This is a genomic window from Pseudarthrobacter sp. PS3-L1 (assembly GCF_030063285.1).
Classification (GTDB): Bacteria; Actinomycetota; Actinomycetes; order Actinomycetales; family Micrococcaceae; genus Arthrobacter.
This window is the reverse complement of the sequence record NZ_JASISU010000004.1, coordinates 1-461373: the sequence shown is the minus strand read 5'-3', so window position 1 is coordinate 461373 and position 461373 is coordinate 1. Positions and strand designations below refer to the sequence as shown.

405 protein-coding genes, 8 tRNA genes, 3 pseudogenes and 1 riboswitch (1 of these 417 only partly in view) are annotated in these 461373 nt (G+C 61.4%); of the genes and pseudogenes, 148 read left to right on the top strand and 268 right to left on the bottom strand.

Features of this window, described 5'->3' with window-relative positions; translation table 11 throughout:
* The 13 genes from QMG79_RS13395 to rfbB form a co-directional block, all read right to left on the bottom strand.
* Positions 1–814: the 5' portion of a M23 family metallopeptidase gene (locus QMG79_RS13395; protein WP_283539082.1), read on the bottom strand. Its footprint begins 686 nt before the window's first position; only the first 814 of its 1500 coding nucleotides appear in the window; it begins with the start codon at positions 812–814; its stop codon lies off the left edge, out of view.
* A 28-nt stretch (positions 815–842) separates the two neighbouring features.
* Positions 843–1757: a permease-like cell division protein FtsX gene (ftsX, locus tag QMG79_RS13390; RefSeq protein WP_283539081.1), complete on the bottom strand. Its 915-nt coding sequence runs from the start codon at positions 1755–1757 to the stop codon at positions 843–845.
* On the bottom strand, positions 1754–2533 hold the full coding sequence (ftsE, locus tag QMG79_RS13385) for a cell division ATP-binding protein FtsE (protein ID WP_283539080.1): 780 nt from the start codon (positions 2531–2533) through the stop codon (positions 1754–1756). The genes ftsX and ftsE overlap by 4 nt, the downstream gene beginning before the upstream one ends.
* 197 nt (positions 2534–2730) lie before the next feature.
* Positions 2731–3846, bottom strand: a complete 1116-nt coding sequence (gene prfB / locus QMG79_RS13380) for a peptide chain release factor 2 (protein WP_283539079.1) — start codon at positions 3844–3846, stop codon at positions 2731–2733.
* Positions 3847–3925: 79 nt separating this feature from the next.
* Positions 3926–4405 carry a pilus assembly protein TadG-related protein gene (locus QMG79_RS13375; RefSeq protein WP_283539078.1) on the bottom strand — a complete coding sequence of 160 codons (480 nt, stop codon included), beginning with the start codon at positions 4403–4405 and terminating at the stop codon, positions 3926–3928.
* On the bottom strand, positions 4402–4785 hold the full coding sequence (locus QMG79_RS13370; RefSeq protein WP_283539077.1) for a hypothetical protein: 384 nt from the start codon (positions 4783–4785) through the stop codon (positions 4402–4404). The genes QMG79_RS13375 and QMG79_RS13370 overlap by 4 nt, the downstream gene beginning before the upstream one ends.
* A gap of 70 nt (positions 4786–4855) precedes the next feature.
* Complete coding sequence (locus QMG79_RS13365; protein WP_283539268.1) at positions 4856–5248, bottom strand: TadE/TadG family type IV pilus assembly protein; 393 nt, start codon at positions 5246–5248, stop codon at positions 4856–4858.
* A 48-nt stretch (positions 5249–5296) separates the two neighbouring features.
* Positions 5297–5500, bottom strand: coding sequence for a hypothetical protein (locus QMG79_RS13360; protein ID WP_502934749.1), 204 nt, complete (start codon positions 5498–5500; stop codon positions 5297–5299).
* Positions 5501–5632: 132 nt separating this feature from the next.
* Positions 5633–6574, bottom strand: coding sequence for a type II secretion system F family protein (locus QMG79_RS13355; protein ID WP_283539075.1), 942 nt, complete (start codon positions 6572–6574; stop codon positions 5633–5635).
* Positions 6571–7425 (bottom strand): type II secretion system F family protein, encoded by an 855-nt coding sequence (locus QMG79_RS13350; protein ID WP_283539074.1) that lies wholly within the window; start codon positions 7423–7425, stop codon positions 6571–6573. The genes QMG79_RS13355 and QMG79_RS13350 overlap by 4 nt, the downstream gene beginning before the upstream one ends.
* Positions 7422–8648 (bottom strand): TadA family conjugal transfer-associated ATPase, encoded by a 1227-nt coding sequence (locus QMG79_RS13345; RefSeq protein ID WP_283539073.1) that lies wholly within the window; start codon positions 8646–8648, stop codon positions 7422–7424. Before QMG79_RS13345 ends, QMG79_RS13350 begins: the two co-directional genes overlap by 4 nt.
* Positions 8649–8957: 309 nt before the next feature.
* On the bottom strand, positions 8958–10364 hold the full coding sequence (locus QMG79_RS13340) for a sugar nucleotide-binding protein (protein ID WP_283539072.1): 1407 nt from the start codon (positions 10362–10364) through the stop codon (positions 8958–8960).
* Between the two features lie 4 nt (positions 10365–10368).
* On the bottom strand, positions 10369–11367 hold the full coding sequence (rfbB, locus tag QMG79_RS13335; protein WP_283539071.1) for a dTDP-glucose 4,6-dehydratase: 999 nt from the start codon (positions 11365–11367) through the stop codon (positions 10369–10371).
* A gap of 139 nt (positions 11368–11506) precedes the next feature.
* Between rfbB and QMG79_RS13330 the strand changes: the two genes are divergently transcribed.
* Positions 11507–13321 carry a GH25 family lysozyme gene (locus QMG79_RS13330; RefSeq protein ID WP_283539070.1) on the top strand — a complete coding sequence of 605 codons (1815 nt, stop codon included), beginning with the start codon at positions 11507–11509 and terminating at the stop codon, positions 13319–13321.
* 71 nt (positions 13322–13392) lie between these two features.
* Positions 13393–14523, top strand: a complete 1131-nt coding sequence (locus QMG79_RS13325; RefSeq protein ID WP_283539069.1) for a glycosyltransferase family 4 protein — start codon at positions 13393–13395, stop codon at positions 14521–14523.
* 84 nt (positions 14524–14607) lie between these two features.
* Here QMG79_RS13325 and QMG79_RS13320 read toward each other — a convergent pair whose 3' ends face one another.
* On the bottom strand, positions 14608–15924 hold the full coding sequence (locus tag QMG79_RS13320) for a polysaccharide biosynthesis protein (protein WP_283539068.1): 1317 nt from the start codon (positions 15922–15924) through the stop codon (positions 14608–14610).
* Between the two features lie 181 nt (positions 15925–16105).
* Here QMG79_RS13320 and QMG79_RS13315 point away from each other — a divergent pair, with 181 nt between their 5' ends.
* From QMG79_RS13315 to QMG79_RS13300, 4 genes are read left to right on the top strand one after another with little or no spacing between them, the layout of a single operon-like run.
* A complete protein-coding gene (locus tag QMG79_RS13315) occupies positions 16106–16849 on the top strand; it encodes a glycosyltransferase family 2 protein (protein WP_283539267.1) in 744 nt (247 codons plus the stop codon).
* A complete protein-coding gene (locus QMG79_RS13310; RefSeq protein ID WP_283539067.1) occupies positions 16846–17259 on the top strand; it encodes a DUF2304 domain-containing protein in 414 nt (137 codons plus the stop codon). Before QMG79_RS13315 ends, QMG79_RS13310 begins: the two co-directional genes overlap by 4 nt.
* Positions 17260–17303: 44 nt before the next feature.
* Complete coding sequence (locus QMG79_RS13305) at positions 17304–18191, top strand: glycosyltransferase (RefSeq protein WP_283539066.1); 888 nt, start codon at positions 17304–17306, stop codon at positions 18189–18191.
* A gap of 24 nt (positions 18192–18215) precedes the next feature.
* Positions 18216–19310 carry an NAD-dependent epimerase/dehydratase family protein gene (locus QMG79_RS13300; protein ID WP_283539065.1) on the top strand — a complete coding sequence of 365 codons (1095 nt, stop codon included), beginning with the start codon at positions 18216–18218 and terminating at the stop codon, positions 19308–19310.
* 105 nt (positions 19311–19415) lie between these two features.
* On the opposite strand, the gene QMG79_RS13295 is transcribed toward QMG79_RS13300, so the two are convergent.
* Positions 19416–20567 (bottom strand): acyltransferase family protein, encoded by a 1152-nt coding sequence (locus QMG79_RS13295; RefSeq protein WP_283539064.1) that lies wholly within the window; start codon positions 20565–20567, stop codon positions 19416–19418.
* Between the two features lie 137 nt (positions 20568–20704).
* Here QMG79_RS13295 and rfbA point away from each other — a divergent pair, with 137 nt between their 5' ends.
* Entirely contained in the window at positions 20705–21568 is an 864-nt protein-coding gene (gene rfbA / locus QMG79_RS13290; RefSeq protein ID WP_283539063.1) for a glucose-1-phosphate thymidylyltransferase RfbA, read from the top strand.
* 38 nt (positions 21569–21606) lie between these two features.
* The gene (locus QMG79_RS13285; RefSeq protein WP_283539062.1) at positions 21607–23589 is read left to right on the top strand and encodes a DUF6541 family protein; all 1983 of its coding nucleotides are present in this window, start codon (positions 21607–21609) and stop codon (positions 23587–23589) included.
* A gap of 20 nt (positions 23590–23609) precedes the next feature.
* Here the strand turns inward: QMG79_RS13285 and QMG79_RS13280 are convergent, their stop codons facing one another.
* The 6 genes from QMG79_RS13280 to QMG79_RS13255 form a co-directional block, all read right to left on the bottom strand.
* Positions 23610–25694, bottom strand: a complete 2085-nt coding sequence (locus tag QMG79_RS13280) for an acyltransferase family protein (protein ID WP_283539266.1) — start codon at positions 25692–25694, stop codon at positions 23610–23612.
* Between the two features lie 109 nt (positions 25695–25803).
* A complete protein-coding gene (locus QMG79_RS13275) occupies positions 25804–26529 on the bottom strand; it encodes an ABC transporter ATP-binding protein (RefSeq protein WP_283539061.1) in 726 nt (241 codons plus the stop codon).
* A complete protein-coding gene (locus QMG79_RS13270; protein WP_283539060.1) occupies positions 26530–27411 on the bottom strand; it encodes an ABC transporter permease in 882 nt (293 codons plus the stop codon). It abuts the gene before it with no gap.
* Entirely contained in the window at positions 27408–29396 is a 1989-nt protein-coding gene (locus QMG79_RS13265; protein ID WP_283539059.1) for a glycosyltransferase, read from the bottom strand. Before QMG79_RS13265 ends, QMG79_RS13270 begins: the two co-directional genes overlap by 4 nt.
* The gene (gene glf, locus QMG79_RS13260; protein ID WP_283539058.1) at positions 29393–30580 is read right to left on the bottom strand and encodes a UDP-galactopyranose mutase; all 1188 of its coding nucleotides are present in this window, start codon (positions 30578–30580) and stop codon (positions 29393–29395) included. The genes QMG79_RS13265 and glf overlap by 4 nt, the downstream gene beginning before the upstream one ends.
* 109 nt (positions 30581–30689) lie before the next feature.
* A complete protein-coding gene (locus QMG79_RS13255; protein ID WP_283539057.1) occupies positions 30690–31286 on the bottom strand; it encodes an acyltransferase in 597 nt (198 codons plus the stop codon).
* A 171-nt stretch (positions 31287–31457) separates the two neighbouring features.
* On the opposite strand from QMG79_RS13255, the gene QMG79_RS13250 reads away from it, so the two are divergent.
* A complete protein-coding gene (locus tag QMG79_RS13250; RefSeq protein ID WP_283539056.1) occupies positions 31458–35504 on the top strand; it encodes an FtsK/SpoIIIE domain-containing protein in 4047 nt (1348 codons plus the stop codon).
* A gap of 22 nt (positions 35505–35526) precedes the next feature.
* On the opposite strand, the gene QMG79_RS13245 is transcribed toward QMG79_RS13250, so the two are convergent.
* Entirely contained in the window at positions 35527–36012 is a 486-nt protein-coding gene (locus QMG79_RS13245) for a hypothetical protein (RefSeq protein ID WP_502934739.1), read from the bottom strand.
* A gap of 230 nt (positions 36013–36242) precedes the next feature.
* Between QMG79_RS13245 and QMG79_RS13240 the strand changes: the two genes are divergently transcribed.
* Entirely contained in the window at positions 36243–36491 is a 249-nt protein-coding gene (locus tag QMG79_RS13240) for a WhiB family transcriptional regulator (protein ID WP_283539055.1), read from the top strand.
* A 102-nt stretch (positions 36492–36593) separates the two neighbouring features.
* On the opposite strand, the gene QMG79_RS13235 is transcribed toward QMG79_RS13240, so the two are convergent.
* The 4 genes from QMG79_RS13235 to QMG79_RS13220 are packed head-to-tail and all read right to left on the bottom strand — an operon-like array spanning position 36594 to position 44990.
* Positions 36594–38063, bottom strand: coding sequence for a sensor histidine kinase (locus tag QMG79_RS13235; RefSeq protein WP_283539054.1), 1470 nt, complete (start codon positions 38061–38063; stop codon positions 36594–36596).
* 24 nt (positions 38064–38087) lie between these two features.
* Positions 38088–42950, bottom strand: coding sequence for an NAD-glutamate dehydrogenase (locus tag QMG79_RS13230; protein ID WP_283539053.1), 4863 nt, complete (start codon positions 42948–42950; stop codon positions 38088–38090).
* Positions 42951–43005: 55 nt separating this feature from the next.
* The gene (locus QMG79_RS13225; protein ID WP_283539052.1) at positions 43006–44352 is read right to left on the bottom strand and encodes a CpaE/TadZ family protein; all 1347 of its coding nucleotides are present in this window, start codon (positions 44350–44352) and stop codon (positions 43006–43008) included.
* Complete coding sequence (locus QMG79_RS13220) at positions 44349–44990, bottom strand: CpaB family protein (protein WP_283539051.1); 642 nt, start codon at positions 44988–44990, stop codon at positions 44349–44351. The genes QMG79_RS13225 and QMG79_RS13220 overlap by 4 nt, the downstream gene beginning before the upstream one ends.
* Positions 44991–45135: 145 nt before the next feature.
* On the opposite strand from QMG79_RS13220, the gene QMG79_RS13215 reads away from it, so the two are divergent.
* Entirely contained in the window at positions 45136–45351 is a 216-nt protein-coding gene (locus tag QMG79_RS13215; protein WP_283539050.1) for a helix-turn-helix domain-containing protein, read from the top strand.
* On the opposite strand, the gene QMG79_RS13210 is transcribed toward QMG79_RS13215, so the two are convergent.
* Positions 45348–45941, bottom strand: coding sequence for a hypothetical protein (locus QMG79_RS13210; RefSeq protein WP_283539049.1), 594 nt, complete (start codon positions 45939–45941; stop codon positions 45348–45350). The genes QMG79_RS13215 and QMG79_RS13210 overlap by 4 nt on opposite strands.
* A 127-nt stretch (positions 45942–46068) precedes the next feature.
* Between QMG79_RS13210 and QMG79_RS13205 the strand changes: the two genes are divergently transcribed.
* Together QMG79_RS13205 and QMG79_RS13200 are read left to right on the top strand one after the other, a co-directional pair.
* Entirely contained in the window at positions 46069–46821 is a 753-nt protein-coding gene (locus tag QMG79_RS13205; RefSeq protein ID WP_283539048.1) for a LysM peptidoglycan-binding domain-containing protein, read from the top strand.
* 91 nt (positions 46822–46912) lie between these two features.
* Positions 46913–47347, top strand: a complete 435-nt coding sequence (locus QMG79_RS13200) for an Rv3235 family protein (protein WP_283539047.1) — start codon at positions 46913–46915, stop codon at positions 47345–47347.
* A 174-nt stretch (positions 47348–47521) separates the two neighbouring features.
* On the opposite strand, the gene secA is transcribed toward QMG79_RS13200, so the two are convergent.
* From secA to mtrA, 5 genes are all read right to left on the bottom strand, one after another.
* A complete protein-coding gene (gene secA / locus QMG79_RS13195; protein WP_283539046.1) occupies positions 47522–50260 on the bottom strand; it encodes a preprotein translocase subunit SecA in 2739 nt (912 codons plus the stop codon).
* 290 nt (positions 50261–50550) lie between these two features.
* A complete protein-coding gene (gene hpf, locus QMG79_RS13190) occupies positions 50551–51279 on the bottom strand; it encodes a ribosome hibernation-promoting factor, HPF/YfiA family (protein WP_283539045.1) in 729 nt (242 codons plus the stop codon).
* Between the two features lie 1149 nt (positions 51280–52428).
* Positions 52429–54129, bottom strand: coding sequence for an LpqB family beta-propeller domain-containing protein (locus tag QMG79_RS13185; protein ID WP_283539044.1), 1701 nt, complete (start codon positions 54127–54129; stop codon positions 52429–52431).
* Positions 54126–55940, bottom strand: a complete 1815-nt coding sequence (mtrB, locus tag QMG79_RS13180) for an MtrAB system histidine kinase MtrB (RefSeq protein WP_283539264.1) — start codon at positions 55938–55940, stop codon at positions 54126–54128. Before mtrB ends, QMG79_RS13185 begins: the two co-directional genes overlap by 4 nt.
* Before the next feature lie 79 nt (positions 55941–56019).
* Complete coding sequence (mtrA, locus tag QMG79_RS13175; RefSeq protein ID WP_283539043.1) at positions 56020–56694, bottom strand: MtrAB system response regulator MtrA; 675 nt, start codon at positions 56692–56694, stop codon at positions 56020–56022.
* A 288-nt stretch (positions 56695–56982) separates the two neighbouring features.
* Between mtrA and QMG79_RS13170 the strand changes: the two genes are divergently transcribed.
* Entirely contained in the window at positions 56983–57681 is a 699-nt protein-coding gene (locus QMG79_RS13170) for a DUF4166 domain-containing protein (protein ID WP_283539042.1), read from the top strand.
* 53 nt (positions 57682–57734) lie between these two features.
* Here QMG79_RS13170 and QMG79_RS13165 read toward each other — a convergent pair whose 3' ends face one another.
* From QMG79_RS13165 to QMG79_RS13125, 9 genes are all read right to left on the bottom strand, one after another.
* On the bottom strand, positions 57735–58739 hold the full coding sequence (locus tag QMG79_RS13165) for a uroporphyrinogen decarboxylase/cobalamine-independent methonine synthase family protein (protein WP_283539263.1): 1005 nt from the start codon (positions 58737–58739) through the stop codon (positions 57735–57737).
* Positions 58740–58824: 85 nt separating this feature from the next.
* A complete protein-coding gene (locus QMG79_RS13160) occupies positions 58825–59277 on the bottom strand; it encodes a chorismate mutase (protein ID WP_283539041.1) in 453 nt (150 codons plus the stop codon).
* A 93-nt stretch (positions 59278–59370) separates the two neighbouring features.
* Positions 59371–61077, bottom strand: coding sequence for an ABC transporter ATP-binding protein (locus tag QMG79_RS13155; protein ID WP_283539040.1), 1707 nt, complete (start codon positions 61075–61077; stop codon positions 59371–59373).
* Entirely contained in the window at positions 61074–62093 is a 1020-nt protein-coding gene (locus tag QMG79_RS13150; RefSeq protein ID WP_283539039.1) for an ABC transporter permease, read from the bottom strand. Before QMG79_RS13150 ends, QMG79_RS13155 begins: the two co-directional genes overlap by 4 nt.
* Before the next feature lies 1 nt (position 62094).
* Positions 62095–63186, bottom strand: a complete 1092-nt coding sequence (locus tag QMG79_RS13145) for an ABC transporter permease (protein WP_283539038.1) — start codon at positions 63184–63186, stop codon at positions 62095–62097.
* A gap of 121 nt (positions 63187–63307) precedes the next feature.
* A complete protein-coding gene (locus QMG79_RS13140; RefSeq protein WP_283539037.1) occupies positions 63308–64939 on the bottom strand; it encodes an ABC transporter substrate-binding protein in 1632 nt (543 codons plus the stop codon).
* A gap of 192 nt (positions 64940–65131) precedes the next feature.
* Positions 65132–66268 carry a tRNA 2-thiouridine(34) synthase MnmA gene (gene mnmA, locus QMG79_RS13135; RefSeq protein ID WP_283539036.1) on the bottom strand — a complete coding sequence of 379 codons (1137 nt, stop codon included), beginning with the start codon at positions 66266–66268 and terminating at the stop codon, positions 65132–65134.
* Positions 66269–66393: 125 nt separating this feature from the next.
* Complete coding sequence (locus QMG79_RS13130; protein ID WP_283539035.1) at positions 66394–67614, bottom strand: cysteine desulfurase family protein; 1221 nt, start codon at positions 67612–67614, stop codon at positions 66394–66396.
* Positions 67615–67633: 19 nt separating this feature from the next.
* Complete coding sequence (locus tag QMG79_RS13125) at positions 67634–68338, bottom strand: hypothetical protein (protein WP_283539034.1); 705 nt, start codon at positions 68336–68338, stop codon at positions 67634–67636.
* A gap of 274 nt (positions 68339–68612) precedes the next feature.
* Here QMG79_RS13125 and QMG79_RS13120 point away from each other — a divergent pair, with 274 nt between their 5' ends.
* The 5 genes and pseudogenes from QMG79_RS13120 to QMG79_RS13100 all read left to right on the top strand — a co-directional run.
* Positions 68613–69569 (top strand): J domain-containing protein, encoded by a 957-nt coding sequence (locus tag QMG79_RS13120; RefSeq protein ID WP_283539033.1) that lies wholly within the window; start codon positions 68613–68615, stop codon positions 69567–69569.
* A 53-nt stretch (positions 69570–69622) separates the two neighbouring features.
* Positions 69623–70096, top strand: coding sequence for a tRNA (cytidine(34)-2'-O)-methyltransferase (locus QMG79_RS13115; RefSeq protein ID WP_283539032.1), 474 nt, complete (start codon positions 69623–69625; stop codon positions 70094–70096).
* 195 nt (positions 70097–70291) lie between these two features.
* Positions 70292–70897 (top strand): ECF RNA polymerase sigma factor SigK, encoded by a 606-nt coding sequence (sigK, locus tag QMG79_RS13110; protein ID WP_283539031.1) that lies wholly within the window; start codon positions 70292–70294, stop codon positions 70895–70897.
* A gap of 1 nt (position 70898) precedes the next feature.
* Positions 70899–71798 (top strand): anti-sigma factor, encoded by a 900-nt coding sequence (locus tag QMG79_RS13105; protein WP_283539030.1) that lies wholly within the window; start codon positions 70899–70901, stop codon positions 71796–71798.
* 32 nt (positions 71799–71830) lie between these two features.
* A pseudogene (locus QMG79_RS13100) lies at positions 71831–71932 on the top strand (electron transfer flavoprotein subunit beta); the annotation flags it as partial.
* Positions 71933–72005: 73 nt separating this feature from the next.
* Here QMG79_RS13100 and QMG79_RS13095 read toward each other — a convergent pair.
* The 4 genes from QMG79_RS13095 to QMG79_RS13080 form a co-directional block, all read right to left on the bottom strand.
* The gene (locus tag QMG79_RS13095) at positions 72006–72785 is read right to left on the bottom strand and encodes a PIG-L deacetylase family protein (RefSeq protein WP_283539029.1); all 780 of its coding nucleotides are present in this window, start codon (positions 72783–72785) and stop codon (positions 72006–72008) included.
* A 3-nt stretch (positions 72786–72788) separates the two neighbouring features.
* The gene (locus tag QMG79_RS13090; RefSeq protein WP_283539028.1) at positions 72789–73739 is read right to left on the bottom strand and encodes an electron transfer flavoprotein subunit alpha/FixB family protein; all 951 of its coding nucleotides are present in this window, start codon (positions 73737–73739) and stop codon (positions 72789–72791) included.
* Between the two features lie 15 nt (positions 73740–73754).
* A complete protein-coding gene (locus tag QMG79_RS13085; RefSeq protein ID WP_283539027.1) occupies positions 73755–74567 on the bottom strand; it encodes an electron transfer flavoprotein subunit beta/FixA family protein in 813 nt (270 codons plus the stop codon).
* Positions 74568–74808: 241 nt separating this feature from the next.
* A complete protein-coding gene (locus QMG79_RS13080; protein ID WP_283539026.1) occupies positions 74809–76482 on the bottom strand; it encodes a trypsin-like peptidase domain-containing protein in 1674 nt (557 codons plus the stop codon).
* Between the two features lie 307 nt (positions 76483–76789).
* On the opposite strand from QMG79_RS13080, the gene QMG79_RS13075 reads away from it, so the two are divergent.
* The 3 genes from QMG79_RS13075 (at position 76790) to QMG79_RS13065 (ending at position 81357) form a co-directional block, all read left to right on the top strand.
* Positions 76790–78826: a TPM domain-containing protein gene (locus QMG79_RS13075; RefSeq protein ID WP_283539025.1), complete on the top strand. Its 2037-nt coding sequence runs from the start codon at positions 76790–76792 to the stop codon at positions 78824–78826.
* A gap of 131 nt (positions 78827–78957) precedes the next feature.
* Positions 78958–79746, top strand: coding sequence for a PspA/IM30 family protein (locus tag QMG79_RS13070; protein ID WP_283539024.1), 789 nt, complete (start codon positions 78958–78960; stop codon positions 79744–79746).
* Positions 79747–79920: 174 nt separating this feature from the next.
* Positions 79921–81357 carry a cryptochrome/photolyase family protein gene (locus QMG79_RS13065; RefSeq protein ID WP_283539023.1) on the top strand — a complete coding sequence of 479 codons (1437 nt, stop codon included), beginning with the start codon at positions 79921–79923 and terminating at the stop codon, positions 81355–81357.
* Between the two features lie 3 nt (positions 81358–81360).
* Here QMG79_RS13065 and QMG79_RS13060 read toward each other — a convergent pair whose 3' ends face one another.
* The 5 genes from QMG79_RS13060 to QMG79_RS13040 all read right to left on the bottom strand — a co-directional run bounded on the left by QMG79_RS13060 (position 81361) and on the right by QMG79_RS13040 (position 87162).
* Positions 81361–82293 carry a cytochrome b/b6 domain-containing protein gene (locus QMG79_RS13060; protein WP_283539022.1) on the bottom strand — a complete coding sequence of 311 codons (933 nt, stop codon included), beginning with the start codon at positions 82291–82293 and terminating at the stop codon, positions 81361–81363.
* Positions 82294–82432: 139 nt separating this feature from the next.
* A tRNA-Met gene (locus QMG79_RS13055) sits at positions 82433–82509 on the bottom strand.
* A gap of 120 nt (positions 82510–82629) precedes the next feature.
* Positions 82630–82706: transfer RNA gene (locus QMG79_RS13050), tRNA-Met, on the bottom strand.
* Positions 82707–82901: 195 nt separating this feature from the next.
* Positions 82902–85880 carry a UPF0182 family membrane protein gene (locus QMG79_RS13045; protein ID WP_283539021.1) on the bottom strand — a complete coding sequence of 993 codons (2979 nt, stop codon included), beginning with the start codon at positions 85878–85880 and terminating at the stop codon, positions 82902–82904.
* A 139-nt stretch (positions 85881–86019) separates the two neighbouring features.
* Positions 86020–87162 carry a YlbL family protein gene (locus QMG79_RS13040; protein WP_283539020.1) on the bottom strand — a complete coding sequence of 381 codons (1143 nt, stop codon included), beginning with the start codon at positions 87160–87162 and terminating at the stop codon, positions 86020–86022.
* A 221-nt stretch (positions 87163–87383) separates the two neighbouring features.
* Between QMG79_RS13040 and QMG79_RS13035 the strand changes: the two genes are divergently transcribed.
* The gene (locus tag QMG79_RS13035; RefSeq protein ID WP_283539019.1) at positions 87384–88823 is read left to right on the top strand and encodes a zinc-dependent metalloprotease; all 1440 of its coding nucleotides are present in this window, start codon (positions 87384–87386) and stop codon (positions 88821–88823) included.
* Between the two features lie 53 nt (positions 88824–88876).
* Here QMG79_RS13035 and QMG79_RS13030 read toward each other — a convergent pair whose 3' ends face one another.
* From QMG79_RS13030 to nudC, 3 genes are all read right to left on the bottom strand, one after another.
* Positions 88877–89362: a M48 metallopeptidase family protein gene (locus tag QMG79_RS13030; RefSeq protein WP_502934738.1), complete on the bottom strand. Its 486-nt coding sequence runs from the start codon at positions 89360–89362 to the stop codon at positions 88877–88879.
* An 86-nt stretch (positions 89363–89448) separates the two neighbouring features.
* Positions 89449–91590: an ATP-dependent DNA helicase UvrD2 gene (locus tag QMG79_RS13025; RefSeq protein ID WP_283539017.1), complete on the bottom strand. Its 2142-nt coding sequence runs from the start codon at positions 91588–91590 to the stop codon at positions 89449–89451.
* Positions 91591–91639: 49 nt separating this feature from the next.
* Positions 91640–92677: an NAD(+) diphosphatase gene (gene nudC / locus QMG79_RS13020; RefSeq protein WP_283539016.1), complete on the bottom strand. Its 1038-nt coding sequence runs from the start codon at positions 92675–92677 to the stop codon at positions 91640–91642.
* 149 nt (positions 92678–92826) lie between these two features.
* On the opposite strand from nudC, the gene QMG79_RS13015 reads away from it, so the two are divergent.
* Positions 92827–94197: a macrolide 2'-phosphotransferase gene (locus QMG79_RS13015; protein ID WP_283539015.1), complete on the top strand. Its 1371-nt coding sequence runs from the start codon at positions 92827–92829 to the stop codon at positions 94195–94197.
* 119 nt (positions 94198–94316) lie between these two features.
* On the opposite strand, the gene QMG79_RS13010 is transcribed toward QMG79_RS13015, so the two are convergent.
* The 3 genes from QMG79_RS13010 to QMG79_RS13000 form a co-directional block, all read right to left on the bottom strand.
* On the bottom strand, positions 94317–97853 hold the full coding sequence (locus QMG79_RS13010; protein ID WP_283539014.1) for an ATP-dependent helicase: 3537 nt from the start codon (positions 97851–97853) through the stop codon (positions 94317–94319).
* A complete protein-coding gene (locus QMG79_RS13005; RefSeq protein WP_283539262.1) occupies positions 97850–101131 on the bottom strand; it encodes an ATP-dependent helicase in 3282 nt (1093 codons plus the stop codon). Before QMG79_RS13005 ends, QMG79_RS13010 begins: the two co-directional genes overlap by 4 nt.
* Positions 101132–101292: 161 nt before the next feature.
* Complete coding sequence (locus tag QMG79_RS13000; RefSeq protein WP_283539013.1) at positions 101293–101709, bottom strand: MGMT family protein; 417 nt, start codon at positions 101707–101709, stop codon at positions 101293–101295.
* 89 nt (positions 101710–101798) lie between these two features.
* Here QMG79_RS13000 and QMG79_RS12995 point away from each other — a divergent pair, with 89 nt between their 5' ends.
* The 4 genes from QMG79_RS12995 (at position 101799) to QMG79_RS12980 (ending at position 105277) form a co-directional block, all read left to right on the top strand.
* Complete coding sequence (locus tag QMG79_RS12995; RefSeq protein WP_283539012.1) at positions 101799–102509, top strand: 3'-5' exonuclease; 711 nt, start codon at positions 101799–101801, stop codon at positions 102507–102509.
* Positions 102510–102826: 317 nt separating this feature from the next.
* Complete coding sequence (locus QMG79_RS12990) at positions 102827–103762, top strand: ABC transporter substrate-binding protein (protein WP_283539261.1); 936 nt, start codon at positions 102827–102829, stop codon at positions 103760–103762.
* A 17-nt stretch (positions 103763–103779) separates the two neighbouring features.
* A complete protein-coding gene (locus tag QMG79_RS12985; protein ID WP_283539011.1) occupies positions 103780–104538 on the top strand; it encodes an amino acid ABC transporter permease in 759 nt (252 codons plus the stop codon).
* Between the two features lies 1 nt (position 104539).
* Positions 104540–105277, top strand: coding sequence for an amino acid ABC transporter ATP-binding protein (locus tag QMG79_RS12980; protein WP_283539010.1), 738 nt, complete (start codon positions 104540–104542; stop codon positions 105275–105277).
* Between the two features lie 96 nt (positions 105278–105373).
* Here the strand turns inward: QMG79_RS12980 and hemL are convergent, their stop codons facing one another.
* The 9 genes from hemL to hemE all read right to left on the bottom strand — a co-directional run bounded on the left by hemL (position 105374) and on the right by hemE (position 115381).
* Positions 105374–106705, bottom strand: coding sequence for a glutamate-1-semialdehyde 2,1-aminomutase (hemL, locus tag QMG79_RS12975; protein WP_283539009.1), 1332 nt, complete (start codon positions 106703–106705; stop codon positions 105374–105376).
* 4 nt (positions 106706–106709) lie between these two features.
* Positions 106710–107792 (bottom strand): LLM class flavin-dependent oxidoreductase, encoded by a 1083-nt coding sequence (locus QMG79_RS12970; RefSeq protein WP_283539008.1) that lies wholly within the window; start codon positions 107790–107792, stop codon positions 106710–106712.
* On the bottom strand, positions 107789–108772 hold the full coding sequence (gene hemB / locus QMG79_RS12965) for a porphobilinogen synthase (protein WP_283539007.1): 984 nt from the start codon (positions 108770–108772) through the stop codon (positions 107789–107791). The genes QMG79_RS12970 and hemB overlap by 4 nt, the downstream gene beginning before the upstream one ends.
* A complete protein-coding gene (locus QMG79_RS12960; RefSeq protein ID WP_283539006.1) occupies positions 108759–109688 on the bottom strand; it encodes a uroporphyrinogen-III synthase in 930 nt (309 codons plus the stop codon). The genes hemB and QMG79_RS12960 overlap by 14 nt, the downstream gene beginning before the upstream one ends.
* A 5-nt stretch (positions 109689–109693) precedes the next feature.
* Positions 109694–110692 carry a hydroxymethylbilane synthase gene (gene hemC, locus QMG79_RS12955; RefSeq protein WP_283539005.1) on the bottom strand — a complete coding sequence of 333 codons (999 nt, stop codon included), beginning with the start codon at positions 110690–110692 and terminating at the stop codon, positions 109694–109696.
* The gene (locus QMG79_RS12950) at positions 110689–111960 is read right to left on the bottom strand and encodes a ferrochelatase (protein ID WP_283539004.1); all 1272 of its coding nucleotides are present in this window, start codon (positions 111958–111960) and stop codon (positions 110689–110691) included. Before QMG79_RS12950 ends, hemC begins: the two co-directional genes overlap by 4 nt.
* Positions 111957–112658 (bottom strand): hydrogen peroxide-dependent heme synthase, encoded by a 702-nt coding sequence (hemQ, locus tag QMG79_RS12945; RefSeq protein WP_283539003.1) that lies wholly within the window; start codon positions 112656–112658, stop codon positions 111957–111959. Before hemQ ends, QMG79_RS12950 begins: the two co-directional genes overlap by 4 nt.
* Before the next feature lie 121 nt (positions 112659–112779).
* Entirely contained in the window at positions 112780–114282 is a 1503-nt protein-coding gene (gene hemG / locus QMG79_RS12940) for a protoporphyrinogen oxidase (protein ID WP_283539002.1), read from the bottom strand.
* Between the two features lie 4 nt (positions 114283–114286).
* Positions 114287–115381: a uroporphyrinogen decarboxylase gene (gene hemE, locus QMG79_RS12935; protein ID WP_283539001.1), complete on the bottom strand. Its 1095-nt coding sequence runs from the start codon at positions 115379–115381 to the stop codon at positions 114287–114289.
* Between the two features lie 157 nt (positions 115382–115538).
* Here hemE and QMG79_RS12930 point away from each other — a divergent pair, with 157 nt between their 5' ends.
* A complete protein-coding gene (locus QMG79_RS12930; RefSeq protein WP_283539000.1) occupies positions 115539–116885 on the top strand; it encodes a glutamyl-tRNA reductase in 1347 nt (448 codons plus the stop codon).
* Positions 116886–116915: 30 nt separating this feature from the next.
* Here QMG79_RS12930 and moeB read toward each other — a convergent pair whose 3' ends face one another.
* Positions 116916–118115 carry a molybdopterin-synthase adenylyltransferase MoeB gene (moeB, locus tag QMG79_RS12925; RefSeq protein ID WP_283538999.1) on the bottom strand — a complete coding sequence of 400 codons (1200 nt, stop codon included), beginning with the start codon at positions 118113–118115 and terminating at the stop codon, positions 116916–116918.
* 215 nt (positions 118116–118330) lie between these two features.
* Between moeB and QMG79_RS12920 the strand changes: the two genes are divergently transcribed.
* The 3 genes from QMG79_RS12920 to QMG79_RS12910 all read left to right on the top strand — a co-directional run bounded on the left by QMG79_RS12920 (position 118331) and on the right by QMG79_RS12910 (position 119538).
* Positions 118331–118885, top strand: a complete 555-nt coding sequence (locus QMG79_RS12920) for a TetR/AcrR family transcriptional regulator (RefSeq protein ID WP_502934748.1) — start codon at positions 118331–118333, stop codon at positions 118883–118885.
* A 50-nt stretch (positions 118886–118935) separates the two neighbouring features.
* Entirely contained in the window at positions 118936–119160 is a 225-nt protein-coding gene (locus tag QMG79_RS12915) for a DUF3107 domain-containing protein (protein WP_283538998.1), read from the top strand.
* A gap of 72 nt (positions 119161–119232) precedes the next feature.
* Positions 119233–119538 (top strand): hypothetical protein, encoded by a 306-nt coding sequence (locus tag QMG79_RS12910; protein ID WP_283538997.1) that lies wholly within the window; start codon positions 119233–119235, stop codon positions 119536–119538.
* A 118-nt stretch (positions 119539–119656) separates the two neighbouring features.
* Here the strand turns inward: QMG79_RS12910 and QMG79_RS12905 are convergent, their stop codons facing one another.
* From QMG79_RS12905 to thiO, 3 genes are all read right to left on the bottom strand, one after another.
* On the bottom strand, positions 119657–120472 hold the full coding sequence (locus QMG79_RS12905; protein ID WP_283538996.1) for a thiazole synthase: 816 nt from the start codon (positions 120470–120472) through the stop codon (positions 119657–119659).
* A 3-nt stretch (positions 120473–120475) separates the two neighbouring features.
* Positions 120476–120712 carry a sulfur carrier protein ThiS gene (thiS, locus tag QMG79_RS12900; RefSeq protein WP_283538995.1) on the bottom strand — a complete coding sequence of 79 codons (237 nt, stop codon included), beginning with the start codon at positions 120710–120712 and terminating at the stop codon, positions 120476–120478.
* On the bottom strand, positions 120709–122169 hold the full coding sequence (thiO, locus tag QMG79_RS12895; RefSeq protein ID WP_283538994.1) for a glycine oxidase ThiO: 1461 nt from the start codon (positions 122167–122169) through the stop codon (positions 120709–120711). Before thiO ends, thiS begins: the two co-directional genes overlap by 4 nt.
* A riboswitch (TPP riboswitch) is annotated at positions 122160–122275 on the bottom strand. Its footprint overlaps the gene before it by 10 nt.
* Positions 122276–122301: 26 nt before the next feature.
* Here thiO and thiE point away from each other — a divergent pair.
* From thiE to QMG79_RS12875, 4 genes are all read left to right on the top strand, one after another.
* A complete protein-coding gene (gene thiE, locus QMG79_RS12890) occupies positions 122302–122985 on the top strand; it encodes a thiamine phosphate synthase (protein WP_283538993.1) in 684 nt (227 codons plus the stop codon).
* Positions 122986–123030: 45 nt separating this feature from the next.
* A complete protein-coding gene (locus QMG79_RS12885; protein ID WP_283538992.1) occupies positions 123031–124530 on the top strand; it encodes an RNB domain-containing ribonuclease in 1500 nt (499 codons plus the stop codon).
* A 276-nt stretch (positions 124531–124806) separates the two neighbouring features.
* Positions 124807–126591, top strand: coding sequence for a DEAD/DEAH box helicase (locus tag QMG79_RS12880; RefSeq protein WP_283538991.1), 1785 nt, complete (start codon positions 124807–124809; stop codon positions 126589–126591).
* A gap of 5 nt (positions 126592–126596) precedes the next feature.
* A complete protein-coding gene (locus tag QMG79_RS12875) occupies positions 126597–127469 on the top strand; it encodes a DNA-methyltransferase (RefSeq protein WP_283538990.1) in 873 nt (290 codons plus the stop codon).
* A 70-nt stretch (positions 127470–127539) separates the two neighbouring features.
* Here QMG79_RS12875 and QMG79_RS12870 read toward each other — a convergent pair whose 3' ends face one another.
* Complete coding sequence (locus QMG79_RS12870) at positions 127540–128388, bottom strand: PHP domain-containing protein (RefSeq protein ID WP_283538989.1); 849 nt, start codon at positions 128386–128388, stop codon at positions 127540–127542.
* Between the two features lie 125 nt (positions 128389–128513).
* Between QMG79_RS12870 and QMG79_RS12865 the strand changes: the two genes are divergently transcribed.
* Positions 128514–130109, top strand: coding sequence for an aminopeptidase P family protein (locus QMG79_RS12865; protein ID WP_283538988.1), 1596 nt, complete (start codon positions 128514–128516; stop codon positions 130107–130109).
* Positions 130110–130230: 121 nt separating this feature from the next.
* Here the strand turns inward: QMG79_RS12865 and QMG79_RS12860 are convergent, their stop codons facing one another.
* The gene (locus tag QMG79_RS12860; RefSeq protein WP_283538987.1) at positions 130231–131172 is read right to left on the bottom strand and encodes a general stress protein; all 942 of its coding nucleotides are present in this window, start codon (positions 131170–131172) and stop codon (positions 130231–130233) included.
* A 78-nt stretch (positions 131173–131250) separates the two neighbouring features.
* Between QMG79_RS12860 and QMG79_RS12855 the strand changes: the two genes are divergently transcribed.
* From QMG79_RS12855 to QMG79_RS12845, 3 genes are read left to right on the top strand one after another with little or no spacing between them, the layout of a single operon-like run.
* Positions 131251–132534, top strand: coding sequence for a magnesium transporter MgtE N-terminal domain-containing protein (locus QMG79_RS12855; RefSeq protein WP_283538986.1), 1284 nt, complete (start codon positions 131251–131253; stop codon positions 132532–132534).
* A complete protein-coding gene (locus QMG79_RS12850; protein ID WP_283538985.1) occupies positions 132494–133300 on the top strand; it encodes a DUF1003 domain-containing protein in 807 nt (268 codons plus the stop codon). Before QMG79_RS12855 ends, QMG79_RS12850 begins: the two co-directional genes overlap by 41 nt.
* Before the next feature lie 10 nt (positions 133301–133310).
* Positions 133311–134438 carry an Mrp/NBP35 family ATP-binding protein gene (locus QMG79_RS12845; protein ID WP_283538984.1) on the top strand — a complete coding sequence of 376 codons (1128 nt, stop codon included), beginning with the start codon at positions 133311–133313 and terminating at the stop codon, positions 134436–134438.
* Positions 134439–134492: 54 nt separating this feature from the next.
* On the opposite strand, the gene QMG79_RS12840 is transcribed toward QMG79_RS12845, so the two are convergent.
* The 3 genes from QMG79_RS12840 to sigE form a co-directional block, all read right to left on the bottom strand.
* Entirely contained in the window at positions 134493–134909 is a 417-nt protein-coding gene (locus QMG79_RS12840) for a twin-arginine translocase TatA/TatE family subunit (protein ID WP_283538983.1), read from the bottom strand.
* 92 nt (positions 134910–135001) lie between these two features.
* Positions 135002–135802: a hypothetical protein gene (locus tag QMG79_RS12835; protein WP_283538982.1), complete on the bottom strand. Its 801-nt coding sequence runs from the start codon at positions 135800–135802 to the stop codon at positions 135002–135004.
* A gap of 224 nt (positions 135803–136026) precedes the next feature.
* Entirely contained in the window at positions 136027–136662 is a 636-nt protein-coding gene (gene sigE / locus QMG79_RS12830; RefSeq protein WP_283539259.1) for an RNA polymerase sigma factor SigE, read from the bottom strand.
* A 185-nt stretch (positions 136663–136847) separates the two neighbouring features.
* Between sigE and QMG79_RS12825 the strand changes: the two genes are divergently transcribed.
* A complete protein-coding gene (locus QMG79_RS12825) occupies positions 136848–137480 on the top strand; it encodes an O-methyltransferase (RefSeq protein ID WP_283538981.1) in 633 nt (210 codons plus the stop codon).
* Between the two features lie 163 nt (positions 137481–137643).
* Here QMG79_RS12825 and QMG79_RS12820 read toward each other — a convergent pair whose 3' ends face one another.
* The 4 genes from QMG79_RS12820 to QMG79_RS12805 all read right to left on the bottom strand — a co-directional run bounded on the left by QMG79_RS12820 (position 137644) and on the right by QMG79_RS12805 (position 140643).
* On the bottom strand, positions 137644–137811 hold the full coding sequence (locus QMG79_RS12820; protein WP_083435355.1) for a DUF3117 domain-containing protein: 168 nt from the start codon (positions 137809–137811) through the stop codon (positions 137644–137646).
* A gap of 292 nt (positions 137812–138103) precedes the next feature.
* Entirely contained in the window at positions 138104–139414 is a 1311-nt protein-coding gene (locus QMG79_RS12815; RefSeq protein WP_283538980.1) for a putative hexosyltransferase, read from the bottom strand.
* Complete coding sequence (locus tag QMG79_RS12810; RefSeq protein WP_283538979.1) at positions 139411–139752, bottom strand: DivIVA domain-containing protein; 342 nt, start codon at positions 139750–139752, stop codon at positions 139411–139413. Before QMG79_RS12810 ends, QMG79_RS12815 begins: the two co-directional genes overlap by 4 nt.
* 87 nt (positions 139753–139839) lie before the next feature.
* A complete protein-coding gene (locus tag QMG79_RS12805) occupies positions 139840–140643 on the bottom strand; it encodes an LOG family protein (protein WP_283538978.1) in 804 nt (267 codons plus the stop codon).
* A gap of 103 nt (positions 140644–140746) precedes the next feature.
* Here QMG79_RS12805 and QMG79_RS12800 point away from each other — a divergent pair, with 103 nt between their 5' ends.
* The 4 genes from QMG79_RS12800 to QMG79_RS12785 all read left to right on the top strand — a co-directional run bounded on the left by QMG79_RS12800 (position 140747) and on the right by QMG79_RS12785 (position 144099).
* On the top strand, positions 140747–141502 hold the full coding sequence (locus QMG79_RS12800) for an amino acid ABC transporter ATP-binding protein (RefSeq protein WP_283538977.1): 756 nt from the start codon (positions 140747–140749) through the stop codon (positions 141500–141502).
* A 100-nt stretch (positions 141503–141602) separates the two neighbouring features.
* Complete coding sequence (locus QMG79_RS12795) at positions 141603–142490, top strand: glutamate ABC transporter substrate-binding protein (protein ID WP_283538976.1); 888 nt, start codon at positions 141603–141605, stop codon at positions 142488–142490.
* 92 nt (positions 142491–142582) lie between these two features.
* The gene (locus tag QMG79_RS12790) at positions 142583–143233 is read left to right on the top strand and encodes an amino acid ABC transporter permease (protein ID WP_283538975.1); all 651 of its coding nucleotides are present in this window, start codon (positions 142583–142585) and stop codon (positions 143231–143233) included.
* Positions 143230–144099 carry an amino acid ABC transporter permease gene (locus QMG79_RS12785; protein ID WP_283538974.1) on the top strand — a complete coding sequence of 290 codons (870 nt, stop codon included), beginning with the start codon at positions 143230–143232 and terminating at the stop codon, positions 144097–144099. Before QMG79_RS12790 ends, QMG79_RS12785 begins: the two co-directional genes overlap by 4 nt.
* Positions 144100–144203: 104 nt before the next feature.
* On the opposite strand, the gene dapE is transcribed toward QMG79_RS12785, so the two are convergent.
* Positions 144204–145325 (bottom strand): succinyl-diaminopimelate desuccinylase, encoded by a 1122-nt coding sequence (dapE, locus tag QMG79_RS12780; protein ID WP_283539258.1) that lies wholly within the window; start codon positions 145323–145325, stop codon positions 144204–144206.
* Positions 145326–145420: 95 nt separating this feature from the next.
* On the opposite strand from dapE, the gene dapD reads away from it, so the two are divergent.
* Both dapD and QMG79_RS12770 read left to right on the top strand, forming a co-directional pair.
* Positions 145421–146449: a 2,3,4,5-tetrahydropyridine-2,6-dicarboxylate N-succinyltransferase gene (gene dapD, locus QMG79_RS12775; protein WP_283538973.1), complete on the top strand. Its 1029-nt coding sequence runs from the start codon at positions 145421–145423 to the stop codon at positions 146447–146449.
* A gap of 28 nt (positions 146450–146477) precedes the next feature.
* Positions 146478–147338, top strand: a complete 861-nt coding sequence (locus tag QMG79_RS12770) for a transglycosylase SLT domain-containing protein (RefSeq protein WP_283538972.1) — start codon at positions 146478–146480, stop codon at positions 147336–147338.
* Between the two features lie 41 nt (positions 147339–147379).
* Here the strand turns inward: QMG79_RS12770 and QMG79_RS12765 are convergent, their stop codons facing one another.
* Entirely contained in the window at positions 147380–147991 is a 612-nt protein-coding gene (locus QMG79_RS12765) for a hypothetical protein (RefSeq protein ID WP_283538971.1), read from the bottom strand.
* Positions 147992–148147: 156 nt separating this feature from the next.
* Positions 148148–148777 (bottom strand): TetR/AcrR family transcriptional regulator, encoded by a 630-nt coding sequence (locus QMG79_RS12760; protein WP_283538970.1) that lies wholly within the window; start codon positions 148775–148777, stop codon positions 148148–148150.
* Between the two features lie 107 nt (positions 148778–148884).
* Between QMG79_RS12760 and galE the strand changes: the two genes are divergently transcribed.
* Positions 148885–149898 carry a UDP-glucose 4-epimerase GalE gene (gene galE / locus QMG79_RS12755; protein WP_283538969.1) on the top strand — a complete coding sequence of 338 codons (1014 nt, stop codon included), beginning with the start codon at positions 148885–148887 and terminating at the stop codon, positions 149896–149898.
* Positions 149899–149998: 100 nt separating this feature from the next.
* Here galE and QMG79_RS12750 read toward each other — a convergent pair whose 3' ends face one another.
* The 3 genes from QMG79_RS12750 to fdxA all read right to left on the bottom strand — a co-directional run bounded on the left by QMG79_RS12750 (position 149999) and on the right by fdxA (position 152987).
* Positions 149999–151282 (bottom strand): citrate synthase, encoded by a 1284-nt coding sequence (locus QMG79_RS12750; RefSeq protein ID WP_283538968.1) that lies wholly within the window; start codon positions 151280–151282, stop codon positions 149999–150001.
* Positions 151283–151510: 228 nt separating this feature from the next.
* Complete coding sequence (gene dapC, locus QMG79_RS12745) at positions 151511–152647, bottom strand: succinyldiaminopimelate transaminase (protein ID WP_283538967.1); 1137 nt, start codon at positions 152645–152647, stop codon at positions 151511–151513.
* A 13-nt stretch (positions 152648–152660) separates the two neighbouring features.
* Positions 152661–152987 carry a ferredoxin gene (gene fdxA, locus QMG79_RS12740; protein ID WP_283538966.1) on the bottom strand — a complete coding sequence of 109 codons (327 nt, stop codon included), beginning with the start codon at positions 152985–152987 and terminating at the stop codon, positions 152661–152663.
* Positions 152988–153134: 147 nt separating this feature from the next.
* On the opposite strand from fdxA, the gene QMG79_RS12735 reads away from it, so the two are divergent.
* Complete coding sequence (locus tag QMG79_RS12735) at positions 153135–153398, top strand: putative acetyltransferase (protein WP_283538965.1); 264 nt, start codon at positions 153135–153137, stop codon at positions 153396–153398.
* Between the two features lie 354 nt (positions 153399–153752).
* Here QMG79_RS12735 and QMG79_RS12730 read toward each other — a convergent pair whose 3' ends face one another.
* From QMG79_RS12730 to typA, 3 genes are all read right to left on the bottom strand, one after another.
* On the bottom strand, positions 153753–154562 hold the full coding sequence (locus tag QMG79_RS12730; protein WP_283538964.1) for a type IV toxin-antitoxin system AbiEi family antitoxin domain-containing protein: 810 nt from the start codon (positions 154560–154562) through the stop codon (positions 153753–153755).
* 301 nt (positions 154563–154863) lie between these two features.
* Positions 154864–155214 (bottom strand): hypothetical protein, encoded by a 351-nt coding sequence (locus tag QMG79_RS12725; protein WP_283538963.1) that lies wholly within the window; start codon positions 155212–155214, stop codon positions 154864–154866.
* A 65-nt stretch (positions 155215–155279) separates the two neighbouring features.
* Positions 155280–157208 carry a translational GTPase TypA gene (typA, locus tag QMG79_RS12720; protein WP_283538962.1) on the bottom strand — a complete coding sequence of 643 codons (1929 nt, stop codon included), beginning with the start codon at positions 157206–157208 and terminating at the stop codon, positions 155280–155282.
* Positions 157209–157523: 315 nt separating this feature from the next.
* On the opposite strand from typA, the gene QMG79_RS12715 reads away from it, so the two are divergent.
* Entirely contained in the window at positions 157524–158462 is a 939-nt protein-coding gene (locus tag QMG79_RS12715) for an SGNH/GDSL hydrolase family protein (RefSeq protein WP_283538961.1), read from the top strand.
* Positions 158463–158568: 106 nt separating this feature from the next.
* On the opposite strand, the gene QMG79_RS12710 is transcribed toward QMG79_RS12715, so the two are convergent.
* From QMG79_RS12710 to QMG79_RS12690, 5 genes are all read right to left on the bottom strand, one after another.
* Positions 158569–160281 carry an ABC transporter ATP-binding protein gene (locus QMG79_RS12710; RefSeq protein WP_283538960.1) on the bottom strand — a complete coding sequence of 571 codons (1713 nt, stop codon included), beginning with the start codon at positions 160279–160281 and terminating at the stop codon, positions 158569–158571.
* Between the two features lie 11 nt (positions 160282–160292).
* Positions 160293–161285: an ABC transporter permease gene (locus QMG79_RS12705; protein WP_283538959.1), complete on the bottom strand. Its 993-nt coding sequence runs from the start codon at positions 161283–161285 to the stop codon at positions 160293–160295.
* On the bottom strand, positions 161275–162204 hold the full coding sequence (locus tag QMG79_RS12700) for an ABC transporter permease (protein WP_283538958.1): 930 nt from the start codon (positions 162202–162204) through the stop codon (positions 161275–161277). The genes QMG79_RS12705 and QMG79_RS12700 overlap by 11 nt, the downstream gene beginning before the upstream one ends.
* A gap of 211 nt (positions 162205–162415) precedes the next feature.
* Positions 162416–164056: a peptide ABC transporter substrate-binding protein gene (locus tag QMG79_RS12695; RefSeq protein WP_283538957.1), complete on the bottom strand. Its 1641-nt coding sequence runs from the start codon at positions 164054–164056 to the stop codon at positions 162416–162418.
* Positions 164057–164338: 282 nt separating this feature from the next.
* Positions 164339–166102, bottom strand: a complete 1764-nt coding sequence (locus QMG79_RS12690; RefSeq protein WP_283538956.1) for an ABC transporter family substrate-binding protein — start codon at positions 166100–166102, stop codon at positions 164339–164341.
* 173 nt (positions 166103–166275) lie between these two features.
* Here QMG79_RS12690 and QMG79_RS12685 point away from each other — a divergent pair, with 173 nt between their 5' ends.
* Positions 166276–166770: a nucleoside deaminase gene (locus QMG79_RS12685; RefSeq protein ID WP_283538955.1), complete on the top strand. Its 495-nt coding sequence runs from the start codon at positions 166276–166278 to the stop codon at positions 166768–166770.
* Positions 166771–166813: 43 nt separating this feature from the next.
* Here the strand turns inward: QMG79_RS12685 and QMG79_RS12680 are convergent, their stop codons facing one another.
* A complete protein-coding gene (locus tag QMG79_RS12680; RefSeq protein WP_283538954.1) occupies positions 166814–168433 on the bottom strand; it encodes a cryptochrome/photolyase family protein in 1620 nt (539 codons plus the stop codon).
* A 137-nt stretch (positions 168434–168570) separates the two neighbouring features.
* Here QMG79_RS12680 and QMG79_RS12675 point away from each other — a divergent pair, with 137 nt between their 5' ends.
* Positions 168571–169611 (top strand): LLM class flavin-dependent oxidoreductase, encoded by a 1041-nt coding sequence (locus QMG79_RS12675; RefSeq protein ID WP_283538953.1) that lies wholly within the window; start codon positions 168571–168573, stop codon positions 169609–169611.
* Positions 169612–169677: 66 nt separating this feature from the next.
* Here the strand turns inward: QMG79_RS12675 and QMG79_RS12670 are convergent, their stop codons facing one another.
* Both QMG79_RS12670 and QMG79_RS12665 read right to left on the bottom strand, forming a co-directional pair.
* Positions 169678–170934 (bottom strand): NAD(P)/FAD-dependent oxidoreductase, encoded by a 1257-nt coding sequence (locus QMG79_RS12670; protein ID WP_283538952.1) that lies wholly within the window; start codon positions 170932–170934, stop codon positions 169678–169680.
* A gap of 149 nt (positions 170935–171083) precedes the next feature.
* Positions 171084–171737: an SDR family NAD(P)-dependent oxidoreductase gene (locus QMG79_RS12665; protein WP_283538951.1), complete on the bottom strand. Its 654-nt coding sequence runs from the start codon at positions 171735–171737 to the stop codon at positions 171084–171086.
* A gap of 115 nt (positions 171738–171852) precedes the next feature.
* Here QMG79_RS12665 and QMG79_RS12660 point away from each other — a divergent pair, with 115 nt between their 5' ends.
* The 3 genes from QMG79_RS12660 (at position 171853) to QMG79_RS12650 (ending at position 173725) form a co-directional block, all read left to right on the top strand.
* Entirely contained in the window at positions 171853–172407 is a 555-nt protein-coding gene (locus QMG79_RS12660; RefSeq protein ID WP_283538950.1) for a DUF3090 domain-containing protein, read from the top strand.
* Positions 172407–173174, top strand: coding sequence for an SCO1664 family protein (locus tag QMG79_RS12655; protein WP_283538949.1), 768 nt, complete (start codon positions 172407–172409; stop codon positions 173172–173174). Before QMG79_RS12660 ends, QMG79_RS12655 begins: the two co-directional genes overlap by 1 nt.
* Before the next feature lie 116 nt (positions 173175–173290).
* Positions 173291–173725 (top strand): hypothetical protein, encoded by a 435-nt coding sequence (locus QMG79_RS12650; protein ID WP_283538948.1) that lies wholly within the window; start codon positions 173291–173293, stop codon positions 173723–173725.
* A gap of 227 nt (positions 173726–173952) precedes the next feature.
* Here QMG79_RS12650 and ychF read toward each other — a convergent pair whose 3' ends face one another.
* Positions 173953–175038 carry a redox-regulated ATPase YchF gene (gene ychF / locus QMG79_RS12645; RefSeq protein WP_283538947.1) on the bottom strand — a complete coding sequence of 362 codons (1086 nt, stop codon included), beginning with the start codon at positions 175036–175038 and terminating at the stop codon, positions 173953–173955.
* Positions 175039–175122: 84 nt separating this feature from the next.
* On the opposite strand from ychF, the gene QMG79_RS12640 reads away from it, so the two are divergent.
* The gene (locus tag QMG79_RS12640; RefSeq protein WP_283538946.1) at positions 175123–176349 is read left to right on the top strand and encodes a DNA recombination protein RmuC; all 1227 of its coding nucleotides are present in this window, start codon (positions 175123–175125) and stop codon (positions 176347–176349) included.
* Positions 176350–176397: 48 nt separating this feature from the next.
* On the opposite strand, the gene QMG79_RS12635 is transcribed toward QMG79_RS12640, so the two are convergent.
* Both QMG79_RS12635 and QMG79_RS12630 read right to left on the bottom strand, forming a co-directional pair.
* Entirely contained in the window at positions 176398–177480 is a 1083-nt protein-coding gene (locus tag QMG79_RS12635) for a 4-hydroxy-3-methylbut-2-enyl diphosphate reductase (RefSeq protein ID WP_283538945.1), read from the bottom strand.
* A 61-nt stretch (positions 177481–177541) separates the two neighbouring features.
* Positions 177542–178393, bottom strand: coding sequence for a hypothetical protein (locus QMG79_RS12630; protein ID WP_283538944.1), 852 nt, complete (start codon positions 178391–178393; stop codon positions 177542–177544).
* Positions 178394–178628: 235 nt separating this feature from the next.
* Between QMG79_RS12630 and xseA the strand changes: the two genes are divergently transcribed.
* Together xseA and QMG79_RS12620 are read left to right on the top strand one after the other, a co-directional pair.
* Positions 178629–179972, top strand: a complete 1344-nt coding sequence (gene xseA, locus QMG79_RS12625) for an exodeoxyribonuclease VII large subunit (protein WP_283538943.1) — start codon at positions 178629–178631, stop codon at positions 179970–179972.
* Complete coding sequence (locus tag QMG79_RS12620; protein WP_283538942.1) at positions 179969–180184, top strand: exodeoxyribonuclease VII small subunit; 216 nt, start codon at positions 179969–179971, stop codon at positions 180182–180184. The genes xseA and QMG79_RS12620 overlap by 4 nt, the downstream gene beginning before the upstream one ends.
* A 2-nt stretch (positions 180185–180186) precedes the next feature.
* On the opposite strand, the gene QMG79_RS12615 is transcribed toward QMG79_RS12620, so the two are convergent.
* From QMG79_RS12615 to QMG79_RS12585, 7 genes are all read right to left on the bottom strand, one after another.
* Positions 180187–181041: a polyphosphate kinase 2 family protein gene (locus tag QMG79_RS12615; RefSeq protein WP_283538941.1), complete on the bottom strand. Its 855-nt coding sequence runs from the start codon at positions 181039–181041 to the stop codon at positions 180187–180189.
* A 51-nt stretch (positions 181042–181092) separates the two neighbouring features.
* Complete coding sequence (locus tag QMG79_RS12610) at positions 181093–182313, bottom strand: pyridoxal phosphate-dependent aminotransferase (RefSeq protein ID WP_283538940.1); 1221 nt, start codon at positions 182311–182313, stop codon at positions 181093–181095.
* A gap of 228 nt (positions 182314–182541) precedes the next feature.
* Positions 182542–183498, bottom strand: coding sequence for an ABC transporter substrate-binding protein (locus QMG79_RS12605; RefSeq protein WP_283538939.1), 957 nt, complete (start codon positions 183496–183498; stop codon positions 182542–182544).
* A complete protein-coding gene (locus QMG79_RS12600) occupies positions 183495–184241 on the bottom strand; it encodes an ABC transporter permease (protein WP_283539257.1) in 747 nt (248 codons plus the stop codon). The genes QMG79_RS12605 and QMG79_RS12600 overlap by 4 nt, the downstream gene beginning before the upstream one ends.
* Positions 184241–184978, bottom strand: coding sequence for an ABC transporter permease (locus tag QMG79_RS12595; protein WP_283538938.1), 738 nt, complete (start codon positions 184976–184978; stop codon positions 184241–184243). Before QMG79_RS12595 ends, QMG79_RS12600 begins: the two co-directional genes overlap by 1 nt.
* The gene (locus QMG79_RS12590) at positions 184978–186075 is read right to left on the bottom strand and encodes an ABC transporter ATP-binding protein (protein ID WP_283538937.1); all 1098 of its coding nucleotides are present in this window, start codon (positions 186073–186075) and stop codon (positions 184978–184980) included. The genes QMG79_RS12595 and QMG79_RS12590 overlap by 1 nt, the downstream gene beginning before the upstream one ends.
* A 195-nt stretch (positions 186076–186270) precedes the next feature.
* A complete protein-coding gene (locus QMG79_RS12585) occupies positions 186271–186732 on the bottom strand; it encodes an NUDIX hydrolase (RefSeq protein ID WP_283538936.1) in 462 nt (153 codons plus the stop codon).
* 196 nt (positions 186733–186928) lie between these two features.
* Between QMG79_RS12585 and QMG79_RS12580 the strand changes: the two genes are divergently transcribed.
* The gene (locus QMG79_RS12580; RefSeq protein WP_283538935.1) at positions 186929–187837 is read left to right on the top strand and encodes a pirin family protein; all 909 of its coding nucleotides are present in this window, start codon (positions 186929–186931) and stop codon (positions 187835–187837) included.
* Between the two features lie 19 nt (positions 187838–187856).
* On the opposite strand, the gene QMG79_RS12575 is transcribed toward QMG79_RS12580, so the two are convergent.
* Together QMG79_RS12575 and QMG79_RS12570 are read right to left on the bottom strand one after the other, a co-directional pair.
* Positions 187857–188804, bottom strand: coding sequence for an N-acetylglucosamine kinase (locus QMG79_RS12575; protein ID WP_502934737.1), 948 nt, complete (start codon positions 188802–188804; stop codon positions 187857–187859).
* A 46-nt stretch (positions 188805–188850) separates the two neighbouring features.
* Positions 188851–189981 carry a LysR family transcriptional regulator gene (locus tag QMG79_RS12570; protein ID WP_283538934.1) on the bottom strand — a complete coding sequence of 377 codons (1131 nt, stop codon included), beginning with the start codon at positions 189979–189981 and terminating at the stop codon, positions 188851–188853.
* A 101-nt stretch (positions 189982–190082) separates the two neighbouring features.
* Here QMG79_RS12570 and QMG79_RS12565 point away from each other — a divergent pair, with 101 nt between their 5' ends.
* Together QMG79_RS12565 and QMG79_RS12560 are read left to right on the top strand one after the other, a co-directional pair.
* Positions 190083–191339, top strand: a complete 1257-nt coding sequence (locus tag QMG79_RS12565; protein WP_283538933.1) for an MFS transporter — start codon at positions 190083–190085, stop codon at positions 191337–191339.
* A 185-nt stretch (positions 191340–191524) separates the two neighbouring features.
* Positions 191525–192028, top strand: a complete 504-nt coding sequence (locus QMG79_RS12560; RefSeq protein ID WP_283538932.1) for an Lrp/AsnC family transcriptional regulator — start codon at positions 191525–191527, stop codon at positions 192026–192028.
* Positions 192029–192071: 43 nt separating this feature from the next.
* Here QMG79_RS12560 and QMG79_RS12555 read toward each other — a convergent pair whose 3' ends face one another.
* Positions 192072–193331, bottom strand: a complete 1260-nt coding sequence (locus QMG79_RS12555; protein ID WP_283538931.1) for an MFS transporter — start codon at positions 193329–193331, stop codon at positions 192072–192074.
* Between the two features lie 145 nt (positions 193332–193476).
* Between QMG79_RS12555 and QMG79_RS12550 the strand changes: the two genes are divergently transcribed.
* Positions 193477–193995 carry an Lrp/AsnC family transcriptional regulator gene (locus QMG79_RS12550; protein ID WP_283538930.1) on the top strand — a complete coding sequence of 173 codons (519 nt, stop codon included), beginning with the start codon at positions 193477–193479 and terminating at the stop codon, positions 193993–193995.
* Positions 193996–194068: 73 nt separating this feature from the next.
* The gene (corA, locus tag QMG79_RS12545; protein ID WP_283538929.1) at positions 194069–195064 is read left to right on the top strand and encodes a magnesium/cobalt transporter CorA; all 996 of its coding nucleotides are present in this window, start codon (positions 194069–194071) and stop codon (positions 195062–195064) included.
* A gap of 246 nt (positions 195065–195310) precedes the next feature.
* On the opposite strand, the gene QMG79_RS12540 is transcribed toward corA, so the two are convergent.
* From QMG79_RS12540 to galU, 5 genes are all read right to left on the bottom strand, one after another.
* The gene (locus QMG79_RS12540) at positions 195311–196882 is read right to left on the bottom strand and encodes a cellulase family glycosylhydrolase (RefSeq protein WP_283538928.1); all 1572 of its coding nucleotides are present in this window, start codon (positions 196880–196882) and stop codon (positions 195311–195313) included.
* 287 nt (positions 196883–197169) lie between these two features.
* Positions 197170–197242 (bottom strand) — tRNA-Ala (locus tag QMG79_RS12535).
* Positions 197243–197314: 72 nt separating this feature from the next.
* The gene (locus QMG79_RS12530; RefSeq protein ID WP_283538927.1) at positions 197315–198298 is read right to left on the bottom strand and encodes a hypothetical protein; all 984 of its coding nucleotides are present in this window, start codon (positions 198296–198298) and stop codon (positions 197315–197317) included.
* Positions 198299–198379: 81 nt separating this feature from the next.
* The gene (locus QMG79_RS12525; RefSeq protein ID WP_283538926.1) at positions 198380–198997 is read right to left on the bottom strand and encodes a GNAT family N-acetyltransferase; all 618 of its coding nucleotides are present in this window, start codon (positions 198995–198997) and stop codon (positions 198380–198382) included.
* A 6-nt stretch (positions 198998–199003) separates the two neighbouring features.
* Positions 199004–199909 carry a UTP--glucose-1-phosphate uridylyltransferase GalU gene (gene galU / locus QMG79_RS12520; protein WP_283538925.1) on the bottom strand — a complete coding sequence of 302 codons (906 nt, stop codon included), beginning with the start codon at positions 199907–199909 and terminating at the stop codon, positions 199004–199006.
* A 93-nt stretch (positions 199910–200002) separates the two neighbouring features.
* Here galU and QMG79_RS12515 point away from each other — a divergent pair, with 93 nt between their 5' ends.
* The 3 genes from QMG79_RS12515 to QMG79_RS12505 all read left to right on the top strand — a co-directional run bounded on the left by QMG79_RS12515 (position 200003) and on the right by QMG79_RS12505 (position 201811).
* Positions 200003–200638 carry a 5-formyltetrahydrofolate cyclo-ligase gene (locus tag QMG79_RS12515; RefSeq protein WP_283538924.1) on the top strand — a complete coding sequence of 212 codons (636 nt, stop codon included), beginning with the start codon at positions 200003–200005 and terminating at the stop codon, positions 200636–200638.
* Positions 200639–200751: 113 nt separating this feature from the next.
* Complete coding sequence (locus QMG79_RS12510; protein WP_283538923.1) at positions 200752–201039, top strand: FmdB family zinc ribbon protein; 288 nt, start codon at positions 200752–200754, stop codon at positions 201037–201039.
* Between the two features lie 70 nt (positions 201040–201109).
* Complete coding sequence (locus QMG79_RS12505) at positions 201110–201811, top strand: SAF domain-containing protein (RefSeq protein ID WP_283538922.1); 702 nt, start codon at positions 201110–201112, stop codon at positions 201809–201811.
* A gap of 44 nt (positions 201812–201855) precedes the next feature.
* Here the strand turns inward: QMG79_RS12505 and QMG79_RS12500 are convergent, their stop codons facing one another.
* The 13 genes from QMG79_RS12500 to groES all read right to left on the bottom strand — a co-directional run bounded on the left by QMG79_RS12500 (position 201856) and on the right by groES (position 222799).
* Positions 201856–206121 (bottom strand): AAA family ATPase, encoded by a 4266-nt coding sequence (locus QMG79_RS12500; RefSeq protein ID WP_283538921.1) that lies wholly within the window; start codon positions 206119–206121, stop codon positions 201856–201858.
* A gap of 126 nt (positions 206122–206247) precedes the next feature.
* Positions 206248–207837, bottom strand: coding sequence for a glutamine-hydrolyzing GMP synthase (guaA, locus tag QMG79_RS12495; protein ID WP_283538920.1), 1590 nt, complete (start codon positions 207835–207837; stop codon positions 206248–206250).
* Between the two features lie 99 nt (positions 207838–207936).
* Entirely contained in the window at positions 207937–208431 is a 495-nt protein-coding gene (locus QMG79_RS12490) for a DUF3817 domain-containing protein (protein WP_283538919.1), read from the bottom strand.
* Entirely contained in the window at positions 208424–209293 is an 870-nt protein-coding gene (locus QMG79_RS12485) for an SURF1 family protein (protein ID WP_283538918.1), read from the bottom strand. Before QMG79_RS12485 ends, QMG79_RS12490 begins: the two co-directional genes overlap by 8 nt.
* Before the next feature lie 92 nt (positions 209294–209385).
* On the bottom strand, positions 209386–209874 hold the full coding sequence (locus QMG79_RS12480; protein ID WP_283538917.1) for a PTS sugar transporter subunit IIA: 489 nt from the start codon (positions 209872–209874) through the stop codon (positions 209386–209388).
* Positions 209875–209917: 43 nt separating this feature from the next.
* Complete coding sequence (locus QMG79_RS12475; protein WP_283538916.1) at positions 209918–211657, bottom strand: glycerol-3-phosphate dehydrogenase/oxidase; 1740 nt, start codon at positions 211655–211657, stop codon at positions 209918–209920.
* Positions 211658–211755: 98 nt separating this feature from the next.
* Complete coding sequence (locus QMG79_RS12470; protein WP_283538915.1) at positions 211756–212892, bottom strand: GuaB3 family IMP dehydrogenase-related protein; 1137 nt, start codon at positions 212890–212892, stop codon at positions 211756–211758.
* A 111-nt stretch (positions 212893–213003) separates the two neighbouring features.
* Entirely contained in the window at positions 213004–214857 is a 1854-nt protein-coding gene (locus tag QMG79_RS12465; RefSeq protein ID WP_283538914.1) for an ABC transporter ATP-binding protein, read from the bottom strand.
* 37 nt (positions 214858–214894) lie between these two features.
* Positions 214895–216406 (bottom strand): IMP dehydrogenase, encoded by a 1512-nt coding sequence (guaB, locus tag QMG79_RS12460; RefSeq protein ID WP_283538913.1) that lies wholly within the window; start codon positions 216404–216406, stop codon positions 214895–214897.
* 169 nt (positions 216407–216575) lie between these two features.
* Entirely contained in the window at positions 216576–218633 is a 2058-nt protein-coding gene (locus QMG79_RS12455; RefSeq protein WP_283538912.1) for an acyltransferase family protein, read from the bottom strand.
* On the bottom strand, positions 218630–220690 hold the full coding sequence (locus QMG79_RS12450; RefSeq protein WP_283539255.1) for an acyltransferase family protein: 2061 nt from the start codon (positions 220688–220690) through the stop codon (positions 218630–218632). Before QMG79_RS12450 ends, QMG79_RS12455 begins: the two co-directional genes overlap by 4 nt.
* A 128-nt stretch (positions 220691–220818) precedes the next feature.
* On the bottom strand, positions 220819–222429 hold the full coding sequence (groL, locus tag QMG79_RS12445; RefSeq protein ID WP_283538911.1) for a chaperonin GroEL: 1611 nt from the start codon (positions 222427–222429) through the stop codon (positions 220819–220821).
* A gap of 76 nt (positions 222430–222505) precedes the next feature.
* A complete protein-coding gene (groES, locus tag QMG79_RS12440) occupies positions 222506–222799 on the bottom strand; it encodes a co-chaperone GroES (RefSeq protein ID WP_003805290.1) in 294 nt (97 codons plus the stop codon).
* A 286-nt stretch (positions 222800–223085) separates the two neighbouring features.
* Between groES and QMG79_RS12435 the strand changes: the two genes are divergently transcribed.
* Entirely contained in the window at positions 223086–224315 is a 1230-nt protein-coding gene (locus tag QMG79_RS12435) for a THUMP-like domain-containing protein (protein ID WP_283538910.1), read from the top strand.
* A gap of 10 nt (positions 224316–224325) precedes the next feature.
* Here the strand turns inward: QMG79_RS12435 and QMG79_RS12430 are convergent, their stop codons facing one another.
* The gene (locus tag QMG79_RS12430) at positions 224326–225147 is read right to left on the bottom strand and encodes a shikimate 5-dehydrogenase (protein ID WP_283538909.1); all 822 of its coding nucleotides are present in this window, start codon (positions 225145–225147) and stop codon (positions 224326–224328) included.
* 46 nt (positions 225148–225193) lie between these two features.
* Complete coding sequence (locus QMG79_RS12425; RefSeq protein ID WP_283539254.1) at positions 225194–225298, bottom strand: ribosomal protein bL36; 105 nt, start codon at positions 225296–225298, stop codon at positions 225194–225196.
* A gap of 195 nt (positions 225299–225493) precedes the next feature.
* On the opposite strand from QMG79_RS12425, the gene QMG79_RS12420 reads away from it, so the two are divergent.
* Positions 225494–226645, top strand: a complete 1152-nt coding sequence (locus tag QMG79_RS12420; RefSeq protein ID WP_283538908.1) for a glutamate--cysteine ligase — start codon at positions 225494–225496, stop codon at positions 226643–226645.
* A 7-nt stretch (positions 226646–226652) separates the two neighbouring features.
* On the opposite strand, the gene tsaD is transcribed toward QMG79_RS12420, so the two are convergent.
* Genes tsaD through alr form a run of 5 tightly spaced genes read right to left on the bottom strand, consistent with a single transcriptional unit; the run spans position 226653 to position 230836 of the window.
* Positions 226653–227753: a tRNA (adenosine(37)-N6)-threonylcarbamoyltransferase complex transferase subunit TsaD gene (gene tsaD, locus QMG79_RS12415; RefSeq protein ID WP_283538907.1), complete on the bottom strand. Its 1101-nt coding sequence runs from the start codon at positions 227751–227753 to the stop codon at positions 226653–226655.
* Positions 227750–228259: a ribosomal protein S18-alanine N-acetyltransferase gene (gene rimI, locus QMG79_RS12410; protein ID WP_283539253.1), complete on the bottom strand. Its 510-nt coding sequence runs from the start codon at positions 228257–228259 to the stop codon at positions 227750–227752. The genes tsaD and rimI overlap by 4 nt, the downstream gene beginning before the upstream one ends.
* A 38-nt stretch (positions 228260–228297) precedes the next feature.
* The gene (tsaB, locus tag QMG79_RS12405) at positions 228298–228969 is read right to left on the bottom strand and encodes a tRNA (adenosine(37)-N6)-threonylcarbamoyltransferase complex dimerization subunit type 1 TsaB (protein WP_283538906.1); all 672 of its coding nucleotides are present in this window, start codon (positions 228967–228969) and stop codon (positions 228298–228300) included.
* Positions 228963–229571, bottom strand: coding sequence for a tRNA (adenosine(37)-N6)-threonylcarbamoyltransferase complex ATPase subunit type 1 TsaE (gene tsaE, locus QMG79_RS12400; RefSeq protein ID WP_283538905.1), 609 nt, complete (start codon positions 229569–229571; stop codon positions 228963–228965). The genes tsaB and tsaE overlap by 7 nt, the downstream gene beginning before the upstream one ends.
* 44 nt (positions 229572–229615) lie before the next feature.
* Positions 229616–230836 (bottom strand): alanine racemase, encoded by a 1221-nt coding sequence (gene alr, locus QMG79_RS12395; protein WP_502934736.1) that lies wholly within the window; start codon positions 230834–230836, stop codon positions 229616–229618.
* Between the two features lie 179 nt (positions 230837–231015).
* Between alr and mshA the strand changes: the two genes are divergently transcribed.
* Together mshA and QMG79_RS12385 are read left to right on the top strand one after the other, a co-directional pair.
* Complete coding sequence (mshA, locus tag QMG79_RS12390; protein ID WP_283539251.1) at positions 231016–232272, top strand: D-inositol-3-phosphate glycosyltransferase; 1257 nt, start codon at positions 231016–231018, stop codon at positions 232270–232272.
* Between the two features lie 56 nt (positions 232273–232328).
* Positions 232329–234023: a formate--tetrahydrofolate ligase gene (locus QMG79_RS12385; protein WP_283538904.1), complete on the top strand. Its 1695-nt coding sequence runs from the start codon at positions 232329–232331 to the stop codon at positions 234021–234023.
* 104 nt (positions 234024–234127) lie between these two features.
* Here QMG79_RS12385 and QMG79_RS12380 read toward each other — a convergent pair whose 3' ends face one another.
* The 8 genes from QMG79_RS12380 to glmS form a co-directional block, all read right to left on the bottom strand.
* Positions 234128–235213: an inositol-3-phosphate synthase gene (locus QMG79_RS12380; RefSeq protein WP_283538903.1), complete on the bottom strand. Its 1086-nt coding sequence runs from the start codon at positions 235211–235213 to the stop codon at positions 234128–234130.
* Positions 235214–235258: 45 nt separating this feature from the next.
* Positions 235259–236296, bottom strand: coding sequence for an L-glyceraldehyde 3-phosphate reductase (gene mgrA / locus QMG79_RS12375; protein WP_283539250.1), 1038 nt, complete (start codon positions 236294–236296; stop codon positions 235259–235261).
* Between the two features lie 50 nt (positions 236297–236346).
* Positions 236347–238110: a malto-oligosyltrehalose trehalohydrolase gene (treZ, locus tag QMG79_RS12370; protein WP_283538902.1), complete on the bottom strand. Its 1764-nt coding sequence runs from the start codon at positions 238108–238110 to the stop codon at positions 236347–236349.
* Complete coding sequence (treY, locus tag QMG79_RS12365; RefSeq protein WP_283538901.1) at positions 238107–240434, bottom strand: malto-oligosyltrehalose synthase; 2328 nt, start codon at positions 240432–240434, stop codon at positions 238107–238109. Before treY ends, treZ begins: the two co-directional genes overlap by 4 nt.
* The gene (gene glgX, locus QMG79_RS12360; RefSeq protein WP_283538900.1) at positions 240431–242713 is read right to left on the bottom strand and encodes a glycogen debranching protein GlgX; all 2283 of its coding nucleotides are present in this window, start codon (positions 242711–242713) and stop codon (positions 240431–240433) included. The genes treY and glgX overlap by 4 nt, the downstream gene beginning before the upstream one ends.
* Positions 242714–242792: 79 nt before the next feature.
* Entirely contained in the window at positions 242793–244361 is a 1569-nt protein-coding gene (locus tag QMG79_RS12355) for an NAD(P)H-hydrate epimerase (protein ID WP_283538899.1), read from the bottom strand.
* A gap of 16 nt (positions 244362–244377) precedes the next feature.
* On the bottom strand, positions 244378–244725 hold the full coding sequence (locus tag QMG79_RS12350; RefSeq protein ID WP_283538898.1) for a holo-ACP synthase: 348 nt from the start codon (positions 244723–244725) through the stop codon (positions 244378–244380).
* A gap of 4 nt (positions 244726–244729) precedes the next feature.
* Positions 244730–246622 carry a glutamine--fructose-6-phosphate transaminase (isomerizing) gene (gene glmS / locus QMG79_RS12345; RefSeq protein WP_283538897.1) on the bottom strand — a complete coding sequence of 631 codons (1893 nt, stop codon included), beginning with the start codon at positions 246620–246622 and terminating at the stop codon, positions 244730–244732.
* 128 nt (positions 246623–246750) lie between these two features.
* On the opposite strand from glmS, the gene coaA reads away from it, so the two are divergent.
* Positions 246751–247716, top strand: coding sequence for a type I pantothenate kinase (coaA, locus tag QMG79_RS12340; RefSeq protein WP_283538896.1), 966 nt, complete (start codon positions 246751–246753; stop codon positions 247714–247716).
* Positions 247717–247763: 47 nt separating this feature from the next.
* On the top strand, positions 247764–248597 hold the full coding sequence (locus tag QMG79_RS12335) for a D-alanyl-D-alanine carboxypeptidase family protein (RefSeq protein WP_283538895.1): 834 nt from the start codon (positions 247764–247766) through the stop codon (positions 248595–248597).
* Here QMG79_RS12335 and glmM read toward each other — a convergent pair.
* The 10 genes from glmM to infA all read right to left on the bottom strand — a co-directional run bounded on the left by glmM (position 248594) and on the right by infA (position 255648).
* On the bottom strand, positions 248594–249961 hold the full coding sequence (gene glmM / locus QMG79_RS12330) for a phosphoglucosamine mutase (RefSeq protein WP_283538894.1): 1368 nt from the start codon (positions 249959–249961) through the stop codon (positions 248594–248596). The genes QMG79_RS12335 and glmM overlap by 4 nt on opposite strands.
* A 244-nt stretch (positions 249962–250205) precedes the next feature.
* The gene (rpsI, locus tag QMG79_RS12325; RefSeq protein WP_283538893.1) at positions 250206–250715 is read right to left on the bottom strand and encodes a 30S ribosomal protein S9; all 510 of its coding nucleotides are present in this window, start codon (positions 250713–250715) and stop codon (positions 250206–250208) included.
* A 36-nt stretch (positions 250716–250751) separates the two neighbouring features.
* On the bottom strand, positions 250752–251195 hold the full coding sequence (gene rplM / locus QMG79_RS12320) for a 50S ribosomal protein L13 (RefSeq protein ID WP_283538892.1): 444 nt from the start codon (positions 251193–251195) through the stop codon (positions 250752–250754).
* 280 nt (positions 251196–251475) lie between these two features.
* Complete coding sequence (gene truA / locus QMG79_RS12315; RefSeq protein ID WP_283538891.1) at positions 251476–252378, bottom strand: tRNA pseudouridine(38-40) synthase TruA; 903 nt, start codon at positions 252376–252378, stop codon at positions 251476–251478.
* A 32-nt stretch (positions 252379–252410) separates the two neighbouring features.
* On the bottom strand, positions 252411–252962 hold the full coding sequence (gene rplQ, locus QMG79_RS12310) for a 50S ribosomal protein L17 (RefSeq protein ID WP_283538890.1): 552 nt from the start codon (positions 252960–252962) through the stop codon (positions 252411–252413).
* A 74-nt stretch (positions 252963–253036) separates the two neighbouring features.
* Positions 253037–254047, bottom strand: coding sequence for a DNA-directed RNA polymerase subunit alpha (locus QMG79_RS12305; RefSeq protein ID WP_283538889.1), 1011 nt, complete (start codon positions 254045–254047; stop codon positions 253037–253039).
* A 135-nt stretch (positions 254048–254182) separates the two neighbouring features.
* Positions 254183–254584: a 30S ribosomal protein S11 gene (gene rpsK, locus QMG79_RS12300; RefSeq protein ID WP_018769149.1), complete on the bottom strand. Its 402-nt coding sequence runs from the start codon at positions 254582–254584 to the stop codon at positions 254183–254185.
* 99 nt (positions 254585–254683) lie between these two features.
* Positions 254684–255058: a 30S ribosomal protein S13 gene (gene rpsM / locus QMG79_RS12295; RefSeq protein WP_283538888.1), complete on the bottom strand. Its 375-nt coding sequence runs from the start codon at positions 255056–255058 to the stop codon at positions 254684–254686.
* A 184-nt stretch (positions 255059–255242) separates the two neighbouring features.
* Positions 255243–255356, bottom strand: coding sequence for a 50S ribosomal protein L36 (gene rpmJ, locus QMG79_RS12290; protein ID WP_009358722.1), 114 nt, complete (start codon positions 255354–255356; stop codon positions 255243–255245).
* Positions 255357–255426: 70 nt separating this feature from the next.
* Positions 255427–255648: a translation initiation factor IF-1 gene (gene infA / locus QMG79_RS12285; protein ID WP_011775571.1), complete on the bottom strand. Its 222-nt coding sequence runs from the start codon at positions 255646–255648 to the stop codon at positions 255427–255429.
* Between the two features lie 556 nt (positions 255649–256204).
* Between infA and QMG79_RS12280 the strand changes: the two genes are divergently transcribed.
* The 3 genes from QMG79_RS12280 to QMG79_RS12270 all read left to right on the top strand — a co-directional run bounded on the left by QMG79_RS12280 (position 256205) and on the right by QMG79_RS12270 (position 259491).
* A complete protein-coding gene (locus tag QMG79_RS12280; RefSeq protein WP_283539249.1) occupies positions 256205–257110 on the top strand; it encodes a carbohydrate ABC transporter permease in 906 nt (301 codons plus the stop codon).
* Positions 257107–258024 carry a carbohydrate ABC transporter permease gene (locus tag QMG79_RS12275; protein ID WP_283538887.1) on the top strand — a complete coding sequence of 306 codons (918 nt, stop codon included), beginning with the start codon at positions 257107–257109 and terminating at the stop codon, positions 258022–258024. The genes QMG79_RS12280 and QMG79_RS12275 overlap by 4 nt, the downstream gene beginning before the upstream one ends.
* 120 nt (positions 258025–258144) lie before the next feature.
* Positions 258145–259491 carry an ABC transporter substrate-binding protein gene (locus tag QMG79_RS12270; protein ID WP_283538886.1) on the top strand — a complete coding sequence of 449 codons (1347 nt, stop codon included), beginning with the start codon at positions 258145–258147 and terminating at the stop codon, positions 259489–259491.
* A gap of 115 nt (positions 259492–259606) precedes the next feature.
* Here QMG79_RS12270 and map read toward each other — a convergent pair whose 3' ends face one another.
* The 31 genes from map to QMG79_RS12115 form a co-directional block, all read right to left on the bottom strand.
* The gene (map, locus tag QMG79_RS12265) at positions 259607–260434 is read right to left on the bottom strand and encodes a type I methionyl aminopeptidase (RefSeq protein WP_283538885.1); all 828 of its coding nucleotides are present in this window, start codon (positions 260432–260434) and stop codon (positions 259607–259609) included.
* Between the two features lie 74 nt (positions 260435–260508).
* The gene (locus tag QMG79_RS12260) at positions 260509–261078 is read right to left on the bottom strand and encodes an adenylate kinase (protein WP_283539248.1); all 570 of its coding nucleotides are present in this window, start codon (positions 261076–261078) and stop codon (positions 260509–260511) included.
* 5 nt (positions 261079–261083) lie between these two features.
* Positions 261084–262394 (bottom strand): preprotein translocase subunit SecY, encoded by a 1311-nt coding sequence (gene secY, locus QMG79_RS12255; protein ID WP_283538884.1) that lies wholly within the window; start codon positions 262392–262394, stop codon positions 261084–261086.
* A 194-nt stretch (positions 262395–262588) separates the two neighbouring features.
* On the bottom strand, positions 262589–263083 hold the full coding sequence (rplO, locus tag QMG79_RS12250) for a 50S ribosomal protein L15 (protein ID WP_283538883.1): 495 nt from the start codon (positions 263081–263083) through the stop codon (positions 262589–262591).
* Positions 263084–263290, bottom strand: a complete 207-nt coding sequence (gene rpmD / locus QMG79_RS12245; protein WP_283538882.1) for a 50S ribosomal protein L30 — start codon at positions 263288–263290, stop codon at positions 263084–263086.
* A 3-nt stretch (positions 263291–263293) separates the two neighbouring features.
* Positions 263294–263995 (bottom strand): 30S ribosomal protein S5, encoded by a 702-nt coding sequence (gene rpsE / locus QMG79_RS12240; protein ID WP_502934747.1) that lies wholly within the window; start codon positions 263993–263995, stop codon positions 263294–263296.
* Positions 263996–264021: 26 nt separating this feature from the next.
* The gene (gene rplR, locus QMG79_RS12235) at positions 264022–264405 is read right to left on the bottom strand and encodes a 50S ribosomal protein L18 (RefSeq protein ID WP_283538880.1); all 384 of its coding nucleotides are present in this window, start codon (positions 264403–264405) and stop codon (positions 264022–264024) included.
* 2 nt (positions 264406–264407) lie between these two features.
* Positions 264408–264944: a 50S ribosomal protein L6 gene (rplF, locus tag QMG79_RS12230; RefSeq protein WP_283538879.1), complete on the bottom strand. Its 537-nt coding sequence runs from the start codon at positions 264942–264944 to the stop codon at positions 264408–264410.
* 18 nt (positions 264945–264962) lie between these two features.
* Positions 264963–265361 (bottom strand): 30S ribosomal protein S8, encoded by a 399-nt coding sequence (rpsH, locus tag QMG79_RS12225; RefSeq protein ID WP_283538878.1) that lies wholly within the window; start codon positions 265359–265361, stop codon positions 264963–264965.
* Positions 265362–265453: 92 nt separating this feature from the next.
* A complete protein-coding gene (rplE, locus tag QMG79_RS12220) occupies positions 265454–266035 on the bottom strand; it encodes a 50S ribosomal protein L5 (protein WP_283538877.1) in 582 nt (193 codons plus the stop codon).
* Complete coding sequence (gene rplX, locus QMG79_RS12215; protein ID WP_283538876.1) at positions 266035–266394, bottom strand: 50S ribosomal protein L24; 360 nt, start codon at positions 266392–266394, stop codon at positions 266035–266037. The genes rplE and rplX overlap by 1 nt, the downstream gene beginning before the upstream one ends.
* 3 nt (positions 266395–266397) lie before the next feature.
* Positions 266398–266766 (bottom strand): 50S ribosomal protein L14, encoded by a 369-nt coding sequence (rplN, locus tag QMG79_RS12210; protein WP_283538875.1) that lies wholly within the window; start codon positions 266764–266766, stop codon positions 266398–266400.
* 368 nt (positions 266767–267134) lie between these two features.
* Complete coding sequence (gene rpsQ, locus QMG79_RS12205) at positions 267135–267440, bottom strand: 30S ribosomal protein S17 (RefSeq protein ID WP_283538874.1); 306 nt, start codon at positions 267438–267440, stop codon at positions 267135–267137.
* Positions 267437–267766, bottom strand: coding sequence for a 50S ribosomal protein L29 (gene rpmC, locus QMG79_RS12200; RefSeq protein ID WP_283538873.1), 330 nt, complete (start codon positions 267764–267766; stop codon positions 267437–267439). Before rpmC ends, rpsQ begins: the two co-directional genes overlap by 4 nt.
* A 2-nt stretch (positions 267767–267768) precedes the next feature.
* The gene (gene rplP / locus QMG79_RS12195; RefSeq protein WP_283538872.1) at positions 267769–268185 is read right to left on the bottom strand and encodes a 50S ribosomal protein L16; all 417 of its coding nucleotides are present in this window, start codon (positions 268183–268185) and stop codon (positions 267769–267771) included.
* On the bottom strand, positions 268186–269031 hold the full coding sequence (gene rpsC, locus QMG79_RS12190; protein ID WP_283538871.1) for a 30S ribosomal protein S3: 846 nt from the start codon (positions 269029–269031) through the stop codon (positions 268186–268188).
* Positions 269032–269397: a 50S ribosomal protein L22 gene (gene rplV, locus QMG79_RS12185; RefSeq protein ID WP_283538870.1), complete on the bottom strand. Its 366-nt coding sequence runs from the start codon at positions 269395–269397 to the stop codon at positions 269032–269034.
* A 38-nt stretch (positions 269398–269435) separates the two neighbouring features.
* Positions 269436–269717 carry a 30S ribosomal protein S19 gene (gene rpsS, locus QMG79_RS12180; protein WP_003803803.1) on the bottom strand — a complete coding sequence of 94 codons (282 nt, stop codon included), beginning with the start codon at positions 269715–269717 and terminating at the stop codon, positions 269436–269438.
* Between the two features lie 12 nt (positions 269718–269729).
* Positions 269730–270569 (bottom strand): 50S ribosomal protein L2, encoded by an 840-nt coding sequence (gene rplB, locus QMG79_RS12175; RefSeq protein WP_283538869.1) that lies wholly within the window; start codon positions 270567–270569, stop codon positions 269730–269732.
* A gap of 29 nt (positions 270570–270598) precedes the next feature.
* Positions 270599–270904, bottom strand: coding sequence for a 50S ribosomal protein L23 (rplW, locus tag QMG79_RS12170; protein WP_283538868.1), 306 nt, complete (start codon positions 270902–270904; stop codon positions 270599–270601).
* Positions 270901–271524, bottom strand: coding sequence for a 50S ribosomal protein L4 (gene rplD, locus QMG79_RS12165; RefSeq protein WP_283538867.1), 624 nt, complete (start codon positions 271522–271524; stop codon positions 270901–270903). Before rplD ends, rplW begins: the two co-directional genes overlap by 4 nt.
* Before the next feature lie 4 nt (positions 271525–271528).
* Positions 271529–272179: a 50S ribosomal protein L3 gene (gene rplC / locus QMG79_RS12160; RefSeq protein ID WP_283538866.1), complete on the bottom strand. Its 651-nt coding sequence runs from the start codon at positions 272177–272179 to the stop codon at positions 271529–271531.
* 17 nt (positions 272180–272196) lie between these two features.
* The gene (rpsJ, locus tag QMG79_RS12155) at positions 272197–272505 is read right to left on the bottom strand and encodes a 30S ribosomal protein S10 (RefSeq protein ID WP_038464699.1); all 309 of its coding nucleotides are present in this window, start codon (positions 272503–272505) and stop codon (positions 272197–272199) included.
* A gap of 526 nt (positions 272506–273031) precedes the next feature.
* Entirely contained in the window at positions 273032–277423 is a 4392-nt protein-coding gene (locus QMG79_RS12150) for a hypothetical protein (RefSeq protein WP_283538865.1), read from the bottom strand.
* A gap of 178 nt (positions 277424–277601) precedes the next feature.
* Positions 277602–278792, bottom strand: coding sequence for an elongation factor Tu (gene tuf, locus QMG79_RS12145; RefSeq protein WP_283538864.1), 1191 nt, complete (start codon positions 278790–278792; stop codon positions 277602–277604).
* Between the two features lie 241 nt (positions 278793–279033).
* Positions 279034–281148 (bottom strand): elongation factor G, encoded by a 2115-nt coding sequence (fusA, locus tag QMG79_RS12140; RefSeq protein WP_283538863.1) that lies wholly within the window; start codon positions 281146–281148, stop codon positions 279034–279036.
* Between the two features lie 68 nt (positions 281149–281216).
* Complete coding sequence (rpsG, locus tag QMG79_RS12135) at positions 281217–281687, bottom strand: 30S ribosomal protein S7 (protein ID WP_283538862.1); 471 nt, start codon at positions 281685–281687, stop codon at positions 281217–281219.
* A gap of 1 nt (position 281688) precedes the next feature.
* Complete coding sequence (gene rpsL, locus QMG79_RS12130) at positions 281689–282063, bottom strand: 30S ribosomal protein S12 (protein ID WP_011692814.1); 375 nt, start codon at positions 282061–282063, stop codon at positions 281689–281691.
* 406 nt (positions 282064–282469) lie between these two features.
* A complete protein-coding gene (locus tag QMG79_RS12125) occupies positions 282470–286369 on the bottom strand; it encodes a DNA-directed RNA polymerase subunit beta' (protein WP_283538861.1) in 3900 nt (1299 codons plus the stop codon).
* A gap of 105 nt (positions 286370–286474) precedes the next feature.
* Positions 286475–289984 (bottom strand): DNA-directed RNA polymerase subunit beta, encoded by a 3510-nt coding sequence (gene rpoB, locus QMG79_RS12120; RefSeq protein ID WP_283538860.1) that lies wholly within the window; start codon positions 289982–289984, stop codon positions 286475–286477.
* 369 nt (positions 289985–290353) lie between these two features.
* The gene (locus QMG79_RS12115) at positions 290354–290854 is read right to left on the bottom strand and encodes a hypothetical protein (RefSeq protein ID WP_283538859.1); all 501 of its coding nucleotides are present in this window, start codon (positions 290852–290854) and stop codon (positions 290354–290356) included.
* 298 nt (positions 290855–291152) lie between these two features.
* Between QMG79_RS12115 and QMG79_RS12110 the strand changes: the two genes are divergently transcribed.
* Positions 291153–292352, top strand: coding sequence for an acetyl-CoA C-acetyltransferase (locus QMG79_RS12110; RefSeq protein WP_283538858.1), 1200 nt, complete (start codon positions 291153–291155; stop codon positions 292350–292352).
* A 139-nt stretch (positions 292353–292491) separates the two neighbouring features.
* Here the strand turns inward: QMG79_RS12110 and rplL are convergent, their stop codons facing one another.
* From rplL to QMG79_RS12070, 8 genes are all read right to left on the bottom strand, one after another.
* Entirely contained in the window at positions 292492–292869 is a 378-nt protein-coding gene (gene rplL, locus QMG79_RS12105; protein ID WP_283538857.1) for a 50S ribosomal protein L7/L12, read from the bottom strand.
* A gap of 71 nt (positions 292870–292940) precedes the next feature.
* Positions 292941–293525: a 50S ribosomal protein L10 gene (gene rplJ / locus QMG79_RS12100; protein WP_283538856.1), complete on the bottom strand. Its 585-nt coding sequence runs from the start codon at positions 293523–293525 to the stop codon at positions 292941–292943.
* A 314-nt stretch (positions 293526–293839) separates the two neighbouring features.
* The gene (locus QMG79_RS12095) at positions 293840–294958 is read right to left on the bottom strand and encodes a GNAT family N-acetyltransferase (protein ID WP_283539247.1); all 1119 of its coding nucleotides are present in this window, start codon (positions 294956–294958) and stop codon (positions 293840–293842) included.
* 219 nt (positions 294959–295177) lie between these two features.
* Positions 295178–295885, bottom strand: coding sequence for a 50S ribosomal protein L1 (gene rplA / locus QMG79_RS12090; protein WP_283538855.1), 708 nt, complete (start codon positions 295883–295885; stop codon positions 295178–295180).
* 168 nt (positions 295886–296053) lie between these two features.
* Entirely contained in the window at positions 296054–296485 is a 432-nt protein-coding gene (gene rplK, locus QMG79_RS12085) for a 50S ribosomal protein L11 (RefSeq protein ID WP_283538854.1), read from the bottom strand.
* A gap of 126 nt (positions 296486–296611) precedes the next feature.
* Positions 296612–297487, bottom strand: coding sequence for a transcription termination/antitermination protein NusG (nusG, locus tag QMG79_RS12080; protein WP_283538853.1), 876 nt, complete (start codon positions 297485–297487; stop codon positions 296612–296614).
* A gap of 148 nt (positions 297488–297635) precedes the next feature.
* Positions 297636–297920, bottom strand: coding sequence for a preprotein translocase subunit SecE (secE, locus tag QMG79_RS12075; protein ID WP_283539246.1), 285 nt, complete (start codon positions 297918–297920; stop codon positions 297636–297638).
* An 81-nt stretch (positions 297921–298001) separates the two neighbouring features.
* A tRNA-Trp gene (locus QMG79_RS12070) sits at positions 298002–298074 on the bottom strand.
* Positions 298075–298376: 302 nt separating this feature from the next.
* Here QMG79_RS12070 and QMG79_RS12065 point away from each other — a divergent pair.
* Entirely contained in the window at positions 298377–299606 is a 1230-nt protein-coding gene (locus QMG79_RS12065; RefSeq protein ID WP_283538852.1) for a pyridoxal phosphate-dependent aminotransferase, read from the top strand.
* 15 nt (positions 299607–299621) lie between these two features.
* On the opposite strand, the gene QMG79_RS12060 is transcribed toward QMG79_RS12065, so the two are convergent.
* Positions 299622–300299 (bottom strand): LuxR C-terminal-related transcriptional regulator, encoded by a 678-nt coding sequence (locus QMG79_RS12060; RefSeq protein ID WP_283538851.1) that lies wholly within the window; start codon positions 300297–300299, stop codon positions 299622–299624.
* Positions 300296–301723, bottom strand: coding sequence for an ATP-binding protein (locus QMG79_RS12055; RefSeq protein WP_283538850.1), 1428 nt, complete (start codon positions 301721–301723; stop codon positions 300296–300298). Before QMG79_RS12055 ends, QMG79_RS12060 begins: the two co-directional genes overlap by 4 nt.
* A 126-nt stretch (positions 301724–301849) precedes the next feature.
* Between QMG79_RS12055 and QMG79_RS12050 the strand changes: the two genes are divergently transcribed.
* The 5 genes from QMG79_RS12050 to QMG79_RS12030 all read left to right on the top strand — a co-directional run bounded on the left by QMG79_RS12050 (position 301850) and on the right by QMG79_RS12030 (position 305794).
* Positions 301850–303352, top strand: a complete 1503-nt coding sequence (locus tag QMG79_RS12050; RefSeq protein WP_283538849.1) for a PspC domain-containing protein — start codon at positions 301850–301852, stop codon at positions 303350–303352.
* A gap of 1 nt (position 303353) precedes the next feature.
* Positions 303354–303605, top strand: coding sequence for a hypothetical protein (locus QMG79_RS12045; protein ID WP_283538848.1), 252 nt, complete (start codon positions 303354–303356; stop codon positions 303603–303605).
* Positions 303606–303608: 3 nt separating this feature from the next.
* Positions 303609–303863: a PspC domain-containing protein gene (locus QMG79_RS12040; protein ID WP_283538847.1), complete on the top strand. Its 255-nt coding sequence runs from the start codon at positions 303609–303611 to the stop codon at positions 303861–303863.
* 157 nt (positions 303864–304020) lie between these two features.
* Positions 304021–305046, top strand: a complete 1026-nt coding sequence (locus tag QMG79_RS12035; protein ID WP_283538846.1) for an ATP-dependent 6-phosphofructokinase — start codon at positions 304021–304023, stop codon at positions 305044–305046.
* Between the two features lie 31 nt (positions 305047–305077).
* Complete coding sequence (locus QMG79_RS12030) at positions 305078–305794, top strand: GNAT family N-acetyltransferase (protein WP_283538845.1); 717 nt, start codon at positions 305078–305080, stop codon at positions 305792–305794.
* On the opposite strand, the gene QMG79_RS12025 is transcribed toward QMG79_RS12030, so the two are convergent.
* The 5 genes from QMG79_RS12025 to QMG79_RS12005 form a co-directional block, all read right to left on the bottom strand.
* The gene (locus QMG79_RS12025; protein WP_283538844.1) at positions 305781–307286 is read right to left on the bottom strand and encodes a DHA2 family efflux MFS transporter permease subunit; all 1506 of its coding nucleotides are present in this window, start codon (positions 307284–307286) and stop codon (positions 305781–305783) included. The genes QMG79_RS12030 and QMG79_RS12025 overlap by 14 nt on opposite strands.
* A gap of 137 nt (positions 307287–307423) precedes the next feature.
* On the bottom strand, positions 307424–307807 hold the full coding sequence (locus tag QMG79_RS12020; protein WP_283538843.1) for an ankyrin repeat domain-containing protein: 384 nt from the start codon (positions 307805–307807) through the stop codon (positions 307424–307426).
* A complete protein-coding gene (gene ygfZ, locus QMG79_RS12015; RefSeq protein WP_283539245.1) occupies positions 307804–308889 on the bottom strand; it encodes a CAF17-like 4Fe-4S cluster assembly/insertion protein YgfZ in 1086 nt (361 codons plus the stop codon). The genes QMG79_RS12020 and ygfZ overlap by 4 nt, the downstream gene beginning before the upstream one ends.
* Before the next feature lie 271 nt (positions 308890–309160).
* Positions 309161–309790 carry a nitrobindin family protein gene (locus tag QMG79_RS12010; RefSeq protein WP_283538842.1) on the bottom strand — a complete coding sequence of 210 codons (630 nt, stop codon included), beginning with the start codon at positions 309788–309790 and terminating at the stop codon, positions 309161–309163.
* 172 nt (positions 309791–309962) lie between these two features.
* Positions 309963–310697, bottom strand: coding sequence for a permease (locus QMG79_RS12005; RefSeq protein ID WP_283539244.1), 735 nt, complete (start codon positions 310695–310697; stop codon positions 309963–309965).
* 410 nt (positions 310698–311107) lie between these two features.
* Between QMG79_RS12005 and QMG79_RS12000 the strand changes: the two genes are divergently transcribed.
* From QMG79_RS12000 to QMG79_RS11950, 11 genes are all read left to right on the top strand, one after another.
* Complete coding sequence (locus tag QMG79_RS12000) at positions 311108–311806, top strand: winged helix-turn-helix transcriptional regulator (RefSeq protein WP_283539243.1); 699 nt, start codon at positions 311108–311110, stop codon at positions 311804–311806.
* 340 nt (positions 311807–312146) lie between these two features.
* The gene (gene mshD / locus QMG79_RS11995) at positions 312147–313115 is read left to right on the top strand and encodes a mycothiol synthase (protein ID WP_283538841.1); all 969 of its coding nucleotides are present in this window, start codon (positions 312147–312149) and stop codon (positions 313113–313115) included.
* 130 nt (positions 313116–313245) lie between these two features.
* Positions 313246–315495, top strand: a complete 2250-nt coding sequence (locus QMG79_RS11990) for an RNA degradosome polyphosphate kinase (protein ID WP_283538840.1) — start codon at positions 313246–313248, stop codon at positions 315493–315495.
* A gap of 64 nt (positions 315496–315559) precedes the next feature.
* Complete coding sequence (locus tag QMG79_RS11985; protein WP_283539242.1) at positions 315560–316483, top strand: NUDIX hydrolase; 924 nt, start codon at positions 315560–315562, stop codon at positions 316481–316483.
* 84 nt (positions 316484–316567) lie between these two features.
* Entirely contained in the window at positions 316568–318229 is a 1662-nt protein-coding gene (locus QMG79_RS11980; RefSeq protein WP_283538839.1) for a hypothetical protein, read from the top strand.
* Positions 318226–318636, top strand: coding sequence for a GntR family transcriptional regulator (locus tag QMG79_RS11975; RefSeq protein ID WP_283538838.1), 411 nt, complete (start codon positions 318226–318228; stop codon positions 318634–318636). Before QMG79_RS11980 ends, QMG79_RS11975 begins: the two co-directional genes overlap by 4 nt.
* 49 nt (positions 318637–318685) lie before the next feature.
* Complete coding sequence (locus QMG79_RS11970) at positions 318686–319489, top strand: thymidylate synthase (RefSeq protein ID WP_283538837.1); 804 nt, start codon at positions 318686–318688, stop codon at positions 319487–319489.
* The gene (locus QMG79_RS11965) at positions 319486–320088 is read left to right on the top strand and encodes a dihydrofolate reductase (protein ID WP_283538836.1); all 603 of its coding nucleotides are present in this window, start codon (positions 319486–319488) and stop codon (positions 320086–320088) included. Before QMG79_RS11970 ends, QMG79_RS11965 begins: the two co-directional genes overlap by 4 nt.
* 2 nt (positions 320089–320090) lie before the next feature.
* Positions 320091–320309, top strand: a complete 219-nt coding sequence (locus tag QMG79_RS11960; protein WP_283538835.1) for an NF038396 family protein — start codon at positions 320091–320093, stop codon at positions 320307–320309.
* A 107-nt stretch (positions 320310–320416) separates the two neighbouring features.
* Positions 320417–321556 (top strand): aspartate-semialdehyde dehydrogenase, encoded by a 1140-nt coding sequence (gene asd, locus QMG79_RS11955; RefSeq protein ID WP_283538834.1) that lies wholly within the window; start codon positions 320417–320419, stop codon positions 321554–321556.
* A 114-nt stretch (positions 321557–321670) separates the two neighbouring features.
* Positions 321671–322168 (top strand): hypothetical protein, encoded by a 498-nt coding sequence (locus QMG79_RS11950; protein ID WP_283538833.1) that lies wholly within the window; start codon positions 321671–321673, stop codon positions 322166–322168.
* Here the strand turns inward: QMG79_RS11950 and QMG79_RS11945 are convergent.
* The 7 genes from QMG79_RS11945 to QMG79_RS11915 form a co-directional block, all read right to left on the bottom strand.
* Positions 322151–323236, bottom strand: a complete 1086-nt coding sequence (locus QMG79_RS11945; RefSeq protein ID WP_283538832.1) for a UDP-N-acetylmuramate dehydrogenase — start codon at positions 323234–323236, stop codon at positions 322151–322153. The genes QMG79_RS11950 and QMG79_RS11945 overlap by 18 nt on opposite strands.
* Complete coding sequence (locus QMG79_RS11940; RefSeq protein WP_283538831.1) at positions 323233–323670, bottom strand: MaoC family dehydratase; 438 nt, start codon at positions 323668–323670, stop codon at positions 323233–323235. Before QMG79_RS11940 ends, QMG79_RS11945 begins: the two co-directional genes overlap by 4 nt.
* A 2-nt stretch (positions 323671–323672) precedes the next feature.
* The gene (locus QMG79_RS11935) at positions 323673–324131 is read right to left on the bottom strand and encodes an FAS1-like dehydratase domain-containing protein (protein ID WP_283538830.1); all 459 of its coding nucleotides are present in this window, start codon (positions 324129–324131) and stop codon (positions 323673–323675) included.
* Between the two features lie 46 nt (positions 324132–324177).
* Positions 324178–324402 (bottom strand): DUF3188 domain-containing protein, encoded by a 225-nt coding sequence (locus QMG79_RS11930; RefSeq protein ID WP_283538829.1) that lies wholly within the window; start codon positions 324400–324402, stop codon positions 324178–324180.
* 49 nt (positions 324403–324451) lie between these two features.
* On the bottom strand, positions 324452–325399 hold the full coding sequence (locus tag QMG79_RS11925) for a DUF2797 domain-containing protein (RefSeq protein WP_283538828.1): 948 nt from the start codon (positions 325397–325399) through the stop codon (positions 324452–324454).
* Positions 325400–325424: 25 nt separating this feature from the next.
* Positions 325425–326288 carry an HpcH/HpaI aldolase/citrate lyase family protein gene (locus QMG79_RS11920; protein ID WP_283538827.1) on the bottom strand — a complete coding sequence of 288 codons (864 nt, stop codon included), beginning with the start codon at positions 326286–326288 and terminating at the stop codon, positions 325425–325427.
* Positions 326289–326474: 186 nt separating this feature from the next.
* The gene (locus tag QMG79_RS11915) at positions 326475–328181 is read right to left on the bottom strand and encodes a glycoside hydrolase family 13 protein (RefSeq protein WP_283538826.1); all 1707 of its coding nucleotides are present in this window, start codon (positions 328179–328181) and stop codon (positions 326475–326477) included.
* Positions 328182–328324: 143 nt separating this feature from the next.
* Here QMG79_RS11915 and QMG79_RS11910 point away from each other — a divergent pair, with 143 nt between their 5' ends.
* Positions 328325–329482: an ROK family transcriptional regulator gene (locus QMG79_RS11910; RefSeq protein ID WP_283538825.1), complete on the top strand. Its 1158-nt coding sequence runs from the start codon at positions 328325–328327 to the stop codon at positions 329480–329482.
* Here the strand turns inward: QMG79_RS11910 and QMG79_RS11905 are convergent.
* The 6 genes from QMG79_RS11905 to QMG79_RS11880 form a co-directional block, all read right to left on the bottom strand.
* Positions 329466–331040 (bottom strand): Na+/H+ antiporter, encoded by a 1575-nt coding sequence (locus QMG79_RS11905; RefSeq protein ID WP_283538824.1) that lies wholly within the window; start codon positions 331038–331040, stop codon positions 329466–329468. The two genes, QMG79_RS11910 and QMG79_RS11905, sit on opposite strands and share 17 nt — an antisense overlap.
* A 92-nt stretch (positions 331041–331132) precedes the next feature.
* Positions 331133–331783, bottom strand: a complete 651-nt coding sequence (locus QMG79_RS11900; protein ID WP_283538823.1) for an SDR family oxidoreductase — start codon at positions 331781–331783, stop codon at positions 331133–331135.
* 132 nt (positions 331784–331915) lie between these two features.
* Positions 331916–331989 (bottom strand) — tRNA-Met (locus tag QMG79_RS11895).
* Between the two features lie 62 nt (positions 331990–332051).
* Positions 332052–332123 (bottom strand) — tRNA-Thr (locus QMG79_RS11890).
* A gap of 196 nt (positions 332124–332319) precedes the next feature.
* Positions 332320–334431 (bottom strand): DEAD/DEAH box helicase, encoded by a 2112-nt coding sequence (locus QMG79_RS11885; RefSeq protein ID WP_283538822.1) that lies wholly within the window; start codon positions 334429–334431, stop codon positions 332320–332322.
* 392 nt (positions 334432–334823) lie between these two features.
* Complete coding sequence (locus QMG79_RS11880; RefSeq protein ID WP_283538821.1) at positions 334824–335477, bottom strand: MOSC domain-containing protein; 654 nt, start codon at positions 335475–335477, stop codon at positions 334824–334826.
* 114 nt (positions 335478–335591) lie between these two features.
* Here QMG79_RS11880 and QMG79_RS11875 point away from each other — a divergent pair, with 114 nt between their 5' ends.
* The gene (locus QMG79_RS11875) at positions 335592–336560 is read left to right on the top strand and encodes a DMT family transporter (protein ID WP_283538820.1); all 969 of its coding nucleotides are present in this window, start codon (positions 335592–335594) and stop codon (positions 336558–336560) included.
* A 344-nt stretch (positions 336561–336904) separates the two neighbouring features.
* Positions 336905–338221 (top strand): ATP-binding protein, encoded by a 1317-nt coding sequence (locus QMG79_RS11870; protein WP_283538819.1) that lies wholly within the window; start codon positions 336905–336907, stop codon positions 338219–338221.
* Between the two features lie 120 nt (positions 338222–338341).
* Here QMG79_RS11870 and QMG79_RS11865 read toward each other — a convergent pair whose 3' ends face one another.
* From QMG79_RS11865 to QMG79_RS11855, 3 genes are all read right to left on the bottom strand, one after another.
* Positions 338342–338923: a dihydrofolate reductase family protein gene (locus QMG79_RS11865; RefSeq protein ID WP_283538818.1), complete on the bottom strand. Its 582-nt coding sequence runs from the start codon at positions 338921–338923 to the stop codon at positions 338342–338344.
* 107 nt (positions 338924–339030) lie between these two features.
* A complete protein-coding gene (locus tag QMG79_RS11860; protein ID WP_283538817.1) occupies positions 339031–339819 on the bottom strand; it encodes an SDR family oxidoreductase in 789 nt (262 codons plus the stop codon).
* Positions 339820–339890: 71 nt separating this feature from the next.
* Positions 339891–340502, bottom strand: coding sequence for a TetR/AcrR family transcriptional regulator (locus QMG79_RS11855; protein WP_283538816.1), 612 nt, complete (start codon positions 340500–340502; stop codon positions 339891–339893).
* Between the two features lie 149 nt (positions 340503–340651).
* Between QMG79_RS11855 and QMG79_RS11850 the strand changes: the two genes are divergently transcribed.
* From QMG79_RS11850 to QMG79_RS11840, 3 genes are read left to right on the top strand one after another with little or no spacing between them, the layout of a single operon-like run.
* Positions 340652–341989 (top strand): ABC transporter substrate-binding protein, encoded by a 1338-nt coding sequence (locus QMG79_RS11850; RefSeq protein WP_283538815.1) that lies wholly within the window; start codon positions 340652–340654, stop codon positions 341987–341989.
* Entirely contained in the window at positions 341986–342963 is a 978-nt protein-coding gene (locus QMG79_RS11845) for a carbohydrate ABC transporter permease (protein WP_283538814.1), read from the top strand. The genes QMG79_RS11850 and QMG79_RS11845 overlap by 4 nt, the downstream gene beginning before the upstream one ends.
* On the top strand, positions 342960–343877 hold the full coding sequence (locus tag QMG79_RS11840) for a carbohydrate ABC transporter permease (RefSeq protein ID WP_283538813.1): 918 nt from the start codon (positions 342960–342962) through the stop codon (positions 343875–343877). The genes QMG79_RS11845 and QMG79_RS11840 overlap by 4 nt, the downstream gene beginning before the upstream one ends.
* A gap of 98 nt (positions 343878–343975) precedes the next feature.
* Here the strand turns inward: QMG79_RS11840 and QMG79_RS11835 are convergent, their stop codons facing one another.
* Together QMG79_RS11835 and QMG79_RS11830 are read right to left on the bottom strand one after the other, a co-directional pair.
* Positions 343976–345163: a cystathionine gamma-synthase gene (locus QMG79_RS11835; protein ID WP_283538812.1), complete on the bottom strand. Its 1188-nt coding sequence runs from the start codon at positions 345161–345163 to the stop codon at positions 343976–343978.
* Between the two features lie 11 nt (positions 345164–345174).
* Positions 345175–346560, bottom strand: coding sequence for a cystathionine beta-synthase (locus QMG79_RS11830; protein ID WP_283538811.1), 1386 nt, complete (start codon positions 346558–346560; stop codon positions 345175–345177).
* Positions 346561–346775: 215 nt separating this feature from the next.
* Between QMG79_RS11830 and QMG79_RS11825 the strand changes: the two genes are divergently transcribed.
* The 3 genes from QMG79_RS11825 (at position 346776) to QMG79_RS11815 (ending at position 349713) form a co-directional block, all read left to right on the top strand.
* Positions 346776–347936, top strand: a complete 1161-nt coding sequence (locus tag QMG79_RS11825; RefSeq protein WP_283539241.1) for an SLC13 family permease — start codon at positions 346776–346778, stop codon at positions 347934–347936.
* Between the two features lie 36 nt (positions 347937–347972).
* Positions 347973–348614 (top strand): maltokinase N-terminal cap-like domain-containing protein, encoded by a 642-nt coding sequence (locus tag QMG79_RS11820; RefSeq protein ID WP_283538810.1) that lies wholly within the window; start codon positions 347973–347975, stop codon positions 348612–348614.
* Positions 348615–348729: 115 nt separating this feature from the next.
* Positions 348730–349713, top strand: a complete 984-nt coding sequence (locus QMG79_RS11815) for a DNA-3-methyladenine glycosylase family protein (protein WP_283538809.1) — start codon at positions 348730–348732, stop codon at positions 349711–349713.
* A 61-nt stretch (positions 349714–349774) separates the two neighbouring features.
* Here QMG79_RS11815 and QMG79_RS11810 read toward each other — a convergent pair whose 3' ends face one another.
* Complete coding sequence (locus tag QMG79_RS11810; RefSeq protein ID WP_283538808.1) at positions 349775–351451, bottom strand: AMP-binding protein; 1677 nt, start codon at positions 351449–351451, stop codon at positions 349775–349777.
* A gap of 94 nt (positions 351452–351545) precedes the next feature.
* On the opposite strand from QMG79_RS11810, the gene QMG79_RS11805 reads away from it, so the two are divergent.
* Entirely contained in the window at positions 351546–351824 is a 279-nt protein-coding gene (locus QMG79_RS11805; protein ID WP_283538807.1) for a putative quinol monooxygenase, read from the top strand.
* An 80-nt stretch (positions 351825–351904) separates the two neighbouring features.
* Here the strand turns inward: QMG79_RS11805 and QMG79_RS11800 are convergent, their stop codons facing one another.
* The gene (locus tag QMG79_RS11800; RefSeq protein ID WP_283538806.1) at positions 351905–352312 is read right to left on the bottom strand and encodes a thioredoxin family protein; all 408 of its coding nucleotides are present in this window, start codon (positions 352310–352312) and stop codon (positions 351905–351907) included.
* A gap of 160 nt (positions 352313–352472) precedes the next feature.
* Here QMG79_RS11800 and QMG79_RS11795 point away from each other — a divergent pair, with 160 nt between their 5' ends.
* On the top strand, positions 352473–353396 hold the full coding sequence (locus QMG79_RS11795; protein ID WP_283538805.1) for an ABC transporter ATP-binding protein: 924 nt from the start codon (positions 352473–352475) through the stop codon (positions 353394–353396).
* Positions 353393–354190: an ABC transporter permease subunit gene (locus tag QMG79_RS11790; RefSeq protein ID WP_283538804.1), complete on the top strand. Its 798-nt coding sequence runs from the start codon at positions 353393–353395 to the stop codon at positions 354188–354190. Before QMG79_RS11795 ends, QMG79_RS11790 begins: the two co-directional genes overlap by 4 nt.
* Here the strand turns inward: QMG79_RS11790 and QMG79_RS11785 are convergent.
* The 3 genes from QMG79_RS11785 to QMG79_RS11775 all read right to left on the bottom strand — a co-directional run bounded on the left by QMG79_RS11785 (position 354187) and on the right by QMG79_RS11775 (position 355318).
* Entirely contained in the window at positions 354187–354741 is a 555-nt protein-coding gene (locus QMG79_RS11785; RefSeq protein WP_283538803.1) for an acyl-CoA thioesterase, read from the bottom strand. The genes QMG79_RS11790 and QMG79_RS11785 overlap by 4 nt on opposite strands.
* A gap of 99 nt (positions 354742–354840) precedes the next feature.
* Positions 354841–354922, bottom strand: a tRNA-Tyr gene (locus QMG79_RS11780).
* Positions 354923–355072: 150 nt separating this feature from the next.
* Positions 355073–355318 carry a hypothetical protein gene (locus tag QMG79_RS11775; RefSeq protein ID WP_283538802.1) on the bottom strand — a complete coding sequence of 82 codons (246 nt, stop codon included), beginning with the start codon at positions 355316–355318 and terminating at the stop codon, positions 355073–355075.
* A gap of 182 nt (positions 355319–355500) precedes the next feature.
* Between QMG79_RS11775 and QMG79_RS11770 the strand changes: the two genes are divergently transcribed.
* Entirely contained in the window at positions 355501–355992 is a 492-nt protein-coding gene (locus QMG79_RS11770) for a YajQ family cyclic di-GMP-binding protein (RefSeq protein ID WP_283538801.1), read from the top strand.
* Between the two features lie 30 nt (positions 355993–356022).
* On the opposite strand, the gene htpX is transcribed toward QMG79_RS11770, so the two are convergent.
* The gene (gene htpX / locus QMG79_RS11765; RefSeq protein WP_283538800.1) at positions 356023–356889 is read right to left on the bottom strand and encodes a zinc metalloprotease HtpX; all 867 of its coding nucleotides are present in this window, start codon (positions 356887–356889) and stop codon (positions 356023–356025) included.
* 189 nt (positions 356890–357078) lie between these two features.
* On the opposite strand from htpX, the gene QMG79_RS11760 reads away from it, so the two are divergent.
* From QMG79_RS11760 to QMG79_RS11745, 4 genes are all read left to right on the top strand, one after another.
* On the top strand, positions 357079–357795 hold the full coding sequence (locus QMG79_RS11760; protein ID WP_283538799.1) for a hypothetical protein: 717 nt from the start codon (positions 357079–357081) through the stop codon (positions 357793–357795).
* 30 nt (positions 357796–357825) lie between these two features.
* Positions 357826–358296, top strand: coding sequence for a Fur family transcriptional regulator (locus QMG79_RS11755; RefSeq protein WP_283538798.1), 471 nt, complete (start codon positions 357826–357828; stop codon positions 358294–358296).
* 18 nt (positions 358297–358314) lie between these two features.
* The gene (locus QMG79_RS11750; RefSeq protein ID WP_283538797.1) at positions 358315–359796 is read left to right on the top strand and encodes a catalase; all 1482 of its coding nucleotides are present in this window, start codon (positions 358315–358317) and stop codon (positions 359794–359796) included.
* A gap of 211 nt (positions 359797–360007) precedes the next feature.
* Complete coding sequence (locus QMG79_RS11745; protein WP_283538796.1) at positions 360008–360661, top strand: DUF2461 family protein; 654 nt, start codon at positions 360008–360010, stop codon at positions 360659–360661.
* Between the two features lie 49 nt (positions 360662–360710).
* Here the strand turns inward: QMG79_RS11745 and QMG79_RS11740 are convergent, their stop codons facing one another.
* The 7 genes from QMG79_RS11740 to QMG79_RS11710 all read right to left on the bottom strand — a co-directional run bounded on the left by QMG79_RS11740 (position 360711) and on the right by QMG79_RS11710 (position 369610).
* The gene (locus QMG79_RS11740) at positions 360711–362231 is read right to left on the bottom strand and encodes an APC family permease (RefSeq protein WP_283538795.1); all 1521 of its coding nucleotides are present in this window, start codon (positions 362229–362231) and stop codon (positions 360711–360713) included.
* A 129-nt stretch (positions 362232–362360) separates the two neighbouring features.
* Positions 362361–362771: a DUF779 domain-containing protein gene (locus QMG79_RS11735; RefSeq protein ID WP_283538794.1), complete on the bottom strand. Its 411-nt coding sequence runs from the start codon at positions 362769–362771 to the stop codon at positions 362361–362363.
* A gap of 15 nt (positions 362772–362786) precedes the next feature.
* The gene (gene adhP, locus QMG79_RS11730; RefSeq protein ID WP_283538793.1) at positions 362787–363812 is read right to left on the bottom strand and encodes an alcohol dehydrogenase AdhP; all 1026 of its coding nucleotides are present in this window, start codon (positions 363810–363812) and stop codon (positions 362787–362789) included.
* A gap of 139 nt (positions 363813–363951) precedes the next feature.
* A complete protein-coding gene (gene exaC, locus QMG79_RS11725) occupies positions 363952–365475 on the bottom strand; it encodes an acetaldehyde dehydrogenase ExaC (protein ID WP_283538792.1) in 1524 nt (507 codons plus the stop codon).
* 120 nt (positions 365476–365595) lie between these two features.
* Positions 365596–366933: a helix-turn-helix domain-containing protein gene (locus QMG79_RS11720; RefSeq protein ID WP_283538791.1), complete on the bottom strand. Its 1338-nt coding sequence runs from the start codon at positions 366931–366933 to the stop codon at positions 365596–365598.
* A gap of 129 nt (positions 366934–367062) precedes the next feature.
* Positions 367063–368526: an FAD-dependent oxidoreductase gene (locus QMG79_RS11715; protein ID WP_283538790.1), complete on the bottom strand. Its 1464-nt coding sequence runs from the start codon at positions 368524–368526 to the stop codon at positions 367063–367065.
* A gap of 85 nt (positions 368527–368611) precedes the next feature.
* A complete protein-coding gene (locus tag QMG79_RS11710) occupies positions 368612–369610 on the bottom strand; it encodes a DNA topoisomerase IB (RefSeq protein WP_283538789.1) in 999 nt (332 codons plus the stop codon).
* Between the two features lie 181 nt (positions 369611–369791).
* On the opposite strand from QMG79_RS11710, the gene rarD reads away from it, so the two are divergent.
* Positions 369792–370823, top strand: coding sequence for an EamA family transporter RarD (rarD, locus tag QMG79_RS11705; protein ID WP_283538788.1), 1032 nt, complete (start codon positions 369792–369794; stop codon positions 370821–370823).
* 18 nt (positions 370824–370841) lie between these two features.
* On the opposite strand, the gene gabT is transcribed toward rarD, so the two are convergent.
* On the bottom strand, positions 370842–372215 hold the full coding sequence (gene gabT, locus QMG79_RS11700) for a 4-aminobutyrate--2-oxoglutarate transaminase (protein WP_283538787.1): 1374 nt from the start codon (positions 372213–372215) through the stop codon (positions 370842–370844).
* A 64-nt stretch (positions 372216–372279) separates the two neighbouring features.
* A complete protein-coding gene (locus tag QMG79_RS11695; RefSeq protein WP_283538786.1) occupies positions 372280–373710 on the bottom strand; it encodes a gamma-aminobutyraldehyde dehydrogenase in 1431 nt (476 codons plus the stop codon).
* Positions 373711–373867: 157 nt separating this feature from the next.
* Here QMG79_RS11695 and QMG79_RS11690 point away from each other — a divergent pair, with 157 nt between their 5' ends.
* The 11 genes from QMG79_RS11690 to QMG79_RS11640 all read left to right on the top strand — a co-directional run bounded on the left by QMG79_RS11690 (position 373868) and on the right by QMG79_RS11640 (position 393654).
* Complete coding sequence (locus tag QMG79_RS11690; protein WP_283538785.1) at positions 373868–375322, top strand: PucR family transcriptional regulator; 1455 nt, start codon at positions 373868–373870, stop codon at positions 375320–375322.
* 90 nt (positions 375323–375412) lie between these two features.
* Positions 375413–375736, top strand: a complete 324-nt coding sequence (locus tag QMG79_RS11685; protein WP_283538784.1) for a hypothetical protein — start codon at positions 375413–375415, stop codon at positions 375734–375736.
* Positions 375737–375898: 162 nt separating this feature from the next.
* Positions 375899–386776 (top strand): non-ribosomal peptide synthetase, encoded by a 10878-nt coding sequence (locus QMG79_RS11680; RefSeq protein WP_283538783.1) that lies wholly within the window; start codon positions 375899–375901, stop codon positions 386774–386776.
* 63 nt (positions 386777–386839) lie between these two features.
* Positions 386840–387052 carry an MbtH family protein gene (locus tag QMG79_RS11675; RefSeq protein WP_283538782.1) on the top strand — a complete coding sequence of 71 codons (213 nt, stop codon included), beginning with the start codon at positions 386840–386842 and terminating at the stop codon, positions 387050–387052.
* Entirely contained in the window at positions 387049–388035 is a 987-nt protein-coding gene (locus QMG79_RS11670) for an ATP-binding cassette domain-containing protein (protein WP_283538781.1), read from the top strand. The genes QMG79_RS11675 and QMG79_RS11670 overlap by 4 nt, the downstream gene beginning before the upstream one ends.
* The gene (locus QMG79_RS11665) at positions 388032–388832 is read left to right on the top strand and encodes an ABC transporter permease (protein WP_283538780.1); all 801 of its coding nucleotides are present in this window, start codon (positions 388032–388034) and stop codon (positions 388830–388832) included. The genes QMG79_RS11670 and QMG79_RS11665 overlap by 4 nt, the downstream gene beginning before the upstream one ends.
* Complete coding sequence (locus QMG79_RS11660) at positions 388829–389596, top strand: 4'-phosphopantetheinyl transferase family protein (protein ID WP_283538779.1); 768 nt, start codon at positions 388829–388831, stop codon at positions 389594–389596. The genes QMG79_RS11665 and QMG79_RS11660 overlap by 4 nt, the downstream gene beginning before the upstream one ends.
* A 32-nt stretch (positions 389597–389628) precedes the next feature.
* Entirely contained in the window at positions 389629–390945 is a 1317-nt protein-coding gene (locus QMG79_RS11655; protein WP_283538778.1) for an MFS transporter, read from the top strand.
* Between the two features lie 3 nt (positions 390946–390948).
* Positions 390949–391629: a FadR/GntR family transcriptional regulator gene (locus tag QMG79_RS11650; protein ID WP_283538777.1), complete on the top strand. Its 681-nt coding sequence runs from the start codon at positions 390949–390951 to the stop codon at positions 391627–391629.
* A 134-nt stretch (positions 391630–391763) separates the two neighbouring features.
* Complete coding sequence (locus QMG79_RS11645; protein ID WP_283538776.1) at positions 391764–392321, top strand: TspO/MBR family protein; 558 nt, start codon at positions 391764–391766, stop codon at positions 392319–392321.
* Positions 392322–392457: 136 nt separating this feature from the next.
* Complete coding sequence (locus QMG79_RS11640; RefSeq protein ID WP_283538775.1) at positions 392458–393654, top strand: AI-2E family transporter; 1197 nt, start codon at positions 392458–392460, stop codon at positions 393652–393654.
* Between the two features lie 90 nt (positions 393655–393744).
* Here the strand turns inward: QMG79_RS11640 and QMG79_RS11635 are convergent, their stop codons facing one another.
* The 4 genes and pseudogenes from QMG79_RS11635 to QMG79_RS11620 all read right to left on the bottom strand — a co-directional run.
* Positions 393745–395214 (bottom strand): FAD-dependent oxidoreductase, encoded by a 1470-nt coding sequence (locus tag QMG79_RS11635; RefSeq protein WP_283538774.1) that lies wholly within the window; start codon positions 395212–395214, stop codon positions 393745–393747.
* 23 nt (positions 395215–395237) lie between these two features.
* A pseudogene (locus QMG79_RS11630) lies at positions 395238–395678 on the bottom strand (uroporphyrinogen-III C-methyltransferase); the annotation flags it as partial.
* A gap of 79 nt (positions 395679–395757) precedes the next feature.
* The gene (locus tag QMG79_RS11625; protein WP_283538773.1) at positions 395758–396789 is read right to left on the bottom strand and encodes an LLM class flavin-dependent oxidoreductase; all 1032 of its coding nucleotides are present in this window, start codon (positions 396787–396789) and stop codon (positions 395758–395760) included.
* A gap of 116 nt (positions 396790–396905) precedes the next feature.
* Positions 396906–397273 (bottom strand): annotated as a pseudogene (locus QMG79_RS11620) (ABC transporter permease); the annotation flags it as partial.
* A 67-nt stretch (positions 397274–397340) separates the two neighbouring features.
* Between QMG79_RS11620 and QMG79_RS11615 the strand changes: the two are divergent.
* Together QMG79_RS11615 and QMG79_RS11610 are read left to right on the top strand one after the other, a co-directional pair.
* Positions 397341–398006, top strand: a complete 666-nt coding sequence (locus QMG79_RS11615; protein WP_283539240.1) for a trimeric intracellular cation channel family protein — start codon at positions 397341–397343, stop codon at positions 398004–398006.
* 9 nt (positions 398007–398015) lie between these two features.
* Positions 398016–398444: a hypothetical protein gene (locus QMG79_RS11610; RefSeq protein WP_283538772.1), complete on the top strand. Its 429-nt coding sequence runs from the start codon at positions 398016–398018 to the stop codon at positions 398442–398444.
* A 114-nt stretch (positions 398445–398558) separates the two neighbouring features.
* Here the strand turns inward: QMG79_RS11610 and QMG79_RS11605 are convergent, their stop codons facing one another.
* The 4 genes from QMG79_RS11605 to QMG79_RS11590 all read right to left on the bottom strand — a co-directional run bounded on the left by QMG79_RS11605 (position 398559) and on the right by QMG79_RS11590 (position 402994).
* Positions 398559–399380: a DUF559 domain-containing protein gene (locus tag QMG79_RS11605; protein WP_283538771.1), complete on the bottom strand. Its 822-nt coding sequence runs from the start codon at positions 399378–399380 to the stop codon at positions 398559–398561.
* Positions 399381–399786: 406 nt separating this feature from the next.
* On the bottom strand, positions 399787–400887 hold the full coding sequence (locus tag QMG79_RS11600; RefSeq protein WP_283538770.1) for a polyprenyl synthetase family protein: 1101 nt from the start codon (positions 400885–400887) through the stop codon (positions 399787–399789).
* Positions 400884–402203: a geranylgeranyl reductase family protein gene (locus QMG79_RS11595; RefSeq protein WP_283538769.1), complete on the bottom strand. Its 1320-nt coding sequence runs from the start codon at positions 402201–402203 to the stop codon at positions 400884–400886. The genes QMG79_RS11600 and QMG79_RS11595 overlap by 4 nt, the downstream gene beginning before the upstream one ends.
* 5 nt (positions 402204–402208) lie before the next feature.
* The gene (locus tag QMG79_RS11590; protein WP_283538768.1) at positions 402209–402994 is read right to left on the bottom strand and encodes a demethylmenaquinone methyltransferase; all 786 of its coding nucleotides are present in this window, start codon (positions 402992–402994) and stop codon (positions 402209–402211) included.
* 87 nt (positions 402995–403081) lie between these two features.
* Between QMG79_RS11590 and QMG79_RS11585 the strand changes: the two genes are divergently transcribed.
* From QMG79_RS11585 to QMG79_RS11570, 4 genes are all read left to right on the top strand, one after another.
* Complete coding sequence (locus tag QMG79_RS11585) at positions 403082–404413, top strand: isochorismate synthase (protein ID WP_283538767.1); 1332 nt, start codon at positions 403082–403084, stop codon at positions 404411–404413.
* A 216-nt stretch (positions 404414–404629) separates the two neighbouring features.
* On the top strand, positions 404630–405574 hold the full coding sequence (locus QMG79_RS11580; RefSeq protein ID WP_283538766.1) for an ABC transporter substrate-binding protein: 945 nt from the start codon (positions 404630–404632) through the stop codon (positions 405572–405574).
* Between the two features lie 71 nt (positions 405575–405645).
* On the top strand, positions 405646–406566 hold the full coding sequence (locus QMG79_RS11575) for an amino acid ABC transporter permease (protein ID WP_283539239.1): 921 nt from the start codon (positions 405646–405648) through the stop codon (positions 406564–406566).
* On the top strand, positions 406566–407342 hold the full coding sequence (locus tag QMG79_RS11570) for an amino acid ABC transporter ATP-binding protein (protein WP_283539238.1): 777 nt from the start codon (positions 406566–406568) through the stop codon (positions 407340–407342). The genes QMG79_RS11575 and QMG79_RS11570 overlap by 1 nt, the downstream gene beginning before the upstream one ends.
* 96 nt (positions 407343–407438) lie before the next feature.
* Here QMG79_RS11570 and menD read toward each other — a convergent pair whose 3' ends face one another.
* From menD to QMG79_RS11555, 3 genes are all read right to left on the bottom strand, one after another.
* On the bottom strand, positions 407439–409157 hold the full coding sequence (gene menD / locus QMG79_RS11565) for a 2-succinyl-5-enolpyruvyl-6-hydroxy-3-cyclohexene-1-carboxylic-acid synthase (RefSeq protein ID WP_502934735.1): 1719 nt from the start codon (positions 409155–409157) through the stop codon (positions 407439–407441).
* Positions 409158–409162: 5 nt separating this feature from the next.
* Complete coding sequence (gene argS / locus QMG79_RS11560) at positions 409163–410926, bottom strand: arginine--tRNA ligase (protein WP_283538764.1); 1764 nt, start codon at positions 410924–410926, stop codon at positions 409163–409165.
* A 124-nt stretch (positions 410927–411050) separates the two neighbouring features.
* A complete protein-coding gene (locus tag QMG79_RS11555; protein ID WP_283538763.1) occupies positions 411051–413141 on the bottom strand; it encodes a PhoX family protein in 2091 nt (696 codons plus the stop codon).
* Positions 413142–413350: 209 nt separating this feature from the next.
* On the opposite strand from QMG79_RS11555, the gene QMG79_RS11550 reads away from it, so the two are divergent.
* The 4 genes from QMG79_RS11550 to QMG79_RS11535 are packed head-to-tail and all read left to right on the top strand — an operon-like array spanning position 413351 to position 416502.
* Positions 413351–413761: a TOBE domain-containing protein gene (locus QMG79_RS11550; RefSeq protein ID WP_283538762.1), complete on the top strand. Its 411-nt coding sequence runs from the start codon at positions 413351–413353 to the stop codon at positions 413759–413761.
* Entirely contained in the window at positions 413758–414591 is an 834-nt protein-coding gene (modA, locus tag QMG79_RS11545) for a molybdate ABC transporter substrate-binding protein (RefSeq protein WP_283538761.1), read from the top strand. Before QMG79_RS11550 ends, modA begins: the two co-directional genes overlap by 4 nt.
* Positions 414592–414616: 25 nt before the next feature.
* Positions 414617–415459, top strand: coding sequence for an ABC transporter permease (locus QMG79_RS11540; protein WP_283538760.1), 843 nt, complete (start codon positions 414617–414619; stop codon positions 415457–415459).
* Positions 415456–416502 (top strand): sulfate/molybdate ABC transporter ATP-binding protein, encoded by a 1047-nt coding sequence (locus QMG79_RS11535; RefSeq protein WP_283538759.1) that lies wholly within the window; start codon positions 415456–415458, stop codon positions 416500–416502. The genes QMG79_RS11540 and QMG79_RS11535 overlap by 4 nt, the downstream gene beginning before the upstream one ends.
* On the opposite strand, the gene QMG79_RS11530 is transcribed toward QMG79_RS11535, so the two are convergent.
* Positions 416499–417563: an o-succinylbenzoate synthase gene (locus QMG79_RS11530; protein WP_283538758.1), complete on the bottom strand. Its 1065-nt coding sequence runs from the start codon at positions 417561–417563 to the stop codon at positions 416499–416501. The two genes, QMG79_RS11535 and QMG79_RS11530, sit on opposite strands and share 4 nt — an antisense overlap.
* Before the next feature lie 117 nt (positions 417564–417680).
* Between QMG79_RS11530 and QMG79_RS11525 the strand changes: the two genes are divergently transcribed.
* A complete protein-coding gene (locus QMG79_RS11525) occupies positions 417681–418574 on the top strand; it encodes a phosphatase PAP2 family protein (RefSeq protein ID WP_283538757.1) in 894 nt (297 codons plus the stop codon).
* 24 nt (positions 418575–418598) lie between these two features.
* Here QMG79_RS11525 and QMG79_RS11520 read toward each other — a convergent pair whose 3' ends face one another.
* The 6 genes from QMG79_RS11520 to pdhA form a co-directional block, all read right to left on the bottom strand.
* Entirely contained in the window at positions 418599–419816 is a 1218-nt protein-coding gene (locus tag QMG79_RS11520; protein ID WP_283538756.1) for an MFS transporter, read from the bottom strand.
* Between the two features lie 59 nt (positions 419817–419875).
* Positions 419876–421084, bottom strand: a complete 1209-nt coding sequence (locus QMG79_RS11515; protein WP_283538755.1) for a MinD/ParA family ATP-binding protein — start codon at positions 421082–421084, stop codon at positions 419876–419878.
* A gap of 263 nt (positions 421085–421347) precedes the next feature.
* The gene (locus QMG79_RS11510; protein ID WP_283538754.1) at positions 421348–422157 is read right to left on the bottom strand and encodes an MBL fold metallo-hydrolase; all 810 of its coding nucleotides are present in this window, start codon (positions 422155–422157) and stop codon (positions 421348–421350) included.
* Positions 422158–422265: 108 nt separating this feature from the next.
* On the bottom strand, positions 422266–423816 hold the full coding sequence (locus QMG79_RS11505; protein WP_283538753.1) for a dihydrolipoamide acetyltransferase family protein: 1551 nt from the start codon (positions 423814–423816) through the stop codon (positions 422266–422268).
* 3 nt (positions 423817–423819) lie between these two features.
* The gene (locus tag QMG79_RS11500; RefSeq protein ID WP_283538752.1) at positions 423820–424923 is read right to left on the bottom strand and encodes an alpha-ketoacid dehydrogenase subunit beta; all 1104 of its coding nucleotides are present in this window, start codon (positions 424921–424923) and stop codon (positions 423820–423822) included.
* Positions 424920–426188 carry a pyruvate dehydrogenase (acetyl-transferring) E1 component subunit alpha gene (pdhA, locus tag QMG79_RS11495; RefSeq protein WP_502934734.1) on the bottom strand — a complete coding sequence of 423 codons (1269 nt, stop codon included), beginning with the start codon at positions 426186–426188 and terminating at the stop codon, positions 424920–424922. Before pdhA ends, QMG79_RS11500 begins: the two co-directional genes overlap by 4 nt.
* Before the next feature lie 151 nt (positions 426189–426339).
* On the opposite strand from pdhA, the gene QMG79_RS11490 reads away from it, so the two are divergent.
* Genes QMG79_RS11490 through QMG79_RS11480 form a run of 3 tightly spaced genes read left to right on the top strand, consistent with a single transcriptional unit; the run spans position 426340 to position 428374 of the window.
* A complete protein-coding gene (locus tag QMG79_RS11490) occupies positions 426340–426804 on the top strand; it encodes an Lrp/AsnC family transcriptional regulator (protein WP_502934733.1) in 465 nt (154 codons plus the stop codon).
* A gap of 57 nt (positions 426805–426861) precedes the next feature.
* Positions 426862–427926, top strand: coding sequence for an LCP family protein (locus QMG79_RS11485; RefSeq protein WP_283538751.1), 1065 nt, complete (start codon positions 426862–426864; stop codon positions 427924–427926).
* A complete protein-coding gene (locus QMG79_RS11480; RefSeq protein ID WP_283538750.1) occupies positions 427916–428374 on the top strand; it encodes a VanZ family protein in 459 nt (152 codons plus the stop codon). Before QMG79_RS11485 ends, QMG79_RS11480 begins: the two co-directional genes overlap by 11 nt.
* A gap of 54 nt (positions 428375–428428) precedes the next feature.
* On the opposite strand, the gene QMG79_RS11475 is transcribed toward QMG79_RS11480, so the two are convergent.
* The 3 genes from QMG79_RS11475 to paaD are packed head-to-tail and all read right to left on the bottom strand — an operon-like array spanning position 428429 to position 430973.
* A complete protein-coding gene (locus QMG79_RS11475) occupies positions 428429–429208 on the bottom strand; it encodes an enoyl-CoA hydratase/isomerase family protein (protein WP_283539235.1) in 780 nt (259 codons plus the stop codon).
* A gap of 19 nt (positions 429209–429227) precedes the next feature.
* Positions 429228–430439: a 1,2-phenylacetyl-CoA epoxidase subunit PaaE gene (gene paaE, locus QMG79_RS11470; RefSeq protein WP_283538749.1), complete on the bottom strand. Its 1212-nt coding sequence runs from the start codon at positions 430437–430439 to the stop codon at positions 429228–429230.
* A 12-nt stretch (positions 430440–430451) separates the two neighbouring features.
* Entirely contained in the window at positions 430452–430973 is a 522-nt protein-coding gene (gene paaD, locus QMG79_RS11465; RefSeq protein WP_283538748.1) for a 1,2-phenylacetyl-CoA epoxidase subunit PaaD, read from the bottom strand.
* Between the two features lie 219 nt (positions 430974–431192).
* Here paaD and QMG79_RS11460 point away from each other — a divergent pair, with 219 nt between their 5' ends.
* Positions 431193–431666, top strand: a complete 474-nt coding sequence (locus QMG79_RS11460) for a lipopolysaccharide assembly protein LapA domain-containing protein (RefSeq protein ID WP_283538747.1) — start codon at positions 431193–431195, stop codon at positions 431664–431666.
* Between the two features lie 138 nt (positions 431667–431804).
* Here the strand turns inward: QMG79_RS11460 and paaC are convergent, their stop codons facing one another.
* From paaC to paaA, 3 genes are read right to left on the bottom strand one after another with little or no spacing between them, the layout of a single operon-like run.
* Complete coding sequence (paaC, locus tag QMG79_RS11455) at positions 431805–432710, bottom strand: 1,2-phenylacetyl-CoA epoxidase subunit PaaC (RefSeq protein ID WP_283538746.1); 906 nt, start codon at positions 432708–432710, stop codon at positions 431805–431807.
* On the bottom strand, positions 432707–433009 hold the full coding sequence (paaB, locus tag QMG79_RS11450; RefSeq protein WP_283539234.1) for a 1,2-phenylacetyl-CoA epoxidase subunit PaaB: 303 nt from the start codon (positions 433007–433009) through the stop codon (positions 432707–432709). The genes paaC and paaB overlap by 4 nt, the downstream gene beginning before the upstream one ends.
* A 50-nt stretch (positions 433010–433059) precedes the next feature.
* Positions 433060–434034, bottom strand: coding sequence for a 1,2-phenylacetyl-CoA epoxidase subunit PaaA (paaA, locus tag QMG79_RS11445; protein ID WP_283538745.1), 975 nt, complete (start codon positions 434032–434034; stop codon positions 433060–433062).
* Positions 434035–434256: 222 nt separating this feature from the next.
* Between paaA and QMG79_RS11440 the strand changes: the two genes are divergently transcribed.
* Positions 434257–434517, top strand: a complete 261-nt coding sequence (locus tag QMG79_RS11440; protein WP_283538744.1) for a GlsB/YeaQ/YmgE family stress response membrane protein — start codon at positions 434257–434259, stop codon at positions 434515–434517.
* A gap of 100 nt (positions 434518–434617) precedes the next feature.
* Here QMG79_RS11440 and QMG79_RS11435 read toward each other — a convergent pair whose 3' ends face one another.
* Positions 434618–434863 (bottom strand): hypothetical protein, encoded by a 246-nt coding sequence (locus QMG79_RS11435; RefSeq protein WP_283538743.1) that lies wholly within the window; start codon positions 434861–434863, stop codon positions 434618–434620.
* Between the two features lie 235 nt (positions 434864–435098).
* On the opposite strand from QMG79_RS11435, the gene QMG79_RS11430 reads away from it, so the two are divergent.
* From QMG79_RS11430 to QMG79_RS11420, 3 genes are all read left to right on the top strand, one after another.
* Positions 435099–437342, top strand: coding sequence for a S9 family peptidase (locus QMG79_RS11430; RefSeq protein ID WP_283538742.1), 2244 nt, complete (start codon positions 435099–435101; stop codon positions 437340–437342).
* Between the two features lie 74 nt (positions 437343–437416).
* On the top strand, positions 437417–437623 hold the full coding sequence (locus QMG79_RS11425; protein WP_283538741.1) for a hypervirulence associated TUDOR domain-containing protein: 207 nt from the start codon (positions 437417–437419) through the stop codon (positions 437621–437623).
* A 2-nt stretch (positions 437624–437625) separates the two neighbouring features.
* Positions 437626–438822, top strand: coding sequence for an NAD(P)/FAD-dependent oxidoreductase (locus QMG79_RS11420; protein WP_283538740.1), 1197 nt, complete (start codon positions 437626–437628; stop codon positions 438820–438822).
* Here QMG79_RS11420 and QMG79_RS11415 read toward each other — a convergent pair.
* From QMG79_RS11415 to QMG79_RS11375, 9 genes are all read right to left on the bottom strand, one after another.
* Positions 438819–439112 carry a hypothetical protein gene (locus QMG79_RS11415; protein ID WP_283538739.1) on the bottom strand — a complete coding sequence of 98 codons (294 nt, stop codon included), beginning with the start codon at positions 439110–439112 and terminating at the stop codon, positions 438819–438821. The genes QMG79_RS11420 and QMG79_RS11415 overlap by 4 nt on opposite strands.
* Before the next feature lie 102 nt (positions 439113–439214).
* A complete protein-coding gene (locus tag QMG79_RS11410) occupies positions 439215–440396 on the bottom strand; it encodes a glycoside hydrolase family 1 protein (protein WP_283538738.1) in 1182 nt (393 codons plus the stop codon).
* 54 nt (positions 440397–440450) lie between these two features.
* A complete protein-coding gene (locus QMG79_RS11405) occupies positions 440451–441323 on the bottom strand; it encodes an alpha/beta fold hydrolase (RefSeq protein ID WP_283538737.1) in 873 nt (290 codons plus the stop codon).
* A complete protein-coding gene (locus tag QMG79_RS11400; RefSeq protein WP_283538736.1) occupies positions 441320–443023 on the bottom strand; it encodes an ABC transporter ATP-binding protein in 1704 nt (567 codons plus the stop codon). Before QMG79_RS11400 ends, QMG79_RS11405 begins: the two co-directional genes overlap by 4 nt.
* Complete coding sequence (locus QMG79_RS11395) at positions 443020–443937, bottom strand: ABC transporter permease (RefSeq protein WP_283538735.1); 918 nt, start codon at positions 443935–443937, stop codon at positions 443020–443022. Before QMG79_RS11395 ends, QMG79_RS11400 begins: the two co-directional genes overlap by 4 nt.
* Entirely contained in the window at positions 443934–444911 is a 978-nt protein-coding gene (locus tag QMG79_RS11390) for an ABC transporter permease (protein ID WP_283538734.1), read from the bottom strand. Before QMG79_RS11390 ends, QMG79_RS11395 begins: the two co-directional genes overlap by 4 nt.
* Before the next feature lie 6 nt (positions 444912–444917).
* Entirely contained in the window at positions 444918–446564 is a 1647-nt protein-coding gene (locus tag QMG79_RS11385; RefSeq protein WP_283538733.1) for an ABC transporter substrate-binding protein, read from the bottom strand.
* Between the two features lie 164 nt (positions 446565–446728).
* Positions 446729–447829 (bottom strand): LacI family DNA-binding transcriptional regulator, encoded by a 1101-nt coding sequence (locus QMG79_RS11380; protein ID WP_283538732.1) that lies wholly within the window; start codon positions 447827–447829, stop codon positions 446729–446731.
* Positions 447830–448005: 176 nt separating this feature from the next.
* The gene (locus QMG79_RS11375; RefSeq protein WP_283538731.1) at positions 448006–449001 is read right to left on the bottom strand and encodes an MsnO8 family LLM class oxidoreductase; all 996 of its coding nucleotides are present in this window, start codon (positions 448999–449001) and stop codon (positions 448006–448008) included.
* Between the two features lie 370 nt (positions 449002–449371).
* On the opposite strand from QMG79_RS11375, the gene QMG79_RS11370 reads away from it, so the two are divergent.
* A complete protein-coding gene (locus tag QMG79_RS11370) occupies positions 449372–449557 on the top strand; it encodes a hypothetical protein (protein ID WP_283538730.1) in 186 nt (61 codons plus the stop codon).
* A 99-nt stretch (positions 449558–449656) separates the two neighbouring features.
* Here QMG79_RS11370 and QMG79_RS11365 read toward each other — a convergent pair.
* Together QMG79_RS11365 and QMG79_RS11360 are read right to left on the bottom strand one after the other, a co-directional pair.
* Positions 449657–449733 (bottom strand) — tRNA-Thr (locus tag QMG79_RS11365).
* Between the two features lie 140 nt (positions 449734–449873).
* The gene (locus tag QMG79_RS11360) at positions 449874–450761 is read right to left on the bottom strand and encodes a DsbA family protein (RefSeq protein WP_283538729.1); all 888 of its coding nucleotides are present in this window, start codon (positions 450759–450761) and stop codon (positions 449874–449876) included.
* 197 nt (positions 450762–450958) lie between these two features.
* Here QMG79_RS11360 and QMG79_RS11355 point away from each other — a divergent pair, with 197 nt between their 5' ends.
* The 4 genes from QMG79_RS11355 to QMG79_RS11340 all read left to right on the top strand — a co-directional run bounded on the left by QMG79_RS11355 (position 450959) and on the right by QMG79_RS11340 (position 456049).
* Positions 450959–452443, top strand: a complete 1485-nt coding sequence (locus QMG79_RS11355; protein ID WP_283538728.1) for an alpha,alpha-trehalose-phosphate synthase (UDP-forming) — start codon at positions 450959–450961, stop codon at positions 452441–452443.
* Entirely contained in the window at positions 452433–453254 is an 822-nt protein-coding gene (otsB, locus tag QMG79_RS11350; protein ID WP_283538727.1) for a trehalose-phosphatase, read from the top strand. Before QMG79_RS11355 ends, otsB begins: the two co-directional genes overlap by 11 nt.
* A 211-nt stretch (positions 453255–453465) precedes the next feature.
* Positions 453466–454548 carry an ABC transporter ATP-binding protein gene (locus QMG79_RS11345; protein WP_283538726.1) on the top strand — a complete coding sequence of 361 codons (1083 nt, stop codon included), beginning with the start codon at positions 453466–453468 and terminating at the stop codon, positions 454546–454548.
* A 112-nt stretch (positions 454549–454660) separates the two neighbouring features.
* Positions 454661–456049 carry a DUF4032 domain-containing protein gene (locus QMG79_RS11340; RefSeq protein ID WP_283538725.1) on the top strand — a complete coding sequence of 463 codons (1389 nt, stop codon included), beginning with the start codon at positions 454661–454663 and terminating at the stop codon, positions 456047–456049.
* A gap of 59 nt (positions 456050–456108) precedes the next feature.
* On the opposite strand, the gene QMG79_RS11335 is transcribed toward QMG79_RS11340, so the two are convergent.
* Entirely contained in the window at positions 456109–457506 is a 1398-nt protein-coding gene (locus QMG79_RS11335; RefSeq protein WP_283538724.1) for an FAD-binding oxidoreductase, read from the bottom strand.
* Positions 457507–457811: 305 nt separating this feature from the next.
* Here QMG79_RS11335 and QMG79_RS11330 point away from each other — a divergent pair, with 305 nt between their 5' ends.
* Both QMG79_RS11330 and QMG79_RS11325 read left to right on the top strand, forming a co-directional pair.
* Positions 457812–459548: a glycoside hydrolase family 13 protein gene (locus QMG79_RS11330; RefSeq protein ID WP_283538723.1), complete on the top strand. Its 1737-nt coding sequence runs from the start codon at positions 457812–457814 to the stop codon at positions 459546–459548.
* 5 nt (positions 459549–459553) lie between these two features.
* Positions 459554–460639 (top strand): LacI family DNA-binding transcriptional regulator, encoded by a 1086-nt coding sequence (locus QMG79_RS11325; RefSeq protein ID WP_283538722.1) that lies wholly within the window; start codon positions 459554–459556, stop codon positions 460637–460639.
* A 45-nt stretch (positions 460640–460684) separates the two neighbouring features.
* On the opposite strand, the gene QMG79_RS11320 is transcribed toward QMG79_RS11325, so the two are convergent.
* Positions 460685–461179: an SRPBCC domain-containing protein gene (locus QMG79_RS11320; RefSeq protein ID WP_283538721.1), complete on the bottom strand. Its 495-nt coding sequence runs from the start codon at positions 461177–461179 to the stop codon at positions 460685–460687.
* Between the last annotated feature and the right edge of the window lie 194 nt (positions 461180–461373).

Sequence of the window (461373 nt, the reverse complement as noted above, 5' to 3'; positions counted from 1 at the left end):
CCAGTTGAGCCTGGATCTGGGGCTTCGCTGCCTCAAGCTCACCGTTGAGCCGTGTTGTATCAGCTATCAGGGTGTCTACCTGCTGCTTCTTGGCGTCGGCTTCATCCCGAGCGGCCTTCTCCCTGGCAAGGGCCTCATCTGCCTTGGCCTTGAGCTCGGAGATCTCTGTCTCAACCGCTTCGAGGCGAGCCGCGGAGTTAACGTTGGTTGCATTCTGTTGCGACAGCTTGTCCATGGCGGCGTTCTGGCTGCGCATCGCCTGGTCGGCGAGATCCATCGTCTCCGTCAGGCTGGCGGTTCCCTTGGAACCAAAAAACAGGCTGACATTGGATGGGACTCCACCGGACTTGTAGGCCTGGGTAGCGATCTGGCCAATGACCTTTTTGGTACTGTCAATCTGTTCCTGGTCCTCGGCGAGCTGCACGGTAATCTGGGCCTTGCTCTCTTGGGCCAGGCTGACCCGCGTAGCAAGCGCCTCGGATTCCTTGACAGCACCGGCCACCCTCCCCTGCGCATCCAACAGGGACTGCTGGGCACCTGGCAGTTGGCCCTGGTAGAGCACCAGGTCGCCGGCAGCCTTCGCGATTTTGGAGTCCACGAACTCCAGTGACTGCTCCACCCGCGTAGCCTCTGCCTGCAAGGCCGCCTGCTTGTCTTCAAGCTCATCCGCCATGGCAGGCGACGCACCGAAGAACCCACCGGCCAGGACCAACGACAGACCGGCACTGACCAGGGCATTACGCTGCCTGGTCCGTTTTACGGATCCGACCGCGGAAATGGTTGCGGGCTGTCTCCGCCAAGAAGCAGATGTCATCGAGGGTCCTTGATCGTGGCGCACGGGTTTAAACCTTGAGGTACTTACGCAAGGTAAGCAGGGATGATATTCCTGCCAGGGAAGCACCCAAGATCAACAGCGCTGGTGCCAACAAAAGAGTCTGGCCTGGGGAAATAAACGCGGTATCCGGGTACTGCTGGGAAAGATAGTCACCCAGGAAGAATTTTGACACAGCCCACAGCGTTCCGGAGGCAAGAGCCGCGCCGACCACCGCAGCAATGACTCCTTCCAGGATGAAAGGCAGTTGAATGACTGTCTTGGATGCACCCACCAGGCGCATGATTCCCGTTTCCCGCCGTCGGCTGAATGCGGACAGCCTGATCGTTGTCGCAATAAGGAGAATTGCACAGACAATCATGACTCCTGCGACCAGGACAGCCACCAGGGAAGCACCATTCATGACCGTAAAGAGCTGTTCCAAGAGTTGCCGTTGATCAATGACTGTCTCCACGCCCGGCTGGGAGGAAAAAATCTCGCTGATGACCTGGTACTTCTCCGGGTCTTCCATATTTATGCGGAACGATGAAGGCAGCTGATCCGGAGTCACCGAATCGACAATGGGTGAATTTGCAAACTGCTCCGTGAAGTGACGGTAGGCATCGTCCTGGGACTCGAAGGTGAAGTCGTTGACGTACTGTGTGACAGCGGCCGATTCCAGGAGAGTCTGCAGGTTAGCTTGCTGTTCCTCGGTGACCGGCCCCGTAGCGCAGCTGGCCGACGTTGCGCCGTCACTGCAGAGAAATATTGCTACCTGGACCTTGTCGTACCAGAAGCCCTTCATTTGGTTGATCTGGAGCTGAAGCATGCCTGCCGCACCGACGAAGGTCAGTGACACGAAGGTCACCAGGATGACTGAAACCACCATGGAAAGGTTACGGCGCAGGCCACCGCCTATCTCACCAAGAATGAAAGCGAGTCTCATCGCGCGCCCTCGCTGCCCGGAGTAGCAGGCGGTGCAGTGTCTTCGCGACCGCTGGCGTCCTTGAGCCGACGCGATGCTCCGACAACTGGAATCATGGACGTGTAGAGTGCCTTGGACTCATCGCGGATAATAACGCCATTACGCAGTTCCACAACGCGTTTACGCATCTCGTTCACGATGTCGTCGTCGTGGGTTGCCATCACAACGGTGGTGCCATTCTGGTTGATCTTGTCTAGGACTCCCATGATGCCCATGGACGTGGTGGGATCCAGGTTTCCCGTGGGCTCATCCGCCAGCAGGATACCTGGTCGATTCACGACGGCGCGGGCGATAGCAACGCGCTGCTGCTCGCCACCTGAAAGTTCATGGGGGAAACGGTGTTCCTTGCCCTCAAGTCCGACTGTCTTGAGGACCTCCGGGACTGTGTCGCGGATGACGCTGCGGCTCTTGCCAATGACCTGCATGGCAAAGGCAACGTTGGCGAAGACGGTCTTCTGCGGCAAAAGCCTGAAGTCCTGAAAAACAACACCGATTCCGCGACGAAGGCGCGGTACGCGCCAGCTAGAGATGGTCGCAACGTTTTGTCCGGCGACGTAGACCGCGCCGGAAGACGCCCGGTCCTCTTTGAGGACCAGGCGAAGGAATGTTGACTTACCGGATCCGGACGCGCCTACAAGAAACGCGAATTCACCTCGGTCAATTTCAAGGTTGATGGCATCCAGCGCTGGTCGCGCCTTTTGGTCATAGACCTTGGTGACATTTTCAAATCGAATCATGGCCCTAAGTACCCTGCGGTCGCGACTCAACTGGCCGGTCCTGCTGCCGGTGCACGGGAATTCGTGGTGGGGGAAGTAGAGCCCCGGCCCCTCGACTATACGCAGGGATTCTGGGTCTACCGCACGAACTGGTTGGCGTGTCGCAGTTTTCACTGCCCCTCGGCCTCTACCCCAGCGGCCTGCCCAGTCTGGGCGACCTATTTCTCGGCGTTGCGGTTATCCGTCCGCCATCGGATTCCAGCATCGATGAAATCATCAATCTCGCCATCGAAGACAGCTGAGGTATTTCCCACTTCGTGCTCCGTGCGCAGGTCCTTGACCATCTGGTAAGGGTTCAGCACATAGGAGCGCATCTGGTCCCCCCATGAAGCCTTGACATCGCCCGCAAACGCCTTCTTCTCGGCATCTTCCTGCTCCTTCTTGAGCAACAGCAGCCTGGACTGCAGGACCCGCATGGCCGCGGCACGGTTTTGCAACTGAGACTTCTCGTTTTGCATGGAGACAACGGTGCCCGTGGGCAGGTGAGTCAGCCGCACCGCGGAGTCGGTGGTGTTCACCGACTGGCCGCCCGGACCCGAGGAGCGGAAAACATCCACGCGGATTTCGTTGTCAGGGATCTCAATGGAGTCTGTCTGTTCAATCAGCGGGATGACCTCGACTGCTGCGAAAGAGGTCTGGCGGCGGCCCTGGTTATCAAAGGGGCTGATCCGAACAAGGCGATGCGTGCCAGCCTCAACGCTGAGGGTACCGAAAGCGTAGGGTGCCTTAACTTCGAAGGTGGCAGATTTGAGTCCCGCCTCCTCCGCATACGAAGTATCCATAACAGTGGTCGGATATCCGTGTCGTTCAGCCCATCGTAGATACATCCGCATCAGCATTTCCGCGAAATCGGCAGCATCCACGCCGCCAGCGCCGGCCCGGATGGAAACGACTGCTTCGCGTTCGTCGTATTCTCCGGAAAGAAGCGTGACAACTTCAAGGTCGGTCAACGCCTTACGGACTGATTCAAGCTCGACGGCGGCTTCCCCCATAGAATCGTCGTCACCTTCGTCCTGGCCAAGTTCAACCAGCACTTCAAGATCATCAATCCGGGCCACCAAGCGATTGAGGCGTTCCAACTCGGACTGGCGGTGGGAAAGACGGGACGTGATGACCTGCGCTGCGGCGGGATCATCCCACAGGTTAGGCTCGCCAGCACGCTCACTGAGCTCGGCAATGTCTTCCTTCAACGCTTCCACGTCGCTGACGTTCTCGATCGACGTGTAGGTGGCGCGAAGGGCGCGGATTTCTGCAGAAAAATCAATAGTGGCCATGGTCGTTTAACCCTACGCCATCACTCGGTGAGGTAAATGCGGGTGTGTAGCAACCTTCATGTGAGCTCTCATCCAGGGCTCAGCGGACCAGTTGGGCGCGTGCGGTAGATCTCGCTTCGATCCTGATACCGTCCGGAACCAAGAAATTCACAAGGGGTGGCCGGACTGTGGCAGTAAGGACAACAACGGCGGTTGAACCCTCTGGGCTGCCGGTACCGCTGGCAATCTCCAGCGCCTCAAGTCCTGCCGCAGCTGGGCTCATAGCCAGGTACTGCGCAACGACGCTCTGAACGCGAGCACTGCCCAGGACAGCAGACGGCGTTCCACCTGCCGACTCCAACGCACCCAGAGTGAAACTGTCCGCCGCAGCCAACGACGCGCCGTCGGCCACTGACAGAAGTTTCTTTCGTTCTAGGTAGACCCCTGAGATAGCGATGACCACTGTGGCAAGAAGCAATGCCAGCGCCACAAATCCGATGATCATGATTCCTATTTGACCGTTATCCCGCCCATCCTGGGTTGTGGCGGGCTCCTGCCAGCTACTGACACCTGCTTTCATCGGAACCTCCCCATCATCTGCGTTGAGGCGGCACTGACATTTGTAGCGGTGATCCCCTGCGCACCGCTAAATGGGACAAACGGGAGCGCAATTCTGAGGCGGACCGTCACTGTTACAGCTGACCCTGCCGCCCGGCAATCAGAAGGTGCACAACTAATTTCCATCTGCGCATCCACCGGTCGATACCCATAGTCCGCGAGGGTTGTCGCCACAGCCACCTCTGCGTCGCCAGCAGCATCATATTCGGCCGCTGAATAAACTTTTGCAGCCTGGTCTGCGGCTCCCACCACAGCAAAAGAGCCGTTCTGGACCTGGCTCACGGTGATGATGAAGTACACCAGTGGGACCATCAGAAGGAGGGCCAGAAACAAGAATTCCACAACGGCGCTTCCCTCCTCAGCAGGGCATCGGAGACGTATTCCACTGTCGCAAAGCGGCTGTCCGCCCGCTTCATCTCGCCTGGACCGCTGCACGACCAGAAATTTCAAAAATAGCTCTGGGCCCAACTAGGCCAATCACAGGCAACGGCGCCCAGACGGTGACCTCGATTGTGGCCCCTCCCCCGAGGATTGCCGTCTGTGCCCTGACATCGGTGGAAAAATCACTGTTCAGGGCACTGTTGATGAGTTGAACAGTGCGCTCCTGGGCGTCACGTGGGCCACGGTCCGCGAGCGCACCGTACCGAGCACCTGAGGATGCGGCGTCGGTCAGGATATTGCGTACGTGCAGGACGAGCGTCAGTTGGATGATCGCCATAAACAGCAGCGTGAGCAACGACCCCACAAGGACAAAATCAACCACAGCGGAGCCCATCTGGGAGGAGCGCTTGACGGTCTCCATCATGGAAGGCCGATTCACTTTCTGACTATGCGACAGCACGGAAACCATGGATCACCCACCCACAGTGTCCATCGCCCGGTTGAACATCGCTTCCAGAGCCGGACCGGCGATGGCCAGTAGCGCTGCGACCAGAACTGCTGACATGAGGGTGATCATGACCCAGCCCGGAACGTCTCCGCGCTCCGGATCATCAGCCAAGGCTCCGGACCGCGCATTTCCGGCTGATTGAGCATTGGAAGCCTGGCCCAGGGCCATAACCCAGCACCAGAGCGAAGCCAGCAGTAGGGCTGTGATGGGTTGGATTGTTTTCATGGTGGCCTTCTCTTTCGTTATGCGGGGTCTGACGCTGCCGGTTGGTGAAAATTCGTGCCGTCGCTGTGCATCCACTCACAATCCGACCGTGATGGCGACGAGGCCGGGGAAGACAGCAAAAACAACCGTCAGCGGAAGAACGCCAAAAACTAGCGGCACCATCATGGCAATCTCTTTTTTGCCCGCCGATTCCATCAGGTCACGCTTTGCAGTGTCACGCACGTCCTGTGCCTGGGCACGCAGAATATCGGCAAGCGGAGTGCCACGTTCGATGGCAACCACGAGCCCGTCGACAAAACGAAGGAGCGGGCTCAGGTCCGTCCTAGCCGAAAATTCCAGCAATGCAGATGTCATCGGCACCCCGGACCGGGTCGAGGCCAAAACCTTTGTGAACTCTCTGGACAGCTCGCCGTTCGATGTGTTGCATACCCTTTCCAGCGCCCCCGCTGCGCTCTCCCCGGCACCGACAGCGAGCGCCATCAGTTCGGCAACGCTGGGAAACTCAGCCATCATCCGGGCAGAGCGTCGACTCACCTGCACACCCAGCCAGTAGTCGCGGAACAGATAGCCTCCCAGCGCGCCCGCGAGGACAACCAGAAGGGCTGTCAGGATGCTGAACTTTCCTAGGCTTACAGTCACCGCAACGCAACCAATGGCTGCAGCGAAACCCAAGGCTCCCCAGAGCAATTGTTCAGCCCGAAAATCAAGTGCTGTTTTGTCGATGCCAGCCTGTGCAAGTCGCAGGGTTAGGGCGCGCGTGCCTGGGCTGTGGCGGGCTACAAATCCCCTCGCGTCGCGGATGATTGGTGCCAATATTCGTTGCAATGGACCGAAAGGGGGGACGGACTCCGCTGCCGGAGCCTGGAGTAGTCGTGATCCAACACTTTGCGATTTGAGCTGTGAATGGATTCGGTCGCTGAAGGTCAAGGGATGCGAGCCGGGCACGCCAGCGATAATCAGCCACACTCCCGTACCCAGGCCAACTCCGCAGATCACCACAAGGGCCTCGACGTTCAACGGAGCACCCGGGCTTCGCTGGGCAGGGTTCCGATCCGGAGCATCAGGGTATAGCTCCCCAGGGAAATCACCAGCCCTGCAACGAGGACTACGACTCCTGCAGCACTGTTGTATGCGGCGACAGCCTCGGGCCGCGTTGCCAGGAGCAGAATCACCAGCCAGGGAGCGGCTACAGCGAGCCTGGCTGCGTTGACGGTCCAAGATTGTCGGGCTTCGAGTTCACTCCGCGTTCGTGAGCTTTCGCGGAGGAACTCTCCAAGCGTGCCCAGCAGCCTGCCAAGGTCGGAGCCGCCCACGGTGCGGGTCAGCCTGAGTGCTTCAACAATTCTGTCCGCGACTGGGTCAGCAAGCCGGTCCTTGAGTCGGTTGAGGGCCGCGTCGAAGCGTCCGCCGGAACGGTAATCATCAGCAAAGTCAATAAAGAAGGGGCGCAGTTCTTCTGGCCCCTTCAGGCCCAACTGTATGAGCGCCTCCGGTAAGGACAGACCTGCACGAATTGCAGAGCGGAGGTGATCAACGACGTCGGGCCACAGCTGACGAAGCAGTGCCTGGCGACGCCGGGCACGACGTCTGACTAGGACGATCGGGACCCACCCGCCGAACAGGGCAAAACACCCCGCAATGGACCAGGACCCTGTTAGCGCACGGAACGTCATGCCCGCGAAGAGTGCTAGCCCTAGGCAGGTCAGAACCAAGGCCCGCCCGCTGACGTTTTCAATACCAGCGCTCAGGAGGAGGTCCTGGAGCCCGTGCCGGGCAAGGCGTTTGGCTGGCCTGCGAGGTTCATCCCACAGCGACCACCAAACAAGGAATACGCCCGTACCTGCGAGGACCCCCAGGAGGGGAATCATGACCGAAAATCCAAGAGTGCGGCCACATCGACGTTGGCGCGAGAGAATTTTTCGGCGGCGGGAATGACATTGGGCATAACCGACAACAGTCCGTCCTGGACGGAAAAGACCATCGAGGATTCGATGATTCCGTTTTCGACTCTTCGTCCAAGAGCGAGAATTTCCGTGACCTGCCGGCTGCCGTTCACATTGCGGCTGCAATGCACCACGAGGTCGATGCACGAGGCAACAGTCGGGACGACGAAGGCGCTCGAGATATTTTCGCCAGCCAAGAGCGGCAGCGTGCAAATTTTCGTCACGGCATCGTAGGCAGAATTTGCGTGGACGGTGCACATCCCGGGAAGACCGCTGTTGAGGGCAATCAGCATATCCAGGCTCTCCGCCTCCCGAACTTCTCCCACAACGAGCCTGTCCGGACGCATCCGTAGCGCTTCTTTGACAAGGCGTCGCAGCGGTATCTCACCCTGCCCCTCAAGATTTGGTTGCCGGCACTGCAGACCAACAACATCCCGAAGTGGAAACTGCAGCTCGAAAATCTCTTCAACAGTGACCACGCGTTCCCTGCTGCCAATGCTCGAAGCCAGGCAATTCAGCATTGTGGTCTTGCCTGCCTGCGTTGCACCCGAGACAAGGATGTTGAGGCCGCTGGCAACCGCTGCTGCAAGAAACTTTGCGGCGTGCGGACTGAGGGTGCCCAGTTCTACCAAATGGTCTAGCCGGGATGCTTTCACGACAAACTTGCGAATGTTGACGCTCCAGTGCCGCCGAGTGACATCTGGGATCACGACATGGAGTCGTGAGCCGTCCGGCAGCGAAGCGTCCACAAACGGGGACGAAAGGTCCAGCCTCCGCCCGGAGCTCTTCAGCATGCGCTCCACAAGATCACGCACCTGCTGTTCGGTAAGGCTTAGGGAGGTGAGCTCAGACTCCCCATTTCTGGCGACATAAATCTCGCGAGGTGCGTTGATCCATACTTCCTCAATGGTGGGATCATCGAGAAGTGGCTGAAGTGCTCCGTAGCCGGCGACGGCATTAAAAATCCACCGACGGGCTCCTTCAAGAGATCCCAAGGGCGGCAGCGGCCCCAGCAGCGTCCGATCGTCATAATCAGAGACGGCTGCCGCGACCAACTGACGAACCTCACCATGCTGCAAGAGCGGATCAAGGCCCCGGCGCCGAATGAGCTCGCGGACCTCGTCTTCCACTATCTCCACAGCATCCATGGGACATCCCCTCGACCGGCTGGGCCGCAGCGGCGGCGCAATGTGGGTTCAGCTTAGGGATCCGTAGGGAGCCTGACTAGGGTGCGGATACATCTATGTGGATAGACGCGAACCATCAGTCACACGAGACTTGTTCACCACCAGGGGCATCAGACTTTCGAGCTTTATTTCCTCCGCCCAGGCGAGAAGACCTTCGTGACTCCGCGCCACAAACGGCAGCGCCATAAGAAGCGAGAGACGGAAAAAGCCCCCATCAACCGATGGAAGCCATGTCCGTGGTTTAGTTTCAGATCACGAAGGGATCCAGAACTAAGCCAGGTATGCTGCGAGCCTGCTGCGTGAGCTACGGGGCGTGAAGCCGGTGGACTTGATTTTGTTCAGGTCCAAGCCACTGTTCAGAGGCCGTGGTGCTGCGGCTTTGCCGTTGAAGTACTCCGCTGTGCTGACGCCTGTCACTGATGAGCGTGGTTTGCCGGAGAGTTCGTAGACGTCCGCGGCGATTTCTGCCCAAGACTGCGGGTCGCCGTCGTTGGAGAAATTGTAGGTGCCGGAAGTGGCCCCCGTTTCGAGCAGGTGCTTGATACCCGCGGCGATGTCTTCCGTGAAGCTCAGCCGGCCAAATTGGTCGTTGACCACTGAGGGTTCGATGCCCCGTTCGGCCAGGGATGCCATAGTGCGGACGAAGTTGTTTCCCGCGCCAATCACCCAACTGGTCCTCACAATGTAGTGACGGGGAACAACGCTGACAATCGCGTCTCCGGCCGCTTTGGTTTGCCCGTAGACACCGAGCGGACTGAAGGGTTCCTCCTCGTGGTGATTGTCGCGGTCGCCGTCGAAAACGTAGTCCGAGGAGATATGCACCAAAGTCAGGTCATGCTCGAGGGCGGTCCGCGCAAGGGCAGCGACAGCTGTGACGTTGATGTCCCACGCAGCCCTGCGGCCTTCCGGAGTCTCGGCAGTGTCTACGCCTGTGTAGGCCGCCGCGTTGATGATCGTGGAGTAGTTCTTCCAGTTACGATCGGTGAACGCCAAGGCGTTGGTAAGGTCGAACTCGGCCCGGGCCGCGAACTCCACGGATGGGTCGCCGTCGTAAAGTTCCCGGAGCGCTTTGCCCAACTGGCCGTCGGCGCCGATCACCAGCGTTTTACGCCCCGGCATGGGAACAACATCTACCAGTCTCGGGTGTGCCTTGTCCTTCTCCGAGAGTTCCGCGCTTTCCAGACCGATCGGCCAGACAATGGCTGCACTTTCATCGGCAAGGTTCAAGAATGTGTACTGACCCTGGGCGTCTGCAGACCAATGATCGTTGACCAGATAGGTGTAGGCGGTGTTGTCCTCCAACGTTTGGAAGGCGTTGCCCACTCCACGGGGAATGAAAATCGCCTGGCTTGCGTCCATTTCGGCGGTAAAAACAGCACCGAAGGACGGGCCCTCGCGTAGGTCAACCCAAGCGCCGAAAATCCGCCCGGTGGCTACAGAAATGAACTTGTCCCACGGCTCAGCATGAATGCCCCGAGTGGTCCCTGCCTTCTCATTAAAGGAGACATTGTTCTGGACCGGCCGAAAATCAGGTAGACCCAGAGCGACCATCTTCTCGCGCTGCCAGTTTTCCTTGAACCAGCCACGGTTATCACCGTGAACCGGCAGGTCATAAAGGACGACGCCCGGAATGGGAGTTTCGTGGAAAGTAAGCTTCTTGGAGAACTCGATCGACATGTCCCTACTGCCCCTGTTCCGTGTACTTGGCTTCCGTGGCGGCCTTCTGCGGACGCCACCAGTCCTGATTCTCCCGATACCACGTGATCGTGGCTTCGATCCCGGAGTCGAAATTCGAGTACTTGGGGCTCCAGCCCAACTCATCACGCAACTTGGACGAATCGATCGCGTAACGCATGTCGTGCCCTGGCCGATCCACCACATGGTCATAAGCATCAGCTGGCTGACCCATATGGGTGAGGATCAGTTCAACAACATCCTTGTTGTTCTTCTCACCATCGGCACCAATCAGGTACGTCTCCCCAACCCGGCCCTTCTCAATGATCGCCAAAACCGCCGAGGAGTGGTCATTGGCATGGATCCAGTCCCGAACGTTCTCTCCCTTGCCATAAAGTTTGGGCCGGATCCCATCAAGGACGTTAGTGATCTGCCGCGGAATGAACTTCTCCACATGCTGATAAGGGCCGTAATTATTCGAGCAGTTGCTGATCGTGGCCTGCAACCCAAAAGAACGGACCCACGCCCTCACCAGCAGGTCAGATCCAGCTTTCGTAGACGAATACGGACTCGATGGGTTGTACGGGGTCTCCTCCGTGAACCGCTCAGGGTCATCGAGTTCCAGGTCCCCGTAGACCTCGTCAGTGGAAATGTGGTGGAAACGCTTCCCATGCTTACGTGCCGCCTCAATCAACACATAGGTTCCGATGATATTGGTATCGAGAAACGGGCGCGGGTCATGCAGGGAATTATCGTTATGGGACTCCGCAGCGTAGTGAATCACAACATCGGACGCGGCAACGAGCGGATCGACCACTGACGCATCAGCAATATCGCCCTTCACAAACGTGACACGCTCTGCAGGAAGACCAGCTAAAGACTCCAGATTCCCCGCATAGGTGAGCTTATCCAGCACCGTCACCAGATGATCCGTGTGCTCCACCACAAAATGAACAAAATTGGAACCAATAAATCCAGCCCCGCCGGTAACAAGAAGTCTCTGCATGCAGCCAGCATATCGGGAGAATATCGGCCGTTTCTCCTGTCGACCTCAATCGCTCGTCGTGGTTACTTGCCGCACAATTAGTTACTCTCTTCCCAGAGGCACCTTCAGCCTCACCGCCCCCATAGTCTCCTGGAGTACCGTGCATAGTCCGTTTCTACTGCTAACAACCCTTGCGCTGGCGGGATCCGTGAGCCTGGGTGGCGCACTTCCCGGCAATCCAGTCGCCAGCCCACCATCCCCGGCGCCAACGGTCTCTGGCACCACCTCGACTTCACCGGCAGTGCCCATGGCACCTAGCGCAAAAGCCACCGCATCTTCCACCAAGCCGTCGGCACCCAAGCCGGAGGCACCCAAGCCGGAGGCCACACCGGCTACGACGCCAAGCAAAGCCGCAACGCCGCCAGCACCCAAGGTATCCGCCCCGGCTGTTCCTCAAGAGTCACAGGCCTCCGAACCCGCACAGGCCTCGGATACCGCTAAGCAAACGCCGGGCTCTGCCTCGATGGGTAAAGCAGGTCTCAATCCGCCCATGGATGCGCAGCGCCGCAGTCAGCCGGAACTCTTGGCAGCTCCAGGGCAAGAGGCCACCGTTCCAGAGCAACCCGCAGGCACGCAAGGCCTGCCCCTAGGACTGGATGTCTCTTCGTGGCAGGGCACCGTCAACTGGTCCGTGGTAAGCAACAACGGAGCCAAATTTGGCTATATCAAAGCAACAGAAGGCGTGGCTTACAAGAACCCCAACTACACATCGCAGTACAACGGGTCTAAGGCGGCAGGGCTAATCCGGGGCGCCTACCACTTCGCTCTCCCCAACGTATCCGCCGGCGCGGCCCAGGCTGCGTTTTTCGTTCAGAACGGCGGTCAGTGGAGTGCCGACGGCGCCACCATGCCTCCGGTCCTGGATATTGAGGATAACCCCTACGGGGCGAAATGCTACGGGCTCAGCGCGTCCCAGATGGCCACGTGGATCCGGGATTTCACGCGAACCGTCAAGTCGCTGACCAACAAGCAAGCCATGATCTACACGAGCTACTACTTCTGGCAGGACTGTGTTGGTAACACCACCGAATTCAGCCAGTCCAACCCGCTCTGGCTTGCGTCCTACTACACCAACTCGCCGAGGATTCCGGGCGGCTGGCCCGCATACACGATCTGGCAGTACGCAAATGATTACGCCGACGCAGGGCAAACCGTTAGGGCCACGTTCCCGGGGGACCAAAATGTGTTCAACGGTTCGCTCCAACAACTTCGCCAGCTCGCGTCTTCTCCAGACAATCAACCACTGAATCCGCCAGCAGGCGCCACATCTATCACCGGTAAATGGGGAGGCGATGGAAAAACCTACGCCGGGTGGTTTAAGGATGGTCTTTGGTGCGTTCAGCTCCCCACATCCTCCAGAAGCTGTTTTCGCTATGGCGATCCCGGTGACAAACCAGTTGCTGGTGACTGGAATGGTGATGGCAGAGGTGGAATCGGTATTGTCCGCAACGGCTACTGGTGGCTGGTCGACGATATTCGGACTCTTTCCATAACCCGCGTGGTTGAATTCGGGATCGGTTCTGATAAGCCCCTTGTTGGCGACTGGAACGGCTCGGGCCGTGACTCCATCGGGATCTGGCGCAAGTCGAGTTTCCAGGTTGCCTACAACATCGCACGACCTACGGTCGACGAGATGTCGATCTTCGGTATTTCCACTGATACCCCACTTGTCGGCGACTGGGACGGAGACGGCAAAGCCGGCATCGGCGTCTGGCGCAACGGTGAGTGGTGGCTCAGCAACCAGGTCCGCAATCCTCGCGTCTCAACAATGGTCTGGTTCGGCGTCGGAAGCGACACTCCAGTGTCCGGCGACTGGGACGGCAACAGGACGTCAACACTAGGCATTGTTCGTAACGGCAGCTGGCAACTCACCAACAGTCTCTCCCGGCTGAGCGTCGACGCCATCCTGCCCTGACCTGCCTCATCGAGGCTATGCCAATGTCCCGGCGACCCAGGTAGGGCCGCCGGGACGTTAGGATACCGATCATGACTACTCCCGACGACACATCACTCGCCGCCGGCGCCGACCACCTGAACGAGCCCCTCAACGTAGGTATTTCTCTGCTTACGCTTGTGCCCGGCGGAATGGGTGGGAGTGAGACCTACGCACGAGAAATTGTCCACGCGTTGGGCAGATCGTCCCGGGTGAACGTCACGAGCTACGTCAGCCAAGCAGCCCATGGATTCTCGGCACCAACGGCCGAAATTGTCATCCCGGGACGGTTCGGCAAACCAGGCTCTGCAGCCCGGATCGCCTCGCTGGCCGCCGGAACGTTCGGACGAAGAAGGATTCTCCGCTCCATGGCTCCCATGGATGTCTACCACGCTCCTCTAACGGTGCCATTGCCCAAGCCTCCTCGCAGCGTGCCTTTTGTCCAGACCCTGCACGATCTTCAACACCTAGATCTTCCCGAGCTCTTCGGTGCAGCAGACAAGCTCTACCGCCGGGTTTTTTACGAACAGGCAGCTAAGGAAGCCGAGGCGGTAGTTACCATAAGCGAGTTTTCAAAGCAGAGCATCGTCCGAAATCTGGGTATCGATCCCGACAAGATCTTCATTGCCCATCTGGGAGTAAATTCCGACGATTTCACAGCCAATCTTGAACCTCGTGACAGCCGATTTATTCTCTACCCGGCTCGGGGATGGAAGCACAAAAATCACGCCCGCCTCTTCGACGCAATGCGGCTGCTGGAGACTACGCACCCAGACCTGCGACTCATCCTTACCGGAGGAGCGTTGGAAAGCCTGGAAAATGTTCCTCGCAACGTCGAAATCCGTGGGCTGGTCCCCCTAAACGAACTTCGCGAGCTTTACCGGAGCGCCGCCTGCATGGTGTTCCCCAGCCTCTACGAAGGTTTCGGCCTGCCCCCGTTGGAAGCGATGGCATCGGGATGCCCGGTGGCCTGCTCAACCGCGGGATCGCTCCCAGAAATTGTTGGTAACGCAGCAGAGCTCTTTGATCCGACCGATGCTGACGCCATGGCAGCCGCGATTGTTCGTGCCATTGGGCGGACAGAGCAGCTGCAGTCTCTGGGCCTGGCCCAAGTCCAAAAATTCACATGGCAGCGATGCGCTGATCTGCACGTAGACGCCTACCGCTATGCAGCGTCATCGTAAGCGTGGATCTCTCACTTTCGCCGGCCCCAGGCCAGAATCTCGATTTGAGAACACCAGGTACGACTACGTTGTGAGGACGGCACGTCAACGAACTACAGTGCGGGTACGGCGAGACAGTGCCGTGACGTGAATGATCAGACCTACGACCGGCCCAACCACCAACGCTGTCACGGCTCGGAGATCCGGTCCGAGAGGCAACAGCAGAACGAAAAAAGCCACGACACTAGCACTGACCCAGCCGGCTGAGGATACACGGTGGCGATCTAGGGCCACACACATGCCGCCGGTGAGCGTCAGCAGGGCCAAGACGCTGGCTGCCAGCATCAGTCCAGCGAGAACCCATCCATCCACCCGATAGTCTGCCCCGAACAGCAAGCTCATGAGCCACGGTCCCAAGAAGTAGGCCGCAACAGAGCCAACGAAAGCCACTCCAGCTAAGGCAAGCGCAATGGGCCGCATAGCGGCAAGACCAGCATCGCGGTTCTGAACAAAATGCGACACGGCGACGCTTTGAAAAGTACCCAGCGGCACCATCAGCGGCGCACGGGTGAGGACGATGGCAAGAAGGAGCGGCGCGGAGGCAAGATAAGTAGCCTCTGACGTGGTGATTCGGTACAAGATGGGGAACCCCACTACAAGAACCGCACTCGCTGCCGTGGACATACTGGCGTGGCCAACCTTGCGCAGAAAGTCAGGAACTCTCACATCAAGGGGCGTGGCCAGGGCCCGGCGTGCAGGACCGCTGAGAAGAACCAGAACAACCCACGCACAGGCGCCAGCACCGGCACCCACGGCCAGACCACTCGTTGATGCAGCAAGCACTCCGATGGCGATCACCACCACAAGGCGTAACAGGGCCTCACCGGCAATCAACGCGGAAAAGTGCCCCCACTTCTGCTGGCCACTGAGTGCTCCGGCCAGAGCGCTGTGGAAACAGAACAGGGCCGCCGCACCAGCAAGGACGAGGCAGAGGAGCCACCAGCGGGTGCCAAGAACCGCAGGACCCCACAGCGGACCCGTCGCCAACACCAGCACTGCCACGCAGGCAGCCAGTCCTGCCACCACGCTGAGCAGGCGTACCGGTTTTGCGCTTCTCGCCACGGGAGACGCGGACGTGAAATAACTGGACGATCGGATGACCTCTGTTTGCAGTCCCCCAATGACCCCGAACAACAGGAATAACGCGGACCAGAAGGCTAGGAACTCAGCATTGTCTGCCTTGCTCAGGACAATCGGCGCAAACCAGATCACCACATACCCTGAAGCTGCCGCCATCAGGGAGGCAAGGCCCACGGAGGCAGCCTGACGTCCAGCAATCGCGGGACTCTTGACCTCCGTCCGCTGATTACTCAGGGAAGCACCCGGGCTTTGATTCTCAGAAAGCGATGCTGGGTCCGTCATGAGCCAAGTCTAAATGGTGCTTTCCTGGACCAAGACACTCATCCGCTGGCACTCCTGTCCTGCAGACACCCAATTGTCCCGGCAGTCCATCCGACGTGAGGCGCCACACGGCTTAGGCGCGCGGAGTCCCACCGGACTGACTCTCCGGACCGGGCTCTGGTATAGATTGGTTACTATGTCGATGCGTCCCTACACTCGCGCCCTGGTGATCATGCCAGCCTGGAACGAAGCTGAGTCTGTGGGCAACACAGTGAGGGAAGTCCTGGCACTTCAGGACTCCTACGATGTCCTGGTGGTCAACGATGGTTCAACCGACCAGACGTCGGCCGTGGCTACCGCGGCTGGAGCGGTTGTGCTTGAGCTTCCCTTCAACCTGGGCGTAGGTGGAGCAATGCGTGCCGGCTTCAAATATGCCAAGCGAAATAACTACGACGCCGTCATCCAGGTGGACGCTGACGGCCAGCACCATCCCAAGGAAATAAGTCGTGTACTTGCTGGACTGGGCGAGGCAGATATTTCCATCGGGGCTCGGTTCGCCGACCGTGGTTCCTACAAAGTGTCCGGGCCACGCCGCTGGGCAATGGTGTTGCTGGCCAAGGTCATCTCCGGCCTTGCCCACACCCGACTGACCGATGTGACGTCAGGCTTCAAGGCAGCAAATGCCCGGGGAATTGACCAGTTCATCGATCACTATCCAGCTGAATACCTGGGTGACACGATTGATTCCCTCGTGGTTGCTATCCGCTCTGGATGCCGGATCACCCAGGTGCCCGTGGAAATGCGCCCGCGCCAGGGTGGGACTCCCAGCCACAACCCGATAAAGTCAGCGATCTACCTCGGACGCTCCGTCTTTGCTCTCCTCTTCGCCCTGACACGGCGGCCATCTGCCCAGCGCTACGACCAATCCCCCACCGTAAAGGCATGACCTTGTCTGTTTTGGCAGCCTTCGTGCTGGCCCTGCTCATTGTCGTCGTTGTCATCGACATGCTGCGACGAAAGAAGCTCAGGGAAAAATACGCCGCACTCTGGCTTGTAGTAGGCCTAGCCACCCTGGTGCTTGCAGCCTTTCCCCAGCTCTTGGCCATCATTGCAGGGATGGTCGGCGTTCAAGTCCCCTCGAACCTGCTGTTCGCAATGAGCATTCTGCTGGCCCTTGGCGTCTGTCTCCACCTTTCATGGGAAATTTCAGTTGTGGAGGATGAAACCAGAACCCTTGCGGAAGAAGCCGCAATTCTCCGCGCCCACATAGAGCGGCTTGAAACCCGGCTGGACACCATGGCCGCGCCCACAGATTATTCCCGTTCCGAAGGCTTGCAGGAACCCAGCGATCAGTGATCCGCTGGAAGTGCATCATCCGCTCCGACAGAAGTGATATATACATGCCCCTCGACATCTTCGTTCCCTACTGGGGCGAGCCAGAATACATGAAACAGACAGTCCGGAGCGTTCTGGCGCAGGAATCAGACGACTGGCTCCTGACGGTCGTAGACGATGCCTATCCCAACGATGAGATTGCCACGTTCATGGCTGACATCCACGACTCGCGGGTCCGCTACATCCGTAAAGACACCAATCAGGGGATCACCGAAAACTACCGCACCTGCGTTTCCATGGCGTCGCAGGAGATGCTGGTGATTCTGGGCTGCGATGACATCCTGCTGCCAAACTTTGTGGATGTCGTTATGGGAGTACACCGGAAGTTCCCTGATGCCGCCATCATCCAGCCCGGTGTCCAAATTATTGATGAAAACGGCAAAGTGGTGAGCACACTTGTCGATGCCGTAAAGCAGCGCATCGTTCGTCCGCGTGGAAATGGACAGCAGATTCTCGCGGGTGAGGATCTCGCTGCAAACCTTATGCACGGTGACTGGCTCTACTGGCCCTCGCTGGCGTTCCGTACCGAGAAGATCCGGAGTGTCGATTTCCGAGACGGATTCCCCATCATCCAGGACCTTGCCCTGGTTATGGACATGGTCTACCAGGGTGATCTCTTGGTCCTGGATCCAACGGTTTGCTTCTCCTACCGACGGCACTCCAACAGTGCCTCTTCCACCAAGCTTGTCGACGGGTCACGCTTTGCTGGAGAGAGGGAATACTTCACCGTCTCGGCACAACAGGCCGACGAGAACGGATGGCGCAAGGCTTCGAGGGCGGCAAAGCTTCGTCTGACATCTCGGGCACATTCTCTGGTCTTGTTGCCAAAAGCCATCGTCTCCCGTAATTTTTCGGCAGCCAAAGTCTTACTTCGCCATTCCTTTGGCATCTGAATCCACTACACCGAAAGGTCACCTGTGACACATTCCACCCCGGAACCTACGGCTCGCGGCACGGTCCTGGTGACTGGCGGCGCCGGCTTTATCGGCTGCGCCATCTCGCCTGCTCTGGTAGAAAACTTCGACCGAGTCATTGTCGTCGACAGCCTTCACCCGCAGATCCACGCCTCAGGCCAACGTCCAGCGGAACTCGCTGACGGAGCCGAGCTCGTTAAGGCCGACATCACTTCCCCCGACACATGGGATGAAGTCCTCTCGGACATAACTCCCGACGTCGTTATCCACCTCGCTGCTGAGACAGGTACCGGGCAATCCCTGGAGGAGTCCACCCGGCACGCCCAAGCCAATGTGGTGGGCACCACGCAAATGCTCGATGGCCTCAACCGACACGGCAAGCTGCCGCGCCGGATAGTGCTTTCCTCCAGCCGCGCAGTATACGGCGAGGGTGCTTGGACAGATATCGACGGGAAAAGTTTCTACCCCGGTCAGCGGACCAGCGAAACACTGGACGAACAGCAGTGGGATTTCCCCGGGTCGACACCCGAACCCATGAAAGCGTCGAGAACTTTTCCTGCGCCGGTAAGTGTCTACGGCGCCACAAAGCTGGCGCAGGAAAATATCATCCAGGCCTGGGCAAAGTCGTACGGCGTGCAGACAGTCATCCTGCGCCTGCAGAATGTCTACGGACCAGGACAATCGCTGATTAACCCCTACACCGGCATCATGAGCCTGTTCTGCAGGATAGCCATGGGCGGGAAATCCATCCCCCTCTATGAGGACGGAGAGGTCCGAAGGGATTTTGTTCTGATAGACGATGTCGCGTCTGCAATTGTTGCTGGTGCGCTCTCCCCCACCGTGCAGGCGCAACCGATGGATATTGGGTCCGGGGAGTTCCAGACCATCGGAACTGCAGCACGCATCATCGCCCAGCACTACGGTGCTCCGGAACCGCACGTCACTGGCCAATACCGGCAAGGTGACGTCAGGCACGCATGGGCGGACGTGGAAGATGCAAGAAAGACGCTTGACTGGGTCCCGCAATACAACCTGGAGGCCGGGATAGAGCGACTGGCTAGCTGGATTGATGCCCAGCCCGACGTTAAGCCCTACTGACTTGCTGGCTCATTGCCGAACCAGCTTGACGGAGTAGGTACAGAGATGCCGATGGCCACGCGAACTGCGTGGCCATCGGCATCTGCGCTCGACGTTCCCCAGGGGTCACGCGCCCACAGACGTCCCGGGCGCTGACGGGGCGGCATCAACGGTCAGTGGTAGCGGGCCGGTCCTGCTCCTGTGTGGCCGCGACGCGCCGCGGACTCGCCGCATGACAGGCCTTTCCACCCACAACCAGCTGGCCATTGCGGTTGGAATGGTCAAGACGGCGGCAGCAACGGAAAACGCCAGCAAGCCCCATTCGTGGGCACCGAAGACGGCAAGCAGTTGCTGAAATGCAAAAGCGTAAATGTAAACGCCGTAGGAGATATCGTTCTTGGCGATGACTGCAGGTTGCGGAAGCCACGTAGAAATCCAGAGGATACCGTAGGCCATCAGGATCCCTGAAGCCTGCCCACCCCATGTGGGGAAGATGGACACCATCAGGAGCGCGATGGCAAGACTGAGAACTCCCGGCAGCCAGTGGATTCCAAATTTCGCTTTCCACATGAACAGAACTGCACCACCAAGAAAGTACGGCAGCAGTCTGAGGAACAGGACAACATCGGGGTTGCCATTGGTGTACTGCGCAATCACCTCAGTGTTTGCCTGGGCAACTACAGCCACAACGAAGAGCGCCGTCATAACCCAAGGAGATTTGCGGACCACAGCGAACGATCCAAGGACCGCCACAACCAGGTAGCAGAGGAACTCGTAGTACAGACTCCAGAGGGACCCATTCCATGCCCCGACGTATGGAACGTTCAGTGGAGTGCCCGCGACATCGTAGTGGTTTATTTTCAGCGTCAGGTTGGAAACCAAAAAATTCAGCGGAGAAGTTGCAGTGCCAAAATATCCAGACAGCGAACCCTTGGCCACGATGTAGCCGATAGGGGCAAAAAAGACGACGATGGTCATCAAGCAGACGACGAATGCCGGCATGATCCTCGCAACCCGGTGCACAAGATAATCGCCCAATCGATGGGACATGCGGCTCCCAGTGATCAAGTAGCCACTGACGACAAAGAACCCGGCAACCGCCCAGCTGCCCAGCGAATCACCGGCAAAACCTGGCTCCCCCTGCGCTCCTGAGAGTGGCCAGCTGTGATGTACCAACACAGCCAAGGCAAGGAGCAAGCGGATGAGATTGAGGCTGTTGTTTCTGGGATCCAATTGCTTGCCGAAGCGGAGATCTGACCCTGGCTTACTGGCTGACACACTAGCTCCGAATCGCATTGGGCTTATACAACATCAACAGGCAATGCTACCGCAGGAGCTAGCGCAGGGCGCAGCTCAGCGGTGGGACTCGCTAGCCTGGTTTGCGTGTTCAACCGACGTAAAGCGATGATTGTCCAATGCGCGGAATAATATTGGCAGGCGGCACGGGTTCCCGGCTCCACCCAATCACCTTGGGTATCAGTAAACAGCTAGTACCGGTCTATGACAAGCCGATGATTTACTACCCCCTGTCAACACTGATTCTGGCTGGCATCCGGGACATCCTGATCATCACCACACCCCACGACGCAGATCAATTCAAACGCCTACTGGGCGACGGTTCACAGTTTGGCGTAAACCTCACGTACATTCAGCAGCCCACTCCGGATGGTCTCGCACAAGCTTTTATCCTCGGAGCTGACCACATCGGCAACGAAAATGTTGCCCTGGTACTCGGTGACAACATCTTTTACGGTCAGGGGATGGGCACTCAGCTTCGTCGGCACGCAGACATCAAAGGCGGGGCAGTTTTTGGCTACTGGGTAAAAGATCCCAAAGCCTACGGCGTCGTGGAATTCGATGAGGAAGGCAGGGCCCTTTCCCTTGAAGAAAAGCCTGAGCACCCCCGAAGTCACTACGCAGTCCCGGGGCTCTACTTTTACGACAATGACGTTGTGGGCATAGCGGCGGACCTCAAGCCGTCAGCCCGCGGCGAGTTGGAAATCACTGACATCAATCGCGCTTATCTCGAACGCGGCGACCTTCACGTTGAGATTCTTCCTCGCGGGACAGCTTGGCTCGATACCGGGACATTCAGCGATCTCAACGATGCTTCAAACTTCGTTCGAACGATCGAGACGCGACAGGGATTGAAGATCGGCGCCCCGGAGGAAATCGCGTGGCGCCAGGGATTTCTCACTGATGACGAACTTCGAGCGCGGGCCGAACCCTTGGCGAAAAGTGGTTATGGCAGTTATCTTCTAGGACTACTTGAGGACTGACCTGCCGTACTTGTCCTACCCGACCATGAAAGAATGACGTGACCTGGTTCAGCACCATCCCCCTGGCACTTGCGTGCCTTGCACTTCTCTTTGTCCCCGGGGGGCTGGTGCTTCTGGCACTGGGAATCCGACAGGCACGCTATCTGGCACTGGCGCCATCCCTCAGCGTAGGCATGGTCTCTGTTGCCGGTTTGCTTGCGCCACGGGCAGGAATGGCATGGTCATTGTTACCCGTGGCAGTTGTTGTGGCGGTCCTATGCGCCCTGATGATCGCCCTCCGATTCATCCCAGCGCTCCGTGCTGGTGCCGAGAATACTGAAATCGGGTGGCGTCAGGCCCATCGACGACTAGCAGTCCCATTGATCGGCTTTGTTGCCGGTGCAGGCCTTGTAGCCTACTCACTGAAAATGGTCTTCGATCGCCCAGAGAACATCTCCCAGACTTTCGACAATGTTTTCCACCTGAACGCCATCCAGTACATCCTGGACACAAAGAATGCTTCGTCACTGTCATTGAGCGACATGACCAGCGGTGGTGGACCGGCGTTTTTCTACCCTGCGGCGTGGCACGACATGGCAAGTCTTCTGGTGCAGGGAACTGGCACGGAGATTCCTGTTGTTGTCAACGTCCTCAACATTTGTATTGCGGCAGTCGTCTGGGTTTCAGGATGCATGTTCCTCACGAGGGCCATCGCTGGGCGTCGCCCCATCGTCATTGGTGCGGCTGGGCTCCTCTCAGCCGGTTTTGGGTCCTTCCCGCTGCTACTCCTGGACTTCGGCGTTTTGTATCCGAATTTCCTCTCGATCAGCCTCATTCCGGGTGTACTGGGAGCCGTAGCCATCTTCCTGGGTGTTGCCAAAGACTCTGACCCCTCCCGATTGCAGCGGTATTACTTGGCTCCAGCTGGGTCCCTTGCGGTCGCCCTGGCACATCCCAATGGCGTTATGTCGCTTCTTGCGCTCTCGATCCCTGTCATTCTCGGTGCATTTGTGCTTGGACTTCTGAAGCGGGGTCGCTCGCCCAAAGCTCTCGCAATAGCCGCCGTCTCGGTAGTCGGACTGATCGTTGGCGGGTTCCTCGTGGTCTACCTTTGGCAGGTGATTCGTCCACCACTTGAGGCAATCACCTGGGGCCCCATCCAGTCTGAAGGCCAGGCAATTGGTGAGATTGTCAGCAATTCCGCAATGCTCAGACCACCAGCCTGGACAGTAAGCATCCTGATGATCGCTGGCCTCGCCGTCCTAATTCATCATCGTCAGTCATTGTGGGCCGTCGCATCGTTTGCGGCCGTTGGCTTCCTCTTCGTTGTCGTGTCAGGCGTCTCCGACCTCGACTTCCGTCTGGCTGTAACAGGTGTCTGGTACAACGACAGTTACAGACTTGCAGCCCTACTGCCCGTTATGGCAGTACCCCTGGCCGCAATCGGTGCTGGTGCGCTGGCGGAGAAATGCGCTTCACTTGACTTCGGTGGCCATAGGCAGGAATTAGGGACAAATAAAACGGTCTCGAGCTACCTCCAGCCAACGATCATTGTGCTGGTTGTCTTTGGACTCATTGGCTACACGCAGATGATCCCCCTGGCAGCGTCAGTTGATTCCGCCAGGATGAGCTACGCCGAAGTGCCTGATTCACCCCTTGTGAGCTCAGACGAACTGGCAATCCTAGAAAAAGTCGATGCCCTCGTCCCGGAAGGGGCGACTATCGCCGCAAACCCCTGGACCGGAGCTGCCCTGGCCTACGCTTTGGCTGACCGAAACACGACTTCCAAGCACACGCTGACCACCTACACAGCCTCTGAAAAACTGATCAACAGCAGGCTACGTTGGGCAGCCAGCGATCCTGACGTCTGCAACGCGGTTAGGGACCTCAACGTTGGCTATGTCCTCGACTTTGGAACCCAGGGAGTCAACGGAGGCGGCGCAGGGTTCCCGGGCCTTGAAATCTCCAACCCTACTGACGGCTTCACACTTCTTGCGCAAGTTGGCGATGCAAAGCTTTTCGAGGTGACAGCCTGCCGGTAGACGCCGTCGGGTCCCTGGCCCTACAGGCCCAAGAGCAATCCCAGCGGTCGGGCCAGCGTCTTGGCGAAGGTATTGGTGAGGTGGTTGTCGCGATAGACCAACACATTGCCCAGAACGGCGGGGCAGACGTGCTCGTCGCAGAGGTAGGGGTCAAGGTTGACCACGTCGACGCCTTGGATATTTTCTGCGGCCAGTGCGAGGGGGTCCGGGTGGGAAGCGCGGTCGGGAACAGGAACTCCACACTCTGGACTGCTACCTCGCAAAGCCACACAATCCGGCACTGAACCTTCCGGGAGGGGAATGTCAGGAACAACTGCAACCCTAATGTTCTCGGCGCGCAATTGTCCCAGAAGATCCTCGTATCCTTTCTGGAGGCTTTCATCGTCGGTCCATCGCCATTTCAGCTCCCGAGCATAGCTCTCAGGATTCATTCCAGAGACCACCACTAAATCAGGCTTCTGGTCGAGGATCATGGCGACGGAAAGGGCGTTCGCATCTGCGCACCCCTGAAAGACTGTGTTGACGGATCGAGGCGGCGAGGACGAAAACGGGCAACCGTTTCGGACCATCGCCTGGACATTCCAGCCAGTTGGCGCTCCGGCCAATACCAATGGATCGACATACTGGGCTGCATGTGAGTCGCCAATAACCACCATGGTCCTCGCGCTGTCTTCTGCTCCAAAGACACAGCTATCGCGCGCCTGTTTAACTGGATCAAAGACACCGCAGTCCCCGGCTGCCGTCATCGGTAGGTCCCTGAGCGCCACTGCCGGATCGGGCAGCACAGGCATGCTGGGAGGCGTATCCACACCCTGCCCGGCGGGCATTACTAGCGCTCCCGGATATTCCCGCACATTTAATGTCTGCTCAATGCTCGAGAACTTCATTTCCATGACTGTCCAGGGCACGGCTGCAATGACCACAGTGCCCGCGATTAGCGCGGCGGCAAAGCCGAAGGCAGTCTTCCCGCGACGAGCATGGCGGCCTACCTTCCTTGAGAATGGGCGCGTCGCCCGGGCTCCCGCCGAGCCACGAAACGGCTGCTCCACCCATAGATAGGAAAGGGCAGCAAGGCCAAGGCTAACCGCTACCAGCACAATGCCATCGACAGCATCTGGTTGGCGCCCCGACACCTGCACGAAAAAGACGATGACTGGCCAATGCCAAAGATACAGCGAATACGAAACATCACCCACGAGCACATAAGGTCTCGTAGAAAAAAGAGCCGTCACGGATCTCGTACTCGACAAGCCTCCGCTCTGCGACTCTCCGGCAAGGATGATGGCTCCGGCTCCCAGAACCGGAAGGAGCGCCAGGAAACCTGGAAACGCCAGGTCAGTGCTGAAGATCAGGGCCGACAACGCAATAGCCGAGAGTCCAACGAATCCGGCTACGCGCCGGGACGCAGCCCCAAATAGCGCCACGGCACCACTAAGACTGAGGATTCCACCAAACGCCAACTCCCAGACGCGTGTTGACGTGGCGAAGTACGCAAGGTCGTGGTGGGACTGCGAGAGCACTGTGCTGTGGACAAAGGACACAGCGAAGAGAACCAGCAAAAGCTTGAGGCAACGACTTTGCAGTGACGCGCCGGGCATCCAACGCCACCAGGCAACGGAGGCAAGGAGGACCGGGATAACCAGGTAGAACTGTTCCTCCACAGCAAGGGACCAAAAGTGCTGGACCGGCGACACCAGTGCCGTCGCACCCGCGTAGGTTCCTGTACTGAACGCTTGATGCCAATTCTGGATCTGCAGCGCAGACATCGCCACGTCCTGCGATATAGACTGCCACCGAGATTGCGGTAGGACTAACAGTGCTCCCGCCAACGTGGCGAGAAGGACCACAGTTGATGCTGGAAGCAACCGGAGAATTCGTCGCGTATAAAATCTGGTGAGGCTGAGACTGCCAGTTCGCTGGATTTCGCGAACCAGAGAGCCAACTATGAAGTATCCGGAGAGAACAAAAAAGACATCCACGCCTACAAATCCACCCGGAAGCAGGCTCGGCCACAGATGATAAACAATCACCAAACCCACAGCCAAGGCCCGCAGTCCCTGAAGATCGAGCCTGCGGCCAGAATGCTTTATGGGTGCAGCAGACACTTCCCTTACATGGACAACCTTTTGCGTTGACCGCACGGTCCCCTAGCCTTCAAGAATGAAACGCGAGCCACCGACGGGAGAACAGTCTCCCACCTGAAAATTCGGCCAATCAGGCCCGGAGGAGCTCCACAGCCTGGACAATCGGACCGTCGAAGGTAATTTTTCCGTGTTCGAGGAGGATTCCGCGATCGCAGATCCGAGACACAAGATCCAGGTCATGGCTCACGACAACCAGAGTTTTCCCCTGCTGCGCCAGTTGCTGAATCTTCTCGATGCATTTTTTCTGGAAAGGTTCATCACCGACGGCAAGAATCTCGTCAATGAGGAATACTTCTGGATCGGTATGGACAGCTACTGAAAATGCCAGTCGAAGATACATCCCCGAGGAGTAGAACTTAACTTCCGTATCGATAAACTGCCCAATCTCGGAGAATTCAACGATGGCATCGAATCGCTCCTCGATCTGCTGCTCCGTCATGCCAAGAATCGCACCGTTAAGGTATACGTTGTCTCTGCCTGACAGGTCAGGATGGAACCCCGCGCCAACCTCAATGAGGCCAGCAACTCGTCCCCTCGTATGGACAGTGCCCGAGTCCGGGAGCATGACGCCTGAAATATGCTTAAGAAGCGTCGACTTCCCGGAGCCATTGAGGCCGAGCAGGGCGACAGTTTCTCCGGTTTTGATCGCGAGGGAAACATCTTTGAGGGCGTGAAACTTCTCCGAAAGATCCCCTTTCCGGCCTTTTGCAAGCCACACGACGGCTTCCTTGATAGAACGCGTGTGTCGCAAGACAAACTGTTTGCTGATGTCGGATACTTCAATTGCATTTACCATCTAGAGCTCCTGCGCGAAACGGCCTTCAAGCCGACGGAAGGTCAACTGTCCGAGACCCAAAATGACCAGCGAGATAGCGAGTCCAACCGGGGCCCAGAGGATGAGCAGATTCGGTGGCATCAATGCTGACCCATCAGTCGTTGGGTACCAGAAAGCGAAGTGAAAAAGCTCAACACCAATAGTGATGGGGTTTGCCTGGTAGAACGCGAAAACCGTGGGGCCGAGCTTCTGTTCAACCATGGTCCATGAGTACATGACGGGTGAAGCCCACGTGGCGATCATCAGCAGCATGTCCACAAGGTTTTCAGAATCGCGGAAGTAGACGTTGGCAGATCCAAAAAGCAGACCGAGCCCGGTCGCCAGGAGTCCCACGATCACAAAGCCAACCACAGCAGAGATCAGTTGGAACGCCGTCGGAGTCCAGCCAGCGAATATACAGGCAACAAGAAGAATAACAAGCTGCGGAAAGAAGTGGACTGCAGACACCCAGACGGAAGCGACGGGAAAGAGCTCTCGCGGTAGGTAGATTTTCTTGATCAGGTTGCCATTGTTCACTATTGACCGCGCGGCATTTCCCAATGCTTCAGAGAAAAAATTGATCAGGATAATACCGGAGAACAGGTAAATCGCGTAATTTGCCAACCCGTCCGGGTTTCGCGCACTCTTCTCAAGGCCTAGGAAAACCCCTAGCGCAATGTAGAAAACAATAAACTGAACACCAGGTTTGACATAGGACCACAGCAGTCCCAAAACAGAGCCCCGGTAGCGGACCTTCAGCTCCTTGCGGACCAGGAGCTTCAGAAGGAACCCCGACTGTCGAAGATCAGAAAACCCGCGGCCCAGGCCAGGTCGGGTCAGCTCTCCCTCTGCGCCAACGCTCACTTGACCTCATTCTGCGTATGCTCGCGGAACGTCTCTCTCCACGACTCTATTGATGTCAGATCGTGCATGGCTGCCTTGTACTGCCGGCTCAGCTTTTCCCAGTCGCGCAACAGCGCGGCATGGAGCTTGGCGCTCTCCGCCAGGAGGGAGCGAAGTTGTTTGGGATCCCTGCGATACCAGGACGCCCCGGTCCCCTCTGCATTTGAGACAACGGCACTGTCATACTGAGCCATCCGCCACCATCGATTGTCTTGGTGAGGGATCGTGGTCTGCGGTCGATCCGCACTGGTTCCGGTGACTGGGCTGGACAGTTGCCTGAGTACTGTCTTCGCGGCCCACGGAAGGAGCGCCACCTTGGAAGGTTGCGACACTCCTTGCCCACGGCGGGGAGGTTTGTCCATCTTGGGTGCCGGAAAGTCCTCAGGGTTGGACTTAAAGACGGAGTCGGAGTACTTCGCCAGCATGGTCCGGATTTCAGGGAGTTTGGTCGGCAGGATGTCGCGGAGGCCGTCAGGACCCTTGAGAACGTCCTCCAGTGCCCACTGGCGCCCGTGCGCTGTGGCGTACTGCATGGAGACCAGGTGCTTCACGTCCATGTACTGCGACTCGCGGACGACACGGCCACCATGCTCGTAGGGGCTGTGCAGGAGTGCGGCAACCACACGGTTACGGGCGTGGAAGTAGGCCTGCCAGCCAACAAGGTCGTCCTTGTCGATCCACGACACGTGCCATACGGCCGAGCCCGGCAGGGAAACTGTCGGGTAGCCATGTGCTTTTGCCCGGAGGCCGTATTCTGCATCATCCCATTTGATGAACACCGGAAGGGAAAGACCTATCTCACGAATCACCTGGGTGGGGATCAGGCACATCCACCAGCCGTTGTAGTCAACATCGCAGCGGCGGTGAAGCCAGGAGGTCTGACGAAGGTTCGACGAAAGAAAGTCGTGGCCCAGTGTCATTTCATCGCTGGGCAGGGACGGCTGGAACCTGTAGGGGTTAACTACTTCACCGAAGGTATGGAGGACCGTGCGGTTGTAGAGATCAAACATATGACCGCCAACAAGGCTTGGGGTCTTGCAGCGGTCCGCAAAGGTCAGGAGCCGGATGATGCTCTCCGGCTCCACGACAATGTCATCGTCCATGAGCAGGACATAATCACTGCCGTTCTCGACAGCTTCAAACATTCCCCGTGAGAAACCGCCGGAGCCGCCCAGGTTTGACTGGTTAATGACTCGAAGCTTTCCGTTGAGCAGGCCGCGGACCTCATCAAATCCTTCGGCGTCCGTCAGCTTCTGAGTACCCTGGTCAACAATCAGGACCTCATGGACGTGCTCCATGGCGTCGGCGCTTTCACCCAGCAGGCGGAGGTTGTTAATGCAGAAATCCGTCTTGTTCAGGGTGGTGATCTGGAGGGTAACCCGCCCCGGCGCCGAGGAGGTCGCCGGGCCCTGCCACTCGGCACCGACCATGACAAGGGGTTCGGAACCGGCCACCAGGTCGAACCAGTACCAACCACCATCGCCAAAAGGCGCGAGCGAAAGCTCGAAGTTACTCTCCATGGAACCTTCGACGCGCTGTGTGTCCACCCGCTGCAGCGATCCCCTGGCGTTCGACTTATAGACGATGACCGAGCCGCTGCCCTGTGTTCTGACGTTGAGCCGCACCTGGTCAACGGTGGTCCAGCGCCTCCAGTAGCTCGCGGGAAAGGCGTTAAAGTAGCTGCCGAAGGAAACTCGTTCGCCGCTTCGAACAGAGGTCGAATGTCGGGACAGGAAGTCCTCAACGTGAGCTTCCTGTCCAGAGCTATTGAACTGCGATTTTGATTTTTGGCCGTCACCATCACCCAGCGTTGGCAGCTGGCTGCCGGTGGCTGTTCCCATATCCATGTAGAGGGGAACGGTATCCATCTGGCTTTGGCTGGGCAAGATGACCCGCTGGAGCGCTTGCCACTGCTGTGTGGTCTTCTCTGTAGTTGCCGTGCTCATGCGTCGACGCCGCCACTTTCAATCGATGCGCCCGCTTCGAAGTGCGGACGGATTTTGTTCTCGAACATTGTCAGTGCTGATCCAATGGCCATGTGCATGTCGAGGTACTTGTAGGTACCCAGGCGGCCGCCGAAGAGAACGTCTTTTTCCGCTGCGGCGAGGTCGCGGTATTTGCTGAGCCTGTCGCGGTCAGTGGGGGTATTGATCGGGTAGTAGGGCTCGTCACCCTTCTCGGCTGCGCGGGAAAATTCGCGCATGATCACTGTTTTTTCCGTCTGGTAGTCGCGCTCGGGGTGGAAGTGGCGCGGTTCAATCACACGGGTGTAGGCAGTGTCAGCATCGTTGTAGTTGACTACCGAGGTGCCCTGGAAGTCACCGACGTCGAGGACTTCTTCCTCAAAGTCAATGGTGCGCCACGAAAGATCACCCTCGGCGAAGTCGAAATACCTATCGACGGGTCCGGTGTAGATGACCGGGATCTTCCCTACAACTTTTTCCTTGCTGTAGTCATGGCTTTCATCAAAGAAGTCTGTGTTCAGCCGGACCTCAATGTTTGGGTGCTCAGCCATCTTTTCGATCCACGCGGTGTAGCCGTTGGTCGGTAGGCCCTCGTACTTGTCGTTGAAGTACCGGTTGTCGTAGTTGTAGCGGACAGGCAGTCGGGAAATGATCCCTGCAGGCAGGTCCTTGGGATCCGTCTGCCACTGCTTACCTGTGTAGTGCTTGATGAACGCCTCATACAGGGGCCGGCCGATCAGCTGGATTCCCTTGTCGTTGAGGTTCTGCGGGTCAGTACCTGCGAGTTCCCCAGCCTGCTCCTGGATCAGTTCCTTGGCCTGGCCCGGAGTCAGGTTGGCTCGGAAGAACTGATTGATTGTCGCAAGGTTGATGGGCAGGGAATAGACCTCTCCCTTGTGGACGCCATAAACCTTGTGGACGTAGTTGGTGAAGGTTGTGAAGCGGTTGACGTATTCCCAGACGCGCTCGTTTGAGGTGTGGAAGAGGTGCGCACCGTAGCGGTGGATCTCAATTCCGGTCTGCTCTTCTTTTTCGCTGTACGCGTTTCCACCAATGTGGTGGCGGCGGTCGATGACGACAACCTTCAAGCCGAGCTCAGTTGCGGCTTGCTCTGCGATTGTCAGGCCAAAAAAGCCAGACCCTACGATGACGAGGTCAGCTGTCACAAAATCTCCTGGGTAGAAAGTGGGCAGCACCTTGTTGAGCAAGGTCTGCGGATCTAGCGTACCTGAGAGATCTTGGGGTCCCGTGATTGACGACGGCGGCAGCTGGCTTTTACGCGGGGTCCTCCTCATGGAGGACGCCCTGAATCTCGCGGTACCTGGTCCCGGTCGTGGGGCAGCGCCAGCCCTCACCTTCCGCTTCCAAGGGGAATCCGGCCCTACCTACCCAACCGATCTGCCGAGCTGGCACACCCACCATAAGTGCGTAATCTGGAACGTCGCGGGTCACAACGGCGCCTGCAGCAACGGTAGCCCAGGCGCCGACTTTCAGCGGTGCGATACAGACTGCCCGCGCGCCAATGGAGGCCCCATCGCCAATACTGACCCCGACTTTGTCCCAGTCATCGTCTGTTTTCAGGTCGCCCTGGGGAGTCACAGCCCGGGGGAAGACATCATTGGTCAGGACCACTGCGGGGCCAATGAAAACACCGTTGCCCAGCACTGCGGGTTCATATATCAGCGCATAGTTCTGGAGTTTGCAGTTGTTCCCGAGTCGGACTCCCGGCCCCACGTACGCGCCGCGTCCAACAATGCAGTTCGTCCCTATCGTTGCGTTCTCCCGAACCTGTGCGAGATGCCAGATTCTGCTGCCTTCACCGATCGCAGCTGCATCAGAGACGTCTGCACTGACCTCGATGGACGTAGTCATTTCTGCTCCTCTATGAGATGGACTGCACCGAGCATATTCCACGGGGGCCCGCAAAGCTGCTGCCCAGACGCCAACTCCAAGTTATGCACATGGGTCTGATGCCTCAATCCACGTCGCGCAGACCGCGATTACCGTGTTCCTCAACAGGGCCAAAGATGAAAGGCGGGGAACATGCTCCTTCACTGCACTCTGGTGGCCGGCCCAAACTCCGCGCTGGAGTCACCGTCGCAGGAACTGACTGTCGTGCTGTCATCTGGCGCTCAAGGCATAGACCTGCAGGATGCTCTTGGGATTCGCTTCGGAACGAAAGAGCTATTTGTCGCGGGACAGCCTGTGGCTGACTCCGTCCCCGGTAAATTTCCGCTGCTCGACGGTGCCATCCTGGTGGACGGGCTTCAGATAACGCCCGGGTCGGGACAAGATGCCTCTTCCTCCGCTTCTCCCCTCGTTCTTGCAGTCCATAGCGGTGCAGATTCAGGAAAAATATTCAGGCTATCGCGCGGTACTTTCACCCTCGGCAGGGCCGGGAGCGACCTGCAGGTCATTGATCCTTCGATCTCACGGTTTCACGCCAGATTCACTGTGTCGGAGACCCATGTCAGGCTCAGGGACCTCAACAGTTCCAATGGGACTTTCGTTGACGGACATCGGATCACTGAAGCTCCTGTCTCGACCCAATCGCGCATTCGTTGTGGTGTGGTGCAGCTTTCACTGTGTTTCGACGGTGGCTGGCAAACAGATGCTGCTGTGCCGCCCATGGCGGCGTCAGAGCTTCCGCGGGATACTGGGCCGTTGGTGGTCACGAATCTTCAGCTTCCGCCTAGGCGTGCACTTGTCCTTCTTGCCGTTGGCTTGCCCGTCATAGCGGGGGCAGGCATTGCGACCTTTACGGGAATGTGGGTATTTTTTGCCTTCGCTGCCGTGACCGGAATCATGATGGCCCTCCCCCTTGTGCTTGGACGGTCAGAGCAGCAACGTTTCGCAGCCTCTCTGGACGACGCCACCACGCGGGATGCAGAACGACGCCGGCTCTCCTCTCCCAGCGCTGCGGACGTGGTGATGGGAAAGTTTCGAGTCGCTGGGCACCCAACAGGAGTATGCCCTGGTCCGCTGTTTCGCATTGGTAGGGCAGACCAGCCAGCCAACATCATCCTGGACCCACCTACACCGCACCGAGACATCCCGACATTGGGATTACTTCCCGTGATCCTAAAATTCCCGCTGGAGTGCCTCACTGTTCGCGGCACAGTCCGGACCCAGAATGGCTTTCTGCGCAGCCTGCTGCTGCAGAAGGATGCTCTGCCTGGGGGCCCCTGTTCGGAAGTGATCATAGCTGGCCCCGCCAGTACTCTGCCTCTGGCTGCCCGTTTCCTTCCCGGCGTCGTTCTCGTTGCTGCCCCAGGACAAGTAATGGAGAGACTTCGTCACGGTCCACAGCCGGGAGCGTGTCGCGGCGCGCTCGTCATCCTGCCCGGCGAGGACTCAACAGGCGATGAGATGCTCGCAATGGCAGGCAGGGCCAGTGGCTGGAGCGTCCTACGAATGGTTCCGGTGTCTGCGGAGCCAGCCGCCCACGACATAGTGCTGACAGAGGAGTCCGCTGTTTTTACGGATGGTTCGCGATCTCTGACACTCCTTCCGGACTTCGTCAGCGACGCCGTTTTTGATGCCTATGCCCGCCGTAGCCACACGCTCACCCCACGTATACAGAAGGGCGCTTCGCAGATGTGCGGTGACGCATCGTTCGAAAGCCTTGTCGATGCAGACCCAGATTCGGTCGCTGCGCGTTGGGCTGGGCCGCAGCGACCAGGACTGGTCGCTGTGCTAGGCGTCCAGACGTCGGGGCCTATCACCTTTGACTTTGAAGCCGACGGTCCACACCTGCTTATCGCTGGGACCACAGGTGCAGGGAAATCAGAGCTCCTCCGGACGATGGCCGGCTCACTTGCGCTCACCTATCCACCCCTTCGGATAAACTTTCTCTTCCTTGACTTCAAAGGCGGATCCGGACTGGGAGTGCTTGCTGGCCTTCCCCATTGCGTTGGACTGCTCACTGACCTCTCATCGTCCGAAATCGACAGATTCTTGAGGTCCCTACATGCCGAAGTACTCCGTCGCGAACACACTTTAGCCCGCGCGCGTTGTACTGATGCCGAATCGTATCGGGATCAACGCATGTCCTTGGAATCAGCTGGACCGGGAGAGGCGTGGGAGCCGTTGCCGCAGCTCATCGTGATGGTCGATGAGTTCAGGGTCCTGATGGATGAGGCGCCTGCTGCCCTCCGGGAACTGTTGCGCATCGCCAGTGTTGGCAGGTCCTTGGGGATCCATCTGGTGATGGCAACACAACGGCCACAGGGAGCGGTGACGGCCGATATTCAGGCAAATGTGACGTCAAGAATCGCCCTCCGGGTCCAGTCCGCGGCAGAGTCCGTCGACATCATCGGTTCGGCCCTGGCAAGTACTATTGCTGTCAACAGACCAGGCCGGGCGTATCTTGTCCGTGGTTCCGGCGCCTCCGAGGAATTTCAGACGGTCCCGTTGACGATGCCGGTGGTCCGCACCACCCAATCGGCTACCCAAGAGGTTTATCTAGCTGCCTCGTTCGTGGGTCGCGTGAAGCTTCCCAGTGATGAAAAAGACCGGACGGCGGCGACGTCGGCCGCTGCGGCCGAATCACTCTCCCTCAGGTTGACGGAGGTCTGGTCGCAGATCGGTGGATGGCAAATGCGAAAACCAGTGGCAGATCCACTGCCTGGATCCCTGCCCTATACGCATCCCGCTCTCAGCCCTTGCCATGACATTGCGGAAGTCCATCCTGACTCGCCGGCGGATCCACTAGGGATCAACCTTCCGCTGGGGTGGCTGGATCTCCCGAGACTCCAGCGGGTGAGCCTTTTCACCTTCGTTCCGGTAATCCACGGTCATTTGGCACTGATCGGGTACGGCCCAGCTGTTGACGATGCAATGGACATGATCGTTCACCGAAGCCTGCACCAGGACAATGAATCACACCTCTACATCCTTGACGCTGGAGGAACGCTGGTCCAAACACATGAACCACGAATCGGCGCGGCGGCAGGTCTGGAGGAAATGGAGCGAGCAGCCAGAATTATTATGCGGCTCCACGCGGAAATGCGCATCAGGATCACCGCATCGAGCCCACCGGCTGTTCCACTCCTCGTGGTCATCAAAGGCTGGGGTTCTTGGGTGTCCGCCTGGCAGACGCCAACACTCCAATCCGTAGCGGATCTCGTCCACGACATCGTTCGCGACGGCTTGGGGGCCCAGATCTTCATAGTGATCTCGGGAGGACGGGAGCTTACTGCGGCACGTTTTCTCAGTTCCGTAGCGAACCACATCTATTTTCCTGGCAATGCGCCCCGGGAGGCTCTCCTGGGGTGGCCGCAACTGCCGCATCGCGCCAACCCGGCGCACTGCGTGGCATTTGGACCGGCAGCACACGACGGACCGGCAAGTTGCGTGATTTACGACAAGGCGCAAGGGGACCTGTTCAGCCCTGGAGTCTGCAGTTCAGAGCCTTTTCGGATTGATGCGCTGCCCTGCCGGCTCTCCGTCCCGGAGTTGCAGAACCTGGCAGACGCCAATCCCCGGGCAGCAGCGGCAGCAGACGTGAGCTCGGCGGGCTACGCCAGTCTCTTGGTCGGTATCGGCGGCGACACCGCTACACCCGTGTACGTTGACATTCCTATAGGGGGCATCATGGCCGTTGTCGGCAGCCGCGGAACAGGGAAAACCGCGACTCTCAGAAGCTTCGTAGCACTCAACCCGAAGGTGAAATTTACCTGGATTCAACCACCGGCCTGTGGTGCTTCGATGGCTCCACTGCCTCAGCCGATCTCTTCAATCGGGAACGCCCATACGCCCCATGAAGTCTTCCTTATTGATGATGCGCACCGGCTCACTCCAGCGATGAGGCTCGACGTGGCGAGGCTGGCTGCGGCCGGACTGCAGCTGATTTTCACCATGGACCCTGATGCGTCGATGGGGTACGTCGACCCTCTCGTTCTTGGTGCGCGGGTACAGGGTCGCGGCCTCGTCCTTCTCCCAAAAAGTCCCCAGGATGGGGAGTTGTTCAACAGCAAACTCACTGTCGAGCCGTCGCCCCCGCAAGGCAGGGCCGCCCTCATTTTGCGGAACATCACAACAACTGTCCAGGTGGCTTGGGACGGAGCCCCCGACACCGACAAGGGGTGAGGCCCGATCGGCAGCGCAGCAATCAGAGCACAGGTGGCGCTCCGCCGGTCTTAGAAGCGAAGGCGATGACTCGCTTGTCGAAAAGAAGGACGATTGCGGCCGCTGCAGGAATGACCATGACCAATCCCAAGGCAACATAGCCTCCGGTCATGGTGGGAAACCCAATAGTCAGCACCAAGATTTGTGCCACCAGAGCCGCCGCTCGCGTCCATCGGTAGCCTCGAAACAAGTACAAGCTGACGGCATACAGCCATGCGGAAAATGCCAACAGCAAACCGAGCGTAAAAACTGCGCCACCCAGCGACGTTACCGGTGCACCTGAGAGGAGCTCTATGCCGTACCAAGCAGCGGCCGCGAGGAGAGCAGTTGCCTCAACAGCTGTGATTGCCGCAATGAGGGCAACGGCGCGCGGGCGGCGCGGGGCGGGCCCAGCCGCACCGCTATCACCCGTTCGGCTGCTGCCAGTTGGCGGGAATGGTTCTGGGGGGCCGGAATGAGGTCTTGACACACTGGCACCATACCCGACATAGTCGAAAGGTCGCGTGGGGACGGCAGAACAGTGTGACATATCGCTCACGCCCATCGGTCATTGCGTCATGAGAACCCCTTGTTTACGCACCGTTAACATGACAGGCTTAATTCAGATGACCAAGGGGGCCCACAGGGCCCTTTTCCTATGTAGCTGCTAGTGAATATTTTCACAAGTAGTGATTCCCAGAATTGGAGCAACTGATCAGCATGGATTGGCGCAACAAGGCGGCCTGCCTCGAAAAAGATCCCGAACTCTTTTTCCCTGTCGGAAATACTGGCCCGGCCCTCCTCCAAATTGAAGAGGCGAAGAGTGTCTGCCGCCGCTGCCCGGTCGTGGACACCTGCCTGCAGTGGGCATTGGAGTCCGGCCAGGACGCTGGAGTTTGGGGCGGCATGAGTGAAGATGAGCGTCGTGCCCTGAAGCGCCGCGCTGCGCGAGCCCGCCGCGCATCCTGACTTTTGCGTCACGGGGTTGTCGCCCATCGGCGGTACATGACATCCCTGGATATACAGAGAAGGGTCCGGACCACGTGGTCCGGACCCTTCTCTGTAACTGAATCAGCGCGGTGTAAGGCTTAGCTGAATCTCAACGGCAGTCCCGCCACCGTCACGTGGCTTCCAGGCAATACTGCCGCCCAGCTCGCTGGTGACCAGGGTCCTGACAATCTGTAGCCCAAGACCTTCCTTATGGGGAGTGCTGGGTAGCCCAACTCCGTCGTCTTCGATCGTCACGGTGAGCATCTCCTCACCGTCCTCGCCCTCTGAGCGATCGGCCAAGAGCCAGACAGTCCCAGCGCGCCCTGCCAGTCCATGTTCGACAGCGTTGGTGACCAGTTCGTTGATGACCAACGCCAGCGGCGTAGCGAAGTCACTGGGCAGCTCACCAAAGAGTCCTGAGCGCTGGGTCCGAACTTGCTGTGTAGGCGATGCAACCTCTGCCGAGAGCCTGAATTGGCGCCCGATCAAATCGTCGAAATCCACACTCTGTGTAAGCCCTTGCGACAACGTTTCGTGGACTAGCGCGATAGTTGCGACTCTCCGCATTGCCTGCTCAAGGCCTTGCTTCGCTTCGTCACTCACCATCCGCCGGGACTGCATCCGCAGGAGGGCTGCAACTGTCTGGAGGTTGTTCTTGACCCTGTGGTGAATCTCGCGGATCGTGGCATCCTTGCTGACCAATTCCATTTCACGGCGCCGAAGTTCCGACACATCCCGGCACAGGACCAGGGCACCGAAACGCTGCTGCTCATCCCTGAGGGGGATGGCGCGAAGCGACAGGCTGACACCCCTGGACTCTATTTCACTTCTCCACGGCATCCTGCCGGTGACAACGAGGGGAAGAGTCTCATCCACCATCCTGCGGTCCTTGAGCAAGCTTGCCGTAACCTCAGCCAGCGCCCTGCCCTCAAGAGACTCGCCATCTCCAAGTCGGCGAAACGCGGAAACACCGTTCGGGCTGGCATACTGCACGATCCCCTCGGCATCCAACCTGATAAGACCGTCACCGACACGTGGCGCACCCCGGCGCGAACCTGTTGGCGAGGCAAAGTCAGGCCACAACCCTAGGGTACCCATCCGCAAGAGATCGTAGGCACACTGGCGATAGGTCAGTTCAAGCCGCGATGGCATCCTGGAGCTGGATAGATCCATATGGGTGGTCAAAACCGCCAGCGTACTTCCGTTGCGCACCATAGGAACAGCTTCCACGCGCAGGGCCGTGTCACTGCTCCAGTTGGTCTCGTTGGAACGCTCAATGGTTCGACTCTCCCAGGCCCTGTCAACCAACGGCTTCAGCTCAGGACGAATGGGATCTCCAACAAAGTCACCGTGAAAAACGGTGTGACTTGTAGAAGGCCTGACATGGGCCAACGCCACGTAGCCATGTTCCGGGTGCGGAAACCAGAGGGCCAGGTCTGCAAACGCAAGGTCTGCCACCATCTGCCAGTCCCCCACCAGGAGGTGCAGCCATTCCGCATCCCCCGGCCCAAAATCAGCGTGTTCCCTGATTGGATCCGTAAAGATTGCCACTGCACCTCCAGCTGTGACGGCTTGCTACCGTCGAACGATTGACCTCAGGAGCCTTAATGCTACCGACAGTGACGCCATGTCATCTGCCTCGAGTGAATTCACTTCATCAAACATGCTCTTGGCACGGCCCAATTGTTCGGCATTCAGCTCTTCCCATGTGCTGAGCCTAGCTGCCGGCTCCTCTGAACTCGTGGATGCTTCGAGCACGGCAACAGTCATATCCAAAACGGTGGAATACAAGTCATCCCGGAGCGCTGCCCGTGCCAATGCCTGCCAACGATCACGTCGAGGCAGCGAACTGATCCGGACCAACAACGAGTCTGCGTGGAATCGGTCGAAGACCGTGTAGTAGACGCTGGCGATCTCCTCAACAGGTTCGTTCCGCTGATGCGCGATTTTCGCCACGTCCAGGAGAACGTAGCTCTCAAAGAGTTCAGCCCAACGATGTGCAAGGGTCGGGGGAAGCTCCCAGGCACCAGCCCTCTCGAGTTCGACCTCAACACGTTCAAGGTCCCCACCCTGGAGATAGTCGACAAGCCGCATACGCATCGGGTCAACCATGGGCTTAAAGTAGCCAACGATCTCCTCTATGGTTCCGGATGTTCCTCCCTGGCCCAAGAGCCAGCGAACGGCCCGGTCCAGAAGACGACGGATATCCAGGTGGACTGTACTCCAGTGCTCGGTAGGGAAGGCGGCAGGCAAGCTATTAAGCTCGTTCACCATGGAATCGATATCGAAGACTTCCCGTAGGGCCACAAAGGCTTTTGCAACCGCAGCCTCAGTGGCCGATGATTCCTCGATAGTCCGGAAAGCGAAAGTGATCCCACCGAGGTTGATCATGTCGTTTGCAACAACCGTCGCTATGATTTCTCGGCGCAGGGGATGCGAATCCAGCTCGGCGTCGAATCGTTCCCGCAGTTGCTGGGGGAAGTAGGCCCGCAGTGTACGTCGGAACCAGGGGTCATCTGGAAGGTCACTCTGTCGCAGGGCGTTGGCGAGTTCAATTTTCGCGTAGGCAGCAAGGACGGAAAGCTCCGGAGCCGTCAGTCCCTGGCCCTGTTCAAGGCGCCCCTGAAGGGTGTCGGTGCTAGGCAGAGCCTCAAGATCACGTTTGAGATCCGCCGATCTCTCAAGCCAGTCCATGAGCCGTTCGTAGCTGGGACTCCACTCGGCAACTTTCATTCTGTCGTTGAGAAGCAGGATGTTCTGGTCGATGTTGTCTTGCAGCACCAGCCTCCCGACTTCATCAGTCATGGAAGCGAGGAAGCCTGGGCGCTCCTCTGCCGTGAGTTTTCCTGCCGCCACCATTCTGTCGACAAAGATCTTTATGTTGACCTCGTGGTCAGAACAGTCGACGCCCGCAGAGTTATCAATGGCGTCAGTGTTGAGGATGACGCCCTGCAGTGCTGCTTCGATCCGACCGCGCTGCGTCATTCCAAGGTTGCCACCCTCACCGACGACCTTGACCCGAAGGTCACCGCCGTCAACCCTGATGGCGTCGTTGGCTTTGTCGCCCACATCCGCGCTTGTCTCGGACGCTGCTTTGACGTATGTTCCGATTCCGCCGTTGTACAGGAGGTCAGCAGGTGCCAGAAGTATTGCCTTCAGGAGTTCAGCAGGACTCAGCCGCGTTGTTCCTTTTGCAAGCCCGAGGGACTCGACGACCTCGGCCGAGATCGGGATCGATTTTGCCTGTCGTGGGTAGACCCCGCCGCCAGCGCTGATCAGGCTCCGATCGTAGTCGTCCCACGAGGAACGCGGCAGGTTGTACAGGCGTTCGCGTTCGGCGAAGGATCCTTTCTCGTCGGGCGTGGGATCCAGGAATATGTGGCGGTGGTCAAAAGCAGCCAAGAGCCGGATATGCCGAGACAGCAGCATTCCGTTGCCAAAGACGTCACCGGACATGTCTCCGACGCCCACCACAGTGAAGGGCTCTGTCTGCGTATCAAGATCGAGTTCGCTGAAATGACGCTTCACAGATTCCCATGCACCGCGGGCCGTGATTCCCATAGCTTTATGGTCGTAGCCCACCGAGCCACCAGAGGCGAACGCGTCCCCAAGCCAGAAGTCGTACTCAGCCGCAAGCCCATTGGCGATGTCAGAGAAGGTGGCTGTACCCTTGTCCGCGGCAACAACCAGATAAGAATCATCATCGTCATGCCTGACCACGCGAGCGGGCGGCACCAGCACTTCACCCTCCGGGCCCGTGACAAGGTTGTCTGTTAGGTCAAGGAGTCCCCGGATAAACGTCTTGTAGCTCTCGACGCCTTCCGCCATCCACGCAGCCCTGTCAACGGCCGCATTGGGCAGTTGCTTTGCGAAAAATCCGCCCTTCGCTCCTGTCGGGACAATTACGGCATTCTTGACCGTCTGGGCTTTCACCAAACCGAGGACTTCGGTCCGGAAATCCTCACGTCGGTCCGACCAGCGCAGACCGCCACGGGCGACCTTGCCAAACCGGAGATGGACACCTTCTACACGCGGCGAATAGACCCAAATTTCATAGACTGGCCGAGGGAACGGCAATCCATCAATGGACGCCGGGTCCAGCTTGAAGCTGAGATATGGCCTCCCCTGGAAAAAGTTAGTCCTGAGGGTAGCGTCCATGAGGTTGACGAACGTCCGAAGAACACGATCGGCATCAAGCGTGGCCACATTTTCGATTGCAGCATCAAGGGAGGTTCGCACATCATCTTCGCGCTCGCTGCGCACGCCTCCCTTGGCCGACGGTCCGTCCGGGTCGAAGCGAATCGAGAAGAGTTCCACCAAACCCTGCGTCACATCCGGATTGGCAAGCAAGGTGTCGGCAATGAATTCAAAAGAGTTCGTATTACCCATCTGGCGCATATATTTTGCGTACGCACGCAGGACACTGATGGTCCGCCACGGCAGGACTTCCTGAAGAACCAGCCTGTCAAAGCTGTCGGATTCAGTGTCCCCGGCCACGGCCGCGCCGAAGTAGTCCGCCAGTAACGTTCCGGTTCGGAGCGGGTCAACACCCGCTGGATATTTCAGCCCCAGGTCGTAGAGGAAAAAATCACGGTGATCTGCAGTCTCGATTTCGAACGGCCGCTCGTCAAGCACCTCAAGACCGAGGTGATGGAAATACGGCAGAATTTGGCTGAGGCTTCGCGGCGAACGCATGTAGAGCTTCACCCGGGCGTCTTCCTCCAACGTGGCTCCAGCACCGTCTGGCATATACACGTGGACACCAGGCCTTTCGCCATCCACGTCGGAGCCCTGCGGTGACTGTTCTGAATACCTTTCAAAACGCTCAATGTCTTCAAGGGCAGCCTCAACCTCATAGTCCACCCGGTATGAAGCAGGGAAAGCCTCAGCCCAGTTGGCGGCCAACAGGTTTGCCTGCGCATCTTCTCCGCGGTCACGAAGGACTTGGGAGATACCTTCGCTCCAGGATCGAGCGGCGCGCACCAGTCGAGCCTCAAGAGCATCAGCACTGATCTCGCTGACGTCAGCGTTACGGGGCAGCCTGATCCGGAAGAAAAGCCGAGCCAGTGCTGACTCGGTCATGCGTGCCTCGTAGTCAATGGAGACGGCGTCGAAAGTAGAACGAAGTTCCTGTTCTATCCTGAGCCTGACGTTGGTGGTGTAGCGGTCCCTAGGCAAGTACACCAGGGCAGTCATAAACCGGCCGTAGACATCTGGACGAAGGAAGAGTCTGGTTCTGCGGCGTTCCTGAAGACGCTGGATACCCGTGGCCGTCGCTGAAAGGTCTGCCACCTCAATCTGGAAAAGTTCATCTCGGGGATAGGTCTCCAAGATACCCAGCAGATCTTTTCCCGAGTGCGAGTCTGGTGGAAATCCCGCCATTCCTAGGACGGCCTGAACCTTGTCACGCACGATCGGTACGTCAAGGACAGATCCCGCATAGGCAGTTGTGGCAAACAAACCAATGAAGCGTCGCTCCCCCGTGACGTTGCCTGCCGTGTCGAAGCTCTTGATGCCAATGTAGTCAAGGTAGGCAGAACGGTGAACTGTCGACCTGGAATTTGCCTTTGTAATGACCAGCGCGCGCTTTTCCCGGGCAAGTTCCCGTCCTGCGGCGGTGAGGTGCTGAATTGGTCGAGTGCCCGGATGGGAACGCAGGAGGCCCAGTCCACTGTCCTCCTTGAGGCTCAGTACATCCTCCCCGTCGACACTTACCAGGTCATACTCCCGATAACCCAAGAAGGTGAAGTTCCCCTTGTCCAACCACAACAGCAAATCTTGCGCCTGTCGGATTCCTTCGATCTGGCCAGAACCAGCCATATCGGCCAGATCTTTTGCAATGGACAGCGCTGTGCGCCGCATTCGCGGCCAGTCCTCCACTGCTGCCCGAACATCTGCAAGAACACGCCGGAGACCGACCTCTAGATCCGCCTTCGCGGCGGCGTCGGTCTGCTCGATTTCCACTGCGATCCACGACTCCATGTGGGAGGCGTTGTCACCTTGGGCAATGAGATGCGAGAGGCTCGGCATTGCAGCCGTATCACCGCTCGATGTCCCAACATGCGCCGGGACTTTGTCCGTCGCGATAAGTCGACCGTCATCACGGCTGCGGGTGACAACAAAAAGTGGGTGGAGAACGAGGTGGATTGCTTGCCGCTGCCGCACGAGCTCTGCGTTGACAGAGTCCACAAGGAAGGGCATGTCGTCTGTGACGATGTACACAACGCTTCTGTTGCCTTCGTCGAAGATCTCCATATTCGCTTGGCCGGGCTGGCGGGGCGTGGCGACACCCCGATGCCGGATGGCACGCTTCGCGAGAAGATCCTGGGCATAGGCCGCGAGGTCGTCCTCGGGAAGATGCTGATAGTAATCGCGGAGGAATTCATCCTGGCCTCCACGAGTTGCGAACTGATCCTCCACATTGGACCCAGACGACATCAACAAACGCCTCCATACGAGTAGATGCTGCTTCGTTGCAGCCTTTGCATTGAGCCTATGTGTTCCTCCAGACATGCGCTGTGGCACTTAGGACAGACGTTCTGCGCTTCTGTTGGGTAGGTGCACAAACCAGGTTGCGGATAGCAAGGCGAAGCTCGGAGTTGGGGGCGATTTCTAGCAACAGCGAGCCTCTTTTGAGTGCATCGTCAGTGGCCTGGGTATCAGATGGAAGGAAAGCGGCTATCCGATCCTGCGGCCCATAGCGCAGCCAAGCGTCTTGAATCTGACGTTTTGGGTCACGCCCCACGACTGACACCCGAACCCGATTGAGGACTACCTGTATCTTTGCACCGGGCAGCCTAGCCCTGAGCTCGCTTAACCCGCGGACTAGACGGGGAACGCCCAGGGGATCTGCTCCACCCACGGCAAAAATGGTATCGGCCAACTCCAGGATCCGCAGAGTAGCGGCATTCCGCCGAGGGGCTGCAGAGTCAAAGCTCAGCTCCTCGTCAGTTTCCAGGCAGAACCCAGCGTCAACCACAAGTGCATCAAATTCCTGCCGAGCACAGCCAACAATGATCCCAAGGGCTACTGGGCGGAGCTCAGGCCAGCGATCGGGCCTGGTGATTCCTGTCAGTACGCTCAAGGTCCCCGGACCGAGGCCGATATCGACACATGTCTTTTGGAGTGCTGAAGCATCAAATAATCCCTGGTCGGCAAGACGACAAGCCTGCGCAATACCCGCCGATTCGTCCGTCAATCCAAGGACTGCCGCCACGCTCGCACCGTAGGTATCCGAGTCGATCAGCAAAACTTTTTGACCCGTCGAAGCAAGCTCACTGGCTAGATTTACTGCGAGTAAGGTCCTACCGGGTGCTCCTGTCGGACCCCAAACAGCTATAACCTCGCACGCCGGAGAGCCTCCATCAGCCAGGCCAGAGCTAGCACCATCCATGCCCTGAGGGGGTCCCTCGCTAGCCCTGGCTTCTTGAGCCGATGGGAAAACTGATGTGTGCGAAAGTCCGCTACCGCTCCACGACGTCTTGTAGTGCAATCGGAATGTGGCAACTGCGTCAAAAATACATTCCGCGAGAGCTGCGGATTCAAGGGTCATTCCGACGACAACAACACCGAAGGATTCCAGTCGTTCCGCTTCCGCGCCATCATCAGTGAGGGCAACGACAGCGGCACCAGACGCAAACAGTCGTTCTGCCAGGGAAGCAGTCAAGTCGTTTGTGCCGTCAGCAATCACAGCCGCCCGCGCAAGTCCGCTCTGGCACGCGGCAATTAGCTCCGTCAGTTCTGAGCATCGGCGCACCACTGTGATGGGCCCGTGTAGCCGCTCCAACCCACCGACCAAGTCTCCCCGAGGCTGCCCGAGGGTGACAACGGGAATGTTCACTGCGCAGCACCCGGGTTCCAGACGACCGCAATATTGGCCTTGTTGGCTTGCGCGCCGAGCAATGCAGGCATTTTCTCGTCTGGAACGAGGATCATAACCTGCACTGTCCGTTGAGCACCAAGCGATGAAGTTCCCTGCGTGATGGCCGCGATCTCGGCGCTCGGGAGTAGCAGTTCAGGTTCCGAAAATCCATTTCGGTCGTCGGGCAATGCAACCCACACGTCCACTCGAGCTCCCGGTACAGCCTGATCTGGCAGGGCATCAGCTACGTCGATCGATACGGGCTTGCGGTTGAGGGAGTCGAGGCGGCCCAGGCTTTCCCTGGGGATAAGTTCATTTTTGGCAATCCGCTGAATCGCCACCAGGTTTTCCGGAACGCCGCCTTCGACAGTGAAATAGTGGGTCTCCACTGCTCCAAGCTTGACGTTGACAACTATCAAATTCTCAACGGTCAGTTTTTGACCCACAGCGATGGACCCACCGGCAGCGAAGACCTCAGTAGTCTGGTCTGCGCTCCGCAGGAGCAGGATGACCCCTGCCACCGAAACAAGGACTAAGAGGATTCCCACAACAAGCCTAGGGTCACGCCACGACGGCCTTTTCAACCGAGCGGACCCGATGGTGGCTTTCTGGCTCATGGACGCTCCCTGCTAGGGGTCCAGGCGTCAGGCCTGGACCCCCATTCTTACCGCCCAGGATGCTGATTGGGAAGAAAAAACCTCGGCTGGCTTGAAATGTGTGGATAACCGCACTCAGAAGACAGGGGGGTGGCAAACTATTCATATGCCCCGTTTCCTGACCCTCGCAGATGTCGCAGAGCAACTCCAGATTAATTCTCCGGCCGCTTACGCCCTGGTCCGCAGTGGTGAACTCAAGGCAATCCAGGTGGGCGGTCGTGGACAGTGGCGTGTTGAGGAAAAGATGTTGGAGCAGTACATCGACGACCGCTATGCGGAAGCCAGCCGCATGATTGCTGCCGCAAAAGCCAAAACAGACTAGTCACCGGCTTCCTGGACATTGACGTCCGGCGCGACACCACGGGATACCACAGCCTGCAGTGAATGAAATGGAACGGCCCAGACGTCGCGGACGTTACTTGGGCGTGGAATTTCTCCCGGACGGACTATCGCCACGTCGAAGGAGTCCCTGCCTACCCTTTCCAGAAGACCATAGACGCGGTCGCTCGAGGCGTTGTGCGCCAGGCACAGCTCCACGACCTCACGGTTTTGGGAAACGATGCGCAGTGCGCTCGCAAGGCCGAGTGGGTGTAGCCGGGACGGGGCTGCCTCAACGGCGAACCTGCTAACCCCCGAGTAATGGTGAACTGCAGAGTAGGAAAACAGGGCCTGGGTCCCCGTAGACGCCACAACGGAAGACTCAGCACCAACGTGCGTCAGTTGGCCGCTGAAGGATTGCCCACCAGCGAGGTGAACACCGATGGTGGTACCCAGGGAGGCCCGTAGCCGATCGAGCAGGGCAATGGATGCCACATCAATTCTGGTTCTCTCGCTGATCTCGGAATCCTTGGCCCACCTCTCCGCGGCTTCAAGCTGGGCTTCCATGTCCGTAAAGAGCGCATCCCATCTCATGGCCACAGGCTAGAAGTTGCACTCTGCAGGGTCAACCACTTTCGGGTATGGACTAAATACTCAAATGGGTTCAAACTGTGTCAAACGGTACTAAAAAGATTCAAAACTCATCAAAGTTGGTTGAGATATGACCAGATCATCCACAGTCGCTGCAGTCGACACCGCTCTTTCACTTGGATTGCTCGGCCTAGGATCCACCCTGTTGTACGGTGGATTTCACTTGGCTGCGACCTCACGGACTGCCCCCAGAACCGAAAGTACAAACGCACTAGCCGATGCCATTGGCATGGCCGCTTGCGGTATCGGAATCGTGGTTGTGCTCTGGTGGGCCGCTGCCTCTGTGGCAGCTGGATGCTGGGTGCTCTTGCAGCGTTCAGGCCACACGCGTTCTGCGAAATTCGCCGCCAAGTGCACGCCAGTTTTCATGCGTCGGCTCGCCGTTATGGTCTTGGGGCTGAATTTGATGACGGCCCACGTGGCTCTCGCAGTCCCGAATCATCAAACTCCACGTGCCAGCTCGATCTCGGCGAGTGCCGCTAGCCCAGCCTCGCTCCACCACGAATCCGCCGTCCCGCAGACTGCACGGGCAAACGATTCAGTGGATCCAGAGTGGAAACCGACCTCTCCGCAGATTCTCCCAGGCATCGTTGCGCCAGCACCGTCGAGAGACGTTGAGATGCCAGGACACGCCGCGGAAGTCGTTGTTCTTCCCGGCGATAGCCTGTGGACCATTACGTCAAGAATCCTGGGACCCGGATCAACGGACCGTCAGATTGGCCAACAGTGGCCATTGCTTTTCCAAGCAAACGTGAAAGTGATCGGACCAGATCCCAATCTGCTGTATCCCGGGACCATCCTGCACGTGCCCGCTCGCCACTAGCGCTGCCGTCACCGACCCCAAACATGTGCGCCTTTTTACCGAATCACCGTACTACTCCAGAGATCTCACCCAACCACCCCCAGGAAGAGCCATGAATACTCCGCCGCCAACAGGTTCACCACATTCCATCACCCGCGAAATCCCTCCCCCGCGGAGCCTGGTTCCGGCCTCTACGGAAACCGCCGAGATAAAGGCGCTGATTGGCGCCACAGTTCAGGCAGCCGTGGAGGTTCTTGCGGGAACCCGCCCCATCCACCAGCTAGCCCGCCGGCTGGACACCAAACCTCTCATCTCGCTGCAACACCGCGCGGCACTCATAAGACTCGCTGCCGCGAGATCCTCCGATCCCCTGCTGTCGCATCTCCACAGGCAATGCCATGTGCGGGCCATCCGAATCTGTGCCATCACTCCTGACATCTACGAAGGCAGCGCAGTGGTGGTGGACGAACTACGGGCCCGAGCCGTTGCGGTACGGCTGGAACGTAGCCGCACTACCTGGCGCATCACGGAGCTCATGATCTGCTGACAGGCATTTCCCCGCAGACCACGGAAAGGGCTCCCCCACACTGCGCTTTGGTCAGCCTAGAGCACTACCCGCAAGCCAATGATCAGTGCGCCAAATTGAAGACCGCAAGCATCGGCACCCCACCCGATGTTCCTGCAGAACGAAGGCACGGACCATCAGCAGTAGCGACCCGCCTCAGCGGCGCTTCTTTTTAGCCTGCTTCTTCGATGCATCCTGCCCTGCAGCTTTAGCAGGATTTCCTGACTTCCCAGCAGACTTACCCTCAATACGGGTCTGGGTTCCGCCGTCTTCGTCAGGCGCCGTGTAGCGAAGTTGGGCTGGCTTCTGGGGTGCATCAAGGCCAGCCGCCTTGATCTGCGGCTCAACATGCTGGGTGTGGTTACCCTCTGCGTCCGCGACAACAACATCCTTGGCTGGCGTGACTTCTACTTCCAAGTTGAAAAGGAAACCAACGCTCTCTTCCCTGATTGCCTCCATCATGGCCTGGAACATGATGAAACCCTCGCGCTGGTACTCAACCAAGGGATCCCGCTGCGCCATGGCACGGAGTCCAATACCTTCCTTGAGGTAGTCCATTTCGTACAGGTGCTCTTGCCATTTCCGGCCCACCACGGAGAGCACAACCCTGCGCTCAAGTTCACGCATCGCATCTGCGCCGATACTTGATTCACGCATCTGATAAACAACGCGTGCATCCGAGAGGATCTCTTCACGCAGGAACTCCGTGGTCAGTTTGGACGTCCCCCCAGCTTCTTCAACGATCTCCTCGTGGGTGACGCTCACGGGATACAGAGTCTTGAGGTTTGTCCAAAGCTGGTTATAGTCCCAGTCGTCGCCGTTTCCTTCTGCGGTAGCGGCATCAATGAGGGAATTGATGGTGTCTTCAAGGAAGAACTGGACCTTTTCGTGAAGGTCATCGCCTTCGAGGATCCGTCGTCGGTCACCGTAAATTGCCTCACGCTGACGGTTCAGGACATCGTCGTATTTGAGGACGTTTTTGCGCTGCTCCGCATTGCGACCCTCTACTTGGCCCTGGGCAGAAGCAATAGCCCTGGACACAAGCTTGGACTCCAAGGCAACGTCGTCCGGTACGGAGCTATTCATCAGCCGCTCGGCCGCTCCTGAATTGAACAGTCGCATGAGGTCATCGGTAAGCGAAAGATAGAAACGGGACTCGCCAGGATCACCCTGGCGTCCTGACCGGCCTCGGAGCTGGTTGTCGATTCGGCGGGATTCATGACGCTCGGTCCCCAGGACATAGAGTCCGCCAGCCTCAAGGACCTCGTCATGTTCGTCTTTTACGGACCTTTTGGCTGCTTCGAGGGCTTCAGGCCAGGCCGCCTCGTATTCTTCGGAATTGGCTTCCGGGTCAAGGCCGCGCTTGGCCAACTCGGCAATCGCTGTGAACTCGGCGTTTCCACCGAGCATGATGTCAGTTCCACGCCCGGCCATGTTGGTAGCGACAGTGACTGCAGATTTCCGTCCGGCCTGCGCAACGATCGCAGCTTCTCGAGCGTGGTTCTTCGCATTCAGGACCTCGTGACGGACGCCCTCCTTGGCAAGTAGCTTGGAGAGATACTCGCTCTTCTCCACGCTGGTTGTGCCGACAAGTACCGGTTGCCCTGTTTCGTGGCGTTCGGCAATATCTGCAACTACGGCATCGAACTTCACCATTTCGTTCTTGAAGACCAAGTCAGACTGGTCTATGCGTTGCATGTCACGGTTGGTGGGAATAGCAACGACACCCAGGGTGTAGGTGCTCATGAACTCGGCGGCCTCGGTCTCGGCTGTACCAGTCATGCCGGCAAGCTTCCCGTACATACGGAAATAGTTCTGCAGGGTCACTGTTGCCAGCGTCTGGTTTTCAGCCTTGATCTCGACAGATTCCTTGGCCTCGATGGCCTGGTGCATACCCTCGTTATAGCGGCGGCCCGCAAGGATGCGGCCAGTGTGTTCGTCGACAATAAGGACCTCACCGTCAAGGATCACGTAGTCCTTGTCTCGCTTGAACAGCTCCTTGGCCTTGATGGCGTTGTTCAAGAAACCGATCAATGGAGTGTTGGCAGCCTCATAGAGGTTCTGGACACCCAGGTAGTCCTCCACCTTTTCGATGCCCGATTCCAGAACGCCAACAGTGCGCTTCTTTTCATCAACCTCATAGTCGACCTCCGCCTCCAGGCGCATGACGACCTTGGCGAATTCGCTGTACCAGCGATTGGTGTCTCCCTGCGCTGGCCCGGAGATAATCAGCGGCGTCCGAGCTTCGTCAATAAGGATCGAGTCAACTTCATCGACAATGGCAAAGTTATGGCCGCGCTGAACCAATTCGGACTTGTCCCACGCCATGTTGTCCCGGAGGTAATCAAAGCCAAATTCGTTGTTTGTTCCGTAGGTAATATCTGCAGCGTACTGGTCGCGGCGGTAGCTGGGGTCTTGGTTGGACAAGATACAACCACTGCTCAGGCCGAGGAACCGGAACACGCGCCCCATGAGATTGGACTGATATTCCGCCAAATAGTCGTTGACAGTGATGATGTGCACGCCTTTACCGCTCAGCGCGTTCAGGTAGGCGGGTGCAGTGGCAACAAGGGTTTTGCCCTCGCCGGTTTTCATTTCTGCAATATTTCCCAGGTGGAGAGCGGCCCCACCCATAAGCTGTACATCGAAGTGCCGCATGCCGAGTGTCCTGGCGGATGCTTCCCGGACGGCAGCAAAGGCTTCAGGCAGGAGGTCGTCCAGGCTTTCGCCGTCACTGTGACGTTCCCTCAGCCGGTCCGTCTCTTCACGAAGATCTGCATCAGTAAAGGTCTTGAATGTCTCTTCAAGGGAATTGATGGAATCGGCGTAATTCCTCAGTTGCCGCAAGGTTTTTTTATCACCAGTACGGAGAAGTTTTTCGATGAGTGATGCCACGTGAAGTTGCTCCCAGTCCTATGCCGCCGAATTCTGGCGTTTTTAGTCTACGGGAGAGCATCGCGGTCCGCAGCGCTTTTCCCTCTGGGCGGAGCGCCCTGCAATCACACGGGGTTTACAGTTGCCCCTCTGAACCGGCATCTGGGGGGTGTCTTGGCATGCCGGATATGCCCTAGGAATTGGGGCAAAGAACATCCGACCCATCATCCACGGGATTGCGGATGGTGGGTCGGATGGTTGAGCGAAAGCACTGTGCAGAGCAGACGGTGTGCACCCTGCACAGTCGTTTTCTAGCGGGCGCTGACTGCAGCGTCCTCAGATCGATAGGCAATAATCTTTTCTTCTACGACGCCGTCCCCCGGCTCGCAGTCATGATCGAGGGTGATGACGCCATACGTCCATCCACGGCGCCTGTAGACGACCGAGGGCGTGTTTGTTTCCTTGTCCACAAACAGGTAGAAGTCATGGCCCACAAGTTCCATATTGTCCACTGCATCGTCGAGGGAGAGGGACGCCGCAGGGAAAACCTTTCGACGGATAAGAACGGGAGAATCACCGGCAGGGATGTCGTTTTCGACATCATAGGGAGAAGTCTCCGACGCAGCAGGCGCAGCGTCCTGGTGATGGCTTGCCTCCACATAGAGGGGTTCGCTGGCGCTCGCGGGTTCCAGTCCGGCAGTTGCCTCGCGGACGGCTTTCGGAGTATGGCGTCCGTGGTGGACCTTCTTGCGGTCCTTGGCCCGCCGGAGACGCTCAAGGAGCTTGCTGTAGGCCAAATCGAAAGCGGCAAATTTGTCACCAGCGCTCGCTTCAGCGCGTATTACAGGCCCCTTGCCCAGCACCGTTACTTCAACCGTGAGCTGGTCGCCGCCCTGCCGTCCGTTGGTGTCCTTTGACACCTTCGCATCGACCCGCTGGACCTTGTCGCCGAGTGATTCGATCTTTGCGATCTTCTCTTCAGCATATTCGCGGAAACGATCCGAGACCGTCAGATTTCTTCCGCTGATCAGAAACTCCATGGTGCCCTCCAAATGACTTCGGTGACACGACAACAGCACTTCCCTGGGCCAAACTGATGGACAGTCGAGCCCCTTTCCGAGCTGTCATCGGCAGGTACGTTCTTGTCTTGGTACCCATAATTGACCGTAGTTCATAACCACCACTTATTCATCTTTTGGACACTTATTTTTTACTTCGATCGCGAAACACAAGCTCTTGCCAGGAACGCCGACACCTTGTTATCTGTCCGGGGGCCGAGTTGCGGCGAGGACAACTGCCCCACACACCAGCCCACCTGCTGCGGTCACTGCACGTGCTGCCTCCGCCAGAGTGGCCCCGGTCGTAAGGACATCGTCCACGAGGATGCAGTACCAGCCCGTAAGTTCGCCATAACACCGGAGCGGAACGCGCATGGAATAACGTACCCGCCGCGCCCGTGCTCCCCTAGTGAGGCCTTTCTGGCCCCCGGCCGTAGCCCAGGGTTTCCCGAGGGCCGGTGCCAACCGCAGATAACGGGCAACACGTACCCTACTAGCCGGACCTGCCTGGACAGCGGACCCGCGGCAACCGCGAAGCAACAGCTCCACCGGGCTGAACCCTCGGGCTTGAAATGCAGAGCGCGAAGTCGGGATGGGAATCAGGAGAAAATTGCCCTTTCCTGGAACCGCAGACTCCACAGCTCTGCGCAGGGACGCGGACAGGACGCGGCCCACGGGCCGCTGACCATGCCGTTTGAAGGACAGCAGTGCCATGGCTAACTCGTCTCGGTACACTCCAGCAGCAACCACCTGGAGAATGGTGGAGCCGTCTTCCCGCATGAGGGACGGCGCCCGGCCTTCGGCGCGGAAAGGCTTACTGGTTTGCCGTCGCAGTGACCTAGAACAAGGGGCACAGAGGGTGCAATCTTCCGCTCCGCAGCACACACACTCCGTCGGCAGGACCAGGGCTGAAAACTCCAAAGCGGCGCTCTGGGCCACACCCACGATGCTGACAGCCGCCCGCGGACGGGTCAGGCGGTGCTGCGGCGCGCTAGCCGGTGCAGGGTCAACATCCGGATCTCGATGTCTCCGCTGACGGCTCCTGGGCGGTGCGGGTTGTTCATCCATAGCCACCATCCTGGACTCATCACCGGCTGTGTACGCACCCTTGCGGTCGGTATGTGGATAGGCTCAGCCAGCGAACGCGGGATCAATCGGTCCCTCAAGCTGCGGAGCCCAGCCGTTCCCAAATCGCTGGAAGATGCCGTCCTCAGACTGGGCAAAAATCGCATCCTCGCCATTGCCGGCGCTGAGTGACAACAGCCCTGGCCAAGGCGCCAGGGGCTGTGTATCACCGGAGAGGAGCGAAAGAATTTCGGGAGTCACGTTTGTACCGGCAGCAGCCTTCATCACAACCACTGAGGTGTCGCTTACCCAGGCACCTTGATCAACATTTGCCGTGGTAAGCAGGGTTACGGGCGTTGTTAGCTCCCGAGGTGTTCCGTCGGCGGATCGAATGATTCCAGCCACCTGGGTCCTACTTTTGCCATTCTGCTCAGAGATGACCAGCGCCCGCACGCCATCACGGGAAATCCGTAGTTCCCGAACCACCCGATCAGCCAGCCAAGGCGCGGCGATTGTGGCGCTCGGAATGTCTGCCCCCTCGGCCGCTCCTGTGGGGCGGAACGCAACGACCTCGGCTGCACCAGCAGCATTTGGACCAGCTGTCCAGACCCAATCGCCGGGGCTGAACGAAGGTCTGGTCAAGATGCTGCGCGTTGTCAGGTTCCTGGCGGGTTGACCGGGAACCATTGTGTAGAGGGTTGTCTTGCTTTCATTAAGGAAGGCGACAGCAGATGAGACAGGTGATTCAGCTGGAAACCTGGGCCCAAGGGCCGCCACTGGCTGCATGTCCGGCAACGGACTGACCTGGTTGTTTTCGAATCGGACCAGCTCGTTGGAACTGACGGCAATCTGTCGGGCCGGCACTTCCTTGTTGATGATGGGCGGCAGGACCGATCCGTCGTCTTCAACCCTGACGAGATCCTGGTCTGCCCTGAGCTCCACGCTGATAACGTCGGGTTGGTCTCGGAACGTCAGCGCCAACTGCGTCTGCATGCGGAGCCTGTCCTCGGTGGAGGCTTCCGTCAGCTCCCGGGCACTGAGATCAACCTGCGCAGCGCCCGAGACTACCGGCACCGATTCGCGTGCGAGGCGGATTCCTGCGGGGAAGGCGCTGACAGCGGCCCCTTTTAGGTACGGTGCGGGCCCAGCCAAAAGTGCACTGGTCATTGATTTCACCGGCTTGTTCCTGATAAACCAGCGAACATCCGGAATGGCGAAGGTGAACGTCGGATCGTAGAAGTAGATGGGGTACGACTTGTAGATGACCTTGAACGTTTCTTCCGGAATGGCTGTGCCATCCGGAATCCCCGAGATCCGCCACTCACCTTCCACTTGGGTGAGCGTGACCGGAATGTTTTCACGGGTGCCCTCGGGCATCTGTGTGGCAATACCTACCGAGTCGACTGAGTAGGCGACGTCGAGCTCAAAGTTGTACATATTCTCGACGTCGGTCCGGGTGACAGTGGCGCCGCGGTAAACAAGGGTCCGCTGATCCGGTTTCCACGATACGGACGTCGCCTGCGTCAAGAAAAGCCGTGCGACTGAGTAATCATCCTCGTAGCCGGTTCCAGCGCCATAAAAGTCCTCAATCACTGTCTCCGGCGCGGCTCCAGGCTGTGGGGACGCAGGGAGGAAGACCGGAGCGCTGACATTGCCAGCGCTCTCGTCAGTGCTTTTTCCCACTGGACCTGATGTGGGAATCTGGGCGCATCCTGAAACGAGGAGGGTGAAAACGACCATTGCTGCCAGCACTCGAGCTTTGATCATGGCTTCTCTCCCAGGCCGGGGCTAGTTTCCCCAGTAGATTCGGATGCTCGTGGTCGCGGACTCGCCTCTAGTGTCAGCATCGGCACGGACCCGGTCATGGGCGGCATTGCCAGGCTATAGGGGTCAAGAGCCAGCGCCGGAGTATCGACAGAGTCACCCTTTTTCAGGGGCAGCGTGAGCAGGAAATTGGAGCCGACGCCTTTGGCTCCCCAAGCCTGAAGCCAGCCGCCATGCAGCTTCGTATCCTCTGTCGCAATGGAGAGCCCCAGGCCACTTCCACCTGTGGTCCGCGCCCGGGCTGGATCGGCTCGCCAGAATCGGTCGAAAACACGTGCAGCATCGCCAGGATTCATGCCAATCCCGTAATCCCTCACGGAGATCGAAACCACTGAGTCAGTAGCGGCCAGTGTGATGGATACGGGTTTTCCCTCGCTATGTTCCACGGCGTTGAGCACAAGATTGCGCAGGATCCTGTCAATTCGCCGCGCATCCATCTCTACCACTATCCCGTCGGCAGGCGCATTCACTGTGATTGCCGAGCCATACTGGACCGCCACGGGCGCGGCTCCATCCACCACGTGCTGGACGACATTGACGATGTCTTCGGATTCAGCGTCGAGCATTGCTACCCCGGCATCGAAGCGGGAGATCTCCAAAAGATCGGCCAGCAGCGACTGGAAACGTTCAACCTGGTAGTAGAGCAATTCCGCCGAGCGCTTGTTGATCGGATCAAAATCGTCCCGCGCGTCAAAGAGGACTTCCGCTGCCATCCGGACAGTGGTCAGCGGAGTTCGCAGTTCATGGGAAACATCTGAAACAAAGCGTTGCTGCATAGCCGAGAGTGTGGCCAGTTGGGTAATCTGCTCCTGCAGGCTGGCGGCCATGTGATTAAACGAGGCTCCGAGGCGGGCCATCTCGTCTTCTCCCTTGACCACCATGCGTTCCTGCAACTGTCCGGCCGCGAGCTTTTCGGACACAAGCGCCGCATGGCTGACAGGACTGACAACGTTTCGCGTCACGTACCAGGCAATACCGCCAATAATGAAGACAAGGACTGCAAACGCAGCCCACAGAACCCCCTGGATCTGATCGAGTGTGCGCTGGGCGGTGTTGAGGTCGTAGATCAGATACAGCTCGTAGAGCGTGCCATTAAAAGTGACTTTGTTGCCCACCGCGATTCCGGGGTGGTCCTCGGTGCCCACTGGGATCACCGTGGATGCCCAGAACTGGTTCTTTCCTGACTCCTGGACTGCTTTCCGCAGGTCATCAGGGATGACGCTGACGGTGAGCTGGTCCGAGGCCCTGGACTCGACCCAGCGATTTCGGGGTTTTGTCTGGTCGGGAACCGCTTCGAACACGTAACGGCGCTGAATGACCGAACCCCGGCCTTCGACGGCCGTGAGCGTGTCATAGACCAGGGTGATGACACTGGACTGGTCTGTGACCTGGGCGCCATTGAACGTGTCCTGGACCTGTTTGACGTTGTAGCGGGTTTCCGTTTCCGCTTGAACCAGCCGTTCCTCAAAGAGGTTGTGTGCAATCTGGTTGGACAGGTAGGCGCCCACAACCGCAAACGAGGTGACAGACAGCAGCAGGGTGGTCAGGATCGTACGGAACTGCAGGGACCGCCGCCAGCGCCGGTGCAGGGACCTGCCCACGAAGCGCAGCCCAGGCAGCAACCGCGCGAGGCCGAGGCGCAGAAGCCTGCCAACCCTCAGCGACACAATCAACGTACGACGGCGCCAGATCCGGGCACGCTGTGGGAGCGAGGCTGGCGTCGGGGTAGCTCCGTCCTGCTCGGCAGCATCCAGTGGGCCGGGCTCGGCGGTCTGGTGGTGGGTGCTTGTGTCCTGACGTGTCCCCGCAGTGGGTTGTTCACCGCGGGACTGTTCAGGAACCTGCTTTATATCCGACACCGCGGACCGTCAGGACAACTTCTGGGGCTTCCGGATCCTGCTCGATTTTTGAGCGGAGTCGCTGCACGTGGACATTGACGAGCCGCGTATCAGCTGCATGCCGGTAACCCCAGACCTGTTCCAGGAGCAATTCGCGGGTGAAGACCTGCCATGGTTTGCGGGCCAGGGCTACCAGGAGATCAAATTCGAGGGGGGTGAGCGAAATGCGTTCATCACCTCGGCTGACCACGTGGCCAGCGACGTCAATGGTGACATCGGCGATCCGTAGCGTCTCGGGCGCCTTCTGGTCGCCGGGGCGAAGCCGGGCACGTACTCGTGCCACAAGCTCTGCAGGCTTAAATGGCTTGGGGACGTAGTCGTCCGCTCCGGATTCGAGTCCTCGGACAACATCGGAGGTGTCGGACTTGGCCGTCAGCATGACGATCGGAACGTCGGATTCCGCCCTGATCTGCCGGCAGACCTCAATGCCGTCTGCTCCGGGCAGCATCACATCCAAGAGCACAAGGTCCGGTTTGGCGGCACGGAAAGCCTCGAGTGCCTGGCTACCATCGGCGCAGAACGCCGGGTCAAAGCCGTCATTGCGCAGAACAATGCCGATCATTTCCGCCAGGGCCTCGTCATCGTCAACTACCAGAATGCGTGCCTTCATAGTTATATGTTCCCTTATACGCCTACGATTCGCCTATCTCGCGGATGCCCGGGCATGGCGGCTGCACGCGCCTGAGTGATCGGACCATGCAGCGCCCCGTAATGATGCCGCTGTCGCGGAACCGCAGGTCACCGCTTTCCCAGGGGTACACGTCGCAAAAATGGGACTCATCCAGGGCGCTGGTTGGTGGGTCCAGGATACCTGTGGCATGCTTGCGCGCAATGGCCGTATCCCGGTGGAACGGCGTACCCGGTTATCCGCAGGCGCACAATCCCAGGAGGCATTCCCATGACCCTTCCCCTCTACCAGGCAGCGCTTGGAAGTAACTTTCAACGTCTGCAACCGGAAGTACAGGATTATTTCTCCCTTGCTCCAGGCCAAGGTCACTACGGCATTGGAGAGGGGACGTTCCACGTTGTGGGGTGCCCACAGCCGTGGCTGCGGCCTTTCCTAAAAATGAGTGCTGGCGAAGAAGCATTCTTTCCCGAATATGGCGAGAATATTCCGTTCCGGATTGAGAATCATGCACATCTGGATCCTTTTGGCCGCTCAAGCATCACTGCCCGCCGCGAAATTCAGTTCCCCGCCCGGACCAGGCTCTTTCAGGACACCACCAGCCTCGACCCCACCACGGGAGGACTCCTGGACTACGTAGGGCGGTGGCGGCGGATGGTGACGGACCTGAATCTGAGCGTCACTGAGGACGGCAAGCTGCGCGGAGTTTCAGAGGTGTCCCGACTCTTCCTGGGAGCTCTCCGTATCCCTTTGCCGGGAGCAATCGATGCGAAGGCCTACGCCCAGCAGTGGTGGGATTCGGAATCCGAAAGGCACCGGATCCAGGTCAAAGTCATCCAACCCCAGCTAGGAGTGGTGCTGGTCTACGCGGGCGATTTCTCCTATCGCCTGCGGTCCTACCAGGCTGGCGGCTCCGCAGCTGGCTATCTTCCTGCCTACGCAGCCCCCGAACGGTGGGAAGGGCGCAGCTGATCCGGCCCGGGGGCACCTGAATCCCACGCAGAGGCGGCGGGGAGCGTGCAGGCTCAGCCCAGGATCAATTGGTTGACCCCGTCTGCGGCCTGTGTCAGACGCTTGAGGACCTGTGTTGCCGCCGCTGGCGTCAGCGTGTCAAGACCGATGGCGGGGGTGAGGCGAACTCCACCGAGGGCTGCTGCCGTCAGGCCTGTCTCCCGCCACGGAGTCCAGAGGGCCTTTACGGCCGTAGCGGTCCTGTCCGGAGTCCCGTCCCGGATCTCCAGGGCTCCAGCCCACAAGTGGAAGCCCGCTTCCACTGCCTCTGCAAGGACTTCCCACTGTTTTCTGTCGAGTCCGCGCAGCGGTACCGCAAGTCCGTCGGCACCTGCAGCGCGCAGGAGGGCTATCGGTGCCTCTTCAGAAGGAATGGAAATGACGACGGCGGCAGCACCGGCGTCGTGCAGGGCATCAATGACAATACGCAGATGGGCAATCGCCTCTTGCTGACCAAGGGAGCGGAGGGTGCGGTAGCCGCTGGCGGTAGGAATGGTTCCCGCCAGAATCCGGCTGATCTCCGGCTCGTCAAGCTGCACGATGATGGCTGCATCGGGAACCGCCGCCGCAACCTGCCGGAGGTGCTCCCCGACACCTGCGGCCAGCGAATGCGCCACATCGCGACGTGCTCCATGGTCAAGGAGGGAGCGTTCCCCCGAATGCAGGTGCAGTTCAGCGGCAAGGCTCAGCGGGCCTGCCAGCGAGATCTTAATCCCAGCCGACTGGCTATCCTCAGTGCCAGCAACGTCGGCTAGAACATTGATGTCACTCTTTAGAAGGGAGCGTGCGCGGTGGATGTCGCGGCCTGGCCGGGATGTGATCCGCCAGCCGTGCGGCTGGACATCAGCCGCCATGTCCACCAGCAGCGACGCGCTACGGCCAATAGCATCTGCGCCCACTCCCCTGGCCGGCAGCTCGGGCAGGAACGGAAGATGGGGTGTACCCAACTCACCACGAATAATCCGCGTTGCTTCCACTGCGTCCTGGCCGGGCCAGGTTCCCAACGCGGTGGCGCTCACATGATGCACAATCTCCAGGCCGGGCTCGTGGTGCCGGTTGGAGTGGCGGTCCCCTTCCGGTGACGTCGACGCAGGCCGTGCCACGTCAGGACTCCGTGCCGACAACGCCTGGCTGGATGTCCCCGGGGACCGGAAGCCCCTCCGCGATGGCCTCGTGGTGCCGGATGACCTCGCCGATGATGAAGTTCAGGAATTTTTCGGCGAAGGCAGGGTCCAGGTGCGCTTCTCCTGCCAATCTGCGCAGCCGGGAAATCTGCGCTGCTTCACGCCCTGGGTCCCCTGCCGGGAGGCGGTGCTCCGCTTTAAGGAAACCCACTTTCTGCGTTGCTTTAAAGCGCTCCGCCAGCAGGAACACAAGTGTGGCATCGATGTTGTCGATGCTTGAGCGGATCGACAGCAGCTCCGCCATGACGGAATCCTGGACGTGCCCGGCCAAGGAGCTGGCGGCTGCGTCATAAGGTGTTTCGGAGGGACCGGTGAGCACCGGCCCTGCAGATCCGTCAACAGTGGGAGTAGGGTCCTGGGGGGTCGCAGACATGATGCAAGTCTATGGGATAGGACGTTGTGGAAACCCTGCAGTGACGACGCCGCGAAAGCGCCGCCACCGCCGGGCTGGCCCCAAGGAGTTGGCTCAGGCGCCGAGAAGTTTCCGGTTGGCTTCCCGCCGTCGTGCCTGTTCGAAGGGATCGGGGACCGGAAGTGAAGCGATCAGCTTTTTTGTGTACTCGTGCTGCGGAGCACCCATAACCTGGCTGCCAATTCCCTGCTCCACCATGGAACCGCGGTACAGGACCCCCACCCAGTGCGACAAGATGTCCACCACGGCCAGATCATGGCTGATGAAGAGCGCCGCAAATCCGAATTCCTGCTGGATGTCACGGAAAAGCTCGAGCACCTTTGCCTGCACTGAAACATCCAGCGCGGAGGTTGGTTCATCAGCTATCAACAGCTTGGGGTTGAGAATCAGGGCCCGCGCCAGTGATGCCCGCTGGCGCTGACCGCCGGAGAGTTCATGGGGATAACGGGCAGCATACGACGCCGGCAGTTGGACGGATTCGAGCAGCTCACCGGCACGCTGGCGGGCCTGCGCGGGTGTTGGGTTCCGGTGAATGACAAGTGGTTCAACGATGCACTCGCCGATGGTCAGTTGAGGGTTGAAGGAAGCCGCCGGATCCTGGAAGACAAAGCCGATGTCCTTGCGCAAGGGTTTGAAACTGCGTTCCTTGAACGTGAGCATTTCGTAGTCGAGGACCTTGAGGCTTCCCCCAGTGGTCCTGTTCAGGCCAGCGATTGCTCGCCCAATAGTGGTCTTACCCGAGCCGGATTCGCCCACTAAGCCAAAAACTTCGCCCTCCGAAAGGGTGAAAGATACGCCATCCACCGCCCTGAAGGCCGGGCTTCCCAAACGACCCGGATACTCGATGGTGAGGTTTTCGGCACTGACCAGGACCTTCCGATCCTGATGTGCCCGGGATGTGACTCCCGCCGACGCGGAATCGCGGCCCAAGTGGGGTACTGCAGCAAGAAGGGCCCTGGTGTAGTCCTGCCGCGGTGCCGCGAACAGCTCTGCAACAGGCGCTTCCTCCACAACATCACCCTGGTACATCACCACCACGCGGTCCGCAAGGTCAGCCACCACGCCCATGTTGTGGGTAATAAGCACAATCGAGGTGCCGTCGCTGTCCCGGAGATCACGCAGCAGTTGGAGTATCTCTGCCTGGACTGTCACATCAAGGGCCGTGGTTGGTTCGTCGGCAACAATCAAGCCTGGATTTAGCGCCAGTGCGGCGGCAATGACCACACGTTGCTTCTGCCCACCTGAGAATTGGTGGGGATAATGACCGAAGCGGACTTCCGGATCGGGGATACCCACTTTGCGCAGCGCCTCGATGGCCCGGATTTTGGCTTCTTTCGATGAAACCCGGGAGTCCTTGCCCGTATGCGCCCGGATTCCCTCGACAATCTGCCACCCGACAGTAAAGACGGGGTTGAGGGCGGTAGAAGGCTCCTGGAAGACCATTGCCACATCACGGCCACGGATCTGTCGGAGCTTCGCGGCACTGACACTGATGATGTTGTTGCCATTGATCAACACCACGCCGGCGCTGGTAGCGGTCTCCGGGAGCAGCCCAAGAATGGTCTTTGCTGTCACGGTTTTTCCGGACCCGGATTCGCCGACTATAGCGACAACTTCCCCTGGCTGGACATCTAGGCTCACGTCGCGGACGGCATGGACGTCTCCGCCATCCGTAGCAAAGGTCACCTCGAGGTTTTGGATGCTCAGGACGGGAGCAGGCTGTCCAGCGCCCGGTGCGGCCGGAATGGGGGTGGTGCTCATGAGGTGCTCTCTTCCGTGGTGCCCTTGGCTGTGGAAGGAACTGCCCGCGCCATCCGACGGCGTCCGCCAGCACGTTTGCGCCCCCTCAGCCGTGGGTCGTTAAGATCATTGATGCTTTCCCCCACAAGGGTCAGGCCCAGGACTGTCAATACAATGGCAAGGCCAGGGAAGAGTCCCGTCCACCAGATCCCGGACGTGGTGTCCGCGAGCGCCTTGTTCAGGTCGAACCCCCATTCAGCGGCGTTGCTTGGTTCTATGCCGAACCCCAGGAAGCCGAGCCCTGCCAGTGTCAAGATTGCCTCTGAGGCGTTCAATGTGAAGATCAACGGCAGGGTGCGCGTGGCGTTCTTGAAAATATGGCGACTCATGATCCTGATGCTCGATGCGCCCACCACCCGGGCAGATTCGACAAAGGGCTCGGACTTGAGCCTGATGGTCTCCGCCCGGATCACCCTGAAGTACTGCGGAATGAACACCACCGTAATGGATATCGCTGCAGCGAGGATCCCACCCCACAGCTTCGACTGCCCACCACTGATGACAATCGCCATGACGATTGCCACGAGCAGTGAGGGGAAGGCGTACACGGCGTCCGCGATGACCACCAGGATCCGGTCGACCCAGCCGCCGATATAGCCACTGACCAGTCCCAGGATGACTCCGAGGAAGATGGACATGGTTACTGCAACCACGATCACCATTACTGCCGTCTGGGTGCCCCAGATAACACGGGAAAGGACGTCGTAGCCACCTACTGTGGTTCCCAGCAGGTGTTGGCCTCCTGGGGCCTGCTGGGCTGGAAAGCTGCCGTCAGAATCGGAAATCTGCGCAAAACCGTAGGGCGCCAGCAGGGGCGCGAAGATCGCTGTCAGGAGGAACACTGCGGTCAAACTGAGCCCGGCTACCAGCATGCCCCGCTGGAGCCCCACGCTCCTGTTGAAGTGGGACACGATGGGAAGTCGCTGGAGAAGGCTTTTCCCGCCGGGTGGCGTGACGGACGTTGTTTCGATGCTCATGTCAGTACCTCACACGGGGGTCGATCAACGCGGCAATAATATCCACGATGAAGTTGGTCAGGGCGACAATGACGGCGAGCAGAACCACAATTCCCTGGACCGCGACAAAGTCGCGTGCTGTCAGGTAGGTCGCCAACTGGAATCCGAGGCCCTTCCATTCGAAGGTGGTCTCGGTGAGCACGGCGCCCCCAAGCATGACGGCGATCTGCAGTCCCATGACAGTGATGATCGGAATCAGGGCGGGCTTGTACGCGTGTTTGGTGACCAGGCGGAATTCACTGATCCCCCGGGAACGCCCCGCTTCAACATAGTCGCGCCCCAATGTTCCGATCACATTGGTGCGAACCAGGCGCAGGAAGATTCCTGCTGTCAGGAGTCCAAGCGCCGCAGCTGGCAGGACGGCGTGTGAGATGACGTCGCCCAGTGCAGAAATGTTCCCGCTTCGGAGCGCATCCAGCCAGTAGATACCAGAGGGACTCTGAAGACCGGTCAGGGCGAGTTCAGTGTTGGTGCTGGCCCTGCCCGCCACCGGAAACCAGCCAAGCCAGACCGAGAAGGTGAGCTTAAGCAGCAGTCCGGCAAAAAATACTGGGGTGGCGTAGCAGAGAATTGCGAAGATCCGGAGGACGGCATCTGGTGCTTTGTCGCGCCGATGGGCCGCGATCATGCCAAGCGGAATACCCACGGCAAGGGCAACAAGCAATGCGTTGATGGACAGCTCAAGGGTGGCTGCGCCGTAGGTGGTGAGGACCTCGGTGACCTGACGGTTGTCAGAGAGGGTGGTGCCGAAATTACCTGTGGCAAGCTGCCCCAGGTACTCAAAGTACTGCACAAAAATGGGTCGATCGTAGCCTGCGGAGGTGATGCGCTCGGCAAGCTGTTCTGGCGGGAGCCTGCCGCCGAGTGCGGCTGTGATGGGATCACCGGTGATCCGCATCAGAAAGAACACCATGGTGACCAGAATGAAAATCGTGGGAAAAATCAGGAAGAACCTGATCAGAATGTAGCGGCCAAGTCCCCCACCGGACCGTTTTTTGGTGCTCGGGGCAGGACCGTCAACACTGCCCGGTGGAGCTTCTATAAGTGATGTCATTGGTACCTCAAGAGAGATCTCCGCGGGATCGTGAGCCCGGGAAAGGGGTGCTTGGTCAGCAGCACGGGAGGCAGGACGCCGTGCTGGCGTCCGCCTCCCGTGCCTTGGACCAGATGGGTAATTACTTGGAAATCAGACCAAGTCGTGTCTTGAAGGATGCGTCAAGGGTCTGGTCAACACCCTTCACATCCTTGCCTGCCACCATCAGCTGTGCGCCCTGCAAAAGGGGCAGCGTGGAGAGGTCTTCAGCAACCTTGGTCTGCGCCTCGCCAAGGATTTTCTCGCGCTCGGTCTTGTCCACAGTGGTGAGCTGCTTCTTGATCAGATCGGTAACGCTGGAGTTCTCATAGTGGTTCTTGAGGAAGTTCCCTGGCACAAAAAACGGCGTCAGGTAGTTGTCGGCGTCTGAGTAGTCGGGGAACCAGCCCAGCTGGTAGACCGGGTAGACGTCAGCGGTACGGTCCTTTGAATAGGTGACCCATTCGGTGGACTGCAGGTCAACGGTGAAGAGCTCCGACTTTTCGAGCTGCTCCTTGATCTTGGCGTACTCATCTCCGGAGGATTTGCCGTAGTGGTCCGGGTTGTACTGCAGCTTAAGATTCACGGGACCGGCGATGCCAGCATCACTGAATGCCTTTTTGGCCTTGTCCAGGCTGGGCATGCCGTTGCCGTCACCGTACATGTCCTTGAGCGGGGTGACGGCGCCCACAAAACCTTCCGGTACCACGGAGTATGCGGGCAGATACGTGCCCTTGTAGACATCGTTGGCAATAGCTTCACGGTCCACCAGGTTTGCCATCGCCTGTCGGACTGCGAGGGCCTTCGCCGGATCAGCTTCAGGGGTTTTTGCCCCGAACGGCATGGTGTCGAAGTTGAAGACGATGTAGCGGAGTTCGCCACCGGGCCCCTTGTAGACGGAGACCTTTGAATCCTGCGCGAGGTCTTCCGCGTCCGTTGCGGTCAGGCTGCGGCCGGCAACGTCGATATTGCCCTGCTGGACATCGAGTTTAAGGTTGGTGGAATCTGCGTAGTACTTGATGGTGGCCCCACCGTTTGCTGGTTTGCCCAGCAGTCCGTTGTAGACGGGGTTGGCAACGAGGCTGACCAGTTCGTTCTTCTTGTAGCTTTCGATCGTGTACTGGCCTGCGAACGGCTTGGCGGCCACAATCGCGTCGTCGTCCATCAATTTGTCCGCCGGGAAGACCTCCTCGTCGATGATGGGTCCGCTGTTGGCAGCAAGGACGCCGGGGAAGACCTGGTCGTTGCCCTCTTTGAGGGTAAAAACAACTGTCGTCTCATCGGGCGCGGCAACAGAGTCAAGATTGCCCAGCAGTGACGCAGGACCGTTGTCATCATTGATGGCAAGAATTCGGTCGATCGAGAATTTCACATCCGAGGATGTCAGTTTGTGCTCATTGGCGAAGGTCAGTCCGGATTTGAGTTTGACCGTGTATTCGGTGGGCGACGTGAAAGAAGCGGACTCGGCGATGTCCGGGCTTGAATCTGCTGTCCCTGGCTTCGAGTTCATCAGGAAGGGATATATCTGGTTCATCAGCATGAACGAACCAGCGTCATAGGAACCAGCAGGGTCCAGGGTAACCACCTTGTCCGTGGTGCCGTAGGAGATGGTGCTTCCAGCGGCGGAGTCCGTGGCTGTTGATCCACCAGTTGGGCCAGTACAGGCGGTGAGGGCAAGTGCCGATACGCCGGCGAGCGCAATGGCGCCATGGAAGATCTTGCTGTTCTTGGTCATCGGGGAGCTTTCTGTTCGATGAGACAGGATTCGCCAGCTGCAGGTGATGCAGCTCTCATCGGCGAAACGCTGACGTGATGCCAAGATTCAACCAGATAGTTACGCCCTAAAACGCACTATTCTGTGATTTTGCCCACAATGTTTATGCGAAGGTGACACAACGGGGCTCAAATGGAGCTGTTCTCCGTGTTTTTACCGGCCCTGGACGTCGGTACGCTGCAGCGAGCGCGCAGTGTCGATGGTGGCTTGGCCCAAGACCCGCGTGCCCTGATAGAGCACCACCGTCTGACCCGGAGCAACACCACGCAATGGCTCCAGCAACCGCACCACCAGGGTGGGGGCGGCCCCGTCCAGGGGTTCCATGTGGGCTGTTGCCGGCACCGGATCCCCATGGGCCCGAACTTGGGCAAAGCAGTCGAACTCCTGCCCGGAGGCAACCTCGGAGATGGGCAATCCAGCCCATGAGACTTTGATTCCGCGAATCTCGTCCATGGCAAGGAGGGCCTCGGGTCCAACAATGACTTTGTTTTCTTTGGGCCTGATCTCCAGTACAAATCTCGGCTTACCGTCCGCGGCCGGGGTACCCAGCTTCAGGCCACGACGCTGTCCAACGGTGAAAGCGTTGGCCCCTGGGTGTTCGCCCACCTTGGACCCGGTTTCGTCAACGATGTCGCCCGTGGTCATGTCGATTTTCTCGGCAAGCCAGCCAGCTGTGTCGCCGTCGGGAATGAAGCAAATGTCATGGCTGTCCGGCTTGTTGGCTACCGAAAGTCCGCGGCGCTCTGCTTCGGCCCGCACCTCAGCTTTGGACGGCGTCTCGGCGAGGGGAAACATTGAATGCTTAAGCTGCTCGTGGGTGAGTACTCCCAGGACGTAACTCTGGTCCTTGGCCCAGTCCGCAGCTCGGTGCAACTCCGGGTTACCATCCTGGTCCTGGATGACCTTGGCGTAGTGGCCTGTACACACAGCGTCAAAACCCAGCGCAATTGCCTTCTCCAGAAGTGCGGCAAATTTGATCCGTTCGTTGCATCGCATGCACGGATTGGGTGTTCGGCCAGCCGCGTATTCATCGATGAAGTCCTGGACGACGTCTTCCTTGAACCGCTCGGAAAAATCCCACACATAGTAGGGGATCCCCAGGACGTCGCACGCGCGCCAGGCGTCGCGGGAGTCCTCGATGGTGCAGCAGCCGCGGCTGCCAGTCCTGAGCGTGCCCGGCATTCGCGAGAGCGCAAGGTGGACTCCAACGACGTCGTGGCCGGCTTCAACGGCACGGGCTGCGGCGACAGCGGAGTCAACTCCGCCGCTCATGGCTGCAAGAACACGCATACTGACTTTCTGTTGGGGTAGGTGTGGACGAATCGCCCAAATTTCCAGTGTACGCCGCTTCACCGTGACACGCCGAGTCCCAGCGGATCGGCGCCGTCCCCGGCAGGTCGACGTCTTCTAGGGGGTCAGAGTCCCCTGCGGGCGATGGTTCCAGCCGTTTGGATACTCGATTCGTGTCCCGCCATTCCTGCGCCACGGGCTCGGCCATAGGCAGCCGGAAGCTCTGCCAGGAGCGTATCAACGTCCGCGTCCGTGCTGCTGTGTCCGAGGCTGAAACGCTGGGCTCCCCGGGCTGTGTCCTCATCGAGCCCTGCCGCCAGGAGCACGTGGGAGGGCCTGGGCACACCAGCTGTACATGCGGACCCGGTAGATGATTCGATGCCCACAAGATCCAGGAGGAACAGCAACGAATCTCCTTCACAGCCGGGGAAAGTAAAGTGCGCGTTACCGGGGAGGCGTCCTGTGCCTTCTGCACCGCGGAGGACAGCGGCTGGGACTGCTTCCAGGACACCAGCAATGAGCCGGTCCCGGAGCGCTGAAACCCGGACTGTCTCGACGTCGAGGTTCTCAACGGCCGCCTGCGCAGCTGCCGCGAAGGCAACAATCGAGGCAGTATCGAGGGTTCCTGATCGCACGTCGCGTTCCTGGCCGCCGCCATGCTGGACGGGAGTCAACGTCACTGCCCTGCCTAGGAAGAGTGCGCCAACTCCCACCGGTCCACCAATCTTGTGCCCTGATACGGCCATGGCGTCCAGGCCCGACTCCCGGAAACTGATGGGCAGCGAGCCGAAGGCCTGAACTGCGTCGGAATGGACTGGCACCCCTACTGCATGGGCAAGCTCGACGATCCGTTGGATGGGCTGGATGGTCCCCACCTCATTGTTTGCCCACATCACAGTGACCAGAGCAATATTCTCCGGCTCCCGAGCCAACTCCTGCTCAAGCGCAGCAACACTGACCAGTCCCTCGGCGTCAACTGGCAGCCATGTCACGTCGGCACCCTCGTGGCGTTCCAACCACTCAACGGTGTCCAGGACAGCGTGGTGTTCGACGGCGGAACACAGGATGCGGGTGCGCTGCGGGACCGCTTCCCGTCGGGACCAGAAGAGCCCCTTGACCGCGAGGTTGTCGGCCTCGGTGCCGCCCGACGTGAAGATTACCTCTGAAGGATGCGCTCCCGCCGCCGCAGCAAGGATTTCCCTGGCATCCTCAACTGATCTCCGGGCCCTGCGGCCAGCACTGTGCAGCGAGGACGGGTTGCCCGTCCGGGTAAGTTCCCTCGTCAATGCAGCAAGGGCAGCAGGAGCGAGACTGGTGGTGGCAGCATGATCGAGGTAAACGGACACCTCCCAATTCTACCGGCCATCAGGACGACGGGGGCTCAATCAGGAGTCGCTCCTCGACTGCTGTCCGGGCAGCTGGCAGGGCTGCCGGATCGGCGCAGGATACCGACACGTAGACGCTGGAGCCAGCCAGCCCGAAGACCCGCGCCATGATAACTGTCGCGGGTTCCCCTGGAGCCGCCGGTCGGTCAAGTTCCAGGACATCTACGGACCGGCTTGGCTTGTCTGGGTCAGTGCCCCAGCGGAGCGTGGCGGCCGTGAGATACGCCGGCAGGATTGTTGGGTCGAGGTAGGTGAAAAGTGCGGCGGTGGACTCCCGGTCATCAGCACGCACCAGCGGCCACTGCCCGGTAGCTTCCCGTGTCGCGACCACACACCCCGCCTCATTGCTGTACTGGGCCTCAGCAGCTTCCCCGGCAGGGGCAAGGATCCAGCCCGGCTCCTCCTCGAGTCCGCGTGAAATGGCGATGGGCACCCCAGCTGCCAAGCTGGCACCGGCGACGAACGTCATGTCTGCGGCCGCGACAGCCGCGGCGTCGTGCCCTGGGGTAATGGTGGGCGTAGCGAACATGGGTGTCGACGGCGCGCCCGACACGGCAGAGGGGTCGCGCACCTCCACGCTGCAACCACCCACCCCGGCCAGTACCGGCAGCAAAGCCGCCCCTGCGGCGAGACGCCAGGGAAAGTTGGTGGTGAGCCATGACAACACACCAGGGCGTCGGTCCATCGCTTACTCCCGGGGGTCGGAAAATTCTCGTCTGGCGTGTGGCACAACCACTCCTCGAAGGAGTCAGTACCGCGCTCAGAAGTCTAGACCGTGCCGTTGCGCACCGTCACCGTGTGAGGTCGCCACTGGGATGGTGATCCGGCATGCCGCTCTGTGACGTTGTCCTGGTGCGGGAACCCTTAGGGGCCTGGTTCTCGTTGGTCAAGGATGAACGTTAAAGTTGCCTGGAAGGGTTTTGCAGCCTGATGGGCCACACCAGGAAAAGGATAAGTGTTTGACCGAGAGCAGCAGCTCCCACTACCAGGTCCTGCGCGTGGCAGTGACAGCTACGGATCAGGAGATCAAGGTTGCCTACCGGCGGGCTGCCCGCCTGTCGCACCCGGACCAGGGCGGGGACGCCGCAGCTTTCAGGCGGGTAACGGCGGCGTATGAGACCCTCAAGGATCCAGCGCTCCGCCGGGCCTACGACAGATCCTATGCCGGTGGTTCCAGGACAGAATCAGAGTCCAGCGGCGCTACCTTTGACGCACCAGCAGCCGGAACCCGCGCATCGTCGACAGTTCACCGCCCCAACGCGCCGCGAAGCACAGCTGCAGACGAACCAGTATATGTGCCGCCCTATGCCTCAGACCCCGACGGAAGCGCCAGCGAGGTGCCGCTGATCCCCTGGTCCCAGGCAGTACAGCAGGTTCACGGCGTCCCGCGGAAACGTGGAATTTTCGGTGCTGAAGCACGGATCCAGCGGGAGCTTCTTACCGTGCACCTGATCAGCAGGCAAGTTCTTACGGCCATTCCAGCCGCCCGCCTGATCAACGGGCTGCAGTCCCCCGCCGACAACTCCCACATTGATCACATAGTCCTTTCCGGCTACCGGATGGCTTTGGTGAGCTCCATGCTGCTTCCCAAGGGTGCCTATTCCTGGAATGGGCGGACTCTCAACCATGGCGGCCGCTCGGTCCTTCCACCAGATCTGGCCCCGACAGTCCGGGCCATGCAGGAGATTTTCCCTGAGCTCAATGTGACGGGCTGGACTGTGCTTCACAGTTATGGCAACAATCCCCATGAACCCGTGATCGACCAGCATCCACGGGCAGCACCTGACACAGTGGGCCTCGAAATCGTCAATGCCGCTGGGTTGACGCGGGGCCTGAAACAGTTCCTCGCGTCGGGACCGGCGCCCAACACCGTCAACATTGCTGTCTTGGCCAGGCTGCTCCGGGGAATGCACTGAGGCTGCATCTGCGACGACAGCGGACGCGACGCGGCCGCGGGTAGCATTGAAGAGTGTTCAGAATCCTTTTCCATACCCCTGAAATTCCCGGCAATACGGGCAATGCCATTCGACTGGCGGCAATCACCGGCGCGCAACTGCACCTGGTGGAGCCGCTTGGGTTTGACTTTTCGGACGCCAAACTCAGGCGTGCTGGACTCGACTACCACGACCTCGCTGTGGTGACAGTCCATGCCACCTTGGAGGCAGCATGGGAAGCCCTCGCTCCCGAGCGCGTGTTTGCTTTCACTTCTGACGGCACAGTCCCCTACACGGACGTGCAGTACAAGCCCAATGACGTCCTCATGTTCGGTCGGGAATCGACAGGCCTGCCCGCCAATGTCAAAAACGACCCCCGTGTCACGGCCAGGGTCCGGCTCCCCATGCTTCCTGCCCTGCGGTCTTTGAACCTCGCAAATGCAGCCTCTATCGCCGTGTTTGAAGCGTGGCGCCAGCAGGGTTTTACCGGCGCCCAGATGGTGCCCTGAAAATTGTGAGCCAGCAGCCCATCCACCGCTGATCCTGCCCCGAATAACCTTTTGAGAACATTCCCGAGAGGTGAGGAGCGGCAGGTGAGTACATTGCAGGTAGATCGGCGTCCAGGAAGCAGAAATATGCATCCTGAGTCAATCGTCAGCGGGTCACCCCTGCGCCTCAGCCAGGGACCGATATGCTCAGGGGTGATGGAAAAACCAATTGCACCAGACATCCAGGCCCCACCGGCGGCTGACTCCCGCGAGGACACCAATAAAAAACTGGCTGCCCTTCTGGAACTGATTGCCGTTGCCGACCAGGCTGCGTTCGCGGAGTTCTACGAACTGACGTCCCGCAGGGTATTTGGTATGGCAAGACGCGTCCTGATTGATCCTGAACTCAGCGAGGACACAACGCAGGAAGTCTTCATTCAGGTGTGGCAGAACGCAGGCAAGTTTAATCCGCAGGCTGGTAGCCCCCTTGCATGGCTGATGACCATTGCCCACCGGAGGGCAGTAGACCGCGTACGGTCCTCACAATCTGCTACTGACAGGGAGGCCCGCTACGGGGCCAACAGCCAGGACATCGAACACGACTCCGTATCCGCCGAGGTTGACAGCAAGCTTGAGGCAGAAGCAGTCGTCAAGTGCCTCGACACCCTGACTGAAACACAACGAGAATCAGTCCGGCTTGCCTACTACGGTGGCCTCACCTACCGCGAGGTGGCTGAGCGCCTCAATGCAGCAGTACCTACCATCAAGTCCCGCATCCGCGATGGACTCATACGCTTGAAATCCTGTTTGGGGGTGGTCTGAAATGACAGAAAGTAATTCCTTCGGCAACCGTCCCCGTGGTTCGTTTGGAGACACAGTAGCCGCCGATCTTCTGGCTGGGAGAGCTGTCGATCTCGCGGAACTGTTCGCGCTTCACGCCTTGGACGTCGTCGACGAAGCAGCACTCGAACGGTACCTGGAGTCCGCACCCACAGCAGAACGCGAAGAGTTTGAACGACGCGTCAGGGAAGCCCGTGAGACCCTGACCATGTCCTTCATCGTGGAAGAGGAGCCGCCGGCAGATCTTTTCAGCCGCATCCTCAGCCAACTGCCCGCAGCAGAAACTGTTTCTCCGCCGGGACTGCATTCCGTACCCACGGGTGCTCACCCGAGGGCCGACGCTGGACAGAGCGCAGTGGGAGAACCGGGGACTAAACCATCACAGCCCCTCGATGACCTCAGCGTAGCCCGGGAAAGGCGCAATGAACGGCGCCGGATCACTGGGCCCCGGCGCTGGATGGCCGGAGTAGCGGCCGCTGCCGTTATCGCACTCGGTGGTGTTGGCATCGGAGCCTACGTGGCTGACCAGAATGACCCCCTAAACCAGGTGGTGCGGGCCGACGACGTCCAGGAATCGTCCGTTGACGTATCAGGTGGTGGCAGGGCCACAGTGCTGGTCTCCGCTTCCGAGGACTCCTTGGTGGTTCGCATGGACAACGTCTCTGCGCCGCCAGCGGGGATGGTGTACCAGATGTGGCTGATCCCCAAGGACGGCTCCGCCCCGGTTTCCCAGGGTCTCATGGATGCCAAAGCGCTGACCCAGCCGGCAGTGGTCCGTAATATCCACACCGCAGCTGCGCTTGGAATCACCGTCGAACCCGAAGGCGGATCGACTGCCCCAACGCTCCCGACCATTGCCGCAGCACCTTTGGGAACTGCCTGACATCCAGGTTCACCGTCAAAATCGCAGTCCCAGCAGAGTGGGGCCCCCCCCGTACGGCTGGAACCATCATCACCGACGACGGCGACGCTGGCGTCAATCTGGTGGATTTCCTCGCCGCCCGCAAACTGCTGTAGGAGGGGATAGATTTCATGGAAAAAGTACTCGTTTTCATCGATAGCCCAGCGGATTAAATGCGCCCTTACCTACTCAGAAGCCCGCAATGGTGGCGGGGCCGTTGACCCGAACCACGTGGAATGCCTCGGCACTGCGCCCCTGCTCCAGTCCAGCACGTTCCCCATTCTGGAGCAGCATGGTACGAACGCTGCGATCCATCCCCTGGATATCGGGATGCTGGCTGACATGGACGTGGATCGCCGAGAGTTTGTCCTCCACGTGGCCTGTGACATCCACAAAGTGGTTTTCCCGCTCTGTGGGGCCAGCCATCAACCAGAGCCACGGCACCTTGAAGGCTTCCAACCCGGCTTCAGCCAGCTCTGGGAACGCGAACGGATTTTCCACCGCAGGGTAGACAGCCCTTGTCACGGCCTCGCCCGCGGCCAGGTGGTCAGGGTGGCTCTTCTGCAGGCGGTCCCAGTTACGTTCTGGATGCATGGTCAGCACGACGTCGGGACGCAACTCCCTGATGAGGCGCACCACACCACGGATGACATCGTCGGAAGGCTGCAGGTAACCATCTCGCTGGTGCAAGAAGTGGAGATCGGTAACACCCACCAACGCAGCCGCCGCCTGCTGCTCGGCCACCCGCTGCGCAGTGACCTCGCTCCGGTTCTGTGGATCAAACCCGCCAGCGTCTCCGTCCGTCATGATGCAGTAGCTGACATCGATTCCAGCTGCAGTCCACGAGGCAACAGTGCCGGCGGCACCGAAATCAACGTCATCGGGGTGGGCTGTGAAACAGAGGACCCGTCCAATCCTGTGAACAGCTGGATCGAACGGGCTCCGCGCCGTCACGGCCTCGCCAGGCACCAATCAGCCCTGCCGCTTCCGGATTTCGGCCGCAGCCTGCGGCAGCACTGTGTGAAGGTCGCCGACAATGCCGAAATCCGCGATCTCGAATACCGGTGAATCAGCATCCTTATTGACGGCAATAATGATTTTTGCCGTCTGCATGCCTGCCTTTTGCTGGATGGCTCCCGAAATTCCTGCAGAGATGTACAGCTCTGGAGAAACAGTCTTTCCCGTCTGGCCAACCTGCGCATCATGGCTGATCCACCCAGCATCGGTTGCTGCCCGGCTGGCACCGACTGCGCCGCCCAGCGCATCTGCAAGCAGTTCAATAGGCTCGAAATCGCCGTCGACGCCCCGGCCGCCAGCAACAACAACACGCGCATCTGTAAGTTCAGGACGGCCACTCGCGGTCTTGCCCGTGCGGGAGGTGATTCGCGCTGCGGAAGTAAAGGAATCGGCAGGAACATCTACAGTGACTGTCTCTGGCTCACCACCTCCGACCGCCCGCACAGTCACCGTGTTGGCCTTCACTGTGAGAACTGTCATGGCCGTGCTGACGCGAGCCGCCGTGGTGTAGGACCCGGCCAAGACTGACTTGTGGGCTGTGCCGTCAGCATCAACCGACACGACATCGGTGATCACGCCGGCGTTGAGCCTGATTCCGGTGCGGGCAGCGATTTCCTTACCTTCGGGTGAATTTTCCACCAGAACCACGGTGGCGCCTGATGCAGTAGCTGCGGATGCCAAAAACGCAGCCTTTGGAGCCACAACGAAGTCCGCCAGCCGTGCGTCGGCTGCGACGACGATGGACCCGACCCCATAGGATCCAAGCTCAGAACGCACCGCCGGCGAAAGGTCACCGGCCACGGCCGCCACGGGCTGACCCATGGACTGAGCGAGTGTCAAAAGTTCCTGCGAAGTCTTCTTAAGGGAATCCGCTGGGCTATCGATGAAAACGAGTACTTTTTCCATGAAATCTATCCCCTCCTAAAGCAGTTTGCGGGCGGCGAGGAAATCCACCAGCTTGACGCCAGCGTCGCCGTCGTCGGTGATGATGGTTCCAGCCGTACGGGGTGGTCGGGGCTCGGCGGTGACCACCGTGGTCCAGGATCCTGACTGTCCCACCTGCGCCGAATCAAGGCCGATGTCTGCCAGGCTCAGGGTTGTTACAGTCTTTCGTTTCGCTGCGATGATGCCCTTGAAATTGGGGTACCGCGGATCGTTTATCTGGTCTGTCACAGACACCACAGCAGGCAACGTGGCTTCCACTGTGGTGGAGTGCGAATCCGTGTCTCGGCTCGCCGTCAGCGTTGATCCGTTAATCTCCAACGAAGACGCAAACGTTACCTGCGGGAGGCCCAGCCGCTCAGCCAGCTGTGCCGGCACAAGCGACGTTTCACCGTCCGTGGAGGCCATCCCGGTGAGGACAAGATCCACTTGGCCTTCAGCTCCGATATGCCTGATCGCTGCCGCAAGAGCCAGCGATGTTGCGGCCGCATCCGAGCCGGCAAGTGACGCATCCGTAAGATGGACGCCTTCCGAGGCTCCGATCTGGAGGGATTTTTTGACCGCATTGGCGGCAGCAGCCGGGCCCATGCTGAGGGCGATAACCTGGTTTCCGGCCTTGGCGCCGCCACGTGCCTCGGAAAGTTGCAGTGCCGCTTCCAACGCGTACTCGTCAAGCTCGGAGAGGATGCTCTCGGATCGATCGATGGAATTCGCGGGACCACTGAGGTGCCTGTCGAACTGGGTGTCCGGGACATGCTTGACCAGGACGATGATTTTTAATGTCTCTCCCACTGTGGATACAGCAGCCTTTCATGCGGATGGACAGCCAGCCCGGTGGGGTCTTGGCCCTGAAACGTCCGGGGTTCGGACAGCTCCATGCTAACCATATAGCTGAGACGCGGCGAGGTCCCGTTAACGACCGTGTCAGCAGGCGGCCGCGGCCGCGGAGACGACGACGGCGGTGTGGCACCGTCATTAAGGTGCCACACCGCCGTCGTTGTTTCATGGCGTCCGTTCGTGCCGGCTGGCGGTGCTACTCAGCGGCAGCACCGAGCGTCACGTCAACAGTCTGCTCCTGGGAGCCCCGGGTGAAAGTAATCTTCACCTTCGAGTTGGCTGGCTGTTCGCGGACCGCGGCGGTGAGCTGGTTGGGATCACTGATGGTGAGGTCGTTGAACTTGGTGATGACATCACCAGCCTTGATGCCAGCGTTGGCGGCGGCTGAGCCTTCCTCGACCTTTGCAACATCCGCGCCGACAGAGAAGCCTGAACTGCTGTCCGTGGAGGATTTCTGGCTGACGCTGACACCAAGCTGCCCATGGCTGGCTTTACCGGTGTCAATGATCTCCTGGGCAACGCGCTTTGCGTTGTTGATGGGGATACTGAACCCGACGCCGATGTTACCGCTGCTGGTGCTACTGGAATCCGAACCGGCAGAAGCAATAGCCACATTGACCCCGATGATCTCTCCCTTGGAGTTCACCAGCGCGCCACCTGAATTGCCTGGGTTGATGGCCGCATCGGTCTGGATGACGTTGATGGCAATCGATCCCTTGCTCGCCGTCGACGGTGCGTTGCCACCGCCTGGAGGGGCGAATTGGAATCCACCTTCGTCACTGCCCTGCGTATTGTCGCCCTCTTCGGGTGCCGCCGAGGAGGCGACGCTGATGGTGCGGTTCAATGTCGAGACAATGCCGTCCGTCACGGTGCCCGTTAGTCCCAGCGGCGAGCCGATTGCAATGGCCGTGTCGCCAACATTGAGGGCGCCTGAATCCCCCAGTGTTGCTGGTGTGAGGCCAGAGCCGCTGTCTACCTTGATGACGGCAAGGTCGGAGAGCGGGTCAATGCCAACAACAGTCGCAGCCAGGACACGACCATCACTGGTGCGGACTTCAAGGGTCGCGTTGGCCGTGGCACCGTCCAAGGTCACCACGTGGGTGTTGGTCAGGATGTGGCCCTGGTCGTCCAGGACGATTCCAGAACCAGTTCCACCCTCGCTCCCGCTGCTGGCACTGATGGTCACAACGCTGGGTGAGGCTTTCTGCGCTGCGGCGGTGATGGCATTGACGCTGTCTGTGTTGTTGACGATCACTGAACTGGGCTGGCTGTTACTGCTTCCGCCTGACGCCGTGGACGGATCCGCGAACCAGTTCCCGGAGGCAACTGTTGCAACACCGCCACCTACCAGGCCAGCGGCCAGGATGCTTGCCACGAGGGTTCCGACCCCGAAGGCGGCTTTCCTGCGGGGGGCGTGCGCAGGGTTCGGGGCTGTCGCAAGCCCTGTGGCGCCGTAGTGATGTTGCTGGCCGTACTGGTTGCCCGGCCCCTGCTGGGGTGCCTGACCTTGCTGGTACTGGCCTGATCCGTCTGCCTGCCCGTACTGGGGCGCCTGACCGTATTGGTGGGTCGGCGCTGCCTGTTGGGGCTGGGTGAAGGACGCTCCGGAGTGAGTCGGCTCGTGGGCGGGATAGGTGGGGGCGGCAGGAGGCACGGCGCGCGTCCCGTTGTGGGGATCGGCCAGCTGTTCGGAATGTGCTGAGCCGCCCTGGCGCTCAAGCCTTTCCGTTGGATTGGCCTGGGTAGGGTTGCTCTCAGTGGGCTGGTCCGCCGCGGCCCGAGGCTGCTGTGGCTCTGGGCGGCGCCACTGATTCCGGTTTTCCGGATCCTCGCCGTTTGTTCCTGCGCCCTGCGTTGGGTTCTCAGTCATGGAACTTCCTTTCGATCTTGTCTGGTATCAACTATGGACTGCCAGACTGAAACTGCAACGAACGTTTGCTGTGAGCTTCCTGAATGCCCACCCAACGGCCTGAGGAGATTGCTGAGCTGCCCCCGGCTTGGCCACTGCCAGCTTTTCGCTGGTGGCATAGTCAGGCCTGTGGACGCGGAAAACCATGCACCATAGAATCAGGAATATCTGCCACAGCGACCTGCGGCTCTGACCGCGTTGGGGCGCCACTGGTTCCTGCGATCACCGATTCGTCCCGAGTCGGCGTCGTTTGTGTTGAAGGGTTGTTATGCGGTCACAGTTCAAACGTCTCATCGCCGGGATCGGCCTAGCCGGGCTGCTGATCGTGCCGGGCGGCGCAGCCTGGGCAGAAGATCCAGTCACACTGAATCCCACGACAAAAATAGTGGACACTGCAAACTCCCTTGGCAGCCGCACGGGCGAGGTATCGCAGGCAATCCAGGCACTCAACAGCGACCACGGCATTGTCCTGCATGTCGTCATTGTCGACTCCTTTACGAACCCCACTGACCGTAAGGCCTGGGTAACGGATGTTGCAGAGACCGCGGGGATCGGCTCGAACTCAGCCATCCTCGCCATAGCGTCAGGGACACGGCAGCTGTACCTCGGCACTGCGAATGACAGCAAAATCACCGAGGCCCAACGGACCACCATCCAGTCTGAGGTGACCGGTCCCCCGCTCTCGGGATCGACCCCCGACTACGCGCAGGCGGCTATCGACACGGCCACAGCACTCGGGAAAGCCGCGGATGGCGGCAACGGGACACTCACGGAAGGAGCTGGCTCCGGCGCTGGTGTTCTCGTTGGGGCGGGAGTGGTCGCCGCCGGTGGAATCGGAACGTTTTTCTACCTTCGCAACCGCCGCAGGAACGCTGCCCGGGACGGTTCGTCGTCCACTTCGCAAACAAAGGACAGCTCGGACCCCCTTGCAGGACTAAGCCTGGAGGAACTGCGACGGAAAAGCGGCTCAATGCTCATTGAAGTCGATAACGTCATCAATTCCAGTGAACAGGAGCTTGGCTTCGCCCAGGCTCAATACGGGGATTCGGCAGTTGGCAACTTCAACAAGGCCCTCACAACGGCAAAAGCACACATGAGCGAGTCATTCAAGCTCCAGCAGCAGCTCGATGACCACATTCCGGACACCAAAGAGCAGCAGCGCACCTGGTTGACGGAGATCATCCGGCGCTCTGATGCTGCCCTGGCCTCGCTCAATGAGCAGAAGGCCGATTTCGATTCCCTCCGAGAGTTGGAGAAGAACGCCCCAGAGGCATTGGCCGCAGTCGCAAAGGGCGTCAACACTGCCGACAGCCAGGCTGCCAGGGCTGAACAGACTCTGGATACGCTGCGGACAAACTACGCCGAGTCTGCGCTGATCCAGATACAGGACAACATTTCGCAGGCAAAGGAGCGCCTGGACTTTGTCCGCACCGCTTCCAGCAAAGCCCAGGAACAGCTGAGCGCCGGCGAGGCAGGGCTAGCCGCAGTGGCCGTCCGGGCTGCCGAAGAAGGACTTCACCAGAGCACAGTCCTCCTGGGAGCCATTGACAGGGTGGCCAGCAACCTTGACGAGGCCAAGACCGGCCTGGAACGCGCCGTTGTGGAAACCTCGCAGGACCTGGCCCAGGCCAAAGCCCTGATCGCCTCTGGTTCCCACCCTGAGCTGACCGGACCCACGGCAGGCGTCGAAGCCGCCCTGGCCCAGGTCAAAATCGAAATCGAGGGTGGGAAAATTGACCCGATAGCCACCTTGCAGCGAGTTGAAGCCGCGCATTCGGCGCTGGATGAGTCCCTCACGGGTATTCGCAACCAGCAGGAACAGTCACGTCGAGCCCAGGCCTCGCTCCAACAGGCCATCATGTCGGCCCAGTCACAGATTGGTGCAACATCGGACTACATCACGGCCCGTCGAGGTGGGGTTGGCACCGACGCCCGCACCCGGCTTGCTGAGTCTCAGCGAAACCTCGACTACGCACTGTCAGTCTCGCGTACGGACCCCGTTACGGCACTGACTTACGCCCAGCAGGCTCACGCCCTTGCGTCCCAGGCCGCCCAGCTGGCCCAGTCCGACGTCGAAGGTTTTGGCAGTCAGAACCAGGGCTTCGGCGGCGGGATGTATGGCGGACAGCGTGGCGGCGGCAGTGGCCTTGGCGGCGCCATCCTTGGGGGCCTCCTCATCAACTCCATCTTTAATAGCGGCGGGGGCGGCTGGGGAGGCGGAGACTTCGGCGGCGGCGGTGGCGGAGGCGGTGACTTCGGCGGCGGCGGCTGGGGAGGTGATGGTGGCGGAGGCATCGACTTCTAGCTGCTCCCACGCCAATTCCGCGCACACCAATCCCGCACCAACCCCCGCAGTGGGTGGACGCACTAGGCGCCGAGACACCTCATCGACACTTGAACTGACCAACATCACGAAGGACGAAAGGCAACAACACCATGGTTAAGCAGTCCATCTTTGGCCGCATCGCACAGTTGGCGAAGGCAAACATCAACTCCATACTCGACAATGCTGAAGACCCGCAGAAGATGCTCGACCAAATGGTCCGGGACTACACCAACAACATCGCTGAAGCCGAGTCCGCAGTTGCGCAGACCATTGGCAACCTGCGCATGCTCGAGGATGACTACAACGAAGACATCAAGAACGCCCAGGATTGGGGCAACAAGGCTCTGGCGGCTTCACGCAAAGCTGACGAGTACCGTTCTGGCGGCGATGCGGCTGATGCGCAAAAGTTCGACAACCTCGCCAAGGTAGCCCTCCAGCGCCAGATGGCTTCAGAAAATGAAGCCCGGTCAGCTGAGCCAAACATTGCCTCCCAGACCGAGGTCGTCAGCAAACTGAAGACCGGGCTCGACCAGATGAAGGGCAAGCTCAACGAGCTCACCAGCAAGCGCAATGAACTGGTGGCCCGCTCAAAGACCGCAGCCGCTCAGACCCAGGTCAACGACGCCATCAAGAGCCTCGATTTCATGGACCCCACCAGCGAGGTGGGTCGCTTCGAAGAGAAGATCCGTCGCGAAGAAGCAAAGGTGCGGGGCCAGCAGGAGCTCGCTTCCTCGAGCCTTGACGCACAGTTCAACCAGCTTGAGGACCTCGGCGAGCAGGTTGAGATTGAAGCTCGCCTTGCCGCCCTCAAAAACGGTGGTGCTAAGCCCGCGCTGGGTGCTGGAAGCGGGCAGAACAGCTCCTCCACTGTCGATGAGGCAGAATTCGACAAGCTGTAGGTCACAGGTCCTGACGTTCTGGTCGGTCCCACAAGGCTTGGCCGGGATCAAGGTTCGTGGCGTGCGCATCCCGCGGCTTGGTGGTGCCCGCGCAATAGCTTTCTCCTATGCCGCATGCACGCCGCAATGGCCGGGTCCCCCAGGGACCCGGCCATTGCCGTGTAGCGTTGAAGTATGTCTGATGAAGCTCTATCCTCCGTTATTGTCTGGCTCCGTGACGACCTCCGGTTGGATGACAATCCAGCCCTAGACCGTGCCGTCTCGCTGGGGCTTCCCCTGACGGTGGTGTACATCCTGGATGAGGAGTCGGAAGGGATCCGTCCCCTGGGCGGAGCGGTCCGCTGGTGGCTGCACCATTCCCTGGCCTCACTCCAGGTTGCGTTGAAGGGCCTCGGCTCGACGCTGATCCTCCGACGCGGCCCGGCCGCGCAGGTCATCGAGGACCTTGCCGCCGAAACTGGAGCCTTGCACCTGCTCTGGAATAGGCGCTATGGAGGCCCTGAGCGCCACCTGGACGCGGCCATCAAAGAGTGGGCTGGCAGGAACCGCATCGAGGCCACAAGCTTCCAGGCCAACCTCCTGCACGAGCCCTGGACCGTAAGTACGGGCAGCGGTGGGCCCTACCGGGTATTTACACCCTTCTGGCGCGCCTGCCTCGAAACTGGCGAGCCCAGGGAGCCCTTGGACAAACCCGGTAGCCTTCCCCAGCAGGCCAGGTCGGTCTCGCAGGAGCACGCATCCACCGACGCCCTCGAAAGCTGGGGCCTCTTACCCACTTCGCCAGACTGGAGCGCTGGGATAGCGGACGCGTGGACGCCTGGCGAAGACGCGGCGCATCGACTACTGGCGGACTTCGTGGACGGCCCGGTCGAGGACTACGGTACCGGCCGAAACATCCCAGGCACCGAGGGCACCAGCCGGCTCTCCCCCTATCTTCGTTTTGGCGAGGTGAGTCCTTTTCGGGTGTGGCACCACCTGCGTCGCAGTTTTCCTGACCACCCGCCTGCGGATGTCGGAATTTACCGATCTGAACTTGGGTGGCGCGAGTTCTGCTGGCAATTGCTCTACAACAACCCGGAACTCGCAACAAAGAACTTCCGTCCCGACTTTGACGCATTTGCCTGGGAGGAACCAACACCCCAGGAACTGCATGCCTGGCAGCAGGGCCAGACGGGATTCCCCATGGTTGACGCAGGCATGCGACAACTGTGGCAGACAGGCTGGATGCACAACCGGGTCCGCATGGCCGCTGCATCATTCCTGGTCAAGAACATGCTGGTCGACTGGCGAGTAGGTGAGCAGTGGTTCTGGGACACCCTGGTGGACGCGGACTCCGCCAGCAACCCCGCCAACTGGCAGTGGGTCGCAGGCTCTGGGGCCGACGCCTCGCCCTACTTCCGCATCTTCAACCCAGTGACACAGAGCAAGAAGTTTGATGCTGCCGGTCACTACCTGCGGCGCTTCATCCCCGAGATTGCCCACCTGGACAACAAAGCCATCCACGAGCCCTGGAAAGAGCCCACAGCAGTCCCGGATTATGCCGAGCCCCTGGTGTCCCTTCCAGAGTCGCGGGAACGCGCCCTGGAAACGTACAGCCGCATCAAGGAATGACTCCTAGCGGCTAACCTTCCCCATGAGCGCCGCAATGGGCCGCAGGAAGATTGGCCGGGCTAAGAACCAAGCGCCCGCCATAACCGCGACGGATGCCAGGAAGATCCAGAGTCCAAGCAGGCCTTCACCGTCTGACGCAGCATACATGTGGTTGAGGTTCCTGAGCGCCCCGGTAGCCAGCACCAGGAACACGTGAATGACGATAAAGATGACGAAGTAGATCATGACCGGGTAATGGACTGCCCGGGCCAGCTCAAGTGGATAGGCACGGTTCAGTGCCGGGGCTTTTTTAGGCCAGACACCGGACATCCGGATACCCGTAGCGAAGGCAAGAGGCGCAGCTATGAAGACTGTCAGGAAGTAGCTAAGGAGTTGGAGGGCGTTGTAGTTGACCCAGCCGTTTTCGGTGGGCCAGTCCAGCGACGCGTACTGCAGTGCCGCCGAGACAGCATTGGGGAAAATATCCCAACTGGTGGGTACGATTCGCATCCATTGACCCGTCGTGAAGATCAGGACTGCAAAGACCAGCCCGTTGAGGATCCACAGCACATCGAGGAAAAGATGGAACCACAGTTCGAGCGTGATGGTCGCGGGGGAATTCTTGGTTCGGATGAAACCCTTGTTGTTGCGGGTCCAATGACCACTGGGACGAGCCGTGGTGCGCACCTGCCAGCCAGACCTGATGATCAGGAGAAGCAGGAATCCGTTGAGGAAATGCTGCCAGCCAAGCCACGCAGGCAGTCCCACGGGTGCGCCTGCAGGAAGTTCGGACTGTCCCGGATAATCCGCGAGGAACGACTCCCCCGCGGGTGTACCGACAAGCCAGCGCGCCAGCAGCACCACCAGGACGACTCCTACCAGGGCAACCGGCACACCCCAGTACAGCCTGGACTTCCGGACAGCTCCGGCACGGGACTTTTTAGTGGGCGTAGCCATGAAGCACCATTTCTCCTGTCAATGCCAGGACCATGGGCGGCACCAGCACTCTGCCATAGAGAATACTAGGAACTCCCACTATCAGTGGAAACGAAAAAACCCTGCCCGGCACGTTGGCCGAACAGGGTCTTCATCATGATGGTTGCGGGGACAGGATTTGAACCTGTGACCTCTGGGTTATGAGCCCAGCGAGCTACCGAACTGCTCCACCCCGCGTCGCAAGATCAACTGTACCTCATTCTGCGGCGACTCCCGACCAGTCAGCAGCAACGGACGGAAAGGTGCCGGAAACAAGAATGTCCCGAAATCCGCATGGGATTCCGGGACATTTCTCAGTGGTTGCGGGGACAGGATTTGAACCTGTGACCTCTGGGTTATGAGCCCAGCGAGCTACCGAACTGCTCCACCCCGCGTCGCAAGAACAACACTACCAACAGGTAAACGGCTGGCCAAATTGAGGGTGCGTGATCTGTGTCTCCTGCACATTTTTCCGCAACGCCTCAGCCACGCCACCCCTCAGAAACACAGCGGCCCCCTGGGCTGGCGTGGACTTGTCCGCACCAGCCCAGGGGGCCATGGGGGCTGCAGCAGCCCGGGTATTGACTACATCAGCTGCCAGCGCTGGGCGAAGGCGACGGTTCGGCCGCCGGGGCCTCCCCTGAACTCGCCGCGACCTTGGCTTCGGCGTCGATAGCTTTCTGCAGTGCGGCGGACAGTTTGTTCTGCTGTTCTCCATAGGCCGCAAAGTCCCCAGCAGCCAGGGCTGCCTGACCGGCCTGAATTGCGGCATTGGCCTCGCTGAGCGCTGTCTTGAGCTCGGCATTTGCATCAGTTGATCCGGGTGCTGGCGTTTCACCAGGCGTTGTCGGTGTTTGCCCGTTGTTGTCGGAGTCACCCGCCGCAGCGCCTGAGTCACCACCAAACAACTGATTCAGTGCCTCATCAAGAGTTGGCGCGAACCCGATCTTGTCGCCAAAGGCCACAAGGACCCTCTGCAGGGTTGGGTAGGAGGTCTCACCCGTCGACTTGAGGTAGACCGGCTGGACATACAGGAATCCACCACCCACAGGAAGCGTCAGCAAGTTGCCGTTGAGAACCTCTGATGCGCCCTGGCGGAGGAGGTTGAGCGCCTGGGACACGGTGGGATCAGAGTTGAACTTGTTCTGCGCCTGCCCGGGTCCCGGTACCTGTGTTTCTGGTGGAATCTGCAACAGGCGAAGCTTTCCGTACCCGTCGCCCTTGACCCCTGCTACATTGCCAGCGTCGGAGTCTGCTGCCAGGAAGCCGTACAGCACGTTACGGGCACTGCCCTCGACGATCTGCGGAATGAAGGAAGACGTCAGCTGGAACGCAGGCTGATCCTGGTCCGGCATCTGCAACGACATGTAGAACGGGGGCTGTTTCACATTGGTATCCACCGTGGGGTCCGCCGGAACACTCCAGACATCGTCACCCTTGTAGAGGCTGATCGGATCCGTTACGTGGTAGCGCCCCAGAAGTTCACGCTGCACCTTGAAGAAGTCCTCCGGGTACCGGACGTGACTCATGACATCGCCGGACATCTCCGAATAGGGCTTCAGGGACGTGGGGAAAACCTTTTGCCAGGATTTCAGGATTGGGTCCTGGTCATCCCAGGCGTACAGGGTTACGGAGCCGTCGTACGCATCAACTGTTGCCTTTACAGAGTTGCGAATGTAATTGACCGTGCTATTGGGCACCGCCGGAGTGCGGCCTGCAGCCGTGGTGGAGTCAGTGATGGCGTTCGACAGCTGCTGCTGCTGGGAATACGGGTAGTACTGGCTGGTTGTGTAGCCATCCACAATCCATTTGACGCGACCATCAACGATTGCCGGGTAGGCATTGCCGTCCACCGTCAGGTACGGAGCGACCTTCTGAATGCGTTCGCGGGGATCACGTTCGTAAAGGATCTGCGACTCAGGATTTACGCCGTCGGACAGCAGCAGGTCTGATGACTGGAATTTGATCGAGTACAGCAGCTTGTTGAAGAAGCTGCCAACGTTGGGTCCACCGTTGCCACTGAAGGTGTACTGCGTCTCGGCATCCGTGTTCTCACCGGCTGGCCTGTCCTGCTCGCGGTTCGGAGCACCATCTGGGGCACCAACAATCGAGTATTCGGGCGAGTTTTCACCGAAGTAGATTCGGGGCTCATACGTGGAGTCGTCGCCGAGGACACCATTGGATGGAATCCCTGACTGCAGGAAATCGGGCTTTCCATCCGACGTGAACTTGTTACCCTTGGCCGCAACAACGCCGTAGCCGTGGGTGTAGACCACATGCCGGTTCAACCACGATTGCTGGTTGGAGCTGAGGTTGTCCGGGTTGAGTTCACGGACCGCAATGACCGTGTCCTGGACCTTGCCATCGATTTCATACCTGTCGACATTAAGGGTCTCCGGGAACTGGTAATACGGCCTGTACTGCTCAAGCTGCCGGAATGCATCAGAGATCAGGTTGGGGTCCAAAAGGCGGATATTCGCCGTAGTCTGTGCATCCGGGGCCAGGGCACCAGACGTGGCCGTGGTGGTCGCGTCGTAGCGATCTTCCTGGATCTGGTCCAGGCCATAGGCTGCTCGGGTGGAGTCGATGTTGCGCTGGATGAACTCGCGCTCAAGTGTCTGCTCTGACGGGCCAACCTGGAACTGCTGGATGACCCACGGGTAAACTCCACCGGCAAGGATTGAGGTAATGACCAGCATTGCAGTACCGATGACAGGAAGGCGCCATTTGCCGATGACAGCGGCAACGACAAAAAGAACAGCTACCAGGATCGCTGCCACCGCAAGAATAGCTTTGGTGGGGATAACTGCGTTGACATCTGTATAAAGCGCTCCGGCCCAGCGCCCACTGTTGTTCTGGACGGTGGTGTAGCGATCCAACCAGAAGTTGACGGCCAACAGCACCAAGAAGGTAGCGCCAATGACGGCAATGTGGATCTGGGCGGCCCGGGCCGTGTAGACCCCCCGTTCCATCAACCGGATACTGCCGTACAGATAGTGGGTCAGGATGCCAGCAATACCGGCAACCACCACAATGCTGATGAGGAACCCTGTGACAAATCCGAGGAACGGCAGGGTCATCACGTAGAAGCTGATGTCCATATTGAACTGTGGATCTGTCTGCCCGAAAGACTCCTGGTTGAAGAAGAGCAGCACGCGCTGCCACTGGCTCGCCGCAGCGCTGCCGGCGAACAGGCCGAACAGCACAGGAAGACCGATCATCACGACGCGACGGACCGGCTCCAGCTGTGCCTGGTAGCGGTCGAGGTTGTCCCGGACATCCGAATCTGGGGCGTACACCGGGCGTGAGCGGTAAGCGATCCGGATCGAGAAGAACACTGCGATGAACATAAGCGCGAAGCCAGCGACGAAGATGGCTATGCGTGAGAGGTTTTCGGTCAGGAATACTTCAATGAAGCCCAACTGCTGGTACCACATGATGTCGGTCCAGATATTGGCAAAGAAGATAAAACCAACCACAACGAGGGCGACGACGATCAGCGTGGGCGTCAGGGCACCACGTCTCGCTTGGGGTCTTCCGGGCGGGGTGGTGCTTGCAGGACGGGACAAACTGGGTACCTCATAGCTGGTCGTGTCTATTTACATGTCATTGCGTGCGTGCGCTTATAACGGCCGATGCCGGGACTGCACGTGGCGCAGACCGTCACCAATGCCACGAGTGGCGGCGAACCTTAGTTCCTCAACCAGTCTAGTTGCTGGTGCAAGCCGGGAGATTTTCTGTGTCTGCTCCCGATGCGGCCAGCTCCACAGCGCTCCGAGCATCAGCGAGATTCTCTACCCGGACAACCTGCAGCCCGTCCGGGACGTGCCCGAGAGTTTCATCGCAGTTTGCAGCCGGCGCGAGGAACAGGGTTGCTCCGCCGTTACGCGCGCCGTGCATTTTCTGGGCAATCCCACCAATAGGTCCCACGGCGCCGTCGGGACTGATGGTGCCAGTACCTGCGATGTGCTTTCCACCAGTAAGGTCCCCCGGCGTAACCGTGTCGATGATGCCCAGTGCGAACATCATGCCGGCGCTCGGGCCGCCCACCTTGTCCAGCGAGATGGACACATCAAATGGAAAAGTGAACAGATACTGCAGGGAAACTCCAAGAAGGTAGCGTCCGGCGTCGTTCTTCGTCGGAGTAATGGCGACAGTCGTCGGCACGCCGTCACGGTCAACAACAAGGCTGACCTCTGCCCCTGCCTTAGCCGCAAGCTCGTCTTGGACAACAGAAAGAGCGGTAATGGGCTTGCCGTCGATGGAGACAAAAACATCGTTGGGCTCCAACTTGCCGGCCGACGGCGACCCTTCCGGCAATCCCGCTGCCTGCAACTGCTGGCTGTAGTCAATGCCCAGTTCACTGAGTGCAGCGGCTACAGCGTTCTCCTGCGAGGTCACCATCGCAGCGGCGCTTTCGGCTTGGGATTCTTCGCTGGTGACCGGGTCCGGGTAGATGAGCTCCTGAGGGTAGACCGCTTTGGTGTTGTCCAGCCATGCACCCAGCGCTGCAATAAAACTCACCGGTCCATTGGGCCCGCCATCAACGTAAACAGTGGTGAGGTCGAGATTGCCGGTGGTTGGAAAGGCTTCGGTGCCAGAGACGCTGATGACAGGTTTGTCGCTGTACTCACCGAGGGTATTAAACGTCGGTCCGGGGGCTTCAACCACATAGGGCACCGGCAAGGTGACCGCAGTGACCCCGAGCGCAGCAGCCAGGACCCCGGCAAACACGAGGGTAGAGAAGCGGCCATCCCGGGCATTCTTCCGTGCTTCCCAAGGTTCGTCGCTGCCGTCCGACGCCTGGCTGACGGGCTGTCCCGTGGGTTGATCTCCGCGCATTGTCGTCATTGCTGGAACTTTCTCCTTGCCCCACCTGCGTCGCAGGGTGGGGTGGCCTCGGCCTGACCAGTGGCCGGCAGGCAGAATGATTCAAGACCCAAGAATACGCTCCGGCAGGCCAGAACTTTGTCTTTGCCATCAGCGAACGTAGGCCCGGCCCGGCAGACATCGCCTGCAGGCACGGGGTACCGTGAAGTTGATCAACAGTCCCAGCGACGATCGGCAGGATCATGACTTCCAACCCTCCCACTCCCTCCAACGGCGATGACACGCCAAAGGACCCCTTGGCAGAAATGCTGCAGAACCTCATGGGGGGTCAAGGCATGGAGAACATCGACCCTTCCGAGATCGCCAAGGCAGCAGGGCTCCCGGATGACCCGCAGCTTCTGGCCCAAATGTTTTCGCAGGTACAGGCCATGATGAGTGCACCCTCCGAGGGACCGGTGAACTGGAAGATGGCCCACGAAAATGCGCGCCGCGTCGCCGCGTCGAGTTCGGACCCGTCCGTAACAAGTGCGCAGTCCCGCGAAGTGGACGAGGCCCTCCGCCTTGCTGAGATGTGGCTTGATCCCGTGACGTCGCTTCCCTCCACCGGTCTGATTGGCCGTGCGTGGTCGCGTGCTGAGTGGGTTGAGGCCACCATGGGAACCTGGAAGCGGCTGACCGAACCGGTGGCCAACAGCATCTCCAACGCGCTCTCGGAAGCCATGAGCCAGCAAATGCCCGAAGAGATGAAGTCAGCCATGGGGGGCGCGTCCTCCATGCTGCAGAACATGGGCGGCGCAATCTTCGGCATGCAGTTGGGGCAGGCTATTGGTGCGCTGTCCTCCGACGTCGTCAGCTCCACCGACATCGGGGTACCACTGGTGGATCTGGAAATGGCACTTTTGCCAGCAAACGTCGCCTCATTTGGCGAAGGACTCAGCCTCCCGGAAGGCGACATCCGCCTCTTCCTAGCCGTCAGGGAAGCTGCCCACGCACGCCTCTTTGTCCAGGTTCCGTGGTTGCGCGGACACCTCCTTGGCGCCATCGAGGCCTATGCCCGTGGAATCCACATCGATACTTCACGCATTGAGGAACTGGCCCGCGACATCGACCCGAGCAACCCGGAGGGCATCCAGGAAGCCCTGTCCCAGGGCGTCTTCATGCCGCAGCGAACTCCCGCCCAGGATCAGGCCCTCGAGAAACTGGAAACGGCTCTTGCCCTGGTGGAGGGTTGGGTCGACGAACTTACCGCCGCGGCAACCACCAATGTCCTGCCCTCAGCGGACGCGCTCAGGGAAACTGTTCGACGTCGGCGCGCTACCGGCGGACCCGCAGAACACGCTTTCTCATCGCTGGTGGGCCTGGAACTGCGGCCCCGTCGACTTCGCGAAGCAGCCACCCTGTGGGCAGTACTCAAGGACGAACGTGGGATTGAAGGTCGCGACGCCATCTGGGACCACCCGGATCTGCTTCCCACCGGCGAAGACCTGGATGATCCGCAGGGCTTCAGTGGACGGCGACAATTGGCCGAGGCCAGCGATTCAGAGGTAGACGACGCCCTGGAAAAGCTCCTCAGCGGGGGCTTCGACGAACCAAGGGAGGACGGTTCGCCCGACAGTCCTAACGAGTCGCAGGACGGGACAGGCGACGGAGGCGACACAGCTCCCGGCCAGTCCAAAGACTAGGAAACGTGGCGGCTGACGCATCCAGAAACCCTGGCTAGCGGGGCCAGACAGCATCAGTTCGGCTCAGACGCCAAGCCGTGTGCGCGGGCCAAGGCAACACCTTCAAGGAAAGCCTTCGCCCTTTCCGTGTCCGGATACGTCGTGAGCAAAGCCCAGAATGCGGCGTCGTGGGCTGATACGAGCAGATGCGCCAACTCGTGCAGAAGAACATAGTCCACAACCCATCCGGGCATCATCTGAAGTTTGTCTGACAGCCGAATGGAGCCGTCAGAGGGCGTACAGGAACCCCATCGGGAGTTCTGGTTGGCGACCCACCTCACTGAGCTTGGCACGGCCCGTTCGCCGAGAAAGCGCGAGGACAGTTCCTGAGCTCGCCGTTCAAGTTCAGGATTGCTGGTACGGTTCCGCGCGCGGCCAGGAGACTCTCGCTGGCGCTCAAGCTTCAGGACCATCTTTTCTACCCACTCTTTTTCCTGGCCCGCCCCGAACGACGCCGGAATGGCCACCACGGCCGTGCCAGCTTCCCAGAAGGCAGACACCGTCCGTGTCCGTCGGCTGGAGCGCCGGACCGTCACGACACGTCCGCTGGACGTGGTCCGCGAGTGATCTCCCGTGCTGCCGCGCACTAGAGAACACTGCTTTCGGCCATGATCCGCAGGACCTCTTCTCCGTACTTCTCCAATTTTGAGGGGCCAATGCCCGCCAATGCCGACAACTCCTCCAGGCTCTTCGGTTTTGCCTCGGCAATTGCGGTCAGGGTGGCATCCGTGAACACAACAAACGCTGGAACATCCGCTTCAAGGGCCTGCGCCTTCCGCCATTCACGAAGCGCCTCAAAGCTCTGCTCCTCATAGCTTGGCGGGCACTGGTTGCACCTGCCCACTTTCCTTTCGGCGCCACTTGAGAGCATGGTTCCACAGACCCTGCACATGGCTGGGGCCGCGGCCTTGCGTTTGGGCGCCCGCCCCAGTGACCGGGCAGTGCCCCCAGTAACGGAGTCGGGCCGCAGCCCATCGAGGAACCTGCTGGGCTTGCGATTCGCCCTGCCACCAGGTGTTCGGGCCGTTGACCAGGACATGAACAGGTGTTCACGTGCTCGGGTGATTCCGACATAAAGAAGCCTTCGCTCTTCGTCCACCGATTCCGGCGAATCCGCAAAGGAAATCGGCATGAGGCCTTCACTGAGGCCCACCAGGAACACGGCATCCCATTCGAGGCCCTTCGCAGCGTGAAGGGAAGCGAGGGTAACTCCCTGGACAGTGGGTGCGTGCTGGGCCAGGGACCTTTCCTGAAGTTCATTTACAAAGTCGGAAAGGGAAAAATCGGCGCCACGGACTTGAGCCAGCTCATCAGCAAGCGCCACCAGTGCAGCAAGGGATTCCCACCGTTCACGGACAGCGCCGCCACTATGCGGGGCCGAATCCGTGTAGCCCAGCGACGCAAGAATGTCGCGCACCATTTGGCCGAGCGGGTCCGGAACCTCACCCGGTGTCAGGGCACGGGTTGCGGCCCGGAGCTGAAGGATGGAATCACGGACTTCTTTCCTGGCAAAAAACCTTTCACCGCCGCGCAACTGGTAGCCAATACCGGACGCAGCAAGAGCTTGTTCGTAGGCTTCCGACTGACCGTTGGTCCTGAAAAGTACAGCTATCTCACTTGCTTTGGTCCCGGCGTCGAGCAGTCCCTGAACTTTCTTGGCGACAGTGGCAGCCTCTGCTTCGTCATCAGTGCATTCGGTGAATTGCGGTGATGGGCCGTGCGGTCGCTGGGCAACAAGCTGGAGGGGCGCAGCCCACGCCGCGTCTGCAACGGGACCAGAGCTGCGACGCGCAGCCAACAACTCGTTGGCCAGTTTGACCACCTGGGGCGTTGAGCGGTAATCCCGGATCAGCTTGACCATCCCGGCATCCGGGTACCGCGCCTTGAACTCAAGCAGATGGCGAGGCGAGGCTCCCGTGAACGAGTAGATGGTCTGGCTGGCATCGCCGACAACACAAAGCTCATCGCGCCCACCCAGCCACAGTTCCAGCAAGCGCTGCTGAAGCGGCGAAACGTCCTGATACTCATCCACCACAAAATGCCTGTATTGCTCGCGCACAGTTGCGGCAACCTTGGGATCCTCCTGCAGGATCCCCACGGTGATGAGCAGGACATCCTCAAAATCGATGACATTGCGGTCTGTCTTGACGTCCTCATAGGACTGGAAAACGCGGGCAACGGCCGTGAGGTCGAATCCTCCCGGAGTGCCGCGGCCCTGGGCCTTTTCGAGGTAGTTGGCGGGCGTCAACATGGATACCTTGGCCCACTCAATCTCCGACGCAAGGTCACGGATACTGGCGCGGTCAGTGCTCAGGCGCAGTCTTCGGGCCGCCTCCGCAATAATTGACGCTTTATGGTCCAGAAGTTGCGGGAGGGCTCCGCCCACTGCCTGCGGCCAGAAAAATTGGAGCTGTCGCAACGCCGCTGCGTGAAAGGTCCGGGCCTGGACATTGCCCACGCCGAGATCCCGCAGCCGGCTTCGCATCTCTGCAGCTGCCCTCGCTGTGAAGGTTACTGCCAACAATCGCTGCGGACTGTAGACACCCGAGTGAACACCGTATGCGATGCGGTGGGTAATGGCCCGGGTCTTTCCCGTCCCGGCACCTGCAAGGACACAGAGAGGACCGGTTAGGGTGGTGGCCACCTCACGCTGCTCAGCATCGAGGCCACCCAAGATTCGTTCTTCAAGGGTTTCCTGCGGGCCATCTTCGAAGTTTTCTGTGCTCACTACTCTGCTTTGGGACTATTTGTTGCGGTGGGTAAAGGTGAAGCGGTTGTCAGGACAGCGTCTCGATGGGTCCGCCATACCAGTGTTCAATGAGGGCCCGCGAGATGGAAAGACTCCCGGGAATAATGATCTCACCGTCAAGGATTGCTTCCTGAAGCTCAGTCCTGCTAAACCAGCGAGCACGGGTGACTTCCACGCCGTCGGGCTGCACATGGGTGTCTTCCGTGGAAGCCGTAAACCCCAGCATGAGGGACGCGGGGAACGGCCACGGCTGCGAGCCAAGATACTGGCTGCCCGTGATGCGGACCCCCACTTCCTCCTGGATCTCGCGGATCACGGCCTGTTCCAGTGACTCACCGGGCTCCACGAAACCAGCAAGGGTGGAATGTACCTTGGAATCCCAGGCGCCACCGCCACCCAGAAGAACACGGCCATCGGGTCCAACGACCGTGACAATAATGGCAGGGTCCGTCCGAGGGTAATGCTCGGAGCCATCTGCAGGGCAACGGCGAACCCAGCCCCCGGATTCAACAACCGTGGGGGTTCCGCAGCGCGGGCAGTGAGTGTGCAGTGCATGCCAGTTGGCGATGGCGCTCGCCTCGATGAAGAGCGCGGTTTCGGTAGCGTTCAGCGTGGCCGCAATCTCGCGGAATCCAAGCCATCGGGAGCCACTGGGCGCGCCCACGTCGGCGGGGTCCAGTGCGTCGTCCAGAACAAGAAGCACTGTTTCGGTTCCAGTCGCCAAATCACTGCCTGGTTCGGCACTGCCGAGGTAGATGGCATGCCGGGCTCGGTGTCCGCCACGGGCCAGTAGTGTGATTGCGTCATTAGCTGACAGCAGGATCAGCGACGACTCACCGACCAAGGCCTGTCTGCCTGCGATGACCATGGCCTGGGTTCCAGGGGTTGCCAGCAGTTCTTCGACCATGCCAGCACGGGAACGTTTCAGGGATCCCCTGTCGATCCGGGCTTGGACAACCGGGAGGACCGTCTCAAAGAGGTGGTTGGCGGGCAGCGCTGCAGTGTGCGGCCGCAAGGGCACTTCCTGGGACGCTTGGGGCGACGCCACAGGTTCGGGGGAACTCATGGTTCCACCGTACTGATTCCTAGGGACATTTCACATTCCATTCAACCCAGCCGTGCAAAACCTGGACAAAGACCGGGAATCATCGGTGAACTCGAAGACTCGCCGCGGTACTTCGACTCGTTCGGGGCAAGCCAATCTACCGTGGAACAGTGAGAAGAAAACCGATCGAACTGGCAGCAGTAGCAACGGCCGCGGTCCCCGGCCTGACGCCTACGGCCGTCAGCGCCGCCCCAGATGATCCAGCCGATTTCAACACAGCCTTTTTGGTGGATTCGGAAGGCAAACGCTGGCGGGTCCGTTCTCCCCAGCACCCTGAGGCAAGCGCCAGGCTCGAGACGGAATTTCTGGTTCTCCGGGCTTTCACACCCGCCATCCGCGCGGAACTGCCGTTCCTCATGCCCACCGTTGCCGGCAAGGTCCGGCTTGGTGACCTCAGCACGTTCGTCTATTCCCATCTGACCGGAACGCATTTCAGTATCGATCAGCTCAGCAGCGGGAATGACAGTGTTGCCATTGAACTGGGCGCCGCGCTTGCCGCAATCCATGACCTTCCGCAATCCTTGGTCAACAACGCCGACCTCCCGAGCTACACGCCCAATGAATTCCGCCAGCGTCGACTCAATGAACTCGACCAGGCAGCTATGACGGGAAAAATTCCGGCCGCCCTGCTTCGTCGCTGGGAGCACGCCATGGAGGATGTCTCGCTCTGGCGTTTTAATCCCTCGGTGGTGCACGGCGACCTGCACGAAGACAACTTGCTGATCGATGCGGGCAAGGTCGCAGCCGTGACCGGGTGGACGGACTTGCGAATAGGTGACCCGGCAGACGATTTTGCCTGGCTGGTCGCTTCCAGTGAGCAGTCCTTCGTGGATGCTGTACTTGCCAGCTACACGGCAGCACGCAGGGATACACCAGACAAGCACCTGCTGCGACGTGCTGCTCTGTCAGCGGAGTTTGCCCTGGCTCAGTACCTGGTCAAGGCCCTCAATACTTCAGACGCAGACATGATCGCTGACGCCGAGGAGATGCTGCAGACCCTGGCATCGGACATCACAGTGCACGGGGGACAGCCGCTTGGTGTGGAGCCCCTCCCCCAGCCAGCGACCGCCGCACCCCTAGACAACAGCTCGACCAGGGAAGGTGCCAAAGACGCTTCAGGGAGAATCGCACAGCACAACTCCACGCCAACAGGGGCTGGGGCGGTCACTGCGAAATCTACGGATGACGCCGGCGCCAGCTCACCGGGCTCCTTGCCGGTTCCAGCCACACCAGCCGTTTACGTGACGCCAATTCCCGAAGAGAAAGTGACTCCGTCAGACGGGAAAGCCGGTGCTGACACTGCCATTGCCGGAAACCGCCCCCTGGACGAAAAAGCATCTGACGGCAGTTCGCCCACCGAGGGCACCGCAAAGGTTCCCGGGACCGATGCTCCGGAGCAGGTGGACCGCAACGATGAACACACTACTGATCCCGAGCCACCCACCGATGCAATCAGGATCGTCGACGCGCCCAAACCCTGACCCTGAACGCACCGGGCCGTCCCACCAGCAAAGTCCCACCAGCAAAGTCGCTACGGCAAAACACCGGTGCTGCAGTTGTAGGCGGGGTTCAGGCATTCATGCCCGGACCCCGGAAAACTTCAGGCAAAGGCTTCCTGAAGGATTTCTTCGAGTTCAGCCGCGGTGCTGAGGTCATGCGGCCGGACAACACTGTTGTCCCCAACGTAGAAGAACGCTGCCTGTACCTGATCTAGCGGGACACCCTTGAGCCTGGACCATGCAAGCCGGTAAGCCGCGAGCTGGATGGATTTAGCCTTGAGCGCACCGGCTGGCGGCCGACGTCCTGTTTTCCAGTCCACCAGGTCCCAGGCACCCGTCGAGTTCCGGAATACTGCATCGATGCGTCCGCGTACCACGACCGGGCCAATCCTTGTTTCTACTGGAACCTCAAGGTACGCGGGTATCCGGTTTGCCCAGTCGGAAGCCAGAAATGTCGCCTTGAGGCTTTCCAGGCCCAGTGCAGCTTCCGCTTTTTCATCAGCGTGGCCGCGGTTGACCAGGTCAAGATCGAGCATTCCGGCCATTCCAAAGTGCTCCTCAACCCATGAGTGAAACGCCGTTCCGCGCCTCGCCGCCATTCCAGGTTCGCGTGGAACGGGCCGACGCAGGGTGGCAAGGACGGCATCGGGATCTTCGCCGAGATCAACCAGGGTGGAGGCAGAAATATGGTCAGGCAAATGGATGTCCCGGTGGTGGCCCCGTTCGGAGCGGCGCTCCAGAAGGAGTGCAGTTTCCTCCGCCCACCGGGCAGACTTTCCGGTCAGCCCGGACGGTGCAGGAAGGTCTGTACGCAGGGCGAGGGCCCCAAGGATCTGTCCCGCTGCGGCTTCAGTGCCCGCGCGGCGGCCGGGAGCCAAACGAAGCCGCTCCCCCGTGCGGGCATCGATGGGACCCTCCAAAGGATCGTAGGGCCAGACAGCGCTTTCGGTTTCCCGGGTCAGTGGGCTCTCTTCTGAAAGTGCAGACTCCTCCAGCGAAAGCGAATGCACGACGGCGGCCGCCTGGCCGCTGCCATCCGTACTACTCCCCGGGGCGGTAAGGGGAAGAAGCCCTGCGAGAAATCCGGAGATCTCCGAGCGCCCCGACCTCGAACCCACCCACGCCGGACTGGATGCCCACAGCACATGCTTGGCCCTGGTGTACGCGACATAGGCGAGACGGCGCTCTTCTTCCTCACCATGCGCCTGGACCTCCGCTTTGAAGTCCTTTTCGGCGTCGAGCCACCCCTTCTGGTCTGGCTGGTCCAGGTCCCACTGCGGAAGATCTGCCCGGTCCCCACGCAGCGGCCACGGCAAAGCCGCAGATCCGCTGCTCCACCTGGAGTCCCTGTCGCTGGGAAAAGCGCCGGCGTTGAGTCCGGGAACAAAAACCACGTCCCACTCAAGGCCTTTGGACGCGTGGACGGTCAGAAGCTGCACGGCCTCGTGACTGACCTCGGTTGCTGCGCCGTCGAGCCCGCTTTCCTCTGCTGCCGCAACATCAAGCCACGACAGGAAAGCGAGGATATCTACCCGGTGGGCACTTTGCAGGAAACCAGCCGCGGCGTCCTGGAATGCATCAAGGTTTCGCCGCGCCTGGTGGATAGTGATGCCCGGTCGGGCGGAAACTTCTATATCAAGGAGCATGGTCCGTTCCACTTCGCCCAGCAGCGTGGTCAGATCGTCGCCCAGATAGCCCCGCAGCATGCGTAACTCCTGAGCCATAAGCCGCAGTCGGGTGGCTGCTTCCTCGCTCAGGGTGCGGCCGTGCGAGGACATCCATCCCTCCTGCGGGAGCCAGTCCAGAGCCTCAACAAGGCTCGCCCCATCCGTGATATCGCTTTCCACGGGGATTTCGGTTGCCCCCTCCGGGGTGGGTTGCCCTTGAGCCTGCAGGAGCCGCCGGCGAGCCAGGAAGGCTGACCAGTCGCGAAATGCCATCAGGTCCGCGGGACCAATCCGCCACCGGGCCCCCACCAGGAGACGCATGAGAGAATCCGAGCGGCCCGGGTCCGCTAGGACCCGAAGGGTAGCGACCAGGTCCACAATCTCCGGAGTGTCGAGGAGTCCTCCCAGTCCAACAATCTCGTAGGGGATCCCCTGGGTTTCCAGTTCTTTGCGGATCGGCTCCATCTGCGCGCGGCGGCGGCAGAGGACAGCCATGGCAGGTGGGATCGGTTGATCGGCTGCAGCCTCGAAGTCCGTGACCCGATATCTGAGGATATCCGCGGCGATCGCCTGCGCTTCATCCTGGTCTGAGTCGAACCGCGCGATCACAACGCTGCCCGCGACGGCGGCCGGACTGGGTACCAGGGCTGGCACCAACGGCTTGCCGGTTTTTCCTCCGGCAACGCTGGATGTGACGGAGAGAGCGTTCAAGGGAGCAGCAACCTGGTTGGCGGCGGACAGGATATTGCTGCCGTTGCGCCAAGCCGTTGTGAGGTAGGACGTCGGAGCGGGTCGCCACTGCCCACCGGCGTCGGCACGCGGAGCCTGAGTGCCGGCGGCTGCACTCGCTGTGCTCACTCGGTCCGGAAACTCCTGCACAAAGTGGAACAGCTGCCCCGCGGAAGCCCCGCGGAAGCCATAGATCGACTGGTTGGGGTCACCCACAGCTGTGACGGCGTGGCCTGCACCAAAAAGGCGGGAGAAGAGCACCAGCTGTGCATGGGACGTGTCCTGGAACTCATCCAACAACACCACCCGGAATCGCCTGCGTTCAAGCTCGCCCGCAAGCGGGATCTCCGTGGCAATACGCGCAGCCAGGGCAACAAGATCCCCAAAATCCAATGCGCCGCGGGCCCTCTTGGCGTTTGCGTACCTGGCCACCATGTCCGCCACGCTGACCCGTGTTTTCAGCATGACGTTGAGCTTAAGGGCTGTTTGCGTGGGGGCCTTGGTAGTGCCAGCAACATAGGGCAGGCTCTCAAAAACGGAAAGGTGCTCTTCCAGCCACGCCTTGACGCTGGCAGGGTCTTGGAGGTGCTCGGCGCATTCGCCAGCAAGCTGGATGACGGCTCGGACCAGGGTGGATCGCGCGGCAGCAAAATGTTCGAATTCGCCATCGTAGGCTTCAACCACTTCACTGGCCAGTTGCCAGGCCTGCGCCGCACCAAGCAGCACCACGTCACGCTCAATTCCTAAGCGCAGGCCGTAATCAGAAACAATGCCGCTGGCGTAGGAGTGGTACGTGGAAACCTTTGGCTCAAGACCATCTGACATGCTCTCCAGCACGTGGGGCAGGGAGCCCTTGGTGTCATCAGCAGCAACCCGCTGAAGGGTGGCAAGCTTGGCCCGAATTCGACTCGCCAGTTCACCGGCTGCCTTCCTGGTGAAAGTAACGCCCAGGATCTCCTCTGGCCTGACCCAGCCGTTGGCGACAAGCCAGACAACCCGGTCGGCCATGGTGGCAGTCTTTCCCGATCCAGCCCCGGCAATGACCAACCGGGGCCCCAGCGGGGACGAAATAATGTGTGACTGCTCGGGCGTGGGTGTGTTCTTCTCCCCTAGCAGCGCCGAGAGCTCTTCCGGAGTGAACCTCGGAGTGGGAAGGACATCGCTGGCTGCAATGCCGATTGGTGGAGCTCCTCCCTGGTGTGGCCCAGCCTGAAATGATCCGGGACCAGGACTGGAGCTCATTCGGTGACCTGCTTTCCCCGCGAACAGAGCGGGCAGACTTCGGGTAGGCGGCACCCTTGGCCGCCATGACCACTTTTGGTCGGATCATGACGGGCCTCAAACGTCCGTCCCGCCATCAGGACTGCGGCCTCAAGGACCGCTTCCGTGGCCCACGTATCGAGTGGTCCTAGAGGATCCTGGTACTGGGTTCCAACGGACTTGGTGGAGGTGCCGAGTTGGGCCAGGATGGCTCCGCCAGGGACCTGGGCGTGGGGCAGCTGGCTCTGCGGGTTCAAGTTTCGCATGTCGGCGGATGGTGACGCCCCTCCCTCAGGAGATGGGCTCCCGGGTATGAATCCACCAGCGAGGACAGCAGCCTGGTACGAGGCCAGCTGCAGGTGGCGCTCAATGTCGGCCTTGGCTGGTTGGCTTTTCCCAGTCTTGAGGTCCACGATCACCAAACGACCCTGCCCATCCAGTTCCAAGCGGTCAACCTGCCCGCGGAGAACTGCTGCCCTGGTCTCGGCGAGGGTAGTTTGCTCCTCGGCGGGCAACGTCACATCCGCGAGGGACACCTCGAAATCCTGCTCCACGCCAACAAGGGTGCGGCCGTCCTGTCGCATGCTGATGACGTAGGTGGCCAGTTTCCGGACCATCGTCTCAGCACGACGGAAATCGAGCTTTCCCTCCCAGTTGTCTTTCATTCCCAGCGTTGGCCAGCGCACCACCAGCTCCTCGACGTAGCGGGTGCCGGTGGCGTCTGGCAAGTCCTGGGCAATGGCATGGACCAACGTTCCAAGACTTCTCGCGAAATCTGTTGCAGCCTCTCCCCCAGCGGCCTGCACAAACCAGTCGAGGGGCGAGGTATGCACTGACTCCACCTTGGACGGCGACACAGAGACCGTGCCATCCGGCGGAACAACCGGATCCGAGCTACTCAAGGGTAGGAGACCCCACCATGACGACGGATGTGCCCCTGCCACAGGCGTTTCCTGCGCGGCAAGGACCGTCAGGAGCCTCAGCGCCTCCTGGCTTTCGGCCTGTGCAGCCAGGCCGAGTTGGGCATTCTGCCGCAGCTCGGCAACTAGTGCACGCAGGGTCAGGGGCCGCTGGACAGCTGTGAGAGGACGGCTGTCCAGCCCTGCTGGCAAGGGGTCAACGTAGTCCAGGAACGATGAGGGCTGTTCATCCTCAGAGGAGACAGCAGTGCAGATCAGGACTTCCTGGGCCCGCGAAATGGCAGCGGCAAAGGTACGGAGCTCGTCATACCTGATGTCCCTTACCCTGCTCAGTGGGTCAATGCGCAGTGCCTGCTCAACGCCGTACTCGAGGACATCCGAATACAGCGTGCTGCCTAGAAGTTCGCCACGGAGCCGTGTGTTGGGCCATGTTCCTTCCTGCAGGCCAGCGACAATCACCACCGGCCACTCGCGTCCTGCCGCACTGGCCGGCGTCAGGAGCTCTACAGCATCTTCCACCTGTGCCCGCGCGGCAAGCGTATCCATGGGTAGTTCCTGGCTGAGAAGGTACTCAAGAAACTGCCGTGGTCCCGCGCCCGGAAGCTGATCCACAAAGCGCTCGGCCGTATGGAAGAGGGCCATCATGGCGTCAAGATCCCTGTCTGCGCGGGCCCCATGACGGCCGCCAGCCAGGGCCGCCTCCGTCCAGGCACCAGACAACCCGGTGGAATGCCACAGCGCCCACAGCACCGATTCAGCATTGGCCCCGGGCAGATCGACGGCGGCACGGCCAGCAGCGATCATGCGGGCTGTCCGGCGTGCCGCACGCCCTTCAATGCCGAGACTTTGGAGCGCTCCTGCTTCCACCAGTGCCTCGACCAGCAGGGTGTCGCTGGACCTGCTGCCGCCACCCTGGAGCTCTTCACGCCGCAATGCCTGCCGCAGACGCCGCAACTCGAGGGGGGTGGCGCCACCTATCCGCGATGTCAGAAGAGCCACCGCGCGCTCCGGACTCAGGATTTCTGGATCGAGAGCAATGGCATAGGCCTCAAGGAGTGGCCGGACTGCTACCTCGTCCCGGACAGCGGACTCGGCTACGGGAACACGCACTGCGATTCCCTGCCCGGTGAGGTACCGCTGGAGTTCTTGCAGCTGTCCGCCGTTGCGAACGATCACCGCAATATCGCCCAGGGGACGCCTCGCGTGCAGGTGCTCATCGAGAATCCGCTGCGTAACGTACCGGAGTTCATGGACGACTGACGGTACCAGGTGGGCTTCTACCCGACCGTCTTTGGCGGTGGTGCCGAATGGCTCGAGCCGGCGAGCCTCCTGGCCTCCTGAACGCTGCGAAATGCGCCCGGCAACGCCTACCCAGGCACTGGCCACAGCGGAACAGTGACGATGCGTGTGCACCAGTGGATAACGTGCAGCTATGCCCTCCCTGGAAAGCAGTACCGGCAGCTTGGCCACCAAGTCAGGACGAGCACCACGGAATCCCTGGACAACTGTGTCGGGCGAGAATGTGACAAGGCAGTCCTTGTCCGCCGCGAGGTCCGCGAGGAGTTCAAAGACGGCCGGGTTGGCTTCCTGGATGTCGTCGACCAACAGCAGCTGCAGGCGGTTCCGCTCCGCTTCGAGGAATGCTGGTGAATCCTGAAAGATATGACGGGCAGCGGTGATGATGCCTGCCGGATCAAAGGCCTCGGGCATGCGGAGGTCAAGGACATCGCGATATTCGGCATACAGCGCCGCCGCAGCAATCCAGTCCGGCCGGCCGGCCTGGTGGCCGAGGTCCGCTAGGTCCTCGGCCGTGAGTCCAGATTCTATGACCCGGTCAAAAAGTTGACGAATCTCCTGCCGAAATCCGCGGGTACCCAGTGCCGGCCCCAGGTCCGCAGGCCATGGCAAGTGAAAGCCTGGAAGATCATGGCCCGCCAGGAGCTCCTTGATGATGAGGTCCTGCTCGGGGCCGGACAGCAGGCGTGGCGCCCTGGCCAGGTTGATGACACCTTCTGCCTTGGCGCGCCGGATGAGATCAAAAGCATAGGAGGACCACGTTCGGGCCGGTGAGGTACTGAGGCTACGATCCAGCCGCGCAGTGAACCTGTCCCTGAGCGAGTCTGCTGCCTGTCGGGTCGGCGCGAGGAGGATGATGCGCTCCGGATCGAGGCCGTCCCGCACGACGCGCCGGACAGCAGCCTCCACCAGGACAGTGGACTTACCCGTTCCAGGTCCACCCGGGACCAAGATGGGGCCACTGCCTGCCACCGTGTTGGCGACAACCTCCTGATCAGGGGAGAGCTGTGGAACGGAGGTGTTTGTTTCCCTTGGTGGCAGCAACCTGAGTGATTTTTGCTGCGGTGACCCGCTGGAGGCTTCGCGAAGGCTCCTCCCTGGCCTCGTGGCGAGTGCTATGGAGCCAGTCTCCGGTGCGGTATGCCCCGTGCTGTCCAGGGGCACAGCGGACGTCGCGGTGAATGTCGGCGGATCAGTTCTCTCAGTCACGCCTCCATTTCATCATCCGCCACTGACATTCTGTGGAGGCGGCTCTCTAGCGATCTTGCGATGTGCTCTATCCTGTCCATCGTGGAATCGTCAGGACTCCACCGGCAACGTCTCATATCCACCCGCCATGGCCCCGACCCACCGTCACGCAACGCTTCCGGTGCACCCAGCAGCGGTGTTCCTTCGGAGCGGAAGTTGGTCAGGGCTGCGGCTGTGTGTCCTTCCGGCACGTGGCCACTGGCACGCAGAACCCGCCACCACGTGGTGGTGCTACCGCTGGCACTCATGGCGGAGCCGACCTGTCGGGCACCTCCCACCCCCAGAAGTTCTGCGATGTCGCCGTAGCTCAGCACTGATCCTGGGGGAATGAGGTCAACCACCTGCAGCACAGCATCAACATATTCAGCTCGCATGCAGCAAGGGTAGCCCGGACCGTGGAGGGCATGGCGATCTCACCGAGGCGCTCCGGGGAACTGTCAGCGGCAGGCGGTAGCGTTGGAGAATGAGCACCTGGAACACCTTGCCCCGTGCGGCATTCGATCTTGAGACCACTGGCCGCAACTCACGCGCCGCCCGTATTGTCACGGCTTCAGTGACCCTTGTGGACGCCGCCGGCCAGGTTGTCGAGGAGCATGAATGGCTTGCCGATCCGGGCATCGAGATCCCTACCGAGGCCAGTGACATCCACGGCGTGAGCACTGAAGTGGCCCGTCGGGATGGCGCACCGGCGGCACAGGTGGTCCAGGAAATCACTGACGTCCTGCGGGCCCTGTTCGAGGATGACGTCCCCGTAATTGCCTACAACGCCAGCTACGACTTCACAGTGCTTGCGGCCGAGGCGGCACGCTATGGCATTGCACAGCTCAGCCGCTTCCCTGTCTTGGACCCTTTCATCATGAACAAACAGGTGGACCGCTACAGGAAGGGAAAGCGGACGTTGAGCGCCCTCTGCGAGGAATACGGTGTGGGGCTCGACAACGCCCACACGTCGGCAGCAGATGCGCTGGCAACCCTCCGGGTCCTGGATGCCATGGCTGGAAAGTTTCCGAAGCTTCAGATGCCGGCAACCCAACTGCACCAGCTTCAGGTTGACTGGGCCCTAAGCCAGGCCGCTGACTTTCAGACCTATCTTCGAAAAACCAAGCCAGCCGCCGTGATCGAGGGCGACTGGCCCGTGCTCCCTCCCCAGGATCCAACCCGCGGCGATTTCTGACCACCCCCCCCGAATGCGACGCACCTCACACCGGAGGACACCGCACATGGCGACAGCCAGGGTCCCACCTGATTCGGTCAGCAGGCTGACTTTTTTATCGTCTGGGACCAGCGGGAACCTGATTCCGAACAATCTTTTCCCATGACGTTTTTTTACGCAGTAAATTCGCATTCGTTTCATTTTGCCGCCGAGTGGCATGATTAAGTTTTGCAGCGACCCCTGCTCCGAAACCGTGAGCCCCGCTCCGGTTTGTACCACGGGTCCCCTTCCGCCCCGGAAGCCGCCAGCCTGCGACTGACATGAAAGCGATGAACATCATGATGAGTAAAGCCACAAAGTGGCTCGCCGGTGCGCCGGTAGCCCTTGCCCTTGCTATTTCCCTTGCAGCCTGCGGGTCAGGTTCCACTGGCGCCACCGGAGACGCCACCGATGCCCTGGCCGGCTCGGATCAGAGCTCCACTGACCGCTACACCACTGCAGACGTCACGCCGATTGCTGACATCGACATCACCAAGCTGGGCCTGAACACCGAGGGCAAGCTTGAGGTTGGCACGCTCTCTGATGCTCCGCCGAACATCTTCATTGACGAATCGGGGAATTTCACCGGCTACGACAACGAACTCCTGCGCGCCATCGCCACCAAACTGGGCCTTGAGGTCGAGTTTGTTGCTACCGATTTCTCAGCGCTACTCTCCCAGGTCCAGACTCAGCAGTTCGACGTCGGCTCCTCCTCGATCTCCACCACTGACAGCCGTCGCGAGAACGTTGGCTTCACCAATGGCTACGATTTCGGTTTCATGGCTGTTGTGGCCAAGACCGATGGTGGCGTCAACGGCTTCGCCGACCTCAACGACTCCACGCGCATTGGCGTTGTCCAGGGCACCGTCCAGGATGACTACGTCACTAACACCCTCAACCTAGAGCCGGTCCGTTTCCCGGACTACGCCACTGTGTACGCCAACGTGCGCAACGGTCAGGTGGACGCCTGGGTTGCTCCCTCGCAGCAGGCCGAGGGTCAGGTGAAGGATGGTGATGACACCAAGATTGCAGAGAGCATCGTCAACACCCAGAACTTCATGGCCTACGCGGTGAAGAAGGAAAACCAGCCACTTATCGATGCCCTGAACTCAGGCCTCGACGCAGTGGTGGCGGACGGTACTTGGTCCAAGCTGACCAAGGAATGGTACCCGGACCGCGAGACCCCCACCGACTGGAAGCCGGGCAGCAAGGCCGCCCCGGCTCCGCAGAGCTGATCTGAGCACCCTGATCCATGGATCTTCTGAATCAGCTAGCTGAAACATTCCTCAACTGGGAGGAAATGGCCAAGGTCATTCCTAGCCTCATCTTGGTGGGCCTTCCCAACGCGTTGATCCTCGCAGTGTCCTCCGGCATCCTGGGTTCGTTGCTGGGCCTGCTGCTGGCGTTCATGGGAATCTCCCGGAATCCGGTGGCCAGGTGGACTGCCCGCATCTACACCGATCTGTTCCGTGGGCTGCCTGCCATCCTGGTCATCCTGATCATTGGGATCGGGCTCAGCCCGATCGCCCGCGAGATCACCGGTTCCAGGAACCCGTATCCCCTCGGCATCCTGGCGCTGACGTTGATCGCTGCTGCCTATATTGGCGAGATTTTCCGTTCCGGCATCCAGAGTGTCGAGAAGGGGCAACTCGAAGCCACTCGGGCCCTCGGCTTCAGTTACGGGAGCGCCATGCGCCTGGTGGTGGTGCCGCAGGGCATCCGCCGTGTTCTCCCGGCCCTGGTCAACCAGTTCATTTCGCTCCTGAAAGATTCCTCGCTCGTTTTCGTCCTGGGCCTGGCTGCATCCGACAGGGAAATCTTCCGGATCGGCAACGATGCCATGGCCAACACGGGGAATCTCTCCCCGCTGGTCGCTGCCGGTGTTGTCTATCTGATCCTGACGGTTCCCCTGACCCACCTGGTCAATTTCATCGACAACCGGCTCCGCAGCGGGAAACCAGAGAAACGCGAACCCGACGAACTGGCCGCCCCCATTGGAAAGAAGGCCTGACATGGCGGAATTGCGCTCCGGCTCACTGACTGGCAAAAACCTGCATCTCTCCTTTGGCAGCAACCACGTCCTGCGTGGCATTGACCTGCACGTTGAAAAAGGCACGACGGCGTCAGTCATCGGCCCCTCGGGCTCCGGCAAATCAACGCTGCTGCGGGTCATGAACCGGTTAATCGAACCGGATCAGGGAGACATCCTCCTCGATGGCCGATCCGTCCTCAAGGACAATCCGGATGAACTGCGCCGCCGCATCGGGATGGTGTTTCAGCAGTTCAACCTCTTCCCCCACAAGACAGTGCTGGACAATGTGTCCTTGGCCCTGCGGAAGCTCCGCAAGCTCGACCCGGAGCAGGCCCGCACCGAAGCCCTTGAACAACTTGACCTGGTGGGACTGAAGCATAAGGCGAATTCCAGGCCCGGCAACCTCTCGGGTGGCCAGCAGCAGCGCGTAGCCATTGCGCGTGCGCTGGCGATGAAGCCAGAAGTGATGTTCTTTGACGAGGCCACATCTGCCCTAGACCCGGAGCTTGTCAAGGGGGTCCTGGCGCTCATGGCCGACCTGGCCAGGGGCGGCATGACAATGGTGGTGGTCACTCACGAGATGGGCTTCTCGCGGAACGTCTCGGATACCGTCACGTTCATGGACGCTGGACTGGTCGTGGAATCAGGCCCGCCTGCGGAGATCTTCTCGGCACCCAAGACGGACAGGCTCAAAGGCTTCCTCTCGGACGTCCTCTAACGGCAGCATCGCCTACGGAAAAACCCCGGCACCACCAGCTTCCACCTTGTGATCAGTGGATCTGGAGAGGCCGGGGTTTTTTTGTTGCTGTACCCCTCAGGCGGTAGCTGCCGCTGCCGCCTGTGCCGCTGCGGGAAGGGCCTCGTAGACACGGTTCATGGCGGCGTCGTCGTGCGCTGCAGAGAGGAACCAGGCCTCGTACACCGATGGTGGCAGGTAGACCCCTGCCTCCAGCATGGAGTGGAAGAACGGCGCGTATCGGAAGCTCTCCTGGCCCAAAGCATCGTCGTAGTTGTGCACGCCGTGGGCTGAGGTACCAAAGGCTACGGAAAACAGGTTCCCCGCCCGCTGGATGGAGTGATCTACGCCAGCCGTATCCAGCGCGTTGGACAGGGCGCCGGAAAGCTCCAGGGAGCGTGCGTCAACAAAGCTGTAGACGTCGCGGGTCGCGTGTGTCAGGGTGGCCACGCCAGCCGCCATCGCAACGGGGTTACCGGACAGCGTCCCGGCCTGATAAACCGGCCCCAGCGGTGCCAGGTATTCCATGACATCCGCACGCCCGCCCAGTGCGGCCGTGGGCAGCCCACCACCAATGACCTTGCCGAAGGTGAGCAGATCTGGGGTCCACGGCTCGGCTGCATCCATCGCGCCGCCGGTGAGGCCCCAGTAACCCGAGTAGCTTGTGCGGAAGCCTGTCAGCACCTCATCGACAATCAGCAGCGCACCGTGCTCCTTGGAGATCCGTGACAGCCCCGCATTAAAGCCGTCTGCAGGGGTGACAACCCCCATGTTGGCGGGTGCGGCCTCGGTGATGATTGCGGCAATGTCGCTGCCGTGCGCCGCAAAGGCAGCCTCCACGGCGGCAAGGTCGTTGTAGGGAAGGACGAGTGTTTCCGCAGCAGTCGCGGCCGTCACACCTGCCGAACCGGGCAAAGCAAGGGTAGCCAGGCCTGAGCCTGCTGCTGCCAGCAGGCTGTCGAGGTGGCCGTGGTAGCACCCGGCAAACTTGATAATCAAGTTGCGACCTGTAAAACCCCGTGCCAGCCGGACGGCAGTCATGGTGGCCTCCGTACCGGTAGAGACCATCCGGATGCGTTCGACGGCGGGGACGCGTTCGCGGACCAGTTCTGCCAGGTTGGCCTCATCCGGAGTCGACGCGCCAAAAGACAGCCCGCGGTCCACCGCCGCGTGCACGGCTTCCAGGACAGCGGGGTGGGCATGGCCCAAAAGTGCCGGGCCCCAGGAGCAGACGAGGTCCACGTATTCGTGGCCGTCTGCATCCGTCAGGTGCGGGCCCTTGGCGGAAACCATGAACCGGGGTGTTCCACCCACGGATCCAAAAGCACGGACCGGAGAGTTCACGCCACCCGGCATCAGATGCCGGGCACGGTCGAAAAGGGCTTCATTGCGGGGATTGCTGGAGGTCATGGTCCTAGTCTCTCAGGTGGCTGGTCAGCAGGTCTGCGACCTTCGGCGCCACTGAGGTACCCAGGAGCTCGATGGAACGCATCATGGCAGCGTGCGGCAGCGGGCCGTGGCTGTATTTGAGGTCAAAGCGGTCAACGCCAAGGTTCTTTTTGAGCAGCGCGATCTTTCGGGCAACAGTTTCCGGAGAGCCGACGTACAGCGCACCCTCGGGGGCGCACAGCTGGTCAAACTCGGAACGGCTTCCGGGACCCCAGCCGCGCTCCACCCCCAGCTGGTTACGGACAGCCAGCCAATGTGGGAAGAACTCCGACCGGGCCTCGTCGTCAGTGGGTGCCACATGGCCTGGCGAATGGGTAGCCATCTGGCGCATGGGATGGCCATATTTCTCCATGGCTTCCCGGTACAGATCCGCCAGTGGAGCGAACCCCCGCGGATGTCCACCAATAATGGCAAAAATAATCGGGTAGCCGTACTGGGCACAGCGAAGCACGGATTCGGGAGTTCCACCCACGCCAATCCAGGTGGGCAGCAGGTGGTTTTCCAGCTGCGGGTATACGCTCAGGCCGCTCAGGGGGCGGCGCGTGCGGCCCTCCCAGTGGATGGGCTTCTGCGCACGGACTTTGTCGAAGAGTTCAAGCTTTTCCTCGAACAGGACTTCGTAATCGGCAAGGTCAAGGCCAAACAGGGGGAAGGATTCAATGAAGGAACCCCTGCCCAGCATTACTTCAGCCCGGCCGCTGGACACGGCGTCGAGGGTGGCGAACCGCTGGAAGACCCGGATCGGATCATCAGAACTGAGCACCGTGACGGCGGAGCCAAGCCGGATGCTGCTGGTCCGCATGGCGGCCGCTGCAAGGAAGACCTCCGGCGCGGAGACAGCATAGTCCCTGCGGTGATGTTCGCCCACACCAAAGGCGTGCAGGCCAACGGAATCGGCAAGTTCCGCCTGATCGAGCAACTCCCGGAGGACAACAGCATGGTGCTGAGGTTCGCCGTCAGCTCCGGCACCCACATCACCGAAAGTGTTCAGGCCGAGCAATATCTGGTCAGGACTTCCCGGGGCGGTAGGGTCGGTGATCGCGTTCATCGTGCCTCTTTCAGCCAGGTGGCCAGTTCAGTGGCCCAGTAGGTAAGAACCATGTCAGCTCCGGCGCGTCGAATTCCCAGTACGGATTCGGAGATGGCAGCACGCCTGTCGATCCAGCCATTCGCTGCGGCTGCCTCGATCATGGCGTACTCCCCCGAGATCTGATAAGCCGCGACTGGCACGGGAGCAATGGCTGCTACGTCCGCCAGGATGTCCAGATAGCTCATGGCAGGTTTAACCATGACAATGTCTGCGCCCTCTGCCAGGTCGAGCTCCACTTCGCGAATGGCCTCGCGACGGTTCCCGGCATCCATCTGGTACGTCCGGCGATCCCCCTTCAGCTGGGAATCCACAGCCTCCCGGAACGGACCATAGAAAGCCGAAGCGTACTTAGCGGAGTACGCAATGACTGCGGTCTCAGCATGGCCGCCAGCATCAAGGGCTTTGCGGATGGCCGTAATCTGCCCATCCATCATGCCGGAGGGGCCGAGCATATGGGCACCGGCCTCGGCCTGCGCCACGGCCATTTGGGCGTAGATCTCGACAGTGCTGTCGTTGTCGACACTGCCGTCCGAGTCGAGGACTCCGCAGTGGCCGTGATCGGTGAACTCGTCGAGGCAGACATCGCTCATGATGACCAGATCATCCCCCACTTCGGCACGGACATCTGCAATAGCCTTGTTCAAGACACCGTTGGGATCCAGCGCAGCAGAACCGACGGCGTCACGGACCTCTGGAATGCCGAACAGCATGATCCCGCCAAGGCCAAGGGACACGGCCTCGGCGGCGGCCCGCCGGAGCGTCTCCGTGGTGTGCTGGACAACACCGGGCATGGACAGGATGGGCCGAGGCTGCGTCAGGCCCTCCCTGATGAATACAGGCAGGATCAGTTCCGCCGGGGCCATCCGTGTTTCGGCAGTAAGCCTGCGCATGGCCGGCGTGGTGCGCAGGCGGCGGGGGCGGTGTTCAGGGAAGCTCATGGATCTCCTTAGGAGGATTGCTGCAGGTAGAACTGATACGTGGGGCACGTGTGCTGCTGGACCCGGCCACGGGTTGGGCTGCGACGGCGGCTAGGGTGGCAGCAACAAGTCCCTCCACAGTGGGTCGAACAGCCACCGCCGCCACATTCATTCCCCGCTCCCGGGCAGCCTGGGCCGTGGTGGCTCCGATGGCCACCAGCCGGGTCGCTGGAAGGGGCCCCGCCAAGGCCGTAATCCCGCGAATTGCGCTTGGTGACGCAGCGATGACCACGTCGAACTGTCCGGCCATCAGCGTTTCGGCGGCATGCTGCGGCAGCAGGACCTGGACGGCGGCATTGACGTGAGCGCTGGGTGGACGGGGATCGCCTAGTGCGAGAGCTGGATCTGCCGGGTAGTCGACTGTGCAGTATGCAACAACTGCCGTCACCGAGGAGCCAAGCCCTGCCAATCCCTCTGCCAGGGTGGCTGGCGCAATATCCGCCTGTGGGAGCAGGACCCTACCGGGCTCAGCACTCCACACGCCCAACAGGCCGTTGGCCGACTGATCCTCTGCAGGCTGCAGGTCTACGTGGATTCCCTCGGCGGAAAGCCGTGCCGTGGTGCCTGCACCGACGGCTGCCACCCGAACGGTTGCGGGCAGGGCTTCTACCAGGCTCATTCCTCGCTTGGCGATGCTCTGCGAGACTGCCATAACCGCTGTGACACTTGTCAGCACCAGCCATTCGAACCCGCCTTTGAGTAGGGAGGACAGGGCAGCATCAAGATCCTTCGAATCAGGAACCTGCTGGTAGTCGATCACCGGGAAGATGCCGACAGCTGCGCCTTCTGCCGCCAACGCCTCGGCCAGCGGCGCAGCGCGCTCTGGTGTCCTGGTCACCAGGACACGGACACCGGAGAGTGTATCGGCAGTGGGCATCGGGGTCAGGACGCTGCTAGATCGGCGATCTCAGCTGCCCCGGCTGCCAGCAGGACCTCGGCCACCTCAATACCCAGCAGGGTGGCACCCACCTCTGTCAAGCCGTCCGTAGCGCGTGTTTCGCGGACGCTGGCGGTGCCGTCAACGGCACAGACCACTGCGTCCAGGTGCAGCATGCTGCCCTTGCGGCGAGCATACGCTCCCACGGGCGCTGCGCAGCCAGCTTCCAGCCGCGCAAGAAGTGCTCGTTCTGCCGTAACGGCCAGGCGGGTGTCCTTGTCATCAATGGCTGCAAGCGCCTGGGCCAATACCGACTGTGAGCCTGCTGTTGTTCCGGCAGTTCGTGGAGCTTCTGCACTTCGGCATTCAATGGCGAGCGATCCCTGTCCGGCGGCGGGGAGCATCACATCCGGCTCGAGGAACTCTGAGACAGCGTCGAGCCGGCCAATGCGCTGGAGCCCAGCCGCGGCAAGAACCACGGCGTCGAGATCACACGTCTTCCCGGGGACGACGTCGGCTGTGCTGTTTCCCGTCAGTCCTGGTACCCGGCCCAGCCTGGTATCAACGTTGCCGCGGATGTCCAGGATGGAGAGGTCGGGGCGGGCTGCCCGCAGCTGTGCAGCCCGCCGCGGGGAACCGGTCCCTACCGTTGCCCCGCCGGGCAGCGTGGCAAGCGTCAGCCCATCCCGCGCACACAGCACATCGCGGACGTCAGCCCGCTTTGGCGTGGAGGCCAGGGCCAGCCCCTCTGCCGCGCCGGTGGGAAGGTCCTTGAGCGAGTGCACGGCAATGTCGCATTCATTGTTGAGGAGTGCGTCCCGCAGGGAGGCCACAAAGACACCTGTCCCACCCATCTGGGACAGGGAACCGGTGAGAACGTCGCCGTGGCTTCGGATGTGGACAAGCTCCACCGGAAAGCCCCCGACGGCGGTGAGCTGGTCAGCAGTCTGCTGGGTCTGGGTGAGCGCTAGCCGGCTCGCCCTCGTGCCGATCCGGACACTCACGCAGTGACCTTCGCGTCTCCGGCCGTTCCCTGGGCGTCAGGGTAGGGGTCATGGCCCGTCCCCACGGTGGTGTCGGCGCCCGAAATGGTCGGTTTTTCGCCCCGGAAGTTCTTGCAGCATCCCGGCCGGCAGACGTCGTACCAGGGACCAAGATCCGTCAGCGAGGGGCGTTCCGTGATGGTGTCCTCGGCCGTACGTTCCAGGATGAGGTTGACCATCCCGGAAACAAATTTCCGGTGGGTGCCGGGGGTGGGTACCCGCGTTGCTGCGATCCCGAGCTCACGGCAGGTATCCAGCGCCTCGGTGTCGAGGTCCCAGACCACCTCCATGTGGTCGCTGACGAAGCCCAGGGGCACAATCACGACGCCCTTGATCCCCTGCTTCGACAAATCCTCAATGGCGTCGTTGATGTCAGGCTCAAGCCACGGCACGTGGGGTGCACCGGAGCGGGACTGGTAGACCAGCGACCATTCGGCGCTCTGGCCGGACTCTTCCTTGACCCGGCGCATGACCTCGGAGCCCGTCGCCATGTGCTGGGCGACGTAGGCGGAGTCACCCTCAAAGGTGCGCGTTTCTGCCGGCGAGTTACCAGCAGCGTGGGCATCGCGGGTGGGGATGGAGTGCGTGGCGAAAAGCACGTGGACAGGTGCATCGGGAGTTCCGGCCGCAGCCAGCAGTTCGCGGACCTCGGTAATCCCGGCTGCGGTCCCCTCAACGAAGGGCTCCACAAATCCCGGGTGGTCGAAATACTGGCGTACCTTGTCCACTTCCACGCGCCCATCCAGGCCGGTCTCCGTCAACGCCATCCCGATGTCCTCGCGGTACTGGCGGCAGCTGGAGTAGCAGGAGTAGGCGCTGGTCGTGATCATCAGCAGGCGCCGGTGACCGGCGTCGTACGCATCCTGCAGGGTCTGCGGGATGTAGGGGTCCCAGTTGCGGTTGCCCCAGAAAATGGGCAGGTCGATGCCTCGCGACGACAATTCGGCTTCGAGTGCCGCCTTGAGGTCGCGGTTCTGCTGGTTGATGGGGCTGATGCCGCCGTTTGCGCGGTAGTGGTGCGAAACCTCTTCGAGGCGCTCATCCGGGATGCCCCGTCCGCGGGTGACGTTGCGGAGGAACGGAAGGACATCGTCCTGGCCCTCTGGTCCGCCAAACGATGCCAACAGGACGCCGTCGTACTTCTTTGGCGCCATCCTGCCTGCCTGGGTCACCTCGTTGATGGCGGTGATGTCCCTGTCATTCTCAGAATTGGTGTCAAGCGGGCTCATGCGAGGACCTCAGCAACTTCTGCCGCGGAGATGCGGCGACCGGTATAAAACGGAACTTCTTCGCGGACATGGTGTCGGGCCTCGGTGGAGCGCAGATGGCGCATCATGTCCACCAGGTCAACGAGTTCGGGTGCTTCAAGGCCCAAGATCCACTCCCAGTCGCCCAGGGCAAACGAGGAGACAGTGTTGGCAATAACCTGCGGGAAATCCCTGCCCAGCAAACCATGGTGGCGCAGCATGGCGCCCCGCTCCGCCTCGGGGAGCAGGTACCACTCATACGAGCGCACGAACGGGTAGACGCAGAGCCAGGTGGAGGGCTCCACGTTGCGGGAGAACGCTGGGCTATGGCTCTTGGTAAATTCCGCCTCGCGGTGTACTCCCATGCCGGACCAGACAATCTCGGTTCCCTCGAAGAGATCGCTGCGCCGGATGTCACGGATGGCCTGCTGCAGGTCCTCCGCCCTGGGGCCATGGACCCAGACCATGATGTCGGCATCGGCGCGCATGGCGGAGACATCGTAGTTACCGCGGTGGACAATGCCCCTGGTAGCCAAGTCCGCGGTCAGTGCCTCAAATTCCGCAGCGGCACCGCTACTGCGCTGGACCGGAGAGGTGCGCTTGAAAACCGTCCAGAGCGTGAAGAACTGCTCGGCTGATTCATCGGTTTTGGTGACAGATTCGGCAGAAGTGTGGCTCATGATTACCAGTTTGCCCCTTCGTAGAAAAGATGTCGAAACCTAACTCTTCTACAAGGCGTAGAAGTGATGGAGATCACATAGCGTGCCGGATCTGCTGGCCTGCGCTCCGCAAGACTGGAGTTCAGGAGGGGCCAGCGGTGAGGCGCTCCATCTGGTCGCGGGTATCAGCGACCACGGCGGCAAGACCGTTGCCGGCAACCCACCCTCCCACTATGGCGAGGCTCCCACTTTCAGCGCAGATTGCACGGACTGCCGCTACCCTCTGCCGGTGGCCCACGGCAGCAAAAGGCAGCGCCCCGGGCCATCTGACAACGTCCCAGTCCACCACGGCGTCACTGGTAATTGGCGTCTCAAGAAGCGCCGATGCATCCCTGAGGGCAACCTCGAACAGTTCAGCGTCAGGGATCACTTCAGCAACCTCCCGACGGGCTTTTTCCCGCGGGCTACTGAGCCCATCGCGGCGACCGTAGGAGAGCCGCAAAACATGGCGCCCGGGGCCCGCAGCCTCAGCCAGCCACTCCCACTTCGCCGTGGCATGCGTCATGGCCTTGGCCTGAATTCCTGGCGTCTGTGGCGCCACCAGGATTCCCGTTCCCCGCGGCCGGCCGTTGAGCGCGGGCTCATCCACCACCAGGGTCACCAGCCGAACATCCGGGCCTGGCTCGGGCACATGGGACGCGAGATCGGGGACCGCGCTGGAGAGCAGCCCGATCGCAGCCGGGCCACCGAGCGCCATGACCAGCAGGTCGGCCTGGCGCGTCAGCGCTCCCGCCTCAACCTGCCACGGCCCTGCAACGCTTCGACGGATGACCTCGACCCGGGATCCGGTGACAAGCTCGACACCGCGCACCCCAAGCTGCGCAACCAAGGCGGTCACCAGTGTGTGCATGCCACCCATGAGGCCAGCGACTGCGGAGCCAGCCTTCGCCGGAGCCCCGGCAGCAGGCATGGTGGCGCCCGCCGCCGTGGGATTGCCCCGCCGGACAGCAAGGACCGCAGCAGCCAATGAACCCTGGCTCATGACACCTGAACGAAGACCCGGTGCCACCATGTCCACGTCAAGAAGGGCGGGATCGGCCGAGTGCACGCCCCCCACTACTGGCTCAACAAGCCGGGTGAGGACGCGCCGTCCCATCCTGGTCCGCACCAGGGAGGCAACGCTTGTCAGTTCACGGCTGGCGCCAACTGTGCGGGGCAGGAACCTGTCCAGGGATGCCCTGATAGAGCCAAGGATCCCCAGCGTGCGCCGAACCTCTGGATCCCAAGGATTGGCAGGAATCCCCAGCACCCCTGTTTTGGGCAGTTCACGCGGCCCTGAGGGCAATTCGACCCACGCGCCGCCCGGCAGCGGGGTCCTAATGTTCTGCGAAAGCCCCAGTTGGCCGATCAGGCTGGCAACCGCCGTCGACCGGGTGGCAAATGACTCAGCCCCGCTGTCCAGCGTCAGTCCCGCCAGCGTATGGCTGGCCACGGCGCCGCCCCATCCGGAGCCCGCTTCCACCACAGTGGTCTGGATGCCCCTGCTGGAAAGTTCCAGGGCTGCGAGCAGTCCCGAGATACCACCGCCGACGACGACTGCCGTCTCTGCCGGTGCAGGTCCTGCTGGCTGCCCATCGGGGGTCACGGGGCTACTCCGGTGCGATCGAGTGGATCAGTTCCACCACCCGGGTCAGGACATCAGGATCCGTTTCGGGGGGCACCCCGTGGCCCAGGTTGACCACATGGCCGGGAGCGCCGGACCCTGCAGCAATAACGTCCCGCACATGGGCTTCCAGGACGTCCCACGGAGCTGGCAGCAGTGCGGGGTCGATATTCCCCTGCAGGGGAACTGTCCCACCGAGCCTACGGTTGGCCTCGTCAAGCGGCAATCGGTAATCGACGCCCATCACATCCACGCCCACGTTGTACATGGCGCCGAGCAGCTCAGAGGTCCCCGTCCCAAAGTGGATCAGGGGTGCGCCGTGGTGGCGGACAAAATCAAGGGCCCTTGCAGACGCGGGCGCCACAAAACGCTCGTAGTCGGCGAGTCCCAGCGATCCAGCCCACGAGTCGAAGAGCTGGGCAGCCGAGGCACCTGCCTCAAGCTGGGCCTGCAGGAACAGACCTGATGCATCAGCTGCCCAATTGGCCAGCGCAGTCCAGGTCTCCGGGTCTGCGTGCATCATGGTGCGGGGTCCCAGATGGTCGCGTGACGGCTTGCCCTCCACCATGTAGGCAGCCAGCGTAAAGGGTGCGCCAGCAAATCCGATCAGTGGGGTGCTGCCCAGCTCCGCTACGGTTCGACGGACAGCTTCCCGAATGGGCTCAAGCGCTTCCCACGTGAGCGTAGGCAACGCCGCAACGTCGGCAGCAGTGCGCACCGGGTGGTCAAGGACCGGGCCGACGCCCGGAACAATGTCCACGCCAACCCCCGCGAGTTTGAGGGGAATGACAATGTCGGAGAAGAAGATCGCCGCATCGACATCGTGCCGCCGAACGGGCTGCAGGGTAATCTCCGACGCCAACTCGGGGCGCAGGCAGGCGTCAAGCATTGCCACACCCTCGCGAACCTTGAGGTATTCAGGCAGGGACCGCCCTGCCTGGCGCATGAACCAGACCGGCCGGCGGGAAGGTTTTCCACCGCGGTAGGCAGTGATCAGTGGAGAGTCGGCTGTCCTTCCGTCAATCAGCGGATGTCCGGCGTCGAGGGTTCCGGTGGGAGACACGGCAGAGCTGGAAGTCATGCTCCGATTGTGCCCAAAATTGAGGGCAAAGGGTAATGCGCTGCCCCGTTTCCAGGGCCCCACGCCAGGCTCGTGGCACGAATCACAGGCATTTCACCCACAGCTGCCCCGTGCCAGCTGTTCTACACGGCACCGAAAAAGCTATGCTGTCCCTGTTGTGGTTCTATTTTCTCTGGTGGCTACACACGCCGACGTCGATCTTGAAACTGTTGCTCAGCTGAGCAACGGTTCCTCCATGCTTGCCACCGCGGCCCTCTCGGAATCCTCGTCCGTTTCTGGCGCAGTGGTGCTCGCAACCTGCAACAGGTACGAAATCTATGGCGAAGCGCCACACCCCGATGACATCGAAAATGCCCGCGCGGCATTGGTCAGCCGGGTCAGCGAAGTCAGCGGACTGAGCGAACACCTCGTCTCGCGGTCCTTTAATACCCGGACCGGGCCAGCAGTGACAAAGCACCTTTTCGCCGTCAGTGCGGGCCTCGACTCCGCAGTCGTGGGTGAACGCGAAATCGCTGGGCAGGTGCGCCGGGCACTGATCACAGCCCAGAATGAAGGCACTGCCAGCGCAGGCCTGGTGCGGCTTTTCCAGGCTGCTTCCAAAACCGCCAAGGACGTTGGAGCGCAGACAGCACTTGGTTCACGGGGACTGTCCATTGTCTCGGTTGCCCTGGAACTGGCCACCGACCTATCCGAGAATCCGGACTGGACAAACAAGAAGGTTGTCCTTTTCGGGACTGGCGCCTACGCCGGGGCCACCATGGCACTGCTGCGTGAACGCGGCTGCACTGACATCAGCGTCTTTTCTTCGTCCGGGCGCGCCCAAGGCTTTGTCTCCACGCGAGGCGGCACTGCACTGGACAGCAAAACCCTCCGCCCTGCCGTCGCGGACGCCGACATCATGATTGGCTGCAGCGGATCGGACACCAGGGTCGAAGCTGAGGAACTGTCGCAGGTGCGGGCCGGAACGGACCGCCCCCTGATTGCCATTGACCTGGCCCTCACCCACGATTTTGACCCTGCCGTTGGCGAACTTCCGGGAGTGGAACTCCTGACCCTGGAATCGGTGCGGCTGGCTGCTCCTGAGGAGCAAGCGGACGCGCTGACGCGCGCCAGCACCATAGTTTCCGGCGCTGCCACATCATTTGAACAAGCCCGCGAGTCCCGGGCCGCCGACTCCGCGATTGTTGCCCTTCGCCGGCACACCATGGGTGTCCTGGATGCTGAAATGGAGCGGGTCCGTGCCAAGCACGGCTGCACCGCGGCTGCCGAAGAAGTCGAGTTCGCGCTGCGTCGCATGGTCAAGCAACTCCTCCACGTCCCCACCGTCCGCGCCCGTGAACTTGCCGCCCAGGGCCAGCAGGACGATTACGTCATGGCGTTGGAAACCCTCTACGGCATTACCGTAGAGCAGCCCGCCGAAAAATCTTCTGCTCAATGCCCAGTCACCCAGACCGGTGGCGGCAACACTGCACACCTTCCAGACGAGCTCCGCGGGACCGCCTAGCCCCTCCTGGACCCAGTGCACTGGCCCGCCTCAGTAGACCGGCTTGCCAAGCTCCACATCTCTGATCCATGCCAAGATGCCGCCTTCTAGGTGGCTGACCCGCTCATACCCTGCGTCCTGGACTGCGGCAAGAACGGCTGCGGAGCGCGTTCCGGCCTTGCAGTGGAACACAATGTCGCGGTCACGGGGTAGTTCCGCCCAGGCCTCTCCCGCCAGGATCCGCCCCTGTGGGATCAGGCGGGCGCCGTTGATGCTAACAATCTCGTGCTCCCCACTCTCACGCACGTCCACCAGGTCGAAGTTGCGCAGTCCAGCCTGGCGAGCGGCCAGCATGGTGGCCAGCTGCGCGGCCGTGACTGAATGCCCGGCGTCCGGTTGCTTGGCAGGAGCAATTCCGCAGAAGGCCTCGTAGTCAGCGAGTGCCGTGACTCTTTCGGCCGCCGGATCACGCAGCACGCGGATCTCGCGCCAACTCCCGCCCAGCGCATCAAAGAGTGCCACCCGGCCCAGCAGGGAACGTCCGACGCCGGTAATCAGCTTCACTGCCTCCGTCACCATCAGTGATCCCACGGCAGCGCAGAGCATGCCGAACACACCACCCTCACCGCAGGAGGGAACGGAACCCGCCGGCGGGGCTTCTGGGTAGAGGTCACGGTACGTCGGTCCGTACTGCTCCCAGAACACGCTGACTTGGCCATCAAAACGAAAAATAGATCCCCAGACGTAGGGCTTACCTGTCAGTGCCGCTGCATCGTTGACCAGGTACCGAGTGGCAAAGTTGTCGGCACCATCCAGAATGAGGTCATAACCGGAAAAGATCTCCACGGCATTGGTTGCGTCGAGCCTGACGTTGTGCAACTGGACGTCGACCAGGGGATTCAGTGCGGTGATGGAGTCCCTGGCAGATTCGATCTTGGACCGGCCAACATCGGCGACACCATGGATCACCTGGCGCTGGAGATTGCTCAGGTCCACGGCGTCGTCGTCGATGATTCCGAGTGTCCCCACCCCTGCGGCCGCCAGATACAGCAGCGCCGGGGAACCCAGCCCACCTGCTCCAATGACCAGGACCTTGGCGTTTTTGAGTCGCCGCTGTCCAAGCGATCCAATCTCGGGGATGATCAGATGCCTGGAATAGCGCTCTACTTCGTCACGGGTCAGATCCGCAGCTGGTTCGACCAGCGGTTTCAGGTGTGCTGGTGCAGCGGGCGCAGTCGGAGAAGAAGCCATGGTCCAATCTAAGCCGCCAGATACCGGCAGGTCATATTACTGGGAAGTAGTGTGGTCACAACTGCGAACGAAAGTAGGCCACCGTGGGCATTCAAGGACCGTCCGGATCACGGCCCTCCGGCACCAGTGATACCGTCCGGCTGGCAGCGCAGCCGCAGACTCGCCAGGCTGGCCAGCGATCCGCCAGGCTTCCCCGCGACGAGCGAAGGGCCCAGCTGCTCTCCGCCGCACTGGAGGTCTTTGTGGCCAGCGGGTACCACGGTGCGGCAATGGATGAGATAGCTGAGGCCGCGCGGGTCAGCAAACCAGTTCTTTACCAGCACTTTCCGTCAAAGCGTGACCTCTACCTGGCGTTGCTCGACAGTCATCTTGGTTCCCTGACCGAGCTGATGCTTGGCGCACTGAACTCCACCTCGGACAACGACGAACGTGTTCAGGCCGTGATGCGGGCGTACTTCCATTTTATTGCCCACGACGACCAGGCTCACCGCCTGGTCTTCGAATCGGACCTCATCAATGATCCCGATGTGAGTTCGCGCCTGGAAACCTTCAACAAGACTTTTGCTGATGCGGTCGCGGGAGTTATCGCCGAGGACACGAAGCTTCCCGCCCTCGAAGCCCAGCTCCTGGGCCGAGGACTCGCAGGAATGGCCCAGATCAGCGCCAGGTACTGGCTTGAGACGGACGGAAACCTCGATCTGGATGTGGCCAGCGACCTGATCTACCGTTTAGCTTGGCGCGGAATATCTCGCTTCCCCAAGGAGCCCTAGACTACAAAGGAAGAACGTCTATTTATCCTGATTGGCTGGGAGGCCCCGCAGTGGAAGTAAAGATCGGCATTCAGAACGTCGGCCGCGAGATCGTGCTGGAATCAAACCAGGATGCGGACACCGTAGCGAAACTGGTGGCTGAGTCCATCAAAGCAGGTACCGAGCTCCATCTGAAGGACGAGAAGGGACGCTTGGTCATTGTCCCCGCCAGCGTGCTCGGATATGTGGAAATCGGCGCACAAGAAGCCCGTCGCGTCGGGTTCGGCCAGCTCTGATCCGCCCTACCTGATCCCCCCGGAACCCGGTGGCATCACCACCGACACCTAGCATCGTGAAGAGGAGCCCGTATGTTGTCCCTGACAATCGTCACCCTGGTGGTGGCCGCAGCAGGCTTGATTGTCTGGGCCAGCGACCAGCGTCACGGTTCCTATGGCGTGGTGCTTCCGGCGGGCGCAGGCGTTGTCGTATCGACGCTGGCCTGGATCATCGCCATGTCTTTCGGCGCTGACTACCGGCCGGGGCTGACCTGGCTGCTGTGGATCGTGCCCATGGTGGCTGGAGTCGCGGCCGCACTGGCCTCGGCACTGGTTCTCGGAAGGCAACGTTCCAAAACTGACACCGCGCAGCTCACCAGTATCCTGCGGCGGGCCTGAGGCCATCCCCGCCTGACGGCCAACTGCAGGGCGCATCGAGTACGGCAAGGGTCCGGGGTCACTCCCGGACCTTTGCCGTACCCGACCAACCCACACAGGCGGGCAGCCAACCCGTGCCCTAGAGGAACTCGGCCCGTCCCTCCATGGCTGACGACGCAAGCGCGTGTTCGCGCCGCGGGATCCGCCCGGCCAACCTGGCTAGCCGCCCAGCTTCCACAGCATGCCGGAATGCCGTCCCCATCATCACGGGATCCTTGGCGCGTGTCACGGCGGTAGCCAATAGCACGGCATCACAGCCAAGTTCCATGGCAAGGGCAGCATCGGAAGCTGTACCGATTCCAGCATCCAGCACAATCGGGACAGAAGCCCTGGCGACAATCAGCTCAATGTTGTGCGGATTCAGGATTCCCAGGCCAGTGCCGATGGGTGCGCCAAGCGGCATGACAGCAGCGGCCCCGAGATTTTCTAGGCGCAGCGCGAGGACAGGATCATCATTGGTGTACGCAAACACCCGGAATCCACTGTTCACCAGCTGTTCGGCAGCATCCACCAATTCGACCGCATCAGGAAGAAGCGTGTGCTCGTCGGCAATGACTTCAAGTTTGATCCAGTTCGTCTCCAGCGCTTCCCGGGCGAGCTCAGCTGTCAGCACTGCGTCCCTGGCTGTGAAGCACCCGGCCGTGTTGGGCAGGACCCTGATTCCGTGATCCACCAGCAGGGAAAAGAGCGACCCGTTCTCGGCTGGCGAGTAGCGCCGCATCGCAACGGTGGTCAGCTCCGTTCCGGAAGCCAGTAGCGCGGCACCCAGTCCCTCCAGGCTTGGCGCGCCACCAGTGCCCATGATCAACCGGGAACCGAGGGAAACCCCGTCGATAACCAACTGGTCACCGCGGGCTGCAGCAGGCAGGGCCGGGCTCTGTTCTTCATGTGTCATGGTTCAGCCTCCCTGAACTGCAGAAACAAGTTCAATGGTGTCGCCCTCTGCGAGCGCAGTGGCTGACCACTGGCTCCTGGGAACCACCGTTGCATTGCGGGCGACGGCGACACCCAGCCTTCCGCCGTCCGGGGACAGGCCGCGGGAGCTCAGCATTTTGCCCGTTACCGCGCTGACAAGGTGACTGAGGGACGAGCCGTCTGTGACGGGATGCACCGAGCCATTCAGGATGATGTTCACGGGGTACTTCCTTCCTTCGCTGGGTGAGGCTCTACAGGAGTGGTGGGCGGTCTTAGGCCACGCGGTTGTGGGCCGGGCCCACGACCGCTGGGCTCGCTGAACCTGTCTGGACGGAAAACGTCCCAGGCGCTGTCCCCGTCGCCTTCGAGCAGGCTAACGCACTGCGCGGCAGCCGCAGTCGAGAGCAGGACACCGTGCCGGAAGAATCCGGTGGCAACAATCAGTCCTGGCACAGTGGGTTTTTGTTGGCCAGGGATTGCGCCAGCGGCAGGGCCCGGCGCTGCTGTGACCCTGCCAAGGAGTGGACCGTTGTCAGGTGTGGCTGGCCTGGGCCTGGAGGTAATTTCGAGTAGTTCCAGTTCGGCGACGGCCGGCACCAGGACCTGTGCATCACGGAGAAGCTGATACACCCCGCCGGCGGAAATGCCTGTTCCAAGGGGTCCCAGGCCAGGAACTGGGCCCTCTTCACGCTGGGTTGCCCCAATAACCACCGTGCCATCCTCCCTCGGGACAATGTAGACCGGGATTCCCCGGACGATTCCCCGGACCGTGGCGCGGACCAGCGGTTGCAGATGCTGTGGGACGGCCAGGCGCAGGATGTCTCCGTGCACTGGCCTGAGTGGCAGGTACAGACCCTGCGGAAGGGCGGCCAGATGCCCTGCCTGCAGTCCGTTGGCGACTATGGTCTCGCCTGCACTGACGATGCGGCCGGACGCGAGCTCGGTACCCGTGACCACGCCGTCTTTCCAGGTCAGGCCATGGGCATGGTCCCTGACGAGGTATCCGGACTGCAGCCCCTGCGTACTCCCCGGAGTGCCTGCGCTGCCGGCTGCCAGGGCTTCGGCAAGGGCCGCAACAACCAGCCTGGGATCAACCTGGTGATCTGCGGGAGCCTCGAAGGCACAGGTGATGCCCGGGCTGAGGAACGGCTCGCGGTTACGGGCTTCACGCACGCTCAACGGCCGCACCGAAAGACCCAAATTTTCCTGGGCGTCCCGGAGGTCGAGCAGTGCAGTGCGGTCAGCGGAGTCGGCTCCGACAGAGAGGGTGGGCCGGGTCTGGTATCCGAGGTTCATTCCGGTGCTCTGGCCGAGGTTGCCGGCAAAGGAGGGCCACAGCTGCGCGGCTCTGACCATGAGGGCCAGCAATTCTTCTTCCTGGTAGTGGAATTCGCTGACTGGAGCGAGCATGCCGGCAGCTGCCCAACTGGCACCGGCGCCCGGAGCTGGATCGATCAGCACCACAGAACGCCCGGAACGCTGGACGGCCCAGGCGATGGCATGGCCCACGACTCCCCCACCAATGACTGCGACGTCCGCCACGATCGGACCTGACCCTATCCGTTCAGGCACATCAGTCTCGTTCGGTTCAGGCACCTCCGGTTCAGGTGCCGGGCGTCCAGCTGGAGCGGGTCCAGTCGCCTGTGGTGTCGGAGAGGGTGCGTCGATGCGCGCCATGGGTTCCTTCCCTACGCCGGTACGAGCCGGATCAGGTCAAGCGGTCGGCTCTGTTGCCCTCTCAGCCCCTCACCGGATGTGGTCCGGGGCTCCCGCAGTACCCGGTCAGTCTAAACGAACTAAGCTGACGGCATGAACGCGCCGCTTTCCCTCTCTTCAGCCCGCCTTTACCTCTGCACCGATGCCCGCCGGGGGCGCGGGGACTTCGCCGATTTTGTGGAGGCTGCCTTTGCCGGAGGGGTGGACATCATCCAGCTGAGGGACAAGGGCATCGAGGCTGCGGAGGAGCTCGAGCTCCTCGACGTCATCAAGGGTGCCGCAGCCAGGCATGGAAAACTTTTCGCAGTTAATGACCGGGCAGACATCGCGGCACTGTCCGGCGCCCCGGTATTCCACATTGGGCAGAAAGACCTGCCCCTGCGGGCAGCCCGCTCGCTGCTGGACCCAGGGGTTGGGATTGGACTCTCCACCCACAGCCCAGCCCACGTGGACGCCGCCCTGGACGCAGCAGGGCGCACCGGCGGCCTGGACTACTTCTGTGTGGGCCCCGTATGGGCGACCCCCACCAAACCGGGACGCAGTGCAGTCGGTACGGATCTCCTCAGGTATGCCGCTGGCAAACTCGCGAGGCGCAGCACTTCGACCCCGGCCGTTCCGTGGTTTGCGATTGGTGGCGTTGACCTGGACACCGTCCACCAGGTGGTGGAAGCTGGCGCAACACGGATTGTGGTGGTGCGCGCCATCACGGAAGCTGCTGACCCGACGTCGGCGGCCCTTGCCTTGCGTGCGGCGCTGGGGAACGCGGACGATCACTGAGTCTGTTCCGCCACGCCACCTGTTTTTGCAGGTAGCCTGTCGAATGTGCCTCACCGTCAAGCGTGTCCCACCGTCCCTGACCACAGCACCGCCCTTTCCGCGGCGCTCAGCGCCCTGCGCGTTGAGCTGGAGCTTCCAGGGCCCTTTCCCCCTGAGGTCCTGGCGGCCGCGCAACAGGCAGTAGCTGAGCAGACGCTGCCTGAGCTTGACCTCACCGGCATCGAGTTCCTCACAATCGATCCGGCCACGTCCACCGACCTCGACCAGGCACTCTTCATTGCGGAGTCAGCGGCTGGGTATCGGGTTCTCTACGCCATTGCGGATGTTCCGTCCTTTGTGGTTCCCGGCGGACCGCTGGATATCGAAACCCGGCTCAGAGGGCAGACCTTCTATGCCCCCGATGGCCGGATCCCGCTGCATCCTGAGGTGATCAGCGAGGATGCCGGCAGCCTCCTGCCGGACCAGCTGAGCTCCGCATTTGTCTGGGATTTCCTGCTCACGGACGAGGCCGCGGTTCAGACGTTCACCCTCCGGCGCGCCAGGATCAGGAGCCGGGCCAAACTCAGTTACGCCGCGGCCCAGGAAGACCTTGACGGCGGCAATGCTGGAATCATCCTGCGGCTGCTGCGCGAGGTGGGACTCAAACGCATAGAGCTGGAACGGCAGCGCGGTGGAGCCAGCCTGAACATCCCGGACCAGGAGATCGAGTCGCTCCCAGGGGGCGCGTACCGTATTGTTGCCGCGCCGGCATTGCCCGTGGAGGACTGGAACGCCCAGATTTCCCTCCTGACGGGCATGGCCGCTGCTGCGCTGATGCTGGAGGGCAAGGTAGGCATCCTGCGCACCATGCCCGAGCCTGACGAACGGTCGCTGGTGCACTTCCGCCGCCAGAGTATCGCCCTGGGCATGCCCTGGGACACGTCGGTCAGCTACGGCGAGTACCTGCGCACCCTGGACCCCGCACACCCTCGCCAGCTCGCCATCCTGCACTCGGCCGGAACGCTGTTCCGAGGTGCCGGGTACACCGCGTTCGACGGCGACACTCCGGCGGCTACCCTGCAATCAGCAATTGGTGCACCGTACGCCCACGCCACCGCCCCGCTGCGCCGCCTGGTGGATCGTTTTGTGCTGGTCATCTGCGAGGCTCTCAGCAGCGGAACCGAGGTACCGGACTGGGCACGGGCGGCACTGCCCGAGCTGCCGGGGATCATGGCATCCTCTGACCAGCTAGCTGGCCGGATGGAACGGGCGGCCCGGGACACCGTTGAGGCGGCGCTCCTGGCACATGATGTTGGACACGAGTTTGATGCAGTGGTGATTGCAGGCGCAAAGCCTGCCAAGGACGACGCCGGACGCTCTCCCCGCCCGGCGTCCGCGCCAACGGGAACCATCCAGATCGTCGACCCGCCGGTCACTGCGAAGTGCTCCGGCGCGCTGGTGTCAGGACAGAGGGTTCGCGTCAAGTTGGTCCGCGCAGACATTGCCTCGGCCACCGTGCACTTCGAACTTGTTCCCCGTCCCACCGCACCAGGGGAGGTTTCCTGACGTCATGATGGCTCCCGCCACAGGTTTTAGGGAGTTTACGGATAGACTGCGGGAGTAGACATGGATGCCCGGTCGTTGATTTGCAGAATATGAAGTCAGCAAGCCCGCCCCTACGCGATCTTGAGATATACCCGCCGGTCCCAGTGCCGGTACTAGATAACCCGCGATCGGCTTCCACTGGAATAGCTTGAGCGTTTCTGGCGTACTCCGATGCAGCTTCCGGCCGCACCGTTGAGCAGGCCGCGCCAATGCCCAAAAGGAATAAGGAAACTCCCTGTGAGTGAAATTCATACGCACGAACTCCTGACCGATGAGTCTGGGAGCGAGACGATTGAGCCCGAAGAAACAATCATCTCCAGCGAAGCACCCCACGAAATTGCAGCCCAGACGTTCGCTGACTTCAAGGTCCGCGCCGACATCGTTGAATCCCTGGCTGACGCCGGGATCACCCATCCCTTCCCGATCCAGGCGATGACCCTGCCCGTTGCGCTGTCAGGTCACGACATCATCGGCCAGGCCAAGACAGGAACGGGCAAGACCCTGGGCTTTGGCATTCCGGCCCTGCAGCGCGTCGTGGGACGCGACGACGCCGGCTTCGACAAGCTGCCCGTGCCCGGCGGGCCGCAGGCACTCGTCATTGTGCCCACCCGCGAGCTCGCAGTGCAGGTAGCGAACGATCTCCAGACAGCGTCCGCCAAGCGCAATGCGCGCGTTGCCACCATCTACGGCGGACGGGCCTACGAGCCCCAGGTTGAAGCCCTGACCAAGGGAGTGGAGGTGGTTGTAGGTACCCCAGGGCGCCTGATCGACCTCTACAAGCAAAAGCACCTCCGCCTGGGCAACGTCAAGATGGTCATTCTTGATGAAGCCGACGAGATGCTGGACCTGGGCTTCTTGCCCGACGTCGAGACACTGATTGCCGGGACGCCTGCCGTCCGGCAGACGCTGCTGTTTTCCGCCACCATGCCAGGCCCGGTCATCGCTATGGCCCGCCGCTACATGACCCAGCCCACCCATATCCGCGCAGCAGACCCAGACGACGAGGGCCTGACCAAGCGTGATATCCGTCAGCTGATCTACCGCGCACACAGCATGGACAAAATCGAGGTTGTGGCCCGCATCTTGCAGGCCCGCGGCCGCGGCCGGACCATCATCTTCACCAAAACCAAGCGCACAGCTGCGAAAGTGTCCGAGGAACTGGTGGATCGCGGCTTCGCGGCAGCAGCCATCCACGGCGACCTTGGGCAGGGCGCCCGCGAACAGGCTCTGCGTGCTTTCCGCAACAACAAGGTGGACGTCCTCGTGGCCACCGATGTTGCAGCCCGCGGCATCGATGTTGATGACGTCACCCACGTCATCAACTACCAGTGTGTCGAGGACGAAAAGATCTACCTGCACCGCGTGGGCCGGACAGGGCGTGCCGGTAACAAGGGCACCGCCGTGACCTTCGTGGACTGGGATGACATGCCACGCTGGGGACTCATCAACAAGGCCCTGGGACTCAGTGTTCCGGAGCCGGTAGAAACCTACTCCTCATCCCCGCACCTGTACGCCGAACTGGACATTCCTGAGGGAACTAAGGGTCGGTTGCCCCGCGACAAGCGCACCCTGGCCGGCGTCAACGCTGAGGTCCTTGAAGACCTTGGCGAGACAGGCAAAAAGAACGCTGCTCCGCGCACTGGCGGACGGGATTCCTCCCGTGGCGCCAACAACAACCGGACCGAGAACACCAGCGGAAGCGCGGCGAGCTCCAGCCGCGACGGAAGTCGCGACAGCGGTGGCCGGTCCGGTGGCCGCGACTCGCGTCGCAACACCTCCACCTCCAGTTCCAACGAGACAGGCGCGCGCTCGGGAGAGCGCCGTCGTCGTCCGGCCCAAAAGGACAGTGCGTCCTCGCCCTCCACGGCAGCAGCCCCAGCCGCTGCGGTTTCGCCGCGCGAGGCCGCTGCTCCGGTTGCGGTTGACAGGGCCACACAGGCGCGTCGACGGGCCCGTACCCGGCGCCGCAACGGTGAGGTTGTCGGCGGTTCGGCAACGCAGTCAACACCAGAGGCTCCATAACCTCAATGACTGACTCCGTCTGGGCGCCGGACGGCAGCAACCTGGTGGTACATGCGGACAACGCACTGTACCTCCCAACGCTGCCGGACGGCGCCTTCACACTGATCTATGTGGATCCACCCTTCAACACCGGCCGTGTCCAGCAGCGCCAGGAAACCACCATGGTGCGCAACGCCACAGGTGATGGCGACAGGGTCGGCTTCAAGGGTCGCTCCTACGACACCATCAAAGGTGCGCTCAACAAGTACGACGATGCCTTCAGCGATTACTGGGCTTTCCTGGAACCACGGCTCCTGGAAGCGTGGCGGCTGCTCGCTGACGACGGCACCCTGTATCTGCACCTGGATTACCGCGAAGTGCACTATGCCAAGGTCATGCTGGATGCGATTTTTGGCCGCGAATGCTTTCTCAACGAGATCATCTGGGCCTACGACTATGGTGCCCGGGCCAAGTTCCGCTGGCCTACCAAGCACGACAACATCCTGGTGTATGTAAAGAACCCGGCACGATACCACTTCGACAGCGCGGAGGTGGACCGTGAGCCGTATATGGCACCTGGCCTTGTCACACCGGCGAAACGCGAACTTGGGAAACTACCCACCGACGTGTGGTGGCACACCATCGTGTCTCCCACAGGCAAGGAAAAGACCGGCTACCCGACGCAGAAGCCCGAGGGCCTGATCCGTCGGGTAGTGGCTGCCTCAAGTAGGCCCGGCGACTGGTGCCTCGATTTCTTCGCCGGTTCCGGGACCCTCGGTGCTGTCGCCGCGAAGCTGGACCGCAGGTTTGTTTGCGTGGACCAGAACCTGCCCGCAGTCGACGTCATGTCAAAGCGGTTGGGTGCGCAGGCAGAGTTCGTTTCGTTCCCTTCCGCCTGACGGGCCCGCAGCGTGCTGGCCTACGATGTCCCCGCGTGGTGAAGGGGGCAGCGGCCCGGGCTCCGAAAGGTCAGGGCCGGACGACGGCGGTACCGCTCGCCAGGTCCTCGATCCGGGCCAGGGCGTCCGCCGACGTGACGTTTTCCCCCAGGAGGTTGGGCTTACCCGTGCCGTGGTAATCCGAGGAGCCTGTGATCAGGAGGTCATGTTTACGGGCGAGGCTCCTCAAGAATTCCCGCCCCTCCTCGGGATTATCCCGGTGGTCGACTTCCACCCCTGCCAGGCCGGCGTCGATCATGTCGTGGAAGGTTTCCAGTCCCACCACGCGACCACGCGCGGACGCCACGGGGTGGGCAAAAACCGGCACTCCCCCGGCTGCCAGCACAAGTTCCACAGCCAGGGCGGGGTCTGGCGCGTAGTGCGGAATGAAGTAGCGCGATCGGGACGTCAGGATAGAAGCAAAAGCATCTGATCTATCCCGTGCGGCGCCCATGCTCACCAAGGCGTCAGCTATGTGGGGCCTTCCCAGCGTTGCCCCGGGAGTCACGTGCATGATCACGTCTTCCCAGCTCAGCTCGTAGTCCTCGGCCAAGATGGCCACCATCGACTCGGCACGGGTCAGGCGGGCGGATTTTGCCTTCGTGATCTCCGCCAGTAATCCAGGATGTGTTGGGTCATGCAGGTAGCTCAGCAGGTGGACGCTGATGCCTTCACTGCTTTTGCAGGACACTTCCATCCCTGGAACAAGGGCGACCCCGAGTCCGGGTGCAGCTGCAGCGGCTTCTGACCAGCCGCTGGTGGTGTCGTGATCCGTCAGTGCCACCACGTCGAGACCAGCCGCGGCCGCTGACGCGATGACGTCGGCCGGGTTTTCGGTACCGTCGGAGACGTTCGAATGGGCATGCAGGTCTATCCTCACCAACCAAGACTAGTTGAAGTGCGGCCGCAGGCGTGGCCGGCAATGGAGCCGAGCCTCCCGGACCGCCCCCGATCCGGCGGACGCCCTGTTGGCCAAGGGGCGAACCCTGGTGAGAACATGGAAGGGTGAACCCTGCAGAAAACACCCAAAACTCCGCAAGTCAGCCCCTAGATGAGCGCGTCAACAACCGCTCCCAGCGGCCCAGTTCCGACGCATTCAAAGCCTTCATGGCAAGTAACTGGGCACCGACCCCCACCGAGGCAGCAGAACGGGACGAGGTAGCAGACCACGCCGCACGCCGTCGCCTGGCCATCTCGCAAAAGTTCAAGGGCGAACGTCTTGTCCTGCCTGCCGGCGCCCTCAAGGTCCGCTCGAACGACTGCGACTACCGTTTCCGGCCGCACTCATCGTTTGCGCACCTGACCGGCCTTGGCCTGGATCACGAGCCCGATGCCGTGCTGATCCTTGAGCCCACGCAGGAAGGCGCAGGAGACGACGGCGGCAACCACCTCGCCACGCTGTACTTCCGGCCGCTGGCCGGAAGGAATACCGAACAGTTCTATGCTGATGCACGCAGCGGCGAATTCTGGATTGGACCACGTCCCACCCTGGCTGGTTTCGAAGCCAAGCTCGGGCTGGCAACCGCCCATATCGATGAACTTGAGCTTGCCATCACCAAGAACGTCGGCGCCCCCGAAATCGGCGGAATATCCATCCGCCTGGTCCGCAAAGTCGATGAGAACATCGATGCCCTGGTGGACACCGCGCGCTACAACACAGCGAAAGACCCGGAGAACCTTGATCTTGAGGTTCTTGATGCCCTGGACGAGAAGCTTGCCGAGGCACTCTCGGAACTGCGCCTCCTCAAGGACGATTGGGAAATCGAGCAGATGAAGGTTGCCGTGGCGGCAACCGCGCTGGGCTTTGCCGATGTTGTGCGGGCCCTGCCCCGTGCGCTGACCCATCACCGGGGTGAGCGTGTCATCGAGGGAGCTTTCTTTGCCCGTGCCCGCGAGGAGGGCAACGAACTCGGTTATGACACCATCGCGGCCGCAGGCAACAATGCCACGATCCTGCACTGGACCCACAACACGGGCAAGGTCAACACCGGGGAACTGCTGTTGCTCGACGCCGGTGTCGAAGCTGATTCCCTGTACACGGCCGACATCACGCGCACCCTGCCAGCAAACGGGACGTTCAGCGATGTCCAGCGCAAGGTCTATGAGGCTGTCCTTGATGCTGCGGATGCGGGTTTCGCAGCCGCCCAGCCAGGCATCAAGTTCCGCGATATCCACACAGCTGCCACAACCGTTTTGGCTGAGCGCCTTGCGAGCTGGGGGCTGCTTCCCGTCAGTGTCGAAGAAGCCATCAGCCAGGAGGGCCAGCAGCACCGGCGATGGATGCCGCACGGCACCAGCCACCACCTGGGACTTGACGTTCATGACTGTGCCCAGGCAAAGCGCGAGCTCTACCTGGACGGTGTCCTGACCGAAGGCATGGTCTTCACAATCGAACCGGGCCTGTACTTCAAGAACGAAGACCTCGGGATCCCCGAGGAATACCGCGGCATCGGCGTTCGGATCGAGGACGATATCCTGATGACCGCCAATGGTCCCGTCAACCTCAGTGCCGGGCTGCCCCGGACGGCGGACGACGTCGAGACGTGGATGGCGGGCATCCAGCAGGATGCAGATGCTGTAGGGGGCCAGCCCGGCGCGTGAACCACCACTGGTGAGTTCAGGACAAGGGTGTGAAAAAGGGGAAGGCCATCAGGCCTTCCCCTTTTTCACACCCTTGTAATGTGCAGTTTTTCAGCGACCGCTGATCCGCCGGCAGCTGATGCTAGTGGCGGTTGCCCGGATCGGTGGACTCCTGGTGCTGGCCATTGCCGGCTTTCCCTTCGCCCTGATGGCCAGCACTGTGGCCTGTTGCGCTGCCGTCGCCGTATTCCGACTCTGCACTCTTGGCGGCGGAGCCCTGGCCTGGTGAGGCGTCAGGGGCCTCTACCCGCACACCATACTGGGGGCGGCCATCAGGAAGATCCGGGTAACGGACCCCCGCTGGCCTTGGCTGGTGGGCCGGTTCGGGAGAACCAGCGGACTGACCGTCCTGCTGCCCCGGTGCGCCCTGTTCCCCCGCCGGAGCCTGCGGCCCCTGTACCTGGCCCTGGTGCTGGCCATAGGGATCGTTCCACGAAGCAGGACGCTCGGGAGACTGCCCTGGCTGCTGGTAGCCCTGGTTCTGCTGTGTGTAGGCCGGCGCACGGTTGGCGTCCGAGGGTGTCATAGGCAACTGCTGCAGGAGGCGACGAGCGTCGTGGGCGGCTTCGGGGGCCACGATCACGTTGTAGGTGGTAGCTACAACCTGGCTCGTGGAGGTGAAGTCGCGCTTGCCCCGCTGCATGGCGTAGGTGACGATCCCGAACAGCATGAAGAACGCGGCACCCATCAGCACCGATGTCAAGATAGAGAAGTAGCCGGGGGACGTCGAGAAGAAGGACAGCAACACGCCGACAAAGAGGCCGAACCAGACGCCACTCAGAGCGCCGGACAACGCAACACGTGGGTAGGTCAGCCGCCCAGTGACGTGTTCCACCATCTTCAGGTCATTACCCACAATGGAGACCAGCTGGACCGGGAACTGCTGGTCCGCGAGGTAGTCAACAGCCTTTTGCGCGTCCAGATAGGAGGTGTAGGAACCGATGGTGTCGCCAGTGGGCACCATGCGGGGATCGTTGCGGCCAGCCTGCCCGCCGGTCTTGGGAGCACCAAAAATGTTTGACATGCCTCCATTGTCTCTCATGGACATGTGTATGGGCTGGAAATTCAGCTAAAGGAGAGCAGACTCGGTAGCCTGTAGGACGTGAGCACCAATGTTTCCCGAGTCTTTGTAGCGCGCCTCCTCGGACTGGACGTTTTCGACCCCCTGGGCGACCGTCTGGGCCGACTGCGCGATGTCGTGGTGCTGTCCAGAAGCAATAACGCACCACCCCATGTGGTTGGCATCGTCGTGGAAGTTCCGGGCAAGAGGCGCGTGTTCGTTCCAATGACCCGGGTTACGTCCATTGACCAGACCGAGGTGATCTGCACTGGACTGGTCAATCTGCGCCGCTTTGAACAGCGCGGTGCGGAAACCCTAGTGGTGGCAGAGCTCTTTGATCGTCGGGTTACCCTCACGGATGGCAGCGGAGACGCCACCATTGAAGATATTGCGATGGACCAGCACCGCTCCCGCGACTGGTTTGTCAGCAAACTTTTTGTCCGAAGAGGGCATTCGCTCTCTCCCCTGAGCAGGCTGCGGCGTAACGAGACGCTGATCGTTGACTGGGCCGATGCCAACCAGGGTACGCGTGCCGAGCCACAGGCCGCACGGCAGTTTGTTGTCACCCACGAGGACCTGAAGCCCGCCGACTTTGCCGAAGCCCTGCATGAGATGAGCGACAAAAGACGCTTTGAAGTTGCCAGCGAGCTTCAGGACGAGCGACTTGCCGACGTGCTTCAGGAACTGCCCGAGGATGACCAGGTGGAGATCCTCTCTGCCCTGGACGTTGAACGCGCCGCAGACGTCCTGGAGGAAATGGATCCAGACGACGCCGCTGACCTGCTCGCCGAGCTGCCCACGGCACAGGCCGAGGAACTTCTTCAGCTGATGGCCCCGGAGGATGCGGAAGACGTTCGGCGACTCCTCGAATATGACGAGGATACAGCCGGTGGCCTGATGACTCCGGTGCCTGTGATCCTGCCACCCGAGGCGACGGTGGCGGAGGCGCTTGCCCATGTCAGACGCGAGGAGCTCTCGCCTGCCCTGGCGTCGTCGATCTTCATCACCCGCCCGCCCATGGAAACTCCCACCGGACGGTTCCTGGGCGTGGTGCACATCCAGCAACTGCTGCGCTTCCCACCGCCGGAGCCGCTGGGCAACCTGGTGGACAAAAACCTCGAACCGGTCTCGGATCTTGCCCATATCAGCGAGGTGGCTAGGGCACTGGCCACGTATAACCTGAACTCCCTGCCAGTGGTCGACCGGGATGGTCGGCTGGTGGGTGCAGTGACTGTTGATGACGTCCTGGACCATCTCCTACCCGACGACTGGCGGGCACACGAGGATGACGCTCCCATCCGGAAACTTGGAGGACGCATTGGCTGACCTGAACAACTCCAAATCGCCGCGCAACAACCACAAACGAAGCAGCGCAGGCCTCGATACCCCCTTGAGTGGCCGGCAGCGGATCCTGCCGAAATTCTCGCCAAACCCGGATGCCTTTGGGCAAACCACGGAGGGTTTCGCGCGGTTTATGGGCACCCCGCAGTTCCTGGTCTATATGACAGTTTTCTGCATCTTCTGGCTGCTGTGGAACACGGTGGCGCCTGTCGAATGGCAGTTTGATTCGAGGGATCTTGGGTTTACCCTGCTGACGCTGATGCTCTCCCTCCAGGCCTCCTACGCCGCTCCCCTGCTACTGCTGGCCCAAAACCGCCAGGATGACCGCGACAGGGTATCCCTTCAGCAGGACCGTCAGCGTGCGGAAAGGAACCTCTCCGACACGGAGTACCTCACCCGCGAGCTGGCCTCGCTGCGTATTGCCCTGCGCGAGGTGGCCACGCGGGATTACGTCCGCACGGAGTTGCGTTCACTGCTGGAGGATCTGCTGGAAGCCCAGGAGGAGTTCAAGGACCAGGACCAGGACACGGACGACGACGGCGGGACAGAATCGCCGCGCGAACGCGCCAAGGAGCGGGTCAGGGACCGCAAGGACAAGCAGCGTTCGCCCCGCACCCAACAGATTCCACGACAAAAGTCCTCGTCCTCTGAGCGCGCGCCACGGAAGGATTCCGCGACCAGGAATTCCACACCCGAGGGTTCCTCCCAGCCGAGAAAATCACGCAGTACCGACACACCCCGCGAAAGCTGAGCCCTCCCCCATGACAACACCGCTGTCCCAGGCAGTAGACGCTGCACTCGCCACGGTGATTGACCCGGAACTTCGCCGGCCCATCACCGAACTGGGAATGGTCGATTCTGTAGAGATCACGTCAGCTGGTCGCGTCAAGGTGGTGGTGCTGTTGACCATTGCCGGGTGTCCGCTGCGCGGGACCATCACTGCCGACTGTGAATCGGCCCTCTCAGCAGTTGCTGGTGTCTCGGGCGTCGACGTCGATCTCCAGGTCATGAACCAGTCCCAGCGCGATGCCCTCAAGGAGATGCTTCGCGGCTCCACCGCGCAGCGCGTCATTGCCTTCAACCAACCGGGATCACTGACAAAAATCTTTGCCGTGGCCAGCGGCAAAGGTGGCGTGGGGAAATCCTCCGTTACCGTGAACCTGGCATGTGCCATGGCGGCGACGGGCCTACGTGTTGGGATTGTGGATGCGGACGTCTACGGTTTCTCCGTGCCGGGGTTGCTCGGAATCACGCAGGTGCCCACCCGGGTGGATGACATGATCCTGCCGCCCGTGGCGTTTGGCGTCAAGGTGATTTCGATCGGCATGTTTGTCAGCGGGAATCAGCCCGTGGCATGGCGCGGACCCATGCTGCATAGGGCCCTGGAACAGTTCCTCACCGACGTTTACTTTGGCGATCTTGACGTCTTGTTCCTTGACCTGCCGCCCGGCACTGGAGACATCGCCATCTCCGTGGCGCAACTGCTGCCCAGGGCAGAGATCCTTGTGGTCACCACGCCACAGGCTGCAGCGACAGATGTTGCCGAACGGGCCGGCGCAATTGCAACACAGACCGGGCAGGCCGTTTCCGGGGTTATCGAGAATATGTCATTCCTGGAGCTGCCGGACGGGAGCCGGATGGATCTCTTCGGCAGCGGTGGTGGGGACATCCTGGCCGCAAGGCTGTCAACCACTGTAGGAACTGACGTGCCGCTGCTGGGCCAGATCCCCCTGGACATCACACTGAGAGAAGGTGGCGACGCCGGTCATCCTCTTGTGCTGTCGGCCCCGGAGTCCCCTGCGGGGGCAGCCCTGACCAGTATTGCCAGAGGGCTTGCCGCAAGGCCCCGTGGATTGACAACCTTGAAACTGGACGTCCAGCCCCGATAACGCAGACCATGAACATCGACGCTTCCCGGGTGGTGTCTGGGGTACCTCAGATGCTCAGGTTGCCTCAGAATCAAACGGCGCGGATTCGCCGGCACCCAGCCTGATGACCTGGCGTTCCTTGTATGTCGGGGCGTTTTCGGGCTCCGTAGGTGGCACTGCAGCAGCTCCTGCTACGGCAGCCACAGCGGCGGGAGCTCCCGAGCTCACGGCCTTGAAGGGCTCGTCGTCCATGAGCGCTTCCTTGATGATGCGCCGCGGATCATACTGCCGCGGATCGTATTTTTTCCAGTCGACGTCGTCAATGTCGATCCCGACTTCATCTTTGATCTGTTCACGCGCGCCGCTGGCCATCCGGCGGACTTCCTTGACCAGGTTGGCCAGCTTCTGCGTGTACTCGGGCAGGCGGGTGGGGCCGATCACCAGAATTGCGATGAGCAGCAGAACAAAAAACTCCGGGCCGTTGATTCCCACGTAAGGAAGATTACCCTTTACCCGACGCAGGTGACGATTCGCGCAGCAGTGCTGAGTAGCGGCTCGGCGGCCCGTGGTTCATCAGGGAACCCTCACTGTGTAAACAGTGATGTCATCCGGAGGAACCCCCGCTGCACACGCGTTGAAAAAGTTTCCGGAACCTCGGCTGAGCTGGGGCCAGACCCAACCGCTATACCTCTGCCCGCTGCCCTGTCTTCGGTCATGAGATGCCTGATTTCATCCTCTGCCTCAGCAGGCTGTGCAGTGGAACTGTAGGTATAGGTCGCGTCGTCGGTGCGGTAGACAGCTTCCCAGGGCGTGCCTTCCCGCACCCACAGGCTCCCGCCCCGTTCATCAGTTGTTGGTTCATCAGTTGTTGCGTCGAGCGGCACCTCGATAAACCCATCCCCAGGGAAAGGCGCTTCAGGGCCACCGATGTTTCCGCCCGCGGCATGCTGTTCCACTACGGTGACCTCATGAGCCCCAGCGGCCAGCCGCAGTTTTACCGCTGGAGCTCCGGCCTGCATGTGGGCAGAAGCTTCCGTCACCGTATATCCGAGTCCCCGCAGGCCTGGACATGCCCAACCGTCGAGCTGCAGTTCCTGGAGATCGGCTGCGGTGAGCACAACGGCCTCCACGCCCCCGGGCGAATCACCCTCGGGACCACTACCATCAACGGGCGTCTCTGGACCAAAGGCAGAGCCCTGACCGCCAGTTGGCAGTTGCGTCGACTCCGTGTGCGACTCCTGCTCAAGAACAAGCGCAGCGCCCGGGGCCCCCGCGGAAGCGGTTGCCGGCGCAGCCGGGGAGCCAAGCGTAAAGACTGCCAAGACCAAGGCTCCCGCAGTTGCTGCCCCGCCAGCCGCAAAAGCCATGCCAACGGCGGCGCTCACAGGTGCTTCTGCCGCTGGCACTGGGGCGGCCGCCAAGTGCGCGGTTCGGTTCAAGAGCCGATGCTGAAGGTCGGCGCTCGGCTCTGGGATCTCCGCGTCACGCAGTCGACGGAGGTATTGCTGCTGGCGAACCGCAGCTTCACTGCAGTCACGGCAGGATTCCAGATGCTCAGGACTGCGCCCGTGGGTGCGGAGGAAGCCCCTCCCAGGACGCAGCGGGCCAGTCAGCGGATGCCCGCGATGCGAGGCATCGACAGGCGCGGCTTCCGTGTAGCGGGGCAGGGATCACGGTGGGCAAGCTTCTCGCGGAGCATGGTCCGGCCTCGGTGGATTCGCGAACGCACAGTGCCAAGTTTGACACCGAGAGCGCTTGCGACCTCATCGTAGGAGAGCCCCTCGAGGTCGCAGAGCACCACAGCAGCCCGGAAGTCGGGCGGGAGCTCCTCTAGGGCTGCCTGCACGTCAAGGTCCAGGTTGTTGAACTCAAAGCTCTGTTCCGGCCCAGGCTCACGGCCTGGCAGCCGGGACTCGGCGTCGTCGGAGAGCGCATCGAACCTAATGCGGCTCTTACGCCGGGCTTGGTCCAAGAAGAGGTTGGTGGTGATCCTGTGCAGCCAGCCGTCCAAAGTGCCAGGCTTGAAATTTTCCAAGGACCGGAAGACACGGACAAAAACTTCCTGAGTGAGGTCCTCGGCATCAAATTTGTTGCCGGTCAGCCGATAGGCAAGCCGGTAGACCTTTGCAGAGTGGTTGGTCACTACTTCATCCCATGTGGGTCGGACCCACTCTGTGACTGCGCTTTCGACTGCAGGGACAGGTGCCAAAACTGTTGATGACAAGAGTCCACTCTCCTTCTGGATGTGCTCACGCCCGGATACTCTAATGCTCTTGATTCGGCGCCGATCGCCTGTTGGATGACCGGAGTTTTATTTTGTCAAAGTTGGCTGGGAGTTTCCTGATCGGCTGCAGTCTGGTTGGGTCCCTGACGAGCCGTTACGCAGTAGGCTGGAGGGGTTGCATCCCTCCTGCCCTGAAAGCGAATTCCATGAGCGCCGATAAGTCCACCAGCTGGTCATACGCAGAGGATCTGCCTGCTGAGGATGAGGTCCTGCTGCATGCGCGCGAACGGTCCTTCGAATTGGGGGTCACTCCGGTCGGCAGGGGTGTAGGTGCCATGCTGACAGTCCTCGCCGCCGCGTCAAAAGCGCAGACGGCCGTGGAGATCGGCACAGGCGCCGGAGTTTCTGGCGTCTGCCTGCTCCGTGGACTCTCGCCGCAGTCAGTCCTGACCACCATCGACGTCGACGTCGAGCACCTGCGTGCGGCACGTGAGGCGTTCCAGGAGGCGGGGAGTCCAGCAAACAGGACCCGGACCATCTCCGGCCGCGCTGGCGACGTCCTTCCACGGCTTACAGATTCCGCTTATGACCTCGTCTTCATTGACGCGGATAAGCCAAGCCTTCCCCGCTACGTGGACCAGGCCATCCGACTGCTGAAAAAGGGCGGCCTGCTGATCATCAACGACGCCCTGGACAAGGACCGTGTGGCAAATCCGGCCGCCCGGGACTCCACAACCGTCATCCTCCGGCAGGTTGGCCGGAGCATCCGTGACGACGACCGCCTCGCCTCAGCCATGCTGCCCACTGGTGACGGATTGCTCGTCGCCGTTAAAAAGTAGCAATCCACGCCCGCCGCTGCCCAGAACAGACGTCGGGCCGGGTATTGAGTCCATGAGAAAGGGTCCGTGGCTGTGCCACGGACCCTTTCCCATCAGATTCCCGCCCCGTACTCGCGCCTCGGCGTAAACGCCATCCCCAAGCAATGGCGCATTATCCGGAGAGTTATTCGGTCACGCCTACGAGGCACTCCCTAAGATTCGCCGCCTCTGCGGCATTGAGCTCCACCACCAGGCGTCCGCCGCCTTCGAGCGGGACGCGCATGATGAGGCTGCGGCCCTCTTTGGTTACTTCCATAGGGCCATCGCCGGTGCGTGGTTTCATTGCCGCCATGAGGTCTTCCCCTCCATTAGTCCAAAGGACATGCCAGCCCGGTTGGGCCGTGTCCGCACGGTCATTCAAGCCCGGATGCCCTGGCTGGCGCCGGAGCCATCACTGAACGTCAACTGCATTTGTCCTTGCTTGGGCTCTATTATCCTGTAATTCCCCAGCCGGAGCTAATTGATGGACTTTTCCTGGGGCGGCATCCGGTTCCTGGGTCATTTAGTGGCCGGCCTGCCATGACAGGCATCGCCTTGAGCCCGTTTGTGCCCCTGACCTGCGGAAGTAGCCCTCAAACGTGCTGTCAGGGCGGGTAGTCCCCTCCGCCGGGCAATTGCGCCCAGGCCCATAGCCAGACGATCCAGACCAACTGCAGCAACCCAAACATCAAAAGCACAGTCCCTCGGTATGCACGGGAACGTGAAAGCCACACGGCCCCGAGGGCAAGGGGAAACAGCGGCAGCAACAGCCGAAAAGTACTTGTTTGCGGGTGCAGGAAGATCAGGAGGTAGCCCATGTAGCAGGCGCACCACAGTCGAATCTCACTTCCCAGGCGCACCACGGGAGGCACGAACATCAACCACGTGAAAAGCCCTGCAAAAACGAACGGCGCAACGAGCCCTAGGACCGGCCCAAAGAGATCAATCCCGGTATCAAACCACGGTTTGAATGGCACCAACTCTTCTCCACGCCACACAGTTTCGGTTTTCGTGTAGGCCGTAATGTCGCCGGTAGCGAGCCAGGCCATGGCGGGCCACAGAACCGCACCCACACAGCCAGCCACAACCAGTGCGCCCAGCTCCACCAGTTGGCGGGTGTTCAGCGGTGATCGGTGCGGAATCCTCCACGCCTGGTAGAGGCGGATCAGGAAGAGGAATCCCAGAGCAGCCGCGAACGGCACCCCTACTGGCCGCGAAAGGCACATCACCAGGACCACCGGAATCGCCCAGGTGAAGTTGTGCCTGAGCACCAGAAGGAGTGCACCAGAGAGCAGGAGCAGGTTCAGCGATTCTGCATAGGGGACCTGGAGGATCGCCGAAACGGGGAACATCGCGACAAACGTAGTCCCCCAGAGGGCATCCCGGTGGCTGGCAAGGTGCCGGAAGAGCAGGTACACCACCAGGGACGCTGCAATACCCGCAAGCATTGCCACCACCGTGAGGGCAGCAGCTGTCGGCATTCCCGTCAGGAGTACGAGTCCCCTGCCCAGGAGTGGAAAAACAGGATAAAAGGCCCAGGCGTTCTCCTGGACCACTCCAGCATCGCTCACCGGCAACGCAGAGGGGTACCCGTTCGTGAGGATTTCTCCATACCAGCGAGCGTCCCAGATATAGATGAAGTTCCAGTAGTCCGGTGCTGCCGGGAACCAGGGGCTCACACCCTGTTTCAACGCGGCCCCCATGAAGATAAGCGCACTGAAAACTCTGGCAGCGCCATAGATGAAAAGAACCTGGGCCCACCACGGCAGCCGGGCCACGGCGGCGGACAGTCTGAGGCCGATTCCTGCGCTGTTCGGCGTGAGTGTGCTGTCCGCGATGGAGTCAGCCGAAGGGTGGGACGCAGGCTGGGCCCTGTGCGTGGCGGCCCGGGAACCTCCACCTGTAGCTGGAGTCATGCCTTGCCCTGAGCCACTGCTTGCCCGTCTGCAAGCAGTCCTGTCAGCCGTGTGACCTCAGCGTCGCGCAGCGCCAAGTGTTCGCGCAATTCATCAAGAACCTGGTCAACCTGGTCCATTCTGTACCCCCGCAGGCCCACGCCAAAACGGATGGAATCAAGATCGGATGGGACCACAGTGGCGGGGAGCAGAACCGGAGGCAGGCTGGCCACGGGCTGGTCCAGCCCGTCTAGCACCACTCCGGCCCCACCTTTTTTAGCGCCACGGGAGATGCCCACACCAGCCCAGGCCGCTGCTCCGAGAACACCTATTGCTAGGACCACGAGAAAATAGCTCACGCACCAATGGTGCCAGAATTGGATCCTGCTATCTGGCACACGGTGAGTTCACGCGCGGTCTGAACCCGCCAGGCGCTGCAGTGACGCCTACTCAGGCCTCAGTTCTTGCTCAGGGCCAAGTTCAGCGCTGCCAGGAGCCGGACGGACCGAGCCCTGAAGGACCAGCCGCACCGCTTCAGCAGGATCATCCACCACCTGCACAAGGTCAAGGTCCTTCTCCGACACCATTCCCTCCACAACGAGCGTGCCTTTAATCCAGTCAATCAGGGGGCCCCAGAACTCGGAGCCGAGCAACACTATGGGAAAGGATGTGACCTTCTGCGTCTGGACCAGGACCATTGCCTCGAAGAGTTCATCCAGCGTCCCGAGCCCGCCAGGCAGGACAATAAAGCCTTGGGCGTATTTCACGAACATGGTTTTCCGTGCGAAGAAATACCTGAAATTCACCCCGAGATCGACCCACTGGTTCATTCCCTGTTCGAAGGGCAGCTCGATGCCGAGTCCGACGGAAACACCCCCACCCTCTACGGCGCCCTTATTGGCCGCCTCCATGGAACCTGGCCCGCCACCGGTGATCACAGCCACCCCTGCCAGAGCCAGGTGCCGGCCGACTTCGATTCCCATGTCGTAGAAGCGCTGTCCAGGCCGCGTCCGGGCAGATCCAAAGACGCTGACGGCCGGACCAAGGTCTGCCAGTGCACCAAAACCCTCGACGAATTCGCTCTGGATCCGCAGTACCCGCCACGGGTCGGTGTGGATGAACTGACCGGGACCCTTGGTATCCAGCAGATGCTGGTCCGACATTTCCACGCGGGCCAGCTTGCGACGGTATTCAAGGGGGCCTTTTCGCCTGGGCTGGGACGGGTGCGTCTGGTCTGGGTCAATGCTCATGAAACTAGGCTAACTGCACCAAACAGGTATCTCTTGAATTACGATCCACGCCATGGAGGAGTGATTGGCGTCATATTGCGCCATAGTTCGCTACATTCGACATATGACAACTCAAGCGCCCGGCGATGCCCTCGTCTCCCTGAACGCCGTCAATAAGCACTACGGCCAGCTGCACGTTCTCAAGGACATCAACCTCCATGTCCGCAAGGGCGAGGTAGTTGTGGTCATCGGCCCGTCAGGATCGGGCAAGTCAACGCTCTGCCGCGCCATCAATCGTCTTGAGACCATTGAAGACGGCGTGATCAGTATTGACGGCAAAGTCCTGCCCGAAGAGGGCAAGGAGCTCGCGCAGCTCCGGGCGGACGTCGGTATGGTCTTCCAGTCATTCAACCTGTTTGCCCATAAGACGATCCTCGAGAACGTCACTCTTGGTCCCATCAAAGTCAAGGGTGTCCCGAAGGCCCAAGCTGACAAGGATGCCATGGCGCTGCTGGAGCGCGTGGGCGTCGGCCACCAGGCACCCAAGCTGCCCGCGCAGCTCTCCGGTGGGCAGCAGCAGCGCGTCGCTATCGCGCGCGCACTGGCAATGAAACCCAAGGTCATGCTTTTCGACGAGCCAACCTCGGCGCTGGATCCGGAAATGATCAACGAGGTCCTGGACGTCATGGTGCAACTGGCCAAGGAAGGCATGACAATGATTGTCGTCACCCACGAGATGGGCTTCGCCCGCAAGGCAGCAGATCGGGTGGTCTTCATGGCTGACGGGCAGATCGTCGAAGATGCAACACCCGAAGAATTCTTCACGAATCCGAAGAGCGACCGCGCCAAGGACTTCCTCTCCAAGCTCCTGACCCACTAACGCTCGGCTCCCCACGAATACCCCCTGCAGTTCTACGCACCCCTCCACTCACTCCACTCGCATCCCGGCCGTCCAGCACGGTCACTATGAAAGGAATGTCATGAAGGCATTTATGACCCGGCGCAAGTCGATCTTCGTTGCAGCGTCCGCTGCACTGGCACTCTCCCTCTCCGCCTGCGGCGGCGGGACCATGGGCTCCACCGAGGACCCGACTGTCGCAGATGCACCCACGTTTGCCGCTGGTACCACCATGGAAAAACTTTCGTCGGCTGGCACCGTCAAAATTGGCACGAAGTTCGACCAGCCGTTGTTCGGTCAAGTTGGCCTTGACGGCAAGCCGGTTGGCTTCGACGTGGAAATGGGGAAGCTCATCGCAGCCAAACTGGGCATTGCTGCAGACAAGATCGAATGGTCAGAAACCGTTTCTGCGAACCGCGAAGAATTTATCAAGCAGGGTCAGGTTGACCTCGTCATCGCTACCTACACAATTAACGACAAGCGCAAGGCCGAAGTCAGCTTCGCTGGACCATACTACGAAGCTGGCCAGGCGCTGATGGTCAACAGTGACAATGACTCCATCAAGACCCCTGAAGACGTCAAGGGCAAGAAGGTCTGCTCCGTGACGGGCTCGACCCCGGCCGCCACCATTGTGGACAAGTACGGCGCAGAACTGGTCCCGGCAGCGACCTATTCAGCGTGCTTGGAACCACTGCGCAACAAGCAGGTGGAAGCCATCACCACAGATAACGTCATCCTGGCTGGCTTGGTAGACAAGGAGCCTGAGGCCTTCAAGCTCGCCTCGGACGAGACCTTCACCAAGGAGCCCTACGGCATCGGCCTCAAGAAGGATGACACCGAGTTCCGCAACTGGATCAACGACCAGCTGGAATCCTTCCAGGAAGACGGATCCTACAAGACGGCTTGGGAGAACACCGCAGGCACCGTCATCAAGACCGTCCCCGACCTGCCCGCACTGGACCGTTACTAACCAGAAGTCACCCGGTATCGGGATTCCTGCCAGCAGGAATCCCGATACCGGGAGTCTTGTTTTTCTCCGTCCACTCCCAGCCGAAGGATCCCATGGACGTCATCATCGAGAATCTCCCCCTGTACTGGGAGGGATTCCTCCGAACGCTCTTTCTTTCCGCCGTATCCGGCGTCATTGCCCTGATCCTGGGCACACTTCTCGCCGCAGCCCGGGTCTCCCCCGTTGCGGCCCTCCGCGGCTTCAGCACTGTCTATGTCGAGATCCTGCGCAATACTCCACTGACGATTGCGTTCTTTTTTGCGGCGATTGTCTTGCCGCGCCTGGGTGTCAGCTTCGCCCAGTTTGAAGTAGCAGCCATCATTGCGCTGAGCGCCTACACTGCTGCCTTCATCGCAGAAGCCGTCCGATCTGGCGTCAACAGCGTGCCCGTGGGCCAGGCCGAAGCCGCCCGCAGCATCGGCATGAACTTCGGCCAGGTACTAAGCCTCATCATCCTGCCGCAGGCTCTGAGGACGGTGATCCCGCCGTTGATCAATATCCTGATTGCCCTGGTCAAGAATTCGTCCGTTGCTGGCGCCTTCTTTGTTCTAGAGCTCTTCGGCTACGGACGTCAACTTGCCAACGCAAACGGTGATGCAGTTACCACCGTTCTCCTTGGCGTGGCGTTCTTCTACCTGCTCCTGACTGTTCCGCTTGGCATTCTGGCCAGCACCGTAGAACGAAAGGTGGCGATCTCCCGATGAGTTCTGTCCTTTACGACGTCCCCGGCCCGAAGGCCCGGCGAATCTCACTAATCGCCTCGGTCGCTGGAGCAGTGGTCATCCTCGGCCTGCTGGCGTGGGTCATTGTCACACTGGCGAATCAAGGTATTTTCGAGGCCAAGCGTTGGGCCATCTTCGGCAGGGCCGATGTATGGACCCTGATTGCCAATGGTCTAGGGTCGACGCTGTCGGCAGCGGCTCTTGCCGCAGTCATCGCCTTCCCCCTGGGCTTGCTCATGTGCCTGCTGCGCATTTCCTTGGTGCCCTGGATCAGAATCCCCACCCGGATTGTCCTGGAGTTCCTCCGCGGCATGCCCGTGGTCCTTATGATGCTCTTCATCCTGCTGGTTTTTGCCACCGGTTCGTTCCTTGCAGTCGTGGCAGCCTTGGTCCTCTACAACGCAGCCATCTTTTCCGAGATCATCCGCGCCGGTATCCAGTCACTGCCCAAAGGCCAACGCGAAGCTGGCCTGGCCATCGGCCTGACCAGCTTCAAATCACGGTTGCTGGTTGAGCTCCCCCAGGCAGTGCGCCGCATGATGCCCTCTCTGGTGGCACAGCTGGTGGTGCTCCTGAAGGACACGTCACTGGGCTATATTGTCGCGTACGGCGAACTCCTCCGAGCTGTCCAGGTGATGGCAGACTTCTTGGGACCCGCCTACCTCTTCCCCATCTTCTTTGTGGCGGCAGCCATCTACATCGCCATCAACATTGCGGTCTCGCGGGTGGCTGTCTGGATCGAACGCCGCGGCTCCCAAAAAGCCGCTGGCGGTATTGCACCACCAAACCTGAAGATTGAGGCTGCCACGGGCGGAAAGGGCCCCGGTTCCACCGGCCAGGCCGTCTGATCCATGAGTGCTGTTGCCTGAAATTTGGGCACCAACGGCAAAGGTCCGGAACCATGGTTCCGGACCTTTTGCGTATCTGAAGCTTCCATAGGGGCTGGAGCTATCTACCCTTTGAGCCAGGACTGCATTGCCCGGAGGCACTCACGGATAGCCGCAGCGTCCACGTGTTCATTGTCCTTGTGGGCCAGCAGTGGGTCACCCGGGCCAAAGTTCACCGCTGGAATTCCGAGCTCACTGAACCGGGCAACATCCGTCCAGCCGTACTTCGGTTTCGGTTCGGCTCCCACAGCCGCAACAAAGGAAGCCGCGGAAGGGTGGCTGAGGCCTGGGCGGGCGCCAGCTGCCGCATCGGTGCGCACCACAGTGAAGCCCTGCAAGAGCTCCTGGACATGGGCTTCTGCCTGGTCTGGAGTCTTGTCTGGTGCAAATCGATAGTTGATCTCCACGACGCAGGCGTCAGGGATGACGTTTCCCGCGGTGCCGCCCTTGATACGGACGGCATTCAGGCTTTCCCTGAAGTCCAGGCCCTCCACCGGCACTGTCTCTGGAACGTAGTCCGCAAGCCGGGCCAGGATGGGTCCTGCAGCGTGGATGGCATTGCTGCCCATCCATGCCCGGGCGGAGTGGGCAGCCTCCCCCACCGTGCTCGCTTCAAACCGGATGGTCCCATTGCAGCCGCCCTCCACCGTCCCGTGCGTGGGTTCGAGCAGAATCGCGAAGTCGCCGTCCAGTAGATGACCGTGGTTGCGGACCAGCCGCCCCAGCCCGCTCTTGACCGCCTCAACTTCCTCATGGTCATAAAAAACGAATGTGACGTCGCGGGCCGGCTCTGCGCCGTCGTCGAACAGTGCTGCTGCGACCGCCAACTGGACAGCCACACCACCCTTCATATCCGTGGCACCACGACCAAAGAGAACGCCTTGGCCCGGGGTGCCCGATTCCCAGGAAACGGGAACCGTCCCAAGAGCACCCTCCGCGGTGGGCAGCGGAACGGTATCCAGATGCCCTGCAAGGATCACCCGTTCACTGCGGCCCAGTTCCGTCCGGGCAATAATCGAATCGCCATCACGCAACACACTCAGGCCGGGCAGTCCACGGAGGGCAGTTTCCACAGCGTCGGCAAGGATGCGTTCGTTCCCGGAAACACTCTCGATGTTCATGATGTCCGCGGTAAGGAGAGCTACATCCTGGCGCAAATCCAGCGGGATGGCAGCTGAAGACGGGATACCAGTGGGGCTGGTGGGCTGGGCTGGGTCATGGGTGGCAGTCACAAGCCCAGTCTAGTTCGGGTCTATGCGATGACCCTCGATAGACTGGAGTCATGACTGAGACTGCTGCTTCTGCCACGACCGATTCCCTGACAGCCCCAACCGATTCACGCTCTGCCTTCGGGTTCGGTGTGGCCACCATCGCTACCGGCAATGGGGATGCAACAGTGTTGGATGTCTGGTTCCCGGAACCCACTCTTGGTGTTGCAGCGGAACAGTTACGGGCCGTCGAGAATGCCGACTCGACACTGACGGAAATTGCTGCCAGCGGCACGGACGCCGACCGTGGCACGGAACAGAAAGTTGTTTTTGTCCAGATCCACCTGGACGAGGCTCCCGCCGATACGGCAGATGCCTACCTCCGCCTCCACCTTCTCTCACACCGCCTGGTGCAGCCCAATTCCATCAATCTGGACGGTGTTTTCGGGAAGCTCCCCAATGTTGTCTGGACGAATTTTGGCCCTGCCGCAGTCGAGGGATTCGAACTGACCCGCGCCAAGCTGCGCCGCCGTGGCGCAGTCACCGTGTACGGTATCGACAAATTCCCGCGGATGGTGGATTACGTCGTTCCAACGGGAGTACGGATCGCCGACGCCGACAGGGTCCGCCTGGGTGCGCACCTCGCTGAAGGCACCACCGTGATGCATGAGGGATTCGTGAACTTTAATGCTGGAACGCTGGGCTCCTCCATGGTCGAAGGCCGCATCTCTGCAGGAGTTGTGGCAGGCGACGGTACCGATGTTGGCGGTGGCGCTTCCATCATGGGAACCCTCTCTGGTGGCGGCAAGGAAAAGATCGTCATCGGACAGCGTGTGCTCCTGGGTGCGAACTCCGGCGTAGGCATCAGTGTGGGAGACGATTCGGTGGTGGAGGCCGGCCTGTACGTCACGGCTGGCACCCGGGTACGTATTCCGGGCCCCAAGGACGAAGTGGGAGAAGACACCACGAGGATCGTCAAGGCCGTGGAACTCTCTGGTGTACCCAACCTGTTGTTCCGCCGCAATTCCACCACCGGTGCAGTGGAGGCCCTGCCCCGCAAAGGACAGACAGTGGCACTTAACGATGCTCTGCACGCCAACTGATCCACCAGCCTAGCCCCAGGAGTTTCACGTGACGCGACAACGGGCACTCGGGCGTACCTTTGTGGTCTTCCTGGTCCTGGTCCTGGTGGTTGGCGGTATCTATGTGGCAGTCACTGCGGTGCAGCGCTCCGAGACACTTGTCACGGAACGTTGCACCGCCGTCGTGGGTGATCTGTCCGCAAACCTTTCCACTGACCAGGCAGCGAACGCAGCCCTGATCACGGCCGTTGCCGTCCGGCGTGGGTTGCCAGCCCGGGCCGCCACCATTGCCCTCGCTACAGCTATGCAGGAATCACGATTGCAGAATATTGACTACGGAGACACGGCCGGGCCGGACTCGCGTGGCCTTTTCCAGCAGCGCCCCACCCAGGGGTGGGGAACTGAGGCGCAGGTCATGGATCCGTACTATGCCGCCAACGCTTTTTATGACGTGCTGGTCACCATTCCGGATTATCAGAATCTGGAAATCACCGATGCTGCCCAGCGGGTCCAGCGCTCGGCGTTCCCGGAGGCCTACGCCAAGCACGAGAACATGGGCAGAGCCTTCGCTTCCGGGCTTACTGGCCAGAGCCCAGCGGCGATCAACTGCACCCTGCGGCCCCCAGAGACCAGCGGAAACGCCGACGACGTCACGGCTGCGCTTGTGGAAGCCTTCGGCGCAATCGCCACGACGTCGGCCCCCGCTGAGGTCCGGGTTGAGTCCGCGCAGCCCTGGTCCGTTGCGCAGTGGGCGGTGTCGCAAGCCAAAAACCTGGGCATTACGGCCGTCGACGTTGACGGCCGGTCCTGGGATCGCACCAAGGGTTCATCCTGGGTGGACACGGATACTGCACCCGGCGTGACAATCCACTTTGCCCCTGCGACGGGCTCGGCCCCAGCAGCTGGCTGACCATGCTCGGTGGGATCTGGTGACGCTCCCGTGCCTGGCCCTCAGACCAGCAGTTCGATCACGGGCTGGACGTAACTGCGAAATGTCACCGGATCAGCCAGCAGACCATCACTCATGATGATGCGGTCCGGTTCAAGGAACCACGCGCGGTGTTCTTTCAGCGGAAGCTCAATAATGGTCAGCGTGAAGTTATGTGCACGCCGGCCCAGCTCCAGCAACCTGTCATCGACCAAATCCGCAAACACCTGGACCGAACCGGCTGTTTGCCTTTCGATCTCAAGTGCTGAATAGTCGCTCCGTCGCTCCCTGGTCCAGGTGAGGGCAGTGCCGAAGTGCGCGCGCAGGACCATCTGGAGTGCTGGAGAATTGGCGAAGTGCTCAAAATTGGGCGGCGTGAGTTCGGGAACAGTCTGTGGGTGTGCCCGCAGCAGCTGGTCCCACCACGCAGCCCATTCCGTCTGCAGTGCTGCTAGGCCACCAACCTCGGCGGTCAGATGGGAATGGTCCACAGCCCTGACGCGGGGACTGATCGCAGGCAGCAATGGCTGGCCAACGTTGTGGAGCCCGGCCGCATCGCGAACAAACAGGGCTATCATCAAAGGCCCTGACGCGTCCATGGTGATCTGCCACCCATCACCGTGTGTCTGGTACACCCACTACCTCCTTGGCCGAGGCGGGCCGGCCTGCACCGGCACCATTGCCCGGGGCCATTCTATTCCTTTGCTTCGGCGAGGGAAGGGAACATCCCCCAGATACTTTCCACGAAGCCTGCCTGCAGCACCATCTGCGCGGGCCACGGCCCCGTGGCTTCAGCCCGGATTTCCACGCCCCGTAGGAGCCCCGAGCCCGTCGAGATGCCGACCCAGCACGTCATGGCACACCTGGGCGCTCATCCATTCGCTTTGCAGGAGCGCGTGCATGGCCAAGCCATCTAGTGTTGCCAACAGGTGCTCGGCCTGGACCACAAGGCCTTGATCGTCTTCCCGGTCGGTGAGTCCGCTGATCACATGGCCAATGACCGCCGCCACGCGTCGATGGCTTCGGTCCGCCTCAGCACCGAGTGTGGGCTTGATCCGTGCCGCGTTTTTGAAGGCAAGCCAGACGCAGGAATCCACGGCCCGTTCTTCGTCCAAAGGCAGGAACTGGCACAGGAGAGCAAGAACCCTGGTCCGATACTCCGCTGAACCCGGTTCCACCGCATCCACGTCAACCAGGGACGCATCCAGCCGGGATATCACTCGGTCCACCACAGCGGCGAAGGACCAGGTCAGCATCTCATCGCTGCTGGCGAAGTAGTGGCGCACCGACCCGACAGCCAAGCCAGCTTCATCCGCCACCTCCCGCAATGAGACTCTTTCCAGTCCATCAGCACAGATGATGCGGAACACAGCGTCCACAATGTCCTTGCGGCGTTCTGCAGGATCAACTATCTTGGGCATCCCTCTTTTTAGCACACCCGTGCTCTATTGGCCTTCCACCACGCCGCATGCGTCAATCAGGTGCTCCTGCTTCAGCCGAACACGCCGCAATGGGATAGTTTTGAGGCATGAAAATTCTGGTCACCGGGGGCACCGGTTACATCGGCTCCCATACTGTTCTATCCCTTCAGGAAGCAGGCCACTCTGTTGTGGTCATCGATAACCTGGTGAACTCAAGTGAGGAATCGCTGCGCCGGGTAGCTGAGCTGACCGGACAGAGCGCACAGTTCCACCACGTTGACCTGGTGGACGAAGCCGCAGTCGATGCCGTTTTTGACGGGGCCGGAATTGACGCTGTCATCCATTTTGCAGGTCTCAAGGCTGTGGGCGAGTCCGTCCGCGAACCGCTGAAGTACTATCACAACAACCTCGTGGGGACCCTCAATCTGATCCGCGTTATGGATCGACACGACGTCCGCTCCATCGTGTTCAGTTCCTCGGCAACCGTCTACGGCGAACACAATCCCACGCCCTACGTGGAAAAAATGGAGATAGGCGCCAACAACCCCTACGGGCGTACCAAGGAGCAGATCGAGGACATCCTTACGGACCTTGGCGCTGCGGATAACCGCTGGCACATCGCACTGCTGCGATACTTCAACCCCGTCGGGGCCCATCCCTCCGGCCGGATCGGTGAGGACCCCCAGGGAATTCCGAACAACCTGGTGCCGTTCATCGCCCAGGTGGCCGTGGGCCGCCGCGACAAGCTGATGGTCTTCGGTGGCGACTACGACACCCCTGATGGCACGTGCCTGCGGGACTACATCCACGTGGTGGACCTCGCCGGCGGACACGTAGCAGCCCTGGACCACATTGCAGACCGTACCGGCGTCTTCAGGTGGAACCTGGGCTCCGGCACCGGTTCCTCCGTGCTGGAAGTGCTCCGGTCCTTCGAAAAGGCCGTGGGCCAATCCATCCCCTATGAAGTCACTGGCCGCCGTGAAGGTGACCTCCCCGCGTTCTGGGCAGACGCATCCTCAGCCCTGGCGGATCTCAGCTGGTCCACCACCAAGACTGTTGACCAGATGTGCGAGGACCACTGGCGCTGGCAGAAGAACAACCCCCAGGGCTACGTCTCCTGAGCGCTTCCACGCGCTGCACGAACACACGACGGCGGCCGCCCACCTTCACGGAAGGTGAGCGGCCGCCGTCGTGCGTTACGTCCCACTCTTGGGAGGGAACCTACCGCGCGGGGTAGTCCCTCTCGGCTTCACCGATGTAAAGCTGGCGCGGACGGCCAATCTTTGCCTCAGAGTCCTCCTGCAACTCGCGCCACTGGGCGATCCAACCCGGCAGGCGACCAATGGCGAAGAGGACAGTGAACATCTTCTCCGGGAACCCCATGGCCTTGTAGATCAGGCCGGTGTAGAAGTCCACGTTCGGGTACAGCTTGCGCTCGATGAAGTAATCATCATTGAGTGCCTTTTCCTCGAGGCGCAGCGCAATGTCCAGCATCTCGTCGTTGCCACCGAGCTTGGAAAGGATCTCGTGGGCCGTGTTCTTGACGATCTTCGCGCGCGGATCATAATTCTTATAGACGCGGTGCCCAAAGCCCATCAGGCGCACGCCATCTTCCTTGTTCTTGACCTTCTCCATGTAATCCTCAGGCTTGGTGCCGTCAGCCTGGATCTGGCGAAGCATCTTGAGGACCGCCTCGTTGGCTCCGCCGTGGGCAGGCCCGGAGAGGGCGTGGATGCCAGAGGAAACGGACGCGAAGAGGTTGGCCCCAGAAGAACCGACAAGGCGCACAGTGGACGTGGAGCAGTTCTGCTCGTGGTCCGCATGCAGGATCAACAGGAGGTCCAAGGCTTTGACCACTACCGGGTCCATCTCGTACTGCTCAGCTGGCAGGCCGAAGCTCAGCCGCAGGAAGTTCTCCACAAGGTTCATGGAATTGTCCGGGTAGAGCATAGGCTGCCCGATCGACTTCTTATGCGCATAGGCAGCAATGACGGGAAGCTTTGCCATCAGGCGGATGGTCGAAACCTCCACCTGCTCGGCGTTGTTCGGGTCCAGGGAGTCCTGATAGAACGTGGACAGCGCCGACACCGCGGAGGACAGCACCGGCATCGGGTGGGCATCCCGAGGGAAACCGCCGAAGAAGCCCTTGAGCTCTTCATGCAGGAGCGTGTGGTGGCGAATCTTCTGGTCGAAGTCCTCAAGCTCAGTGGCGCTGGGCAGGTTGCCGTAGATCAGCAGGTAGGAGACCTCAAGGAAACTCGAGTGCTGTGCCAACTGCTCGATGGGGTACCCGCGGTAGCGCAGGATTCCTGCATCACCGTCAATGTAAGTGATGGCGGACTTGGTGGCCGCCGTATTCATGAAGCCGGGATCGTAGGTAACGGCGCCCGTCTGCTTCAGGAGCTTGGAAACGTCGTAGCCTTCGTTTCCCTCGACAACCTGGATGCGCGGGAGCTTGAGCTCACCACCTGAGTGTTTCAGGGTTGCGCTGTTGTCTTCAGTCATGGAATCCCCTTCATGAGGCTCCTGGGCCTCTGTCGAAAGCTTGATCCGACCTCTGGTGAGCCGACCGTGGTCTCCGCTGTAGCGGAAGCCGACGTCCGGGCTGCCTTCGAATCAAAGGCCACCGTTGATGGTCACTTAAAAAGTTACCGCTCCACGGCAGGTGTCACTAATCGCGAAACCACAAAGGAGCCCCAAAGGGGCCAATATGTGGCGCCCTTCACAGGATTGTTACGCGTCTGTGCCCAATCGGGCCACAGCAGCATCAATCCGTTCATCCGAACCGGTCAGGGCCACACGCACAAACCCTGCACCGGCAAGCCCGTAGAAGACGCCGGGTCCGGCAACTATGCCCTGGTCGGCAAGCCGGTCAATGGTGACCCAGGTGTCTTCCCCCGCCGTGCACCAGAGGTAGAGCCCTGCGTGGGACTGATGCAGGTCCAATCCCCACCCTGTGAGTGCTGGCAGGAGGCGTTCGCGCCGTCCCCGGTAAAGGTCCTTCTGCACCTGCACGTGTCCGTCGTCGCCGAGGGCAACACGAAGAGCCTCCTGGACCGGATATGGCACGATCATCCCGGCATGCTTGCGGCTGTTCACCAGGTTGGCCATGATGGCCGGATCGCCAGCTACGAACGATGCCCGGTAGCCGGCCAAGTTGGACTGCTTGCTGAGCGAGTACACGGCCAACAGACCCTCGTGCGAACCTCGGGCGACGCGCGGATCGAGGATACTGGGCACTGCCTCACCGCCGCGCTGCAAATCCCAGTCCCCCCAGCCCAACTCTGCGTAGCACTCATCGGACGCAACAACCGCACCCACTGACCGGGCTTGGTCAACAAGGGCTGCCAGCGATGCTGCGTCCCGGACGCTTCCGGTGGGGTTGCCCGGCGAGTTGACCCAGACTAGGCGGACCCTGGCCCGCGTTCCAGAATCGAGCTCGTCAAGGTCATCCGCGGCAACGGACGTAGCACCTGCCAGCGTGGCGCCAATGTCATATGTGGGATATGCGACAGTGGGGCGAACCACCACATCACCCGCGCCCAGGCCAAGCAGCAGCGGCAACCAGGCCACGAGTTCCTTGGAACCTACCGTTGGCATGACGTTCTGCGGATCCATATCGGCAACTCCGCGACGTCGGGCAAACCACTCAACGATTGCCGTACGCAGGGCGGGGGTGCCGTGAACTGTGGGATAGCCCGGGGCGTTGGCCGCCGAGGCCAAGGCCTCCTGCACTAGCTTGGGTGTCGGATCAACAGGGGTGCCGATGGAAAGGTTTACTACCCCGCCAGGATGCTTGGCGGCTTTCGCCAGGTATGGGGCCATTGCTTCCCACGGATAGTCGGGCAGGCTCAGGCCGAAAGAGGTCACGACAGGGTCCTGCTCAGTGGTCTTGGTTCTGCGGCGGCAGTGCAGCGATCATCGGGTGATCCGTACCTGTGTTGCCGAGCTTTGCCGCTCCCCCGGGTGAGCCGATCTCATTGAAGAATTCGACGTTGGCCTTGTAGTAGTCAGCCCACTCGTCAGGGGTGTCGTCCTCGTAGTAGATGGCCTCAACGGGGCACACGGGCTCGCAGGCGCCGCAGTCAACGCATTCGTCCGGGTGGATGTAGAGGGAACGTTCCCCCTCGTAGATGCAGTCAACAGGGCACTCCTCGATGCAGGCCTTGTCCTTGACATCCACACACGGCTGCGCAATTACGTACGTCACGTTGCTTGCCTCTCTCACTTCTGTTCCGGTTCAGCACCGGCTCTGCTTCTCCCGGTGCGTGAAGCGTGCGGGGAGGTTCTTCCACCCTGAGCCTATTATCTCGTGCCCCGTTCCCGCGAACCCACACCCGGGACCTAGTGTTGAGGGGTGAGTCTTCCCACACCTGCCCCAGACAAACCCATCGGGACATCCCCAGCGGATTACCTCGCGGGCGCCCTCCCTGGAACCCGCGTTGTGATCCGCTACCGTCTTGAGCAGGGCCTCACTGACGCGCTGGGCATCCTGCTGTCCTCGGACAAGGCGTCCTGCACTGTGCGAACCAGGACTGCAGACGTCCGGATCGAACTAACCCTTGTCGTTGCGGCCAAAGAAGTCCCTCCCGCGCCGGAACGACGGCGCCCGCGCACCTGACCCCCGCCCCCGTCCCCCGCCCCCGGGGCCCGAGCATGCCCAACCAACCCCAACCGCGTTGGACATGCTCAATTTTTCGCCCCAGACCCTATGGACATGTCCTTTTCTAGGCCCCAGGACTGGGCACAACCCACTATGTCCATTCCTTGCGGCATCGGCAGAGCATGTCCACTGGACGGACCGATGAGGAAGATGGACATGCGCGTTTCATCGCTCAAATGCGGAGCAAATGCCGCCCGTCTGATCCACGAAAAATGGACATGCTCATTTGAGGGCAGGTCCGGGACCCTGAAAGCCTCCATACCGTTTCCCACTGCCGATGAGGCAGCACCTTCGTGCGCTGAGGACGACCTTCTAAGCTGCCATATTGAGCCTTGCCAAGGCATCACGCACCATGGCAATAAACTCTTGCGGCCTTTCTGTCAGAAGCCTGTAACTCACAACCAAGGTAGGAACGCCCAATCTGGTGGTGACGTTCCAACGACGCCTGTCCTCCTCAAAGCTTGCTTGGTCCATGTGAAATCCCGCACCGTCCGTTTCGATTCCGAGCCTGCCGTCAACCATGAGATCGAGGTGGCCCATGCCTGGCACATTGACTTGCGACTCAACGTGGAACCCGGCACGCCGGAGGTGATAACGGGCTACACATTCAATGATCGATTGCGACTGCGGGACTATTTGCTCCACTAGGAGTCGTTCTCGTTCGTTGTTCCTGCCCGCCAGCCGTTGCCGAAGAACGCCCAATTGCAGTCCCCTCGTGACCACAGCCGACTCTGCAATGACCAGTCCATCCAGGTCAGGCAAACACCTCAGACTCTGCACCACGATGTCGGCCACGGAGGGGTAACCCGGCAACCTGTGACAGATATAGCCGGGATACTTTCGGCTGTGGGTAACGGCAATATGCTTCTTAACCGGCTCATGCAGAACCCATAGTCCTTGAATGATCGCGGCAGTGACGCATGTGGGCTCAGCAGGCAGTGACCTAATCGACGTAAGGACTGGCGAAGCATCGGGGAGCGCATAGACTCCCCTACTCACGCGCATCAGGAGGCCCTGGGACATAGCCAACCGAACCTGCGACGCTGGCACACCTGCGGCCACCAGGTACTTGGCCCGAGCAACGCCGTCGAACCCTTCCAAAACCTCAATAATCTTTCGCATAATCACATGGTGAGTCGATGCCATGGGCAATGGTTCACAGACTGTGCGCTATGTGGATATTCGAGGGCTCAGGGGTCAAGAAGTCCACTGGTGGCAGGCTTGATTGGACATGCTCAACTTGAAGGGAAGCGCATGTCCCTTTGAGTATCCGAAAGTTGGGGCATAACCGACTATGCTCACCGAGACCTCGCAAAGTTGAGCATGTCCACCCCTGGTGGCGGGAAGTGCGAGGTGCGTCTGGGGCAGAGCCCACAAGCCTGGATGCATGGCTATCTTGCCGGCTAGCTCTTGCTGGGTCTTGCTAGGTCCTGGCGCCGGGCCGACGGAATCGACGCACCCACACCATCACAAGCAACGTGACCACGGCAATGCCGAATACCCAGGCGTTGCCGTGAAAGTCCCCGAGGATGAGGCGTTGGCCGGGCGGGGCCATTGCAAGCCAGCCCGTAGCGGCGTAGCTGAGACCGCCGAGCACTGCCACGGCGGCCATGGAACGTGACCAGGCTCCTACCAGTACTTGGACGGCCCCGATCAGCACAAGAGCACCGAACAGGCCCAAGGGAAGATTGAGTCCAGCTAGGGAAAGGACCAGGCGGTGCAGCATCGTTCCTGCCGCGACACAGAAAAGGGCTGCCGGTACGGCGACGGTCATACCGCCCGCCGTACCGGCAGCCCCCTTAATCATCCGTTCTGTGCTGGCTTAGGCCGGCGCTGATGCTAGGACTTGGCGCGGGCGCGGTTGGACTTCGCGCGCTCGCTGGTGTCCAAGATGAGCTTGCGGATACGGATGGACTCCGGAGTAACTTCCACGCACTCGTCCTCGCGGGCGAACTCCAGGGATTCCTCGAGCGTGAGGTCCCTCGGCGGAGTCAGGTTCTCGAAAGTATCTGACGACGCCGCACGCATGTTGGTGAGCTTCTTTTCCTTGGTGATGTTGACGTCCATGTCGTCAGCGCGTGAGTTCTCGCCAACAATCATGCCCTCGTAGACCTCAGAGGTGGGACGAACGAAGAAGGAACCACGTTCCTGCAGGTTGATCATTGCAAACGGCGTCACAACGCCGGCACGGTCCGCAATCATCGAGCCGTTGGTGCGGTACTCGATCGGACCGGCCCACGGCTCGTAACCTTCGGAGATTGACGCAGCAATACCGGCTCCGCGGGTGTCCGTGAGGAACTTGGTACGGAAACCGATCAGGCCACGTGCGGGAACAACGAATTCCATGCGGCACCAGCCAGTGCCATGGTTTGCCATGTTCGTCATGCGTCCCTTGCGGGCCGCCATCAGCTGGGTGACGGAGCCAAGGTATTCTTCCGGCACATCGATGGTCATGTGCTCCATCGGTTCGTGAATTTTGCCATCCACGTTCCGGGTGACGACCTGCGGCTTGCCAACTGTCAGTTCAAAGCCTTCGCGGCGCATCTGCTCCACGAGGATGGCCAGGGCCAGTTCGCCACGGCCCTGGACTTCCCAGGCGTCGGGACGCTCGGTGGGAAGAACCTTGATGGAGACGTTACCGATCAGTTCCTTGTCCAGGCGATCTTTCACCTGGCGTGCGGTGACCTTGGCGCCCTTGACCTTGCCGGCCAGCGGTGAGGTGTTGATACCAATGGTCATGGAGATGGCGGGATCGTCCACGGTGATCAGGGGCAGCGGCTGCGGGTTCTCGACGTCGGTGAGCGTCTCACCAATGGTGATTTCCTCGATACCGGCGACGGCGACGATCTCACCGGGACCAGCGGACTCGGCAGGAACGCGATCAAGTGCCTTGGTAGCCAGCAGCTCGGTGATTTTGACGTTCTTCATTTCACCGTTTGCACGTGCCCAGGCAACAGTCTGTCCCTTGCGGAGTGTTCCGTTGTAGATGCGGAGCAGTGCCAGGCGGCCAAGGAACGGCGAGGCGTCCAGGTTGGTCACGTGTGCCTGCAGGACGCCATCCGGGTTGTACGTCGGGGCTGGAATGTGCTCGAGGATGGCCTTGAAAAGCGGCTCAAGGTCCTCGTTCTCCGGGGCAGTGCCGTCGGCAGGCTGCTCAAGTGAGGCGCGGCCAACACGGGCTGCTGCGTACACAACGGGAACTTCGAGGATCTTGTCCAGGTCGAGGTCGGGGACTTCGTCGGCCAGGTCCGAGGCTAGGCCGAGGAGGAGGTCCATTGACTCATGGACAACTTCCTCGATGCGCGCATCAGGACGGTCGGTCTTGTTGACGAGGAGGATCACCGGGAGGTGGGCGGCCAGCGCCTTACGGAGCACAAAGCGGGTCTGGGGCAGTGGGCCTTCAGAAGCATCAACCAGCAAAACGACACCGTCAACCATTGACAGTCCGCGCTCAACTTCGCCGCCGAAGTCGGCGTGGCCGGGGGTGTCGATCACGTTGATGGTGATGGTCTCGCCGTTGGACGACGGGCCGTTGTAGGCCACAGTCGTGTTCTTCGCGAGAATGGTGATGCCTTTTTCCCGCTCGAGGTCGCCGGAGTCCATGACCCGGTCTTCGAGGTGGTTGTGCTCGGCAAAGGAGTTGGTCTGCTTGAGCATGGCGTCGACCAGTGTGGTCTTGCCGTGGTCAACGTGGGCCACGATCGCGACGTTTCGCAGATCACTGCGTGACGCAGTGTTCAGCGCGGTGTTGGTGGTGGTTTCAGACATGCGTAATGGCTCGATTCAGTGGTGAAGTCAGCTGTTCTATCGCGACATTTCCAACCGGAACGCACGACGGATAAGACCCTTAACACAGGGCACCTTCCAAGAGTCTAGCGGTTCAGTCATTTATTGGCCTAAAAACGCCCGACGACGACGGGGCGGGCCCCCGCGAGGCTCCAGCACTAGCGCAATGGGTCAGCTTGGGGAGGTCCGGAAAGAAGGCTCCGAAAACGCTCGATGAACACACGCTAAATACGCTGGATTTTCTCGAAGCGATCACGCACTATTGCCTTGTTACGTCCCGCAAACCCGGAGATCACGATGCGCAAGCTTTCGCCTCTGACATGCGTCGTCGCACTGGGGGTTGCTTCTGGCGTCTTTCTGGGCGGATGCGGTCAGCCATCAGTACCACCCGTTGCCGGAGCGTCGGCACCGTCCACCATCGTTCCTTCGCCAGCTTCCTCACCGGCGGCGTCGACAGCGGCCAAGGCCCCCGCGGCGGCTGGTCCGGTTGCTGGCGGAGGTCCAGTCGCGGCAGGCAAGCCCGTCAGCAAGAACCTCGCACCGGTGGATCCCCGAAAATTGACAGCAGGATCGATCTACCGAAATCCCCTGTATGGGCGCGACGAGGTGGTGGTCCCCGACATTGCATCTACTGCCGTCCTTATTGGCGATTCGCAGTCTGAGCCCAAAGATAGCTGGCCTCGGCAAGCACTCGAAGCAGTCGGCTATCACGTCCAGTTTTGTGGTCTGGGCGGTACTGGATTTGTCGCAGCCAACGGCACGACGGGAAATTATCCAGATGCACTGCAGCGCGGGGACTGGAAACTGCCCTATGGTGCCCCTCCCCTGGTTGTTGTCGAAGGGGGTGGCAATGATGCAGCGCGCGGTGCCACTGATACCCAGATCACTGCCAACGCGCAGCGCCTACTGGCAAGCCTGAAGCAGCGGTACCCGGACGCGAAGATGGTCATGATCGGCACGCTTGCCCGCGGCGCGGCGCATGGCGGAGGTCGCCGCAGCGAAGTTGATGCACTTCTGTCGACTGTCGCCGAAAAGAACGCCATTCCCTTTATCAGCGTCGGGGACTGGCTTGTCCGCTATAACCTGACGGGACAACTGGCTGACACAGTCCATATGAACGCGACAGGCAAAAAGGCACTCGCCGGTGTGCTGGAAACCAGGATCCGTGACCTGGAGCTGGACATCACGAGTGCAACCTCGCCAGCACCTCGCCTCAACGGCCAGCTGCTGCCCTAAGCCTTGATCGACCGAGGCGCATGCACAAAAGAGCCACCCACACGTGTCAGTGTGGGTGGCTCTTTGTTCAGGTAAGGTCCAACGGCCTCACCCGAGTAGATACCGGTTACGCAACCTCCGGAGGAAGCATGAGCTTCCCTCCGGGAATAGCGTTCAGCAGGGCCTTGGTGTAGTCCTGCTGCGGTGAATCGAACACAGAATCTGTGGAACCCGTCTCCACCAGCTTGCCCTGTTCCATGACGCAAACGTGGTCAGCAATCTGCCGTACCACGGCGAGGTCGTGGGTGATGAAGAGATACGTCAGACCGAGCCTGGACTGTAGCTCGGCAAGAAGGTTCAGCACCTGTGCCTGGACGAGCACGTCCAGGGCGGAAACTGCTTCATCACAGATGATGACTTCAGGATCGAGGGCAAGCGCCCGTGCAATAGCTACACGCTGACGCTGGCCGCCTGAGAGTTCATTCGGGTACCTCTGCATGGTCGACTGGGGCAGGGAAACCTGGTCCAGGAGCTCCCTGACCTTCTTTTCCCGGCTGGCGGCAGTACCGATCTTGTGAACCCGGAGGGGCTCCTCGATGGTTCGGAAAATGCTGTACATCGGATCCAGTGAACCGTAGGGATCCTGGAAGATGGGCTGCACCCGGCGACGGAACGCAAAGGTTTCCTTGCTGTTCAGCGTCGAGGTATCCACCCCGTCAAAGATGATCTTGCCGGACGTTGGCTTCAGCAGGTTGAGGACCATCTGGGCCACTGTCGACTTGCCGGAGCCCGATTCACCCACGATCGCCGTCGTGGTTCCGCGTTTGATGGCAAACGAAACATCGTCAACGGCTGTGAAATCCGTAGACCGTCCCAGACCCGAACGCAGCTTGAAGACCTTCGTGAGGTTCTCGATCTGCAGGATGTCAGCACTTTTGGACGCATCAGTGTTTATTACATCCGGAGTCAGCACCTCGCTGGACTCCAGTCCCTGATCCTTGGCTACCTGGATTCGGCGCGAGGCCAGGGAGGGTGCCGAGTTGACCAGGCGCTGGGTATACGGGTGCTGCGGGTTCTGCAGCAACTCCAAAGACGGCCCCGACTCGACAACCTGGCCGCGGTACATGACCACAACCTTGTCAGCACGTTCTGCAGCAAGGCCGAGGTCGTGGGTGATCAGGAGAACGGCGGTGCCCAGCTCAGCTGTCATCGAGTCGAGGTGATCGAGGATCTGCCGCTGCACTGTTACGTCCAGCGCCGAGGTGGGCTCGTCAGCAATGAGCAACCGCGGCTGGCACGACAGGCCGATGGCGATCAGCGCACGTTGCCGCATACCGCCCGAAAACTCGTGCGGATACTGCTTGGCGCGTCGTGCCGCATCAGGAAGGCCGGCTTCCGTCAGGACCTTTGTTACATCATCAGGACCGCTGGGCAGGCCGTTGGCCTTCAGCGTCTCCTTGACCTGGTAGCCGATCTTCCAGACCGGGTTCAGGTTGGACATGGGGTCCTGCGGCACCATGCCAATGCTGTTGCCACGCAGCTCTATCATTCTCTTCTCACTGGCGTGCGCGATGTCCTCGCCGTCGAAGAAAATCGTTCCCTCGGAGACCCGGCCATTGCTGGGCAGAAGACCAATCGCAGCAAGGGCAGTAGTTGACTTTCCGGACCCGGATTCGCCCACAATCGCTACAGTCTCACCAGGCATGATGGTCAGGTGCGCGTTGCGAACAGCGTTGACGTCACCATTGCTTGTGGCGAAGGTGATCGCGAGATCCTTGATCTCGAGCAGCGGCCGCTGGGCGCCGCTGCCAGCATCGCGGACGTTGATTGACTCGTTCACAGCATCCCCTCTCAACGCTTGCGCGCTTTGGGATCAAGAGCATCACGCAGGGCATCGCCCAGCATGATGAAACTCAGGACAGTAATGGACAGCGCGATGGCCGGGTAGAGCAACGGCAACGGGTTGGAACGCAGTGATGACTGCGCCGCCTGGATGTCATTGCCCCAGGACATGACGCTGGGCGGAAGACCAATACCCAAGAAAGACAAAGTTGCCTCCGCGACGATGAAGGTACCAAGCGAAATCGTGGCAACCACGATGATGGGGGCGAGCGAGTTGGGCATGACATGGCGGACAAGCGCCCCGAACTTGGAGACTCCAAGGGAGCGAGCGGCCGTGACGAAGTCAGCGTTCCGCACTTCAATCACAGCACCACGGGTGATGCGGGCGATCTGCGGCCACCCGAAGACAACCAAGATCACTACCAGCGTCCAGGGTGTCCTGTTCGCCCTGAAGAACGGCAGCTGCATGAGGACAATGGCACCCAGGATCAGTGGAAGGGCGAAGAAAATGTCGTTGATCCGGGCGAGGACTGCATCGACCCAGCCGCCGTAATATCCTGCGATAGCGCCCATGATGCCGCCAATCAGCAGAACACCGATGGTTGTGAAGAGGCCGACTGTTACGGACGCCTGCGCACCGAAGATCATCCGAGCGTAGACATCACAGCCCTGCTTGGTGAAGCCCAAGGGGTGTCCTGCAATGGCGGGACCGTTGGAGTCAGCCAACTGGCATGCTTCGGTGGATGGATTGATGGGCGAGAAGAGACCCGGGAAGAGGGAAACCGCCGCAACCAACAGGATCAAGAACGCGGAGATGAGGAACAGGGGCTGCTTCCGCAGATTCTTCCAGGCCTCGCCCCAGAGGCTGAGCGGCGCGGCGTCTTCTTTGACGGTATCCACTGCACGCAGTGGAGTATCCGAGATTTCTGCCACGAAGTGCTCGCTGTGGCGGCCCGAGCGAGATGTTTCACCGGGCTGGGTTGAATTAATGTCAGGAGTCATAGCGGATCCTCGGGTCAAGCCAGGCGTACAGCAGATCGATAAGCAGGTTGGATACAACGTAGATCAGCACCAACACCGTCACGATGGAGACCACGGTGGGGCCTTCTCCGGACAGCACTGCCCGGTAGAGCCGCTGGCCAACGCCGGGGATATTAAAAATACCCTCCGTCACGATGGCTCCACCCATCAGTGCACCAAGGTCAGCGCCCAGGAAGGTCACCACCGGAATGAGCGAGTTGCGGAGAATATGAACCCGCACCACGCGAGACCGTGAGAGACCCTTGGCAGTAGCGGTACGGACGTAGTCGGCGTTCATGTTCTCAAGGACGCTGGTTCTGGTAAGACGCAGGACGTAGGCGAACGAACCAAGGCCAAGAACAATGGCGGGCAGGATGAGATCCTGCACCGTCGCTGCTGAGCTGACTGTTGGCTTGGCCCAGCCCAGCTGGACTCCGATGAAGAACTGAAGCATGAAGCCAAGGACGAAGATGGGAATGCCGATGACGATCAGCGATGCGACCAGCACCGTGGCGTCAAAGATCTTGCCCTTTCGCAGGCCCGCGATCAGGCCGAAGAGAATGCCGAAGAACGCTTCGAAGATCAACGCCATAATGGCAAGCCGTGCGGTGACGGGGAAGACTTCGCCCAGGACAGCCGCAATGGGCCTGCCGGAGAAGTCCAGCCCCAGATCAAAAGTGAAAATACTCTTCAGGTAGAGCAGGTACTGGATCCAGAACGGCTGGTCCAGGTTGTATTGCTTCCGAAGCTGCGCGGCGACAGTTTCGTTGACGGGCTTGTCGCCAAAGAGCGCAGCGATGGGATCGCCAGGGAGGCTGAAGACGAGGAAGTACACCAACAGTGTGGCACCGAGGAAAACGGGGATCAGCTGGAGGAAGCGCTTGAGGATATACGTTGCCATCAGGCGACGGCACCCCCAACTGTGTGCATCCCGTCGAAGAATGCGGTGGAGTTGTTCATTAAAGAACCTTTTCGGTATGGAGCAGGTGGCGCCGGAAACACACGGACTGCCACCCGCGATAATACTCCCGGTTATCCGGGCGGAAGATTGAGGGCAACAAAACGACGGCGGAGGTACCCATGAAGGGAGCCCCCGCCGTCGTTTTATTCAGTTACTTGCCGGTGATCTGGTAGTACAGCGGGACGCCGTCCCAGCCGTAGTCAACGTTTGTGACGTTGTTGCTCCAGCCACCCTGGGCGACCTGGTACCACAGGGGAATAGCGGGCAGATCAGTCAGAAGGGTTTCCTGTGCCTTGTTCATGGCATCGTTACCTTCGCTGACCGATGCAGCCGCAAGGCCCTCGGTGATTGCCTTGTCGAATTCCGGATTGGCGTAGCGGGCATCGTTCGAGCCTGCGCCAGTCTTGTAGATCGGGCCAAGGAAGTTATAGAGCGAGGGGTAGTCTGCCTGCCAGCCAGCGCGGATTGCACCGGTGAGTGTTCCCGCAGTGGCGTCCTGGCGAACTTCCTTGAACGTGGGGTAAGGCTTACCCTCAGCCTTGATGCCCAGTGTGTTCTTGAGCTGGTTCACAACAGCCTCAACCCACACCTGGTGTCCGCCCTTGTCAGCGTTGTAGGCGATGCTGAAGGTGGTGTTCGGATCCCATTTCTGCATTCCGTCTGCCTCGGCCCAGAGTTCCTTGGCCTTGGTTTCATTGAACTCGAGGTTCTCGGATCCCGGGATGCTGTCGCTGTAGCCATCGAGGACAGGGGCTGTAAAGTCCTTGGCCGGCTGGCGAGCCCCGTTGAAGATCACCTTGGTGATTTCATCGCGGTTGATGGCCATGGAGATGGCCTGGCGGCGAAGTTTGCCTGCCTCGCCGCTCCATTCCGGAAGGTATTCCGGAATGGCGATGGTCTGGTTGCCAGCGTAGGGCTTGCTGATGGTGCGGTCGCCCAGGTCTGATTCAAAGTTGCTCAGCGCGCTTGTGGGAATCGTCTGGAGGACGTCGAGGCTGTCGCTCAGGAGGTCCTGGTAGGCGGTGTCATCGTTCTGGAAAATCTTGAACGTCACTCCACCGTTCTCGGCCTTGCGGGGTCCGTCGTAATCCGGGTTGGGGACAAGCTGGATCTGGACGTTGTGCTGCCAGCCACCGTCAGCAAGCTTGTAGGGGCCGTTGCCGACAGGAGTTTCACCGAAGCCCTTGGGGTCAGCGAGCGCGCCGGAGGGAACGGGCGAGAAGGCGGTGTAGCCAAGACGCAGCGGCCAGTCAGATTCCGGCTGGTTCAGTTCGACGGTGAAGGTGGTGTCGTCAACAACCTTCAGGCCGGACATGGTGTCAACCGTTGACCCTTCGGCGCTTGCCTCGTCGTAGCCCTTGATGCTCTCGAAGAAGCCACCGCTGAGCTGGGCGTTTTTGGCTGCTGCGCCAAAGTTCCAGGAGTCAACGAAGGTCTGAGCCGTGATGGCCTCACCGTTCGTGAACTTTTCACCGGACTTGATCTTGATCGTGTAATTCTGTCCGTCTGACGCCTCGATGGACTCGGCGAGTTCGTTCACCGGCTTGCCGTTGGGGTCATAGCTGACCAAGCCAGCAAAGATCATGTCGATGACCTTGCCGCCACCAACCTCGTTGGTGTCAGCGGGCATCAGGGGCCGCTGTGGCTCCGAGCCATCGGCGATGATGACGCGGCTGGTGTCGCCACCGGTGGTTCCGCCGGCATCGTTGGTGCCGCCGGCTCCACAGCCGGACAGGGCCAACGCGGCTACCGCCATGATGCCCAGTGCTTTGGAAGTGCGCGTGAAACGCATTCCGCCTCCTATGAGTTGTGGGAGAAATATCGGGGAAATCTTTTGCTTCCCCGCAGGCAGGCACAGATCTGCGCTGTGACTCAGCCTACATATGGAATTAGCCTAACCGCACGAAGTCCAAATATTGGTACTCCGTTGCCAAACCGTAACCCTGCGTCCATCCTCCGCTAGCGAAGTGGTGGGCCAAGAGCAAGTCACATGTTACCCACAGGTATGTTTCACGCAGATTACATCTACGTGTCGCTCTGGGCGCTCCCCCGATCACCGGGGTCTGAAGCCTGGTTACTTTGCCTCGCGGTACCAGGCAGGGAGGCTCTGCCAGATCCCGAGTGGACCAGGACTGGACTCAACACCGGCAAAAGAATCTTTGCGAACAGCAGCCGTGGTGCTCTGGTAGAGCGGCAGCCCATAGGCGCTGGACCAGATCTTTTTATCCAGCTGCGCCAGGATGGAGTCCTGTTCCGCTTCATCAGACGTGCCCACCAACTGGTCCAGGAGCAGGTCTGCCGAGGGATCCGAAAACGCCGTGAAATTACTTCCTGCGCCCGTCCGAAATATCTGCGAAAAGCGGGAAACGCCGGCACCCGTGCTGATCCAACCAAGGAGTGAGGCATCGTAACTGCCGCGGCCCAGTGCACTCCCCCACTCGGCGTCGGAGAGCCCGCCGTCAACGACGTTGAAGCCTGCTGAGGAGGCGCTGTCCCTGATCAGCCCAAAAGCGCGTACTCGATTCGGGCTGTCTCGGTTGTAGAGGATACGGACTGTCGGCGTAGCCCCGTTCAGCAGTTCCCGGGAGCCCTGAACATCAGGTGATCCGTACGCAGCCGAGCCGTTGGACTCCACCGCTTCCTGGTATTTCACGTCCGTTGGGAAAAACACCTGGGAGTCCAAGACGACGCCGGGCAATGAGGAGTCGGAGACCATCGCGTCAGCAATATCCTGGCGCGGGACAGCTTTCAGGAACGCTTCTCGGACTGTGCGGTCGGCAAAGACTCCGGAAAAGTTAAGATCCAGGTGATCATAGGCCCATTGGGTGGTGAAATCTGTGGTGGTGGACTCTGGGTTCAGCCCCTGGAACAGATCCCCGGTGGCGGCAGAGACCTGGACGGACGCAGCATCGGCATCGCCGTTTTTTACCGCTTCGACAGCGCTGGCCGGTGAGCCCTGGGACCTGACGGTGATCTGGTCCAAGTAGGGCTCGGCTCCCCACGTGAAGTCCCTGTTGCGAATGAGCGTGACAGATTCCCCAGCAACAAGATCCTGCACAATGTACGGTCCGTTCGACAGGTACAGTGCGGGGTCTTCCGGCAGGGTTCGCGATTCAAATCCGGCATTCCAGAAGGCTGCCACTGCCTGCAGCGGCGCATTTTCCTTTGGCAGCGCCCTGTTTCCTCGCGGTGCGTCCTGCAGAAGTTTGATGAGTGCGTCCTCGTCCGCAAGGCCGCTTTTGGCGGCCACAACGTGGGCTGGCATCCCGACGTCGAACGCAGTTTCCCAGTCGACAAACGCACCCGCATAGGTCAGGGTGATGGATCTCCCGTCCTCCCCCATCTCCGGCAGGGCGGTCAGCCCCAAGCCACCGGTGGACGCCGCTGGAGTGAAGTAGCGGGTACCGGTCTTGGCTGCGGCGTCAACATCGTCGTAGTAGCCGGAATTTGCTGCCCAGGACAGCAAGAGATCACCGGCGCCGACCTCGTCACCATCAGACCATTGGACGCCTTCATTGACTGTGTAGCGCACCCTGAGGGGGTCATCGGAGATCTTCTCGATGCGACCAAAACTCTCATTGCGGACCACCGCAGCGTTCTTGTCCACCGAGAAAAAACCGGAGTGCGTAGCATGTCCAATCTTAAGATTGAGGTCCGTATTGCCTGCGGTGCTGGCTGGATTAAAAGATGACAGGACATTGGCTTCGATCACCGTGGCACTGCCACCCTTTTTAGCATCCGGAGGGGTCGCAGTCTCCCGCTCAGCGGGCGAACAGCTGGCAAGGACCATCAACGTCACGACAGCAGCCGCTGCTCGCATTCTGCGTGGAAATTGCATTGTTCTCCCGTTACCCGTCCCCATCGGAACCTTTAGAGCATGCTGGCCACGGACTGGGCCCAGCATGGAACCTCCGAGGTGTGATTCTTCAGGATACGACGCCGTAGCGGTCATTATTGGGCAATGGCCCTTGAGCGCGCGTCAACAACGCCCCGAGTTATAGGCTTTAGCCCATGGAAACCAAAGAACGCCAGATTGTTCCAGACGAGCGATTTGTGCAGCGCTCCGTGGACCTTGCACTGGAGAACGTCGACGCCGGTGGCAAGCCTTTTGCCTGCCTGCTGGTCCGCGATGGAGAAGTCGTCGTGGAAGCTACAAACCACGTAGCGCAGACCGGCGACGTCACGGCACACGCGGAGGTCCAGGCCCTACGTATCGCCGCGGAGCAGGGTATGACCGATTTCAGTGACATCGATATCTACATCACAGCGCATCCCTGCCCCATGTGCCTGGGCGCGCTCTACTATGCTGCTCCACGCGCAGTAATTTTTGCCGCCACCCGCGAGCAGGAAGCCGAGCACTACGAGGATGGCAACAGGTACATGAACCTGCAGACCTTCTACGCGGAATATCCGAAGGATTTTGCCGACCGGAACCTCCCTATGCTGCGGGGTGCTGCCAAGGATCCCGCAGCCTCCTTCAAGCACTATGCAGAGAAAAACGGCTAGGTCCCATCCATCTGCATACCGGACCACGGCTGCCACGGACCCTTTACGGGTCAGTGGCCTTCTTTGCTTGGGTTCGGTGCCGCAGCAGCGGCGTGTCGCCGGTACCAGGGTCCAGCAGCGCCTTGGCTGCAGCAAAGTGGTCCGCCCTGACGGCAGGGTCCATGTTCTCCACCAGGGAGGCCACCATCCGGGTTCGTGGGTTTGCCTGGAACACGTTGCGGTGGTCCGCAACGAAAGTCCAATAGAGGCCATCCCATGCCGCCGTCCAGTCCCCCGCTGGCAGGTCTGACATCTTGCGCAAATAGTTGCTTCCTGAGACATAAGGCTTGGTGGTGATCTGCGGTCCGGCCGCGAACTGGCTCATGGCGTAGACGTTGGGGACCATCACCCAGTCGTAGGCATCGATGAAGAGTTCCATGAACCATTCATAAACACTGTCCGGATGGACCCGAAGCAGGGACATGGCGTTGCCGAGGACCATCAGGCGCTCAATATGGTGGGCATACCCGGTGGCTAGGACCCGGGAGATCACCATGTCAACAGGCGCCAGTCCTGTAGCAGCAGTCCACCAGCCCGGCCCGAGGGTGTTGTGGTGATCGAGCCGGTTGGAGCTGCGCATTTGGGGTCCGCGGGCTCGGTACGTGGCCCGCATGTACTCCCGCCAACCAATGACCTGCCGTAGGAACCCTTCCAGGGAGGCCAGCGGCGTGGTCTGGTCTACGGCGTCGAGGACGGCGTCCAGGACGTCCTTGGGATCCAGCAGCCCGATGTTCAGTACGGGAGTCAGCAGGGAGTGCGCAATAAAAGGATGTTGGGTGGAGATCGCGTCCTCGTAGGGACCGAAGTCGTTGAGGCGCTCCCGAACGAATTCCTCCAGGTGCTCGCGGGCTTCCTCGGCACTTGTTGGCCAGCCGAACAAGCGGGGGTCTCCCGGAGCATCCGGGAATTCGGCGCTGACCCAAGCAATTGCGTCCTGGACCGCTGTGTTCACCGCATCGCCGTCGTCGTCCTTTCGGGGTATTTCGGTGTCGAATGTGAAGGTTCCCTGCCCGCCTTCCGTCCCTGAATGTCCGAAACGGCGAACCCGAGGAGGCGTGTATCCCCGTGGGAGTTTCTTGCGATTGTCGGCGTCAAAAGACCATTTTCCGCCGACTGGTTTGCCGTCGTCGTCCAGCAGGATGTTCAGCCGACGGCGCTGCCACGCGTAGAAGTCCTGCATCCGGGAACCATTGTGCGCAAACCAGCCATCAATCTGCGCACGGTCAGTGAGGAAGTTCGGCGTTTCCAGAATGTCGTCCACAGGCATCTGGTAACCGCCGTCGGCCAGCCCCTGGAACAGATCCCGCTCCACCCAGTCGTCCACAACGTCAAACCAGGTCACCCGGGCGGGTTGCAGGCGTCGCACGACGTCGGCCAGCTGGCTCCGGGACGTGCTGTTGGCATTGCTGCGAAGGACTTCTACCTCGCGCCCGTCTGCACGGAGACGGTCCGCGAAGCGGTCCATCGATGCGCGGTGCAGGACCAGCTTGTGCGAGTGGAACGCGTAGTGGCGAAAGAGCAGGTCATGCTCAATCAGCACAAACACCGTGTCCCCCGCAGCATCAAAGTGCTGGCCGAAAAGTTGATGGGGCAGCACAAGGCGCACGGGATGGCCAATACTCATGACATAACACTAGGGCCAGGCTCCTGGGCAGCGACATCCGGGCAACCTGACGTGTAACGGCGAGCCATCTCCTGCCGGATGACTACTCCCACCCCATATTCTGGACAGCAGCTGACCACCACTTCCCGAAGGACGAGATGCCTGACTCATCACGGCCGCTGCGCAAGCTCGGCTTCCTCACCCTTGGCCTCTTTGATCCAAACAATCCAGCCGCTGGGCACGAATCAACGCTCCAGGTCATTGAACTGGGCGAACGCCTTGGCTTCGACAGCGCATGGCTGCGCCACCGGCACCTGCAATTTGGAATTTCCGCCCCCGTTGCCATCATGGCTGCCGCAAGTCAGCGAACCACCAGAATCGAGCTAGGCACGGCAGTGACCCCTATGGGCTGGGAAAACCCACTCCGTCTTGCTGAGGAGTTGGCCACGGTGGATCTGCTGGCCGGAGGTCGCATCAACCCGGGCCTGAGCGTAGGTGAGCCGATGAATTACGACACCGTCAAACATGAGCTGTATCCGGATTCGGCCGGCCTCGAAGACTTCGGCTACGCACGGGTAGCCCGTTTGGCTCGCTTGGTTGCTGGCGAGCCCGTCCGCGAATTCGCTGGAAAGCAGGGTGTCGTTGAGGAGTTCTCCCGCCGTGTAGAGCCACACTCCCCTGGGCTGCGCGAACGTCTCTGGTACGGTGCGGCGAGCCGTGCGTCTGCTCTCTGGGCGGGAGCAAACGGATTCAACCTGCTCTCGAGCAGCGTGATCTTCCCCGACGAGGGTGAGGATGTGGACTTTGCCCTGATCCAGCAATCGCAAATTCGTGCTTTTCGTGCGGCCGCAGCCACATCACCCCACGCCCGCGGGCCGGCGCGCGTGTCGCAGGGGCTTGTGGTGATTCCCACTGATTCGGCAACCACGGCTCAGCGGGCGAAATACCAGCGCTACGTTGATGAACGAACTCCGCGGACCCGGGCCCCGCAAGGCCCACGCAAGATGATGTTTGCCCAGGACCTGATCGGGAACAGCTCAGATATTGCCGAGCAACTGTACGCCCACGCCGGGTTCCAGGAAGTCGACGAAGTGGCGTTCGCCCTGCCCTTCAGCTTTGACCATGAGGATTACGTGCAGATCCTCACTGACATGGCAGGGGTACTGGGACCTACCCTGGGCTGGAGTCCGGCGCACTAGGCACGCCTGGATGGCCACCACGCTGGCCGAACATATGGGCATAGCTGCTGGGTCGTAACTTTCCACTCACGAGGCCAGCCGTTCTGAAACTGCCTCGCCTGCGCGGTCCCCGGCCAAGAGGGCTCCGTCAATGGAGCCTGTGCCGCGGTGGTCCCCGGTGACAAGGACCCTGGGCCCGGTCCACAGGGGGTGCCGGTCCCTCAGCGGAGGCGGCTGCAGTGGCAGCGCATGCTGGACGACATGGTGGGCCAGCACATCCCAATCCTTCGTCGATGTGCTGTACAGACGCTCCAGGTCACGGCGGATGTCACCTTCTGTGGCGAGACCGTCCGGTTGATCCAGCAGCGTGGTGGCCTCGATCAGGTGGTGCCCTGTGGGCGCGTATGACGGCGCAGCCTCCGAAACCACTGCCGTGTGCCAGATGGGCCCGGCAGGTCCGCCGCCAGGCCTGCTTGCATCAAGCATCAGGAATGGTCCTCGGCGTGGGAGTTCCGGGGCCCGGAACCACCAGGTGGTGAGGCCGCGGGTTACCGGCACGGTCAGGGGCGTGAGATCAGCAACATTCTCGGATCCAACGGCTACAACGACAGAGCTCGCGCTAAGCGTTCCACTGTCCGTGGTGACCCGGACGCCGTCGGACGTTTCCTGAAGATCGCGCCCCGCCACGCCAAACCTGACGGGTGCACTGAGTGAGTCGGCCATTTGCTGCGGGAGTGCCTGCATGCCGGCGCGCGGGAGTCCGGGAGCGGAGAGGACAAAAAAGCGCATCAGCAGCCGGGCGTAATCGGCTGAGACCTCTCCGGAAGAATCGGCGAGTACCCCGGCCAGGAAGGTGTCGAGGACGTCGCTGCGCAGGCGCCCTGCAAGTCCAGCAGCATCAAACGACGTGCTCAGTGTGGTGTCCCGTGCCGAGCCGTAGACACGTGACGGCCGCAGCAGGCTGGGCCCAAGCCAGCGGGCCATGGCAAGCAGGTCACGAGGTTGGGTCTGTTTGCTGCGCAGCGTTTCCAACGCGTAGGCGGGATGGAGGACAGGGTGCGCAAGGGTGCTGGTGGCTTCGCCATCACGGACCACCACACCAAAGCCAAACTTCTGCAGTTCCAGCGAGGACGTATCAATCCATTTTCGCACTGAGGGATAGGCCGGGTTCAGCAGCTGGAACCCCTTGTCGCAGAGGAAACCATCGATGCGGTCGGTCTGCACACGGCCACCGACGGCGTCTCCGGCCTCGAGGACTATGACGCTGTGGCCATGACGCTCGGCTCGACGCGCACACTGCAGGCCGGCGAGGCCCGCTCCAATAACGATGATGTCGGCGTCCATGAGGCTCCATTTCTGTTGCCCTCGAGTCTAGTGCTGGCGGGCGACCAAGCAGTCCAGGAATCCGGCACTTGAGGACCACGGCACCGGGAAATAGTCCGGCCATCGATCCAGCCATCGATCCAGAGGACGGACCCTTGACGCCCCCGCGCCTAGAAGGCGGCGCTGGGCAGATCCTTTTCGCCATCGACGATCGCGCTGATGATCCGCGCCGCAACGGCGTCTGGGTCTAGTGCAGCTCCGAATCGCGGCGCTGCCCCGGCGATCGGGTGCTCGGACAGGGTTGTACCCGTGTGGCCCGGGCGGGCATCCACGATCCGTATACCTGCGCGGCGATACTCCCGCGCAGCAGCGACCACAAAGGCGGCGAGCGCCGCCTTTGACGCCGAGTATGCCGCCAGGCCAGCAACGGGTGCCTCCGCGACCACTCCACTCAGAGTGATCACGAAGGGCTCCCTGCCCTCACGGGCCGAGGCCGCGAGGTACGGCTGACTCTGGGTAATGAGCTGGATCGCACTGGTTGTGTTCACTGCAAAAAGTTCATCCAGTGTGGCGGTCGAAAGCTCTGCGGCGGCCCCGAACGCAACGACTCCCGAGGCAATCACCAACCCGTCGATGCGTCCGTGCTGCGCTTGGGCCGCATCAAGCACCTCCTGGATCACCGAAGGCGAGCGCAGGTCATACCCTGCGGACTTAGAGGACCGGGCAACGATGGCGCCGCGGCCTTCCAACTGTGTAGCAATACGAGAGCCGAGGCCGCCGCTCGCGCCAACTACCAGAACAACCGCACCCTCAAGGTTCATCATGGGTTGATCCTAAATCACGAACGCCCGAGCAGTTGGACTTACTGGTTCGTATCGATCCATAGGTCTCGGTGCGGAGGGCAGGGCACCAGGAACCTTATGTGCCTAGAATACTTGTATGCCTACACGCGTTCACGAGTTTGCCTGGCCCGATCGGGTCGTCGTTGGCACCATTGGCCTTCCGGGAGATCGCAGGTTCTATCTGCAGGTGCGCGCAGGGACGGAGCTCGTGAGCATTGGACTCGAGAAACAGCAATCGGCCCTACTCGCTGAGAAGATCGACGAAATCCTCGACCAGCTGATCACTGTCGAGGGCAACCCGTTCAGCGTTCCCACAAGCACACCGATTGAACTTGTCGACAATGACCAGCTCGAGGCCGTCCAGGAGCAATTCCGGACAGGTGCCGTAGGCCTGGGATGGGATCCAACTACGGCCCAGATTGTTGTTGAGGCCCACCCGATCACCGACGGCGATACTGATGACGACGGCGACAATTCGGGTGAAGACGGAACGAACGAGTCCGAAATGGTCCTGGTCAGAATGCCTGTCGGTACTGCCCGCGCATTCGCCAAGCGCACCAGGGAGATCGTGGGGGCAGGACGTCCGACGTGCCCCCTCTGCGGCTACCCCATAGACGCCGACGGACACATCTGCACCCTTCCCGAGGTCTGATGCCTATGCCTGACCTTGTGACGGCTGAGCTGAGTCTCACTGGCCGCATTACGACGGCATCAAACGCTACTTTCCTTGGAACCATCGGCGACGTGCTGGTTGTCTACAAGCCAATTGCAGGCGAAAGTCCCTTGTGGGATTTTCCCCAGGGACTACTCGCCCACCGGGAGGTGGCCGCGTATTTGGTCTCGGAGGTCTTCGGCTGGGGTGTCGTACCGCATACCTGGCTGCGCGATGGTCCGCTGGGTGAAGGAATGGTTCAGCTCTGGCAGGAACAGGACCCCGCTCAGAGCGCGGTAGACCTGGTGGCGACGGACAAGGTGCCGGAGGCAGGGTGGAAACACGTTCTCGAAGGACGGGATGAGAACGGAAAAATGGTAGCCCTCATCCACGAAGATTCGCCAGCGCTCAGGCGCATGGCGGTGTTCGACGTCGTCGTCAACAACGCCGACCGCAAAGGCGACCACATTCTTGCCATGGCTGACGGACGCAGGCACGGCGTCGACCATGGGCTCACCTTTCACCGCGACCATAAGCTGCGCACGGTGCTGTGGGGTTGGTTGGGGGATGCCCTCACCGAGGAGGAACGCGCCGGCATTGATCGTGTCAGCGACGCGCTGCAAGGAGATCTGGGCAAAAACCTGGCGGACTTGCTCAGTGCCGAAGAAATCACGTCGCTTGCTGAGCGCTGCGCGCGGTTGTTCTCAGAAGGACGGCTTCCGGCTCCGAGCGGTGAGATGTCGGCAGTACCTTGGCCGCTGTTCTGAGGGAAAGGCAGCCACTGGTTTTCGCACTCGGTGTCGCGTTGCACCATCCTCGCTCAGCAGCAGTAGTGTGAATCCACCGCGGAAATGGTTTGCACGATTGGACCAAGGAGAAGCACATGGCAAGCAAGAACCTTGGACTGTCCAAGGAAGAACGTGACGCCGTCAAACAGCGTGCGGCGGAGCTACGGTCCCAAGAAAAAGCGGGGAAGTCCCGTGCAGCAGGCGAACAGGCAGTACGCGAAGCCATCGCGGCGCTCCCGCACGAGGACCGAGTTCTCGCCGAAGGTATTGACCGGACAGTTTCCGACGTGGCCCCGCACCTAATTCCAAAAACCTGGTACGGATTCCCCTCCTATGCCAATGCGGAAGGAAAAGTGGTTGTGTTCTTCAAGGCCGCCTCGAAGTTCACCTCCCGCTATGCAACCCTCGGCTTCGAGGAATCAGCCAGGCTCGATGACGGCGATCTGTGGGTCACCTCATTCGCCGTGCTGGAGTTGACGCCCGAGACTGAAAAAACGATGAGCGAACACATCCGCAGGGCTGCACGATAATTCGCCAACCCAGAGACTGACGGCCCTGGATCCGTAGAATGCGGTTGCCCCTTGCCGCAGGGAGACCATCCGTCGATCTCAGTCCGGCCACAGCGGTCCAACGGCGCAGTCATCCCGGACACCAAGGCGGTCAGGCAGCACATGAAAAACGCCCCGGCTCCAACGCTTTTCGCGCGAGGAACCGGGGCGTTGGAAATTCTTGCTGGCGGGAGCTACCGGCAGCGGACTTAGACGTTGAAGCGGAACTCCACCACGTCGCCGTCACTCATTACGTACTCTTTGCCCTCAATACGGACCTTGCCGCGGGACTTTGCCTCCGCCATGGAGCCGGCTTCCACCAGATCATCAAACGAAACCACCTCAGCCTTAATGAAACCACGCTGGAAATCAGAGTGGATCACGCCGGCTGCCTGCGGTGCGGTGTCGCCCTGGTGGATCGTCCAGGCACGTGTTTCCTTGGGTCCGGCCGTGAGGTAGGTCTGCAGTCCCAAGGTGTGGAATCCAACGCGGGCCAACTGGTCCAGGCCGGATTCATCCTGACCATTCATTTCGAGCATCTCGCGAGCCTCTTCCTCGTCAAGTTCAACGAGGTCCGACTCAAGCTTGGCATCAAGGAAAATGGCATCCGCCGGCGCCACGAGCGAGCGCAGCTCTTCCTGCTTTTCGGGACTACCCAGAATTCCTTCATCCGAGTTGAAGACGTAAATGAAGGGTTTGGCGGTGAGGAGGCTGAGCTCCCTGAGGTGCTCCATCTCCAACTTGTCGCTCTTGATAGAGGAGAACACCGTGTCGCCTCGCTCCAGGACAACCTGGGCGGCCTTGATAGCGGCCAGCTCGGCAGCTTCTCGCTTCTTGATCTTGACTTCTTTTTCGATCCGCGGAATGGCGTTTTCGATGGTCTGCAGGTCAGCCAGGATCAGTTCTGTATTGATGGTCTCCATATCAGACCGGGGATCCACTTTCCCGTCCACGTGGATGACATCAGGGTCATCAAACACACGGACAACCTGGGCAATGGCCTCTGCCTCACGGATAGTAGCGAGGAACTTGTTGCCCAAACCCTCACCCTCCGAAGCGCCCTTCACGATGCCCGCGATATCCACGAAGGACACCGGTGCTGGCAGGAGTCGTTGGGATCCAAAGATGTCCGCAAGCTTCTGCAGCCGCGGATCAGGCAGGTTTACGACGCCGACATTGGGTTCGATCGTGGCGAACGGATAGTTCGCTGCGAGCACCTGATTACGGGTCAGTGCGTTGAAAAGAGTTGATTTGCCGACGTTGGGCAGTCCGACGATGCCAATAGTTAGAGCCACGAGCATAGATTCTACCCGCACGCGGCGCGCCGCTCCCCCTGGAGTGGTCCGCAGATTGTCAGACCTCCGTGCCAAAGTGAAAGTATGGACGCTTTCGCTATCATTCTCTCTTTGCTCATGCTGCTCATTGGCACGTTTGTTGGCGCCATCGCGGTGTACCTCGCCTACCGCAGGCGCCAGCGGGATCTTGAGGAAGATTTCGACGGCGTTTCCGCCCGCCTTTCAGCGGTTACCGCTGAACTTGCGGGAGCCAACGCCGAACGTGGCCTCCTCCTAACCCGCACCAGGGAGCTCGATAATGACCGCCACTCAGACATCGACGTGCTGCGGGCCCTTGCCCCTGTGGCCGAGAAGCTCACAGCTGTCCAACAACAGGTGTCCATCCTGGAACGGGACCGGATGGAGCAATACGGCCAATTGGCGCAGCAGCTTCAGGAAGCCAGGCTCTCTGACGAGCAACTGCTGCGTTCCACGCACTCCCTTGAGGCCGCCTTGCGGTCGAACAGCGCCCGGGGCCAATGGGGCGAAGTCCAGCTCAGGCGCGTGGTAGAGGCAGCGGGCATGCTCAGGCATGTCGACTTCAAGGAACAGGTCCACACCGCTGGGATGGACGCAAGCGTCCGTCCGGACCTCGTGGTGCAACTCCCTGGTGACAAGCAGCTGGTGGTTGACTCGAAAGTACCCTTGTCCTCCTACCTCGAAGCACAGGAAATTGGCGGCCGCGGGGACCAGACAGGGAAGCAGGCCGCAGCGCAGCACAACGCGCTGATGGCGGCTCATGCCAAGGCACTGAAACTCCACGTCGATGCGCTCAGCTCAAAAAAATACTGGGATGTTCCCGGGAACTCGCCCGAACTGGTGGTGTGCTTTGTGCCAGCTGAATCAATTCTTTCGGCAGCGCTGACAGCGGATCCGGCACTTCTTGACCATGCCCTCGCACGTAACGTCGTCCTGGCCTCCCCGGTGACACTGCTGGCTGTCTTGAAGTCCGTAGCCTTCACCTGGCGTCAGGATGTCCTCACCGACAACGCAAAGGAGCTGTTCGAACTGGCAGGACAGCTCTACGACCGTATGGGCACCCTGGGCGAGAACGTCGGCAAACTCGGTAGCTCGCTGAAGACATCCGTGGACCGCTACAACTCCCTGGTGGGAACCTTGGAAGCGCGGGTCCTGCCCACGGCGCGCAAGCTTAATGCCATGGAGTCCACGGTCCTGCCGTCCCCGGCCCTGGTGGAGGCAGCTCCGCGGTCACTCACGGCGCCGGAACTGCAGGAATCCGCAGCTACCCGGAGCGAAGAGGACGCTGCCTAGCGCCGCGTGCCTGCGGTGCCTCGAAGACAGGAATCGGGCTGGGCTGCCTCAGGCCTCGCGGCTGCGGCGTCCACCCAGAGCGCGGGTGACGTCGCCCGCCTCCTTAAGGGTTGCTCGCAACTCCTTGGGCAGGGAGAAAAGCAGATCCTCCTCAGCGGTGACCACTTCCTCCACGGAACCGTAGCCGTAGTCAGCCAGGAGCCGGAGAACATCCGTTACTAGGACCTCGGGCACTGAGGCTCCAGAGGTAACACCAACCGTGGCCACGCCTTCAAACCAAGACTCATCGACTTCATTGGCAAAATCGACGCGGTAGGAGGCCTTGGCACCATACTCCAGCGCCACCTCAACCAGACGAACAGAGTTGGAGGAGTTGGCTGAACCGACCACAATCACCAGATCAGCCTGCGGTGAGATCTTTTTAATGGCCACCTGGCGGTTTGTGGTGGCATAGCAGATATCGTCGCTGGGCGGATCCTGGAGCGTCGGAAAGCGTTCCTTGAGGAGGCGCACTGTCTCCATGGTCTCGTCAACGCTGAGCGTGGTCTGCGAGAGCCAGATGACTTTCTCCGGGTCCCTGACAGTAACTTTACTGACCTCGTGTGGTCCGTTGATGATCTGGATGTGGTCCGGCGCCTCTCCAGCCGTACCTTCAACTTCTTCGTGACCGTCATGCCCAATCAGCAAGATATCGAAGTCGTCTTTGGCAAAGCGGACGGCTTCCTTGTGGACCTTCGTGACCAGTGGGCACGTTGCGTCGATGGTCCGAAGCCCGCGGTCCTCCGCGGACTGCACTACAGCCGGCGAGACCCCGTGCGCGGAAAAGATGACGAGTGCTCCCTCCGGAACCTCATCCGTCTCGTCCACGAAGATCGCGCCCTGCGCCTCAAGGGACGTCACGACATGGACGTTGTGGACAATCTGCTTGCGGACGTACACGGGCGGACCGTAATGTTCCAGAGCTTTCTCAACAGCTATCACAGCACGATCGACACCAGCACAGTAACCACGAGGAGCTGCCAACAGGACCTTTTTGCTGCCCGCTACCGGGGCGGCACTCAGGACGTCCTCAGGAGAACGGCGCTTCCGTGGAACAAAAGGCATCGACAGGGACACAGCGGTGGAAGTCATTCCTCCATGCTACCGGCAGCGGCTGCTCCACCTCAGTGGGATTCGCCACCCGCTGAACCCTCTAGGCTCCGCTGGCAGCAGAGGCTTTCTTGCCGGAGACCACCCTGACCACAACGGAGAGCACAACCAGCACTCCTCCTGCGACCAGCGCAGACGTGATCCAAGGCGTGAAACTTGAGCTGGCTGTCTCAACTGCGACCCGCTGGAAGAGCTCCTGGAGTGAGCTTCCGCCAGCCATTCCCAGAATTGCGTCCCGCGCCACCCCAAGGCCAAGGGCCCAGATACCGGCAACAATCAGCGCCGAGATCCCTATGCCCAGCACGGCGGCCCAGCGGCGCCGGGCAACTACAACGGCCAGCAGAAAAATCACCACTGCACCGCCGGCTAACTGGTACCCCAAAGGCGCGTAAGTGCTGATCCGGTCCAAGGTCTCGCGCTGGCTCGACTGGTCAAGGGTGACAAGAGTCTCCCCCGGCGCGGGAAGCGGGAGCCCCGTAGTAGCAGTGATCTGCTTCACCACCAGTCCCGTCAACGGGCCGAGGTCCAACCTGAACGCAGTGGAATCCGTCGCTTCACTGGAATCACCCGGGAAGTTGAGCCGATGGCTGTTCCGCAGGGTTTCTTCCCAGGCTGCCGGGTAGCCGGGGAGCCCCACCAGTGACTGGGCAGCGGATTCAAGGATCGGTTCAACAATGCGTGCCAACGGTCCTGGCAGCGAATCGCTGATGTCAAGGTTGGCAATGGTTGCTGCAGCAAGTTGCTTCTGGAAGTCGGCGTCATCACCGAGCGGCGCCATCAGTGACACGAAGCCATCTTCCTGGACAACGTTACGGTCAACCCAGATGGCGGGTCCCGCTACCGCAGCGAGCAGGAGTCCCACAATGACGGCGAGTGAGGAAAAGAACGTGCGCACAGGGATCCTTGGAGTCGACGGTGTTTGTCGCCATTCTATGAGGACAACCCAATGCCCCCGAAATGTCAGCCCCTCCCCCCATGCTTTGGATAGGGTAGGGCTGTTGGCTTCACGCCGTCACCGCAGAGCAAAGGCCGTACTGTCCTCCACCGGCGGCTTGCCTGCGCAAGTGGCACCAGCAGCCTATTCAAAGGATCACTGATGAATCACCATCCATCCGTCGCGGAGTCCCTTCATGGCTGACACAGCACCGCGAGAAACCCATGACGGACCACAGTTTGAGAAGACTCCTGCGCCGGGTGGCCCCACTACCGTGCCCGCCACGGCCGCGGACACAAGCCCCGATAATCCGTGGCCGCTGCAGCTCCTTTCCAAAAAACTCAAGGCCCATATTGACAGGACCCCTGCCGCCTGGGTTGAGGGACAGGTCATCGAGCTGAATAGGCGCGGGACCAGCGCCTACCTGACGCTTCGGGATGTTGATGCTGAAATTTCCCTGCCGGCATCCATCTGGTCAAGCGTCCTGGACCGGCAGGCCGCTCCCCTGGAAAAGGGATCACGCGTGGTTGCCCTGCTCAAACCAGAGTTCTGGCTCAAGACAGGTCGCATGTCTATGCAGGTCAGGGATATACGGCCTGTCGGCCTCGGAGACCTCCTTGCGCGCATTGAACGGCTCCGCCAGGCACTCGCTGCGGAAGGACTTTTTGCGCAGGGCCGCAAGAAGGCACTTCCCCTGCTTCCCCACCGGATTGGCCTCATTACCGGGCGCGATTCCGATGCAAAAAAGGACGTGCTTCGCAACGCCGCGCTGCGCTGGCCAGCGGTAGATTTCGAGGTTCGTGAGGTAGCGGTCCAGGGTGCCACAGCTGTCAGCCAGATCATTAAGGCGCTCCGCGAACTCGATGCCCACAGTGATGTCGACGTCATTGTGATCGCACGCGGCGGGGGCGCGTTGGAAGACCTCCTGCCTTTCAGCAGCGAGGAACTCATCCGCGCGGTCGCGCAGACTGTTACGCCTGTGGTGAGCGCCATTGGCCACGAGGCAGACCGGCCCCTGCTTGATGATGTTGCAGACGTCCGCGCCAGCACCCCAACAGATGCAGCCAAGCGGATCGTCCCGGACGTCAATGACGAACTGGCCAAAATTTCCCAGTGCCGCGACCAACTGGAGCGTTCCATCACAAGGATGGTGGAACGGGAATCGGACAGGTTGACGGCATTGCATTCCCGGCCTGTCCTGGCTGCGCCGGAAGGCATGGTCAGCGTCCGCGCCGATGATCTCGAACGACTCCGAACCCGTTCCACCTCAGCAGTGACTGCGCTCCTTGTCAGAGCAGAAGACAACCTCGTCCATCTGATGGCGCAGGTCCGTGCACTATCACCGCAGCAAACGCTTGACCGCGGCTATGCAGTGGTCCAGGCCGAACCAGACGCTGACCACGCTGGACCACTTCTCGTCCGCGATCCAGTGGACGCTCCAGCTGGCACAGCCCTCCGAATCAGGGTGGCCGCGGGACACCTGCTGGCTACCTCAGATGGCATTCCGCCCCTCCCACCAAGTGACAGGAAAAATCCATGACCCAGGAACAGACCCCCGCAGCACTCGACTCCCTGAGCTATGAACAGGCCCGCGAAGAACTCGTTTCCGTGGTCGGCCGCCTTGAAGCTGGCGGGACAACGCTGGAAGACTCCTTGATGCTGTGGGAGCGCGGAGAGGCGCTTGCCGGCCGATGCGAAGAATGGCTTGAGGGCGCCCGCAAACGGCTTGCAGCCGCCCGCGAAAAAGCCTGATCTCAGGACTTCGCTACTGCTTCGCGCTGCTCCGCTACATTAAATTGGGCTTCAGGCCACTGCAGATCCATGTCCCCAAGGGCCTTCAACACCAGATTCTGGACGGCAATGCGCGCGTACCATTTCCTATTGGCCGGGACCACGTGCCACGGCGCGGCAGCAGTGCTGGTCTTGGCGAACGCGGCCTGGTACGCACCCATGTAGTCTTCCCAGAAGCCCCGCTCATGAAGGTCGCCGTCGCTGTATTTCCAGTGTTTGGCCGGATTGTCCAGCCGAGCGAGCAGGCGCTCCCTCTGCTCGTCACAACTGATGTGGAGCATCACCTTGACGATGGTGGTCCCTGCGTCCGTCAGCCGCTGCTCGAAGGCGTTGATGGCCGTATACCTGCGCTCCAGCTCCTCAGGATCAGCCCACCCGTGAACACGGTGAATGAGCACGTCCTCGTAGTGGGACCTGTCGAATACACCAACGATCCCCGAGGCCGGAACTTCCTTTTCTATGCGCCATAAAAAATCATGGGATTTTTCCTCCGCGCTGGGCGCCTTAAAGGCTTTGAGTTTCACACCCTGCGGGTTCATGGCGCCCATGACGTGGGCTACGGTCCCGCCTTTGCCCGCAGTGTCCATGGCCTGCAGGACCAAAAGAAGGCTTTTTTTCGCTCCGATAGTGCCACTGGCAAAAAGTTTTTCCTGCAGCAGGACCAGCTGTCCGTCAAGCTCCTTCAAAAGGGCCGTCCCATCAGCCTTGTTCCCGGAATACCCCGGAGTCGACTGCGGATCAAGGCTCGCTAACTGGAAACCCGGATCCACCACCAGGGTCTCGGCCGGGTGCTGCTCAAAATCGACTATTTTACTCAACTGGAAACCTCGTTGTCTCTTGGGTCGACGCCGGATGGCCGTGCTGACAGGCTAGTTCCCTTTGTACTTGCTCAGGAAGTCCGCCATCCTGCCGATTGCCTCTTCGATGTCTTTGACGTAGGGCAGTGTCACCATACGGAAGTGGTCGGGACGGATCCAGTTGAACGCCCGCCCATGGGATACAAGGATCTTTTGCTCGCGCAACAGGTCAAGGACGAACTTTTCGTCGTCCCGTATCTCATAAACCTCAGGATCAAGCTTGGGGAACAAATACAGTGCTCCGCGTGCCTGCTGGGTACTTACACCCGGGATCGCGTTCAGCAGATCGTAGGCCTTGTTTCGCTGAGCAAGGAGCCTGCCCCCGGGAAGAATGAGGTCGTTGATGCTCTGGTAGCCGCCCAGCGCAGTCTGGATTGCATGCTGTCCGGGAACATTGGCGCACAAGCGCATGTTGGCGAGCAGGTTGATGCCTTCGAGATAATCCGACGCCTTACTTTTGGGCCCCGAAATAGCCATCCACCCCGCCCGGTAGCCACAGACCCGATAGGCCTTGGAGAGGCCGCTGAAGGTCAGGCAGAGAACGTCAGCGCCGGTAAGCGAGGCCATATTGATGTGGACTGCGTCCTCGTAGAGGATCTTCTCGTAAATTTCGTCCGCGAAGATCACCAGTCCGTGCTTCTCGGCAAGGGCCACAATCCTGCGAAGTGTGTCCTCGGGATAGACCGCACCTGTGGGGTTATTGGGATTGATCACAACAATCCCCTTGGTCTGCGGGGTGATCTTGGCTTCCATGTCTTCCAGGTCAGGCTGCCAGCCGGAATCCTCGTCACAGAGGTAATGAACGGGCTTGCCGCCAGCCAGGGCCACCGATGCAGTCCAGAGCGGATAATCGGGGGTGGGGATAAGGATTTCGTCTCCACCATCCAAAAGGGCCATGAGCGACATGGTGATCAACTCGCTGACACCGTTGCCCAGGTAGATATCGTCAACATCGATATTCTGGATACCGCGGGTCTGGTAGTACTGCGATACAGCTGTCCGGGCGGAGAAGATACCCCGTGAGTCACTGTATCCCTGCGCATTCGGCAGGTTTCGGATCATGTCAACCAGAACGGCGTCAGGAGCCTCGAACCCAAAAGGCGCGGGATTGCCGATGTTGAGCTTGAGGATACGGTGACCCTCGGCCTCCATTTGCTGGGCCGCCTCAAGGATCGGTCCACGGATGTCGTAGAGGACATTATGAAGCTTGGTGGACTGCCTGAATTCTGCCATCCATCAAATATGCCACATGGCGGATGTACTTCTGCTGAGATGTAGCTCACGTCGCCTGCGTCCGTGCCTTGCCGAGGACCACCTGATCAACGGCTCCGGGCTCCAGCGGAGAAAGCTGGGGAAACGCCGACGGCGGGTGGCCAGGTTGCACCAACCCAGCCACCCGCCGTCGGAGGTCAGCGGCTCCGTTGCCCAACAGTCGGGCGAAGAACCGCTAGGGAAAAGCTGTTACTTGACGATTCCTTTGTCCTTCAACCACGCCGCCGCCGCGTCCGATGGGTTCTGTTTCTGACTGCCGCTGACTGCACGGTTCAGATCGATCAGATCATCGGTGGTGAGCATCTTGGAGACGTTGTTCAGAGCTTCCTTGGCGGTATCGCTCATGTTTGCCGTGTTGTAGAGCGGCAGGACCTGCTGGGCCTTGAAGTTATCCTTGGGATCTTCAAGGACCACCAGGTCATTGTCGGCGATCGAGGGCGTCGTCGTGTAGATGTCTGCGACCTGGACGTCGTCGCTAAGGAGGGCCTGCAGGGTGAGGTTTCCGCCACCGTCAGAGAACGGCTTGAGCGCCTTCATCTCGCAGTTGTAGTTTGCCTTCAGTCCTGGGAAACCGTAGGCGCGTGTCTCAAAAGTGGCGGGCGCACCCATTGTGAGGTCCTTGCAGACAGGTGCCAGATCCTCGATGGAGGTCAGCGAGTACTTCTCGGCGGTCGCCTTGGTAACCACCATGGCGTCCTTGGACTCCGCGTTGGCCGGCTCAAGGACTGCAAGGCCCTCAGGAAGTGCGCTTGGAAGTGCCTTGTAGACGTCGGAAGCAGAGACCTCAGGAGCCTCCTGGTTGACGAAAGACAACAGGTTTCCCGAGTAGTCGGGGACCAGGTTCACCGAGCCGTCCTGGACGGCCTTCACGTAGATCTCGCGGGATCCGATGTTGGGCTTGGTGGTTGTCTCCACACCTGCGGCGTTGAGCGCACCGGCGTAGATTTCCGCGACAATCTGGCTCTCCGGGAAATCGGCGGAACCAACAACCAGTGATCCACCGGCATTGGATGCACCAGCGGCCGGAGTTTCGGCGGCCAATGGGTCGGCACCGCCACATGCTGTAAGTGCCAGGGCAATTCCGAGACCGGCAGCAAGGCCGCCAAGTCCACGGCGCGTTACCGGGGTGAGTTGGGCTTTGATCATGAGTTGACTCCTTGAACGGAAGCTTCTGCGGGTGCAGTAGCTGGTACTTCGTCGGCGGCCTTGTGGCTGCCGTTGGGTTTGGCGGAGAGGCCGGGCGAAAGCAGTAACCGCTTGATCAGCACCAGCACAAGGTCGATGGTGATGGCGAGGACCGCAATAAGCAGGGATCCACCGAGCATCTGGGGGAAGTCCTGCAGCACGAGACCGTCAAAGAGGTATCTGCCCAACCCACCAAGCGGAAGGTAGGCGACCACGGAAACGGTAGCGATGACTTGGAGAACAGCTGTACGGAAACCGCCAAACATCACCTGCAATCCGTTGGGCACTTCAACGCGGAACAGAATCTGCATCTCTGTCATGCCCATCGCACGGGCGGCATCGACCACTCCCGGATTGACGCTTGATATCCCCGCATAGGTGCCAGCCAGCAGTGGAGGCACCGTCAGGATAACCAGCGCCCACACCGGCGGCATGATGCCGCTGCCCGCAAGAAGTGCAAAAAGCACCAGCAGGCCCAGTGTGGGGAGGGCACGCAGTGCGCCTGCAATGGAAACTGCTGCGACCCTGCCACGTCCCGTGTGACCTATGTAGAGGCCAATGGGAATTGCGATGACCACGGCAATTGCCAGCACGAGGGCACTGTACTGCAGGTGCTCAACGAGCCGGGTGGCAATGCCACCACTACCAGACCAGTTTTCGGGGTTGAGGACCCATTCAATGGTCTGCGTGAAGACGTTGCTCATCATGCACCTCCGGCCTGGACCTGCTGGTCAGCGATGCGCGCGGCATTCGAAGGTGCAGTGTCCACCGGCGCCGTTTCGCTGTCCCCAGGACCAGCTGGCGAGGTGGCGGCCCGCGTCCAGGGCGTGAGGAGTCGCTCCAGAAGCACCAATACCGCATCCATGATCAGCGCCAGCAGCAAAATGGCGACGATGCCAATCACCACCTCGGTGATGAAGGTCCGCTGCAGCCCATCAGTGAACAGCATGCCAAGGTTCCCCACTCCGAGGAGCGCGGCGACACTGACCAAGGAGATATTGCTGACTGACACAACGCGCAGGCCAGCAAAAAGGACGGGCAGAGACAGCGGAAGGTCAATCTGAAAAAAGCGGGAAAAAGGCTTGTAGCCCATCGCAACGGCAGCCTGCCGCAGGTCTTCATCCACCGAATCAAAAGCATCGATTGCCGCCCGTACCAGGAGGGCTACGGCATACATGGTCAGGGCAACAATGACGTTGATGGGATCAAGGATCTTGGTGCCCAGCAAGGGCGGCAGGATGATGAACAGCGCCAGCGACGGCACGGTATACAGCAGTGAACTCGCTGTGAGCACTACTGACCTGACCACCGTGTTGACCCTGGCCACCTGCGCCAGCGGCACCGAGATGAGCAGACCAAGAACCAAAGGAATCAAGGCCAGGACCAGGTGCTGGCCAGCACGTTCAAGAACCATGTCCAGGTTGGACAGGAGCCACTCCATCAGAGTGCCGCCTCACGCACTTGGCGCGCCGACTCAATTGCGGCCAAAACCTCAGGTGCCGTTACGGCACCCAGGACAGCGCCGTCGTCGTCAACGGCAACGCCCAGTCCAGACGGTGAAGACAGCGCAGCGTCAAGGGCGCCCCGCAACGAATCTCCGGGGCGGTAGAGAGACCCCCCGGGCACCACGACTGATCCGTCTCCGGGAGCTGCCCACCCCACGGGGTGGTTGGCTCCGTCCACCAGCAGTGTCCAGTCTTTTGACGCCATCACCTGCGGCTCATTCTTCGAGGAGATATTCGACGTGGCTACCTGATGAATGCCCAGGCCTTTGGCAGGCGTGAAGCCCAGGTGCCGAAAGCCCCTGTCTCGACCCACGAAGGAAGCCACAAAGTCATTGGCCGGGGCACGCAGGATCTCCTCCGGAGTGGCATACTGTGCAAGCTTCCCACCCACCGCAAAAACTGCCACCTTGTCCCCCAGGATCGTGGCCTCGTCGATGTCGTGGGTGACAAACACGATGGTCTTTGCGAGGTCGCGCTGGAGCCGAAGAAGTTCCTTTTGCAGTTCATCACGGACCACCGGATCCACAGCGCTGAACGGCTCGTCCATCAACAGCACGGGCGGATCAGCGGCCAGGGCACGGGCGACGCCTACGCGCTGCTGCTGACCGCCGGAGAGCTGGGCGGGGTACCGCTTGCCCATGACCGAGGTGAGGCCGACGACGTCGAGCAGTTCCGTTGCCCGTTTCCTCGCGTCCGTTTTTGAGACGCCATTCAGCCTCGGAACGGTGGCAATGTTGTCCAGCACCGTGCGGTGCGGCATCAGGCCAGAAGACTGCATGACATATCCCATGGAACGGCGCAGCCGGGCGGCCGGCTCGGAAAGGACGTCCTTGCCACCCACGGTGATGGTGCCGGAGGTCGGTTCCACCATGCGGTTGATCATGCGCAGGGAGGTGGTTTTCCCGCAGCCGGACGGGCCCACAAAAACGGTGATGGAACCTTTGTCGATGGACATGCTCAGCTGGTCAACGGCTGGTTGCCCACCCTGATAGGACTTCGTGACGTTGGAGAAGTCGATCATGGCTTCAGTCATTCCCTGACTTACCTATCTGTTAATGGAATCGAACAGTGTGCGGGGGTGATGATCAGTACGCTGCCTAAATTGGTCTTGACACAGCCTAGCGAGTACCGGCGACAATTGCCGCACAGAGGCAACTACCGTAACCATTCGGAGACCTTTGGGCCTCGGATTGGCGGCAGCCTGGCTCGTACCACGGCGACAAAAGAATCAGGCCTGGCCCCGGAGCTGGCCGTCAGCCGGACGCTCCGCGTGAAACCGCAATGCTGTGTCAACGAGGGAGACGCGACTCAGGGCCGAGACGCCGGCGAGCGGAATCCATGCAGCGTGGGTAGTGCTGCCATTGACCTCGTGCGTAAGATCACCACCAACAACCGTTGCCTCGTAGACAATCCTGAGCGCTTCCATGGGGTTCGCTCCGCCATCAAATCGGGCTGCAGCCGGCCAATGCCCGACATCGACACCCAGCATGGTCCCGATCCGGGCGTGGTAGCCGGTTTCTTCGAAGATTTCACGACGGCAGCCGTCGACCGGGTGCTCCCCCAGGTCCAGTCCACCGCCCGGCAGTGTCCAGCCTTCCTTCCCATCCTGCTTCCAGTACGCCAACAGGATGGCGTCATCACGCAGGATCACACCGTAAGCGGCGGGTCGGGTGTCAAAAACTAAAGCCATCCCGACAGCCTAACGTCATGGCGAGCATGCTCATTCTTCACGACGACCGGACACCGGCCTACTGTTGGACTGTGACTAATCTGGAGCGCAACCCTCAGGAACAGACCTGCCCACCTGGAACCCTGAGGACTCCACCGCCGGGGCCTGCCTGCGGCTGTGGCCAGAACGCGAGGTCCCGCTTGGTGGAGTCCGCGCCATGAACGTGCAGCGGACTCTGCCCCAACGGGGCCTTCCTACTGTTGGGGCATGGTGTTTCCTTGACAGCTTTGGCCCTGACCGCACCGCCATGACAGTGCTGCCCCATCCGCATACTGGGCTGCAGACAGTAACCTGGCCGCTGGCGGGCACCATCAGGCACCGGGACAGCGTGGGCACCGATGTCCTGGTCCGCCCTGGTGAACTGAACATCATGACCGCGGGCCGAGGCGTCTCGCATTCTGAGTTCGCTGTCCTCTCCGAATCTGCCGCGTCCGCGGATGACGCCGGGCAGCTTCGGATCCAGCGCGGCCTGCAGCTGTGGGTAGCGCTGCCAGCGGAGCACAGGCACCGCGCGCCATCCTTTGAACAGCACAAAAATCTGCCGGTAGCATCCAGCCAGGGGTTTTCGGCAACCGTCATGGTGGGCACGTTCGCCGGAATTACCTCTCCAGCCACCATGTACTCGGCGATCGTGGGAGCAGACATCGAGTGCGCAGGCCGGGCACTCATCCCGCTCGATCAGCACTTTGAACACGCCATCCTGGTGCTGGACGGCGGGGCTGTGATTGATGGCACCAGGATAGAACCTGGACCATTGGCCTACCTCGGTTCAGGCCGTGAGACGCTCGCGTGGGATGCCGACCCAGGCACTCGTCTGCTGCTGATCGGTGGCGAGCCTTTTGAGGAGGAACTGCTGATGTGGTGGAACTTTGTGGGTCGCACCCACGAGGAAGTTGCACAGGCCCGCGAAGAATGGGAGGCCCAGGCACATCTTTCGGACCCTGAGGATCAGGCTGCCCGCTTTGGATTCGTGGCAGGGCACGGTCCGGGTTCAGGTCCGCAGGAAGGCCGCATTCCAGCGCCTCCCCTGCCAAGTGTCAGGCTGAGCCCCCGCAGGCGGTCGTGATCCTCGCCGTCCCCACCTCTTAGTCTGATTCGGCCACCAGCTGGAGCACACCAAAGACAGGGTCCTGATCAAGGATCCGCACATCGGTGATGCCCTGGGCTTCCAGAGCCTCCCGGAACGAGTCCTGGAGCATGGTGACGTTCATTCCCAGGCCACTGCCCAGGATCACCGGACCATCGATTCCGAGTTTGCGAAGTGCCCGTCCGGCGAGGGCTGCCAGATCCTGACCGGCCTGGCGGACCAGTACCTTGCTTGGCTGGTGTCCTGCCTCGGCAGCATCAACCACCAGGCGTCCCTGCTGCGCCCAGAACCGTCTGCCGGTATCGGGGCTGTGAAACATGGCGATCAGTTTGTTCGGGTCATCCACGTTGCAGGCCACCAGAAGCGATTCCGTGAGCTGGTCCGGGTCCAGTCCGTCATTCATTCGAGCCAGGCTGTGACGGACGGCCTCACGCCCAAGCCAGTACCCGCTGCCCTCGTCCCCCAGCAGGTAACCCCAGCCCCCAGCCCGGGCTTCCTCACCGTTGGCGTTCTTCCCCCAGGCTGCTGACCCTGTCCCGGCAATGACTGCCACGCCGGTCCTTGCACCCCCGGCAGCCAACAGGAGCCGCGAATCATGAACAACAGTGGTAGGCACACCCGGCACGCAGGCATTGATCAGGGCCGCGAGCGCAGCAGCATCTTCGGCCGTGTCGATTCCGCCAGCCCCGGCGTAGACACGGTCCACGCCCTGATTTCCGAGCCTGCCGAAAAGCTCGGCAAGGTTCTCCGCCGCCTGTTCTTGGCTGACGTTCTGGACGTTGGCGCTGCCAGCCACAATGTCCGCCACCACATGGCCGTCCTCAAAACGCACGCCGCGGGTCTTGGTGCCACCAATATCGAGCCCTATCACCACAAAAGCGGTGTCGCGTTCAGCAGCTGCCGATCCGTTGGGGAGCGGGAAGTCTTTGGCGTCCTGGGTATCCACGAGAACAGACTACTGAATGCTGGCTCCATCGGTGCAATACGCTGCGTCATCCAGGATTCTGAAGGCTGCTCGGCTCATGTCGACTCTGGACCCAGGTGGCAAGGAGATCAGGGCCCTCCTGCAGAACAAGCTGGCGGAAGAGGCGAACCGGGTCAGGTTCAGCAGCAGTTCCTCCGATCCGCCATGCCAGTCCGATCTCACGGTAGGCGAGGGGTGAGTCAAGGGGCACTTCCACACACTGCAGCGCGATCGGGGCTGCGGCGGTCATTGTCCCCCTGGCTGTCGCGGCAAGGCCGGGATTCGGATGTCCGGCCCGGGGCAGGATACTGACACCGAGCCCAGCGGAAACCAGTCCGCGCACGGTGTGGGTGTCCTGGCTCTCAAAGGCGACTCGTGGCTGCAGTCCGGCCGCCCTGAAAATGGCGTCAGTCAGTGAACGCATGCCATAACCGTGGCCCATTGCAACAAAAGGGTCCTCGCTGATGTCCACTGCCGTCACTGCCGTGGAGCCTGCCAAACGGTGTCCGGCGTTCAGGACCACGCACAGCGGCTCCCGGTACAGGACAGCTGATGCGAGCGAGCGGCTTGGGGCTGCCACCGGAGCGGTGAACGCCAAGTCAGCCTCGCCACGGACCAGTTGCGTCAGGCAGTCGTTCCGAGCGCCCTGCCTGAGGTCGAATTCAGTCTGCGGATACGGCCGCCGGAACGCGCCGATCAACAACGGCAGAGTGGCCTCGCCAAACGTGTGTTGGAACGTCACACGAACGCGGCCCCGCACCACTCCTGAATGCTGCCTGACACTTTCCAGGCCTTCCTGGACCGCACTCAATGCGCTTTCCAAGTAGGGGACAAGGACTCTCGCTGCCGGAGTCAAACGGACTCCACGTCCCTCCCGAACCAACAGATCCACGCCTACGACGGCGGAGGCACGGGCCAGGGCCCGGCTCACGGTTGACTGCGGCAAGCCAAGGTGCGCGGCCGTCTCGGATACATGCTCACTGGCGGCAATGGCTGTCAGTAGCGGGAGAAGAGGCAGCAGCTGGACCAGCTGCTGGTAGTCCAGCCGGCGGTCCTCAAGGGAAGCCAACGGTGTATGTTCTGGCGATTCGGGGAACTGCCCTGGAGCGCGGCCGTGATGGGACCCGGGTTGGGGTTCAGCGCGAATGTTGCTGTCCATCGGTTGCTCGGGCCTCCTGATGTGCTTTCATCCTGATTTTGCATGAAATATGGAAGAAGAATGCATTTGAAGCATAGACTCTGGCTGCTTACGCTCAGGTTATGTCCTCTTCGAGCCCCACATCAGCGCTGTCGCATTCCCCGGATTCCGCTCCGCTGTGGGAAGGACACCCCAAAGGGTCTCGAGCCTACCGCCGTATCCTGGCTGGCCTCGGCTTTGCAGGCCTGGCAACATTCGCCCAGCTCTACTCAACCCAATCGGCGCTTCCCACCATTGCCGCAGACCTGGGCACCACCGCTGCCGGTGCTGGACTCACTGTCTCGGCAGCCACACTGGGCCTGGCAGCCGCCGTGATCCCCTGGTCCTTCATTGCAGACAGGACGGGACGGACCAGGGCGATGGCAATCGCGATCATCTCCGCAACAATCCTTGGCTTCTTGGTGCCTCTCTCCGGTTCCCTGGAAGTCCTCCTTGCGTTCCGGTTCGTCGAAGGCATGGCCCTGGGCGGGATTCCTGCCGTTGCGATTGCCTACCTCAATGAGGAAGTCAGCCGCGGGCACGCCGCTGTGGCTGCCGGGACCTACGTTGCCGGCACCACCCTGGGAGGCCTTACCGGGCGCTTGATAGCAGGGCCGGCCGCTGACATCTGGGGCTGGCGGGCCGGAACCCTGGCTGTGACCTGCGTGGCGGGACTCGCAGCGATTGTCTTCCTCCTGCTGCTCCCCCGCTCCCGTGGCTTCACGCCTTCGGGCGGCGCCGGCTTCCGGGCGTCACTGCTGGTGCTCGCCTCGCACCTCCGCACCCCTGGCCTCGTGGTGATCTATGCGCAGGCTTTCCTCCTCATGGGAGGCTTCGTCACCGTCTACAACTACCTCGGATTCCGCCTGGCCGGACCCGCCTTCGGGCTGTCAGGGACGGTTGTGAGCCTGATTTTCCTCGCGTACCTGTCCGGTACCGTGTCATCCCGATGGGCAGCCGGACTCACTCTGAGACACGGACGACGGCGGGTCCTCCTCTGCGGTTCGGCCCTGATGGCCGCCGGTCTGGTCGCCACCCTGAGCACCATGTTGCCGGTGGTCCTGGGTGGCCTGGTGGTTTTCACCGCCGGATTCTTTGCAGCACACGGTGTCGCATCTGGCTGGGCCGGCGCCCTGCCCAGTCGCGGCCGCGGGCAGTCCGCCTCGCTGTACAACCTTGCCTACTACCTGGGCTCCAGCATCGTAGGGTGGGCCGGTGGACTTGTGTTCCAGTGGCTGGGCTGGAGTGCACTGGTGGTGGGGACTCTCTTCCTGACAGTGCTAGCAGCCTTGCTGATGGTGCTGGTCAGGCCCCAAGGTTCAGGAAGTGCCCGGCACTGAGCAGCACGGGAGACGCATGCAACGCGGGCAGCAGCAGATTCGGCATGAACCAGCAGCTACGCACTGAATTCCGCCTAGGCAGCGCGCGGATCCGCTGATGATTATTCGGCAGAGTGGCGTTCCGCGCATCAGTTAGGCGCACAAGGCCCCCTAGGATGAATGGACACGATCCTGGAGGAGGACCTGTGAGTATTCCAAAACCCCACCGTGCTGGTGCCCAGCACCATGAGCCCCTTGACGCCATCGATGAGCGCCTGCTGGGCGCACTGGTAGACGATGCCCGGATTTCCAACAAGCAGCTAGCCGAGCTGGTGGGCATCGCTCCTTCCACGGCCCTCATGCGGACGCGCGCGCTCTCTGAGCGCGGCATCGTCGAGGGGTTTGAGGCAAAACTGAACCTTTCCGCCGTCGGGCGTTCTGTCCAGGCCCTCGTGGCTGTCCGGCTGAGGGCACATGACAGGGATCAGATTGACAGGTTTACGGCCCGGGTCCCCAGGCTCCCGGCTGTACTTTCAACGTTCCACACCTCCGGATCTGTGGACTACCTGCTGCACATCGCCGTAGCCAGCACGGAGGATCTTCGGGACTGGGTGCTGGACAACCTGGCCACTGATCCGGTGGTGGGCCACACGGAAACAACCCTGGTCTTTGCCCATATTCAGGGGAACCACGGCCCCCTGCCCGAATAGCAGATGGTCCGCTTGGCACGAGGTCTAAGCAGCTGCCGACGCGCTATCCCTGGTAGATGAGCTCCTGGCGGGGCATGGAGCGGCGGCCCGCCCGGAAGGCAACCCACGCCAGGATGAGCCCAGCAAGACCACAGAGCCCAGCAAAGACATTCACGGCGGCGGCGGTGCCAAACTGTGTAGCTGCCCACCCGAGGCCGAGCACGGGGACGGCACTGCCCAGGTACGTGATGACGTAAACGGTGCTGATGATCTGTGCGTGGCTGGATGCTTCCACTTTCCCTGCCACGTCATTGAAGACCGTACGGAAGGAAATGCCCTGGCCCAGGCCAGCCATGATGGAGGCAAACACCAGAAGGAATGGGTTGGCCAGCATCAGCGAGACGGCCATGAGTACCACCGACAATCCCAGGACTGTCAGCCCGATTGGCACGACAAACCTGCCCCGAACAGCCAGGAGCTGACTGAGCGCAGAAGCTGCCAGCGTGGTTCCGGCCAGAAGACCGACGACGGGGCGTGAATCGATGTCCAGGACGTGGGCAACATAGCCTGGCGCCAAGGACAGGCAGAAGCCAAAGATACTGAAGCTCAGGAATCCCACGAGCGACGCCAGCCAGAAGGCCCCGCGGGCCTCACGCGATACAGCAGGCCGGCGCGGAGCCAACACGCGGAACGTCTGGCCTTCAGCATTGATGGCCGGCCGTGCCTTGACCAGGTAGAGCGGGATGAGCAGCAGCAGCAAGATGGCGGAGTGCACGGCGAAGGGGGCCGACGTCGGGCCTGGCAGCTGAGAGAGGACTCCGCCGATAGCGGGACCAGCCGCAACACCCCCAGCCGACGCGAGCAGCGTGAAGCGAGAGGCCCACTCCGGACGCGACGGCAGCAATTCCCGCAAGGCTGCAGCGCTGGCACCGGTGGCGAGCGCCACCGCAACACCCTGAAGTGCCCGGCCGACGGAGAGCATCAGCAGGTTCCCTGCAAACGCGAAAACGATCCCGCCCGTCAGTCCGACCAGTACGGCGAGCAGAAGCGCGGCACGGCGGCCGATGTGATCGGACCAGTGGCCAGCTGCCAGAAGGGTAACAATCAGCGACAGGACGTAGCTGACAAACGCCACCGTGGTGCCCAGCGAGGTAAGCCCCAGCTGCTGCTGCAGGAGCGGATATAGCGGCGTGGCCAAGTTGGCCCCGATGAGGAGCATGAAAATAACAGCACCTGTCAGGACCAGCCGCGCCGTCCGGGAGGCATCCCATCCGGTGTGCAGCGCAGCAGAGGGCTGCATTCTCAATTCACTCAGTACTGTCATGTGGTGCCTTTGCGCGTCCGGGCGCGGCATCCGTAAGATGCCGGACCTGGTGAGTCGGGGATACCTCCACAATCCGTCATGGCGGCACTTATAGACCTACTATTGAGGATAAATTGAGCGAAATACTCAATCACTTGTCCCATCTATGACCTGGAGTGATGGTTTGACCAGTCTGGACGCCACAGATATGAAAATTCTGCTCGAATTGATCCGCGACCCGCGGATCCAGATTGCCGAGCTCAGCACCGGACTGGGCATTGCCCGCAATACCGCACAGACCCGCGTTCGCCGGATGTTGCGTTCGGGGGTTCTTCATGACGGCGGCCGGGAGATCGACCTCGAGGCAGTGGGATACGACGTCGTAGCCTTCATCACCATTGAGGTCAACCACCGGGAACTCGATGGGGTCATCGGTTCCCTGCGGCTGATCTCACAGGTACTGGAAGTCCACGAGATCTCGGGACGCGGAGATGTTTGGTGCCGGATCGTGGCCACAGATACCCATAACTTGCAAGCAGCCCTCCGCTCTGTTTTGCGTATCAAGGGAGTGATCAGGACGGAAACGGTCCTGGCGCTGCATACACATATTCCTTACCGCACCGAGCCGCTGATCAGCAGGCTCGCACAGGGAACCACCATCAAACCGGCGCCAGCGCCACGGTAATCCGACTAGGATTCTATGATGCCCGGATGCTGTCCACAGTCCCCGGCGCACAGGACCAAACGGGAAGCAGATCATGACCATTATCGACAATGCCGTGTACGTCAACGGCATCCGTGCGGCAGAACCGAAAAACCTGGAACAGACCTTTGAGACTCTTGCCCAACATGGCGGCATGGCCTGGATTGGCCTCTACCGGCCAACCACTCATGAGATGTCTGCAGTTGCCCAGGAATTCGGCTTGCACGAACTGGCTGTCGAGGATGCCATCTCTGCCCACCAGAGGCCCAAGCTTGAGCGGTACGGCAGCAGCCTGTTCACAGTCCTGCGCCCTGCCCGCTACCTGGATGCGGAAGAGACAGTGGAATTTGGCGAACTCCATATTTTTATTGGACCGAACTTCGTGGTGACGGTCCGGCACGCAGAGATGGCAGGCGTCGGACGCGTGCGGCAGCGGCTTGAGAACTCACCCGAACTGTTGAATCACGGCCCCGAAACTGTCCTCTACGCCCTGCTCGACCAAATTGTGGATGACTACATGCCAGTCATCGCCGGACTGCAGAATGATATTGACGAGATCGAAGATCAGCTGTTCAGCAATGACTCCACCGTCTCGCGCCGTATTTACGAGTTGGCCCGCGAAGTGATCCAGTTCCAACGCGCCATCCATCCGCTGCCGGACATGATCCAGCAGCTCAACAGGGGTTTCGAGAAATACGCTGTGACAGAGGAACTCCAGCACAACCTCCGCGACGTCCAGGACCATGTCCAACGCGTTATCTCGCGTGCAGACTCGTTCCGGGATCTCCTCCAGAACGCCCTGACCCTGGACGGCACGTTGACGGCCAACCGCCAGAACGAAGCAAGCGCCGAGCAAAACGAACAGGTCAAGAAGATCTCTTCCTGGGCTGCCATCTTCTTTGCCCCATCCTTCGTCGCAGGCGTTTACGGAATGAATTTTGATGAAATGCCCGAACTGCACTGGACCTTTGGCTATCCCATGGCCATCTGCATCATGATTGCCATTGCGGGGCTGATGTATGTGATCTTCAAGAAAAAGGGCTGGCTGTAGGGGCACTCGTGTTCCGCGCCCAGGTGGCGAGAGTGCAGGCCGGGGGCGGTGAACCGCCCACGCCGAACAGCGGAAGCGCACCTCACGTGCCACTGGCCCTGCTGCTGTTTTCAGCTCTCCGACGGTAGAACCGTCCAGGACGAGCCCGGCGCGGTCATGTCGTCCTGACATGGTCCCACCAGCGACCCTGTCTACTTCAGGGTCCAGCACGGCAGAGTGTCCGGAGCACACAGGTCCCCTCTTGGCCTATTTGACTGTCAGCACCGGGTTCGTGGGTGGCTTCGATGAATTGACCTGCAATCCAACTGTGACTTTCTGGCCCGCGGACAGTTTGGTGGTCCAGCCCGATCCTGTGCAGGTGACTGAGGTCTTGGGGATCGCTGTGCATGTCACCCCCCAGGAGTTTGCGATCCCTGAGACGTTTGGGTCCTTCCACGTGATGGACCATGCAGGAACGGACTTCAGTGCCGTGACATCAAGGCTGGCAACGTATCCACCGTTCCATGAACTGGTGAGCCTCCACAACGCGCTGACCGAGGTCCCTGTCGACGGCGTCGGTCCTGATGTTGCGGTCGGCGAGGGACGTGGCGTCGGCACAGTGGCACTAGGCGAGGGAGACGGCTTTACAGGGGCAGTCTGGGAAGGCCCTGGGGTGGGCGTCGCTCCTGGAACTGCTTTCAGGACAGGCGCAAGCGCTGCAAGTTTTGCGGCTTCAGGGGTTCGCCAATCACTCTTGACCAGGCCTCCTGTAACGCCAGAGTTCGGATTGAATGACCAGTAGGCAAAGCTCATTTTGTTTGCCTCAAGGTATGACACGATCGACGCCATCCACTGCCTGTCGGATTCCGTTTGCAAAGCGGAGCCGAACTCTCCAAGGAGTACTGGCGCAATACCCTTCTTCTGCAGATAACCCCAATTCCTGTCCCAGACCGCTGGCAGGTTGGCCGGGTACGTGGGATCACTGAACCATTTCTGTGGGAAGAGAGACCCTGGGTAGTCGTGTGGCGAGTACACAACCCGCCCTGGAACCTTGAGAATTACTGGCTTGGCGCCGACGTCTGCGAGGCCACCACCCCACCACGTCCCGCCAGCTGTCGCTTGATTTTCAATACCTTCGATAATGATCAGGAGATTTGGATTTGACTCCAGAACGGCGTTGCCACCACGGGTCGAAGCAGCGTGCCAGTCGGTGGACGCCTTACCACCCCAGGTAGCTGCACCTGCTGGTTCGTTGTGCAGGTCTGCGCCAATCACTGTCGAATCATCCCGATAGCGCTTCGCGAGCATTTTCCAATCGGAGATCCACGTAGTCTCCGGCACAGCCGAGGTGTACCAGAGCGGCGACTGATCCGCTGACATTGGCCGGTGGCGGTCCAGGATGATCTTTAGTCCGTTGGCCTTCGCCCGGGCAACAATGGTGTCCAAGACATCGAGGGGTCTCTTACCCTCTAGGTTGTAGGCCCTGTTGGCCCAATAGTTGACACTGCCCTTTATTGACGTTGCGGCAAGGCACTCGTTGGAGAACGGCAGTCGGACAGTATTGAAACCCATCGACTTGATGGAAGCCAGGGCCTCATCGATGGTCAGGGTGCCCCACAGGCCATGTGGAACGCAGTCCGCAGTTTCGAGACCGAACCAGGATGTTGCCTTGATCGTGTAGGGCTTGTTGTTCGAGTCCATGATGGTTCCGCCATCAGTGTGCAGCCATCCGGTGGCTGCGGGCGTAACGTCCGCCGCCCGCTCAGCACTGAACGTCTCAGCAGCAGGCCCTGCGCATCCAGAGATTGCCAGCAGCCCCGCCATAGCACTCGCGGCCATCGTCAGTGCCCCCTTCCGCCATGAACCTGGGCGATGACGACGTCGCTGACCAGCCGAGAATTGTTCCTGCAATCTTTCCTCCATACGTCGGGGCAACGAAGCTCCCGACTCCCCTGCAACGACACGCGCGTCCAGGGACTGGGCTTCTTACCCCAAGAGTATGTGTGCGGATGCTGGAAAACCGCTCCTCGCCGCGCATATTACGGTTCAGGCTATGGTCGATCAGTGGCAGATGTAGCCACGGTGTATCTTCATTCCACGCGCAGGGGTACAACCCCTGCAATCTGTGGAGCTAAGGAGATTCGAACTCCTGACCTCTTCGATGCGAACGAAGCGCTCTACCAACTGAGCTATAGCCCCGGGTCCGGAACGTGTGTGCTTAGGCTACAAATATTTCAGCTGCAGCGCGAATCACAGCCACGGCGCAGGCGATCAGGCCCGGCGCCGCTGGAGGACATCATCAAGATTGCCGAGGGCCGTTGCCCGCTGGGCCACCGAGTCGGCCTGTTCTGCACCCGCTGGCTGCTTCAACAAGGGCTTGCCCGCCGCCTTGGGGGCCTCGGGCAGGTCAAGGGGCTGCGGCGCAGCCCTTGGAGCCTTAGCAGCAGCAACGTACACGGGCTTCGGTACCTCTACCGGCTCCCACTCCCGTCCTTGAAACTGGAGTCCTGCGGCCACATCAGGATTCGCGGACGGCTGGGGTGTTTCGACAGCGGCACCCTCTGCCACGACCATTGCCGCTTCACGCAGTTCCGCAGCGGTAAACGGTACCGCAGGTTCCGGCGCCTCTGCGTTAAACAGCTCGGCGTCGGATCCCTGGTGTAGGTCAGTGGTGTCACCCTCTGTTGGCGGGGCGTCTTCCGGGGAAGTAGCGGCCTCCTGGCGGAGGTTCGCGGAGTGGCTACCCGACGGACCCATCGCCGACCGGAAGGCAGCATCGACTTTCCGGCTGCGGTCCCGCATCGCGAGTGTACGCAAGACGGCAACTGCGCCGCCGGCTACCAGGAACGCCATGGCCGAAAGCAAAGCGTTACCACCGCCCACCAGCATGAGCAGGGCAGAGACGAGGCTGGTCAACAAGGCCACAACACCGACCAAAAAAATAGCCATGCGGTCGTAGCGGATGCGAAGCGGGGCAGGGGAAGCCTTCCGGTCTGAGACGACGTCGCGGATGGGCTTACTCGTCCCGCTGTTGCCGTGGCTCGGCTCCATGGTTTTCTCCTGCTGTGGTGCAACATTGAAGACTGCGCCGGCGGGAGGCTCCCGACGGGGTTCCGGAAAGCTCTCTCCGGGGGCATCAGCCGCTGCGGCCAGTAATTGGCTTGATCGATTCCTGAGGACAAAGGGGGCGACCCAAAAAATCCACAGCAAAAAAGCAACAACGAAGATCACTGAGCTGCTTAGGGGAAAGTCCACAGTCAAAACGTTAGGAGCAATGATGGTGACCGGTGCGCATTAGCTCCGGTGTGTCGTGTGGAAGCTGCTCCCCGCACGCGATCACCGTCGCGATGACAGAAACCTCGCAAGGACCCCGTCCGGGAAATCTTCTGCAGTGAGGGCAAAACTGCGGTGGTCTGCCCATTCCCCATCGATGTGGAGATACCTGCGACGCACGCCTTCATCCCTGAATCCAAGCTTCTCGACGACCCGCAGGCTTGGAGCGTTCTCCGGCCGGATGTTGATTTCCATTCTGTGCAGGCCAAGGCCCTGGAAACAGTAGTCGGTTGCCATGGCCACCGCGGTCGGCACAATACCGCGCCCTGCCCTGGCCTGATCCACCCAGTATCCAAGGGTGGCCGTGAGGGCTGATCCCCAAAGAATCGAAGAAACCGTGAGCTGCCCTACAATAACCGGATTGCGGTGCCCAGGGGCCACTTCCGTGATCAGGAAGGGAAGGGCGGTGGACTGGGCCGCCTGTACCTTGAGCCCCCGCACCATCTGGCGGTAATTGGGAAGGCCGCCACCGGGGGCCGGATTGGAAGCTTCCCACGGCGCCAACCAGACGTTGTTACGCGATCTTACGGCCATCCACTCGCCTTTGTCTCGGTAGTGGATGGGCCGTAGGCCAATGTCTCCTGACCGCAGCGTGACCGGCCACACCGGGCCGATCGCCACAGGAGTTTACTTGGCCAGGCCGGCGGTGAAGCCGGGGAGCCACTCGCGAAGACCGGGGCCCAGGTCTTCGCTGTCGATGGCGAGCTGCACACATGCCTTGAGGTAACTCAGTTTATCCCCGGTGTCGTAGCGCCGTCCGCGGAACACGACGCCGTAGACACCGCTTCCCTCACCTTCGCCCGCCGCAAGTTCCTGCAGCGCGTCGGTGAGCTGAATCTCATTGCCACGGCCTGGAGCGGTGTGCTCAAGGACCTCGAAGACTGAGGGGTGCAGGACGTAGCGTCCAATCACTGCAAGGTTGGAGGGTGCGTCCGCGACGTCCGGCTTTTCAACCAACTTGTTGATTCGGACGTAGTTCTCGCCCTCAACAACGGAAATGTCGGCGCATCCATAGGCACTGATCTGTGACGGCTCTACTTCGATCAGAGCAACGACAGAGCCGCCGGTCTTTGCCTGCACGTCAATCATGACGCTGAGGAGCTCATCACGGGCGTCGATCAGGTCATCACCCAGAAGAACCGCGAATGGCTCGTCTCCCACGTGCTGCTTTGCACGCAATACGGCATGCCCGAGGCCCATGGGATCACCCTGGCGGACGTAGTGGATATCTCCCAGCTTTGTCGCAGCCTGGACGGAGGCGAGCTTGGTCTTGTCGCCCTTGGCCTCAAGCGTGGCTTCCAGCGCCGGGACCCTGTCGAAGTGGTCCTCCAGCGCACGCTTGCTGCGGCCGGTGATCATCAGGACATCCGTCAGCCCTACTGAGACGGCTTCTTCCACCACGTACTGGATGGCAGGTTTGTCCACCACCGGGAGCATTTCTTTGGGCATGGCCTTGGTAGCCGGAAGGAACCGGGTCCCGAGGCCCGCTGCGGGAATGACGGCCTTACGCACGCGAGTGTTATGTGTAGTCACTGGACTAATGTAACGGAGACAGGTTCCATCCCGAAATGTGCTCACTATGCAGAGCAAAACATCAGCTTTCGACTCAGGGGAGGATGGCCAACGATGCCTAGCCCAGGCAGCAATCCCATTTCAGCGGCCAAGGCCCAGTTGCGTACCCGGCATCGAACAGCCCGTCGCGGGCTGACTCCTGAAGAGATCGACCTCGCGGAAGCCGGACTTGCCCGGCACGGCCTAGGGTGGATCAAGGGACTCCCTGCCCGGCGCGATGGATTAATCGGCGCGTACCTGGGGGTCGACGTCGAGCCCCCCACAAACGCACTGCTGTGGCAGCTCCATGGTGCTGGCTATACAGTGATGCTGCCGGTCTGCGAACAGCAGGGACTGCTCAGTTGGGTTGCGTGGACACCTTCGACAACTTTTGAGCGCAGCCAGTACGCCCCGGTCCTTGAACCCGTTGGTGTCCGCAGGCCAACGAGCTGGCTACGCCACGCAACGGGGATCCTGGCGCCAGCTACCGCTGTTGATCTTTCCGGCCATCGAGTAGGGCAGGGTGGCGGCTACTACGACAGGTTTTTTGCCTCCCTGGATGCCGGAGCTTTGCCGCCAACCGCTGCAGTTGTCTACACGGCAGAAATCCTTCCCGCAGGCACTATCGCTACAGAATCTTTTGATTTCAGACTGAAGCTGGCACTTACCCCTGATGGCATCACCTCTCTCTGCCCAGATTCCCGGTGCTAGAATTAGCACTCAGGCCCTGAGACTGCCAAAGCACCCACCGGGTGTTGCGGATACTCCTCTAGGAGTTCCACTGGCCGCCAGGACCTTATATCTGTCCATGAGGAGGACCAGTCGTGCCCACGTATGCCTACGCCTGCAAAGATTGCGGCCACGCCTTCGACATCGTTCAGGCGTTCAGCGACAGCACCCTGACCGACTGCCCGGAGTGCGGCGGAACCCTCCGCAAGAAATTCAACAGCGTTGGCGTGGTCTTCAAGGGCTCTGGTTTCTACCGGACAGACTCACGTGAAACCAAAGGGTCAACTGTCGGACCTGCACCAGCGTCGTCTGCTGCACCAGCGCCTGCCGCCCCTACCGCACCGGCACCGGCACCGGCACCGGCACCGGCAAGTACGTCCTAAGCGCAGTACGTTGTCCACATAGCTGCTGCCGCTGAGGTGGAACTGCACGGCCTGTGACTACTGTTCTGGCATGGCCAGAACCCACATGAACAAAACCCGCAACCGTGTGCGTCCCCGTACTGCCTACTCCAGGGCAGGTGTTCGTTGGCATCGGGGGTGGCTGAGCCATAACAGACGGTTTGTGATGTCGCTGCTCCTGTGTGCTGCGGCGGGGCTCACCGTGGTCCAGTTGACTCCATCGCCAGCAGCATCAGCCTCCGTGATCGGAGCGGCGAGGGATCTGCCGGTTGGAACCACACTCACGGCGGCAGACCTCTTGGCTGTCAACGTGCCCGCAGAACTTGCTGTCGCCGGGATAACGGAACCATCTGAGGCGATCGGAAAACAACTGGCCGCACCGCTGTCCACGCATCAGATTCTCTGGCCTGGACTTCTGCTGGGCCCTGGGCTTCTAGCAGGCGCGCCGCCTGGCTCCACAGCCGTCCCCCTGCGGATGGCAGATCCCACGGCAGTCCAGCTACTCTCGCCCGGCCACCTCGTGACGATCATCCGTGCTGGAGAAGATGCAACCGGCGCGACAACCCCACCGGAAGTCCTGGCGCGTTCGGTACCCGTGCTGTGGACCTCGGAATCGGGCGGCGGGGACGCCTGGCTGGCAACCGCGGACGCGGATGGACTCATAGTGGTAGCGGCTACACCGAATCAAAATGACATGTTGGCTGGTGCGTCCATCCGCGGAAAACTCTTTTTTGTGATGGATCCCCCCAGGTAGGGCCCGGGGTGCCGCTACAGCCGTCGCGCCACCCCGGTCACGCTCTAGCCCCAGTGCGGCGGACGCTGCTCGCGGAGCCATTCATCATGGTTGCTCTCAGGTGCGTCTGCCCAACGCTGCGGATCATCTTCGGCCGCTTTGTCCGGCAGTACCTTGGCAGATCCCGTAGGGTCGGTCGGCGCAGATGGGGTGCTTGATGCGCCCTCTGCGGGACGCGTCGACACCGCGGACTGCCCTCCCTCTACAGTCGTGGGTCCCTGCTGTTCGGCCACCTCACGGGTCATCTCATCTGTCCCATCGCCTGCGTCCTCGTTTGAACTGCCATCAGCACTCTCAACGCTGCCATCCTCACGTCCAGGGAGGTCGGCGCGTTGCCCGTCACTGTTTTCTGACTGGTTTGTTGGCACTGCCTGCCCCGACGCCAGTTCTGCTGCGTTGATCTCTGGCCGGCTTCGCCGGTCCACTACCCCGGCCAGCAGGTTCTCGCCATCGGAAACTGCTGAGCGCACCGCGGCTGGTTCCTCGTCAAAAAAACCACCTTGTCCATGCTGCAGGGCACTCGTAAAGTTCTCGAGTCCCAGGTGCCCGGCGATCCTGTCAGCACAGGCTGACGGATCGGTAAATACCTCAATGGTCCATAGCGGCATATAGCGCCATCCGAGCCGTTCGAGAAGTTGTGGACGCAGGCGGCTGCGCTCACGGACACTCATGGAGCGGTATCTCTCTGTGCCGTCAGATTCGATGGCTACGGGGCGAGGAATCTCGTGGTCGAGACGGCCCATGGTGCTGATCGGATCCGGCGCAGCGACCACGTCCACGACACCGTCATACTGGTGCCAGACCCGCGCACCCCTCGCCCTCAGGCGTTCTCCGAGGTCAGCAACCAGAGGATCGGCGCCCAGCGCCTGTTCGCTGGCAACGGCCCGCGAAGCTGGGCTACCCAGATCGGTGTTCCCGGCAAGTTCCCGATCCAGCAACTCGTAAAAATCCTTGGCGCCATGGGTCAGCCGCGTCCGGTCCAGGTCCTCCGGCCGGAAACAACTGAGAACATGCATGGATGTCCGGGCCCGTGACATGGCGAGAGCAAACTTTGCCCGACCGCCAGATGCGGAGAGCGGACCGAAGTTGTGCAGCGCGCGGCCGTGCGGTGTCCTGCCGAACCCAGGGGAAAAGATGATGTGGTCCCGGACGACTCCCTGCACACGTTCCAGATCCACAACCCGGAAGGAATCCTTCCCCGCACTGAAGAAGCCTGCCACTTCAGGATGGTTGGGCATCTGCAACCGAATGGTTTCCCCGATCCGGGCAGCGTGCCGAAGGCTTGCTGTGACAACTGCAAGCGTCACGTTGGGCCGCGTACGGGCATGCTCGAAAACAAGCTCCACAACACGGTTGACATCCGCCACGACCGATTCCACACCTTCATGTCCTGCGCTGGGCAGTCCAGTGCCGTCAGGGAGGTACTCAACGACCAGGGAGCGGTCCAGCCCCGTGGCTGACTGTCCCTCGGGAAGTCGACGCAGGCCACCATCGTAGAAGTTCTTGCTCAGCTGCCGGATGAGGTCCTCATCGACTGCCCGGTAGACAAAACGAAGCTTCCACGTAGGGAGCACTGCTGCCAGCGCCGTGTAGGCGCTGGTCACCTGCTGGTGCGCAGGTTCTCCAGCGGCCAACTGTTCAACGCCGACGGTGAAGGAGCGCGGGCTGGCGATCTGGTCGTCACCGAACGCTATGACCTGCTTTGAGCGAGCCACGGACGGCAGGACAGCCTGCAGCGAGGTTGCCTCAGCATCAAGAATGACCACTGCATCAAAGTGCTGCTCCGCCGGGAGGATCCCCGTCATGAGATAGGGACTCACGGACCAGACAGGGATCAGTTTCGGAATCAGCTCCGCGGCCTGCGCGCTCAGCGCGGCCAATGACACACGGCCGTCCTTGAGCAGGTTTCGGAGCTGTTCAGCCTGCCGAGGGTGCTCCGCTATGGCCTTGCGCCACTGCTCGGCAAGCTTCCACCGAATCCGGTAGGACCCGCTGGCGACGTGGGCGGCATCGGCAAGCCGATACTCTGCTTCCAGTTTGCGTAGCGCATCGCCATCAGACATGGCAAGGTAGTCATCCCCGCTGATCATTGCCTCCAGCGCCGACTGCCACCAGGCGAGCTCCAGCTCGGCTTTGACGGACTCCGCTGGTACTTCACGTTCGGCCAGGTCAGACAACAACTCACTGAGCCCGTGTTCACGCATGTCCTGGATAAGGAGCGTTCGTTCAGGAAGCGTCTCCAGTGTGGCAGTATCCGCCACCAGCGACTCCACGCGGGCCATGAGTTCCGGATACTCTGCGGTTTCCAGCCCTGCACCGTGGTCTGTGTGCTGAAGGCACTGTCCAAGGGAAGCCAGTGCGCTAGCAAGGGCACGGTGGCTCGCGTCTATTTCTGCCAACCCAGAAGGCACTGCAGGATGGCGTTGGCTAGTGGCGTAGTCCGCCCAGAGAGCACGTTGTTCCTGGACCAGGACCAGGGAGCTGTGGAGATCAGAAATGTGCACACCGGGGCGGACATATTCCTTGGCGACCCGACGCAGGCGTGAACGCTGCATGGACGCCATCTCGATGCCGCGCTCTTTTCGCCATGAGGAGGAGGCCGTTGCGGAGATGAGGTCGTGGACGGGCCTGTCAAAAATGTCGGGGGTGAACTTGTCCAGGCTTCCTCGGACGGCCATCAGCAACTCAAGCTGCTCTCCCCACTCGGCAAAAGTCGATCCGAGGCGGATTTCGGCATAGTCCGCAACCGCTGCCATTCGCTTCTGCAGGGCCGGCAGCTTCTCTTCAACATCCCGCGCAAGGTTCTGCGCCTGCTCCGTTTCCTTCCGCGTGAGGAGGCGGGCGCCGTGCCAGGGACTGGTTGTGGACTCACGGTTGAAGCTACCGAGCTCAGCGGCCCGCCGCAGCCTCGTAGCAAGCTCCTGCCGGTCCTGGATGCTGTCCAGGACACTGCGCTTGAGCCGCACTGTTGTCGAAGGAGCCGGGTGGATGGAGGTTAATTCAGCCAGTGACTGCATGGCCTGGTAGGGCGAGCAACCCCAGCGCTCACGAACGTTATGCAGGGACTCGACATGATCCAGGAGCGCATGACGCTGGCTGGCGAGAGTCTGGTGCAGATTGTCAAGTTGCGGCTGCATGGACTTCTCGTTGCGGACAATAGCCTTGACCAACTGGCCTTTGAGCTGTTGCGGCGAGGTGCCACCATTGAGTTCAAGCAAGGCTGAAGCAAGGCCCAGGTCTTCGAGGCGACCCGCCACCTCGGCCAAGCCTGCACGCCGGTCCCCCACCACCAATACGGTCCGGCCAGCGTCAACGAGAGCGCCAATGGTGTTCAGCGCAGTCTGCGTCTGTCCGGTACCCGGCGGGCTGCTCACGACCAGTGATTCCCCCGCGCGGGCAGCATCAACGACGTACTGCTGATCGGCGTCGGCGTCCAACAAGAGAAGCTCTTGCGCAGGATCGCGCTGGTCCAGGTCGGGGAAGCGTGAAGCATCAGGTTCCGGACTGGCCAGCGCCTTGGCACCAGCAAGCGCCATGACAACGGGATGGTTTCCGTTGATCCACGGATCGTCTAGGTTTCCTGACAGGTCGGCAAAGGTGGATACCAGGAGGTTGTGCTGGACATCAGCGCCAGGGATTGCGGACAGCAGTGTCGTGAGCCTGTCTAGGACTGGCTGCGGGTCAAACCTCGCAGTGCTGTACGCCATGCGTGTCACTGCACTGACGTCGAAGACTATGTTGTGGACCGTTTTAAGGTGACGGACAAGGGCTGGATTGAGGCTGGCCTGTTCCGTCAGCTGAAGTTCGTAGTCGTCTTCCCCGGGCCGGGTCGTCAATGAAATCGCAGCCAGCATCACCGGCGCCGATACACGCTGTGGTTTACCTCCAACAGCGGAGGTCCACAGGACAGTACCGGCGGAGAAATACCCGGCGTCGATACCGCGATCGTTGGCCAATTCGAAGATTTTGGACCGCAGGTTCCGCGAGGCCCGGGCAGCAACCAGATACTGCTGCCTGTCCCGGATCAGCGTGGAAAGCCTGGTGCGCCGCCCAGCCATGAGCTGGGCCAAACCCGAGGGATGAGCACCAGTCAGGTCAATGGAACCTTCGGGAGTTTTTGTGAAACGCAGCATTGTGTCGGCCCCCGTAACGGGCTTCAGCCCGGAGAGCCACTTCTCAAGCTCCTCGGGTACTTCGCTCTGGCCTTGACCAACTGACACTACTGCCTTCTTTTCTGCGCCCACGCGGGACGCCCTGGACCATACCGGCATGGTTTCGAGCGTAGCCGGAAACCGGGCCGGCCGGAGACTGCAACGCTGACGCCACGGAATTTAGGACGCATTTAGTTGCGCACAGCGAAGCGGCCGGCCCCTTTCGGGACCGGCCGCTTCAAAAAACTACTCCCACTCAATAGTTCCAGGCGGCTTGCTTGTCACGTCGAGCACCACGCGGTTGACGCCCTCAACCTCATTGGTGATCCGGTTCGAGATCCGCGCCAGCAGGTCGTACGGCAGCCGTGACCAGTCAGCAGTCATGGCATCCTCCGAGGACACTGGGCGCAAGACGATCGGATGGCCGTAGGTGCGGCCATCACCCTGGACGCCTACGCTGCGCACGTCAGCCAAAAGGACAACTGGCATCTGCCAGACCTCATTGTCAAGGCCCGCAGCTGTCAGTTCGGCACGGGCAATAGCGTCGGCTTTGCGCAGCAGGTCAAGACGTTCCTTGGTGACCTCTCCTACGATCCGGATGCCTAGGCCGGGGCCGGGGAACGGCTGGCGCCCAACAATTTCCTGCGGCAGGCCCAACTGCGCTCCTACGGCCCGGACCTCGTCCTTGAAGAGCGCACGGAGGGGTTCGACCAGTTCGAACTGCAGATCCTCAGGAAGTCCACCAACATTGTGGTGGCTCTTGATGTTGGCGGCACCTTCGCCGCCACCGGATTCAACAACATCCGGGTACAGGGTCCCCTGGACCAGGAAGCGGATTTTTTCGCCGTCAGCGGCCGCCTCGGCAATGATGGCCCGCTCAGCTTCCTCAAAGGCTCGAATGAATTCGCGCCCGATGATTTTTCGCTTTGTTTCCGGATCACTGACGCCGGCAAGGGCCTCCTGGAAGCGAACCTGCTCATTTGCCACGTACAGATTGACGCCCGTGGCGGCCACAAAGTCCCGCTCGACCTGCTCCGCTTCGCCCTCTCGCAGGAGACCGTGGTCGACGAAGACGCAGGTGAGTTGGTCACCTACCGCTCGCTGTACGAGGGCAGCGGCAACCGCCGAGTCCACGCCACCCGAGAGTCCGCAGATGACTCGTGCGTTACCAATCTGCTTGCGGATGCGGTCCACCTGTTCTTCCAGGATGTTTCCGGTGGTCCAGTTTGGTTCCAGCCGGGCGCCCTTGAAGAGGAAATTCTCGAGGACCTGCTGGCCGTAGGCGGAGTGCTTGACCTCGGGATGCCACTGCACACCGAAAAGGCCCTTTTCTTCGTTGGCAAAAGCAGCGACTTCGGCACCAGCCGTCGTAGCCAGCACTTCAAATCCCTCGGGCGCGGCGTGCACCGAATCTCCATGGCTCATCCACGTGTTCTGGTGCTGCGGCATTCCCTCGAGGACAGATCTGCCCTCTCCCAGGAGTGTTGTCTGGGTGGAGCCGAACTCACGCATACCAGTCTTGGCAACCGTTCCACCCAAGGCATTGGCCATGGCCTGGAAACCGTAACAGATACCAAAGATGGGGACACCTGCCTCAAAGAGATCAGCTCCCACACTGGGTGCTCCATCGGCATAGACACTGGAGGGACCGCCGGAGAGGATGATCGCTGATGGGTTCTTGGCCAGCAGCTGCTCGGTGGTGAAGGTATGCGGAACAACTTCCGAATACACGTTCGCTTCCCGGACGCGGCGTGCGATGAGCTGCGCGTACTGGGCACCGTAGTCAACAACCAGCACTGGCTTCTGGGAAGTCTGGGCTGCAGAGGGAGTAGTCACCCACCAAGACTACGTCGCGTACTTACCCTGCCGCACCTTGGACAGTGCAGCTGTGACCAAAGGTACGACGTCGGCAGTCGGGTAAGCGCGCCCCTTACCTCAGTAGCGCTTTGATGCCTGGGGGTTGGCAGCCAGCTCAGCCTCAACGTCGCGGTGGAATCTCTTCTCGACGAAGAAGGACAGGAACGGCACCACGCCGCCCAACGCCAGCACGAGCATTTTGGTGAACGGCCAACGCATCAGCGTCCAGAGGCGGAACGTGGACATCAGATAGACCACGTACATCCAGCCGTGCACGATCAGGATGGTCACCGAGACATTAACCCCGCCAACAACTCCTTTGGGATCGGAATCAGTGAATCCAAAAGTGTGGGGTTGGCCCGTCGCTGCGTTCGTCCCGCCAATGAAGAGGGAGGCGCCAAAGACATAGCGGGAGATCAGTTCCGCGCAAAGCAGGAGCAGCATCGACCCGGTGAGGTAGGCGAGGACCTTGTAGAACTTCAGCGCTGACCTGATCTGCGCCTCCGTGCCGCCGAAGCGACGCTTCTTCCTTGCGGCAGGTTTTCCAGGTGTGGCGGGCGTGGGATCAATCATTGTTATTCCTCGGTTGGGGAGACATGGATGCTGTCCTGGTTGGCGCGAGCTTGAACTCATCACCTTCGACGCCAAATTCCTCGTCATAGGCTTCTTCAAGGTCTCGCAGGTGATCATCCCTTACCAGGCGCAGCCAGATGAAGAGTGCAAATCCGGCGAAGACGATCCACTCGATGGCGTAGAACAGGCTGAGCCAGTTGATTTTTTGTGCGGCTGGCTGTGGTCCGATGTCAAGGGACTCCATGGAACTTCCGCCGGCCGCGGCACCAACTTCCACCCCGCCTGCCACTTCCGAGGTTGCTGCGACGAAACCAGGGTAGCTGCTGACGTTCCAGATATTGATAAGTTCCGCTACAGAGACTGCAGTTGCCCGGCCTGGCCCTGGATCCCGCTGCGGGACCGGCGCCTCGGAGGGTATGAGCCTGCCGGTAACTGTCAGGTTCCCCGATGGCGGTGCTGTGGCGTCGTCGGCAGTCGCTACCCAGCCACGAGCTACCGGGATAACGACCTCAGGGCTTGCTCCAACACCATCGAGCAGCGGTGCGCCAGAGACCGCGAAGGCTGTGACAACCCAGAATCCCGACTGTCCGTCGCGCAACCTGTCCGCCACGAGGACCTGGCGATCAGGATCAAAAGTTCCGTCAGCGGACACCATCTGATCCGAGACGGAGCCGGGGAAAAATGTTCCTGGCTGCAACGTCGAGGTCAGCGACTGAACGGTCTCGGTGGTCGGGTTGAGAGGAACGTCGGGTGTGGTGGAGCGGCCGAACTGCCACTGGCTGAGCAGCACGAACACCCCGGAAAGAACCATGGCAAACAGCAGTCCGGCAATCCATCGGGGCTTGAGAGCAGTCTTCCACACCACTCAACCGTACTTCGTCACGTTGTAGAACAACGAACTGGGTCCTTCCCCGCACGCGGCAGGGCAACGGCAGGAAAAGGACTAGGAACGCCTTAGTGGTCGAAGAAAACGAGGCTGGAGTTGATGAGCTCTGCGATGACCTCGGCGTCGTAGGCCCGGCGGAGGGACTCCCGGAAGGATTCCTTGGACAACGAGCGCGCAATCGTCGCCAGCACCTCAAGATGTTCAGAAAATGAGCCTGCCGGGGTGGCAATCAGCAAAATCACTGTTGCCGGACCGTCAGCAGCACCAAAGTCCAGGGCGTGACCGTACTTCGTAATTCCGACAGCAATCGATGTCTGGCTGACAAACTCGCTGCGTGCGTGCGGCAGCCCAACTCCGCCGGGGAGTCCAGTGGCCAACTGGTGTTCCCGGGCATTCACGTGGCTAAGGAACCCCGGCAGATCCGTGATCCGGCCAGCAGCGTGCAGCCGCTCCGCAAGTTGCGTAGCGGCTGCTGCCTTGTCTGTCGCCTCAAGCTCCAACACCACCATTTCCGGGGTGGTGAGGACGGCGTCATACCGGTCAAATGGTTCCGCCAAGGCGTGGGTCCCTTCACTGCATCATGGAGTTCTCGGGGCTGGCTCAGCGCAGTGGCACGATATCTGCGACACCTAGCCGAGCGGCGTCGGCCGATTCATCATCCGGTTGCTGCTGGCTCAAACGCTCAGCTTCAACCCTGGCAATGTAATTGGCGATCTCGTTGTCCCGCTGGGTTTCACTCCACCCAAGAACATTCCCCATCAGTTTAGCGACCACAGGGGCTGCCGAAACACCCCGGTCCCAGGACTCGATCGAAATACGGGTCCTTCGCGTCAGCACATCCTGGATATGGCGGGCTCCCTCGTGCGTCGCTGCGTAGACGGCTTCGGCCTGAAGGTAGTCGTCAGCCCCAGGAAGTGTCTCGGCGAGTTCCGGGGTCGCCCGGATGATGTCCAGGACTTCGGTGGCCATAGAACCGTAGCGGTTGAGGAGGTGCTCCACCCGGGCCACATGGACGCCGTATTCCTCGGCGGTTCGATTCCTCCGGTTCCATGCAGCTTTGTACCCGTTGGCGCCGAGCAGCGGAATGCTCTGAGTGCAACTGGGCGCAACCCGTTCGTCCAGAGTGCGGGTAGCTTCATCCACGGCGTCCTTCGCCATGACCCTGTAGGTTGTCCATTTTCCGCCCGCCACGACCACGAGGCCAGGGACTGGGTGAGCCACAATGTGCTCGCGTGAGAGCTTGGCCGTTGAGTCGTTTTCCCCGGCCAGGAGTGGACGCAGCCCTGCGAAGACGCCTTCCACGTCCTCACGGGTCAGTGGACGCTTGAGGACCTTGTTGACGTGTTCCAAAACATAGTCAATGTCCTTGCTGGATGCGGCAGGATGGGCTTTATCCAGGTCCCAGTCGGTGTCGGTGGTGCCAATAATCCAGTGCCGGCCCCAGGGAATGACAAAGAGAACAGACTTTTCCGTGCGGAGGATCAGGCCAACAGTGGACTGGAAACGATCCCGGGGAACCACCAGGTGGATTCCCTTTGAGGCTCGCACCTTGAGCTGGCCACGATCTGTCACCATGGCCTGCGTCTCATCAGTCCACACTCCGGTGGCGTTGATGACCTGCTTGGCCCGGATATTGAAGGAACTGCCGTCTTCGTGGTCTGTCACCTTGGCCCCGACCACACGTTCGCCTTCCCTGAGGAAATCCACCACCGATACCTGGTTTGCTGCATAGGCCCCGTAGTGGGCGGCGGTCCGAATGAGGTTTGCGGCATACTTGGCGTCGTCGACCTGGCCGTCGTAGTACCTGATGGATCCTACGAAGGCGTCGTCTTTCAGGCTTGGAGCGGCCCGGAGCGTGCCGCGGCGGCTGAGGTGTTTGTGGAACGGGACCCCACGGGCGTGCCCGCCGGACACCGACATGGCATCGTAGAGCGCAATCCCGGCCCCTATGTAGGGCCGTTCAATGAACGGCTTGGTCAGCGGGTATAGGAATGGAACCGGCCTGGCCAGGTGCGGGGCCAAGGACGAAAGCAGCAGCCCGCGCTCCTGCAACGCTTCTTTAACCAACGCGAAATCCAGCATCTCCAGATAGCGCAGGCCACCGTGGATGAGTTTGGATGACCGTGACGACGTTCCTGCGGCCCAGTCGTTTGCCTCAACAATGCCAACGCTGAGTCCGCGCGTCACAGCGTCAAGGGCAGCGCCGATGCCAACGATTCCGCCGCCGACAATCAGGATATCGAGTTCCTGACCTGGCTCTGCCGTATCCCTGAAACGCTTCAGGGCGGATTCGCGGGCCTCCGGCCCCATAGCCCCACCGAAAGAAGAAACACTCGTCATCGAAAGCCTCCATCACTGCTGATAGTCCGTTCGAACAACACTACGTTGTTGCGGGCCGGATGGGCAGGGGAGCCTTGGTGGAGACTGAAGAATTAAGGCTAGATTCCCCCGTACGGGGACACCACCACATCGACGCGCTGGAACTCCTTGAGGTCCGAATAGCCAGTGGTCGCCATGGAACGACGCAGCGCGCCGATGAGGTTGGAGGTTCCATTGGTGTGCTGCCCTGGACCGAAAAGAACCTCCTCGAGGGGACCCACTGTCCCGACATTCACGCGATCCCCGCGGGGAATCTCAAGGTGGTGTGCTTCCTGGCCCCAGTGCCAGCCCTTGCCCGGAGCCTCATCCGCACGCGCCAGGGCACTGCCAAGCATCACTGCGTCGGCACCCATGGCGATGGCCTTGACGATGTCGCCCGAGGAGCCCATACCGCCGTCGGCAATCACGTGCACGTACCGGCCACCTGACTCGTCCATGTAGTCCCTACGCGCCGCCGCGACATCGGAGATGGCTGTGGCCATGGGCGCATGGATGCCCAGCGCCCGGCGCGTGGTGCTTGTGGCTCCCCCACCGAAGCCCACCAGCACGCCAGCAGCGCCAGTTCGCATCAGGTGCAGTGCCGGGGTGTAACCGGCTGCTCCACCAACAATGACTGGGACATCGAGTTCGTAGATGAACTGCTTCAGGTTCAGTGGCTCGTGGTCCTTCGAGACATGCTCCGCAGAGACGGTTGTGCCGCGGATCACGAAGATGTCGACACCAGCCGCCAGGACGGTACGGTAATGCTCCTGGGTGCGCTGCGGGGTCAGGGAACCGGCAACCGTGACACCGGCTGCACGGATTTCCGCCAGCCGGGACGTGATGAGCTCCGGCTGGATCGGAGCCCGGTACAGCTCCTGCATGCGTCCGGTAACTGCGGGACTGTTGGTCTCGTCGCGCAGTGCGGCGATCTCGTCAAGAACTGACTGGGGGTCCTCGTAGCGGGTCCAGAGCCCTTCAAGATCTAGGACTCCCAGTCCGCCAAGATTGCCCAGCGCAATAGCGGACGCGGGTGACATTGCAGAGTCCATGGGAGCCGCAATCACCGGCATGTCAAAGCGGTAGGCGTCGATCTGCCACGAGACTGAGACGTCCCGGGGGTCGCGCGTGCGGCGGTTGGGGATGATCGCAATGTCATCCAGGGAGTACGCACGGCGTCCGCGCTTGGCTTGGCCAATCTCAATCTCGTAAGTCACCGCTCTAGGTTATCCCAGCTAGGACACTTAGGACGGACCGGAATCGTAAACGCCCACACATCGGGCACATCACACCGTGGCGATGCGCTGCGCCGGCCTGCCCCTGCCGTGCTACCTCGGCTCGTCAATGCCAAGCTGAGACTCGAACATACGGAAGTACCTGCCCCTCAGTGCGACAAGTTCCCGGTGGCTGCCCTGTTCCACGATCTGCCCGTCTTCGAGCATGTAGACGACGTCGGCTTTTTCAATGGTCGCGAGCCTGTGGCTGATAGCGATGATGGTGCTGCTGCGATCGGCGAAGAGCCTTGTGAAAATCCTATGTTCAGCGAGCGCGTCGATGGCTGATGTGGGCTCGTCCATCACCATGAATGAAGCATCGCGGTAGAAATTCCGGGCCATGGCAAGTCGCTGCCACTGACCTCCGGACAGCCCACTGCCCTTGCGTCCGCGCGGGTCCTCCATCCAGTTGCTGACGTGATTTTCAAGCCCGTTGGGAAGCTTGGTGATGAAATCCAGAGCTTCGGCATCTGCCGCAGCACGGCGAATCCGATCGTCATTGCGGGGCGCATCAACGTCGCCAAAATAAATATTCTCGGCGGCCGTTGCAAACTCATACTTGAGGAATTCCTGGCTAAGGACTGCCATATGGCGGTGCCACGAGGTGACATCGACGGCGGCCAAGTCGACGTCGTCGAGCATTACCTGCCCCGAATCAGGACTGTACAGCCCGGCCAAGATGCGGATCAGGGTCGATTTGCCAGCGCCATTCTCGCCCACGATGGCGATGTGCTGACCTTCACGAATGGTGAGGTTGATGCCCCGGATAACTTCAGTATCACTCCCCGTGTAGGAGAACCTGATATTGCGCAGCTCCACAACCGAGGGTGATCCAAGCAGCGCTGGTGCGTGCTCAGAATGCGCCGGGAGCGCCATGAAAAGCTCGTAGTCTTTCAGGTTTGCCAGGTCTTCGTCGATGGAGCTCAATGACGAGACCAGGCTATTGGCCGTGGACAGTGCGCGACTGACAATCTGCTGGACAAACAAAAACTGCCCTACCGGAAGTGCGCGGGTGATGATCTGCCCAACCACCCAGATCAAGGACACTACCTCGGCACCGTACTGCAGCGCATCGGCTGCCAGTTGCTTGGGAATATAGCGCCGCTGGAAGTCGAGGCGACGGCGCTCATCGGCGTCCCGAAGCCTGGAGCGGAAGTCCATGAGATACCCCACGATCCCGTAAAGCCGCATCTCGGCAATGTGCTGGGGACGGAGGAGGTTCGTTTCGATCATCCGCCGTTGGCGTCGGGAGTCCACCTGCGTGTTCCAGTGCGCCATCTGCTCACGGGAAAGCCGGAATTGCAGATACACACTGGGCACAATCGCCACCAGCACGATGGCCGCAATCCACCAGCTGACCAGGAGGAGGGCACCGATCGCCAGGACCACGGAGATCAGCTGGGTAAAGATGGCAGCAATACGGTCCAGGACCCTGGCATAGGAATCGGAGAATCGCTTCGCACGGTCGTAAAGGTCGACAGTTTCCTTGTCGTCGTAGCGCCAGAATTCCAGGGCGAGGAACCGTTCATACATCTGGTCCCCCACAATGGCGCCCACCCTGAAACTCATCAGCTGCTGGATGTACCGGTCGATGCTGTTGAATCCACCCCACAGCAGGCCCAGCGCAGCAGTAATGACGACATACACGATGGCTTGCTGCCCGGCCGCGGAATCACCCGCGTAGGCGGCGGCCAGGGCAGTGGTTGTCAGTGCAGCGAAGTAGGTGGTGACGAGGGGCAGGACCGCGGAAATCACGGAACCTAGAACCTTCATGATCACGGCCCCAGGTGAGGCGCGGAAGCTGACGCGCAGCACTTGGGCCACCGCCTTGGCGTAGGGTCCCAGCGCAAGGCGGCGCCCGGAATCCTTGGCCGGGCTCACTTCTCCTGGATGTCGTGACGGAGCCATGGGGCCATCCTAGTGCCGTGCCACCTGGGCTTGATCGTCAGCGTGAACCGTAGTTGGGCGCCTCGACTGTCATCTGGATGTCGTGCGGGTGGGATTCCTTCAGGCCGGCGGCTGTGATGCGGACGAACTTTCCGCGGACCTTGAGCTCGGGGATGGTGGGGGCGCCCGTGTAGAACATGGTCTGGCGCAAGCCACCAACCAGCTGGTGGGCTACTGAAGCCAGGGGGCCGCGGTAGGCCACCCGGCCTTCGATACCCTCCGGGATCAATTTGTCATCGCCGGAAACATCAGCCTGGAAGTACCTGTCCTTGGAGTACGACGTATTCTGGCCACGGGACTGCATGGCGCCGAGCGAACCCATGCCGCGGTAGAGCTTGAACTGCTTGCCATTAACGAAGATCAGATCGCCCGGGGACTCGTCGCAGCCTGCCAGCAGCGAGCCCAACATGACCGTGTCGGCGCCGGCGACCAGCGCCTTGCCGATGTCGCCCGAGTACTGGAGGCCGCCGTCGGCGATCAGCGGAACGCCCGCCGGAATGGCTGCCTTGGAGGATTCGTGGATGGCGGTGATCTGCGGAACTCCTACTCCAGCCACCACGCGGGTGGTGCAGATGGACCCGGGACCGACACCCACCTTGATGCCATCCGCTCCAGCATCGATCAGCGCCTGCGCGCCCTCCCGGGTAGCGGCCTGTCCGCCGATGATGTCCACATGCGCAAATGCAGGGTCGGACTTGAGCCGTTGGATCATATCCAACACGCCCTGGGAATGACCGTTGGCGGTATCCACGAACAAAGCGTCCACGCCCGCTTCAACCAGGGCTACAGCCCGGTCCCAGCCATCACCGAAGAATCCGATGGCCGCACCCACCCGGAGGCGGCCCTCGTCATCCTTGGTGGCGAGCGGATACTGCTCTGCTTTGGTGAAATCCTTCGTGGTAATCAGGCCCTTAAGCCGACCCTGTTCGTCCACCAGCGGGAGCTTTTCAATCTTGTTCGTTGCCAGCTTGTGTGAAGCTTCTTCGCGACTGATGCCAACATGCCCGGTCACGAGCGGCATTTTGGTCATGACGTCGCTGACGAGGCGAATGGGGAAATCGGCGTCCGGCACAAACCGGGTGTCACGGTTGGTACAGATGCCCAGAAGCCGGTTCTCTTCATCCACCACGGGAAGTCCAGAAACCCTGTAGTGGGCGCACAGGTCATCAAGTTCACGCAGGGTGGCGTCCGGGCGAATGGTCAGCGGGTTGGTGATCATGCCGGATTCGCTGCGTTTGACCCGGTCAACCTGATCCGCTTGGTCTGCAATGGACAGATTGCGGTGCACGACGCCCAAACCGCCCTGGCGGGCCATGGCGATGGCCATGCGGGACTCTGTGACGGTGTCCATCGCCGCGGAAAGAAGCGGCGTCTGGACGGTAATGCGTTTGGAGATCCTGGATGAGGTGTCTGCCTCGGACGGAATGACGTTCGTGTGCCCTGGCAGAAGCAGGACGTCGTCGTACGTCAGCCCGATGAGGGCGAAGGGGTTGTGTTCGGGCTCGGTCATGAGTGCGCCTCTTACCTTTTGCAGGGATCACGGGTAGGGGTTGCAGCCGATGACCAGCCCGTAATTACGGGTCTGGCCTGTGCAGAAGTGTTGAGTAAATATTAGAACCTCGCACCGGATCCCCCTATTCCGTGCGGCCAATGTGAGCAAGGGCACGATTGTGTTGCGCCTACTGCCAGCCCGTGGCCGCGAGGAGCCGCTCCCGGAACATGGGAACCATGCTTTCGACATAGCTCTTGGTCAAATGGCTGTCATCCTTGTAGACAAAAATATTTCCCACGACCGCAGGACAGACACCCTCCGCGCAGAAAAAATCACTCATATCCATCAGTGACAGGTTCTCAAGGGTGTCGTGGAACTCCTCCAGAGGCGAGACCGCCGCGAGCGATTCCTCGATGGACGGGTTGCATGCCTCTGCTTCCGGGCCTTGGTCCAAAACGCATTCAGCCATGCTGAAATCGAAGCGTGGATTGTCCCGGATACCCACCACATCGATACCAGCGTCGGAGAAGGGCCGGACTCCTTCGAGATAGCCATCCACCGCAGTTTCGTATGGCTCTTCTGCGTGCGTCATGGTCGCAACCGTGAACACGGCATCCGGACGCTGGTCCAGGACGTAGTTGGAACTTGCACGGTTGAAGGCGTTGCAGTCCTGATCCCGCGATTCCGACTGGGCACCAAACCGGCAACTGCCGCGAAGCAACGAAATAACCTCCCAGCCGCGTTCTTGGGCAATGGGCTCCAGTGCAGCCATGAACTGCTGTGCGTGCGAATCCCCCAGGACAACAATCCGCTTCGCTACGTGCTCCGCCTGGCTGGTCTGGCGGCAATCTTTCAGGAGATCATCCACCGGAACCGCCTCATCACTGCATTGCTGATCCAGGAAAAACCATTCATTCTCGAGCGCAGCCGGCGCTGGCACCAGCCGCGCCTCGGGGACCTCGATAGCGGTGCTGTTGGGGCCGATAGCCGCCGCACCAGGGATAAGGTCGCTGGGCTGTGCCGCAACAGCCCGCTCCTCAGCCACGAGGCTGCTCTGCCAGACTGCGACGGGACCAGCCAGCAGGGCTCCACAAGCAAGCACGACGACGGCGCTTCGCCGGGTCCGCTGCTGCGGCCAGTGCCAGGCGCCCAGCGGTTTCTCGATAAAGCGGACGGTAAGGAAACTGAGAGACAGGGCAATACCCACTAAAAACAACCCCTGAACGAGGGTGGGTGAGCGAAGGCCAGTCCAGGCCAGCCACAACACGAGAATCGGCCAATGCCATAGATAGAGGGCGTAGGAGACATCACCCAACCTCATCAGGGGTTTCCACGTCAGGAGCCGATCCACACCCACACGGCTACCCGACTGTCCGGCAATGATGACTGCCGCAGCCGCAAGTGTTGGCCACAGGGCGATGAAGCCCGGAAATGCGCTGTCAACGCTCAGGACCAGGCCACAGGACACGATGGCTGCCAGGCCAATCCAGCCGAGAAAAACCCTCACGGCCTTGCCTGGATTGAGGTGCGGGACCGCCAGTGCCAGGAGGGTTCCCAAAGCGAACTCCCAAAGGCGGGTGCGAGTGTCGAAGTAGGCAAAAGATTGGTTGGTTGACGTCTGCTGGATGGAAAAAGCCAGTGACGAAGCAAAAATGGATCCGAAGATGACTGCCAACAAGCCGCTGTATCCGAACTGCTCCGGAACCCAGTTCCGCTTCCGCAGTGCTTTCAGCGCATATGCTGCGGCGACAAAAATAATGGGCCAGAGAATGAAGACCTGCCCTTGGATGGACAGTGACCAGAAGTGCTGGAGTGGGCTTGCCCGGGCATGGTCCTGAGCGTAATAGTCAACCGCTGTCGCGGCCAGGAGCCAGTTCTGGACGTAGAACAGGGTTGCCCACGCCTGGTCCAGAATTGCTTGCCACCGGCTGGGCTGGAGTACAACTGCCGTTCCTGCCAGCACAGAAAGGATTACCACCACTGCCGCTGGAAGCAGCCGCTTGAAGACGTGCAGCCAATGCCTGAAAAGGTTGAGGCTTCCTCCTGAATTGACTCTGCGAACGAAGGACAGCGTCATCAGGAACGCGGAAATCAGGAGGAATACATCAACTCCGCCAGAAACGCGACCCAACCAGACGTGATAGCTAACAACCAGCAGAACGGCCAGCGCCCGCAGGCCCTGGAGCTCCGGACGAAAGCCCCCACGTGCCACATTTGCGTTCCGCGTCACGGCATTGATGTTCATTGCCACCCTGTGGACGCGATGATTCGCCGGCCAAGTTCTTCGGCCATGCTTGCGGCGTACGTGGCACTCAAATGGTTGTCATCCAGGTAAACAAAAACATTGCCAATGACGCCGGGACAGACCCCGTCCGTGCAGAGTCTGTCCGTCATGTCCACAAGATGCAGGCCTGGCAACTCTTCCCCAGCCATGGGGCCGAAAGGACTGTCCGCCCGAAGGTTATCTTCCACGGGCGGACGACAGGAGGACGATTCGGGCCCCTGGCGGACTACACACTCGGCCATATTGAAGCTGAAACGCGGGTTGTCGCGCAGAGCGACAACATCAAAGTCACTGTCCAGCCAAGAACCGACCTGCAAGCGAAATCCGGGAGTGAGTTCCTCTCCAGGACCAGAAGGAACCGCAGCAGTTCCGATGGCAACAATCGCGTCAGGGCGTTGACGGGTCACTTCCTCGCGAACCTCCGCGTTGAACTCCTCGCACTCAGCGTTCGATGCCATCCCCTCGGGCGTCACTTTACAGCCACCTTTGAGAATGGAATACAACAGCCAGTTGTTGGCTTTGGCTACCGATTTCAGTGCACCGGACCACTGCTGGGCGTGGCTGTCTCCCAAGACCAGCACACTGCGGGTTGGGATGCCCGAGGGGCGCTGCTCCGAACAGGCTCCACGAAGGGCTTTCGACGCCGGAACCAACTCGTCAGTACATGCGCCGTCCAGCGTTACCCAGTCCTTGGATAAATCTGCTGCAGCGGGCAGCAGTGTGGCCTCATCTGCTGGTTCATCGCCGAGGAAAGTCGGGTCGAGGACGCGCGCTCCCGGGTTGTTGACCCACGCCTGCGACTGCGCCTCACGACGCTCTGATTCGACCTGCAGCTGCCACCCGGAGAGGGGAATGATTGCCACACTCAGTGCAGCGACTATGGCAATGGCTGCGCGCCGACGTCTGACCTCAGGCCATTTCCATTCCCGCCAGGGTTTTTCGATGAAACGCGTGGTCAGGAAAGCCAACAGCAGTGCAGTCCCGATGATGACGGATCCGGACAGCCAACCAGCATGGTCTTTTCCGCTGACGGACAGGCCAATGACCAACAGGGGCCAGTGCCAGAGATACAGGGCATATGAATTGTCCCCCAGACGAACTAGGAATCGCGAACTGAGGATCCGGTCAACCCCGAACCGGCTTCCCGTCTGCCCTGCAGCGATCACAGCAGCGGCAGCAAGTGTGGGCCACAGTGCCGCGATCCCCGGAAAGGCAGCCTCGACGTTCAGGAGAATGCCGCAACTGAGCATTGCCACCACGCCGAACCATCCCAGGGCGATCCTGACATTTTGGGAGAGCTTCAGGCCCGGCAGAAAAAGCGCCACCATCGTACCCAGGGCAAATTCCCACAGCCGGGCCCCGGTATCAAAATAGGCCTGGGACTGGTTAACAACCGTGAAAAATATGGAGTAGGCCAAAGACACAACAAAGACCGCGCCAAAAACGAACGTCAGCAGGCGCCGGTAGTACAGCACATAGCGGCGGGACACCCATGCGCAGGCGGCGAAAATAATGGGCCACAGGATGAAGACCTGCCCTTGAATGGACAGCGACCAGAAATGCTGGAGTGGGCTCGCGAGGCTGTGGTCCATCGCATAGTAGTCAACGGCTTCGGCCTGTAACAAGCGGTTCTGTATATAGAACAGCGACGCCCAACCCTGGTCAATGATGTCCAGCCATCGGGTCCGCGGGAGAAAGAGATAGCTCGCCACGACGACCGCAACGATGACTGTGACAGCAGCTGGCAAAAGACGGCGGAACAGGTGCAGCCAGTGCCGAAAAAGTCCCATCGGACGTTTTTGGTCGAACTTGGACACGAACTGCAGCGTCATCAGGAAGGCAGAAATGAGGAGGAAAACGTCCACACCGCCCGAGACTCGGCCGAACCAGACATGGTAGGTAACAACCATGAGCACTGCGAGTGAACGCAGCCCCTGGATCTCTGGGCGGAACGTCGACTTCCGGGGACTGGGAGCAGCCTGGGATGGCCTGGGGGGCGCTGAAAGCGCTCTCGACATCACATACTCACTTTCCTGCTACCCCGAACCAAATGTTTAATATTACGCGATATCGAGAGCATTCGGCGCAGCAAAGCGAAAGAGCCGGCCCCGCACAGCGGGTCCGGCTCTTCGGATGATGCAATGAATCAGTGGCTATGGCCTGCGTGCTCGTCTTCTTCGGCGGGCTTTTCCACGACCAACGTTTCAGTGGTCAGGACCAGCGCGGCGATGGAGGCAGCGTTGCGGAGAGCAGCTCGGGTCACCTTGACGGGGTCAATGACGCCCGCCGCGATGAGATCCTCGTACTCGCCGGTCTTGGCGTTGAAACCATGATTGGCGGCCAGTTCGCCGACCTTGGCGACAACAACATATCCGTCGAAGCCAGCGTTCTGGGCAATCCAACGCAGCGGCTGAGTCAGCGCACGGCGGACAATTCCCACCGCAGCTGCAGCATCACCCTCGAGCGCCTTGACGGCTGGATCTTCATCCAGCGCCTTGAGCGCATGGATCAGCGCAGAGCCGCCGCCTGAAACGATGCCTTCTTCAAGGGCTGCACGCGTTGAAGAAACAGCATCTTCAATGCGGTGCTTCTTCTCCTTGAGCTCAACCTCGGTGGCAGCACCAACCTTGATGACACCAATGCCACCAGCCAGCTTGGCAAGACGCTCCTGCAGCTTTTCCTTGTCCCAGTCAGAGTCGGTGCGGGTCAGCTCGGCACGAAGCTGCGCGACACGTGCTGCAACATCTTCAGCCGATCCTGCACCATCAACGATGGTGGTGTTGTCCTTGGTGACAGTGATACGGCGAGCCGTTCCCAACACCTCAAGGCCTACGGAATCCAGGCTCAGTCCGAGCTCTGGAGAAACGACCTGCGCGCCCGTAAGGGTGGCAATGTCCTGCAGCATGGCCTTGCGACGGTCTCCAAAGCCAGGCGCCTTGACGGCAACAACGTTCAGGGTGCCGCGGATGCGGTTGACAATCAGTGTCGAGAGAGCCTCACCATCAACGTCCTCAGCAATGATGAACAGCGGCTTAGAGCTCTGCAGCGCCTTTTCCAGCAGCGGCAGGAAGTCCTGAACCGAGGAAATCTTGCCCTGGTTGATCAGGATCAGGGCATCTTCGAGGACTGCTTCCTGGCGCTCCGCGTCGGTGACGAAGTACGGCGACAGGTAGCCCTTGTCGAACTGCATACCCTCGGTGAGGACCAGCTCAGTCTGCGTGGTGGAGGACTCTTCAATGGTGATCACACCATCCTTGCCAACCTTGCCGAACGCCTCGGCCAAGAGTTCGCCCACTTCGTCGCTCTGCGCAGAAATGGAGGCAACATTGGCAACCTGGGTGCCCTCGACTGGACGGGCATTGTCCAACAGGCGAGCGGCAACGGCTTCTACGGAAACCTCAATGCCACGCTTGATCTGGCCCGGAGCAGCGCCGGCAGCAACATTGCGCAGACCCTCCTTGACCAAGGCCTGCGCCAGTACCGTGGCGGTGGTGGTGCCGTCGCCAGCAACATCGTTGGTCTTGGTGGCTACTTCCTTGGCCAGCTGGGCGCCAAGGTTCTCGTAGGGATCGTCAAGCTCAACTTCACGGGCAATGGTGACGCCGTCATTGGTGATGGTGGGAGCGCCCCATTTTTTGTCCAGGACGACGTTGCGACCGCGGGGGCCGAGCGTCACCTTGACGGTGTTGGCGAGCTTGTCGATACCGGCCTCAAGCGACCGGCGGGCAGCGTCGTTAAACGCAAGCTGCTTTGCCATGATGGTGTCCTTTCAAGACAGAACCCCACGCGGCGGATCAACGAAATACGTGACCAGCCGCGCGGGGTTCAAAAAGTTACTTTACGACGATCGCCAGGACGTCGCGGGCGGACAGAACGAGGTACTCGGTTCCGCCAGTCTTGACTTCGGTTCCGCCGTACTTGGAGTAGATGACAACGTCGCCAACGGCTACGTCGACAGGAACGCGGTTACCGTCTTCGAAGCGGCCGGGGCCAACTGCTACAACTTCGCCTTCCTGGGGCTTCTCCTGTGCGGAGTCCGGGATAACCAGGCCGGAAGCCGTGGTCTGCTCTGCTTCGAGCGGGCGGACAACAATACGATCCTCAAGAGGCTTAATAGAGACCGACACTCGGACCTCTCCTTTACGTCAGCAAAATTATGGACTTTGAGGCCGCCTGCCTGGCTGAGCGACCGTCGTCGCGGTGCCGGCCGCAGCGCATGGCTGGCGGAACTCAATGGTTAGCACCCACCGGGGTGGAGTGCTAATCAAGACTCTATGTAAGGGTTAGCACTCGGTCAAGGCGAGTGCTAACTATTCTTCACGGGCGAACACGGGCTACCCACACCAGGCCTGCCCCGGGAGCATGCACGGCAACGGCGCGATGGCCCGGGCACGCTGGACTACTGTTGAAGGCATGGCTGCCGAATCCCAGGATCAGATTGCCCTTTTGCTGACTGCCGAAGGATGGGACCTTCTCAACTCACTGGGGCCCTACCGAGACGCTGATGCATTTGCCCTGAACAATTCGCTCCGGAAAGCAGGGCACCGCCCAGAGCTGGTTTCCGCCGTTCTCACCCAGTCCCGGTTGCGTACCAGGGCAGAAGCGAAGTTCGGTGAATTTGCCCGCGAAATGCTCTTCACCCAAGCTGGGCTTGAACAGGCCACGAGGCTCTCCGTTGCCGCCCGGCATGCCGACCGGTTTGTCCGGGCCGGAATCAAGCATGTGGCAGACCTCGGCTGCGGGCTTGGTGCGGATTCACTCGCTTTTGCCTCGCTGGACGTGGCGGTCACCGCCGTCGAACGCGACGAACTGACCGCAGCGTGCGCGACCGTTAACCTTATTCCGTTCCCCCAGGCAACAGTGGTTCACGGCGATGCCGAACAGGCGGACCTGGAAAACATCGATGGCATCTGGCTTGATCCGGCCCGGCGCACAACGTCCAGTTCAGGCACCGCAAGGATTTGGGATCCCGAGGCTTTCTCCCCTCCCCTGTCCTTCGTTACTTCGCTCGCTGCAGGCGGCAAGGCCGTTGGTGTCAAGATGGGACCGGGCATGCCGCACGACGCCGTCCCTGCACACTGCGAGGCCCAGTGGGTGTCTGTTAATGGCGATGTCACCGAAGTGGCCCTGTGGTTCAACGCGCTCAAGCGTCCCGATATCCGCCGAGCAGCCCTCCTGCTAGGAAACCGGGGTGCCGTGGAACTCACTAGTGCAGCAGATTTCGACGGCGGCCCGGCGGCTCCCGTTGGCACAATCCAGGGGTTTCTCTACGAACCAGACGGCGCAGTCATCCGCGCAGGACTCGTCGCGGACCTGGCGTTGAACCTCAAAGGTCATCTTGTTGATGAACACATTGCCTACATTTGCGCAGACGAGCTGGTTGACACTCCTTTTGCCCGCGCGTATCGAGTCCTCGAGGTGCTCCCACTCAATGTCAAGGTCCTCAAGCGTTGGGTCAAGGACAACGGCGTCGGGGTGCTGGACATCAAGAAGCGTGGAGTTGCCACCACTCCTGAGGAGCTCAGAAGCCAACTCCTCAGTGGTGTTTCACTGAAATCATCGAAGGCAACAGCGACTCTGGTCCTAACCAGGATTGGAACAGAACGCGTTGCCATCGTGGTGGAACCCCAGCCAGCGGATTAGGGGCACGTCACTAGGAATCGCTGCGAGTAATCCGTTCAGCTTCGGCAACCTGGTCTGGCGTCGGACGGATCCCGGTGTACAGCACAAACTGTTCAAGTGCCTGGATCGTAGCCACTTCGGCTCCTGTGATCACCGGCTTTCCGGCAGCCCTGGCGGCACGAACCAATGGAGTCTCAGCGGGCAGGGCGACCACGTCGAATACCACAGCTGCAGCTTCAATGGACGCTTTGGAAAATGACAACTCGTCTTCGCCCGCGCCCCCGGCCATTCCTATCGGAGTGACATTGATGATGAGGTCCGCAGTCTCGCCGCTGTCTTCAGGAGACCAGGCAAACCCGTACTGGCTGGCCAACGCCATACCGGCGAGCTCATTGCGGGCAATGATGGTGACCTTGGTGAACCCCGCATCCCGGAGGGCAGCCACGGTGGCTTTCGCCATTCCCCCGGAGCCTTTGACCTGGACTGTGGATTCCAGGGGAATGGCATGTGCCGCCAAGAGCACCTCAATGGCCGTGTAATCGGTGTTGTAGGCAGTCAATCGGCCGTTGTTGTTGACGATTGTATTCACCGAATCAATGGCGAGCGCCGAGGTGTCCAGCTCATCAACAAGGGCGATTACGTCTTCCTTGAACGGCATGGAAACGGCACAACCCCGAATACCAAGGCCCCGCATGCCCGCAATAGCAAGCGCCAGATCAGTGGGTGCGAAGGCCTTGTAAATCCAATTGAGATCCAACTGCCCGTACAGGTGATTGTGGAACCGCGTCCCATTGTTGCTGGGGCGCGCAGACAGCGAGATGCAGAGGGTCATATCTTTATTGAGGATAGGCACTCCCCCATTTAACCCTGATCCAGCTCTGGTAGCCGCGTTAGCTGGGTTAACCCTGCCGTGCTTTCATCCGGGGGTTGCTCTTGTTAGTAACAAATATTCGTCCCCTGCGATGCACAACCTGCGCTCCAGGAACTTTTGCGAGAGCCCGCAGGCAATCTTTACCTTCATGATGGTCCTTCTTTCATTATCTTTAGTAATGATGTGCCAGCTCTGTCCGTGAGGGTGTCCCTCTCCTGGTCATCATGGGGACGCTACCCCTGCATTACACTTGAGAAGCCCGACCCCTGAACGCTGCACCTGTGCTGGATACGACTGGCGGCGGACCATAGGAACAGGTAGGGAACCCATGAAGATTGATTTCGCTTCATCGAAGCAGTCGACTCTTGGTGTGGAGTGGGAACTCGCGCTCGTCGACGGCACGTCCGGAGAGCTCGCCTCGGTAGCCAATGAGGTACTCCGGGGAGTCGCCAGCAAGCATCCAGAGCTGCGGGACGATGAAGAACACCCCCACATCAAGCAGGAACTCCTCCTCAACACTGTCGAGTTGGTGACGGGGATCTGCCAGACACCAGCCGAAGCAAAAGAGGACCTCAACCGCTCCCTGTCCGCGGTCCGGGAAATCACTGACCCCATGGGCGTGGAAGTGTTTTCGGCGGGGAGCCACCCCTTTAGCCCGCCCCAGCTTCAGCCTGTCACGGACAAGGAACGCTACGCAAAGCTCATTGACCGGACCCAGTGGTGGGGCCGCCAGATGGTCATCTATGGCGTACACGTCCACGTCGGGCTGGACCACCGGGACAAGGCGCTCCCGGTAGTCGATGGCCTGGTCAATTACTTTCCGCACTTCCAGGCACTCTCCGCCTCGAGCCCCTTCTGGAGTGGTGAAGACACCGGGTACGCCAGCCACCGCGCACTGATGTTCCAGCAGTTGCCCACGGCTGGGTTGCCTTTCCAATTCGCCACGTGGAACGACTACGAATCGTACGTCCAGGACATGTTCACCACTGGCGTCATCGACTCAATCTCCGAGATCCGCTGGGACATCCGCCCGGTACCGGCACTCGGCACCGTGGAAATGCGCATCTGTGACGGTCTCGCCACACTCGAAGAGGTTGGTGCCATCGCAGCACTGACGCAATGCCTCGTCGACGAGTTCTCAGGGGTCCTCGACGACGGCGGCACCATCCCGACCATGCCACCGTGGCACATCCAGGAAAACAAGTGGCGCGCTGCGCGCTACGGCCTTGACGCCATCATCATCCTCGATGCCAAGGGTACGGAGCAACTGGTCACCGATCACCTCATGGAAACCCTCAACAGGCTCGAACCGACGGCAGCAAAGCTGGGCTGTTCGGCAGAGCTGTCCGACGTGGAGAGCATCATCCGCCGCGGTGCCGGCTACCAGCGGCAACGTCGCGTGGCCCAGGAAAACAACGGCAATCTACAGTCAGTGGTCCTCGATTTGGTCCAGCAGATGCGCAAGGGCCCCACCGCATAGGCTCGGCCTAGCCTGCCACTGAAACAGTTGCCACAGGCATGGATGGATCTGTGGCAAAGTCTAGGCCGCTGGGTTTAGCCCCCGCCATGACCAGTTGCGCGCCCAGGGCAGCGACCATCGCACCGTTATCCGTGCACAGGTCCAGGGCAGGCACCCGAAGCGTGATTCCGGCCGCTGAGAACCGTTGCTCCGCCACGTGCCTGAGCCTCGAGTTTGCTGCCACGCCGCCGCCCAGCAACACATGACTGATGCCATGTTCCCGGCAGGCCAGGACAGCTTTGGACGTGATGATATCCACGACAGCCTCCTGGAAGGCAGCAGCAATGTCAGCCACAGGAACCTCCAGCGACTGCGCCTCAAACTGCTCTACGCACCGTGCCACAGCAGTTTTCAGGCCGCTGAACGACCAGTCGTAACGGTGCGGACCGGGCTCTTCCACCGAACCCATAAATTTGGGCTGGCTCAACCCTCGAGGGAATCTGATGGCTTTCGCGTTGCCCGTTCTTGCCAGCGTGTCGATTGCAGGACCACCCGGATAGCCCAGGCCAAGGATGCGCGCCACTTTGTCGTAAGCCTCACCTGCTGCGTCATCAATGGTGGAGCCCAGAAGCTGGACCGAGTCCGTCAACCTTTCCACCTTGAGGATCTCCGTATGACCGCCGGACACAAGAAGAGCCCCAAGATTAGTGGGAAGCCCCGCCTCCCGTAGGCCACCCGAAGGGCTCGGGTCCTGGAGCACGCCAACACCCACGTGTGCCACCAGGTGGTTGATGGCGTACAGCGGCTTGCCGCTAGCCAAGGCCAACGCCTTGGCGGCGCATACACCTACCATGAGCGCTCCTGCCAGGCCCGGTCCTGACGTTACGGCAATCGCGTCCAGCTCCGAGAGGGTGACGTTGGCTGAGTGGAGGGCCGCATCAAGAGTGGGCACAAAGGCATCAAGGTGTGCCCGGGACGCAATTTCTGGGATGACTCCGCCGAAACGGACATGCTCAGCCATGGATGAGGAAACCGTGTTCGTCAGCAGGGTTGTTCCCCGGACAATCCCGACTCCAGTCTCGTCGCAGGATGACTCGATTCCCAGCACCAGGGGTTCGCGGGTATTCATGGGCGAGTTACGCCTTCCTGCTGGCTGTTTGTGCTCTCGTCTCTCACGGGAAGCTCCGCTGCATGGTCAGCCATGCCGCCGTCAGCAAGAGACAGACGCATAATCAATGCATCGACGCCGTCCCTGTAGTAGCGCTGACGGATGTGGATCTGTTCAAACCCAAAACGGACGTACAGCGCCTGAGCCCGAGGATTGTCTGCCCGCACTTCCAACAGGACATCAGCAGCGCGACGGTCTGCCGCGGCGTCGATAAGTGCCGTCAGCAGTGCCGAGCCGATTCCTCTGCCCTCGACGTCGGGGCGTACAGCAATGGTCTGGACATCGGCAATTGGTTCAATGCACATGAGTCCTGCGTAACCCACAATCCGCGCCCCCTCCCAAGCCACGATGTAGTGGCGCGTTTGCGTCTGCATGAGTTCATCGAAGAACATCTGGAGAGGCCACGCATCCACCGGAAAGAGGTCCACCTCCAGTGCATGCACAGCAGGAATATCCGCCTCGGTCATGCTCCTGAGTTCAATGCCGGCTGGCACTGTCAGCGCACTCACAGCGCGCGCTTCCGGGGACCAGGTACCTGAGCATCGGACTCGCGCAGATACAGCGGTGTGGAATCGAGCAGGGGTTCGCTTGCCAGCAGGCGGGCCAGGGCACTGCGGCCAAGGTGCAGCGCATCTGGCTGCACCCTGCAAAAATCAGGATGGGCCAGTAGGTCGTCGGCGTAGAGGCCAGCGCCCGCCCCAAACACCTGCAGCGCCGGTAGATCCTTCGCCGGACCTACATAGGGTCCTTCCGCAAGGTGCGGGCGAAGATCGGCATCCAGCCGGTAGGTCGCCCAGTAGACCTCCTTGCGCCTCGCATCGGTGGCGACCGCAAATTCAGGGACAGCTGCCTCCGATTCAGCAACCTGCAGTGCCACAGCGTCTAGGCTCATGACACCGTACAGGGGCTTGTTCCAGACGTAGGCAAGGGTCCGCGCAGTTGCAATCCCAGAGCGAAGCCCCGTGAACGGCCCAGGACCCACACCCACAACAATCGCGTTTATAGCCTCGGCGCCCACGTTGTGGGCTGTCATCAAGTCGTGGATCCCCGGCACAAGGACCTCAGCATGGCTCCGGGTATCCGAGGTGGCAAATGATGAGTCCAAGCCAGCGGCCCGATCATCAGAAAGCAGCGCCGCGCTGGCAACCGCAGAGGTATCGATGGCAAGGATCAGCATGCTGGGTTCCCCTTCCCGGAAGACACACGGACACCCGGAAGCGACGGCGGCTCAGGCCACCGAGGGCCAAACCCCCGCAGGACCAAGCTGCGCGGCTCATCAGGGTCACCGTCCGAGAAGTCGAGGACGGCAGGCGCATCTGCTGCCCCAGCAGTGCCAGCCACAGCAGACCCGCCGGAGCCGACGCTTCGGTGCAGGTCTATTTCGAGTCGACTCGCGCTCAGGTGCTCTACCCGGCCACGGCCCCACTCCACCACAGTGACTGATGCATCGAGGGTGTCTTCCAGATCGATGTCATCGATGTCTGCCGCGGACCCCAGCCGATACGCATCAACATGGACCAGCGGCGGTCCTCCAGGGCGCTGGCCGTCAGGAACGTTCGGATGGATTCGGACCAAAACAAACGTGGGAGAGATGATTCCGGCGCGGACGCCTAGGCCCACACCGAGCCCCTGGGTCAGGGTCGTCTTCCCTGCACCCAACTCACCGGCGAGAACCACCAGGTCCCCGGCCTGGAGCTGTTCTCCCAGCCGGGCGGCGACGTCATGCGTCCCTTGGGCCGAATTCACCTCAATACAGCATTCCCACCGTGCGTCGACCATGTGGGTTCCTGCCCCTCTCATTCCAGTATTCGGGTCGGTGGCCTTCACTGCATCTCCACAACGGGTTTGGCCTGGTCATTGACGTATTCCCTGGGAACGCGCGAACTGATGCGTGTGACTATTTCGTAGTTGATGGTGCCAGCTGCACGCGCCCAGTCATCGGCAGTGGGACCGCCCGCCATTCCGGACCCAAAAATCTCCACCTCTGACCCCACGCCCGCGATGTCCGCTCCCTCGGCGTGACCGCCTAAATCAACGACCATCTGGTCCATGGCTATTCTGCCGACAACCGGATAGGTGGTGCCAGCTATCCGAACCGGTCCGCCAGACGCTACCCGGGGAATACCATCCCCGTAACCCAGGGGAATGAGCCCCAGCGTGCTGGCATCCGCAGTCCGATAGTGCAGTCCGTAGGAAACACCCTGGTCCTTGGGGACGTCTTTGCACTGCGCCACGACGGTGCGCAGTGACATGGCTGGCTGAAGCCCAAGGTCTGCGGAGGTCTGGTCCGAGAATGGGGACAATCCGTACATGCCCAGCCCAACCCGCACCAGGTCAAAGTGGGTGTCCGGCCGGGACAGCGTTGCCGGCGTGTTGGCCAGGTGCCGCACTTCTGGATCGACGCCAGCATCTTCGGCGGTGGCAAGCGCCTCCCGAAAAGCTGCGAGTTGCTGATCGGTCTCAGGACGGCGGGGTTCGTCGGCAACGGCCAGATGCGAAAATATTCCGACCACGCGCAGCAGCCCCTGATCCTGGTATTCCATTGCTTCGCCCACCAACCGGTCCCAAGAGGCAGCAGTTGCCCCGTTGCGTCCCAAGCCAGTGTCTATCTTCAGGTGGACGCGGGCGGGACGCTCCTGATCCCTCGCCACTGTGGCAATCCGTTCCAACTCCCATCCCGAACAGCCAAGGTCTATGCCAGCAGCCACCGCGGCACCAAAATTGGATTCAGGCGTGTGGAGCCAGGCCAGCAGTGGTGCATCGATACCAGCGTCCCGCAAGGCCAGCGCCTCGGAAATATGGGCTACGCCCAACCACGTAGCACCGGCTGTTAGGGCAGCTCGGGCTGCGGGGATGGCTCCGTGACCATAACCGTCAGCCTTTACTACTGCCATGACCTTGGCCGGTGAGGCAACGGCTGCCAACCGACGGATGTTGTGCTGGATGGCTGACAGGTCAATGACGGCAGAACGCTCGGGCCTGATAACCGGATCCCCGCTTACGGAAAGGAGAGCGCCCCGGGGGTCTTCTGCTGCGTACGTCACCCCACGATTCTAGTGCCGCAGCCGCTCACCGCTGAATCGATGGCTGGAGGATGGCGGGAGCACCTTGCGCACGATCTGTCCGCATTCCGGGTGCACCTGCAGGGAGTAAAGTCTAAGTCGATGCAAGATCTTGAGATTTCCCCACAAGGGCGCCCTTGCCTGAAAAGCCTGGCGCGCCAATGATTCGTCGTGTGGCACTGCTGTCCCTTCATACCTCCCCCATGGAACAGCCGGGATCGGGGGACGCTGGCGGAATGAACGTCTACGTCCGCGAGCTGGCCGCGGCCCTTGCAGACACCGGGGTCCAGGTGGAGATCTTCACCCGCGCCACATCGGCAGACCAGCCAGCAGAGGAACACCCCGCGCCTGGGGTCTGCGTCCACAATGTCTTTGCAGGTCCGTTACGCAAAGTGCCCAAGGAAGAGCTTCCGGCGCTGATCAGCAGCATGGTCGCCGAGATTGAGCGAATCCGGTCTCGGCAACCTCACGGTCGGTATGACGTTATTCACTCGCACTATTGGGTGTCGGGAATGGCTGGCGTGGAGCTGTCTTCGCTCTGGAATATTCCACTGGTACACACCATGCACACCATGGCCAAAGTCAAGAACCTGCACTTGGGTCCGAACGAGAAGCCTGAACCCCGACGTCGGGAACTTGGCGAGCTGAGCATCGTGAAGGGCGCCACGCGGTTGATCGCCAATACCGGGACCGAGGCAGGCGAGCTGACGGACCACTATGGCGCCGACGCCGAGAACATCGACGTTGCACCTCCAGGGGTCGACCTTGAGGTTTTCACACCAGCATTCCGTTCACGTTCCAGGAGCGAGCGGGGGGTCTCCCCTGCGACATTCCATGTGGTCTTTGCTGGCAGGATCCAGCGGTTGAAGGGTCCCCAGGTGCTGCTCAGTGCAACAGCACTCCTGCGAGAGCGTCGGCCCGGCCTGGATCTGCAGGTAACAGTCCTGGGCGAACAGAGCGGCAGCAGGGATTTCGATTTCCCTGCCCTGGTCCGCGCATCAAAACTTGACGACGTCGTCAGTCAGCTTGCTCCCGTCAGTGCCACCGAACTAGCGCGTTGGTTCAGATCTGCAGACGTTGTGGTCATGCCCTCCTACAGTGAGTCGTTTGGCCTGGTTGCCCTTGAGGCCCAAGCATGTGGCACACCCGTGCTGGCAACGCGGGTGGGCGGACTGACGCGGGCCGTATGCCACGAACGAACCGGACTGCTCGTCACCGGGCACCAGCCCGAGGATTGGGCTGACGCGTTGGAACTTCTTCTTGACGACCCCGCAACCCGGCACGATATGGGACGCGCGGCCGCCGCTCGAGCCCAAAGTTCGGGATGGCAACGCACAGCAGCCATCACCGCTGACAGTTACCGCGCTGCCATTGCCAGCTTCATCGGCAACGGCAGAATACCGGTTGCCCATTTCTAGAGCATTTTCAACAGTGCGCACGTTCCCTGCCTGTATCCCGACCCTTGAGGACATCGATGTCTGACCCTGTACTGACCGACCTGGAGATCGCCAGGGAAGCTGTTCTTCTGCCCATCACGGAGGTAGCGCAGCGCTGCGGCGTCGATGAGGACGCCCTCGAACCGTTCGGGCGCTACAAGGCAAAAATAGATCCTGCGCTACTCACTGCGGGAGAGCCTGCTGGGCGTGTCGTGCTGGTCACGGCGATGTCTCCCACACCCGCCGGGGAAGGAAAGTCAACCCTCACTGTTGGCCTTGCCGATTCGCTGGCACGGGCCGGTCACCGCGTGATGGTTGCCCTGCGGGAGCCCTCCCTTGGGCCGGTGCTGGGCATGAAGGGTGGAGCAACCGGTGGAGGCCTCTCCCAGGTAGTCCCGATGGAGGACATAAATCTCCACTTCACGGGCGACTTCCATGCCATTACCAGCGCCAACAACGCGCTCATGGCGCTTGTGGACAATCATATTCATCAGGGCAATGCACTCCAGATCGATCCCCGGCGCATGACATTCAAGCGGGTACTGGACATGAACGACAGAGCGCTTCGTGAGATTGTCATTGGGCTGGGTGGCCCCACCCAGGGCGTGCCCAGGCAGGACGGGTTCCAGATCACTGTTGCCTCGGAAATCATGGCGGTCTTCTGCCTGTCGCGGGATCTGTCGGACCTGCGGGACCGGCTGGGACGCATGGTGTTCGGCGCCACATCTGCTGGGGAACCACTCACAGTGGCACATCTTGGCGCACAGGGCGTGCTGACTGTCCTTCTCAAGGAAGCCCTGAAACCCAACCTTGTGCAAACATTGGCTGGCACACCCGCACTGATCCACGGTGGACCATTTGCCAATATTGCCCACGGCTGCAACTCACTGATAGCGACGCAGACTGCACGCCGCCTGGCAGACGTCGTGGTGACCGAGGCGGGATTTGGTGCGGACCTGGGTGCTGAGAAATACATGAACATCACGTCTCGGGTATCAGGGACCGGTCCTGGGAGTGTCGCGCCCGCTGCCGCAGTGGTGGTGGCTACCGTCCGTGCGCTCAAGATGCACGGTGGCGTCGCCCGAGACCATCTGGACGTACCTGACGTGGAAGCGATGGCGGCCGGAGCGGCCAATCTCCGTAGGCACCTCCACAACATCGGAACTTTTGGAGTTCCGGCTGTGGTTGCCATCAACAGGTTTGGCTCCGACACGGCAGAAGAACTGGATTGGCTTCTGGCCTGGTGTGCAGCCGAAGGTGTGCCGGCCGCCGTCGCCGATGTCTGGGCAGATGGCGGCGGTGGCGCTGGTGGTGACCAGCTGGCCGAGCTCGTTGCAGATGCGCTCGACAAGCCTTCGACCTTTGGTTTCCTCTATGGCCTGGAGCTTCCTGTGGCGGACAAGATCCGGACCATTGCCACGGAGATATATGGCGCCGGCGATGTTGAGTTTTCCGCGAAGGCGCTGAAGCAGCTGGCCGACAGTGAGCGGCACGGCTGGTCGGCCCTTCCTGTATGCATAGCCAAAACCCAGTATTCGTTCAGCGACGACGCGACGCGCCTCGGTGCGCCTCGGGGCTTCACCCTTCATGTTCGCGAACTGCTCCCACGCATGGGTGCCGGATTTGTTGTGGTCCTGACTGGTGCGGTGATGACCATGCCCGGGTTGCCCGCAGATCCAGCTGCCCTACGAATGGACGTCGACGGCGGCGGTCAGGTCACCGGGCTGTTCTAGGCACGGGGCCAGCGGCAATGGGACCACGACGGATTGTTCCTTCAACGTCACAGTAAAAGCCCGCCCCGATGGGGCGGGCTTTCGTACTGCTGCGCGTGGGCAGACTAGCGTTGCAGGTCTCCCCGGATGAATGCCTCAACATTTTCTCGGGCCAGGTCATCGTTGGCCTGCTCCGGCGGAGACTTCATGAAGTAGCTGGATGCTGAGAGCAGCGGACCACCGATACCTCGGTCCAGGCCAATCTTCGCCGCACGGATAGCGTCAATGATGACGCCGGCCGAGTTGGGTGAATCCCAGACTTCGAGTTTGTATTCAAGCGAAACAGGCGCGTCGCCGAAGTTGCGCCCCTCGAGGCGAACAAACGCCCACTTGCGGTCATCGAGCCACTGGACATAGTCCGACGGTCCGATGTGCACATCCTTGGCAGCGAGTTCCGCCGTCACGTTGGACGTGACAGCCTGCGTCTTGGATATCTTCTTTGATTCCAGCCTGTCGCGTTCAAGCATGTTTTTGAAGTCCATGTTGCCGCCAACGTTGAGCTGATAGGTCCTGTCAAGCGTCACACCGCGGTCCTCGAAAAGCTTGGCCATGACGCGGTGCGTGATGGTGGCGCCAATCTGGCTCTTGATGTCGTCCCCCACAATGGGAACGCCCGCGGCCGTGAACTTGTCTGCCCACTTTTTCGTGCCAGCAAGGAAGACAGGCAGGGCATTCACGAAGGCAACGCCAGCATCTATGGCGCACTGTGCATAAAATTCGGCCGCTTCTTGCGATCCGACCGGAAGGTAGCAGACCATAACGTCCACGTTGGCATCCTTGAGGGCCTGCACCACGTTGACGGGCTCTTCGGTGGACTGCTCAATTGTCTCGAGGTAGTACTTGCCCAACCCGTCGAGGGTGTGACCGCGCTGGACACTCACGCCTGTAGGTTCGACATCAGCGATTTTAATGGTGTTGTTCTCGCTGGCGAGGATCGCATCGGCAAGATCAACGCCGACCTTTTTCCCGTCGACATCGAACGCAGCGACGAACTGCACGTCATTGACGTGGTACTTGCCAAACTCCACGTGCATCAGGCCGGGGATGGTGGCCTGGGGGTCAGCGTCGCGATAGTACTGGACGCCCTGGACGAGGGAAGCGGCGCAGTTGCCGACTCCCACAATGGCTACCCGGATGGGATTGGTAGACACGGAACTCCTTAGTTGGTGGAACGGTGTGCGTTGACAGGAAATCTGTCAGCGCACGGCCCATAGATTGATGTCTGATTCGACGGCGAACTCATCGATCGCGGTGAGTTCATCCTGGCTGAAGGCCAGGTTGCTAATGGCGGAGAGGGTGTCCTCCAACTGACGGACGCTGGACGCCCCTACCAGCGCTGATGTGACAGGGCTGCCCTTGGGCTGATCTCGCAGGATCCACGCGATCGCCATCTGGGCAAGGCTCTGGCCACGCGCGGCGGCAATGGCATTGAGTCCACGGACCCGGTCCAGTTTGTCATCGGTTAACGACTCCTCCGACAGGAACCGCGCCTTTGCTGCGCGGGAGTCTTCGGGAACCCCCTGCAAGTAGCGGTCCGTAAGAACGCCCTGGGCCAATGGCGAAAAGGCTATGGAACCTGCGCCGACCTGGTCCAGTACCTCGTAGAGGTTGGGACTGCCGTCTTCGGTCCACCTGTTGAGCATCGAATAGCTGGGCTGATGGATCAGTAGTGGCGTGCCCAGATCCTTCAGGATGCGGGCAGCCTCAAGGGTCTGTTCGGGGGTGTACGACGAAATGCCTGCATAGAGGGCCTTCCCGGAGCGCACAGCGTGGTCCAGGGCTCCCATGGTCTCTTCCATAGGTGTTTGAGGATCCGGCCGGTGGCTATAGAAGATATCCACGTAGTCAAGGCCCATCCGCTGCAGCGACTGGTCCAGGCTGGACAGAAGATATTTCCTGGATCCCCAGTCACCGTAGGGACCCGGCCACATGGAGTAGCCGGCCTTGGTGGATATGACCAGCTCATCGCGGTAGGGAAGGAAGTCGTCCTTGAGGTGGCGGCCGAAGTTGGTCTCGGCGGATCCATCCGGTGGGCCGTAGTTGTTGGCCAGATCGAAGTGGTTTACGCCGAGGTCAAAAGCCCTCCGCAGGATGGCCCGCTGTTCATCAAAGCGCTTGTCATCACCGAAATTGTGCCACAGCCCCAACGAGATGGCCGGAAGCTTGAGTCCGCTCCGGCCAACCCGTCGGTAGGGCATGGTGTCATAGCGGTCATCTGCAGCCGTGAAAGTCATAATCACCATCTTGCCATTGTGATGCGGGTAACCCGACGGAAGGACTGCGGTTAAGCCGCCGGCTTACGGATTACCACCGCACTCAAGGCTGGAAGGAGGAGGCTCTCGCCGCTGCCAGTTGCCTGACCGGTGGCCAGCAGGATCTCCGCTCCCGGTGCCGGCAGGGCAACGTCACTGTCTGAGAAGTTCAGCAGGACCTCCAGCATTCCACGGCTGAATCGCAGCCAACCAGCCGCGGAATCCAGAGATACGTCAGTCGTGGCAAAACCGGCATTGGCCAAATCCGCCTCGGATTTCCGCAGCCGGATCAAATCCTGGTACAAAGCGAGCATGCGCGCATGGTTCCCGCCAGAGACTTCTTCCCAAAGCAGTTTTGAGCGTAGGAATGTTTCCGGATCCTGCGGGTCGGGCACCACCTCGGGATCCCAGCCCATCTTCTCAAACTCCCGGATGCGTCCCTCTGCCGTCAATCTGCCAAGTTCTGCTTCTGGGTGGGAGGTAAAAAACTGCCACGGCGTGCTGGCTGCAAATTCCTCACCCATGAACAGCATCGGGGTGAACGGTGAGGTCAGGGTCAGAACAGCCGCGAGTGCCAAAGGGCCGTAGTCCAGCGACTGGGAGAGCCTGTCGCCTGTGGCGCGATTGCCGATCTGGTCGTGGTTCTGGTTGCAGACCACCAGGGCTGCCGGGTGGACCAGTGCCTTGTTGATGGGCCTGCCGTGATGGCGTTCGCGGAAACTGGACCAGCCGCCGTCGTGCAGGAAGCCATCCCTGAGTACTTTGCCGAGCGTGTCCAGCGATTCGAAGTCGCCGTAGTAACCGGTCGTCTCGCCGCTGACCGCCACATGGACTGCATGGTGGAAGTCGTCGCTCCACTGCCCGGCAAGGCCGAACCCGTTGTCTCCCCGAGGGTAGAGCAATTTTGGGTTGTTGAGGTCAGATTCCGCGATGAGCGTGCGGACCAGCCCCGTCTCGGCAGCAACTGTGTCGCCTACAACCGCCAGGTCCTCAAGGACGTGCACTGCCCGCTCGTCACGGAGCGCATGGACTGCATCCAGCCGAAGGCCGTCCACATGGTAGTCCCGGAGCCACATTGCTGCGTTGTCCAAGATGTATTCCCGAACAACATCGGAGCCAGCGCCGTCGAGGTTGACGGAGTCGCCCCAGGTATTGGCGTCGCCCTCCTTGAGGTAGGGACCGAACATGGGAAGGTAGTTCCCACTGGGGCCAAGGTGGTTATAAACAACGTCCTGAATCACGGCCAGCCCGGCACCGTGAGCCGCATCCACGAACCGTTGGTAGCCTGCTGGGCCGCCATACCCCTCGTGGACCGCGTACCACTGGACGCCGTCGTAGCCCCAGTTATGCGTGCCGTTGAAGCCATTGACCGGAAGCAGCTCGATGGTGGTGATGCCGAGCGTGACAAGGTAATCGAGCTTTTCCACGGCCGCGTCGAGGGTCCCTTCCGGGGTGAACGTGCCCACGTGAAGCTCGTAAATGACCGAGCCCTGCAGGTCACGTCCCTTCCAGGATGTGTCCTGCCAGACGTGGGCTGCAGGATCGAACGTGGCGGAGAGCCGGTGGACACCGTCCGGGAGGCGCCTGGACCGCGGATCTGGCACCACGTCACCGCCATCCAGGCTGTAGCCATAGCGGACCTCGCCGCCAGCAGGTGCCTGGGGCGCAGTCCACCAGCCCGAAGCTCCGCTTGCCGCGACCATGGCGTACTGCTCGCCATCAGCATGAAGGACCACGCTGTCAACTTTGGGGGCCCAGACGTCAAAACGCTCGGCACCAGTGTTCTGCAGGGTCATGCTTTTCTACCTTCCACAGGTGTCAGGAGGGCCACGGGGAACTGCGCAAGAATCTCCCCTACCGCAACGGAACCGGGCCCATATGTAGCTCCGGTCAATACATCGGTCATCTGCCTGTGGAGCTCGACGGCGGTGTCGCGCCAACCGCCAGCCTCCTCCAGTCCTGCAGGCAGCCGGGTGGCGAGGCTGATCGCGCCGTCACCTCCGTCGCCGCCACGGTTGAACGCCACAGCATGCTCGGCCGCAGCGCCTGTCACTGGCACCTGCCGGTATCCAGCGAAGAGCTCTGGATGGTCCCGCCGCAAGCGCAGGGCCCGCGACGTCACCAGGAGTTTTGCCTCTTCGCTCCCGGAGGATGGCAGTTCCCCGGAATCCAGGGAAGTAAGGGCTGCGCTGCGCTGTTCAAAGTCCACTGCCCGCCTGTTGTCCGGATCGCACAAGGACCGATCATGGAATTCGGTGCCCTGGTAGACGTCCGGAACACCCGGCATAGTGAGCTGGATAAGTTTGGCCGCAAGCGAGTTCGAGTCGGCGTAGGCCTTGATGTCCGCGACGAACTGCTCGATCTGGGCACTCACGTCGGGGTTGTCGAAGACGGCGTCAACGGCAGCCCGGAGTTTATCCTCAAAGGCCTGGTCAGGATCGGTCCAGGTGGTCGAGTTGCCAGCCTCACGGGCCGCTTTTTCGGTGTAGCTGTGCAACCGTTCCCGGGACGCGGGCCAGGAACCAATGACAGCCTGCCATACCAATGTTTCCAACGGCCCATCGGGAAGCGGCGCCAGGGCCCTCAGGGCATTCAGCGTGGTGCTCCATTGACTAGGAAGTTCGGCAATAACCGAGATTCGGGCCCGGGTATCTTCGCTGCGTTTGGTGTCATGGGTGGTCAGCGTTGTCATGGACAGCGGCAGGTTTGCCTGCCGCTGTCCCATCCGCTGGTGGAATTCCTGCGGTGAGACTGCAAACTCGGTGGGATCAGCTCCCACCTCTGTCAGTGTTCCCAGGCGGTTGTACCTGTAGAACGCCGTGTCTTCGACACCCTTCGCCATGACCATCCCGGAGGTCTGCTGGAACCTTCGTCCCACGTCGGAGCCGCCGTCGAGCAGCGCAGGCAGGAGCCTGTCTATATCAGTCCCCAGCTCCGGGCGGTGGCGTGCCGCAGCAGCCGCGGCATTCTTCAGGACATCGGCGCCAATCGGAAGGTAGGAGCGGTAGACCGGAAATGCCGCGATGATCTCAGCGATCGCGTCAGCGCTGTCACTGACTGCAAGTCCAGCCTGTGCAGGGACCAAGCGAGCCAGACGAAGGATCTCTGACCGTAGGATCCCATCTGCAATAACACGCTTGGTTCCACGGATCATGTCCTCATAGTTGGCTGGCCTGTCGCTTTCGCGCAACGCGGCGTCCAGGATATCCAGGGGCTTCTCACCGGCCGGATCTACCAGAACCCGGTCCACGTCAGTCAACGCGTCATACCCTGTGGTTCCTTCCGTGGCAAAAGTTCCGGGGAGCTGCTCGCCTGGTTCCAGGATCTTTTCCACTAGGACATAGGCATTCCTGCTCATGTCCTTGAGTCGGTCAAGGTACGCTGCCGGATCTGCCAGCCCATCGGGATGATCCACTCTCAGCCCGTCAACAAGCCCGTCCTCGAACCAGCGACGTACCTCTGCATGGGCCTCGTCAAAGACCCAGGGAACCTCCACTCGTATCCCGGCGAGGGAATTGACGGCAAAGAACCGCCTGTAGTTGAGCTCGCTGTCAGCCCGTTTCCAGAACACCAGCTCGTAGTTCTGCCTGCTGTGAACGTCCTGGGGAGAATCTCCTTCCGCCCAGGAGCCAGCGGCCAGCGGAAAGCGGTGGTCGTAGTACCGCAGCTCACCGTCCACGATTTTCAGCGCAGCCAGGTCATCCTCGGAGCCCAGCACTGGAAGCCGTACCTTCCCGCCCGACAGTTCCCAGTCCACGTCGAACGCCTCGGCATACCTGGATTCCCTGCCCTCTTTCAACAGTGACCACCACCATGGGTTCTGCGCAGGTGACTCAACACCAACGTGGTTGGGGACAATGTCCACCAGAACTCCCATACCCACGTTGCGGGCTGCCTGGGAGAGCGCGAGGAGCCCTTCCGGGCCACCGCGTTCCGGGTCCACAGCCGTGGGATCCGTGACGTCATAGCCGTGGTCGGAGCCCTTCTCCGCCGTGAGAATCGGGGACAGGTACACCCAGTCGGCACCCAGGTTATGGAGGTACGGGACAACCGCCGCAGCATCGTGCAGCGTGAAATCGGACCGGATTTGCAACCGGTACGTAGAGGTGGGCGTCCTCATTCGCTGTCCTTCCCGCTGCTCTCACCGGCGTCCGGACCAGCTGCACCATTTACCGGGGCGCTATGTACCGGGGCGTAATCGGCCGGTGCCGTCAAGGACGCTGTCTCCGTGGTGGTGTTATGCGTCAGTGCCGCCAAGGATGCCGCCACAGAGTAATCCGGCTCCACCTCCGGAAGACTGTGGGCCCGCAGCACCACCAGCGATTTTGCTTCCACACCTACCGTCGACCCGGCGTCGTGAGCCTGCGCATCCGCAGAGTGTCCCGCGGTATCAATGATGATGTCCCACGCCGGGGCGTACTCGTCCGACGGAAGGACGTAGTCGACTTTCTCGTCATGGGCATTGAAGTACAGCAGGAAATTCACATCCGTGATCCGGCGTCCGCGTTCGTCCTGCGCATGAATGCCGTCACCGTTGAGGAAAACACCCACGGCACGGCCGAACCCGCTGTCCCAATCCTCCGGGCTCATGGCAGACCCTGCTGGATCGAGCCATTCGATGTCCGGCAACGGTTCGCCCTCACCCCGGGGAACAGGGCGTCCGTCAAAGAAGCGGCTGCGACGGAAAGTCGGGTGTTTTGCCCGCAGCGCACTGACAGCGGCCGTGAATTCAATCAGCGGCTGGTCCACGGACTCCCAATTGATCCAGGTCAGTTCCGAGTCCTGGCAGTATCCGTTATTGTTTCCCCGCTGCGTCCGTCCCAGCTCATCGCCGTGCAGGAGCATCGGAACACCCTGCGAGAGAAGCAGAGTGGAGATGAAGTTACGCTGCTGGCGCGCCCGCATGCCCAGGACTGCCGGGTCATCAGTGGGGCCCTCTGCCCCTGAGTTCCAGGAGCGGTTGTGGGATTCGCCGTCGTTGTTGTCTTCGCCGTTGGCATCGTTGTGCTTCTCGTTGTAGGACACCAGGTCAGCAAGTGTGAAACCATCGTGGGCGGTCACGAAGTTGATGGAGGCCACGGGCCTGCGCCCGGAGTGTTCGTAGAGATCTGCCGAGCCGGTCAACCTTGACGCGAACTCGCCAAGGGTTGAGTGCTCACCCCGCCAGAAGTCGCGGACAGTGTCGCGGTATTTTCCATTCCATTCCGTCCACTGCGGCGGGAAGTTACCGACCTGGTAGCCCCCGGGGCCAATGTCCCAGGGCTCTGCGATCAATTTGACCTGGGAGACCACTGGGTCCTGCTGGATCAGCTCGAAAAAGGTGGACAGCTTGTCAACGTCGTAGAACTCACGGGCCAGTGTCGAGGCCAGGTCAAAGCGGAAACCATCAACGTGCATTTCCGTGACCCAGTACCGCAGCGAGTCCATGAGCAGCTGGAGTGAGTGCGGGTGGCGGACGTTGAGTGAGTTTCCCGTCCCGGTGTAGTCCATGTAGTGCTTCGGGTCATCATCCATCAACCGGTAGTAGGCCTCATTGTCAATGCCCTTGAAGGACAGCGTGGGGCCCAGGTGGTTGCCTTCCGCGGTGTGGTTGTAGACCACGTCGAGGATCACCTCGATCCCAGCCTGGTGAAGGGCCCGCACCATCGCCTTGAAGTCCTGGACCTGCTGGCCCGTGTCTCCCGAGGAGCTGTAGGTGTTCTGCGGAGCGAAGAATCCAATGGTGTTGTAGCCCCAGTAGTTACTCAGACCCTTGTCCTGCAGGGTGCCGTCGTTGACAAACTGGTGGACCGGCATGAGCTCAATGGCAGTAATCCCCAGCTTCTGCAGGTGGGAAACCACTGATGGGTGGGCAACTCCCGCGTACGTTCCGCGCTGCTCCTCAGGAACCTCGGGATGCAGCTGGGTCAGGCCTTTGACATGAGCCTCATAGATCACGGACTTGTGGTACGGAATCCGGAGGTTCTGATCACCCTCCCAATCGAAGTACGGGTTGATGACAATGCCCATCATCATATGCTCAGCAGAGTCATCATTATTGATGCTGTCAGGATCGCCGAACTCATACGTGAAAAGTGAGGGATCCCAGTCAATCTGGCCCTGGATCGCCTTCGCATAGGGATCAAGGAGGAGTTTATTCGGATTGAAGCGGTTACCGGCTCCGGGATTGTACTCACCATGGACGCGGTAGCCGTAGCGCTGGCCGGGCTGCACGTGGGGAAGGTAGCAGTGCCACACGTACCCATCTACCTCCGTGAGTTCCACGCGAGTTTCCGCGCCAGCTTCGTCAAAGAGGCAGAGCTCGATCTTTTCGGCACGATCGCTGAAGATGGCGAAGTTGGTGCCAGTTCCGTTGAAGGTAGCACCAAGCGGATACGCCGATCCAGGCCAAATTTCCATGTGTACTCCTCGTCAAATGCCTCTATTGGTCTCCACAGACGTTACGCCACGGCGCATGGGGGCATGGGGCTGTGACGCTCTAGAGTGTGGGCCGCTTATTACTAAGCTCACTGATCTTAGCCCAGACTGCAGGAATCTCAGCAGCGATTCCGCTTGCCGAGACGGGACCGCCGCTAGATTCTTGGGCTCCAGCACGTCCGTGGAGGCTTGCAGCCATGGCTCCAATGACGGCAAAACGGGCCTGCTCCGGAAGTTGAAGCCAGGCAAAGGCGCCGGCGTTGTGGCCCAGCTGTGCCATAAGGGCTCCGGCAATACCACCCAAGACATCTCCACTGCCAGCGGTCGCCATCCAGGCGACACCATCAGCCTGGCTGAAAACCTCACCGTCCGGGTGTGCAATCACGGTGGTGGCACCTTTGAGGAGCACTGTGGCGCCGGAGGCCGCAGCAGCCTTGCGCACAGCCTGCAGGGTGTCCGCTTCAATCTCTTTACGGTCAGCATCGATTCCCAACCGGGCCATCAGGCTGGCAAGTTCTCCCGCGTGGGGCGTCAGCAGGACATGGGCTCCCAACTCTGCGGGGAGGACCGGGAGCGCTCCCGCATCAGCCACCACGGGCAGCCCCGAGGCCAATGCTTGCCGGGCCCGTTCGAGTTGCGCTTGGTCTGAGCTGTCCATCCCTGGCCCCACCAACCAGGCTTGCACGTGGAGACTGTCAACGGAGCCGGAACTACAGACCACTTCTGGGCAGGCAGCGCGGACAGCATCAGCAACTTCTGGTGGGCCAAGGTACCGCACCATCCCTACCCCTGCAGCCAAGGCGCCGCGGCACGCCAGTACGGCAGCTCCCGGGTAGGCTGCGGTTCCGGCGATGATTCCCAGGACTCCCCTGGTGTATTTTTGTGAGCGCCGCCCGGGGTGAGGCAGGAGCCTGCCGAGATCGCCCGTTTCCAGGCGCCGAAGGGAAGGCTGCGGCAAGTAAGGCTCCAACCCAATATCCACCAGCTCAACCCGTCCTGAGGCGTCTGCTCCCGGGTCCACCACGGTGCCCACCTTGACTCCGCCGAAAGTGACAGTGAGATCGGCACGGATGACGGACCCAGCTGTGGTTCCGGCTGTTGAGTCCAGTCCGCTGGGGACATCGCACGCAATGACAATCGGCCTACGACGCCCACTAGATACCAGGGCTTCCGTTCCGTCCAGAATCTCTGCGACAGAGGCCATCATGCCCCGCAGGGCGCCCTTGCTCCCTGTGCCGAGCAAGGCATCGACCACGACGTCTGGTTCAAGGCAGCGTTCAGCCAACCATCCGGCGTCGTATTGGTCGGCATTGAGTACCTCGACAAAAGCCTTCCTGCAAGCGCTAAGCCCCTGCGAGTGGGCTTCGGGACCGATCAGGACCGCCCGTACCCGCAGTCCCCGTCGGGCCAACAGTGCGGCGGCAAAGAGCCCATCTCCACCATTGTTCCCCTGCCCCACCAGCACCACGGCGCTCGAGCCGTACAGCCGCGCACCACGGCCCTGTAGCTCCCGGGCCACGGCTCCTGCGAGCCCGAAGGCGGCCCGTTGCATGAGAACAGCGCCCATACCCTGGTCCAGCAGGGGCTTTTCGGCTTCCCTGACCTGGTTCCCGGTATAGGCGCTGATCATGTGAGTGGGCTTCCCGTCAGGATTCCGCCACGACTGTAGCCATGGCAATACCACCGTCATGGCTCATCGACAGGTGCCAGCGTTTGACGCCCTTGGATTCGGCAACAGCCAGGACCGTCCCTTTGACCTGCACCGTGGGCCCGCTGTGGTCGAGTCCAATCCAGCAGTCCTGCCAGTTCATTCCAGCCGGGGCACCGAGAACCTTCGCCACCGCTTCCTTGGCGGCAAACCGTGCTGCCAGGGACCGCGTGTTGAGCTCGCGTTCCGCAGGAACAAAAAGCCTGTCCCGGAGCCCTGGTGTGCGCTCCAGCTGCTTGCCGAACCGCTCAATGTCTACAACGTCAACGCCTATGCCAACAATCATGGCTCTACTCTACGGTCACGCTCTTGGCCAGGTTACGTGGTTGGTCCACGTCATAGCCCTTCGCTGCGGCAAGTTCTGCTGCAAAAATCTGCAGCGGGACAGTGGTCAACAGCGGCATGAGGAGCGTAGGAGTCTCCGGGACGTAGAAGACAAACTCAGCGTAGTCGCGCACGGCGTCATCGCCTTCCTCGGCGATCACCAGGGTGCGGGCGCCACGTGCGCGGACCTCCTGGATGTTACTGACAACCTTCGCGTGCAGGGAGTCCCGGCCCCGTGGTGACGGAACCACAACAAAGACCGGCTGCCCCTCGTCGATCAGCGCGATCGGGCCATGCTTGAGCTCACCGGCAGCAAATCCCTCGGCGTGGATGTAGGCGAGCTCCTTGAGCTTGAGTGCCCCTTCCAGGGCAACCGGGTAACCCACATGCCGCCCCAGGAAGAGGACCGACTGGGCATCACTCATGCTGCGTGCCAGCTCGCGGAGGGGACCAGCGTCGTCGATGATTTTCTGGATCTTCGCGGGGATCTTGCCAAGGTCCGCCAGGACATCCTTGATCTGGCCGGAGAAGATATTGCCGCGAAGCTGCGCCAGATAAAGACCCAACAGGTAGGCGGCAGTGATCTGCGCCAGGAATGCCTTGGTGGAAGCCACGGCAATTTCCGGCCCTGCATGGGTGTACAGGACGGCGTCGGATTCACGGGGGATCGTTGAACCATTGGTATTGCAAATGGAGATGGTCTTTGCGCCCTGCTCCCGCGCATAGCGGACCGCCATCAACGTGTCCATGGTCTCGCCGGACTGGCTGATGGAAACGACCAGCGTATTTGAGTCCAGGATGGGGTCGCGGTAACGGAATTCGTGGGCCAGCTCCACTTCCGTGGGGATCCTGCACCAGTTTTCAATCGCATACTTGGCTACCATTCCGGCGTAGGCAGCAGTGCCACAGGCAAGAACCACAATCTTGTTGACCTGCTTCAGGAGCTCGGGATCAATCCGGAGTTCGTCAAGGGTCAGCCTGCCGTCAATGTCCGACCGGCCCAGGAGGGTCTGGCCTACAGCATCCGGCTGATCGTGGATTTCCTTCTCCATGAAGGAGCTGAAACCGCCCTTTTCTGCCGAGGCAGGGTCCCAGTCAACGTGGTACTCCTTGCCCTCGGCCGGATTTCCGTAGAAGTCTGTGATCTCCACGGTGTCAGCAGTAATGGTGACGATCTGGTCCTGTCCCAATTCAACGGCCCGGCGGGTGTAGTCGATGAAGCCTGAAACATCGGAGCCCAGGAAGTTCTCACCATCCCCGAGGCCCACCACCAACGGTGAGTTGCGGCGGGCTGCCACGACAACGTCCGGGTGATCTGCATGGACGGCGAGAAGCGTGAATGCCCCTTCCAGCCGCTGGCAGGCAAGCTGCATGGCGCGGGTCAGGGCGCCATCCGAGGTGTCCCCGTCGAGGTCCTCGCGGAAGATCCGGCCTAGGAGGGCAGCAGCTACCTCAGTGTCTGTCTCTGATACGAAAGTTACCCCGGAGTCCAGGAGTTCACGCTTGAGCTCGGCAAAGTTTTCGATGATGCCGTTGTGGATAAGGGCCAATTTGCCGCCGTCGGCCAGGTGCGGATGCGCATTCTGGTCCGTAGGGCCGCCGTGGGTAGCCCAGCGGGTGTGACCGATTCCAGTGCTGGCCGCGGGGAGGGGATGTTCCTCGAGTTCCGCAAGCAGGTTGCTGAGTTTGCCCGATTTCTTGCGGGCATCCACCTCTCCCTGCGTGATGACTGCGACCCCGGCAGAGTCATACCCGCGGTACTCAAGACGGCGCAGCCCCTCAAGGACCACGTCCAACGCGTTGTATCCGACTGTTCCCCGGGCATTCGAATGGCCCACATATCCTACGATTCCACACATGGACACAAGCTTATCGTCTCCGACGGGGTGACGCTGACAGGAGACTCACGCCCCACCCGCGGCCTGGCTGGAGCACTACCCTCCCCCATCATTTCGCTCCTGTCCGCGGGGAGGGCAGAATCTCTAGGGTGACTCTGCAACGCAATGAATCCCATGCCGATGGCGCTTCCCCTTTCGTGGAACTGGATCGACACACGTGGTCCCGTCTTGCGGCCCAGATGGAACAGCCCCTCAACGAGGAGGACATCCTGCGACTACGCGGCCTGGGCGACCCCCTTGACATGCGGGAGATTCGTGAGGTGTACCTGCCCCTGTCACGCTTGCTGCACCTGTATGTCGAGGCCGCCGGGCAGTTACACGCAGCGACTACAACATTCCTGGGCGAGCAGACGCAGCGGACCCCATTTGTTATTGGCGTTGCCGGCTCCGTAGCCGTAGGGAAATCCACCATTGCCCGTGTCCTGAGGGAAATGCTTCGCCGCTGGCCAGGAACACCCAACGTGGAACTGATTACCACCGATGGGTTCCTGTACCCCCTGGCGGAGTTGAAGCGCCGGGATCTCCTGGAGCGCAAAGGCTTCCCGGAATCCTACGACAGGCGGGCGCTGTTGCGCTTCGTCAGCGAGGTTAAAAGCGGAGCAGAGGAGGTCCGGGCCCCCTGGTACTCGCATGTTACGTATGACATCGTGCCCGGTAAGGAAGTGGTGGTCCGCAGACCTGACGTTCTGATTGTTGAGGGACTGAACGTTTTGGCCCCTGCCAGGCCACGCTCGGACGGCAAGCAGGGACTGGCAGTCAGTGACTTCTTCGATTTTTCCATCTACGTAGACGCCAAGACCTCATTCATCGAGGAATGGTACGTCGATCGGTTCCGGAGCCTGCGATCCACAGCGTTTGCCCAGCCAGAATCCTATTTTCACCGCTACGCCACGCTCTCCGACGCTGAGGCCGAAAGCACAGCACGAAATATCTGGAAACGGATCAACGAGCCCAACCTCGAAGAAAACGTGTTGCCCACGCGAGGCCGTGCCCAGCTAGTACTGTCCAAAGACGCCAACCACTCCATCCGGCGAATGCTGCTCCGCAAGGTCTAGGATTTTTCCAGGAGGACAACGGACAACAAGGATCCGGAGGCACCACCGTGAATGTGCATCTCACTGGACGACGGCAGTTCAGCTTCCTGCTGGCAACGGGCTTGGGCTTGGGCGTCCTCTCCGCCTGCACCGGCGGGCCACCATCTTCATCAGCCTCCGCAGGCCCCCCGGTCCCTTCCCGCACTGTAGTTCCTTCCCCTAGCACGGAGCCCACCCCTGAAGTACCCCCCGCGGCGACACCGACGCCATCGGCGGCTCCCGCTGCGGGCCTGCCTGTGCAGCACTCCATCGCTGACCCAGAAAGCCCTTGGCTGGTGGTGAACAAATCGCGTCCCCTAGCGCCCGCTGACTTCCGCCCAGCGGACCTCAGAGCCCCTTTGATCTCCACGGCCGCCACCGGCGAAGCGGCGCTCCTCAACAGCACCACAGCCCAGGCTGCCGAAGCAATGTTTGCAGCCGCCGCTGCCGACGGCGTGGGGCTGGTCCTCGCCAGCGGCTTCCGGTCCTTCGAGACCCAACGTGCCACGTATGAAGGTTTCGTCTCGAGCCGGGGCCAGGCCGATGCCGATACCGCATCTGCCCGGCCAGGGTATTCAGAGCACCAGACAGGATGGTCCTTCGACCTGGCGGACGACGGCGGTGCATGCAGCTTCCAGCCATGTTTTGCCGACCAGCCGGCAGCCATCTGGGTGGCGGGGAACGCCGCCAGGTATGGCTTTATCGTCAGATACCCGTTGATGTTCCACGCGATCACCGGGTACTTCTACGAGCCGTGGCACGTTCGCTTCGTCGGCAGTGAAGCAGCAACGGCAATGCGCGACGGAGGCATTGCGACGCTGGAGGAATTCCTGGGCCTCGACGCTGCGCCTGGTTATCCTTAAAGGCTGTCCGAGACCAACTCCAGCGCCAATTCGCTCCGCACCACGTGAGCTAGCCGTTCGGCAATGGATTCAGCGGTCTGCTCGTCTGCCGCTTCCACCATGACACGAACCACAGGCTCCGTGCCGGACGGACGCAGCAGCACTCGGCCGGTCTCGCCAAGTTCGACTTCTGCCTGAAGTACGGCCTCAGCCAGGACCGCATCACCCTTAACCCGATTGCGGTCCACGCCCTTGACGTTGATCAGGACCTGGGGGAGTTTGGTCATGATCGTGGCGAGCTGTTTGAGGGAGCGACCCGTCAGCGCAACCTGCGCAGCCAGCTGCAAGCCGGTGAGGACACCATCTCCTGTTGTGGCGTGATCTGCAAAAATAACGTGGCCAGACTGTTCCCCGCCGAGGTTGTACCCGCCCTCACGCATGCCTTCCAAAACGTACCGGTCCCCTACGCCTGTTTCCCTGATGCTGATTCCGGCGTCCCGCAAGGCCAATTTAAGGCCAAGGTTACTCATGACAGTTGCAACCAGGACGTCGTCCTTGAGCTTCCCGGAGGTCTTCAGCGCTACAGCCAGAATCGCCATGATCTGGTCGCCGTCCACCTCGGACCCTTCGTGGTCCACGGCGAGGCATCTGTCCGCGTCACCGTCATGGGCGATTCCAAGGTGGGCTCCATGCTCCAGGACGGCCTTCTTGAGGGGGCCCAGGTGCGTCGAGCCGACGCCCTCGTTGATATTGTGGCCATCGGGCTCCGCACCAATGACAATGACGTCGGCCCCGGCATCCTTGAAAACTTGCGGTGAACAACCACTAGCTGCTCCGTGCGCGCAATCAAGGACCACCTTGATTCCGTCAAGGCGGTGCGGCAAGGTCCCCAGCAGGTGCACGACGTAGCGGTCCTCGGCGTCAGAAAAACGCTGGATCCTGCCGACGTCGGCGCCTACGGGGCGGTATGGTTCCTTGCCCATCTGCGTTTCGATGGCGTCTTCCACAGCGTCAGGGAGCTTCCGCCCGCCCTTGGCAAAGAATTTGATGCCGTTGTCGGGAGCCGGGTTATGCGAGGCTGAGATCATGACGCCAAAATCGGCATCAAGGTCTGCCACCAGGTAGGCGGCTGCAGGCGTCGGGAGGACCCCTGCATCGTAGACATCGATGCCAGAGCTCGAGAGGCCAGCCTCTACTGCGGCTGCAATGAACTCCCCACTGGCACGTGGGTCCCTCGCCACAACAGCCCGTGGCCGTTTTCCGTCTGTGGCACGGTCATGTCCCAACACCACAGCGGCAGCCTGGGCGAGCTTCATTGCCAGCTCGGCGGTGAGCATTCCGTTAGCCAGGCCGCGGACTCCATCAGTTCCAAATATTCTAGACACCGCCCAAGTCTAGATGATGTCCAGACCAGGACATCAACTATCCATTGCGCACAATGCCAGGGACCATCAGGGCAGGACGCAAAAAGCCCGCCCTGCCAATGGCAGGACGGGCTTTGCCCCTCCCCAAAGTCGCTTGGCGACTGAGGGGTGGGTAGGCGCATTTAGCGCTTGTGGAGCCAAGCAGTAAATTAGCCAAGGGCCCCACCCCAAAGTCGCTTGGCGACTGAGGGGTGGGTAGGCGCATTTAGCGCTTGGAGTACTGCTGAGCCTTACGGGCCTTCTTGAGGCCGGCCTTCTTGCGCTCGATGACGCGGGCGTCACGACGCAGGTAACCGGCCTTCTTCAGGGTAGCGCGGTTGTTCTCGGTGTCGATCTCGTTCAGTGAACGCGCGATTCCGAGACGCAGTGCACCGGCCTGGCCGGAGATGCCGCCACCATGGATACGTGCAACAACGTCGTACGCGCCGTCCAGATCGAGGATCCGGAAAGGCTCGTTGACGTCCTGCTGGTGAAGCTTGTTCGGGAAGTAGTTGGCCAGTTCGCGGCCGTTGATGATCCACTTGCCGGTGCCGGGGACAACGCGAACACGCGCAACGGCTTCCTTGCGACGGCCAACTGCTGCGCCAGCAACAGTCAGTGCCGGGCGCTCCTTCTTCGGTGCTGCAGCTTCGGCTGCACCACTCTCTGAGGTGTAGCTGGTCAGGTTTTCCTCAACCTCAACGGTTTCGGTGGTCAGTTCTTCGTTCTGGGCCACGATTCTCCTTGTATATAAGTTGCTTGGTGGCCAGGACTACTGGGCGACCTGGGTAATTTCGAATGTTGCGGGCTGCTGGGCAGCGTGGGGGTGCTCGGCGCCACGGTAGACCTTGAGCTTGCCGATCTGCTGTGCAGCAAGCGAGTTCTTGGGAAGCATGCCGCGGATAGCCTTCTCAACAGCGCGAACCGGGTTTGATTCAAGGAGCTCTGCGTAGTTGACGGAGGTCAGGCCGCCCGGGTAACCCGAGTGGCGGTATGCCCGCTTCTGCTCAAGCTTGGCGCCGGTGAGGGCAACCTTCTCGGCGTTGATGATGATGACGAAATCGCCCATGTCCATGTGAGCGGCGAAAGTTGCCTTGTGCTTGCCGCGCAGCAGGATTGCGGTCTGGCTAGCAAGACGACCAAGGACAACGTCTGTGGCGTCAATGACGTGCCACTGGCGGTTGATATCGCCGGGCTTCGGGGTGTACGTACGCACGGTTTTTGCCTCGTTCTTATTCTGGCGTTCTTGTTTAGGCGTCACTGATCTCGTGCACCTACTATCTATGCGCTACCGGAACAGAGGTGAGGACTCCAGATAACCAGTCATCCATTGGTCTCGAATGTGACCACCAAGGAGTTATCCTGCAACCGGATTCAAGGTGGGCACGCATCATCGAGAAAGGACACGCACAACGACTACCAAGAATAGCGCGATAACTGCCCGCTGGTCAAAAGCACCACACCACGACGGCGGCGCGTAGAGGTAGCAGCGCCGCTCACGGCGTTACGGCATGCCGCCGGGCTCGAGTGAGCTCAGCACGTTGGCGCAGTTCAGAGTCCGTTGGATAGGCAACTTCCTCCAGGACAAGTGGGTGGGGATCTGCCAGTACCGACCGGGCGTCACGCATTTTTGCCTGTAGCCGCTGGTACATCCATCCTGGGGCCTCTATCCCCTCCCCCACCTGGAACGCCGAGCCAATCAGGGCCCGGACCATATTGTGGCAGAACGCATCGGCTTGGATATCGACACGGATAACCCCGTCGTCTTCCCTCGTGAACTCGAAGCGCTGGAGCTCTCGGACGGTAGTAGCCCGGGGCCGTGGTTTGCAGAACGAGGTAAAGTCCTGGAGGCCCAAAAGGGGCTGTGCCGCCTCGTTGAGGGACCCAACGTCGAGCTGTCGTGGATGCCACAGGGTGACATGGCGTCGCAGCGGGTCCCACAGCTTGTCACCGTCGGCAATGCGATAGCTGTACCGACGCCACAGCGCGGAGAACCTCGCGTCAAAACCATCAGGTGCAAGTATGGCGTTGCGGACTTCCACGGATCCGGACAGCTCCCGAAGTCCCCGGCTCATCGCACCCCGAACCCTGCGAAGCAAAGCCACAGCTGGGTCAAGTTCAGCTCCCCTGTTCATCTGGGCCCATTCAGACTCCAGCAGGTCCACGTGGACGACCTGGCCAAGGGCGTGGACGCCGGTGTCGGTACGCCCTGCAACCGTCACGCGGATAGGGCGTCTGAGCATCAGGGCCAGAGCCTCTTCGAGGGTCCCCTGCACAGTCCGGAGTCCCGGTTGGATGGCCCAGCCGCTGAAGGGTGCGCCATCGTAGGCAACATCAAGGCGGATACGCAGAAACCCGCCCCCTCCCTGCTGGAAGATGGCGGGCTTCTTGTCACTCATGACCCTAAGTCTAGATCACTGAGCTTGCGCGACTACTTCGCGTCCTTGGCCTCTGCGGGTGCTTCGTCAGCCGGTGCTGCCTCAGCAGCAGGAGCGTCTTCAGTCGCAGGTGCTTCGGTCTCAGCAACGTCGGCCTCGGCAGCCGGTGCAGCAGCGGCTTCCTTCTTGTCGGCGTCGCGCTTGGCAGCGGACGTGGCTTCGGCAACAACTGCCTGCTTCGGCGAAACGGGCTCGAGAACCAGTTCGATGACAGCCATGGGAGCGTTGTCGCCCTTGCGGTTGCCGATCTTGGTGATGCGGGTGTAACCGCCATCGCGGTTTTCAACAGCCTGTGCGATATCGGTGAACAGCTCGTGGACAATGCCCTTGTTGCTGATCAGGCCGAGTACGCGACGGCGGGACGCAAGGTCGCCACGCTTGGCGAAAGTGACCAGGCGCTCTGCGTAAGGCTTCAGTCGCTTTGCTTTGGTCACAGTGGTGGTGATCCGCTTGTGCTCGAACAGGGCTGCTGACAGGTTCGCGAGCATCAGACGCTCGTGAGCCGCGCCGCCGCCGAGACGCGGACCCTTAGTGGGTGTAGGCATAATTGTTTCTCCTCATATGGAAGCCGGCTGGCTGTGCATAACAGTGCACCAGCCGACCAGCCAAGATCTGCTTGTTAGAGTTCGTCGTCGCCGTAGGCGGCGTCGTCCTCTTCAATTGCTGCGGCGCGGGCGGCAAGGTCAAAACCGGGAGGTGAGTCCTTGAGGGACAGACCCAGTTCAACCAGCTTTGCCTTGACCTCGTCAATGGACTTTGCACCGAAGTTACGAATGTCCATCAGGTCAGCCTCGGAGCGGGCCACGAGTTCACCCACGGAGTGGATACCCTCACGCTTGAGGCAGTTGTAGGAACGGACTGTAAGGTCCAGGTCCTCGATCGGCAGCGCCATGTCAGCTGCCAGGGCAGCGTCGGTTGGCGATGGGCCAATCTCAATTCCTTCAGCTGCGGTATTCAGCTCGCGGGCCAGACCGAACAGTTCCACCAGGGTGGTACCTGCGGAAGCAACGGCATCGCGAGGGGCGATGGCCTGCTTGGTCTCGACGTCGACAATGAGCTTGTCGAAGTCAGTGCGCTGCTCAACACGGGTTGCTTCCACGCGGAAAGTAACCTTCAGCACCGGTGAGTAGATGGAGTCAACCGGGATACGGCCGATCTCCGAGTCACCGGACTTGTTCTGAGCTGCCGAAACGTAGCCGCGGCCGCGCTCAATGGTCAGTTCAAGCTCGAACTTACCCTTCGAGTTCAGCGTGGCAATGTGCAGATCCGGGTTGTGGAATTCGACGCCGGCCGGCGGAGCGATGTCCGCTGCGGTGACGACTCCGGGGCCCTGCTTGCGCAGGTAAGCCACAACAGGCTCATCGTGCTCGGAGGACACGGACAGGCTCTTGATGTTAAGGATGATCTCGGTGACATCTTCCTTGACACCCGGGACCGTCGTGAACTCGTGCAGCACGCCATCGATCCGGATGCTGGTGACAGCAGCGCCGGGGATGGAGGAAAGCAGGGTACGGCGGAGGGAGTTACCGAGGGTGTAACCAAAACCCGGTTCCAGCGGTTCAATGATGAAACGCGAACGGTTATCGGAGACGACCTCTTCGGAGAGGGTGGGGCGCTGTGCAATGAGCACTTAGGTTTCCTTTCGGCGAGCATCCGCTATATGACGCAACACAGGTGGTGGAAATATTGTCTTGAGACTTAACGCGGCCGGGCCTGCCCGCCCCTTTCGCAAGGTGCGGGCAAGCTCCGGCTGCCAAGTAAAGCCTTAGACGCGGCGGCGCTTCGGCGGACGGCAGCCGTTGTGCGCGGCGGGAGTGACGTCCTGGATTGAGCCAACCTCAAGGCCTGCGGCCTGGAGCGAGCGGATCGCCGTTTCGCGGCCTGAGCCCGGTCCCTTCACAAAAACGTCAACCTTGCGCATGCCGTGTTCCTGGGCGCGCTTGGCTGCTGCTTCAGCGGCCATCTGCGCGGCAAAGGGGGTGGACTTACGTGAGCCCTTGAAGCCGACTTCACCTGAAGAGGCCCAGGAGATGACAGCGCCATTCGGGTCCGTGATGGACACGATGGTGTTGTTGAATGTGCTCTTGATGTGCGCCTGGCCAAGCGCGATGTTCTTCTTGTCCTTCTTACGCGGCTTGCGAACCGCGCCACGAGTCTTCGGGGGCATTTTTTCTCCTACAGAAAGTTTATTGGGGGAAAGCTGACGCTTGGACCCTCACGTGCCTGATACTTTCCCCACCTGGGTGGGGAGATCGGCAGGTGCGGTTTAGCGCGCCTTCTTCTTGCCGGCGACGGTACGCTTCGGGCCCTTGCGGGTACGGGCATTTGTCTTCGTACGCTGTCCGCGGACGGGCAGGCCCTTACGGTGGCGTATTCCTTCATAGCTGCCGATTTCAACCTTGCGGCGAATATCTGCTGCTACTTCGCGGCGAAGGTCACCCTCAACCTTGTAGTTGCCTTCAATGTAGTCACGCAGTTCAACCAGCTGTGCGTCAGTCAGATCCTTGACGCGGACGTCGGTGCTGATGCCAGTGGCAGCCAGGGTTTCGTGTGCACGGGTCTTACCCACGCCGTAGATGTAAGTGAGCGCAATTTCCAACCGCTTTTCGCGGGGAATGTCTACGCCAGCGAGACGAGCCATAGTGGCGGTACTCCTTGTTAAACCAGAGGTCGTAGGCAGTACACCCGCACGTGCTGTGCGGCCCCAGCCTCTGACCGGGGGTCAACTGTCCAGTTCCGTAAGTTCTCACGTACTGGCCCAGCTTGTGCTGCCTTGTATTTACTTGCGTGGGTTGCAGCCCAGGGTTTCTTCTCGAAAGAAGAAATCAGCCCTGGCGCTGCTTGTGGCGCGGGTTCTCGCAGATCACCATGACCCGGCCATTACGGCGGATCACTTTGCACTTTTCGCAGATCTGCTTAACGCTCGGCTTGACCTTCATGGCGTTCCTTTGCGTGTAACAGTGTGGTCAACTGAAGCGAACACGGCTGATGCCGTGGACGCCCAGCAATTTACTTGTAGCGGTAGACGATACGACCACGTGTGAGGTCGTACGGGCTGAGCTCCACCACTACCCGGTCCTCAGGGAGGATTCGAATGTAGTGCTGACGCATTTTTCCTGAGATGTGAGCGAGAACGACGTGCTTGTTCGTCAACTCAACGCGAAACATCGCGTTGGGAAGCGCCTCAGTCACAACACCCTCGATCTCAATGACCCCGTCCTTCTTGGCCATACCCTCCGCTAACTGTTGTTGTCGCAGCCCTGACGGTTTGCACCTGACATGACCACGAACGTTTTTGTTTGGTCGGTTGTCGCCACCTAGACCCAATTGGGCGCGAAGGGGCTGACAACCAACAAACAACATTACGCCAGATCGGCGGGAAAGTTAAATCCGGTCATGGTATCGCAATCCTCGCTTGGGCGCACCATGGCCGGCAGGGTACCCAAGCAGGCCCGGTGTCAAGAAGCTACTGAATGTGCTTCGGGGCTCCGTGCGACTTCCCTCGAGCCCGGACCCGGAATGGAACGTTGTGGTGATCCCGCGACAACGGCACATGAACGGCGCTGGAAGCCTCGAACAACAAACGCGTAGCTGGGCTGTTCTCGGCCATCGACGACTTTCGGGTGTGGTTCAGTGATCTCAGTTCCCATCCGCCAGCCCCATCCACGGGCACCACCGTAAGAGTTCGATGACCCAGCAACTTACTCCGCGCCATGGTTCTGCGCTCACTGACGCTGCACCAGGTCATGATCCCGGCCAGAAGAGCAGGACGGATCAGTCCGGCAGCATGAACCACGTTCCCCGCAAACGACGCCGGTCGGCCAGGAATCGGCGCGATTTCTTCGTTTTCCTTGCTCTGGCCCTACCCAATCTGGCACTGATAGCAGTCTTCACGTATCTGCCACTTATCAACAACGTGTATTACTCCACCCTGAACTGGACGCTCGGATCAGCGTCAGCAACAGTTGTTGGGCTGCAGAACTATGTCACGTTCTTCACCAGCCCCGACGCCACGAAGGTCTTGGGAACCACAGCCGTGTTCACCCTTGCGACGGTGGGCGGATCCATGGTTCTAGGTCTACTCGTGGCACTGGCCCTCAACACTGGGGCCCGCGGCACCACATTCGCCCGCTCGGCAGTCTTTGCACCCTATGTACTCTCAGGCGTCGGCGTGGGGTTGGTCTGGCTATTCATCTTCGATCCCGGCTATGGAGTGCTGTCATGGCTCCTGCGTGGGCTGGGCCAGCAAAGCCCGCAGTGGATCAATGACCCGCAACTGTCCCTGGCCATGGTGATCATCGTCTATGTGTGGAAGAACCTGGGCTACTGCGCAGTCGTTTTCCTTGCCGGGCTCCAGTCGCTGCCAACCGACGTCCTAGAAGCGGCAGCCCTCGACGGGGCAACGCCTTTCCGACGCTTTGTCAGTGTGTCCCTTCCGCTGCTTTCTCCCACTACTTTTTTCCTGCTCATCACGACCATGCTCAGTTCGCTGCAGGCATTCGACCTGATTCGCATCATGACCCCACTTGGAACAGGGACCAGCACGCTCATTTATGAGTCCTACCTGCAGGCGTTCGGAGCGTTCAACCGGGCTGGCTACTCTGCTGCCATCTCCGTGGTACTTTTTGCGATCCTCCTGGTCATCACAGTGGTCCAGCTTCGCTTCGTAGAACGGAAGGTGCACTACTCATGAGCACTCCCCCTGCACCTGTCAAAGATTCCAGCCCAGGAACAGAAACCGTGCCGGCAGACATCGCGCGACGTGGCCCCTTCAGTAGGGCGAACCTCATCGGCACACTGCTTGGCAGTTACCTCCCCCTGATTATTGCCGTCCTTGTAGTCTTCCTTCCCCTGCTCTGGATGGTTCTGAGCTCCTTCAAGAAACCCGGCGAGATCGTAACACTCGACCTCTCGTTACTGCCGGCAGGCCTGGACCCGGAAAACTATCGGGTCGCAATGACCACAGTCCCTTTCGGTCAGTTCTTCCTCAACAGCACCATCGTCACTGTGGTTGGTTCCAGCATCAAGGTCCTGCTGGCGATACTCACGGCGTACGCCTTGGTTTTTGTCCGTTTTCCGTTCAAGAACGCCATCTTCGTTCTGATCCTGGTTGCCCTTATGGTTCCACCCCAGGTCTCGATTCTTCCCAACTACATCCTCATTGCCGGTATGGGAGGAAAAAACACCCTCTGGGGGATCATTCTCCCTGGGCTTGGGACAGCATTCGGTACATTCCTGCTTCGCCAGCACTTCCTCACACTCCCTGCCTCAATTCTTGAAGCAGCAGAGATCGATGGTGCAGGACATTGGCGACGCCTATGGCAGGTTGTCGCGCCTGTCTCGCTTCCCACGATCGCAACGGTGGCCCTGGTGACGGTTGTCAGCGAATGGAACGAATACATCTGGCCGCTGATCATTACCGATAAACCCGAGAGCATGACCCTCCCTGTCGGGCTCACACTGCTCCAGAACTCCGAGGGCAACGGCGCCGGCTGGGGAATCATGATGGCCGGCGCAGTCCTCGTGATCCTGCCCATCCTTGTGGTGTTTGCAATGCTGCAGCGGTATATCGTCGCCGGCCTCACCCAGGGCAGTGTCACAGGCTGACTGACCTGCCCCAGGCCCACCGCACTAACCGGACAACTCAGAGCTCTTCCTTTTCTCCTCCACCGCAAACGCCAAGGTCCCCAGGCTTGCTGGGCACGGCACCATTGAAAGGCATCACCCATGGCACTGAATCTTGATCGAAGGCTTTTCCTCTCCCTCGCTGGCGCTGGAGTCGGCGCCGCCGCACTGACCGCCTGCGGTGGACCCGCTACTGGTTCCGACACGGCAGCGACCCCAGCTGCCGACGTCGACTTCGCAGGTGTCACGCCCGCAGCATCGTTCGATTTCTGGTCCACCCACCCCGGCAAGTCGCAGGATGTCGAAAAGAGCCTGATCGAGAAATTCCAAGCAAAGCATCCGGACATCAAGGTCAATCTGGTGACCGCAGGAGCAAACTATGAGGAAATTGCGCAGAAATTCCAGACTGCCCAGGCAGCCAATTCTGGGCTGCCTGCCCTTGTGGTCCTCTCCGACGTGTGGTGGTTCCGCTACTACCTCAACGAGAGCATCATTCCCTTGGACTCCCTTATCACCAAGCTGGATGTGCAACTTGGTGATTTCCGCACTTCCCTGGTGGACGACTACAAATACGACGGAAAGCAGTGGGCGCTTCCGTACGGACGGTCGACACCCCTGTTCTATTACAACAAGGACCACTTCGCCGCAGCGGGCCTGCCGGACCGCGCACCCGCCACGTGGCAGGAATTCGCAGGCTGGGCACCCAAGCTAAAGGCCGCCACCGGCGCGCAGTATGCGTTCATGCACCCCGCGCTGGCCGGCTACGCAGGCTGGACACTTCAGAACAACCTGTGGGGCCAGGGTGGCGCATGGTCCAACGAGTGGACCATGACCTGCGATTCACCGGAATCTGTAGCTGCCCTCCAGGCGGCCCAGGATTCGGTATACAAGGATGCGTGGGCTGGGGTGTCGTCCAAGGAATCAGCCGACGATTTCTCCGCGGGTCTGGCCTCGGCCACACTCTCCTCCACAGGTTCACTGATTGGTGTCCTGAAGTCGGCCCCTTTCCCGGTTGGTGTCGGTTTCCTCCCGGGCGGGCCAAAGGCCACCACGGAGGTCTGCCCCACGGGCGGCGCCGGCCTCGGTATTCCCAGCGGTGTCACCAAGGAAGAGCAGCTCGCAGCAGCCATGTTCTTGCAGTTCATCACTGAACCTGAAAACACAGCTGCGTTCTCAGCTGCCACCGGCTACATGCCGACTCGTAAATCAGCAGACATGAGCGCAGTCCTCGCCACTACACCACAGATCAAGACAGCCATGGATCAGCTTGCGGTTACTCGGGTGCAGGACCACGCCCGCGTCTTCATCCCCGGGGCCGACCAGGAGATGGCGAAAGCAGCCGCGAAGATCCTGACACAGGAAGCAGATGTGCAGGCCACCATGACCGAGCTGAAGGCCACTCTTGAGGGTATCTATGAGATGGACGTCAAACCACGACTCAAGGCGTAGCGTCGCTGCCGTGATGGCAGCCGCACACAGAACGCACTGATCCCTGGTACTGCAGCCTTTCGGCAGCGGTACCAGGGATCAGTGCGTTCATCATGAATCTCCCATGAGACGGGGACTAGGGAATTGGCACAGGGACAACACCCAGCGGAGCAAGCTTCGCGGCTCCACCGTCAGCTGATGACAAAACCCAGATGCCGCCGTCGTGAACTGCCACTGAATGTTCCCACTGGCAGGCACGCTTTCCATCCGTGGTGACAACCGTCCAGTCGTCCTCCAGGACGGCCGTCTCAATGCTTCCGAGGACCAGCATCGGCTCGATTGCCAAGCACAGCCCCGGGCGTATCTTCGGACCGCGATGGCTGGTGCGGTAGTTCAGCACATCTGGTGCCATATGCATTGCCGAACCAATACCGTGCCCCACATAGTCCTCGAGGATGCCCAGGGGTTTGCCCGGAACGGACGAGACGTAATCGTCAATGGCCCCGCCAATGTCACCGACATGCTTGCCCGTGGCCAACGCCGCGATCCCCCGCCACATTGCAGCCTCCGTGACCTCTGAGAGACGCATATCATCCGCGGACGCCGTGCCAACAACGGTGGTGCGTGCAGAGTCTGAGTGCCACCCATCGATAATGGCCCCACCATCAATGGAAATGATGTCGCCATCCTTGAGGATGCGGCTCCCGGGGATCCCATGCACCACTTCCTCATTAACTGATGTGCAGATAGTGGCCGGGAAGCCGTGGTACCCAAGGAAGTTGGACGTAGCACCGGCATCCCGGAGAACCCCTGCAAACACGGCGTCCAGATCCTTGGTGGAGGCCCCCGGGGTAGCAGCAGCCACCGCTGCATCAAGGGCCCTGCTGAGGACGACTCCTGCCTCGGCCATGGTGCGCATCTGCTGGTTGGTCTTGTATTCAATACGAGGCTGGCTGAAAGCCATGATCGGGTCCTTTCACAGACGAAAAGGCCCCTCCCCATTCCGGGGAGGGGCCTCATGGAACGTTCTGGGCTGAATCAGGAGCCCTGTGCCTGTTTGATGGCTGCCATGACACGATCCGTGACCTCGTCAATTCCGCCAATGCCATCAACCTTGGTCAGGACGCCACGTTCGGAATATTTTGCCACGACGGCTTCCGTCTGGTCGTGGTAGAGATTCAGCCGGTGCCGAATGACGTGCTCGTTGTCGTCGCTTCGTCCAGTGTCCTTGGCCCTACCCAGGAGGCGAACCACCAGCTCCTCGTCATCTGCAGTCAGCTGCAGAACTACATCGAGCTTGTCCCCTGTATCTGCCAGGATTCCTTCAAGATAATCGACCTGCGCGGTTGTGCGCGGGTAGCCATCTAGCAGAAATCCTTTGTCCACGTCGTCCTCGCCCAGACGATCGCGCACCATCTTGTTTGTCACGCTGTCGGGAACAAAGTCACCAGCGTCCATGTATTTTTTGGCCTCGACGCCCAGGGGGGTCTCACCCTTGACGTTGGCACGGAAAATATCTCCGGTGGAAATCGCTACAACACCTAGGCGCTCGGAAATCTTTTCCGCCTGGGTACCCTTACCTGAACCCGGAGGTCCGATAATCAACATTCTGGTCATCGCAATAGCCCTTCGTAGTGACGTTGCTGCAACTGTGCGTCAATCTGCTTTACGGTTTCCAACCCAACTCCGACCATGATCAGGATTGAGGTACCGCCAAACGGGAAATTCTGGTTCGCGTTGATCAGGACCAGGGCGATCAGCGGAATCAACGCAACAGCGCCGAGGTAGATGGCACCCGGGAGCGTAATTCTGGACAGGACGTACTGCAGGTAGTCAGCGGTAGGCTTGCCCGCCCGGATACCGGGGATAAAGCCGCCGTACTTCTTCATGTTGTCCGAGACCTCTTCAGGATTGAAGGTAATCGCGACGTAGAAGTAGGTGAAGAACACAATCATGGCAAAGTACAGCACCATGTAGATGGGGTGGTCGCCTCGGGTGAGGTTGTTGTTGATCCACTCAACCCAGGGAGCTACCGGCTCGCCGTTCGTTGGCTGATTGAACTGGGAGATCAACCCGGGGAGGTACAACATCGACGACGCAAAGATGACGGGCACGACGCCGGCCATGTTCACCTTAATGGGGATGTAGGTGCTGGTGCCGCCTACTGTGCGTCGCCCAATCATGCGCTTGGCGTATTGCACCGGGATCCTGCGCTGGGACTGCTCAACGAAGACCACCAGGGCAACGGTGAGGATACCCACGAGAAGAACGATGAGGAAGGTGCCAGGGCCCTGGGCCGTCCAGATGGCACCCAATGACGTGGGGAAGCTCGCAGCGATGGAGGTGAAGATCAGCAACGACATGCCATTGCCGACGCCCTTCTCGGTCACCAGTTCGCCCATCCACATGATGAGACCAGTGCCGGCCGTGAGGGTGATGATGATGAGGATCGTGGTGATGAGGCTGTCATCCGGAATGATCGGCAGGGCACACCCGGGAAGCAGTTGGCCTGAACGGGCCAACGACACCAGGGTGGTGGCGTTCAAGAGTCCCAGGGCGATAGTCAGGTAACGGGTGTACTGCGTCAACTTTGACTGCCCCGAAGACCCTTCTTCGTGCAGCTGCTGGAAACGGGGAATGACCACCCTCAGGAGTTGCACAATGATACTGGCCGTAATGTACGGCATGATGCCCAACGCGAAAATCGATACCTGCAGCAGTGCACCACCGCTGAACAAGTTCACCAGCTGGTACAAACCGCCTGCCGTTTGTCCGTTCTGGAGGCACTGCTGGACGTTCTGGTAGTCCACACCCGGCGAGGGGATGAAAGCACCCAAGCGGAAGATCGTGATGATTCCGAGCGTGAACAGCAACTTACGTCGCAGATCAGGCGTCCGGAACGCCCGGCCAATTGCGCTAAGCACGCGTCCTCCTGAGGGGATGGAAAGAAAGGAAAAGGTGGGCGTCAATAATCCCAACAACCGAGTCTAGCGGGTGATCATGGCCAAGGAGCAATTCTAGCGAGTTTCCAAAACAAAAAAACTCCCGGCCAGAAGGGCCTAAGCCCTCCCAACCGGGAGTTTTACACCATGCGATACCGTAACAGCCCTAGGAATCCCTAGAGCGAAGTAACAGTTCCGCCTGCTGCTGTGATCTTTTCTGCGGCAGTAGCCGAGAACTTGTCAACGGTGACGTTCACCTTGACGGTGATGTCGCCGGTGGCGAGAACCTTGACGGGCTGGTTCTTGCGAACGGCACCCTTCGCAACCAGGTTCTCTACGGTGACGTCGCCACCATCCGGGAACAGCTCGCTGAGCTTGTCCAGGTTAACAACCTGGTACTCAACCCGGAACGGGTTCTTGAACCCGCGCAGCTTCGGCAGGCGCATGTGCAGCGGCAACTGGCCACCGGCAAAGCCAGCCTTGATCTGGTAGCGGGCCTTAGTACCCTTGGTACCGCGACCGGCGGTCTTACCCTTGGAACCTTCACCACGACCAACACGGGTCTTGGCGGTTTTGGCACCCGGAGCGGGACGCAGGTGGTGAACCTTCAGGGCGTTCTGCTTCTCAGCAGTGGCGTCCTGTGCCTTTACGGCGGTCTTCTTCTCTGCCATTTACTTCGCCTCCTCTACCTTTACCAGGTGCGGAACCGTGTTGAGCATTCCAACGGTTACGGAATCGGCGGTGCGGACAACAGTGTGCCCAATCCGCTTCAGTCCGAGGGACCGGAGGGTGTCGCGCTGGTTCTGCTTGCCGCCAATGGCGGACTTGATCTGAGTGATCTCCAACTGTGAGTCAGAGGGAATCAGGTTCTTGGCCATGGCCTAGGCTCCTGTCTTCTGGTTCAGCAGTGCCTTGACCAGGGCCGCCGGAGCAACCTCGTCCAGCGGCAGGCCGCGGCGTGCTGCCACAGCTGCCGGCTCTTCGAGTCGCTTCAGGGCATCAACCGTGGCGTGCACGATGTTGATGGCGTTTGAAGAACCCAGGGACTTGGAGAGGATGTCGTGGATTCCCACGCATTCCAGTACCGCACGCACCGGACCGCCAGCAATAACACCCGTACCGGCGGAAGCCGGACGGAGCATGACGACGCCTGCTGCTGCCTCACCCTGCACACGGTGCGGGATGGTGCTGCCGACGCGGGGAACGCGGAAGAAGGATTTCTTGGCTTCTTCAACACCCTTGGCGATGGCTGCGGGAACTTCCTTGGCCTTGCCGTAGCCCACGCCGACCATTCCGTTACCGTCACCAACGACGACGAGTGCGGTGAAGCTGAAGCGACGACCACCCTTGACGACCTTGGAAACGCGGTTGATGGTTACGACGCGCTCCACGAACTGGTTCTTCTCAGCTTCGCGTCCACCGTCGCGGCCACCACGGCCGCCACGGTCTCCACGGCCCTGGCCACGGTCACCACGCTCGCCGCGACGGGCGCCGCCACGGCGATCGTCAGCAGCGGCTGCGGGTGCAGTAGCGTCAGTGGCTGGTGCAGCTGCGGCAACAGTTGCCTTCTGATCTGCAGACACAGTGTCCTTTTCGTTGTTTGCTTCCGTCACAGTGACAGCCCACCTTCACGTGCGCCATCAGCGACGGCGGCGATCCGGCCGTGGTACTTGTTACCACCACGGTCGAAGACGACTGCCTCGATACCAGCAGCCTTGGCACGCTCGGCAACGAGCTCACCAACGCGCTTGGCCTTGGCCACCTTGTCACCGTCAAATGCCCGAAGGTCAGCTTCCAAAGTGGAGGCGCTGGCTACGGTCTGTCCCTTGGTGTCATCGACAACCTGGACAAATACGTGACGTGAAGAGCGGTTTACCACCAGGCGGGGGCGAAGAGCCGTACCTGAGATGCGCTTGCGGATACGAAGCTGGCGGCGGCTGCGCTTGGCAGACTTGCTCTTGTTCGTACGCTTCTTATTAATTGCGATGGCCATGGTTACTTACCAGCCTTTCCGACCTTGCGGCGGATGACTTCGCCAGCATAGCGAATGCCCTTGCCCTTATAGGGGTCCGGCTTCCGAAGCTTGCGAATGTTGGCAGCAACCTCGCCGACCTGCTGCTTGTTGATACCTGATACAGAGAGCTTGGTCGGGGTCTCTACTGCAAAGGTGATGCCAGCCGGCGCGGTGACGCTAACCGAGTGGCTGTAGCCGAGAGCGAACTCAAGGTCGCTTCCCTTGGCCTGAACGCGGTAACCAGTACCTACGATTTCAAGCTTCTTCTCATAACCCTTTGTCACACCGTCGATCATGTTTGAGATCAGGGTGCGCGTGAGGCCGTGGAGTGAACGGGAGTTACGCTCGTCGTTCGGGCGGGCGACAGTCAGGGTATCCGCTTCAAGTGAAACCTCGATCGGGCTGGCCACAGTGTGGTTCAGCTCGCCCTTGGCACCCTTGACGGTGACGACAGAGCCGTCAACCTTGACCTCAACGCCGGCAGGAACGGTGATGGGGAGACGTCCAATACGTGACATTATTCTCTTCCTTTCCCGTTACCAGACGTAAGCGAGGACTTCGCCGCCCACGCCCTTCTTGCCGGCCTGCTTGTCAGTCAGGAGGCCGGAAGAGGTGGACAGGATAGCGATACCCAGGCCACCGAGCACGTGCGGCAGGTTGGTGGACTTCGCGTAAACGCGGAGACCCGGCTTGGAAATGCGGCGAATGCCAGCGATTGAACGCTCGCGGTTCGGCCCGAATTTCAGATCGAGGGTCAGCTTCTTGCCAACCTCCGCTTCTTCTTCCTTCCAGCCGGCGATAAAACCTTCGGCCTTCAGGATGTCGGCAACACGTGCCTTCAATTTGCTGTACGGCATGGACACGGAATCGTGGTAAGCCGAGTTTGCGTTGCGCAGACGCGTAAGCATGTCTGCGACTGGGTCAGTCATTGTCATGTGGGCTCTTGCCCTTCCTCATAACGGTTTCCGCGGCCTGATGTTCCTGGATTGCTCCAGTTACGCGCCGCCGGACCTTTTACGTAGTTAGATTAGTCTTCGGCCTTGAACGGGAAGCCAAGCGCCTTGAGCAGCGAGCGGCCTTCGTTATCGGTCTTGGCGGTGGTAACAACCGTGATGTCCATGCCGCGTACGCGGTCGATGGAGTCCTGGTCGATTTCGTGGAACATAACCTGTTCGGTCAGACCGAAGGTGTAGTTACCGTTACCGTCGAACTGCTTGCCGCTGAGGCCGCGGAAATCGCGGATACGGGGCAGTGCGAGGGAGACCAGGCGGTCGAGGAATTCCCACATACGGTCGCCACGCAAGGTTGCGTGCGCACCGATGGGCATGCCTTCGCGCAGCTTGAACTGTGCGATCGACTTCCGTGCCTTGGTGACCATCGGCTTCTGGCCAGTGATCAGGGTAAGATCGCGGACAGCGCCGTCGATCAGCTTGGAGTCCTTGGCGGCATCTCCAACACCCATGTTCACAACAACCTTGACCAGACGGGGTACCTGGTTGACGTTCTGGTAGTTGAATTCCTCAGTCAGCGCACCCTTGATGGAATCCGCGTACTTGGTCTTCAGACGAGGAACGATCTTCGCTGCCGGAGTCTCGAGAGTCTCAGTCATTAGATGTCCTTCCCTGAGCTCTTGGCCACGCGGACACGCACTTCGCGCTGAACGCCATCGCGCTCAACAGTCTCAGTGCGGAAACCGACGCGGGTGGGCTTCTTGGTAGAAGGATCCACCAGGGCCACATTGGAGATGTGGATCGAGGCTTCGACTACCTCAATGCCACCGGTGTTGGTGCCGCGCTGCGACTGGCCAACCTTGGTGTGCTTGGTGACGCGGTTGATTCCCTCAACCAACACGCGGTTGGCCTCCGGGAATACGCGCAGGACTTTGCCCTGCTTGCCGCGGTCTCCGCCACGCTCAGCCTTGGCGCCAGTGATGACCTGAACCAGGTCACCCTTTTTGATCTTAGCCATGGACTACAGCACCTCCGGAGCCAGAGAAACGATCTTCATGAACTTCTTGTCGCGAAGTTCACGACCAACCGGTCCGAAGATACGGGTACCGCGGGGGTCACCGTCAGCCTTCAGGATCACAGCTGCGTTCTCATCAAACTTGATATAGGAACCATCCGAGCGACGGCGTTCCTTCTTTGTACGGACGATGACAGCCTTGACGACGTCGCCCTTCTTTACGTTGCCGCCAGGGATTGCATCCTTGACGGTGGCGACGATAACGTCACCGATGCCTGCGTAACGACGGCCAGAGCCACCGAGAACGCGAATGGTAAGGATTTCCTTAGCACCCGTGTTGTCGGCGACCTTGAGTCGCGACTCCTGCTGAATCACTATTTACTCCTTGCGTCGCGCCGGTTCTCAGACCGAAATTATTCCTACGGAATGAGCCTTGCGGAACGGTTGATCGGGGTGTCTCTTGACTTGCCTGGATTTTGCCAGACCAAGCCTAAACGCCAGTGCCAGGAGCAGTTGCAGCCAGCTCCTAACGGTCAGACCGAATGGCTGGATGCACTGTGCTTTGGCACGATTGTTTACGAGGTTGATGACGGCGCACAGAGGGCGCCATACAAACTCAATATCCTAGCACAGAATGGCCCGGCTCCCCCATCGTGGGCACGTTTCAGCCGGAGCGCGCCAAAAGAAAAAAGCCCCCGCTCCCCAAAGGGAAGCGAGGGCTTTCTTAGTTGCCGTGGCCGGTGTTACTTGGCCTTCTCGAGGATCTCCACGAGACGCCACCGCTTGGTGGCTGACAGCGGCCGGGTCTCTGCGATGAGCACGAGGTCGCCGATGCCGGCCCCGTTTTCCTCGTCATGGACCTTGACCTTTGATGTGCGGCGCAGAACCTTGCCGTACAGGGCGTGCTTCACGCGGTCTTCAACCTGGACAACGATGGTCTTTTCCATCTTGTCCGAGACCACGTAGCCGCGACGCGTCTTGCGCTGGCCGCGCAGATCGGCCGTGGCGTCTGTAGCAGCTTCCGTCACGTTCTCGTCCTTTTCACTCACTTGGCGTCCTCCTCGGTCTCAGCCTTTTCAGCCTTTTCGGCCTTCTTTGCTGTCGACTTCTTGGACTTCTTTTCTTCCTTGGCCTCCACCACCGGGGCGATGACCTCGGCACGAATGCCCAGCTCGCGCTCACGGAGAACGGTGTAAATGCGGGCGATGTCCTTCTTTACCGCGCGCAGGCGACCGTGATTCTCCAGCTGGCCGGTGGCTGACTGGAAACGCAGGTTGAACAGCTCTTCCTTGGCCTTGCGGAGTTCCTCCACGAGACGCTCGTTATCGAAACCGTCCAGCTGTGCCGGAGCCAAATCCTTGGATCCTACTGCCATTTCTATTCACCACCTTCGCGACGCAGAATGCGTGCCTTCAACGGGAGTTTGTGGATCGCCAGGCGAAGTGCCTCGCGGGCCGTTTCTTCGTCAACACCGGAGATCTCAAAGAGAACCCGACCCGGCTTGACGTTGGAGACCCACCATTCCGGAGAACCCTTACCGGAACCCATGCGGGTTTCGGCAGGCTTCTTCGTCAACGGACGGTCCGGGTAGATGTTGATCCAGACCTTTCCGCCACGCTTGATGTGGCGGGTCATAGCGATACGAGCGGACTCGATCTGACGGTTGGTGACGTATGCCGGGCTCAGAGCCTGGATACCCCACTCACCGAACGAGACCTTGGTACCACCCGTAGCATTGCCGGAACGACCCGGGTGGTGCTGCTTACGGTGCTTGACTCGACGTGGGATAAGCATTTAAGCCTGTCCTCCTTCTACTGCCTGTGCCGAACCTGCGGCTGCGGCTTCTGCGGCCGGAGCCTCTGCAGCAGGAGCTGCTTCGGCTGCCGGACGGTCAGTGCGACGACGGCGGTCACCACGGTCAGCGCCCGCCGGGCGGCCCGGACGGTCACTCGGGCCACGTCCGCGGGACGGTGCAGCAGCTGCCTGCTGTGCCAGTTCCTTGGAAGTGAGGTCGCCCTTGTAGATCCATACCTTCACGCCAATACGGCCGAAGGTGGTCTTGGCTTCGTAGAAGCCGTAGTCGATGTTCGCACGCAGGGTGTGCAGGGGCACACGGCCTTCGCGGTAGAACTCCGAGCGGGACATTTCGGCCCCACCCAGTCGACCGGAGCAGGCGATACGGATGCCCTTGGCACCTGCACGCTGAGCGGACTGCATAGCCTTCTTCATTGCACGGCGGAATGCCACGCGTGAAGTCAGCTGCTCGGCAACGCCCTGGGCGACAAGCTGTGCTTCCATCTCGGGGTTCTTGACCTCGAGGATGTTCAGCTGGACCTGCTTGCCGGTGAGCTTCTCCAGCTCGCCGCGGATGCGGTCTGCTTCTGCTCCACGGCGACCGATGACGATACCGGGACGTGCTGTGTGGATATCCACACGGACACGGTCACGGGTGCGCTCGATCTCTACCCTGGCGATACCAGCGCGTTCCATGCCCGTAGACATGAGCTGGCGGATACGAATGTCTTCGCGAACGAAGTCCTTGTACCGCTGGCCGGCTTTGGTGCTGTCAGCGAACCAGTGCGATACGTGATCCGTGGTGATGCCGAGTCGGAACCCATGCGGGTTAACTTTCTGTCCCACTTAGCGAGCCTCCTCTTTCTCAGGTGTAGCGACAACCACGGTGATGTGGCTGGTGCGCTTCTTGATCTGAAATGCACGACCCTGAGCACGCGGCTGGAACCGCTTCATTGTTGGGCCTTCATCAACGAACATCTCGCTGATGATGAGGTCACTTTCGTCAAACGCAACGCCGTCGCGGTCCGCGAGGACCCGGGCATTGGAGATTGCCGACTGTACTACCTTGAATACCGGCTCCGAAGCTGCCTGTGGGGCAAACTTCAGAATTGCCAGAGCCTCATTCGCTTGCAAACCACGAACAAGGTTGACGACGCGCCGGGCCTTCATAGGCGTTACGCGGATGTGGCGCGCAATTGCCTTGGCTTCCATTGCTTTCCTTCTCTCGTCTTTGACGTAAGTGCAGGCGCCTAGCGGCGCTTGCCCTTACGGTCGTCCTTGACATGGCCGCGGAATGTCCGCGTAGGAGCGAATTCGCCGAGCTTGTGCCCGACCATCGACTCAGTGACAAACACGGGGATGTGCTTGCGTCCGTCGTGTACGGCGATCGTGTGCCCGAGCATGTCGGGGATGATCATCGAACGGCGGGACCAGGTCTTGATGACGTTCTTGGTGCCCTTTTCGTTTTCCCTGGCTACCTTCACAAAGAGGTGCTGGTCAACGAAAGGACCTTTTTTCAGGCTGCGTGGCATGTGTCCAGGCTCCTATCGCTTGTTCTTGCCAGTACGACGGCGACGAACAATAAGCTTGTCGCTCTCTTTGTTGGGGCGGCGGGTGCGGCCTTCACGCTTACCGTTCGGGTTGACGGGGTGACGTCCACCGGACGTCTTACCCTCGCCACCACCGTGCGGGTGATCGATCGGGTTCATGGCTACACCACGAACTGTCGGGCGAACGCCCTTCCAGCGCATACGGCCAGCCTTGCCCCAGTTGATGTTCGACTGTTCGGCGTTGCCGACCTCGCCGATCGTGGCGCGGCAGCGGACGTCAACGTTGCGGATTTCTCCGGACGGCAGACGCAGCTGGGCGTAACGGCCTTCCCTTGCAACAAGCTGAACCGAAGCACCAGCGGAGCGGGCCATCTTGGCGCCGCCACCCGGACGCAGCTCAACAGCGTGGATAACAGTACCCACGGGGATGTTGCGCAGCGGCAGGTTGTTGCCGGGCTTGATGTCAGCGTTGGCGCCTGCTTCAACGAAATCGCCCTGGGAGAGCTTGTTCGGGGCGATGATGTAACGCTTGGTGCCATCAACGTAGTGCAGGAGAGCGATGCGAGCCGTGCGGTTCGGATCGTACTCGATTTCGGCAACGCGGGCGTCAACGCCGTCTTTGTCGTGGCGACGGAAGTCGATCAGACGGTACTGACGCTTGTGTCCACCACCCTTGTGACGGGTTGTGATCTTACCGGTGTTGTTACGTCCACCCTTTTTGGGGAGAGGACGAACCAACGACTTTTCCGGCGTCGACCGCGTGATTTCTGTGAAGTCCGCTACGCTCGAGCCACGACGGCCCGGGGTAGTCGGCTTGTATTTACGGATTCCCATAATTTATTTCCTCGTTAAAGTGGTCTCCGCTACGCGAGCGGACCGCCGAAGATGTCGATAGTGCCTTCTTTGAGGGAGACAATCGCACGCTTGGTGTTCTTGCGGGTTCCCCATCCGAATTTGGTGCGCTTGCGCTTACCGGCACGGTTGATGGTGTTGATCGATTCGACCTTGACAGAGAAGATTTTCTCTACGGCCAGCTTGATCTCGGTCTTGTTCGAGCGGGGGTCCACCAGGAAGGTGTACTTGCCCTCATCGATCAGGCCGTAGCTTTTTTCCGAGACGACAGGTGCAAGCACGACGTCACGCGGATCTTTGATGGTGGCTGCACTCACTTGGCATCCTCCTCGTTCTTTGCCACTGCCCGGTGAGCAACGAATGCTTCGTAGGCAGCCTTGGTGAAGACAACGTCGTCGGAGACGAGCACGTCGTAAGTGTTCAGCTGGTCTGCGTAAAGAACGTGAACAGCCTCGAGGTTGCGCACGGACAGCGCAGCAACATCATTGGCGCGTTCGATGACGACGAGCAGGTTTTTCCGCTCGGACACCTCACGCAGTGTTGCCAGTGCGCCCTGGGCAGACGGCTTGGTGCCGGCAACCAGTTCAGAGACAACGTGGATACGGCCGTTACGGGCACGGTCAGAAAGAGCGCCACGCAGTGCAGCGGCAATCATCTTTTTGGGTGTCCGCTGGCTGTAGTCGCGAGGTGTCGGTCCGTGGACGACGCCACCGCCAGTCATGTGAGGAGCACGGATCGAGCCCTGACGGGCACGGCCGGTACCCTTCTGCTTGAACGGCTTACGGCCTGCGCCTGAAACCTCAGCACGGGTTTTGGTCTTGTGGGTTCCCTGGCGGGCAGCAGCGAGCTGGGCAACGACGACCTGGTGCAGCAACGGCACGTTGGTCTGTACGTCGAAGATCTCTGCAGGCAGGTCAACCTTGACAGTGTTTGCCATTGAACTAGGCTCCCTTCACGGCGGTGCGTACGAGGACGACCTGGCCGCGGGCGCCGGGGACGGCACCCTTGATGAGGAGCAGCGACTTCTCGACGTCGACACCGTGAACCGTGAGGTTCAGCGTGGTGTGGCGAACGGCGCCCATGCGGCCGGCCATTTTCATGCCCTTGAAGACGCGGCTCGGGGTGGATGCGCCACCGATTGAACCGGGCTTACGGTGGTTTTTGTGAGCACCGTGGGAAGCTCCAACACCGTGGAAGCCGTGACGCTTCATAACGCCGGCGAAGCCCTTGCCCTTGGTGGTGCCCATGACGTCGACTTTCTGGCCGGCTTCGAAGGTCTCAACAGAGAGCTCCTGGCCCAGCGAGTACTCAGCAGCATCTGCGGTACGAATTTCGACGACGTGACGGCGAGGCGTGACGCCTGCCTTTTCAAAGTGACCAGCCAATGGCTTGGTGACCTTGCGAGGATCGATCTGGCCGTAGCCGATCTGAACGGCTACGTAGCCATCAACATCTGCATTGCGCAGCTGGGTGATGACGTTCGAATCCGCCTGGACCACAGTGACGGGGATGAGCTTGTTGTTCTCGTCCCAGACCTGGGTCATGCCGAGCTTCGTGCCCAACAGGCCCTTTACGTTACGGGTTGCGGTCATAGTCTCTCAGCACCTCCCTACAGCTTGATTTCGATGTTCACGTCTGCCGGCAGGTCGAGACGCATGAGCGAATCAACAGCCTTGGGCGTGGGATCGATGATGTCGATAAGACGCTTGTGCGTGCGCATTTCAAAGTGCTCGCGGCTGTCTTTGTACTTGTGAGGAGAGCGAATAACACAGTAGATGTTCTTCTCCGTGGGCAGCGGCACAGGGCCAACCACCGTTGCGCCTGCGCGCGTGACCGTCTCAACGATCTTCCGGGCTGAAACGTCAATGACCTCGTGGTCGTATGACTTCAGCCGGATGCGGATTTTTTGTCCCGCCATGTCGCCTGACTCTCTTTCAGTTAGTGCCGCTCCGATTAGGGCTGCTCTGTTCACTATTCGTGTTGCATGTGGCTGCCGCAGCATTTGAAGTCTGTAACTACCACCCGCCGCACAAGCTGAATCCGGACTAATCCGGGTTCCTCAACCTGCCGACGTAACCGACCCCCGCGGTCGGGCGTGTCGCGTCTTTTCACGCGAACACACTCGAAATTTCCGAAGAGAGTGGGTTATGTTTGGTCTTCCACTTGGACCCTGACATCCGGCATTATCCGGATCGGGACGCGAGGAAGCGCTTGAACAACTCATCCAGTATGTCTGATATCTAAGGCAGAAGCGAATCGACCGCTAGATAGAGGCAATTTTCCCGCTTCCGCAAAGCCCACGGCGCTCTCCAGGACCGCACCGCTGGAGAATCAGGTATCGCGTCGGCTCCGAGTGATTCGCTTGGCGCGTTCAATCTCGGTCCGGAAATTTCGGCGCAACCAGAACACCCCGCCCACAACAGCAATGATGAGCAGCAAAAATATCAGCCATCCCACGAGGCGCCCCTTTCAGTTGGCTCCAGCGTATCAGCGCCGTCGGGGCGGTTCCCGGACGCAGGGCTACGTTCCGGCCCAGGAGGAAGCTGGGTGCCTGGCTGCTGGTGCCCGGGCCACCGTGCCGCTGCACTGGGTGCAAGTCCTTTTCCCGGTGGCTGGGGCATTGAGTCCTTCTCGGCCGTTTCTGGCCGGCTGCGGATGAGCCGCCACAGTGCGAAAGATACCAGTCCCACTGCAATGACTATGAGCAGCAGGAATGTGTAGCCCCGGAGCGCCCAGACAATGCAGAGGGTCACTCCCAACGCACCCCACCAGACAAACAGCCGGTCCCGAACCAAGAGCCCTGCGATAAGAACCAGGACCAGCCCCACCAGTATCACCAGCTGCTGCCCGTCACCCGCGGAAAACAAGGCAATAGCTGAGCTGAGCGTGAGCAGGCCAGCTGAGCCGGCCAGGTAGGCCCGGCCAAGATGTGGGCTGTTATGCCAATATCGCAGCGCAGCCAGTCCGGCGCCTGACACGACAAACCACTGGAGTACCCAGAACGGCTCGCTGAAGATTTCCCCTCCCAGCCAGCGCCCATTACTCCCCCACAAGCCGATGCTATGAATCGACGCCTGCTGCACAGCTGCCACAGCAAAGACTGTTCCCATCTCCAGCGTGAGGCGCTTGGCACGTCGGGGAACAGCATGGACCACCGCGGCGATTGTCAGGAGCAGAACAACCGCAGCAGTCCAAACCGTCTCGCTTGTCCATAGTCCGAGGACACCCGGCAGTGCAAGAGCGCCGACCCCTCCCCAGGCAAGGGTGCCATTCCTGATCGACACGGACCTTTCGGAAGCCAACAGGACGGGTGCAAACTGTGCTAGAAAAGCACCGTAAAGGATGAGTCCCGCGACCAGACTTCCCGTCAGGAGGGGAAGATAGGCCGCCCATGGGCCTGCGAGCCGGCCCTGCTCTACTGCACCCGCCAGAAGTGCATGGCTCAGCACGTTAAATCCCACCACACCAGCTATCGCAGCCGGCGGGTAGAGGAATGCCAGATCCTCCGTATGTGATGAAATCAGCAAAACAGCTGCCGCGGCAAGGACAGTCAGCGAGAGCAGTAGGGTGAAAGAGCCCGCTGGGACTATAGCCAGAGTGAGGCCCGCTACCAGCAGTCCGCCACCGCTAGCACTAAGCCACAGTGAACGATTGGCTCCGCTGGGCGAGGAGCTGAACCTGATGCCCGCTCCACAGGCGACGGCTGTGATCAACACCATGGACAGGACCACTCCTACGGAGCTGATCACCTGCCCTGCTAGGAAGTGGTTGCCGTTGGTGCTTGAAGTACCCAGGGGTCCCAGAACAACCACCGCAGCAAGTACCGCGCCAACAGCAAAGTGGTTGGCTCCCCGTGCCCTGAAGAATCTGTCAGCAAATAGAGCCGATACCAACAAAAGGACAAGTTCTAGAAGAATCATCCACCGCGTGCCCCGCTCTGCTGCAGCTACCCCACTGTGCAGGGAAATAACCCCGGATACGGGAAGTAGGCACTGCCCGGCCAGCGTGATCCACACGGCTCCCTGCTGGAAGGGAACGCTCTCAAGTCGATGCCGCAGCAACCAGCGGACACAGTGCTGGGCTCCGAGAACCAATGCCATTGACACTGAGACCACGACGTACGACGACGTGTAGTGGTAGGTGACCAGCACGGCAAGGGCGGCAAACAGGATCCGCGCTGCAATGAAATAGGAACCTTTCGCAATCGGCTCGGACGCCTTCGCAGTCATGACGGAACTAAAAGCAGCAAAAATCAGAAGAGCAAATTCACAACTGAAGATATTCCCTGATCCTGCACCAAACACCACCAGGGCCACTCCGGGAGCCAAGAGCCACGCCCCGGGTCTACCGCAGAGGACCCAACCTGCAGTTACTGAGGCGAGGGCAACGAATCCGAGGACTGCTCCCTGCGCCAGGGCAGACACGAGCGAAAAGTCCGGGGTCCTGCTCAGGACTGAATAGCCGTAGATATAGTCCTGGTGTGTTAAAACCATCGCAAGAGCCAGGATGCTGGTCAAGACCAGGCTTCCGGCAACATCGGCTACAACCCAGGATGCCGCCCTGCCGCGATATGCACAGATGAGCGGAAATGCCATCTGGGCCACAAGTACCACGACTGCGGCGACCATGATCGGCGAGAGGGCATTGCCCACGTCGTCAATACTCCCTCGACGCTCACTTTCCGCCAGCCATTCAAGCAGTGCAGCCGTTCCGGCTGCTCGGGCAGACAACCAATACCAGTGACGAAGAGAAGGCAGCTTGTGGGCCGAAGCCACGAAGTAGCCAACGAGCATCACAAAGACCACCATCTCCGCGTAGGCAGAGATCTGGCTCCGGGCCAGGAGCGCCATAACCAGCCCGATCAATGGCACGCTCCAGGCCACTGCCGCATCATCCCACGATCGACTGGCATTCCTCAGGAGTAGCCAGCCCGACATCAGCACACCGGCCAGGAGGAACAGCACGGCAATCAGAAGTGGCCCGCTGTTTTCGGCGCCGAAACCCGCCATGCTAAGCACTGCCCCCAGGCCCACGGCGTAGCAGATGAGGGCAGTGACACGCGGGGCAACGGTTTCGACCAAACGAACCTCGAGCACGCCGGTTACCACGAGCTGGACCGCAAGAACTAGGACAAATGCCAGCAGGACACGGCGGAGACAATCCGGGCTTGTGGGATCGGACTGATAGACCAACAGCGGAACAAACACGGTCACGGCTATCCGTGCAAACAGCACGAGCAGGGAACGCCCAACCTGCTCACGACTGCAGCGGAATGCCCACCAGCACGTCCATGCGCCAAGAAGCAGCACGGAGGCCCACGGCAGCAAAGCCTGATTCATGACAACAGCGAAGACAAAAGGTACCAACGCCGCATACTCAGCGACGCCCCGATTTTTCCAGCCAAGGTACATTCCAGCGGCGCTCAGGATCACCACCGCCACGGTGGGTTGCCACCCCGGCGTTCCGCGCCCACTGAATGACACGGCACCGACTCCACCCCGGTCAAGGGCGGTGAGGACCAGGAGCACCAGACTGAGCGTCGCAGCCACACCGAACGTCACGAAACTGTCAGTTCTCCACGCCCCGCGCCGAAGCGCACATCCCTTTCTGTGCTTGTAGGCCAGCGGGAAATGCCGGGCGAGGTAATCCTGCGCTGCCGCGAGACATGCCGACTGGACGGAGACAAGACCAACTACTGCCACCAGTCCAGACTGCCCAGAGCCGCTGATGCTGCCAACCAGCGTCCCCAGCGCAAGCGTCAGGGTGAGCCTGGCTCCATAAAGATCCCAGAGGGCCGCCCTGGACCCACTCGCAAATATGAGCGCGGAATAATAGATCCCAGAGAGCCCCAGTACTGCCGTGTAACCATAACCGCCAAGCCCAGGAACTACCGTTGCTGCGGCACACACCGCAGGTATCACCAGCGGATGCACAATCCGGGCAGGCTCCAGAAATATCCCGGGCATCCATGCCGGGGCGAGCCGGGAGGCAAAAGTCAGCCCGGCCGCCGTTGCTATGACAGCCATATAATTCCAGACCACGGCGGCGCCAAGGGTAGGCGCGGCTGCCATCGCCGTTGAGAGAATGAATGCCAGTGACAGATACACAAGGACGCGGCTGGACAGCCGGAGAGCAGCATAGGAATAGGCAACCAGTCCCAGAATTGATGTTACGAACCAAGCTGCCGGACCATTGGGCAGAATGAACCCGTACATGCTCAGACCACACACCGGAATAAGGGCCAGGCCCGTGCCGGTAAAGGCCATGGAGGCTGGCCGCAGTCGAGGGACGCGGGCGTGCAAGGACAGTCCTGCTCCGTAAAAGGCAGCAGTCATTCCACACATGGCAACAAAACTTACCGCTGGGGGCAGGCCAATCCCGACGAACAGCCCTGCCGCCGCAACAAAAAGTAAACTTGCGACGTAGAGCGTGATGTTGATGTTCTGATTATCGCGCTTCGCTTTACGACGGCCTAGTTCTGCAGGGCTCAATGCAACAGGTTGAGCATAATGCTGTTGGGTGGGGAAGTAGTACGGTGCGCGGTTGAGTGGACTGGGATGGTTGTTTTCAGGATTTCCCGGAACCCTCGACACGGAATCGGAAGCGAGCAAAGGTTCCGTCGGAATCACCGCAGACCCTTCAGTCCCCCACCCCACTGATCGCGACGGCATGGCAGTGACACGTCCCTGCTCCGGTCCCCGCATCATCTCGGACTCATTCGAGTTCGCTACCGGGCTGGCTGTACCCGCCAGGGTCAATCCGTATTTCGCAACGGCGTCCTGCCAACCCTGGAGATGGCCAGCCCGAAAGCCCTGCCCATATGCATCTTCATTCATGGCTTCCCGTTTCCCCACCACGTGGCCTGCGGCTAAAATTCCCAAGAGAATTCAAACATAATAAATCCAAAGACTGTACTAAATAGAGTAAAAAGCAACCCCGCTGCATATACAGCGGGGTTGCTTTCTTGGTTACGCCATCCGATACCGGATGATGCTCCCGAACCTAAAGTAGAAACTACTTGAGGATCTTCGTAACACGTCCTGAACCGACCGTACGGCCGCCTTCACGGATAGCGAAGCCGAGGCCGTCTTCCATGGCGATGGGCTGGATGAGCGCAACGGTCATCTCAGTGTTATCACCGGGCATGACCATTTCCGTGCCCTCAGGCAAGGTGATGACGCCGGTAACATCCGTCGTACGGAAGTAGAACTGCGGACGGTAGTTCGAGTAGAACGGGTTGTGACGCCCGCCCTCATCCTTGGAGAGGATGTAGACGTTGGCTTCGAAGTCGGTGTGCGGGGTGATTGAACCCGGCTTGACGACAACCTGGCCACGCTCGACATCGTCGCGCTTCAGTCCACGGAGCAGGAGGCCACAGTTCTCGCCAGCCCATGCTTCGTCGAGCTGCTTGTGGAACATCTCGATACCGGTAACCGTGGTCTTCTGGATCGGGCGGATGCCGACGATCTCGACCTCGGAGTTGATAGCCAGGGTTCCACGCTCGGCGCGGCCCGTAACAACGGTTCCACGGCCGGTGATGGTGAAAACATCTTCGATCGGCATCAAGAACGGCTTGTCGCGGTCACGAACCGGGTCCGGAACGGACTCGTCGACTGCGGCCATGAGATCCTGAACGGACTTGACCCATACCGGATCGCCTTCGAGTGCCTTCAGGCCGGAAACGCGGATTACCGGTGCATCGTCGCCATCGAAGCCCTGGTCGCTGAGCAACTCACGAACTTCCATTTCAACGAGGTCCAGAAGTTCCTCATCGTCAACCATGTCGGACTTGTTCAGCGCGACCATCAGGTAGGGAACGCCCACCTGGCGGGCAAGCAGAACGTGCTCGCGGGTCTGGGCCATCGGGCCGTCAGTAGCAGCAACCACCAGGATGGCGCCGTCCATCTGCGCGGCACCGGTGATCATGTTCTTGATGTAGTCAGCGTGGCCGGGGGCGTCTACGTGTGCGTAGTGGCGCTTCTCGGTCTGGTACTCCACGTGGGAGATGTTGATGGTAATGCCGCGCTGGCGCTCTTCAGGAGCAGAGTCAATCGACGCGAAGTCGCGCTGCTCGTTGAGATCCGGGTACTGGTCGTACAGCACCTTGGAAATAGCGGCAGTCAATGTCGTCTTACCGTGGTCAACGTGACCAATGGTGCCGATGTTGACGTGCGGCTTAGTCCGCTCGAACTTTGCCTTTGCCACAGGTTCCTCCTAGAACGATTTCAAATGACGTACCTTCCTGCCACGCTGATCGCGGCAGAAGCTCAGATAAGTCTACTTGGGGGGCTTTGGATTGGTGAAATTTTTCAGATTCAGGAGACCATAGTAATCCCTGAACCTTGGTGGATGAGCCGGCGCCGTTAGACGGCCACCGGCCCACCACACCGGAAGCCATTCCCCAGGGGAATGGACTTCCGAGTTTGCTGCGAGAAGAGCGTGAGCGCTATTCGCCGCGGGTCTTTTGGATGATCTCGTCGGCTACTGCCTTCGGGACCTCCGCGTAGCTGTTGAATGTCATGGAGTACACAGCGCGGCCCTGGGTCTTGGACCGCAGGTCGCCGATGTAACCGAACATACCGGACAGCGGGACGTGGGCACGAATGACCTTGACTCCCTGGGCATCTTCCATAGACTGCATCTGGCCACGACGGGAGTTGAGGTCACCAATAACTTCACCCATGTATTCCTCAGGGGTGCGGACCTCGACATCCATCAGCGGTTCAAGCAGGATCGGGTTTGCCTTGCGGGCAGCTTCCTTGAAAGCCATCCGGCCGGCAATCTTGAAGGCCATTTCCGAAGAGTCAACATCGTGGTAGGCGCCGTCAATCAGCGTTGCCTTGATGCCGACAACCGGATAGCCGGCCAGAACACCATCGTTGAGTGCATCCTGGATTCCGGCGTCCACGGAGGGGATGTATTCGCGGGGAATACGGCCACCGGTGACCTTGTTTGAGAATTCGTACATCTCACCATCGGCTGTGTCCAAGGGCTCGATGGCGATCTGGATCTTAGCGAACTGACCCGAACCACCGGTCTGCTTCTTGTGCGTGTAGTCATGACGCTCGACAGCCCGCTTGATGGTTTCGCGGTACGCAACCTGAGGCTTGCCGACATTTGCCTCGACCTTGAATTCGCGACGCATGCGGTCCACGAGGATATCCAAGTGGAGCTCGCCCATGCCAGCGATGATGGTCTGTCCCGTGTCCTCGTTGAGGGACACCTGGAAGGTGGGGTCCTCAGCGGAGAGTTTCTGGATGGCAGTCGAAAGCTTTTCCTGGTCACCCTTGGTGTTGGGCTCAATCGCAACCGAGATCACAGGCTCCGGGAAGCTCATGGACTCGAGGACAATCTGGTTCTGCGAATCGCAGAGAGTGTCACCCGTTGTGGTGTCCTTGAGTCCAATCGCTGCGTAGATGTGGCCAGCAGAAGCGCCCTCAACAGGCATTTCCTTGTTGGCGTGCATCTGGAACAGCTTACCGATGCGCTCTTTCTTCCCCTTGGTGGAGTTGACCACCTGGGCACCAGCTTCGACGTGACCGGAGTACACGCGGATGAAGGTGAGCTGACCGAAGAACGGGTGTGCCGCAATCTTGAACGCGAGTGCTGAGAAGGGCTCTTCCGACGACGGCGCGCGGGTCAGTTCCTTCTCCTCATCCCGGGGATCGTGACCGATCATCGGGGGGACGTCAAGTGGGTTCGGCAGGAAGTCGACAACAGCATCGAGCATGGGCTGGACGCCACGGTTCTTGAAGGCGGAGCCACAGAACACGGGGTACAGCTCAGACGCGATGGTCATCTTACGGATGCCAGCCTTGAGTTCCGCGACGGTGATCTCTTCACCTTCGAGGTACTTGTTCATGAGCTCGTCAGAAGACTCCGCAACAGTCTCAACCAGCGTGGCGCGGTATTCCTCGGCACGCTCCTTGAGATCCTCGGGAATTTCACGAACTTCATACTTGGCGCCCATGGTGACATCACCCTTGGAGTCGCCAGGCCAGACGAGCGCGCGCATCTCAAGGAGATCCACGACACCGATGAAGTCATTCTCCGCACCGATAGGAAGCTGCATGACGAGGGGCTTGGCACCCAGGCGACTGATGATGGTATCCACGGTGAAGTAGAAGTCAGCACCGAGCTTGTCCATCTTGTTCACGAAGCAGATGCGGGGAACGTCGTATTTGTCAGCCTGGCGCCAAACAGTCTCAGACTGTGGCTCCACGCCTTCCTTACCGTCGAACACAGCAACTGCACCATCGAGGACACGCAGTGAGCGCTCAACCTCAACGGTGAAGTCGACGTGGCCAGGTGTGTCAATGATGTTGATCTGGTTGTGGTCCCAGAAGCAGGTCACGGCAGCAGACGTGATGGTGATGCCGCGTTCCTTCTCCTGTTCCATCCAGTCAGTGGTGGAGGCGCCGTCGTGCGTCTCACCAATCTTGTGGTTCACACCTGTGTAGAACAGGATGCGCTCAGTAGTAGTGGTCTTGCCGGCATCAATGTGGGCCATGATGCCGATGTTGCGGACCTTGCTAAGGTCGGTAAGCACGTCCTGTGCCACGGTGTCTCCCTTTCGGATGGACTACACGGACGCTCCCGGCCCTGTAGGGCCGGCAGCGTCCGAAAGTTTTACCAGCGGTAGTGTGCGAAGGCCTTGTTGGACTCGGCCATCTTGTGGGTATCTTCGCGACGCTTCACAGCGGCACCGAGACCGTTAGAGGCATCCAGGATCTCATTCTGGAGGCGCTCCGTCATGGTCTTTTCACGACGAGCCTTGGAGTAACCAACCAACCAACGCAGTGCGAGTGCGGTGGAGCGGCCCGGCTTAACCTCAACAGGAACCTGGTAGGTGGCGCCACCAACGCGACGTGAGCGAACTTCGAGGGAAGGCTTGACGTTCTCCATCGCCTTCTTGAGTGCGGCAACGGGATCGCCACCGGACTTGGCACGGGCACCTTCGAGTGCGCCGTAGACAATGCGCTCTGCGGTGGACTTCTTGCCGTCAACCAGCACCTTGTTGATGAGCTGCGTTACCAGCTGTGAGCTGTAAACGGGATCTGCTACTAGCGGCCGCTTGGGGGCCGGACCCTTGCGAGGCATATTACTTCTTCTCCATCTTTGCGCCGTAACGGCTACGAGCCTGCTTACGGTTCTTCACACCCTGGGTATCAAGGGCGCCACGGACGATCTTGTAACGGACACCGGGAAGGTCCTTCACGCGACCACCGCGAACGAGCACAATGGAGTGCTCCTGCAGGTTGTGGCCAACACCGGGAATGTAAGCAGTCACTTCAACGCCACCGTTAAGGCGCACACGTGCCACCTTACGGAGAGCCGAGTTCGGCTTCTTCGGGGTGGTGGTGTAGACGCGGGTGCAAACGCCACGGCGCATGGGGCTGCCGTTCAGCGCGGGGGCCTTGGTCTTCTTGACCTTCGGCGTGCGGCCCTTTCGGACCAGCTGGTTAATCGTAGGCACTTTCGTGTTCTCCGTTTTATCCGGAGTGGCCGCTTCCAGCCACTCTACTTTTGCGAAGCCCCACCTGGACTGAATCACGTCCAGTGCAGGAAGGGCGAAGCCTTAATAGTCGGATCGCATCCCGGGGCTGGCAGCTCTGCGCTCCAGACCTTACTCAGGCATGCAAAAATGTGGCATACGTTGCACAAGAACCCTGCAAACCGGAAACGTCGCCACGTCCTGCCATAAAACACGACCAGCGCACTCATCCACTGCCACAATAACAATTGGTAACAAGCCTAACATTAAGCGCGCCGTAGGCCTTAATCGCCAGTCGCCTCGATCAACCCTACGACAAAGCCCCGCCCCCACGAATCGTGGGGACGGGGCTTGCTGGTCAGGCAATCAGGGCAAGGAGCCCTGTCCGCTAGCGGAAGTCGCTGCCCAGATCGTAGTCATCCAGTGGGATGGCATGGAACTCGGGAGATCCATCGCCACCCAGGGAATCGTAGCTGAAATCACTGAAGGCGCTGGGGCCGGTAAACAGATTGGCCTTCGCTTCCTCAGTAGGCTCAACATTGACCTCGGTGTAGCGCGGGAGGCCCGTGCCTGCCGGAATCAACTTACCGATGATCACGTTCTCCTTGAGGCCCAGCAGCGGATCGCTCTTACCTTCCATTGCCGCCTGCGTCAGGACGCGGGTGGTCTCCTGGAACGAAGCTGCGGACAGCCAGGACTCGGTAGCCAGTGATGCCTTGGTGATACCCATGAGTTCAGGACGGCCGGATGCCGGCGTCTTGCCCTCGGAGACCACACGACGGTTGGCATCCTCGAACCGGCTACGCTCGGCGAGCTCGCCAGGCAGCAGATCCGATTCGCCGGACTCAATGACCGTCACGCGGCGCAGCATCTGGCGGACAATGACCTCAACGTGCTTGTCGTGGATGCCAATGCCCTGGCTGCGGTAAACGCCCTGAACCTCGTCCACCAGGAACTTCTGCGCGGCACGGGGACCCATGATGCGCAGCACCTGCTTGGGGTCCACCGGACCGTTGATGAGTTTCTGGCCAACTGTGACGTTGTCGCCGTCCTCGATAAGGAGACGTGAACGGCGCAGGACCGGGTAGGCGATCTCTTCGGACCCGTCATCAGGAGTGATGACGAGACGCATCTGACGCTCGGTCTCTTCAATGGTGATGCGTCCGGCCGCTTCAGCGATCGGTGCAACACCCTTCGGAGTACGGGCTTCGAAGAGCTCCTGGATACGGGGCAGACCCTGGGTGATGTCGTCACCACCACCGGCGGAGACAGCACCACCGGTGTGGAAGGTACGCATCGTCAGCTGTGTGCCAGGCTCACCGATGGACTGGGCCGCGATGATGCCAACGGCCTCACCGATGTCAACAGTCTTGCCGGTGGCCAATGAACGGCCGTAGCACAGTGCGCAGGTACCAACACTCGACTCACAGGTGAGCACAGAGCGAACCTTGACCTCAGTGATCCCGGCGGCAAAAAGTTCAGCAATGACGACGTCGCCGCAGTCACTTCCGGCCTCAGCCAAGACCTTGCCCTTGGAATCGACGACGTCGACAGCGAGGGTACGGGCATAGGCGCTGTTCTCGACGTTCTCGTCCAGAACAAGCTCGCCGTTCGAGTCAACAACGGCAATTGCCGTGACAAGGCCACGTTCGGTGCCGCAGTCTTCTTCACGGACAATAACGTCCTGCGAGACGTCCACCAGACGACGGGTCAGGTAACCCGAGTTGGCGGTACGCAGCGCGGTATCAGCAAGGCCCTTACGCGCACCGTGGGTAGCGATGAAGTATTCCAGCACCGACAGGCCCTCACGGTACGAGGACTTGATGGGACGCGGGATGATCTCACCCTTAGGGTTGGCCACCAGGCCACGGATACCCGCGATCTGGCGAACCTGCATCCAGTTACCACGGGCACCAGAGGAAACCATACGGTTGATCGTGTTCATGGGCGACAGGTTGTCGCGCATGACCTTGGCGATCTCGTCAGTTGCCTTGTTCCAGATCTCGATCAGTTCCTGGCGACGCTCGTCGTCGTCAATCAGGCCCTTGTCGTACTGGCCCTGGATCTTGGCAGCCATGGTCTCGTAGCCAGCAAGGATGCGCGGCTTGTCCTTGGGGACCTCGATATCGGAAATTGCCACAGTGACACCCGAACGGGTGGCCCAGTAGAAACCGGCATCCTTGAGGTTGTCCAGTGTTGCAGCGGTGACAACCTTCGGGTAGCGCTCAGCGAGGTCGTTGACGATTGTGGACAGTTCGCCCTTGTCGGCAACGTTTTCAACCCAAGGGTAATCCGCGGGCAGGGTCTCATTGAAGATGACCTGTCCGAGGGACGTCTCCACCAGGGCAGTCTGGCCAAGCTCCCATCCTTCGGGGGCCTCCCAGCCTGCGTAGGGCACAAAGCCCTCAAGGCGGATCCGGACCTTGGAGTTCAGGTGAAGATCGTGGAGGTCGTAGGCCATGATGGCTTCCGCCACCGAACCGAACACGCGACCCTCGCCAGCCGAACCGACACGCTTGGTGGTCAGGTGGTAAAGACCGATGATCATATCCTGCGACGGCAGGGTAACCGGGCGGCCGTCCGAGGGCTTCAGGATGTTGTTGGAAGACAGCATCAGGATACGTGCCTCGGCCTGGGCCTCGGGGCTCAGCGGCAGGTGAACTGCCATCTGGTCGCCGTCGAAGTCCGCGTTGAAGGCGCCACAGACCAGCGGGTGAAGCTGGATTGCCTTACCTTCAACAAGCTGGGGTTCAAAAGCCTGGATACCCAAACGGTGCAGGGTGGGTGCACGGTTGAGCAGCACCGGGTGTTCGGTGATGATCTCTTCCAGGACATCCCAGACCTGCGGGCGGTAGCGCTCAACCATCCGCTTGGCCGATTTGATGTTCTGAGCGTGGTTGAGGTCAACCAGTCGCTTCATGACGAACGGCTTGAAGAGCTCCAGCGCCATCTGCTTTGGCAGGCCACACTGGTGCAGCTTCAGCTGCGGACCAACAACAATGACCGAACGGCCAGAGTAGTCAACGCGCTTGCCGAGGAGGTTCTGGCGGAAACGACCCTGCTTGCCCTTGAGCATGTCGCTCAGGGACTTCAGCGGACGGTTGCCAGGACCGGTGACGGGACGGCCACGACGGCCATTGTCGAAGAGGCTGTCAACAGCTTCCTGAAGCATGCGCTTCTCGTTGTTGACAATGATCTCCGGGGCACCCAGGTCAAGAAGGCGCTTGAGGCGGTTGTTCCTGTTGATCACACGACGGTATAGGTCGTTGAGGTCAGAGGTCGCGAAGCGTCCACCGTCGAGCTGGACCATGGGGCGCAGTTCCGGCGGGATGACCGGCACAGCATCAAGGACCATGCCCAGGGGGCTGTTGTTGGTGGTCAAGAAGGCGTTAACAACCTTGAGCCGCTTGAGCGCACGGGTCTTGCGCTGGCCCTTGCCGTTGGCAATGATGTCGCGCAACAGGTCGGATTCGGCCTGCATGTCGAAGTTCTCAAGACGCTTCTTAATGGCTTCGGCACCCATGGCGCCTTCAAAGTACATGCCATAGCGGTCACGCAGTTCGCGGTAAAGCCCCTCGTCACCTTCAAGATCGGCGACCTTGAGGTTCTTGAAGCGGTCCCAGACCTGCTCAAGACGCTCGATTTCGGCATCCGCACGCTTACGCACGTTGGCCATCTGACGGTCCGCAGAGTCGCGGGCCTTTTTCTTGTCGGCGGCTTTGGCACCCTCGCCCTCGAGACGGGCAATTTCGCCCTCGAGGTCGCGTGCGATCGTGGCAATGTCGGAGTCGCGGTTGTCAATCAGCTGCTTCTTCTCGATGTCGTGCTCAACCTGCAGGTTGGGCAGTTCCTCGTGGCGGCTGTCAGCATCAACGCTCGTGATCATGTAGGCGGCGAAGTAGATGACCTTTTCAAGGTCCTTCGGAGCCAGGTCAAGGAGGTAGCCCAAACGGGACGGGACACCCTTGAAGTACCAGATGTGGGTTACTGGCGCAGCCAGTTCAATGTGGCCCATGCGCTCACGGCGCACCTTGGCGCGGGTGACCTCAACGCCACACCGCTCACAGATGATGCCCTTGAAACGCACGCGCTTGTACTTACCGCAGTAGCATTCCCAGTCCCTTGAGGGGCCGAAGATCTTCTCGCAGAAGAGTCCGTCCTTCTCAGGCTTGAGTGTGCGGTAATTAATGGTTTCCGGCTTCTTAACCTCGCCGTATGACCACCCGCGGATGTCTTCCGCGGTGGCGAGGCCGATCTGCATGAGGCCGAAGGAGGATTCGCTGGACATATGGTCCCTGTTCTCTCTTGTTCTCTAAATTCTGAAGTCGTGGGTTACGGGAAGAGGGAGGTGCTGGACGACGGCGGGTTACCACCCGCCGTCGTCCACCTCCTGCTAAACCTCTTCTACGGAACTGGGCTCTGCACGAGACAGATCGATGCCCAATTCTTCCGCAGCCGTGAAGACTGCGTCATCAGAGTCACGCATTTCAATTGTGGTTCCGTCGGTGGAAAGAACTTCCACGTTCAGGCACAGTGACTGCATTTCCTTGATCAGGACCTTGAAGGACTCGGGGACGCCCGGCTCGGGGATATTCTCGCCCTTGACGATTGCCTCGTAGACCTTCACGCGACCATGGATGTCATCCGACTTGATGGTCAGCAGTTCCTGCAGGGTGTAGGCAGCGCCGTACGCTTCGAGCGCCCACACTTCCATCTCACCAAAGCGCTGGCCACCGAACTGTGCCTTACCACCCAGCGGCTGCTGCGTGATCATGGAGTACGGGCCGGTGGAGCGCGCATGGATCTTGTCGTCCACCAGGTGGTGGAGTTTCAGGATGTACATGTAGCCGACAGCGATCGGATCCGGGAAAGGCTCGCCTGAGCGGCCATCAAACAGCCGTGTCTTGCCGGAGGAGTTGATCAGCCGGTCGCCGTCACGTGTGACGTTGGTCGAATCCAGGAGACCAGTGATTTCCTCTTCGCGTGCGCCATCGAACACAGGCGTTGCGACAGTGGTGGGACCACTTTCGCGCGGCAGGTTCGGCAGCTGCTTGGCCCATTCGGGCTCGCCCTCAATCTTCCAGCCGGTCTTGGCCACCCAGCCGAGGTGGGTTTCCAGAACCTGTCCCACGTTCATTCGGCCGGGAACACCAAGGGGGTTCAGGACGATGTCAACGGGGGTACCGTCAGCAAGGAAAGGCATGTCTTCGATCGGGAGGATCTTGGAAATGACACCCTTGTTACCGTGGCGGCCTGCGAGCTTGTCGCCGTCAGTGATCTTGCGCTTTGCAGCGACATAGACACGAACCAGCTGGTTCACTCCGGGGGGCAGCTCGTCGTCGTTGTCGCGATCGAAAACGCGGACGCCGATAACGGTGCCTGATTCGCCGTGCGGGACCTTCAGTGAGGTGTCGCGCACTTCGCGTGACTTTTCGCCGAAGATGGCACGGAGCAGGCGCTCCTCTGGGGTGAGTTCGGTCTCGCCCTTGGGCGTCACCTTGCCCACCAGGATGTCGCCGGCCTCAACCTCAGCACCGATGTGGATGATTCCACGCTCGTCGAGGCCCGCCAGAACCTCCTCGGACACGTTGGGGATATCACGGGTGATTTCCTCGGCACCAAGCTTGGTGTCGCGGGCATCAATCTCGTGCTCTTCAATGTGGATGGAGGAGAGGACGTCCTCAGCAACGATGCGCTGCGAAAGGATGATCGCATCCTCGAAGTTGTGGCCTTCCCATGACATGAATGCCACAAGGAGGTTCTTTCCGAGGGCGAGCTCGCCCTGGTCCGTTGCGGGACCGTCAGCAATGATGCCGCCAACCTCAAGACGCTGGCCATCACTGACCAGGACGCGGTGGTTGTAGCAGTTGCCCTGGTTGGAACGGGCGAACTTGTTGATGCGGTAGTTGATCTCTGTGCCGTCATCGTTGAGCACGACAACCAGCTCAGCGGAGACCTCAGTGACAACACCAGCCTTCTTGGCGATGACAACATCACCTGCGTCAACTGCAGCGGCGCGCTCCATGCCGGTGCCCACGAAAGGGGCCTCGGAACGGACCAGCGGCACAGCCTGACGCTGCATGTTGGCACCCATGAGCGCACGGTTGGCGTCATCGTGCTCCAGGAACGGGATCAGGGCGGTAGCCACTGACACCATCTGGCGCGGGGAGACGTCCATGAACTCGACCTCGCCGGCAGGGACCAGCACAGGCTCTCCTCCACCGCCACGGGCGCGAACCAAGACTGTGTCCTCGGCGAACTTCTTGTTGTCGTCGAGTGGAGCGTTGGCCTGGGCAATCAGGACCTCTGCCTCATCGTCTGCCGTGAGGTACTGGACCTCATCGGAAACGACACCTTCGGAGACCAAGCGGTACGGCGTCTCGATGAACCCGAACGGGTTGATCCGACCGTAGGACGCCAGTGAACCGATCAGGCCAATGTTGGGGCCTTCAGGAGTTTCAATGGGGCACATACGTCCGTAGTGGGACGGGTGCACGTCACGAACTTCCATGCCTGCGCGGTCACGGGACAGACCACCCGGGCCAAGCGCCGACAGGCGGCGCTTGTGGGTCAGACCCGACAGCGGGTTGTTCTGGTCCATGAACTGCGACAGCTGGGACGTTCCGAAGAACTCCTTGATGGCAGCGACAACCGGGCGGATGTTGATCAGGGTCTGCGGCGTAATTGCCTCGACGTCCTGGGTGGTCATACGCTCGCGGACGACGCGCTCCATGCGGGACAGGCCGGTACGGACCTGGTTCTCGATGAGCTCACCAACGGCGCGGATACGACGGTTGCCGAAGTGGTCGATGTCATCGATCTCGACTCGCAGTTCGTGATCCTGGCCGTCGCGGGTGCCCGTCAGGTTCTTCTCGCCAGCGTGAAGTGCCACAAGGAACTTGATCATGGCGACGATGTCTTCGACGTGCAGGACTGAAGCTTCCTTGTCCCCAAGTGAGCGGTCGATGCCGAGTTTGCGGTTGATCTTGTAACGACCAACCTTGGCAAGGTCGTAACGCTTGGGTTCGAAGTACAGGTTGCGAAGGAGCGCTTCTGCAGCTTCGACTGTCGGCGGCTCGCCTGGTCGCAGCTTCCGGTAGATGTCCAGCAGGGCATCCTCGCGGGTCTCTGTCGCGTCCTTCTCAAGGGTCGCACGCATGGAGTCGTACTGGCCGAACTCTTCAAGGATCTGGCCCTCGGTCCAACCCAGCGCCTTCAGCAGCACCGTCACGGACTGCTTGCGCTTCCGGTCGAGGCGAACACCAACCTGGTCGCGCTTGTCGATTTCGAGTTCGAACCAGGCACCACGCGAAGGAATAATCTTGGCGGTGAAGATGTCCTTGTCGCTCGTCTTGTCCGCAGTGCGCTCAAAATAGGCACCCGGGGAACGGACCAGCTGGGAAACGACGACACGCTCGGTGCCGTTGACGACGAAGGTGCCTTTTTCGGTCATCAGGGGGAAGTCACCCATGAATACCGTCTGCTGCTTGATTTCGCCAGTGTTGTTGTTCATGAACTCGGCCTTGACGTACAGCGGAGCCGAGTAGGTAGCGTCCCGGTCCTTGCACTCGGCCATGGTGTACTTCGGGTCAGCGAACTCAGGATCGGAGAAGCTCAGGGACATGGTGCCCTGGAAGTCCTCGATCGGGGAGATCTCTTCGAAGATGTCGGAAAGACCTGACGAAGTAGCGACGCTCAGGTCGTTTTCTTCGACAGCCTTGGCGACGCGCTCCTGCCAGCGTTCGTTTCCGACGAGCCAGTCAAAGCTGTCCGTCTGGAGGGCAAGGAGATTCGGAACGTCAAGCGGTTCGTGAATCTTTGCGAATGAGAGCCGGCGAGTGGCACCATCAGTGCTGTCGGCATTGTTAGCGGTTTCGTTATTAGAGGTGCTCGAGGCGACCAAGAGGGATCCTTCCACAGACCTTCAGGCGTTTTCAGATCTTCCCCGTGTGCACCCTGCGGAGTGACTCCACAGTGGTACCTCTTCGGTTCCGCTATATGACCCGAAGCCTGGCGGACCCACTGACGTGACGTTGTTGACGGCACGTTGGTAGCCCACTTGTCAGACAAAGCCCACCGCTATATGAAGGCTGAAGGTAAACAGGGAAGACGCAAATCTCTACGTTACGGCAAAGTGGCCACCATGTCTACCCCACATTGGGTTGTATTGCAAGCACCGCCAAGTGCTTATCCTTCGGTAGGCGCTGCAGCCTACCGACGGCGGTCCACTCACGTGTGGTCTTTCGCTGCGGTTCGCCCTCAAGGCCAGCCCTCAGAGGCGCAACGTCACCCCCACGGCAGTACACGTCGATGCATTGGCAAAGACCGCGTCCCTAACACTGTCCTGCGATTCCTGGGACGGGTCTCCGCCACCAGCGGCGACGCCTGCATGATCAAGCGCAAGCAGCCCAAGGGACGTGAAGAGTCCGCTAAGATCTCCCGACACACCGTCTCCCGCCTCAACAGTCGCCAGATATATCTGGTCAAATACTTCTGGATCTGTTCCAGCAGCGGCACGGTATCGGTCCATCAGAGTGTTGAACGACTCGCAGGAGTCTTTGGCCAGCGCATTAGCGGAACCTGTGGAAGACGACCCGGAGACACTTGTTCCAGATCCATCGGTGATAGAAGCGGAAGCCGTGGCTGAAGACCCGGTGGGGACCGCACGGGATCCGCTGGGCGCCTGGGATGAACTGGGTGCCTCGGTTGAGACGGAACACGCCGTGAGACCCGCGAGTGCCGCCAAAGCCAATGCGCTGAGCATCTTGTTCATGCAGGGTCCTCTCCAAGGCTCATTGATTCAACAAACAACCCTACGCAGTGCCCCGCAACTTCGCATGCATCAGCGATGGGTAGTTCTCCCCTGATCGTCCGGTTGACCGGGCCGCTGCAATCGAGGCGACCGGAGCAGAGGATGGGGACGTCGCTCCCCCCAGGCTTCTGGAGAACAAATTTTTCAGGCCACGATTCTCGACATGGTGTCCTCCGGATGGCTGGCAGCCTGGTGCTGGAGCCGCGGCCCTGCCCACGATAGCCTTGGGAACCAACAGATCCAGAACGGAAATATCCTCATGAGTCACATCTCAGACACCAACGACGTTGTCATCCTTGCCGGTAACCGAACCCCCCAGGGCCGACTCAACGGCCAGCTTGCCAAATTTACGGCAGTTGACCTGGGTGCCCACGCCATCAGGGCTGCACTCAAATCCGCTGGAATATCCGCCGGAGCCGTGGACGCAGTGATTATGGGCCAGGTTCTTCAGGCTGGGGCGGGCCAGAACCCAGCCAGGCAAAGTTCCATCGCAGCAGGAATCGGCTGGAACGTCCCCGCAATGACCATCAACAAGGTCTGCCTTTCCGGACTCAGCGCCGTCATTGACGCCGCCCGGCTGATCCGAAGCGGCGACGCGGACGTGGTCGTCGCTGGCGGACAGGAATCCATGAGCCAGGCACCCCATCTACTTCCAGGTTCACGGCAGGGGTGGTCCTACGGCTCTGTTGAGGTACTGGACGTAGCAGCCCATGACGGTCTTACAGATGCGTTCGACGGGCAGTCGATGGGCCTGTCCACCGAATCAGGAAACTTGACCCTGGGAATCGACAGGACCGCCCAAGACATAGTTGCCGCAGCATCCCACCACCGTGCGGCGGCCGCGAGGGATGCTGGGACATTTGACGCTGAAATTGCGCCAATAGGGGTCCCACAACGCAAGGGCGCAGACATCGTTGTTGGCACGGACGAAGGGCTTCGACCCGAGTCCACTGTCGATGTTCTTGCGAAGCTGCGCGGGGCTTTTGTCAGCGACGGCACCATTACTGCCGGAAACTCGTCTCCGCTGTCTGACGGTGCTTCCGCGATGGTCCTTGCGTCACGCCGGTACGCCGAAGAGAACAACCTGACGTTCCTGGCGGTACTTGGGGCTCCTGGCCAGGTGGCAGGTCCGAATAATTCACTGCATTCCCAGCCTTCCAACGCCATCACCAGGGCGCTGGAGAAAGAAGGTTGGACCGTAGCCGACCTGGACTTCATAGAGATCAATGAGGCGTTCGGGTCTGTCGCGGTCCAGTCGCTACGAGATCTGGATTACCCTCTCGACAAGTGCAACATTCACGGTGGCGCGATTGCCCTTGGCCACCCGATCGGCGCTTCAGGAGCTAGGTTGGCCCTCCATGCAGCCCACGAGCTCAACCGCCGCGGTCGTGGCAGGGCAGCAGTTGCGCTCTGTGGCGGCGGCGGGCAGGGCGAGGCACTGCTGCTGTACCGGGACTGATCTGCTTTGCTGCCCCACGGCAAACCGATCGCGTCTCGAAGTGCAACCACTGCGACACGGACATAGGGGCAAAGGGGCAGCACAGAGAAACAAAAAACCCGCCCACAGACGTGGGCGGGTTTTTGTGAAGCGGAACTGACTACTTGACGGTAACCGTTGCGCCTGCAGCTTCGAGCTGATCCTTGGCCTTCTCGGCAGCTTCCTTGGTTGCGCCTTCGAGGACGGCCTTGGGTGCGCTGTCGACAACATCCTTGGCTTCCTTCAGACCCAGGGAAGTGATGGCACGTACTTCCTTGATGACTGCAATCTTCTTTTCGCCAGCAGATTCGAGGATGACATCGAATTCAGTCTGCTCTTCGGCTTCCTCAGCAGCTCCGCCACCGGCGGGGCCTGCAACTGCAACAGCTGCTGCAGTAACTTCGAAGGTCTCTTCGAAGAGGGTAACGAACTCGGAAAGTTCGATGATGGTCAGTTCCTTGAAGGCTGCAATGAGCTCTTCGTTGGACAGCTTCGCCATGGGTGGCGTCCTTCCTATTGTGGTGCGCTTAGGCCGAGGGCCGTCCGCACCGGAGTCTGGTGGGTGAAGAGTCAGTTCTCTTCGGTGGCAGCTGCAGGCGCTTCTGCTGCTGCTGGGGCATCTGCGGGAGCTTCTTCAGCGGCGGGTGCTTCGGCGGGGGCCGGAGTACCGTTCTCTTCTTCAAGCTTGAGGCGCAGCGCATCGATGATGCGGACAGCCGCGGCGGCGGGAGCCTTGAGGATCCCTGCAACCTTGGCAAGCTGCAGCTCACGGGACTCGAGTGCTGCCAGGTTTGCAACCTGTACAGCGTTCAATGCCTTGCCTTCGAAGTAACCGGTCTTGATGACCAGCTGCTTGTTGGTTTTGGCAAAATCCGTCAGGCTCTTGGCCGCTGCAACAGCGTCACCCTTGATGAAGGCAATCGCAGTGGGTCCAGCAAGCTGTCCGTCGAATGCTTCGACACCGGCTTCCTTGGCTGCAATGGCTGTCAGGGTATTCTTGACGACCGTGAACTTGGTGTCCTGGCCGAGAGAAACACGCAGCTCTTTGAGCTGTGCAACAGTGAGCCCGCGGTATTCGGTCAGGACAGCGGCGTTCGATTCCTTGAAATCGTTAGCGATCTCAGCTACTGCTGAAACCTTTGTAGGCGTTGCCATAACCCTCCTTCCGGGATAGTGCCGGTGTTCGAGGGCCCGCTCTTCCGAGCTTAAAACTAAAAACGCCCCGCGCAGATGCACGGGGCCTGTCTCAACACGGACTGGCCGTGGAGGCTTGCTTCGTTCACCTGCGCCGGCCGCCCTATAGTTAGGGGCCTTCGTCCGGGAATTCACTGTGGTCCCAGCACGCGACTGCAGGATGCAGACATGAGCTAAGAGTGGATTCCCAACAACCGACGGTCTTTGGTTCCCCTAGTCTACGGGTACCCTTCGCCCAAGTCCAAATTGCGGCGGCCCAGCTGCCAGTGACGGTGCTAGCTCTGCCGTGATTCCAGCCGTGGCAACTCTTTTTGCCACACTCCTGTGACTCCTGCGGTACTGAAACCAACTTGCTGGTTGACCGTCAGGAGATACCTGTTCTCTGGAGCATTCCAGGTATAGATCACCCGCGCATCTGGCACCTGTTCGGTCAGCCGGACCATATTGGTGACCTTGATCAGCAGCCCCAACTTGTTTCCGCGGTGCTGCTCAAGAATCAGCGTGTCGTCCTGGAAGACCACGTCGGGCCTGTGGGCCAGGACGCTGATGGTGGTCAGCCCAACAAGTGCTCCTGATCCAAGGTGTTCAACGGCAGTTACGACAGTGCGCCGGCCCTGGTTAATGGCGGCCGACTCAGCATCACGAAGTACACCACCGTCAACGGTGAATTCAACGTCAACGGGTGGGCTCAAATCAGCCTCCATATCAACCCCAGCCAGGTTCTCCAGCACGGCCACGGGCTCCAGCCATTCTTGTGGACATCTATCCGTCCAGTGATGGAGGCGGTAGCGAGTTCCACTTGCAGCGCCAGCTTCCTCAAGCAGGTCAGCAACGAGCTGTGTATCCAGTGGCAGTGCACAGGCACTGAACTGCTCAATTCTCTGCAGCTCGTAGCCCGCACGCTGGGCGAAATCCACCTCGCGATTATCCAGGGGCACGAATCCATGGCCTGCACCTGGTTCCAGCTGTTCGCCATCAAACGCATCGAGCGTGGCTCCGGGATGGTTCGTCTCTACCCTGATAACGCTGCGTCCCTCTCCCCTGGCGTAATGCTCTGCTGCCTCAAGCAACTGACGCCCGATACCAAGTCCGCGGATCTCCGGAAGGATATCCAGGGTCACCTCCGCCAGATCAAGGCTGTCCGTCAGTGGGAAGGCAATATCAGCGGCCCCGACAATCTCTCCGCCAAGCCTGGCCACGAGGATCACCTGGCGTTCGTATGGGGAATTCACCTCAAGGAGCTTCTCCTGAGCGGAATATGCCAGGTCATCCGTACCCCAGGTCTGCATCCGAACTTTCCGACCCACCTCGACTGCGGCGAGGAAATCCACCGCATCGGAGGCATCTAGCTGGTCTGGGATCCAGAGCTGTTCGATCCGCGGATCATCTTCCATGCCGCTCACTCCACCTGTCTCTGCCAGGCATCGTATGGCCTGACTCCGCATTACCCCCGTCGGTGGTGGTGAACGTCAGCATATGTCGGAATCTTGTGGAGTTCCACGTCGTTTCCGCGTGTGTTCTCAAGCACTTCACCAGCCGAGGGCCACAAAAAAGCCGCCCAGGCGAGCTGGGCGGCTTTTTTCATAAACCTAGCCGGATGACCAGGCGTTTCGTTATGCGTCGGTGAGCACCTTGGTGACGTTGGGGTCAACCGAAATGCCGGGGCCAAACGTGGTAGCCACGGTTGCCTTCTGGATGTAGCGGCCCTTGGAGGCGGAGGGCTTCAGACGAAGCACCTCTTCAAGTGCTGCTGCATAGTTCTCGGCAAGCTTGATCTTGTCGAAGGAAACCTTGCCGATGATGAAGTGAAGGTTCGAGTGCTTGTCGACGCGGAAGTCGATCTTGCCGCCCTTGATGTCGTTGACAGCCTTAGCGACATCTGCAGTGACGGTTCCGGTCTTCGGGTTCGGCATGAGGTTACGCGGCCCCAGGACCTTACCAAGACGGCCAACCTTACCCATCAGGTCAGGCGTAGCAACGGCGGCGTCAAAGTCGGTCCATCCGCCCTGGATCTTTTCGATCAGGTCATCGGAGCCAACGAAGTCGGCGCCAGCAGCAATTGCTGCCTCTGCCTTGTCGCCAGTTGCGAACACCAGGACCCGTGCAACCTTGCCGGTTCCGTGGGGCAGGTTAACAGTGCCGCGCACCATCTGATCTGCCTTGCGGGGGTCGACACCCAAGCGGAAAGCCACCTCGACGGTTGCATCAAACTTGGACGGGTTGGTGTCCTTGGCCAGGGTTACTGCCTCGAACGGCGCGTAGAACTTCTCGGCGTCGATCTTGGCGGCTGCTGCCTCATATGCTTTGCTGCGCTTTGCCATGCTGCTTACTTCTCCTTGTGCAGTTGTGGTCTGCGGACCGCGCTGGGCCCTGCCACAGACGACTCTCCCTGCGGGAGGGACGTCATTCCTAGTGTTTCAGTGGTGCCGGTTTCCCGGCGGTGTTCCGTACTGCTGGGCAGTGCCCGCAGCCTCAGAACGGTGCGGGTGTCAGCCTTCGACAGTGATACCCATGGAGCGGGCGGTGCCAGCAATGATCTTCGACGCTCCGGCAAGGCTGGTGGCGTTGAGGTCTTCCATTTTGGTGCTGGCGATCTCTTCGACCTGTGCCTGGGTCAGCTTGGCAACCTTGACGGTGTGCGGGGTCGCTGAACCCTTGGCAACTCCTGCTGCCTTCTTGATGAGTTCCGCAGCCGGCGGGGTCTTGGTGATGAATGTAAAGGAACGATCCTCATAGACAGTGATTTCTACGGGGATGACATTACCGCGCTGGGCTTCTGTCGCAGCGTTGTACGCCTTGCAGAATTCCATGATGTTGACGCCGTGCTGACCGAGTGCAGGACCGATCGGCGGTGCCGGGTTGGCGGCGCCTGCCTTGATCTGCAGCTTGATGAGGCCGGTGACCTTCTTCTTGGGAGCCAATGTAGGGTCCTTCTCTCAATTTCTTCCTGGGGCACAGGAGCGTGCCTCAGGTTTGTGGCCGCCATGGCGAGGCGACCGACCGTCCGGCTCCACTAAGCGGGTGGGACCGGACGAATTCTTGGGTGACTAGATCTTCGTGACCTGGTTGAAGGCAAGGGTCACAGGAGTCTCGCGCTCGAAAATCGAGACAAGAACCACCAGGGTCTGGGATTCGACCTTGATCTCGGAGATGGTCGCATTGAGGGTCTCGAAGGGCCCCTCCTTGACGATGACAGATTCGCCGACTTCGAAGTCGACGTCGATAGCGGCGGCCGCATGCTTGACCGGTTTGCCCTTTTCTGCCTGCTCTTCTTCGAACACCGGCGCCAGCATGGAAAAGACCTCATCCAGGCGCAACGGTACGGGGTTATGTGCGTTACCCACGAACCCGGTTACACCGGGGGTGTGCCGCACGGCGCCCCATGATGCATCTGTCAGGTCCATGCGAACCAGAACGTAGCCGGGGATGCGGACTCGGTTGATGATCTTACGCTGGGCGTTCTTGATCTCGACAACTTCTTCCATCGGAACCTGGATTTCGAAGATGTAATCTTCCATGTCCAAGGTCTGGATGCGGGTCTCGAGGTTTGCCTTCACGCGGTTCTCATAGCCTGCGTAGGAGTGAATGACGTACCAGTCACCCTCCTGGCGGCGAAGCTTTGCCTTGAACTCATCGGCCGGATCAACTGCCGCTGCAGCGGCAGCAGCCGCGAGGGCGTCAGTGTCCTCGTCCGAGCCGGCGTCGTCTGTTTCTTCGGGGCTGTCCAGTTCCTCAGAACTGCCGCCATCAACAGAGTCAGCTGAATCAACGTCTGTTGAGTCACCGTCAGCTGCATCAACCTGGGTGTTTTCGGGTGCAGCGGAGTGTGCCGCGGACTCATCCCCGGCCTCAACCGTGGTTGCCGTTGCGTCCGTGGACGTTTCCAGCTCAGTCTCGGTTACCTCGAGCTCCTGCTCAGACACTTGGTCTCCTGCTTCCTCATTGCCTTACATGCCTAGTTAAATAGCGCAATCCCGTGCAGTGCACGGGCTTGAACCAATCCTCGGTAGCTGCGCAGCCTGCGGCGATCATCGCCGTGGCGGTCCCGGGCGTCCCAGCGACCTGGGGTCCTCAACGGTCTGAGGGACCCACGCCGCCGAATACCCAACTGACCGCAGTACCGAAGCCAATATCCAGAATGCTGACGATGACCATCATGATGGCCACGAACACCAGCACTACCAGTGTGTATCTGACCAGTTCCTTGCGGGTGGGGGTCACGACTTTCTTGAGTTCGCCAATGATCTGGCGGACGAAGAGCGCAATTCGGGCGAATAGTCCTGCTTTAGCAGCTTTTTTGGCCGGGCGGCCTTTGGAGCTGCCTGCAGTTGTTTCGCTCACCTGCGCCTCACTCATCTGTTCAATGTCGGAAAACCCGGTCCGGAACAGGACCATGTTGCTGCGCTTGTTTCGATTCACTGATCGGAACAGCTTGCGCAGGGCAGACAGGACTCGAACCTGCAACCTGCGGTTTTGGAGACCGCTGCGCTACCAATTGCGCCACTACCCTATGGATCAGAAATACAGACCATTTGTCCACACCAGCGATTTTCATCTAGGCGCACGGAATCATCTGTGTTTTCAACACCGGAGAACCACTCTACGCAACAACTTGCCGTACGTCGAACCAGTTCCGTTTTGGACCCCACAGGCCAGGCCACCTAGCACAAAATATTGACAGCTGTCATGGCCGGTTGCGACCAGTCACATTAGGCTGTCCGCACCCCGAAAGATCCGTAGATCAGCATAGAGTAGAAGGCGTCGTATTCCACCATTCAGCCGTCAGGCTGCCAGCGAATGAACGGACCCGCCATGTCTTCCGCACGCGTATCCAAACGCATCTCCGCCATTGCCGAATCCGCAACCCTGGCCGTAGACGCCAAGGCCAAGGCGCTGAAGGCGGCTGGCAGGCCGGTCATCGGTTTCGGTGCCGGTGAGCCAGACTTTCCTACCCCTGACTACATTGTGCAGGCAGCCATTGAGGCCGCCCGCCAGCCGAAATACCACAGGTACTCCCCCGCGGGCGGGCTTCCCGAGCTGAAGAAGGCCATCGTGGAGAAGACGCTCCGCGATTCAGGCTACGCCGCGGATGCCAGCCAGGTCCTAGTGACCAACGGCGGCAAGCAGGCTGTCTACAACACCTTCGCCACGCTTCTTGATCCCGGGGACGAAGTACTTATCCCCACGCCCTTCTGGACTACATACCCGGAGGCAATCCGCCTCGCGGGCGGTGTGCCTGTGGACGTATTTGCGGGACCTGAGCAGGGGTACCTTGTGAGCGTCGAGCAGCTTGAGGCCGCCGTAACAGAGAAGACCAAGATTCTGCTTTTCGTTTCTCCGTCCAACCCCACCGGGGCCGTCTACTCACCAGAGCAGGTACGGGACATTGGCGTGTGGGCCGCAGCCAAGGGCCTCTGGGTCGTCACCGACGAGATTTACGAACACCTGACATATGACGGGGTTCCGTTTACCTCAATCGCTACGGTCGTGCCAGAACTTGCTGACAAAGTGGTCATTCTCAATGGCGTAGCCAAGACCTACGCCATGACGGGGTGGCGTGTGGGATGGATGATTGGTCCTGTTGATGTGATCAAGGCTGCCACCAATCTGCAGTCCCATGCGACATCGAATGTTTCCAACATCATGCAGGTAGCGGCCCTGGCAGCTGTCTCGGGCCCCCTCACCGCCGTCGATGAAATGAAAGTTGCCTTCGATCGCCGGCGCAAGGCTATTGTGGCAGGCCTTAATGCGATTGACGGCGTGGAATGTCCCACGCCCAAGGGAGCGTTCTACGTCTATGCGGATGTCCGGGGTCTCCTCGGCAGGACGTTCCCGACCTCGAGTGGTGGCTCGTCTGTCCCTGAGACGTCTGCGGATCTGGCTGCACTGATCCTCGACCAGGTCGAGGTAGCTGTGGTTCCCGGCGAGGCCTTCGGGCCCTCCGGCTACCTGAGGCTCTCCTACGCACTGGGTGACGACGACCTGGCAACCGGAGTCACGAGGCTCCAGGATTTCCTTGGCAGCGCCACCACACTCCAGTAGATGGTGCGGTTCGCCTCAGAGTAGCCTGCGCTGCGCAGCCCAGTGGGTCAGTTCGTGACGGCTCGATAGCTGGAGCTTGCGCAATACAGCTGATACGTGGGTTTCAACGGTTTTGATGCCGATGAAAAGCTCCTTTGCCACCTCTTTGTAGCTGTAGCCTCGGGCGATCAGACGCATGACTTCGAGTTCGCGTGCTGACAGCCTGTCCAGCTCGTCATCAGCGATCTCTGCCGGGGACGTACCGAAGGCATCCAGCACGAAACCGGCAAGCCGGGGCGAAAACACTGCGTCGCCGCCTGCCACGCGGTTGATGGCATCTGTGATGTCTTTCCCTGACGCGGACTTGGTGATGTACCCCCTTGCTCCTGCCCGGATCACGGAGACGACGTCCTCGGCAGCATCGGAGACGCTCAGGGCCAGGAATCGCGTGGTGCCGTGCAGTGCCGCTGAACTGGTGATGACCTCGTGTCCACCGCCGCCCCGGCCACCAGGCAGATGGACATCAAGGAGGACGACGTCGGGGCGGACTTCGGCGATGACGCGCACGGCATCATCGACTGAACCGGCTTCCCCCACCACGAGCAGGCTCGGGTCAAGGTCCGCCTTGAGGCCGGACCGAAAAATCGCGTGGTCATCAACAATCACCAGGCGGATGCCCGGTATTTCTGCTGGCTCCGGGGCGGTGCCGCTCATCTTGTCTCCTCCGCGCGCTGGGCTTTCGTCGTTGTGGTGGACTCGAATGACGGTAGGCGCAGCCGCACGTCTGTACCCTCCGCCGACGAGAGTATCTCAGCTGATCCGCCGTGTCTCCGCATTCGGCCAATGATTGACTCACGGATCCCCAGCCGATCCGCCGGAACAGTGGCCAGGCTGAATCCCCGCCCCCTGTCCCTGACAAAAACTTCCGTGGCGGCCGCTGAGATTTCCAGATAGACGGAGACCGCACCGCCACCATGGCGGGCGGCATTGAGCATAGCCTCCCTACACGCCTGGACCAGGGCTTCGTGTTGCTCACTTACGGGAGCGTCACCCACGCACACGACGTCGACAACCTGACCAGTGGCATCCTCCACCTCTGCTGCGGCAGTTCTCAGCCGCTCCGCCATCAACCCTGCGCCCTCGCCTGGGTGCTGGTAGAGCCAGGCCCGAAGCTCACGCTCCTGGGCGCGGGCAAGCCGGACCACATCCACCTCGCTGCCTGCGCGCCGCTGGATCAGGGCCAGGGTCTGGAGCACAGAATCGTGCAGATGGGCAGCAATCTCCGCCCTTTCGGTCTCCCGGATCCGACCTGTCCGTTCACGTTCTAGGTCGCGCCAGAATTTAAGGGCCCAGGGCAACAAAACAAGCGCCACTCCGCCCAGTACGGCTATCGACGCAAGAAGCGCCAGCCAGGTCTGCTCCCACGACCCAGACCCGGAGACCACCACCAGCACACCGCCGATCACCATCGCAAGACCCGCAAGAAGACGAATCCAACCGCCTGATCGGTTTGCCCCGGATCGGCTGACCAACCCGGTCCTGCGTGCATCGTCCAGCTGCATCCACGCGATCGCTGCCCCAGCCAGCACCGCGGCCCCAGGCAGGATGGTGCCAAGTGGAACGTTGACGCCGAGGTGCCTGGCGACCAATATTCCGCCAAGGAACAGAAGGCCACTTCCTGTAAGGATTTCCCTGGCGTAGGGAAGCGTGTGTCCCCGTTTCCCGCCCGGAGACGCGCCACTGCCGGCTGCCGCCCCCGCCGGACCCGAAGCCCGGCCCTTTGCCTTTTCCCCTGGTGATCCTTGTGGAGCACTCCCAGCAGCCAGCGTTACTGCAGACGCTCCCGCAACCTCCTGTGCTGCCCCTGATCCTGGTGGCTGGAATCCATGGCTCACGGCCGGTGCAATCGGAGAAACCGGTCGACGTTCAGCACTGCGAAGCATTTCATCTGCCGTGGGAACAAACAGCCACAGGAAGCCGTAGAACACGGCCCCGGCTCCACCGGCAAAGACTGCGAGGACCATACCGGCCCTCACCAGCCTGACAGGCCACCCGAGATGCATGGCCAGGCCCTGGCAGACGCCAGCGAGCCATCGATCTGCACTGCGGGTCAGCGGTGGGGTGGGGGAGGTCGACATGCCTTCCATCCAAGCACGCTTCGCCGTTCCGCGACCGAGCCGGGGCAGCCATCCAGGGGTACCTCAGGGTACGTTCAGGGTGTTCCCCCATAGAGGCGGGGGAAAGCTGGGGGAAAGATGGAGTGTATGGACCCGCACACTCACGCCGATGACGACAACCGCACGTCAGAACCTGACCCAGAAAATCCCACGCTGCCACTGGGACTATCGATACCCTCCTCCCAGGACCCACCCTCGCAAGGGGCACCGCCGAAGGGCTCCGATCTAGGTGACGCGCCACCCCAACTGCCCACTGACACGCCACCCGGCCTGCCATCGCCCGCCAAGGAAAAGCAGGGTGCGGAGGACTTCTTCGCTTGGCTTCGACGCCAGAATATGGTCCGGGGCAGCAACCGATGGCTCGGGGGCGTCTGCAGCGGGGTTGCCGCCAAGCTGGGCGTTGACCCACTGATCGTGCGGGCGGCGTTCCTTGTCCTCGTCATCTTCGCTGGCTTTGGCGTCCTCCTCTACGGCGTTGCATGGGCGCTGCTGCCGGAGCCTGATGGCAGGATCCACGCGCAGGAAGCAGGAGCAGGCCGGTGGAGTACGGGCATGACCGGCGCAACCATCATGTCCATTCTGGGCGTGACTGGGTTCGGTGGAGGTTTCGCGGGCTGGGGATCGGGAGGATTCGGAGGTTTCCTGTGGATCCTGTTCTGGATAGGGGCAGCTGCCCTGACTGTGTATCTCATTGTTGATCGACGGAGACAGGGATCCAGGAAGTCCATGGATGGCTTCCGTGGTTCCTACCCCCCTGACTCCACTTCCGGGCCTGCCCGCCCGGCCAAAGGTCAGTTCCCGGCCGAACCGGGATACAGCAACTTTTCAGCTGCGCCCACCCACGGCCACCCCTCATTCCCTGGTCCCTCCTATGGCGGCGTCAAGGCTGATGGCGCCAGCTATTCCCCAGTCCCCGGCACCACCGGCACCCCCTCGACACCTCCGCGCCAGCAGAAAACGCGGGCCACCGGACCCGGCGCACCGTGGAACGCCGTCGTCGTCGGGCTTGCGCTCCTGGTAGGCGGTGGACTGAAGGGATTTGATGCCCTGGGGCTGGTACCGCTGGACGGTTCCGTAAACGCCGTTTCATGGGGGGCCGGTGCTGGTGTCCTTGGCCTCGGAATCATCGTCTGTGCCCTGCGCGGCCGGGCCGCCGGACTCCTGAGTTTGCTGGCAGTCCTGGCATTGTGTGCGGCCAGCGTAGCGAGTGCTGCCTCGCAGGTAAGTAGTACCAGTTTTCGCGATGTGTCTTTCACCCCCACAACCATCAGCCAGGCACAGGAAGGCCTCGATATCACCGCTGGCCAGGCAACAGTTGACCTGACGGCACTTGATCTCGGCGAACCGTTGCGCAGCAGCATCAAGGTGCCGATCGATGCCACGGCCAGCAACGTGACCATCATGATTCCCAACTCAGTGCCGGTCACGATCGACGCCACCATCTCGCTCGGAAATCTTGACCAGGAACCGGGGTACCTCAGCGGCACCACTGACGGGGAAAGCCGGTACAACGTCGGCAAGCCGGGCCTACCCCTGATCATCGAGGTCGATAGCACCTTGAGCAACATCACCATCCAGGAAGGAAACTGACGTGAAGCAAACAGCGCCCAAAAGCGGGCCTAGCACACCAGCCACGGCCCCGGTCCGGGTTGGCACAATGGTCTGGGGACTCCTTATTGTGGCACTCGCTGCCATTATCATCATTGGCACGCTCGAGCCCCTAAGCCTGAACGGCACCTACGTCACGATCGGGCTTATTATCGGCGCCGGGGTGGCACTCGTAACTGGCGGACTCATCGCCGGGAAACAACGTGACAATCACTCGCCAACAAGGAAGTCTTGACCCATGGATAAGTTCTTTAGCATTGTCAGAGGCCTCGGCCTCACCCGCGGCCCCAAGAAACTTCTTGCCGGAGTCCTTGGTGGTATTGCCGCCAAACTGGGCGTGGACGTGGCCTACGTCCGGATCGGTTTCCTGATCTTCTGCCTGCTTCCGGGGCCGGCCGTCGTGTTCTACCTGCTGGCATGGGTGGTCCTCCCGGATCAGAACAACTCAATTGTCCTGCAGCGCTTCCTTGACCGCAGGGCCCTAGGCAAGTAGCGGCAGTCAAGACGACAAAAACCCCATGGCGTGCCAGCTTCCGGACTGGCACGCCATGTTTCGCATTTGTGTCCTTCCCCACACCTGCCACTAGACTCTAGGTGAGCTCAGCGTCGCGCTCTGCCTTTATTCTTCCCACCAGGATTGAGCCAGAGACATGAAAATCGGAATTCTTACCAGCGGCGGCGACTGCCCCGGCCTGAACGCGGTCATCCGCGGCGCGGTCCTCAAGGGCATTGCCATCCACGGACACGAATTTGTCGGTTTTCTTGACGGATGGCGCGGTGTTGTCGAGGGAGACATCATCGAGATCCCCCGCACCATGGTCAGGGGCATTGCCAAGCAGGGCGGCACCATCCTGGGTACTTCCCGCACCAATCCATTCGAGAATGGCGGCGGCCCCGAGGTCATCAAGGCCCACATGGACAGGCTTGGCATTGACGCGATCATCGCGATCGGTGGAGAAGGAACACTTGCAGCTGCGAAGCGGCTGACAGATGCTGGCCTCAAGATCGTGGGTGTGCCCAAGACCGTGGACAACGATCTTGACGCCACCGACTACACTTTCGGATTTGATACTGCCGTGCAGATTGCCACCGAGGCGATCGACAGGCTCCGTACCACCGGGGAATCCCATCACCGCTGCATGATTGCAGAAGTCATGGGCCGGCATGTCGGCTGGATTGCCCTGCATGCCGGTATGGCAGCAGGCGCGCACGCCATCCTGATCCCCGAGCAGAAGATCAGTATCGAGCAGATCACCGAATGGGTCCAGGAAGCCCATGCTCGTGGACGTGCTCCCCTGGTGGTTGTAGCCGAGGGTTTTGTTCCGGACCACATGGAATCCCCCCACTCCGAGCGCGGCCTGGATACCTTCGGCCGCCCGAGGCTCGGCGGAATCGCTGACCAGCTGGCGCCCGAGCTCGAGGCCAGAACCGGAATCGAAACCCGTGCCACCATTCTGGGACACATCCAGCGCGGTGGGGTGCCGTCAGCCTTTGACCGCGTCCTGGCAACCCGGTTGGGCATGGCCGCAGTGGACTCCGTTGTCGAAAAACGCTGGGGCACCATGGTGTCGCTGCATGGCACGGACATTGCACACGTGGGGTTCGAGGCTGCATTGGGCAAGCTCAAGACAGTCCCCCAGGAACGCTACGACGAGGCAGCAGTCCTCTTCGGCTAAGCCGGCGCTCCCGCATGGGTAGGCTGGGTTGATGACACTGGACCCCGGCTCCTCCGCCATCATCCATCTAGCGTGGGCCAGACGCCTCGGCCTGCCTGATACTGCGTTCTCGGACGCCACAGGGCCGGATGAGCGCCTGGTTCACGTCGATAATGCCGCCCAGGAATTGCAGTTTGTCCGCCTCTTCGGAATCTCTGCACTCACCGGACCTGCGTGGGCGGTTGATGCAGCGGCCGGAGTTTCCGACGAGGATTTGGCCCAACACGTCACGATGCTGTCCCTGACGCGGTCCCATGGAGGCCACGGGCTAGGTGCTGCTGCGCTTTTCTTCGCTGATGACCTTGCCCTTGAGCAGCCCGACGAGGACCTCACCGTGTCCAGCTCACCAGCAGATGTGGTCCAGCTTGAGAGCCTCTGCCCGCCAGATGACGTCAATGAGGTCAACCTGGCAGGCATGGAGCGGTACTTCACAGTTGTGCACGACGCCGGAAACGGCAGGGTGCCGCTGGCCTGCGGCGCGTACCAGGAATGGGAGGGCCTGCTGGCCCACCTTGGGGTTCTGGTGGATCCGGAACTGCGACGACGCGGCCTGGGGGCAACTGCCGCTGCGATTGTCTCGCATGAGGCGCTGGCCAGCGGATTGACACTGCAATGGCGGGCGGAAGTAAGCAACGCTGGCTCACTGGCCCTGGCCCGCCGCCTGGGCTTTACCCCCGGCGGCGTGCACACGCGGGTCAGGCTTGGCTAGCAGAAGCTTCCTGATCCTTGACAGCTGTCTCTGTAGTGGGATCCCAGGAGACGGGCTGCGGCTTGGCGAAGAACAGCGCCACTGCAGCACCGAGCAGAATCACGGCGGCGGGCAGCATAATGGCCTGTCCCATGGCCGTGGAAAACCCCTCTTTCAGGGCGTCCGGCAGCTGCCCGGAAAACTGCATGGCGCTTCCGCCGGGACCACCTGAGGGAAGTTCGGCAGCCAACCGCGACTGGATCAGCACCGCGATGGCGGCGCTGCCGAGCACGGCACCGATCTGCCGCGTGGTGTTGTACACACCAGAGCCTGCACCGGCCTGCTGCGGAGGCAGGTTACGTGTTGCAGTGGAGCTCAGGGGCGCCCAGATACCGGCATTTGCCAAGCCCAGGACGGCGCTAGGCAGTAGGAACAGGAGAATGGGCGTATCCGGGTGCATCAGCGCCGAGTTCCAGAAAAGCCCTACAGACATGAGGATCAAGGCTCCGCTGGTGATGTATTTGGGGTTCACGCGGTCAATGATCTTTCCGACAACCGGGGCGAGCCCGCCTGAAATGACAGCTGTGGGGATGAGAAGCAGCGCAGATTCTGTGGGCGACATGCCACGGACCAGCTGATAGTAGAAGATCAGCGGCAAGCCAAACGCGGTTACCGTGAAGCCGACGGTGGTGATACCGATGTTGGCCAGCGAGAAGTTGCGGTCGGCGAAGAGTGAAAGTGGCAACAGTGGCTCGCCCTTGTTGAACCGCTGCCATAGGACAAATCCGACAAGGACTACAAGCCCTGCAATGATCAGGCTCCAGACCGAGATGGGGCCAACGATGGTGCCCCAGTTGTAGGTTTCGCCCTCCTGGATTCCGAAAACCAGCAGGAAAAGGCCCACTGCGCTCAGGATGACGCCCGGGATATCGAAGCGATGCTGATGCTGTTTCAGGGACGGCACAAAGCGCCACGCAAAGATGAAGCCAACGATGCCCACCGGAATGTTGATGAAGAAAATCCATTCCCAACCGAGACTGTCCACCAGGACTCCGCCCAGGACTGGGCCCACCAGCGTGGCGACGCCCGCGGTGGCCCCCCAGAGACCCAGGGCTGCGCCACGACGGTTCGGTGGGAAGATGCGCGTGATGACGGCCATGGTCTGCGGAGTCATGAGGGCAGCACCGAGGCCTTGGAGGACACGGGCGGTGATCAGGGTGTGGATGTCACCCGACAGGCCACACCACAGGGAAGCAACAGTAAAGACCGCAAGACCCGTGAGGTACAGGCGTTTGGGCCCAAACCTATCCCCCAGGCGCCCGGTGATCAGGAGGGGGACCGCGTAGGCCAGCAGGTATGCGCTGGTTACCCAAATGACGGAGTTGATATCCGCGCCCACGCCTTCCATGATGCTCGGATTTGCCACTGACACGATGGTGGTGTCCACCAAAATCATGAAGAAACCGACGACCAGCGCCCACAGCGCCGGCCAAGGCCGTTCTATCTCTTCCACTACTACCTCTAATTTCCTGGACTCAAGAGTCGTCGTGCTTCTGGCCCGAGGGCCCGGGAACAACCCGTTCACGGGCTGCTGGGGGTGGAGTCAAACTGGCGGCTCCTGATGCGGATAAAATCCCTGGCGCCGTGACGTCAGGAGAAGAGCGCCTGGATGTCCGCACGCTCGAACATCGTGGCTGCGGCACGGGCGGAGGGTGTTCCAGCATCGGGATCTGCACCGGCGGTCAACAGGGCCCGCGCGACGTCCGTATATCCCTTGAACACCGCACCGGCGAGCGGTGTCTGGCCCCTGTCATTGGGCGTGTTGGGCTCCGCACCGTGGCCCAGCAACATGTCCACCGTGCCGACATGGCCGTGGTACGCGGCGAGCATCAGCAAGGAGTCACCTGACGACCCTGTCAGCTCCACGGGCGCCCCGGCAGAAAGGTAGCTGTCCAGGAGCCCGCTGTCGCCAGCACGTGCTGCGTCCAACAGCGACTGTGCCAGCGCAACGGCATCCGCGTCCGGGGTGCTCACGTGCGGGCCTTCTTCAGGAAACCTGTTTGCCGACCAACTACCTGGCCGGCGTCTGGCGCGACGATAATCTCCTGCACTGCAGTGTAGGGTTCGTCGCCGTCCATCACCGTCAGCAGCGAATCGGGCGCCACAGACCGCTTGATGACCGCCAGTGCAACCGGACCCATCTCGAAGTGCTGCGCCACCGAGGTGAGCGTACCCACCTTGCGATCCCCCGCGAAGACCTCGTTTCCGGGCTGTGGCATCGTGTGCTGGGAGCCGTCGAGCTGTAGGAAGACAAGGCGACGTGGAGGATGGCCGAGATTATGGACGCGCGCCACGGTTTCCTGGCCCTTGTAGCACCCCTTGGACAGGTGGACAGCCGTGCGAAGCAGGTCCAGTTCGTGGGGGATGGTTCGCTCGTCGGTTTCGCTGCCCCAGCGCGGCCGCCAGGCTGCGATCCGCAGCGCCTCGGCTGCCATCGAACCGGCAAGTGCCCGGTCCCCTACTGTTGCGGCAAGCTCCTCCGCAGGAATCAGATATTCGAACCAAGGGCGGTCCCTGCCAGGGTGCTCATCAATCCCGGCAGTGGAATAGGCGTACCCGCCTGCGCCGAGCTCCGGCCAAGGGTCCACCCAGTGGATGTAGTCCGCCCAGTCGGGCACGGCAGCGGTGCTGCCGATTGTGGCCCACTGCGGCGAGACGTCGGCGACGTCGACCCGCAGCATGAACTTCATCCTGTTGAGCCACTCCGCTAGTGGTGCAGCTTCCGCCGCCTCCACGAGCAACCACGTTGTGGCACCGTCGTCGACGACCCGGGCATCAAACTCGATCCTGCCCTGGACGCTGAGGAACAGCAGCTCCGTTGATTCACCGACGGGCAGAGCAGCAAGGTGCTGGGAGGAGAGGGTATTCAACCACCTGAGCCGGTCCGGGCCGCTGACGGTCACCACCCCGCGCTGGGAAAGATCAACGACGGCGGTCCCCGCAGACAGCGCGCGCTGCTCACGCAGTGGTTCACCATAGTGCGAGGCCACGCCAGAGTCGGCGCCAGTGCCCTGGACAGCGCCAGGCCGCACCAGTAATGGGCTTGTGTAGGTCATATCTGGGTCAACGTCCTCAAGGCTCAGCAGTATTCCGGATTCTCGATATCGGGTGCTAGCCCAGCGTCCCATGCCGCAGGAATATTCCCATAGACAGGGTCCCCTTCGCTGACGGGAGCGTTGGCCGGACTATCCAGTAACAGTCCTGGGGCGATGCCTATGGGTCGATGCCATGGGCGACGGATGGATCAGATGTGCGATGGAACATTGATTCATCGATAGTGCCGCAGATCAGGCAATGGAGTGCTGGCAGATGTGCCGGGACTGACGCCTATTCCGGGGCGCTGTCCGAGCGCAGGCGCTTCAGGAATGCCGAGGCGTGGGCTGCCAGGCCTTTTCCGGTGCCTTCACCGCCCGTGGCCACATCCCAACGCCAGAGAAGGCTGCCATCGACCAGGCCGAAGATCCTGGTGGCAGCGGTGTATTCCTTGGAGTGGCTTCCGCGCATCACCATATCTGTACTCAACTGGATCTGGGGTCCCTTGATCTGGCCGTAGTACAGCTCGGAGATTCCGCCCGGGTGAGAGATGGAAACCGAGACGTCAAAACCACCTGTGTCATTCCTGAGTGCTTCAACGTCCTCGGCGCTCTTCAGCGCTGGCACTATATCTGCGGGCATGAGACCGGGACCGCCGTCTGCATCACCCTGTTTGCGCTCAAGTGCCCAAAAGCCCGTCTCCACGGTGAGCGGGCGGAGGACAGTGCCGTCGTCGGCCGTGACCCAACTTTCGGCGCGATACTGCAGGTATGGGAGGCCGTTGTGCGTGAAGGAAACACGCTGCAGGAAATGCTCGGAATCCTCATCGCCACTCCCCAGGCGTCCCGATCCCTCCCACTCCCCGATCAGCCAGGAAAGAGGGACAAGTTCAGGAGTCAGGTCCGTGGGAATTTCAATGGGCACAGCTATTACCTCCGAAAGGTCTCAGGCAGCAGGCGGGAAGCTTACTTCTGGCCCTTGAAAAGGCGGTAGACCACGAAGAACGCGAACCAGGCCATGGCAAGGCTGGCAACCCCGAGGAGGACGAGGAAGAAAATTTCATAGGCAAGAACAGACATGCTGCAATCCTAACGTGTCAGAAGATCAGAAGTTTATCGATGAAGTAAGCCAGGGAACCAACAGCCAAGACCGGAGCCGTCCCCATGGCCAACGCCGCAGGAAAGCTCAGTGGACCGCCCCTGAGGGTCACAAGCCGCCGAAAACTGACCAGGACCGCGCCCACCACCACACCGAATACGGCGGCCGGAATGACGGCAATATCCGAAAAAATCAGGCCCGCGAGAGGACCTGACAGCCCCGCGATAGTGATGCCCAACGGTGCGACGATCGTATCCGGCCAACGAATCAGGCCAACTATCAGCGCAACAGCGGCACTAACCGCCGCCACGGCCAGCATCTCCCGTACGCCGTTAAAGCGATGACCAGCAATCCAGCCGGCGCCCAAACAGCAGAGCATCACCCCGGCTGAGCAGCCCAGTATCGATTCCAACCGCTGTGCCTGCCCAGTACCGCGGAGCAACTGGATAATAAAAACAGCCATCACGCCCAGGGCCATAAAGGCAGGTGTCGCATTCAGGTATCCGGGCGCGGGAGCCAAGTACGCAGCTATTGCCGACGCGATCCCCGGCAGGGCGATGGCCGCGGCGAGCGTCTTCTTGGCCGGAACGCGCAAAAAGTGTGGCCACCCAATACCTGCAGCAGCCGCTGCAACGATAATGACGCCCAGCAGCACCTCAGGCGAGGAGTAGACCCCTGCAACAATGGCTGCCAGGACCACGAGCCCGATGACGCCGATAACCCAGGATTTCACGGAACGACGGGGCAGCACGGCACTTTCGGCTTCCCGTGTGGGCTCCGGCCCCGGACCTGCGGGCTTCACTTCTGGACTCACGTTCGCTGCATCCCATCCTTGCTCTGGTCACTGTGGCAGCTTGCTACCGGCCGAAAACGGTTCCGGCTACTGCACTCAATCCTGCCCTATGTGACCTCCATATGTCGCACGACAGTGGGCCAAACAGTGCCGTTCCGGCGGTTCCAGTGCCCGATTGGGTATAGTTGGGGCTTCAGCTGTTCCGCTTGTAAAGGCCCTGTGCCAGTTTTTTCGGCAACGATCTTCAGGGGATTCGCCTGCTCCGCAGGCGTATTGCAGGATGACAGCGCCGGCCCGTGGAAGCCCGGTTGAAAACGCCCAACGATGCGCCAACTGCCCCTGGAGGAATGATGTCGCACATCCTGCTACTGACCAATAGCGCCGGATCATCCGTTGAGGTTTTGCCTGCGCTTGAGCTGTTGAACCACCGCGTCCACATCCTCCCTGCCGAGCCCACGGCGCTTCTTGACACGGACCCATGCGACGTTGTCCTCCTCGATGCCCGCAAGGACCTGGTCGGTGCGCGATCCCTGACTCAACTGCTCAAGGCAACCGGCCTGAGCGCACCACTGGTGCTGATCCTCACCGAAGGCGGCATGGCGGCAGTTTCGTCGGCATGGGCAGTGGACGACATTGTTCTTGACTCTGCAGGCCCGGCTGAGGTGGAAGCACGCATCAGGCTCTCCATGGCCCGTTCCGTTCCGGAGAAAGAGGACACTCCTTCTGAAATCAGGGCTGCTGGCGTGGTGATCGATGAATCAAGCTACACAGCACGGGTCAACGGCACGCCGCTGAACCTGACGTTCAAGGAATTCGAGCTGCTGAAATACTTGGCCCAGCACCCTGGCCGCGTCTTCACCCGCGCGCAACTGCTGACGGAGGTGTGGGGCTACGACTACTACGGAGGCACCAGGACGGTGGATGTTCACGTTCGACGACTGCGGGCCAAGCTGGGTGCTGACCACGAAAACCTGATCAGCACTGTCCGCAACGTGGGCTACCGCCTCACCCTTGTTAGGCAGCAGGAAGACGAGCTGACCGAGGCGTAGCGCCCCTCTCAAGGCTCGGCCGAGGTTCGGTCGATGCCATCAAGCCGGTACCGCCAGGACGGGAAGTTGCCCCACTGGCTTAAGAACCTAGCTTAACGAAAGAACGCCCCAGCTCATCTGGGGCGTCCTGGCGTTTGTTGTGCGCACATGCCATGCGCTTGTCCTGCATTGGTGGAGGACATACGGGTTGAACGTATCGAAGCCACCCCGGTGGTGGATCCCCCTCGCGCTGGAACCGAAGAACCAACGGAAAAAGACTATACGTGGTTCCGGCAGAAAATTCCATCCGAAAGCCGGCGGACCCTGCAGGCCATCCCCTGGGAGGTACTAGCCTTGCAGGATGAGCTCAGCACATCCCGAAACCTGGCCCGTCGCCGTCGTCCGCGGATCCCTCGATCCTGACCTGATCGGCGACGTCACTGCGCTGCTGGCCGCGGCGACTGAAACTGACGGCAACCCGCCCCTGTCTGAACAGAGCGTGATCACCCTCAGCGGGAAGGCAGGAAGCGCAGACCTTTTGTCGCTGGCCCTCTACGCCGGTGGCGACGATCCCGCCGCACCTGCCACGCCCGACCTCGCTGGGTTCGCCGTGGTGCTCGCGGACCCGGAGGGTGGTGATGTCCTGGAGGTTGCCGTCCACCCGAACTACCGCAATCGGGGCGTTGCCGACCGGCTGGTGGAAGCGCTGAAGGATGAGCGCGGCCTGGCGAACCTGCAGGCGTGGTCGCACGGGAACCATGAAGCCGCAGGGGAACTGGCCGCCCGGTATGGTTTTGGCCCGGTGCGCGAGCTCTGGAAGATGCGCCTGGCTTCCAGCGCCACCGACATGCCCGATGTCGGCCTGCCGGAGGGCGTGAGCATTCGCGCCTTCGTGCCGGGGCAGGACGAAGAGGCCTGGCTGATGGCCAACCGCGAGGCCTTTGCCCATCATCCCGAGCAGGGTGCCATGACACGTGCTGATCTTGATGCCCGCATGGCTGAGGAATGGTTTGACCCGGCAGGCTTCCTCTTGGCCGTTGATGCCGCCGGTACCCTCCTGGGATTCCACTGGACCAAGATCCATCCCGGTCAGCGCGGCCATCAACCCCTGGGTGAGGTATACGTGGTGGGCGTCAGTCCCGCTGCCCAGGGAATGGGCCTGGGCAAGGCCCTGACCGTTGCCGGGATAACGTATCTGCGCCACCATGACCTTGCTGCGATCATGCTCTACACGGATGCGGACAACACTGCCGCAGTGTCCCTCTATACGCGTCTTGGCTTCACCCGCTGGGATGTGGACGTCATGTTCGCTCCGTTGGCCCAACGTTAACCACTGCGACGCCAAGGCGCCGTCCAGCAGCCACGCAACAGGTCTTTGCGTGAGGGAAAGATTGTAAGGTTGGATCAGAATTGCGCCTGCCGCCCGTGGTGGTACGCAGCGCCACCCCTAAGGAGCAGCCATGACACCGGATTCCCCCGATCAAGCCAGCGTTGGCAAGGCATCCCGGCCTCCCCGTGCGCGGTTCGGCTCCTCCGAAGTGCCAGCGTCCCGGGCCACGCAGGACCGGATCGATATTCCTGAGTTTGCGCCAAACCTGCGCCCCGAGGGAGACATCAGCCCGGACCGCTTCCTGGACCGTGAGCTGAGCTGGCTGGCCTTTAATTCACGGGTTCTCGAACTTGCCGAAGATCCCACCCTGCACCTGCTGGAGCGCGTGAGTTTCCTTTCGATCTTTGCGTCCAACCTGGACGAGTTCTTCATGGTCCGTGTCGCTGGGCTCAAGCGACGCATCGCCACTGGCCTGGCGGTCCCCTCGCCAGCAGGTCTGAGCCCGATGGAGGTCCTGGAGGAGATCAGCGATGAGGCGCATCGCCTGCAGCAGCGCCACGCCCAGGTCTTTGCCGAACAGATCAGGCCCGCACTGGCCTATGAGCACATCCACCTCATGCATTGGGATGAGCTTGACGATGCCGCACAGGAACGCCTGAGCCAACAGTTCGCCGAAAAGGTCTTTCCGATCCTGACGCCCCTGGCCGTGGATCCGGCACACCCGTTTCCCTACATCTCGGGCCTTTCGCTCAACCTGGCCGTGGTGGTACGGAACCCGGTCAGCGACAAGGAGCTCTTTGCCCGTGTCAAGGTTCCTGACCAGCTTCCGCGGCTGATCTCCATTGATGGTCCACGCGCTGGGGCCGTGCCCGGCCGTGTGGCCCGTTTTATCGCTCTGGAAGAAGTCATTGCCGTCCACCTGGACAAACTCTTTGCCGGCATGGAGGTCCTGGAACACCACATCTTCCGCGTGACCCGCAACGAGGACGTCGAAGTGGAAGAAGACGACGCCGAAAACCTCCTGCAGGCCCTCGAAAAGGAGCTGCTGCGCCGCCGGTTCGGCCCCCCGGTCCGCCTGGAAGTAACCCATGACATCAACCCGAATATCCTTGCGCTCCTCATCCGGGAACTGGGCGTGGAGGAATCCGAGGTCTACACCGTCCCGGCTCCCCTTGACCTGCGTGGCCTCTCCGTTATTGCCGGAATCGACAGGTCTGACCTGCACTACCCCAAACATGTCCCCCACACGTCCCGCTACCTGAACGAGTCAGAGACCTCCAAGGCTGCGAATGTCTTTGCAGCGATGCGCCGCCGGGACATCCTCCTGCACCACCCCTACGATTCCTTCTCAACCTCGGTCCAGGCCTTCCTTGAGCAGGCTGCTGCCGATCCCAAGGTCCAGGCCATCAAACAGACGCTCTACCGCACATCCGGAGATTCCCCCATTGTGGATGCCCTGATCGATGCTGCCGAAGCCGGCAAGCAGGTCCTGGCGCTTGTGGAGATCAAGGCCCGCTTTGACGAACAGGCCAATATCTCCTGGGCACGCAAGCTGGAGCAGGCCGGCGTTCACGTAGTGTACGGAATTGTGGGACTGAAAACGCACTGCAAGCTTTCCCTGGTGGTCCGCCAGGAGGTCGACGGGCTTCGCCGCTACTGCCACATTGGTACCGGAAATTACCATCCACGCACAGCCAGGTATTACGAGGACCTCGGGCTACTGACGGCCAACAACCAGGTGGGCGAGGACCTATCCAAGCTCTTCAACCAGCTCTCCGGGTATGCTCCAAAGTCGACGTTCAAACGACTCCTGGTGGCACCGCGCTCTGTCCGTTCGGGCCTCATTGACCGCATTGAAACAGAGATCCGCAACGCCAAGGCCGGCCTGGTTGCCAGCGTTCAGATCAAGGTCAACTCCATGGTTGACGAGGCCATCATTGATGCGCTGTACCGTGCCTCGCAGTCGGGCGTCCAGGTAGGGGTCATTGTCCGTGGCATCTGTTCACTGCGCCCGGGAGTCCCTGGCCTGAGCGAGAACATCACTGTCCGTTCCATCCTTGGCCGATTCCTGGAGCACTCCCGCGTCTTCTCCTTCGCCAACGCCGGTGACCCCGTTGTCTACATCGGTTCTGCCGACATGATGCACCGCAACCTTGACCGCAGGGTTGAGGCACTGGTACAGCTCGCCGCCCCCGACGACGTCACCTATGTCCAGGACCTGTTGCTGCGCTACCTGAATCCAGGGACCGCTAGCTGGCACCTGGACAACGAGGGTGGCTGGACCAGGCACCATGTGTCCGATGACGGCACACCGCTGGAGGATGTGCAGTCCTGGCTGCTGGAGTCCCGCGCCCGCCAGCGCACGTCCACCCGGCGATAGGGCTGCTTTGACAGGCGACAACTTTCCCGTGGTGGAAACCGAACAGGGCACCGCGCCCGCGCAGATGCCTGTGTCAGTTGTGGCGGCCGGCGCTATCCCCTGGCGCGTCACCAAGGACCGACTCGAGGTCTTGCTGATCCACAGACCGCGCTATGACGACTGGTCCTGGCCCAAAGGCAAGCTGGATCCCGGCGAAACCATCCCGGAGTGTGCAGCCCGGGAGGTCTGGGAGGAAATTGGACTGGCTGCAGAGTTGGGCATTCCGCTCCCTGCCATCTACTACCCGGTCGCAGCTGGACGCAAAGTTGTCCACTACTGGGCAACAGAGGTCAAGGGGCAGCGGATTCTGCCCGATGGCAAGGAAGTGGACAGCGTCATGTGGTGCGCCCCGGAAAAGGCTGCCACGCTGCTGACCAACCCCTCCGACGTCGAGCCCCTAGAATTTCTGATGGCCGCACACCGGCGCGACGAACTACGCACCTGGCCCCTGATTGTCCTCAGGCATGCGAAGGCAAAACCACGCTCCTCCTGGAGCCGGGCCGAGGGCGAACGTCCCCTGGCGGCAACAGGGATCCGGCAGGCACAGTCGGTCAAACGGCTGCTGCAGGTGTGGCGACCCATGCGCGTTGTCACCAGTCCGTGGCTGCGGTGCATCGCCACCATTGCGCCGTACGCCAAAGCCGTGGACGCCAAAGTCAAGGTCCACGACGCCCTGACCGAACATCACCATGCACGGAAGCCGAAAAAATCCACCGGTGTCCTGGAGGCGTTGTTCGATAAGCAGAGGGGCGTGGTCCTGTGTACACATCGCCCGGTCCTGCCTGCTCTGTTCCGTCAACTAGCTGCCCACATGCCGGGTCGACTCAGCGCCATATTGCCCGGCGACGAGCCCTTCCTCGCACCCGGTGAGGTGGTGGTCTGCCATGTTGCAGTCGCCAAATCCGGCCAGGTCGTTGCCGTAGAACAGGTCAAACCCTTCGACGACTGACCCACCTGCCGGCCGCATGGGTTGACACCTGCAACTTTGTATCAAATGCTTGATACATTGAAACAAAGCCATGGGGAGGCCGGCATGAGTGCCATCAATAATCTTTCGTGGGTACTGGTTCCTGGGGCATTCCTTGGACCGGTGGCCCTCGCCATTGTGCTGTACCTCATGCTGCGGCTTGTGCTCAAGGCACCTGGTGGCCGCATGTCGGCGATCTCGATTTCCCAGCATGCCCTGTGGATCGGCGTCATTGGCTGGCTTGCAAGTTCTCTGGCGGGTGCCAGCACACTGGGTATCCTCGAACCAAGCGCAGGAACATCGCTGGCATCCTGGCCGGGAATGGCGCAGGCCGTAGTCTGGCCCGTGATTGCCATGGTGGGCGTGCACGCAGTGGGGCAGTTCAGTTACCCGCAGCCCAGCGGCAGGCGCCGTACTGCAGGGCTCTCCGTTCGGAGCATCCGGGATTTCTTGCCCCGCGGACTCGCGGCCGTCACGGGAGTTTCGCTGGTGGCGAGCGCAGCGACCATTGGTTGGGTAGCTTTCCTGCCCGGCTTTCCTGCGAGCTACCCCAGCGATGGTGCGGAGCTGGCCCAACGGATCGGGCCTGGAAGGATCGAGGGCGCCGACGTGGCCCTGTGGCTTGGCGTCGCCTGGATACTTCTGGCTGCTGGAACGGTAGGCGTACTGTGGCTTATTGCCCGACGGCGGCACCTGGAGGCCCTGGATGTCACTGACAATGACATCCTGCGCACCATCGCCATGAATCGCCTGCTCCGCACCGTCACCACTGTCGCCTGGGGGCTGGCAGGGATCGTAGGTACCTTCGCCACCACCCAGGACCCGATGGTCAGTGCTACCGGCTCGGTCAACATCCTGGCTCTCATCAACGGCGTCGTCCTGCTCTGGATGTGGCTGTGGGCACCGCCCACGTTGGCTGCCGCTGGAGGCACCAGTGGTTCGTCCGGCAAGAGCCGGTCCGCACCGGACTTCACAGCCCAGCCAGCGGCCCAGGTGGTGGCCGCAATTGGGACAGCGTCGCCATTCCTCGGGATTGTGGCTGGCGTCCTGGGACTGTTGACTGTCACGGGCAGTACCACTGGACCCGCCAGGTTGCTTGGCGTGGCAGGCATGATTGCCGCGACAGCCGTTCTCACGATCATCGCTGGCGAGCTTCTGCTGCAGCGCAACCACGGGGGTCCGCCACAGTCACGCGCTACACAGGTTCGCTGGGTCCACCCGGCAGTGAAATGGACAACCATCGCCGTGGGACTCCTCTACGCAGCTGTCCTCACCGTGAGCGCCGTAGGCGAGTCTCTCCTGGCGGCGTCCACGGGGCTCATTCGCACGCTCGCGTGGCCAGTCTCTGGCGGCGTGGTCACCGGGACGCTTGTGCTGGCCGCCCTGGGCGTAGTCCTGGTCCTGCGTCGACGCAGGACCAGCCCGGACGTCGATGGCCTGGATACCGCGCTGCGCAGCATCAGCCTCCACCGGATACTGCGGATCACCTGCGCGCTGCTCATCTTCCAGACCGGCCTGCTGCTGGCAATGCTCAGCCCTGTGTGGCCACTGGTCCTGGGCCTGGAGGATCCCGCCGTGCTGGGCGTGGCACGGGACGCTCCCTGGCAACCGGCAGTGGTGGTCGGAACGATCCTGTGGATTGCTGCACTGGTGCTGACAGCCTTCCCCGTCAGTTCTTTTGCACGCAGCCCCAAGAACGCGGACGTGAAGGCCGATGCGCGGCTATGAGCACCCCGGCGCTTTCGGTGGACCTTCGCGCAGCAACCCCACCGTTCGAACAAATTCGGCTCCAGGTAGCAACCCTCATTGAGCTGGACATCCTGGCACCTGGCTCGAGGCTACCCACTGTCCGCAGTCTCGCGGCGGACCTGGGGCTCGCTACCGGCACTGTCGCCAGGGCGTATAAGGAACTTGAAGCCGGTGGCTATGTAGAATCACGACGACGCTCGGGGACCATCGTCAGCGCCAACCCGCCCAGCGGACTGCCTCTTCCCGAACCGGACGTGCCTGCAGACGTCCGGGCCGCCGTCGTGCACCTGGTGGTCACACTTCGCGGCACGGACATCACCGAAGAGTCCCTGGTGAACCTGGTGCGGGCGCACCTGCGCAAGGACCGTCCGCGGGGGCAGCGCTGAGGCACAACTCCTCCAGGGTAATTTTGGCGATGGCACGTAGACTGGTGCGGTGAGCATTCCAACCCCTTATGAAGACCTCCTGCGCGATGTCCTAGCGAACGGATCGCACAAATCGGACCGGACCGGGACGGGGACCACAAGCGTTTTTGGCCGGCAGATCCGTTTCGACCTGGCTCAGGCTTTCCCCCTGGTCACCACCAAGCGCGTGCACTTCAAGTCCGTGGCAGCGGAGCTGCTGTGGTTCTTGCGCGGCGATTCGAACGTGGCCTGGATGCAGGAACAGGGCGTCACCATCTGGAATGAATGGGCTGACGCCGACGGTGAGTTAGGGCCCGTTTACGGTGTTCAGTGGCGCAGCTGGCCCACTCCCGATGGCGGCCATGTTGACCAGATCGCCGAGGTGGTGGAAAACCTGAAATCCTCGCCGGACTCCCGCCGGCACATCGTGTCAGCCTGGAACGTGTCCGAGCTCAAGAACATGGCCCTCCCGCCATGCCACGCGCTCTTCCAGTTCTATGTTGCCAACGGCAAACTCTCCTGCCAGCTGTACCAGCGCTCCGCTGATATGTTCCTGGGCGTTCCGTTCAACATTGCCTCCTACGCCCTGCTGACGCACATGGTGGCCCAGCAGGCCGGGCTTGAGGTGGGCGAGTTCGTCTGGACCGGCGGTGACGTCCACATCTACGAGAATCACATGGACCAGGTCCTCAAGCAGCTGGACCGCGAACCCTACCCGTCCCCGCAGCTGAAGATCCTTCGCAAGCCCGCCTCGATCTTCGACTACACGCTGGCGGACTTCGAGGTGGTTGGCTACCAGCACCATCCCACCATCAAGGCCCCGATTGCCGTATGAGCGTGCCGGACTCCACCGGTTCACGGTCCCTGGCTGATCCGCGGTCCTTCACCGAGAACCTGGCTGCGTCCATCACCGGGATCGGAATGGTGTGGGCGCAGACGCCAGCTGGCGTGATCGGCATGGAAGGGGACATGCCCTGGCACCTGCCTGAGGATCTCAGGCACTTCAACCAACTCACCCGCGGCCACCCGGTCATCATGGGGCGCAAGACCTGGCTCTCCTTCCCGGACAAATACCGTCCGCTGCCGCACCGGACCAACATTGTCATCAGCCGCAACCGGGACTGGGCCTCGACTCCAGAGGCCGCAGGCGCCGTCGTTGTGTCGTCCATGGATGCTGCGCTGCTGGAATCCCGCGCCGCCGACGGCAACGAGACGGTGTGGATTCTGGGCGGCGGCGAAATTTTCCGGCAGTCAGTCGGTATCGCCACATCCGCTGTGGTGACCACCATTGATGTGGACGCCGACGGCGACACGCGAGCCCCAGAGCTCGACTCGCGTTGGCAGCGCCGGATCAGTGAACCCGCCACAGGCTGGCTGACCGGAGCCAACGGCACCCGCTACTCCATCACCGCGTGGAACCGACACGAAGGCTGAGAATGCTGAAAAAACCCGAAACCCTGTTTGTGCTGGGATACATGCTTCTTCCGCTTTTTGCGCTGATCTCCGCGATCGTGGGGCTCACCATGATCCTGGGCGGCAACAAGATCGTTGGCGTGGTTGTCCTTGTCGTCATCACCCAGATCTTCACCTTCGGCGCCTATTTTGCTGTCCGCACCCGTAAGTCCGTCCTGCTCGGGGAGTCTGGCCGACGCTAGACGCGCATGGGGCGTGACAGTGCGGCCACTGCGGGTCGCGTTTCATGCAGGAGCGCACCGCCGTCATCAACTGCCCCCTGGCCGGTGGTGAAGTCTAAACTGGTCCAATGACTACAGCTACCCCTTCTGTCGGCCTCATCGGATGGCGCGGCATGGTGGGCTCTGTCCTCATGCAACGCATGCAGGACGAGGGCGATTTTGCCACCATCAACCCCGTATTTTTCTCCACCTCAAACGCTGGCGGTGCCGCCCCCACATTGACCGGTACTCACGGCGGTGATGCGGGCAAGCTGGAGGACGCATTTGATGTCGAGACCCTCGCCAAGCTGCCGATCATCGTCACCGCCCAGGGCGGAGGCTACACACAGCAGGTGCACAGCGAACTTCGCAGCCGCGGCTGGGAAGGACTCTGGATCGATGCGGCCTCGACACTGCGCATGAATGATGACTCGATCATTGTCCTGGACCCGATCAACCGTGATGTGATCGACAAGGGCCTGCTCAACGGAACACGCGACTTCATAGGTGGCAACTGCACCGTTTCATGCATGCTGATGGGCCTGGGTGGCCTCTTCAAGAATGGCCTGGTGGAGTGGGGTACTTCCATGACCTACCAGGCAGCCTCTGGCGGCGGCGCACGGCACATGCGTGAGCTGCTGACCCAGTTTGGCACTCTCAATGCTGAGGTCGCCACAGAACTCAGCGATCCGGCGTCGGCCATCCTGGACATTGACCGCAAAGTCCTTGCCCACCAGCGCGGCGGGATCGAGGCACCGCAGTTCGGTGCGCCGCTGGCTGGATCCCTGATCCCCTGGATCGATGCGGACCTCGGCAACGGGCAGTCGAAGGAAGAGTGGAAGGCCGGGGTGGAAACCAACAAAATCCTTGGGAATACGGCAGAAAACCGCGTGATCATGGATGGGCTGTGTGTCCGGATCGGCGCCATGCGCTCCCACTCCCAGGCACTGACCCTCAAGCTTCGCGAGGACCTCTCGGTCAACGAGATCGAGACGATTCTTGCCGATGACAACGAGTGGGCCAAGGTCATCCCCAATACCAAGGAAGCATCCATGGCGGACCTGACGCCTGTTGCTGCATCGGGAACACTCGATATTCCTGTTGGCCGGATTCGAAAAATGGACATGGGCCCCGAATACGTCAGCGCATTCACCGTTGGCGACCAGCTCCTGTGGGGCGCGGCGGAGCCTCTGCGGCGCATGCTCAGGATCGCCACCGGGACACTCTAGCCCACGCCTTCTCCGCAGACCGCCCTGGCCCCGATTGTGGCTTGTGCAGGCCGCGGCCACGCCCAAGCCTGCACCAGTGCGGGGGCTCATCCCCATGTTCGGTAGGGTAATGGAATGACTTTGGGGAGTTTGTGGGGATCAGTGCCGGCCAAAACCACCTTGTGGATGCGCGTGGGAACGGCAGCCGTGGTCTGTGGACTTGCGCTTGGCGTTCCCCAGGTGCTGGACGGCGCTCGCGGCCTGCCCCTCACGGACACCAGCTCCGACTGGCTGCTCATGCCGTCCCTGGCACTAAGCCTTGGCGGAGGTTATGCAGTGCTCTTCCCCGGCGTACGTGTGGGTCGCGGCCGCGTCCGGGTGCTCCGCGACTGGAAGCACCAGCCACGGTGCGGTAAATGCCTGGTTGCGGCGGCGGCCACCATCACAGTCCTTGCCGTAGTCCTCTTCCTGATCGCGGCAGGAATATCAGCCAGGCAGGCGAGTCTCTCGATCTTCCTCTTCCTGGGCGCCTATTTCGCCCTGATCGGCTGGACCGCAGCACTGCTGGGTGCAGCAGTGACCAGCCGCCGACCCGGCCCACCGGACGTGCTCGGCTCAGGTACCCTGCCCTGAGCCGAGCTCGACGCCGATCAGGACAGGCTCCGGGGACAACTCGATGCCGAAGCGCTCGGCAACACCTGCCTTCACAGCACGCCCGACGGCGGCCAGATCGGTAGCTGAGGCGTCGCCCCGGTTGGTGATGGCCAGAGTGTGCTTGGTGGAGAGTGCGGCGCGGCCGCCGGAGACTGATTCTGCGTCCAGGCCGTAGCCCTTACCAAACCCGGCCTTTTCGATCAGCCAGGCAGCAGAAAGCTTGACCTTACCTTCCTGGCCCGACGGAAATGCTGGGGCATCCGCAGGTAAGGATTCCGCCACCTCAGCGTCCACCACGGGGTTGGTAAAAAATGACCCGGTGGACCAGGTGTCCCGGTCAGCAGCGTCCAGGACCATACCCTTGGAGCCCCTCAGCCGGAGCACTTCCCGGCGGACATCATTGGAGTATGCCCGCTGGCCAGGCTCCACGCCCAGCACCCGGGCCAGTTCGGCGTAGCGTACCGGGGCGCTCATCCGGCCCAGCGGAAGCTGGAACTCAACTGTCAGGACCACGTAGCGCGGTGAGCCACCGAGCGTTGTCTGCTTCAGGAGGGAATCCCGGTAACCGAACTTAAGCTCGGAGTTGGTGAAGGTCTGTACAGCGTTGCGCTGCCGGTCCCACGTACGCACGGCTGCGATGGTCTGGGATACATCTGAGCCATAGGCGCCAACGTTCTGCACAGGCGTTGCACCGGTGGAGCCGGGAATTCCGGACAGTGCTTCGATCCCTGACCATGCGTGCATGACTGCATGGCGGACCAGGGCATCCCAGTTGTGGCCAGCCTGGACCACCACTGCCACCCCGCCACAGGAATCCTCCGCATTGACGGTGAATCCCTCGGATGCAATGTGGATGACAGTGCCGGCAAAGCCGCTGTCCCCGACCACCAGATTGGAGCCGCCGCCGATGATGAGGACCTGCTCACCAGCAGCATCGGCGTCGCGGACGGCGCCGATGATCTCGGCTTCGGACGTGGCCTTGACATACCGGCCAGCTGGCCCGCCAACACCAACGGTGGTCAGCTCGGAAAGCTGGACCCCACTCATGCAAACCTGACAATGGCTTGGGACTTCATGAGGACCTTCAACCCGCCAGCCATGACGGTGAGGTCGATCCGTGCCGTTCCACCCTCGGGATCAAGCGCCCCGACGGTGCCTGTCACCTCAAGGGTGGCACCGGCGTCGGGCGTTCCGGTCGAGTCGGCCACCAGGACCGGCTTAGTGAACCGGGTCTGGTAGTCGACGACGGCGGCGGCGCCGTCTGCCCAATCGGTCACCAGCTGGACGGCTGCTCCCATGGTGAACATGCCGTGCGCTATCACTCCCGGGAGGCCAACGGAGGTTGCAAAAGCTTCGTTCCAGTGGATCGGGTTGAAGTCGCCGGACGCGCCGGCGTACTTGACCAGATCCTGCCGCGTCAGCGCGATGCTGCGGGTGCCGATGTCCTGGCCAACGCTGAGTTCGTTAAGTGTGGGGCTCATGTTTACTGTCCCTCTCCCCTGACCAGGATGGATGACGTGGTGGTTGTGACAGGTTCGCGGCCCGCTGCGGTAAGTGCGAAAACCTCGGAGCGGGTGGTCAGCATGGCACCGCCACCCATGGCACGCACACCGTCCACATGGAGTTCGGCGGCCAGCCTGTCGCCGGCAAAAATGGGCCGGTGATGCGTAAAGCGCTGGTCTGCATGAACAACACGGGAGAAATCGATCCCGGCCCCCGGATCTTCGATCAGTTGCGCGTCCGCGCGCTGGGCCACGATGATGGCAAACGTGGGTGGCGCAACAAGGTCGGGATACCCGGCGGCCTGTGCTGCGGCAACATCGTAGTGGTGCGGATGGGTTGCCTTAACGGCCTGGGCAAACTCACGGATTTTCTCGCGGCCAACGTCGTAGGTCTCTGCGGCAGGATAGCTGCGGCCCTGCAGGTCCGGATTGATACTCATGCCTTCCAGCTTATCGCCCAGCCCTGCGCCAGCGCCCCAGCCGGAGCTACTTCCGTAGCCTGCGTGAGACTTCACGGGCGCGGATGCCAATACCGAGCAGGTGCAGCACCAAGCCAGCGCCAATAACAAACAGCGCTGTGATGGCCAGTTCGCGGTAGCCCGCAATGTTGCCCACAATGTTCAGGACCAGGCCCAGTCCCAGTAGGCCCATGGCCGCGAAAACCACCCGCTTGTACGTGGTGGAGGCAGTCGCCCAAAATTCGTTCAGCATGGTCTCAGTCTAGCCAGGCCTGCAGCGGCCGCAGACCGTGGGAGGAACCCTAGAAGAGTGCTTCCTGCAGGGATGGGACCTCTGTGGTGAAATTGCCCAACTCGACCAGCCGGCCCTTGAGCGCCCCCAGGTCCACCACAAAGTCCACCTCTGCGCCGGCAACCCGGACCAGCGCCTGGCTGCCGCTGAGGCTGGCCACGGTGAAGCCATGCGTGCCAGCATCCAGTGGTTGCGGGTAACGCAACCTGTTGCCCGGAGCGCAGAGCACCGCAGCTTGCCGGGGCCGCACCCACGTTTCATCAACTACGTCAAAGCCGGTGATCGCCGTGGTCATCAGCACTGCCTGCGCTGCACGGACACTGGCCGCATTCCGGCGTTTCAGGTCACCTGCGGGCTGCGGCGAGGTCAGCGCAGCGGTTTTGGTGACAGCGCGTACTTGCTGGGCCAGCCCGACGTCCCGCGTCACCATGTCCTCCAGCAGCCTGACCACCCGCCCGTCATCGGCCCGCGCAATGTATCGCGCAACCACGGCTCCCTGCTCTGCCAACCGGTTCCACTTGCGCGGGTGCGAGGCGGTGCCTACTTTGCTGTCCCCGTTGGCGAAGGTGGCGACGTAGAGCCAGTGCTGCGCCATGAGGTAGTCACGCAGGCCTGGCGGTACCCGGCCACCCCGATGGAAATCGTGGATCAGGCGGGCGTTGTCGGCAACAAAACACCTTTGACACTGGTATCCGCGAACGGCCTGCGCACCATCAGGACACAGGACATGCTCGCGCTTGATGGCCGAATACACCAGCACATGCCCCAGGCAGTACTTCTGTCCCGGAAGAACCCGAAAACCCAGTGAAGTTCCGGGCTCAAGCGCCATCGCGTGGAGGGCTGCCCCACTCGAATCCCGCTGGGCCTGGAGCGCGATAGCGGGGCTGCCGCCGTCGGCGGTCTCCCCCAGCGCGGCCGGCCCATCCCAAAAAACCCCGTGAACCACAAAACGGTTCACGGGGTCGGTGGATGCGGTGGTCGGTTCAGAGGGCAGGCTGTACTCCGAAGGCCACAGCGAGCTTCATGATCTTCTCGGCGCGTCCCAACCGGGGCAGGTCTGAGCCGTCACGGATGACACGGCCGTTGGCTTCGAAATCGGCCATGAAATCCGTGGCCCACGCCGTGTCAGAGGGTGTGGGGCTGATGACCTCGTTGATGACGCTGGTCTGGTCGATTGCCAGGCAAAGTTTGCCGGTCATGCCCATAGTGACAGTGATTCCGGTCTGCTCGCGCAGGATCGGGTGGTTGGTACCCACGGTGGGGCCGTCAATGGGACCGGGCAGGTTGCCCACACGGCTGGCAACCACCAGCTTGGCACGGGGATAGGCCATGGCCTCAGGTGTTGCTGCCATGCCTGTGTCGCGGCGGAAGTCACCGGAACCAAATGCCAGGCGGAACACACCCTGCGCCTTGGCGATGTTGTTCGCTTCCTCGATGCCGAGCGCCGATTCAACCAGCGCGATGACGGGGGTCTTGCCGTCCATGCGGTGGAAGCTTTCCGTGACCTGGTCAGCTGACTCTGTCTTGGCGAGCATGACGCCTAGCAGGCCCGGGGTGCCGCGGAGGTTCGAAAGATCGTCAGCCCAGAAGGGACTGGTGGCATCGTTGATACGCACCCAGGCTTTGCCGCCGGCGGTGAGCCAATCGATAACGTTCCGGCGTGCTTCGTCCTTCTGGGACGGATCCACCGCGTCCTCAATGTCCAGGATGATGGCGTCGGCCCGGGAACCCGCTGCCTGATCAAACAGCTCCGTCTTCATGGCATTAACCAGCAGCCAGGAGCGGGCAATGTCAGCAGGGATGGAGCGTTCGGGCCGAGTGGTCTCGGTGGCAGGCATAGACGTCATGGTTCTACCGTATCTTTACCCAGGAGCAGTTTGCGACGCAGCCCCGGAAGCTGTGACGACCAATACGAACAAAAACCCCACGGGACCAATTGTGACCGAGCACCACAAAAGGTCCAACACACACGGCCTGGGACCACTAAGAGCGCGTCTCGCTCTCAGTGGTCCCAGGCCGTTGGGCCGCAAAGGTCAGCGCAACCAGGCCGTGGCGTTGCCCGGCAGCAGTGAGTCCTGCAGCGGAGCACTGCTCAGGAGCACTTCGCCGGCAGGAAGTTCCACAGGGTCGGAGCCAAAGTTGGTCACGCTCTGCCATCCACCGGGTCGCCGCAGGTGCAGGACGTCGGGGTTGGCGTTAGCGAGCCATTCGATTTCCTCCGCACCCTGGAGCTCGCGTCGGAGCCGCAGAGCCTCGCGGTAAAGCTCGAGCGTTGAGCCCGCCACACCGTCCTGCTGCTTTACCGCGAGTCCGCTAAACCACTCGGGCTGCGGCAGGTGTGCTGTGCCCTCACCGAAACCGAAGGAAGGCCCCTCTGCGGTCCAGGGCAGGGGCACGCGGCAACCATCACGGCCCACTTCCACACCCTTGTTTCGGAAGAACGTGGGATCCTGCCGGTCAGCGTCGGGAATATCCCCCACTTCCTGCAGGCCGAGTTCCTCTCCCTGGTAGAGATACGCGGAACCGGGCAGTGCCAGCAGGAGCAAGGATGCTGCCCGGGCCCGCTGCAGCCCCAGTGCCGCATCCACCTCGTTGGCCGGAGCCCCGCGGAGGAGCCAGCCTTTGCCGTCCTGGCCACCCACGTCCTTGCCGTCCGCGGTGCTCAGGCCATACCGTGTGGCGTGCCGGACGACGTCGTGGTTTGAGAAGACCCATGTGGAAGACGCTCCGGTGGCAAGGGCTTCCTCATGGTTGCGGGTGATGATCTCGCGGAACTCGCCAGCGTTGAAGTGTGCTTGCAGGAGGTCGAAGTTGAAGGCCTGGCCCAGTCCTTCGGGACTGGCATAGCGGGCACGCCGGCTGGCGTGCACCCAGGCTTCAGCCACGGCGGTCCGCGGCGGGGTGTATTCGTTGAAGACCTCACGCCACTCGGTATAGACCTCGTGGACTTCGTCTCGGTCCCAGAACGGGTGTGTGCCGTCGGGGAAGCCGTCCGTACCGGTGTTCGCTGCGGTCAGCTCCGAACTGGACTTGAGCGGTTCACTGAGGTCCTTTGTGAGCGCGTGCGCTACGTCCACGCGGAAGCCGTCCACGCCGCGGTCTGACCAGAAGCGCAGGGTTTTCAGGAAGTCGTCACGGATTTCCCGGTTGGCCCAGTTCAGGTCCGGCTGCTCTGTGGCGAAAATGTGCATGTACCACTGCCCGGGGGTGCCGTCGGGTTCCGTAATACGCTCCCAGGCGGGTCCGCCAAACACTGATTCCCAGTCCGACGGCGGGGTGTCACCGTTGGGGCCGAGGCCATCGCGGAAGATGTAGCGCTCCCGGGCCGCTGACCCACGGGGCGCGGCCAGGGCTTCCTGGAACCAGACGTGCCGGTTGGAGGAGTGGTTGGGGACAATGTCCGCAATCAGCTTGATGCCAGCCTGGTGCAGTGCCGTGGAAAGCCTGGCGAAGTCATCCAGCGTACCGAGCTTAGGATCCACGTCGCGGTAGTCATCAACGTCGTAGCCGCCGTCCGCAAGGGCGGATGGGTAAAACGGGCTGAGCCAGACGGCGTCGATTCCCAGGCTCTTCAGGTAGGGCACCCTTGCTGTGATGCCGTTGATGTCGCCCAGGCCATCCCCATTGGAATCGGCAAAACTGCGGGGGTAGATCTGATACACGGCGGCCTGGCGCCACCAGTTGGGATCAGACAGGCGGGGGTCATCGGACAGGTTTGCCAAAGTGGCGGACGTGGACAAGCGATCAATCCTTTGGGCCGTGGTGGATGAAGCAGCAGCGAGCAGTGATTGTCTGCAGACGCTGAGTGCGGATAATTTAGATATAATCTAAATATATTCACTCCCAAGTATGGGGCGCGAGCCCGTCGACGGTCAAGGACACAATGACAGACTCTGGTGCAGCCACCCCGCAGCTGCTGCGGCGCGTTAACGCCATGGCCGTCCTGACCCACCTTCGCGGCACGCAGGAAGCCACGGCAACGGAGCTGATGGCGGCTTCTGGCCTCACCCGCGCCTCGGTCATCGCCGTCAGCGAAGACCTGGTCCGGCGCGGCTGGATCACGGAAGTTGTCGCTTCCGGAGCCGCATTGGGTGCCGGCCGCCCGGCCAGGCGGTTCGAACTCAACGCCATGGCAGGGGTGGTGGTGGGGGTGGACATCGGGGCAGCAACAACCACTGCCTCAGTGGCTGATCTACGGGGAACAATCCTGGGGACGGCAAGCCGTAGCTGCCGTGACACCCAGATCGTGGCCGCGGAACGCATCAGCGTCATCGACACAGTGTGCCTGGCTGCGCTGGACGATGCCGGAAGCACCGCCGCCTCGGTCCTTGCGGTGACGGCAGGACTGGCTGCACCGGTCAGCAACGACGGAACGCTCCTGGCGAGCCAACCGTTCTGGCGCCAGTTCGACGTCGGCCTGCGGTCAGCGCTGCACGACCTCCACGGCTGGCGGGTCCTGCTGGAGAACGATGCGAACCTTGCCGCACTCGGGGAAAGATGGCGCGGCACCGGCACCGGAGTGGACCACCTGGTGGTGCTGTTGGCCAGCGAACGGCTGGGGGCCGGGATCATCGAGTCCGGCCGGCTGCTCCACGGCGCACGCGGCGCGGCTGGCGAAATGAGTTTCCTGGAACTGGTGGAGGGCGTGGGCAGCACCGCCGGGATCGCTGCGCTGGTCCGGGAGTGGGCGCCCGTCCCTGGTACGGAACCCGCCGAGGTATTTGCAGCAGCCGCAAGGGGTGACTGCGCATCGGCGGCTGTGCTGGCCAGGATTGCCGAAAGGATGGCCCGCGTCATTACGGCACTGTCCAGCCTCCTCAACCCTGAACAGCTGGTCTTGGGTGGAGCCGTCGCGGAGTCGGCAGGAGTCCTGCTCCCGGCCATGACAGCCAGGCTGGCAGAGCTGAGCCCAACCCCACCCAGGGTCACAGTCTCCGCGCTGGGCGATGGAATCGTCACGGTTGGAGCCGTTCGTCACGCCCTCGACTTTGTGGAGACACACACCCTGGACGTAAGGCTGCCCGCTACTCCCCCGGCATGAGCATGGTGCGCAGGTCAAGCTTCCGGAGCACGTGGTCAGCGATCTCCGGGTCCACGCCTCGCTCATTGCGCGCTGCCACAACCTCCTGACGAGCCGCATCCAGGGCGATGCTCTGGATGGCGATGGCAAGCTCGCGTCCCTGCTTGAGCTTCGCCATGGACCGCTCCCGTTCCGGATTGTCCTCCGCAAGGTCTGTGTGGAGCCTACTCATCCGCGCCTTGAGTGCCTTGCGGGTGTCCTCGGGCAGGTCCTTGATCAGTTCATTCTGCCTGAGGGCTGCAAGGGCCGCGTCCTGGGCCCGGCGAGACAGGTGCCGGACAGCGTCGTCCTCGGCGGAGCCGTCAGCGGAGGCCTTGAGGACGCGCATCAGCCAGGGCAGGGTGAGGCCGGGCAGCACCAGGGTGGTCAGCAGCACGGCGCAGGAAATGACTACCAGGTAATCACGTGCGGGAAAGTCCGTGCCGTCATCCAACGCCAGCGGCAAGGACAGGGCAAGCGCCAGCGTGGCGAGCCCGCGCATGCCACACCAGGTAAGGATCAGGACTTCCCTGAAACTGGTGGCCTGGAACAGGTGCAGGCCCGCCCGTGAGCTGAGTGCAAGCAACCCGATCCACAGGAAACGCACCAGGACAACCAGGACACAGACCAGGACCGCAACACCGATCATCGGAACAATGTCTGCGCCTTGGCCCTGGACCACCTCGCGGATTTCCAGCCCCATCAGCCCGAAAGCCAGCCCCGTCACCAGCAGTTCCACCACATCCCAGAATGCTGCCCTGGTGAGCCTCTCAGCGGCGTCCTGGGCGCGTGAGTGGCGCTGGAGTTCCAGCGCTGTCACCACCACGGCGATCACCCCGGAGGCGTGCAGCTCCTCGGCGAGGATGTATGCCCCAAAGGGCACCACCAGGGTCACTGCACTTCGGGCCACCATCGAGGTGACAATTTTGGTGATGACGGCAGTAAACCATCCCATGAGGACTCCCACCAGCACCGCAATGGCCGCCCCGAGCACAAACTGGAGGACGACGTCGGGCCCCACCGGACTGCCATCCAGCGTCGCTGCAACCGCCGCCTGGAAGATCACAATCGCGGCGGCGTCGTTGAACAGGCCCTCGCTCTGCAGGACGGTGGTCAGGCGGCGGGGCATGCGGACCCGGCCAGAGACGGACTCAACTGCTACCGGATCGGGTGGAGCCACCATGGCACCCAAGGCAATAGCCGCAGGCAAGCCAATACCGGGGATCAGCAGCCAAGCTGCTCCGGCAACAGTGGCAGTGGTAACCACCACCAGGGCAACGGCGAGCAGGATCAGGGTGCGCCACCGCAGCCGGAAGACAGACCATGAGCTGCGCTGCGCGGTCGCGAAAAGCAAGGGTGGCAGGAAAATCGGAAGGATCAGCTCCGGCGGGAAGTCCAGGGGCGGGAACCCTGGAATGAAGGTCAGCGCTGCGGCCAGCAGCAACATCAGCACTGGATACGGCAGCCGCAGCCTATCTCCTAGGCCAACTGCCACCACAGTGGCGAGCAGCAGCCCAACGATCACTGTCAATTGCTCCATGGCATGGCCTTTCGCGCAAGCAAACGGCGCCCGGCCTGGTGGCCGGACGCCGTTTATACTCTAGCGGGAGAAGCTGCTCCTGGACCCGGGGATCAGGAGTTCAGGGCTTCTTGGACCGTGTGGGTTCCGTCCACGAACTCGATGGTCCGGCGTGCTGTGTCCGGGCTTGCCAGGACCGCGGCAGCAACTACGGCAACGTTGGCGCGTGAGGTTCCGTTGTCAGCGTCCTTGGAGGGGTTGAGCTCAATAAGCCCTGTGGAAGGTCCGTCCGTGAGTGAACCAGGACCAAGGATTGTCCAGGAGAGCGCGGTGCCCTTCAGGAACTCGTCCGCCTCGGCTTTGGACTCGGCGTAGGAGAAAAAGCTGTTGTCCTCGGGAACGCCATGGTCCGGTCCCGCACCCAGGTAGGACACCATGACATAGCGCTTCACGCCTGCAGCGAGGGAGGCCTCCATGGAACGGATGGCTGCGTCCCGATCCACGGCATACGTGCGTTCTGCGCTCCCGCCGCCCGCCCCCGCCGACCAGACAAGGGCCTCCTGGCCGTTGAGCGCATGGGCAATGTCCTGGGTGGACGCGTTCTCGATGTCCAGCATTGCTGCCGTGGCACCCGTTGCTTCAACATCCGATGCCTGCTCAGGTTTGCGGATGAAGGAGGTGACAGTGTGGCCTTCGGAGGCCAGCAGCTTGGACAGGTGCAGGGCCACTTTTCCGTGGCCGCCAATGATTGCGATTCGTGTCATCATCCATTGTTGGCACGGCAACCCGGGACTGGCCAGCCACGTGCGCTCACAGCGCAATCTGCCCGCGGATATCTGCCTTCTCCCAGAGACACAAAAAAGACCCCGCAGGCGGTGCCCACGGGGTCTTGTCTGTAGCGGTGGGGAGGCTCGATCTCCCGACCTCACGATTATGAGTCGTGCGCTCTAACCAACTGAGCTACACCGCCACGAATGAGAAAAACCTGCATCAAACCGGTCAAAAACCGCCTTGACACAGGCCCTCATTCAGAGCCCCCCACCGGAATCGATCCGGTGACCTCGTTCTTACCAAGAACGCGCTCTACCACTGAGCTAGGGGGGCAACGAATGAATACTCTACCGGACGTTTGACGCTCCAACAAATCGACGGCGCCAGCGCTCCCCGCCATGTGAAGTGGCCCACTGCAAGGGGTCTTGTGCAGGCCTGTGTGGGGCGTGACGTCGCCTCAAATACCGATGGACCAGCCCGTAGGCTGGTCCATCGGCGGTGCTATCGGATCACCTGCAGCAGCAGGTGGCTACCACTTGTTGCGGGGCTTGAAGCCGCCTTCGGTGCGGGGCTTGCGTGAATCTCCGCCGAAGCTGCCGCGCTCGCTGAAGGACCGTCCGCCACGGTCAGCTGAGGAGCGCTCGCCGTCGGTCTTGCGGAAGTCCTTCTTGAAGCCGCCGTTGCCCTTGAAGTTGCCGCCGCGGTCGCCACCACGGTCGCCACCACCCGAGTAGCCGCCACGGTCGCCGCCACGATTACCCTGGTAACCGCCGCGGTCGCCACCGGAGGACGGCTTGCGGCCGTTGTCCAGCTCGAGGTGGATCAGTTCGCCACCGATCCGGGTGCGTGACAGCGCCTTGAGCTGATCGGGGCTGAGGTCTGCCGGGAGCTCCACCAGGGAGTGGTCCGAGCGGATGTCAATGCCGCCGATCTGTGCCGAAGAGATGCCACCCTCGTTGGCAATGGCGCCAACAATCGAACCCGGCATGACGCGCTGGCGGCGTCCCACGGCGATCCGGTAGGTAGCGTTGCCCTCGGTCAGGGTGCGGGTAGGACCGCGTGAACCGAAGCCGTCCTTGGCGCGTTCGCGCTTCTGGAATTCGGGAGCAGCGGGGAGTTCCTTGACCAGGAGCGGCTGTCCACCCTGGGCCATGACTGCCAGTGCTGCGGCGATCTCGGCTGCGGGGACGTTGTGCTCTTCCTCGTAGGAGGAGATCAGGTCACGGAAGGCCGAGACATCCTGCGACTGCAGGGTTTCGGTGATCTTCTCGGCGAACTTCCCCAGGCGAAGGGTGTTGACGGTCTCTGCGGTGGGCAGGTGCATCTGTTCGACCGGCTGGCGGGTGGCCTTCTCGATGGAGCGCAGCAGGTACTTCTCGCGAGGGGTCATGAACAGGATCGCATCGCCTGAACGCCCGGCACGGCCGGTGCGGCCAATGCGGTGGACGTAGGACTCGGTGTCATGCGGGATGTCGTAATTGATGACGTGGCTGATGCGCTCCACGTCGAGACCACGGGCGGCGACGTCGGTGGCCACAAGGATGTCGATGCGGCCTTCCTTCAGTGCGTCGACAGTGCGCTCGCGCTGCTGCTGCGGGATGTCACCGTTGATGGCGGCAGCCTGGAAGCCGCGGCTCTTGAGCTTGTCAGCCAGGTCCTCGGTAGCCATCTTGGTCCGGACGAAGGCGATGACGCCGTCGAACTCTTCAACCTCAAGGATGCGGGTGAGGGCATCGAGCTTGTGCGGTCCCATGACCTGCAGGTACCGCTGGCGGGTGTTGGCGCCGGTGGTGGTCTTGGATTTGACCGAAATCTCGGCAGGGTTGTTCAGGTACTGCTTGGACATCCGGCGGATCTGGCTCGGCATGGTGGCGGAGAACAGGGCAACCTGGCGTGACTCGGGAGTCTGCTGGAAGATCTGCTCAACATCCTCGGCGAAGCCCATTCGCAGCATCTCGTCGGCCTCGTCCAGTACCAGGTACTGGAGTTCGGAGAGATCCAATGAACCCTTGGAGATGTGGTCAATCACGCGACCGGGGGTCCCAACAACCACCTGGGCACCGCGGCGAAGGCCAGCAAGCTGCGGTCCGTAGGCGGAGCCACCGTAGACGGGAAGGACAGTGAAGTCGTCGATGTGCTTGGCGTAGGAGGTGAAGGCCTCGGCAACCTGAAGCGCGAGCTCGCGGGTAGGTGCCAGAACCAGGGCCTGGGTTTTGCGTGAAGGGCCGTTGAGGTCGTGCAGTTCTGCCAGTCGGGACAGGGCAGGAACAGCGAATGCTGCGGTCTTGCCGGTACCGGTCTGTGCCAGGCCCACGACGTCGCGGCCCTCAAGGAGCAGCGGGATGGTGGCGGCCTGGATGGGTGAGGGCTTCTCGTAGCCAACATCCTGCAGGGCGGCCAGGACACGCTCATCAATGCCAAGGTCAACGAATTTGACGACGTCTTCTTCGGGCTCTGCGGCGACTGCAGGCGCTGCTTCAGCAGCCGGGGCTGCCTTCTCGGCGACAGCAGTTTCCGGGGCCGCCTTCTCGGCGACAACGGCTTCGGTGACAACGTCCTCAGGGGCGTTGTTTTCCGTGGTGGTGACGGCGTCGGACGCTACATTTTCGGTCTGGACGTCATCATTGTGGTTTTCGGGCATAGGAGTTTCCTCATCCATAGGGGGCAAGCAGCACAACCCAAGGTGAGCGGAGCCGCAGTTCACGTGACGCGTGGATGCCGGGCTGTCATTGACCGGCCGGTCACATAGAAGTCCGGCGCTTTCGCAATCCCGTGGCAGGACTTCCCGCTGCATCTCTTGGCTGCTATCCCAGCAGTCTGTACAGCGTTTACTTTGACCGGCTCTCCCTATGAAAATGCCCGCTTCAAGATCGCGGGCCCCAACACTTGCCAGTCCTGCCTCAACAATTGGGCAGGAAATAAGGGATTTCCGGAGTGGGGGATGTTTCAAGTGTACGGCACAGCCCTGCCGGTAGGCCAATCATTGTCACAGGCAGGTGCGGTGAGCTTCGGCACACGCGGTGCAGAAGCCTTTTAGGCACCCAACCGACGCCCCAGTGTGCGGAACGCCGAGTGGAAGCTCTCCTGCAGGCGGATTTCCCCCGCCGATTCTGCAGCCCTGAGGCTGGCGACGGCGGCCAGGCTTGGTTCGCTGAACCACTCTCCGATGGTGACGCCATGGGTGGGGACGTGGAAGCGTTCGACGGCGTCGCCCGCTTGGATGGTGCCCGTGCGGATGACCCGCAGGTAGGTGCCCACCCGGCCCGCTTCGGTGAACCGCTTGACCAACTGCGGCGCCTTGATACGCCGTTGGAACGTGGCGCAGGGGGTGCGCGGAGAGGTGACCTCGAGCTCCACAGCGGTGCCAACCCGCCATCGCTCCCCTATGACCGCGCCAGTGACCTGGACTCCGGCAATGCGCAGGTTCTCACCGAACATCCCCGGCGTCACCTCACGGTTCAGCTCCGCGGACCAGTAGTCGGCATCCTCCTGTGAATAGGCGTAAATTGCCTGATCCGGCCCGCCATGATGGACCCTGTTCGCCTGGATATCGCCTGTCAGGCCCAACCTGTGGACTTTCACCGGACCCTCCACTGCACGCTTGTCGATAGCCGTGACGCCAACACTGCTGGAATCGTTCAGGAGCTGGTGGACGCGGCAGATGGCCAGAACGGACCCGGTAGTCATGGATTCAGTGTAGGGCCGGCAGACGGCTGCGCGGAGCTTCTGCCAGGCATTCCCTGACTTTGCCGCAGGCTACGATGCACAGGGCCGATACCTCACCCAGAGAAGGAGCATGCGATGGCCGCTGGCGAAACACAAGTCATCCCCGCGGCTGGTATGCAGGCGCCTGCCTCCCGCCGAGTTCTGTTCGCCTACCTTGGGGCCGCACTGATCTGGGGCGCCAGCTTCCTGTTCATGAAAACCGGACTCACGGGACTGGCGCCCTCGCAGGTCGCACTCTCAAGGCTGGTTCTGGGAGCCGCAACGCTGTGCCTCATCATGCTGCTCACTCGGCGGCGCTGGCCCCGCGAGCGCCGGCTGTGGGCGCACCTGGCAGTTGTCTCAGTGTTCCTGTGCGTCGCACCGTTCCTCCTGTTCGCCTGGGCTGGCCAGTTTCTGCCCTCTGGGTTGTCAAGCATCCTGAATGCGACAACACCGATCATGACGCTTGCGGTTGGAGCGATTGCGTTGCCCAAGGAACGCCTCCGCCGGCTCCAAATAGGTGGAATTTTTGTTGGTGGCCTTGGCGTCGCGCTCGTGGTCGGACCGTGGCGGGTACTCGGGGATCCAGCGATCCATGAGTCAGTCCCCGCGCAGCTGGCATGCCTCGGCGCAACACTCTGCTATGGCATTGCATTCGTCTACCTGCGCAAGTTTGTTCTGGGAACGCACTCTTACGACCCTGTTGTCATCTCCGCGGTGGAAATTTCCCTCGCCGCCGTCATCATGGTGCTACTTTCGCCCTTCATTGCCTTCGAGCCAATCTCCCTCGATCCGTCGGTGGTACTGAGCATGCTGGCCCTTGGCGGGCTGGGTACCGGCGTCGCCTACATCTGGATGACCATCATCGTTGACACCTGGGGGCCAACCGCCGCATCCACCGTCACGTACCTGACACCCCTTGTTGGCGTGGTGCTTGGCATCTTTGTCCTCGGCGAAGTCCTGCACTGGAACGAGCCCGTGGGCGGAGTCGTTGTGGTGCTCGGTATCCTGACCAGCCAGGGAAAGCTGCGGCTGCTCCGGCGTGGACACCGGGAACGGTCCTAGGTACTGCACGCCGGGATTGCGCACTGCTGCCCTGCCGCCATTCTGCGGCTCGGGTCGACCACGCCACCGCCTTCACATGGTCCAAGTGGCCGGAGCATGCACTGATCCTGGTGCGCATGTCTTGTTTCCCGATGTGCCGTGCCTGATCATGAAGCAGGGCAGTTCCTTGAAGCGCTCCCGGAAGATACGCCAGACCCCGGGTGCGAGCGCGGGGAGCTGCGGGGTAGGAAAAATGGCAGTCATCCTGGTCTGGATGCCACGTGAGATCTGAACCCCAGCAGAAAAAGTTACCGCTAGCCCAAAATTACCGTTAGCTCAATGACGAATACGACGGGACACACGTGATGGCAGCCTGGCGAATCAGGGATTTCCACTCCTCCGATCTTGATGGCATCCTGCATCTTTGGGAGTCACTCAAGGCCACCAATGTGGAGCCGGTCTACGCGCTTCCTGAAGTATTGGCCTCCTGCGAAAAGGACCACGCCGTGGTGGCGGTCCACGGTGATGAGATCGTGGGTGCAGCCGTTGGACGTGCCGCCCATGACCAGGGCTGGATCGTCTTCCTCGCCACCCTCCCGGAGCACCGCAGCAAGGGAATTGGAACCTCGCTCCTGGCCGCCGTCGAGAATCGGATGGCGCCGCACGGGTTGAACAAGCTCTCCGCGCTGATACCGGAATCCGAGACCCGGGTGGAAGCATTCCTGGGCCACGGCTTCGTCCTGAAGAAAAACCTGCGCTATTTCGAACGGAAAATCCCGGTCCAGCGCCAGGAACTCGGGCCCCTGAGCCAGCTTGGCGGCCGCATCCTGGCCCGCGACCTTTGGGAAAATGTCGCCGGCATGCGGAACGAAAAGAAACTCCTCGAACGCCGCCTGGTCCTGCCTCTGGCCGAGGCCGATCTCGCCGACGAGTACGGCGTGGTGCCACCGCGCGCCGTTGTTCTCTTTGGTCCCCCCGGGACAGGCAAAACCACTTTCGCTAAAGCGATCGCATCCCGGCTTGAATGGCCGTTCGTAGAGGTTTTTCCTTCCCGGCTCGCCGCCGATCCCAAGGGCCTGGCCGGCGCCCTGCGCGAAACCTTCCTGGAGATCGCGGAACTGGAACACGCCGTCGTCTTTATCGACGAGGTGGAGGAGATCGCGTCTCAGCGCTCAGGTGAACCGCCGTCGCCGCTCCAGGGCGTCACCAACGAACTCCTAAAGATCATCCCGGCTTTCCGCGAACAGCCTGGCCGGCTGCTGGTGTGCGCCACGAACTTCATCCGTGCCCTGGACACTGCATTCCTGCGCCACGGCCGTTTCGACTACGTGATCCCGATCGGCCTGCCGGACCGTCAGGCGCGCGAGGCCATGTGGCAACGCTTCATTCCCTCCGCAGTGGTGGACGCCGTGGACGTGGGGCTTCTGGTGGACCGTACCGAGGGGTTCTCCCCTGCGGATATAGAATATGCGGCACGGAGCGCCTCCCAACGAGCACTGGAAAAGGCGGTCTACGACGATGATGGCCAGGCATACAGCGGCACGAGGTCGACCAGCGCGGAAGCGCGCAAGGGACCATCGACGCAGGACTACGTTGACGCGATCTTGGATACGAGGACTACCGTGAGCGAAGCGGTCCATCAGCAGTTCCTTGAGGACATAGACTCGCTCGGCCGGGTCTAGACGAAGTGCCGGGCTTGGTTCACCGTCGACCTGTGCGCAGTGACCGTGCCGACAGTGTCAGAGCCGACGTGAGCGCTATGCGCTCAGAAAGAATTCTGTCGACGTGACGCGTAGCTGGCGCTAGCCGGTCATCCGAACGGCTGCGTTCCGTATCGCGTGGCGGACATAGACCACACCGTTGCCGAACCTTCGATGCTCCACTAGTTCGAGGTCCAGTCGGATACCCCGGGGAAGCGCCGGCTTGCCGCCACCTACCAGGACGGGGCACATCAGCAGCACGCACTCATCGATCAAACCGTGCCGGAATGCCTGTGCAGCGAGGTCCGCGCCGCCGATGCTCACATCCGAGGCGGCCAACTCCTTGAGCTGTCGAACCGCGTCGGGTTCAAAATATCGCTCAATCCTGGTGCGCGGAGTCGAAACTTCTTGGAGCGTTGAGGAGTACACGACCTTGTTGGCATCGCGCCAGATCTGGGCATACTCCTGAACGACCGGCGGCTCCTCTGCCAACCAGTCGTCGTTGTCCCAGACGCGCATCGTCTCGTACATCCGTCGGCCGTAAAGCGATGTGCTGATACTCCGCTCGTGCTCGTTCCAGAAGGCGTGCACCTCCTCATCTGGCACGGACCAGTCGAAGGAGCCGCCCTCGTCCTCAAGATAGCCATCAAGAGAGGTGTTGGCCGCGTAGATCAGCTTGCCCATGGGTGCCTCCAGTTGGACGTGTGACTCATTTTTACAGCGCCAGGGCGGCACCGGCAAGTGCGTTCTTGGCCATATTTGCAGGGTTGCACTGGAGCCCTGGGCACTTCCTAGGCCGAAAACCCGCCGTCTACCTTGATCAGCTGCCCGGAAACCCACCGACCGGCAGGTGAGAGCAGGAACCCAATGGTGGGCGCCACATCTGCAGGGGTGCCCAGCCGCCCGGTTGGTTGCTGACGCGTTGTTGACTCCCGTACCTCAGGGCTCATCCACCCCGTGTCTACCGGACCGGGATTGAGCACATTGGCAGAGATCCCCAACGGGCCAAGCTCCCGGGCTGCCGCCAGCACAATCCGGTCCAGGGCACCCTTGGACACCCCGTAGGGCAGGTTGAAAGCGGTATGGTCACTGGTCAGCGCGACTATTGCGCCACCTGAGTCCGGCACCTGCCTGGCGAAAGCGGCAATCAGCTGCCAGCCTGCCCGGGCATTCACGGCAAAGTGCCTGTCAAAAGACTCCGCGGTGGTGTCCAAGATTCCCGAATCCACGCTCTCCGTGTGGTTCAGCACCATCCCGTCCAGGGGACCGAGAGCCCCAGCACACTGTGCCATCAATTCCTCGACGGCGAGCGGGGCCTCAAAATCGGCTTCCAGGCTGTGCACGGCGGCACCCATGGCCTCAAGTTCCGCCACCAGCCGTTCGACGTCGTCCGGCTCCTGCCCTAGGCCCAACCGGTGATCATAGGCGGGCCAGCACGTGATCACCAGGTCCCACTGTTCGGCAGCCAACTGCCTCGCCACCCCTGCGCCAATTCCTGCCATCCGGCCTACGCCGGTGACCAGCACCTTCCTGCGGGTGGTTGCCTCTGCACCGGAACCTTCACTGGGGGTAACGTCCATGGCGTTCAGCCTAGCTGGACGCAGGCGCAACCCCGAGTTCCGCGAGGGGGGGGGCAACGGCGGGCGCGACCCTATTCGGGCAACAGCACCAGGTTGAGGTACGCATTCAGGCAAACGGACATGTCCACGCTTCCTGGAGCGAGCAGCCACTGCGTCTGGATACCATCCCACAAGCCAACCAGTGATGCGGCGGCCACGTCAGGATCGACTCCTGGCCGCAGCCTCCCCGCAACGGCCAACTCAGAAAGCTGCAGGGCATAGTTGCGTCGAAGCTGCGCAAACCTGTCGACGAAAAACTGCCGGCCCGGGTTACCTTCAGTCAGCGACTCGGCACACAGCACCGTGTAAAGCTCCAGGACCCCTGGCACTCCCTCGTTGAAACGCGCCTGCTTGAGCACCGAATCAACAATCGACGACTCAAGGTCGGGCGCCGGCGCACCGTCACCACTGACCATGTCACGCCACGTGAGCACACCCATCAGGAGGCTGCTTTTTGAAGGAAAGTAGTGCAGCAGGCTGGTCTGGCTCATGCCTGCGCGGTCAGCAACCTCCTGCAGGGTGCCACCACGGTAGCCCCGCGTGGCAAACACCGAGTGCGCCGCCGCGAGAATGGCTTCCCGCCGTTGGGTCGACTTCGCGTACGGCCCCCGCCGGGCGGGTACGCTCCCCGTTTTAGTGCTCATGGCAAGCAGTGTACAGCCGTTGCGGACGGCCGCAGAATGAAACTCGAGTGGCTACTCGGCTTTTGTGTTAGCCTTTTTCTCACCTGGCAACGGGGTGCCGCATGTCACAGTCGTCGGCACTGGTTTCGAACACAACGAAGTGAAGGCACATGGCGCAATTATCGCGAAGACAGCTCCTTGGCGCAGGCCTCGGAACAGCAGCACTGGGCATCCTGACCGGCTGCGCTACCCCCGGAGTTACCTCCGTCAACACCAAACCGGTCATTCCGGCTGCGGGCGGAGAACCCGTCACCATCACCTATTGGGCGTGGCTCAAGGACCTCCAGAACGTTGCAGACGTCTGGAACGCGGCGAACCCCCAGATCCAGGTAAATGTCGAATGGATTCCAGGCGGCAACGCCGGTGGTTACCAAAAGCTGTACTCTGCCCTGGCAGCCGGTGGGGGCCCGGACCTCGCCCAGATCGAATTGCGCACCATCCCGGAATTCGTGCTGGTCAACGGCCTGGTCGACCTTTCCCGCTACGGTGCCGAAGAATACGCTTCCCGCTACGACAAGACGCTGTGGGGGCAGGTACAGTACGCCGGCGGAACCTACGGAATCCCCCAGGACGCCGGACCCATGGGCATGTTCTACCAGCCAGAGGTCCTCGCCAAGGTTGGCGCCCAACCTCCTGCTACCTGGGAGGAATGGGCGGCCGTAGGCAAGGAACTGCGCACGCAGGATGCCTACCTGGACTGCTTCCCGCTCGCCGATGCCTCAGTCTTTACGGCGTTCGCAACGCAAGCCGGCGCCAACTGGCTCAAGGCAGAAGAAGACGGTTGGGTCATCAACATGACAGATGACGCCACCATGGACGTTGCCAGGTTCTTCGACAAAGCCATCACGGACGACATCGTCCAGACCGGCTATGGTGCGTACTCCCCCGGCTGGTTCGCGGCTGCGGCCAAGGGCGGGATCGGCTCAGTCACATCAGGCAGCTGGGGCGATGCACTGGTCCAGGGCGTCAGCGGCGGCGAAGGGAAATGGCGTGTTGCACCCATGCCCATATGGGGCAGTACCGGATATGGCTCGTCCTACCTGGGTGGCTCCACAGCAGCGGTTCTCGCCAACAGCAAGCACCCCAGGGAAGCCCTGGAATTTGCAACCTGGATGACCACGTCAAAAGAAGGCATCGACGCCATGATTCTCAACAGCGGAATCGGCTGGTCACCAGCCCCAGAGTTCATCGGCACCACACGGCTTGAGCCGTCACCGTTTTTCAGCGGCCAGCGCTACAACGAGGAAATCTTCGTCCCCGCCTCGGCTGCCCAGAACCAGGATTGGAGCTGGTGGCCAGTCACCCAGCAGTCATTCAATATCCTCAGTGACGGGTTCCGGAAAAAAGCATCAGGTACCAGCTTGATGGATTCAATCGTCACCTCGGAGCAGCAAATCATGACCGTCTTCAGGAACAAGGGCCTCACCATCCGAAAGGAGGCGTCATGACGACGACGTCCCACACCGCGGGTGCGCAGCCTCGCCAGGAAGACCGCCCCGGCCAGCGGACTCCCACCAAAGCCGCCCGTGGCACACACCGGACGGGCGCCACGGCCCGCGCGCCCTGGATACTGCTGGCACCTTTTCTGGCACTGTTCCTGCTGACCTTCATCCTGCCCATCATCGTGGCGCTCATTTCCAGCTTCACCAAGGTCACCCGGAGTGGCCTGTTCGGAGAAGCCGGTGTGACAAGCGGGTTCGCAGGCTTCAGCAACTACGCCCAGGCGCTCTCCGATGGCAGTTTTGTCGCCTCGATTGGACGCATGCTGCTCTTTGGCGTTGTCCAGGTGCCGTTTATGATCGTGCTCTGTACAGTCCTGGCCCTGATGCTCGAATCAGGCTCCGCCAAGTGGCCGGGTTTTTTCCGGGCTGCCTATTTCCTGCCCTACGGTGTCCCAGGGGTTATCGCCACCATCCTCTGGTCCTTCCTGTACGTTCCAGGCCTGAGCCCGCTCCTGGATATTGCGGGTGTTTTCGGCCTCAGCCCGGATTTCCTGGGACCTGATACCGTCCTGTGGTCCATCGCCAACATTGTGACCTGGAGCTATACGGGCTACAACATGCTCATTATTGTGGCCCAGCTCAAGTCCATCCCTGTCGAGCTCTACGAGGCTGCCAAGGTTGACGGTGCATCGACCCTCCGCGTGGCCACCAGCATCCAGCTTCCCCTGATCCGACCGGCCCTAGTACTGACCACCGTGTTCTCGATCATTGGAACGCTGCAGCTCTTCGCGGAGGCGCAGGTCCTCAAAACCGTGGCGCCGGCAATCGACAGCCAATACACGCCGAACCTCAGCGCCTACACAACGGCGTTCGCCTACAACGACTACAACGTGGCCGCAGCACAGGCGGTCCTGATCGCCCTGGCTGCCTTCACGCTGTCTTTCGTCTTCCTCAAATTCACGAACAGGAAGTCCTCATGACCACCACCGCGAATCCCAAGACGACGAAGGACACTACTGTCCGCGCTTCCCGGGCCACCAAGGACCGCTCCGCCGGAAAGCGCCGGTCCTCGACTATCATCGTCACTGCAGTGCTGGTGGTCGTGGCCACGTACTTCTTGGTCCCGGTGTACTGGGTGGTGGTTGCTGCCACCAAGTCCACGGCGGACCTTTTCGGTACCAACGGTTTCTGGTTTGCCCCCACTTTTGCCCTGTGGGAGAACATCTCCCGGGTCCTTTCCTACGACAACGGCATCTTCTTGCAGTGGTTCCTCAATTCGGTTCTCTATGCCGGCGTCGGCGCCCTGGTGGCTACCTACTTCGCAGCTGCTGGCGGTTACGCACTGGCCAAGTATGAATTCAGGGGACGGAACCTGGTGTTCGGCACCATCCTGGGCGGAGTCCTGGTTCCGGGAACCGCAACCGCATTGCCGCTGTTCCTCCTCTTCAGCCAGATGGGGATCGCCAACACCTACTGGAGTGTCCTGCTGCCCTCCCTGGTTTCCCCTTTTGGCCTCTTCCTTTGCAGGATCTACTCCCAGGCCACAGTGGACACCTCACTGATGGAGGCCGCCCGCCTTGACGGTGCCAGCGAACTGCGGATCTTCCACACCATCGGCCTCCGTGTCCTGACGCCGGCGCTGGTGACAGTGTTCCTGTTCCAGCTGGTCGGCATCTGGAACAACTACTTCCTGCCGCTGGTCATGCTCTCCGACTCGAACCTGTACCCCATCACGCTTGGGTTGAACAACTGGCTGAGCCAGGTGGACAGGCTCCCCGAGTTCTACGAGCTCACCACCGGTGGCGTCCTGCTCTCGATTATCCCGCTGGGCATTGCCATGGTGGTCCTGCAGCGTTTCTGGCGTGGTGGACTCACTGAGGGTTCGGTGAAGTAGGAAAAACACCCACGACGCAACGATGGCACGGTGCTGCAGTCCTCACAAAGGGAACTGCAGCACCGTGCCATCTGCCGTTTAGGGCTCGCGCGCGTCAGCTAGCTAGCTGAGCCAATGGCGGCGAAGGCGTGCTCCAGGTCAGCAATCAGGTCAGCAACATCCTCGATGCCGCAGGAGAGCCGGATCAGGTTCTCGGGGACTGCCAACTCCGTGCCCTTGACTGAGGCGTGTGTCATCTCTGACGGGTAGTTCATGAGGGATTCAATGCCACCGAGTGATTCAGCAAGCGTGAACACCGACGTCGACTCCGCCACCTTACGTGCAGCAGCGGCGCCACCCTTGAACTGCACGGAGATCATCCCGCCAAACTTTTTCATCTGCTTCTTGGCCAGTTCGTGGCTGGGGTGCGACGGGAGGCCGGGGTAATGCACGGCCTCCACCTCCGAACGGCCCTCCAGCCACTGCGCAACCGCCATTGCATTGTCGGAATGCCTGTCCATGCGCACCCCCAGCGTCTTCAGGCCACGCGTGGTGAGGAAGGCATCCATGGGACCGGAAATAGCACCCACAGCAAACTGGACAAAGCCAACCTTGGTGGCCAGTTCGGCGTCGTTGACCACAACGGCACCACCCACCACGTCGGAGTGCCCGCCAATGTACTTCGTCGTGGAGTGGATAATGATGTCCGCCCCCAGAGCCAGCGGCGTCTGCAGGTAGGGCGATGCGAAAGTGTTGTCAACTACCAGGAGGGCCCCGGCGTCGTGTGCCACCTCTGCCAGAGCGGCAATATCGGTCACCTTCATCATCGGGTTGGAGGGCGTCTCCACCCACACAAAACGGGTGCTGCCACCGTTGGTACCACCAGCGGCCACGGCTGCACGGACAGTGTCCAGATCAGCCATGTCCACTGCGGTGTTACCGATACCCCAGTCCCCCAGGACACCGTTGATAAGGCGGTACGTTCCGCCATAGGCGTCGTTGCCCAACACAATGTGATCGCCAGGACGCATCAGCGCTTTGATCAGCGCGTCTTCAGCAGCCAGGCCCGAGCTGAAGCTGAATGCGTGCGAACCGCCTTCCAGCGCAGCAAGCTGCTCCTGGAGTGCGTCACGGGTGGGGTTCGCGCTGCGGCCGTATTCGTACCCTTCGCGGAGCCCGCCAATACCGTCCTGGGCATAGGTGGAGCTGAAGTGCAGGGGTGGAACCACCGCGCCGGTCCGCGGCTCGAAAGCCTGCCCGGCGTGAATGGCGCGGGTATTAAAACCTGAATTCTCTGAGATAACCATGGTGCTCGCTTTCAGTTGCTGAGGTAGGCCAGGAGGTCGTGCCGGGTCAGAATACCCACGGGCGCGCCCACAAAAGTCACCATCAGGGTGTCAGACTCGGAGAGCAGCTTGCGGGCTGCTGAAATGGATTCCAGCGACCCGATCACCGGCAGTCTCGCCTGCATGTGCTCGGAAATCTTGTCCGTCAGCATGGCTTCGTTGCGGAACAGCTTGGAAGTCAGCGTGCGTTCGTCAACAGAGCCAAGCACTTCACCCATGACCACCGGGGGTTCCTGGGAAAGGACGGGGATATGACTTACACCGTACTCATTCATGATGTTAATGACGTCACGAACCGTCTCATTGGGATGAATGTGCACCAGATCGGGCAGATCGCCGTTCTTGAGTTTGATGACCTCCCCTACGGATTCTTCCTCACCGCTGGAGAGGAATCCGTACGAGCGCATCCACTGGTCATTAAAAATCTTGCCCAGGTAGCCGCGGCCGGAGTCGGGGAGAATGACGACGACGACGGCGTCGGCCGGCAGATCACGGGCGACTTCCAGCGCAGCCACCACAGCCATTCCTGAGGAGCCGCCCACCAGAAGGCCCTCCTCGCGTGCCAGGCGCCGGGTCATGGCGAAGGATTCGCCGTCGTTGACGGCGATCACGGCGTCAGCCACACCCTTGTCATAGTTATCTGGCCACATGTCCTCGCCCACACCCTCGACGAAGTAGGGCCGGCCCGTTCCGCCGGAGTACACGGAACCCTGGGGGTCCGCACCAATGATCTTGACCACGCCACCGTCGGCTGCTGCCCTGTTGGCAGAGGCCTCCTTCAGGTAGCGCCCCGTTCCGGTAATGGTCCCCCCGGTACCTGCACCAATGATGCAATGCGTGATCTTGCCGTCAGTGTCTTCCCAGATTTCCGGACCGGTGCTCTGGTAATGGCTGGCCGGGGCCGCTGGGTTGGAGAACTGATCAGGCTTGAAGGCGTTGGGAATTTCCCTGACCAGACGGTCCGACACCCCGTAATAGCTCTGCGGGCTCTCCGGCGGGACCGACGTTGGCGTGACCACAACTTCAGCGCCGTAGGCACTGAGCACCGAGCGCTTGTCCTCGCCCACCTTGTCCGGGACCACAAAAACGCACTTGTAGCCCTTCTGCTGGGCTACCAGCGCCAGGCCAACACCGGTATTGCCGGAGGTGGGCTCAACGATGGTGGCGCCAGGATGCAGCTTGCCTTCACGCTCAGCGGTTTCGATCATGTTCACCGCAATGCGGTCCTTGATGGATCCGCCAGGATTAAGGTATTCCAGCTTCACCAGGACGGTGGCGGAGATGCCTTCGGTCACATGGTTGAGCTTGACGAGTGGGGTCTTGCCAATGAGGTCCAGGATGGACTGGGCGTACTTCATACCTACAAAGTTACCGCCTGCACGCAGCCGGCGCTGACGAACGGGGGCCTTGGGACTGGCCCACGGAGCGCCGCCGCGCGGCTCTGCGGGCGTAGCTGGTGGGCACCTGCACAGACAGGTCGCTCTTGGGATGGGAAGATCATGCGGTGAAGAACACGCAAGGCCCCATCACGGACCGCAGGAAAAGCCCGGGAAGGTTGCGCTGGAAGGGCCTCCTGAAGAGCTATGCGTTTCCGGTCGCAGTAGCCCTTGCCGGCCTGGCAGCACTGCTAACAGGTCTTCTTCCCCTGCAGGATTTTCAGGTTCTTGCCGGCAGGACAATTCCCATCCTGGCCTTCGTGGTCGCAATGTCGATCGTGACCGAACTGGTGGACAGCGCCGGCCTGTTCCGCGCGGTGACGGCACGACTGGCCGTCCTGGGGCGTGGGAAGGTTTTCCTGCTGTGGCTCCTGGTGGTATCGCTTGCCACCGTTTCCACTGTGTTCCTGTCCCTCGACACCACGGCCGTCCTGGTGACGCCGGTGGTGGTCCTGCTTGCGCTGCATGCCAAGATCCCACCGCTGCCGTTTGCCCTGACCACCGTGTGGCTGGCCAATACAGCGTCCCTTCTCCTGCCGGTTTCCAACCTGACCAACCTGTTGGCCCAGGATCGCCTCGCACTGGATCCAGCGTCATTTGTTCGCCTCGTCTGGGCTCCCGCGCTGGTGGGAATCGTGGTACCGGTGGCCCTTCTGTGGCTGATGTTCCGCAAGGACCTGTCCGGAACGTATCGGCAGCGCCCTGCGGAGGGAATAACGGACCGCACGCTGTTCTGGACTGCTGCCGGAGTCCTGGCGGTACTGCTCCCCCTCCTGGTGTCGGGCCTTCCTGTGGCCTACCCGGCCGGGGCCGCAGCGTTCACCCTGCTGGTCCTGTTCCTTGTGCGCCAGCGATCCGTCCTGCGCTGGACCATGGTGCCCTGGCGCCCCCTGCTGCTGACGTGCGGGCTTTTCATGGTTGTGGAGGCGCTCCACGCCCACGGCCTGACGGAGGTGCTGGCCGGAGTGGCTGGCACGGGCGAATCGTTTCCCGCCCTGCTGCAGCTCGCTGGCGTGGGCGCGGGATCAGCCAATGCCGTGAACAACCTGCCCGCATACCTGGCCCTTGAACCCCTGGCCGGCTCCCCGGTCCGTTTCGCGGCCCTGCTGATTGGTGTGAACCTTGGGCCCCTCCTCACACCGTGGGCCTCCCTTGCTACGCTGCTGTGGCTCGAACGGCTGCGGGCGCTCAACGTCCCCGTCCGTGCCGGGGCGCTTGCCCTTGCTGGCCTGGCCGCCGTCGTCCTCGTTGTACCCCTTGCAGTGCTGGCACTATGGCTGGGCGCAGGAATGCCGTGAAGGTCCCACTAGCCGCGCTCACTTATGCTTGGCCCCATGTCAATCATTTACGATGCCACCATCACCCCTTCGAAGTTGGACATGATCGGCGCCTGGCTGCAGGACCAGCAGTGGTTTGTTCCCGTGGATACCCTTGCGCTGGAGCGGATTGCGTCTTTCCGTTTTGACGATCCCGCAGGCCTGGTAGGTATTGAGACGCTGCTGATCAGGAGCGGTGCAACGCTGTATCAGGTGCCTGTCACTTACCGGGGGTCCCCGCTGGATGGCGCCGAGTCCTATCTGCTGAGCACTACCGAGCACTCGGTTCTGGGTACACGGTGGGTGTACGACGCCACCGGTGATCCCCTGTATGCCGCATCCATGGCCGGTGCGGTGCTGGCCGGAGAGCCGCAGGCTGATCAGGTGCAGCATCGTGGCGAGGAACGCATTGCACTCCCAGCAACCATCAGCCTTGCCAGCACGGGGTCAGCAGGGGCTCAGGTCCCCGCCGTTGGAACCATAGAGTCCCGCACGGAGGGGAACCTCACCATCATCACAGCGAGTGGCTTCACAGTGGCAGTGGTCCGAAAACTGGGTATCGACGTCGAGCCCCCGGCAGGTGCTGCGCTCACCGGAACGTGGGCGGCGGGCAGGGAATCCGCGCTGCTGGCGACTGCTACTCCCTCCGTCCCCAGCTAGGGAGCGCCAACTGTCGTTTTGAGGGCTCAAAACGAAACCTAGCGCTACCTTGCGGGGAGGGGCCAGGTGGGAGGGCGCCCAGCGGAATGTCAGTGGATCGTGGCACCATGGATCCATGACCGTTGCAGATGCTCCCGCCCGGCTGGCCGCCGCTGCGGATGCCTCGCTTCGATGGTTTCCGGATGGTCCCTACAGCCTCACCCAGACCCTGGGTCCGCTGCTACGCGGTGGCAGCGATCCTTCTTTCCTGCTTGAGGGGGGCGTCCTCTGGAATGCCTGGAACACCGCCGCGGGCCCGGTCACCGTACGCTTCACGTTTACTGGTGTCCCGGTTGCGGAATCCTGCGTGGATGCCCAGGCGTGGGGTCCCGGCGCGGAGGCTGCCCTGGCTACGCTCCCCCGGCTCCTGGGCGAACAAGATGACTGGACAACTTTTGATGAACCGGCATTTAGCGCCACCCTGCCGCGCATGGTCCAGGACGCCCGACGCCGGAGCACCACCACCCGGCTGCCCTCCAGCGGCCGCATGGTGGATCAGTTGGTCCACATCATCCTGGAGCAAAAGGTCACGGTGATCGAGGCCCGCCGGGGGTACCGCTGGCTCATGCACCGGCACGGCGGGCCAGCACCCCAGGCTGGTGCGCTGGCTCCTGCCGGGCTCATCGTCGGCCCTACCGCCGCGCAGTGGCTCCAGGTCCCCAGCTGGGATTGGCATCAGGCAGGGGTGGGGCCGCAGCGCTCCGCCACGGTCATGCGTGCCCTGCGCTCGGCCGCAGCGCTTGAACGCTTGGCTGACCTGCCGGCGATCGAGGCAGGCACCAAACTCCAGACGGTCCCCGGCATTGGGATCTGGACTGCTGCCGAGGTGGTGCAGCGGACCCACGGCTGTCCTGACTCAATCGCCGTGGGCGACTACCATCTGGCTGCCTACGTGGGAGCCGCGCTGACGGGGAAGAGGACAGATGATGCTGGCATGCTCGAACTCCTGGAACCCTGGCGGGGTCACCGTCAGCGCGTGGTCCGCCTGATCAAGAGCACCGGATACCGCAAGCCCACGTTCGGACCGCGGATGACCATCCAGGATCACCGCCGGCACTGACCAGCCCGGGCCAGCCGTCCCTGCCGGGGCAGCTACCCGCGCCAAATGCAGCGCCTGCAAGCTACAGGCCCAGCCGGGCTACGGCTTCCTCCCGCAATGCCACCTTGCGGATCTTGCCGGACACCGTCATGGGAAACTCCGTCCGGATTTCCAGGAGCCGTGGAATCTTGTAGTGCGCCAAGGTGTCCCGGCAGAATTCCTGCAGCGCGGCAAGGTCCATGACAGCGGCGCCGGGTGCCAGAATCACGCAGGCCAGCAGAGTCTCGCCGTACCTGGCATCCGGGACCCCAACTACCTGGACGTCCTGGATGTCCGGGTGGGTATAGAGGAACTCCTCGATCTCCCGCGGGTAGATGTTTTCCCCGCCACGGATCACCATGTCCTTGATCCGGCCCTCGATGACCACGTACCCGTCCACATCCATTCGGGCCAAGTCTCCGGTGTGCATCCACCCCTCAGGATCAATGGCCTCGGCGGTCTTGTCCGGCTGATCCCAGTAGCCGGTCATGACCGAATATCCCCTGGTGCACAATTCACCGATGTCCCCGCGGTCCAGCACGACGCCGGTGGCAGGGTCCACAATCCGGCTCTCCAAGTGCGGCATGGTGCGCCCGACAGTCTGGGTGCGCTGGTCCAGGGAGTCCCCGGCTCGGGTCATCAGGGAGACTGGCGACGTCTCCGTCATTCCGTAACAAATCGCCACATCCGCCATGTTCATGTCCGTGATGACCTGTTTCATGACTTCGATGGGACAGAGTGAACCTGCCATCACGCCGGTCCGCAGGGTAGACAGGTCATAGGAAGCGAAGTCTGCCAGGGCCAGTTCGGCAATGAACATGGTGGGGACCCCGTAGAGTGAGGTGCCGCCAAAGTCCTGGACCGCTTCCAGCGCTGCCGCCGGAGTAAAACCACGGCTGGGGATAATGGTGGCGGCCCCGTGGCTAAGTGCTGCCAGGTTCCCAATCACCATGCCGAAGCAGTGATAGAAGGGTACTGGAAGGACCACCCTGTCCTGGGCTGTGTAGCCCAGGAGCTCACCGATGGAGAACCCATTGTTCAGGATGTTGTGGTGGGTCAGCGTAGCGCCCTTGGGAAAACCCGTGGTTCCGGAGGTGTACTGGATGTTGATGGGGTGGTGTGGGTCAAGGCCAGCCAACCGGACCTGGAGCGCAGAATGTCCGACGTCGTCAGCGCGCCGCAACAGTTCGGCGTATGTCTGTTCCGCCGCTACGACGGGATCGCCGGCAGTGAGTCCTTCGGCTCCATGGTCCGGCAAAAAAACGAGATCACGAAGCTCGGTGCACTCGGCGAGCGCTGCCCGGGCCATGGCCACGTAGTCGCTTTTGGGCTCCGAGGGTGCAACAACCAGCATCCGCATGCCGTTGTGCCTTGCCACGAAAGTCAGTTCGTGCGAGCGGTACGCGGGGTTGATGTTGACCAGAATGACACCGATTTTTGCTGTGGCGTACTGCAGGAGCGTCCATTCGGCGCAGTTGGGGCTCCAGATCCCAATCCGATCACCCACTGCCATGCCCATGGCGAGCAGCGCCCGCGCGAGCCTGTCGACGTCGTCGTTCATCTTTGAATAGCTCCAGCGCCTGGCTTCCTCCCCAGGAACCGCAGCAGCCTCAAGCAAGGCGTCGTGGAGTGGGAAAGCAGCCACCATCCGCTCAAAGTTCTGGCCAATGGTTTCCTCGAGCAGGGGGACGTCAATGTCCCCGGCAGTGTATGCGCGCATGATGGCACGCTACCAAGCGTTGGTGCTGCTGAGAAGTATCTACGGCGTGGGCTGCACTGGGGTTGCGCCCACCGTGGCCGGTAGGGTTGCTGGCATGAGTGATCCAATTAATCTCCTGGCAACCTTTATCCCCAATGAAGGCGAGTTCTTCCGCGTGAAGCTTGCCCTCGAAATCGCCATCGACGAGGTGGTCAACGAGCCCGGTTGCCTTCGCTACGAACTGACCGAGGCAACCGAAGAGAAACTGGTCCTCACGGAGCAGTGGGCTTCCGAGGAAGATCTTGCCGCCCATGGCAAGGGCAGTGCCCTACAGGACCTGGGTGAATCCCTCAGCGCCCTGCTGGCCCACCCACCCAAGGTTGAACGGGTCTGATCATTCACTGCACGGAACTACATAAAAAGGCCGCCGCCCCCATCACGTGATGGGGGCGGCGGCCTTTTCGCACCAGGCGGTTATGCCTGGGGCGTACCGTCCTGGTTACTTGCAGCTGCCTCGGCCTCTGCCTGCGAGCGGGCCACATGGGCGTGGACCTCTTCCATGTCCAGTGCCTTGACTGCGCTGACAACTTCTTCAAGCTGCTGTGCGTTGAGGGCGCCCGGCTGAGAGAACACGAGAACTTTCTCGCGGAACGCCATCAGTGTGGGGATGGAGGTAATGCCAGCTTCACCGGCGAGCTGCTGCTCGGCTTCGGTGTCCACTTTGCTGAAGACAATCTCCGGATGCTTCTCGGAGATTGCGGAGTACGTGGGTCCAAACTGCTTGCAGGGCCCACACCATTCGGCCCAGAAATCAACAAGCACAATGTCGTTGTCCTGGATGGTCGATGCGAACTGTTCGCCTGTGATGTCTACGGTAGCCATACGTTCTACGGTACGGGAACGGGGTCCTAATGTCGCCAGAATGTGCCAGGTGTTCGCTCCGCGCGTTATGGACGCCCGGTCCTGCTGCACCCGTATACACAGGCACCACTGAGGCTTACGCTGAACATCATCAGCACAAACCAGCAGGGCGGGTGGGGCCATGGATGCAGTGATCTCGGTGCAGTCGTTGACCAAGGTCTTTGGCAGCCGGGAAGTACTCCACGGAGTCGACCTGACAGTCCGCGCGGGGTCGGTGTACGGGGTAATCGGACCCAATGGCAGTGGCAAGACCACCACCATGCGCTGCCTGTTGGACATCATCAGGCCCACCAGTGGCCAGGTGAGGGTACTGGGCCAGGATCCCCGCCAGGGTGGGCCTGCGCTGCGGCGCCGTATTGGTTACCTTCCCGGCGAGCTTTTCCTGGCGGGCCGGGTAACCGGCCGGCAGCTGCTGGCGCGCTATGAAGACATCAGCGGCCCCGTTGAACCGGGCCGCATTGGGGAACTGGCTGAGCGTTTGGGGCTCGATCTTGACCGCCATGCCCGCAAGCTGTCCAAGGGGAACAGGCAGAAGCTTGGCCTGGTCCAGGCGTTCATGCACCAGCCAGACGTATTGCTCCTCGACGAACCCACCAGTGGGCTGGACCCGCTTGTGCAGCAGGAATTCCACAGCATGGTCCACGAGGCCAGCATCAACGGGCAGACCATCTTCCTCAGCTCGCACGTCCTCAGCGAAATCCAGCAGACCGCTGACACAGGGGCCATCCTTCGAGATGGGCGGATCATCGCAGAACAGTCCATGGAGGCCCTCCGAACAAGCGCAGTGCGCCGCGTCCGGTTGGGTGCATCGAAGATCACTGCTGGCGACGCCGTCGCCCGGCTCTTGGCAGTTCCCGGACTGGGGCAGGTCGAGGCAGTAGCGTCCGACGGCGGCGTGACGCTGACCGCCACACTGGAGGGAGCTGTGCAACCACTGGTCCGTGCCCTCGGTTCGCTTGAGCTCACCGACCTTGTGATCGAGGAGCCGGATCTGGAGCAGTCCGTGCTGGCGCTCTACTCCGAGCACCAGGCGGACCCGACGTGATCCGGCTACCGCTTTTCCGCCGGGCACTTGGTGATTCCTGGCGGTCCACCCTGGCCTGGGGCCTTGGCTTGGCCGCGGCAGCTTTTTTATACCTTCCGCTGTACCCCTCCCTTGGCGGCAGTACCCAGATGCAGGACTTGATCAGCTCCCTGCCTGCTGAAATGACAAAAGCGCTGAACTACGACCAGATTGCCACCGGGCCCGGCTACACGCAGGCAACGCTGTTTGGCCTGATCGGCTTTCTGCTGATGGCAATCGCCAGTGTCGCATGGGGCGCGGCGGCTGTGGGCGCCGATGAGGAATCCGGCCAGCTGGAATTGACCCTCGCCCATGGCGTTCGGCGGGTCCAGGTGGTCTTTGAGCGGTCGCTGGCGATGACTCTCCGAATAGTACTGCTCTCCCTGGTGCTGCTGACTTTGGTGCTGGCCCTGAACGGTCCGGCACAGCTGGGGATCGCCCCCTCCCATGCCGTGGGTGCGGCAACCCTGTTCGCCGGGTTGGCCCTGGTCAGCGGAAGCGCGGCCCTCTGCGCTGGGGCCATCAGCGGACGCCGTTCCGTGGGACTCGCCGCTGGCGGCGCGGTTGCTGTGCTCAGCTACGTCAGCAATGCTGTGGGGCGCCAGTCCCCGGATCTGGCATGGCTCTTGGACGTCAGCCCCTATACCTGGGCCTACGCGAATTCGCCGTTAGCCAACGGCGCCAACTGGGCAGCGGTGGGATGGCTCTGGGGAATCTCCGGTGCGCTAGTGGCGGTGGCTGCCATCGCGCTTGAGCAACGTGACGTGGGCGTCTAGGACCGGCTGCCCCACAGGTGCGGAGCGGGCCGGCGCGCCCCGGGCAGGGCGTTGTTTTCCCGCCAGGCATGGATCCACTCCGGCAACTCAAGCTCCGCCGGCGGAGTTCCCAATTCGGCAATGATGGCGTCCTGGCTCACCGGCTTGCCCTTGTGGACCAACCTGGTTGCAATGAAGGCACGGGCGTAGATTTCGCCATCCACCACCATCCGCTGCTCGCTGTAGATGGCTTTCTCGTCGAGACCAATGATCTTTGTTTCGATGCTGTACTTCTGCCACAGCTTCAGCGACTTGCGGAAGGCAATGGTTTCCGCCGCGACGACCGGGCCCCATGAGCGCTGCCGCATCCGCGTCCACATTCCGCTACGGATGAGGAGGTCAAACCGGCCGAGGTCCATGAGGGCCAGATACATTCCATTGTTTACGTGCAGGGCAATGTCAATGTCCGTGGGAAGCACCCGAAGTGTGAGTGATGACGTGTCCCAGGCAGTCAGTGGCGGACGCCGCCTCGAGGTGACAAGCAGGATCAGGGTTCGCAGAAGCAGGTGCATGCCGCCATGTTACCGCTGGGTAACCTGCGTGGGAAGGAAGGCCCGGGATCTTACAGAAATACCCCCGGAACCAGCTGGTTCCGGGGGTATTTCCTTGGGTGGCAGATACTGGATTCGAACCAGTGAAGGCTACGCCAGCTGATTTACAGTCAGCCCCCTTTGGCCGCTCGGGTAATCTGCCGAACTTCAAAAGAAGATCACCTGCTGCTCCGTCTGAAAAACACTCCGTTTCCGGACCGTTTCACTTCCGTGAACCGCGGGCAAAACAACTTTACAGAATTTCCGCCCAAGAATCGAATCGGGGCAGGGCTGCTGGGAAACGACCCCCAGGTCACGCCTCACCGTAGATTTGGCCGGCCATTTTCTGCTCAAAACTCTGTGCCTGCTCCAGCGTCAGCTGGTTCAGCTGCACGGCACGCATGAGGTCCTGGTGCACACCATCCATCCGGGACGAGGCATTGGGTACAGGGCTCAGAATCACAGAAGCCGCCACAGCCGCCGCTGTGACAGCTGTTGCGATGGCCCCGGCCGCCACGGTGGTGCTGCGGGTGACGTAGCGGGTGGTCTTGTTGCTCATGCTGCTCTCCTGAATAGAACTCCTGCTCCAGTCAACTGTGCAGCTCCCAGCTTGATTCCCGCAGTGGCCCGGCTGTCAGTGAGCTGTGAAGAAGGCGCCCTACAGGCTTCCGTTCCCACGCATCCGTATTAGTGTTGAAGCCAGCGAAACCGGGCCCACGGTCCATCAACCCAAGGAGTGACATGGCAGGCGAGTCCACGTTCGACGTCGTAAGCAAAGTAGACAAGCAGGAGGTTGCCAACGCCCTGAACCAGGCGCAGAAGGAACTCGTCCAGCGGTACGACTTTAAGGGAGTTGGCGCTGAAGTGGACTTCAGCGGCGAAAAGATCCTGATGAAAGCCAATTCCGAGGAGCGCGTCCTCGCCGTATTGGATGTCCTGCAGTCCAAGTTGATCCGGCGCGGCATCTCCCTGAAATCCCTGGATACTGGCGAGCCCTACCCCTCCGGCAAGGAGTTCCGTCTGGAATCCACCATCAAGGAAGGCATCGCACAGGACCTCGCCAAGAAGATCAACAAGATCATCCGGGACGAGGCCCCCAAGACCGTCAAGTCCCAGATCCAGGGCGACGAACTGCGCGTTACCTCCAAGTCGCGCGATGACCTGCAGGCCACCATGACCCTGCTCAAGGACTTCGACGAAGCTGACCTGCAGTTCGTGAACTTCCGCAGCTAGGCCGTGCCCACTGCTGGTAGCGGATGGCGGCTAGCGCCGGGGCGGCCCCGCCATCTGTTCCAGCCGGGAAATTCGCTCCTGCATGGGCGGGTGGGTCGAGAAGAGCTTTGCCATGCCGCCTCCCTTAAAGGGATTGGCAATCATCAGGTGCGAAGAGTTGACCAGGTCTTGCCGGCGCGGGAGCGGCTGAAGCGCAACACCGTGTTCGATCCGGCGCAGGGCTGACGCCAACGCCAAAGGGTCTCCCGTGAGCTTGGCGCCGTCCTCATCCGCGTCATATTCCCGGGTCCGCGAAATGGCCATCTGGACCAGAGATGCGGCAAACGGCGCCAGCAGCGCTGTGGCAATGACGGCAAGGGGATTGGGACTGTTGCGGCTCCCGCCAAAAAACAGGAACATCTGGCCCACGGAAGTAATGACGCCGGCGACGGCGGCCGCCACGGAGGAGGTCAGGATGTCCCGGTTGTAGACGTGCATCAACTCGTGGCCGAGGACCCCCCGCAGCTCACGGTCATCCAGAAGGTCGAGAATCCCCTGCGTGCAACAGACGGCGGCATTGCGGGGATTCCGACCCGTGGCGAACGCGTTGGGCGTGGCGGTGGGTGAAATAAAAATTCGCGGCATGGGCTGGTTGGCGCGCTGGCTCAACTCGCGGACCTGGTGATGCAAGTGCGGGGCATCCGCTGCGGACACCTGGTAGGCCTGCATGGACCGGATAGCGATCTTGTCACTGTTCCAGTACCCGTACGCGGTGGTTCCAACACCCACCAGCGCCATGATCAGCACGGGCGTTGCACTTCTGGTTCCGAGCCCAATAAGGCCGCCCAAGATCAGGAGGACTGCCCAGAGAGCGCCAAACAGCGCGGCTGTTTTTAAGCCATTATGATGCCGATGCACAGTGCCTCCGGAAGGTGGATTAAAGGGCTCCCTTCCAAGGGTAGCGGCCCAGGCCAGTGACAAACCAGTAGCCGCTCACGCCCGCGGCGCTACCACCTACCACCGGCACCTGGAGCGTATTCTCGGGCAGGGAAAGGGGACACGATGGAGCTCACCAGGAGACTGCTTTTTAGGTCTGAATTATGGGAAGTGGCCAGGCCACGAATTCCGCTGACCCTAGGACACCTGGTGGTCCGGCTTGCGGACCCCGCCGCAGCCCTCACGCCCGAATCTGCTTCTGACTGCCTGCGCTGCCATCATGCCGCCAGGTCAGCACTCCGGCAGGCCCTGGGCGCAACAGCCATCCCCGTCCAGTTTGCCTATCAGTGGCATCCCCTGGGCGACGCCATCGGCGAGCCTGCGCCGGAATCGTCCACGCCGACTTTTCACCTCTTCGCCCGGTGGCCAGGCGAAAGAACCTCTCCGGGGCGCCAACTCAACCAGCCAGCACACCACCGGGTACCGCCCCCGGAATCCGAGCTGGCAAAGCTCGACGCGGAACTGCGGTCAGGCATGCAGCGCGCCGCAGCGTCCTTCCAGGCGGACAGGCGGATACCTGGAGCGGCGTCAAAGGTCCACATCCGGACGGCAATCGATCCACACGGAGCGCACCACACGCTGACGTGGCCCACCCTTTGCGGCGCCGACCTCACAGGACTGGCACCAGACGATTTACTGTCTATGGCCACCGAGCTTCAACTCCTGTCCGATCAGCCCGCCGTCACGGGCTTGACCTGCCTGCTGCCAGAGGCCGCAGAATCTTCCGAATCCTTGGCACTGCACGCCGTGGCGCGCCGGGCCGGCGAGAGCGTTAATCCCCTGCTCCACCTCATGGACCAGCCAGAAGTTAGCCGAGCCTTATTGTGATGTATTCATAATAAGTGGTTGAATACAGTTATGTCAGAACAGCTTGCAGGCCAGGACGCTTGGGCCTCCGCCCTGCGCACCCACGGTCGCAGGGTGACACGGCAACGCCTGGCGGTCCTCACCGCCGTCGAACATCACCCGCACTCTCCGGCAGAGAGTATCCTGATCGCAGCCCGGCAAGAACTCCCCGACCTTACGGCCCAGTCCGTGTACGTAGTTCTCGGGGACCTTACCGACTTGCAGATGCTCCGCAGGTTCGAGCCTCCCCACTCCCCCGCGCTCTACGAAACCAGGGTGGGCGACAATCACCATCACGCCATCTGTTCACAGTGTGGACTGGTTGAAGATGTAGAGTGCGCCGTAGGTCACGCCCCATGCCTGACCCCCCACTGGAATGAAAACACCAGACCCATGGCGATCCAGATCGCGGACGTTATGTATCAGGGCATCTGCCAGGACTGCCAGCAAATCACCGAACTTTCCCCCGTCATCCTCAAGTAATCGAGAACTAGGAGAATCATGACTGCAATTTCAACAACCCAGTCAGGTGCCCCCGTCACCTCTGACGAACATTCACAGGCAACTGGTGCCGATGGCGCCATCATCCTGACGGACCACTACCTCATTGAGAAGCTGGCCCAGTTCAACCGCGAGCGGGTCCCGGAGCGGGTGGTGCACGCCAAGGGCGGCGGCGCTTTCGGCAAATTCACGGTCACCGAAGACATCAGCAAGTACACCAAGGCTGCTTTCCTGCAGCCGGGCGTCGACACCGAGATGCTGATCCGGTTCTCCTCCGTTGCCGGCGAGAGCGGATCGCCCGATACCTGGCGCGATCCCCGCGGCTTCTCCGTGAAGTTCTACACCACAGAGGGCAACTATGACCTCGTGGGAAACAACACCCCGGTGTTCTTCATCCGCGACGGCATCAAGTTCCCCGATTTCATCCACTCCCAGAAGCGCCTTCCTGGTACACACCTCCGTGACGCTGACATGCAATGGGACTTCTGGACGCTGTCACCGGAATCCGCGCACCAAGTGACCTGGCTGATGGGAGACCGTGGCCTGCCGTCGTCGTTCCGCGAGATGCAGGGCTACGGTTCGCACACCTACCAGTGGATCAACGCCGAGGGCGAGCGCTTTTGGGTCAAGTACCACTTCCAGTCCAACCAGGGTGTCCACAGCCTCTCCGGCGAGCGGGCCGAAGAGCTCGCAGGCTCCGATGGGGACTACTACATCCGCGACCTGCAGGAAAACATTGCCGACGGTAACTTCCCGTCCTGGGACCTGCACGTCCAGGTCATGCCGTACGAGGATGCGAAGACCTACCGGTTCAACCCCTTCGACCTGACCAAGGTGTGGCCGCACAGCGACTACCCGCTGATCAAGGTTGGCACCATGGAGCTGAACCGGAACCCGGAGAACTACTTCGCACAGATCGAGCAGGCCACGTTTGCGCCGTCGAACTTCGTTCCGGGCATCGCCGCCTCACCCGACAAGATGCTGCAGGCCCGTATCTTCTCCTACGCGGACGCACACCGTTACCGCGTGGGCACAAACCACGCGCAGATGCCCGTGAACCGGCCCATCAATGAGGTCAACAACTACAGCCAGGACGGCGCGGCCCGCTACCACTTCAACGCGCCTTCGGTTCCTGTCTACGCACCCAACTCCATGGGTGGGCCAGCAGCCGTTGAGCCGCAGAACCCGGCCGGCGGCTGGGAGAACGACGGCGAACTGACGCTCTCCGCACACAGCCTGCACGCTGAGGACGACGATTTCGGCCAGGCTGGCTCACTGTACCGCGAGGTCTTCGACGACGGTGCCAAGGCCCGGATCCTCGAAACCCTTACCGGTGCGGTCGGCGGTGTCAAGAGCCCCGAGATCAAAGAGCGTGCCATCGCCTACTGGACCAACGTTGACGCCGACCTCGGCGCCAAGCTTCGCGCCAACTTGGGCGCAGGCCAGCAGCAGTCGGACGCCGAGGCAGCCAACAAGGTCTAATTTGGCTCCTTCCGTGTTGCCGGAGCCTCGTCACGAAGTTCCTAACACGTAAAAACCCACACAGAGAAGGGCACCCCACGTTGGTGGGGTGCCCTTCGTGTGTTAACGACTCGTGCAGTCAGGATTCTGGCCCATCCTCCCGGCACAAGAGTTTTCCACATGCGCCCCTGGCGGGGTGATGACCTGCTCGCAATATCCCTAGTGTCGAGGCATGGATACACCACCACAGGCTGGCAGCTCCACCGGGATCGGGCCAGCGGCGTTTGCGTTCTATCGAGAACTTGAGCTCAACAATGACCGCTCCTGGTGGTCCAAACATGCTGGCGACCATGACCGCCACGTCAAGGTTCCGCTCCAGGAAATGCTGGCGGTGCTTGAGCCCAGCTTCGGCCCAGCAGTCATTTTCCGGCCCTACCGGGACGCCCGCTTTCTCCGTGGTGGCCCACCCCTGAAGACGCAGCAGAGCGGGTTTGTTCCTGCCAGCGGGAACATCGGCTTTTACCTGCATGTCAGCGGAGCTGGCGTGTCCCTGGAAGCGGGCTGCCGCTCCTTCACTCCATTCCAGCTAGCCCGGTACCGTGATGCCTGCGATGCAACCGGCAGTGGATCCTCCCTGGCCCGGCTGCTTGATTTACTGCAAGAAGCTGGTTGGGAACTGCTTGGCCGTCAGCTCCAGGGGGTTCCGCGCATATTCAGCACGTTTCATCCGCGCGCTGAACTTCTGCGTCATACTTCCCTGAGCGTGCGGCGTAACCTCGGCGAGCCTTCCTTTCTTAGCGGCCCAGAAGCTGTTCAGCATGTTACGGCGCTCTGGAATCAGGCGAGGCCCTTGGTGGCCTGGCTGGGCCGCAGCGCCGCCCCGTGACAGCCGGGATCACGGGGCAGGCTACCCGGCGCTGGCTCCAGGGCGCTTGCTATACCTGCGTGCTGGCTGACTCGCCGTTGACTGCTGCCCGAGCTTCCGTAAAGCGATCGTTGAGCCGCGAATGACGTTGTCCATAGGAGAAATAGATAACGACCCCGATCACCAGCCAAACAGCGAAGAAGATCCAGGTCTCAACGGCCAGGTTGGTCATGAGGTAGAGGCACAGCACAGCAGAGACAACCGGCAGGACTTTGCCAAAAGGAACGCGGAACGCTGGCTTGAGGTCCGGACGCTTTCGCCGCAGGACAAGAATGCCAAGGCTCACCATGACAAAAGCGGAGAGCGTCCCAATGTTGATCATTTCCTCGAGCAGGTCAACATTGGTAAGCCCTGCCACCACAGCGACGGCGCTGCCGCAGATGATCTGAAGGCGAACCGGAGTCGATCGCTTCTCACTGGTCTTGGACAATGATCTCGGGAGAAGCCCATCACGGCTCATGGCCAGGACCACCCTCGAGAGGCCCATCAGCAGGACCATGATCACGGTTGTCAGGCCAATCAGGGAACCAATGGCAATGACCTTGGCGGCAGTGGTGTTTCCGACCGCCTCGAAAGCCGTGGTGAGGGTCGGGTTCTCGGCCTCAGCCAGGGTGCCGTAGGACACCATGCCCGTGAGCGCCAGCGAAACCAGGATATAGAGCACCGTGACCAGGGCCAGGCCGCCGAAAATACCGCGAGGAAGGGTCTTCTGCGGGTTCTTGACTTCTTCAGCGGAGGTCGCGACAACGTCGAAGCCGATGAAGGCGAAGAACACCAGCGCGGCTCCGGCAAAGATGCCGAGCGTCCCATACTGCGCCGGTTCAGCCCCGGTCATGAAACCAAAAAGCGACTGCTTGAGCTGATCGGCGTTTCCCGTGGACTCCGTAGGCTGGGATGCCGGGATAAATGGCGAATAGTTCTCGGCCTTGACATAGGTAAACCCGATGACGATGACAAACAGGACCACACAGATCTTAATAATCGTGAAGACGTTACCCACCCGGGCCGAAAGCTTGGTGCCAAGCACCAGGAGGACAGTGAAGATCGCAACGATCAGAAACGCTCCCCAGTAGAGATCAACGCCACCAAGGGAGATTGCGGCCGGCACATCCAGGCCGGTAAGCGCGAAAACATTACTCAGGTAGATACCCCAGTACTTGGCAATAACTGCCGCAGCAGTGAACAGCTCCAAGATCAGGTTCCAGCCAATGATCCAGGCGAGAAGTTCCCCCATGGTGGCGTACGTGAACACATAGGCGGAACCTGCCACCGGAATGGCCGTGGCGAATTCGGCGTAACACATGATAGCCAGTGCACAGGTGCCGGCAGCAATGGCAAACGAAACGGTGACAGCAGGGCCAGAGAAGTTCGCAGCTGCTTTGGCACCGACGGAGAAGATGCCCGCACCTACGGCGACAGCGACCCCCATGATCATCAGGTCCCACGTACTCAACGACCGTTTGAGTTTCCTTCCGGGTTCGTCGGCATCAGCGATGGACTGCTCAATGGATTTTGTCCGGAGAAGATTCATGGGGGTCTGCAATCTGAATGAGAAGAAAAATGACGTATTAACACTAGGTTCCATCCACTAGACGGTCATATTAATCTCACATACTGAGACCGTCCAGCAGTTTCCTGCAGGACGGTCTCAGCCACAGCCTCAGACGGGCCAGTCCATCAGCGTTGACCGGATCAGGAACCGCTTACCCTCGGGCGCTTCCACGGAAAAGCCGCTTCCCCGGCCCTGGACCACGTCGATCATGAGGTGGGTGTGGCTCCAGTAGGCGAACTGCTCCCGCGACATCCAGAAATCCAGAGGCATCTCGGGAGCACCCTCAGGAGCCAGATCGAAGCGCCCCAGAAGCACATCGGAGTCGCCGGTGAGGAACTCCCCCGCCGGAAAACACATGGGGGACGATCCATCGCAGCAGCCGCCGCTCTGATGAAACATCAGCGGGCCGTGGACCTGCCAAAGTTTGAGCAGCAGCTCCACAGCCTCCCCGGAAAGGCTGACCCGTGAAAAATCCTCACCGGGTACCGTGATGGCGGCGTTGAGCTTTGCCTCTACCATTGCTGTTCCTTTCGTTCAGTACCTGATAACAACCCGGCCATCGATCTTGGCATGCTTCATCTCGTCGAATACGGCGTTGACCTCGGAGAGCTCGCGCGTGGACACCGTGGGGTGGATCTTTCCCTGGGCGTAGAAGTCCAGGGCTTCCGCAAGGTCCTGGCGCGTCCCCACAATCGACCCTCGGACTGTCAGCCCCTTGAGGACAATCTCGAAGATAGGTGCCGGGAAGTCCCCGGGCGGCAGGCCATTGAAGACGATGGTTCCGCCCCGGCGAGCCATTCCAATCGCTTGGCCAAACGCCGACGGGTGAACTGCCGTGACCAGCACTCCGTGACTGCCACCCGTTTCACGTTGAATAACTTCTGCGGGATCCTCATGCAGCGCATTGACTGTCACTTCCGCACCATGCTTCTTGGCGAGAGCCAGTTTGTCGTCGGCAATGTCCACAGCGGCGACCCGAAGTCCCATGGCAACGGCGTATTGCACAGCGATATGGCCGAGACCACCAATTCCGGAGATGGTGACCCATTGCCCAGGCCTCGCCTCCGTCATCTTGAGTCCCTTGTACACAGTCACCCCAGCGCAGAGAACCGGCGCAACCTCTACCGGATCAGAGCCTGCTGGAATGCGGGCGGCGAAGCGCGTATCAACGAGCATGTATTCGCCAAATGAGCCGTCTACGCTGTAGCCAGCATTAACCTGTTCCTCGCAGAGGGTTTCCCAGCCGGTCCGGCAATACTGGCAGTCTCCGCACGCGGACCACAGCCATGCGTTTCCGACAAGATCACCGACTGCCAGGTCTGTAACCTGGTCACCAAGCGCCACCACTTCCCCTACGCCCTCATGACCGGGTATGAATGGCGGCGTCGGCTTCACCGGCCAATCGCCCTCCGCAGCGTGGAGGTCCGTGTGGCATACCCCGGTGGTCAACACCTTGACCAGGGCCTGGCCAGGGCCGGGAACGGGTACCGGCACCGTCTGGAGCTGAAGGTCCTTACCAAATTCGGTGACTACTGCGGCCTGCATCATATTCGTGGACATGGCGAATTCCTCGCGTTATCAATCATTGATGGAGCAGTGCGGGTGCGCAGACCTGCGGACCTAAGCCAGCAAAAATGCACGCCGTGGAGCTGGCGGAGCTCATCGATTGCCGATTCGCTCCGCCAGCCCGGTGGGCGGCCTAGAAGAAGCCGAGCTTATTCTCGTTGTAGCTGACCAAGAGATTCTTGGTCTGCTGGTAGTGGTCCAGCATCATGGCGTGGTTCTCGCGGCCAATGCCGGAGGACTTGTAGCCGCCAAAGGCAGCACCGGCCGGGTACGCGTGGTAGTTGTTGATCCACACCCGGCCAGCCTGGATTTCACGCCCTGCGCGGTAGGCCACGTTGCCGTTGCGGGACCAGACGCCTGCGCCGAGGCCGTACAGGGTATCGTTGGCAATTCCCATGGCGTCGTTGTAGTCACTGAAGCGCGCCACTGACACTACGGGTCCGAAGATCTCCTCCTGGAAGATCCGCATCCGGTTGTGTCCTTCAAAAATAGTGGGCTGGACGTAGTAGCCGCCGGCCAGGTCTCCGGACATTTCCGCCCGGGCTCCGCCGGTAAGGGCCTTGGCACCCTCCTGCCGGCCAATGTCCAGGTAGGAGAGGATTTTCTCCAGCTGGTCGTTGGAGGCCTGGGCGCCCAGCTGTGTCTCGGTGTCCAGCGGATTACCCTGGATGATCTTCTCGGTCCTGGCAACGGCGTCGGCCATGAAGGAATCGTAGATGCCTTCCTGGACCAGCGCGCGGGACGGGCACGTGCAGACTTCGCCCTGGTTGAACGCGTACAGGGTGAATCCCTCGAGCGCCTTGTCGTAAAAAGCGTCGTTGGTATCGGCAACGTCGTTGAAGAAGATGTTGGGGCTCTTGCCGCCGAGTTCCAGGGTCACGGGGATCAGGTTCTGGCTGGCGTACTGGCTGATCAGGCGGCCCGTTGTGGTCTCGCCGGTGAAGGCGATCTTGCGGATCCGAGGGCTGGAAGCCAGGGGCTTCCCGGCCTCCACGCCGAATCCGTTGACCACGTTGATGACGCCAGCTGGCAGGAGATCACCGATGAGCTCCATCAACACCAGGATCGAACTTGGTGTCTGCTCGGCTGGTTTGAGGACGACGGCGTTACCAGCGGCGAGCGCGGGCGCCAGCTTCCACACGGCCATGAGGATGGGAAAGTTCCACGGAATGATCTGTCCCACCACGCCGAGCGGCTCGTGGAAGTGGTATGCAGTGGTGTCGTCATCCAGCTGGGATAGGCGGCCCTCCTGGGCTCGGACGACGCTGGCGAAATAACGGAAATGATCTGCCGCAAGGGGAATGTCTGCGGCAAGGGTTTCACGGACTGGTTTGCCGTTGTCCCAGCTTTCCGCCACGGCCAGCATTTCGAGGTTCTCGTCCATCCGGTCTGCAATCCGGTTCAGGACGGCGGCCCGCTCCGCCGCGGACGTCTTGCCCCAGGATGGGGCAATCTTGTGGGCTGCATCCAATGCGAGTTCAATGTCTTCGGCCGTCCCGCGGGCTACTTCGCAGAAAGCTTTGCCAGTGACAGGCGTGATGTTCTCGAAGTACTGGCCTTTGACGGGGGCAACCCATTCGCCGCCGATCCAGTTCTCGTAGCGGTCCTTGAAAGTGACTTTGGACCCGTCCGTACCGGGCTGTGCATAAACAGTCATAACTAGCTCCTTTGCTGTGCATGATCCTGACGTTCTCCGTCCACTCCAGACTAGGTACCGGGAGGTTGCAGCCACGTAGCACCGCTGGAACCAGGACGAAGGTTGCCCAACTGTGCCAGGTCAGGCGCTCTGGCCCGCTTCGATCTGCTCGATCTCATCCACAAGCAACGCCCGTCGGGGAGATCGTGGAGGCAGCAGTTTCAGGGCCGCAGTGCGGACGCCGACGTCGTCGCTGGCCTCCGGAAGCGCAGCGTACTGCAGGAGGGAGTCAACGCTGCCGTCGTTCATGACGGCGTCACGGAGCAGCAGGGACACTTTTCGGCGCAGGTCCACGACGCCTGGGGCCTCGGACTGCGGAAGAACGGCTCCCCGATAGATCTGGAGCGCAATTCGATGGGCCCCACGCTGGAGGCAACTCAGCACCTGGCCCGCGTCCGGAAGCAACTCCGTGGGCAGCCGGTACGGCCGCGATTCGGGAACCGAAGACGGGTCCAGGTCCGCGATCACTTTGCGCAGGCGGACCAATTCGGCGCGCAACGTGGTTACGGCACCTTCGCCCGGATACAGCAGGATACAGAGTTCGCTGGCGCTTAATCCTTCTGGGTGCAGGCTGAGCAGGGCCAGGATCTCGCTGTGCCGGGCGCTGAGGGTGATGGTCCGCCCTGCAATGCTCAGCAGGGCCTGGTCCCGGCCCAGAATCTGGAGACTGTTGCGGTACAGGGAGCTTCCCGCAACTGGCCGCAGTGGCCCGGAACTGCGCCGTCGCCTGGCAGGAATGCTGGCCGCACGCTCTAGCCGTTCCACCCGAAGCTGAGCCTGCGCAGCGGCCACAGTTGCCTGCACCAGCGACAACGTGTGCGGGGCCACCGCGGCTTCCTTTCCGGTAATATCGACCACTCCCAGCAGGGCTCCGGAATCGGGGTCGTGGAAAGGGACAGCAGTGCAGCTCCACGGATGCACGGCGCGCTGGTAGTGCTCAGCCCCCGAAATTTGGATGCCCCTGCCCAGGGCCAGTGCTGTCCCTGGGGCGCTTGTTCCCACCGTCGCCTCGGACCAGTCGGCGCCAGGAACAAACATCATCCCCTCTGCCCGTCGCTGGAGCTCCGGATCACCTTCCACCCAAAGAAGGCGCCCGACGTCGTCACCCACCGCCACCAGCAGGCCGCTGTCATGGCTGGGCTGCACCAGGAGCCGGTGAATGACAGGCATGATGGTGGCCAGGGGGTGATGGCGCCGGTACTCTTCGAGCTCTTCACCATCGAATGCCAGCGGCGCCTCACCACGATCAGGGTTGGCGTGCATCTGTGCAGACCGCACCCAGGAATCGCGGATCAGGCGTCGCAGTCCAGGAGTATGGTCCTCGCCTGGAAGAAAGCTCCCCAGCGCGCCGAGGGATTCGTGTCCTGCAAGCGCGCGGCGCTGCCGGAGTTCGGGGCTGTCCCCCGGACCTGCTGCCATTCTGTTCCCCATTGAACCCTCACTGACGGCCCCTGGCAGGCGGCGGCAAGCCACCCGGGACTGGCTTAGAGTCTAGCGCCGCCCACCCCCGGACAACAGTGCCGGCCATCAGTGTGCCCGGGTTCGACTCTAAGCGGGTGCTGGCAGTCCCCCAGGGGTGGCACGTGAAATGTGCAGCATGTCCTCCCGGGGCACGACTTTGACTCTTTCCCGAACCACACCGGCCTGTGGATTCTGGGCTGACCAGGAGACACCGAGTCCGGCCTCGTGGGCGTCGAGCCTGTTCCAGCCTTCCCAGGTGGTGTATTCGATGCCACGCCCTTCAAGCAGGGCAATGATGGCATCCGGATCAGGATTCGAGGCCCGTGGCAGAGTCAAGTGGTCTTCCAGCAGATAGCCAACAGTTTCCAGGGCATCACCCTTCGTGTGGCCAATCAACCCCACCGGCCCCCGCTTGATCCACCCCGTGGCGTAAATTCCCGGTACCGGTTGCCCGGCAGCGTCCAGGACCCGGCCACCATTGTTGGGAATGACACCCTTGGCGGGATCGAACTCCACCCCATCCAGGGCAGACCCGTGGTAACCGATAGCCCGATAGACCGCCTGGACCGGGTACTCCACCATCTCACCGGTGCCACGGACGTTCCCCGTCCCGTCCAACTCCATCCGTTCAAACCGGATACCGGCCACCGATCCTGGCGTGGCACCGTCGTCGTAAATCTCCACAGGGTTATGCAGGAAGTGCAGATGCAGGCGGCGGGATGCCGGCTGGTCGGACCCCGCGGCGTCCTCAACAAGCCAGTTGGTCAGCGTGGTAACCATGGTCTTGACCTGGTTGTTGCTGCGGATGGCTTCATCCGACGCCTTGTCGAATTCGAAGTCTTCCGGGTACAGGACAATATCCACGTCCTGCGCATGCGAGAGTTCGCGCAGCTCAAGTGGCGTGAACTTGACCTGGGCAGGTCCCCGGCGGCCAAAGATGTGAACGTCCGTAACGGGCGATCCCAGAAGATCCTGGTACACGTTGTCCGGGATCTCCGTGGCAAGAAGTTCCGCCGGGTGCTTGGCAAGCATCCTGGCAACATCCAGCGCCACATTGCCGTTGCCGATCACGGCGATCTCCTTGGCGTTCAGCGGCCACTGGCGGGGGACATCCGGGTGCCCGTCATACCAAGAGACGAAGTCAGCGGCACCAAAAGAACCTGCCAGGTTGATGCCCGGGATGGTGAGCGCGGCATCATGAATGGCCCCCGTGGAGAAAATAACTGCATCATAAAGGGCACGGATGTCATGCAGGGTGATATCGCGGCCGTACGTGACGTTGCCCAGGAAACGAATGTCTCCCCGGTCCAGAACCTTGTGCAGCGCCTTCATGATCCCCTTGATCCGTGGATGATCCGGTGCCACACCGTAACGGATCAGACCATACGGAGCCGGGTACGCCTCAAAAAGATCAATGCTTACTGCCAACCCACCGCCGGTAGCCTCGGCGGATTTCGTCAGGATATCCGCGGCGTAGACACCCGCAGGGCCGGCGCCAATGATGGCTACGCGCAGGGAGCGTTGTGGACTGGATTCGGCTGGTGTGGACATGGGAGCCCTTCTGCCTGGGATCGAGACGGCCGGCGGCTGACCGGCGTGCGAGTCTTTAGTCTAGGTCCGGACAGCCCCTGCGCGCCTATCCGTCGGTCTTCAGTGGGACAACTGCTCCTTCTCGATACAGCAGGGACCGGAGTTCCGATTCGGCAGCCTCGATACGTTGTGGGTCAATTGTCTCGCCCGCAAGAAAATGGTCCAGCACGCGCGGGTCCACGTAGCTTTTCCGGGCAATGCTGGGTGTATTGCCCAGCACCGCCGCAGCGTCCTGCATGGCGAGGGCAATGACATGTTTCCGCTGCCCCACTTTATTCTGCGGACCACTTTTAGCCAGGCTGACTGCCGCGGCGGCGGTGCCCCGCAGCGTGCGAAAATCCTTGGCTGTGAAGTCTCCGCCCGTGCGCTCCCTGACATAGGCGTTGATGTCTTGGCTGTTCACCGGATGCCAGGATCGACCCTCCTTGAAAGCCAGCAGCCTGGCCTGGCCGCCGCGGCGCTTCAGCGTCCGCACCAGATCGGCCAGATCAGCGTCATTGATCTCCGATTCCCAGTCCTTGCCACTCTTGGCCGGGAACCTCAACTCAATGGAGCCTGCCCTGACTTTCGCATGCGCGCACAGGAGTGTTGCAAGACCGTGGCTGCCGTTTTCATTGGTGTACCGTTCAGAGCCCACCCGCAGCGAACCACTGTCCAGCAACCGAAATGCCCCTGCCAGGATGCGCTCGCGGCTCACACCCTCTGACCGAAGGTCCCGGGTGACCAACCGGCGGGCTGTTGGGAGCGACTCTGCAAGCTGCAGGGCACGGTCAAACTTCACCCGGTCCTTCCGCTCCCGCCATTCTGGGTGGTAAATATACTGCCGCCTGCCCACAGCATCCAAGCCCGTCGCCTGAATGTGGCCATTTTCGAACGGAGCAATCCACACATCAGACCAGGCAGGAGGAATGCCGATCGATTCAAGCCGGTCCCGCACCTCACCCCTGGCGAGGGTGGAGCCGTCCAGGTCCCGGTAGCTGAAGCCGGTGCCAGCCGGAATCCGTTGATAACCGCGTCCCGAGGCATTGCTGCGTCGGAGCCTCACGTTTGCATCCCTGGACTGGTCGTTGGTGCCATAAAGCAAAGCATACTGACTTTTCGGAGCGCAGGCCGACCTCGCCTGTGCCCGCAGCACCAGCCCAGCCCACGCAGCTCCCCCGCCCCGAGGTGGCCCGCGCGTAGATCGCGCGCGGAATACAGTAGGCATCCACAGCGTTATAGGGGGCGTGCCCAGCCCAGACAGCTCCACCTCAGAAGCCCATGCCCCCTCGGTAGCCGTATCCGGTTCAGCAGGAACGACGTCGGAACTGAAGGCCGTTGACAAGGACACCAAAGCGGGGGTGGGCTTTGGAATTGGGGCCTACGGCCTATGGGGGCTGCTCCCGCTCTACTTCTTTATCCTGCAGCCAGCCGGATCTGTGGAGATTGTGGCCAACCGCGTGGTCTGGTCCTTGATCTTCTGCGCCGGGTTGCTGACGCTCACGCATTCATGGGGCGCCATGGCGAAGGCCTTCCGCGACCGCTCTGTGCTGGGAACCCTGGCACTGGCAGCAGGCCTGATCGCTGTGAACTGGCTGACATACACGTACGGTGTCACAACTGGCCAAGCAGTGGAGGCGGCCCTGGGCTACTTCATCAATCCGCTGGTTTCGGTGTTGCTGGGTGTCTTTGTCCTCAAAGAGAAACTCCGGCCCCTGCAATGGTCGGCCGTAGTGATTGGCTTCGTTGCGGTGGGAGTGCTTACCGTGTCCTATGGCAAGCTCCCATGGATTGCGCTGACCCTTGCCTTCAGCTTCGGCCTCTACGGATTTGTGAAAAAACGCGTGGGCCCCAAGGTGGATGCACTGACCAGCCTCAGCGTCGAGACAGTGGTCTTGGCTCCCCTAGCCGGGCTGACAATGATCGTCCTGGCAGTCAACGGCACTGCCACGCTGACCACCAACGGCACCGGGCACTTCTGGATCATGGCAGCCTCCGGCATCATCACAGCGGTTCCGCTGCTGCTCTTCGGTGCCTCTGCACGCAGGCTTCCCATGACCACGATCGGCCTGCTGCAGTACATTGCACCCATCCTGCAGTTCATTGTGGCCCTGGTGGTCTTCCGGGAAGACATGCCCGCCGAACGATGGATCGGATTCGGTATTGTCTGGCTGGCGCTGGTGGTCCTCACCGTTGACATGCTGGCTGTAACCCGACGCAACGCTGCCGTGAAAAGGGCAACAAAAAGGGCGGGCCAGCCGAAGCCGACCCGCCCCTAGGCGTCAATCAAAGAACCCTCAGGCGTGTGCCTTGATCGCTGAGGCAAGGACCTGCAGGCCGTCGACCAGGAGTTCATCGCTGATAACCAGCGGGGGCAGAAGGCGGATGACGTTGCCGTAGGTACCGCAGGTGAGGATGATGACACCCTCTTTGAGGCATGCGCCAGCAACGGCCTTTGTCAGCTCCGGATTGGGTTCCTTACTACCCGCGTGCACCAGCTCAATGGCCAGCATGGCCCCGCGCCCACGGATGTCACCAATCACCGAAGAGCCATCGGGACCGGCCAGCTCGGACTGCAGGTCACGCAGATGCCCTACGGCGAGCTCCTCGATATGCCGCGCCCTGCCATTGAGGTTGTGCTCTTCCATGGTTCCGATGGCTGCCAGCGCAGCTGCACAGGCCACCGGGTTGCCACCGTAGGTGCCACCGAGTCCACCGGGGTGGACTGCGTCAAGGAGATCGGCACGGCCGGTGATCGCGGAAAGTGGCAGGCCACCTGCAATTCCCTTGGCCATGGTGATGATGTCCGGCACAACGCCTTCATGGTTCACCGCGAACCACTCGCCGGTCCTGCAAAAACCTGACTGGACCTCGTCAGCAATAAGGACAACACCCTTGTCCTTGGCCCACGCAGCAAGCGCGGGAAGGAACCCGTCTGCGGGCACAATGAAGCCGCCCTCACCCTGGATGGGTTCGATGATGATGGCAGCAACCTGGTCGCCACCAATCTGCTTCTCGATCATGGTGATCACCCGCTTGGCAGCCTCGGCGCCAGTAATCTCGGGGTTTTCCTCGCGGTATGGGTAGCTCATGGGCATGCGGTACACCTCGGGCGCAAAAGGCCCAAAGTTGGTCTTGTAGGGCATGGCCTTGGCAGTGAGCGCCATGGTCAGGTTGGTGCGGCCGTGGTAGGCGTGGTCGAAGGCCACTACGGCGTCCCGTCCCGTGGCCAGGCGGGCCACCTTGACGGCGTTCTCTACTGCCTCCGCGCCGGAGTTGAAGAGCACTGTGCGCTTCTCGTGGTCCCCCGGTGTCAGGCGGTTAAGCTGCTCGGCGACGGCGACGTAGCCCTCATAGGGGGTCACCATGAAACATGTATGGGTGAAGTGCGAGACAGATTCCTGGACGGCCGCAACTACGGCCGGATCGGAGGCACCTACGCTGGTGACGGCAATGCCGGCGCCCAGGTCGATGAAGGAGTTCCCATCGACGTCCCTGACGATTCCGCCGTCGGCGTCCTCGACATACACCGGAACGCTGGAGGCGACGCCGGCAGCGACAACTGCCTTGCGGCGCTGGGTCAGCGCTTCGGATTTGGGCCCGGGGAACACGCCGTGGATGGCACGCTTCTGCTCCAGGCGGTAAGACAGTTCAGCTGCTGTGGCGGTCATGGTGTTTTTCCTTTGCGGTGCGTGCTGTTGCTGTTGCGTGATGGGGAGTTGACTCGTGAGTGAGTCAGGAATCGAGCGCGCTCATGACGTGCTTGATGCGGGTGTAGTCCTCGACGCCGTACATGGAGAGGTCCTTGCCGTAGCCGGAGTGCTTGAAGCCACCGTGGGGCATCTCAGCGGTCAGGATGATGTGGGTGTTGATCCAGACGGCACCAAAATCGAGGTCCCGGCTCATCCGCATGGCCGTGCCGTGATCGGTGGTCCACACGCTGGAGGCCAAGGCATATTCAACGTCGTTCGCGAGCTCAAGCGCCTCTGCCTCTGAAGAGAACTTCTGCACGGTGATGACCGGACCGAAGGTTTCCTGCTGGACAACATCGTCTTTCTGCCGGGCTCCGGTGATGATGGTGGGCTCGAAGAAGAAGCCCTTTTCACCAGCTTTGCGCCCACCCGTTGCAATGGTGCAGTGCTCAGGAAGTGCATCCACAACAGCCGTGACCGCATTGAAGTGGTTGATGTTGTTCAACGGACCGAAATAGTTCTCGGTATCGTCCTGCGACCCGGTATGCAGGGTTTTGGTGTGTTCCACCATGGCCGCGACCACCTCGTCGTGGACCGAATCTTCAACCAGGACGCGGGTGATTGCCGTGCAGTCCTGGCCGGCGTTGAAAAAGGAGAACTCGGCAATCGCTGCAGCGGTCTTCTTGAGGTCGGCATCCTTGAACACGATCGCGGGAGCTTTTCCGCCCAGTTCAAGGTGTGCCCGCTTGAGGCCCTTGGCCGCCCCGGAGGCGACGGCAATCCCAGCCCGGACCGAGCCAGTGATGGAAACAAGCCCGGGAACGGGATGCTCCACCATGAGCGATCCCGTGGAGCCGGTGCCCAGCACAACGTTCAGGACACCGGCCGGGAAAATTTCCCCTGCCAGGCGTGCCAGGACAAGCGTGGATTCAGGGGTTGTGTCCGAGGGCTTGAGGACAATCGTGTTCCCTGCCGCCAGTGCCGGTCCGATCTTCCAGATGGCCATCAGGAAAGGGTAGTTCCAGGGCGCCACCTGGGCCACTACACCAATCGGTTCGCGCCGGACGAAAGATGTGTGCCCCTCAACGTATTCGCCAGCAGATTTGCCTTCCATCAGGCGGGCTGCACCGGCAAAGAATCTCAGCTGGTCCGCACCGACAGCGACTTCCTCGGCAGCGATCAGGGACCTGACCTGGCCGGTGTTGCGGTGCTGGGCTTCTACCAGTTCATCGCTGTGTGACTCGACGGCGTCCGCCAGCTTGAGGAGCAGCAGTTGGCGCTCACCGGGAGTCGCCTTCTTCCAGGTTGCGAAAGCGGCTTTGGCGGCACTAATGGCATCGTCAACGTCGGAGGCAACCGACACGGGAGACGTGGCAACAACATCGCCGGTAGCGGGGTTGACGATCTCCAGGGTGTCTGTGCCAGCCGGGGTCACGAACTGGCCATTGATGAAGTTCTGCAAGGTCTGAACCACTGTGTACAACCTCTTTCCGTAGCGGCCCGGGCATGCCGGGCGTGGACGTGCAACTGCGGCCAGCCTATGCCAGCGCGTAGCCGCAAGGAATAGCCAGCTGCACACCAGCCGGCAAACTTTTTAGTGCGCTTGACCAAGCCGGGCTTATCCTTGCCTGATGGCTATTTCCCTGGCCGCCCTGGTGGCGGTGACGACGCTTAAGCTGCGAAAGTCCGGGGTCTCGGAAAGCACGTGGCACCACGACATCAAGTGGGTTGCCGTTGCCGAGCAGGAGGACCCCCAGCGTTTCCTCGACGGCGGCGAATTGGTCCTGACAACAGGAATGCGTCTGACCGGCGCCCCCGAGCAGCGGCGATTTGTCCGTCAGGTCCAGCGGGCCGGCGCAGTGGGCATTGGATTCGGCGTTGGGCTCAGCCACGATTCCGTCCCACCGGCACTGCTGGCGGAAGCCAACCGCTGGGGCCTTCCCGTGGTCGAAGTGCCCTATGAAACACCGTTCATCGCGATCAGCAAGCTCGTGGCAGATGCCCAGTCAGCTGACCACTACGGCAAATTGGAACGACTGATTGCTGGCCACCAGGTCCTGGCACGGGCCCTGCTGACAGGCGGTGGGCTCGGTGAACTCCTGAGGCACCTGGGTGGCATGCTTCGCACGGATGTGGCGCTGACGCAGTTCACGGCCCAGCTTTTCAGCACCGCCAGCACGCCACCATCGGCTGACTCCTGGGCCTCGTACCCTATCCCTACCGGACGCCGGGACGCCTGCACGCTGTGGATCCGGCTGCCTTTCGAGGACTCCGGCATTGTGGGGTACGCGCAGAACCTGATCAGCGTCGAGTTGAACAACATGGTCAGGCAGCGGCAATCGGAGCGGGCCCTCGCTGGCCAGGTCCTGGAGGACATCTTCCACGGCAGCCTTGAGCAGGCCGAAGCGCAGCGGCGATTAGCCGGAATCGGCGTCAACAGCACTCGTCGCAATGTGGCGTTACTGGCAGTCTCAGCTGCCCACCACAAAGCACTGGCCAGCGCTTCGGTCCCGCAATCCCTCGATGGTGCCGTGGCCGCCGTCGTGGGGAAGGACCTGGTGATCCTGGTGTCCGACGACGGCGCGTCAGCACCCGCGCTGGCACGCAACTTCAGCGATCACCTCGCTGAGGCCGGCATTCACGCGAGCGTTGGAATCGGTGGGGCGTACACCAAACCCAACGGCTTGCGCTGGAGCTACTTTGAGGCCCGTGATGCAGCCAGCCATGGACTTCCGGTCAATGAGCCCGAACGGTTGAGCCTGACATCGTTGCTGCTTGCAAGCGAGGACGTGCCATTGACGGACATGGCCAACGAATCCCTGGACCCGCTGCGGACTTTTGATGCCGCGCACGGCTCTGAGCTGCTGATCACGCTGGAAAGCTACCTCACCAACAATGGCTCTGTCGCTGCGGTGGCCGAGGCTCTGACCCTGCACCGGAACACTGTCCGTTACCGGCTTGCCCAGATCACCGAACTGACGGGCTATGACCCAGCCCAGACCCAGGATCGGGTACAGCTCTGGTTGGCCCTGGCCGTGCAGCGGCTCTCCGCCAGGCCCCATGCGCAGCATCGCGGTTCCCCCTGATTGTGGCCAGTCCAGCAGTTTTTTTCGCACCATTCCCATCCGTATCTCCCACAGGGACGAATGACCCATGGCACCGAAAGCAGTTGGTGCGTGGAAACTGTCAGCTACGTAACTGGAGAAGAAACCGTGAAGAACCGCACCAAGACCACAACCCGTATCGCCGTGGGAACAGCCATTGCAGCCTCCGCACTCTCTTTCGTCGCGCTCCCCGCGAACGCTGCCACCACTCCTTCCGCGGCACAGGGCATCACCGCCCCGGCGAGCACCTCAATTGCCAACGGCGGCATCCTCAACGGACTCCTTGGTGGGCTGCTGGACGGCGGAATCCTCAACGGCGGAGTGGTCAATGGACCCTTGATCGAGGGTCCCCTGGTCGACGGATTCGGTCCTTTCCAGATTGGCCAGTTCCAGTAACACAGCACGCACTTTTCAGGCCCAGCGGCCTTTTCCGCTGACCGTACCGCAGCGGCAGCCCTGTTTTCAGGGCTGCCGCTGCCGTGCGAACCCGCAGATGCCCCGCGTACCCATCCCCTCCGCGAGGACTGTAGAGACTGACCCCATCCGAAGAGAAGGCCCATGAACTCCCCCCTGCCCGCTTCACCTGACCAGCCCCACACTCCGGAAGCGCACGTCCCGGACCGGATCAGTCTGAGCACTGCGCAGCGCGGAATCTGGTATGCGCAGAAGCTGGCACCCACCAGCCCCATGTACCAGATTGGCCAGTTCATCGACATCAGCGGGCCCCTCAATGGGAAGATACTGGGCGAGGCCGTGAGCCGTGCGGTGGCCGAGACTCCGGCGCTGAATGTTGGCTTTGGCGAGGATCAGGACGGCCCCTTCCAGTATCCGCTGGCAGCTGCGGCAGCTGTCCAGTTCACTGACCTGGGTGGAGCTGCATCCAGCATGGACGGGGAGCGGAGCGCCCGCGACCTGATGGACTTGGACATGTCGGCGCCACGGGCGGTCTCGGACAACAACCTGCTGCACATGGAACTCATCCGTCTTTCACCGACCCGGCACTTTTTCTACCAGCGGGTCCACCACCTGCTGCTCGACGGGTACTCCGCAGTGCTCGTCCTCCGGCGTGTCGCGGCCCTGTATGGTGAGCTGCTGGCCGAAGCCGCCGATGACGGTGCCCACGAGGCTGCGGCCGCCGCGGACAGCACTGGCAGCCCCCATGAACTGCCCGATTTCGGCCAGTTCACCGACCTGATCGCCGATGACCAAAGCTACGCGGACTCAGCAGCAGCGACGGCAGATGCCACGTACTGGGCCAAGGAGCTCGACGGCGCGGCCACACCAGCAGGACTGGCCGGACGGCCGGAAGGAACGGCCAACTCGCTGCTGCGATCCACCGTAGAGTTGCCGGCGAGCGCGGTGATGGCGTTGGAATCAGCGCCGGGCAGTGCCCCTGCCCTGATCCTGACGGCCGTGTCCCTGTATCTGCACCGGATGACTGGCGAGCAGAACGTCTCCCTTGCGCTGCCCGTCACTGCCCGTCGCGGAAAGCTGGCGAAGTCCACCCCCTCCATGCTCTCCAACATCGTTCCGGTCCGGCTGAATATGGCACCTGGCGCAACAGTTCAGGAACTGGTCGCCGCAATGGGCGGGAAGCTGCGCAACTCCCTGATCCACCAACGGGCCCGGTACGAATCCATGAGTGGCCAGGGCGGCTACCTGGGTCCGTCAGTGAACATCCTGCCGGTCCTGGAAGACATCACCTTCGGGACTGCCACAGGCACCATGAACATCCTGTCCACGGGACCCATCGATGACCTGTCGGTCATTGTCCATGGCATGGGCCAGGGCCCTTCGGGATCCGTGACAGTCCAGTTCGCGGCCGCCGCCGAGCTGTACACGCAGCCCAGCCTGGACCAACACCTGAATCGTTTTGTCCAGCTTCTTGGCGAGTTGCTGACCCATCCGGCTGAGCCGACTGCAGCTCTTTCCGTCACCACTGACGCGGAAGAAAAGTCACTGCTGGCCGCTGGCGACGCCCCGGCCCTGGACCTTCCTGGCCACACGGTGGCGGAGGAGTTTGCGAAGGTCGCTGCCAGTGCGCCGGACCGGACAGCCGTGGTCGCCACAGATGGGACCCTGACATTTGCCCAGCTGGAGGCTCGCTCCAACCAGCTGGCCCGTTTCCTCCGTGGCCGGGGAGCGAAACCGGGCACCACTGTTGCCGTCCGCCTTGACCGCAGTGTCCTGCTACCGGTGTCCATCCTGGGCATCCTGAAGTCTGGCGCAGCGTACGTCCCGCTGGATCCGGACTACCCGGCTGGCCGGGTCGAAGGGATGCTGGAGGACGCAGCCCCCGTCCTGCTGCTCACCACCGCGGCCATGATGGACGATGACGCCGAGGAGCAACCACAGACAAGTGTCCCTGTGACGGTTCTGGACTCAGCCCTGATGGTCACGTGCCTGGACGGCAAGGAAGAGAGCGCACTGGCCAGGATTGCTGGCCAACAGGACCTGGCCTATGTCATATTCACGTCCGGTTCCACCGGCCGGCCCAAGGGCGTGGGCGTTGAGCACCTTGCCCTCCTCAACCTGCTGACCTCGCACCGGGAGAGCATTTTTGATCCTGCACAGGCCGCACTGGGCCGGCACCTGCGGGTGGCGCATACGGCAGGACTTTCCTTTGATGCTTCGTGGGATCCGATCCTCTGGCTGCTGGCGGGGCACGAACTCCACATGGTGGACAACCAGACCCGTCGTGACCCGGAGGCTCTGAGCTCATTCCTGGCAGCGGAGCGCATCGATTCCATTGAGACAACTCCCTCTTTTGCGAAAGCACTCCTCGCTGACGGCCTCTTCGACCAGCAGGTACACCCCACTGTTGTTGCCCTTGGCGGCGAAGCGGTTGATCCAGCCACCTGGCGTGAACTGGCAACCCACGATGGCGTCATGGCCTACAACTTCTATGGCCCCACCGAAACCACAGTGGACTCCCTTACCGCGGTGATGGACCCTGGCACTGATGTAACACTGGGCGATTCCGTTGCAAACACCAGGCACTACATCCTCGACTCCGGACTCAACCCGGTGCCCACCAACGCGATTGGCGAACTCTATGTTGCAGGCGTCAACCTGGCGCGCGGTTACTTGGACAAGCCGGGCCTGAGCTCCGAAAAGTTCGTGGCGGACCCCTTCGCGACGGACGGCTCACGCATGTACCGGACAGGCGATGTGGTGCGCCGTCTTGAGCATGGCACACTGCAATTCTTGGGCCGCATGGACCAGCAGATCAAGATTCGCGGCTTCCGCATTGAGCCAGCGGAAATTGAGGCAGTGCTGCGCGGCATGGACGGCGTTGACCAGGCCGCTGTCACCGTGAGCAAGAACCGGGCAGGCTACGACCAGCTCCTCGCCTACGTCACCACCACAACCATGTCCACCGATGCTGCAGAAAGCGGGGACCTAGACACTGCCGCGCTGCGGGCACAGGCCCGCCGCACCCTACCTGATTACATGGTTCCCACAGCCATCATCGTCATTGGGTCCATTCCCTTGACTGCCAACGGCAAGCTCGATGCACGTGCGCTTCCGGCTCCCGTCCAGGACACCGCCATGACTGCGCCGCGCACCGACGCAGAGACCCTGGTGGCCGAATGTTTCCGCGAGATCCTGGGCCTGGAGGCCGTAGGCGTGGACGATGACTTCTTTGAGCTGGGCGGCCACTCCCTGCTGGCTACCCGGCTGGCGGCCCTGCTGCGCGAGCGTACCGGATCTGCTCCGGCACTGCGGACCATCTTCGAAGAACCCACGGTGGCCGGACTTGCGGCTGCACTGGAGACGGACAGCTCTGCCGTCCCGGAACTGAGCGTCACAACCCGGCCCGCAACGATTCCGCTCTCTTTCGCCCAGCGCCGGCTGTGGTTCCTGAACCGCATGGACCAAGAATCCGGCGCCTACAACATTCCAGTAGTGCTGACGCTCAAGGGCACCCTGGACGTCACCGCACTCGCTGAGGCGCTGTCCGACGTCGTCCTCCGCCACGAAAGCCTGCGCACGGTCTTCCCCTGGCTGGACGGCGAACCGCACCAGAGCATCCTTAGCCCCCACGATGCCCCAGTCAACTTCCTTGCTGTGCAGTGCGACCCTGATTCCCTGGACCGGGCCCTGCGCACCGAGACGGAACGCGGCTTCGATATCACCACAGAACTTCCGCTGCGCACCGTCCTGTTCCAGCTGGCACCCGACCACCACGTCCTGGCCATCACACTGCACCATGTGGCCGCTGACGGCTGGTCCCTTGCACCGCTGGCCAGGGACCTTTCCACTGCCTACACGGCCCGGCTGGAAGGTTCCACCCCCGCCGCAGATGCGCTGCCCGTCCAGTACGCGGATTACACGCTGTGGCAGCGCCAGGCCCTGGGCAGCGAAGATGACCCGGCAAGCCCCATCTCCAGGCAGCTGGAGTTCTGGAGCCGGGAGCTCAAAGGCTCCCCCGAGGAACTCCGACTGCCCCTCGACTTTGCACGGGGCACCCGCGAGGGTGACGCCCCGGCGTCGTCCATTCCTCTGGAGCTCGATGCCACCACAACCGCGCGGCTTAATGCCCTGGCCCGCACCCACAACGCAAGCCTCTTCATGGTGTTGCAGGCTGCGCTCGCCGCACTGCTCACGAAGAATGGTGCCGGGGAGGACATTCCGCTGGGGACCCCTGTGGCTGGCCGGACGGACACCCGCCTCAATGAGCTGGTTGGCTTTTTCGTCAATACGCTGGTCCTGCGGACGAATACTTCCGGAAACCCCACAGCTGCCGAGCTTGTCGAGAGCGTCAGGTACACCAACCTGCATGCCTACGGTAACCAGGACGCGCCTTTTGAGCGGGTCGTCGAAGAGGTCAATCCCGCCCGGTCACGGCACAGGCACCCACTGTTCCAGGTGATGCTGACGTTGCAGAACACCCCTGACGCTGAGCTTGCCATGGCAGGACTTGACGTCTCAGCTGACCTGGGGCGAGACCCCGGTGGAGCTAAGTTTGACCTGTTGCTTGATCTGGCAGAGCGGGAGGGGACAGGCATTACGGGCTCTTTGGCCTACAACCCGGCGCTGTTCACAGCCGCCACAGTGGCCCAGCTTGCTGCCGGTTTCACCCTGGTGGCGCAGCAGTTTGCCGCAGATCCAAAGGTCACCCTGGACCGTCTGCAGGTCCTCAACGCGGCAGAACGTGACGCCGTGCTAGAACACGCCGCCCCGACGGCGCTTGATCTGCCGTGGGCCACCATCCCCGAGGCATTTACGCTCACGGCCCGGGCCCGGGCCGGCCAGATAGCGCTGGTGGCCGGCTCCGGTGCCGACGCCACGAGCTTGAGCTTTGCCCAGCTGGATGATCGTGTTTCCGGCCTTGCTGCCGGCCTTGCCGCCGCTGACATCACCGCCGGCGACAGGGTTGCCGTGGCCCTCCCCCGGTCCGCCGACGTCGTGGCTTCCGCGCTGGCCATTTTCGCCGCGGGCGCCGTCTATGTTCCCGTCGATCTGTCCTACCCCGCCGAACGCATCCGGATGATCCTTGGGGACAGCGCGCCTGCGCTGGTGATCACAAACGACGCCGGTATCACGGCAGCACGTTCCCGCACCGTCAGCGAGGTGCTGGCTGCCGGTGGACCGACACCCGTGGGAGGGTGGCTCCCCGGTGTGCCCGCGGCTGTTCCGGCCCCCGAGGATCTTGCCTACGTGCTGTACACCTCCGGTTCCACGGGCCGGCCCAAGGGCGTGGCCGTAACCCACGGCGCCCTGGCCAACCTCTACGCCCACCACCACGCCACGCTCTTTGCGCCCCGATTTGCGGCGGGTGGCAACGAACGCGTGCGGGTGGCCCACATTGCCGGCCTGGGCTTTGATGCATCCTGGGATCCCATGCTGTGGATGGTGGCCGGTGCGGAGCTGCACTTGGTGTCCGATGCTGTGCGCTCCGACGCCGAATCCCTGGCACAGTACTGCCTGGACAACGGTATTGATGTGCTGGAAACCACTCCGTCCTACGCGGCTGCCCTTCTGGAGTGTGGACTCCTGAGCCGTGCCCGTACCGAGCCGCTGATCCTGGCGCTGGGCGGCGAAGCAGTATCCGGCGAGCTCTGGCAGCGCCTTGCCGCAGAGCCAGCCGTCCAGGCGCTGAACTTCTACGGCCCTACCGAATTCACTGTTGATTCAGTGATGGCCACGATCGTGGGGTCCCGCCCCGTCATCGGGCGCCCCGCAGGGAACACGGCTGCCATGGTCCTGGATGCCTACCTGCAACCGGTTCCGGCCGGCGTGCCCGGTGAACTGTACTTGGCGGGCGCCGGCATGGCACGCGGCTACGATCAGCGCCCCGGTGAAACAGCCAGCCGTTTTGTGGCCAACCCCTTCGCCGGGGACGGCAGCCGCATGTACCGCACAGGCGACCTCGTTCGGCGCGATTCCAACGGAGTGCTGGAGTTCCTTTCCCGCACTGATGACCAGGTCAAGGTTCGTGGTTTCAGGATCGAACTCGGTGAAATCGAAGCTGCGCTGGCGGCCCATCCACAGGTCCAGCACGTGGTGGCGATTCCTGACGGAGATCCGGCCCAGCGGATCGTCGCCTACGTTGTGGGAGACGTTGATGCCGCGCAGCTGAGGACGACTGCTGCGGAAAAGCTGCCCGACTATATGGTGCCCGCAGTGTTCATGAGCATTCCTGCACTGCCCCTGACCTCGCACGGAAAGCTGGACCGCAGGGCCCTGCCCGCGCCCTCTGCAGCCACGGCAGCAGGTAACGGCGTGCCACCCTCGACGCCCGAAGAACACGTCATGGCAGGTATCTTTGGCGAAGTCCTGGACCTGGACACTGTCACCATGGACGACGACTTTTTCCTGCTCGGCGGCCATTCACTCCTGGCTATCACCATCATGGGCAAGATCCGCAAGTCGTTTGGCACAGCCCTTCCCCTGCGGGCCCTTTTTGACAGCCCCACGCCAGCGGCACTGCTGACGGCAGTCACCACGCCAGCGGGCCAGGATACCGAGGCCACGGGCCAGGAGGTTTCCACAGCGCACTCCGGATTGACCCATGCCACGATCGTCGGATCCGACATTCCAGCCCTGGCTGACTGGATGGGCACTGCCTCGGCGGCCCGTCCGGACCAGCTGGTCCTGTCCTTCGCGCAGCAGCGGATGTGGTTCCTGAACCAACTGGAACCAGGATCCTCGGAGTACAACATCTCCCTGGCAGCCCGGCTCACCGGCAAGCTCGACGAGGACGCCATGTCCGCCGCCATTGATGCCCTCCTGGCCAGGCACGAGATCCTGCGAACCACCTACCCCGCCACGGCGGGAATCCCGCACCAGCAGATCTCCCCGGCACAGCACGCCACGGGGCTGATGTGGGTGATTCCTGTGGGCTCGGCAGAGGAGGAAGCCCGGCAACTCGCTGACGGTGCCGGTCGCGGTTTCGACCTCACCGCTGAACTCCCCTTCCGCGCGACCCTGCTCCGTCGGACCGACACACCCGGCACCTGGGTTCTGCACCTGGTCCTCAACCACATTGCCAGCGATGGCGCATCCCTGGCCCCCCTGACCCGCGACCTCTCCGAGGCCTACGCTGCGGCACTGGCCGGTGCCGAGGCGATCGACAGGGCTCCCCTCGCCGTGCAGTACGCGGACTTCAGCACCTGGCAGCAGCAGGCCCTGGGGTCAGGTGACAGCTCCACTGACAGTGATGCCGCTGGGGCGTCCACGGCCCCCCACGGCAGCAAGCTTGAGCATTGGAAGGAAGCCCTCGCAGGAATTCCTGCGGAAATGGCGCTGCCTGCTGACCACCGTCGTCCACGTGAGGCCCGCCAGCCTGGCAGGCAGCAGCACTTCACGCTGGACGCCGAGACGCTGGTATCCCTCCAGAAGGTAGCTGCGTCCGCCAACGCCAGTGTCTTCATGACCCTGCACGCTGTCCTGGCTGGTTTCCTGCACCGCAGCGGTGCAGGCGACGACCTGGTCATTGGTTCACCCACGGCTGGGCGGACCGATCCTGCCCTGACCGAGCTGGTGGGATTTTTTGTCAACACCCTCCCGTTGCGGATCAGTGCCGCCGGCGATCCCACGCTGCGGACCCTGGTGGGCCGTGCCCGAGGCTCGATCTTAGCCGCCTTCGATCATGACGATGTGCCCTTCGAACGCCTGGTCGAGGTCCTCAATCCAGAGCGTGAGCTGGGCCGCCACCCGCTGTTCCAGACAATGCTCACAGTGGACAGCACCGTCTCCGCGATCCCGGAGCTGCCCGGCGTCCAGGTCACGACTGTCCCCGAATCCGCCTCTGGCGAAGCCAAGTTTGACCTCTCCTTCACGTTCCGTCCCGCTCCTGTCCAGGAAGATCCTGCCGGCACTGTGGAACGTTCCGCGGCGTCCGCTGGGGCCTCCGAGCCACAAGCCGGGCTGTCCGCGACGCTCGAATACAACAGCGAGATGTTTGAGGAAGCCAGCATCCAACGGCTGATAAGCGCATTTGTGCGTTTCGTGGAACGCAGCACGGCCAACGCCGACACCCCCATCACGGACCTGGTCATGGTGGATCCGGCAGAGGCCGAGGCACTCGCGGCAAGCACTGCTGGTTCAACCTCCAGCACCACAGGAGAAGGGACAACAGCCGCCAATAACGGCGTCCTGAGCACCTTTGCCGCCACCGTCGCCGCCCAGCCGGCAGCCACGGCGCTTGTCGCGGACGGCGCGGAGCGCACCTTCGGGGAACTGGCGAAGGACGCACTGGGCCTTGCAGTAGAGCTCGCCAATGCTGGAGTGGGTCACGGAGACGTTGTCTCGGTCTTCCTGCCCCGTTCCAGCGGGACCGTCCAGGCGCTGCTGGGTGTCATCGCCGGAGCTGGCGTCTACAACCCGATCGACACCGAATACCCGGACAGCAGGATCATCGCCATCCTGGAGGATGCCCGGCCTCCGGTCATCCTGAGCACCGCCTCCCAGCAGGACCGACTGGAGCTGCTGCTCACCACAATGCAGCCGGAAGCTACTGACCCGGCAGGCGCGGCGGCTCAGAGCGCGCTTCCACGGATTGTGCTCCTCGAAGACCTCCTTGCTGCGGCCCGGGCAGGTGTTTCGGCTCCCTCGGGCGAGACCGGACACAGAAGTTCACAGTCCATGGCCTGGACTGACGTCGCGGCTGAGCTGCGCAATCGCCAGCCCGCAGACCGGGAGCTCGCCTATGTCATGTTCACGTCCGGTTCAACGGGCAGGCCCAAGGGTGTCGACATCAGCCACGGCGCCCTGGCCGCTCTTTACGCATCCCACCGGGAGACCCTCCTGTCCGGGTTTGATCCCTCAGCAACCATCCCCGGTATCCGCCGGAATGTCGCCCACACCACAGGAGTTGGCTTCGATGCGTCCTGGGACCCCACCCTGTGGTTGATTGCCGGGCACTGCCTGCACATGATCGACGATTCCACGCGGCGCGATGCCGCAGCATTGGCGACCTACTTTGCCGATCACTCCATCACGGCCTGGGAAACAACACCCGGCTACGTTCGGCAACTCCTCAAGGAACCGGCGTTTATGCGGATCCTTGATGGCGTTGCGGCAAAAGACAATGCTGGCGGCAGCAAGAAGAGCAGCCGCCCGGTGGAACCAGGCACCATCCAGAGCGCAGACACCACGGAAAATACCCACCAGGAAAGCTTCAGCCTCGCCCTCGGCGGTGAAGCGTTCGACGCTGAGCTGTGGGAACTACTCGCGGCAAAATCATCAGTGACCACCTGGAACATGTATGGCCCCACCGAAGCTGCAGTGGACACTGTTGTGGCACGCGTGAGCGACTCGACCACTCCTGTGCTGGGTGCGCCAACGTCCGGTACACGCCTGCACGTCCTGGATTCCCGGCTCCGTCCGGTGCTGGCTGGCACCGCCGGTGAACTCTACATCGCCGGACGCCAACTGGCCCGCGGATACCGCGGGAGGCCCGATCTGACCGCGGAGCGGTTCATCGCCGATCCTTTTGCCGCGAACGGCGAGCGCATGTACCGGACCGGGGACCTGGTGACCCGCCATGAGGATGGCCGCCTGATCTTCGCGGGCCGCAATGATGACCAGCTCAAGATCCGCGGCTTCCGCGTTGAGCCTGGCGAGATTGAGCGGGCAGCCGTGTCCGCGCCGGGGGTGGCGTCCGCCGTCGTCCGGGCAGTAACAGAAAAGAACGGCAATGTCAGGCTGCTGGCCTACGTGGTCCCTGATGCCACAGATACTGCCTCCTCCACGGCAGTCGAAGAGGGACATGCTGCGGAGCTGGCCGAGTCTGTCCGGACACACCTGCGGACCATGCTGCCCGACTACATGGTGCCGGCCGCCGTCGTGGTTCTAGCAGAAATTCCCCTGACCCCGCACGGCAAGGTAGACCTCAAGGCCTTGCCGGCGGCGGCTGACGCACCCCGGGCTGCAGGCAAACCTCCGCGGTCCCCGCGTGAGAAAACAGTGGCTGCCATCTTTGCCGACGTCCTGTCGGTGGAGCGGGTAGGAGTGGATGAATCCTTCTTTGAACTGGGCGGGCACTCGTTCCTGGCGCAGCCCCTGATCGCAAAGATCAATACCGCGTTGGGCACATCCCTGCAGGTCCAGTCCCTCTTCCGTGCCCCTACGGTAGAAGACCTACTCCGTGTTGCCTCGCAGGGCGCTGATGAAAGCGCTGCCGCGGATCTCCGGCAGGTACTTACCTTGCGCGGCAAGGGAAAGAAATCTCCCCTGTTTGCCGTCCACCCAGCGTCGGGCATCAGCTGGGGCTACGCATCCATGTTGGGCTCGCTGGACCCTGAACGGCCGCTGGTTGGACTGCAGATGCCTGGCATGGAACCCAATGCCACGCACACCATCACCGCCACGACCCTGACGGAACTGGCGGACCAGTACATCGAGCAAATCCGCAGCGTTCAACCGGCGGGGCCCTACCACCTCATGGGCTGGTCCTTCGGCGGACACCTCGTCCACCGGCTGGCCACCCGGCTGCAGGAACTCGGCGAGGATGTCGCCACCCTGACGATCCTGGATGCGTTCCCCGGAACACAGGAAAACAACGACGACGTCGGGACCGGCGCCGCACTGTGGGCCAGCTACCTGGATGCCCAGGGTTACTCGGTGGACGCTGCCGAGGCGGCAACCCTGGATGCAGTCCGCGCGCAGGAAATCCTGCGGGAAAACCACAACCCGCTGGGCACCGTGCCGCTGGATTCCGTGCAGGCGATGGTGGAGAACTTCCCGGTACTGGCCAGGCTCATTCGGACCCAGGAACCAGCTGTTTTCGCCGGGGACCTGCTGCTGTTCCGAGCAACCAAGGCAGTCCCCGCAGGCACCCCTGGAGCAGAGTCCTGGGCACCTTATGTCTCGGGGACAGTCACTGAGGTTGACGTTCCGGACAGGCACTCGCAGATGCTCAGTGACATAGCTCTCCCGGTAATAATGCCGTCGCTGGCAATCCAACTGGGCACTGAGTCCGAATGACTTATAACGCCCCGGTAACAGAGGGGGCCCACAATCCAGAGCAACCCGAAAGGTACCATCCCCGTGACGAATCCGTTTGATGACACCTCAGCCAGCTTTTCCGTTCTGGTCAACGAATACCAGCAGCACTCCCTGTGGCCTTCTTTCGCCACGGCTCCCAAAGGCTGGGTAGCAATGTTCGGACCGGACAGCCGCGAGGCATGCTTGGAGTACGTCTCCTCCTCGTGGACCGACATGGCTCCGCGAAAAGTTGCCGAGCTTGCGGCCTCACAGTGATCCAGGTAGAGAACGTCCGCAAAACCTATGGTGCCTTCACGGCCTTGGACGGGCTCTCCCTCACTGCGGCGGAGGGAACCGTCCTGGGGCTGCTCGGCCCGAACGGCTCGGGGAAAACCACCACTGTCAAAGTCCTCACCACCCTGCTGGCCCCGGATTCCGGGGATGCCTGGGTGGCCGGTCACTCGGTCCTGGATAATCCTGACCTGGTGCGCCGGAACCTTGGGCTGTCCGGGCAGTACGCCGCTGTGGATGAGAAGCTGACGGCTTTCGAGAATCTGCACATGGTGGGCCGCCTCTACGGCATGAACCGTCGCACCGCGTCGGCCCGCGCACACGAACTCCTGGCCAATTTTCGCCTCACGGACGTTGCTGGCAAGCGCGCGGGCACTTTTTCCGGTGGCATGCGGCGCCGCCTGGACCTTGCTGGTGCAATCGTGGCGCGGCCCAAGGTGGTGGTTCTTGATGAGCCCACCACCGGCCTGGACCCCCGCGGCCGCCTGGATACGTGGGAAGTCATCTCGGGCCTCGTCTCGGACGGAACCACTGTCCTGCTGACAACGCAGTACCTGGAGGAAGCGGACCGACTGGCGGATCACATTGCCGTTATCAACCATGGCAGCGTTATTGCCGAAGGAACCGCCACGGAACTCAAGGACGGCGCTGGCGCGGAACGGATCGACATCACGGTGCGCAACGCCGTTGATCTCCAGGCCGCCGCCGCAGTCCTGGCACTGGCTGCTGATGGCCTTGGCACGCCAGAGGTTGATCCCGCTGCACTGAGTGTTTCGATTGCAGCTCCCGGTGGGCACCAGATGCTGGTGCGCGTCCTGGCTGAGCTTGACGCCCGTTCGCTCCCCGTGGCCGAAGCCTCGCTGCGCCGCCCCACCCTGGATGATGTTTTCCTCCAACTCACCGGCGGAACAGCAAAAACAAACCCCCAGAGCACCCCGGATACCAGCATGGAAGGAGTCCCCGCATGAGCGTCATTTCAGCCGCAGTGCGGGACAGCTCCGTCATTGCCCACCGCAACATCCTCAACGTCCTTCGAACACCCGGCGCGCTGGTCACAGGCATCGTGCAGCCCGTCATGTTCGTCCTGCTGCTTGGTTTTGTCTTTGGCGGCTCGCTCGGCGGAGACCAGTACCGCAGCTTCCTGATTGGCGGGATACTCGCCCAGACCCTGACGTTCAACGCCTCTTTCACGGCCGTCTACCTGGCCAAGGACCTGCAACTCGGCCTGATCGACAGGTTCCGATCGCTCCCCATGTCCCGCGTCGCAGTCATCCTGGGACGAACCACCTCCGACCTCTATACAAGCGTCATTTCGATAGTTGTCACGCTGCTCTGCGGACTGGCCGTGGGCTGGCGGACCAGTGCGGGCATCCTGGAGATTCTCGCTGCGGTGGGTGTCCTGCTCTTGTTCGCCTTTGCCGTGTCCTGGATCGGCGCAGTCATCGCCCTGACCGCCCGCAGCGTCGAGGTGGCCCAGAGCTTGGGACTGGTTTGGCTCTTCCCCGTCACCTTTGTCTCCGGTGCCTTTGTCTCCGTCTCGACCCTGCCCGGCCCGCTCCGGGCCATCGCCGAATGGAACCCCGTAACCTCGGTGGCCACCGCAGCGCGTGAGCTCTTCGGCAACGCGGCGCCTGCGGGATTTGTGGCTCCTGGCGGCTGGCCTGCAGATAACGCCGTCCTTTATGCGCTGCTGTGCAGCATCGGCATCATCGTAGTCTTTGCCCCCCTTGCGATCGCACAGTACCGCAGGATCAGCAAGCGATGAGTCCCGACGCCGGCCGTAGTCATGGCGTTGGAACTCCCGTGGGCGTGGGCTTTGTGCTCCTGCGTTCGGTAGATGTGCAGAAGGCGTGTTCGGATTCGGGGGGCATGGGCAGTTACCTCACACCGGCAGAGCGCTCTGCCAGGGATGCGTTCCACCATCCCAAAGATGCCCTGGACTACGCCGCTTCCCACGTTCTCTTGAGGCTCATGGCAGCCCATCAGCTCGGGCTTGAGGCCTCCGCGGCGCCCTACCTGGAAATCACGCGACACTGCGTCAGTTGCGGTTCCGTGGACCATGGACGCCCGGTCCTGGCTGGCGCATCACTGAGCCTGTCCCGCAGCCACGGTGTGGCCATGGCAGCTGCTGGTCCGGTTGATGCGTTTGTTGGCGTGGACGTGGAACAGATTCCGGCACAGCTCTTTGCGGGCTTTGAGGACTACGTGCTGACGGCCAAGGCTGCTGCAGACCTGCCTCAGGAAGACATCGTCGGCCGCATGCGCCACTGGGTAGCCAAGGAAGCTGTCCTCAAGTCAGCGGGCATCGGTCTTGCCGTTGCGCCATCGGCCGTAGCGCTCACGGAGCGCAAGGGCCCCGTAGGGAGCCTCCGCGCAACGTGTCCACAGGAACCCAGGGTCCACGGCCGGGACGTCTACTCCGTGCCGGCGCTCCCCGGGTACCTTGCGGCCCTTTCGAGCAGCGGCTGGGGCGCTCCCCGCCAGTGCCACGCCCATGAGATCCTGCCCACTTCAAGCACCTGCAGCTAGCCTGGCAAACATCTAACGTCTAACCTCTAGGGATGGCTACTTCCCTCCACACCGCCGCGCCCGCTACCGCCACGGCGCCAGCTCCACGCTCGCGTGCTGTCGTCGTCGTCAGTGTTGTGGCCCTGGTGCTGATTGGGCTGAATCTTCGCGCGGGGATCACCGGCGCTTCGGCACTGCTGCACGATCTTCAGGAAACGCTCGGATATGGCGCGTTTACGGCCTCGGTCATTCCTTCCATTCCCACGCTGTGCTTCGCCGTGGCTGGCGCAGCCACGGCCTGGCTGACCAGCCGGCTGGGCCTGGAAAAAGCGATCATGGGTGCGCTGGTACTGCTGGCTGCCGGACTCCTCCTCCGCGGCATACCCGCAACGGGGATGCTCCTCGCCGGAACCGTGGTGGGAATGTCAGGACTCGCCGTGTGCAATGTGGCAATGCCCTCCTTCATCCGGGAGCACTTTGCCCACCGCACGGCATTGATGACCAGCGTCTACACGGTGACGATGACCACCGGAGCCACAGTTTCCGCTGTCATCGCCGTTCCTATGGCCCAGGCCCTTGGCTCACCTTCGCTGGCATTGGGTGCCATTGGAATCCTGGCTACCGTCACATGCCTAGGATTTCTTCCCGTCGCACTGCACGCCCACCGCCACCGGACCCACCAACGTGGAGCCGGCATCTCACCGTGGCCCCTGCTGCGGACAAGGACCGGAAAGCTGACCACGGCAATTTTTGCGGTTCAGTCACTCCTGGCGTACGCCCTCCTGAGCTGGTTTCCCTACCTCCTGACCAACAGGGGCATGAGTGCCACGGACAGCGGTGTCATGTTTGGACTCATGCAACTGGTTTCCGTTCCGGCTGGCATGATCCTCATTGCGCTGGGATCGCGTCCCGGCATGCTCCGCCTTGCCTTCTACCTGGCCAGCGGCATCATGAGCGTCGGCGTCAGTGCCCTCCTGGTCCTGCCGGTTGACCTGGCCGCCGTCCCGGCTGTCCTGCTGGGCTTTGGCCTAGGAATCTTCCCATTGGTGATGATGGTCATCAGCCGAAGCGGCAACAGCACTGCCGAAACCACGGCACTGTCTACCCTGGCCCAGTCCACGGGCTATCTCTTGGCAACAGCGGGGCCCTTTGGTATGGGTCTGCTGCACAGCGCCACTGGCGGCTGGACACTCCCGCTATCCCTCCTGCTGGTCCTGGCGCTGGTCCAGATGGTGGTGGCACACTTGCTCACCTCCAACAGTGAGCCAGGGACCCGTGTGCGACGCACTGCATTTGTGGCCAGGCTCCGGCGCGGCTCCACGACCTCCACGACCTCCACGACCTCCACGACCTCCACGACTGAAGGCTGATCCATGACGCTCAGCAGTTCCCAACGGCTCCCCCTCGCGGAGGAAGTAACAGCAAAACTTCGTGCCATGATCCATTCCGGTGAGTGGGCCTTGCAGGAGCGCATCCCCGCCGAGCCGGAACTGATGGCCGGCCTCGGAGTCTCCCGTGGAACACTGCGGGAGGCCATCAAGGCCCTGGCCCACACGGGAATGCTGGAGGTGCGGCGCGGCGATGGCACCTATGTACGCGCCACCAGTGAGATCACTGGAGCAGCCCAGCGGGTTTACCAGGACCACACCCAGGAGCACATCCTCGATGTCCGGATGGCACTTGATACGCAGGCCGCACGGCTGGCGGCCCGCCACGCCTCCGTCGAAGATATAACAGCGCTGCGCCACCTGCTTGCCGATCGGACAGCCGCCTGGCTGCGCAGTGATTTTGCCGCATGGGCAAAAGCCGACTGGGGATTCCACCTGCGTGTTGCAGAAGCATCCGCCAATCCCCTCCTCGCAGAGCTGTACTCAAGTTTCGGCGTCGTCTTTCACCAGGATCTCCTGGCGCAGCACCATCGCGAGGGATTCCAGGGCTTGCCGGTGGAGGGGCACGATGCGCTGGTTGATGCCATTGAAGCGCGGGATCCCGAGGCAGCCGTGGCCAGCGTGGACCGGAACCTTAACTCCTGCGCGGAGTGGCTGGCTAGCTGAAGCAACCAGCCCGTAGACATCCGCCAACCAGGACGCCCCTGAGGGTGTCTCTGCGCTCCTTCCTGCATCTGACCTGCGGCATCAATCACAGCTTCCAAGTTGACCGGAAGCCGCCTTTCCCTGACTCTTGAACAGTGACTGTGCAACGCCACGGCCACAGTACCGGCGGGGATACTGTGGAGCGGCATCTACTTTTGCGGCGCCCCCTTTGGCAGCAGGTTTTTTTCCTGATTGCGTTCCTTGCCGCAGCCCACCTGACAAGTCTTCTGTCAGCGCTTGTAATTAGGGCTCATGCCCGGGGCTGGTATGCCGAGGCCCAGGCAGCTCCCTGGACACCACCAGGACCCGTTATTGGCAGTATCTGGTTCCTGTTGTACACCGCCATGGCCGTTGGAGCGTGGTTCATCTGGCGCACGCGAAGGGCTGGAAGGAACTCTGCACTCCGGGCGTTCGGCCTGCAACTGTGCCTTAACCTTGGGTGGTCAGCCATGTTTTTCGGTGCCTATCCCCTGTTCGGGACAGCCGCCCTGTGGATTGGGCTGGTGATTATTGCCACACTGATCGTCACGGTAGGAGTCATGGTGCTGCGTTTTGGGCCCATCAGCACAACCGCTGGATTCCTGATCCTCCCGTACCTTGGCTGGCTCATCTTTTCTGCCAGCCTGAACCTTTACGCGGCCATTCACAACTAGCCCTTCCCGCCACCCATTCCACCTAGCACCTGGGCCTGGCGGTTCGGTGGAATCCCGCACGCTAAGTAGGCTTGCTGTCTGACCACCCGTACCATGACCATGCACCGCCTTCAACGGTGCTGACCGAGGAGTTTTCATGGCTGACTCAGCCAGCACGGCACCCCAGGCTCGCGACGAGGCGGCCGACCACGGCGCTGTCGCCCGTCCAGGGAAGGACGCATCTGCTCCCAAGTCCGCCTCGCAACTGTGGGGTGATGGTTTTGGGCGCGTCGGCATCCGGGCTGCGCAGGCCCTGCTGATCATCGCCATCAGCGTTGTGGCCGTTTTCGCGCTGCTGCAGATTAAGCTTCTGGTGATCCCTGTCCTGATCGCCCTGATCCTAGCCGCCGCCATCAGCCCTTTCGTCAACATGCTCAAGCGGCGCGGAATCAACGATGGCCTGTCCACAGTCATTGCTTTTGTGACGCTCCTGGCTGCCCTGGGCGCAATCTTTACGGTGATCTTTTTCTCGGTCCGCAGCCAGTGGGATGACCTGGTCCAGCAAGCCAGCACGGGTCTTGACCAGCTCCAGGAATTTGTCCTCAACGGCCCCATCCCTGTCGAAGAGGACCAGATCACCCAGGCGCGGGACGCGATTATTGAATTTGCCACCAGCAGCCAGGTCCGCTCCGGTGCCATTACCGGGATCTCCGTGGTGGGTGAGTTCCTCACCGGTGCGGCTCTGCTGGTGGTCATCCTGTTCTTCTTCCTCAAGGATGGGCAGCGTATCTGGAGCTTCCTCACCAGCCCCTTCAAAGGTGAGCGGGCCACCAAACTGCAACGCGTGGGAACAAAGAGCCAGGAGGTCCTGGGCGGCTATATCCGCGGTACTTCCGTTGTTGCCCTGGTGGATGCGGTCTTTATTGGCGTCGCCCTGTTCATTCTGCAGGTTCCTTTGGCCCTTCCCTTGGCCATGGTGGTCTTCATTGGGGCGTTCATCCCGATTGTTGGCGCCACCATGGCTGGGGTCCTAGCGGCACTTGTCGCCCTGGTTGCCAACGGCCCACTCGTGGCCCTGATCGTGATTGCCGTGGTCATCGCCGTGAACCAACTCGAGGGCAACCTGCTCCAGCCCGTGGTGATGGGCAAGTCCCTGCAGCTCCACGCCCTGGTTATCCTTCTCGCGCTCACAGCCGGCACCCTCCTGGCGGGCATTGTGGGCGCCGTCCTGAGCGTCCCGCTGACCGCCGTGACCTGGTCCATAATCAAGATCTGGTTCTCGAACGAGGCGCCAAAGACACCCGCCACAGAGCAGGCCCCTGATCCTGACGTGGCAGCCGAATCAACGCACTGACAGACTCGCTGCGGCACCACCGCACGACGGCGGCCCGGCACCTTGGGTGCCGGGCCGCCGTCGAACGCTGACAGGACGCTCCAGTCAGGCTCAGGGGATCTCTGCAGCCACGCCACCTCGCGAGATACTGACCATCTCCTCGCGGTCCACTACCTTGATGCGTTCACGGGTGACGGCGACGCCGTGGGATTCGCCCGCAGCAGTCGCTGCTGAACCGAGGCCCGTTTCGTGCGCGTCCAGCGCAATCCAGCCCTCCCAGGTGGTGTACTGGACGCCGCGGTCAACCAGCAGCGACACTATCGCCTCCGGCGCCGGTGACACCGCGGCCGGGAGGTCCGCACGGTCTTCAAGCAGATACGTCACAGTCTCCAAGGCGTCTCCCTTGGTGTGGCCGATCAGCCCCACCGGGCCGCGCTTGATCCAGCCCGTGGCATAGAGGCCTGGCACGTGGGTACCGGCGGCGTCCAGGACGCGGCCACCCATGTTGGGCACAACCCCCCGGGTGTGATCGAACTCCACCGCGGGAAGCGCCGAACCGAAGTAGCCGATGGAGCGGTACACAGCCTGCACGGGATAGTCCACAAACTCGCCGGTTCCGCGGACGTTGCCCGTGCCGTCCAGTTCTGTCCGCTCAAACCGCATGCCGGCCACCGTGCCTGGGGTGGCGGCGTCGTCATAAATTTCCACCGGGCTGTGCAGGAAGTGCAGGTGCAGGCGGCGCGATGCGGTCAGCTCTGAGAGATCCTCGGGCTGCTCGGCGATCCAGTTGGTGAGCGTGCCCACCATGGTTTTGGTCTGGTTGTTGGTCTGGATCTGGCGGTCCGATTCCTCGTCGAACTCAAAATCCTCGGCATAGAGAATGATGTCCACATCCTTGGAATGGGAGAGTTCCCGCAGTTCCAGTGGCGTGAATTTGACCTGGGCGGGACCCCTGCGGCCAAAAACGTGGACGTCAGTCACCGGGGATGCCTTCAGATCGGTATAGACGTTGTCCGGGATCTCCGAGACCAACAGGTCATCGGCATGCTTGGACAGTACGCGCGCAACATCGAGTGCCACGTTGCCGTTGCCAATGACTGCAATCTCCTTAGCCGTCAGCGGCCAGTGCCGGGGGACGTCGGGGTGGCCGTCATACCAGGAGACAAAGTCGGCGCCACCGAAGGAGCCGTCAAATTCAATTCCGGGAATGTTCAGGTCTGCGTCCCTAATGGCCCCTGTGGCGAAAATCACGGCGTCATAGTGTGCCCTGAGGTCCGCCATGGAGAGGTCCGTGCCGTAGTCGACGTTCCCGAAGAATCGGATATCGCCACGATCCAGCACCTTGTGCAGCGCCTTGACAATACCTTTGATGCGCGGGTGATCCGGGGCCACGCCGTAGCGAATCAGTCCGTAGGGCGCCGGATACCTGTCGAAGAGGTCAATGCTCACCGTCAGTTCGCCGCTGCTGACAGCCTCACTCTTGGTGAGGATATCTGCCGCATATACGCCAGCGGGCCCGGACCCGATCACGGCAATGCGCAGGGGGCGCGCGGCGGTTCCTACGGTGGTCTGATCTGACACGACGGTGTTCCTTCTTGTTGTTCCTAGAGTTGCGGTGCTGACTCGGTGCTGACTCGGGGACGGCTGGGGGTGGTGGTACTGAAGTCCGCTGTCCGGAAATGTGCTGTGGCAAAAGGGCTGACTCGCACCACGTCTCCAATGACAATAACTGTCGGGTTGGCTACTCCCATGGCCTCCGCCTGATCAGCGGTAGAGGAGAGCGTGCCGATGGTGACCCGCTGGTCCGGAAGATAGTCATTCCCAACGATGCCAACAGGAGTGCCCGCAGGCAAACCGGCAGCGGTCAAAAGGGCGGCGGAAGTGCGCAGTTGCCCCACACCCATCAGAAGAACAACTGTAAGTTCTGCACGCGCCGGCACCCCGGAAAGTTCCTTGTGCCCCATCATCGCCGAGAAGACCTTCGCGAGCCCGCGGTGCGTCACGGGAATACCCTCCACAGACGGAACGCCAATTGCCGCGGTCACGAGGGGCAATCCCGCGTCACAGAAGAGGTGGGTGCCCCCGGCCAGGTTTTTCCGCCTGCCTGCTCGCCCCCACTCGCCCCTATGTGGCGGGAGTCCAGCCTATTGCTGGGGCTACGTGGCGGGCGATGTTTTCCAGCAGGTCCGTGTTGTAGCGCACGCCGAGCCCGTTGGGGATGGTCAGCAGGAGGGTATCTGCCTCCTGGACCGCCTCATCTTTGGCAAGTTCCGCAGCGACAACGTCCGGCTCGCCAATGTAGCTACGGCCGAACCGTGCCATGCCGCCATCGAGATACCCCACCTGGTCGCCACCACTTGCCTGCCCGCGAAGCCCAAAGTATTTGTGGTCCTCGTCGCTGACCAGCGGAAAGACACTGCGACTGACAGAGACCCGCGGCTCAAACGGGTGACCGGCTGTGGCCCACGCCGTCCGGAAAAGCCTGATCTGTTCGGCCTGTAGCTGATCAAAGGGAACGCCAGTGTCCTCGGTCAGCAGAGTGGAGCTCATCAGGTTCATGCCTTGTTCGGCGGCCCACACAGCCGTCTTGCGGGTCCCTGCTCCCCACCAGATGCGCTCCGGCAATGTGTCGGACAGCGGCTGGATGTGGAGCGTGCCGTTACCTCCGTAGCGGGGGTCCCCCTGCGCCACGGGCGTTCCGCTGATGGCGCCTCGGAACTGGGACGTGTGCCGCCGCGCCATGTCAGCATGATCCTCGCCTTCCGCCGGTACGTAGCCAAAGCGGGCGGCTCCGTCAAGGACCGGTTCAGGTGAACCTCGGCTGATGCCGAGCTGGAGCCGCCTGTTACTGATCAGGTCTGTGGCTGCCGCTTCCTCTGCCATGTACAGGGGGTTCTCGTAGCGCATGTCAATGACGCCCGTGCCGATTTCTATCCGGCTGGTCCTGGCGGCTACGGCCGCCAGGAGGGGGAAGGGCGCGGCCTGCTGGCGAGCAAAATGGTGCACCCGGAAGTAGGCGCCATCAAGCCCGATCTGTTCCGCCGCAACTGCGAGGTCGATTCCTTGAAGCAGGGAGTCCCCGGCGGTAGGAACCCGCGACCCCGGTCCCCAGTGACCGAAGGAGAGGAAGCCAATGCGTTTTTGATGTGTACTCACACCCGGATCAACACGCAGGCTACCGGTGTCATTCCCGGAGGTGGCTTCCCCGGCGCCATCGCACCACGGCTTTCTTCTTCGCTGGTGTCAGTTCCGGCTAGGGACAACGCATGAAACTAGCGGCTGCTCCCCGTCAACGCGCCCCGGCCACGCAGAAGCCTTTTCTCCGGTGGCCCACAAACCAACAGTTCAATGAGGATGCCAATGAATATGATCATCGGGATCGCTGACATCACCATGGCCATGTCAGAGAGGGCCCGGCCCTGGTTCAGCATGGATCCCCATCCGGACCCCATGGTGCCCCCATGGCGATGATCTCCGCAGCCGTCGGGGATCGCCAGGAAAACGTCTAGCCTTGCTTGAGTCCGCCCAGGTACCCCGGCAAGGCCGCCGGGAGCACACCCTGGCGTCCCAGCTGCAGCCGGGACGCCCCCAGCACTGTTCCCATGCGGCGGTACTTCCGCGGAATTTGGTCCACACCGGAGTCCACCCGGCTAGCGTAACGTTGTAGCCGCCCCCTCTCCCCTTTCACTTTTCAGGATGCCCCCGTGATGTTCCGTTTTGACTCTGCGCTTGTGTGGCTCGATCTGGCCGGAGTTTTCTTCTTTGCCGTGTCAGGCTCCTTGCTGGCAGCCCGGAAGCAATTCGACATTGTGGGGTCCCTGCTGCTCGCTTCGATTGTGAGCCTGGGCGGGGGCGTCATTCGGGACATCATCATCAATGCGGGCCCGCCAGTAGCTTTTTCCAACCCGGCTTATCTGGTGCCGCCGCTGCTGGCGACTTTCCTGGTGTACTTTCTCTTCTCCAGCGTCCAGCGCTACACGGCGCTCCTGACCCTGTTCGACGCCGGTGGTCTGGCGCTGTTTTGCATTACCGGAACACTGAAGGCCATTTCGGCTGGGTTGAATCCCGTGGCAGCGATTCTGCTGGGCGTGACCACAGCCGTGGGCGGCGGTCTGTTGCGCGACATTACCGCAAATGAGGTTCCGCAGCTCTTCAATCCCCGCGACCTCTACGCCATTCCAGCTTTCACCGGAGCTGCCCTGACCACACTTCTGTGGTCTACGGGCTCGTTCAATGCGTTCACTGCGTTCGCCGTCGCATTTATTGTCTTCTCCTTCCGCGTTCTGGCCTGGCGCCGGTCCTGGCACGTCCCCCTGGCTGTGCGCGGCTGGCAACGGCTGGGATTGGGTAATCGGGGCGATGGAATTGGCTAGGATATGAGCATGACTGACATGTTCCTCGAGAAGTTCCGCGCGCTTGTTCCGAAGTATCTCGAAGACGAATGGCAGGAAGAGGACGGGCTCACCGCCGGCGAACTCGATGACTCCCTCGCAGAACACCAGTTCCAGATTCCCCTGGTACTGCGCGAGTTCTACCTTGCCCTCGGTGGCTGCGAGGACCTCATGGAGGCCTACCACTACTTCTGGGACCCCGAAGAGCTCGAAGTTGATGATGAAGGCTTCCTGATGTTCCTTGAAGATGAGGAAGAGCAGTTCACCTGGGGCTTCCGCGTGGGTGACATCGGAATTCCTGATCCGATTGTCTACCGCCGGAATAATTCACGTGGCCAGTGGAAGAGTGAGGAAGGCACGTTCTCCGAATTCGTTTTCGATATGTTTGAGTGGGCCTTCAACGACGAGGACGAGGACTGAGGCGCAAAGCCTGAGCCCTGCCGCTGGGTTTCCCCACCTTTAGGAGCCCTCTGCGGGATGTCGGGCAGATTTCGCGGCGTGTCAGGACCTGGCCACCCCTAAACCTGGGGAATTTCAGTGCACAGTCCTTCCGCGCAGCACCTGCCAGACCTCGCTCAGGACTTTTTCCGGGTGGTAGACCACGTCCGCATAGCCATAGCGGAGCACCGGATAGCCGCAAAGTGTGCTGGCATTGTTCCGGCCCCGGTCCTTGATTACTTGTTTGCGCTCCAGATGCGTTGCACCGTCGAGCTCCACAATCAGGAATCCCTCCAGCAGGAAGTCCACAATCCCTATCCCTGCCAGGTCCACCTGGGTCTGGGTGAAGATACCATTGGCCCGGAAAAGGATCCTGGCGACCACTTCGATGGCCGAGTCAGCACTGCCGTCCACCAGATCAAGGGCACGCCGGGCCTGCCCATTGCGGCTGCCCGGCAGGCGCTCACGGAGGTAGCCAAGTGTCGTCACCCCTTGCCTGAGGGCACTTTCAACCAGCACGGCAGATTCGACGGTGGGCAGGCACCTCAGGCCGTGGACCAGGACATCAGTGGTGCTGGCCACCGGCAGCAGAAGAGTGGATGGCACCAGGGATCCCCGGTGCACCACAGCATGTGGCGGACCGGCGTGGCGGCAAAGCAGATGCAGCTGCTGATGCGGGTGGAGTAACCACAGCCTCCTGTGGGGCGCAGCTGAAGCGCATGTCAGCAGCCCATTGGCAAGGACGGCCGCCACCAGGTCAGGCGCCGCACCGGGCAACGCCAACACGCCGTGCCGCAATCGCAGGATGCGCCCTTCCGACACTGCCACCCGGATATCGCGGTCGGTGAAACCTGCCCGCCGAAGGGTCGACGTTGCTGCCACGGAGCCTGCATGACGAAGAAGTTGGTCAAGATCCATGCTCCAGCAGACAGCCGCCACAGACCGCTGGATAGGCCTTCCCACGCCTATGTGGATAGCGCAGCGCACTGGGATCCCCCAGTTTTTTAGGTGACCTTTCGGCGAGTCCCCGCAAACCGCCGTCGTACCCTCAGCTTTAGCCGCGAAAGGTGGGCAACCTCAGCGTGGCCACAAGGAGTCACGCAGCATAACAAAGCTGCTTGCATAATATGACAAGGCTGTCATAGACTAGTCACGGATCCACTAAACGCCTCCGGTGGATCTGATGCGAACGGAGAAATGGCCCCGGCTTCCGCAGCGAAAGCTGCTGGTACCGGGGCCATTGCAGTTAAAAGGCACAGCCAGAACTTTCCAGACACAGAACTGCCCGGCCACCGAAACGACCGGGCAGAGTGCACTGGGACAACTAGCTTGCGCGGTCCACCACAGCTACGGCAAAGCTGGACAGTGAAGCCTTGACCACGCCTTCGGGCAGCGGTTCCAGTGCCGCGATGGCCTGGTCCGACCATTCCCGGGCAATGACCCAGGATTCTGCCGTGACCGCATGGTCCCGCAGCCCGGCAACAGCCTCAGCAAGTGCTTCGTCGGAACTCAGGTCCCCATCGATGAGGGCAAGAAGGTCGACGGCGGTCTGGTCGCCGTCCACGGCAGCCTTACGCAGCAGCAGCACGGGGAGGGTCGGGACGCCCTCGCGAAGGTCCGTGCCGGGAGTCTTCCCCGACTTGACCTTGATGCCCGTGACGTCAATGACGTCGTCGGCAAGTTGGAAGGCAACGCCTACCTTTTCGCCGTATTCGACCATGACGTTCTCGTAGGCATCGTCAGCGCCGGAGAAGATTGCGCCGAGCTGTCCGGATGCGGCCACCAAGGACCCGGTTTTGTCGGCGATGACGGACATGTAGTGCTCCAGCGGATCCTCGTCCGGACGCGGGCCTACAGTTTCGTGGAGCTGGCCAAGGCACAGCCGCTCGAAGGTACGGGCCTGGATTCCCAGCGCCCGGGTACCCAGTTCGGAGACCAGGATCGAGGCACGGGCGAAGAGGAGGTCGCCGGTGAGGATCGCGACGGAGTTGCCCCAGACTTCGTGGGCGGTGGGTGCTCCGCGACGGAACGGCGCAGAGTCCATAACGTCGTCGTGGTACAGGGTTGCCAGGTGCGTGAGTTCAACCACGACGGCGGCCTGCACCACTGCCGGACGCGAGGCGTCACCAAGGTGGGCGCACAGCAGGGTCAGGAGCGGACGGATCCGCTTTCCGCCTGCTTCAACCAGGTGCCGCGACGTCGCATCGACCAGTGGATCGGAGTTGGCGATGGCCTCGCGGAGCTTCTTTTCCACCTTGGCGAGGTTGTTGGTCAGGGCAGGGCCCAACTCGTCGTCACCGGCGATGGCCGCAAAGCCAGCCGGTAACTGCAACCCGGTGGCAATAGCCGTGGTGTTGAGGTCTGGTTCAGCATTCGGCAGGCCGTGCCCGGCGTGCGTCCAGCTTTGATCTGCGGAGTTGGTCACGGGTTAACCCTAACTTTATGTTGCGAAGACGTGTCCGCCGGCCCGTTGGACGTGGCCGGGACCAGAGATTCCAGAACGCGGATGACCCGGTCTTCGAAGCCCTTGGCAGCAGGATCGGTGAGGTTTGCCATCAGGCGCACCACGAATTTCATCAGCAGCGGGATCGGCATGCCGGTCCGCAGCGCAAGCTTCATGATGGACGGCTTGCCGATCAGCACGGCAAACGCGCGGCCCAGGGTGAAGTGTGAGCCCCACTGGTCCCGGACGTAATCGGCGTACCGCGACAGGTGCGCGTCGACGTTGTATGACGGCGTCGCGGTGCGCCGGGCAGCTGCATCAATGATGAACTCCGCCGCGTAGCGGGCCGATTCCATGGCGTAGGAAATTCCCTCACCATTAAAAGGGGAAACCATGCCGCCGGAATCGCCCAGCAGCATAAGCCCGGGTGAATAGTGCGGCGTCCTGTTGAAGCCCATGGGCAGCGCGGCACCGCGGATCTCGCCCACCTGGTTTTCAGGAGTGAAACCCCACTCGGATGGCATCCCTGCTGTCCACTCGCGCAGCACCTGCCGGTAGTCGATCTTGCCGAACTCCTTTGAGGAGTTCAGGATTCCGAGGCCCACGTTGGACGTGCCATCTCCCACGCCGAAGACCCAGCCGTAGCCTGGCAGCAGTTTCCCGTTCTTGCCGGGAAGTTCCAGCCAGCCTTCCATCCAGTCGTCGTTGGTGCGCGGGGAAGTGAAGTACGTGCGGACTGCCACACCCAGGGGCCTGTCGTCCCGCTTCGCAAGCCCGGCGGATACGGCTGTTCGCGTGGAGTTCCCGTCAGCTGCGAGAACGACGTCGGCGCTGAAGTCGAGCGTCTCGCCGGTCTTTCGACCGGACTCATCCAGGATTGCCACGCGGACTCCGGTCACCCGGCCGGCGTCGTCCCGCAGGGTCTCTGTGACGTTATGGCGTTCCAGGACCTTGGCGCCGGCAGCCCGTGCGTGCAGCGCGAGTTCCTCGTCGAAGCCGAGCCGCGTACGAATCAGGCCGTAGTCGGGGAAATCAGAGACTTCGGGCCAAGGCAGTTCGATGGTGCGGCCGCCAGCAATGAGACGAAGCCCCTTGTTGCGTCGCCAGCCGTCATTCTCCGGGTGCGGCAGCCCGAGCTTCTGGATCTCGCGAACGGCCCGGGGGGTGAGGCCGTCGCCGCAGACTTTCTCGCGGGGGAAGCTGGTTTTTTCCAGGACCGTGACGTCCAGCCCTGCGCGGGCCAGGTAGTAGGCGGCGGTCGAACCGGAAGGACCGGCACCAACGATGAGTACTTTCATGCGCGTCAGCTGGTGGCCCGCGGAAGGTTGCGGCGCAGTTTTGCCACCGGTCCCTTGTTCGCGGCCATGGCGGCAGCTCCGCCGTCGGGCGTGGAATTTTCGGATTTGAAGGCTCGGTGGATGGCCACAATGCCACCAGTGAGGTTCCGGTAGGTGACTTTTTCCCAACCCGCCTCTTCCAGCCATGCGGCCAGGTGGTCCTGATCAGGCCACGCACGGATGGACTCCGCAAGGTAAACGTATGCATCCGGGTTGGACGCTACCTTGACGGCGATGGCGGGCAAGGCTCGCATGAGGTACTCGGTGTACATGGTGCGCCACAGCGGGACCACGGGCTGCGAGAATTCAGCAATCACCAGGGTGCCGCCGGGCTTGGTCACACGCAACATTTCCGCGAGTGCTTTTTTCGGCTCATTGACGTTGCGCAGGCCGAAGGAGATGGTGCTCGCGTCAAAGGAATTGTCCGCGAACGGCAGCCGGGTAGCGTCGCCGGCAATGAAGTTGATGTCAGGACGGCGGCGCTTTCCGACCTTGAGCATGCCAAGCGAGAAGTCACAGGCCACCACGTCGATTCCGGCGTCGGCATAGGGTTCGCTGGACGTCCCAGTCCCGGCGGCCAGATCCAGTACCCGCTGGCCGGGGACCGCATCAACAGCGTCCACCACGATTTTGCGCCACCTGCGCGTCTGCCCCATGGACAGGACATCGTTGACGACGTCGTATTTAGGCGCGACGTCGTCAAACATCGTTGCTACTTCGTCCGGACGCTTTTCCAAGGATGCTCGGTTCACCTCTTTATTGTCTCAAACCTTCGGGGCCAGCGTGACCATTTTTGCCCGGCCTGCACCCCCTCTGCGCGGGAGTAAAGTTGTCTCATCATGACGAGCACGTTCCGCACCCTCACAGTCCCCCTGGAGGGCACCTCATTTCCCGCGGGACTGCCGGCACTGCTGGTCCGCGATGACGTCCTCTGCTGGACACGCCGCGAGGCAGGCCTGGTGGGTTTCGGCGAGATCACCCGCTTCACGGCCACGGGCCCGGATCGCTTCCTGGAAGCAGATATTTGGTGGCGGCACCTGGTCCTCGAGGCAGATGTCACCGACTCTGTTCAGCTTCCCGGGACCGGCCCGCTGGCTTTCGGCTCGTTCGCCTTCTCCAAGACCTCCGCCCATAAATCCCGGTTGATTGTTCCGGAAGTCGTTGTGGGCGTCCGGGACGGCCGCAGCTGGCTCACGCAGATGACAGCCGACGACGTCGAACTCACCGAGGCCGGAGCCCTCGCGGCCCTGGCGCGGTGGCTGGAGCCCGGGACCACGCAGGGGGCACCCGCCGGAGTCGCGGCTGCAGCTGCCGCTGGCAAAGTCGCCTCCCTAGCCTCCGGATCACTTTCCGAGGAGGCCTGGATGGCCGCAGTGCGGAGCGGTGTGGAGCACATCAGTACCGGGGAGCTGGAGAAGCTCGTTCTGGCACGGGACGTGGTGGCCACGCTCCCTGCTGGTGTCAACGCCGCCGTCGTCCTGCGCGAACTAGCGCTGCGCTACCGCGAATGCTGGACCTACGGCGTGGATGGCTTGGTGGGCGCTACGCCGGAGATGCTGATCCAGGTTGAGGGGCGTACGGCCCAGGCCCGCGTCCTGGCAGGAACTCTGGACCGGAAGAACGCTGTCGAGGAAGATGGCGGTCCCATGGCTTATGCCGAACGCGTGCTGGCTGGCTCGGAGAAGCAGCGCCACGAACATCAGATCGCCATCGAATCCCTCACCCGACGCCTGGCCCCGTTTTCCGAGGCCATGAACGCCCATGACGAGCCTTTCATCCTGGAGCTGCCCAACGTCTGGCACCTGGCATCCGATGTTAAGGCCGAGCTCGCCGAGGTGGAGGGACACGTTCCTTCCAGCCTTGCCCTTATCAACGCCCTGCACCCCACCGCCGCCGTCTGTGGCACCCCCACAGAGGTGGCTGGTGCGCTCATCCGGGAGCTGGAGCACCTGGATCGCGGGCCGTATGCCGGCCCGGTTGGCTGGCTGGATGCTGCAGGTAACGGCGAATGGGGCATCGCACTGCGCGGTGCCGTCGTCGAGTCCCCCACCACGGTGCGGCTGTATGCAGGCTGTGGGATAGTCGAGGGCTCCGTGCCGGAAACCGAGTTGGCAGAAACTTGGGCCAAGTTCCGCCCGATGCTGGAGTCGCTGGGCATCCCCACCAAGTAGCTCCACGTGGTGTTTTGGAGCCCCACAACGACAGTTGGTGCCCTCTAGCTGAGGAAGGGTCTGGGATACCGGACTGAACTCTGTTTTTGGGCCTTGAACTTCTGCTGAAATAGTTATCCCATAGTGAAAATTCGTTTCCTGTGATGCACATCTCACAGACGGGCTACACTAAAAACCGACTCCGTTCCGCACTCGACGCAGCAAGAGGTAAGAAATATGCAGCCCAATTCCCTGGCCCCGGCCAAACTCGCCGCGAAGGCAGCAGCACTCCTGGCCGTCGGCGCCTTGGCCCTCACCGCCTGCACCAATGCTTCGGAGACGGGCACCTCCGGAGCACCCGCCGCATCAGGCAACGCAAGTTTCGACCCCTCGACCGTCCAGAAGGATGACGCGCTGGCAGGCATGGTCCCTGAAGCGATCAAGTCCAAAGGCACCATCACAGTCGGATCAGACACCAGCTACGCGCCGGCCGAATATCTCGCATCAGACGGCCAGACTCCCATTGGCTACGATGTGGATATTGCCAAGGCCATCGGTGCTACCCTCGGCCTGAAAGTCGAAGTTCAGACATCTGAATTCACCGGGATCCTCCCGGCCCTCGGGCCAAAATACGATCTTGGCATCTCGTCCTTCACCATTAATCCTGAACGCCTCGGCGCAGTGAACATGGTCAGCTACTTCAATGCAGGGACAGCCTTTGCTGTCCAAAAGGGAAACCCGAAGAGTTTTTCACTCGACAATGTCTGCGGAACCTCGATTGGCGTCCAGACGGGAACTGTCCAGGAAAATCCCGACCTCTCGGACCGCAGCGCCAAGTGCGCCGCCGAAGGCAAGGAACCAATCGACATTGTCACGCTCAAAAACCAGACTGATGTGACCACACGCCTGGTCAACGGCAGCATCGATGCCATGGCCGCCGACTCCCCCATCATTGGTTACGCACTGACACAGACAAACGGAGAACTTGAGAAGCTGGGCGACGTCTACGACTCAGCACCCCAGGGCATCGCCATTGCTAAGTCTGACACTGCTTGGGCCGACCTCATCCAGAAGACCCTCACCAAGCTCATGGACGACGGTTCCTATACCAAGATCCTCGAAGGGTGGGGCAATGCCGAAGGTGCCCTGGACAAGTCCGAAGTAAATCCGGCTGCGTCTTGAGTCACCAAGCCACTGCTCCAGGGCACGGCGGCGGTCCGGGAACGGACCAAAAGACCACCGACGCTCCAGTCCTGAACAAAGCAGTCCCTGTTCGCCACCCCGGCAGGTGGCTGAGCGCGATCATCATCATCGGCGCGCTAGCCGCCCTGGTTCAAAGCATGCTCACCAACACCAATTTCCGCTGGGATGTTGTGGGCACCTACATCCTGGACGTCAAGGTGGTCCAGGGAGTGGGCTGGACGTTGTTGCTGACCGTCATTTCGATGGTCCTCGCGATTGTCCTGGCTATCCTTCTGGCGTTCATGCGCCAGTCCGAAAACCCCGTCCTTCGTTGGTCAGCGTGGGGATGGGTCTGGTTTTTCCGCGGCACACCGATCTACACCCAATTGGTGTTTTGGGGCTTGGTGTCAGTGCTCTATCCCAAGATCGCCGCCGGAGTTCCGTTCGGCCCGGAGTTCTTCAGCTTTGATACCAGCACCGTCATCACTGCTACCGTCGCAGCCATTTTGGGTTTGGGCCTGAATGAATCTGCCTACCTGGCAGAAATCTTCCGGGCTGGACTCAAGTCCGTTGACAAGGGCCAGATGGAAGCTGCTGAGGCCCTTGGCATGGGCAAGACCAAGATCATGTGGCGGATCATCCTGCCGCAGGCCATGCGGATCATTGTGCCTCCCACAGGCAACGAAACCATTAGCATGCTAAAAACCACGTCACTGGTGCTGGCCGTTCCCTTTACCTTGGACCTGACGTTCGCCACCAACGCTTTGGCGAACCGGACGTACTTGCCGGTGCCCCTGCTGATTGTTGCAGCCAGTTGGTACCTGCTTATTACCAGTATTTTGATGGTGGGCCAGTACTACGTGGAGGCGTACTACGGCAAGGGAGTGGACAACTTGGCGCCAGCACCAATGAATCCAGCTGCGGCGAAGGCCGCCGTAGCGCGCACCCAGAGCACCGAGGCCGCACCCCGTTCGCCCGAAGAGAGTTCATGATGACCGTCACCACAGAGGAACCGCTCGTCAAGATCGAGGGGCTCCATAAATTCTTCGGGCAACATCACGTATTGCGCGGCATCGACCTGAGCATCAAGTCCGGTGAGGTATCGGTGGTGATCGGTCCGTCGGGTTCCGGGAAGTCCACCATGCTGCGCTGCGTGAACCTCCTGGAGACGATCAGCGCAGGCCGCATCTCCGTGGACGGAAAGCTGATTGGCTATCGCGAGATCGACGGGAAGCTGCACGATCTCAAGACAAAAGAAATTGCAGCGCAGCGCCGGGATATTGGCATGGTCTTCCAGCGCTTCAACCTGTTCGCCCATAAAACCGCCCTGCAGAACGTCATGGAAGCACCTGTCCAGGTCCGCGGCCAGTCCAAGGCCGCTGCCCGCACCCGAGCAATGGAACTCCTGGATCGCGTGGGACTGGCGGATCGTTCGGGGCACTATCCGTCGCAGCTTTCGGGTGGTCAGCAGCAACGTGTTGCCATTGCCCGCGCCCTGGCGATGGACCCGGCGCTGATGCTGTTCGACGAACCCACTTCTGCGCTGGACCCAGAACTGGTGGGCGATGTCCTCAACGTCATGAAGGACCTGGCAACCTCAGGCATGACCATGATTGTGGTGACACATGAGATTGGCTTTGCACGGGAAGTAGGTGACCGGCTGACATTTATGGATGCCGGCGTTGTCGTAGAGTCCGGCGATCCTCGGGAAATGATCGCTCATCCGCAGGAGCTTCGGACACAGGAGTTCCTGAGCCGAGTCCTCTAACGGCCGCCCGATGTCGCTGCACGTAAATTCTTGTGCACCAGGAAACCCTCTCGGGTCAGCCTGTATGCGCAGCGACATCGAGTGGAGTTCGTCAGCCTACGTGGCCAGGACTCCCGTTACTGCGGTTGTGACGGCTGCCTGGATGCGCTCGTGCAGTTCACGGAGCTCCAGCCGGTCAGTGCGTAGTTCGATGATGCTCCGCCCGGTTGGGCGCTGGGTCAACGCATCGGATAGCGCTTCGACGGTGCGCACCACGCTATGGCCCACGCCGTACGCCGCCGCGATCGCTGCGAGGTCCACAGTATGTGGGGTGTTAAAAAGCTGCTCTACGGTGTTCCCGTAGGTCTTGGTGGCAGCAATCTCGCCATGTTCCAGGAGCGAGAAGATCGCCCCTCCACCATCATTGAGCACCACGATCTGCAGCAAGGGGTCGAATTCTCCGAAGCCCTGGAACAGGCCACCGACGTCATGCAGGAAGGTGATGTCGCCAAGGAAAAGCGTGGTCTGTTGGCGCCCGCCGATGGCCAGGCCGGTAGCCGTGGAGATGGTCCCGTCGATTCCCGCGAGCCCGCGGTTCGCATACACGGTTGCGGCAGGACCCGGCAGGGGCACTCCTGCCAGGTCGACGTCGCGGATACCGTTGGAGGAGCCAAGCATTAGCTGTCCACGGGCATGTTTCCAGACCGCGGCAGCCGCAGCGGGCCCCGTGATCATCTGCTCGCCTGAGAGTGTCTCTTCCAGGGCGTTCTGCGCCGCAGCTCCCGCCAGCAACCAGGAATCCAGCCATTCTGCGGAGCCGCGCCCAGCGAAGTCTGCCAGGTCCTCAAGGGACTCAAGGACCAGTTCCGTCCTTCGGCCCGGCTCAAACCACGCAACGGGAATGGGTTTGTAGAGCGCAGATGGAATATCCGCACGCGCAAGCAGCGCAGCCACAGGCCTTGAGAGGGTGGGCCGGCCGAAAAGCACCACACGCTCAATAGGTTGCGCCGCGTCGATCCCAAAGTGGGACAGGACCAGCCGGTAGGGCCCCACCGCATTGGGCCCAAAGCGTGCGTTGGAGGACGGTTCGGCCAGCAGAGGCAGGGAGTGCGCCCGGGCAAAAGCCTCGGCAACGGGACCGGCATCGTGCCCTGCTAGGACCACGGTGCGCCGCACCGGAAGCGAGGTATTCGCCGGAGCGAGGTCCATGGCCATCGCTGGGACGTCCACGTGGTATTTCTGAGGCACCGAACCGGCAGGAAGAGAATCGCCTGCGGCTGGAACCAGCGGATCGCGAAACGCGAGGTTCAGCTGCACCGGACCCGGCGCAACGCCGTCGAACGCCCCTGTGGCAGCCGACAGTGCGGTACCCACGGCGCGGGCCGGATCGCTCCCTGCGGGAACGTCAACAGCGAACCGCACGTGCTCGCCAAACAGGTCCGGCTGGATGGTGGTCTGGTTGGCACCGGTCCCCCGCAGTTCATCCGGCCGGTCCGCTGAGAGAACAACTACAGGCACTGCAGCGTGGTTGGCTTCCATGACGGCCGGCAGCAAATTGCCGACGGCGGTCCCGGACGTTGTCAGCACGCCAACGGGTGAGCCGGTTGCCAAGGCGATCCCCAGGGCTGTGAAGCCGGCGGACCGCTCATCAATCCGGACCCACAGCTGGACCTGGCCAGTGGCGCCAGCCTCCGCCAGGGCGTAGGCCATGGGCGCGGACCGTGAGCCCGGTGAAACCACAACGTGGCTCACCCCGCCACTGAGCAGCGAAGACACTACGGCTCGGGCGGAAGTCATTGCATCCAGCGGAGCCTCAGGGATTCCGGATGTATCCATCCCGCTCACATGTTCTCCGGCGTCTCGATGCCCAGCAGGGACAGCCCGGCAACGAGCCGGTCCAGAACAATCGAACACAGCTCCAGCCGGGATTCACGGACGGGCCCGTCTGCCTTGAGTACCGGGCACTGGTCGTAGAACGCCGTGAATAGTTGGGCCAGCTCAAACAGGTACGTGCAGAGCCGGTGCGGTTCGAGTGTTTCCGCCACCTTATGCACGGTGGCGGAATAGTCCAGGAGATGCAGCGCCAGGGCTCGTTCGGCAGGTTCGACGACGGCGATCCCGGCGGTGGAGCGCGATGCACCACCGAAAGGAACGGGCAGCGCAACCGTTTCACCCGCGGCCTGCGCCTTGCGGAGGATGGAGCGGATCCGGGCTGCTGCATATTGCAGGTACGGGCCCGTGTTTCCGCTCAAGGCCAGCATGCGGTCAAAGTCAAAAACGTACTCGGTGTCATGACCCACGGAGAGGTCTGCGTATTTCACGGCACCAATGCCGACCTGGCGCGCCACGGCAGTGCGTTCGGACACGGCGAGGTCGGGCCGGTTCGCGTCGATCACAGCCTGGGCCCGCTCCACGGCTTCGTCCAGCAGAGCCATCAGTTTGACGGGGGTACCGGCCCGGGACTTGAGGATTTTTCCGTCCTCGCCCAGGACGTTGCCAATCTGCACGTGGGTGACCTCAACGCTGTCAGGCAACCATCCGGCGTCGCGGGCGGTGGCCCAGACCATCCGGAAATGCATGTTCTGGGGAGCACCCACCACGTAGAGCACGCGGTCAGCAGCAAGATCTTGCACGCGATACCTGATGGTCGCAAGGTCGGTGGTGCCGTAGCCGTAACCGCCGTCCGACTTGCGAATGATCAGTGGCAGTGGGTCGTCGTCCCGGCCTGTGAAACCAGCCGGGAAGGAGCACAGGGCACCCTCGCTGATCCGGGCAATTCCGCGGCCTTCCAGTTCCTGGCAGATCTGGGCCAGGTGCGGATCGTAGGAGCTCTCCCCTGCCAGGTGCTCATCCAGGAGCGAGACCCCTAGGACGCCGTAGATCGCATTGAAGTAGTGCTTGGAGTGCTCCACGAGGCGGCTCCACACCGCCAACGTTTCCGGATCCCCGGACTGCAGCGACACCACGCGCAGCCGCGAGCGCGTGGCAAAGTCCTCACCGGCGTCGAACTTTCCTCGTGCTGCCTGATAGAAGGCACTGGGGTCCGCTTCCAGGAGCGCAGCTTCTGGGGAGTCGTCACCCACCTCCAGCAGGTGCTCAATGAGCATGCCGAAAGGAGTTCCCCAGTCACCAATGTGGTTCTGCCGAATGACCGTGTGCCCTACGGATTCCAGGACGCGGACCAGGCTGTCACCCACCACTGTGGTGCGCAGGTGGCCCACATGCATTTCCTTGGCCACGTTGGGTGAAGAGTAATCGACCACAACACGCTGGGAGGGTACTGCGTGGGATCCCGGCTCCCCGCAGGCCATCCGGTTCAGCCGTTCCTCGATCCAGGCACCGTCAAAGGTGAGGTTGATGAACCCGGGTCCGGAAATTTCGGCGTCGTTGCATAGACCGTCCAAATCCAGTTCGGCAACGATCTTTGCGGCAACATCCCTCGGTGGCAGGCCTACTTTCTTGGCGAGGGCCATGGCCGCATTGATCTGCACGTCAGCGAACTGCGAGGGCCGGATCACCGGGTCCGTGTGGAGGTATTCCGCACCAAACGCCTGTGCGATTGCTGCCTGGACTCGGGGACCCACTGTTGCTGCCGGATTATTCACTCCCCCAAATTATCAGCCCTGGGTCGCGGCTGGCGGCAATCGAAGGTCCGGCTGCGGAATCCGCTGTTGTCAGCAGGGGCTGGCGGGCATACAGCGTACGCCCGCCAGCCGCACCCCCGAATGGTCAGCTTCGGTAGACCTGCACAATTGAAGGCCGCGGGATCCTCGCCTGGCCAGGCTTTGGCGTTGACCCGGCCTGAACATAGTCGGGGAAAAAGGAGTTCTGCGCAGCGAAGCTGCCGTCCTCACCCGGATGCTGCACCGCCACAAACACGCTACGCTCCTCATCGTGGACAATGGGCCCACAGGTTTCGGCATCACGCGGGACGGCAAGGAACTGTTCCACCCTGCCACGTTCTTTCCCGTCCAGCGTCACCTTGAAAAGCCCGTCGGCGTAACCAATGGACGACGGCGCCCCATCGGTTGAGATCCAGAGGTTACCCACGGAGTCGAAGGCCAGGTTGTCCGGGCAGGAGATTGGCGAGACCTTATCCACCGGGAAGCCCGAGAAGTAGGCAGAGGGGTTTTTCGCAGGATCGCCCGCTACCAGCAGCAGGTTCCAGGCAAAGCGTGTTCCGCCCTGGCCGCGCGTCTCAGTAATTTCCACGATGTGCCCATCCCGGTTTTCGGTCCGCGGGTTAGGCTCGGTAGCGCCTTCCTTGCCGGCCTTGCCCCGGTCCGAGTTGTTGGTGCAGGCAACGTAGATCTTGCCGGTGGTCAGGCTGGGCTGGACGTCCTCACACCTGTCCATCTTGGTGGGCGCCACAGTGTCCGCAGCCAGCCGCGTATAGGTGAGGACCTGGGCTACTGACATTCCTGGAACAGCTGACGTGCCATCAACCACCAGGGGCAGCCATTCACCGCTGCCGTCGAAGGCTCCATCCGAAGGCAGGGCGCCGGTGCCGGTAATTTCGGCAGCCGGGGAATCTCCAGTAAACCGGGCCACGTAGAGGTTACCCTCGGAGAGCAGGTTCATGTTGTTGCGGCGGGCCTCACGGGAGTCCCCGGACCTGTACGTGCCAGCGGAGACAAACTTGTAGAGGTAATCGAACCGCTCGTCGTCGCCCATGTAGGCAACCACGTGGCCATCGCGCCCTACGATGACGTTGGCGCCCTCGTGCTTGAAGCGGCCCATGGCGGAGTGCTTGCGCGGTGTGGACTGCGGATCAAAAGGATCTACCTCCACAATCCAGCCAAAGCGGTTGGTCTCGTTCGCGTACCCGGGGTTGCGGGTATCAAAGCGTGGTTCGTCCTGTTCCCAGCCTCGCGCGGTGGGCTTGCTGGTCAGGCCGTACCTCTTGTCTTCGGCGCTGGTCCCTGCCGTGACGAAGTACCCGTTGAAGTTTTCCTCGCCGGAGAGCACTGTTCCCCACGGTGTGGTCCCCCCGGAGCAGTTACCCAGGGTCCCCCTGATAGATCGTCCAGCAGGATCGTCAAGGGTTTTTACCAGGTCCGTACCGGCAACCGGCCCGGTGAGTTCGTAGGTGGTGTCGGTCAGGAACCGACGGTTGTTTGCCGCGCCCTGTACGTAGTTCCAGGGTTTGTTCTTGTTCTTCCGTTCGAGTTCCACCACAGCGAGCCCGTGTGCTGCGCGGCCTATTGCGCGCCCTTCTGCGGGATCGAATCCCGCGGGCAGCATGATGTTCTCGTTGGTGTATTCATGGTTGGTGAACAGCACGGCGCGCTTGTCCTTGCCGCCAGGCATGGGCAGGATATCCGTGTAGTCGTTGTTGTACCCGAACTGCCGCGCCTGGGCGGCGGCACTCTGCCGCGTCACGTCGAAGGCTGGCGAATCGGCGAACAGCGGGTCGCCCCAGCGGATAATCGGCTGCCAGGTGAAGCCCTTCGGAACGGTGAGGGCGTCGACGTCGGCCGCCACCGGGGCAATGGCGTCGAACTTCAGCTTGGAGTTCTTGAACCCCTTCCGCGCAGCATCGGAGAGTCCCTGTCCGCTGTCGGCCGCTGCGGGTTGTGCGCCGGTGATGGAGGTACCGAGCACGACGGCGGCAGCACCCACGGCACCGAGTCCAAGGACGGCGCGGCGGGACATCGCAGTGGCGGCAACGTCGCGGAAATAGCCGTTGGCGCTGGTGTTGCACACCTCCCCGGAGCAGGCATTGTCACACTTCAGTGCGCACGTGACGGGGCTGCGTTTGCCCTTGGTATGGCCAAGCATGGGCAGTAGCGTGCGGGTGCCATCTGGAGTTGCAGACATGGATGAAGCCTTCCGAGTCGGTGAGCCTACGAGTGGGCCCACTGTTGCACTGGGAATCAACACCGGGACCACCTGTGGGTTACGCCCCGGTGAACCTTCTCCCTGGACGGGCAGTGGAATTGTCCGCAAAATCTATCTAAAACGACAGAAAGTGACGTTTTTGCGGATAAATATAGGCAAATAAGCCGCATATAGGGGATTATGAGGGGATGTCAACAATTCGTATCTCCGAAGCAGCGCGCTTTCTCGGTGTCAGCGATGACACCGTCCGCCGGTGGACTGATAACGGAACACTCACACCGAGCAAAGATGCCTCGGGACGGCTGGTCGTGGACGGCCTCGAACTGGCACAGGTTGCCAGGGAGCAAGCCCAGTTACCGGATGATCCCACCAAGGTGGGACGCTCGGCCCGTAACCGTTTTGTCGGCCTGGTAACCGGCATCACCATGGACACCGTCATGGCCCAGGTGGAACTGCAGTGCGGACCGTTCCGGGTGGTGTCCCTCATGAGCAGCGAAGCCGTGCGCGAGATGGGACTGGAGCTTGGTTCGGTGGCCACCGCAGTGGTCAAGGCCACCACTGTCATCATTGAGACTCCGCAGGGAAAGGGCACCGCATGAATACTCTCGCCACCACCCGGTCCAGGGTGCATGCTGGCAGGCGGCCAGCGGCAGCTCTTCTGGCCGGCTGCGCCCTGGTGGCCGGCCTGGCAGGCTGTGCCGCAGGAACTCCGGCCGATGCCACGGCGGCCGCATCCGGGGAAGCACCCGACCTGGCGGGAACCGTGACTGTTTTCGCCGCAGCCTCCCTGAAATCCTCGTTCACCGCCATCGCCAGCGAGTTTGAGGCCGCCCATCCGGGAACCACAGTAGCGCTGAGCTTTGCCGGCTCTTCTGACCTGGTCACCCAGATCACCGCCGGAGCCCCGGCGGATGTGTTTGCCTCGGCAGACACCACGAACATGGCCAAGCTCAAGGATGCCAACCTCCTTGCGGGCGAGCCGGCAAACTTCGCCACCAATGTCCTTCAAATTGCCGTTCCACCATCCAATCCAGCGAACATCGGTACTTTCGCGGATCTTGCCACGCCCGGCGTGAAGCTGGTGGTCTGCGCACCGCAGGTACCGTGCGGATCAGCCACGGAAAAAGTAGAAGCAGCCGCGGGGACCACTTTGGCCCCGGTCAGCGAGGAATCCTCTGTCACTGATGTCCTGGGCAAGGTCACCTCTGGTGAGGCCGACGCTGGCCTGGTCTACGTCACGGACGTCAGGACTGCCGGGGACAAGGTCAGGGGAATTGCCTTCCCGGAGTCCAGCAATGCGGTCAACACCTACCCAATCGGCACTGTCAGGGGCAGCCGTCATGCTGATCTCGCCACCGCGTTCGTCAGCATGGTCACGGGTGCGAAGGGCAAGGAAGTGCTGGCCGACGCCGGGTTTGGCACCCCATAGCGGCGGGCAACGGGTTTACTGGGGCATGACCAGAAGAAGACAGGGCCCCTATTCAGGCATCCCCGCATGGGTTTACCTCATCGCGGCGGCGGGGGCGCTGTTCGTCCTGCTGCCCCTGGTGGCCATCATCGCCAAGGTCAACTGGCCGCAGTTCCTTCCGCTGATCACCTCGGAATCGTCCGTGACAGCCCTGGGCCTGAGCCTGCGCACCTCTGCTGCCAGCACTGCGCTGTGCATCATTCTTGGTGTTCCGCTGGCCCTGGTGTTGGCGCGCGGGTCCTTTCCCGGCCAACGCCTGCTCCGCGCTTTGGTCCTGCTGCCGCTGGTCCTGCCGCCCGTGGTGGGCGGCATAGCCCTGCTCTATACGTTTGGCCGGCAGGGACTGCTGGGCAGCACCCTCGACGTGCTGGGTATCCGCATTGCGTTCTCAACAACAGCTGTCATCCTGGCCCAGACTTTTGTTGCCCTGCCCTTTCTGGTGGTCAGCCTCGAAGGCGCCCTGCGCACAGCGGGATACAAATATGAGGCCGTTGCTGCCACCCTGGGCGCCCGGCCCACCACCGTGTTGCGCCGGGTCACCCTTCCCCTGGTGCTACCGGGCCTGGCCTCCGGCGCCGTGCTGTCCTTTGCCCGCAGCCTGGGCGAGTTTGGCGCTACCCTGACCTTTGCGGGCAGCCTGGAAGGTGTCACGCGGACGCTTCCGCTGGAGATCTACCTGCAGCGGGAGTCCGACGCCGATGCCGCAGTCGCCCTGTCGCTGGTTCTGGTGGCCGTGGCTGCCGCCGTGGTGGGACTTGCCTATGGAACGTCGCGGCCACCACGGATGCCACGAGCTGCCCAGGATGAGCCGGAGCGGATCCCCGCATGAGCCTGGATTTCAACGCAACCCTGTCCGCCAGGAATTTTGACGTTTCCCTCCACCTGGATCCCGGCGAAACGCTTGCCGTCCTGGGTCCCAACGGCGCAGGAAAGTCCACGCTACTCTCCGTTATCGCGGGGCTGCAGCGCCCCGATTCAGGCACTGCAACAGTTGGCGGGCACACCCTGTTCGATCTCTCCACCAGGGCCAGCCACTGGAGCGCACCCCATACCCGCGGCACCGTACTCCTGGCCCAGGAACCACTCCTGTTCCCTCACCTCAGTGCCCTGGATAATGTGGCTTTCGGGCCACGGAGCGCAGGCGAATCAAAGTCGGCAGCACGCGCAAAAGCACTGCAGTGGCTTGCCGCGACAGAAACCGGTACGCTCGCCAGTCGCAAGCCCGGCCAGCTCTCCGGCGGCCAGGCCCAACGCGTTGCCGTCGCCAGGGCCCTTGCCGCCGAGCCTGAACTGCTGCTGCTGGACGAGCCCATGGCTGCCCTGGATATTCATGCGGCCCCACTCATGCGCCGCCTGCTCAAACGCGTCCTGGCTGGTCGCAATGCCATCATCATCACCCACGATGTTCTCGACGTGCTGACCCTGGCAGACCAGGTGATGGTCCTTGAAGACGGCCACGTCAGCGAATCAGGCCCGGCACGGGAGGTACTGAGCAGGCCCCGGAGCACGTTCGCCGCCGGCCTTGCGGGGTTGAACCTCGTCAGCGGAACGGTTGCAGGCGACGGCATAACCAGCACGTACGGGCACGTGGCAGGAATGCTCGACGCAGGGACAGCACAGGGCCAGGTAGCAACAGCCGTCTTTCCACCATCGGCCGTATCCGTGTTTCCTGATGAGCCGCACGGCAGCCCGCGGAATACCTATGCCGTGACCATCACGGATCTGGAACCCCATGGGGACCGGATACGTGTCCGCGCCGGGAACCTCTGCGCGGATATCACTCCCGCAGCGTCCGCCGATTTAGCCCTCGAACCGGGCTCGCGGGTCTATTTTCTGGTCAAGGCAACCACTGTCAGCATTTATCCCACCTAGGCGTCGCTGCAGCCAGCGATCATCTGCGCATGGACCCGGCGAAGGCGTTCCAGCCACCAATGCCTGCGGTCCGCCGACGCCGCAAACCGCTCCAGCAGTCCCGGATCGGCGGTGACGGACCGAACAGTGATGGCGCCGCCGTCGGCCACCAGTGAATCGGCGCTGACATCACCGTCCATCAGGGACACGGTTCCCAGGCCGCACGCGTAGGGCAGGTCCGGGAGTGCAGCAGCGAGCGCAAGCCCCGCACGGATACCCACAGAGGTGTCCAGCGCGGAACTCACGACCGCGGGGAGCCCGGCCTGCGCCACAATCTCCAGGGCACGCCGCACCCCGCCCAGCGGTGCCACCTTGATCACGATCAGGTCGGCAGCGCCGGCACGGGCCACCCTGAGGGGATCATTTTCCTTCCGGACACTCTCATCGGCAGCTATGGGCACTGGGGTGCCAGCCCGGAGCAGGCGCCGCCGGACCTCAGCGAGCCCGGCAATATCCGCAACAGGCTGTTCGGCATACTGCAGCCCGTGCGCCTGCAGGTGCCCCAGTGCCGTGACGGCCTGCTCCACATTCCAGCCGCCGTTGGCATCCACCCGAATGTGGGCATCGGGGAGCGCAGCACGGACAGCCGCAACACGGGCCAGATCATCGGCGAGGCCCTGGCCTTTCTCGGCGACCTTGATTTTTACCGTGCCTACACTGCCAAAACGAGCCAGGATATCCGGCACCTGGGCCGCTGCGACGGCAGGGACTGTCGCGTTGACAGGAATGCTGTCCCGGCGGGCAGCCGGGAATCCCTGCCACCCTGCCTCCACGGCGGCCGCCAGCCACGCGGTGGCCTCAGTATCGCCATATTCTAGGAACGGCCCAAACTCGCCCCAGCCCGCTGGGCCGTCCAGGAGCAGGACCTCCCGATGCATGATTCCGCGGAACCTGACGCGCATGGGGATGGACACCACATGGGCTGACGCCAGGAGCTCGTCAAGGGGTTGCGGGGCGTTGGCCTGCACGCGGGGCCGTTCCTTTGGGTTGTCGGTGGAACGGAATTCTGGCAGATGGGTCATTGACCCAACGCTAGCCGACCTGAACTCAGGTGGGACAGAGTGGCGAGAACCCCTGTGCTGAACCCAGGTTGTCCTGCGTGACAGATTCCGTCCAGCTTTTTGTGCCAACCTTAAGCTATGACTTCCTCCAGCCAAGGACGCTCCCCCGGTGCAGTCCGTCCCGCACGCGGCTCCGGTTTCCTGTTTTTCCTGGGCACCGGCGCCTGCATCGCGGGCCTGGTAGCCACGTTCATCTTTTTCGTGCGGACCACAACGGGCCAGTTCATTGACGAATCCGCCCTGTCCGAGGCGGTCGGCATCCATGGACCAGCAGGTAAGGTCTCGACCCAGTTCCTGGACATGCTGCCCACCATCTCCCTGGTGATGGCCGCCGTAGTGGTCCTTGCGCTCAGCATCATCAAGCACCGGTGGCGGGCCGCCGCGATTGTGGTTGCTGCCTGCATTGGTGCCAACCTGGCCACCCAGGTCCTCAAGGAGTTCCTTCCGGCACGCCCCGACGTCGGGGTTGTCACCATTGCCCTGAATTCGCTGCCGTCCGGGCACACCACGTTGGCGGCGTCGGCCGCGGCCGCGGTTTTCCTGATGGTGTCCCCGCGCTGGCGACCCCTGGTGGGCTTTATTGGCGGCACCTACGCCATCATCACCGGCGCCTCAACCGTGCTGAACCAGTGGCACCGTCCGGCAGATGTCGTGGCTGCCTTCCTGATGGTGGGAATCTTCATGATTCCCGCGGGATGGCTGGTATTTCGGACCGGACCGGCGTGGAACATCCGCCAGCCTGGATCAAAGCACTTTGGTTCCGCAGCGCTGTGGACACTCCTGCCCACCGCCCTTGGGATCCTGGCCGCCCTGGCAGCCGCCTATGCACTGGCAACCGTCGGCAACGACGCCACGACGGACGGCAGCACCAACTACTTCTGGGCCGGAACGGCACTGATCGTTATTGCTGGCTATCTCTCCACGGTGACCATGACTGCCCTGTTTGGCTACGCAGCGCGTCCACGACGCTGATCAGGGCAGCAACAAAATCTCGCGCTAGTAGTTCCTGCGGTGGTTCAGGCGAGGAAGGACGACCGCGAACACAGCCGCCGCGATGAATCCCAGTCCGCCGGTAGCGGCGACGCCGGCCCCCAACGACGCTGCGGCAGTCACTATGGAGAGCAATACTGGCCCACCGGTAGCGCCGGCATCGGCCAGGAAACGCCAGAGTCCCAGGAACTGGCCACGCCCCCTGTCCGGGGAGTAGTCAGCTCCCAGGGTCATGGCCAGGCCCGAACTGATGCCGTTGCCAAACCCCATCAGCAAGGCCGCCAGCAGCAGGGACGTGAACCCAGCAGTCAACGGAACCAGCAGGAGCGCCGTGCCCATGATCAGGGTCGAGGGCAAAGCGACCCACAACCGGCCCTTCCGGTCCATGAGTTTGCCGGCCGGGTAGAACACCAGGACATCGATGGCTCCGGCCAGTCCGTAGATCAGTGATGCTGTCGTGGCGTCCAGGCCCACATTGTCGGCCCACAGCGGAATCACTACCTGGCGGGAAGCCCGGAGCGCGTTAAGGAAGAGGACACCAATACCCACCGTCAAGAACACCGTGCGGTGCGAGACTGCAATCCTGCGCAGCGTAGGTTCGGGGCCGCGATCCACGTCATGGCCAGAGGAAGGAACCACCAGGTCCCTGATGACCAGTCCCAGTGCACCAGCGGCCGCCATGGCCACCACGGCCACCCAGTACGCACCGGACAATCCAGCCAGCTGAATCGCTGCGGCACCAATGAACGGGCCAATGAAAATACCCGCCCTGCTCACGCCACCCAGCGTGGACAGGGCGCGGGCCCTGAACACCACGGGAACAGCTTCGGTGAGGTACTTCTGACGGGCCAAACTGAAGACGCTCGAAGCCATACCCACAATCACCATGGCCACAGCGAGCAGCCACAGACCGTTCGGCAGGGTTCCCGCCACAGCCGCGGCTGCCATGGCAAGGCCACTGAGCACCGATGCCCCCACAATGGACCATCGCTCCCCAAAGCGGAGGCAGATCAGCGAGGCGGGAAGGTTGAAGAACCATGAGCCCAGGCCAATGAGGGTCACAATGAGCGCAGCGCCGGCAACGGAAGCGCCCAGGTCCCGGGCTGTCAGCGCCACCACGGGTAGCACTGCGCCCTCTCCCACGCAGAACAGCAGCGCGGGCCCAAAGGCGGGTACTGCGATGCCCCTGATGTTGAACGGTGGGGGGCTCGCTGGTGTACTCATCGCTTCTCATCCTAGGGCTGAGGAGCGAAAACTATTTCCGGAAGGCCCTGCGTGGCGGACTAGCGGTAGCCGTCCACAATGGCGGCAGCGATCTCCTTGTATGCCCTGCGGGTCTCGGGCTTCAGGACGTCGAGGGTGACCAGATCGCCGTCGGCCACTCCGCGGTCGTGTGGAACGGCAATCAGCTGCCGGCAGATCCCTGAAAGGTGTTCCTCAATGGCGTCCTTGTCAACGCGGGAGGAGACCTCGTCCTTGTCCGTGATGACCACAATGGCGTTCTTCGCCAGCTCCTCGTACCCGTGCTCTGCCAACCAGAGGAGGGTGCTGCGGGCGCGTTTGGCACCACTGACCGCATACCCAGCGGCAATAATCAGGTTGTCCGCGGACTGCAGGATCCCGCTCATGGCATTGTGCGTAACGCCTGTGCCACAGTCGGTCAGGGCTACGGAGTAGTACCCGGAAATGAGCTTGCGGATCCGCAGGTACTCCTCCGCGGTCAGGGAGTCCGAGACCTCCGGGTCCTGTTCGCCTGCGATCAGGTGCAGGCGTCCCGCGTGATGCATGTAGCGCGACAGCGCCGTCAACGAGTCGATGGATTCGATGTTCTCCAGCAGATCCGAGATGGTACGCGGGCTGGCACTCTGGTAGATACCCTCCCCCAGTGCACGCTCCACCAAGTCACCCGAATCTGGGTTCGCGTCAATGGCGCACGGCGGGTCGCCGCGGAATTCCGCGAGGGTGAGGCCCACGCCTACGGTGGTGGAAGTCTTGCCAATACCACCCTTCAGGCTCAGCACTGCCGTGTTGAAGCTGCCCTGGAGCTGGCGTGAGATGCGTTGGGCGAGCTCATCCTCGTTGCGCTGCTTGGCGCCCGGGCCAAGGTTGACGCCGCCGCTGGTCATCGAGAACACCGCACCGCGCCAGCCGCCCTTGGGCCTGGGTTTCTGCGGCCGGACGAAGGACCCCAGCGAATAGTCTGGATCGTCCTGCGCGCGTGCTTCGCGTCGGCGCGTGGCGGCGGGTGCGCCCTCGCTCACGCCAGGACTGCCAACCTCGGCGGAACGCGCCGGGGCCGCACCACTGGGGACCGACTCGATAACCGGGTCACTGGACACCCCGGCTCCCTGGTCGGTGGCGGGCTGGGCTGCGGTAGGCGCCGGCTTGCCTGCCTCAGCATCGGCCGCAGCCGCAGCCTCAGCCCAGGAATTACGGCGGAGCGGGCTCCGCTCACTGGCTGAAGTCTTCTTGGCGGAGGAAGCGTCTGGCATATTTCCTGTCCCTGCAGTGGTGACCTCAGTGTCGCGTCTGCGTTCACGTCTGGACCGAACGTGAGACTCGGGGGTATCCCGTTTATCGGTGCGGGATTGCTCGTTGGCGTTGTCCGGCATGATTTCCCCCAAGTCTCTGGAATGGAACAGTTACGGCAGGCGCCGCGCGGTTCACTTCTGTAAGTGTAGGCGGGAGCCCCACAAATCGTTATTGTGCAGGTCCTGCACTCTGGCAGGCTCTTGTTGTCCGGGCGACCAACGGATCAGACGCTGGTCTCCTTGAGCCTCTTGATGAACCAGCGCGACTGCTCTGGACCGTAGGGCAGGATAGGTATTGCCTTGGTGGCGTCATCGGGGGTGTCCCGCAGCGACTGCCGGGCCTGGCGAATGGCAGTGCTCAGCGTGTTGGCCATGGTCTTGACGAACTGGTCCGTGCAGGGTTCACCGTGCCCTGGAACCAGGAAACTATAGCGGTGCCGCAGCGCAGAAATGTGGCGGAGCGCATCAGCCCATTCTTTCGGGTAGGAATCCTCGAACGACGGGTACGTGCCGTGTTCCACTAGGTCTCCGACGAACAGCGCGGTGGCTGAGCCCACCAGGAGGTCCCCATCAGTGTGGCCTCGTCCCAGGTAGAAAAGCGTAGCGCTGGTGTTCCCGAGATTAACTAGGACCGGCTGGTCCCGGACAATGGCATTGGGGACCACCAATTCGACGGCATCGCCCACGGAATCAGCCATTTCCGGCTCCACCGTTGTCACCTCGCGCCGCTGCAGATCCCCACGCTCATCAATCTGCTTGGCGCACTGTTCATGCGCCCAGAACTCCGTGACGCCAGCATCAGCAAACACCGCGTTGCCGAAGAAGTGATCGTAGTGCGCATGGGTATTGACCACGACCAGTGGCAGGTGGGTCTTCTCCCGGACGGCGGCCAGGATCTCCCGCCCGTGCCTGGGCCCGCAACCCGTGTCGATCACCATGGCCCGCTCCGACCCGACAATCAGTCCGGTATTCAGGTGTGAGCCTTCGGTGGTCAGCACATAATTGTCCTGGCCAACCTCCATCCAGTGCGCCATGTACATCTCCGTAGTCTGGGGCTGACAGTTTCAAAATCCCATCCTACCCACGGCGAAACCGCCCTTGCTGGAGGCAGGGCGGCACCCCGCCCCCCAGCCCCTGGCCCCCTAGAGGTCTGTCAGCAGCCCCATCGGGTTCTCCACGGCATCAGCAACGAACCGCAGGAACCCGCCGGCTGTTCCGCCGTCGCACACCCGATGGTCAAACGTCAGGGTCAGTTCGGTGACCTTCCGGACAGCGAGCTGGCCGTCCACAACCCACGGTTTGTCGATGATCCGCCCGATTCCGAGGATTGCCACCTCGGGGTGGTTGATGATGGCGGCGGAGCCGTCAACACCGAAGACACCGTAGTTGTTCAGCGTGAAGGTGCCGCTGCCCAGTTCCTGTGGTGTGGCTTTTGACTCGCGGACGACGGCGGTCAGCCGGCGGATCTCGCCATCGAGTTCGCGCGCGGTCAGTGACTCAGCCCGCCGGATGGAGGGAACCACCAGTCCGCGGTCGGTCTGCGCGGCGAAACCAAGATTGATTCCGTCAAAACTGACGAGCTCTAAGGATCCGTCGTCAGCTGTAACGATTCGGGTGTTCAGCTCTGGATACCTTTTTAGTCCGGCCGTTACAAACCGTGCCAGGAAAGCCATCAGGCCTGGCGTGGACTCTGGCTGGGCCGCCTTGAGGGAAGCACGGAGGTCAAGGAGTGCTGTGGCATCAACGTCCACCCACACCGTGGCCTCGGGAATCTCCTTCCGGCTACGGGTCATATTCGCCGCAACGGCCTTGCGGATGCCCTTGACGGGTTCGCGCCGTGAAACGCCGAGACCGGTCCTGGCATCCACGCTGTCTGGCGCACGGTCCGCCGCAGGCGTTGGAAGTACGTCCGCTCCGGAGGCCGTCGAGGGCTCCGGAGCCCTGGACGGTTCGGTAGCAGGAGTTGGAGCCTCGGGCGCCTTCTCCACCACGGCCTGCGGGGCAGTCATGGCAGCTTCAACGTCCCGGCGGAGGATCAGCCCCCTGTCACCCGAGCCGTTGAGACTGCCCAGGTCCACGCCGTTGTTCTTGGCCATGCGACGAACCAGAGGGGAGATCACAGCGCCGAGTCTTCCCGGAACCCTGGTGCGCAGCAGGATCAAATCATCCATTGTCCGTTCCTCTGCGGACACCCGGCCAGCGGAATCCTGCTCAGGTGCAGCAGGAAAAGCAGCCCGGCGGGGAGCACGGGTGCGGCGCGTAATCCCGGCGCCCGCTGGTGTCCCGTAGCCAATGAGCACATTGCCCGAACCGGCTTTTTCTTCCTCGCGGTAAGCCTCGCCCTGCGCATCACCTCCAGTATCCGTCCCGTCCTTGCTGGTGCCGCCAGCTTCACGGGGAGCGGCGTCACGAACGGCAGCGTCGCCGGCAACAGCGCCAGCAGGCGCCCCTGCCGGGCGGACGGAGATCAGTGGCTTGCCGACGTCGAGCGTCTCCCCGGGCTGGCCATGGAGAATCTCCACCGTGCCAGCGTAGGGCGACGGGACTTCCACCATGGACTTGGCGGTCTCTACTTCCGCGATGGGCTGGTCCACGCTGATCTCGTCGCCAACGGCAACAAGCCAGCTGACCAGATCCGCTTCGGTAAGGCCTTCGCCCAGGTCCGGAAGGAGGAAAACTTTCGTGTTGCCCATAACTCAGTCCTCCCACTGCAGATTGTCAACGGCGTCAAGAATCCGGTCTACGCCAGGCAGGTAATAGTGTTCCAGCTTGGGTGCCGGGTATGGGATATCGAAACCTGTCACGCGGAGGACCGGTGCCGCCAGGTGGTGAAAGCACCGTTCCTGGACCCTGGCCACAATCTCTGAGGACACTGACGCGAAACCATGGGCTTCGGCAATCACCACGGCACGGCCGGTCTTCCGCACAGAAGCGCAGACTGTCTCGTCATCAAAGGGCACGATAGAACGGATGTCTATCACTTCCAGTGATCGGCCCTCCTCGGCCGCTGCAGCCGCAGCGGCCAGGGCCGTCGGAACAGAGGGACCGTAGGCGATCAGGGTGGCATCCGTTCCCGCACGTGCGACGGCGGCCGTCCCTTCGGAGGAGGCCCCGCCGTCGGCCTCGTGCCCGGCCCGCAAGGCCTCCAGGTCCACCTGGTCCTTGGACCAGTAAAGCTTCTTGGGTTCCATGAACATCACTGGATCATCCGAGGCGATCGCCTCCCGCAGCATCCGGTACCCGTCGGCCACCGTGGCAGGCGTGTAGACCTTGAGCCCGGCCGTGTGTGCGTAGTAGGACTCCGAGGAATCACAGTGGTGCTCCACTCCCCCGATACCGCCGGCATAGGGAACGCGGATGACGATGGGGAGCTTGATGGCACCCCTGGTGCGATTGTGCATCTTGGCCACGTGGCTGACAATCTGCTCAAACGCGGGGTAGGCGAAGGCGTCGAACTGCATCTCCACCACGGGACGCATGCCGTTCATGGCCATACCCACGGCCATGCCCACAATTCCGGATTCTGCCAGGGGCGTGTCAAAGCAACGCTGGTCACCAAACTTTGCGGTCAGGCCGTCGGTGATCCGGAAGACACCGCCCAGCAGGCCGACATCCTCACCGAACACGAGGACCGAAGGATCTGCAGCCATCGCGTCGGAGAGCGCAGTATTCAGGGACTTGGCCAGCGTGACAGGCTGCGCCCGGCCCGCCTGGCTTTTTTGCGCGGCCTGCTGCGCTGCGCGCGCGGTTGCCGCGCTGACGTTGCCGTTTGCCTCTGAGGAGGTGGTGATGGTGGTCATTGTGCAGACTCCGTTTCCTGCGGGGCGGCGTCGCGGGCCAGTTCGTCGGCCAGCATCGCGGCTTGTTCCTTCAGCTGGGTGGTGGGGGCGGAAAAGACATAGCGGAACAGATCCTGCGGGTCCACGGGGACATCTTCGCCCAGGCCTGTTCGCAGTTGCGAGGCAACAGCCTCGGCCTCCTCGGCGATCCTGGATTCGGCGGCGTCGTCCAACAGGCCCTGTGCCTGAAGATAGGTTCGCATCCGCTTGAGCGGGTCCTTGTCCAACCATTCAGCGACCTCGCTGTCCTGCCGGTACCGGGTGGCATCGTCAGCGTTGGTGTGGGCCTGCATGCGGTAGGTGTGCGCTTCCACCAGGAGTGGGCCGGAGCCGCCCCGAGCGAGGGCAACTGCCCGGTCCAGCACAGCCATCAGCGCCACCAGGTCGTTTCCATCGACGCGTTCACCAGCCATTCCATAGCCCACGGCCTTGTGGGCCAGGGAGGGTGCCACGGACTGCTGTGCCAAGGGTACGGAAATGGCGTATTGGTTGTTCTGGACAAAAAACACCACCGGCAGATGGAAAACGGCAGCAAAGTTCAGGGCCTCATGAAAGTCACCCTCGCTGGTGGCGCCATCGCCGCACATTGCCAGGACCACCGTGTCTTCACCACGGAGCTTGGCTGCGTGGGCAACTCCCACTGCATGCAGCAGTTGGGTGGTCAGGGGCGTGCACTGGATCCCCACTTGATGGTCGGCAGGGTTGTAACCACCATGCCAATCACCGCGGAACAGTGTCATGGTCTGGACTGGATCCACGCCCTTGGTCATGACTGCCACGGAATCGCGGTAGGTGGGAAAGAGCCAGTCACCCTTGCTGAGGCAGAGGGCTGCCGCTACCTGGCAGGCTTCCTGGCCGTGGCTGGAAGGGTAGACGGCCATGCGACCCTGCCGGACCAGGGCAGAGTTCTGGTCATTCACACGGCGTCCCACCACCAGGTGGCGGTAGGCATCAAGCAGCACGTCGGTGCTGGGCAGCTGATATTCGTGGCCTGGCTGCGTGCCCTGTGCTTCGGTGGCCTTCAGGAGGCCCGTGGGCTCCACCATCTGGATCTGCTGCCGAGCTGGCAGCATATAGTCCTCCGCGGTGATGCCAAACCGGAGCGGCGCGTCAAGGTCTGCACCGACCGCCGGCTCATTTTCGCTGGCGTCCATACCCCCGGCGGGCTCCGCAGCGGAGCCGGTTCCCTGCCGATGTTCCGGACTGCGGTCTGTGGAGAGCGTCATTGATCCATCCTTTTCTAGCCACTATTGACTCCCAGTATGGTCCTGGGTACTGATTCGTATCCAGAGATAGCCAAAATCGTGGAAAGAATTAGTCAGTTACCCTGATCTTGAAGACGAACCGTCAATGTGACGGGGACTACACAGGGAAGTGGTGGACACATTGACGCAGGCATCCGTTCCAGCCGAGCTTGATGAGGTGGACAGGCAAATCATCGCCCAACTGGTAGCGGACGGCCGCATGTCAGTGACGCAGGTGGCGGACAACGTGCACATCTCACGCGCCCACGCCTATTCTCGGATTAACAGGCTGAACCGGGAGGGGATCCTGACACGGTTCACGGCGCTGGTGGATCCCATCAAAGCAGGGCTCACGTCCTCCGCCTATGTGACGCTCAAGGTACGTCAACACTCGTGGCGGAAACTGCGCGAGCTACTGACCGCCATCCCTGAAGTCCACCACGTGGCATTGGTGGGCGGAGATTTTGATGTGATCCTTTTGGTCCGCGCCAGGGACAACATGGATCTGCGCCGGGTAATCTTCGACCAGCTCCAGTCCATGCCTGGAGTCCTGGACACCCAGACCTTTCTGGTGTTTGAGGACGTAGATACGCGCTAGCATCCGCGCCTTTCCTTGATAAGCTCCAGCAGATCGCCACCCGAACCGGAGGAACATATGCCTGGCCCCACCGATGCCGCAACCGACGCACTAGAGTCCTCAGACCGACGTCGGGTCCGCCATACGGGCCGGAACGTCCTCCTGTCCCTCGTTGCAGTGGTCCTGGTAGCGGGAGTGCTGGCCGGTGGTTACCTGTGGAACCTGGCACAGACATTCAACTCCGCTTCCCAGAAAATAGAGACAGCCTTCCCCGATGAAGCGTCCCGCCCAGAGAAGTCGCAGACCGCACCGGGCCAGAACGTACCCCTGAACATCCTGGTCATGGGAAGTGACAGCCGCGGTGCCACGGAAATGGACGCCGTGGAAGGAACCGCTACCGACCAGCGGGCAGACACCCTGATGCTGATCAACATCCCAGCTGATCGGAAGAATGTCACGGCCATGTCGATCATGCGGGATCTGTGGGTGACAATCCCAGGAAGTGGAGAGGCGAAGATCAACGCCGCCCTAGCCCAGGGTGGTGTACCCCGCATGGTCGAGACAGTTGAATTCTTGTTCAACCAGCGGATAGACCACGTGGCCATGGTGAACTTCGAGGGCTTCAAGGCACTGACGGATGCCCTGGGCGGCGTTGAGGTCAACGTTACGGTTCCTTTTACGTCCACCCATGGCGATTTTGAGTTTACCGCCGGGCCCACCACCATGAACGGCGAGCAGGCCCTGGGTTTTGTCCGGGAGCGCTACGCCTTTACCGACGGCGACTACCAGCGGGTACGGAATCAGCAGTCCTATGTCAAGGCCCTGCTTGGCACGTTGATCAGCGCGCAGACCCTCACCAATCCAGTGACCATCAATAACGTTGTCAGCTCCGCGGCTCCCTATATCAGCGTGGATTCCGGTCTTGATGCCGCAGCCCTGGGATCCCTTGGCCTGGAGCTCAGCGGAATCCGAGAAAAGGATATTGCCATGTTTACCCTGCCAACGCTGGGCACTGGAACCTCTGCGGACGGGCAGTCAATTGTCCTGAAGGATCCTGCAGCCATCGACAATATTTCAGCTGCACTGGCTGATGACGCAATGGCAGGCTATGTTGCGGCGAACAACTTCCAGAATGGCAACTGAGCCGGTTCCTTCGCCCGGGTCCTCGCCTGGTTCAGGTCCCCGAACGGCGCTGTGGCGCAGTGTCCTGCTGGCGATGGCCGCGCCGCTGGCCCTGATCGCTTTCTGGCCAACACCCATAGACCAGCCCCTGACTGGACAGCTGTCTGGCCTCCTCACTTTTCTCCATCTGCAGGGTTTGCCCACCTGGTTGGATTACGCCGCGGTGGAGGCTGCGGCCAATATTGCGTTGTTTGTCCCGTTGGGGTTTGTTACGTCCATGGCGTTCCCCCGCAGGCCGGCGTGGCAAAACCTGGTCCTGGGGCTGGCCGTCTCCTGCAGCATCGAGGTGGGGCAGGCACTGTTCCTCCCCGACCGTTTCGCCAGTGTCCTGGACATCGCCATGAACACCCTGGGAGCCGCCGTGGGTGTCGCTGCAGCCGGGTTCCTGCAGCGACGCCGGTGGAGCTGACCCCACCATCCCCCGAGGAGGACGACGGCGGCGCCACGCACCGCCGCTGGCCCCTCACCCGCGAAAGTGCGGCGCTCGTTTTTCCTGGAAGGCCGTGAAGCCCTCGGCATAGTCGGCGCTTCGGCTGAGTCGCGCCTGGGCGGAGTTCTCATGGGCCATTGCATCCCAGAGGCCCAGCCGCTGATCGCGGATCTGAGCCACCAATTCCTTGCTCTCCTGGAACGCGCTGGTGGGGCCGGTGGCGGCACCGGCCACGATGCTGCGGGTGTTCTCCAGGAGGGACTCCGCCGGCATGGCCCGGCTGAACAGGCCCTGGGCAACTGCTTCCGAACCACTGATGAGCTGTGCGGTGTAGATCAGGTCCAGCGTCCGGTGCATCCCGAGTCGCTCGGTGAAATACCAGTGCCCACCGGAGTCCAGTGTGGCGCCAAGCTTGGCGAAGGGGGACCCTATTTTTGCATTCTCCGCTACATAGACAACGTCTGTGGCCAGCAGGAGCCCCAGCCCCACGCCCAGGCAAGCTCCCTGCGCGGCGGCGAAGGTGGGGGCAGGGAAAGCGCTCATCTGTTGGAGGAGTGGCTGCACCAGTCCGCTGAGGTATGCGTCGGCGTCATCGTTTTCAGCGCTCACGCCCGCAATGTCCCGGCCAGCACAGAAAGCCCGACCCTCACCACGCAACAGCAAGGCGCGCACCTCACCCCGGGCAGCCGCTTCACCCGCTGTGGCATACGCCTGCGACAGGGCCCTGAGTCCTGCCGGATCAAGGGAGTTAAGCTTGTGCGGGGCATTGAGTACCACCTCGGCAACCCCGGAATCGATAGTCAGCGACACCATGGCCGGCTCCACGTGGGCCTCAGACATCGAAGTCCACGCCGACGTTCTTGCTCGTGGGGTGCGACTGGCAGGTGAGCACATAGCCTTTGTCCAGCTCGTCCTGCTCCAATGCGTAATTTTCGTCCATGGTCACGGTTCCAGAAACTACTTTTGCCCGACACGTTCCACAGACACCACCAGCGCAGGCGAACGGAACATCCGGACGGACCCGCAGGGCTGCGTTAAGGATCGACTCCCGGGCCTCGATGGGGCTTTTCACCTCGCCCTGCAGACCATCGAGTTTGAAGGTGATGGTGTAGCTTTCCTGAGCCTCGCCCGTCACCACCGGACGCCCACTGTTGCCTTCGGGCCGGTCCGGCTTGCCGGAGCTGAATAGTTCGAAGCGGATGTCCTCGGGATTCACGCCCCTGCCTGCCAGTGTGTCCCGGCACAACTGCACCAGCTCAAACGGCCCACAGAGGAACCACTCGTCAACGTCCTCGCTGTGGATAGCCGTTCCCAGGAGGGCCGCCAGCTTCTCCGCATCGATCCTGCCACTCATGAGGGGGGCAATCCGCTGTTCCCGGGACAAAACATGGTGCAGCGCGAGTCGGGTGGGGTATCTGTCCTTCAGGTCCGCGAGCTCCTCCAGGAACATCACGTCCATTGCGGCCTTGTTCGCGTAGACCAGATCAAAGCGTGTGCTGGAATTGGCGGCCAGCAGAGTGCGGGCTATGGAGATGACAGGTGTGATGCCGGATCCCGCCGCTACGGCAACAAACCGGCCTTCTTTGGCACCAAGTTTCTCGGGGTGGTTCATGGAGTTCATGACATTCACGTCAGCGGCATCGCCCCTGCTGCCATGCCTGGAGACAAAGGCACCCATGGGGCTCATGACGTCGAGGTTGTCCCCGGCTGACAATTCAGACGTCGCCCAGGTGGAGAACAGGCCACCAATATCCTTTTTGATCGCTACCCGAATCTCGCTGCTGCCGTCCGCAAAGCTCTGCGGCTCAGCACAGATGGAGTAGCTTCGGCGCACCTCGTGGGCCTTTCCGTCGGCTTCCGGAAGGGTGGTTCGCAAGGCAACGTACTGCCCCGGCAGGTAGTCGAAGTGGCCGGCCAGATCGGCCGGGACTGCAAAGGTGACCTCAACGGCATCCTCCGTTAGCCGCCGCACCTGTGCAACCTGCAGGGAGTGGAACGACGGACGACGGCGGGCCGTGGGCGGGTCGAGCAGTTCGGTTTCCATAACCTACGTTTCCTAGTGGACTTTGAAGTAGTCGAAGGGTTCATGGCAGTCCTGGCAGGAATACAGTGCTTTGCAGGATGTGGAGCCAAAACGGGTGAGTTCCTTGGTGTTGAGGGACTGGCACTGCGGACACTTCACCGCAATCGACAAGCGGATGGGTCCACTTTTACCAAGCGCGGCCATTCCGGTGGGCGGAGCGATTCCGTATTCTTCAAGCTTTTCCCTGCCAGCTTTGGTCATCCAGTCAGTGGTCCAGGCGGGCGCAAGAACCATTTTCACCTCGACGGACCCAAAGGGGCCGCCGGAAAATGCTGTCCTGAGGTCGTCCCGGATGGCATCCATCGCGGGACATCCGGAATATGTGGGGGTAATGGTGACACACACATCCGGACGGTTGCCGTCCACGGATCCTTCCGCCACAGTGACCTCGCGAAGGATCCCGAGGTCCTCAATGGTGAGGACCGGGATTTCCGGGTCGCAGATGGTGGCGGCGAGGTCCCACGCCTGCTGCTGAAGTGTTGTCAGCACTGACACCGCCTCCTGATTAGTTACCGACCGTTCGTTCAGGATATGCGCAGCGCGATAGTGCGTCAAGCAAGGAGCCTCCCGCAGGACTGCACGCATGGACCGCACCGGTGGGCCGCGGCCCGGGGTCATGCAGCGCACCGGCCCTGGTGCCGCATTGTGCCAGTCAACAACCGCACACTACAGTTGCACAACAAGCATGCTTAGCAGTTGAGGAAGAGGAATACCGTGAGTTCTGGCCAGTACACCCCCGGCAATGGCGGGCAACAGGATCCCGCTGGCAGCGGACAGCAGTATGACACAGCCGCCCCCGTTGACTACGGCAACGGCGAGGTAGTTCCCTCCGCACCGGATCACGAGCCCGCCACACCGGTTGACGCTGGCACCACGGCTCCCGCAGATTCCAGCACGGCCTCGCGCGAGCCAGCAGAGCCCACCAAACCCGGCGTAACCCGCGCAGGCATGGTCTGGGTTGCAGTGGTAGCCTCCCTGGTCATCCTTACCCTGCTGATCATTTTCATCCTCCAGAACCAGGATCAGGTGGTGGTCAGCTACTTTGGCTTGGCCGGGAACCTGCCGCTGGGCATGGCACTGTTCATTGCCAGCGTTGCTGGCGGTGCGCTGGTCGCTGCCGCTGGTGGAGTGCGGATCCTGCAGCTGCGGGCCACGGCACACCGTGCCCGCTCAAAGCAGAAGCGCTAACCGGCTGCACTAGTTCACTGCCCTGGCTGTCGATGCTGGCCTACCGCGTTGCGGCAGGCCGGCATCGACACTCACATGAGTCGACAGTCCCCCAGGTCAAGCTGATGAAGACATTCCAGGCCCCAACGTGGCGCCTTTTTACCAGCTGGCGCCCGGGTGCTGGCGGGCAAGGACCTGCATCTCTGCAAGGACGTAGCCCAGGTGCTCGGAGTGCCGGCCCTGACGGCCGCCACCCGGGGCAGCTGGGACGTCGGGAACGTCCAGATTTGCCTCGGCAAGAACCTGCGCAACCGCCCGGTCAAACTCCGGACGGAGGCTTGCTGGAAGCACAGCCACGCCGTCGGCTGCGAGGCGTGCCACAAGATCGTCATCGACAAAGAGTTCGCCGACATACGGCCACACCATGGACAGTCCGCGAATCATCCGGCGTCGTGATTCGTCTGTTCCCAGACCCAGCCGCAGCACCCACTGGGCGCTGTGGTCGCGGTGGTAATCCACCTCTTTGAGTGCCTTCGCAGCAATGGCGGCGATAGTTGTATCGGCGGATCCGGTTAGCGCAGAGTAGAGCGCAAACTGGTAGCAGCTGATTACAAGCTGCCTGGCAATGGTGACTGCAAAGTCCCCGTTGGGCTGCTCGAAAAGGTGGGCAGAGCGGAACTCCTCTTCGCCGCGGAAATAGGCCAGATCGTCTTCGCTTTTACCCCAGGCTCCGCCCGCATACGTCAGGAAGGACCTAGCGTGGCCAAGCTGGTCTAGGGCGATGTTGCCCAGCGCAACGTCTTCTTCCAGCTCTGGGGCACGCGAAATCCAGTGTCCCAGGCGTTGCGCCAGGATCAGGGCATCATCGCCCAGTTGAAGCGCATACAGGGCCGCATCTTCGGAGGGCCCGGTAGCCCCCTGGCGAAGCTGAAGGGAGATGTCCTCTGGCCGGAGTGCATTGCCCGGCGTGATGCGGGTGGCGCTTGCCGAACCATCCCCGCCGGCCACACCGGTAGAAATATCGTGGTGGCCCTCCGCGTGCTTTTTGGTTTCGCTGACCGTCACAGGTGCTTCACCCCTTCACTTTTGGTGTAATACGTGGCGTGGCGGTAGTCCTTGCCCTGCGGGGACTCAAAGAATGAGCCCTTGGAGTCGGGATCACTCGCAGCGATTGCCTCCGCGGGGACAACCCAAATCGACACGCCCTCGTTCCGTCGGGTGTAGAGATCCCGCGCGTTACGCAGAGCCAGAGCAGCGTCCGGGGCGTGCAAGGACCCGGCATGCACATGGCTCAGACCCCTGCTGGAACGGACAAAAACCTCCCAGAGCGGCCAGGCCGCACGCCCTTCGCGCGCCGCGGGCATGGGCGCTTCGGCACTTCCCTTGGCAGCCGAACCTGCTGCGTCCTGGACGCTCATGCTGCGCTCTCTGTTGCTACTGCCTGGCGTTCCGCATATGCCGCCGCCGCCTCGCGAACCCAGGCGCCGTCGTCGTGCGCGTCCCGGCGACGTTCCAGGCGCTGGGCGTTGCAGGGACCGCGGCCCGCGAGGACTTCCTTGAATTCCTGCCAGTCCAGCTCACTGTGTTCCCACATTTTGGTGTCCGCGTTAAAGCGGATCTCGCTGTCCGGTAGCGTCAGGCCCAGAACGCGGACCTGCTCCACCATCATTCCCACGAACCGGCTACGGAGCTCATCATTGCTGAAGCGCTTGATGTTCCAGGCCATGGACTGGCGCGAGTTGGGCGAATCATCATCCGGGGGCCCAAACATCATCAGCGATGGAGCGTACCAGCGGTTGACCGCATCCTGGGCCATCTGCTTCTGCTCCGGAGTGCCCTGGGAAAGTTCTAGCAGGATCTCGAAACCCTGGCGCTGGTGGAAGGATTCTTCCTTGCAGACACGCACCATTGCGCGCCCATACGGACCGTAGGAGGCGCGGCACAACGGCACCTGGTTGCAGATCGCCGCACCATCGACCAACCAGCCAATGGCACCCATGTCCGCCCAACTGCGTGCCGGGTAATTGAAGATCGACGAGTACCGGGCCTTGCCGGCAATAAGGTCAGCCATCATCTGATCACGTGACTGGCCAAGGGTTTCAGCTGCCGAATAAAGATAGAGGCCATGGCCAGCCTCATCCTGGACCTTGGCCATCAGTATTGCCTTGCGCTTGAGGCTGGGAGCGCGTGAGATCCAGTTCGCTTCCGGCTGCATCCCAATGATCTCCGAGTGCGCGTGCTGTGAAATCTGGCGCAACAGGGTTTTTCGGTAGGCGGCCGGCATCCAGTCCCGCGGCTCGATCCGGGAGTCCTGTGCGATGATCCGGTCAAAGTTTGCCTGGCCGTCCGTATCCACGTCCGTCTCAACAAGCACTGGTTGCGCTTCCATGGTTGCTCCTCATTCGCGTCAGGTATGGATGGATTATTTACCGACCGTTCGTTCAGGATATGCGGAAGTGCGTCGGGATACAAGCACAGGTTCCGCTGCTACCGCCGCCAAAGGTCGCCCACAAGGGGCCGCCTCCATCCGGCTTGCCTGGGAGAGCACCCTAGACTTGACCTATCCCCAACCGAGGGCACCTCCCCCGGCACCTGCAGAAAGGACCACCCCATGATTGGCTTCATCGTTTTTGGACTCGTCGTTGGCGCGCTTGCCCGATTGATCAAGCCCGGAAAGCAGAACCTTGGACTCTTGGCCACGCTCCTGCTTGGACTGGCAGGTTCCGTCATTGGCGGCGTCATTGCGTCGCTGTTGGGCACCGGCAACATCTTCGAACTCAACTTCCTGGGTGCAGTGGTCGCCATTATCGCGGCAGTCTTGCTGGTGGGAACGGCCGAGGCTATTTCCGGTCGGAGCAAGTCCTCGCGCTAGAAACCAAGCCCCAGAACACACAGGACCGGCCACCTCGCAGCAATGCGGGGTGGCCGGTTTTGCATGGTCAGCGCTGGTGACTGGACTGCCCCCGGTCAGGCTAAGGCCAGATGGGTCCAAATCTCGGGTCCGGGTGGGCCAGCTCAGGTCCGGGATCCGGCAGGGGCAGCGGCTCCGGTGGGGGTGACGGCATGCCGCCCGGATCTGCCGGACTGCCGGGCCGGACAAAGAGGTAGGCATCGGGATCAGGAAACTCTCCGGGTGCCTGCCCTGGCTCATCAACCATGAAGTCCGGTCCTGGTTCCGGTGGGAACGGCTGGGATTCATTTACATGTGGCAGATTCATAAACGCTGTCCTTCGGATGGTGTTCCGGGGTGTGGACGAAATCCCACCCTACGCTCCTGCGCAGCCAGCGAACAGGCGTGGCGCCAAGGTGCCCTGCACCGCGTTGCCCGGCATGCCGTCTCGGCATCCGGCCACGATCTCTCTGGAATTCCCCGAAGGCCGGTCCCGCACGCCACGACTCCCCCGGTAGCGAACGGGCACGCAGAGGGGTTGCCCGGCTCTATAGGGTAGATCAATGACGCCCTCATTCCAGCCCAGCACTCCCGAATCGTCCCTCGACCCAGCACCCCAGCCGCCCGTAGCCAAGCACGTTGCCACGGAGCGCACGCATCATGGGGACACCTTCGTGGACAACCTTGAGTGGCTGCGCGAAAAGGACTCCCCGGAGGTCGTTTCACTGCTGGAAGCCGAGAACCTCTACCAGGAATCCGTCACAGCGCACCAGGAACCACTGCGCCAGGAAATCTTCGCCGAGATCAAGGGCCGCACCCAGGAAACTGACCTCTCTGTTCCGCACCGCAAGGATGGATGGTGGTATTACAGCCGCTCCGTCGAAGGCAAGGAATATGGCATCCAGTGCCGCGTCCTCGCCACCAATTCCGGTGACCCCATTGCAGACTGGACACCACCCGCCGTCGAACCCGGCGAGGATGTTCCCGGCGAGGAAGTCCTCCTGGATGGCAACATCGAAGCAGAAGGCCAGCCCTTCTTCTCTCTTGGCGGGGCGGCCGTGAGCGTTGACGGGACACGGTACGCCTACGCCGTGGATAACTCAGGCGATGAACGGTTCACGCTGCACGTCAAAGACCTCACGTCCGGCGAGTTGCTGCCGGACGTGATTGAGGACATCTTCTACGGGGTGACCTTCTCCCCCGACGGCACCCGCATCTTCTACACGGTGGTGGATGATTCCTGGCGTCCCTACCAGGTCAAATCCCACACCCTGGGCACGCCGGTGAGTGAGGACGTGGTCATCCACCAGGAGGACGACGTCGCCATGTGGCTCGGCTTTGAGCTGTCCTCGGACCGCCGCTACCTGGTGCTCAGCATCGGCTGCTCGGAATTCAGTGAGACCCTCCTGATGAAGCTGGATGACCCGGAGGCGGCACTGACCACAGTGATCTCCCGTGACGCGCGGGTGCTCTATGAGGCGGAACCGTTCCTCCTGGCTGCAGCGGATGGCACCGTCTCCGAGCAGATCCTGCTCACCCACAACCGGAACGCGATCAACTCCATGGTGTCCCTGGTGGCTCCCGATCAGCTTTCACTGCCTGTTGAAAAGCAGGACTGGCGCACGGTGGTGGCGCATTCGGACGACGTTCGCGTCAACGGCGCCGGCCTCACCGCAAGCCACCTCGTGGTGTCCGTCCGCCAGGACACGATTGAACGTGTCCAGTTCATCGGATTGCGCGGGCTCGGAACTCCGGAACAGGAACAGCCCGTGGAGCCGGCCTTCGATGAGGAGCTGTACACGGCGGGCGTCGCGGGATCCGACTTCAACGCACCCGTGGTCCGTCTGGGCTACACGTCCTACTTCACGCCGTCGCGCGTTTACGACTTTGTCCTTCCCACCCCTGTGCTACCTCAGGGTGAGCTGCTTTTGCGCAAGGAAAATCCGGTCTTGGGCGGTTATTCACCAGCGGACTATGTTGCCACGCGTGAGTGGGCCACGGCAGCGGACGGGACCAGGATTCCGCTCTCTGTCCTGCGCCACGTCAGTGTGGCGCAGGACTCCACCGCGGCCGGACTCGTCTACGGTTATGGCTCCTATGAGATGAGCATGGATCCCGGTTTTGGGATAGCCCGGCTGTCGCTGCTGGACCGGGGCATGGTGTTTGTGATCGCCCACATCCGCGGCGGCGGTGAGCTGGGGAGGCACTGGTATGACCAGGGCAAGAAACTGGCCAAGAAGAACACCTTCACGGACTTCGTGGACGCCACCGACTGGTTGGCAACGTCCGGCTGGGTAGACGCTGGACGGATTGCGGCCATGGGCGGCTCCGCCGGTGGGCTGCTGATGGGCGCTGTCGCCAACCTTGCACCGGAGAAGTACGCGGCCATTCTGGCGCAGGTTCCCTTTGTGGATGCGCTCACCACAATCCTGGATCCCGAGCTCCCGCTGTCTGCCCTGGAATGGGAGGAGTGGGGCAACCCCATCACCGATGCTGACGTGTATGCCTACATGAAGTCGTACACGCCCTATGAAAACGTACGGGCCGTCGCCTACCCCAAGATCGCTGCCGTTACCTCATTCAATGACACCCGGGTGCTCTACGTGGAGCCTGCCAAATGGGTGCAGGAGCTGCGAGCCACCAGCACCGGCCCAGAACCCATTGTCATGAAGATCGAAATGGACGGCGGGCACGGCGGGGCTTCCGGCAGGTATGTCCAGTGGCGTGAACGCGCCTGGGACTACGCCTACGTACTTGATGCAGTGGGCGCCACCGAGCTGCTCCCGGGTGCGGGCCTGCACGCCTAGCTCCTGGTATCCGTCCCCACTGCTAACCCTGCTTATCATGGGGGACGGATACCATCTGATCGAGGGAGCACACCATGGCGCTGGCCAAAGGAACCACAGTCGAGTGGAACACGCCCCAGGGGCCCACGCACGGCATCATCGTGGAGAAGAAAACCAAGGATTTCCAGCTCGACGGCAATACCCACCGTGCCAGCGAGGATGAGCCGCAGTATGTGGTGGAATCGGCGAAAACCGGCGCGCGTGCGGCCCATAAGTCCAGCGCCCTGACGGAAAAGAAGTAGCGGTGCAGACTCGCCACGACGTTCTTATCGTTGGCGGCGGCAATGCTGGCATCTCCCTGGCAGCCCGACTCAAACGCTATGGCGTGAAAAGCCTCGCTGTCATAGAGCCCAATGACAGGCATTACTTCCAGCCCCTGTTCTCCCACGTGGCTGGTGGCCGTGCCGACCTGGCCGAGACAGTGCGAACCCAAAAATCTGTGATGCCCCGCGGGGTGCACTGGATCCACGACGGCGCCGCATCCGTTGATCCCGACGCCCGCCTCGTCACGCTGAGGTCGGGCCGTCAGATTGCCTACGGCCACCTGGTTGTCTGTCCAGGGCTGCAGCTGGATTGGGACAGTATTCCCGGGCTGCCGGCGGCCATGGACTCTCCGCACGCCTCATCGCACTATGAGTATTCCCTCGTGGAAAAGACATGGTCACTCCTCAGCGCGGTCACCAGCGGCACAGTGATCTTCACGATGCCCTCAGGGCCCATCAAATGTGGCGGGGCCGCGCAGAAGCCGATGTACCTTGCCTGCGACTACTGGCGGGACAACGGTGTTTTGCAGGACATCCGGGTGGTCATGGTCCAGCCTTATCCGACGGTCTTCGGCATGCCCCAGGTGGATGCAGAACTCAACCGCAAAATCGCGGACTACGGGATAGAACTGTGGACCGACAGCGAGCTTGTTTCCGTCGATCCGCACAACCGGAGGGCAACGATCCGCAACAACAGCTCAGGCGATGTCCAGGATCTGGCCTACGAGGTCCTGAACGCCGTGCCGCCCCAGTCCGCGCCGGACTGCCTGAAGAACTCGCCTTTGGCGGCCACCGGCACCGCGGCCGGGTTTGTCGACGTCGACCCCCAGACACTTCGCCATGTCCGCTACCCCAATGTCTGGTCCCTAGGCGACGCCGCCGGCACGGACAACTCGAAGTCCGGCGGCGCCCTGCGGGAGCAGGCGAAGGTCCTTGCAAAGAACCTGGTCGCTGCCCGTGATGGCAAGCCCGCCACGAAACACTACGATGGCTACTCGGTATGCCCGTTTACCGTCTCGAAAAATACTGTGGTCTTCGCCGAGTTCGACGCCGATTACAGGCCCCAGCCCAGCATCCCCATGGTGCCGCTCTTCAAGGAAATGCGCGCTTCCTGGGTCATGGACCGGGATATTTTTCCGCAGATCTACTGGCGGCTGATCCTCAAGGGGCGCGCCTAGGCATTTTCGACGCGAACTGTTCCGTGCGCGCCGAGTACTCCGGCAGAACCGAGCACTCCTGGAGCGCCCAGCATTTCGGCTGCGCCAGATACTGTGGGCGCCTGCACCGGAGCCGGGGATGCGGCAGCGGCGAGCCGGGCATGCTCAGCGCCTACCGAAACCCCGCTGAGGGCAGGCAACCACGCCCAGCGGGTGATGTCGGCCTGCGCGTAGAGCGCCTCCTCCATACTGGGCTGCAGGAAAACGGCTTCGGCCCAGGCAATGACGCGTTCCCTCAGTGGTGTTCTCATGCGGCAAAGCTACGCAGCCCGTGTTGTGGGATTGTTTCCGGGCTGTCTCCGCCCAGTTAATCCTTCAGGACCGTCCGCTACTGCCGCAAGAACTGGTCCCGACTAGGCCGCAGGCAGTCCGTTGTTCTTGGCCACATTGCCCAGCCAGCCCAGGCTCGGCTTAGGAGTCCGCACAAACGTCTCGCGGTCCACTGCTATGAGCCCGAACGTTGGACGGAATCCGCTGGCCCACTCGTAATTGTCCAGGGCACTCCAGTGCTGGTAGCCCAGCACTTCCACGCCGTCTGCAATGGCGGCGTGCAGCCCGCGCAGCGCGCCATCGGTATAGGCAATACGGCGGGTGTCATCCGCCGTGGCAATCCCGTTCTCCGTCACCAGTACCGGGACCCCACCGCTGAGGTTAAAGGCACTGCGTACGCCAAGTTCAAGGGCCTGCGGGAAGAATTCCCAGCCGGTGAGCGTGGTGTCAACATCCTCGGCAACCGGCAGTGGCCCCTCCGGTCCAATGTAGGTTCGGGTATAGGCCTGCACGCCCACAAAATCATCGCCGGCAGCCTGTTCCAGGTACCAGTCATCGCGCGGGTAGCCGTAGTCGCGCAGCTTTTCATCCGCGCCCGGCTCACCCGTTGAGTGGAAGGCCTGGGTGGCGACTGTCCAGCCGGTTTTCAGGCCAGGAACACTCGCCAGGACCTCCCGTGAACGCTTGTGGGATTCCAGCAGGGCGTCAGCGACACCCAGGTCTGGGTTAGGCAGTCCGAACGCCACCAGATTGGATGCGTCCTCTCCCCCAGCCAGCATGGCCGCAATGTTCGGTTCGTTGATGGTGCAGACGTAGTCCACCCCCTCGGATACAACAGGCAGGACCGCTTCGGTATACCGGGCAAAGAGGTCCGCGGCATCGTCTGCACGCCAGAAGCCATCGTTCTGCATCCACGCCGGCACGGTAAAGTGCATCAGCGTCACAGTCGGGTTGAGCCCAAACTCGTGTGCCGCGTCCACCATCCGCCGGTAGTGGTCAATCTCTGCCCGCGAGAAAAACCCTCGTTCCGGCTCGATCCGCGCCCACTCAATGCTGAACCGGTACGAGTTCAACCCGGCGTCGGCCAGCAGCACCATGTCCTCACGGTAGCGGTGGTAGCTGTCCATCGCGTCTCCGCTGGGTTCCACAATGGTGGTGTCCTTGGCGTGTTCCATCGCCCACCAGTTGCTGTTGACGTTGTTGCCCTCGATCTGGTGGGCTGCCGTGGCGGCGCCCCAGAGGAAACCATCGGGAAAAGTGAGCACAGTACTCCTTGTATTGCAGGTACGTATTGCAGGTGGCGTGTATTGCTGGGTATGTCAGGGGATGCTGGTGGCCGGATGCTCGGCCCAGAACCGATCAAGGACAACCGCAGTGGCAGCCGGTGCTTCCACCTGCGGTGAGTGTGCCCCACCGGGGATCACGGCGTAGCCTGCCCCCATCCTTGCGGCCATGGCGCGCTGCCAGTCGGTGGGCCAGGCCTCGTCATCTTCGCCATGCGCAATCAGCACGGGAAGCCCGGTACCGGCGATGTCCCCGCTCTTGTCGCTGTGGGTCCGCAGGATCTCGGCACCGGCCAGCAGGTTCTCACTCTTTGTCCGTGCGGCACGCAGGCGCAGAAAGGCCTCATCCTCGGTCAACAGCTCATCCGCCACGCCTACCGTATGTGGATTGTCCCGATTCCACAGTCCAATGCTGCCGGCTTCTGCCACCGTCGCGGTCGTATCCGAATGCCTGCCCGGCCACCCGTGCGGGCCGGAACAGAGCAGCGTCAGGCTCAGGAATGCTGCTGGTCCGGTCATCACGGCTTCGGGTGCAACGATGCCGCCAAAACTGTGGCCCACCAGGTGGACCCGTGCGCCGTTGCCCACCACGGCCGCAACTTCCAACACATCAGAGGCGAAAAGCTCCAGGGCGTAGTTTTCGACTCCTTCTGGTCCGGCGGAATCGGCCTGGCCGCGCTGGCTGTAGGCCCACGCATCCCAGCCCTGGGCGGCCAGCAGCGGCAGGAATGTGCGGAAATCCTCTTTGGATCCGGTGAAGCCCGGCACAAAAAGGACTGTTCCCCGCGGCGTCCCCGCAGGGCTCGCGTGATACCCCGTCAGTTGCCCAACCCCCACCGGGATACCGACGATCAGGACGCCGTCGGGCGTTTCATAGTCGCCAAAGGCTGCGATCTCGGGGAGGCTCATGCCACGCCGTCCCTGGCGCGGGCGGGGTTGGGTACTGCATCCAACAACCTGATGGTGTACGGGTCAACGGGGTGCTGAAGTACCTCGGCTGTTTTGCCGCGCTCCACCACCTTGCCGCCGTTGAGTACCATGATGTTGTCCGTGACGAGTCGGGCGCTCAAGAGGTCGTGCGTGATGTACAGCATGCTTACGCCCCACTGTTCGCGGAGGTCCTCCAGTAGGGCGAGGACGCCTGCCCGCAGCGACACATCAAGCATAGACACTGGCTCGTCAGCGATGAGTACCTGCGGGTTGCTCGCGAGCGCACGGGCAATCACCACGCGCTGGCGCTGGCCACCGGACAGCTGGTGAGGCAGCTTGGCGGCGAATTGTTCCACCGGCGCCAGGCCCACCGTCTCAAGCAGTTCCAGCACCCGGGTCCGCGCTTCCTTGCCGCGCAGGCCACCAAAGTTCACCACGGGCCGCGTCAGCGTGTACTCCACCGTATGCAGTGGGTTCAGTGCCGAATACGGATCCTGGAAGATCATCTGGACGTTCTTGTGCAGCTCGCGCATCTGGCGCCTGCCAAGCCGCGCAACATCAAGGTCACCGAAGGTAACCGCGCCTGACGTCGGCTTCTCAACACCCGTGATCAGCTTCGCGATGGTCGACTTGCCACTTCCGGATGCACCCACCAGGGCAAGGGACTGGCCCGGTTCCAACGTAAAGGTGACATCGTCGACGGCGGTGACCGGCTGCTCGCCGCGGCGCGGCGGCGGATAGATCTTGGAGACGCCGTCGACGACGATTGCAGAGTCCGCTGAACGACCCTCCCGCTGCGCGGCACGAGCTGCGCGGGTGGCACCCGGGGCACTTTCGGCGTCGTCCGCTACCGGACGGGTCCGGTGCGTGAAGCCTGGCAGTTCAACAACCTCGGCACGGGGGTCTGCGTAGTGGCTGAGCAGCATCCGCGTGTAGTCATCCTGCGGGTTCTCCAGCACGTCACGGCTTGGAGCGTCTTCCACGATACGGCCCTGGTGCATCACCAGGACGCGTTGGGTAGATTCCAGGACAACACCAAGATCGTGGCTGATCAGGACTGCGGTAAAGCCCTCGGACTTCTGTAGCGACTTGATGGTCTCCATGATGGCCTGCTGGACCAGAACGTCCAGGGCCGTGGTGGGCTCATCAAAAACCATCAGCTGGGGCTCCAGCGAAAGGGCCAGCGCAATGGATACGCGTTGGCGCATACCTCCGGAAAGCTCGCCGGGGAACCTGGCCAGTGTCTCCCTGGTGAGCCCTACCTTCTCGATGAGCTCAACCTGACGGGAGTCCCACCTGCCTTTCTCGACGTGGCCATGTGCTTTGAAGATGTCGATGAAGTGGTTGCGGATGGTGCGTACCGGGTTGAGCGCGTTCATGCCGGACTGGAGCACCATGGCGAACCCGCCCTGGCGCTGCTGGCGCAACGATTCCTCGTCGAGTTCCCTGATGTCCTTGCCGCGGAAGTTGATCTGCCCACCGTTGGTGCGGGCGGGCGGCTTCTGCAGGCGGGTCATGGCAAACCCTAGGGTCGACTTGCCGGAGCCGGACTCACCGACCAGGCCCACAAACTCGCCGGCCTCCAGGGTAAAAGAGACGTGGTCTACGGCCTGGACGGCAACAGCGCCGTTGGATTCATAAACGACGGAGAGATCCTTGACTTCAAGAATGGGGTTCATCGTGACTTCCCTTCACGCAGGCGTGGGTTGCTGATGGCGTCGACACCGAAGTTGATGAGCGTGAGGCTCAGTGCAAGAAGTGCAATGCAGAGGCCGGGGGCGAACAGGAGGATCCATTGGCCCGTCAGGAGGGCGTTGGAGTTCTGCGCCCAGTAGAGGATGGTGCCCCAACTGACAATGCTCGAGTCGCCGAGGCCCAGGAATTCGAGGCCAGCCTCGGCCAGGATGGCGCTGGTTGCGGCGCCGAAGAAGCCACCGGCAATGATCGAGGTCATGTTGGGCAGGATTTCCTTGAACACAATGCGCCAGGCGGGTTCGCCGGAGAAACGGGCTGCTGTCACGAAATCGCGTGAGCGTAGCGTCTGAGTCTGGGCGCGGAGCACCCGGGCACCCCAGGCCCAGCCCGTGATCACAATGACTGCCACGATCATGACCAGGCCACCGTTTTGCAGGTAGGCGGCAATGACAATCATCAACGGCAGGCCGGGGATCACCAGGAAGAGGTTGACGATGAAGTTGATGACATCAGCCCCAAAGCCCTTGATGTAACCCCAGCTGAGGCCAATCACAATGGCCACGATCGTGGAGAGAATGCCGGCGATGAAGCCAACGGACACGCTGATCTGCGAACCGTAGATCAGTTGGCTGAGGACGTCCTCGCCGGCGGCGGTGGTGCCGAACCAGTGCGCGGCACTGGCGTCCGCATTGCGTTCAAAACCATCCTGCGTCGCCGAATAGGGGGCCAGGAGTGGCGCAAAAATTGCCACAAACACAAAGCACGCCAGGATGATCAGTCCGAGTCGGGACTTCCAGTTCGCCCAGAGAGTGCCTGCTGAACGCGTGAAGAACGCAAATTTGCTCGGTGGTTTTGTTATCTCTGCCTTGACGCTCGGGATGTTCTGCGTGCTTGTCATCGTCGTGTCCTTGGGTCGAGTACCCCGTACATGATGTCAACGAGGAAGTTTGCGATCAGCACGCTCACGGTGATCAGGAGGAACAGCGCCTGCATCAGCGGGTAATCCTGGCCAATCACGGCGTTGAAGAGAAGGAAACCGATACCTGGGTAGCCAAATACCTGCTCCACGAGAACGGAGCCGCCCACCACACCGCCCAGGGCAAGGCCGAATCCCGTGAGGTTGGGAAGGATCGCGTTCCTGGCTGCGTAGCGGATGGCCACCGTGCGGCCCCTCAGCCCGTTGGCCTCGGCAAATGTCACGTAGTCATCACCTAGCGTGTTGATCATCGCGTTGCGCATGCCGATGATCCAGCCGCCGAGTGACGTGATGAGGATTGTGAGCGAGGGAAGGGCTGCGTGATACAGCACGTTCGTGAAGAAATCCCACGTCAGGGCTGGGCTGGCTGTTGGTCCGAAGGCGCCGGAGGTTGGGAAGAGGTGCAGGACGTACCCCATGAAAAACAGCAGCAGCAGCGCTGTCCAGAAGTAGGGGAAGGTGCTTGCGAAGCTGCCGGTCAGGGTAGGCAGCGCATCAAGCCAGGTGTTGCGCTTCCATGCCGTCAGCACGCCGATCAGTGTTCCGACAACAAAGGCAATAACAGTCACCAGCCCCACAAGGATCACTGTGTAGGGGAAAGCTTGCCCGATCATCTCGGAGACGGACTGCGGGTAGAAAGTATAGGAGACGCCAAAGTTCAGGGTAAGGACCTGGTGCAGGTAGCTAAAGTACTGCTCCAGGATGTTGCCGTTGGGCACACCGAGCTGGGCTTCAATGGCTGCCCGGGTGGCATCGGTGACGGGCCCGTTCTGGGCCAGCTTGGCAATCGCGGCATCTGTGGGCGAACCGGGCATCAGCCGCGGCAGGAGGAAGTTGAGCGTGATGGCCGCCCAGAGCGTGAGCAGGAAGAGGCCAATTTTTCGAAGGACGAACATAGCTGTCTATTCACCGTCCTTATCGGCCAGTTTGAGCTTGGTGAAGACCAGCAGCGGACTCGAATCGTAGGTCTGCGGCGGTGCATAGGGGTTTTCGGCGGTGGGCCAGCCGGTGAACTTGGAGGTGTTGTAGAGACCCCAGAGTCCGCCGTAGTAGAGGCCAATCACGGGAAGCTGCTGGTACACAACTTTCTGTAGCATGCGGCTGATCTCCACTTGCCTGGCCGGATCAACAGTCTTTTTGTACTCGGCAAGAAGGGCATCGGTGTCCGGGTTGCGGTACCGCTCGAAGTTGCTCGGTGCGAGCTCGCCGTTGGGGGCATAGAACTCACTGGAGAGCAGGCTGTTGTAGGCCTGGAAAACATTGCCGCCACCCATGCCACCCATGGCAACCTCGTAGTCACCGTTCTGGATGGCCTGCTGATAGCCGGCGGGCTGGGGCTGTTGGACGGTGATGTTGATGCCGAACTCGCTGAGCTGCTTACGTACTTCCTGGACGGCACGCAGCCAGTCGGCATAGCCATTGGCTGTTGTGACGGAGAAGGTAAACGGTGCGCCCTTTGCATCCACCATGGTGCCGTCCTTGAGCGTGTAACCGGCCTTGGCGAAGGCCGCAAGGGCAGCATTCTTGTCCTGGCCCACTACGCCTTGATCCGGAATGTCTGGATTGAGTTCAGCGTCCTGGTTGGGCAGCATGAGACCGGTCTGGCCTGCCTTGGTCATGTATTCCTCGGTGGCGGCAGCGGCGATCTTGTCTTTGTCCAGTGCCAGTGCCAGGCCCTGGCGCAGGTCCACGCTGTTCCACGGAGCCTTGTCCAGGTTAGGCACCAGGCTGATCACGCCGCCCGGCGGGAACCAGTTCTTATTGTCTGGATTGGCTGCGCCCCAGGTTCCGTCCACGTTGCTCATGAAGGCGTAGGCCCAGTCAAAACCCTTTGTGACAATATCCAGCTCGCTCGTGGCCGCCGGCAACACCAGGTGCTGGATTTCCACTTTGTCGGCCTGCCAGTAATCCTGGTTCTTGTTCATGGTGTACTGCTGTGAGGAGAAATTGCCCAGTGTGAACGGGCCGGTGCCCACGGGATCCTCATCGCGAAAGGTATCCGGGGTTTCCACGTCTTTCCAGATGTGTTCGGGAACAATGAGGGTCTGTGAGATCACGTCAGCAGCCGGCGCATCCTCTTCTTTGAGGTGCACGATGACGTGGTCCTCGGTGGCCTCAACACTGTCGATGTGCTGCCAGGCGCCCTTGATGTCCAAGGTGGGGTACTCCTTGATCAAGTTCAAGGTGAACACCACGTCTGCTGGCGTAAAGGCCTCCCCGTCAGACCATGTGACTCCTTGGCGGATGGAGTAGTCGATGGTCCGGGCATCCGGGAGAGTCACCTCCTCGGCAAGCCAAGGAGTCTGCGTACCGTCGAGGACATTCACGGCCGTTAGGGGCTCGTAGACGTAGCTGGCTGCGACGCGCTTGTTGAAAAGGTACGGATTGAAGATCTTCTCGAACATGGGCGAACCTTTATCCGCCGCGAGGAGCATCGTATCGTCCGGGATGGATGGGTCCGGCTCGCTCTTGATCTGGATGCTGCACCCACAGACAAGCATGAATACAGCAGAGATTCCGGCGATCACCGACAATCGTCTGGTTCGCATTTTCGAGTTCTTCATTGACACTCTTGTTTCCTCATGTCTTCTCTGTCACGAGGCAGTCCGTATGGGCTGCATTGTTTCGGATGCCAGCTGCATCCACTTGTTGATACCGAGTGTATGCGCATACATTCACGTCCCGCAAGACCTGGATTCAGCTTTCTCGGTGGCTACTGACGCTCTGAACTCTCGCGCAGGAGGACCCGGACAGGGAGCCTGATGCTTTCTGGTCCAGATTCTGGATTATCGAGCCGCCGCTGCATGAGCTGGATGGCAACACGGCCCACCAGCTCCATCGGCTGGTAGACGGTGGTAAGGCGTGGGGAGGACAGATTGGCAGCTTCAATGCCGTCAAAGCCCGTGACCACAACGTCCTGCGGAACCCGCACTCCGGCTTCCTTGAGTGCATCCAGGACGCCAAGACCCATCTGGTCATTGGCGCACATAACGGCCCGCGGCATCCGCGGCGAGGCAAGGAGTTCGACGCCGGCACGGCGTCCCGACTCTCGGGTGAACGTCCCGCGGTGTCGCCTCGCCGCAGCAGGATCCATCTCCCGCTCGCGGAGGGCAGCAACAAAACCCGCCCAACGGTCGGTGTCATCGGGGGAATCTTCCGGGCCCCCAACATAGGCAATGTCCCGGATTTCCAGGTCATCAATCACATGTGCGGCCAAGGCGTGCATGCCCTCATCGTTGCTGACAGAGACGTTGTCGAAAGGTCCACCGTGGGATCTGCTGGCGAGCACCACAATGGGAATTCGCCGGGCAAGCTGTTCGAGTGCGGCGTCCGGAACAGTCTGGGCGAGCACCAGAAGGCCATCGACGCGGCCAGCCATGTCCCGGGCCGCATCAGCAGCGAGATCCCCGCGGCCCACGGCCACCGTCAGGGCAAACCCACGGCGCCAGGCTTCCAGTTCGGCCCCGCGGAGCACCTCGTCGAAGTAGAGGTTGAGTTGGTGGGAATCGGGGGTCGCGCCCACGTCGTTCACCAGCGAATAGCCTGGTGCGCCGTCGGCGGCAAAGTCACTGAGTTCAACGAGGTCGTCCATGGCGTCGAAGCCTGGGAAGTAAAGTCCTAGCGCGCCAGTGCGCCTGGCGGCGAGGCTTCGGGCGGAGCCGCTGGGGACATATCCGAGATCCCGGACCGATGCCATGACACGTTCCCGCGTCGCTTCACGGACCTCCGCGGGCCGGCGCAGTACCCGCGAAACAGTTGCTATCGAAACGCCGGCGTCAGCAGCGACGTCGTAAACGGTTGGTGCCTTGACCACGTGCAATCCCCTCGCCTGGTCTTTGTTGTTTTCCAACGTGTGGACGTGGCCGTCGCACTGCACACCAGCGGAAAGCCAGTTCCCAGCCTAGACCCCGTTTTCGACGCGCACACTACTGTGTGCCACAGGCAATCCGGCTGCGCGGGGTCATTGCCGCCTCGAAAACAGCCGTACTGCTACCTCCACAACCCTGCAAGGAGCACGTCGGATCTGTCCTGGGCGCCGACGTCGAACATTCCCCCGGTGACCAGCAGCTCCGCTGCGCCAGTGAGCTTCAGGAGATCCTCGATCCGGGACTTGACCTGCCCTGGGGTGCCATGGACGGTGGCGGCAAGGTTTGTCTCGATTCGCTGGCGTTCACTCGCGGTGAAGGCCTGCAGGTCTGTCTCATCCACCGGCGCCAAGGGGGCAAAAGAGCCGGTGGAGCGGGATCTGGCCAAGGCGACGGCCTCCGGCAGCACCAGTTTCCGCGCCGCGCCTGCAGTGTCGGCAACACCCACGTTAATGGACACCATCACGGTTGGAGCGGCCAAAAACTGCGAAGGTTGGAAGTTCTTGCGGTAGCGCTCCAGTGCGGGGATTCTTCCTTCTGCATCGGTTGTGGTCAGGGCCGGTCCACCCAGGACAACGCCCAGTCCAGCCTTCGCTGCGACGTCAATACCCGTGCTGGTGGCCAGGATGAATACCGGAAGGTCGGTGGTCAGCGCGGGCCGGGACGTAATGTTTGCAGTGCCAGCCAGGTAGCCCAAAACCTGGTTAATGTCTGCAGCGAACTCGGCGGCTTCCTCGGCACCTGCGCCCAGGGCGTTGCGGACCGCCGGAGTGAATCCCAGCGACCGGCCCAGGCCAAGGTCCACCCGGCCGGGAAAGAGCGCGGCCAGGGTCGCGGCCTGTTCGGCCACTACAAGGGGTTGGTGGTTGGGCAGCATGATCCCGCCGGAGCCCACCCGAATAGTGGCGGTACGCCCTGCCAGCGCGGCCATCAGGATCGCGGGTGCCGAGCCCGCAATTCCGGGCACCCCGTGGTGCTCCGCCACCCAGAACCGGTGGTACCCCAACTGTTCTGCCTGCTGTCCCCGGACGACGACGGCGGCAAGGGCTTCGGCGTCAGAGGAACCGGCGCGGGTATTGGCTCGGTCCAGGATGGAAATGCGGGGAGAACTCGAAGGCATACCTTCTAGAACCAGTGCTGGCCTGCAGGAATTCCGGCACCGGTTCAATGCCTCGCCTAGCCTGGCCTCGCCTCGCCTCGACCGCGGAAAAGTGGGTCATGCGGGGCAAGACAAAGATCGGGGCCCTTTCGCTGAGGGACGTTCAGTCACTACCGGTCCAGAACAACTCGACCAGCCACGCGCTGCTCTCGCTCCGCCTGGTCTGCGCCTGTTCTGCACGTGTCCTGCGCGCTCGATGACCTTGAGCAGGCAGTAGCCTGTCAGGTAGCTAGCCCACAGGCAGCTAAAAAGTCTTCACTGCTGGTTCCACATTCGGTCCCCCTAGGCCCCCGCGGATCCAGGGGTACGCCCTAGGTCCTAAGGAGAAACAATGAGCGGAAGAGGTATTTTCCAGGTGCTGCTGGCGCTGATTGGCGTTGCTCTCACTGTCAGTTCTCTCGCCTACCTTCAAGAGAACCTACTGAGTGGTTTACTGGGCACACTCGGCGGGGTTTTGATAGTTCTCGGATCGATCCTGACGTTCTCGCGAAAGAAACGGAAGGCAACGCGCCCCTAATTGAACTGTGACACGGGTCGCCAACGGTCAGTGGTTTTGTGGGTTTCGGCATAAAAAACCCCTCCGCCCCGGGCGAAATTACCGGAGTGGAGGGGTTCGTGGGGCCCCCTGTCGGATTCGAACCGACGACCCCCGCTTTACAAGAGCGGTGCTCTGGCCAACTGAGCTAAGGAGGCCTGTCCCGCAGAACAACTAAAACAACACGGGACGGCGCAATGACGCTAGACAAGATTAGCCCAGGCACACCGGAAACGTAAAAAGGGCACAAAAAAGGCCCACCCGGACCTGCGTCCGGGTGGGCCCAAAACTTGGGGACTTAGCCCTTGGCGTCGATCTTGGCCTGCAGGAAGTCCTGGAACTGGGTCTGGGCGCTTTCGCCCTGACCCCACTGCTCGCCGTCAACGAAGACGGTGGGCGTTCCGCTGACACCGATGTTGGCAGCGAGTGCGGTGGAGAACTTCACGTAGGGACGGTACGTCTTGTCGTCGACAGCTGAATCGATGTTCACGCCCATGTCGCTGGCCATCTTCTTCAGTTCATCGTCAGAGAGGCCTGCGCTGCCCTCGGCGGGCTGCTCGGCGAAGAGCTTGTCAACAAATTCCTTGTACTTCTCAGGGGCCTCGCCGGCGACAGCGGCCGCTGCATTGGCTGCCCGTGAGGAGTAGTTCGTGCTTGAGCGGGAATCAAGGAAGCCCAGCGGCCTGTACTCAACGGTGATTTTGCCTTCGTTGCGCAAGTTGGTCAGGTTCTCGTCATAGGTGGACTCGAACTGCTTGCAGACAGGGCAGATGAAATCGATGTACAGGATGACCTTGACGGGCTCACCAGCCACAGCTTCCGCACCGGGTGCCACGATCGGCGATGGCGCCGTGTCCGGACGGGCGCCCACGGTGGAAGCGTCAACAGTGGAAGGCTCCACGGGCACGACGTCGGTGTTGGCTAGCAGCGTCACACCTCCATTGGTGTTGGCGTTCGCCGGGCTTGGTCCCTGATCCCCTACCGGTGCGTTGTTGCGGATGTTGCTTGAGACAACAAGCGCCACAATGATGAAGATCGCCACGACGGCCGCGACGATGCCCCAGCCAATAAGCAGCTTGTTGCGCTTGTCCTTTTTGACCTGCGCTTCACGGATGGCGCGGGCCTTCTCGCGGGCCTCGGCTGTTCGCTCAGCTTTGGACTGTCGGATTTCGTTTGCGGGGCTCATCTATTCCTAATGTCGTTCGACGTCGGGCTGACCACTCTGTGGCGTCTCCTCCACATTTTAGGGGAGAAAGCTTGGAAGTTGCTCTTTCAAGTATCGGAGCCATCAAAAGATTCTCGTGGTTCAACGGACGGGGGCCCAGGATGATTCCGCCCGGTAGGGTTGGCACAGAGTTATAAGCAACCTTAGGGGACGTAAAAGTGGAACAACCGGTACGCGAAATACCCGACTCCGCCGCACCAGATGTCGCGCCTGGGGTCACCTACGACTTCATGGTGGTCTCGAACCGGCTACCCGTGGACCGCTGCGTCCCTGGGGTCGACGGCAATGACGATTCTGGCTGGCGCCGGTCCCCTGGCGGCCTGGTGACAGCACTCGCACCCATGATGACCAAAACCGATGGTGCGTGGGTGGGCTGGCACGGTGCACCGGATGAAACGGTGGAACCCTTCAGCCACGGCGGCATGGACCTTGTCCCGGTGCAGCTCAGCACCGACGACGTCGAGCTCTACTACGAGGGATTCTCCAACGCCACCCTCTGGCCCCTGTACCACGACGTCATTGCCCCGCCCGAGTTCCACAGGACCTGGTGGGATTCCTACCGGAGGGTGAATGCACGGTTCGCGGAAGCCGTCATCGCCTGTGCCGCCGATGGCGCAACGGTGTGGGTCCAGGATTACCAGCTGCAACTGGTTCCCCGGATGCTCCGCAAGGCGCGGCCGGACCTCAAGATCGGCTTCTTCAACCACATCCCCTTCCCGCCGCCAGAGATTTTTGCACAGCTCCCGTGGCGACGCGCCATTATCGACGGCCTTTTGGGCGCGGACCTGGTGGGCTTCCAACGCCCCAGCGACGCCGCAAACTTCATGCGTTCGGCGCGCCGTTTCCTTGGCGCCAGCGTTAAACGCCAGCAGGTCCACGTCAAGGACAAGGACGGCGCCGTCACACACCTTGCGCGGGCCCAGGCATTCCCCATTTCCATCGACGTCGAACAGATCAGCGAACTGGCCAAGCGTCCAGACGTCATAGAGCGCGCCCAGCAGATCCGCCGTGACATGGGCAATCCCACCACCATCCTGCTCGGCGTTGACCGCTTGGACTACACCAAGGGCATCAGGCATCGCCTCAAGGCATTTGAGGAACTGCTGGCCGACGGCACACTCGACGTCGGTGATGCCACCCTGATCCAGGTCGCCAGCCCCAGCCGCGAGCGCGTGGAGCAGTACCGGCTCCTACGCGAGGAAATCGAAGGCACCGTGGGCCACATCAATGGCACCTACGACACCCTCCTCAACACGGCTGTCCGCTACCTCCACCACAGCTACCCGGTAGAGGAAATGGTTGCCCTCTACCTGGCATCGGACGTCATGCTGGTCACCGCGCTGCGGGACGGTATGAACCTGGTGGCCAAGGAATACGTCACGGCACGCACCGGGGAAGACGGCGCACTGGTGCTCAGCGAGTTCGCCGGCGCAGCCGATCAGCTCAAGCAGGCCCTCCTGATCAATCCGCATGACATCGATGGACTCAAAGCAGCCATCATGACGGCCGTGAACCTCCCGAAAAAAGAGGCAACGCGGCGGATGCGGTCCATGCGCAAGCAGGTTCTGGATCACGACGTCGACCAATGGTCAGCGTCCTTCCTGGCCGCACTGAAAGAGACTGTGATCCGCGATGACTCCTGAATCGACACCGCACCTCACCCTGCCCCCCGAGCTCCTTGAAGCAATCCGCCGGATTGCCGGTACGGAACATCTCCTGGTGGCCCTCGATTTTGATGGCACCATGGCCCCGCTCGTGGGGCGCGCCGAAGACGCACGCCCGCTGCCCCGCACAGCTGATGCTTTTGCCGCACTTGCTGACCTGCCGCGCACGACGACGGCACTGATCTCCGGCCGCGCACTGGATAGCCTGCGGCTCGTCGCGTCTCCCCCGCCCCAGACACTGCTGGTTGGCAGCCACGGCGCAGAGGCCTGGCTCGGGCCCGACTCGCCAGCTCTGACTCTCGACGATTCGCAGCGCGCGCTCCTTGCCGAAGTACGCAGCACGCTGGCGGACATTGTCAGCGCCGCCCCCGGCACAGTCCTCGAGGACAAGCCGGCCGGCGTCGTCCTCCACACCCGGCTCGCGGAAGACGACGTTGCCGAGGATGCCGTCGCTGCTGCACGCCTGACCCTGCAGGAAATGCCAGGGGTTTTCCTCAAGGATGGCAAGCGGGTGCTGGAAGCCTCTGTCGTCAAGGCCACCAAGGGAGAGGGCCTGGCGTTCCTGCGACAGGCCACCGGTGCGTCGGCCGTCCTCTTCGCCGGAGATGACGTCACTGACGAAGACGCCCTAGGCCGGCTGGAACCTTGGGACCTGGGCATCAAGGTGGGACTGGACTTCACCTCGGCCGCCTTCCGTGTGGAAGCTCCACAGCACATGGCCGAGGTGCTCGAAACATTGCTCCGCGAGCGCCAACGCGCCACCTCCACAAGCACCTCCACAACGGAGTAGAAAGCACAGTGAGCAACATCGCGTGTGACGTCTGTAACATTTAGGACCAAATGCGCAAATCCTGACATACTCTTTACTGTGACGTTGCGCACATTGACCGTGCGGCGCCACGCGGTCCTTCTCGGCTTCGGCCGAGGAGGACCACAACTGAATAATCACCATTCACAACGGATCGTCCGGCACGTACCTGCCGGTGAAGGGATTGATAACTGTGGCTACAGTTACTTTTGATAACGCTACGCGTCTGTACCCGGGCACCGAGAAGCCCGCCGTCGACAAGCTCAACATCGACATTGCCGATGGCGAATTCCTCGTCCTCGTCGGCCCCTCCGGTTGCGGCAAGTCCACCTCCCTGCGCATGCTCGCAGGCCTGGAAGACGTCAACGCCGGCCGCATCCTGATCGGTGACCGCGACGTCACCGATGTGCCACCCAAGGACCGCGACATCGCCATGGTCTTCCAGAACTACGCCCTGTACCCGCACATGACAGTCGCGGACAACATGGGCTTCGCCCTGAAGATCGCAGGCGTCTCCAAGGAAGAGCGTGCCGAGCGCGTCAAGGAAGCAGCCCGCCTCCTGGACCTCGAGCCGTACCTGGACCGCAAGCCAAAGGCGCTCTCCGGTGGTCAGCGCCAGCGTGTTGCCATGGGCCGTGCCATTGTGCGTAACCCGCAGGTGTTCCTCATGGATGAGCCGCTCTCCAACCTTGACGCCAAACTCCGCGTCCAGACCCGCACCCAGATCGCATCGCTGACCCGCCGCCTGGGCGTTACCACTGTCTACGTAACCCACGACCAGGTCGAGGCCATGACCATGGGAGACCGCGTTGCGGTCCTCAAGGACGGACTCCTCCAGCAGGTGGACACCCCGCGTAACCTCTACGACGCCCCCAAGAACGTCTTTGTTGCCGGCTTCATCGGCTCACCGGCAATGAACCTCCTGGAACTGCCCGTGGTCGACGGCGGAGTGCAGTTTGGCGGAACGGTCTTCCCGGTCCCGCAGGACGTCCTGGCCAGCGCCAACGGCTCCACCGTTACGGTGGGATCACGCCCCGAGGACCTGGAGACGGTTGGAAACGGCGAAGGCCTGCAGGTTGAGGTTGACGTTGTCGAAGAACTCGGCGCAGATGCCTACGTCTACGGCCACGCTGACCTGGACGGCAAGAGCCACGACATCGTGGCCCGTGTCGACGGCCGTCGTCCCCCGATGAAGGGCGACACCATCTTTGTCCGCCCACAGTCGGGCCAGGTCCACCTGTTTGATACCAAGACCGGCCTGCGTCTCAACAACTGACCAGTGTGCATCTGACGGCGGTCCTTCCCTGCGGGAGGGGCCGCCGTCGGCGTTTAAATCCCATCAGATCGAATGTTTAGCCGTTCGCGCCCGAGTACGGAAGAATTGAGCCATGACCGAGGAAAACAACGCCATGTGGCACGACGAACCCACCGACTACGGGCAGATCGGGAAATTGCCGCGGTTTGAGGCCGCCAGTGCCAACGATCATTCGAACGTGGTGAATAGTTCCCTGAGTATTACGGCTGCAGCTGCAGATCCAGAACTGTTGGACCTGCCGTGGCATATTGCGCTGGAGGACTGGCCCGCCCAATACCTGGCGGCACTCCCACGCGGAATCTCACGCCACATTGTCCGGTTTGCCCATCTGGGCGGATCCGTCATTGCCATCAAGGAAACCTCCGAGCACGTGGCCAGGCATGAATATCACATGCTGCGCAAGCTGGCCCGCCTGGACGTGCCGGGCGTCGAGCCGGTTGCCGTCATTACAGGCCGCACCACCCCGGACGGCAAACCGCTGAACCCGGTGTTGGTGACCCGGCACCTAAAGTTCTCCATGCCATACCGGGCACTCTTCTCCCAGATGCTTCGCAAGGACACCCTGACCCGCCTGATCGACGCGCAGGCGCTGTTGCTGGTCCGCCTGCACCTGGTCGGCTTCTACTGGGGCGATGTGTCACTGTCCAACACGCTGTTCAGGCGCGACGCCGGTGCCTTCGCCGCGTACCTGGTGGATGCGGAAACCGGTGAGCTGTACCCGGATCTGTCTACGGGCCAGCGCGAGTATGACCTCGAAATTGCCCGCGTCAACATCGCTGGCGAGCTGATGGACCTCCTGGATGGTGGCCTTATTGACGAGAACGTGGATCCCGTAGCCACCAGCGAACTCATCATGGACAGCTACCGCAGGCTCTGGACGGAGCTCACGGCCAAGGAGTCGTTCGAGCTGGGTGAGCGGTGGCGGGTCAGTGCCCGTATCCGGCGGCTCAACGAGCTCGGATTTGATGTCGAGGAATACGCCATCAAGACCACCCAGAACGGCTCCACTATCCAACTGCAGCCCAAGGTGGTGGATGCCGGCCATCACCAGCGGCGGCTGCTGCGGCTTACCGGCCTGGATGCCCAGGAAAACCAGGCCCGCCGCCTGCTCAATGACATGGATTCGTTCCGGGCAGACAACAACCCGGCGCTGGATGAGGAATACAACGCGCACCTATGGGTCAGCCAGATCTTTGAGCCTATTGTCCGCTCCATCCCACGGGACCTCTCCCGAAAGCTCGAACCCGCCGAGGCCGTCCACGAAATCCTGGAACACCGCTGGTACATGTCGGAAAAGGAAGATCGGCACGTGCCGCTGGCCGAAGCCGTTCAGTCCTACATTGATTCAGTCCTGCGGCACCGGCGTGATGAGGCAGCAATCATGCTGGACCCGGACACCGAGCTGCTCAAAATCCTTGAGGCCGAGACAGAGGAATCCCGCTACGGCGGAGACGAGGACTGACACCGGGCAACGTGAGCCCGCGGAGGGGACGCTACCCGCGGGCCGTCCGCTGGACGTTCTCAGATGGCCTTGCCTGGGTTGAGGATGCCCAGTGGGTCAAACAGGTCCTTGATCCGGTGCTGGAGGGCACGGACGGGTTCGGACTGTTCGAGCCCCAGCCACTTGAGCTTGAACTGGCCCACACCGTGCTCGCCCGTGATGGTGCCACCCATCTCCAGCGCGATCCGGATGGAGTCATCCAGCGCCGTCTGAAGCCTCACGAGTGCTTCCGGATCCACACCGGTACCCTCGCGGTCCACCCAAAAAGTAGGGTGCAGGTTCCCGTCGCCGGCGTGGGCAACAACCTTGAGGCTTACACCGGTGTCCGCGGCAATCATCTCAAGCGCCTCAACGTAGTCGACAAGCCTGGAGCGCGGAACCGCAACATCTTCGCCTACCCGGTATTCGTCGTCGACCTCCACGCCCCGACTGTTGCGACGCAACTCCACCAGCTGCTCGGCCTCGGCATTTTCGGCGGTGGTGATCGAGGCACCTCCTGCAGCGAGAACACTACGGACGACGTCGGCCTCAGCCATAGCACCGAATCCATCAGTCTGGATCAGCAACAGTGAGCCGCCACGGGAGGTAAGGTCCGATCCGTGGACCTCATCAAGCTGGGCCAGTGATCCGCCGTCGAGCAGCTCCATGATGGCCGGCTGGACACGGGCCCTACCCACAGCGAGCACACCGGCAGCAGCCATGCGGAACGTGGGGTAGAAAGCTGCGATGGTCTGCACCTCACGGGGCAGGTATTTGAGCCGGACAGTAACACCCACCACAACGCCCAGCGTTCCTTCAGAGCCCACAAAGAGGCCCGTCAGGTCATAGCCGGCCACACCCTTGAACGTCTGGTGGCCGGTGTGGATCAGCGAGCCATCCGCCAGCACTACGTCCAACGCCAGGATCGAATCCCGGGTGACGCCGTACTTGGCGCAGCGCAGGCCACCTGCGTTGGTGGCCACATTTCCGCCGATGGTGGACCACCGGAAACTCGCTGGATCCGGCGCATACATCAGCCCGTGCGGCGCCGCAGCATCGTTGAGCGCTGCATTGATCACACCCGGTTCGACGACGGCGGTCTCATCAACGGCATTCAGGTCCAGGATGCAGTTCATCCGTTCCAGGGACAGGACCACGCAGCCCGCCGTCGCATGTGCACCGCCGGACACGCCGGTCCCTGCGCCCCGGGTCACCACGGGAATCGCGTGCGCCGCGCAGATGGTAACCACCGCCTGGACATCCGCAACGGACTCCGCCCACACCACAGCCAGTGGTTGGTGATAATCCATGACGGGTGCCTGGTCTACGGCGTAGGTCTTCAGCACTGGGGCGTCCTGGGAGACCTGTCCGGCTTTGAGGATGCCGTTCAGTTCTGCACATGCCGCGTCGCCCGGCGCTGTGGTGGTGGCCTCTGTCATCAATGCCCTTCCTTACCGTCTTTGATCTGCGCCGCGGAGCATCGTCGCCCCGCCCTGCGCGATTGTGAACAAATTCTCACAGGCCATCGATCAAACGGCCGTCTGACCAGTGTAGGAGCGGGGGCCCAGCCCAGGTGCGAGTCTCCCCAGCGGATCCACGGAGGTCTGCCGAAAACGTGCATCCATGGAAGCGCTTCCGTACGGCACAACAAAGGAAAAAGTAGTAAGAATGCTGAGCATCACGATCTGGTAGATATTTTTGTGGAAGCGTTTCCATTTTCCGCGCAGCCCTCTAAGCTGACGGAATGTCTGTTGACTCCCTCCTGCACCCAACTGCCCCGCTCGCTGGCCCCCTGACCCATGTCCACCACGCCGACAGCGTGCCTGGATGGTGGAGATCCGCAGTGATCTACCAGATTTACCCTCGATCCTTCCGTGACCTCAATGGCGATGGCATCGGTGACCTGGCTGGAATCACCTCCGAGCTCGGACACCTCGCGGAACTGGGTGTCGATGCCGTCTGGCTCTCGCCGTTCTACAGGTCACCGCAGCGTGATGCTGGCTATGACGTCAGCGACTACTGTGACGTCGATCCCCTCTTTGGGACCCTCGCGGACTTCGACGCCATGATGATCCGAACCCAGGAACTGGGTCTTCGGGTGATTGTGGACCTGGTGCCCAACCATTGCTCAGACCAGCACGCGGCGTTCCAGGCAGCACTGGCAGCCGCACCCAATAGCGCCGAACGCAGCATGTTCATTTTCCGGGACGGCCGTGGCGAATCCGGTGACTTGCCACCCAACAACTGGGAATCCCACTTCGGCGGCCCGGCCTGGACCCGGACCACGGATGCCGACGGGCAGCCCGGCCAGTGGTACCTGCATCTCTTCGATTCATCCCAGCCTGACTTCGACTGGGATAACCCCGCAGTCCACGCCGAGTTTGAACGCGTCCTCCGCTTCTGGCTGGACCGGGGCATCGCAGGCTTCCGGGTGGACGTTGCCCACGCACTGGTCAAGGCTCCCGGCCTCCCCGACTGGCACGGCCTGGCCAACGGCAACAGTTCCGAGGGATACCCCGGCGAAGAGGCCCCTATGTTTGGCCAGCCAGCACTGCACGACATTTACCGCTCCTGGCGCCTGATCCTGGCCGAATACGGCCCTGACCGCATTCTGTGTGCCGAAGCCAACGTGGATCCCCTCCCCCGCCTGGCGCACTGGGTCCGGCCGGATGAAATGCACCAGGCGTTCAACTTCCCGTACCTGCATGCTGGCCTGGACCTGGGCCCCCTGCGGTCCGTCATCACCGAATCCCTCGAGTCACTCGATGCCGTGGGAGCACCCAGTACTTGGGTGTTGTCCAACCACGACGTCGTCAGGCATGCTACGCGCTTCGGTTACGACGGCCATGGCCCACGTGATGGGGACGGTATCGGTACGGAGGATCCGCAGCCTGACGAGGAACTCGGGCGGACCCGCGCAGCCGCAGCCACCATGTTCATGCTTGGCCTGCCCGGCGGCGCCTACCTCTACCAGGGTGAGGAGTTGGGCCTGCCGGACGGGATCGACATCCCGTCCGCCTTGCGTCAGGACCCGACCTTTGCCCGAACCGACGGCGAACGCCTGGGCAGGGACGGCTGTCGTGTGCCCTTGCCTTGGCGTGCCGACCAGGAACACTACGGCTTTGGTGATGGAGCGACTCCTTGGTTGCCGCAACCCGAAAGCTTCGCACGCCTCTCCCGCGATCTCCAGGCTTCATCTGGTACCTCGCATTTGGCCCTGTACCGTTCCATGCTCGCGCTGAGGCGCGAGCTGGATCTGGGCCGTGGTTCCCTGCAGTGGGCCGAAGCGTGGTGCACGGGGTCGTCCTTGGCCTACCTGAATGGAAATGTCCTGGTGGTCATGAACCTGAATCATGAACCCCTTGAGCTTCCCTCCGGCGCGATTCTTCTCCGTAGTTCTCTTGACGTTCAAGGCAACCAGCGTCTTCTGTCGCCAGGACAGACGGCCTGGCTGCAGATTGCGGCCAAGCCGGCCGAGTAGCCACCATGCCAGGAATCAAGGACGTCGCAGAGCGTGCTGGCCTGTCGATCGCCACTGTGTCCAGAGCCCTGGCAGGAAAGTCCAACGTCTCAGCTCGGAGCCGGCTCCTGGCGAACACGGCCGCCCAGGAGCTAGGTTTCGTGCCGTCTTATCAGGCGTCGAGCCTGGCTTCGGGCCGTACCCGGAATATTGGCCTCATTGTGCCCTCTGTGGACCGCTGGTATTTCTCCTCCATCACGGAGGGGGTTTCCACTGCGCTCTTGGACGCGGGGTATGACGTCACCCTGTACAACGCAGGGTACGACTCAGACCGGCGTGCCAGCGTCCTCAGCGACTTCCTCCTGCGCAAGCGGATTGATGCCGCTATTGCCGTGACTCTTGTCCTCAGCGATGATCAACTGCACCAGTTGCGTTCCGTCAAGAGGCCGCTGGTCTGCATCGGTGGACCACTCGCAGGATCGAGAAGCATCCAGATCGACGATGCACGGATCGCCGCCCAGGCTGTGGAGCATCTTATTGGCCTCGGCCATACACGCATTGGGCACATGACTGCAGCCCCTGACCTCGATCAGGACTTCCGGCTCCCCGCCCAGAGGCACCAGGCGTTCGCCCACACCATGGCCGCAGCGGGCCTTGAGGTAAACCCTGGCTGGGTTGTCCCTGCCGACTTCACCATCCAGGGAGGCTACTCGGCGGCCCGGCAACTGCTGGGCCACGGTAAGAGACCCACAGCTGTTTTTGCGGCCTCAGATGAAATGGCTATCGGCACTATCCTGGCCGCCAGAGACTACGGCTTGCAGGTACCCCGCGATCTTTCGGTGATCGGCATTGATGGCCACCAGCTAGGGGAGGTATTCGGGCTAACCACGATAGCGCAGGACCCCCGCGCGCAAGGGGCCCTTGCGGCGGGCCTGGTCCTGCACCAGCTCGAACCGGAAGCATTCCCCGCGCCCCCGCTGCCCCGGGGCCTGGCAGCTGCTCCCGAATCTTCACCTAATACAACAGAACGTCCCGCCACCCCTGGTGCGACAATTTCCTATCCCACGACTTTCACCCTCCGCACTAGCACGGCCGTGCCACAACAAACCTGATGACAGAATCAATGCGCTCCGGCCCTATCCAGGCAAGGACGCGAACTAGCCCGCTGTACCCATAAAACGGGTGAAGCGATCAAGGATCACGGGCCACTGCGCTGCTGCCTGCTCGCGGGCTGCCAGGGGATCTTCTGCCCCTTCCCAGCCATCATGATGGATGCGCACTTCAGTCCCATCGGCATGCGGCCCAAACACAACCCTAAGCTCGGTAGACCAGAGTGCGCTGCTCCCCGGGTGCCAGGAAGCATGAAACGACAGGGGCGGCTGCCAGTCATCCAAGGTGCCCCAGATAGTGGTTCGGCCATCATCGGCTGTCTCTATGACGAGGTGTTCTTCGAACTCCACATAGGACCCCGCACCGTATACCCCAACTGTCTCAAGCGGCCACCAGAGGTGTGTGTGGTCAGTGAACCCGGCGAAGGCCCTACTCGTGGCTCCAGGGACAACCACGGCCATCACCACAGGCGCCATACTGTCTTCGGGTTCGCTGGGGGTCTGCGCTGCTTCGTTGGCTGCATGGCTGAAAAGATCACTCATAGCCACTAACTTTACCGGCAGCAGGGCCCAGGCCGGCTGTTCCTTTGCCGCGGTTGGCGGGGTGGGCTGTGTGTTGTGGGGTTGTGGTGTTAACGGGTGAGGGGCCCCACCAGTGGTGGGGCCCCTCGACCTTTTTTCTGAAGTGTTGTCCGGCGGTGTCCTACTCTCCCACACCCTCCCGGGTGCAGTACCAT

Coding starts and splice junctions, on each gene's coding strand:
- QMG79_RS12585 (WP_283538936.1), bottom strand. CDS start 186,732: ATGGCTTTAGTTTTTGACACCCGACCCGCCGCTTACGGTGTGATCCTG.
- QMG79_RS12680 (WP_283538954.1), bottom strand. CDS start 168,433: ATGAGTATTGGCCATCCCGTGCGCCTTGTGCTGCCCCATCAACTTTTC.
- QMG79_RS11505 (WP_283538753.1), bottom strand. CDS start 423,816: ATGGGCAACACGAAAGTTTTCCTCCTTCCGGACCTGGGCGAAGGCCTT.
- QMG79_RS12115 (WP_283538859.1), bottom strand. CDS start 290,854: ATGAACAAGATGCTCAGCGCATTGGCTTTGGCGGCACTCGCGGGTCTC.
- typA (WP_283538962.1), bottom strand. CDS start 157,208: ATGTCTGAAACCACCACCAACACCGCGCTGAACACTGCGTCACGCAGT.
- QMG79_RS13215 (WP_283539050.1), top strand. CDS start 45,136: ATGCCCCGTTTCCTGACCCTCGCAGATGTCGCAGAGCAACTCCAGATT.
- QMG79_RS11440 (WP_283538744.1), top strand. CDS start 434,257: ATGATTGGCTTCATCGTTTTTGGACTCGTCGTTGGCGCGCTTGCCCGA.
- QMG79_RS12490 (WP_283538919.1), bottom strand. CDS start 208,431: ATGATTGATCCCACGCCCGCCACACCTGGAAAACCTGCCGCAAGGAAG.
- QMG79_RS11540 (WP_283538760.1), top strand. CDS start 414,617: ATGACCAGAAGAAGACAGGGCCCCTATTCAGGCATCCCCGCATGGGTT.
- QMG79_RS11950 (WP_283538833.1), top strand. CDS start 321,671: ATGACTTTGGGGAGTTTGTGGGGATCAGTGCCGGCCAAAACCACCTTG.
- QMG79_RS12805 (WP_283538978.1), bottom strand. CDS start 140,643: ATGAGCATTGACCCAGACCAGACGCACCCGTCCCAGCCCAGGCGAAAA.
- rpsJ (WP_038464699.1), bottom strand. CDS start 272,505: ATGGCGGGACAAAAAATCCGCATCCGGCTGAAGTCATACGACCACGAG.
- rplO (WP_283538883.1), bottom strand. CDS start 263,083: ATGGCAGAGAAGAAGACCGCCGTAAAGGCACAGGACGCCACTGCTGAG.
- QMG79_RS12435 (WP_283538910.1), top strand. CDS start 223,086: ATGGCTGCCGAATCCCAGGATCAGATTGCCCTTTTGCTGACTGCCGAA.
- hemE (WP_283539001.1), bottom strand. CDS start 115,381: ATGACTTCCAGCTCTGCCGTGTCTCCCACCGGAACCCTCGACGCCGGA.
- QMG79_RS12565 (WP_283538933.1), top strand. CDS start 190,083: ATGTCCTCTTCGAGCCCCACATCAGCGCTGTCGCATTCCCCGGATTCC.
- QMG79_RS13240 (WP_283539055.1), top strand. CDS start 36,243: ATGGATTGGCGCAACAAGGCGGCCTGCCTCGAAAAAGATCCCGAACTC.
- QMG79_RS12860 (WP_283538987.1), bottom strand. CDS start 131,172: ATGTCAAACATTTTTGGTGCTCCCAAGACCGGCGGGCAGGCTGGCCGC.
- glmS (WP_283538897.1), bottom strand. CDS start 246,622: ATGTGTGGAATCGTAGGATATGTGGGCCATTCGAATGCCCGGGGAACA.
- QMG79_RS12980 (WP_283539010.1), top strand. CDS start 104,540: ATGGCGGAATTGCGCTCCGGCTCACTGACTGGCAAAAACCTGCATCTC.
- QMG79_RS12635 (WP_283538945.1), bottom strand. CDS start 177,480: ATGACTTCCACCGCTGTGTCCCTGTCGATGCCTTTTGTTCCACGGAAG.
- QMG79_RS12040 (WP_283538847.1), top strand. CDS start 303,609: ATGGATAAGTTCTTTAGCATTGTCAGAGGCCTCGGCCTCACCCGCGGC.
- QMG79_RS12905 (WP_283538996.1), bottom strand. CDS start 120,472: ATGACACATGAAGAACAGAGCCCGGCCCTGCCTGCTGCAGCCCGCGGT.
- QMG79_RS11750 (WP_283538797.1), top strand. CDS start 358,315: ATGACTGCAATTTCAACAACCCAGTCAGGTGCCCCCGTCACCTCTGAC.
- pdhA (WP_502934734.1), bottom strand. CDS start 426,188: ATGACGCTCTCCACAGACCGCAGTCCGGAACATCGGCAGGGAACCGGC.
- QMG79_RS13010 (WP_283539014.1), bottom strand. CDS start 97,853: ATGAGCTCCAGTCCTGGTCCCGGATCATTTCAGGCTGGGCCACACCAG.
- QMG79_RS13185 (WP_283539044.1), bottom strand. CDS start 54,129: ATGATCAAAGCTCGAGTGCTGGCAGCAATGGTCGTTTTCACCCTCCTC.
- QMG79_RS11690 (WP_283538785.1), top strand. CDS start 373,868: ATGGCTATTTCCCTGGCCGCCCTGGTGGCGGTGACGACGCTTAAGCTG.
- QMG79_RS11485 (WP_283538751.1), top strand. CDS start 426,862: ATGCCTGGCCCCACCGATGCCGCAACCGACGCACTAGAGTCCTCAGAC.
- QMG79_RS11525 (WP_283538757.1), top strand. CDS start 417,681: ATGACTTCCTCCAGCCAAGGACGCTCCCCCGGTGCAGTCCGTCCCGCA.
- mtrA (WP_283539043.1), bottom strand. CDS start 56,694: ATGAAGGCACGCATTCTGGTAGTTGACGATGACGAGGCCCTGGCGGAA.
- rplE (WP_283538877.1), bottom strand. CDS start 266,035: ATGACTGAGACTCTCGAGACTCCGGCAGCGAAGATCGTTCCTCGTCTG.
- QMG79_RS13155 (WP_283539040.1), bottom strand. CDS start 61,077: ATGAGCACCACCCCCATTCCGGCCGCACCGGGCGCTGGACAGCCTGCT.
- QMG79_RS12540 (WP_283538928.1), bottom strand. CDS start 196,882: ATGGCCGCGAGTGCTATGGCGGGGCTGCTGGCAATCTCTGGATGCGCA.
- prfB (WP_283539079.1), bottom strand. CDS start 3,846: ATGGCCACTATTGATTTTTCTGCAGAAATCCGCGCCCTTCGCGCCACC.
- ftsE (WP_283539080.1), bottom strand. CDS start 2,533: ATGATTCGATTTGAAAATGTCACCAAGGTCTATGACCAAAAGGCGCGA.
- nudC (WP_283539016.1), bottom strand. CDS start 92,677: ATGAGTTCCCCCGAACCTGTGGCGTCGCCCCAAGCGTCCCAGGAAGTG.
- QMG79_RS13040 (WP_283539020.1), bottom strand. CDS start 87,162: ATGACGACAATGCGCGGAGATCAACCCACGGGACAGCCCGTCAGCCAG.
- adhP (WP_283538793.1), bottom strand. CDS start 363,812: ATGTCCACGAATATGATGCAGGCCGCAGTAGTCACCGAATTTGGTAAG.
- QMG79_RS11935 (WP_283538830.1), bottom strand. CDS start 324,131: ATGAGTATCAATCCGGACCTGCAGGGCCGCAGCTATCCTGCCGCAGAG.
- QMG79_RS12685 (WP_283538955.1), top strand. CDS start 166,276: ATGGAAACCAAAGAACGCCAGATTGTTCCAGACGAGCGATTTGTGCAG.
- otsB (WP_283538727.1), top strand. CDS start 452,433: ATGACTCCTGAATCGACACCGCACCTCACCCTGCCCCCCGAGCTCCTT.
- QMG79_RS12385 (WP_283538904.1), top strand. CDS start 232,329: ATGTCTGACCCTGTACTGACCGACCTGGAGATCGCCAGGGAAGCTGTT.
- QMG79_RS12065 (WP_283538852.1), top strand. CDS start 298,377: ATGTCTTCCGCACGCGTATCCAAACGCATCTCCGCCATTGCCGAATCC.
- QMG79_RS12110 (WP_283538858.1), top strand. CDS start 291,153: ATGAGTCACATCTCAGACACCAACGACGTTGTCATCCTTGCCGGTAAC.
- QMG79_RS11390 (WP_283538734.1), bottom strand. CDS start 444,911: ATGTTCGTCCTTCGAAAAATTGGCCTCTTCCTGCTCACGCTCTGGGCG.
- QMG79_RS13345 (WP_283539073.1), bottom strand. CDS start 8,648: ATGGATGCTGTGGAGATAGTGGAAGACGAGGTCCGCGAGCTCATTCGG.
- QMG79_RS13170 (WP_283539042.1), top strand. CDS start 56,983: ATGACCCTTCCCCTCTACCAGGCAGCGCTTGGAAGTAACTTTCAACGT.
- rpsG (WP_283538862.1), bottom strand. CDS start 281,687: ATGCCTCGCAAGGGTCCGGCCCCCAAGCGGCCGCTAGTAGCAGATCCC.
- QMG79_RS11570 (WP_283539238.1), top strand. CDS start 406,566: ATGACCGTCACCACAGAGGAACCGCTCGTCAAGATCGAGGGGCTCCAT.
- QMG79_RS13060 (WP_283539022.1), bottom strand. CDS start 82,293: ATGGCTACGCCCACTAAAAAGTCCCGTGCCGGAGCTGTCCGGAAGTCC.
- QMG79_RS12570 (WP_283538934.1), bottom strand. CDS start 189,981: ATGGACAGCAACATTCGCGCTGAACCCCAACCCGGGTCCCATCACGGC.
- QMG79_RS11510 (WP_283538754.1), bottom strand. CDS start 422,157: ATGGCGCACTGGATGGAGGTTGGCCAGGACAATTATGTGCTGACCACC.
- QMG79_RS13150 (WP_283539039.1), bottom strand. CDS start 62,093: ATGAGCATCGAAACAACGTCCGTCACGCCACCCGGCGGGAAAAGCCTT.
- rplP (WP_283538872.1), bottom strand. CDS start 268,185: ATGCTTATCCCACGTCGAGTCAAGCACCGTAAGCAGCACCACCCGGGT.
- QMG79_RS11395 (WP_283538735.1), bottom strand. CDS start 443,937: ATGACAAGCACGCAGAACATCCCGAGCGTCAAGGCAGAGATAACAAAA.
- QMG79_RS12055 (WP_283538850.1), bottom strand. CDS start 301,723: ATGTCGACCTCCCCCACCCCACCGCTGACCCGCAGTGCAGATCGATGG.
- QMG79_RS12910 (WP_283538997.1), top strand. CDS start 119,233: ATGTTGTCCCTGACAATCGTCACCCTGGTGGTGGCCGCAGCAGGCTTG.
- QMG79_RS12660 (WP_283538950.1), top strand. CDS start 171,853: ATGCCTACACGCGTTCACGAGTTTGCCTGGCCCGATCGGGTCGTCGTT.
- QMG79_RS13365 (WP_283539268.1), bottom strand. CDS start 5,248: ATGATGGAGACCGTCAAGCGCTCCTCCCAGATGGGCTCCGCTGTGGTT.
- QMG79_RS12795 (WP_283538976.1), top strand. CDS start 141,603: ATGAAGGCATTTATGACCCGGCGCAAGTCGATCTTCGTTGCAGCGTCC.
- QMG79_RS12465 (WP_283538914.1), bottom strand. CDS start 214,857: ATGGCTCCGTCACGACATCCAGGAGAAGTGAGCCCGGCCAAGGATTCC.
- QMG79_RS12700 (WP_283538958.1), bottom strand. CDS start 162,204: ATGGCAACGTATATCCTCAAGCGCTTCCTCCAGCTGATCCCCGTTTTC.
- QMG79_RS12670 (WP_283538952.1), bottom strand. CDS start 170,934: ATGGACGCCGACATCATCGTTATTGGAGCGGGCCTCGCCGGCCTGCAG.
- QMG79_RS12000 (WP_283539243.1), top strand. CDS start 311,108: ATGTCGCACATCCTGCTACTGACCAATAGCGCCGGATCATCCGTTGAG.
- QMG79_RS13140 (WP_283539037.1), bottom strand. CDS start 64,939: ATGACCAAGAACAGCAAGATCTTCCATGGCGCCATTGCGCTCGCCGGC.
- QMG79_RS13255 (WP_283539057.1), bottom strand. CDS start 31,286: ATGACTACGTCCATCGAGGTCAGTGCAGACGTCTCTGATGCAGCTGCG.
- QMG79_RS11555 (WP_283538763.1), bottom strand. CDS start 413,141: ATGTCTGCAACTCCAGATGGCACCCGCACGCTACTGCCCATGCTTGGC.
- QMG79_RS12800 (WP_283538977.1), top strand. CDS start 140,747: ATGACAACTCAAGCGCCCGGCGATGCCCTCGTCTCCCTGAACGCCGTC.
- QMG79_RS11515 (WP_283538755.1), bottom strand. CDS start 421,084: ATGCCAGACGCTTCCTCCGCCAAGAAGACTTCAGCCAGTGAGCGGAGC.
- QMG79_RS11815 (WP_283538809.1), top strand. CDS start 348,730: ATGACCGTTGCAGATGCTCCCGCCCGGCTGGCCGCCGCTGCGGATGCC.
- QMG79_RS12715 (WP_283538961.1), top strand. CDS start 157,524: ATGCGCAAGCTTTCGCCTCTGACATGCGTCGTCGCACTGGGGGTTGCT.
- paaA (WP_283538745.1), bottom strand. CDS start 434,034: ATGGAAGCGCAACCAGTGCTTGTTGAGACGGACGTGGATACGGACGGC.
- QMG79_RS11855 (WP_283538816.1), bottom strand. CDS start 340,502: ATGAGCACTAAAACGGGGAGCGTACCCGCCCGGCGGGGGCCGTACGCG.
- QMG79_RS12050 (WP_283538849.1), top strand. CDS start 301,850: ATGGACCCGCACACTCACGCCGATGACGACAACCGCACGTCAGAACCT.
- QMG79_RS13340 (WP_283539072.1), bottom strand. CDS start 10,364: ATGTCGATCGAGTTCTCCAAGAAGCTTACTTTCCACGAAACTCCCATT.
- truA (WP_283538891.1), bottom strand. CDS start 252,378: ATGAGTGACAAGAAGCCCGCCATCTTCCAGCAGGGAGGGGGCGGGTTT.
- QMG79_RS12970 (WP_283539008.1), bottom strand. CDS start 107,792: ATGAACGCGATCACCGACCCTACCGCCCCGGGAAGTCCTGACCAGATA.
- QMG79_RS11335 (WP_283538724.1), bottom strand. CDS start 457,506: ATGACAGAGGCCACCACCACAGCGCCGGGCGACGCGGCATGTGCAGAA.
- QMG79_RS12815 (WP_283538980.1), bottom strand. CDS start 139,414: ATGACTCCAGCTACAGGTGGAGGTTCCCGGGCCGCCACGCACAGGGCC.
- modA (WP_283538761.1), top strand. CDS start 413,758: ATGAATACTCTCGCCACCACCCGGTCCAGGGTGCATGCTGGCAGGCGG.
- QMG79_RS11910 (WP_283538825.1), top strand. CDS start 328,325: ATGACAGACTCTGGTGCAGCCACCCCGCAGCTGCTGCGGCGCGTTAAC.
- QMG79_RS12695 (WP_283538957.1), bottom strand. CDS start 164,056: ATGCGTTTCACGCGCACTTCCAAAGCACTGGGCATCATGGCGGTAGCC.
- QMG79_RS12705 (WP_283538959.1), bottom strand. CDS start 161,285: ATGACTCCTGACATTAATTCAACCCAGCCCGGTGAAACATCTCGCTCG.
- tsaB (WP_283538906.1), bottom strand. CDS start 228,969: ATGCTGATCCTTGCCATCGATACCTCTGCGGTTGCCAGCGCGGCGCTG.
- QMG79_RS13320 (WP_283539068.1), bottom strand. CDS start 15,924: ATGACGGACCCAGCATCGCTTTCTGAGAATCAAAGCCCGGGTGCTTCC.
- QMG79_RS13315 (WP_283539267.1), top strand. CDS start 16,106: ATGCGTCCCTACACTCGCGCCCTGGTGATCATGCCAGCCTGGAACGAA.
- rpsS (WP_003803803.1), bottom strand. CDS start 269,717: ATGCCACGCAGCCTGAAAAAAGGTCCTTTCGTTGACCAGCACCTCTTT.
- QMG79_RS12550 (WP_283538930.1), top strand. CDS start 193,477: ATGACCTGGAGTGATGGTTTGACCAGTCTGGACGCCACAGATATGAAA.
- QMG79_RS12605 (WP_283538939.1), bottom strand. CDS start 183,498: ATGATCAAAGCCCAACTCACCCCGGTAACGCGCCGTGGACTTGGCGGC.
- QMG79_RS13125 (WP_283539034.1), bottom strand. CDS start 68,338: ATGGACCGACGCCCTGGTGTGTTGTCATGGCTCACCACCAACTTTCCC.
- paaB (WP_283539234.1), bottom strand. CDS start 433,009: ATGCCCGCGGCGCGCGAAGGGCGTGCGGCCTGGCCGCTCTGGGAGGTT.
- QMG79_RS11775 (WP_283538802.1), bottom strand. CDS start 355,318: ATGAGCAACAAGACCACCCGCTACGTCACCCGCAGCACCACCGTGGCG.
- rfbA (WP_283539063.1), top strand. CDS start 20,705: ATGCGCGGAATAATATTGGCAGGCGGCACGGGTTCCCGGCTCCACCCA.
- QMG79_RS11405 (WP_283538737.1), bottom strand. CDS start 441,323: ATGAGCCTCCCCGAGATCGCAGCCTTTGGCGACTATGAAACGCCCGAC.
- QMG79_RS12760 (WP_283538970.1), bottom strand. CDS start 148,777: ATGCCCAAGATAGTTGATCCTGCAGAACGCCGCAAGGACATTGTGGAC.
- QMG79_RS11330 (WP_283538723.1), top strand. CDS start 457,812: ATGTCTGTTGACTCCCTCCTGCACCCAACTGCCCCGCTCGCTGGCCCC.
- rplA (WP_283538855.1), bottom strand. CDS start 295,885: ATGGCAAAGCGCAGCAAAGCATATGAGGCAGCAGCCGCCAAGATCGAC.
- moeB (WP_283538999.1), bottom strand. CDS start 118,115: ATGGCTTCTTCTCCGACTGCGCCCGCTGCACCAGCACACCTGAAACCG.
- QMG79_RS11905 (WP_283538824.1), bottom strand. CDS start 331,040: ATGGAGCAATTGACAGTGATCGTTGGGCTGCTGCTCGCCACTGTGGTG.
- QMG79_RS12030 (WP_283538845.1), top strand. CDS start 305,078: ATGACACTGGACCCCGGCTCCTCCGCCATCATCCATCTAGCGTGGGCC.
- mnmA (WP_283539036.1), bottom strand. CDS start 66,268: ATGCGTGTTCTTGCAGCCATGAGCGGCGGAGTTGACTCCGCTGTCGCC.
- QMG79_RS12035 (WP_283538846.1), top strand. CDS start 304,021: ATGAAAATCGGAATTCTTACCAGCGGCGGCGACTGCCCCGGCCTGAAC.
- QMG79_RS12125 (WP_283538861.1), bottom strand. CDS start 286,369: ATGTCCAGCGAATCCTCCTTCGGCCTCATGCAGATCGGCCTCGCCACC.
- QMG79_RS12875 (WP_283538990.1), top strand. CDS start 126,597: ATGACTGACTCCGTCTGGGCGCCGGACGGCAGCAACCTGGTGGTACAT.
- QMG79_RS12505 (WP_283538922.1), top strand. CDS start 201,110: ATGGCCAGAACCCACATGAACAAAACCCGCAACCGTGTGCGTCCCCGT.
- rpmD (WP_283538882.1), bottom strand. CDS start 263,290: ATGGCCAAGAACCTGATTCCCTCTGACTCACAGTTGGAGATCACTCAG.
- QMG79_RS11875 (WP_283538820.1), top strand. CDS start 335,592: ATGGCCGCTGGCGAAACACAAGTCATCCCCGCGGCTGGTATGCAGGCG.
- QMG79_RS13035 (WP_283539019.1), top strand. CDS start 87,384: ATGACTTCCAACCCTCCCACTCCCTCCAACGGCGATGACACGCCAAAG.
- QMG79_RS11320 (WP_283538721.1), bottom strand. CDS start 461,179: ATGAGTGATCTTTTCAGCCATGCAGCCAACGAAGCAGCGCAGACCCCC.
- QMG79_RS11830 (WP_283538811.1), bottom strand. CDS start 346,560: ATGAAGTACGCCCAGTCCATCCTGGACCTCATTGGCAAGACCCCACTC.
- QMG79_RS13210 (WP_283539049.1), bottom strand. CDS start 45,941: ATGAGATGGGATGCGCTCTTTACGGACATGGAAGCCCAGCTTGAAGCC.
- QMG79_RS11850 (WP_283538815.1), top strand. CDS start 340,652: ATGGCGCAATTATCGCGAAGACAGCTCCTTGGCGCAGGCCTCGGAACA.
- QMG79_RS11840 (WP_283538813.1), top strand. CDS start 342,960: ATGACCACCACCGCGAATCCCAAGACGACGAAGGACACTACTGTCCGC.
- QMG79_RS11650 (WP_283538777.1), top strand. CDS start 390,949: ATGACGCTCAGCAGTTCCCAACGGCTCCCCCTCGCGGAGGAAGTAACA.
- tsaE (WP_283538905.1), bottom strand. CDS start 229,571: ATGGTCGACGCACGGTGGGAATGCTGTATTGAGGTGAATTCGGCCCAA.
- QMG79_RS11920 (WP_283538827.1), bottom strand. CDS start 326,288: ATGACGTCTATGCCTGCCACCGAGACCACTCGGCCCGAACGCTCCATC.
- QMG79_RS12850 (WP_283538985.1), top strand. CDS start 132,494: ATGACGCTCCCATCCGGAAACTTGGAGGACGCATTGGCTGACCTGAAC.
- QMG79_RS12350 (WP_283538898.1), bottom strand. CDS start 244,725: ATGATTGTTGGCATAGGCGTTGACGTTGTAGACATTGAGCGGTTCGGC.
- QMG79_RS11715 (WP_283538790.1), bottom strand. CDS start 368,526: ATGTCCACACCAGCCGAATCCAGTCCACAACGCTCCCTGCGCGTAGCC.
- rplQ (WP_283538890.1), bottom strand. CDS start 252,962: ATGCCTACACCCACTAAGGGTCCGCGTCTCGGCGGCGGCGCGGCTCAC.
- QMG79_RS13000 (WP_283539013.1), bottom strand. CDS start 101,709: ATGCGAGCTGAATATGTTGATGCTGTGCTGCAGGTGGTTGACCTCATT.
- QMG79_RS11655 (WP_283538778.1), top strand. CDS start 389,629: ATGGCTACTTCCCTCCACACCGCCGCGCCCGCTACCGCCACGGCGCCA.
- treZ (WP_283538902.1), bottom strand. CDS start 238,110: ATGACCCTGCAGAACACTGGTGCCGAGCGTTTTGACGTCTGGGCCCCC.
- QMG79_RS12790 (WP_283538975.1), top strand. CDS start 142,583: ATGGACGTCATCATCGAGAATCTCCCCCTGTACTGGGAGGGATTCCTC.
- QMG79_RS12595 (WP_283538938.1), bottom strand. CDS start 184,978: ATGGAGTGGCTCCTGTCCAACCTGGACATGGTTCTTGAACGTGCTGGC.
- QMG79_RS11980 (WP_283538839.1), top strand. CDS start 316,568: ATGAGTGCCATCAATAATCTTTCGTGGGTACTGGTTCCTGGGGCATTC.
- QMG79_RS13200 (WP_283539047.1), top strand. CDS start 46,913: ATGAATACTCCGCCGCCAACAGGTTCACCACATTCCATCACCCGCGAA.
- QMG79_RS11595 (WP_283538769.1), bottom strand. CDS start 402,203: ATGAAAGTACTCATCGTTGGTGCCGGTCCTTCCGGTTCGACCGCCGCC.
- QMG79_RS13090 (WP_283539028.1), bottom strand. CDS start 73,739: ATGGAAAAAGTACTCGTTTTCATCGATAGCCCAGCGGATTCCCTTAAG.
- QMG79_RS11435 (WP_283538743.1), bottom strand. CDS start 434,863: ATGAATCTGCCACATGTAAATGAATCCCAGCCGTTCCCACCGGAACCA.
- map (WP_283538885.1), bottom strand. CDS start 260,434: ATGGCTTTCAGCCAGCCTCGTATTGAATACAAGACCAACCAGCAGATG.
- QMG79_RS11860 (WP_283538817.1), bottom strand. CDS start 339,819: ATGGACGTTACCCCCAGTGAAGGTTCCGGTGCAGAGGCAACCACCCGC.
- QMG79_RS13325 (WP_283539069.1), top strand. CDS start 13,393: ATGACTACTCCCGACGACACATCACTCGCCGCCGGCGCCGACCACCTG.
- QMG79_RS11720 (WP_283538791.1), bottom strand. CDS start 366,933: ATGGCAGCAGGTCCGGGGGACAGCCCCGAACTCCGGCAGCGCCGCGCG.
- gabT (WP_283538787.1), bottom strand. CDS start 372,215: ATGACCGCCACAGCAGCTGAACTGTCTTACCGCCTGGAGCAGAAGCGT.
- ftsX (WP_283539081.1), bottom strand. CDS start 1,757: ATGAGACTCGCTTTCATTCTTGGTGAGATAGGCGGTGGCCTGCGCCGT.
- rplF (WP_283538879.1), bottom strand. CDS start 264,944: ATGTCACGTATTGGACGTCTCCCCATCACCGTTCCTGCCGGCGTTGAG.
- QMG79_RS12690 (WP_283538956.1), bottom strand. CDS start 166,102: ATGCAATTTCCACGCAGAATGCGAGCAGCGGCTGCTGTCGTGACGTTG.
- QMG79_RS13105 (WP_283539030.1), top strand. CDS start 70,899: ATGACAGAAAGTAATTCCTTCGGCAACCGTCCCCGTGGTTCGTTTGGA.
- QMG79_RS11370 (WP_283538730.1), top strand. CDS start 449,372: ATGAGCGGAAGAGGTATTTTCCAGGTGCTGCTGGCGCTGATTGGCGTT.
- QMG79_RS11975 (WP_283538838.1), top strand. CDS start 318,226: ATGAGCACCCCGGCGCTTTCGGTGGACCTTCGCGCAGCAACCCCACCG.
- QMG79_RS11870 (WP_283538819.1), top strand. CDS start 336,905: ATGGCAGCCTGGCGAATCAGGGATTTCCACTCCTCCGATCTTGATGGC.
- QMG79_RS11820 (WP_283538810.1), top strand. CDS start 347,973: ATGTCAATCATTTACGATGCCACCATCACCCCTTCGAAGTTGGACATG.
- QMG79_RS12785 (WP_283538974.1), top strand. CDS start 143,230: ATGAGTTCTGTCCTTTACGACGTCCCCGGCCCGAAGGCCCGGCGAATC.
- QMG79_RS11480 (WP_283538750.1), top strand. CDS start 427,916: ATGGCAACTGAGCCGGTTCCTTCGCCCGGGTCCTCGCCTGGTTCAGGT.
- QMG79_RS13350 (WP_283539074.1), bottom strand. CDS start 7,425: ATGATTCCCCTCCTGGGGGTCCTCGCAGGTACGGGCGTATTCCTTGTT.
- tsaD (WP_283538907.1), bottom strand. CDS start 227,753: ATGAATACCCGCGAACCCCTGGTGCTGGGAATCGAGTCATCCTGCGAC.
- rimI (WP_283539253.1), bottom strand. CDS start 228,259: ATGACCGAGGCGGATATTCCTGCTGTGCATGCACTGGAGGTGGACCTC.
- QMG79_RS13360 (WP_502934749.1), bottom strand. CDS start 5,500: ATGGCCCTGGGCCAGGCTTCCAATGCTCAATCAGCCGGAAATGCGCGG.
- QMG79_RS12500 (WP_283538921.1), bottom strand. CDS start 206,121: ATGCCGGTATGGTCCAGGGCGTCCCGCGTGGGCGCAGAAAAGAAGGCA.
- secE (WP_283539246.1), bottom strand. CDS start 297,920: ATGAGTGAGGCGCAGGTGAGCGAAACAACTGCAGGCAGCTCCAAAGGC.
- QMG79_RS12960 (WP_283539006.1), bottom strand. CDS start 109,688: ATGCCCACTGCCGATACACTCTCCGGTGTCCGTGTCCTGGTGACCAGG.
- QMG79_RS13265 (WP_283539059.1), bottom strand. CDS start 29,396: ATGAGCACGGCAACTACAGAGAAGACCACACAGCAGTGGCAAGCGCTC.
- QMG79_RS11325 (WP_283538722.1), top strand. CDS start 459,554: ATGCCAGGAATCAAGGACGTCGCAGAGCGTGCTGGCCTGTCGATCGCC.
- QMG79_RS12600 (WP_283539257.1), bottom strand. CDS start 184,241: ATGAGCAACGTCTTCACGCAGACCATTGAATGGGTCCTCAACCCCGAA.
- QMG79_RS12725 (WP_283538963.1), bottom strand. CDS start 155,214: ATGACCGTCGCCGTACCGGCAGCCCTTTTCTGTGTCGCGGCAGGAACG.
- QMG79_RS12420 (WP_283538908.1), top strand. CDS start 225,494: ATGAAGATTGATTTCGCTTCATCGAAGCAGTCGACTCTTGGTGTGGAG.
- paaE (WP_283538749.1), bottom strand. CDS start 430,439: ATGGAAACCGAACTGCTCGACCCGCCCACGGCCCGCCGTCGTCCGTCG.
- QMG79_RS13075 (WP_283539025.1), top strand. CDS start 76,790: ATGCGGTCACAGTTCAAACGTCTCATCGCCGGGATCGGCCTAGCCGGG.
- QMG79_RS13160 (WP_283539041.1), bottom strand. CDS start 59,277: ATGTCTGCGACCCCCCAGGACCCTACTCCCACTGTTGACGGATCTGCA.
- menD (WP_502934735.1), bottom strand. CDS start 409,157: ATGGATACATCCGGAATCCCTGAGGCTCCGCTGGATGCAATGACTTCC.
- QMG79_RS12985 (WP_283539011.1), top strand. CDS start 103,780: ATGGATCTTCTGAATCAGCTAGCTGAAACATTCCTCAACTGGGAGGAA.
- treY (WP_283538901.1), bottom strand. CDS start 240,434: ATGAGGACGCCCACCTCTACGTACCGGTTGCAAATCCGGTCCGATTTC.
- rplJ (WP_283538856.1), bottom strand. CDS start 293,525: ATGGCAACGCCTACAAAGGTTTCAGCAGTAGCTGAGATCGCTAACGAT.
- mshD (WP_283538841.1), top strand. CDS start 312,147: ATGAGCTCAGCACATCCCGAAACCTGGCCCGTCGCCGTCGTCCGCGGA.
- QMG79_RS11960 (WP_283538835.1), top strand. CDS start 320,091: ATGCTGAAAAAACCCGAAACCCTGTTTGTGCTGGGATACATGCTTCTT.
- QMG79_RS12655 (WP_283538949.1), top strand. CDS start 172,407: ATGCCTATGCCTGACCTTGTGACGGCTGAGCTGAGTCTCACTGGCCGC.
- QMG79_RS11550 (WP_283538762.1), top strand. CDS start 413,351: ATGTCAACAATTCGTATCTCCGAAGCAGCGCGCTTTCTCGGTGTCAGC.
- dapD (WP_283538973.1), top strand. CDS start 145,421: ATGACTGAGACTGCTGCTTCTGCCACGACCGATTCCCTGACAGCCCCA.
- QMG79_RS11745 (WP_283538796.1), top strand. CDS start 360,008: ATGGATACACCACCACAGGCTGGCAGCTCCACCGGGATCGGGCCAGCG.
- QMG79_RS13065 (WP_283539023.1), top strand. CDS start 79,921: ATGTCTGATGAAGCTCTATCCTCCGTTATTGTCTGGCTCCGTGACGAC.
- QMG79_RS11605 (WP_283538771.1), bottom strand. CDS start 399,380: ATGGATCTTGACCAACTTCTTCGTCATGCAGGCTCCGTGGCAGCAACG.
- thiE (WP_283538993.1), top strand. CDS start 122,302: ATGAACGCGCCGCTTTCCCTCTCTTCAGCCCGCCTTTACCTCTGCACC.
- QMG79_RS12095 (WP_283539247.1), bottom strand. CDS start 294,958: ATGGAAGATGATCCGCGGATCGAACAGCTCTGGATCCCAGACCAGCTA.
- hemQ (WP_283539003.1), bottom strand. CDS start 112,658: ATGAGCCACACTTCTGCCGAATCTGTCACCAAAACCGATGAATCAGCC.
- QMG79_RS11665 (WP_283538780.1), top strand. CDS start 388,032: ATGAGCGTCATTTCAGCCGCAGTGCGGGACAGCTCCGTCATTGCCCAC.
- QMG79_RS13080 (WP_283539026.1), bottom strand. CDS start 76,482: ATGACTGAGAACCCAACGCAGGGCGCAGGAACAAACGGCGAGGATCCG.
- QMG79_RS12620 (WP_283538942.1), top strand. CDS start 179,969: ATGACCCAGGAACAGACCCCCGCAGCACTCGACTCCCTGAGCTATGAA.
- QMG79_RS13275 (WP_283539061.1), bottom strand. CDS start 26,529: ATGGTAAATGCAATTGAAGTATCCGACATCAGCAAACAGTTTGTCTTG.
- rpmC (WP_283538873.1), bottom strand. CDS start 267,766: ATGGCAGTAGGATCCAAGGATTTGGCTCCGGCACAGCTGGACGGTTTC.
- QMG79_RS11585 (WP_283538767.1), top strand. CDS start 403,082: ATGACGAGCACGTTCCGCACCCTCACAGTCCCCCTGGAGGGCACCTCA.
- QMG79_RS12060 (WP_283538851.1), bottom strand. CDS start 300,299: ATGAGCGGCACCGCCCCGGAGCCAGCAGAAATACCGGGCATCCGCCTG.
- QMG79_RS12845 (WP_283538984.1), top strand. CDS start 133,311: ATGACAACACCGCTGTCCCAGGCAGTAGACGCTGCACTCGCCACGGTG.
- QMG79_RS11985 (WP_283539242.1), top strand. CDS start 315,560: ATGCCTGTGTCAGTTGTGGCGGCCGGCGCTATCCCCTGGCGCGTCACC.
- QMG79_RS11640 (WP_283538775.1), top strand. CDS start 392,458: ATGGCTGACTCAGCCAGCACGGCACCCCAGGCTCGCGACGAGGCGGCC.
- QMG79_RS12450 (WP_283539255.1), bottom strand. CDS start 220,690: ATGTCGAGAGCGCTTTCAGCGCCCCCCAGGCCATCCCAGGCTGCTCCC.
- QMG79_RS11835 (WP_283538812.1), bottom strand. CDS start 345,163: ATGGTTATCTCAGAGAATTCAGGTTTTAATACCCGCGCCATTCACGCC.
- QMG79_RS11735 (WP_283538794.1), bottom strand. CDS start 362,771: ATGGTAGAGGCAAAGCTCAACGCCGCCATCACGGTACCCGGTGAGGAT.
- rpsK (WP_018769149.1), bottom strand. CDS start 254,584: ATGCCCCCGAAGACTCGTGGCGCGGTTCGCAAGCCGCGTAAGAAGGAC.
- rpmJ (WP_009358722.1), bottom strand. CDS start 255,356: ATGAAGGTCAAGCCGAGCGTTAAGCAGATCTGCGAAAAGTGCAAAGTG.
- groL (WP_283538911.1), bottom strand. CDS start 222,429: ATGGCAAAGCAGCTTGCGTTTAACGACGCTGCCCGCCGGTCGCTTGAG.
- QMG79_RS12260 (WP_283539248.1), bottom strand. CDS start 261,078: ATGTTGATTATCGGACCTCCGGGTTCAGGTAAGGGTACCCAGGCGGAA.
- asd (WP_283538834.1), top strand. CDS start 320,417: ATGACTACAGCTACCCCTTCTGTCGGCCTCATCGGATGGCGCGGCATG.
- QMG79_RS11660 (WP_283538779.1), top strand. CDS start 388,829: ATGAGTCCCGACGCCGGCCGTAGTCATGGCGTTGGAACTCCCGTGGGC.
- infA (WP_011775571.1), bottom strand. CDS start 255,648: ATGGCCAAGAAGGACGGGGTCATTGAGATCGAGGGTGTTGTGACTGAG.
- rplD (WP_283538867.1), bottom strand. CDS start 271,524: ATGGCAAACACTGTCAAGGTTGACCTGCCTGCAGAGATCTTCGACGTA.
- QMG79_RS12280 (WP_283539249.1), top strand. CDS start 256,205: ATGAACCACGTTCCCCGCAAACGACGCCGGTCGGCCAGGAATCGGCGC.
- exaC (WP_283538792.1), bottom strand. CDS start 365,475: ATGACTGTTTATGCACAGCCCGGTACGGACGGGTCCAAAGTCACTTTC.
- QMG79_RS13220 (WP_283539051.1), bottom strand. CDS start 44,990: ATGAGCCAGAAAGCCACCATCGGGTCCGCTCGGTTGAAAAGGCCGTCG.
- sigK (WP_283539031.1), top strand. CDS start 70,292: ATGGAAAAACCAATTGCACCAGACATCCAGGCCCCACCGGCGGCTGAC.
- QMG79_RS13145 (WP_283539038.1), bottom strand. CDS start 63,186: ATGACATCACTTATAGAAGCTCCACCGGGCAGTGTTGACGGTCCTGCC.
- QMG79_RS11535 (WP_283538759.1), top strand. CDS start 415,456: ATGAGCCTGGATTTCAACGCAACCCTGTCCGCCAGGAATTTTGACGTT.
- QMG79_RS11680 (WP_283538783.1), top strand. CDS start 375,899: ATGAACTCCCCCCTGCCCGCTTCACCTGACCAGCCCCACACTCCGGAA.
- QMG79_RS13230 (WP_283539053.1), bottom strand. CDS start 42,950: ATGTCGTCTGGGTCCAATGTGGAGGATCAGTTCGCAACTCGTGGAGGC.
- QMG79_RS11530 (WP_283538758.1), bottom strand. CDS start 417,563: ATGACCCATCTGCCAGAATTCCGTTCCACCGACAACCCAAAGGAACGG.
- QMG79_RS12730 (WP_283538964.1), bottom strand. CDS start 154,562: ATGCGAAAGATTATTGAGGTTTTGGAAGGGTTCGACGGCGTTGCTCGG.
- QMG79_RS13250 (WP_283539056.1), top strand. CDS start 31,458: ATGCTCCTTCACTGCACTCTGGTGGCCGGCCCAAACTCCGCGCTGGAG.
- QMG79_RS11755 (WP_283538798.1), top strand. CDS start 357,826: ATGTCAGAACAGCTTGCAGGCCAGGACGCTTGGGCCTCCGCCCTGCGC.
- QMG79_RS11430 (WP_283538742.1), top strand. CDS start 435,099: ATGACGCCCTCATTCCAGCCCAGCACTCCCGAATCGTCCCTCGACCCA.
- QMG79_RS11770 (WP_283538801.1), top strand. CDS start 355,501: ATGGCAGGCGAGTCCACGTTCGACGTCGTAAGCAAAGTAGACAAGCAG.
- QMG79_RS11845 (WP_283538814.1), top strand. CDS start 341,986: ATGACGACGACGTCCCACACCGCGGGTGCGCAGCCTCGCCAGGAAGAC.
- QMG79_RS12665 (WP_283538951.1), bottom strand. CDS start 171,737: ATGATGAACCTTGAGGGTGCGGTTGTTCTGGTAGTTGGCGCGAGCGGC.
- rplB (WP_283538869.1), bottom strand. CDS start 270,569: ATGGGAATCCGTAAATACAAGCCGACTACCCCGGGCCGTCGTGGCTCG.
- QMG79_RS12995 (WP_283539012.1), top strand. CDS start 101,799: ATGAGCACCTGGAACACCTTGCCCCGTGCGGCATTCGATCTTGAGACC.
- QMG79_RS11340 (WP_283538725.1), top strand. CDS start 454,661: ATGACCGAGGAAAACAACGCCATGTGGCACGACGAACCCACCGACTAC.
- QMG79_RS12650 (WP_283538948.1), top strand. CDS start 173,291: ATGGCAAGCAAGAACCTTGGACTGTCCAAGGAAGAACGTGACGCCGTC.
- QMG79_RS11930 (WP_283538829.1), bottom strand. CDS start 324,402: ATGCTGAACGAATTTTGGGCGACTGCCTCCACCACGTACAAGCGGGTG.
- glgX (WP_283538900.1), bottom strand. CDS start 242,713: ATGGAAATTTGGCCTGGATCGGCGTATCCGCTTGGTGCTACCTTCAAC.
- QMG79_RS12555 (WP_283538931.1), bottom strand. CDS start 193,331: ATGACAGTACTGAGTGAATTGAGAATGCAGCCCTCTGCTGCGCTGCAC.
- rplR (WP_283538880.1), bottom strand. CDS start 264,405: ATGGCCATCGCAATTAATAAGAAGCGTACGAACAAGAGCAAGTCTGCC.
- QMG79_RS12355 (WP_283538899.1), bottom strand. CDS start 244,361: ATGATCAGCGCCTATACCGGGAACCAGGTCAGGGAAGCCGAAAAGCCC.
- QMG79_RS11610 (WP_283538772.1), top strand. CDS start 398,016: ATGACTGACATGTTCCTCGAGAAGTTCCGCGCGCTTGTTCCGAAGTAT.
- hemL (WP_283539009.1), bottom strand. CDS start 106,705: ATGACCTCCAGCAATCCCCGCAATGAAGCCCTTTTCGACCGTGCCCGG.
- QMG79_RS11810 (WP_283538808.1), bottom strand. CDS start 351,451: ATGCGCGCATACACTGCCGGGGACATTGACGTCCCCCTGCTCGAGGAA.
- QMG79_RS12590 (WP_283538937.1), bottom strand. CDS start 186,075: ATGACTGAAGCCATGATCGACTTCTCCAACGTCACGAAGTCCTATCAG.
- QMG79_RS11425 (WP_283538741.1), top strand. CDS start 437,417: ATGGCGCTGGCCAAAGGAACCACAGTCGAGTGGAACACGCCCCAGGGG.
- QMG79_RS12150 (WP_283538865.1), bottom strand. CDS start 277,423: ATGAATGAAGATGCATATGGGCAGGGCTTTCGGGCTGGCCATCTCCAG.
- QMG79_RS11900 (WP_283538823.1), bottom strand. CDS start 331,783: ATGACACGAATCGCAATCATTGGCGGCCACGGAAAAGTGGCCCTGCAC.
- corA (WP_283538929.1), top strand. CDS start 194,069: ATGACCATTATCGACAATGCCGTGTACGTCAACGGCATCCGTGCGGCA.
- QMG79_RS11865 (WP_283538818.1), bottom strand. CDS start 338,923: ATGGGCAAGCTGATCTACGCGGCCAACACCTCTCTTGATGGCTATCTT.
- mshA (WP_283539251.1), top strand. CDS start 231,016: ATGATTCGTCGTGTGGCACTGCTGTCCCTTCATACCTCCCCCATGGAA.
- xseA (WP_283538943.1), top strand. CDS start 178,629: ATGGCTGACACAGCACCGCGAGAAACCCATGACGGACCACAGTTTGAG.
- QMG79_RS11615 (WP_283539240.1), top strand. CDS start 397,341: ATGTTCCGTTTTGACTCTGCGCTTGTGTGGCTCGATCTGGCCGGAGTT.
- QMG79_RS12990 (WP_283539261.1), top strand. CDS start 102,827: ATGATGAGTAAAGCCACAAAGTGGCTCGCCGGTGCGCCGGTAGCCCTT.
- QMG79_RS11945 (WP_283538832.1), bottom strand. CDS start 323,236: ATGAGTGGGGTCCAGCTTTCCGAGCTGACCACCGTTGGTGTTGGCGGG.
- QMG79_RS11990 (WP_283538840.1), top strand. CDS start 313,246: ATGACACCGGATTCCCCCGATCAAGCCAGCGTTGGCAAGGCATCCCGG.
- QMG79_RS13310 (WP_283539067.1), top strand. CDS start 16,846: ATGACCTTGTCTGTTTTGGCAGCCTTCGTGCTGGCCCTGCTCATTGTC.
- QMG79_RS11400 (WP_283538736.1), bottom strand. CDS start 443,023: ATGAACCCCATTCTTGAAGTCAAGGATCTCTCCGTCGTTTATGAATCC.
- QMG79_RS11795 (WP_283538805.1), top strand. CDS start 352,473: ATGGATGCAGTGATCTCGGTGCAGTCGTTGACCAAGGTCTTTGGCAGC.
- QMG79_RS12455 (WP_283538912.1), bottom strand. CDS start 218,633: ATGAACATCAATGCCGTGACGCGGAACGCAAATGTGGCACGTGGGGGC.
- rfbB (WP_283539071.1), bottom strand. CDS start 11,367: ATGCAGAGACTTCTTGTTACCGGCGGGGCTGGATTTATTGGTTCCAAT.
- QMG79_RS13205 (WP_283539048.1), top strand. CDS start 46,069: ATGACCAGATCATCCACAGTCGCTGCAGTCGACACCGCTCTTTCACTT.
- QMG79_RS11740 (WP_283538795.1), bottom strand. CDS start 362,231: ATGAATCTTCTCCGGACAAAATCCATTGAGCAGTCCATCGCTGATGCC.
- QMG79_RS13305 (WP_283539066.1), top strand. CDS start 17,304: ATGCCCCTCGACATCTTCGTTCCCTACTGGGGCGAGCCAGAATACATG.
- QMG79_RS11360 (WP_283538729.1), bottom strand. CDS start 450,761: ATGAGCCCCGCAAACGAAATCCGACAGTCCAAAGCTGAGCGAACAGCC.
- galE (WP_283538969.1), top strand. CDS start 148,885: ATGAAAATTCTGGTCACCGGGGGCACCGGTTACATCGGCTCCCATACT.
- QMG79_RS13375 (WP_283539078.1), bottom strand. CDS start 4,405: ATGAAAGCAGGTGTCAGTAGCTGGCAGGAGCCCGCCACAACCCAGGAT.
- QMG79_RS11880 (WP_283538821.1), bottom strand. CDS start 335,477: ATGACTACCGGGTCCGTTCTGGCCATCTGCCGCGTCCACCAGCTCCTG.
- QMG79_RS12580 (WP_283538935.1), top strand. CDS start 186,929: ATGAACGTGCAGCGGACTCTGCCCCAACGGGGCCTTCCTACTGTTGGG.
- mgrA (WP_283539250.1), bottom strand. CDS start 236,296: ATGACTTTCACGGCTGCAGATGACCGCTATGACACCATGCCCTACCGA.
- hemB (WP_283539007.1), bottom strand. CDS start 108,772: ATGAGCTTCCCTGAACACCGCCCCCGCCGCCTGCGCACCACGCCGGCC.
- QMG79_RS12825 (WP_283538981.1), top strand. CDS start 136,848: ATGAGCGCCGATAAGTCCACCAGCTGGTCATACGCAGAGGATCTGCCT.
- QMG79_RS12950 (WP_283539004.1), bottom strand. CDS start 111,960: ATGAGCCCGCTTGACACCAATTCTGAGAATGACAGGGACATCACCGCC.
- rplV (WP_283538870.1), bottom strand. CDS start 269,397: ATGGAAGCCAAGGCAATTGCGCGCCACATCCGCGTAACGCCTATGAAG.
- rplX (WP_283538876.1), bottom strand. CDS start 266,394: ATGGCTAAGATCAAAAAGGGTGACCTGGTTCAGGTCATCACTGGCGCC.
- QMG79_RS12820 (WP_083435355.1), bottom strand. CDS start 137,811: ATGGCGGCAATGAAACCACGCACCGGCGATGGCCCTATGGAAGTAACC.
- QMG79_RS11805 (WP_283538807.1), top strand. CDS start 351,546: ATGAGTGATCCAATTAATCTCCTGGCAACCTTTATCCCCAATGAAGGC.
- QMG79_RS12750 (WP_283538968.1), bottom strand. CDS start 151,282: ATGACTGAAGACAACAGCGCAACCCTGAAACACTCAGGTGGTGAGCTC.
- rpsM (WP_283538888.1), bottom strand. CDS start 255,058: ATGGCTCGTCTCGCTGGCGTAGACATTCCCCGCGAAAAGCGGTTGGAA.
- guaB (WP_283538913.1), bottom strand. CDS start 216,406: ATGACCGAGCCCGAACACAACCCCTTCGCCCTCATCGGGCTGACGTAC.
- QMG79_RS11940 (WP_283538831.1), bottom strand. CDS start 323,670: ATGAGCCCCACACTTAACGAACTCAGCGTTGGCCAGGACATCGGCACC.
- QMG79_RS11800 (WP_283538806.1), bottom strand. CDS start 352,312: ATGGCTACCGTAGACATCACAGGCGAACAGTTCGCATCGACCATCCAG.
- QMG79_RS11785 (WP_283538803.1), bottom strand. CDS start 354,741: ATGCACCTGCTTCTGCGAACCCTGATCCTGCTTGTCACCTCGAGGCGG.
- QMG79_RS12610 (WP_283538940.1), bottom strand. CDS start 182,313: ATGGCAGAATTCAGGCAGTCCACCAAGCTTCATAATGTCCTCTACGAC.
- QMG79_RS11520 (WP_283538756.1), bottom strand. CDS start 419,816: ATGAGTACACCAGCGAGCCCCCCACCGTTCAACATCAGGGGCATCGCA.
- QMG79_RS11500 (WP_283538752.1), bottom strand. CDS start 424,923: ATGACCACCATCACCACCTCCTCAGAGGCAAACGGCAACGTCAGCGCG.
- rplL (WP_283538857.1), bottom strand. CDS start 292,869: ATGGCGAAGCTGTCCAACGAAGAGCTCATTGCAGCCTTCAAGGAACTG.
- QMG79_RS12675 (WP_283538953.1), top strand. CDS start 168,571: ATGCCTGACTCATCACGGCCGCTGCGCAAGCTCGGCTTCCTCACCCTT.
- QMG79_RS12640 (WP_283538946.1), top strand. CDS start 175,123: ATGGACGCTTTCGCTATCATTCTCTCTTTGCTCATGCTGCTCATTGGC.
- QMG79_RS11885 (WP_283538822.1), bottom strand. CDS start 334,431: ATGCCCGAAAACCACAATGATGACGTCCAGACCGAAAATGTAGCGTCC.
- QMG79_RS12270 (WP_283538886.1), top strand. CDS start 258,145: ATGGCACTGAATCTTGATCGAAGGCTTTTCCTCTCCCTCGCTGGCGCT.
- QMG79_RS12275 (WP_283538887.1), top strand. CDS start 257,107: ATGAGCACTCCCCCTGCACCTGTCAAAGATTCCAGCCCAGGAACAGAA.
- QMG79_RS12515 (WP_283538924.1), top strand. CDS start 200,003: ATGCCTAGCCCAGGCAGCAATCCCATTTCAGCGGCCAAGGCCCAGTTG.
- QMG79_RS11965 (WP_283538836.1), top strand. CDS start 319,486: ATGAGCGTGCCGGACTCCACCGGTTCACGGTCCCTGGCTGATCCGCGG.
- QMG79_RS11475 (WP_283539235.1), bottom strand. CDS start 429,208: ATGGTGTCGCTGACTATCGATTCCGGGGTTGCCGAGGTGGTACTCAAT.
- QMG79_RS11580 (WP_283538766.1), top strand. CDS start 404,630: ATGCAGCCCAATTCCCTGGCCCCGGCCAAACTCGCCGCGAAGGCAGCA.
- QMG79_RS11375 (WP_283538731.1), bottom strand. CDS start 449,001: ATGCCTTCGAGTTCTCCCCGCATTTCCATCCTGGACCGAGCCAATACC.
- QMG79_RS11415 (WP_283538739.1), bottom strand. CDS start 439,112: ATGAGAACACCACTGAGGGAACGCGTCATTGCCTGGGCCGAAGCCGTT.
- rplC (WP_283538866.1), bottom strand. CDS start 272,179: ATGACCGCAACCCGTAACGTAAAGGGCCTGTTGGGCACGAAGCTCGGC.
- rpsH (WP_283538878.1), bottom strand. CDS start 265,361: ATGACAATGACTGACCCAGTCGCAGACATGCTTACGCGTCTGCGCAAC.
- QMG79_RS11385 (WP_283538733.1), bottom strand. CDS start 446,564: ATGCGAACCAGACGATTGTCGGTGATCGCCGGAATCTCTGCTGTATTC.
- hpf (WP_283539045.1), bottom strand. CDS start 51,279: ATGGAGTTTCTGATCAGCGGAAGAAATCTGACGGTCTCGGATCGTTTC.
- QMG79_RS12475 (WP_283538916.1), bottom strand. CDS start 211,657: ATGACGAGTGTTTCTTCTTTCGGTGGGGCTATGGGGCCGGAGGCCCGC.
- QMG79_RS13070 (WP_283539024.1), top strand. CDS start 78,958: ATGGTTAAGCAGTCCATCTTTGGCCGCATCGCACAGTTGGCGAAGGCA.
- thiO (WP_283538994.1), bottom strand. CDS start 122,169: ATGGCGCGCATCGACGCACCCTCTCCGACACCACAGGCGACTGGACCC.
- ygfZ (WP_283539245.1), bottom strand. CDS start 308,889: ATGACCTACACAAGCCCATTACTGGTGCGGCCTGGCGCTGTCCAGGGC.